This window comes from Pseudomonas sp. AN-B15 (genome assembly GCF_019056475.1).
In the GTDB taxonomy this organism is placed as follows: domain Bacteria; phylum Pseudomonadota; class Gammaproteobacteria; order Pseudomonadales; family Pseudomonadaceae; genus Aquipseudomonas; species Aquipseudomonas parakoreensis.
This window is the reverse complement of record NZ_CP049737.1, coordinates 4,698,659-5,155,690: the sequence shown is the minus strand read 5'-3', so window position 1 is coordinate 5,155,690 and position 457,032 is coordinate 4,698,659. Positions and strand designations below refer to the sequence as shown.

The window sequence follows — 457,032 nt, the reverse complement described above, 5'->3', positions numbered from 1 at the left end:
CAGCGCGGCGTAGGAACTCAGCGGATTCGGCCCTGTGGATAACCCGCCGCCCATCCACTCGTTGCCTTTCCAGCGCAGCAACGTGTTGGGCAGCGAGTACAGGGCGACGTCGCTTTCATTGAGAAACTGCGGCGCGATCACCAGCGTGTGCGCAGTTTGTCCGGCCAATTCCGTGGTGTGCTCGGCACTCTTGCGGTAGGTTTCGGCGTTGCGCAGACGGCCGTGAATGACGATCAGCACCCGCTCGATTTTTTCCGGTGCGGGGCTGATGCCCACGGCCATTTCGCCGGCCTTGAGTTGCAGACGCCCGGAGCTGATGGCATCGACGCCCGCCGCGTGTGCGCTGCCGCCGATGATCAGTAACGCCAAAAGCCATTTGTGCATTTACAGGTTTTTCGCCGCGAAGGTATCGCACTGGCCGACCTGGCCCTGGGCGAATCCGGTTTTGAACCAGCGCACCCTTTGCGCCGACGTACCATGGGTAAACGAGTCCGGCACCACTCGGCCCTGACCCTGTTGTTGCAGGCGATCATCACCGATGGCGTTGGCCGCGTTCAAGGCCTCTTCGACGTCACCCGGTTCCAGCCAGTTCAGGCGCTGCTGCGCATGGTAGGCCCAGACGCCGGCCAGGCAGTCAGCCTGCAATTCCTGACGCACCAGCAAACCGCCGTCGCCCTGCATCTGCCGCCCCTGCTGACGGGCCGCCTGAATTTTCGCCGAGACGCCGAGCAGCGTCTGCACATGGTGGCCGACTTCGTGCGCGATCACGTAGGCCTGGGCGAAGTCGCCGGCAGCCTTGAAGCGCTGGGCCATTTCCTGGAAGAAGGCCATGTCCAGATAGACTTTCTGATCCGCCGGGCAATAGAACGGGCCGGTCGCCGAAGTCGCCAGACCGCAGGCGGAATTCACCCGGTTGCTGAACAGCACTAGGGTCGGATCCTTATATTGGCGGCCGGCCTGCTGGAAAATCGCGCCCCAGGTGTCTTCGGTATCGCCGAGGATCGAACGCACGAATTCGGCCTGCTGGTCGTTGGCCGGTGGCGCCTGACGGGTTTGCGTCGAGGCCGGTGCCGATTGTTCGGTCATTTGCCCGGTGAGCTGACCGAGGATCTGCAGCGGGTCCTGGCCGGTGATCCAGCCGATGCCGACGATCAGCAGGATCGCCCCGAGGCTCAGCCCCTTGCCGCCACCGAAACGCATTCCACCACCGCCGCCGCTATCATCGCCACGGGCATCGACGACGTTGTCACTGCGTCGGCCTTTTTTCCATAGCATGTGGGAATCCTCTATCTGTACGTGGTGATGAGTGTTGCTGGTGTGTGAGTGTGGCGCCAGTCCGGTCGTCCGTCCATTGGCGCACACGCGAGCAGGCCCGGCCTCGGGTGACGAGGACGGGCCTGTTATTGACGAGCGTGTGCGCGACTAATTCAATCCGTTGGCGGATTTCTCCTTTCGCACTGTGCGTCAGCGATCGAAGGCGTCCCACACCGGGGCGAAGTCCGGGCTGACCTGACGCTGATTTTTCGGCAGTGCGGCGATCAGTGCGCGGTCTTCAGCGTCCAGTTCAACCTGCAGCGAAGCCAGGTTCGCCAGTTGATTGGCCCGGCTGCTGGCCTTGGGAATCGCCGCGACGTTGGGCTGATCGAGCAGCCATTTCAATGCGATCTGAGTCGGCAGCACACGGTGTTTTTTCGCGATCTGCTGAATCTGCGCGATGTCCGAGACCTTGTTGCGCGCCAATGGCGTGTAGGCCGTCAGTGCCAGATCGTGTTGGCGGGCATAGTCGAGCAAGGCGTTTTGTCCGAGGAGGACGTGGTACTCGACCTGGATCGCTGACAGAGGGATGGCGTATTCCTCAACGACTTTGCGCAGCAGCGGCAGCGGAAAATTCGCCACGCCGATGTGGCGAGCCAGACCTTGCTCCTTGAAGGATGCGAGGGTTTCAAGCGTGCGCGGCAAGTCCCAGGCAGTGCTCGGCCAATGGATCATGAACAGGTCGACGTACTCGCTGCGCAAAGCCTTGAGGCTTCGTTCCATCGAGTGGCGCATGGCGTCGGGTTGCAACTGGTCCCACCAGACCTTGGTGGTGACATGAATCTGCTCGCGGGGTGTCGATGTGTTCGCCAACGCTTGTCCGACCGCGTCTTCGTTGTTGTAGGCCGCTGCCGTGTCGATGTGCCGGTAGCCGAGTTCCAGTGCTTGCTCGACGGCACGAGTGCATTCGTCGCCGAGCATCGGCCAGGTGCCGAGGCCGAGTTTCGGCATGTTCAAACCCTGGGCGTTAACGATGTGCTGCATGGTCGATCTCCTGTTCGAAAGCAGTGATACCGGCGATATGGCGGGCGGCGATGTAGCCGAACGTCAGCGCCGGGCCGAGGTTGATCCCGCCCGCCGGATAGTGCCCGCCCATGATGCTGGCCATGTCGCCACCGGCGGCGTAGAGCCCGGCGATGGGCTGGGCATGGGCGTCGAGCACTTGTGCCTGCGGGTTGACCTTGAGCCCGGCAAAGGTGCCGAAGCAGCCCGGTTGCACTTTCACGGCATAAAAAGGGCCGGCCACTATTGGGGCAACGCAGGGGTTGGGAAGGTTCGCCGGATCGCCCTGTTTGCGGTTGTAGGGCGTTGCGCCGCGACCGAACAGAGGGTCTTCGCCAAGGCGCGCATGCGAGTTGTAGTGATCAACAGTACGGCGCAACCCGCCGGGATCGATACCGCAGGCGCTGGCCAATTCTTCAAGGGTGTTGCCGGTTTTCAGATAGCCGCTGCGGATAAATCCTGACAGCGGAACGGGAAATGGCCGCGACATGCCCAGGCCATAACGCCGTTGAAAGGCGCGGCTGCAGATCAGCCACGAGGCGACTTCCTCGCCTTCCGGGGTGGCGGCAACCATGGCGCTGACGTAGTCGAAGTAACCATTGGCTTCATTGACGAAACGCTGGCCGTTGCGCAGTACACCGATGATTCCCGGTTTGCCGCGCTCGATGATGTGCGGGAAATGGCCGATGCTGCCGTCGGCTTGGGGTACTTGCGAGACCGGCGCCCAGGCCACGGGCGACGCCAGGTCGGTGTTGACCGAGGCACCGACGCTTTCGCCCAGACGCAGGCCATCGCCGTTGACCGCCAGCGGTGGCAGTGCCCAGTGTTCATGACCTGTGGGCGTGCGCGGAAACAAGGCCTTGCGCCGCTCGATGTCATTGGCGAAACCGCCGGCGGCCAGCACCACGGCTTTGCGTGCATGGACGCGGATCGGGCCTTTTGCGCTGTTGACCACGGCGCCGCAAACCCTTGTTTCATCGCGCAGCAGTTCGCTCACCGGCGCCGACTCCCATAACAGGACACCAAGGTCCTCGGCGGATTTCGCCAGCCTTGCGACCAGCGCCACCCCGTTGACCAGTTGCATGGCCCGGCCGTGTACCGCCAGATCCAGCATGTGTCGGGTAAAACGACGGGTTACATGCCAAGCCGCTTTCAGCGAACGGGTCAGATTGAGGAACGCCGAAAGGTCGGCGCCGGCCATGATCGGCATGCCCATGAAGGACGTTTCGCGCATCGTTGTACGCAGGCGCTTGAGCAGGCGTCCGACTTGGCGTCCGTCGTAAGGCGCCGCGATGACCGAGCGCCCGCCCGTGCCAGCGCCCGGCGTATCGCCATGGATGTCGGCGATGGCGTTGCCGTCGGCAAATTGCAAAGCGGTGTGCTGTTCGAAAAACGCGACCATCTGTGGTCCGGCAGTGAGGAAGGCGTCGACCATGGACGGGTCGTAATGCTCGCCGAGTTCGTGGCGCAGGTACGTGCGCGGTTGCTCGATGTCTTCGACGATGCCGGCACGTCGCGCCAGTGGATTGCACGGTACCCACGCCCAGCCGCCGGACCACGCCGTGGCACCACCGAACAGCGGATCCTTTTCAACCACGATGACTTTCAGACCGTGCCAGGCGGCAGTGACCGCTGTGGATAAACCGGCAGCGCCGGAGCCGACGACCAGCACGTCGCAGTCGATTTCGGGAAGTTCGGCAGGCATCAAACAAAGCTCCGCAACTGGATTTTATTGGAATTTGATTCCAGAAATTAGCGAATGAAGCGCAACTGCCACAAGACCTGTTTCAGTAAAGTGGGCGGTTATCGCACTGCCAGTTCCGGATTTCGCTTTGTCTCGGATGTCTTTTAGAATCGGCGAAATTTCATTTGGATCTTCCCATGGCCGGCAGTCAGATCGAACGGGTTTTCAGCGTGCTGGAAAGCCTCACCAGTGAGCCGCGCGGGCTGCCGATGCAGACCCTGGCCGAGCAGCTCGACATCCCGAAAAGTGCCACTCACCGTATGCTCGCCGAGCTGATTCGGCTGGGTTACGTACGGCAGAATGCAGACACTCTGCGCTATCACTTGTCGACCAAACTGGTGGCGATGGGGTTTCAGTATCTGGCGAGCAGCGGTGCCGACATCGTGCAACCGGTGCTGGATCGACTGGCGCAGGAAACCGGTGAGCTGGTGCGTCTGGGAGTGATCGATGGCGAGCGCCAGACCTGGATCGCCAAGGCGCAGGGCGCACGGACGGGCCTGCGTTATGACCCGGACATGGGCCGCGACGCGCCGTTGTTCTACACCGCCTCCGGGCACGCGTGGCTGGCCTGCATGAGCGACGCCGAAGCCTTGTCGCTGGTCGAGCGCCAGGGCGCGGAAGTGCCAGTGGGCATTGGGCCGAATGCGCCGCGCTCCAATATCGAATTGCTGGAGCGCCTGCGGCTGGCGCGGGAGCAGGGTTATGCCTGCGTCGAGGAAAGTTCGGCGGTGGGGACTTCGGCGATTGCCGCGGTGGTCAAGCACCCCGTTGACGGCCGGGTGATCGGCGTACTGAGCATCGCCGGGCCAAGCGCGCGGATGCCTGGCGCACGGCTGCATGAACTGGCTCCGTTGCTGATGAAGTTCACCGAGGAGTTGTCGGCGGCGAGCCTGGCGTCTGAATTGTTTGTCTGACCCGCGCCGATCTTTGTAGGAGCTGCCGCAGGCTGCGATCTTTTGACTTTGTTTTTCAGATCAAGAGCAAAAGATCGCAGCCGGCGGCAGCTCCTACAGGTTGAGCGTCGTGTACGAAGGTGTGCGGTGTTCGCACGGATTTTCCATTAGTGGGTGTTTGATTCTGGAACGCAGTTCTAGATTGTTGCTGAAGAGACATTTCCAACAACAATCACAAGAGGATCGCGCCTTGACTCCGCCCCTTCGTATCGCCCTGATCGGCGCCGGCAACATGGGCCAACAGCATTACCAGCACTTGCAAACCCTCGATGAAGCCCGGTTATGCGCAGTGGCCGATCCCGGCCCGCAGGCTCCCGCGCTGGCGGCGCAGTGGGGCGTGGCGTATTTCGCCGATCATCGGCAGATGCTGGAGCAGGTGCGGCCCGATGCGGTGATCGTGGCCAACCCGAATAATCAGCACGTCAGCACGGCGCTGGATTGCCTCGCCGCCGGCGTGCCGGTGCTGTTGGAGAAACCGGTGGGCGTGAACAGGGATGAGGTGCGCAAACTGGTGGCGGCGGTCAAACGCAGCGGCGTGCCGGTGCTGGTCGGCCATCATCGGCGGCACAATCCGTTGATCGTGCGTGCCCACCAATTGCTGCGCAGCGGCGCGCTCGGGCGGCTGACCATGGTTACTGCGCTGTTTCAGTTACGCAAACCCGACCGTTATTTCGAGGTCCCGTGGCGCCGTGAGCCGGGCGCGGGCCTGTTGCTGACCAACCTGATTCACGACCTCGATCTGCTGCGTCACCTGTGCGGGGAGGTGCAGTCGGTGCAGGCCGTCACGGACAACGCGGTGCGGGGTTTTGCCAACGAAGACAGCGTCGCGGTGTTACTGCAATTTGCCGGCGGTGCGCTGGGCACGCTGAGCGGTTCCGATGCGGTCGCCGCGCCGTGGAGCTGGGAGCTGAATTCCGCAGAGAACCCGGTTTACCCGCGTCAGGCCGATCAGCCGTGTTATTTGCTGGCGGGCACTGCCGGAGCGTTAAGCATTCCGCAACTCAAGCGTTGGCATTACCCTGCCGATCAGGTCGATGCCGGCTGGCACGAACCGCTGCTCGCGCTGCAAGAACAGTGTGAGGGCGGGGACGCGTTGCGTTTGCAGCTGCAACATTTTGTGCAGGTCGCGCGGCGTGAAGTCGAGCCCTTGGTCGCTGCTGCCGATGCCGCGCGAACCCTGGCGCTGGTCGAGGCGATTCGTGAAGCGGCGGCCAGCGGCCGTGCCTGTTCTCCGGCAGCGGTCGAGGCTTGAACATGGACGAACGAATCCTGTCTCTGGCCAGTCTCACCGTACTCGAATTGTCGCCACCGCAAATGATCGAGGTCGCGGTGCGTGCCGGTTACAGCCATGTCGGCCTGCGCCTGGAACCGGCGACGCCGGAGGAGTATCACTTTCCGCTGGTGGCCGATGCTGATCTGCGGCGTCAGACGTTGAGGCGTTTGCGCGACACTGGCATCGCGGTGCTCGACGTGGAAATCCTGCGCCTGAAACCGCACACCGTGGTCGCCGATTTCGAGAAGCTGCTGGCCGTCGGCGCGGAGTTTGGCGCCAGTGAATTACTCGTCGCCGGCAATGATCCTGACGAGCAACGGCTCACCGACAACTTTGCCGCGCTGTGTGATCTGGCGGCGCCTTACGGTTTGCATCCGCATCTGGAGTTCATGCCCTGGACCGATGCGTGCAACCTCGAACAGGCGTTGCGCATCGTCGCCAATGCCGATCGGGAAAATGCCGCGGTGCTGGTCGATGCCTTTCATTTCGATCGCTCCGGCTCACGGCTGGAGGATCTGGCCAGCGTCGCACCGGCGCGCCTGCGTTATGCGCAATTGTGCGATGTGGCGGGGCCGAGACCGGCGGACATGGCCGAGATCTTGCGTCAGGCGCGCAACGAGCGGCGGTTTCCCGGCGAGGGCGATTGCGACCTGCACGGTTTGTTGCGCAGTCTGCCAGCTAATATTCCACTGAGCCTGGAGATCCCCACGGTAAAACTGCTGGAGCAGGGCGTCAGCGGATTGCAACGAGCGCAGAGGGCGCTCGACAGGACGCGGGAATTGTTGGCGCAGTTGTAAGTCAGTGTGGGTGGCGGGGCGCCAGCGTCCTCGCCACTGTTTATTTTTCCTTCAGAGATATCCAATGACCGTCAGCACCCCGCTCTCCGGTGTCAACCAACCCTTCAAGGGGATCTTGCTGATTGTCGTGGCGACTTTCCTGTTCTCCAGCCACGATGCGCTGTCGAAATACCTCTCGGGTTTCTACCCGATCGTCATGGTGGTATGGGCGCGTTATCTGGTGCACACCTTGCTGATGGCGGGGATCTTCCTGCCGCAATCGGGGCTTCGGGTGTTGCGTACCAAACGGCCGTTGTGGCAATTGGCGCGGGCGCTGTGTCTGCTCGGCACCAGTCTGTTTTTCACCACGGCGCTGTTGTACATCCCGCTGGCCGAGGCCACGGCGGTCAACTTTCTTGCGCCAGTGCTGGTGACGGCATTGTCGGTGCCGTTGCTCAAGGAGCGAGTAACGCGCGGGCAATGGATTGCGGTGATCTGCGGATTCATCGGCGTGCTGATCATCGTTCACCCGGGCGGTGAACTGTTCACTCCGGCGGTGCTGCTGCCATTCTGCTCGGCGTTGTTTTTCTGCTTCTATCAATTGCTGACACGCAAGCTCAGTGAGGTCGATAGCCCGACCACCAGCAACTTCTTTGCCGGTCTGTGCAACACCTTGGTGATGAGTGCGCTGGTGCCGTTCTTCTGGCAGGTGCCGACGTTGACGCACGCCGCACTGATGCTGGCGCTGGGCAGTTGCGGGATGACCGCGCACCTGTTTCTGACCCAGGCGTTTCGGCATGCCGCGCCGGCATTGCTGGCGCCGTTCGGTTACTGTCAGATCGTGTTTGCCGGGCTGTTGGGCTGGGTGGTGTTCAATCACACGCCGAGCCTGTTGACGGTGATCGGCATTGTGGTGATCTGTTGCAGCGGCCTGGCGGCGGCGTGGCAGCAGAGCCGTAGGTGAGACAGAGACATAAACCCTGTGGGAGCGAGCTTGCTCGCGAAGGCGTCGTTTCAGTCGGCATCTTCAGTGACTGACTGGGCGCTTTCGCGAGCAAGCCCGCTCCCACAGGGGGACATGGTACGGGCCGGTTATTCGGTGACGTCAGGAATCTTGCGCGGTGCCATGAAGTACATCCAGGTCAGGGCAATGAAGTACATCGCCGGGATCAGCGTGAACAGCAGCGTGTAGTTGTTGTTGGTGACGGTCAGGATGTGGCCGACGATCTGGGTCATGAACATCCCGCCAATCGCTGCGCACATGCCGCCGAAACCGAACACCGTGCTCATCATGTGCTTGGGCGTGTAGTCCATCACCAGGCTCCAGATGTTCGCGGTCCAGGCCTGATGCGCGCCGATCGCCAGGGAGATTGCCGCGACGGCGACCCACAGGTTGCTCGAACCGGCCGCCATGATCACACCGATGATGCAGCAGGCGAACAGGAACATCGACAGCAGTCGCGCCTTGATCGAGTTCATGCCGCGACCGATCAGGAACGAAGACAGAATGCCGCCACCGACGCTGCCGAAGTCCGCCGTCACGTAGATGATGATCAGCGGAATACCCATCTGGGTGACGTTGATGCCCAGGTTGTATTGCTGATTGAGAAACGGCGGCAACCAATACAGGTAGAACCAGAACACCGGCGCCGTCAGCGAATAGGCGAGGGCGAACGCCCAGGTGCCGCGCATGCGCAGGATGCGTGAGAACGGGACGCGGGCCTGTTCCGGTTCGACTTCTTTCTGGATGTAGTCCAGCTCCGACTGTTTGACGCTCGGATGGTCTTCCGGGTTGAAGTATTTCAAGCCCCAGAACAGCAGCCAGATCCCGCCCAATGCCGACATGCACAGGAACGCCGCCTGCCAGCCCCAGACGTGGAGAATCAGCGGCAGCAGCATCGGCGTGAACATCGCGCCGACGTTGGTCCCGGCGTTGAAGATGCCGGTGGCCACTGCGCGTTCACCGGCGGGGAACCACAGGCGCGTGGTTTTCACGCAGGCCGGGTAGTTGGCTGCTTCGGTCAGGCCGAGGATGAATCGGCAGACCATGAAGCCGACGGCCGACGTCGCCAGACCGTGGGCACCGGTGGCCAGGCTCCAGAGCAGCACCGCGCAGAAGAACACGCGCTTCACGCCGACCCGGTCGATCAGGCGTCCCTGCAGGACGAAGCCGATCGCGTAGCCGACCTGAAACCAGAAGTTGATGTTGGCGTAATCCATCGCCGTCCAGCTCATTTCCTTGGCAAGAATGGGCTGCATGACGCCGAGGGCGGCGCGGTCGATGTAGTTCAGGGTCGTGGCGAAAAACACCAGCGCCAGCATGCCCCAACGGGTCTTGCCGACGGCCATGGCGCCGCGGATCTTGTCGCCGATGCCACCCGTGGCAGTGCTCATGGCCGGAGCCATGCGGGAAGTCTGTGAAGGAATCATTGTTCCACCCGTTTTTGAATTTGTTATGTGGTGTTGTTTGCACGCACTGCGACCGAAGGTTCATATCCGGACTCAATGTGGAGTCGATGGTGGGCAGTGGACGAAAAATCGTCAATTCGTCGAAACGCCATAGTGTTCGATAATCGCACGCAAAACTAACCGGCTGGTACACTTTAAATTGCTGTGCGCAGTCATGCAGCCAATAATTTCCCCACGATAAAAAACATCCTGTGTAGGAGCTGCCGAAGGCTGCGATCTTTTGAATTTGCTTTTCAGGACCAGGATCAAAAGATCGCAGCCTTCGGCAGCTCCTACCTTAAAGATAAGCGCGGCGAAGTCCGGGAGTAGAAACATGCAGCGTTCCATTGCCACCGTTTCCCTGAGCGGCACCCTGCCGGAAAAGCTCGAAGCCATTGCCGCCGCCGGGTTCGACGGGGTCGAGATTTTCGAGAACGATCTTCTGTATTACGACGGCAGCCCGCGGGAAATCCGGCAGATGTGCGCTGACCTGGGCATTGCGATCACGCTGTTCCAGCCGTTTCGCGACTTCGAGGGCTGCCGGCGTGATCGGCTGGCGCGCAATCTGGAGCGGGCCGAGCGCAAGTTCGATTTGATGCAGGAACTGGGCACCGACCTGGTGCTGGTCTGCAGCAACGCCTCGGCAGACAGCGTCGGCGACCGGCAGATTCTGGTCGATGACCTGCGCCTGCTGGCCGAGCATGCTGGCGCGCGCGGGTTGCGCATCGGTTATGAAGCGCTGGCCTGGGGCCGGCACGTCAATACGTATCAACAGGTCTGGGACATCGTCCGTCAGGCCGATCATCCGTCCCTCGGCGTGTTGCTCGACAGCTTTCACACCTTGTCGTTGAAAGGCGATCCAAGCGCGATCGCCGACATTCCCGGCGACAAAATCTTCTTCGTACAAATGGCCGACGCGCCGATCCTCGCCATGGATGTGCTGGAGTGGAGCCGGCATTTCCGCTGCTTCCCGGGGCAGGGTGAGTTCGATCTGCCCGGCTTCCTCGCACCGATCATCCAGAGCGGTTACACCGGTCCGTTGTCGCTGGAAATTTTCAACGACGGCTTCCGCGCCGCGCCACCACGAGCGAATGCCGCCGATGGTCTGCGTTCGCTGCTGTACCTGGAAGAGAAGACCCGTCAGCGGCTGGAGCAGCAACCGACGCCGGTGGCCAACCGCGAAATCCTCTTCGAAACGCCACCGGCCAGCGAGTACAACGGCATTGAGTTTCTGGAGTTCGCTGTCGACGAAAGCCTCGGCGCCAAACTGAGCAACTGGCTAGAGCGCCTGGGCTTCGTCAAGGCCGGGCAGCATCGCTCCAAGAGCGTGAGCCTGCTGCGTCAGGGCGATATCAACCTGATCCTCAACGCCGAACCGTATTCGTTCGGCCACAGTTTCTTTGAGGCGCACGGCCCGTCGCTGTGCGCCACCGCCGTGCGGGTCAAGGACAGCGCCAGCGCCCTGGCCCGCGCCGTCGCCTATAAGGGCCAGCCCTATCGCGGTCTGGTCGGCCCCAACGAACTGGAACTGGCCGCGGTGCGCGCGCCGGACGGCAGCCTGATTTATCTGGTGGATGAAGCGGCGGATGTCTATGGCACCGACTTCAATCTGCTGCCGAACGCTCAGGCCCGTGGCGGCCTCAAGCGCATCGATCACATGGCGATGGCACTGCCGGCCGACAGCCTCGACAGTTGGGTGCTGTTCTACAAGAGCCTGCTGGATTTCGAGGCCGACGATGAGGTGGTGCTGCCCGATCCGTACGGGCTGGTGAAGAGCCGCGCGTTGCGCAGCCGCGACAGTTCGATCCGCTTGCCGCTGAATATCTCGGAGAACCGCAATACCGCGATCTCCCATGCGCTGTCGAGTTATCGCGGCTCGGGTGTGCATCACATCGCCTTCGATTGTGACGACATCTTCGCTGAAGTCAGCCGCGCCAAAGAGGCGGGGGTGCCGTTGCTGGATATTCCGCTCAACTATTACGACGACCTCGCTGCGCGCTTCGATTTCGACGATGAATTCCTAAGCGAGCTGGCGTACTACAACGTGCTCTACGACCGCGATGCCCAGGGCGGTGAGCTGTTCCACGTTTATACCGAGCCGTTCGAGGGACGCTTCTTCTTCGAGATCATCCAGCGTAAAAACGGCTATGCCGGTTATGGTGCGGCGAACGTCGCGGTACGTCTGGCGGCGATGGCCAAATCACGCAGCGGCGCGGTGCGCCAGGCGAAGTTGTAGGAATTTCGTAAACGCGGGATTAAACACGGTCCGCGTGGCTTCCTTCACTGTGCAGCGCGGCCCATAATCGCCCACCTGTGCAGTGATGGCCGTGAGCCCGCAATGACAATGACTTCAGAACTCCCCGCCGCTCCCGTCGAATCCGGCATCGAGCCGCGCAAGAGTCGCAAGAACAACCCGGAAAAGACCCGCGAGAACATCCTGCAGGAGGCGATCGTCGAGTTCGTCCAGCAAGGGTTGTCCGGCGCCCGCGTCGACGCGATCGCCGAGCGTATCCATACCTCCAAACGCATGATCTATTACTACTTCGGCAGTAAGGAGCAATTGTACGTCGAGGTGCTGGAGAAGCTTTACGGCGATATCCGCAGCACCGAAAACCTCCTGCACCTGGCCGAGTTGCCGCCGGTGGTGGCGATCCGCCGACTGGTGGAATTTACCTTTGATCACCACGACCGTAACGTCGATTTCGTGCGCATCGTCTGCATCGAAAACATCCACAACGCCGAATTCGTGAAGCGTTCCGATGCGATCAAGGCGATGAACAATACGATCCTCGATTCGCTGGGCGAGATTTTGCGCCGCGGTGCTGAAGAAGGGGTGTTCCGCGCCGGGCTCGACGCGCTGGATGTGCACTTGCTGATCAGCTCGTTCTGCTTCTACCGCGTCTCGAACCGCCACACGTTCGGTGAGATCTTTCAGATCGACCTGCCGGACGAAAGCATCAAGCAGCGTCATCGCGAGATGATCTGCGAGTCGGTGTTGCGCTACTTGCAGCCCTGACAAGCAAAAGATCGCAGCCTTCGGCAGCTCCTACACAAGGCCCTGTAGGAGCTGCCGAAGGCTGCGATCTTTTGATCTTTTAAACGTTCATGCTTTGAAAATGCGCCAGCATGCGCTGCGCATCCGGCACCACGCCGCTGAACAGCTCAAACGCCTTCACCGCTTGAAACACCGCCATGTTGCCGCCGTCCAGCGTGCGGCAGCCCAAGGCGCGGGCGTTGCGCAGCAGTTCGGTTTCCAGCGGGAAGTACACGATCTCCGCGACCCACAATTGCTTGCGCAGCAACTCCACCGGCACAGGCATGCCCGGCAGTTTGGCCATGCCCATCGGCGTGGTGTTCACCAGACCATCGGCCTGATTCAGCGTACTCGGCAGATCGCGCCCGGCCACCGCGCGACCTGAGCCGAAATGCTGGTTGAGGTTGTTCGCCAGACTCTCGGCGCGCTCGCGGTCGACGTCGAAAATACTCAGTTGCTGCACGCCTTCGCTCAACAGTGCATGGGCCACCGCCGCGCCTGCGCCACCGGCACCCATCTGCACGACACGATCACGGGCGACATCTTGCAAGCCGCGACGAAAACCTTCGGCAAAACCCAGGCAATCAGTGTTGTGGCCGATGCGTTTGCCATCCTTGAGCACCACGGTGTTGACCGCGCCGATGCCCCGGGCTTCCGGCGACAGTTCGTCGAGCAGCGGGATGATCGCCTGCTTGCACGGGAAGGTGATGTTCAGGCCGGTGTAGTTCATTCGTTCGGCGGCTTGCAGCAAGTCGGGCAGGGCATTGCTGTCGAGTTGCAACTGATCGAGGTCGATCAGCCGATACAGATAACGCAAGCCTTGGGCATCGCCTTCGTGTTCATGCAGGGCTGGCGTGCGCGAGGCTTGAATGCCCGCACCGATCAGGCCAGCCAGTATTACCGGTTTACGGGTCATGCTGCGCGCCCCTTCAGTCGCTGACTGAAATGCTCCAGAGCCAGGCGATAGCCATGGCTGCCGAAGCCGCACATCACCGCCGTGGCGATGGCCGAGACGAACGAGTGATGGCGGAACGGCTCGCGGGCATGCACGTTGGACAGGTGCACTTCGATCACTGGCAACTCACTGGCGACCAAGGCGTCGCGGATCGCCACCGAGGTGTGCGTCCAGGCTGCCGGGTTGATCACGATCCCGGCGCAACGGCCGCGTGCCGCGTGAATCCAGTCGAGCAGTTCGCCTTCGTGATTGGTCTGGCGAAACTCCACGGCCAGGCCGAATTCTTCGGCGGCGCGCCCGCACAGGGCAGAGATATCGGCCAGGGTTTCGTGACCGTAGGTTGCCGGTTCACGGGTGCCGAGCAGGTTCAGGTTCGGGCCGTTGAGCACCAGAACGATAGGGGACATGGGGGCAAACTCCACTTATTGTTTTTGGCTTGGGCTGAGGGTTTCAGCCTGTGGAGGTAAAATGTACCAGATGGTTACCTTGGTCAATTGAACGGCGTTGCCCTTGGCGCTTAGTGTTCGTTAATCGCACAAAACAAAAGATCGCAGCCTGCGGCAGCTCCTACAGGAGGATCGCATTCCAGAGGTAGGAGCTGCCGCAGGCTGCGATCTTTTGTGGCGTGCACAAAAAAGCCGTCAATCACGACGGCTTTCTCGCATCTGGCATTGGCCATCAACGCCGGGTCAGCAACACCCCGGACTCCATGTGATGCGTCCACGGGAACTGATCGAACATCGCGCAGCGGCTGATGCGGTGCGTGTCGTGCAGTTGGGCGATGTTGGCCGCCAGGGTTTGCGGGTTGCAGGAGATGTACAGGATGTTGTCAAAGCGCCGCGTCAGCTCGCAGGTGTCCGGGTCCATGCCGGCGCGCGGCGGGTCGACGAATACGCTGCCGAACTCGTAGCTCTTCAGGTCGATGCCCTGCAGGCGACGGAACGGGCGCACTTCGTTGAGTGCTTCGGTCAGCTCTTCGGCGGACAGCCGCACCAGCGTGACGTTGTCCACAGCGTTTTCGCTGAGGTTGCTCAGTGCGGCGTTGACCGAGGTCTTGCTGATCTCGGTGGCCAGCACGTTGCGCACGCGGGTGGCGAGCGGCAGGGTGAAGTTGCCGTTGCCGCAATACAGCTCCAGCAGATCGTCAGGACGATCGCCCAGTGCTTCGTAGGCCCAGTTGAGCATCTTCTGGTTCACCGTGCCGTTGGGCTGGGTGAACGCGCCTTCCGGCTGACGGTAGCTGAAGGTGCGACCGCCGACGTCGAGTTTCTCCACCACGTAATCGTGGCCGATCACTTCGCGCTTGCCCTTGGAGCGCCCGATGACGCTGACGTTGAGATCAGCCGCCAACTTCGACGCGGCCGCATGCCAGTGCTCGTCCAGCGGACGGTGATAGCACAGGGTAATCATCGCGTCGCCGGCCAGAGTGGTCAGGAATTCCACCTGGAACAGCTTGTGGCTCAGCGCCGCGCTGGCCTGCCACGCGGCCTTGAGCTGCGGCATCAACTGGTTGATGCGCAGGCTGGCAATCGGGAACTCTTCGATCAGGATCGGCGTGCGTTTGTCGTCCTGGGAGAACATCGCGTAGTGCCGTTCGCCGGCCTCGCGCCACAGGCGAAATTCTGCGCGCAGGCGGAAGTTCTGCAGCGGCGAGTCGAACACGGTTGGCTCTGGCGCATCGAACGGGGCCAGCAGGTCACGCAAACGCGTGACCTTGTCTTCGAGCTGAGTGGCGTAGGCCTGGGAATCGAATGTCATGCGTTGAACCAACCCAACTTGATCACGAACAGAATCGACAGAATCACCAGCGCCGGGTTCAGCTCACGGGCGCGACCCGACAGCAGTTTGATCACGGTCCAGGCGATGAAACCGAAGGCGATGCCGTTGGCGATCGAGTAAGTGAACGGCATCGCCAGCGCGGTGACCACGACCGGTGCGGCAACGGTGATGTCTTCCCAGTCTATTTCCGCCAGGCCCGAGGTCATCAGCACGGCGACGAACAGCAGCGCCGGTGCGGTGGCGAACGCCGGAACGCTGGCCGCCAGTGGCGAGAAGAACAGCGCCAACAGGAACAGGATCGCCACAACGATCGCTGTCAGACCGGTACGGCCGCCGGCACTCACGCCCGCAGCGGATTCGATGTAGCTGGTGGTGGTCGAAGTACCCAGCAGCGAACCGGCCATCGCCGCGGTGCTGTCGGCGATCAGTGCACGACCCATTTTCGGCATGTGGCCGTCCTTGCCCATCAGGCCGGCGCGCTTGGCGACGCCGATCAGGGTGCCGGAGTTGTCGAACAGGTCGACGAACAGGAAGGCGAAGATCACGCTGACCAGACCGATGTCCAGAGCGCCCTTGATGTCCAGTTGCATGAAGGTCGGGGCCAGCGAAGGTGGCATCGAGGTCACGCCGCCGAACGGGGTGAAGCCCATGGCGATGGAAATGATGGTCACCGCCAGAATGCCGATCAGCACCGCGCCGCGCACTTTCAGTGCTTCGAGAGCGACGATCAGGGCGAAGCCGAGGGTGGCGAGGATCGGCGCCGGGGCTTTCAGGTCACCGAGGCCGACCATGGTCGCCGGGTTGCTGACCACGATTCCGGCGTTGTGCAGGGCGATCAGCGCCAGGAACAGGCCAATACCGGCGGCAATGGCCGAGCGCAGCGGTAGCGGGATGCTGTTGATGATCCATTCGCGGATGCGGAAGATCGACAGCAGGAAGAAGCACACCGCCGAGATGAACACCGCGCCCAGCGCCACTTGCCAGGTGTGGCCCATGTGCAGGACCACGGTGTAAGTGAAGAAGGCGTTCAGGCCCATGCCCGGGGCGAGGGCGATCGGGTAGTTGGCGATCAGGCCCATGATCGTCGAGCCGATGGCGGCTGCCAGACAGGTGGCGACGAACACCGCGCCCTTGTCCATGCCGGTCTCGCCGAGGATGCTCGGGTTGACGAACAGAATGTAGGCCATGGCCAGGAAAGTCGTGACGCCCGCCAGAATCTCGGTCCGCACGTTGGTGTTGTGTGCCTTGAGTTGAAACAGCCTTTCCAGCATGTCTGCTCCCCGTGGCGCGCGTGGCGCCGTGAATGTATCGACCTCAACAGCAAAGCACAGACCGTCGCAAGCGCCTGGGAATTTGTGGTGGGCCGGAAAAAGCCGCGCATCATACCAGCAGCGTGAGGAATATGGCGGTTGTTGGTGCCGAACGTCGTCGAAGTTTTGTAGCAGGGTTATCTGCGCCATACTGCGCGCTGAATTTTTCGGGGAAACGCGATCACATGGGCAAGCGCTGGATGCAGGCTTTCGGGTTAATGGCAGGGCTGATGGCCGGGTCGACGGCGGTGCTGGCAGCCTCGGCGCCACCGTTGACTGAGGTGAAAGTGATCAAGGTCCAGTCGCCGGCCTGTGGCCTGGAAGACATTGGCGATAACCAGCCGCAAACCCAATGTAATCACAGCGGGCCGAGTATCAAGGTGTATGTCCTGGAAATCGGCTATGGCCAGAACCAGCCACGCGCCACGCTGGACGGTTTTGAGGTGAATGGCACCCGCGCCCCGGTGTGCGCTTTCGATACCGGCAATCTGACCGAATGCACCCCCGGCAGCAAAACGGTCGGCTCACTGTATACCTTCGATCTGGCGGGCAAGCAGGAAGGCACATTCAGCTTCAGCAACACCTCGATCAACGCACCACGCAACACGATGTCGACCCAGCTTTACATCAAGTAACGGCTGTCAGCAAACAGGCAGGGCAAAGCTGACTACGCTTTAAAGATCACTCAGCGGATAGCGCCCATGACCTTTAGAGCCCTGATTACCCTCGCCGAGGGCATCGATGATCTGCACAGCGTGACCCTGATCGACGTGCTGCGCCGCGCCGGCATTGAAGTGGTGGCGGCCAGCATCGAAGGCCGGCGCATGCTGACCTGCGCACGCGGTACGCGCCTGACGGCGGACGGCATGCTGGTCGATGTACTGGCGCAGACGTTTGACCTGATCGTCCTGCCCGGCGGGGTTGTCGGTTCTCAACATTTGGCGGCGCATCAGCCGCTGCAACAATTGCTCAAGGACCAGGCCAGCGCCGGACGCCTGTTCGCCGCCATCGCCGAAGCCCCGGCCATCGCCCTGCAAGCCGCTGGCGTATTACGCCAGCGACGCATGACTTGCCTGCCAAGTGTCAGTCACCAGTTGTCGGGCTGTACGTTTGTTGATCAACCGGTGGTGGTCGACGGCAATTGCATCACCGCCCAGGGCTCCGGCGCCGCACTGGCGTTTGCCCTGACGCTGGTGGAGCAACTTGGTGGCAAGGCGTTGCGGGCGAAAGTGGCGGGGGAGATGTTGGTGTGACGATCCTCAGACCTTCACCTCTTCCACCGGCACATGCATCCGGTCGCGTTTGGCCAGGGTCGGGAACAGTTTGATCCACGTCCCGGTGACCACCAGCGTGCCGATCCCGCCCATCACTACAGCCGGGACGGTGCCGAACCAGTGCGCGGTGAGGCCGGATTCGAATTCGCCGAGCTGATTCGAGGCGCCGATGAACAGGCCGTTCACCGCACTGACCCGGCCGCGCATTTCGTCCGGGGTTTCCAGTTGCACGAAGGAGGCGCGGATCACCATGCTGATCATGTCCGCCGCGCCGAGCACCACCAGCACCGCCAGTGAGAACCAGAACGAGGTCGACAGGCCGAAGGCGATGGTCGCCACGCCGAAGACGCCGACGGCGGTGAACATCACGCGACCGACATTGCGCTCGACGGCGAATCGCGCCAGAAACAGCGACATCCCCAGCGCGCCGACCGCCGGCGCCGAACGCAGCAGGCCCAGGCCCCACGGCCCGGTGAGCAGAATGTCCTTGGCGAACACCGGCAGCAACGCGGTGGCGCCGCCGAGCAGCACGGCGAACAAGTCCAGCGAGATCGCTCCGAGAATGTCCGGGCGGCTGCGAATGAAACGGATGCCCGCCAGCAACGAGTCGAGCGTGGCTTTGCCTTTGTTCAGTGGCGTCTGTCGCGCGGGCAGGTTGAGCATCAAGGTGCAGGCGATGACGTAAAGCAACACCGTCGGGCCGTAGACCCAGACACTGCCAAACGCGTAAAGCAAGCCACCGAGGGCCGGGGCGACGATGGTGGCTGACTGTTGAGCCGATTGCGCTGCGGCGACCGCCCGTGGAAACAGGGCGCTGGGCACGATACTTGGCAGCAGCGCCTGAGTAGTCGGCAGCTCGAAGGAGCGCGCGCCGCCGAGCAGGAAGGCGAGGATGAAGATCATTTCCCGGGTCACGTGATCGGTCGCACTGCCGATGGCCAGCGCCAGGGCAATCAACGCCTGCAACGACTGACAGATCGCCGCGACCCGGCGCCGGTCATAGCGGTCGGCGACGTGACCGGTGTGCAGCATGAACAGCACCCGTGGCGCGAATTCCACCAGACCGACCAGACCCAGGTCGAGCACGTTGCCGGTCAACTGATACAGATTCCAGCCGATCGCCACCGTGAGCATCTGAAAGCCACTGGCGGTGAAGATCCGGGCGAACCAGAACGCGAGAAACGGACGATGGTGACGTAACAGCAGGGGCTCTTGGCTGGGCATCTGAAGGCAGGTCTGGCTCGGGGCGGAACGGTGAGGTTATCACCAGTCTGTAACAGGAAGTTGCCATGACGAAAAATTTAGTTAGCCAGACATCTATCTCCGGACTGGATGCCGATCCCCCTGTGGCGAGGGGATTCATCCCCGATCGACTGCGTAGCAGTCGTAAAAACTGCCGACACGACCAAAAGGCAGTGTGTATTGGAGGGGGGGCTGCTTCGCCGCCCATCGGGGATGAATCCCCTCCCTACAGGTCGTGCCGCTCTGGGACATGTATTTCAGAGCGTTGCCCAGGCGCTGAGGCAACTTGTCACGCGGCAAACGACCACGCCGTTCTTCGTCGGAAATGGGACTACTCTTTTAACGTTGCTTGATCCAGATCAAGACCCTCTCGGGCCATGGTCTGGTGGCCCGACGGCCAGACTCCCTGCGTTGCGATGGTTATTAAAAAAGAACGAATCAGAATTCGCCGCACTCGATATCCGTGGGGGCAGTAGGTGCAGGGGCCACAAGCCCCATCGCCGGTATTACCTGACAGAGGAAGACTTATGTTCGGTTTAGAGGCGCTCGATCTCGCCCGAATTCAGTTCGCATTCACCATCTCGTTCCACATCCTGTTCCCGGCCATCACCATTGGTCTGGCGAGCTACCTCGCGGTGCTCGAAGGGCTGTGGTTGAAAACCCATAACGACACTTACCGAGACCTGTACCACTTCTGGTCGAAGATCTTTGCCGTCAACTTCGGCATGGGTGTGGTCTCTGGTCTGGTCATGGCCTACCAGTTTGGTACCAACTGGAGCCGTTTCTCGGACTTCGCCGGTTCCGTCACCGGACCGTTGCTGACCTATGAGGTGCTCACGGCGTTCTTCCTTGAGGCCGGTTTCCTCGGGGTGATGCTGTTCGGCTGGAACAAGGTCGGACGAAAACTGCACTTTTTCTCCACGGTGATGGTGGCGATCGGCACGCTGATTTCGACGTTCTGGATTCTCGCGTCCAACAGCTGGATGCAGACGCCGCAAGGCTTCGAGATTGTCAATGGTCAAGTGATCCCGACCGACTGGCTGGCCATCGTGTTCAACCCGTCGTTCCCGTATCGCCTGATGCACATGGCGACGGCAGCGTTCGTCGCCACGGCGTTCTTCGTCGGCTCGTCGGCGGCCTGGCACTTGCTGCGCGGCAGGGACAACCCGGCGATCCGCACCATGCTGTCGATGGCGATGTGGATGGCACTGATCGTCGCGCCGATCCAGGCGGTGATCGGCGACTTCCACGGCCTCAACACCCTTGAGCACCAGCCGGCGAAAATCGCCGCGATCGAAGGCCATTGGGAGAATAAAGGCAACGAAGCGACCCCGTTGATCCTGTTCGGCTGGCCGGACATGAAAGAAGAGAAAACCAAATTCGCCGTGGAGATCCCGTACCTCGGCAGCCTGATCCTGACTCACTCGCTGGACAAGCAGGTGCCGGCGCTCAAGGAGTTCCCGCCTGAAGACCGGCCGAACTCGACCATCGTGTTCTGGTCGTTCCGGGTCATGGTCGGCCTCGGTTTCCTGATGATCTTTACCGGTCTGTGGAGCCTGTGGCTGCGCAAGCGCGACACGCTCTACACCTCGCGCCCGTTCCTGTATCTGGCGTTGTGGATGGGGCCGTCCGGCCTGATCGCGATCCTCGCCGGCTGGTTCACCACCGAGATCGGTCGCCAGCCGTGGGTGGTCTACGGGCTGATGCGCACGGCGGATGCTTCGTCCAATCACAGCTTCATGCAGATGAGCATCACCCTGATCATGTTCGTCGTGGTGTATTTCGCGCTGTTCGGTGCGGGGCTCGGCTACATGATGCGTCTGGTGCGCAAAGGGCCGAAAACCGACGAAGGCAAGGAAACCAACGAAGGTGGTCCTGGCCAGAAACGCACCCCGGCGCGGCCGTTGTCCGCCGCCGATGACGAAGGCGCCGACGCTCACTCGCCGCGCAGCCTGGAAAAGGAGATTTGACTCATGGGTATTGATCTTCCGCTGATCTGGGCCGTGATCATCATCTTCGGCATCATGATGTACGTGGTCATGGACGGTTTCGACCTGGGGATCGGGATTCTCTTCCCGTTCATCCCGGGCAAGACCGACCGTGACGTGATGATGAACACCGTCGCCCCGGTGTGGGACGGCAATGAAACCTGGCTGGTACTGGGGGGCGCGGCATTGTTTGGCGCGTTCCCGCTGGCCTATTCGGTGGTGCTGTCGGCGCTGTACCTGCCGCTGATCTTCATGCTGATCGGCCTGATTTTCCGCGGCGTGGCGTTCGAGTTCCGCTTCAAGGCCAAGGACGACAAACGTCACCTGTGGGACAAGGCGTTCATCGGCGGCTCGGTGGCGGCGACGTTCTTTCAGGGCGTGGCACTCGGGGCATTCATCGACGGTTTGCCGGTGGTCAATCGGCAATACGCCGGCGGTTCACTGGACTGGCTGACACCGTTCACCCTGTTCTGCGGCGCCGCGCTGGTGGTGGCCTATGCCTTGCTCGGTTGTACCTGGTTGATCATGAAGACCGAAGGCAAGTTGCAGGAGCAGATGCACAACCTGGCGCGGCCGCTGGCGTTCGTGCTGCTCGCCGTGATCGGTATCGTCAGCCTGTGGACGCCGCTGGCGCATCCGGAAATTGCCACTCGCTGGTTCAGCATGCCGAATCTGTTCTGGTTCATGCCGGTGCCGATTCTGGTGCTGGTCACCTTGTACGGGCTGATCCGCGCGGTGGCACGCAACGCCAACTACATGCCGTTCCTGCTGACCCTGGTGCTGATTTTCCTCGGTTACAGCGGTCTGGGCATCAGCCTGTGGCCGAACATCGTGCCGCCGTCGATCTCGATCTGGGACGCCGCCGCACCGCCGCAAAGCCAGGGCTTCATGCTGGTCGGTACGCTGTTCATCATCCCGTTCATCCTGGGTTACACCTTCTGGAGCTACTACGTGTTCCGCGGCAAGGTCACCCATGAAGACGGTTACCACTAGACTGCCGCCCCGCACACCTGTGGGAGCGAGCCTGCTCGCGATGGCGTCCCTGGCGACGTCATCGCCTGATGGAGGAACGATGCAATGAACGGCAAACATTCCCTGCACGAGATTGAAGAAGCCGAAAAAAAGCCGCTGTGGCAGCGGCTCGGCTGGTTGGCCCTGATCTGGATCGGTAGCGTCGGCGCGCTGTTCATTGCCGCCAGTCTGATGCGCCTGTTCATGAGCGCGGCCGGCCTGACCACACACTGAGACATCCCGTCCCGTTGCCCTTGGGCACGGTTTTATGACCCTCTGTACCGCGGAGGGTTTTTTTTGCCTGATGCTTTACTTGCGGGCTTTGAGAATCACGAATTTCGGCGTGGCCGCCACTTGCTCAACGCCACGGAACAGCCGCGCCAGCTTGCTGTGATAACCCAGGTGCCGGTTGCCGACGATGTACAACGCACCGCCCACCACCAGTGCCTCGCGGGCCTGCTGGAACATGCGCCAGGCGAGGAAATCGCCGACCACTTGCTGTTGATGGAACGGCGGATTGCACAGCACCACGTCCAGCGATTGCGGCTCCTGCCCGGCCAGACCATCGCCGGCGCGCACGATCACTTCGCGTTCGCCGAGCGCGGCGCGCCAGTTCTCCGCAGCCGATTGCACGGCCATGAACGATTCGTCGACCAGCGTGTAGTGTGCGTCAGGGTTGCGCAGCGCGCTGGCGATGGCCAGTACGCCGTTCCCGCAGCCAAGGTCGGCGACCCGGGCGCTGCCAAGGTTTTTGGGCAGGTGCGGGAGAAAGGCCCGGGTGCCGATATCCAGACCTTCACGGCAGAACACGTTGGCGTGGTTGAGCAATTCGATGGCCGGCTCGTCGAGCTGGTAGCGCGACGGGTAGGGCGAGGTCGCCGGGGCTTTGGCTTCGGGTGTCGCGATCAGCAGGCGAGCCTTTTTTACCGCCAGTGAAGCGTGTACCGGGCCAATGTAACGCTCCAGCAGATCACCGGCGGCGCGCGGCAAGTGTTTGACCATGGCCGCTGCCACCACTTCGGCGCCGGGGGCCAGTTGCCCTTGCAGACGGATCAGTTGCTCTTCCAGCAGTGCGAGCGTCTTGGGGACGCGGATCAATACCTTGTCGAACGGCCCTGTCAACGGCTCACTCGCCGCAATCCCTCGCACGGCATCAAATGCCAGGCCGTTGCGTACCAGGTTCTTTTCCAGCCCCTGGAACGCGAGAAACGAATCGCCGCTGCTGCTGACCTGAACCTTGCCCGCCAGACTCGCCGCCAAGGCCCCGAAGCTGTCATTGAGTACCAATACCCGAGTGTCTGCCGCCGGTTGTTGCGCGGCCAGATGATTGAGCAGGTACTCGTCAGCCGCATCGAACGCTTGCAGCGGTTCATTCTGCTGCTCAGGCTGGCGGATCAGGTCGAGTTGGGCGAAGGGCGTGTCGAGCAAAGGCATGGGGCGGGGACTCTGATTAATCAACGGGTGGCCCGCTGCCTTGGGCATAGCGCGGCGGAACCGTCCGAGTGGACTGCGGCGTGCAGTGCACGTCATCACTCAGGAAGGTCACAAATGGTACGTTTTTTTCCGGCCGATTGCCCGCGGGATTTAGTGTTAACTGGCGCTGAGCAGGCCCAATTGCTGGGCGGCAGAGACCGCTGAGATTTTGTTGCAAACGTCGAGTTTCAGGATGATGTTCTGCACGTGATAGTTCACCGTTCGCTCGCTCAAACAGAGGATCCTGGCGATCTCATAGGCTGTCTTGCCAACGGCCGACAGCTTCAACACTTCCAGCTCCCGCGGCGACAGATGGGGTCGGGCTGGTTTTTCCGGTGGTTTGGGCAGGTTTCTGGCAAACAGATTACTAAGATGACTGGTCGCGTAAAACATGTAGCCAAAATGCTCGTACAACTCGAGTGGGCTTAGCGGACCATTTTTTCTGCACAGACTCAGTGTGCTGCACAACCCGGTGGCGTCATGGTGGAACGACTGCGACCAGCCGTGCCGCAAACCGTGTTTCTGCTGAGCGCTCCACAATGCTGGCGTCTGCGAGAACAACGCTTCGCTCCAGACAATGGGCTGCATGGATTGGCTGCAATGCGTAACTATCGGGTCGATTTTGCTGTAGCTTTCCTGTTCATAAAGTTTGTTCCATTGCGTGGGGTAGTTATTGATTTGCAAGGCTTTAAAGTCGGCGTTCCGATTGTTTGATGTCAAAGAGATGGCACAAAAGTTGAAGCCTATGTTTTGAGCGAATCTCAGCAGGATCGGATAAGCAGTCTCTATTTCTCTCGCGAAAGTCAGTTGCTTTAATTGCGACTCCTTCCACATTTCCATCACAAACGCTCCGTGAAATCGTTTTTACGCGCTGGGCTTTTTGGATCCAATGAATCCATCACGCAACCGAGTTTAGGACATGTCCTACAGTTGGCGTTGAACTTTTTTGCTCTTTGCAGAGAAGTTTGATTGCAAGAATGTTATTAGCCCGGAGTAGAGCGTTGTATTCAATGTGTCATTCAATTTCAGATTGAAATCTGAAAATTTCTCCATTGGTGTATCTGAGTTTGTGTCTCATTGGGTTCGCTAGCTAAATGAAAAGACATTACAAAAACAGTGGTGTTTACAGTGTCAGTTTGCGCGAAACTGTCTGGGTTCTTTACAGTGGAGTGGCCCATGACTGTCAGTGCAGAAAAGTTTACTGCCCAGACCTTGCTCGACGTGCAGCCCTTGACCCCCAGCCTGTTCACGTTGCGCACTACGCGCGATACAGGTTTCAGGTTCCGCGCAGGACAATTCGCGCGCCTGGGCGTGACCAAGGCGGATGGCAGCACGGTGTGGCGTGCCTACTCGATGGTTTCTTCACCCTTCGACGAGTTTCTCGAGTTCTTCTCTATCGTGGTGCCGGGTGGCGAATTCACCAGCGAACTGAGCCGGTTGCAGGTCGGCGATACCGTGCTGGTGGAGCGCCAGGCCTTTGGTTACCTGACGCTGGATCGTTTTGTCGACGGCCGGGATCTGTGGTTGCTATCCACAGGGACCGGCGTGGCACCGTTTCTGTCGATCCTGCAGGACTTCGAAGTGTGGCAGCGTTTCGAGCGAATTATTCTGGTGTACAGCGTGCGCGAGGCAAGGGAACTGGCCTATCAATCATTGATCGCTGAGCTTTCCACACGTGATTACTTGGCAGAGCATGCCCATAAATTACGGTTCATCCCCACGGTTACCCGCGGACAAGGGCCTGGCGCCTTGCACGGTCGCATCACCACGTTGATCGAAAGCGGCGAACTGGAACGTGAAGCCGGCGTGAAACTGACCCCTGAGCACTCGCGTGTCATGCTGTGCGGCAATCCGCAGATGATCGATGACACCCGGGCGTTGCTGAAGAAACGTCACATGAGCCTGAGCCTGACGCGGCGGCCCGGTCAGGTCGCGGTGGAAAATTACTGGTAAAAAAACGGCGCCATCAGGCGCCGTTTTCATTCATGAAACCGTCAAGGCCGATTGTTCTGCGCCTTGAGCAGATCGCGGATCTCGCCGAGCAACTCTTCTTCCTTGGTTGGAACCGGCGGCAGGGAAGGGGCTACGGCTTCTTCGCGTTTCAGGCGGTTGATGGCTTTGACACCCATGAAAATCGCAAAGGCGACGATCACGAAGTCCAGAATGCTCTGAATGAATTTACCGTAAGCCAGTACCACGGCAGGGGCGTTGCCCTCGGCGGCTTTCAACGTGATGGCCAGATCACTGAAGTCCACCCCACCGATCAACAGGCCGATTGGCGGCATGATCACGTCGCCGACAAACGATGAAACGATTTTGCCGAAGGCTGCACCGATGATGATACCGACGGCCATGTCGACCACATTGCCTTTGACCGCGAAGGCCTTGAACTCACTTAGCACGCCCATAGGTTATTTCCTTGTTACAGATGAGTTTGGTGTACGCAGTGTAAATCAGCAAAACGCGTCCTGCGCGAAACACCTTCTTACAATGCCCGTTTTTATCGACACATGAATCAACGATTAGTTTGCAAAGTGCCACTAATCGCGCGCGAAATACGCCGTAAATCGCTGATCGCAAAGCCATTTTTTTCAATCGTCGAGTTACGAACTTTCTATTTATGTTCACCGCCATAGCCCTCTAGCCTCTGGTTTGCGCACCTGGATGCGCCCAAAAAAACCAGAGGAACCTGATATGAATTCCACTCTTGGACTGGGGGCTTTTCCCCATCGCCGTACTTTCGGCGTGCTCGCCGCCAGCTTGCTGACCTTCTCCGTGCACGCTGCACCCCTGACCCGGGATAACGGTGCCGCGGTCGGCGACAACCAGAATTCGCAGACCGCCGGTGCCACCGGCCCGGTGTTGCTGCAGGATGTGCAACTGATCCAGAAACTCCAGCGTTTTGACCGTGAGCGCATTCCCGAGCGCGTGGTGCATGCCCGCGGCACCGGGGCTCACGGGACCTTCACCGTGACCAACGACCTCAGCGATTTGAGCAAGGCCAAAGTATTCGCCGCCGGCCAGGTCACACCGGTGTTCGTGCGTTTCTCCGCTGTGGTGCATGGCAACCACTCCCCGGAAACCCTGCGCGATCCACGGGGTTTTGCCACCAAGTTCTACACGGCCGATGGCAACTGGGATCTGGTGGGCAACAACTTCCCGACGTTCTTCATCCGCGATGCGATCAAGTTCCCGGACATGGTTCATGCCTTCAAGCCCGATCCACGTACCAACCTGGACGATGACTCGCGTCGTTTCGACTTCTTCTCCCACGTGCCGGAAGCGACCCGCACGCTGACCGAGTTGTATTCCAATTCGGGTACTCCGGCCAGTTATCGCGAGATGGACGGTAATGGCGTGCATGCCTACAAGTTGGTGAACGCCAAGGGCGAAGTGCACTACGTGAAGTTTCACTGGAAAAGTTTGCAGGGCATTAAAAATCTGACGCCTGAGCAAGTCGAGAAAGTGCAGGGTAAAGATTACAGTCATATGACTAATGATCTGGTCAGCCATATCAACAAAGGTGATTTCCCGAAATGGGACTTGTACATCCAGGTGCTAAATCCGCAAGATTTGTCCAAGTTTGATTTCGATCCATTGGACGCTACCAAGATCTGGCCGAATGTTCCTGAGCGAAAAGTTGGACAAATGGTGTTGAACCGTAATCCGGCCAATGTGTTCCAGGAAACCGAACAAGTTGCAATGGCCCCGGCCAATGTTGTGCCGGGTATCGAACCTTCAGAAGATCGTCTATTGCAAGGCCGAGTGTTTTCTTATGCCGATACGCAAATGTATCGTCTGGGAGCCAATGCTCTGCAGTTGCCGATCAACGCGCCAAAAGTTGCCGTCAACAATGGTAACCAGGACGGTGCGCTGAACTTCGGCGCCACGCAGTCTGGCGTGAACTATCAGCCAAGCCGCCTGCAACCGCGTGAAGAGCCGCAAAGTGCGCGTTACAGCCAGCTGGCGCTGTCCGGCAGCACCCAGCAGGCGAAGATCCAGCGTGAGCAGAACTTCAAGCAGGCCGGTGATCTGTACCGCTCGTTCAGCCAGCAGGAACGTCAGGACCTGATTGCCAGCTTTGGCGGCTCGCTGGCGACCACCGATGACGAGAGCAAGCACATCATCCTGTCCTTCCTTTATAAGGCCGACCCGGAATACGGCACCGGCGTGACCAAAGTGGCCAAGGGTGACTTGAGCCGGGTCAAGGCGCTGGCAGCGAAACTGGTCGACTGATCTCGACGCCATGCAACGCGGGGCCTGATGCAGGCCCCGTTCTGCCCCAGGAGAGCATTTATGCGTCCCTTCCTTTTACTGTTGCTCGGTTGCTGGTCGTTGACTGCGGTGGCCGAACAGAACCCCGAGGCGATCAAGGCCCAGTTGCAGGATTACTACTTCGATGCCGCCCGGCGTGGTGATGTGCCGATGCTCGAGACCTTCATCGAGTCCGGTTATTCCCTCGATACCCGCGACAGCAAGGGCTACACCGCACTGATTCTGGCGGCGTATCACGGCCAGGGAGCGGCAGTTGAACAATTGCTGGCGGCGGGGGCTGATGCCTGTGCACAGGATCAACGCGGCAATACGGCGCTGATGGGCGCGATTTTCAAGGGCGAGATGCAGATTGCCCGACGGTTGATGGCCACTGATTGCAGCCCCGATCAACGCAACGGCGCCGGCCAGACTGCGGCGATGTACGCCGGGTTGTTCAAGCGCATCGAACTGCTCGACGCGCTCAAGGCCAAGGGCGCCGACCTCAATGCCGAGGATCCGCTGGGCAATAGCGCCGCGCGTCTGGCCAACGGCGAAATCCGCACCGCCGTGCCGCGCTGAGCGGTGGCTGCGTTATCATCGCGGTTTTTGCCGGGGGATCCAGATGGCCAAGGCCAAGCGCATGTACGGCTGCACCGAGTGCGGCGCAACCTTTCCCAAATGGGCAGGCCAGTGCGGCGAGTGCGGCGCCTGGAATACCCTGACCGAGACCATGATCGAGAGCGGCGGCGCCACGGCGCCCACCGGGCGTACCGGCTGGGCCGGGCAGCAGGCGCAGATCAAGACTCTGGCCGAAGTCAGCATTGAAGAGATTCCGCGTTTCTCTACCGCGTCCGGAGAGCTGGACCGGGTCCTGGGTGGCGGTCTGGTCGACGGCTCGGTGGTATTGATCGGCGGTGACCCGGGCATCGGCAAGTCGACGATCCTGTTGCAGACACTGTGCAACCTCGCCAAGAGCATGCCGGCGCTGTACGTCACCGGCGAAGAATCCCAGCAACAAGTGGCCATGCGAGCCCGTCGTCTCGGACTGCCGCAGGATCAACTGCGGGTGATGACCGAAACCTGCATCGAAACCATCATCGCCACCGCCCGCCAGGAAAAGCCCAAGGTGATGGTGATCGACTCGATTCAGACCATTTTCACCGAACAGCTGCAATCTGCTCCGGGTGGCGTATCTCAAGTGCGTGAGAGTGCGGCGTTGCTGGTGCGGTATGCCAAGCAGAGCGGCACGGCGATTTTTCTCGTCGGCCACGTCACCAAGGAAGGCGCGCTCGCCGGCCCGCGAGTTCTGGAGCATATGGTCGATACTGTGCTGTATTTCGAAGGCGAATCGGACGGGCGTTTGCGTTTGCTGCGGGCGGTGAAAAACCGTTTCGGCGCGGTCAACGAACTCGGCGTGTTCGGCATGACCGACAAGGGCCTGAAAGAAGTCTCCAACCCTTCGGCGATTTTTCTCACCCGTGCCCAGGAGGAAGTCCCGGGCAGTGTGGTCATGGCCACGTGGGAAGGCACCCGGCCGATGTTGGTAGAAGTCCAGGCGCTGGTCGATGACAGTCATCTGGCCAACCCGCGTCGGGTTACGCTGGGTCTGGACCAGAACCGTCTGGCGATGTTGCTGGCGGTATTGCACCGCCACGGCGGCATTCCGACTCACGATCAGGACGTGTTCCTCAACGTGGTCGGCGGGGTGAAGGTGCTGGAAACCGCGTCCGACCTGGCCTTGATGGCGGCGGTGATGTCGAGCCTGCGCAACCGGCCGTTGCCGCATGATCTGTTGGTGTTTGGCGAAGTCGGTTTGTCCGGCGAGGTGCGTCCGGTGCCGAGTGGGCAGGAGCGTCTGAAGGAAGCGGCCAAGCATGGCTTCAAACGCGCGATCGTGCCCAAAGGCAATGCGCCGAAAGAGGCACCAGCGGGGCTGCAGATCATTGCCGTGACCCGCCTCGAACAGGCGCTCGACGCACTGTTCGAATAATCTTTCAGATACGCCACATACCCTGTGGGAGCGGGCTTGCCCGCGAAAGCGGTGCGTCAGTCGAAATCAATGTCGACTGACACGGCCTCTTCGCGGGCAAGCCCGCTCCCACAGGGATTTGTAGTGGTTTCTAGATTTCGATCAGTGCGCCCAGTTCGCGTTCAAGCTCGGCTTCGTCAGCCAGGTTGAGCTCGATCAACCGCCGCAAGCGCTGGATCGATTCCAGGCTGATATGCCGGCAGACAAACCCCAGTTGCCCGTGATCCTCATGGGCCAGATGCACATCCATCTGGATATCCACGTCATCGCTCAGATGAATGTCGACGAAGAAATCCTGTTCCTTATCCCCGAGCCAAGGCTCCGGCCGCTCGATCAGCAGCCCCTTGAGGGACAGATCGATCAACTTCACCGGCCATATGAATTGGCCCTGACTCAGCTCGGTTCTGGCATCGAACGCAATACGTTTGAAGCGACGGCGATTGGCTGGTTGTTCGCTCATGGCGCAATCCTCGGAAGCGTTCGCTGACTATAGACCCGACCGGCGGGTGGCTGCCAATCGACAAGGCGTCTAGACCAACGTCGGGGTATGGCCTTTGGCGCCGTAAGCGCTAAACTCGGGGTGGCTGTCTTTCTTGTCCACCCTGGCTGGAATAATAAAATGAAAAATAATAATAGCCTGCTACGCCACTTACCCTGGCTAGTGCTGGCAATCGTAGGAGCGTGCGCCCTGGGCGTAGTGGCATTGCGCCGAGGAGAGGCGATCAACGCCTTGTGGATCGTGGTCGCGGCGGTGGCCATTTATCTGGTTGCGTACCGTTACTACAGCCTGTTCATCGCCAACAAGGTGATGCAACTGGATCCGCGTCGGGCCACCCCCGCCGTGCTCAACAACGACGGTCTGGACTACGTGCCGACCAACAAACACATTCTTTTCGGTCACCACTTCGCCGCGATCGCCGGCGCAGGACCTCTGGTCGGCCCGGTATTGGCGGCGCAGATGGGCTACCTGCCCGGCACGTTGTGGCTGATTGCCGGGGTGGTACTGGCGGGCGCGGTGCAGGACTTCATGGTCCTGTTCATGTCGACCCGGCGCAACGGCCGTTCCCTGGGCGACATGGTCCGTGAAGAAATGGGCCGCATCCCCGGCACCATCGCCCTGTTCGGCTGCTTCCTGATCATGATCATCATCCTTGCGGTGCTGGCGCTGATCGTGGTCAAGGCCCTGGCCGAGAGCCCGTGGGGCATCTTTACCGTGATGGCGACCATCCCGATCGCGATGTTCATGGGCATCTATATGCGCTACATCCGCCCGGGCCGCATTGGCGAAATCTCGGTCATCGGCGTGTTGCTGCTGCTCGGTTCGATCTGGCTCGGTGGGCAGATTGCCGCTGATCCGGTGTGGGCCAAGGCTTTCAGCTTCACCGGTGTGCAAATCACCTGGATGCTGATCGGTTATGGCTTTGTCGCCGCCGTGTTGCCGGTGTGGCTGATTCTCGCGCCACGCGACTACCTGTCGACGTTCCTCAAGATCGGCACCATCATCGCTCTGGCGATCGGTATTCTGGTGACCATGCCCGAGCTGAAAATGCCGGCGCTGACCCAGTTCGTCGACGGCACCGGCCCGGTGTGGAAGGGCGGTCTGTTCCCGTTCCTGTTCATCACCATCGCGTGCGGTGCAGTATCCGGTTTCCACGCACTGATCTCGTCGGGCACCACGCCGAAGCTGCTGGATAACGAAACCAACGCCCGTTACATCGGTTACGGCGGCATGCTGATGGAATCGTTTGTGGCGATCATGGCGATGGTTGCCGCTTCGGTGATCGAGCCGGGCGTGTACTTCGCCATGAACAGCCCGGCCGCGGTGGTCGGTGGTGACGTGGCATCGGTGGCGCAGATGGTCAGCAGTTGGGGCTTCGCGATCACGCCTGAGGCGCTGCAAGCGGTTGCCCATGACATCGGTGAAACCACCATCCTCGCCCGTGCCGGCGGTGCGCCGACCCTGGCGGTCGGTATCGCGCAGATCCTGCACAGTGTTCTGCCGGGTGAAAACACCATGGCGTTCTGGTACCACTTCGCGATCCTGTTCGAAGCACTGTTCATCCTGACCGCTGTGGACGCCGGCACCCGTGCCGGGCGCTTCATGCTGCAGGATCTGCTCGGCTCCTTCGTGCCAGCGCTGAAACGTACCGAATCCTGGACCGCCAACCTGATCGCCACCGCCGGATGTGTGGCGATGTGGGGCTGGTTGCTGTATCAGGGCGTGATCGATCCACTGGGCGGCATCAACACCCTGTGGCCGCTGTTCGGTATCTCCAACCAGATGCTGGCGGGTATCGCGCTGATGCTCGGCACCGTGGTCCTGATCAAGATGAAGCGCCAGCGCTACATCTGGGTCACCCTGCTGCCGGCCGCCTGGCTGCTGATCTGCACCACGACTGCGGGCTTCATCAAGCTGTTCGACGCCAACCCGGCGATCGGCTTCCTGTCGCTGGCCAAGAAGTACAGCGATGCCCTGGCCGCCGGCCAGGTCATTGCGCCGGCCAAGAGCATCGAACAGATGCAGCATGTGATCTTCAACGCCTACACCAACGCAACGCTCACCGCGCTGTTCCTGTTCGTGGTCTTCAGCATCCTGTTCTATGCGCTCAAGGTCGGCATCGCCGCTTGGGGCAAAAAAGAGCGTACGGATAAAGAATCACCATTCCAGGCCCTGCCGGACGCGTAATCAGAGGATTGCACCATGTTCAATGACCTGAGTCGCCTCGGTAAATACCTCGGTCAGGCCGCGCGCCTGATGGTCGGCATGCCCGACTACGACACCTACGTCGAGCATATGCAAACCAAACACCCGGACAAACCGGTGATGAGCTATGAGATGTTCTTTCGCGAGCGTCAGGAAGCGCGTTACGGTGGCAAGGGTGGGCCGAAGTGCTGTTGAGCTGACAGCCTGCGGCTGATGCAATCCCCCTGTGGGAGCGAGCCTGCTCACGAATACGGAATGTCAGTTGATGAATGATTTGACTGACACACCGCTTTCGCGAGCAGGCTCGCTCCCACATTTGTTTTTGTGTTGTTCATTCATTTTGTGAAGGGGATCTGTTTTGTCTTCTCCCATACCCGTAACGGTACTCAGCGGTTTCCTCGGTGCCGGCAAGACCACCTTGCTGCGCCATCTGCTGAAAGCCGAGCACGGTCTGAAAATCGCCGTGATCGAGAACGAATTCAGCGACGCCGGCATCGACACCCAGTTGCTCGGCGACGAGCCGGTGCAAGTCATGACCCTGGCCAACGGCTGCGTCTGCTGCACCATTCACACTGATCTGACCAAGGCCCTGTACCTGCTGCTCGAACGCCTGGACAGCGGCGAAATCGCCTTCGACCGGCTGGTGATCGAATGTACCGGTCTGGCCGATCCAGCGCCTGTGGCGCAAACTTTTTTCATCGATGAAGAGCTGCGCGAGCGCTATCTGCTCGACGGCATCATCACATTGGTCGACGCCGCCCACGCCGACCTGCACTTGACCCAGACCATTGCCCAGGCGCAGATCGGTTTTGCCGACCGCTTGCTGGTCAGCAAGACTGATCTGGTGGATGAGCCGACGTTCAATGCACTGAGCGAACGCCTGACGCGGATCAACCGCCGTGCGCCGATCCGCGTGGTCGAGCACGGCAACATCGATCTGGCGCAACTGCTTGATGTGCGGGGTTTCAACCTCAACGCCGATCTGGGCGGCGGGGTCAGCCTGCGTCCGGTGAGCAAGGCGCCTTCCATCGATCGCATCTCCAGCCTGGTACTGCGCACGGACCAGCCGCTGGATATCGATCGGCTCAGCGAATTCATGAATGAGTTGCTGGAAGAGCACGGCAAGCAATTGCTCCGTTACAAGGGAGTGTTGAACATCGCTGGCGAGGATCGCCGGCTGGTGTTTCAGGGCGTACTGAAACTCTACGGTTTCGACTGGGACACCGAGTGGGCCGAGGGTGAGGCGCGGGAAAGCGTGATCGTATTTATTTCCGATGATTTGCCGGAAGAGAAGATTCGGGCGGGGTTTGCCAAGGTGGCTTCTGCCTGATGGTTCTTCGGTGTCAGGGCTGACGCCATCGCGGGCAAGCCCGCTCCCACAGGTTTACAGGTGTACACATGATTTGTGAACGACAATAACCCTGTGGGAGCGGGCTTGCCCGCGATGGCGATTCAACCGACAACGTAATGCTTGATGGTTGGTTCCAGCAGCGTCTGCTCCAGATCATCCAGATGCCGGTTCATCAGTAGACTGGCCTTGACCCCATCTCCACATTCAACCGCCTCAAGCAGCGCCAAATGCTCCTGCCATGCGCAACAACTATGCGTCTGGTGCTGACACCGCGCAATCGCCAGCGACGTCAACGGCACCAGGCTGCCAAGGAAATGCGCCAGTGGTGCATTCCCCGCCATCTGTGCCAACTGCAGATGAAACTCTCCGGACAAACGAATCGCCGCCGCACGCCGTTCCTGAACCACGGCCAGGCGTTCGCGTTCGACCAGCGTGCGCAAGCGTTTCAAACCCTCCGCTGACGCATTCTGACAAGCCAGACGCACCAGCGTCGCTTCGGTAAGGCGCCGGGCGTGCAGGGTTTGTCGGGTCTGTTCTGCATCCGGTGCGGCGACCCGCGGCCGATGATTGGCACGCAGCACAATTACCTGCTCATGGGACAACTGCGTCAGTACCCGGCGTACATCGGCGCGGCTGACGCCAAACATCTGCTTGAGACTGTCTTCGGTGAAGCGGCTGGCCGGGTCGATTCGCCGGTCCAGAATCGCCTCGAACAGCCGCGGGTACAGAGCATCTGCCGGCGCTCGCAGGCGCGAGAAGGGCAGAGGTGCCGACATCTGACGAGTGTGCGGCGACGTGGCAAGACTGTTCATGGCCGGTCTCCAGTGTGAAGCATTCAGTGGCTGAGGTTGTCTTCCGGGATATTCAGTTCGATGCCCATCCGCTGGCCTTCGCGCAGGATGTGCCGACGCATTTCGGCGCTGGCCTGAGCACTGTTCTTGCTGCGGATCGCGCGCACCACCGCTTCGTTTTCTTCCAGGCGCTCGGCCAGATGCTCGGGCGAATTGCGCAGCACTTCGGCGCTTTGCTTGAGGGCATTGCTGGTCTGCTGCACCACGCTCTGGAAAATCGGGTTCGAGGTCAGGGTGAACAGCTCTTCGTGGAAGGCGATGTAGGCGCTGACGCCGGCCTCGCTGTCGCCCGCGTCAAGGGCTTCGCGCATGTCCATCAAGGTCAGGCGCAACTGCCCGACCTCCTTGCTGCTGATCGACTGCGCGACCAGGCCGACAATGAACGGCTCAAGGGTGTAGCGTAGTTGCAGCACGTCTTCGAGGCTGGCGCCGGCGACCGCGCTGTCGTGGCTCTGGCTGTCACTGAGCTGGGCGTCGAGCACTACCACGCCTTTGCCCGGCATCGAACGGACCAGGCCCAGGGTCTCCAGAACGATCACCGCTTCGCGCAGGCTCGGACGGCTGATGCCCAGTTGTTCGGCCAGTTCGCGCTGGCCCGGCAACATGTCGCCGGAGCGCCACTGACCACGGGCGAGGGCGGCGCGCAGTTTTTCTACGACTGAGTTGACGACGGTTGATGTGGTGATCACTTGTCTAGCTCCGTAAGCCCATAGGGGATGCCGCAAACAAGATCAAAAGATCGCAGCCTGCGGCAGCTCCTGCGGGGTTGAAAATCAGAACTCTTGCTGGTGCGCCGGAGTTCCGGTTTTACGCGGTTGAAAGGTGTAGCCCTGCTGACCGCTGAGTACTTTGTTTGCGCGTTGCACATCGATGTCCTTTTCCCAACGGGCGATGGCCACGGTGGCGACGCAGTTGCCGATCAGGTTAGTCAGTGCCCGGCCGATGCCCATGAACCAGTCCACCGCCAGCACCAGCACCAGACCCACGACCGGAATCGCCGGGATCGCCGTCAGCGTCGCCGCCAGAATCACCAGCGCCGAGCCGGGAATGCCGTGGGCGCCCTTGGAAGTGATCAGCGACACCAGCAGAATCGTCAGCAGGTCGGTCATCGCCAATGGCGTGCCGGTGGCGTTGGCGATGAACACAATGGCCAGCGTCAGGTAGATTGAAAAACCGTCGAGGTTGAACGAGTAGCCGGTGGGAATCACCAGCCCGACGGTCGAGCTGCCGATGCCCAGGTGTTCGAGTTTGCGCATGATCTGCGGCAGCACGGCATCGGAGGAGGCGGTGCCCATGACGATCAGCAGCTCTTCACGCAGATATTTGAGCAATGGCCACAGGCGCAGGCCCGAGGCGCGCATCACCACACCGAGGATCACGCTGACGAACGCGACGCAGGTCAGGTAGAACAAACCGACCAGACTGCCCAGGTGCTGCAGCGAATCGAGGCCGTACTTGCTGGTGGTGAAGGCGATGGCGCCGAACACGCCGATGGGCGCCAGACGCACGATCATGCCCATGATCCGGAAGATCACATGGCTCAGTTCGTTGATCAGTCGCGAGATCCCCGAGGCCGCTTCACCCACCAGATTCAGTGCGCTGCCGAACAACACCGAGAACAGCAGCACTTGCAGGATGTTGTTGTCGGCAAAGGCGCCGAGCACCGAGGTCGGGATCAGGTCCATCAGGAACTGCGTGGTGGTGTGCATGTGCTGGCCGCGTTCGGCGATGTCGCCCATGTCAGCGGCGGACAACTGCTCCAGATGGATATTCGCGCCGCTGCCGATCCCGGTGCTGAACGCGAACACCAGACCGATCACCAACGCGATGGTGGTCAGTACTTCAAAGTAGATCACCGATTTGAGGCCGATACGCCCGACCTTCTTCAGATCCCCTGCGCCGCTGATGCCGCTGACCACCACGCAGAACACGATCAGGCCGATCAGCATCTTGATCAGTTTGATGAAGCCGTCGCCCAAGGGTTTGAGCTGAGCGGAATATTCGGGAAGGGTCAGTCCGCAGATGATGCCGAGCACCAGTCCGAAAACCACTTGGAGGAAGATTGAACGCGAGCACCATCTGAGCATGGGAGGAATCCTGGTCGGTGTCCTGGCTGCCGTGTGCGGAGCACATCAGATTGAGGACTTAATTATTGTGGTCTTACCGGTATGTCCAGTGCAGGCGCAGTCTACGCGCGAGATTTCCTGAAATACAAGGGGCAGGGCGGAAATTGGCATGACCGGTCTGACCAGTGGTGCCCTACCCGGTAATCCCGTGGATCCCGCGCGCGAAAAACCAGCCCGGCGCTGTTGCGCCGGGCTGGTTTGTACTGACGCTGGCGGATTTCAATCTGCTCAGTAAGGCACGTTGCGCTTCAGGATATTGAGCTTGAAGTCGAGAACACCGGCGCTGCGGTTCGAGTTGGTGCGTACGAACGTGCCGACTCTGGGATCATGTTTGTTACGACTTTGCCCGGCGCACAACAGCGCGCCGCCTCGGGTCTGGATTCTGACAGTGGGCGTATCCGTGTCGATCTGATCCAGCGTGATGATATTGCCCTTGGCATTGAGCAGGTTGAATGTGGTCTGGTCCCCATCTTCGGTTGCATAAGAGTTCAGGAAGTCTTTTTCTTCACGGCTGATGGTTCTGTAGTAGTACTCGCCCGGCGTTAAGATATAAATAGTGTAGTAGTCATCGAGGCAGCGGAAGTAAAGGGTCAGTGCGTCCGGTGCAACATCCGGCTTTAGAAACAGATAGTTTGAAACATCCAGGTGATGGGAGAATGTAAAGACTTCATAGTCGGGACGTGGAGTCGTGACCTTTCTGCCATACGTCAACTTGGGAAAGTGTGGATAGCCATAGCGAGTGCTCAATGTTGCAATAAAGGATTTTTCCTGATTGGTGCTCATGGTATTACTCGATCTTTTGAATGCTGATAACTAAACAGCCGGGCTGTTCAGTGCGTGTGTGTTGAATGCTGAAACGTTGATGTCAGATTTCGTCGGGATCACTGAGAAACGATGCATTGCGCTCGATGATTTTCAGTGTGAACGGCAGGCCTGTGTTATCCGTCTCGGCCATATAAATGTAGGGTGCGCCTCGTCGACGCAACGCTGTGATCTGGCCGGCGTTACGTGCCTTGAGTCGCACTCGCTGACGATCACCGCCCATATCCTGCAGGGTGATGATCCGGTTATCGTGGCTCAGCAAGTTGAAAGAGGTGGTATCGCTGCCCGCCGGCAGAAAAGCCCCTAACACCCCGGCGCGATCCTTGCTCAGGCAATACCCTGTGTGCGTGGCGTGATCGCGTATGTAAAGGTGGTAATAGTCATCAGTACAGCGGAAATAAATGTTCATGGGTTGTACGTTTTTTACTTCCCTTTGGAAGCGGCAACCCAATAGGTGGGCATCATCGATTAATCTGGGAGTACCGGTGTAAAAACCGCCGGAAAATGATTTGTCGGTGCGCAAGACCGGTTCTTCATAAAGCGCTCCCAGGATATTCAGGTGGTGCTGGTCCAGCATTAATGTTGCGATAAATGACTTTTGCCTGTTCGTTGTCATGAACTCTTCCTTGAGTTTTTGATGGGTGTTTCTTCGTTCTGTGTGGATTTTTAGTTGCTGTTGTGGGTTCTGTTTTTAACACTAACAGCTAGGTTTTGTTGGTGTCCTGTTTTTCTTTGAAGTTGTTGTTTCAAGTTTTAAGTGAGGCGGCAGCGACTTTCACGCAGACGAAAAAAAACCGGCCAATCACTTGGCCGGTTTTTCATACTGCAGGTTTAACGTCGCATCAAGCGCCGTATACCGGCAGTTTCTTGCAGATGGCTTTGACTTTCTCACGAACGGCATCGATCACCGCTTCGTTGTTCAGGTCAGCCAGGATGTCGCAGATCCAGCCGGCCAGCTCTTTGCACTCTGCCTCTTTGAAGCCACGGGTGGTCACAGCCGGAGTACCGAAGCGCAGGCCGGAGGTGACGAACGGCGAGCGTGGGTCGTTTGGCACGGAGTTCTTGTTCACGGTGATGAACGCTTTGCCCAGCGCGGCGTCGGCGTCTTTACCGGAGATGTCCTGCTTGATCAGCGACAGCAGGAACAGGTGGTTCTTGGTACCGCCGGAAACCACGTCGAAACCGCGCGCGATGAACACTTCGGCCATGGCCTGGGCGTTCTTCACCACTTGTTCCTGGTAAGCCTTGAACTCAGGCTGCAGTGCTTCCTTGAAGCAGATCGCCTTGGCGGCGATCACGTGCTCCAGCGGGCCACCCTGGGCGCCCGGGAATACCGCGGAGTTCAGCTTCTTTTCGATGTCGGCGTTGGCGCGCGCCAGGATCAGACCGCCACGTGGACCGCGCAGGGTCTTGTGCGTGGTGGTGGTGACCACGTCAGCGAAAGGCACCGGGTTCGGGTAGACGCCAGCGGCGACCAGACCGGCCACGTGAGCCATGTCGACGAACAGGTAGGCACCGACTTTGTCCGCGATGGCGCGGAAGCGCGGGAAGTCGAGAATCTGCGAGTAGGCAGAGAAACCGGCCACGATCATTTTCGGCTTGTGTTCAACGGCCAGACGCTCGACTTCGTCGTAGTCGATCAGGCCATTGGCGTCGATGCCGTACTGCACGGCGTTGTACAGCTTGCCGGAGGAGGACACGCTGGCGCCGTGGGTCAGGTGACCACCGTGGGCCAGGCTCATGCCCAGAATGGTGTCGCCACCTTGCAGCAGGGCCAGGTAAACAGCGGCGTTGGCTTGCGAGCCGGCGTGCGGCTGAACGTTGGCGTAATCGGCGCCGAACAGCTCTTTGGCGCGGTCGATGGCCAGTTGTTCAACGACGTCAACGTACTCGCAACCACCGTAGTAGCGCTTGCCCGGATAGCCTTCGGCGTATTTGTTGGTCAGAACCGAGCCTTGAGCTTCCATCACCGCAGGGCTGGTGTAGTTTTCCGAAGCGATCAGCTCAATGTGCTCTTCCTGGCGCTGAGCTTCTTGCTCCATGGCGGCAAAGAGATCGGCGTCGTACTTGGCAATAGTCAAATCACGGCTGAACATGGCGGTCCTCAAGGATCGGGGGCAGAAAAGGGGGGCATTCTAACCCAATGGGTTTTGGATGGCATATGAAACGACATCATGTCGCAGACAAGTGGCGTTCATGACAGATGTGCGGTGCTTTTGCCGGCCTGAAAAGATCGCAGCCTTCGGCAGCTCCTACAGTAATCGGGGCTGATTGCGAATACTGTGACCGACATCAATCCCTGTAGGAGCTGCCGAAGGCTGCGATCTTTTCTTCAGTCAAACATGAACAGCGCATCATTGCTGAACTGCGCTTCAAACCGGCTCGCCGGCATCGGTCGGCCGAACAGATAGCCCTGCACTTCATCGCAACCGTGCTCGCGCAGGAAGTCCAGTTGCTCATGGGTTTCCACGCCCTCGGCGATCACCGCCAGATTGAGGCTGTGGGCCATGGCGATGATCGCGCGGGCGATCTGCGCATCCTGTTCGCCGGACGGCAGGCCGTCGACGAAAGTGCGGTCGATCTTCAGCACGTCGATCGGGAACTGCTTGAGGTAGTTCAGCGATGAATAACCGGTGCCGAAATCGTCGACCGCGATACTCAGGCCAAGGTTTTTCAGCCCGGCGAGAATCTGCATCGCCTCGCTGACTTCGCGCATCAGGATACTTTCGGTCAGCTCCAGTTCCAGGCACGCCGGTGGCAGCCCGGTTTCCCGCAGGATGGTGGCGATGCGTGTACCGAGCTGGCCATCGGAGAACTGCCGCGCCGAGATGTTCACCGACACCTTCGGCACCCGCACCCGGTTCTGATGCCAGGTCTTGAGCTGACGGCAGGCTTCGCTGATCACCCAGTCGCCAACGTCCACTACCAGACCGAGCTCTTCCAGCACCGGAATGAAATCCCCCGGCGGCACCAGCCCGCGACGCGGATGACGCCAGCGCAGCAGCGCTTCGGCGCCGGTCAGGCGTTTGCCGTCGCCACTGAATTGCGGCTGGTAATACAGGACGAATTCGTTCTGCTCCAGCGCGTGGCGCAGGTCGCTTTCCAGCTCAAGACGCTCCAGCGCACTGGCGTTCATGTCGGCCTGATAGAACTGGAAGTTGTTCTTGCCACGCTCCTTGGCGTGGTACATCGCAGTGTCGGCGTTCTTCATCAACTGACTGAGTTCGTTGCCGTCCTGCGGACTCAAAGCAATGCCGATACTGGCGGTGACGAAGAACTCGCGGCCTTCCAGCACGAATGGGCGCACCAGACTGGCGAGGATCTGCTCGGCCACATGAATCGCCCGGTTCAGCGCCATTTCGCGGCTGGAGCGATGTTGCAGCAGCAAGGTGAACTCGGCGCCGCCCATGCGCGCCACGGTGTCGTCTTCGTCGACGCAGGCCAGCAGGCGCGTGGCCATGTCTTTCAACATGCGGTCGCCGGCGGCGTGGCCGAGGGAGTCGTTGATCGGCTTGAAGCGGTCGAGGTCGAGGAACATCAGCACCACCCACGACTTCTGCCGTTCGGCCGATTGCAGCGCGGTGTGCAGGCGATCCTGGAACAGCGTGCGGTTCGGCAGGTGGGTCAGGGCGTCGTAGTAAGCCAGACGATGGATGCGTTGTTCGCTGGCCTTGCGCTCGCTGATGTCGCTGAAGAAACACACGTAACTGGCGAGGTCGCCTTCATCGTCGAGTACCGCCGTGATGCCGACCCATGCCGGGTAATGCTCGCCGTTACGCCGCTTGAGCCAGACTTCGCCTTCCCAGGTGCTGTGCTGATGCAGTTGCTTGAGCACGTAACGCAGGTGCGCGTCCTGTTGCTCGTCGACGGTGAGCATGTTCGGCAACTGGTCGAGCACTTCCGACACCGCGTAACCGCTGACCCGGCTGAAGGCTTCGTTGGCCTGCACGATATAGCCGGCGGGGTCGGTGATCAGGATCGCCGAAGTCGAGTGCTCGAATACCGTGGCCGCCATACGCAAATCTTTCTCGGCGCGGCGTTGCTGACTGATGTCGCGGCCGACGCCTAGCACGCCTTCGAACGCGCCGTGTTCGTCCCACACCAGCACCAGGCGCAGCTCGATCGGGATCTTGCGACCGTCGGCACGCAGGCAGTCGAACAGGAACATCTGCGTCTGCACTTGGCTTCGCAGCTGTGCGAGTTGCTCAGGCTTGTCGAGCGCTTTGCTGACCCGGTCCATCAGGGAATAGATGCCGCTCAGTTGTTGCGGGTTGGCGATGGTCGATTGCCAGCCGTTCTGGAAAATCCACTCGGCGTCGTAACCCAGCACCGCCTGCACCGACGGGCTGACGTAGTTCAGCGACAGCTTGCTGTCGGTGGAGAAAATCACGTCGCTGATGCTTTCGGCGAGCATGCGGTAGCGCTGCTCGCTGTCACGCAGCGATTCACTGGCCTCGATCTGCTCGGTGATGTCCTTGGCCACGCCGATGATCCGCGTGACCTGATCGTGTTTGTCGCGGGCCAGCGCTTGCTCACGAATGTCGAAGCGCCGCCACTTGCCGTCACGATGGCGGAAGCGCAGCTGACATTGCAGCAACTGACTGTAACCGGCGTGCCGCTGCATCTGCCGTGAGCGGTGGTAATAGTCGGCGTCTTCCGGGTGCAGGAGGATTTCCCAGAAGTACTCGCCCATCTGGTGCAGCTCGGAGCGGTTGTAACCGAGGGTCTGGCCGAGGTGATGGTTGCTGAAGATCATCCGCTGGCTGATCACGTCCTGCACATACAGATGATCCGGCACCGTGCGCACCACGTCCGACCAGAAGCCTTCGCGCTCCAGCAGCGACAGTTCGATCAGCTTGCGGCTGGTGATGTCGTTGATGCTGAGGATCACCGCTTTATAGTCGTGCAGCTCCTCAGGCAGGCGCAGAACCATCCACAGGTGCTGATCGCGACCGTTGATGTCTGGCAGTCTGATTTCCAGTTCCAGTTGTTTCTGTTGCTGCAGAACCGCGTCGAGCACCTGGTTGCCGATGGCGCACTGGCTGTGCGGCTGGCCGTCGATCAGCAGTTGCCAGGCGTGCTCGCAGGAATGGACATTGAGCAGTTGCAGCGCGACCTGATTGACCTCGGTGACGCGCAGTTCTTGCAGCAGTTGATGGCGCTGGGCCGGTTGGTCGAGCCAGGCCTTGAGTTGGTCGCTGGTCTGGATCTGCGCCTTGTCGAACACTTGCTTGAGGCCGGACAGATCGAGCACGCACAGCGCAACACCGGTGCCTTCGAAGATGTCCTGATAACGCCGGCGGCCTTCATGCAACTGGCGCTGGCGGCGACGCATGTTCAGCAGCGCGATCACCGGCAACATCGAGAACGCCAGGCCCAGCAGGCATTTGCCGATAAACGCTGGCAGCAGTTCTTCGAGCACCCGCTGACGGTCGAACAGCCCGCGCAACTGCCAGTCGCTGCTGCTCAGCGGTACGGTTAATACAGTGTTGGCCAGGTCGTCGGGGCTCAGCACGCCGGGCCTGGCTGAAGACAGCGCTTCGTCGCGGCTGATGATCTGGTGGTTGAGGCGGTTTTCCACCAGCCACAACGGGCGGATGCCGGTTTCACCCTGCTGGGTCAGCGAGTCGAAGAAGGTCGGGGTCAGGCGCAACACCCAGTAGCCGCGCGTGCTGCCGCTGGCCTGATGCAATAACAGATGCACCACCGAGCCGTCGTCGGCGTTGCTGAAGTAATGCGCCTGGGCGCGGCTGCGGCGCACCAGTTCAGCGAGGTAATCGGCGTCGTGGCTGTCGCTGGCGCTGTCGTTGAGGATTTTCCCGGATGGGCTGAGCAGGGCCAGGCTGCGCACGTCCGGCAGCGATTGCTGGAGCTTGCGCAGCAGCGCCTGCTGTTCGTCGGACGACTGCGGCTGTTCGACGATCGGTAGCAGGTTGAGGGCGATTTGCGCATTCAGCGACATGTTCAGGCTGACCTGCGAGGCGAGGTCGGCGGTGTAGTCGATGGTGTACTGGCGCTGGTTTTTCTGGGTCTCGCGCAATTGGTCGAGCAACTGCCAGAACAGCAATGCCAGCAGCAAAAGTACCAGCGTCGCCAAGGCACCCTTCAATGTTCCGCGCAGGGGCGAGCCGGTCCCCGGATTGGACGCGCTCACAGAAGCTGGCGGGGTAACGTTGGACAAGCTGAAATCCTGCGGTTTGGCTGGACTGGCGCGACGTGCACTATAAGCCGGACGCCCGAAGGGCGGCTAGCATGCCTTGAGTTGTGGCGAAGTGCCAGCCCCACTCGGCTGGACTGCCTTCCGTCATTCAGGTAGCTTTGCCGGTTACGCGGGAGCGTTCCAGCTCCTAGACTCAGACTTTTTCAGCGCGCACGCATTGATGACCATCAAGTGAACGACGCGCATCGGTCTGGCCGGGCATCGCCTGCGCTCCAATCATTCATCTGTCACTGACCCAAGGTTCTCCATGGCTCAATACGTCTTCACCATGCATCGGCTGGGCAAAGTTGTTCCGCCGAAGCGGGAAATCCTGAAAAACATTTCGCTGTCGTTCTTCCCCGGCGCCAAGATCGGCGTACTCGGCCTCAACGGTTCGGGTAAGTCCACGCTGCTGAAAATCATGGCCGGCGTCGACACCGAGTTCGAGGGCGAAGCCCGTCCGATGCCGGACCTGAACATCGGTTATCTGCCGCAAGAACCACAACTTGATCCGACCAAGACCGTGCGTGAAGTGGTCGAGGAAGCGGTCAGCGTGATCAAGGACGCGCAAGCGCGTCTGGACGAGGTCTACGCTGCTTACGCCGATCCGGATGCCGATTTCGACAAGCTGGCTGCCGAACAGGCCAAGCTCGAAGCGATCCTGCAGGCCAGCGATGGTCACAACCTGGAGCGTCAACTGGAAGTCGCCGCCGATGCGCTGCGTCTGCCGGCTTGGGACGCCAAGGTCGAACACCTGTCCGGTGGTGAAAAACGTCGCGTGGCCCTGTGCCGCCTGCTGCTGTCCGCTCCGGACATGCTGCTGCTCGACGAACCGACCAACCACCTGGACGCTGACTCCGTGGCGTGGCTGGAGCACTTCCTGCACGACTTCCCGGGCACCGTGGTCGCGATCACGCACGACCGTTACTTCCTCGACAACGTCGCCGGCTGGATTCTGGAACTCGACCGCGGCGCGGGCATTCCTTACGAGGGCAACTACTCGGGTTGGCTGGAAGCCAAGTCCGATCGTCTGGCCCAGGAATCCAAGCAGCAGTCGGCTCACGAAAAAGCCATGAAGGAAGAACTGGAGTGGGTGCGCAAAGGCGCCAAGGCCCGCCAGTCGAAATCCAAGGCTCGTCTGGCACGCTTTGAAGAAATGCAATCGCAGGAATTCCAGAAGCGTTCGGAAACCAACGAGATCTACATCCCGGCCGGTCCACGTCTGGGCGACAAGGTCATTGAATTCAAGAACGTCACCAAGGGCTACGGCGATCGCGTCCTGATCGACAACCTGTCGTTCTCCATGCCGAAGGGCGCTATTGTCGGCGTGATCGGTGGTAACGGTGCCGGTAAATCGACCCTGTTCCGCATGCTGATGGGCAAGGAAACGCCGGATTCGGGCAGCATCGAAGTCGGTGAAACCGTGCAACTGGCCTGTGTTGACCAGAGCCGTGAAGACCTCGACGGCAGCAAGACGGTGTTCCAGCAGATCTCCGATGGTTCCGACCAGATCCGCATCGGCAACTACGAGATCCCGTCGCGCACCTACGTCGGTCGCTTCAACTTCAAGGGCGGCGATCAGCAGAAGTTCGTCAAGGACCTGTCCGGTGGTGAGCGCGGTCGTCTGCACCTGGCGCTGACCCTGAAGGAGGGCGGCAACGTCCTGCTGCTCGACGAACCGTCCAACGACCTCGACGTCGAAACCCTGCGTTCCCTGGAAGAAGCCCTGCTGGACTTCCCGGGCGCCGCCATTGTGATCTCTCACGATCGCTGGTTTCTGGACCGCGTCGCGACCCACATCCTGGCGTACGAAGACGACTCGCAAGCGGTGTTCTTCGAAGGCAACTACACCGAGTACGAAGCCGACCGCAAAAAGCGTCTTGGCGAAGCGGCGGCCCAGCCACACCGGGTACGCCACAAGAAACTGGCCTGATTCGGGTTGGTTGCATGAAAAGCGGAGCCTTCGGGCTCCGTTTTTTTTGCCTGGGTTTCTTCAGCAATACCGGGTTGCGTTCATCGCTGGCAAGCCAGCTCCCACAGGTTTTTTGTTGTACCTGGAATGTGTGGACGCCGCGAAAACTGTGGGAGCTGGCTTGCCAGCGATAGCGGTGTAACTGTTGGTGCATCACTTCAATCTGATCTCCCCATTCAGGTGCAAAATCGGCCCAAAAAACCGCCTGATTTATATCCTGTGCACCATTTAATTTCATAACTGCGACATTTTGCGCTGTTACTGTGCGCAATTCGTTTGTTACAGTCCGGCTCAATCGCTTCCAATGACAATAAATTTGCCGAGACTTTTCCCATGATCGAATCCGTCGAATCCTTCCTCGCCCGCCTGAAAAAACGCGACCCGGATCAACCCGAATTCCACCAGGCCGTCGAAGAAGTCCTGCGCAGTCTGTGGCCGTTTCTCGAAGCCAATCCGCACTACCTGACCTCGGGGATTCTGGAGCGTATCTGCGAGCCGGAGCGGGCGATTGTGTTCCGCGTGTCGTGGGTCGACGATCAGGGCAAGGTTCAGGTCAATCGCGGTTTCCGCATCCAGATGAACAGCGCCATCGGCCCGTACAAGGGCGGCTTGCGCTTCCATCCTTCGGTGAACCTGGGCGTGCTGAAGTTTCTCGCCTTCGAGCAAACGTTCAAGAACTCTCTGACCTCATTGCCCATGGGCGGCGGCAAGGGCGGTTCGGATTTCGATCCGAAGGGCAAGAGCGACGCTGAAGTGATGCGTTTCTGTCAGGCGTTCATGAGCGAGCTGTACCGCCACATCGGCGCGGACGTCGATGTGCCGGCTGGCGACATCGGTGTCGGGGCGCGGGAGATCGGCTTCCTGTTCGGCCAGTACAAACGCCTGAGCAACCAGTTCACCAGCGTGTTGACCGGCAAAGGCATGACCTACGGCGGCAGCCTGATTCGCCCGGAAGCCACCGGTTTCGGTTGCGTGTACTTCGCCGAAGAAATGCTCAAGCGCCGCGGGCAGACCGTCGAAGGCAAACGCGTGGCGATCTCCGGTTCCGGCAATGTCGCGCAGTACGCGGCGCGCAAAGTCATGGACCTGGGCGGCAAGGTGATTTCCCTGTCCGACTCCGAAGGCACGCTGTACTGCGAATCGGGCCTGAGCGAAGAACAGTGGCAGGCGCTGCTGGAACTGAAAAACGTCAAACGCGGACGCATCAGCGAACTGGCCACGGCGTTCGGTCTGGAATTCCGTGCCGGGCAGTTGCCGTGGTCGCTGCCGTGCGACATCGCGTTGCCGTGCGCCACGCAGAACGAACTCGACGTCAACGCCGCGCGCACACTGCTGCGCAACGGCTGCGTGTGCGTCGCCGAGGGCGCAAACATGCCGACCACGCTGGAGGCTGTGGATATCTTTATCGAGGCCGGCATTCTGTTCGCCCCGGGCAAGGCGTCGAACGCCGGTGGGGTCGCGGTCAGCGGGCTGGAGATGTCGCAAAACGCCATGCGTCTGCTGTGGACCGCAGGCGAGGTGGACAGCAAGTTGCACGCGATCATGCAGTCGATCCACCACGCTTGCGTGCATTACGGCGAAGAAGACGGGCGGATCAACTACGTCAAAGGCGCGAACATCGCCGGCTTCGTTAAAGTCGCCGATGCGATGTTGGCCCAAGGCGTGGTTTAAGCCGGTTCGATGCGAATCACTTCAATCACCTGATCACCAGCGGGGCGCTGCCACAGCACCTCGTCATTGAGGCGGGCGCCGAGCAGCGCCCGGCCCAGCGGCGAGCCCCAGTTGATCAGGCCCTGACTGGCGTCGGCCTGATCTTCGCCGACCAGTTGCACCCGACTTTCGGTGTCGTGCTCGTCGGCAAAGGTCACCCAACTGCCAATCTGCACTTTTTCGGTAGAGGTCGCGGGGGCAGCGACCTGCGCGCTGGTGAGGCGTTGGTTGAAGTAGCGCAAATCTCTTTCGAGATCAGCCTGGCGCTGCTTGTCGGCCTGTTCGCCCTTGGCCGATTGTTCAGCGTGCAGGGCTTGCAGCTCGGTGACTTTGGCCTGCAGCTGCGCCAGCCCCTGCGGTGTGACGTAATTGGGCTGCGCGCTGACCTGCCGTTCGACGGGCTGGTCGGCTTGCGCAGCGGCATTGTCTTCGTTGACGAAAGCGCGGCTCATGGTGTCCTCCTGTGATAGGAATTGGGCCATGGTCGCCGGCATTTGGTTTCACTGGATGTCTGGAAACGACCTATTGCGAGCGATAAGCCCGTCCGGCGTCCTGATCCTTCTGTTGCTGCCAGGCGCGCTCGCGCTCGTCCCAGTGTTCATTGCGATACTCTTCGCGATCCTTGTTCTCGAGCATCGCCTGACACTGGCGAAAGCCGTCGGTCCAGCCTTCGGCGTATTGCTTGTCTTTAAGGTAGCGCGGCACGTTCTTGCGAAACTCGCCACTGATCGAGCCGGCGGCTTGCCGGCCACTGACGCAACCGTCATCGAAACCGTCGGCGAAGGCCGGTGGATAACCTTTGGCGATCAAGTCTTCATGGGTGGTCTGGCAACCCCCGAGCAACAGCAAAACACCCAACAGTCCCCCACACCGCCACATCGCACTCTCCCGCGCCGATTCTCGGCTGATAGGGAAAGTCTAGAAGGTGATTCGTTGATGGGGTGTGAAAGGAAGATCAAAAGATCGCAGCCTGCGGCAGCTCCTACAGGAAAAATGCATTCCCACTGTAGGAGCTGCCGCAGGCTGCGATCTTTTAATAGTGATACCACTTCACTTCGAGCATCACTTCGTTTTCCGGCGTCGCCACATGACTGAACTCACGCTGCGCACTCAGGCGCAAACCGAGGTTGCGCGACAATTCCCATTGCTGGTTCAGACTCAGGCTACGGCGCACTTCACCATTGAAGAAGTAATCGCCCTTGGCTTCCAGGCTGAGATTGCCCAGCGGGTTTTTCCACAACACGCCGGTATTGAAACCGCCGGCCGGGGAGACGAATTCGGCGAAGTCATTGTTGTGTTCAACGCGCACGGTGCCGAGAGCAAAACCCAATACGTCATCACCGAGCGCCCAAGTGCCGCCGCCGCCACCGTTGACGTGGCTGACCAGCGTCTCGTCATCATGCTTGCCCGGTACGCGCTCGAGGCCGCCAGTGACTTGCCACGACAGCGGCTGCAGCAACTCATTGCGCGGGGTCAGCGAACGAATGGTCGCCAGATCCAGTTGCTGGAATTGCCATTGGTTACCTTCGTACTGGCGCAGCTTCATCTGCAGGATTTCGATCTGCGCGCCGAGGGGGAAGCTTTCGGCGTTGTCGTTGAGATCGTGATAGGCCATGCGCAAACCGTACTCGCCGAACGCACGGTCGCCCCGGGTGCCGATGCCGGCCTGCCACGTGCGCGATTCGTGGCCGTCTTCGGGCAGGCCCGGTTGGGGGACCTGCAGCTCCGGCGCCGGGTTCTTGTTGATCGCCCGCAGCAGTTCGAAGCTGCGCTGTGCGCGTTGCGGATCACGTTCCTGACCGTTGGCGCGGTAGCGTTCCAGACGATACGCAGCATCGATGATCAGCGCCTGCCGATCCCGGGGCAGGGCTTTGAAGGTCGGCTCCTGCAAGACCTGTTGATCGGCGCTGACGTTCAGCACCCATTGCTGTTCGTCACTGCTCAACGGCTGGGCACGGCTGAGCAGTTCACGTTCGCGGGACGGGCGGTATTCGATACTTTCCACCAGTCCGGCTTCCTTCACGGCTTTGACCGTGTCGGTAGGGATGGCGGTCAGCGGGAATTGCTCGGTCAGGCGCAGGCTTGGACGCGCCACCTGCAGCAGTTCGAGCAGGCGATAGGAGCAGTTTTCGTCGAAGAAGAAATAGTCGAACTGGATCTGCTTCAGCTCCCACACATGTTCGACCATGCGTGCGGTTTCTGCTTGCGTCAGGTTCAGCCGGTATTCCCACAGGTCGCGGTTTTCCAGGCTGCGGTACTCGGAGAGTTTTTCCTGATACGGCACCAGCGCGAACAGCCCCGGGTAGCCGCCCATCAAACCTTTCCAGGCGTAGAGGATGCTGTTGTCGGAGCCTTCGATGTAGGCGCCGAAGTTGATCGCGTAACTCAACAGCGAAGTCTTGTCGGCCTGCACATCGGCCTGATCGATGCGCAGCAGGGTGTGGCCGAACATCGACGACGGACTGTTGAGGTACGCCGCAGGAAAGATCATCACCGCGCTGTGCGGCGAGACGTCCTTGAACCATTTCTTGAATTCGGCGCAATCGGGGGCGGGCAGATCGCTGAGATTGAGCTGGGCTTTCAGCCAGCGGGTGCGGGCCGGATAGACGCACTGCGCGTGCTGCTCGCCGAGACTGGCCGGGGCATACAGCGCTTGCACGGTGGCGGCCAACTCATGGTCGGGGTGTTCGTTGCCATCAGGCGCGAGAAAGAATTTCCTGTCGCTGACATAGCTGCGCCAGCCGCCGAGCTTGGCGGTTTCGTAATGACCGAGGGAAATCCAGAAGCGGTCGTTGGCCAGTTGCTGCAAACGTTGAGGGTCGATGTGAGGCGCGGCGGACAGCGGGGCGCAGACACAGAGCGCCAGCCAGGCAAGGCGTTTGAGCATAAGTGGCAACTTAAGTCGAAAAGAAAAAAACCGGATCGGGCTGCGATCACTCCCTGTGGCGAGGGGATTTATCCCCGATGGGCTGCGAAGCGGCCCTCATACCTGCAAAACTCGGTGTATCAGATACACCCAATTGAATGGTTTCACGACTGCTACGCAGCCGATCGGGGATAAATCCCCTCACCACAGGTTCAGCGTCACATTCGAGTGATTGCACTCAAAACAAAACCCGCTTCCCGAAAGAAGCGGGTGGGGTCGAGCTTAAGCCTGAGTGGCGTACTTGGCCAGACGTGGGTCTGATTTCAGTACAGCCAGGGTGTTGGTATGCACGTCTTCGGCGGTCACGTCAGCCTTGCTGAAGATCTGCTGGAAGTGCTCGTGAGTGACAGCGGCGAAATGCGCACGGTCTTCCGGCGCCACGCCCAGTACCACAGCGTAAGTCGTCAGCGCTTCGCCGTTGCCTTTAGCCATGTCTTCGGACAGCTCGTTCATCATGCCATTCATGGCGAACCAGGATTTACCGCCGTAGGTCAGCGACGCGTTGGTCGAGCAACCGTTGGTGCCGGAAGTCATACCGAACGTAGCGTTACCGGAGGTGCCGTTGGTGGTGGATGCCAGGAAGTGGGCCGGGGTGCCACGCTGACCTTCGAACAGCATGTTGCCCCAACCGCAATCCGGACCGCCTGGCGCCTGAGCCATGGCGTTGATGGAAACAGCGGTGAAGAGAGTACCGAGAAGAATCCGTTTCATAGCTTTGTTCTCTTTGTGTGCATACCAATGGACAGGGTTCTGACACCTGACGGTGCCAGTGGGCCAGTATTCGTTCCAGCCGCGCAGTTTGGAGTTTAGGCACGTTCCTGGGGTTCCGTGAGTTTTTACAAAAGATTTGGCGATAACCCCGATTTGCCGGGGGGCGGGGCAGGGTCACCCGGTTGTCTATGCTTTGTCGCATGGCGCGCCTTGCCAGTGGGGCACGCGCAGCGCCAGAATGCCGCTATCTGCCCCGCCTGATTGTTAAGGAAGCCCGATGCCTGATCCTGTTGCTGCCAGCTTGCGTCTAGCGCCCGAAGCGCTGACCCGTCCGTTTTCCGCTGAACAGTTCAGCTTCACTACCACCAATGATCTGGAGCCCTTTCGCGGTGTGCTTGGCCAGGAACGTGCGGTCGAAGCCTTGCAGTTCGGTGTGGCCATGCCACGCCCCGGTTACAACGTCTTTGTCATGGGCGAACCGGGCACCGGTCGCTTCTCGTTCGTCAAACGCTACCTGAAGGCCGAAGGCAAGCGCCTGCAGACCCCGGCGGACTGGGTCTACGTCAACAACTTCGATGAGCCGCGCGAACCCCGCGCGCTGGAGCTGCCATCGGGCACGGCGAGCGCATTCATCGGCGACATCAGCGGCTTGATCGACAACCTGCTGGCGACGTTCCCGGCGGTGTTCGAACACCCGTCCTACCAGCAAAAGAAAAGCGCCATCGACCGCGCCTTCAACCAGCGCTACGACAAGGCGCTGGACGTCATCGAACGTCTGGCCCTGGAAAAAGACGTCGCCCTGTACCGCGACAGCAGCAACATCGCCTTCACCCCGATGCTCGAAGGCAAGGCGCTGGATGAAGCCGAGTTTTCGCAATTGCCGGAAGCCGAGCGCGAGCGTTTCCACGAGGATATTTCCGGTCTCGAAGAACGGCTGAATGAAGAGCTCGCGAGCCTGCCGCAGTGGAAGCGCGAGTCGAACAATCAGCTGCGTCAGCTCAACGAAGAAACCATCACCCTGGCCTTGCAGCCGTTGCTGTCGCCGCTGTCGGAAAAGTATGCGGAGAACGCCGCGGTCTGCGGTTACCTGCAAGCGATGCAGGTGTATCTGCTGAAAACCGTGGTCGAGCAACTGGTCGACGACAGCAAGACCGACGCCGTGGCGCGCAAGCTGCTGGAAGAGCAATACGCGCCGAGCCTGGTGGTCGGTCATCCGCACAGTGGTGGTGCGCCGGTGGTGTTCGAGCCGCATCCGACCTACGAAAACCTGTTCGGCCGCATTGAATACACCACCGATCAAGGGGCGCTTTACACCACTTATCGCCAGTTGCGCCCGGGCGCATTGCATCGCGCCAATGGCGGCTTCCTGATTCTTGAAGCGGAAAAAATGCTCAGTGAGCCGTTCGTGTGGGACGCACTCAAGCGCGCCCTGCAATCGCGCAAACTGAAGATGGAATCGCCGCTGGGCGAGATGGGCCGTTTCGCCACTGTGACCCTGAATCCGCAGCACATTCCGTTGCAGGTCAAAGTGGTGATCATCGGTGCGCGGCAGTTGTATTACACGCTGCAGGACCTGGATCCGGACTTCCAGGAGATGTTCCGCGTGCTGGTCGACTTCGACGAAGACATCCCGATGGTCGACGAAAGCCTGGAGCAGTTCGCCCAGTTGCTGAAAACCCGCACTTCGGAAGAAGGCATGGCGCCGCTGACTGCCGATGCGGTGGCGCGCCTGGCGACCTACAGCGCACGCCTGGCCGAACATCAGGGGCGTTTGTCGGCGCGTATCGGCGACCTGTTCCAACTGGTCAGCGAGGCGGATTTCATTCGCCATCTGGCCGGTGATGAAATGACCGACGCCGGGCACATCGAGCGTGCGCTGAAAGCCAAAGCCACTCGCACTGGCCGCGTATCGGCGCGGATTCTCGACGACATGCTCGCCGGGATCATCCTGATCGACACCGACGGCGCCGCGGTCGGCAAGTGCAACGGGCTGACCGTGCTGGAAGTCGGCGATTCGGCGTTCGGTGTACCGGCGCGGATTTCCGCCACGGTGTACCCGGGCGGCAGCGGCATCGTCGACATCGAACGCGAGGTCAATCTCGGTCAGCCGATCCACTCCAAGGGCGTGATGATCCTCACCGGGTATCTGGGCAGCCGTTACGCCCAGGAGTTCCCGCTGGCGATTTCCGCGAGCATTGCGCTCGAGCAATCCTACGGTTACGTCGATGGCGACAGTGCGTCGCTGGGCGAGGCTTGCACGTTGATTTCGGCGTTGTCGAAAACCCCGCTCAAGCAGTGCTTCGCGATCACCGGCTCGATCAACCAGTTCGGCGAAGTGCAGGCGGTCGGCGGGGTCAACGAGAAGATCGAAGGCTTCTTCCGTCTCTGCGAAGCGCGTGGGCTGACCGGCGAGCAGGGCGCGATCATTCCGCAGGCCAACGTCGCCACGCTGATGCTCGACGAGAAGGTGCTGGCGGCCGTGCGCGCCGGGCAGTTCCATGTGTACGCGGTGCGTCAGGCTGACGAGGCTTTGAGCCTGTTGGTCGGCGAGCCGGCCGGTGAGCCGAATGCCGAAGGCGAATTTCCTGAGGGCAGCGTCAACGCACGCGTGGTTGAACGTCTGCGGGTGATTGCCGAGATGATCAGCGAAGAGGATCTGAAGGACGCGGAGAAGGAGTTGGCGCAAGAGGCGTTGGCAGAGGCCAAACCCGCCTGAGCCTTCATGCAGTAAAGCAGTGGGAGCGAGCCTGCTCGCGAAAGCGCTGTATCAGACGACGAATAAGTTGCCTGACAGTCCGCATTCGCGAGCGGGCTCGCTCCCACTGTGTTTTTCCAGATTGATTTTTGCGCTGATCTTCGGGAAAAGTGCCACTACTCTGGCGTCAGAATTCACACAATGACCATTCGGCGCCTTCTGGTTCTATCCGGCTTGCGCGGCGGACTTTTCTTCTATTCTCAGCTCAAGGACATCGACAGTATCACTGGATCGAAACAGCCTTCGCGTGAAGGCTGAATACAGGTTTTACCGAGGGTCGCCGCCATGTCGCGCAACCTCTGCCTCACCCGTCAATGCCTGGGTCTTGTGACCCGTATCGAATGCGCCATTAAACCCCTGGCCGGCGATAACGGCATGTGGACCTTGCTCTTCGCTGCCGGCATGGCCGGCGAACAACCCTCCGCCATCAAGGCCCAGGGCCCGTTTCACGGGCCGGTCGCCGCCGAGTCGATTCTCGACACCATTGTGGAAAGCCTGACGATGCACGGCTACGAACTGGCCAACGATCCGCAGATCTGGAGCCTGCACCTGCAGGCACAGCTGCGCCAGATCAACGGTGGCCGTGGACGTCCGGTCGGCGTGTTCGACCATTAGGCGCAATCACCGCGCCGTGTCGGGCAACGGCGCCTTGTCGAGCTTGACCTCAAACCCGTATTGCACGGTATTGAGTTCAGTTCGCTGATAGGTCTCTACTTGCGTTGGACGGCCATAGAAGTAATGCACGCCGAACAGCGCCGGGCCTTGCGCACTCGCGTCATGGCTGACCGAGAGAATCTGTTTCAGGTAGTTGCCGCTGTCGTCCTTGACGAAGAAACGCCAGGCGTTGGCCGGGAACCGTTTCAGGTCCACCACCAGTGTGTTGTTCTTGATCTCCAGGCCTTTGGGCAGGGCCTTGGCGTCGTAGGTTTTCTTGTCGACGCTCGCCAGAAACAGCGGCATCGAACCCACAGCAATTGCCGGAGTTTCCGGGAACAGGTTCAAATCGTAAGTGATCGTCGCTTGCAGCGGATCGACCTGATAGGCCTCGGCTGGCAGTTCGATCGGCTCGTCGAGTTTGCCGCTGCGTTTCTCGGTGAAGAACGTCACCGGGCTTTCTCCCGGGCTGAAATCATCGCCGAGCAATTCATCGTTGAAGGTACGCCGGTGGGAGAACTCGATGCGCGCGGCGCTCGGATCCTCCACGGACTGATGGATGCGGATGCCGGCCTTCAACGCTTCCTCGGTCAGGCTCGCGCCCTTGAGCCAGTTCGGCGCCAGATCGTCATAGACCACTACGTCCGGGTCCAGCGGCTGGATGGTTTTGTCCGTGGTGTGCTGACTGAAAGTGCGCACCGGCAAATCCAGTGCCTTGCGGGTCACGGTCGCCGATGAAAAATCGAGCACGCTGACTTCAAGGGTGTCGACGGGGCCGTTGAAGTAAACCTTGTTATAGCGGCGCGGATGTTGCTTTGCGAAGGCGCGCTGTTCGTCCTCCAGCTGTTTTTCCAGTGCCTCGCTCCAGGTTTTCTGCTGTTGCAGATGTGCCAGTTGTTTCTCGTAGAAGGCGACTTGTGCCGGGCTCTCATTGATTGAGCCGGCGCGCACCAGGTATTGCCCGGTGGTGTCGCGGGCCTGAACGATCAACGGATTGAGCTGCGTACCCTCGACCTCTGGGGCCAATGGCAGGCTGTTGCTGAATTCGATTTCGGCGTAGTTTTTTGCAAGCTTCAGCAGGGTGACGCTGAGGTTGTCGTCGGTACGGGTCTGGCCGACATCCTTCTGGCTCAGGTTGAAGGTGAACAGGCGGCGCGGCGTGATGACTTCGACGTTGCCCTGCAGGCTCACTGGCTGCGGTTGTGTCTTCTTGTCGACATCCAGCCCCTCGATGAACGGGTAGGTCACCGTCAGGTCATCGGGGTTGTTGACATTGGAACTGGACGGGCTCAACTGAATGCCGGGATCGGTTTCCGACCATTCCGGCTGATAGGTGATCACGCGCTTGTTGCTCAGGGTCACCGACTGCCATTCCACGCCATGCGGAAACAGAAAACCACCGGGAATGTTCAGGTTGAACGGGAACACCGGTTGCAGGTCGGTGAGGTAGTCGGAGCTGGCGTCCTTGTGCAGCACAAACAGTCCGTTGATGAATGTATCGACCAGCGCCTGCGGTGAAGGGTAGTGCTTGAGGATGCCGAGGGTGTCTTCGCCGTAGACGGTTTTCAGGGGGGGGCTGTCGAGCTTGAGTTGCGCGCGTTCGAGCAACAGCAGCGAACCGCCGAGTTCGGTCACGGCATCCTTGAGCTTCGGATCGGTGATGGCGTCCAGTGAATGTTCGAAGGTTGCCGTCTTCGCGTCGAGGCTGACCGAGGGTTTTTTCTCTTCGCCGGGAGAGCAGCCGCCCAGCAGCAGAGCGAGGCAAATCCCGGCAGTTTTCAACGGCAATCGCACATGCATTTCCAGTCGTCCTGTCCACTTTCGCTAGGCGGTCAATGGTTTGGACAGTAGCAGAAAAAAAATCATACACACACGCAGGTTGCGCTGACTGGAGGGGCGAGCCGGGCCGTTTCTGGCTGTCACGGTCGGCTGGTATACTCGCCGCCGATTTCAATCCTTATTGTGTGAGAGTCAATGGAACGCTTTATCGAAAATGCAATGTACGCCACGCGCTGGCTGCTGGCGCCGATCTATATCGGGCTGTCCCTCGGACTGCTGGCGCTGGCATTGAAATTCTTCCAGGAAGTGTTTCATGTCATTCCCAACGTGTTCTCCATGGCCGAATCGGATCTGATCCTGGTGCTGCTGTCGCTGATCGACATGGCGCTGGTGGGCGGCTTGCTGGTGATGGTGATGATTTCCGGCTACGAGAACTTTGTGTCCGAGCTGAACATCGATGAAGGCAAAGAGAAGCTCAGTTGGCTGGGCACCATGGACTCCTCGTCGCTGAAGATGAAAGTGGCGGCGTCGATCGTGGCGATTTCCTCGATCCACCTGCTGCGGATCTTCATGGACGCCAAGAACGTCGATCCCGAGCACCTGATGTGGTACGTGATCATCCACATGACCTTCGTGATCTCGGCGTTTGCGATGGGCTATCTGGACAAGCTCACCAAGCACTGATCATTGATTGCTCGCTGCAAATGCATCGCCCGTCTGTTGCGAAACAGACGGGCGGTGTCGTTTGTGGCTTGTGCTTTGGTGCGCGCGGGCATATCCCTGTAAAGGTCCTGGCTCGCCATCGCACGAGGTGCTTTCATGAACCTGCAAGAGTTGAATGCGTTTGCCATCGCCAGAAAGGTCGATGAGCTGAACCTGATCTCCATGGAGGGCGGGATTTATCTGCTCGAAGCGCGGATGCATGGCGCCGCGTATCCGTTGAGTGATCTCAAGGGCGAGATGCTGCAGCTGCGTTCGGTTGAGCATGCGCGGGATTTGCTGCATAACTTCCCGGTACTGCCGTTCAACCTCGTACATACCTCGGTGCACGATGAAATGTGCGGCCTGGGCGGCAGCGTCGATGAAAGCCTGAAAGTGCCGCTGGCGTGGCGCTCGGCCCTTTAGGCGTTGCGCGCCATCGCTGGGCATCTGTGCTAGTCTGCTCGCCCTTTTAGGTTCCGGGCGCGCCGGGACGCGCTGTGCACGCACGGCAAGTCTTGCGGCCGTCCGCACAGCGGAGCAGTGTCATGTCCGAAGTAAATCTGTCCACCGACGAAACCCGCGTCAGCTACGGCATTGGCCGTCAGCTGGGCGACCAGCTGCGCGACAACCCGCCACCGGGTGTCAGCCTGGACGCCATCCTGGCCGGTCTGACCGACGCATTCGCCGGCAAGCCAAGCCGTGTTGATCAGGAAGCCATGTCCGCCAGCTTCAAGGTGATCCGCGAGATCATGCAAGCCGAAGCCGCCGCCAAAGCTGAAGCGGCTGCTGGCGAAGGTCGTGCGTTCCTGGCTGAAAACGCCAAGAAAGACGGCATCACCACCCTGGCTTCCGGTCTGCAATTCGAAGTGCTGACCCAGGGCGAAGGCGCCAAGCCATCCCGTGAAGACACCGTGCGTACTCACTACCACGGCATGCTGATCGACGGCACCGTGTTCGACAGCTCCTACGATCGTGGCCAGCCAGCAGAATTTCCGGTGGGCGGCGTGATCGCCGGCTGGACCGAAGCCCTGCAACTGATGAACGCCGGCAGCAAATGGCGCCTGTACGTGCCGAGCGAACTGGCTTACGGCGCTCAAGGCGTTGGCAGCATCCCGCCGCACAGCGTTCTGGTATTCGACGTCGAGCTGCTGGACGTTCTGTAATGCCTGGCCTGTCCCGGTGACAGGTCAATAATGTGGGAGCGGGCTTGCTCGCGAAGGCGTCCTTTCAGGCAATCATCCGTGCCTGACACACCGCTTTCGCCAGCAGGCTGGCTCCCACAGTTTTTCCGCGCTACTCATATTTCGATCTTGTGATGCAGCTCATGGGTCGGGCGCAACGCCCGGGCATAGCAGAACAGGAACAGATTGCGCACCAGCTCCTTGAGCACCAGCGGCTCGCTGGAATTCAGGCTGCTGACGTCCAGATCACCCTGATCCTGCAGCTCATGCAGGGCTTCTTCTTCCAGAACCGCACAGACTTCGCCGGTTTCCCGATGCAGGATCCTGAGGTACGGGTGTGGGCGATCCAGCCAGGCATCGATCAAATAAGTCATGGGTCTCATCTCCTTGAAAGGTTTCAATGAGAATAATTCTTATTCGTCAAATAGCAAGTGCCTATTGGCGCAATGCGATTTTTTCCGGGTAAAGATTGCGTAAGGTCAAAACGGCTGGCGTCTGGCTATTACGCGAGTATGCGGGCGCAAAGCGGGAGAGGGCGGAGCTCCATCCCACGGCGGGCGCGGGATGGATGACAAGCGGATCAGACCTTTCTGACGAACTCGGACTTGAGTTTCATCGGGCCAATGCCGTCGATCTTGCAGTCGATGTCGTGGTCGCCATCGCACAGGCGGATGTTCTTGACCTTGGTGCCGACCTTGACCACCAGCGAGGTGCCCTTGACCTTCAGGTCCTTGATCACGGTGATGGTGTCGCCGTCCTGCAGGACGTTGCCGACCGAATCTTTCTTCACGGCATCATCGGACGCCACTTCGGTTTCACCGTTGGCCGACCACTCGTGGGCGCACTCAGGGCAGATCAGCTGGGCACCGTCTTCGTAGGTGTATTCGGAATTGCATTTCGGGCAGGGTGGCAACGTGCTCACTAAGGCTCCTTGGGATGTGGATCGCTAAAAGTCGCACATTGTATAAGGTTTTAGCCTTTGATGGAGCCAAAAGCAGAAGATCGCAGCCTGCGGCAGCGCCTACAGGTGATTGATGTAGGAGCTGCCGAAGGCTGCGATCTTTTGATCTGCCTGGCGAATTCAGTGCGTGCGGGCGACCGCAAACTCGCTCAGCTCTACCAGTGCATCGCGGTATTCGCTGGCCGGCAGCGCGTCGAGGCACTTGATCGCACGGGCCACGTAGTCACGGGCCAGTTGCGCGGTGTACTCCAGCGACCCCGAGGCTTCCACGGCGATGCGGATGCTTTCGAGGTCTTCGATTCCGCCTTTCTGGATCGCCTGGCGTACCAGGGCAGCCTGTTCCGGCGTGCCTTCGCGCATGGTAAAGATCAGCGGCAGGGTTGGTTTGCCCTCGGCCAGATCGTCACCGACGTTCTTGCCCAGGGTCTCGGCGTCGCCCTTGTAGTCCAGCAAGTCGTCGACCAGTTGGAACGCCACGCCGAGGTGATCGCCGAAGGTGCGCAGGGCTTCGCTCTGCTCGGCGGTGGCGCCGGCCAGTGCGGCAGCGCTGTGGGTCGAGGCTTCGAAGAGCATCGCGGTCTTGCCGCGGATGACTTCCATGTAGGTTTCTTCGGTGGTGCTGGCGTCGCGCACCTTGGACAGTTGCAGCACTTCACCTTCGGCGATGATGCGCGTGGCCTGGGACAGGATCTTCATCACCGGCATCGAGCCCAGTTCGACCATCATTTCGAACGAGCGCGAGTACAGGAAATCGCCGACCAGCACGCTCGGAGCGTTGCCCCACATGGCGTTGGCGGTTGAGCGGCCACGGCGCATGCCGGACATGTCGACCACGTCGTCATGCAGCAGGGTCGCGGTGTGCAGGAATTCGATGGTGGCGGCCAGCAGGCGCAGGTCGTCGCCTTCGCGACCGAGGGCCTTGCCGCACAGCAGCACCAATAAAGGACGCAGGCGTTTGCCGCCGGCCGAGGTGATGTAATCGCCGATTTTCGATACCAGCGGCACTCGGGAAGTCAGCTGCTTCTTGATGATGCCGTCGACGGCGCTAAAATCGTCCGCCACCGCGCGGTAGAAAGCTTGGGGTTGCATCAGCGACAGTTGCTCCAGAAGGGTTGCGCGGCATGCTAGGACCCCCACCGGGGCCTGTCAAGGCGCGATGGACGGCCTCTTGCGTGACTCTCGATGCTTGCGTACAATCGCGCACCCTGAACTTCCTGGGCAGCACCTGCCTTACGCAATTGCACTTGGGCCGTTCCAGCCCCATGCAGCCATGCCAGCCAATACCTCTTCTTATAAAGAGCTGGGTGAGCAGGATTATCGGAGAAATACCATGTACGCAGTAATCGTTACCGGCGGTAAGCAATACAAGGTCGCTGAAGGTGAATACCTGAAGATCGAAAAACTGGAAGTCGCTACTGGCGAATCCGTGACTTTTGACCGCGTTCTGCTGGTCGCCAATGGCGACGACGTGAACATCGGCGCACCTGTTGTTGCTGGCGCAACCGTCAAGGCTGAAGTGATCTCCCAAGGTCGTCACGATAAAGTCCGCATCATCAAGTTCCGTCGCCGTAAGCACCACATGAAGCGTATGGGCCACCGCCAGTGGTTCACCGAGATCAAAATCACCGGTATTCAGGCTTAATTACAGCCTAATTCCTCACTAGGAGAATTGAACTCATGGCACACAAAAAAGCTGGTGGTAGTACCCGTAACGGTCGCGACTCAGAAGCCAAACGCCTTGGCGTGAAGATGTATGGCGGCCAGGTCATCAAGGCCGGCAACATCATCGTGCGTCAGCGCGGCACCCAATTCCACGCTGGCTACGGCGTTGGCATGGGTAAAGATCACACCCTGTTCGCGAAAATCGAAGGCGTGATCAAGTTTGAAGTAAAAGGCGCCTTCGGTCGTCGTTACGTGAGCGTTGTCGCGGCTTAATCGCGAGATCGCTGGAAGAGCCCTGTCTTGCGACGGGGCTTTTTCGTTTGTGGGGTGAGTCTCTTGCAAAACTGTTTGTATGGGCTGTCGGCGTGCGATGCAGGTCGTGGTTTGGGGTCGCTGCGCTCATTTTTGCAAGAGTCTTATGTCTTGATTGTTTTTCGGCTCGTCCGTATGGCGAGAGGCGTTGAGTTATGAAGTTTGTAGACGAAGTATCGATCCGCGTAAAAGCTGGCGACGGCGGCAATGGCTGCATGAGTTTCCGTCGGGAAAAATTCATTGAAAACGGCGGCCCGAACGGTGGTGACGGCGGTGACGGCGGTTCCATCTACATGATGGCCGACGAAAACCTCAACACCCTGGTCGACTACCGTTACACCCGGCACTTCGATGCCGAGCGTGGCTCCAACGGCGGCAGCACCGATTGCACCGGCAAGAAGGGTGAGGACCTGATCCTGCGCGTGCCGGTCGGTACCACTGTGATCGACTCGGCCACCCAGGAAGTGATTGGCGACCTGACCAAGGCCGGCCAGAAGCTGATGGTGGTGCAAGGTGGCTGGCACGGTCTGGGCAATACCCGTTTCAAATCCAGTACCAACCGTGCGCCGCGCCAGACCACGCCGGGCAAGCCGGGTGAGCAGCGCGACCTGAAACTGGAAATGAAAGTGCTGGCTGACGTTGGTCTGCTAGGCTTGCCGAATGCCGGTAAAAGTACCTTTATCCGTTCGGTGTCGGCGGCCAAGCCGAAAGTTGCCGACTACCCGTTTACCACGCTGGTGCCGAACCTGGGTGTGGTCAGCGTCGACCGCTGGAAAAGTTTCGTCATCGCCGACATTCCGGGGCTGATCGAAGGTGCTTCCGACGGTGCCGGTCTGGGCATTCGCTTCCTCAAGCACCTGGCGCGTACGCGTCTGTTGCTGCACCTTGTCGACATGGCGCCGCTGGATGACAGCAGTGCACCGGACGCGGCTGAAGTGATCGTCAATGAGCTGGTCAAATTCAGTCCTTCGCTGGCTGAGCGTGATCGCTGGCTGGTGCTGAACAAATGCGACCAGATCCTTGAGGAAGAGCACGAAGAGCGCGTCAAGGAAATCGTTGATCGCCTGCAGTGGGAAGGTCCGGTCTACGTGATCTCGGCCATCGCCAAAGAAGGCACTGAGCGTCTGACGCGCGACATCATGCGTTACCTGGAAGACCGTGCCGATCGTCTGGCTAACGACCCGGCGTACAAGGAAGAGCTGGCCGATCTCGATCAGCGTATCGAAGACGAAGCCCGTGCACAGTTGCAGGCACTGGACGACAAGCGTGCCCTGCGCCGCAGCGGCGTGAAGTCGGTCCACGACATCGGCGACGATGACTGGGACGAAGAAGATGTGGATGATGAAGACGGTCCGGAAATCATTTACGTGCGCGACTGATTCGTTGCAGTAAACTTAAGCGCCGCTCAATCGAGCGGCGTTTTAGTATCTGGAAATCGCAAGTCACAAATAACGACATGGGCGGCGCTGGGTCGCGCTGCCCTCAAGCTAAGGTTGAAGATGATGCGGAGCAAGGTGACAGGTGCGCAGCGTTGGGTCGTGAAGATCGGCAGCGCTTTGCTGACGGCTGATGGCAAAGGGCTGGATCGCGCGGCAATGAGTGTCTGGGTCGAACAGATGGTGGCCTTGCATGAGGCGGGTGTCGAGCTGGTGCTGGTGTCTTCCGGTGCTGTGGCTGCCGGCATGAGCCGTCTCGGATGGACCGCACGACCCAGTGCGATGCACGAGCTCCAGGCTGCCGCGGCAATCGGTCAGATGGGTCTGGTGCAGGCCTGGGAATCGAGCTTTGCCGAGCATGGTCGGCACACGGCGCAGATTCTCCTGACCCATGACGACCTGTCCGACCGCAAGCGTTACCTGAATGCCCGCAGCACCCTGCGTGCGCTGGTCGAGCTGAAGGTCATTCCGGTGATCAACGAAAACGACACCGTGGTCACCGACGAAATCCGTTTCGGCGACAACGACACGCTGGCGGCGCTGGTGGCCAATCTGGTTGAGGCGGATCTGCTGGTAATCCTCACCGATCGCGACGGCATGTTCGATGCCGATCCGCGCAACAACCCTGATGCGCAACTGATTTATGAAGCGCGTGCCGATGATCCGACCCTGGATGCGGTGGCGGGCGGCACCGGGGGCGCGCTGGGGCGTGGCGGCATGCAGACCAAGCTGCGTGCGGCGCGTCTGGCGGCGCGTTCCGGGGCGCATACCATCATCGTCGGTGGGCGTCTGGAGCGAGTGCTTGATCGTTTGAAGGCGGGTGAGCGCATCGGCACGCTGCTGTCGCCTGAGCGCGGCATGCTGGCAGCGCGCAAGCAATGGCTGGCGGGGCATCTGCAGACTCGCGGCACGCTGGTGCTGGACGAAGGTGCGGTGTCGGCATTGTCGCAGGGTCACAAGAGTCTGTTGCCGGTCGGGGTGAAGCTGGTTCAGGGCAGTTTTCGCCGGGGCGAAATGGTGGTCTGCGTGGCACCTGATGGTCGCGAGATTGCCCGTGGCCTGGCTAACTACAGTGCGCTTGAGGCGCAAAAAATCATCGGTCAGTCGTCGGATGCGATTGTCGGCGTGCTGGGCTACATGGCTGAGCCGGAACTGGTTCACCGTGACAACCTGATTCTGGTCTGAGGGAAATTACGCATGCGCATGGCAAAAGGATTGTTGGGGTTGTTGATGGCGTTGCCATTACTGGCTTCGGCGGAGGAAATCGGTCAGGTGTCGACGGTATTCAAGTTCGTCGGCCCGAATGACCGAATCGTAGTCGAGGCCTTCGATGATCCGAAAGTCGATGGAGTGACCTGCTACCTGTCTCGCGCCAAGACGGGTGGGGTGAAGGGTGGTCTGGGGCTGGCTGAGGACCGCGCCGAGGCGTCGATTGCCTGCCGTCAGGTTGGCCCGATCAAGTTCAAGGGCGAACTGAAGGATGGCGACGAGGTGTTCAAGGAGCGCACGTCGCTGGTGTTCAAGACCATGCAGGTGGTGCGTTTCCTCGACAAGAAGCGCAATACGCTGGTGTACCTGGTCTACAGCGATCGCGTAATCGAAGGGAGTCCGCAGAATGCGGTAACCGCAATTCCGATCGTGCCGTGGGTGCCGGTGCAGCAGTAACAGCGCAAAAACAATTGCAGGGGTGAGCTGGCTCGCTCCTGCATTTTTTTGCTCTGCGTTTATCAAATCGCGGGCAATAAAAAACCGACCCTAGGGTCGGTTTTTTAATGACTACGTCGATTAAGCAGCTTCTTTCAGTGCCTTGACGTGGCCATTCAGACGGCTCTTATGACGAGCAGCCTTGTTCTTGTGGATGATGCCTTTATCGGCCATACGGTCGATAACTGGCACAGCCAGAACGTATGCAGCTTGAGCTTTTTCAGCGTCTTTTGCGTCGATGGCTTTAACTACATTCTTGATGTAGGTACGAACCATGGAACGCAGGCTGGCGTTGTGGCTGCGACGCTTCTCAGCCTGTTTTGCACGTTTTTTGGCGGAAGGTGAGTTGGCCACCGTCGAGCTCCTCGAAAGACTTTTTAGGAAATAGCAAACAAAATAGGCCGCGAATCATGCCGATGAAGAGAAGTCTTGTCAAGGGCGCTTGAAACGTTCCGCTAAGTGGTAGGTATAAAGAGGCGGGATATTTATTTCCGGCGCTTGACCTGTAAACTCGCGAGCTTTGGCTCTGTGCTGTTGCGGCGCGGAGTATCGCACAAGTGGGCGCATTGTTCGCCTGCTGTTTATCGACAGGCACTAATTTCCTCAATGAATCTGCTCAAATCGTTGGCCGCTGTCAGCTCTATCACGATGCTTTCCCGGATTCTGGGGTTCGTCCGTGACACGCTCATCGCTCGCACCTTCGGCGCCGGAATGGCGACGGACGCCTTTTTCATTGCCTTCAAATTGCCCAACCTGTTGCGACGAATCTTCGCCGAGGGGGCGTTCTCGCAGGCTTTCGTACCGATTCTGGCCGAATACAAAAGCCAAAAGGGCGAAGAGGCGACTCGCACCTTTATCGCTTACGTTTCCGGCCTGCTGACCCTGGTGCTGGCGCTGGTTACCGCGCTGGGGATGATCGCTGCACCGTGGGTAATCTGGGCCACGGCTCCCGGTTTTACCGACACGCCGGAAAAATTCCAGCTCACCTCTGATCTGTTGCGGGTGACGTTCCCTTATATATTGCTGATCTCCCTGTCATCGCTGGCCGGGGCGATTCTCAATACCTGGAACCGTTTTTCGGTGCCGGCCTTCGTGCCGACCTTGCTTAACGTCAGCATGATCGTGTTCTCGCTGTTCCTGACGCCCTATTTCGATCCGCCGGTGATGGCCCTCGGCTGGGCGGTACTGGTCGGTGGTCTGGCGCAGTTGCTCTATCAACTGCCGCACCTGAAAAAGATCGGCATGCTGGTGCTGCCACGCCTGAACCTGCGTGATACCGGCGTCTGGCGAGTGATGAAACAGATGTTGCCGGCGATTATTGGCGTCTCGGTGAGTCAGATTTCGCTGATCATCAACACCATTTTCGCTTCGTTCCTGGTGGCCGGGTCGGTGTCGTGGATGTATTACGCTGACCGTTTGATGGAGCTGCCGTCCGGCGTGCTCGGAGTGGCGCTGGGCACGATTCTGCTGCCGACATTGGCCAAGACCTATGCGAGCAAGGATCGCCACGAGTATTCGCGGATCCTCGACTGGGGCCTGCGCCTGTGCTTTGTGCTGGTGCTGCCGTGTGCATTGGCGCTGGGGATTCTCGCCGAACCGCTGACCGTTTCCCTGTTCCAGTACGGGCAATTCAGCGCGTTCGATGCGTCCATGACCCAGCGTGCGCTGATTGCCTATTCTGTCGGTCTGCTCGGAATTATCGTGATCAAAGTGCTGGCGCCGGGCTTTTATGCGCAACAGAACATCCGCACCCCGGTGAAAATCGCAATCTTCACGCTGGTGTGCACGCAGTTGTTCAATCTGGTGTTGATCGGCCCGCTGGCACACGCCGGTCTGGCGCTGGCGATCAGTGCCGGAGCCTGCCTCAATGCCGGGTTGCTGTTCTATCAACTGCGCAAGCAAAAGATGTATCAGCCGCAACCGGGCTGGTACACGTTCGGTTTCAAGCTGGTGGTAGCGGTGGCGGTGATGTCGGCAGTTCTGTTGCTGGGCATGCATTTCATGCCGGCCTGGGATCAGGGGCACATGCTGGAGCGCTTCCTGCGTCTGGGGGCGCTGGTGGTTGCCGGTGTGGTGGCGTATTTCGGTATGTTGCTGCTGCTCGGTTTCCGCCTGCGTGACTTCAATCGCAAGGCTTTGAGCTGAGGTTTCAGCCTTTAAATACGGGCGCGGGCCGGCAGTTTTGTCGGCTCGAGCACTTTGCGTTACGGTGTTGCCTGTCGTCGACCGTCGGGTGTGGTTATAATCGACCACTTTATGAGCAAGAAGCGCGTTATGCAGCTGGTTCGAGGCCTCCACAACTTGCGCCCCCAGCATCGGGGCTGCGTCGCCACTATTGGCAACTTTGACGGTGTTCACCGTGGTCACCAGGCTATCCTGGCCCGGCTGCGTGAGCGTGCGCTTGAGTTGGGCGTACCCAGCTGCGTGGTAATTTTCGAGCCGCAGCCCCGGGAGTTCTTTGCCCCGGAGACCGCGCCGGCACGTCTGGCCCGCTTGCGCGACAAGTTGCAATTGCTGGCTGCCGAAGGTGTCGACCGGGTGTTGTGCCTGGCATTCAACCAGCGCCTGAGCAAGCTCAGCGCCAGTGAATTCGTCGATACCATCCTGGTGGACGGTCTCGGCGTGCAGCATCTGGAAGTCGGCGACGATTTCCGCTTTGGTTGCGACCGCCTCGGCGATTTCGATTTCCTGCTGCAGGCTGGCCAGGTCCACGGTTTTACCGTGGAAGCCGCGCAAACCGTCGAGCTGGATGGCATTCGCGTCAGCAGCACCCAGGTGCGCAATGCGTTGGCAGCCGCCGATTTTGCCTTGGCCGAACGCTTGCTCGGCCGTCCGTACCGGATTGCCGGTCGCGTGCTGCATGGTCAGAAACTGGCCCGGCAACTGGGTACGCCCACTGCCAACATTCAACTCAAGCGTCGTCGCGTGCCGTTCACCGGGGTTTACCTGGTGGATGTGGACGTCGACGGCAAGACCTGGCCCGGCGTCGCCAACATCGGCGTGCGGCCCACGGTCCAAGGTGACGGCAAAGCCCACCTTGAAGTTCATCTACTGGATTTTGCTGGCGATCTGTATGACCGGCGTCTGACGGTGGTTTTCCACCAAAAGCTGCGTGAAGAGCAGCGTTTCGCCTCCCTGGAGGCACTGAAAACGGCGATCAACGCGGATGTCGCCGCCGCCCGTGCACTAGCCGCACCTAGCGCCCATCGCTAATGAAGAGCCTTAAATGACCGACTATAAAGCCACGCTAAACCTTCCGGACACCGCCTTCCCAATGAAGGCCGGCCTGCCACAGCGCGAACCGCAGATTCTGCAGCGCTGGGACAGTATTGGCCTGTACGGAAAGTTGCGCGAGATTGGCAAGGATCGTCCGAAGTTCGTCCTGCACGACGGCCCTCCGTACGCCAACGGCACGATCCACATCGGTCACGCACTGAACAAGATTCTCAAGGACATGATCATCCGCTCGAAAACCCTGTCGGGTTTCGACGCGCCGTATGTTCCGGGTTGGGACTGCCATGGCCTGCCGATCGAGCACAAGGTTGAAGTGACCCACGGCAAGAACCTGGGCGCGGACAAGACCCGCGAGCTGTGCCGTGCCTACGCCACCGAGCAGATCGAAGGGCAGAAGACCGAGTTCATCCGTCTCGGCGTCCTCGGCGATTTCGCCAACCCGTACAAGACCATGGACTTCAAGAACGAGGCCGGTGAAATCCGCGCCCTCGCCGAAATCGTAAAGGGCGGTTTCGTGTTCAAGGGCCTCAAGCCGGTGAACTGGTGCTTCGATTGCGGTTCGGCACTGGCCGAAGCCGAAGTCGAGTACGAGAACAAGAAGTCCTCGACCATCGACGTGGCGTTCCCGATTGCCGATGAAGCCAAACTGGCCGCCGCGTTCGGTCTGCCGTCGCTGGGCAAGCCTGCTTCGATCGTGATCTGGACCACCACCCCGTGGACCATCCCGGCCAACCAGGCACTGAACGTTCATCCTGAGTTCAACTACGCGCTGGTGGATATCGGCGACAAGCTGCTGGTCCTGGCTGAAGAGCTGGTTGAATCCTGCCTGACCCGTTACGGCGTTGAAGGCACCGTACTGGCCACCGCGCCGGGTTCGGCGCTGGAACTGATCAACTTCCGCCACCCGTTCTACGACCGCCTGTCGCCGGTGTACCTGGCCGACTACGTCGAACTGGGCGCCGGCACCGGTGTGGTTCACTCCGCTCCGGCCTACGGTGTGGACGACTTCGTGACCTGCAAGAAATACGGCATGGTCAACGATGACATCCTCAACCCGGTGCAAAGCAACGGCGTGTACGTGCCGTCGCTGGAATTCTTCGGCGGCCAGTTCATCTGGAAGGCCAACCCGGCCATCGTCGACAAACTGACCGAAGTCGGTGCGCTGATGCACACCACCGTCATCGAACACAGCTACATGCACTGCTGGCGCCACAAGACCCCGCTGATCTACCGCGCCACCGCGCAGTGGTTCATCGGCATGGACAAAGAGCCTGTGTCCGGTGACACCCTGCGTCAGCGCTCGCTCAAAGCCATTGAAGACACCAAATTCGTGCCGGCCTGGGGCCAGGCGCGCCTGCACTCGATGATCGCCAACCGTCCGGACTGGTGCATCTCCCGCCAGCGCAACTGGGGCGTGCCGATCCCGTTCTTCCTGAACAAGGAAAGCGGCGAATTGCACCCACGCACCGTCGAACTGATGGAAGAAGTCGCCAAGCGCGTTGAAGTCGAAGGCATCGAAGCCTGGTTCAAACTCGACGCTGCCGAACTGCTGGGCGATGAAGCGCCGCTGTACGACAAGATCAGCGACACCCTCGACGTCTGGTTCGACTCGGGCACCACCCACTGGCACGTGCTGCGCGGTTCGCACCCGATGGGGCACGAGAACGGCCCGCGCGCCGACCTGTACCTGGAAGGTTCCGACCAGCACCGCGGCTGGTTCCACTCGTCGCTGCTGACCGGTTGCGCCATCGACAACCACGCGCCGTACCGCGAACTGCTGACCCACGGCTTCACCGTCGATGAGTCCGGGCGCAAGATGTCCAAATCGCTCGGCAACGTGATCGCGCCGCAGAAAGTCAACGACACCCTGGGCGCCGACATCATGCGTCTGTGGGTCGCGTCGACCGACTATTCCGGCGAAATGGCGGTGTCCGAACAGATCCTGCAGCGCAGCGCGGACGCTTATCGTCGTATCCGTAACACCGCGCGCTTCCTGCTTTCGAACCTGACCGGTTTCAACCCGGCCACCGACCTGCTGCCGGCTGAAGACATGCTGGCGCTGGATCGCTGGGCGGTGGATCGCACGCTGCTGCTGCAACGCGAATTGCAAGAACACTACGGCGAATATCGTTTCTGGAACGTTTACTCGAAGATCCACAACTTCTGCGTGCAGGAGCTGGGTGGCTTCTACCTCGACATCATCAAGGACCGCCAGTACACCACCGGCGCCGACAGCAAGGCCCGTCGCTCGTGCCAGACCGCGCTGTTCCACATCTCCGAAGCGCTGGTGCGCTGGATCGCGCCGATCCTCGCGTTCACCGCCGACGAGCTGTGGCAGTACCTGCCAGGCGAGCGCAACGAGTCGGTGATGCTCAACACCTGGTACGAAGGTCTGACCGAACTGCCGGAAGGCTTCGAGCTGGGTCGCGCCTACTGGGATCGCATCATGGAAGTGAAGGTGGCGGTCAACAAAGAAATGGAAATCCAGCGTGCGGCCAAAGCCGTCGGTGGCAACCTGCAAGCCGAAGTGACGCTATTCGCCGAAGACGCGCTGAGCGCCGACCTGGCCAAGCTGAGTAATGAGCTGCGCTTTGTCCTGATCACCTCGACTGCCAGCGTGGCACCTTTCGTTCAGGCTCCTGCGGACGCGGTAGCCACCGAAGTCAGCGGCCTGAAACTGAAGATCGTCAAATCGGCCTTCCCGAAATGCGCCCGTTGCTGGCACTGCCGCGAAGACGTTGGCGTGAACCCGGAGCATCCGGAAATCTGCGGCCGTTGCGTCGACAACATCGATGGCGCCGGCGAGGTTCGTCACTATGCCTAACGCCGTTGGCCGTTTCGGACGGCTGAGCTGGCTCTGGTTGAGCTTGCTGGTTCTGGTCATCGACCAGGCCAGCAAGTTCTACTTCGAAGGCAAGCTCGAAATGTTCCAGCAGATCGTGATCATTCCCGATTACTTCAGCTGGACCCTGGCCTACAACACCGGCGCGGCGTTCAGCTTCCTGGCTGACAGCTCCGGCTGGCAGCGCTGGTTGTTCGCCTTGATCGCAATCGTGGTCAGTGCGGTGCTGGTGGTCTGGCTCAAGCGTCTGGGCCGCAACGATACCTGGCTGGCCGTCGCTCTGGCGCTGGTGCTGGGCGGTGCGCTGGGCAATCTGTATGACCGCATTGCCCTGGGCCATGTGATCGACTTCATTCTGGTGCACTGGCAGAACCGCTGGTACTTCCCGGCGTTCAACTTCGCCGACAGCGCTATCACCGTGGGTGCGGTGATGCTGGCACTGGACATGTTCAAATCGAAGAAAACCGGAGAAGCCGTTCATGACTGAACAGGTATTGGCTGAGCAACGCATCGGCCAGAACACGGAAGTCACTTTGCACTTTGCATTGCGCCTGGAGAACGGCGACACGGTCGACAGCACATTCGACAAAGCCCCGGCGACCTTCAAGGTCGGCGATGGCAACCTGCTGCCGGGTTTCGAAGCGGCATTGTTCGGCTTCAAGGCCGGCGACAAGCGTACGCTGACCGTTGAGCCGGAAAACGCCTTCGGTCAGCCGAACCCGCAAAACGTACAGATCATCTCGCGTTCGCAGTTTGTAGACATGGAACTGTCGCCGGGTTTGCTGGTGATCTTCAAGGATGCGGCCAATACTGAGCTGCCGGGTGTGGTGAAAGCGTTCGACGACGCGCAAGTGACCATCGACTTCAACCACCCGCTGTCAGGCAAGACGCTGACCTTTGACGTCGAGATCATCAACGTCAAAGCGATCTGAGTACACAGCAGAACCACTGTGGGAATGGGCTTTTGTGGTGAGGGGATTTATCCCCGATGGGGTGCGAAGCGGCCCCGAATCCGATCACCGCGATCCAGAGCCGGAAAGCGTTGACTGTTTTGACGATTGCTTCGCAATCGATCGGGGATAAATCCCCTCGCCACAACAGGCTCGCTCCCACAATGTTTTCAACCGTTTTCGCTATTTCTTGCGCGCAAGACACGAGGCACAGCATGCAAATCAAACTCGCCAACCCCCGTGGCTTCTGCGCCGGCGTGGACCGGGCGATCGAAATCGTCAATCGCGCCCTGGAAGTCTTCGGGCCACCGATCTATGTGCGTCATGAAGTGGTGCACAACAAGTTCGTGGTCGAAGACCTGCGCAACCGTGGCGCGATCTTCGTCGAAGAACTGGATCAAGTGCCGGACGACGTCATCGTGATCTTCAGTGCTCACGGTGTTTCCCAGGCCGTGCGCAATGAAGCTGCCGGCCGTGGCCTGAAAGTATTCGACGCCACGTGCCCGCTGGTGACCAAGGTGCACATCGAGGTCGCCAAATACAGTCGCGATGGTCGTGAGTGCATTCTGATCGGTCATGCCGGTCACCCGGAAGTCGAGGGCACCATGGGCCAGTACGACGCCAGCAATGGCGGCGCGATCTACCTCGTCGAAGACGAAAAAGACGTGGCCGAACTGCAAGTGCGTAACCCGGAAAAACTGGCATTCGTGACCCAGACCACTCTGTCGATGGACGACACCAGTCGCGTGATCGATGCCTTGCGCACACGTTTCCCGGCTATCGGTGGTCCGCGCAAGGACGACATCTGCTACGCCACGCAAAACCGCCAGGACGCGGTCAAGCAACTGGCTGACGATTGTGATGTGGTATTGGTGGTGGGCAGCCCGAACAGCTCCAACTCCAATCGCCTGCGTGAACTGGCCGAACGCATGGCCACGCCGGCCTACCTGATCGACGGCGCCGAAGACCTGCAGAAAAGCTGGTTCGATGGCGTTGAGCGCATCGGCATCACCGCCGGAGCCTCCGCGCCGGAAGTTCTGGTGCGCGGCGTGATCCAGCAGTTGCAGGCCTGGGGCGCGACGGGGGCCGATGAGCTGGCCGGCCGCGAAGAGAACATCACCTTCTCGATGCCGAAAGAGCTGCGCGTCCGCTCGATCTGACGTTCTTCGTCTTCAGGCACAGCGCCTGCTCAGCCTTTGCGCTGGTCAGGCGCACCCGACCGGTTGCCGCCAGCACCACCTGGAGTTGGCTGACCGGCTCGCGTGCCGAGCAGATATGTAGCGTCCCCGCCTGAAACGCCCGCCCGGGCATCAGCGGTTGTCCCAGACTGCTGAAACGCACATAACGACTCACCGCCCAATTGCCGACGATCGGTATTCGTCCGTCACTCGCCTGTTCCACCAGCAGCGGATTGCTGATGTCCTGCGGCCCCTTGCCGTTGAGATCCAGAATGATCCGCCAGCCCTGACTCCAGTCGCCATTGATGCCATGGATTACCACACTCTGGTTGCGGGTGATGGCCAGGGTGCGGGCGTTGCGAATGCCCTCGAGCAGCGACCGCGCTGCCTGCTCGCGATAAGTCGACTCGGTGAAGGCGGCGAACGCCGGACTGACCAGTGACAGAACAATTGCGCCAATCGCCAGTCCCATAAGCAATTCGATCAGGCTGAAACCCTGTTGCGGCATGACGACTCCCTCCTTGGAGCATGAAGCCCGGCACGATCCTTTTCGTCGGGCAGGGCAAATCAACCGACGCAGGCCGGTTGAATGTTCTAGTTTGTAGAAGCAGGTATAGCCGACGGCAACGGAGGGCATCGATGGATCATCGTACAAAAGGTTTCACGCTGCCCGAGTTGTTGGCTGCGGTCGCCGTGATGGTGATCCTCATCACCCTGGCGGTGCCGGGTTTCACCCGCTCGATCCAGAGCAGCAAGGCCGATACGGAAATGGGCGACCTGCAGCGTGCCATCAATTTTGCGCGGCTGGAGGCGATTGATCGCGGCGTGACCACACGCTTGCGCCCGAGCGCCGGCGGCAGCGTGTGGACCGGCGAATTGGCGGTCTACGACGGTACTGGCACTGCGGCCAATGTATTGCGGGTTGTTCCAGCGATGAGCAGCGGCGCGACTCTGACGCTACCCTCAGGAGTGTCCGCACTGGATTTCAATAATCTGGGTGGCCTGGCGGCGCCGTCGACAGCGGTGGTCATCAGTTACGTGCTGGGAACGCAAAGCAGGACGCTGAACGTGTGTCTGAACGGACGAATTCAATCGGGTGGAAGTTGCGGATGAGGGCAGGGAGCACACAGGCACAGGAGGGCATGTCGCTGATCGAAGTGCTGGTCGCGTTGCTGATTCTGACGGTCGGGATATTGGGCGCAGCCGCCGTGCAGCTCAATGCGCTCAAATACACCGACAGTTCACGGATGACCAGTCAGGCCAGCTTTATCGCCTACGACATGATGGACCGCATCCGCGCCAACGCTGCCGCCGACTACACGGTGACGCCGCCGATCTCGGGCAATCTCGGCGTGGCCCGCGATCAGGATCTTTACGACTTCACCACCAACATCGTCAATTTTGGCGGGCCCACCGCCACGGGCACGATCACCCTCAATCAGCGGGTGTACACCATCACCATCAACTGGAATGACTCGCGGGCCGCGAATGCCACCGGTACCACACGCAGCTTCGTTCTGACCAGTCGCGCCACGGTCGACCCGGTGGCCACGCCATGAAGCATGATCAGCGAGGGTTCGGCCTGATCGAAATGCTCATCGCGTTGGCGCTTGGGCTGATCATCGTATTGGGGGTGGTGCAGACGTTCCTGGCAGCCAAAAACACTTACGTCAGCCAGAACACCGCCGCTGCGATGCAGGAAGACGCGCGTTTTGTCCTGAGCAAGATGATCCAGGAACTGCGCATGGTCGGCATGTTTGGCTGCCTGGGCACGATTACTGACGCGAGTTCGGCAGGGGATTTCTACGCGGCGCAGGTTACGCCGATCAACTGGGACAACAGCAACCTCAAGCTGACCCTGGTCACCGCCGATGTTGGCGGCAGTGGCGGCACACCGACCTGGACGGTGCTCTCCGATTGCCGCAACAGCGCCACGGCTTATACCGGGTTGCGGGCGGCGGCGAGCGGGCAGATCGCCTTTCCGATCCGCCGCTTGATCTACAGCTTCAGCAACAACCAGATTCTCATGGGCAGCGGCAGCGGCACCCCGACCCAACAGGTGCTGGTGAATAACGTCAGTGCCTTTAATGTGACCTTCGGCCTGGCCGCGTCCGCCACTGACGTCGCGGCTTCCTCTTACAGCGCCAACCCCAGTGATCCGGCGCGTATCCGCAGTGTGCGCCTGAGCCTGACCCTCACCGACCCGAGCAATCGGGTGGCCAATCAAACCTTCAACGTGGTTGCCGCATTGCGCAACCGCTTGCAGTGAGGATCGGGCCGATGAAGACAAGCTTCAACCACCGGCAAACCCAGCGCGGAATGGCGCTGCTGGTCAGTCTGGTGTTCCTGTTGCTGTTGACCTTGATCGGGCTGTCCTCGATGCAGAGCGCCAACCTGCAGGAGAAAATGGCCGGCAGCGTCAGCCTGCGCAATCAGTCGTTCCAGACCGCCGAGGCCGCGTTGCGTATCGGCGAGAGTGCGGTGCAACTCGACAGCTACTCGCTGGCGGTGTGTGCCAATACCACGCAGTGTGCGCCGCCAGCAGAGTCCTCGGTGGTCAGTGCGGCGGGGCTCAATTCGACTTCCGGCGTAACGTGGATCGCAGCCGGTAACGGCTTTTATGGTGTACAGAACATCGGTACCACTCTGACGGCGGTCAACGTGCCGAGCAACACGTCGGCGACCCTGTATCGGGTCACTGCGGTCGGTATCGCTGGCACTTCGCGCAGTGTGGTGGAGAGTGTCTATGCGAAGTATTGAGCGCTGCCGGACACTGTTGAGCGGCATGCTGCTGGGCTTGTATCTGGCGGCGCCGGCGTATGCGTTCACGCCGTCCGACTCGCCACTCTTGAGCGCAGCGGCGGTGCCGCCCAACGTGATGTTGCTGATCGACGATTCCGGCAGCATGAACAGCATCATTTACGCGGCAGGATTCGACCCGAACGTCACGCGCACCCCGGCCCGGCAGTGCAATGCGTTCCTTGGCCTGTGTTCGGCATTGAATGCGCCAGCGATTACCGGCGATCCGGTGTTTTTATCGAACCTGCCGACATCCGGCTGTTCCGGCGGCGCCTTCGCCTTTTACAACAACAGCATTGCACCGCTGTGCCTGAAACTGCCTGATCCGGTGGGCGGCGGCAATACGCGCTACACGGGGGATTACATTGCTTATGTGGTCAGTCTGGCGATCAACAACGGCACCCGCGACTTCACCACCGGCGCGATTCCCAACGACTACCGGATCAACGTCGCGCGCAACGTGTCCACCGCCCTGGTCACCAGCAACCGTAACTTGCGCATGGGCCTGTCGACCTTCAACCCGGTCACCAACAACAATCCCGGGAATGGTGGCTACATTGCCCGCGCCATCAGCGACCTGTCTCCGGTGTCCGGCAGCGTGACCCAGGCGCAGGCCGACACCAACTACAATGCGCTGATTTCCTCGATCAACGCTTTAGGTGCCGTGGCCAACACGCCGCTGGCGGAAACCTACTACGAAATCACCCGCTACATGCGCGGCATGGCGCCGTACTACAACAGCACGCCGACGACTTACACCAGTCCAATCCAGTACCGCTGCCAGAAAAACTACGGCGTGGTCATCACCGACGGTTTGCCGACCTACGACCGCACCTTCCCGAGCAATGATCCGTTGGGCGGCAGTCGTCTGCCGAACTGGGACGGCATCAACAATGACGGCAACAACCCCAATGGCGATAACGAGGGTGACACGCTGTATCTGGATGACATTGCCAAGTTTGCGTTCGACATCGACATGCGTTCGACGGGGACAGACGCTGCCGGCAAAAGCTGGAACGCGGTGGATTTTCCCAAGCAGAACATGAATACCTATACCGTCGGTTTTACCGCCGACAACGACATGCTCTCGGACGCTGCCAGCTACGGGCAGGGCCGCTATTACCAGGCGACCGACAGCACCGGTCTCAACACCGCGTTGTCTTCGGCGTTGAGCGATATCACCTCCAAGGCCGGCTCCGGCGGCGCGGGAGTCACCAGCGGCACCACGCTGGCCAGTGGCACCAGTTATTTCCAGACCAGCTACGACCCCAAGGACTGGCGTGGCACGATCAAGTCATTCGGCTTCACTTCGGCGGGCGCGGTGAACACCTCGACGGCCCTGTGGACCACCGATACCACCATTGTCCCGGGCGCGACCGCACCGACCTATCAATCGTGGAACACCAGCAGCAACGCCGCCGTGACGCTGGCCTACGGCAACTTTTCCGCGGCCCAACAGACGGCGCTCAGCCAGAGCCTGCCCACCGGCATCAGCGGCAGCGATCTGGTGGAGTGGAGCAAGGGCACCAACAAGACCGGGCTAAAGGTGCGCAGCGTATTGCTCGGCGACATCATCAACTCGCCACTGGTGCTGGCTTCGCCCAGTGATAAAACCGCCTCCGACCTGTCGGGCGACACCACTTACACCACGTACCTGACCACCAAGGCAGCGAACATGAATTCGAGTCTGGTGGTGAACGCCAACGACGGCTTCGTCAACGTGATCAACTCGGCCAACGGCACTCGACGTTATGCCTACATGCCGTCCAGCGTGTTGCCATCCCTGCGGCTGATTGCCGATCCGGCGTACATCAATGGCGTCAGCCATAAATTTCTGGTGGACGGCCAGGTCGGTGTGTATGACGCGCAAATCAACAGCGCCTGGAAAACCCTGGCCATCGGCGGCACCGGTGCTGGCGGCAAGACTTTCTACGCGCTGCAACTGTTCGACGCGTCTGCGGGCAATGTGCTCAATGCCTTGTGGGAAGTCAGCGCACCCGCCACAGCGAACACAGCCAACGCATTTAATGATCTGGGTTATGCCTACGCGCGCCCGGAAGTGGCACGCTTGGCCGATGGTCGCTGGGCGGCGTTCATTGCCAATGGTTATGGCAGCCACTCCGGAGTGGCGGCTTTGTATGTGCTGGATGTGCGTGACGGTTCGTTGATCAAGAAGATCGTCATCGACAGCACCGAGACCACCAATGGTCTGTCGTCGGTCAAGCTCAAGGTCAATTCTTCGAACGTGGTGCAGGCCGCCTACGGCGGTGATTTGAAAGGGCGCCTGTGGAAATTCGATCTGAGCGCGACGTCGACCGACAGCTGGGGCGTGGCGTTTTCCGGCAAACCACTGTTCACCACGGCGGGCGGGGCGACTCAGCCGATCACCGCGCAGCCGTTGCTGGCGGACAATTCGCTGGGGGGCAAACAGATCTTCGTCGGCACCGGCAAATTCAACGAGACCGCCGACAAGACCAACAAGGATTTGCAGGCGTTCTACTCGGTGTGGGATGCCGACGGCGGTTCCGGACAGTTGACGGTCAGCAGCCTGCAGGCGCAGGCGGTGACCGGCGTGTTCTCCGGCAGCACCGGACAGTTCATCACCACCAGCCAGAACGACACGACCTATCCGGGGGAGAAGGGCTGGTATCTGCCTTTGGTGTACAACAATGTGCTGACTGGCGAGCGGGTGATCAATCAGGCCAGTCTGGTGCTCGGACGCATCGTGTTTACCACCGCCAGTGTCGACACCACGGACCCTTGTGCCAGTTTCGGTACCGGCAAACTGGTCGAACTCGATGCGTTCAGCGGTAAGATGCTCAACTACGCGGTGCTCGACACCAATTCCGATGGCGTGGTCGACAGCAACGACACGATTTCCAGTGGCGTGGTTTTCACCGGCGGGATTCCGACCCTGAACGCCATCGTCAACGGCGGGACTCGCAAGCTCGTCAACGATTCCAGTGGCACCGTGACCACGCTGGTGGAAAAATCCGGTGGCGGCAGCCGTCGTATCATGTGGCGACAAATACAGTAAGTGAGAGTTTGAGGCATGCGCAGATTCAACCGGGGCTTCACCCTGATCGAAATCATGATCGTGATTGCGATCATCGGGATCATCATCACCATCGCCGCACCGAGCTACACCGAGTACCTGAAAAAGGGCCGGCGCGCCGAAGTGGTGTCGCTGCTTTCGGAACAGGCGCAGATCCTCGAGCGCTTCTACACCAAAAACAACGTCTACACCGGCATCACCGGTCTGAGCACGGGCAATGATTTTTACACCATCACCCCGACGATCGCTGACCAGACCTTCCTGCTGACCGCCACCCGCAAGGCCGGTACGACCATGGCGACCGACAAGTGCGGTGATTTCACCCTGACCAACACCGGCGTCAGAAGCATGAACAACGCTACCACCGGGCTGACCACCAAGGATTGCTGGGGCCGCTGAGGTAACTTCTTACGGGCGCCTCTTTGCGCCCGCTGTCTTTATTACGGTTGGATCAAACATGACCAGGCAACAGCAAGTGGTGATTGTCGGTGGCGGGGTGATTGGCCTGCTGACCGCCTACAACCTCGCCTCCGAAGTGCGCAGCGTGGTGCTGCTGGATCGCTCGAACGTCGGCCAGGAATCGTCCTGGGCCGGTGGCGGCATCGTTTCGCCGCTGTACCCGTGGCGCTACAGCCCGGCCGTCACCGCGCTGGCGCATTGGTCGCAGGATTTTTATCCACAGCTGGGCGAGCGGCTGTTTGCCGATACCGGAGTTGATCCCGAAGTGCACACCACCGGCCTGTACTGGCTGGATCTGGAAGATGAAACCGAAGCACTGGCCTGGGCTGAGCGGGAAGACCGTCCGCTGCGGGCTGTGGATATCTCGGCGGTGCACGACGCGGTGCCGGTGCTGGGGGGCGGGTTCGCCCGGGCGATCTACATGGCCGATGTGGCCAACGTCAGAAACCCACGGCTGGTGAAGTCGCTGAAAGCGGCGTTGCTGGCGCTGCCGAACGTGACGATTCACGAACAATGCGAAGTCAGCGGGTTTGTTCGCGAAGGCGAGCGAGTGATTGGCGTCGAGACGTCCAAGGGCCTGATCCGCGGCGAGCAGATCGTGCTGACGGCCGGGGCATGGAGCGGTGATCTGCTCAAGACATTGGATCTGACGCTGCCGGTGGAGCCGGTCAAGGGCCAGATGATTCTCTACAAGTGTGCAGCGGATTTCCTGCCGAGCATGGTGCTGGCCAAGGGACGTTATGCGATTCCACGTCGCGACGGGCACATTCTGATCGGCAGTACGCTGGAGCACGAAGGCTTCGACAAGACCCCGACCAAGGTCGCGCTGGAGAGCCTCAAGGCTTCGGCAGTCGAATTGCTGCCGGCGCTGGCGGAGGCCGAAGTGGTGGGGCATTGGGCCGGTTTGCGCCCGGGTTCGCCGGAGGGGATTCCGTATATCGGCCGGGTACCGGGGTTTGAGGGTTTGTGGCTGAACTGTGGGCATTACCGCAACGGCCTGGTGCTGGCGCCGGCGTCTTGTCAGTTGTTTGCCGATGTGATGCTCGGGCGTACGCCGATTATCGATCCGGCGCCGTATGCGCCTGAAGGTCGTATTTAAGGCAAAAGCAAAAGATCGCAGCCTGCGGCAGCTCCTGCATTGGAATGCATTTCCTGTAGGAGCTGCCGCAGGCTGCGATCTTTTAACGAATCAATCCAGACCGAGTTTCTTCAGCCGATAGCGCATCGAGCGAAATGACAGACTCAAGCGCTGCGCCGCTGCCGTGCGATTCCAGCGGGTTTCCTCCAGCGCCTGCAGGATCAGCTTGCGCTCGACGTTCTCCAGATAATCCTCAAGGTTGTCGATCCGGGTAAGATCGGCGATGCCGCCCTCAACCGCGCAATTACCTTCGCTGAGCCGTAAGTCTGCCGCCTCGATCAACTGGTTTTCACACAGCGTGTGCGCCCGTTCGAGGACGTTTTCCAGCTCTCGCACATTCCCCGGGAAGCGGTAGCTCTTCAGCGCCTCAAGCGCCTGAGGGTGCAGGCGGGCCGCCGCTCGTCCGCTGCCTGCCGCCAGACGCTGGAGCATGTGCGCAGCCAATACCTGAATGTCATCGCGCCGTTCGCGCAGGGACGGCACACGCAGTTCGATCACGTTCAAGCGGTAATACAGGTCCTGGCGAAAGCGCCCGGCGGCGACCTCGGCCTCGAGATCCTTATGGGTAGCACAGAGAATGCGCACATCGACCACCGCTTCCTGCTGGCCGCCGACACTGCGCACGGCTTTCTCTTGAATCGCCCGCAGCAGTTTGACCTGCATCGCCAGCGGCAGGTCCGCCACCTCGTCGAGAAACAGGGTGCCGCCGTGCGCGGCCTGGAACAGCCCGGGCTTGTCCTCGACCGCGCCGGTAAAGCTGCCCTTGCGATGGCCGAAAAACTCGCTTTCCATCAGCTCGGACGGAATCGCCCCGCAATTGACCGGCACAAACGGCTTGCTGGCGCGCGGTCCCTGTTCGTGGATCAGCCGTGCGACCAGTTCTTTGCCGCTGCCCGATTCTCCGCTGATGTAGACCGGCGCCTGACTGCGCGCCAGCTTGTCGATCTGTTTGCGCAGATCGCGCATGGGCAGCGAGTCGCCGAGCAGGCGTCGGTCTATCGACGTGCCGGCGCCGCCCACCGCCGGCATGCGCAACGCGGTACTGACCAGTTCACGCAAGCGCGTCAGATCAACTGGCTTGGTGAGGAAGTCGAAGGCGCCAGCCTTCAATGCGTTGATCGCGGTTTCCAGACTGCCATAGGCGGTGATCATCGCCACTGGCAGTTGTGGATGACGTTGCTGAATGTGCTGCACCAGGTCCAGCCCACTGCCGTCGGGCAGGCGCATGTCGGTCAGGCACAGGTCGAACGCATTGCGTTGTAACAGCGCCTGGGCTTCGCCGAGGTTGCGAGCACTGAAGGTGTCGAGTTTCATCCGTCCCAGGGTGATTTCCAGGAGTTCGCGGATATCCGGCTCGTCGTCGACGATGAGGATTTTTTGCCGTGGGCTCGTGTTCAACTTTGTTTCCGTCCGTGAGCAAAGGTGATGCGAAAGCAGCCGCCGCCTTGGCGTGGTTTGAAGTCTAGGCGCGCCTGGTTGCTTTCGCACAGCTCACGGGACAGATAAAGCCCAAGGCCGGTGCCCTGGCTGCTGGTGGTGAAGAAGGGTTCGAACAGATGCGGTTGTTGATCCAGCGGTACACCGGGGCCATTGTCCTGGACTTCAAGCACCGCCAGCTGGCTCTCGGGGTCGATGAACAGCGCCAGCCAGACCTCGGCCTGCTCGTGCAGCAGGGCGCTGTGGCGCCAGCCGTTACGTAACAGATTGTCGAGAATCTGCGTGAGCTGATCCGGATCCATCAACGTGATGAAGTCCCCGGAATTGATCCGCAAATGAATCGACTGCCGCTCGCTCGCCTGTTCGCGGCTCTCGGCAACGAAGTGCTCCAGCCATGGCTTGAGATCCAGGCGCTGAGGGGCGCTCTGCTGGCGGCGCGACAGTTGCAGGACGTTTTCGATGACTCGGTTCATGCGCTGGGAGTGGTCTTGAATGATCTGCGTCAGACGCCGATCCGCACCATCGAGTTCCTCGGACTCGCCCAGCAGCTGCGCGGCGTGACTGATGGCGCCCAGTGGATTGCGGATTTCATGGGAGATGCCGGCGGTCAGGCGCCCGAGCGCGGCGAGCTTGAGTTGCTGGGCCTGCTGCGCGACTTGCGCCAGATCTTCGAGGAACACCAGGGTTTGCTGGTTGGGGCTCTGATCGAGGGCGATGAAGTTCGGTTGCAGTTCCAGGCCATTGCCGGGAATCTTCAGGCTCTGCGGGCGCAGGGTCGGGTTGCTCAGCCACAGTTGCAGGCGCTCGACCAATGCTGGCGAATAGTCGCTGATCAAATGGCCTTCAAGATGCGACTGGGCCAGCAGGGTCTTCGCACTGTGGTTGGCCAGCTGTACCCGACGCTGCTCGTCGAGCACCAGGATGCCGGTGCGCATGCGTTGCAGAATCAGAGCGTTGAGGGCTTCAAGGCTGGTGACTTCGCTGGCGCGCTGTTCGGCGAGATTTTCGCTGACTTCCAGGCGCCGGATCAAACCCTGGACCAGCAGCGATGCGGCAAAGCACAAGGCGCCCAGGGTTCCGGCTTGCAGATAGTCATTGGCGCTCAGGGGATGGCTCAGGCTCAGCAGGAAGCTTGAGCCGACAATGCCAAGTGCGCCGATGGCGGCAATCAGCAGGCCAATGCGCCGGCGCAGCAAGGTGTTGCTGATCGCCACCGAGACAATCAGCAGGTTGCCGATCGCGCTGGCCACCCCGCCCGCCGCGTAGAACAAACCGCACAGCAGCAGCACATCCACCAGCGCCAGACTGAACAGCTGCGAGGGCCGCCGGGTATTTTCCAGAAACACCACCAGCAGGATGTTCAGCACCAGATACAACCAGCTGCCACTGCGCAGCAGATCGTCGTCGGCCGACGTCAGCAGGCGATTGTCCATATTGCTGGAGATCAGCAGCACCAGCGTGATGCCGACGCTCAAACGGTAAAGATGATAAAGGCGCAGCAGGCGCTGCGCCTGTTTACGGTCGGCGTTGGCGGCCTCAGCGATCACTGGCGCCCGGGCCTTGCTCAAGATGAGCCTGGCTGCAATACCATTGTTGCTGAAGGTTCAGCGCACGGTCGCGGGGCAGATGCACGCCGCAGTGGGCGCAGCGCACCATCGGTGCGGCGTCTTGCTCGCGGGGCGATTGAGCAGACGAGGCGGGCGCCTTGAATTTGCGCCACAGCCATACCGCGGCGAAAATCAGGACAATCCAGAACAGTAAACGAAGCATGATGGGCGGCTTTTCGGCTAATGATTCGGCAGTTTAGCCAAGGAGCCGGCAAGCGCACAGACTATTAACGCGCCGCCACAAAAAAGGGAGATCCGCAGATCTCCCTTTTTATGTACCCGATGTGATCAGTCGAACACGCCGAAGGTCATGTAGCTGAACCACGAACGATCTTCGTTGTTGCCTTCGGCTTCATGACGCTCTTCCTCGATCACGTCGCCGTTTTCGTCTTTAGGCTTGAGCTCGTTCGGGATCGCGTCTTTCGCGTCCTGGAACTGCTTCTGCACGTCCTGGTTGGCGCGGGTTTCTCCCGGCGGCAGCGGTGGACGCGACTCGATCAGGCCAAGAGTGGCCTTGCTCAGCCACGAACGGTTGTCGGCTTCGGCAACCGAAGGCACGAACTGACCGTCCTGCAGGCTTGGGTGATTCGGGTAGTTGAGTTTCAGGGTTTCCAGACTGGTAGCGGCCAGTTCGTCCAGGTGCAGACGCTGGTAAGCCTCGGTCATCACCGCCAGGCCGTCGCCGACCGATGGGGTTTCCTGGAAGTTTTCCACTACATAACGGCCACGGTTGGCGGCGGCGACGTAGGCCTGACGGGTCAGGTAGTAGTCGGCTACGTGGATTTCGTAGGCGGCCAGCAGGTTGCGCAGGTAGATCATGCGCTGCTTGGCGTCCGGTGCGTAGCGGCTGTTCGGGTAGCGGCTGGTCAGTTGGGCGAACTCGTTGTACGAGTCGCGGGCAGCGCCCGGGTCACGCTTGGTCATGTCCAGCGGCAGGAAGCGCGCCAGCAGGCCGACGTCCTGGTCGAACGAGGTCAGCCCCTTGAGGTAATAGGCATAGTCCACGTTCGGGTGCTGTGGGTGCAAACGGATAAAACGTTCGGCGGCGGACTTGGCAGCTTCCGGCTCGGCGTTTTTATAGTTGGCATAAATCAGTTCAAGCTGTGCCTGATCCGCGTAGCGACCGAACGGATACCGCGACTCCAGAGCCTTCAGCTTGGCCGTGGCGCTGGTGTAGCTGTTGTTGTCCAGGTCGGTCTGAGCCTGCTGGTACAGCTCGGCTTCGCTCAGGTTTTCGTCGACGACTTCCTTCGATGAGCAAGCAGCGGTCAATGCGAGGATGGCGATCAGCAGCAGGTGTTTCACTTGCATGGCGGCTTGCGTCCCTATGACGGCCGCTGTCTTGGGCGGGGCCGTCCTGTTATGATGAGCGCCCCGTTGAAAAGCCTCGGGGCAAAAGACGCCGTATTTAACCACAAGCGCGCAGCCGAAACCAAAGGCTGTGCCGACGCCCAGTCAGAGCATGTCCGATAAAATTGAACTTCGCGCAGAGGTGCCGTCCGATTTGGGCGGCCAACGCCTCGATCAAGTCGCCGCCCAACTCTTCGCTGAGCACTCACGCTCGCGCCTTTCCGCCTGGATCAAAGAAGGTCGCCTGACTGTGGACGGGGCGGTCATCCGCCCGCGCGACATCGTGCATGGCGGTGCCGTCCTTGAGCTGACTGCCGAGCAGGAAGCCCAGGGCGAGTGGATCGCCCAGGACATCGAGCTCGACATCGTCTATGAAGACGACGACATCCTGGTGATCAACAAGCCTGCGGGCCTGGTGGTGCACCCGGCTGCCGGCCACGCTGATGGCACCTTGCTCAATGCCTTGCTGCACCACGTGCCGGACATCATCAATGTCCCGCGCGCCGGTATCGTGCATCGCCTGGACAAGGACACCACCGGTCTGATGGTGGTGGCCAAGACCATCCAGGCGCAGACCAAGCTTGTTGCCCAGCTGCAAAGCCGCAGTGTCAGCCGGATCTACGAGTGCATCGTGATCGGTGTGGTGACCGCCGGGGGCAAGATCAACGCGCCGATCGGTCGCCATGGTCAGCAGCGCCAGCGCATGGCCGTGATGGAAGGCGGCAAGCCGGCCGTCAGTCACTACCGCGTGCTGGAGCGTTTCCGGTCCCACACTCACGTGCGGGTCAAGCTGGAAACCGGCCGGACCCACCAGATCCGTGTGCACATGGCGCACATCAACTTCCCGTTGGTCGGCGACCCGGCGTACGGTGGTCGTTTCCGCATTCCGCCTGCTGCGAACCCGACCATGGTCGAGTCGCTCAAGCACTTCCCGCGTCAGGCGCTGCACGCGCGCTTCCTTGAGCTGGATCATCCGACCACCGGTGAGCGCATGAGCTGGGAATCGCCGCTGCCGGAAGATTTCGTCTGGCTGCTGACCTTGCTCAAGCAGGATCGCGAGGCCTTCGTCGGATGAACTGGCTGACGCCGGACTGGCCTGCGCCGGCCAGCGTCAGGGCCTGTGTCACCACCCGCGAGGGAGGTGTCAGCGAGGCGCCGTTCGACAGCCTCAATCTGGGCGATCATGTCGATGATCGCCCGGACGCAGTCGCCGAGAATCGTCGGCGTCTGACCGAACATTTCTCTATAAAGCCTGCCTGGTTGCAGCAAGTGCACGGCATTGTCGTGGCGCATGCTGATCCGGGCGTGGTGGCCACCGCCGATGCCAGTTGGACGGCAACTCCCGGGATTGCCTGCACGGCGATGACTGCCGATTGCCTGCCGGCATTGTTCTGCAACCGGGCCGGTACTCGCGTCGCGGCGGCCCATGCCGGTTGGCGCGGGTTGGCGGCGGGCGTACTGGAAGCCACCCTCGATCATCTCGACACCGCTGCGGCGGACGTGCTGGTCTGGCTCGGCCCGGCCATCGGCCCGAAAGCCTTTGAAGTCGGCCCGGAAGTACGCGAAGTCTTCGTCAAGCAACTGCCGGAAGCGGCAGCCGCCTTCGTGCCAAGCCACAATGCTGGCAAGTTCATGGCTGACATCTATCTGCTGGCGCGTCTGCGTCTGGCGGCCAAAGGTGTCACGGCGGTTTATGGTGGCGGTTTCTGCACGGTGACCGATCCGCGCTTCTTTTCTTACCGCCGTGCGTCGCGCACGGGGCGCTTTGCTTCCCTTGTCTGGCTCACCCGCTAAGCTTGTCTGATCTACATCAATCTCCCGACGCTTGAATCTCCCAGAATCGACCGCATCTACAGTGGTATCTGGCAGGTTTCTTTATTCAGGATGGTTTTTAGGTCCGACCTGCTCAAAAGGAAGGTGACCCCATGCGTATAGACCGTTTAACCAGCAAATTACAGTTGGCGTTGTCCGACGCCCAATCCCTGGCCGTTGGCCACGATCATCCGGCCATCGAGCCGGCGCACTTGATGCAAGCCATGCTTGAACAGCAGGGTGGTTCGATCAAACCTCTGCTCATGCAAGTGGGCTTCGACGTCAACAGCCTGCGCAAAGAGCTGACCAAAGAGCTCGATCAATTACCGAAAATCCAGAACCCGACCGGCGACGTCAACATGTCGCAGGATCTGGCGCGTCTGCTCAATCAGGCTGATCGTCTGGCCCAGCAGAAGGGCGACCAGTTCATTTCCAGCGAACTGGTGCTGCTCGCCGCGATGGACGAGAACAGCAAACTGGGCAAACTGCTGCTCGGCCAGGGCGTGAGCAAGAAAGCCCTGGAAAACGCGATCAACAACCTGCGCGGTGGTGAGGCGGTGAATGACGCCAACCATGAAGAGTCGCGTCAGGCACTGGACAAGTACACCGTCGACCTGACCAAGCGCGCCGAAGACGGCAAGCTCGATCCGGTGATCGGCCGTGACGACGAAATCCGCCGCACCATTCAGGTGCTGCAACGTCGCACCAAGAACAACCCGGTGCTGATCGGTGAGCCTGGTGTGGGTAAGACCGCGATTGCCGAAGGTCTGGCCCAGCGCATCATCAACGGCGAAGTGCCGGACGGCCTCAAGGGCAAACGCCTGTTGTCGCTGGACATGGGCGCGCTGATTGCCGGTGCCAAGTATCGCGGTGAGTTCGAAGAACGCCTCAAAGCGCTGCTCAACGAACTGTCGAAGCAGGAAGGGCAGATCATTCTGTTCATCGACGAGCTTCACACCATGGTCGGCGCCGGTAAGGGCGAAGGCTCGATGGATGCCGGCAACATGCTCAAACCGGCACTGGCGCGCGGTGAGCTGCACTGCGTCGGCGCAACCACGCTCAACGAGTACCGCCAATATATAGAGAAGGATGCGGCGCTTGAGCGGCGTTTCCAGAAAGTGCTGGTGGACGAGCCGAGCGAAGAAGACACCATCGCGATCCTGCGTGGCCTCAAGGAGCGTTATGAGGTTCACCATAAGGTGGCGATCACTGACGGTGCGATCATCGCGGCCGCCAAGCTCAGCCATCGCTACATCACTGATCGACAGTTGCCGGACAAGGCCATCGACCTGATCGACGAGGCCGCCAGCCGCATCCGCATGGAGATCGACTCCAAGCCGGAAGTGCTCGATCGTCTGGAGCGTCGGTTGATTCAGCTCAAGGTTGAATCCCAGGCACTGAAGAAAGAAAGCGATGAAGCGGCGATGAAGCGCCTGGAAAAACTCCAGGAAGAAATTGTCCGCCTCGAACGTGAGTACTCGGATCTGGAAGAAATCTGGAACTCGGAAAAAGCCGAGGTACAGGGTTCGGCGCAGATTCAGCAAAAGATCGAGCAATCGCGTCAGGAACTGGAAGCCGCGCGCCGTAAAGGCGACCTTAACCGCATGGCCGAATTGCAGTACGGGGTGATCCCGGATCTGGAACGCAGCCTGCAAATGGTCGACCAACACGGCAAGAGCGAAAACCAGTTGCTGCGCAGCAAGGTGACCGAAGAGGAAATCGCCGAAGTCGTTTCGAAGTGGACCGGTATTCCGGTGTCGAAAATGCTCGAAGGCGAGCGCGACAAGCTGATGAAGATGGAAAGCCTGTTGCACCAGCGCGTGATCGGTCAGGACGAAGCGGTGGTCGCGGTGGCCAACGCCGTACGGCGCTCGCGTGCCGGGCTGGCGGATCCGAATCGTCCGAGCGGTTCGTTCATGTTCCTCGGCCCGACCGGGGTCGGTAAAACCGAGCTGTGCAAGGCGCTGGCCGAATTCCTCTTCGACACGGAAGAGGCAATGGTGCGGATCGACATGTCCGAGTTCATGGAGAAACATTCCGTGGCGCGGCTGATCGGGGCGCCACCGGGCTATGTTGGCTATGAGGAGGGCGGTTACCTGACCGAAGCGGTACGCCGCAAACCTTACTCGGTGATCCTGCTGGATGAGGTCGAGAAGGCGCACCCGGACGTGTTCAACATCCTGCTGCAAGTGCTGGAGGATGGACGCCTGACCGACAGCCACGGACGTACGGTGGATTTCCGTAATACCGTGATTGTCATGACCTCGAACCTCGGCTCGTCGCAGATCCAGGAACTGGTCGGTGACCGTGAGGCGCAGCGTGCAGCGGTGATGGACGCGCTGACCAGTCACTTCCGTCCCGAGTTCATCAACCGGGTCGACGAAGTCGTGATCTTCGAGCCATTGGCGCGGGATCAGATCGCGGGCATTACCGAGATCCAGCTGGGCCGTCTGCGCAGTCGTCTGGCCGAGCGCGAGCTAAAGCTGGAACTGAGCCCGGAAGCGATGGACAAGCTGATTGCCGTGGGTTACGACCCGGTGTATGGCGCACGTCCGCTCAAACGTGCAATCCAGCGCTGGATCGAAAACCCGTTGGCGCAGTTGATCCTGTCGGGGCATTTCCTGCCGGGCGACACGGCAACCGGCAAGGTCGTGAGCGACGAAATCGTTTTCGACTGAGCGGTAAAGCCAATGAAATAAGGAAGGCCTCGCTTTGCGAGGCCTTTTTTTCGTTAGGCTGTTGAACTCTAAGGAAAAGGCTTGTAAAGTGCGCCCCGCAGTCAGTCACCCGCAGCATCTCAGCTCACTGAGCTGAAATCTGAAATAAGTTGCAAATCATTAACTTGAAAGCGATTTAGGGGGTTGACAGAGGTGTTCTAGGTTGTAGAATAGCGCGCCTCAGACACACGAACGCAGCGATGCGAACGGCGTCTAGGAGCTGTAAGTTTCACCGTTGTAAATTGAAATATGTAGTTCCGTGATAGCTCAGTCGGTAGAGCAAATGACTGTTAATCATTGGGTCCCAGGTTCGAGTCCTGGTCACGGAGCCAATTTCAAACCGGGGTATAGCGCAGTCCGGTAGCGCGCCTGCTTTGGGAGCAGGATGTCAGGAGTTCGAATCCCCTTACCCCGACCATTTTTGGGTCGTTAGCTCAGTTGGTAGAGCAGTTGGCTTTTAACCAATTGGTCGTAGGTTCGAATCCCACACGACCCACCATTTTTGAAACCAGGTAACACTGGGATCGAATCTTAAGATCAGAGGCCAAAAGCGCTGATCGAAGAAGGCGATCTTTGAAAGGTCGCCTTTTTTTTACCGGGGTATAGCGCAGTCCGGTAGCGCGCCTGCTTTGGGAGCAGGATGTCAGGAGTTCGAATCCCCTTACCCCGACCATATTAAAAATCCTCGTATCGAAAGATACGGGGATTTTTTTTGTCCTCGCGCCAGACAATTCCTTTCAAGTCATCGTACAACTTGCCGATAGCCCGCTAACGAGAGGGGCTGCCACTGTTCGCCCCTTCAATCTGGCCAATACAAGAATAAGGGCGTTCGTCATGTTGCTTCGTCAGTTGAATATTGCTCCACGTGCCGCGCTGGGTTTTGCCCTGATCGCGGTCCTGGTGGCGTTGCTCGGCGTATTTGCCTTGGGGCAGATGTCGAGCATCCGTGACAGTGAGGTCGCGGTCGAGAGCCGCTGGCTGCCGAGCATTCGCGGCGGTGACGAAATTCGCGAGCTGATGTTGCGGATTCGTACGATTTCCCTGCGCATGGCCCTTGATCAGGATCCGCAGAACATCGCGACTTACCGCAGCCAGATGGATACCCGCGACAAGGAGCTGAGCGAGAAGATCGCCGCCTACGACAAACTGGTCACCACGGCGGAAGGCCAGCAGCTTTATGACCAGTTCAAAAAGACCTTCGCTGCCTATCGCACCGGCATCGCGCAATCCTTCACCTTGGCCGATCAAGGCCAGCGTGACGAACTGACCAAATTGTTGCTGGTTGATATGAAAACCGTGGTCGACGGCTCCGGCAAGCAGCTCAATGACCTGGCGGATCTGTTCGCCAAACAGGTTGCTGCGGAGAGCCAGAAATCCGCTGACCACTACCAGACCTCGCGCACCATCGTCAGCCTGTTCATAGCGCTGGCGGCGCTGGCCACGGTGGCGCTGGCGATGTTGCTCACCCGCAGCATCGTCCGTCCGCTGAGCAGCGCCGTCAGCGCTGCCGAAAGCGTGGCCCGGGGCAACCTGACCCGGCCGATCGAAACCCACGGTAACGATGAAGTCAGCCGATTGCTCAAGGCGCTCGCGACCATGCAGCAAAACCTGCGGGAAACGCTGCAAGGCATCAGCGGTTCGGCCACGCAACTGGCGAGCGCTGCTGATGAACTCAACGCGGTGACGCTCGACAGCACACACGGCTTGCAGCAGCAGAACAACGAAATCGAACAGGCAGCGACGGCGGTCAATGAAATGACCACAGCCGTTGAAGAAGTCGCTCGCAATGCCGTGTCGACATCCGATGCCACCCGCCAATCCAGTGAGTCGGCGCAACTGGGGCAGGCGCGGGTCAGTGATACCGCATCGGCCATCAATGCGCTGGCCAGCGACGTGCAGCACACTGGCGAGTTGGTGCAATCGCTGGCCAACCAGTCACAGGACATCGGCAAAGTGCTGGATGTGATCCGTGCCATTGCCGAGCAGACCAACCTGCTTGCGCTCAACGCCGCCATCGAGGCGGCCCGCGCAGGGGAAAGTGGGCGAGGTTTTGCGGTGGTCGCCGACGAAGTGCGGGCGCTGGCCTATCGCACCCAGCAATCGACGCAGGAGATCGAGCAGATGGTGCAGGGCATGCGCAGTGGTTCAAGCCTGGCGCTGGATTCGATGCAGGCCAGCGCTGCACGGGCCACGACCACACTGGCGTTGGCCGAGCGCGCCGGGGAGGCGCTGGAAACCATCACCGCTTCGGTGCATGAGATCCATGAGCGTAATCTGGTGATCGCCAGTGCCGCCGAAGAGCAGGCGCAAGTCGCGCGGGAAGTGGATCGTAATCTGGTGAACATTCGCGACCTGTCGGTCCGTTCGGCGACGGGTGCCGATCAGACCCGTGCGTCGAGCCACGAACTGTCGCAACTGGCCAACGCGCTGCAAGGCATGGTGCGCCGCTTCCAGCTCTGATGAGCGGTGATCGATTGCAGGAATGAGCCTGCTGATTTTGTGAGCTGCACGAAACAATGTGGGAGCGTGGCTTGCCCGCGATAGCGGCGGATCAGTCGACATCATCGCCGACTGACTGACCGCTATCGCTGGCAAGCCAGCTCCCACACGTTTTGGTTCTAGTGCAGCTTCAGGCGTGGCTCGGTACCGCGACCGATCTTGCTGCCCAGCATCAGCATCGCCGTGCGGAACGGTCCGTACAGCGCCATCTGGTGCATGCGGTACAGCGACACGTAGAACATCCGCGCCAGCCAGCCTTCGAGCATCACGCTGCCGGTCAGGTTGCCCATCAAGTTACCCACAGCGGAAAAACGCGACAGCGAGATCAGCGAGCCGTAGTCGGTGTACTTGTACTCCGGCAGGGTTTTGCCCTCGATACGCAGCTTCAGCGACTTGGCCAGCAACGATGCCTGTTGGTGTGCGGCTTGTGCACGCGGCGGCACGTTGCGATCCGAACCCGGTTGCGGGCACGCGGCACAGTCACCGAAGGCGAAAATGTTTTCGTCGCGGGTGGTCTGCAACGTCGGCAGCACTTGCAGCTGATTGATGCGGTTGGTTTCCAGACCGTCGATGTCTTTGAGGAAACCCGGTGCGCGGATCCCGGCGGCCCAGACTTTCAGGCTGGCCTTGATCACGTTGCCATCGGCGGTGATCAGGCTGTCGGCGGTCACTTCGCTGACCGCCGCATTGGTCATGACATTGACCCCGAGTTTCTCCAGGGTCTTGTGCACCGGGCCGCTGATGCGTTCCGGCAGGGCTGGCAGCACTCGCGGGCCGGCTTCGATCAGGGTGATGTGCATGTTCTCCGGTTTGATCCGGTCCAGACCATAAGCCGCCAGTTCATGCGCCGCGTTGTGCAGTTCTGCCGCCAGCTCGACACCCGTGGCGCCGGCACCGACGATGGCCACGCTGATCTGCTCGACCACATCGGTCTGTCCGGCGTGCGCGCGCAGATAGTGGTTGAGCAACTGCTGGTGGAAACGCTCGGCCTGTTTGCGGGTGTCGAGGAACAGGCAGTGCTGCGCCGCGCCCTGGGTGCCGAAATCGTTGGTGGTGCTGCCGACGCTGATCACCAGCGAGTCGTAAGGCACTTCACGCGCCGGTACCAGTTCCACGCCGTTCTCGTCGTAGGTGGCGGCCAGCTGGATTTTCTTCTGCGCCCGATCAAGCCCGCTCATGCGCCCCAGCTGGAACTCGAAGTGGTTCCATTTCGCCTGGGCAACATAGTTGAGTTCGTCTTCGGAAGAGTTCAGCGATCCGGCGGCCACTTCGTGCAGCAGGGGTTTCCAGATGTGCGTCAGGTTCGCGTCGACCAGCATCACGCTGGCCGTGCCGCGCTTGCCCAGAGTCTTACCCAGACGGGTAGCCAGCTCCAGACCGCCGGCGCCGCCGCCGACAATGACAATACGATGGGACATAGGGATAACTCGCAAGGTTTTTAAAGGAAATCGGTGCGGTTACCCGAGCGAGCGCCAGGCAGCTCATAGCGTCAGGTAACTGATAAGTCGGCTCAGCAAGCCCAGACCAATGGTCACTGCCAGCACCAGCACCAGGAGCATCCACGGCCGGAAAGGCCGGCGCTCGACACGGTGTTGGGACAACTGCAGATACTCTTCGACATGCTTCTGGTCTTCGGGGTTCAGGCGGCTGGTCATAAAGGCCTCGTCAGGTAGACGTTGCTGAAGGTGGAGACGCTACAGCGGTTTTTATCCCGGGTTGAACGCAGCATAGCCACTGGCCGGAACCGGTTCGACCGAAACACCGTCGTCGAGGCGGATGATCCCGCTTTGTAACACCCGGGCGGTAATTCCGCCATGCCCGCGCACCGCTTGAAAGGTGCCGGGGCCGAGGTTGTTTTGCAGGCGCGCGCAGGGCTGACACCAGCCAGTGGTCTCGAATATTGCCTGACCGATGCGAAAGCGCCGACCCTTGAGACTAAACAGATTGATACCGCTGATGACCAGATTGCGCCGCAGGTCTTCAGGCTTGACCGGATGATCCTGTGACCGGCCCATCAACGCGCTGATCACGGCCAAGTGTTCGAACTGGATCAACGTCACCTGCCGCGCGTTGCGTACTCCCGGGCGGGCGTGATCGCCAGTCAGTCCGGCCTCCAGTCGTGCTTCCACCGCGTCGAGTTCGATCATTGGCCCGCGAGACTCGGGGCGCACGCCGATCCAGCGCACGCGCCCGGTCTGCGGGACGTCGGCAATCAACTGCTGCAGCGGCGTCACAGGCTGATCCCGACATCGAAGACGATGCTGCGACCGAGGTTGCTGCGCAGGAAATCCGGTGCATCAGGATGCGCGAACAGCACCCGGGCAAAAGTCGGCCCGACCAGCGACAGCGAGCGCCAGCCCTGACGCAGATACTCGGTGGGCGGTGGAAAGTGGCTGTTGAGGTCCAGCACTTCGCGCTTGAGGCTGGCGAAGGCGATGATGTCCAGTTCGCCCAGATCCATGCCGCGTTCCTTGTAGTTGTGCGCTTTTTTGCGCAAGGTCGGCGCCAGCCGCAGCAAGAATTCATTGGCCGGGATCCGCCGTGGCTTGGCTTCACGGCGCACCAGTTGGCTGAGGGAAAATGCACTGCGGCGGCGTTGCAGTTCGTCGCGCCATTCGTCGTTGAGCCGGCGGCCTTCGTCGAGTACGAAAAACACTTCGAAATTGGCATCGCGAAACAGCACGTCCGGCGGCTCGCCAGCAGGGGCAAACTCATCGGCGCGGTAGGGAATGTTCAAGCCTTGCAGCAGGCGCTGGCAGACCCAACGCTCACGCTCCCATTTGCGGGCATTGGACAGGAACGCGTTGGCTTGCTCGGCCGCGATGGTCAGCAGGCGTAAATAATCTGAGTCATCCATAAGCCCAAGCTTAGCGTTCAATTGCGACAAGCTGAAAGCACCACGCGGCAATGTGTGTCAGTGGGCGGTTGCAATGGGCGGTGTAGACTGAGGAAAACCGTCCATTAATGCCAAATCGAGGGGATGAACGTGAAATTTCGCTGGCTGCTGGTGTTGGCTGTGATTCCGCTGTGGGCCCAGGCGCTTGAAATCGGTGAGCGGCTGGCGCCCTGGACGTTGCTGGATCAATACGATCAGCCGTTCACCCTCGATAACCGCACCACGACGCTGCTGGTGGCGCGCGACATGGACGGCGCCAAGCTGATCAAGCAGGCGTTGAAAGACCAGCCAGAGGGCTATCTGGAGGCGCGCCACGCCGTGTTCGTCGCTGACATCCAGCGCATGCCGGCGCTGATCGCGAAGATGTTCGCGGTTCCGGCGATGCGTGACTACAGCTATCGGGTCATGCTTGATCGTGAAGGCAGGGTGGCGTCGCGTTATCCCGGCGCCGAAGGCTCGGTGCTGTGGCTGCAACTCAAGGATGGCCGACTGCTCGAGCAGCATGAGTACACCGACGCGGCCCAACTGCACGAGGCACTGGAGAAGGCCCGCCCATGATCGGCGCCGAGTTGCTGTCACCGCAAAGCCTGACGGTCGGCTGGCTGGTCTATTTGCCAGTGCTTATCTGGGCGATCTGTCGTGCGCCGTGGGTCGAGTTGTTCAGTGACAGTCGCCGTCAGCACCTGCTGTTCGGCACCGTGTTCGCCGTGTTTTTGCTGTGGATGGTGCGCAGGGATTTCGACACCGGGGTTTCTTATCACTTCATCGGCATGACCGCCGTGACACTTTTGCTGGACTGGCCGCTGGCGATTGTCGGCGGGCTGGTGGCGCAGATGGGGTTGGTGTTGCTTGGGCGTCAGGATCTGCTGGCGGTCGGGGTCAACGGTACGTTGCTGATCCTGTTGCCGGTGTTGATCACTGAGTGCGTGGCGATCATCGTCGAGCGTGCCCAGCCGCGAAATCCGTTTGTGTATATCTTCTGTTCCGGATTCTTTGCCGCGGCGTTGTCGGCCTTGTTGTGCCTGACGTTGAGCCTGAGCCTGCTGTGGTACGACGGCCTGTTTGCCATGCCGGAATGGCTGGAAGACTTCATCGGCTACCTGTGGCTGCTGATCTTTCCCGAAGCGTTCATCAACGGCATGGTGATCAGCGCGCTGGTGGTGTTCAGTCCCGAGTGGCTGGAGACCTTCAATCGCACCCGCTACCTTTCGGCGCCGTGGAAGGACGACGATCCCAAGTCTTGATCCACATCAAATCCGTCACCCTCGCGGCATTTCATGCTCAATCAAATCCCTTCAGGAGCAGCGGCATGAGTGTTTACGAGTGGGCGAGGCAGGAAACGCGGCAGAGTCTGGAGATGGCGCTGGAGGTCGGTTTCGATCCGGGCCTGAGTTTGCGCGCCTTGCTCAGCGCGGTGGTGCAGCAGAGCAAGACGGTGCGCAACGCCGAAGACCTCGCCGACGAATTGCGCTTTCTCGCGGAAAACCTCGACGACGATCAGGACTACGGCTTCATGCGGCCCTGATCGCGATCAGTGACGCGGGTCGAAATCGCCGGAGAACATTTCGTCTTCGGCATCCGGGGCGACCGGAATCTTGTGCTCTTCGGACGCCCAGGCGCCGAGGTCGATCAGCTTGCAGCGATCGGAGCAGAACGGGCGGAATTTGTTCTCTGGGGTGAATTCCACGGGGGCGCCGCAGGTTGGGCAGTCAACGGTCGGGATTGGGCTCATGCTTGGCCTCCAGATAAAGTCAGGTAAAAGTGATGCAGACGCTCGACTTCGCTGTGCAGCCAGGCGAGGTCACGGTCGTTGACCACCACATCGTCGGCACGGCTCAGGCGGTCTTCGCGGCTCGACTGGGCCTTGAGGATCGCCTGGACCTGCTGTTCGCTGGTCTGGTCGCGCTGCAAGGTGCGGTCGATCTGCAATTGTTGCGGGGCGTCGATCACCAGGATGCGCTGGGTCATCGCGTATTGCCCGGATTCGATCAGCAGCGGTGACACCAGAATCGCATAAGGCGATTTTGCCAGCGCCAGATGGTGAGCGATTTCCTCGGCGATCAACGGATGCAGCAGGGCTTCGAGCCAGCGGCGTTCTTCCGGCACTTCAAAGATCAACTTGCGCAGGGCCGCACGGTCCAGCGTGCCATCGGCTTGCAGGACGCCGGGCCCGAAGTGTTCGGCAATCTTCGCCAGCGCCGGACGCCCCGGCTCGACCACCCAGCGCGCTGCGTGATCGGCGTCGACTACATGGATCCCGAGATCGATGAAGTGCTGGGCCGCGGCGCTTTTGCCGCTGCCGATGCCGCCGGTCAGGCCGAGAATCCAGGGTTTTTCCACAGGGGTATTCATTTCAAACCGACAAACTGCCAATAGAAGTCGGTTATTTGACCACCCCAGAGCAAGGCAATCCAGCCGGCAATTGCCAGATACGGGCCGAAGGGCATCGGCGTCGAGGTTTTCTGCTCACGCAGCCGCAGCAGAATCACCCCGACAATCGCCCCCACCAGCGACGACAGCAGAATCGTCAGCGGCAGAATCTGCCAGCCGCCCCAGGCCCCGAGCAGCGCCAGCAGTTTGAAGTCGCCGTGGCCGATGCCGTCCTTGCCGGTCAGCAGCTTGAACAGCCAGAACACCGACCACAGCGCCATGTAGCCGGCCACCGCGCCCCACAGCGCGGCGTGTAGCGAGACGAACAGCCCGAAGCTGTTGACGATCAACCCCAGCCACAACAACGGCAACACCAGTACATCGGGCAGCAACTGATGTTCGGTGTCGATCAGGCTCATCGCCAGCAGGCCCCAGGTGAGGACGATCAACAAGCCGGCCGGCCAGCCGAAACCCAGGTGCCAGGCGACGAATGCCGAGAGCAGGCCGCAAGCCAGTTCGGTCAGGGGATAACGTTTGCTGATCGGGGCGGTACACGCCGAACAGCGTCCGCGCAGCAACAGGTAGCTGAGCAGCGGAATGTTTTCCCACGGCCGAATCCGGTGGCCGCAGTGCGGACACTGGGAGTGCGGCAGCATCAGGTTGTAGGTCGGCAGTGGCGTTTCGCTCGGCAGGCCGAGGACGTCCTGTGCCTGCTGGCGCCAATCGCGCTCGAGCATTTTCGGCAGGCGCCAGACCAGCACGTTGAGGAAACTGCCCACCACCAGACCCAGCAGCAGGGCGGTGCACACAAAGGCCAGCGGATACAGACTGAAGAGTTGGTCGATAGGCATGTCAGATCGCTGAGCCGAGCTGGAAAATCGGCAGGTACATGGCCACGACCAGCCCGCCGACGATGACCCCGAGCACCACCATGATGAACGGCTCCATCAGGCTGGTGAGGTTGTCGACCATGTTATCCACTTCGTCCTCATAAAAACCGGCGACCTTGTCGAGCATGTCATCCAGCGCGCCCGATTCCTCACCGATCGCGGTCATCTGTACCGCCATGTTCGGGAACACCCCGGTGCTGCGCATGGAAAAATTCAGCTGCATACCGGTGGCGACGTCCTGGCGGATACGCAGCACTGCACGTTTGAACACCACGTTGCCGGTGGCGCCGGCCACCGAATCCAGTGCCTCCACCAGCGGTACGCCAGCGGCGAAGGTGGTCGACAAGGTGCGGGCGAATCGCGCCACCGCCGATTTGTACATCAGCGTACCCACCAGCGGCAGCTTCAGCAGCCAGGTGTCTTTACGGTCGCGCAACGCCTGGGATTTTTTCAGTGCATGACGGATGCCGAACACTGCTGCAATCAGGGCGCCGAGCACCGCCCACCACCATTGCTGCATGAACTCGGAGATACTGATCACCATCAGCGTGAAGGCCGGCAGTTCAGCGCCAAAACCGGAAAATACCGCCTGAAACTGCGGCACCACTTTCACCAGCAAAATCCCCGTGACCACCATCGCCACCAGCACCACGGCTGTGGGGTAGGTCATGGCTTTCTTGATCTTGGCCTTGAGCGCTTCGCTTTTTTCCTTATAGGTTGCGACTCGTTCGAGCAACGTATCGAGTGCACCGGATTGCTCGCCGGCATCCACCAGGTTGCAATACAGCTCATCGAAATACTGCGGCTTCTTGCGCAGGGCGGCGGCGAAGCTGTTGCCGGCCGCCACCTCTTGCTTCACTTCGTCCACCAGTTTGCGCATCGCCGGGTTGTCGAAGCCTTCGCCAATGATGTCGAACGACTGCAACAACGGCACGCCAGCCTTCATCATGGTTGCCATCTGCCGGGTGAACAGGGCGATGTCCTGGGCCTTGATGCGTTTGCCGAGGCTGAGCAAGGAGGTGGATTTCTTGCGCACCTTGCCGGGGTTGATGCCTTGTTTGCGCAGCTGGGCCTTGATCAGCGCAGGGTTCTGCCCGCTCAACTCGCCCGTGACCTTGCTGCCTTTGCGATCCGTGCCTTCCCAGGCGTAGATGCTGATTTTCGCTGCCTTGACCGCCATGTTCAGTCCTTGGTGACCCGGTTGATTTCTTCCAGGCTGGTGATGCCTTGCATGGCCTTGTGCAGGCCCGAGGTGCGCAGGTCGTCGAAGCCGTCGCGACGCATCTGGCTGTCGATTTCCAGCGAGTTGCCTTCGGCCATGATCAGCCGCTGCAGCTCGGAGGTGTTTTTCACCACTTCATAAATCCCCACGCGTCCCTTGTAGCCGCCGTTGCAGTGATCGCAACCGACCGGCTCGTAGATCGTGAAATTGCCGATCTGTTCCGGAGGGAAACCTTCCTTGATCAGCGTTTCGCGGGGGATTTCGATCGGTTTCTTGCAGTGGTTGCACAGCTTGCGCGCCAGGCGCTGGGCGATGATCAGGCTCACCGAGGTGGCGATGTTGAACCCGGGAATGCCCATGTTGTGCAGGCGGGTCAGGGTTTCGGCGGCGCTGTTGGTGTGCAGCGTGGACAGCACCAGGTGGCCGGTCTGTGCGGCCTTGATCGCGATTTCGGCAGTTTCCAGGTCGCGGATCTCGCCGACCATGATCACGTCCGGGTCCTGCCGCAGAAACGAACGCAGGGCCTGGGCAAAATCCAGACCCTGTTTCGGATTGACGTTGACCTGGTTGATGCCTTCCATGTTGATTTCCACCGGGTCTTCGGCGGTGGAAATGTTGATGTCGACGGTATTGAGAATATTCAGGCCGGTGTACAGCGACACGGTTTTCCCCGAGCCGGTCGGCCCGGTCACCAGAATCATGCCCTGCGGCTGCTTGAGCGCCGCCATGTACAGGTCTTTCTGCGCCGGTTCGTAACCCAATGCATCGATGCCGATCTGCGCGCTGGACGGATCGAGGATCCGGATCACCACTTTTTCGCCCCACAGCGTCGGCAGGGTGTTGACCCGAAAGTCGATCGACTTGGTCTTCGACAGGCGCATCTTGATCCGCCCGTCCTGCGGTTTGCGGCGTTCCGAGATATCCAGGCTGGCCATGACCTTCAGGCGTGCGGCGATCCGCCCGGCCAACTGGATCGGCGGTTTGGCCACCTCGCGCAGGATGCCGTCGGTGCGCACACGCACCCGGAAATTTTTCTCGTAGGGTTCGAAGTGCAGGTCGGAGGAGCCACTCTTGATTGCGTCGAGCAGCATCTTGTGCACGAAGCGCACGACCGGCGCGTCATCGGCGTCGAGCCCGCCGATGGCGTCCTGGCGGCTGTCGTCGACGGACTCGACGTCTACGCCGTCGAGATCGACGTCGGCCATGTCTTCGAGGCCGCTGGCGTGGGTGTCGAAGAATTTCTCGATGGCCTCGGTGAGCTTGTCGTCCTCCACCAGAATGGCTTCGGTGCTCAGCCCGGTGCTGAACTGGATGTCATTGATCGCCTGATGATTGCTCGGGTCGGAAATGCCCACGAACAGCTTGTTGCCACGGCGCCACAAGGGCAGGGCGTGGTGCTGGCGCACCAGTTTTTCACTGACCAGGCCTTTGGGCTGGGTTTCCTTGTCCAGGCAATTGAGGTCCATGAAGGCCATGCCGAAATGCTCGGAAGCGATCTCGGCCACCTGTGAGCTCTTCACCAGTTTGTTCTGCACCAGGTAGCTGACCAGCGACAGCCGATTGCGCTGCGCCTGTTGCCAGGCCTGCTGGGCGCTTTTTTCCGTGAGCAGTTCGGCCTGCACCAATTGCTTGGCCAGACCGCTCAGAGCGATGTCATTCATGGGAATTCCGGAAGCTGACAGTTCATGACTTATAGCCTAGTCAAGTGACAGCGCCAAACACCCTCGGTGCAGGTGACAAAAAGTGTCAGATAGTGCGGTTAGAGGTTGTAGGAAAGCGCGATATCGCGTGTTGATGCCCAGCGCACGGGGTCTGCAGGCGGTTGGCATGGCCTGTGCTGAGCTCTTTGCAGATCATGAGATTCCGACTCATGCATGGAGAGCCTGTCTATGAACAACCAAAAAGGTTTCACCCTGATCGAGCTGCTGATCGTGGTGGCGATCATCGGGATTCTGGCGACGATTGCCCTGCCGCAGTATTCGAAGTATCAGGCGCGATCAAAAGTGACTGCGGGGCTGGCGGAGATCAGTGCGATGAAGGTGCCGTTTGAGGACACCATCAATCAAGGTACCGCTCCGGATATAACCGCTGTGAATGGCGGTACAACCACCACCTCCAACTGTACGGTGGCGGTTACAGGCACAGCGGCGACGGGAGCGGGCAGCATCAGCTGCACGCTGCTCAACGCGCCGGGACCGGTACTGGGCAAAACCATCACGCTTACTCGTTCGGGCGCTGCTACGGGTAATACCTCTGGTGTGTGGACCTGTACCACGACAGTCAATCCCGATTACTCGCCAAAAGGCTGCACTGCCAGCGGCACTTGATGCGATGGCCTGATTGGCAAGTGCCCCGCTTTGCGGGGCATTTTTTTGTCTTTTGACGCTGGAAAAAAGCTTCAAGAATTTCAGCGTGTTAGGAACTTTCCGAAAAGCCGCAACTTGCATGTCGATAATGCACTTGTCATGCAAATTGCATGATTTCGAAAATTTGCTGAGTTCGTAACTATTTGATTTACAACGATTTATTGCCTTTCGAAAAGTTGGCACAGCGTTCGCAATATACCCAGTAACCCTGCTGACAAGACAACCAGCAGACTTTCCAGAAAAACAGGAGTTACTCGTATGAAGAAGTTCGCTATCACTGCCGCTGCTGCTACCGCGCTGACCCTGACCATGGCTTCCGGTGCCTTTGCACAATCCACCCAGGCTACTCAGGCTCCAATGACTCTGGCTGCTGGTGAAATGACCAAGGCTAAAGAAGCTACTTCCGATACCTGGATCACTACCAAAGTCAAAAGCGACCTGGTAACCGAAAAAGGCATTCCTGGTACCGACATCAAAGTCGAAACCAACAAGGGTGTGGTTTCCCTGTCTTCTGACGTCGCTGTCACCGAAGCTCAGAAAACCACCGCTGTGAACATCACCAAGAAAATCAAAGGCGTCAAAGCGGTCTCCGCTGACGGCCTGAAAGCCGAGTAAGGCATGACTTCTCGCCTGGACCGGGAGAAGACGCGACAGACGGGCCGAGCAATACGTCTGCCGCAACTTTAGAGTTCATGCGAACGGTCACACGGATGTGACCATTACGGGCCCCGGCACTTGTGTCGGGGCCTGTTCTATTTGCTAGAAGCAAAAGATCGCAGCCTCCGGCAGCGCCTACAGGGAATGCATTTCACTGTAGAAGCTGCCGGAGGCTGCGATCTTTTGATCTTTCAGTTACCGCGCTTGCTGTTGATCTGCCGCAGGCGATTGCCTTCAAAGCGCAGGTATTGATACATGCCGTTGCTCGGGCCGTAGGTCCATTCCTCGACCTGAAATTCTTCGCGGCGGTTGGCGCTGCGCTTGTAGCCGAGGACATCGCGGCTGACCGGTTCGCCACACTTCTGCAGCACTTCGCTGGCACGGTCGCCGAGACTGACCAGTTGGCTGCCACAACGCAGCGTGTCGGAGGCCAGCGCAGGGCTGGCGGCGAGCAGCAGCGTCAAAGCCACCCGCCATTTGCGGTTCATCATTCGGCGTCCAGGTGCATTTGCGTCACGACCCGGCCATCGCTCTCGGCCTCGCCCAGATTGGCATCGATGAAGTACACCCGGTCATCCGCCAGTTGGCCCTTGTCGACCAGATAGTCCTTGATGCTGCTGGCGCGTTCCTGTCCCAACTGGCGCAGCAGGACATCGCTGGAGCTCCAGAACTTGATCACGCCGTCACGCATTTTCGCCGTGCGTTCTTCCTTGCCCAGATCTTTCCATTCGGCCGGTGGCTGGGTTTTCAGACGGGTGCGGTAGATGCCTTCGAGCAACGGGCCTTTCTCGTTCTCCGGCACTTGCAGCAGGGAAGCCTGGGCCGGCACCTTGTCGCCACGGCGCTGGAGCATCTTGTAGTAGTTGTACTGGTATTCGCGCTCCAGACGCTGTTCGGCCAGCAGCGGACCGTCGCTGCTTTGCGCGGCGGTGCCTTCGATCTCCAGGCGCAGGGCCGGACGTTCCTTGAGCGCCTGGGACAGTTTGTCCAGCGCTGATTCGGCGTCTTTGCTCAGGTCGCTCGACCCGGGTGCAAAGGACACGGTGCCGAGGTCTTCGGAACCGCCACCGCTGACCAGTCCGCCAATCAGCTTGAACGGCGCGGCAGCGGCTTTGACGATCAGATTGCGCAGGGTCTGCCAGACAATCGGCATTACGCTGAATTGCGGGTTGTTGAGGTCGCCGGTGACCGGCAGTTCGATGGAAATCTTGCCATCGACGTCCTTGAGCAGGGCAATCGCCAGTTTCAACGGCAGGCTCACGGCATCCGGGCTGTCGACTTTCTCGCCGAGTTGCAGCTGCTCGACCACCACTTTGTTTTCAGCCTTCAACTGGCCCTTGGTGATCAGGTAGTGCAGGTCGAGATTGAGCCGACCCTTGCGGATGCGATAGCCGGCGAATTTGCCGGAATACGGGGTGAGCGTGGTCAGTTCGACGCGTTTGAAACTGGTAGCGATATCGAGGCTGGCCATCGGGTCGAACGGATTGACCGCACCTTTGATGGTCACCGGCGCATAGCGGTCGACCTTGCCCTTGACGTCGACGCTGGCCGGTTTCGCCTGACGGCTGTCGATGGTGCCGATCTGGCCGTTGAGTTGCTGGATTGCCGTGGCGAAGTTCGGGGTCAGGCTGAAGTCGGCGAAGTTGGCCGAGCCGTCGTTGATCGCAATCGCGCCGATGTGAATGCCCAGTGGTTTGTCTTTACTGGCCGGTTTCGCCGCTGCGGTTTTCGCACCACTGTCGGCGGGCTGCGGGATCAGCAGGTCGTCGATGTTGGTGGTGCGGTCATCGTTGATCATGAACCGCACATACGGCTGGAACAGGTTGACCTTGTCAATCGACACACTGTCACCGTGTTGATAGTTGATGCCTTCAACCACCACTTGCTGCCATTTGAGGAAGTCGCGGGTTTTCAGGGTGTCGAGGGTGTGCAGTTGATCGATCTGCGCGCGCCCGGTAACGCTGAGTGCCAGTGGCTCGGTGCTCTTGAGGTTGACCTTGAGGTCACTGCCGAGCATGCCGCTGCGCAGTTCCAGACGAATGAACGGATTGATGTAGGACTGCGCGACACGCAGGTCGATGTCCTGGGTCTTCACGTTGAGCTGGGCGGTAACCGGTGCGAGGTTGACCACGCCGTCGGCGTTGATCTTGCCTTGTTTGCCCAGACCGCTGTCGAGTCTGACCTTGAAAGGCGAACCGTTGAGGCTGTCAAAATCCTGCAGGTCGATATTCAGCGGCGTCACATCCAGCGCCACCGGCGGGTTGGCCGAACGGTCGGCGAGATGCACGGTGTAGTTGCGCAACTGCACATCCTTGAGCAGCACCTGCCAGGGCTTGCTCGACGCCGCCGGTTCTTTCGGCGAGTCGGCGGCGGCCGGAGTGGTCTTGGGTTCGGCGGCGGCCTTGGCGGCAGGTTTTGACGGCTGACTGGCGAACAGTTTCTGCCAGTCGAGCTGGCCGTCGGCCTCGAGCGCGGCCCAGGTTTCCAGTTTGTTGCTGCGGATCTTGCCGACCACCACTTGCTGTTTGGCCAGGTCCAGCGAGGTTTCGCTGACATCGAGGCGTTCGAGTCTGGCCAGCGGACGTCCGTCCGGCGCCTTGATTGCGAACGGCGCAATATTCACCGCGACGTTGTTCAGCAGCAGTTCGGTTTGTTTCGACAGATTCAGTTTGTACTCGGTGCTGAGGTTGATCACGCCGTCTTCGAGCACCAGCGGCAGCGCGTCACGCACATAGGGCCAGAAGGATTTCATCTTGCCGTCGGTGACCTTCAGGGTTCCTTCAGAGGTGAAAGGGATCAGGCTGAAGTTGCCCTTCCAGTCGATCTGCCCACCGGCCGGGCCGGCAGCCACCAGGGTCATGTCGGCATTGTCTTCGGGCAGGGTGCTGAGGTTTTTCAGTTCGAAGTCGAGTTTGTCGTAAAGGAACTCGATGGGCTCGCTCGGCCGCGCGTCCTCGAAATGCACGTTGCCGCCGGCCAGCTGAATGCGGTCGATGCGCAGCGGGAACGGCTTGGCATTCGGATCGGCCGGGGTCGGCTCGCTGGCGGGAATCTTGAACAGGCCGAGCAGATTGAGCTGGCCGTCCTTGGCGAAGAGAATTTCAGTCTTGGGCTTGTCCAGCTCGATATCGGCCAAGTGCAGTGCTTTGGTCCACAGGCTGTCCAGTTGCAGGTTGGCGTACAGCCGCTCGAAGCCGACCTGCTCCTTGCCCGGCTCACCGACGACCAGGCCCCACAGGGTGACTTCAAGGCTGAACGGATTGAGCTCGATGCGCTGAATATGCGCTGGCACCGTGGCGTAGTTCGCCAGTTGCTGGTTGGCAATGCGCAGGGCAATGCCCGGCAAAATCAGAAACCCCAGCAGGCTGTAGAGGGCCAGAGCAGTCAACAAGGCGCCAATCGCGCGAATCAATCCTTTGGGCATTTGCGGCTTCATCTGTCTGAATCGGAGTGCCTTGGAGTATGGCACGCGATTCTGGTTCCGAAGTACATCGTGGGGGGCAGGATTGTTCAGATTCTTCTGTAGGACCAAGACACTGTGGGAGCGAGCTTGCTCGCGAAGGCTGCGGATCAGTCGAGAAATATGCTGACTGACGCGCCGCCTTCGCGAGCAAGCTCGCTCCCACATTGGATGGTTGCCAGTCCCGCAGGGGGGTTACAGCTGCAGGATCAGGGTCTTCAGCGGTGGCTGTTGATCCAGCGACGGGAAGTCGGCGCCCGGGGTCATCACGCTCCAGTCGCGGACCGGTCGCCCGGCCTTCTCGGCACAACGCAGCACCTGTTCACGCCAGTCGTCCATGCTGACTTTCGCCAGGTTGTTGCAGCAGATCAGCACGCCGTTGTCGGCGGTGGTCAGCAGCGCCGGTTTGAGCAGGCTTTGATAGTCGCGCAGCAGGTCGACGGTGCCGAATGCGCTCTTGGCCCAGGCCGGAGGATCGAGCAGCACCAGATCGTATTGGCGCTGTTCGAGGCGCTGATAGCTCGGCAGTTTCTGCCCGCGCCGCTGGCTGATCGGCAGCCCGGCGAGCTGACGGATCGCCGGGAAATAATCGGACTGGATAAATTGCATCTCGGGCAATTGCGGGTTGAGCAGGCCGTTCTCACGGCCGACCGCCAGATTGCCTTCGGCGAAATCCAGATTGCACACCTCGCGCGCTCCACCGGCAGCGGCACTCAGACCAACGCCGCAGGTGTAGGCAAAGAGGTTGAGCACGCGCTTGCCCTTGGCGTGATCCTTGACCCAGCCACGGGTGTTGCGCAGGTCGAGGAACAGCAGCGGATCCTGGCCGGCATGCCGCCCGCGCACGCGGTAGTTCAGGCCCCATTCGTGACCGACCAGATCCGCCAGCGCGGCGTCATCGGCTTTGTAGACATTGTCTTCGCGGTCGATCCGCGAGTTGCCGCGGGAGCGGTCGTTGTAGACCAGCAGGGTGTCAAACCCCAGGGTCTGGTTGACCATGGCGTGCAGTTGCAGCAGGTCGTCACGCTCCAGCGTCTGGTGAAAGCTCTGCACCAGCAGTTGCGGACCATAGCGGTCGACGGTCAGGCCGCCGGCGCCTTCCTGGCTGCCGTGGAACAGCCGATAGCAATCGGTACCCTGGTTGTGCAGCTCAGCGAGCAGATCCTGGCGTTTATCGAGGGCGGCGCGCAGCGCCTGATTCAAGGAAGACATGCGTGCGCCTTGCTGGTGAGAATGGGGGCGCGGGAGTTTAGCAGCTTGGCGGGCAATCGAGTTGTGCCCTTCGCGAGCAGGCCGCTCCCACACAGGATCTATGCTGCAAATCAATCTCCTGTGGGAGCGAGCCTGCTCGCGAAGCTTTCAGGTCAGCAAACCCATCCGACGTTTGGCCCGCTGCACCGAACCATTGCGCATCGCCCAGCGCAGCATCGGTGCACTGCGCTTGACGCTGGCGCGGATCAGCTGGCGTTGCAGCGGATTCTGCCGTATGCCGAACATGGCGCTGGCCCAGTCCGGCAGCAAGTCGATACCGGCCTTCATCATCAGGTCGCCAAAAGGTCGGGCCAGCACGCTTGGGGCCGGGGCGTCGAGCAGCAGGCGCAGGACTTCGCGGCTGCGCTCATCACAGAGCAGTTGCGGGCGCATGCGTTGCAGATAGTCGGCCACGGCCTGCCGCGATTTCGGCACGTCCCGCGCACCCAGGCGCTCGGCGACCACGGCGATTTCTGCGTAGTAGTGATCCTGATCCGCCCCCGATAATTGCGGGTTGCGGTAACGCAGATGCGCGGCAAGAAAGTGACTGACCTCGGCTACGTGCACCCAGGTCAGCAGGTCCGGATCGCTGGCCGCATACGGTCGGCCGTCCGGCGCGATACCGACCACTTGCAGGTGAATGGTGCGCACTTTGTCAATCAGCCATTCGGCGTCGCGGCGCGAGCCGAACGTGGTGCCGGAAACAAATTGACTGGTGCGGCGCAAACGCCCGAGCATGTCCTGACGAAAATTCGAATGATCCCAGACCCCGGCCAGCGCCAGCGGATGCAGCGCTTGCAGCAACAATGCGCTGATGCCGCCGATCAGCATGCTGCTGAAATCGCCGTGCACTTGCCAACTGATCGAGTCCGGCCCGAACAGCCCGGGATCGCCCTTGGGGTTTTCCAGATCGAGCTGACCGAGGGACAGCCCGGTCAGGCTCATGAGTTGGTTTTCGATACGGCTGCGGATGAATTCCATGACAACTCATAGATGATGAACGGGCGCGGCCGGGTGACCGCGCCACGGATGTTACTGATTGAGGCGCTTGTCGATCAAACCTTGCACCACGCTCGGATCGGCCAGGGTCGAGGTGTCACCGAGGCTGTCGAGTTCGTTGCAGGCGATCTTGCGCAAGATACGCCGCATGATTTTGCCCGAGCGGGTTTTCGGCAAGGCCGGCGCCCACTGGATCAGGTCCGGTTTGGCGAAGCTGCCGATTTCCTTGCTGACATGGGCCAGCAGTTCTTTCTTCAGCTCATCGCTCGGCTCGAAGCCGTTCATGGGGGTGACGAAGGCGTAGATGCCCTGGCCTTTGACGTCGTGCGGGTAACCGACCACAGCGGCTTCGGCGATGCTGTCGTGCAGCACCAGCGCGCTTTCCACTTCGGCGGTGCCGATGCGGTGGCCGGAGACGTTGATCACGTCATCGATGCGCCCGGTGATCCAGTAATCGCCGTCCTCGTCGCGGCGTGCGCCGTCACCGGTGAAGTAATAGCCGGGGTAGGGTTTGAAATAGGTGTCGACCATCCGTTTCGGGTCGCCGTAGACGCTGCGGATCTGCGCCGGCCAACTCGACTTGATCGCGAGCACGCCGCTGCCGGTGCCTTTGATTTCCTTGCCGTGTTCATCGAGCAGCACCGGTTGCACGCCGAACATCGGCTGCGTGGCGCAACCCGGTTTGATCCGCTGGGCACTGACCAGCGGGCTGAGCATGATGCCGCCGGTTTCGGTCTGCCACCAGGTATCGACAATCGGGCAGCGCTGTTCACCGACCACGTTGAAATACCATTCCCACGCTTCCGGGTTGATCGGCTCACCGACACTGCCGAGCAATCTGAGGCTTTGGCGCGACGTTTCCTGCAACGGCCCGGCACCTTCGCGCATCAGCGCGCGCAGGGCGGTCGGCGCGGTGTAGAAAATGTTGACCTGGTGTTTGTCGATCACCTGCCAGAAGCGCGACGTGCTCGGATAACTCGGCACGCCTTCGAAAATCAGCGTGGTCGCGCCATTGGCCAGCGGACCGTAGACGATGTAGCTGTGGCCGGTGACCCAGCCGACGTCGGCGGTGCACCAGAACACTTCGCCCTCGCGGTAATCGAGCACGTACTTGAAGGTCATCGCCGCTTGCAGCAGGTAGCCACCGGTGGTGTGCAGCACGCCCTTGGGTTTGCCGGTGCTGCCGGAGGTGTAGAGGATGAACAGCGGATCTTCGGCGTCCATCGGCTCCGGCGGGCAGTCATCGCTGACGTCACGCACGGCCTGGTGATACCAGAGGTCACGGCCCTCGACCCAATCGACCTTGCCTTGAGTGCGTTCGACGACGATGACGGTGCTGACGTCCGGGCAACTGTGCAGGGCCTTGTCGACGTTTTGCTTGAGCGGTACGAATTTGCCGCCGCGCACGCCCTCATCGGCAGTGATCACCGTGCGGCAGTCGGCGTCGAGGATACGGTCGCGCAAGGAGTCCGGGGAGAAGCCACCGAACACCACCGAGTGAATCGCGCCGATCCGCGCGCAGGCGAGCATCGCGTAGGCCGCCTCGGGGATCATCGGCATGTAGATGCACACCCGGTCGCCTTTTTTCACGCCGCGGCTTTTCAGGACGTTGGCCAGGCGGCAGACATGATGGTGGAGTTTTTTGTAAGTGATCTGCGCCGATTCGGCAGGGTCGTCGCCTTCCCAGAGAATCGCGGTCTGCTCGCCGCGCTGTGCGAGGTGGCGGTCGATGCAGTTGTAGCTGACGTTCAGTTGGCCGCCGGCAAACCAGGCTGCTTCACCGGTTTTCAGGTCGTAGCGCTGAACGGTCTGCCACGGTGTGCTCCAGTCGAGAAAGCGCGTGGCCTGTTCGGCCCAGAAGGTGCTGGGGTGTTCAATCGATTCGCGGTACAGGCGCTTGTAGTCGTCCTGACTCAACTGCGCAGCCCGGCGGACGGCATCGGCTTTGGGGAACGTGCTGATATCGAACATGACGGTTCCTTATTCTTGTTGTGCGACAGGAATAAAGATGCGCCGAGCGGCCCGGAGGTTCAAGTCATCCCTGAAACAACGGTGGGAGCGAGCCTGCTCGCGAATGCGCTGCATCAGTCACAAAGATGCTGAATGACACACCGAATTCGCGAGCAGGCTCGCTCCCACATTGGAAATGGCTTGCCCACAGGATTTGTGGGCCAGCCATTCACCTCACCCGCGGTGACGACCGCGGAAGTAGTTGATCAGGCCTTGGGTGGAAGCATCGTCAGCAACGGTTTCATCGCTGCCGACCAGACGGTTGTAAACGCCTTTGCCCAATTCCTTGCCCAGTTCCACGCCCCATTGGTCGAAGGCGTTGATGCCCCAGACCACGCTCTGCACGAACACTTTGTGCTCGTACATGGCGACCAGCGCGCCGAGGCGACGTGGGCTGATGCGCTCGACCACAAGGGTGTTGCTCGGGCGGTTGCCCGGAATCACCTTGTGCGGCGCGAGTTTGCGCACTTGCTCTTCGCTCATGCCTTTTTCGCGCAGTTCGGCTTCGGCTTCCGGCAGGGTCTTGCCGAGCATCAACGCCTGGCTTTGCGACAGGCAGTTGGCGTACAGCCACTGATGGTGATCGGAGACCGGGTTGAAGCTGACGATCGGCACGATGAAGTCGGCCGGAATCAGTTGGGTGCCCTGATGCAGCAACTGGTGATACGCGTGTTGACCGTTGCAGCCGACGCCGCCCCAGATCACCGGGCCGGTATCGGTCGACACCGAGGTGCCGTCCTGACGCACGCTCTTGCCGTTGGATTCCATGTCCAGTTGTTGCAAGTGCTTGGTGATGTTGCGCAGGTAGTGGTCGTACGGCAGGATCGCGTGGCTTTGCGCGCCCCAGAAGTTGCCGTACCACACGCCGAGCAGGGCCAGCAGCACCGGCATGTTCTGTTCGAACGGTGCGCTCTGGAAATGCTGGTCCATGGTGAAGGCACCGGACAGCAGTTCCTTGAAGTTGGACATGCCGATGGCCAGGGCAATCGGCAGACCGATGGCCGACCACAGCGAGTAACGACCGCCGACCCAGTCCCACATCGGGAAGATGTTTTCTTCGCGGATGCCAAACGCGACGGCCGCCGCGTTGTTGCTCGATACCGCGATGAAGTGGCGATACAGCTCGGCTTCCGAACCACCCTGAGCCAGATACCAGGCGCGGGCGGCCTGAGCGTTTTTCAAGGTCTCGAGGGTGTTGAAGGATTTCGATGAAACGATGAACAGCGTGGTTTCGGCGCGCAGCTTCTGCGTCAGCTCGTGGAACTCACTGCCGTCGATGTTCGCCAGGTAATGGCAGCGCACGCCTTTCTGCGCATAGGACAGCAACGCTTCGGAAACCAGCTCAGGGCCGAGGAACGAGCCACCGATGCCGATGTTGACCACGTCAGTGATCGGCTTCTCGGTGTAACCACGCCACAGACCGTCGTGGATGCGGCCAACCAGATCGGTGATCTGGTTCAGCACCTTGTGAACTTCCGGCATCACGTTGACGCCATTGACCGACAGCTTGTCGCCCACCGGGCGGCGCAGGGCGGTATGCAGCGCCGGGCGGCCTTCGGAGGCGTTGACGATTTCGCCGTCGAACAGCGCTTTGATCGCGCCTTTCAGATCGACTTCATTGGCCAGGCCCACCAGCAGGTTGCGGGTCTCGGCGTTGATCAGGTTCTTCGAATAATCGAGAAACAGGCCGCAGCTGCTGAGCGTGAATTGATTAAAGCGCTGCGGATCGGCGTTGAAGGCCTCGCGCATGCTGAAATCCTGCATGGCTTGGCGGTGATCTTTCAACGCCTGCCAGGCAGGCAGAGCGGTAACGTCATGAGGAGTGCGGTAGTACGCCATCGCTGCGGTTTTCCTTTTTACTTGAACGGCCTTTTGAACACAGAACAGACCGATACGCCCTGGTTGGGCGAGGGTCAAATGCGTCGACACGATTTTTCAACGCAGGGCGAATACAGTAAACCTCGCGCTGCGATCTGTCTTGACTTCTTCTGACCTGTTCCCTGTACTTTTTTAACATCAATACCGGGAACGGGCCGACCAACGGAAGGGGAGTGGCGCGTCGAAGCGGCTCAGGCGAGCTGAACCGGAATCGCGTTGCTGGTGTGGCTCAGCTCATTGCCCGGGGCCATGTACAGCATGCGCGGTTTGAAATTGACCAGTTCCGCTTCGCTGTAATGGGCGTAGGCGCAAATGATCACGCGGTCGCCGACTTTGGCTTTATGCGCGGCTGCGCCGTTCACCGAAATCATCCGCGAACCTTCTTCGCCACGAATCGCGTAGGTGGTGAAGCGCTCGCCATTGTCGACGTTGTAAATCTGGATCTGCTCGTATTCACGGATGCCGGACAAGTCCAGCCACTCGCCATCAATGGCGCAGGAACCTTCGTAATCGAGTACCGCATGGGTGACTTCGGCGCGGTGTAGTTTGGCCTTGAGCATGATGGCGTGCATGAGGGATTTCCCGGGTTGGATGCAAACGGCGGGCAGTGTGCCCGAAGGCTTTGGGGGCGGCAATATGGTCTGTGTGGACACCAGAAACCAATGTGGGAGCGAGCCTGCTCGCGAAAGCGTCGGAACAGTCGACATCGTTGTCAACTGACAGATCGCATTCGCGAGCAGGCTCGCTCCCACAGGGGTATTGCGCTGTTTTTTAAGCTGGGCTATCGAGATTCAGATGCAAGTTGTCGATCAACCGCGTGGTACCGAGGAACGCGGCCACCAGAATCACCAGATCGCGGTCTTCAGCCGTTGCCGGACGCAAGGTCAGGGCGTGGCGGATTTCCAGATAGTCCGGGCGCAGGCCGGCGGCCTCCAGCTGTTGCACCTGAGCGGCGACCAGCGCCGGATAGTCGCGCTCGCCTTGCTTGATCGATTCGGCGATTGCGCTCAGGGTCCGATAAACCACCGGGGCCACCGCACGTTGATCTTCGCTGAGGAAACCGTTGCGCGATGACAGCGCCAGGCCGTCGGCGGCACGTACGGTCGGTTCGCCGATGATCTGGATCGGCATGTTCAAGTCATGCACCAGCGCGCGGATCACCGCCAGTTGCTGGAAGTCCTTCTGACCGAAGATCGCCAAGTCCGGCTGCACCATGTTGAACAGCTTGCTGACCACCGTCGCCACACCTTCGAAGTGCCCCGGACGGCTGGCGCCACACAGGCCTTCAGACAGTTGCGGCACGCTGACCCGGGTCTGCCCGGCCATGCCGTCGGGGTACATCTCTTCGACGGTCGGGGCGAACAGCAAATGGCAGCCGGCTTGCAGCAGTTTTTCCTGATCCGCCGCCAGGGTGCGCGGGTACTTGTCGAGGTCTTCGCCGGCGCCGAACTGCAGCGGGTTGACGAAAATGCTCGCAACCACGAAATCCACGCGCTGAGTGGCTTTGGTGATCAACGCAATATGACCGCTGTGCAGGTTGCCCATGGTCGGCACGAAGCCGATGCGCTTGCCTTCACTGCGGGCGCGGGCCACGGCGGCACGCAGTTCGCGTACGGTTTTGACAGTGTTCATGCAGAGAATCCGTGTTCGAGACCTGGGAACGTAACGCCTTTGACTTCGTTGACGTAGGCCTTCAGGGCGGACTGGATGCTGTCCTGACCCTGCATGAAGTTTTTGACGAATTTCGGTACGCGACCCGTGATCGACAGGCCGAGCATGTCGTGCAGTACCAGTACCTGCCCGTCGGTATCGCTACCGGCGCCAATCCCGATGACCGGAATCTTCACGGCCTGGCTGATTTCCGCCGCCAGTTCGCTCGGCACGCATTCGAGCAGCAGCATGGCGGCCCCAGCCTGTTCCAGCGAGATCGCATCGGCACGCATCTGTCGCGCCTGGTTCTCGTTGCGGCCCTGCACTTTATAGCCGCCAAGAATGTTCACCGCCTGTGGGGTCAGGCCCATGTGTGCGCAGACCGGTACACCGCGCTCGGCCAGCAGACGGATCGACTCCGCCAGCCACAATGCACCTTCAACCTTGATCATGTGCGCGCCGGCCTGCATCAGTGTGGCGCTGTTGGTCAAAGTTTGCTCGATCGTGGCGTTGGCCATGAACGGCAGGTCAGCCAGGATCAGGGCGTCGGTGTTGCCGCGTTTGACGCAAGCGGTGTGATAGGCCATTTCTGCGATGGTCACCGGCAAGGTGCTGTCGTGCCCTTGCAGAACCATGCCGAGGGAGTCGCCCACCAGCAGCACTTCGACACCGGCCTCGTTGCAGGCGTGGGCGAAGGTCGCGTCATAGCAGGTCAGCATGGTGATCTTTTCACCTTTCTGCTTGAGGCTCTGGAGCGTGGTCAGGGTGATGGCTGGCATGTAAAAAATCCTCGTTCAGGCGCTCTGGAAACTACTGCGAGTAACGCGCGTGATTCTTCGTCTACTCAGGCGCACGGTCTTTTGTCGTGCTTATAAGGCCTGGATTGCGCCCGTATGTGCCGGGTTGGCGGCAGCGGGACGCCTATAGTCGTGAGGAGAACCTAGGAAGTCAATTGCGTGTGTTACCGCATTGTTACGAGGGGAGTGTTACCGGCGTTACTGATGCGATTCAGCGGCACGGCGGGGCTGATTGGGAGGTTTTTTGTCCGACAAAAAGCGAACACGGAACATCGCTTTTGTGGCGAGGGGATTTATCCCCGATGGGCTGCGAAGCGGCCCTTAAATGGCGCATTAATCAGTCACACCGTATTAGCCGGTTTTGCGACTGCTGCGCAGCCGATCGGGGATAAATCCCCTCGCCACAGAGGCCCCATCCACAGGGGGAGATTTGCGTCAGGCGTGGGAGAGGCGTTCGAGGCCGACGAACGGGCAGGCGGCGAGCAGGTCAGCCAATGTGCGGCCATCGGCCAGGCGCAGATCCTTGGGTGCCAGTTCGGCCAGAGGATAGAGTACGAACGCACGCTCCTGAATCTGGTAGTGCGGGACTTTCAGGCGCGGCTCGTCGATCAGGCGATCACCGAACAACAGGATATCCAGATCCAGCGTACGCGGCCCCCAGCGCTCCAGGCGCTCCCGACCTTGATCGTTTTCGATGGTTTGCAGGGCATCGAGCAGGTCGAGCGGCGCGAGATCACTGTCGAGGGCAGCGACCGCGTTGGTGTAACGCGGTTGCCCCGGCAGCAGTGAATCGCTCTGATAGAACGCCGAAACACCAGCAAGGGAAGTCTGCGGCAATTGCCCCAGCGCATTGAGCGCGCTGCGCAATTGTTCGGCCGGGTCAGCGAGGTTGCTGCCCAGACCGATGTAGATGCGTTCCATGCCTTATTCGCCCGTCGAGCTTGAAGCCCCGGCGCGCTTGCGCTTGGAACCACTGCTGCGGCGACGTTTGCGTGGCGCACCGCTGGCGTCATCACCTTTGCCGCTGAGATCACGGATCATGTCGCGGCGTTCGCTGTCGTTGGCGTCCTGATAATCCGTCCACCATTCGCCCAGGCCGTCGGTTTCCTCACCAGCGCTTTCACGCAGCAGCAGGAAGTCGTAACCGGCGCGGAAACGTGGATTGTCCAGCAGCAGGTCGGCGCGTTTGCCGCTGCGGCGTGGCAGGCGTTCCTGCATGTCCCAGATTTCGCGGATCGGCATGGTGAAGCGCTTTGGAATGGCGATGCGCTGACACTGTTCGGCGATCAGCTCATGCGCGGCTTCCTGCATGGCCGGGATCGGCGGCATGCCACGCTCTTGCAGGCGTAATACGCGGGCCGGCAGGGCAGGCCACAGCAGGGCGGCAAACAGGAACGCCGGTGTGACCGGTTTGTTCTGTTTTATGCGCAGGTCGGTGTTGGTCAGCGCTTCGCTGATCAACGTGTGGGTGTATTCCGGGTTGTATTCCAGTGCGTCGGCACTGGCCGGGAACAGTGGGGCAAACAGTTGCAGATCGACCAGCATCTCGAAGGTGATCGCGCCGTGGCCGGAGAGGAACAGCTTGAGCACTTCCTCGAACAGACGGGCCGACGGGATCTCGCGCAGCATCGGCGCCAGGTCGCGGATCGGCTGCACGGTGTGCTTCTCGATGCCGAAATTCAGCTTGGCAGCGAAACGCACGGCCCGCAGCATGCGCACCGGATCTTCCTGGTAACGCTGCTTCGGATCGCCGATCAACCGGATCAGGTGATTGCGGATGTCGTGCACGCCGTTGGCGTAATCGAGAATGCGCTCACTGACCGGATCGTAATACAAAGCGTTGATGGTGAAGTCGCGGCGTTGCGCGTCTTCTTCCAGAGTGCCGTAGACGTTGTCGCGCAGAATCCGCCCGCTCTCGTTGCGCGAAGACTGGTTGCTGTCTTCGTCGTCTTCATTGACCGGGTGATTGGCACGGAAGGTCGCGACTTCGATGATTTCGCGACCGAAATGGATATGCACCAGCTTGAAGCGGCGACCGATGATCCGCGCATTGCGGAATTCGGCTCGGACTTGCTCGGGGGTAGCGCTGGTGGCGACGTCGAAATCCTTGGGCGTGATGCCCAGGAGCATGTCACGCACGCAACCGCCGACCAGATAGGCCTGGTAACCGGCGCCCTGCAAGCGTTCGACGATATTCACCGCATAGCGGCTGAATTGCCCCTTTTGCAGCGAATGTTGGCCGCTGTTGAGCACTTCAGGAGTGCTGCGGATGTGTTGCGTACGACGCACGGGTGTTCGGAATGACTGGAACAGCTTCTTCAGCATGGGATGCACTGTTTGAAGGAATGTTCGGCCATACCAAAGAATGACCGCATGATGGGCGCAGATTCTAGCATTTAGTCGGGGGATGGTGTAGGACGCAGCAGATTTGCGCTGCAAGCCGCAGGCTACAGGCATCGGGCAGGGTCGAAACGGAGGTTTTTGCCGAAAGACAGAAACTACAAGGGGAGCCGAAGCTCCCCAAGAAGTAGTTGCGTGCTCTTTTTATTATTGATTCGGGCTTCTTGTTTTTGTTGAGTGCCCTCGTCATGAAGCTTTTCCTTCATGACCCTCCCAATCGGGAGCCAAGAGCAAACGGATTGCTTTGGTCGCTGTGTTGCAGTGATCTTGCGATCCAACCAGTACAGGCTCTGTCTTAGGACAGTTTTTGTTGTTCTCGGCCTGGTCGTGGGGCTAGCCCCAAATACAACGCCTCTCCAAAAGAATCAGTTAGCTGCGCCTCTCGCCGTCTTGTTTTTATTGTGCGTGAGTCGATTCGTCTTATTTTTATTGTCTTGTGCATTGCTTGTTATTGTTCTTGTACCAAACATATAGCAGGTGCCGTGCCAACTTTTGCCAAGCCCAATAAAACAAGGGGTTAGGTCGATATAACGGTTTTCTCGGGGCGAAAAAAAGCCGGGGTTTCGTTACCGATAACCCCGGCTTCTGTTACGTGAAAAAGCTGAGGTAACAGTTTTTTCACGTCTTCAAGCGTTACCCGCACACTCTACAGGTAACGTTCAGCTCTCGCTGGTGACCCCGGTCTTGCGCCGTGGAATGCCCAGGCGCTGACGGCGTTCCCACAGGCACTTGCGGCTGACGCCCAGTTTGCGCGCCAGCTCGGTCTCGGTCATGTGGTCCTGATGCTCAAGAACGAAGTGCTGGAAGTAGTCTTCCAGCGACAGGTCTTCGGTCGGCTCATGGCTGCTGTTGCTGGTGTTACCTGCGGTTTGCGCAGGCAAGCCGATGAACTCGTCGTCTTCCAGATCGCTCAGCTCGATGTCGATGCCCAGTAGGTCGGCAGAGATTTCCGGGCTTTCGCTCAGAATCACCGCGCGCTCTACCGCGTTCTCCAGCTCTCGCACGTTACCCGGCCAGGAATAATGCCGGATGGCCTGTTCGGCGTCGGCGGCAAATTTCAGGTCGGTACGGTTGATGCGCGCACTTTGTCGGGCGAGGAACGCCGTAGCGATTTCGTTGACGTCGGCGCCACGTTCGCGCAATGCCGGCAATTTCAGGGCAATCACGTGCAGGCGGTAATACAGGTCTTCACGGAACTGGCCGATTTTCGCCAGGCTCTTGAGGTCACGGTGGGTCGCGGCGATCAAACGCACATCGACCTTTTGCGACTGCACCGAACCCACGCGGCGAATCTCGCCTTCCTGCAGCACACGCAGCAGACGAGCCTGGGCTTCCAGCGGCAGTTCGCCGATCTCGTCGAGGAACAGCGTGCCGCCATCCGCCGCTTCCACCAGACCGGCGCGCCCGGCGCTGGCGCCAGTGAACGCACCTTTTTCGTGGCCGAACAGTTCGGACTCGATCAGGCTTTCCGGGATGGCCGCGCAGTTCACCGAAATCATCGGTGCCTTGGCACGCTTGGACAGGTTGTGCAGGGCGCGGGCCACCAGTTCTTTACCGGTGCCGGACTCGCCCTGGATCAGGACATTGGAATCGGTCGGCGCGACTTTGCGGATCTTGCTGTACAGGTCCTGCATCGGCGGGCACGAGCCGATGATGCCGATCTCGCCGTTGCTGTTGTCGACAGACGATTTGCCGCTGCCACTGCTCGGTTTGCCGGCAAGCGTTTCGCCGGCGGCAGGCGCCGACTGGTGATCACGCAGGATCCGCGCAACCGCCTGAAGCATTTCATCGTGATCGAAAGGTTTGGCGATGTAGTCCACCGCGCCCATCTTCATCGAGTCGACCGCCGAGCGCAGGCTGGCGTAGCTGGTCATGATCAGCACCGGTTTGCCCTGGCCGAGCTTGATCAGCTCGGTGCCGGGGGCGCCAGGCAGGCGCAGGTCGCTGACGATCAGATCGAATGTGGGAATACTGAAGCGTTCTTGTGCTTCCTGCACTGAACCGGCTTCGCTGACCTGGTACTGGTTGCGTTCCAGCAGGCGGCGCAAGGCGGAGCGGATAATGGTTTCGTCTTCGACGATCAAAATGTGCGGCATTGATTCGATACTCTCGACGGTCTCAGTTCACAGCGGACGTCGCTTCGACATGACGCGGTAAGGTCACCCGGATTCGGGTGCCGCGCTGGCTCTGTACATCAGCCGGGCTGTCGATGGTGATTTGTCCATAATGCTCTTCAACGATGGAATAGACCAGTGCAAGGCCCAGACCGGTACCTTCACCCGGGTCCTTGGTGGTGAAGAAAGGTTCGAACAATCGGTCCATGATGTTCTGCGGAATACCACTGCCTTCGTCTTCGACGATCAGATCGACCGTGTGTTCGCCGGCTTCACTCTTGACCCGCACGGCGCTGCCCGCAGGCGAGGCATCACGGGCGTTGGAGACCAGATTGATCAGCACTTGGGCGAGCCGCTGCGGATCGCCTTCGACCCAGTGATCCGGATCGCACAGGTTGTAGAACTGCACTTCGAAGTTGCGTCGGTTCAGCGCCAGCAGACCGATGGCATCCTGCGCGACTTCGGCCAGACAAACCGGTTCGTCGCTGTGCTGATGGCTGCCGGCGTGGGCAAAGCTCATCAGCGACTGCACGATGCGCGACACGCGCTTGGTCTGTTCGAGGATCTGCCCGCTGATTTCCGTCAGTTCGCCGTCTTCTTCGCGCTCTTCGCGCAGGTTCTGCGCCAGACAGGCGATGCCGGTGATCGGGTTGCCGATTTCATGGGCCACACCCGCCGCCAGTCGACCGATGCTCGCCAGGCGCTCGGAGTGCACCAGTTTGTCTTCGAGCATCTGCGTTTCGGTCAGGTCTTCCACCAACAGCACCAGACCACTGTTGCCCGGCGCCAACGGTTCGTCGATCGCCGCTTTGTGCAGATTGAGCCAGCGGGTCTGGCCGTCGAGAGCCAGGTGCTGCTTGTGCAAGTGCTCGTCGGGCAGGTTGATGAAGCCTTGCAGCAATGGCTTCCACGGATCGGCGATCGTGCTCAGGCGTGAACCGACCACCCGTTGCGCAGCGATGCCGGTGAGTTCTTCCATGGCCTTGTTCCACATCAGGATCTCTTGATCCTTGGCCAGCGAGCAGACGCCCATCGGCAACTCCTGCAAGGTCTGGCGGTGGTAGCGGCGCAGGGCGTCGAGTTCGGCGGCCAGTCCGGTGAGGCGCGAGTGGTAATCCTCGAGGCGGCTTTCGATGAAGTGGATGTCTTCGGTCACATAGTTTTCGCCGCCGGCCTTGTACGGCAGGAAGGTTTCGACCATGTCCTGCGCCACGCTCGGGCCCATCAGGCCGGAGAGGTTGGCTTCGATGCGGTCGCGCAAGCGGCGCAAGGCATAAGGACGGCGCTCGTCGAACGGCAGATAGAGGTCGCGCAGGGCCTGCTCGACTTCTTTCTGCGCCGCCTTGGCGCCCAGCGGTTTGGCCAGTTGCGTGGCGAACTCCTGGGGCGAAGCAGCATGCAGTTCGCGGCGTTGCGGACGACGCACGTTATCCACCGCGCAGGCTTCGGCGGCGCTGGCTTCTTCGGGGCTGGCGTTGGTGAACAGCGAGATCAGGGTGAACATCAATACGTTGGCTGCCAGCGAGGCGATCGCCGCCATGTGCCAACTGGTGTCGTCCAGCACGTAAATCATGTTCAGCAGGGGAATGTAGAAACCCTGCAGATTGCCGACCAGTGGCAACAGCATGGTCACCACCCACACCACAATCCCCGCCAGCAGGCCGGCGATAAAGCCGCGCCGGTTGGCGGTCGGCCAGTACAGCACCGAAAGCACGCCGGGCAGGAACTGCAGCGTGGCGACGAAAGCGACGATGCCGAGGTTGGCCAGATCCTGCCCGGCGCCGAGCATCAGGTAGAAGCAGAAACCGGCCATGATGATCGCGACGATCAGCGCCCGACGCGTCCACTTCAGCCAGCGATAGATGTTGCCTTCGGCCGGCGGCTGATAGAGCGGCAGCACCAGGTGGTTCAGCGCCATGCCCGACAGGGCCAGGGTGGTGACGATGATCAGGCCACTGGCGGCTGAAAGCCCACCGACATAGGCCAGCAGTGCCAGCGGTTTGCTGTTGGCGGCGATGCCGATGCCGAGGGTGAAATATTCCGGGTCGGTGGTGGCGCCGAGCTTCAGGCCGGCCCACAGGATCAGCGGCACTGCCAGGCTCATCAGCAGCAGGAACAGCGGCAGGCCCCAGCTGGCGCTGACCAGCGAGCGCGGATTGAGGTTTTCGGTAAAGGTCATGTGATACATGTGCGGCATCACGATCGCCGAGGCGAAAAACACCAGTAACAGCGTGCGCCATGGGCCTTCCTGCAGGGGCGTGTGCAGGGCGGCGAGGGCGGTCTGGTTTTGCAGCAGCCACAGTTCGAGTTGTTGCGGGCCATCGAACACGCCGTACAGCGCATACAGACCGACGCCGCCGAGGGCGATCAGTTTGATCACCGATTCGAAGGCAATCGCGAACACCAGCCCTTCGTGTTTCTCGCGAGTGGCGATATGCCGGGAACCGAAGAAAATCGTGAACAGAATGATCAGCGCACAGAACGCCAGCGCGACGCGGCTCTGGATCGGCTCGCCAGTGAGGATGCCAATCGAATCGGCTACCGCCTGAATCTGCAACGCCAGCAGCGGCAGCACGCCGATCAACATGAAGATCGTGGTCAGCGCGCCGGCCCAGGTGCTGCGAAAGCGGAACGCGAACAGATCCGCCAGCGACGACAATTGATAGGTGCGGGTGATTTTCAGGATCGGATACAGCAGCACCGGTGCGAGCAGAAACGCACCAGACACCCCGAGGTAGCTGGACAGAAAGCCGTAGCCATACTGATAGGCCAGCCCCACCGTGCCGTAAAACGCCCAGGCACTGGCGTAGACCCCCAGCGACAGGGTGTAGGTCAGCGGGTGGCGAATGATCGCCCGCGGGATCATGCCCCGTTCGCTGATCCAGGCAACGCCGAACAGCACCGCCAGGTACGCGGCGCTGATCAGGATCATCTGGGTCAGGCTAAAGCTCATCGGCATCTTTTTGGCTCTGCAGGATGAAGGTCACGACAATCAGGATCAACCACAGCAGATACGGCCGATACCAGGCGCCCGTGGCGTCGATCCACCAATCCATGATGGCTGGCGAAAACAGATAGATTCCCACGACCAGAAGCAGGACCAAGCGATAGATGTACATCCCGGCCTCTCTTTTTTATGCGCGTGCCCGAAAACGTGCGGCGATGGTAACGGATGGGCGCGCCACTGCAAGTGTCGTCATTGCAGTTGCGCCTCGGGCAACGTCAGTGTGCGCGGGATCTTCGATGCATCCCAGTGGGCTGCGCCCCATTTGAGCAATTCCTCGGGCGTGGCATGGGCCAGTTCGGCACCGGGGTTTTGCCCCAGCGCACGCAAGGCTCGCAACAGCAGCGGCGTGGCCTGATCGGCCTCAAGCGGCGGCGAACGGTAGGATTTGCCGAGCTTGTTGCCGTCCGGCTGCGTAATCAGTGGCAGGTGCAGATAGCGCGGCTGACGCAGGCCCAGCAGTTCTTGCAGGTAGAGCTGGCGTGGCGTGGAGTCGAGCAGGTCGGCACCGCGCACGATGTCGGTGATGCCTTGCCAGGCGTCATCCAGCACCACCGCCAGTTGGTAGGCGTAGAGACCGTCGCGGCGGCGGATTACGAAATCTCCCACGTCGCGCCCCAGATGCTGCCGGAACTCGCCCTGCACCCGATCGATAAAGTGGTATTCCAGTTCCGGCACGCGCAGGCGGATCGCCGCATCTTGCTGTCCATGACCGGCATTGCGGCACAAACCCGGATAAATCCCGTGATACGGCTCCAGCTGCTTGCGCGAGCAGGTGCAGGCGTAGGCCAGGCCATGGTTGAACAGGCTGTCGAGCACTTCGGCGTAGGCGGCGTGGCGGTCACTCTGGCGTACCATCTCACCGTCCCACTCGAAGCCGTAACTTTCCAGCGCCTTGAGAATCGCCGCCTGCGCGCCCGGTTCTTCGCGGGGCGGATCGAGATCTTCCATGCGCACCAGCCAACGCCCACTGACTGCACGCGCGTCGAGGTAAGAGGCGAGGGCAGCCACCAGTGAGCCGAAGTGCAGGTGGCCACTGGGGGTGGGGGCGAAGCGGCCGATGTAGGCGGGGGAGATTTTGGCTGTCATGGAAACGAAGCTACTTTTCAGGCGATACGCAGGTCAACGGGTGGGAGCGAGCAGGCTCGCTCCCACAAGGGCAAAAGGCAGAAACAAAAACGGAGCGTTCGCACGCTCCGTTTTTCGTTCAGGTCGAGATTACTTGCCGACCTGCTTTTCCTTGATTTCCGCCAGGTTCTTGCAGTCGACGCACATGTCGGCAGTCGGACGGGCTTCAAGGCGCTTGACGCCGATCTCGATCCCGCAAGAGTCGCACCAGCCGTACTCTTCGTCTTCGATCAGTTGCAGGGTCTTGTCGATCTTCTTGATCAGTTTGCGCTCGCGGTCGCGGGCGCGCAGCTCGAGGGCGAACTCTTCTTCCTGACTGGCACGGTCGGCCGGATCAGGAAAGTTGGCCGCTTCGTCTTTCATGTGATCAACAGTGCGGTCGACTTCCTGCATCAAGTCCAGTTTCCACTTGGTCAGGATCTTGGTGAAGTGCGCGCGCATTGGAGCGCCCATGTACTCTTCGCCCGCTTTCGGGACGTAGGGTTCGAAACCGCTGAGTGTCTGACTTGCCTGTTGCTTTGCTTGGGTGGGCATGAAATGGACCGCCTCTACTCTTGTAATCCATTGCGCAGGATTGCTCCATCACCGACACCTGCCGGCCCTGCGGCTGCAAGCGGGCGAACTTACCAGATCAATTCGGCCTGCGCTACTCCCGGATGTCGAGGCCCCGGCGGGCGGCGCTTGCAGAAGTTTGGCAAGTCATGTCTGACAGTGATGGAGGCCTGATCAATCTCTGATTTTAGTCAATCCTGGAGCGTACGCGCATATCGTTACAGTCCAGCGTTCTTGAGGCTGTGACCGCGACGGGTTCTCGCTCGTTCCGGCAGACAGGTAGAATCGTCTCTTTTTCCCCGTCGAAGGAAAACCAATGGCTCAGCCCTACAGTGCGCGCAGTCGTGCGATCGAACCGTTCCATGTGATGGCGCTGCTGGCGCGGGCCAATGAACTGCAGGCCGAAGGTCACGATGTGATCCACCTGGAAATCGGCGAGCCGGACTTCACCACAGCCGAACCGATCATCCGCGCCGGGCAAGCGGCGCTGACGGCGGGCAAGACTCGCTACACCGCGGCGCGGGGCATTCCTCAATTGCGCGAAGCGATCTCCGGGTTTTATCAAACGCGCTACGGCTTGAACATTGATCCGCGAAGGATCCTGATCACGCCGGGTGGCTCCGGCGCGCTGTTGCTGGCCAGCGCCTTGCTGGTCGATCCGGGCAAACACTGGCTGCTGGCGGATCCGGGCTACCCGTGCAACCGGCACTTCCTGCGTCTGGTTGAAGGCGCGGCACAACTGGTTCCGGTCGGGCCGGAGGTGCGCTATCAACTGACCCCGGATCTGGTGGCGCGGCATTGGGATCACGACAGCGTTGGTGCGTTGGTGGCTTCGCCTGCCAATCCGACCGGCACCCTCCTGACCCGCGACGAACTGGCCGGATTATCCACAGCGATCAAGGCGCGGCACGGCCATCTGGTGGTGGACGAGATTTATCATGGCCTGACTTACGGCACCGATGCCGCCAGCGTGCTGGAAGTCGATGACAGCGCCTTTGTCCTCAACAGCTTCTCCAAATATTTCGGCATGACCGGTTGGCGTCTCGGCTGGCTGGTGGCACCGGATGCGGCCGTCAGTGAGCTGGAAAAACTCGCGCAGAATCTCTATATCAGCGCGCCGAGCATGGCGCAGCATGCCGCACTGGCCTGTTTCGAGTCGGACACCATCAGCATTCTCGAAGAGCGCCGCGCCGAATTTGGCCGCCGTCGCGACTTCCTCCTGCCGGCGTTGCGCGAGTTGGGTTTCAATATCGCCGTCGAACCTGAAGGTGCGTTCTACTTGTATGCCGATATCAGCCAGTTCGGCGGTGATGCCTTCGCGTTCTGCCGGCATTTCCTCGAAACCGAGCACGTTGCCTTTACCCCGGGGCTGGATTTCGGTCGTTATCAAGCGGGCCATCATGTGCGTTTTGCTTACACGCAAAACCTCCCACGCTTACAGGAAGCGGTGGAACGCATCGCTCGTGGCTTGAAGAGCTGGCAAGGCTGATGCGTTTTTATCCGGCTCTGGAAGAGGCGCGGCTGATTCGCCGCTATAAACGTTTTCTGGCTGATGTTGAAACGGTCAATGGCGAGCTGTTGACCCTTCACTGCCCGAACACCGGTTCGATGCTCAACTGCCAGGTTGAGGGCGGACAGGTGTGGTTCAGTCGCTCCAACGACCCGAAACGCAAGCTGCCCGGCACCTGGGAAATTGGCGAAACCCCGCAGGGCCGGCTGTTTTGCGTGAACACCGGCCGTGCCAACGCACTGGTGGAAGAGGCGCTGCAGGCGGGAGTCATCAACGAGTTGAGCGGCTTTACGGCGCTTAAACGTGAAGTGGCGTACGGCCAGGAAAAGAGCCGTATCGATTTCCGTCTCGAGTACCCGAGCGGTCCGGCCTACGTGGAAGTGAAAAGTGTCACGCTGGGATTCGACGGAACGAATGTCGCGGCGTTTCCCGATGCGGTGACCCAGCGCGGCGCCAAGCATCTGCGTGAGCTGGCGCATCTGGCCCGTGACGGCATTCGGGCGGTGCAGCTGTATTGCGTCAATCTCAGCGGGATTGACGCAGTGCGTCCGGCCGAGGAAATCGATGCGGCCTACGCCGATGCCCTGCGCGAGGCGGTGGCATTCGGAGTTGAAGTGCTGGCCTACGGCGTGCGCTTGAACCATGAAGAGATGGTGATCGACCGGCGGCTGGACGTGTTGCTCAACGGTTAAACATCAATCCACACCCCTTCTGCGTCTTCGCGGCAGGGGATGGCGGTCAGGGATTGCCCGGCGCAGGGCCCGGCGACGCATTCGCCATCCTCGATCAGGAACAGTGCGCCGTGGGTGGCGCACTGGATCAGGCTGTTGCTCGGGTCGAGAAACTGGTCGGGGTGCCATTCCAGGCCGACGCCACGATGCGGGCAACGGTTGAGATAAACATAGGCCTTACCATTGCGGCGCACGGCAAACAGTTTGTTGCCGTGGATGTCGAACCCACGGCTGCCGGCCTCGGCGAGATCGGCGCCCGCGCACAAAAACTTCATGACTATCCTCAACTGTCGGCTCGTTTCAGGAAATGTCCGAGCTTGACGTTTAAATGCAAACAATTATCAAATGGCCGCCTTCGCCCACTGTGCGCGGCTGCCGCCAAGAATACTTGGCCTGCCGGTTCGCTGCCCGGGAAAACTGTTCAAGGAAAGCTGCGTATGCGCCTGATTATCCGCGTTGCTGTGCTGTGTGTCGGACTGTTCGCCAGCCTTCAGGTGACAGCTGCCGACTTGCCACAGCGTTGGGTCAGTGCCGGTGGCGCGCTTTCGGAGTGGGTCAGTGCGTTGGGCGGGGAGTCGAAACTGGTCGGCGTCGACACCACCAGCCAGCATCCCGAGTCGCTGAAGAAACTGCCAAGTATCGGCTATCAACGCAGCCTGTCGGCAGAGGGCATTCTCAGCCTGCGCCCGGACATCCTTATCGGCAGCGAAGAAATGGGCCCGCCACCGGTGATCGCTCAGGTAAGGAGCGCCAAGGTGCAGGTCGAACTGTTCTCGGCGCAGCCGGATCTGCCGACGCTGGAAAAAAACCTCACGCATCTCGGGCAGTTGCTCGGCGCGCAAGCCCAGGCGACGCAGTTGCTGGAAAGTTATCAACAGCAGCTCGCCATGCAGAAGGCGCGAATCGCCGAGTTGCAGACTAGGCACAAGGCGCCCGGTGTGCTGGTGCTGATCGGGCATGCCGGCGGCAAACCGTTGATTGCCGGCAAGGACACTGTCGCCGACTGGCTGCTGCAACGGGCCGGCGGACATAACCTGGCAACGCATACCGGTTACAAGCCGTTCTCCGTGGAGTCGCTGGCCGGGCTTGATCCTGAGGTGCTGGTGTTTGCGGATCGCGCGTTGAGCGGTGAGGCGGCAAAAGCGGCGTTGTTCAAGGAAAACCCCATCCTCAATTCAAGCCGTGCGGCCAAGACCGGACGGGTACTGGAGCTGGATCCGACGCTGCTGGTCGGCGGGCTCGGGCCGCGTTTACCGGCGGCGTTGAAGGGTTTGTCTGACGGCCTCTACCCGACTGCGAGCGGCCAATGACCGTACTGGTCAAACCACGCAGCCTGTTTATCGGGCTGACGCTCCTGTGTTTGCTGGCCATCTGGCTGTCGTTGGCGCTGGGGCCGGTGAGCCTGCCGCTGTTCGATACGTTGCGCGCGGCTCTGCGCATGCTCGGTGTGCCACTGGCGCCGGACGGTCTGGAGCAGGCTGAGCTGATTCTCGGGCAGATCCGTCTGCCGCGGACCTTGCTCGGCCTGGCCGTCGGCGGCGTACTGGCGCTGTCCGGTGTGGCGATGCAAGGTTTGTTTCGCAATCCGCTGGCCGATCCCGGGTTGGTCGGAGTCTCCAGCGGTGCGGCGCTTGGTGCGGCTGTAGCCATTGTCGGCGGTACGTTTTTTGGCAGTTTGCCAGAGTGGTTCGGGCCGTATCTGTTGTCGGCGTGCGCGTTTCTCGGCGGGTTGGGGGTAACGGCGCTGGTCTATCGGCTCGGACGGCGCAACGGCCAGACTCACGTCGCGACCATGCTGCTGGCGGGGATCGCGCTGACGGCGCTGGCCAGCTCGGCAGTCGGTTTGTTCACCTATCTGGCGGATGACGCGACCCTGCGCACGCTGACTTTCTGGAATCTGGGCAGCCTCAATGGTGCCAGTTACGCGCGTTTGTGGCCGTTGCTGATCATCAGCGCCGGTGTTGCGCTGTGGTTGCCGCGTCGTGCCAAGGCGCTGAATGCGTTGTTGCTGGGTGAATCCGAAGCAGGGCATCTGGGGATCAATGTCGAACGGCTCAAGCGTGAACTGGTGTTCTGCACCGCGTTGGGTGTTGGCGCAGCGGTAGCGGCGGCGGGGATGATCGGTTTCGTCGGGCTGGTGGTGCCGCATCTGGTGCGTTTATTGGCCGGGCCCGATCACCGCGTGCTGTTGCCCGCGTCGGTACTGGCGGGGGCGAGCCTGCTGTTGCTGGCGGATCTGGTGGCGCGGCTGGCACTGGCGCCGGCGGAGTTGCCGATCGGTATTGTCACGGCGTTTATCGGTGCCCCGTTCTTCCTGTATCTGCTGCTGCGAGGACGTGCCTGATGCTGCGTGCGCACAATCTGCACATCCGTCGCGGGCGCAAGACCGTCCTCAGCGACGTCACCCTGCAACTGGAGCCCGGTGAGGTGCTGGGTGTGCTCGGACCGAACGGTGCCGGCAAAAGCACCTTGCTCGGTGCCTTGTGCGGTGAGCTGACGGCGAGTGAAGGCGAGGTGTTGCTCGACGACAAGGCGCTGAATCACTGGACAGGTACGCAACGCGCCCAGCGTCTGGCGGTGTTGCCGCAGGTCTCGACGCTGGATTTTGCCTTTCGTGTGGAGGAAGTGGTCGGCATGGGCCGCTTGCCGTATCAAAGTGGTCGGGTGCGCGACGACGAAATCATTGCGGCAGCGCTGGACGCTGCGGATGCCGGGCACCTGAGCGGGCGCAGTTATCTGGCGCTGTCGGGTGGCGAGCGCCAACGCGTGCATCTGGCGCGGGTTTTGGCGCAGTTATGGCCGGGTCAGGCCGGGCAAACCCTGTTGCTGGACGAGCCGACCTCGATGCTCGATCCCTTGCATCAACACACCACGCTGCAGGCAATACGCGAGTTTGCTGATCGCGGTGCGGCGGTGCTCGTCATCCTGCATGATCTGAATCTGGCGGCGCGCTATTGTGATCGGGTGTTGCTGCTTGAAGGCGGGCGCCCGGTGGCGCTGGATACGCCGCAGCAAGTTTTGCGACCGGACTCGCTCAAAGCGGTGTTCGGTCTCGAAGTATTGGTGCAGCCGCACCCGGAGCGTGGGCATCCGCTGATCATCGCCCGCTGATTTCTCATCGAGGTGATGGCATGCGCGGGATCTGGTTGTTGGCGGTGTTGTGGCTTGCGGGGTGTCAGCATGTTGCTGCGCCACCACCGGTCAGCGGTGAGATACGCGATCTGCACAGCGGTCAGGTGCTGACCGCGCAGGAACTGCTGACACGTCTGGCCGGTGCGCAACACGTGATCATTGGCGAGCAGCATGACAATGCCGATCATCACGCTGCGCAGTTGTGGCTGTTGCGGTCGCTGGGTGAGCAACGCCCTCAGGGCAGTCTGCTGCTGGAGATGCTTACGCCTGATCAACAGCCGAACGTTGATCAGGTTCGCCATGCAGCAGCGCGGCCCACCGATCTTGCCGCCGCTCTGGACTGGCAGGATGGCTGGGACTGGAAGCTTTATGGACCGATCGTTCGCTTCGCCCTCACACAATCCTATCCGTTGCTGGCAGCCAATCTGGACGACAGCGAGATCCGCGCGTTCTATCGTCAGCCGCCGGCCTTGACCGGCGTTCGCAGCAATGCGGCAACGGTAAAAGCCACGCTGCTTGAGCAGATAAGCGACTCGCACTGTGGCTTGCTGCTCAAATCGCAGATGCCGGCGATGCTCAGCGTTCAGCAACAACGTGATCGACGCATGGCCGAACGTTTGCTGGCGGCACCAGCGCCCGCCATGTTGTTGGCAGGCGCCTGGCATGCGCGCAAGGATGCTGGCGTGCCGCTGCATGTGCTTGATCTTGGCGCAGCCCAAGCGCCCACGGTGCTGATGCTGGCCGAACAGGGCGCCGAGGTCAGCGCGGCGATGGCCGATTACGTCTGGTACACCCCGACCACGCCTGCGCAGGATTACTGCGCACAGATGCGCAAACAGTTCGGCCAGTGACTTTTCCACAGGCAAAAAAAGACCCGGTAAAAACCGGGTCAAATAACCGTGATTAGCCTGATGAGGAGATAATCTGAGAGTCCGAACCAAGGGCTTTTCAGAATATCGACTGATCTCGCGATCAGTTGTGATAATCATAGCGATTCTCATTAACGAGTCAACCACTGTTTTTCCATTCGCGTGATTTAGTCGTGCAAATGGCCGGAATGCCCCGGAAACAGGGGACTCAACGCGCAGCTTTCACCGCACTCAGTTGGGTGATTTGCTGGTTGAGCTGGCCAATGCGCCGGGCCATGCTCTCGATCAGGCTGTGGGCAATCTTCGGATTGTTGCGGGTCATGCTCAGAAACTGATCGCCCGGAATCAACATCACTGTACTTGGCTCGCGGGCAATGACCGTGGCGTTTCGCGGCTCGCCTGTGAACACGGCCATGGCGCCGAAAATCTCGTCCTTGGGCACGTCGCCAACCTTGTGCCCGTCAACAAACGCTTCGGCATGTCCATCGATGATCACAAAGACGTGATCGGCGGCATCGCCCTGCTGGATCAACACGTCACCGCTCTCGACCCGTTTAAAGCCATTGGTGCTGCGAAACTCCCGTGGCTTCAGTTCGGCCACCGCGTGTGCCAGCAGCGCCATCTGCCCCAGCAGATATTCCAGCCATTGCTCAGCCCGTTCCGGCTCGGCGTACAAATGTCGGAACAGATCGGTTCGTCGATAGGGCAATAAGCGCAATAGTCCATCGCTGCGCAGTCGGCAATCGGTCCAGGCGTCACCTTGCTGCAGGCCGATCAGATCGCCTTCCTGCCAGTAAAACAGCGCACGGCCACCGATGTAGCCGTGGATCACCCCTTCTGTCAGCAGAAACAGCTGATCGCGTGGGAGCTGCGCCATCAGGTCGTCAGAGATTTCCGGCTCAAACGCTGGCCCGCACGGCGCAAGCCCTTCCAGCCAGCGTGCGGGCAAGCTCTGCAAACGATTGATCAGCGCATCGATCGATGCCGATTGTTCCCCGAGCAGATACATGGTCGTCAGCGCCTGGTCAGTTCTTGTGACGCGAGGAGATGGCTTCGAGCTGCTTGTTCAAGGCGTCTTTGCGTTCGGCCGGGATATCGTTCCAGTGCACATCCATCAGTGCCCCTTCGATCGCGTACAACAACACCTTTGATGCGCGAAACCCGCGGGTACGCACGGCCCGATAGGCGTCCACCGCCCCCAGGCGACGCAAGTCCGAGGCGCTGTGGATGCCCACGGCATGCAGCCATTGCGCCGACGTCTTGCCAAGATTCTTCAGGTGTTGCAGTTCATCATTCATCAAGCCTCCTTGCGACGGCCGAATGGTGCGTGGGCGATCTTCTCAGGAGTGTAGCCATCAGTAGGAAAAGCGTGGTTGTTTGGTCGGATTAGACGCAAACGCTTCTAAGAAGGCAGCTGTGAACGCAGAAAGGAGGGAAGAAATGCGGAAATAAATGTGGGAGCGGGTTTGCTCGCGGAGGCGTCCTGTCGGCCGCAGGATGTATCGACTGACACCACGCCTTCGCGAGCAAGCCCGCTCCCACGCGGGAAAGGCGTCGGGTCAGAGAAAGATAAAAATATCAGCGGGTGCGATAGCGCAGGCGGGTACCAAAATTCATCGACATCAGGATCTCGTCGGCGCTCAGTTCCGGTGGGAAGTACGCACCGGAAATCTGCGCATGGGCCAGGCTTGCGCCTTCGAGTGATGAATTACGGAAATCGATGCCGCGCAAATCGGCGGAGCGGAAGTAGGCGTCGCGGAAATCCACGCCGTCGGCGTTCAGTTCACGCAGATCGAGACCACGGAAGTCGCCACCGACCATGTCGATCGGGCCGTCGTTCGGGCGTTCCTTGTTGAAGCCTGCGATGTCGTCTTTGTGCAGCAGGGCATAAAGCGGGGTGTCGAGAAGTTTCGGCTGGCTCATGTCACATCACCTGTTGGTTTTATGACGCCAGTATAGTGCCACTATTTGACGGCCGTGAAGCCAGCGAGGACTTCACGGCCGAAATAGTTTCTTACAGGCCTGGCAGGCGCTGACGAATCTGCGCCACTACGGTGTCGAGGGTCCCGCTTTCATTGGTCTGTACGCGCTTGCTGCGCAGAATTTCTTCTGGCGTCAGTGCTTCGCGGCTGGCCTGTTGGGCCTCGATGACCGCCAGCGTGGCGTCGGAAGGGTCCTTCTTGTCGGCCTGACGAATCGCCAGCCAGCTTTCGATCACGGCTTGCGGAGCGTTGCAGTCGAGAATCAGGAATGGCGTGCCGGTCGCCTCGGCGACTTTCGCCGCGCTGTCACGTTGCTCGCGCTTGAGGTAGGTCGCATCGATCACCACCGGGAAACCGGCGTGCAGGATCACTCCGGCAATCTCATGCAGACGGGCATAGGTGGCTACGCTGGCGTCGGCGCTGTAGATCCCGGCCTGCACGTCGTTGGCTACGGTCTGCTCGCCGAACAGACGCTTGCGCTCGACGTCGGAACGCAGGCGAATCGCGCCCAGCGCTTCGACCAGGCGCATGGCCACGTGGCTCTTGCCGACAGCCGATACGCCGTGGGTGATGGCCATGAAACGCGAAGGAATGGTGCTGTAGCTTTCCGCCAGGTTGGCGTAGTTGCGGTACTGGCGCAGGGTGGTGGCGCGCTGCACCGGAGTGGCGTCTGCCGGCATGCTGAACAGCGCGACTTTGGCGCGAACCAGCGCGCGATAGGCTTTGTAGAAGTTCAGCACTTCCAGGCCTTGATAGTCGCCGGTCAATTCCAGGTATTGGCTGATGAAGCGGCGGGCCAGGGATTTCAGGCCACGGTCTTCCAGGTCCATCGCCAGGAAACCGGTGTCGGCCCAGACGTCGGTGAAGCGGAACGGCTCGTTGAACTCGATGCAGTCGAAGATCACCACTTTGCCATTGATCACAGTGGCGTTGCCCAAGTGAATGTCGCCGTGGCATTCGCGAGTGAAACCCTCGGCCTTGCGCTTGCTGAACAGTGCCTTGAGACGGTCGAAGCTGCTCTCGGCCCAGGCTTGCAGGGCCTCGAGTTGCAGCAGATCGTTTTTGTCGCTGAGGAATGGCAGGATCTGTTCGAAGTTCTGGCGCACCGGGGCCATTACGCTTTCTGGTGTACCGGCCTCGTGTTCGGCCGGGACTTTTGGCGCACTGAGGTGGAATCTGGCGATCTGCTCGGCCATTTCGTCGATGTGCTGAGTGGTCAGTTCACCGTTGGCTTGCAGGGTGCTGAGCAGGCCGGTCTGCGGGAATTGGCGCATCTTCAACACATACTCGATCACCGGGCCGTCGCCGCCCAGTTGCGGCGCTTCGACGCTGCCGGTCACCGGCAACACGTCCAGATACAAATCTTCGGTCAGGCGCTGATTCAAACGCAGTTCTTCAGCGCAGAAGTGCTCGCGCGCTTCGAGGCTGGTGAAGTCGAGAAAGCCGAAATTCACCGGCTTCTTCACTTTATAAGCAAACGACCCGGTGAGGATCACCCACGAGATATGGGTTTCGATGACCTGGAACCCGTCGACGGGGTGCGGGTAGAGGGCCGGGTTTTGCAGGGCAGCGATCAGTGACTGGCTCACGGGCGATCCTTCAGAGACTGGGAAATTCGAGGTCGCCATTATGGCCGCTCGCCAGCCTGACGCAAACCTCGGAGCGCTCCTGTTGAGGATGAATAAAGTGCGTATAATCCGCCGCCATGACTCGAACTCGATCCCCCCGTACCAAGAAAAAACCACCTGCCAAGGGCCTGCGGCCGTGGCTGGGCTGGGCCATTAAACTCAGTCTGGTCGGCCTTGTGGTGCTGGCCGGCTTCGCCGTTTACCTCGATGCCGTGGTGCAGGAGAAATTCTCCGGCAAGCGCTGGACCATTCCGGCGAAGGTGTACGCGCGTCCGCTCGAGCTGTTCGTCGGACAAAAGCTGAGCAAGGACGATTTCCTCACCGAACTCGACGCCTTGGGCTATCGCCGTGAAGCCGTGAGCAATGGCCCCGGCGCTGCTGCCGTCAGTGGCAATACCGTCGATCTGAATACCCGCGGCTTCCAGTTCTATGAAGGCCTGGAGAAACCGCAGCCGGTGCGCGTGCGTTTCTCTGGCGACTATGTGGCCGAACTCTCCGGGCTCAACGGCGGGAAGTTGTCCGTGGTGCGGCTCGAGCCGCTGATGATCGGCGGCATTTACCCGAAAAATCTTGAAGACCGCATCCTGATCAAGCTCGATCAGGTGCCGCCGTATTTGCTCGATACGTTGGTCGCCGTTGAAGACCGCGACTACTATAGCCACTGGGGCGTGTCGCCGAAATCGATTGCCCGGGCCATCTGGGTCAACACCTCTGGCGGCAAGATGACCCAGGGCGGCAGTACGCTGACCCAGCAACTGGTGAAGAACTTCTACCTCACCAACGAGCGCAGCCTGAGCCGCAAGCTCACCGAAGCGATGATGGCGATGCTGCTGGAGCTGCACTACGACAAGAAGGAAATTCTTGAGGCCTACCTCAATGAAGTCTTTGTCGGGCAGGACGGTCAGCGTGCCGTGCACGGTTTCGGTCTGGCCAGCCAGTTCTTCTTTGGTCAGCCACTGTCCGAGCTGAAGCTGCATCAGGTCGCGTTGCTGGTCGGCATGGTCAAAGGTCCGTCCTACTACAACCCGCGCCGCAACCCCGAGCGTGCGCTGGAGCGACGTAACCTGGTGCTCGACGTGCTTGAGCAGCAAGGCGTGGCGACTGCCGAACAGGTTGAAGCGGCGAAGAAAATGCCCTTGGGTGTAACCACGCGCGGCAAGCTCGCCGACAGCTCGTTCCCGGGCTTCATCGATCTGGTCAAACGCCAGTTGCGTGAAGACTACCGCGACGAAGACTTGACCGAAGAAGGCTTGCGGATCTTCACTAGTTTCGACCCGATTCTGCAGATGAAAGCCGAAGCGTCGGTTAACGACACCTTTAAACGTCTGGCTGGACGCAAAGGCTCCGATGATGTGGAAGCGGCGATGGTCGTGACCAACCCGGAGACTGGCGAAGTGCAGGCGATGATTGGTAGCCGTCAGGCCAGTTACGCCGGTTTCAACCGGGCGCTGGACGCCGTGCGGCCAATCGGTTCTCTGGTAAAACCGGCGGTCTATCTGACTGCGTTGGAGAAACCGAGCCACTACACGCTGACCAGTTGGCTGTCGGATGATCCGCTGTCGATCAAAGGCGCGGACGGTCAGGTGTGGAAGCCGCAGAACTACGACCGTCGCTCTCACGGCACAGTCTTCCTTTACCAAGGGCTGGCGCATTCCTACAACCTGTCGACCTCGCGTCTGGGCCTGGAAGTCGGTGTGCCGAATGTGCTCAAGACCATTGCGCGTCTGGGCGTGACCCGGGAATTCCCGGCGTTCCCGTCGATGTTGCTCGGGGCTGGCGGCATGACCCCGATCGAAGTGGCGACCATGTATCAGACCCTCGCCAACGGTGGTTTCAATACGCCGATGCGCGGGATTCGCAGTGTGCTGACTGCTGAGGGCGAACCGCTCAAGCGTTATCCGTTCCAGATCGAGCAGCGTTTCGATCCGGCGTCCATCTACCTGATCCAGAACGCCATGCAGCGGGTGATGCGTGAAGGTACCGGCAGCTCGGTTTACAACGTGCTGCCCAAGACCCTGACGCTGGCCGGCAAGACCGGTACCAGTAACGACTCGCGCGACAGTTGGTTCGCCGGTTTCAGTCAGGATCTGCTGGCGGTGGTCTGGCTCGGTCGTGACGACAACGGCAAGACCCCGTTCACCGGGGCGACCGGTGCGCTGCAGGTCTGGACCAGTTTCATGCGCAAGGCCGATCCGCTGCCGCTGGATATGCCGCAGCCGGACAACATCGTTCAGGCGTGGGTCGATTCGCGTACCGGGCAAGGCTCGGATGCCAACTGTCCCGGAGCCGTGCAGATGCCGTATATTCGCGGCAGCGAACCGCCACCCGGTGCCGCGTGTGCAAGCGAAACGCCTGCTTCGCCGGAGTCGGTGATGGATTGGGTCAAGGGCTGGATGAATTAAGCAAAGAGGGTTTCAAGTGAACAAGTGGTTGATTCCAGCGGTGACCGCCGTGGCTTTGCTCAGCGGCTGCTCTACCGTACAGCGTGGTTCGATCCCGGTGGTGGACTCCGGCACAGCCGTCTCCAACAGCGAACGGCTGTCGGCCAACGGCGGTTTCCGCAAGACGACAGTCAAACGTCCGGTGCAGGGTCAGGCGCAATCCCAGGCCATTCCGCAAGGCGATACCGGCGTGGTGGTGATGGTGCCGGGTGGCGGTGCTGCGACATCGGCGCCGATCAGCTCCTCGCCGATCGTTCCTGGTCCGGCGTCCGGTGGGATTACGGCGGGTCCGTACAATCCTTCGCCGGTCGAGTCGGCACCGATCAACACTGGCAGCTACAGCATGCCTTCGACGCCGAGCGGCATTCCTTCGGCCAGCAGTGGCGGAGGTCTGTCCGCAGACGAGCAACTGGATGGTCCGGTACTCGCCTTGCTGACCACTGCGCAACAGCAGCAGGCCGGCGGCGACCTCAACGGTGCATCCTCCAGTCTGGAGCGCGCTCAGCGTGTAGCTCCGCGTGAGCCGCAAGTGCTCTACCGTCTGGCGCAGGTGCGCATGGCCCAAGGTGATGCGCCGCAGGCGGAACAGTTCGCCCGTCGCGCGCTGACCATGGCCAACGGCCGTCCGGATCTGCAAGCCAACCTGTGGGAAATCATCGCGCAGTCCCGTGAGAAGCAGGGCGACTCCGCCGGCGCTGCACTGGCTCGTCAAAAGGCCAAGGTTTCGCTCTGATGGACACCCGTTTCCCGAAAATCGCCGATCAATTGCTGCTGATCGAGCGTGAACTGCGCACGCAGGGTTGGTGGGATGAGATCCAGCCATCAGCCGAAGCCTTGAGCAGTGTCGAACCGTTTTCGGTCGACACGCTGGATTTCGAGCAGTGGCTGCAATGGATCTTCCTGCCGCGAATGAAGATGATCCTTGAGCAGGACTTGCCGTTGCCCAATGCCTCGGGCATTCAGGAAATGGCTGAAATGGTCTTCGCCCAGCGCAATCTGCAGGGCAAGGATCGCCAGTTGCAGGTGCTGCTTAAAGAGTTCGATCTGCTGATCACCGCTTCCCGCTAGAGCCGATCCCCTGTAGGAGCTGCCGAAGGCTGCGATCTTTTGATCTTGCTTTTGAAAACAGCATCAAAAGATCGCAGCCTGCGGCAGCTCCTACAGATTTTTATTCGCAGTTCTGCGCAATCTGCTTCTGCGCTTCGACAATGCGCTCCTGACGCTGCGCATCATCCAGCCGCCGTACTTGTCCCTCCACTTCCTCCCGCAAACGCGGATTGTTCTGCAATTGCGCCAGGTTCGTCCGTGCCTGTTCGCAAAATGCCTTGAGCTGCGCCTGCTGCTCCGCCACCTGTTTCTTCACCTTGTCGTCGATGGCTTTCTGATCGCCCAGCGCACCACTGCCAGGCATGGCGGCAGGTTTCGGTGGGGGCGAGGAGGGCGTCTGCACAGTCGTCGCCGGCAGCCCTTGCGGCGGCTGCGCATCGAAGTGCGTGACGCCTTGAGCGTCGACCCATTTGTAGATCTGAGCGGCCGAGCACCAGTGGCTGAGGCCGATCAGCAGAGTTAACAGGAGCGTTCGCATGCTGATTCCTTGGCAAAATTGCGCAATTGACGCTAACAGAGTAGCTGTTTTCAGGTTTTTTCTTGCGTTCTCATGTGCTTACCCACAATTAAGCACATTGACGGCTTGACTTGGAGAGGGCGAAACAGAAGAATCCAAAGTCCGCTGTAGAGGGACTGCCAGAAGCAGACCCACTCGGCAGATCATGAGGCGCATATCCGCGTCGACCTGTTACACCCGCAACGCGTTACCTCGCGCTGGGTGGGAAAGGCCCGCAACACTTGGGACGATCCCAATACTTGCTCAGTCAGTGCTGACGTAGTCGGCGACCACCGTCGCTCATGCTCTGCCGAGAAGTAAACCTATTAAGACCCGCCCCTTTTTGTGGACGGTATTCTGGCGTTTTAGAGGTGAACAACGTGGAGCTTTTATCTGGCGGTGAGATGCTCGTCCGCTTCTTGCGTGACGAAGGCGTCAAATATATCTACGGGTACCCGGGTGGTGCTCTCCTGCATGTTTACGATGCCCTGTTCAAAGAACCGGAAGTGACCCACATCCTGGTTCGTCACGAACAAGCGGCGACCCATATGGCTGACGGCTACGCCCGTGCCACCGGTAAAGCCGGCGTGGTACTGGTGACTTCCGGTCCAGGCGCCACAAACGCCATCACCGGTATCGCCACCGCCTATATGGATTCGATTCCGATGGTGATCATTTCCGGTCAGGTGCCAAGCACCATGGTCGGCACCGATGCGTTCCAGGAAACCGACATGATCGGTATTTCCCGGCCGATCGTGAAGCACAGCTTCATGATCAAGCACGCCTCGGAAATCCCGGAAGTCATGAAGAAGGCGTTCTACCTGGCGCAATCCGGTCGTCCAGGCCCGGTCGTGGTCGATATCCCGAAAGACATGACCAACCCGGCCGAGAAGTTCGAATACGTTTTTCCGAAAAAAGCCAAGCTGCGCTCCTACAGCCCGGCCGTTCGCGGTCACTCCGGGCAAATCCGCAAGGCGGCAGAAATGCTTCTGGCGGCCAAGCGTCCCGTGCTCTATTCCGGTGGCGGCGTGATTCTGGGCAACGGTTCCGCACCGCTGACCGAACTGGCGAAAATGCTCAACCTGCCAGTGACCAACACCTTGATGGGCCTGGGCGGTTTCCCGGGTACTGATCGTCAGTTCATCGGTATGCTCGGCATGCACGGCAGCTACACCGCCAACCTGGCGATGCACCATGCCGACGTGATCCTGGCTGTTGGCGCACGTTTCGATGACCGTGTGATCAACGGCGCGGCGAAGTTCTGCCCGAACGCCAAGATCATCCACATCGACATCGATCCGGCTTCGATCTCCAAGACCATCAAGGCTGACGTGCCAATCGTTGGCCCGGTGGAGAGCGTCCTGACCGAAATGGTCGCGATCCTCAAGGAAATCGGCGAGACCCCGAACAAGGAGTCCGTGGCCAGTTGGTGGAAGCAAGTCGATGAATGGCGCGGTGATCGCGGCCTGTTCCCTTATGAAAAGGGCGACGGCAGCCTGATCAAACCGCAGACCGTGATCGAGACCCTGTGCGAAGTGACCAAAGGCGATGCCTTCATCACGTCCGACGTGGGCCAGCACCAGATGTTCGCGGCGCAGTACTACACGTTCAACAAGCCGAACCGCTGGATCAACTCCGGTGGCCTGGGCACCATGGGCTTCGGTTTCCCGGCGGCCATGGGCATCAAGTTGAGCTTCCCGGATGACGACGTTGCCTGCGTTACCGGCGAAGGCAGCATCCAGATGAACATCCAGGAACTGTCGACCTGCCTGCAATATGGCTTGCCGGTGAAAATCGTCATCCTGAACAACGGTGTTCTGGGGATGGTTCGTCAGTGGCAGGACATGAGCTATGGCAGCCGTCACTCGCACTCTTACATGGAGTCGCTGCCTGACTTCGTCAAACTGGCTGAAGCCTACGGTCACGTCGGCGTGCGCATCACCGATTCGAAGGATTTGAAGTCGAAGATGGAAGAGGCGTTCGCCATGAAAGACCGTCTGGTGGTGATCGATATTTCGGTCGATACCAGCGAGCACGTCTATCCGATGCAGATCAAAGACGGCTCCATGCGCGATATGTGGCTGAGCAAGACGGAGCGTACTTAATCATGCGGCACATTATTTCCCTGCTTCTGGAAAACGAACCCGGCGCTTTGTCTCGCGTAGTCGGCCTGTTCTCGCAGCGCAACTACAACATTGAAAGCCTGACGGTGGCGCCAACCGAAGACCCGACCCTGTCGCGTCTGACGCTGACCACTGTCGGCCACGATGAAATCATCGAGCAGATCACCAAAAACCTGAACAAGCTGATCGAAGTGGTCAAGCTGGTGGACCTGTCGGAAAGCGCTCACATCGAGCGCGAGCTGATGCTGGTCAAGGTCAAGGCCACTGGCGCCCAGCGCGCCGAGATCAAACGCACCACCGATATTTACCGTGGACAGATCGTCGATGTCAGCGCCAGCGTGTATACCGTGCAATTGACCGGTACCAGCGACAAGCTCGACAGCTTCATTCAGTCCATCGGCACCGCATCGATTCTGGAAACCGTCCGTAGCGGCGTGACCGGCATTGCCCGCGGCGACAAAGTACTCAGCATCTAAACCAAATTAGCGAATGGCCTGAACGGCCTGGATATATAGGGGAAATTCATGAAAGTTTTCTACGATAAAGACTGCGACCTGTCGATCATCCAGGGCAAGAAAGTTGCCATCATCGGTTACGGTTCCCAGGGCCACGCCCAGGCATGCAACCTGAAAGACTCCGGTGTCGACGTTACCGTCGGTCTGCGTAAAGGTTCGGCCACTGTTGCCAAAGCCGAAGCCCATGGCCTGAAAGTGACCGACGTGGCTGCTGCCGTTGCCGGCGCCGACCTGGTCATGATCCTGACCCCGGACGAATTCCAGTCTCAGCTGTACAAGAACGAAATCGAGCCGAACATCAAGAAAGGCGCCACCCTGGCCTTCTCCCACGGCTTCGCGATCCACTACAACCAGGTTGTTCCACGTGCCGACCTCGACGTGATCATGATCGCGCCGAAAGCTCCAGGCCACACCGTACGTTCCGAGTTCGTGAAGGGCGGCGGTATCCCTGACCTGATCGCGATCTACCAGGACGCTTCGGGCAACGCCAAAAACGTTGCACTGTCCTACGCAGCTGGCGTGGGTGGCGGTCGTACCGGCATCATCGAAACCACTTTCAAGGATGAGACCGAAACCGACCTGTTCGGCGAACAAGCCGTTCTGTGCGGCGGTACCGTTGAGCTGGTAAAAGCCGGTTTCGAAACCCTGGTTGAAGCTGGCTACGCGCCGGAAATGGCCTACTTCGAGTGCCTGCACGAACTGAAGCTGATCGTTGACCTCATGTACGAAGGCGGTATCGCCAACATGAACTACTCGATCTCCAACAACGCTGAATACGGCGAGTACGTGACCGGTCCGGAAGTAATCAACGCCGAATCCCGTCAGGCCATGCGCAATGCCCTGAAACGTATTCAGGACGGCGAATACGCCAAAATGTTCATCAGCGAAGGCGCAACCGGCTACCCTTCGATGACCGCCAAGCGTCGTAACAACGCCGCTCACGGTATCGAAATCATCGGCGAGCAACTGCGCTCCATGATGCCGTGGATCGGTGCCAACAAGATCGTCGACAAAGCCAAAAACTAAGTCGTCGTCCCTTGTACGAAAAACGCGGCCTCGGCCGCGTTTTTTCGTTTGAAACCGATGGTTCTGGTATAAAGCTGCATCGTTTGTGGCCGAACCGTCGTCACAGACACCTGTAGAAACTTTCCAAACCGTTGCAAGGTAATGTCCATGAGCGAACGTCCCGAAGAGCCGAACCAGGCTTCTGACGCCGAAAGCCTGCTGCCCATCGATGAACATGTCGAGGAAGGGCACGACGCAGAAGGTCGTAAAGTCCGGCATCGTGGTATCTATCTGCTGCCGAACCTGTTCACCACTGCGAACCTGTTTGCAGGGTTTTATTCCATCATCAACTCGATGAGTGCCCAGGCTGCCTTGAGCGCCGGGGATTCTGCGAATGCGAGCAAGTATTTTGCCTTTGCCGCGATCGCGATTTTCGTGGCCATGGTGCTCGATGGTCTCGATGGCCGCGTGGCGCGTATGACCAATACACAAAGTGCCTTCGGCGCCGAGTATGACTCGCTGTCCGACATGGTTGCCTTCGGTGTGGCACCGGCGCTGCTGGCGTTCGGCTGGGCGCTGGGCGACATGGGCAAGGTCGGCTGGATGGTGGCCTTCATCTATGTAGCCGGTGCAGCGCTGCGTCTGGCGCGTTTCAATACTCAGGTCGGTACGGCCGACAAGCGCTACTTCATCGGCCTGGCCAGCCCGGCGGCGGCAGGCGTGGTGGCGGGGATTGTCTGGGCGTTCAGCGATTACGGTATTCAGGGTTCGAAGATGTCGTTCCTGGTCGCTCTGATGGTGGCGGCTGCCGGCATGCTGATGGTCAGCAACATCAAGTACAACAGCTTCAAGGAGCTGGATCTGAAGGGGCGCGTGCCGTTCGTGGCGATCCTCGCCGTGGTCCTGGTGTTCGCTGTGGTGTTCAGCGATCCACCGCGTATTTTGCTGCTGGTGTTCCTCGCCTACGCGGCTTCCGGACCGGTGCAATACCTGTTGCATCTTCGTCGGCACAAAAACGCCGAGTGATGTAATTTCCCGCATACTCCGCAGTCTATGGGTGCATCTGTCCTCCAAAGCTGCGGAGTTGCCATGCTGATCAAAATCCCCAAAGCGTCCGACTGCCATGAGTCGGATGTCACGCCTGAGTCCATTTATCTCTCCCGTCGTCAATTGCTCGGAACTACTGCGGCCGGTATCGCCGTGAGCAGCCTGCCGCGTTGGGCCAGTGCCGAGGACGCGGCGCGCTATGCTGATGTCGAGCCAGGCAAGGCGCCTGCCTGGTTTGCCGAGAAGCTCCCTTCTACCAAGTGGGGGGCAGTCAACGTCAAGGATGAGGCGATCACGCCTTATAAAGACGCGACCCATTACAACAATTTCTATGAGTTCGGCACCGACAAGGGCGATCCCGCAGCCAATGCCGGCTCGCTGAAAACCGAGCCGTGGAGCGTGGTCGTCGATGGAGAGGTGGTAAAGCCCGGGCGTTACGCGCTGGAAGACTTCATGAAGCCGTACCAGTTAGAGGAGCGTATCTATCGTCTTCGCTGTGTTGAGGCGTGGTCGATGGTCATCCCTTGGATTGGTTTTCCGATTTCCGCACTGCTCAAGCAGGTCGAGCCGACCTCTAACGCCAAGTACATTCGCTTTGAAACCTTGCAGGATCCCAAGAGCATGCCTGGGCAGCGCTCGGGTTTCGCGCTGATCGACTGGCCTTATGTAGAGGGCTTGCGTCTGGATGAGGCGATGAATCCCTTGGCGATTCTGGCGGTTGGCATGTATGGCCGCGAATTGCCCAATCAGAATGGCGCGCCGCTGCGTCTGGTGGTGCCGTGGAAGTATGGCTTCAAGAGTGTGAAATCCATTGTGCGGATCAGTCTCGTCAGCGAGCAGCCCAAGACTACCTGGCAGAGCATTGCGGCAGATGAATACGGTTTTTATGCCAACGTGAATCCGACGGTCGATCATCCGCGCTGGACTCAGGCAAGAGAGCGGCGTCTGCCGAACAGTTTGTTCAAGCCGAATGTACGCGATACCCAGATGTTCAACGGCTACTCGGATGAAGTCGCTTCTTTATATACAGGGCTCGATCTGCGGAAGAACTACTGATGCGATATCCGTTTTGGCGTGCAGGCGTTTTTATTGCGGCGGCGATCTGGCCACTGTTTTGGTTTTATCAGGCGTTTGCCGATTTGCTCGGTCCGGATCCCGGCAAGGTGCTGGTTGATCGACTGGGGCTGGGGACGCTGGTATTCCTGCTGATCACGTTGAGCATGACGCCGTTGCAGAAATTGACGGGGTGGGCGGGCTGGATTGCTGTTCGCCGTCAGGTGGGGCTCTGGTGTTTTGCCTATGTGGTTCTGCACCTGTTCAGCTATATGGCGTTCATCCTTGGTTTCGACTGGTCACAGTTGGGTGTGGAGTTACGCAAGCGGCCGTACATTATTGTGGGTACGCTGGGTTTTCTTGGATTGTTGGCACTGGCAGTAACCTCAAATCGTTACAGTCAGCGTCGTTTAGGTGTGCGCTGGAAGAAATTGCATCGGGTGGTGTACGTGATTCTGGGGCTGGGATTGCTGCACATGTTGTGGATCGTGCGTGCTGATCTCAAGGAGTGGGCGATCTATGCCTTTATAGGTGCAGTGCTTTTACTGCTGCGTGTGCCTACAGTTGCCCGTCGAATCCCGCGTTTATTGGCTAAAAAGCAGGTTTTGCAATAAAACTGAAATTAACGGTTGACGGCAGATTCTGGAGGTCTATAATTCGCCCCACTTCCGGCGCAGTCGAAACGGAAAACTCCTTGAGATTCAACGAGTTACGCAGTTTTCGACGGCAGATCGCTTCAGTTCATCGAAGCCTGGAAGGAGTTGAAGGAGCGGTGATGTTTGGCTCTTTTGACGGTTCGGTCTTCTCGGTCGAAAGCGGTGAAAAAGAGGTGTTGACAGCAGCGTGTAACGCTGTAGAATTCGCCTCCCGCTAACGAGAGATCGGAAGCGCAAGTGGTTGAAGTTGTTGAAGAATTCTTCGAAAACTTCTGAAAATAATCACTTGACAGCAAATGAGGCTGCTGTAGAATGCGCGCCTCGGTTGAGACGAAAGATCTTAACCAACCGCTCTTTAACAACTGAATCAAGCAATTCGTGTGGGTGCTTGTGGAGTCAGACTGGTAGTCAACAAGATTATCAGCATCACAAGTTACTCCGCGAGAAATCAAAGATGTAACCAACGATTGCTGAGCCAAGTTTAGGGTTTCTTAAAAACCCAAAGATGTTTGAACTGAAGAGTTTGATCATGGCTCAGATTGAACGCTGGCGGCAGGCCTAACACATGCAAGTCGAGCGGATGAGAGGAGCTTGCTCCTGGATTCAGCGGCGGACGGGTGAGTAATGCCTAGGAATCTGCCTGGTAGTGGGGGACAACGTTTCGAAAGGAACGCTAATACCGCATACGTCCTACGGGAGAAAGCAGGGGACCTTCGGGCCTTGCGCTATCAGATGAGCCTAGGTCGGATTAGCTAGTTGGTGAGGTAATGGCTCACCAAGGCGACGATCCGTAACTGGTCTGAGAGGATGATCAGTCACACTGGAACTGAGACACGGTCCAGACTCCTACGGGAGGCAGCAGTGGGGAATATTGGACAATGGGCGAAAGCCTGATCCAGCCATGCCGCGTGTGTGAAGAAGGTCTTCGGATTGTAAAGCACTTTAAGTTGGGAGGAAGGGTTGTAGATTAATACTCTGCAATTTTGACGTTACCGACAGAATAAGCACCGGCTAACTCTGTGCCAGCAGCCGCGGTAATACAGAGGGTGCAAGCGTTAATCGGAATTACTGGGCGTAAAGCGCGCGTAGGTGGTTTGTTAAGTTGGATGTGAAATCCCCGGGCTCAACCTGGGAACTGCATCCAAAACTGGCAAGCTAGAGTATGGTAGAGGGTGGTGGAATTTCCTGTGTAGCGGTGAAATGCGTAGATATAGGAAGGAACACCAGTGGCGAAGGCGACCACCTGGACTGATACTGACACTGAGGTGCGAAAGCGTGGGGAGCAAACAGGATTAGATACCCTGGTAGTCCACGCCGTAAACGATGTCAACTAGCCGTTGGGAGCCTTGAGCTCTTAGTGGCGCAGCTAACGCATTAAGTTGACCGCCTGGGGAGTACGGCCGCAAGGTTAAAACTCAAATGAATTGACGGGGGCCCGCACAAGCGGTGGAGCATGTGGTTTAATTCGAAGCAACGCGAAGAACCTTACCAGGCCTTGACATCCAATGAACTTTCCAGAGATGGATTGGTGCCTTCGGGAACATTGAGACAGGTGCTGCATGGCTGTCGTCAGCTCGTGTCGTGAGATGTTGGGTTAAGTCCCGTAACGAGCGCAACCCTTGTCCTTAGTTACCAGCACGTTATGGTGGGCACTCTAAGGAGACTGCCGGTGACAAACCGGAGGAAGGTGGGGATGACGTCAAGTCATCATGGCCCTTACGGCCTGGGCTACACACGTGCTACAATGGTCGGTACAGAGGGTTGCCAAGCCGCGAGGTGGAGCTAATCCCACAAAACCGATCGTAGTCCGGATCGCAGTCTGCAACTCGACTGCGTGAAGTCGGAATCGCTAGTAATCGCGAATCAGAATGTCGCGGTGAATACGTTCCCGGGCCTTGTACACACCGCCCGTCACACCATGGGAGTGGGTTGCACCAGAAGTAGCTAGTCTAACCTTCGGGAGGACGGTTACCACGGTGTGATTCATGACTGGGGTGAAGTCGTAACAAGGTAGCCGTAGGGGAACCTGCGGCTGGATCACCTCCTTAATCGACGACATCAGCTGCTCCATAAGTTCCCACACGAATTGCTTGATTCATTGAAGAAGACGATAGAAGCAGCTTTAAGCTCCAAGCTGATAGCTCTGAGCTAATCAGTTACGCGCTCGAAATTGGGTCTGTAGCTCAGTTGGTTAGAGCGCACCCCTGATAAGGGTGAGGTCGGCAGTTCGAATCTGCCCAGACCCACCAATTTTGTATGGGGCCATAGCTCAGCTGGGAGAGCGCCTGCCTTGCACGCAGGAGGTCAGCGGTTCGATCCCGCTTGGCTCCACCATTAACTGCTTCTACTTGTTAGAGCTTAGAAATGAATATTCCGGCGTGAATATTGATTTCTAGTCTTTGATTAGATCGTTCTTTAAAAATTTGGGTATGTGATAGAAAGATAGACTGAACGTTACTTTCACTGGTAACGGATCAGGCTAAGGTAAAATTTGTGAGTGACTCTTAAGAGTTTTGCGAATTTTCGGCGAATGTCGTCTTCACAGTATAACCAGATTGCTTGGGGTTATATGGTCAAGTGAAGAAGCGCATACGGTGGATGCCTTGGCAGTCAGAGGCGATGAAAGACGTGGTAGCCTGCGAAAAGCTTCGGGGAGTCGGCAAACAGACTTTGATCCGGAGATGTCTGAATGGGGGAACCCAGCCATCATAAGATGGTTATCTTGTACTGAATACATAGGTGCAAGAGGCGAACCAGGGGAACTGAAACATCTAAGTACCCTGAGGAAAAGAAATCAACCGAGATTCCCTTAGTAGTGGCGAGCGAACGGGGACTAGCCCTTAAGTGGCTTTGAGATTAGCGGAACGCTCTGGAAAGTGCGGCCATAGTGGGTGATAGCCCTGTACGCGAAAGTCTCTTAGTCATGAAATCGAGTAGGACGGAGCACGAGAAACTTTGTCTGAATATGGGGGGACCATCCTCCAAGGCTAAATACTACTGACTGACCGATAGTGAACTAGTACCGTGAGGGAAAGGCGAAAAGAACCCCGGAGAGGGGAGTGAAATAGATCCTGAAACCGTATGCGTACAAGCAGTGGGAGCAGACTTTGTTCTGTGACTGCGTACCTTTTGTATAATGGGTCAGCGACTTATTTTCAGTGGCGAGCTTAACCGAATAGGGGAGGCGTAGCGAAAGCGAGTCTTAATAGGGCGTCTAGTCGCTGGGAATAGACCCGAAACCGGGCGATCTATCCATGGGCAGGTTGAAGGTTAGGTAACACTGACTGGAGGACCGAACCGACTACCGTTGAAAAGTTAGCGGATGACCTGTGGATCGGAGTGAAAGGCTAATCAAGCTCGGAGATAGCTGGTTCTCCTCGAAAGCTATTTAGGTAGCGCCTCATGTATCACTGTAGGGGGTAGAGCACTGTTTCGGCTAGGGGGTCATCCCGACTTACCAAACCGATGCAAACTCCGAATACCTACAAGTGCCGAGCATGGGAGACACACGGCGGGTGCTAACGTCCGTCGTGAAAAGGGAAACAACCCAGACCGTCAGCTAAGGTCCCAAAGTTATGGTTAAGTGGGAAACGATGTGGGAAGGCTTAGACAGCTAGGAGGTTGGCTTAGAAGCAGCCACCCTTTAAAGAAAGCGTAATAGCTCACTAGTCGAGTCGGCCTGCGCGGAAGATGTAACGGGGCTCAAACCATACACCGAAGCTACGGGTATCACGCAAGTGATGCGGTAGAGGAGCGTTCTGTAAGCCTGTGAAGGTGAGTTGAGAAGCTTGCTGGAGGTATCAGAAGTGCGAATGCTGACATGAGTAACGACAATGGGTGTGAAAAACACCCACGCCGAAAGACCAAGGTTTCCTGCGCAACGTTAATCGACGCAGGGTTAGTCGGTCCCTAAGGCGAGGCTGAAAAGCGTAGTCGATGGAAAACAGGTTAATATTCCTGTACTTCTGGTTATTGCGATGGAGGGACGGAGAAGGCTAGGCCAGCTTGGCGTTGGTTGTCCAAGTTTAAGGTGGTAGGCTGAGATCTTAGGTAAATCCGGGATCTTAAGGCCGAGAGCTGATGACGAGTTACCTTTCAGGTGACGAAGTGGTTGATGCCATGCTTCCAAGAAAAGCTTCTAAGCTTCAGATAACCAGGAACCGTACCCCAAACCGACACAGGTGGTTGGGTAGAGAATACCAAGGCGCTTGAGAGAACTCGGGTGAAGGAACTAGGCAAAATGGCACCGTAACTTCGGGAGAAGGTGCGCCGGTGAGGGTGAAGGACTTGCTCCGTAAGCTCATGCCGGTCGAAGATACCAGGCCGCTGCGACTGTTTATTAAAAACACAGCACTCTGCAAACACGAAAGTGGACGTATAGGGTGTGACGCCTGCCCGGTGCCGGAAGGTTAATTGATGGGGTTAGCTAACGCGAAGCTCTTGATCGAAGCCCCGGTAAACGGCGGCCGTAACTATAACGGTCCTAAGGTAGCGAAATTCCTTGTCGGGTAAGTTCCGACCTGCACGAATGGCGTAACGATGGCGGCGCTGTCTCCACCCGAGACTCAGTGAAATTGAAATCGCTGTGAAGATGCAGTGTATCCGCGGCTAGACGGAAAGACCCCGTGAACCTTTACTATAGCTTTGCACTGGACTTTGAATTTGCTTGTGTAGGATAGGTGGGAGGCTTTGAAGCGTGGACGCCAGTTCGCGTGGAGCCATCCTTGAAATACCACCCTGGCAACTTTGAGGTTCTAACTCAGGTCCGTTATCCGGATCGAGGACAGTGTATGGTGGGTAGTTTGACTGGGGCGGTCTCCTCCTAAAGAGTAACGGAGGAGTACGAAGGTGCGCTCAGACCGGTCGGAAATCGGTCGTAGAGTATAAAGGCAAAAGCGCGCTTGACTGCGAGACAGACACGTCGAGCAGGTACGAAAGTAGGTCTTAGTGATCCGGTGGTTCTGTATGGAAGGGCCATCGCTCAACGGATAAAAGGTACTCCGGGGATAACAGGCTGATACCGCCCAAGAGTTCATATCGACGGCGGTGTTTGGCACCTCGATGTCGGCTCATCACATCCTGGGGCTGAAGCCGGTCCCAAGGGTATGGCTGTTCGCCATTTAAAGTGGTACGCGAGCTGGGTTTAGAACGTCGTGAGACAGTTCGGTCCCTATCTGCCGTGGACGTTTGAGATTTGAGAGGGGCTGCTCCTAGTACGAGAGGACCGGAGTGGACGAACCTCTGGTGTTCCGGTTGTCACGCCAGTGGCATTGCCGGGTAGCTATGTTCGGGAAAGATAACCGCTGAAAGCATCTAAGCGGGAAACTTGCCTCAAGATGAGATCTCACTGGAACCTTGAGTTCCCTGAAGGGCCGTCGAAGACTACGACGTTGATAGGTTGGGTGTGTAAGCGCTGTGAGGCGTTGAGCTAACCAATACTAATTGCCCGTGAGGCTTGACCATATAACACCCAAGCAATCTGAATGCTCGAAAGAGACCAGATTGCGGTGTGTGAAGACGCAATGAACCGAAAGTTCGCGCTACTCACAAAACACCTGTATCACATACCCGATTTGCTGAAGCGAGGCCAGTTGGTCACGAGTCAGTACCCGAATTTCTTGACGACCATAGAGCGTTGGAACCACCTGATCCCATCCCGAACTCAGAAGTGAAACGATGCATCGCCGATGGTAGTGTGGGGTTTCCCCATGTGAGAGTAGGTCATCGTCAAGATTAAATTCCGAAACCCCAATTGCGAAAGCAGTTGGGGTTTTGTTTTGTCCGCAGGAAAGTATTTTTACTTAGGCAGCGAACAATTTTGCACAGTTATTTTCGAATCAGAACACTAGAATAGCCCCATCCTTTTCGGAGCCAGAGCCTTTATGTCAGATCCGGTTGACGCCCAAGGGCTGTCAGATTTACCGCTGGAAGACTTGGTGGCTTGTCATGAGTGCGACCTGCTGATGCGCAAGCCCAAGCTTGCCCATGGCGAAAAAGCACTCTGCCCTCGCTGCGGTTACGAGTTGTACGCCCATCGCCATAATGTGGTGCAGCGCAGCCTTGCCTTGGTAATCGCAGCACTGTTGTTGTACATCCCGGCAAACTTTTTACCCATCATGCAACTCAATATCCTCGGACAATCTTCGCAGGATACGGTCTGGAGCGGCGTGCTCGGCTTGTTCAATACGGACATGCAGGGCGTTTCGATCGTTGTATTCCTGTGCAGTATGGCTATTCCGTTGCTGAAGTTGCTGTGCCAGTTATTCGTATTGCTGACGATCCGTTTCAACGTCGGGCGTAGCTACGGTTTGCTGCTGTATCGCATTTATCACCACCTCAAAGATTGGGGAATGCTCGAGGTTTACCTCATGGGCGTCCTCGTGGCGATCGTCAAACTGGCGGACATGGCGGCCATCACCGTCGGCCTCGGTCTGGCGTGTTTCATCGGTTTGTTGTTGGTTCAGATCTGGCTGGAAGTGGTGATGTCACCGCATCAGATCTGGCAGGCGTTATCAGGAGAGGATGCCCATGCGGGCGATTGATGCGGGCATTCTGATCTGTACCGAATGCCATGAATTGAACAAACTGGATGCGGACATCGACGAGCAGACCTGCACCCGCTGCGGTGCGCTGGTTCACGCTCGTCGTCCGAACAGTCTGGCCCGAACCTGGGCCCTGCTAATCACGGCTGCGATTATCTACATCCCGGCCAATGTGTTGCCGATCATGACGGTCAGTTCGCTGGGTCAGGGCGATCCCAGCACCATCATGTCCGGCGTGATCCAGTTGGTGCAGCACGGCATGATCCCGATTGCCGCGGTGGTGTTCATCGCCAGTATTCTGGTGCCGACGTTCAAACTGGTCGGTATTGCGCTGTTGCTGTTTTCTGTACAGCGCCGCCAGCCATTGTCTGCACGGCAGCGGATCTGGATGTATCGCTTCATCGAGTTCATCGGTCGCTGGTCGATGCTCGACATCTTTGTGATCGCCATTCTGGTGGCGGTCGTCAACTTCGGCCGGCTTGCCAGTGTCGAAGCCAATCTTGGCGCCATCGCTTTCGCCAGTGTGGTGATTCTGACGATGCTTGCCGCAGTAACTTTCGATCCCCGACTGATTTGGGATAACACGGAGTCGGACGACGACCATGACTGATTTGCCTGTAGCGAAAACCCGACCGGCCTCCAACTGGTCTGCCATCTGGGTACTGCCCCTGATCGCCCTGATCATCGGCGGCTGGCTTGGCTGGCGTGCCTATAACGAAACCGGTATCGAGATTCAGGTTCGTTTCGAAAGCGGTGAAGGCATCCAGGCCAACAAAACCGAGGTCATGTACAAAGGCATGTCGGTCGGTAAGGTGAAGACGCTCAAGCTCGACGACGAAGGCAATTCCAAAGGCGTGATCGCCACTGTGGAGATGAACAAGGACGTCGAACAATACCTCAAGACCAGCACCCGCTTCTGGTTGGTGAAACCAAGCGTCACCCTGGCCGGCATCACAGGACTGGAAACACTGGTTTCGGGGAACTACGTGGCCATCAGCCCGGGTGAAGGCGAGCCGACCCGCAAGTTCAAGGCCCTGGCTGAAGAGCCTCCATTGTCGGATTCCAAGCCTGGCCTGCACCTGACTATCAAGGCCGATCGCCTCGGTTCGCTGAATCGCGGCAGCCCGGTGTTCTACAAGCAGATCAAAGTCGGTCAGATCAAAAGCTACGTGCTGTCTGAAGACCAGAGCACTGTTGAACTGAAAGTGTTCATCGAACCGACCTACGCCAAACTGGTGCGCAAACACACGCGTTTCTGGAATGCCAGCGGCATCAGCATCGACGCCAACCTGTCGGGGGTGAAAGTGCGCAGCGAGTCCCTGGCGAGCATCGTCGCCGGCGGTATCGCCTTCGCCACTCCGGAGAATCGCAAGGACAGTCCACCCACCGATCCAAGCCTGCCGTTCCGTTTGTATGAGGACTTCGACGCCGCCGCTGCCGGCATTCGGGTCAAGGTCAAACTCAGTGATTTTGAAGGCCTGCAGGCCGGCCGCACGCCGGTGATGTACAAGGGCATTCAGGTCGGCAATCTGAAAGCGTTGAAAATCGATCCGGATCTCAACAGCGCCACGGCCGAACTGACGCTGGATCCTCTGGCCGAAGATTACCTGGTCGATGGCACGCAGTTCTGGGTGGTCAAGCCGTCGATTTCCCTGGCCGGTATTACCGGGCTCGAAGCGTTGGTAAAAGGCAACTACATCGCCGTGCGTCCGGGCGACAAAGGTGCTGCGCCGAAACGTGAATTCGAGGCGCGGCCAAAAGCCCCGCCACTGGATCTGCGCGCCCCCGGTCTGCACTTGGTGCTGTTCACCGATGTTCTCGGTTCGATCGAAGTCGGCAGTCCGATTCTGTACAAACAGGTCAAGGTTGGCTCGGTCCAGAGCTATCAATTCTCCAAGACCAAAAAACAGATCGTCATTGGCGTGCATATCGAGAAGGAGTACGAAAACCTGGTCAACGCCTCGACGCGCTTCTGGAATGTCAGCGGCATCACCCTCACCGGTGGTCTGACGGGCGGAATTCAAGTGAAGAGCGAGTCGTTGCAGACGTTGATGGCCGGCGGTATCGCTTTCGAAACCCCGCAAGCCAAGGCGCCGTTGCAGAAGCGTATTCCGCGCTTCCGTCTGTTCGCCAACCATGACGAGGCCAACCAGAAAGGCACGCTGGTGACGATCAAGGTCGACCGCGCCGATGGTTTGCGCCCGGGCACCCCGATTCGTTTCAAGGGGCTGGATGTCGGCAAGATTGAAGACGTCGATCTGACCGACGATCTGCAAGCCGTGATGATTACCGCGCGGATCACTGAAGTGCCGGAGAAGATTGCCCGGGTCGGCAGCCAGTTCTGGGTGGTCAAGCCGGAGTTGGGGCTGATCAAGACCCAGAATCTGGAAACCCTGGTCACCGGGCAGTACGTGGAAGTGCAGCCGGCGGCGAAAAATCTTGGCCCGCAGAAGAACTTCGTCGCGCTGGCGAATCCGCCGGAGGTGGTCAAGCAAGAGGCCGGTTTGAGTCTGGTGTTGAGTGCCGCCCGTCGTGGCTCGCTGAAACCGGGCGTACCCGTGACCTACCGGGAAATCACCGTGGGCAAGGTCACCGGTTATGAACTGGGGCAGACGGCCGACCGGGTGTTGGTGCACATTCTGATCGAGCCGAAATATGCGCCGTTGGTGCGCAGCGGCAGCCGATTCTGGAATACCAGCGGCGTCGGTTTTGACATCGGTTTGTTCAATGGTCTGACAGTACGCACAGAGTCGCTGGAGACGGCGATTCAGGGGGGCATCGCTTTCGCTACCCCGGACGGTGAACGGATGGGCAACCCGGCGCGTGCGGAACAGACGTTCCCGCTGTTCGAAAAGTTTGAGGATGAGTGGCTGACCTGGGCGCCGAAGATTTCGCTCGGTAAGTAATCCGGAATTGATGTGGCGTCTACAAAGACGCCATCGCTGGCAAGCCAGCTCCCACAGGGTTTCATGTCGTATACAGAATGTGTGTTCAACGCAAAAACCTGTGGGAGCTGGCTTGCCAGCGATGAGTTCCTCCTATTCAGCACAAATCCAAAGCCATAAAAAAGGGCCGCGATCCCAACAGATCGCGGCCCTTTTTGGTTTTCAGCTAAAGCCGGTCAAACCTCATCCAGCTCTGGCTCATCGGCTTGCACGTTGACGGTGGCCTTCACCACATCATGCCGGCGGATGTACTTCCAGTCCGCCTCATCGATGTAGATCCCCGCCGGGCCGCTGCCGCCTTCCAGGTCGATGGCGACACTGGCGCAGACCTGCGGCTTCACACTCGCCAGAATCGGCACGAAGCCCAATTGCAGGCTGGTTTCCAGCAATGCGGCCTGGTTCTTCTCATCGATGTCTGCCGCCTCATCGAGGTAGTACGGCAGGCGCACGCGACCGGCCAGGTCGCGATCCATCAGGTGCAGCAACAAGTACATGTTGGTCAGCGCCTTGATGGTCATGGTGGTGCCGTTGGAGGCCGCGCCGTCGATGTCGGTGTGGATCACCGGCTGACCATTGACCTTGGTGATCTCGAACGCCAGTTCGAACAAGTCCTTGAGGCCGAGCTGGTTGTGGTTCGCCGCCACCAGCCGTGCCAGGTATTCCTTGGCCTCTTCGTTCTTGTTGTCCTGCTCCGCGCTTTGGCTCAGATCGAACACCGACAGGGTTTCGCCTTCTTCGTACTGACCGGCGCTGTGGATGATCTGGTCGATGTGCTTGAGCGCTTCCTTGTTCGGCGCCAAGACAATGCGGAAACTCTGCAGGTTGGACACCTGACGCTTGTTGATCTCGCGGTTGAACAGCGCCAGTTGGTGCTCAAGGCTGTCGTAGTCGCTGCGAATGTTGCGCAGGGTCCGGGCGATGTCGGTGACCGCCGCACGCCGCGCTTTGCCCAATGTCAGGGCTTCGTCGGTGCGGTGCGCGTAAGCGTTGATCAGCAACGACAGACGGCGCTCCATGTCGTCTTCGCTGTCAAACTTGGCCACGCCTTTCAGACGCACTTGCGCGTACAGCGCTTCGATCTGTCCGTCGGCGCGCAGCAGACCCTGCCAGCTGTCCTGATAGTCATTGAGCAGCGGCAGCAGGTTGTCCATCGAATCGTCGACCGGATCCATGAACGGCGTACCGAATGGCAGATCCGCCGGCAGCAGCTGACGGCGGCGCAGGGCATCGTCGAGGGTACGTTGCTTGGCTTCCATGTCGGCGATCTGCCGGCCGACCAGTTGCAGCTTGGCCGAGAGTTGCTGGACGCGCTCGGTGAACGCGTCGCTGGAGCGCTTGAGTTCGTCCTGCGCCGCTTCCATCTGCGCCAGTTGCTCGAGCTTGTCGCCCTCTTCGGCGCTCAGCGTTTGAGTACGACGGAAATCTTCCAGGGCTTTCTGCGCATCCAGCACTTGCTGGTACAGCGCTTCGGTCTGGGTCTTGCTAGCGGCGCGGTCGGCGGCCACGGCTTGCTGAGTCTTGAGCTGCTTGAGCTCTTTTTCCAGACGCTCTTTCTGGTCACGCAGCGCGGCGCGGTCGGCCAGCGCTTGCAGAGCCGGCGGCTCGATGTGCGAGATGTCGATCGACAGCCCCGGCACTTCGAAACGCTCGCCCTTGAAGCCATCGAGGATCAGCTCGACCGATTTGACCCACTCGCCATCGTCGTCGAGGGTGATGCCGTGCTCGCCCAGCGGCAGGCTGAACAGCGCGCTGTTGAACAGGCGCATCAGGCGCTCGACGTCCTGCTGCGAGAATTCTTCACGCAGGCGGGCGTAGCTGTTGTTGTCGGCGTGATCGAGTTGCTGCTTCACCGACTTCAGACGCTTTTCCAGATCGCGCAGACGTTCTTCCAGATCCTCGGCGCTGAACTGCCGGGACTGGGCCAGCGCACCGGCCAGTTCGTCGTGAGCGTCCTTGGCTGCGAGCAGTTGTTGCTCCAGCACTTTGACGTCATCGACCAGCGCAAAGCGGTTCTTCAGCACCGACAACTCGCCGAGCCAGCGCTGGATACCGGAGATTTCCCGCTCCAGACGCATCAGCTCCTGCGTGCCGCCACGCTGGTCGTTTTGCAGATCGTCCTGCTCGCGACGGTAGTGTTCGGCCTGAATCGTCAGTTCTTCCTTGCGTGCATTGGCGTAGTCCGACCAGGTGCCGAGCAACGAGTCGAGCAGCGGCGACAGACGATGCAGTTTGCCGCGCAACACGTCGCGCTGTTTCACGCCGTTGGCCAAGGCCTCGACCAATGGGCCGGCGGCGACCAGCGAGTTGTAGTCCTGCTCCATCCGGCGCACATCGCGGAAGGCTTCTTCGCACGCAGCAATGTAATCGACGCTGCCGGAACGCAGGCTGTGCTCGAAGGCATCGAGGAACAGTTGCTTCAACTTGGCCGCAGTGATTTCGCGCATGTGCAGCAGGTTGATGAACAGCGCGCGGAAGGTCTTCAGGCTCTGCTCGCTGGTGGAGCGCAGCGGAATCAGCGTCAGGTCCAGCGGGATCGAGGTGTGCCCGCCCACCAGCATACGACGCAATTCATCAGGCTTGAGTTCGTAGGCTTTCAGGCCTTCTTTCTCAAGGTTGCTGAACAGCTCTTTCTGCCGCAGGCAGGTATCGTTTTTCTGGTAATGCGCCAGGTCGAGCTTGCCGGCGTAAGCGAAGAACTGGTGACCGAAACCACCGCCCGGGCCGCGACCGACCACGCCGATCACGTGCGGGCCGTGAGGCAGATTGACTTCGACGAGGATGTAACTGGTGTCGGAGGCGAAGTAGAAGCGCCGCGATTGTTCCAGGCTGTACTTGCCGAAACTCATGTCCGACATGCGCGCCAGAATCGGGAACTGCAAGGCGTTGATCGAGGCGGACTTGCCGAGGTTGTTCGCGCCGTAAACCGATAGCGGTTCTTCCAGCGGGAACAGGCCGAGGCTGTAACCGGCGGTGTTCAAAAGGGCAAAGCGGCGAATGCCGTAGCGTTCCTGGCTCATGCGTCGGACTCCTGTTCTTCGGCAATGGCGCGGGCCAGTGCGTCTTCTTCGCTTTCTTCTTCGAATTCGGACAGATCAAGCGGATCGTCGGTTTCGAGGAATCTGGCTTCGGCTTCCTCGTCGATCAGCACCGGTGCCGGCAGTGGCAGCACGCTGTGCACGCTGGCCGCCAGATCGCGGTCCTGCTGCACCGACAGGCACACGTCGAGGAAACGGTGCATCGGCGGCAGGAAACGGTACACGCCGTTTTCTTCGCTGGCGAAACCGAGCTGGGTCATGCGGCGCATGATTTTTTCTTCCAGCTCTTCAACGGTCTGAACTTCGGCCTGGATGAACAGGTCGCGGTATTTATCCAGCAACGACGGCAGCTCTTCACGGCCGAGGCTGCCGCCGTCGAGCACGGCGATCGGGTCGCGGCCCTGATCGGCCAGATGCTCGACGAGGATGAAGGTGAACAGCGCCAGGCGCTGGGCGGTCTTGTTCACCGCCGCAGCGGCCATGTCCGGCACGAAGTAGTAGAAGCCACGGGTGTCGCAGACCAGCTCGAACCCCAGCGCCTTGAACAGCGTGCGGTATTGATCCTGGAAGTTCGACAGTTGCGCGTACAGTTCCGGGTCGCGGCGGCTGACGTGGTAGCCCTTGAACAGCTCGCGGAAGATCGGCGCCAGTTGGGACAGTTCGGATAGATCAAGATGCATTGGGGATGCTCGCAGAATCCTCGGCGGCGGCAGGGTCGCGGGCCGAGAGCAGGGCGAAGGAGCGCAGGCTGACCTGATGCTCGTGAGTGTGGTATTCGCGGCGTTCCAGACGCTCGCGGGTGAAGCGTTTTTCCCGCGACAGGCGCGAGAACCAGTAGAGCAATTCGTCGGTGGCGCCGTCCGGTTCCTGTTCCAGCAGCCAGGTCATCAAATCCGGCATTGGCAGGGACTCTTCGCAACGCTCGACCATCTCGCGCACGGTGCGCGGTGCACGCGGGGCGTCGCCGGATTTCTGGGTCTTGTGGGCTTTGGGGAACCGCGCCGGTTTCGGCTCGAAACGCGCCAGGGCGTAGACGTAGGCCTCGACCTGACTGGCGCTGCCGAGGAAGGTGCTTTGCGGCCGGGTGAACAGCGGCATCGCCGCTTGCGGCACCGCATCGATACCTTTGCGACGGATCGCCGCCAGTGCCAGCGCGGCGCCACGGGTCACGGCGTTGTGTCGGCGCGCTTCTTCCCGCAGCGGCAGCAGCAGTTCGCGGGCATGACGCAGGGTCAGCTGGGCACTGGTCTGCATTTCGAGGATGCGCGCGTGGGTGCGCAGCAGCATGTCGTCATCGACCAGATGGCCGAGGCGCTGCTGTTCGCTGAGCATTTTCAGCAGCACGGTTTCGACCTTGCGCACACCTTGTTCGAAGGCGCCGTCCGCGTTCACCAGATCGATCATCGGCTCGACGTATTCGTCCCAGGTCGCCAACACTTCGGCATAACGCTGACGCAGCGGAATCTGCCGGTCGCTGGTCTTGGCCCGTTCGGCGACGGCCACCAGCGCCTGTTCGTCGTTGTCGAGTTTCTTCAGCACGTCGCGTACGCGCATGTCGAGCAAACGCAGCTGACGGGCGAGGTCGTTGCCGTCGCGCACATCGAACGCGTCCTGAATGTAGCCGGCCAGCCGTTCGAGGTGGCGCAGATAGGCTTCGATTTCCAGGCACAGGCCCAGCCGGTGTTCCCGGCGCAGGTAGGCAAGGAAGTCGTGAATTTGCGCATTGAGCTCGAAACGGTTCGGGCTTTTCGCCACGGGGACCAGAATGTCGAGGCGAATCCACACGTCGAGCAGGCTGGTGATGTCCTGCGGCGTGCTGTCCAGTTGTTGGGCGGCCAGTTGCGTGCGCAGTTCGTTGAGGCTCAGGGTGCCTTGGTCGAAGTGCTCGCACAGTGGCTCAAGAAGTGCCCAGTGTTCAGCGAGGGCGCGCAAGACGCGCTTGGGTTCGATCATCGGAATGGCCGGCTGGTTGGCGATTAAAAGCCGCGATTGTACTGCATCAGGAGGGATGCGATTCACTCTCGGGACGGGCTGTCGCATTTTCTAAGGGAGCGAGCCCAGGTAAAGGCTATCGATCAACAGCAAGCGATCTTGAACGAAGGGCTGTAGAATCAGCCCACTTCAGTTATCCACAAGTGGCCGACCCTTTGCTTATCGAGTCCCGCCGCCGCGCCTATTTGAACGCCATGCAGGTGGTCAACTGGCTGCCGCGCACCGAATTGCCTTTCGCCGCCCCGTCGCGGCCCGAGCTGCTGGACATGCCCGAGCCTGAGCCAGAGGTCGCGGTGATGCCGGTAGTGCAGGCCGAGGCTCCGGCGCAGCCTGCCGCCCGTCCGGTCGAACGGCCGAAGATCGAAGTGCCGCGCCCGTCGCTCGCCAGTACCCGCAACGGCGCCAAACCGGTGGAAGAGGTCGAGGAGGCGCCAGTTGTCGCCAGACCCGCGCCGGTGCCGCCCCCGCGTTTCGCCCTGCAATTGCTGCGCGCCGGGGCTTGCCTGCTGCTGGTGGAGTTACCCACCGGCGAAGCGTTCCAGAGCCGCGATCCGGCCTATCTGTTGCTCAAGGACATGCTGCGCGCCGCCGGACTGCCGGATGCGCCACAAATTGTCGGAGAGCCGGTGCGCTGGCCATGGCTGAACCGCGGAACCATGGATCAAGGTCCGGAAGCGGCGCGCGACTTTGTTCAGGGTTTCCTCTCGGTACAGATGGAAGCGGCACCTTGCGCCTGCCTGTGGTTGATTGGCCTGCCGGCGGTGCGCTTTGCCGGTGAAGCGGACGCTGAAGCGTTCAACAGTGAGTTGCAGATCGAAGGCCTGGGCCTGGCCTGGGCCATTCCCGGTCTGGAATTGTTAATGGAAGAGCCACAGCGCAAAGCCGCTGTGTGGCAAGCCATGCGTCGGCTGATGGCGCGCTGGAAACCATCGAATGAGTGAAGCTGTATTGTTCCGCCCGATGACCGAGGCGGATCTGGACGCGGTGTTGAAGATCGAATACGCGGCGTACAGCCATCCCTGGACGCGCGGGATTTTTCTCGACGGGCTGGGTAAGTATCAGATCTGGCTGATGTTCGAAGGCCAGCAGCAAGTCGGCCATGGCGTGGTGCAGATCATTCTGGATGAGGCGCACCTGCTCAACATCACGGTCAAACCGGAGAATCAGGGGCGAGGGCTGGGGCTGACGCTGCTGGAGCATCTGATGTCGATTGCCTACAAGGCTGACGCTCGGGAATGCTTTCTGGAAGTGCGTGACAGCAATACCGCAGCGTTCAAGCTGTATGAGCGCTATGGCTTCAACGAAATTGGCCGGCGCCGGGATTATTATCCGGCGGTGGGCGGGCGTGAAGACGCCGTGGTCATGGCCTGCACGTTGGTCGACTGAATACCTGTAGGCGCTGCCGAAGGCTGCAATCTTTTGATTTTGTTTTTAGAAGCAAGATCAAAAGATCGCAGCCTGTGGCAGCTCCTACAGGGGATTGCATGATGGCGGTGACTAGCGGTTGCCATCCAGCGGATCGCGCTGCGCCAGCTCCGCCTCATCCAGACCATTGCCGCCGCCGATGTCATCTTCGTCGACAATGCTCAGATCCCAATCCGCCTGATTGCCTTCGCCAGCTTCCTCGGCATCCCGGGCGCCATCTTCATGAATCAGCGTTTCCGGGCTCAGGTCATCATCGGTGGGTTCATGGTCAGCGGTCGATGCGCCGGTGAACCCGGCCTCACGCACTCGCTCATTGGGCATCAACTGCTCGCGTTCACGTTCCGGAATCTCGTCACCGATTTTCGCGCTGGGTTCTTCTTCATCAAAATCCAGTTCATGCACCGAGCCCATGCGGTCCTCGTTATCATCGATCGGTTCCGGTTGCACCGCATCGTACGGTCGTCGTGAATCAGTCATGGCAAATCCTCATACTGTGGGCCTTACTAGGTGGACTCACCGCACACCCAGGAATTCCAACGAAAACACTTGCGACCCTTGCGTGACCCCGACGGGTGGTCGTCTGTCATACCTGCGCATCTTTCTTGAGGCCTTAACCATGCACGACTTACAAGACCTGATTGATAACAACGAGCGCTGGGCTGACGCGATCACCAAGGAAGATCCGGAGTTCTTCGCCAAACTGGCGCGCCAGCAGACCCCGGAATATCTGTGGATCGGCTGCTCCGACGCGCGAGTGCCGGCCAACGAGATCGTCGGCATGCTGCCGGGCGATCTGTTCGTACACCGCAATGTTGCCAACGTCGTGCTGCACACCGACCTCAACTGCCTGTCGGTGATCCAGTACGCGGTCGACGTGCTCAAGGTCAAACACATTCTCGTGACCGGCCACTATGGCTGTGGCGGCGTGCGTGCCTCGATGCAGGATCGCCAGTTCGGCCTGATTGATGGCTGGCTGCGCTCGATCCGTGACCTGTACTACGAAAAACGTGAAGAACTGGCCAAGCTGCCGACCGAGGAAGAACAGGTCGACCGCCTCTGCGAGCTGAACGTTATCCAGCAAGTGGCCAACGTCGCCCATACCAGCATCATCCAGAACGCCTGGCATCGCGGCCAGAGCCTGTCGATTCACGGTTGCATCTACGGCATCAAGGACGGTCGCTGGAAAAGCCTGAACACCACCATCAGCGGCTTCGAGCAACTGCCGCCGCAGTACCGTCTGCGTCCGGTCGGAGCGTTGTAATTCAGTCTGGATGTCGCCAGCGCTGCAAAAAGTGCTGACCCTCGATCGTGGGTGGTTCATCGTAACCGGTGATCCACCCACGGCAGCGCGGCGAGCCGCAAGTACAGGCGAACTGTTGCAGCAAACGGTCTTCGGTGGCCGCGAAGTCGATGGTCAGGTGGTCTCCCGGCTGAATATCGCGCAGCGCCCATAACCACAATTCGCTCATGTCGAGGAACGCATTCGGGTCGCAGGCATGTTCGAGCAATCCGCAAAAACGCGGATCGTAGAGATGGATGCCGACCAGTAGCTGGCGAGTCTGGCGGCAGCGATAGGGCAGCAATTGCCCGGACACCCGACACATCCGGGTGATCCGCAGGAACGCCCGGCGCGCTACCACCGACGCGCGGCCATCGTCTTGCTTAACGATTTCGAAATCCTCGCTGGATGGGAAACCCAGGCGCACGGGCAATCCGGCAAACGGATAGATACCGGGTGCGTCGCGGGGGATGTGATGCTGATGAGCCTGATTGTTCATAACGATCCCTGTCGGCAAAAGTTGCGACTTCCCTGGTCTGACGTCCTGTCAGCGCTGCAACATGTTTGGATCCAATCCTCTCGCGTATACGTCAAAGCGTCTACTGTCAGATCTGACAGGCGTGATCGACTGCTTCCCGTGTCAGCATCGACTGACACGGGAAGGCTTTCAGCCCATCAGAGGTGTGGCGCGGGAACGGCGGTGGCCGGCATTTCGCCCTGAAGCTGTTGCAGTTGTGCCTTGATCGGCGTGGTCGAGCACTTGGCAGCAGCTTCGGCCGGGGTCAAGTTGCGGATCGAGGTGTAGAACAACTCGCAGGTCTTGCCCTTTTGCGTCACTTGCCAGGTTTGCGTACAGCTGTTGAGCAGGGTTTTCGCATCGGTGCCGGGCTTGCTGCCCATCCCGGCCTGCCAGCAGGCCGCGCTCAAGTCCTGCCCCATGACCTTCAAGCCGGCGGCATCGGCTTTCGCTTCATCACCGTCGTAGCTGGCCGGATCGGCGGCGTACCAGATGTAGCTCGGATGGTTCGAACCCAGCACCGGCACGTTCACCCCCGCACTCGGGCTGATGGTCGCCAGCCCCAGTACGGCGACGGTCGGGCCATATTGCTGCTTGATCCAGTTACGCACCGGTGCGCCGAACGCGACCATCGGCAGGGTGGTGCCGGCGCTGGTCTGGCTGAACTGCTTGACCAGCGTGGTCTGATAATCCTTGAAGTAGTCGTAGACACCTTCCAGGTCACTGCCGGCATTGGACGGCGCCGCGATGGGGGCGATGTCGATGATGGTCTGATAGGCCGGCGTCTGGTCGGCCGGAATGCCGTTGGCGGTCAACAGCGTGGCCCAGCGATCCGTGGTGTTCGAGCGCAGGTAATCCTGGGCCTGGGTCAGCGAGTAATCCGGCGGGAAGTGCAGCAGCTCGACGCTCTTGCGGTTTTCCAGGGCCATGCCCAGCGGCAGGAAGAGGTACCAGTTGTACGCCCATTTGCCATCGGCATTGAGCTTGCTGGCGCCGGTATAGGCCAGATCACCGGCGTCGAGCAGCGCCGACAGCGGCTTGTCGTAGCCTTTCGGTACGCCACTGATCTCAACGTAAATCTGCCCGTTATCGTTCTTCACCAACACCTTCGCATTGCTATAGCCATCGCGTTGCACGCTCTGGCTCAGGTAATGCGCGACGGTCTGCTCCCGCGTCCAGTTGCGATAGCAGATCACGCTGCAGTTGTTGGGGTAGGCAAAAAGGCGAGTGACGCGCTCGGTGCTGCCCAGCTTCAGATCGACATCGGCGTGGGCCGCCGCGCTCAATGTGAGCGCGGCGAGTGTCAGCGCGGCGGGGGTAAATCCTGCGAGTTTGAACATGCTCAGATCCTTTTCAGCGTGGGTTCCCCGGAGTTTGGGGCGCTTCATATTGGATCAGCCGTGTTGCACAGTGAAGCTGTCATTCGCGGATTTTTCGTCAGCTCGCCGCGCTCGGCTCACGCCTGAAAATGCAGGGCGTTGCTCAGATCGCCCATGGGTTTCTGGCCACGGGCAATCATTGCTTCATCGCGCTGCTTGAGGCCGTCGAGGGTTTCCAGTTGGAACACCCGGGTGATCAGGCGCAGGATCGACGCCGTGTCGTAGACCGTGTGATCCACCGTGCCTTTGCGGGCGAACGGCGACACCACCAGCGCCGGCACCCGCGATCCCGGCCCCCAGCGATCGCCCTTGGGCGGTGCCACGTGATCCCACCAGCCGCCGTTTTCATCGACGGTGACAATCACCACCATGTTTTTCCATTGCGGGCTTTCGCGCAGCACTTTGAGGGCGCGGACGATGTGCCGGTCGCCGGAAGCCACGTCGGCATAACCGGCATGCATGTTCAGGTTGCCTTGTGGTTTGTAGAACGTGACCGCCGGCAACTTGCCGGCCTCGGCGTCGGCGAAGAATTTGTTGGTGCTTGACTCATCCCCCAGCCCGGCATCGCGCAGGCGTTTGCTGCGCTCCTGCGGGTTTTCCGGGCCTTGTTGTTGGAAATAGTTGAACGGCTGGTGGTGATATTGAAAGTTGGGGATCTTCGGAATCCCGCCGGAATCCTTGTATTGATCCAGCGTCGCCTGCCACGCGCCGGCGTACCAGGCCCAATCGACATTCTTCTTCGACAGCTTGTCGCCGATGTGCTCGTGGGTCTGCGGCACCAGCACGTTGGGCAGATCCGGTTTGGAGTACGCCGGACGCTCCGGGTCGCGAATCCATGTTGGCCAGTACGGCGGGGCAAGGGTGTTGACACCGTAGCCGTCCGGCGTGAGCGCACTCGGGCCGAACTGCGGCGGGCCGCTCATGGCGCTGGCTGGCGATGCCTCCAGCGGCTTGAGGCGCGGATCGGCCGGGTCGGCGCTTTGCAGCGCGGCGATCTGCGACTTGGCCACCGAATTGGCCGCGTCCGGATAGAACGGCGCGGTGGCGCTGATCAGGTATTGGTGGTTGAGGAACGAGCCACCGAATGCGCCCTGGAAGAAGTTATCGCACAGCACGAATTCCTGAGCCACGTCCCACAGACGCAGGGAATAACGGCTCTGAGCGTAATGGCCCATGGTCAGCCCGCCGGAATCAGCCCAGGCAACAAAGCCATCGTTCTTGCCGCCATTGATCTGCATCTGGTTCTGATAGAACACGTGCCACAAATCGCGGGTGACCAGACCGAATGGCAGGTCTTCACCGTTCGGGCCTTTGAGGGCGAACGGTGCGTTGGGCAGGTTTTCCTGAAACTGCACGGCGGCGGGGTAGGTCACGCCATCGAGGGTTTGCGGGCCGATCTGCAACACGCCGCCCCAGACGGGCGGCAGTGTCTGCAACAGACTGCCGTCGCGATCACGTTGCTGGTAATCGGCAGGTTTGAGCGCAGACAGCGGCTTCTCGACACCGGGGAAATCACCGAACAGGTTGTTGAAGCTGCGGTTTTCGGCATAGATCACCACCACGGTTTTCACTTGATCGCGCAGGGCCTTGTCCAGCTCGGCTGACGTCAGCGGGCGCTCGGCCGGTTTGCCCGGCGGGTTGCTGGCGTTACCGCAACCGGCCAACGTCGCGCCCACACCGAGGACGGCAACTCCACCGAGGAAGCGGCGGCGACTGGTGTCGGTGAGGGTGTCGGATTCAGGTGCGTCAGTGCTGTCTGTTTCGTCTTTCATCTGTCAGCCCGTTTTGCTTAATTGTTTCAGTTTGTTTCGGGCGGACGCTAGCAAGGGAATGTGACGGTTGGGTTACAAAATCGTGCGGTGTCTACGACCCCTTCGCACTGCTAGACTGCTGCAATAGCGAAACTGGCCTGAGTGAACCATGAAGCCTTCCATTGCTCTTGATCTGCAACGAGCTGCCGTTCGTGAGGTTGTCGGCAGATTCCGTGTGGCCAATCCGCGTGTGTTTGGCTCGACGCTGCTAGGTACCGATATGGAGGGCAGTGACCTTGATCTGTTGGTCGATCCATTGCCCGGTACCACCTTGTTTGATCTCGGCGGGCTTCAGGTTGAGCTCGAAGATTTGCTGGGCGTTACCGTCGACCTGTTGACCCCAGGAGATCTTCCGCTGAAGTTTCGTCAGCAGGTACTTGAACAGGCCCGTCCCGTATGATCGCGAACCGGCTTGGCGATTACCTTGAGCATATGCGTCAAGCTGCAAGCGATGCGCTGGTCTTCGTCGAAGGTCTGAGCAAGGAAGAGTTCGTCGACGACAAACGGACGCAACAAGCGGTCATCATGAGCCTGGTCATTATTGGCGAAGCGGCAACCAAAATAATGGACCGGTTTCCGGAGTTCGCGGCTCAGAACACTCAAACTCCCTGGCGCAGCATGCGCGGGATGCGTAACCGGATCGCTCATGGTTATTTCGACATCAATCTGGATGTCGTTTGGGAAACAGTTCAGGTTGCCCTGCCTGAGCTATTGAGAGTCTTGCCCTCCGAGTAACATTGATAGCACCTGCCCTGAGGCAGGTGCTATCTCGTCAATCTATGGCATTACCGGCGGCGTATACGTCAATGTCGTCCCCAGCGCCCACAGCAGGAACAGCACCAGCGGCGTGTGCACCAGCAATTGCACGAACGAGAAGCCGATCAGGTCCCGCGCCTTCAAGCCGAGCACACCCAGCAGCGGCAGCATGTAGAACGGGTTGATCAGGTTCGGCAGCGCTTCAGCGGCGTTGTAGATCTGTACCGCCCAGCCGAGGTGGTATTGCAGATCGTTGGCCACTTGCATCACGTACGGCGCTTCGATGATCCACTTGCCGCCGCCGGACGGGATGAAGAAACCGAGAATCGCCGAGTACACGCCCATCAACAGCGCGTAGGTGTCGTGGGACGCGATGCTGACAAAAAAGGTCGAGATGTGATGCGCCAGCGTCTGCGCATCGGCACCTTTGACCGTGGTCAGCAGCGCAGCAATCGAGCCGTACAGCGGGAACTGGATCAGCACGCCAGTGGTGGTCGGCACCGCGCGGGCCACCGCATCGAGGAAGCTGCGCGGGCGCCAGTGCAGCAGCGCGCCGAGCATGATGAACAGGAAATTATAGGTGTTGAGCCCGGAAATCGCGGTGATCGCCGGTTTGGTCGAGAACTCGTGGAACAGCCAGCCGGCCGCCAGCAATACCAGCAGAATGATCAGCAGTGGACTGTGCTCCAGCCATTCCCCGGGCCGGGTGCGCGGTTGCAGCGGTGGCAGATTGAACGCCGGGTCGATGCCGCAATCCTTGGCGTCGCGCGCAGAGTTCGGGCCGGGCGCGGTGGCGTAGGCGACGATGATCGAAATCACGATCAATGCCAGCAGCATGGCGCCGGATTGCCAGAGGAAGATGGTCTGCGTGAACGGAATCACCCCGGTGATCGACAGGATCGCCGGCGGCAGGCTGGCCGGGTTGGCCTGCAATTGCGCCGCCGATGATGACAGGCCCAGGGCCCAGACCGCACCGAGGCCCAGATACGCCGCCGCACCGGCCGCGCGGTAATCCATTTTCAGATCGGTGCGGCGGGCGAGGGCGCGCACCAGCAAACCGCCGAACACCAGCGACAGACCCCAGTTCAACAGCGAGGCGACCATCGATATCAGCGCGACCCAGGCCACGGCGGAGCGGCCGTTTTTCGGGATGCGCGCCAGTTTGTCGATCAGTTTGACCGCCGGCGGCGAACTGGCGACCACGTAGCCGCCAATCACCACGAAGGCCATTTGCATGGTGAACGGAATCAGGCTCCAGAACCCGTCACCGAAGGCCATCGCGGCATCGGTGGGTTTCGCGCCCATGGCCAACGTGGCCAGCGCGACAATGATTACGGCCAACGCGGCGAACACCCAGGAGTCGGGGAACCAGCGTTCGGCAAAGTTTGAACAGCGCAAGGCAAAGCGCGCGGAGCGGCTATCTTCGATATCAACGGCCACAGGGAGTACCTCGGATTTTTATGGTTATTGTGGTCCTTGGGACATTCAAACCCGACAACCCTGTGGCGAGGGAGCAAGTTCCCTCGCCACAGAGGTAGACCTGATTCAGATGTGTCCCGCCAGACAAGCCTCAACAGTAAATCAACCGCCGCCATTTTGTGAGCAGGTTCTGCCAAACCGTGACCATGGTCTAACGGGTTGTCCCCGGGCGGATTTGCGTAGACCATGAGCGCCTTGGTTTTTTGCCTGCCAGAGTGCTTTGCCATGACTGCCCAATCCCCAGCCCGACCGGCGCCGTTCAGCCGTTCCGATTACAAGACCCTCGGCCTTGCGGCCCTTGGTGGGGCGCTGGAGATCTACGATTTCATCATTTTCGTGTTCTTCGCCCTGACCCTCAGCCAGTTGTTCTTCCCGCCGGAAATGCCCGAATGGCTGCGTCTGCTGCAAAGCTTCGGGATCTTTGTTACCGGGTATCTGGCGCGTCCGCTGGGCGGGATCCTGATGGCGCATTTCGCCGATCGCCTGGGCCGGAAAAAGGTCTTCAGCCTGAGTATCCTGATGATGGCGCTGCCGTGCCTGCTGATCGGGATCATGCCGACTTATGCCCAGATCGGTTATTTCGCGCCGCTGCTGTTGCTGGCACTGCGCATCCTGCAAGGCGCAGCGGTTGGAGGGGAGGTGCCGAGTGCCTGGGTGTTCGTCGCCGAGCACGCGCCTGCCGGACATCGCGGATACGCGCTGGGCTTTTTGCAGGCCGGGCTGACCTTCGGTTACTTGATTGGTGCACTGACCGCGACTTTCCTTGCACAAGTGTTCAGCCCGGCGGAAATCCTCGATTACGCCTGGCGTTATCCATTCCTGCTCGGTGGCGTGTTCGGCGTGATCGGTGTGTACCTGCGCCGTTGGTTGAGCGAAACCCCGGTGTTCATGGCCATGGAGGCGCAGCGTGAAGCGCGGGTCGAACTGCCGCTGCGTACGGTGCTGCGCGAGCATCGACTGGCGATGTTGCCGGCCATGCTGCTGACCTGCGTGCTGACCTCGGCCGTGGTGGTGTTCGTGGTCATTACGCCGACCATGATGCAGAAAACCTTCGGCATGACCGCCAGCCATACCTTCGCCCTCAGTGCGCTGGGCATTGTCTTCCTCAACATCGGCTGTGTGATCGCCGGGCTGCTGGTCGACCGTCTGGGGGCCTGGCGCACCGTCATGCTCTATAGCCTGCTGCTGCCCTTGGGAATCGGCGTGCTTTACAGCTGCTTGATCATGGGCGGTCACTGGATCGGGCTGGCATACGCCATCGCCGGTCTGGCCTGCGGTGTGGTGGGTGCGGTGCCGTCGGTGATGGTCGGGTTGTTCCCGGCGCGAATTCGCGTGTCGGGCATCTCCTTCACCTACAACATTGCCTACGCCGCGTGGGCGAGCATCACACCGTTGTTGCTGATCGGTCTGATGCCGTGGAGCCCGTGGATCTGCGTGATGTTCTGTGCGGTGATGGGCGTGGTGGGGCTGTTGAGTGCGCTGTATTTCGGCTCGCGAATGCAACGTACAGGGCAATGCCAGGTGGCCGGAACTGTCTGATCGCACGCCCGTGAACTATTTTTGACCGACGGGTCTCAAGCGCTCTTCAGAAAAGAAATTCAAGGCCGATGGCTAGTCTGCATCCCGCTTTCTTTCCATCGGTATCTGCCCATGTTCAACAAACGCCTCAAGCAAGAGCTGGCCACTCTTCGTGAAGAACTCTCCAGCCTGCTGCAGGTGAAGGAAAGCCTGGAAAGCGAGATGCTGGTGCTGACCCTGGAACCCGATGGCCGGATTCAGTCGGTCAACCACAACTTCCTCGGCGAGATGCTCTACAAGAGCCAGGACCTGGTGGGGCGCGCCATTGAAGACATCGTTCCGGCGCACGTGAAGGCCGATGACTTTCACCATCGTTTCAAGGCTGCCCTGACCCGTGGCGAACATTTCGCTGGTGCAGTGCGCCTGCTGCGCGGCAATGGCGAAGAAGCCTGGCTGCGCTCGATCGTGCAGCCGGTGCGCGCTTCGGACGGGCGGATCAAGCATTTCTCGATCTTTTCCAGCGACCTGACCCGCACCATCGAAGCCTCTCGCGAACACGAAAACCTGATCGGCGCCCTGGTGCGCTCGACAGCGGTGATCGAATTCGACCTCAACGGCAATGTGCTCAATGCCAACGAGCGTTTTCTGCAGGGCATGGGTTACAGCCTGGCGCAGATCAAAGGCAAACATCATCGGATGTTCTGCACGCCTGAGGAGTACAACAGCGCCGAGTACCAGAATTTCTGGCGTCGCCTGAACAATGGCGAATTTGTCGCCGACCGTTTCAAACGGGTCGACAGCCACGGTCGTACGGTGTGGCTGGAGGCGTCCTACAACCCGGTGGTCGATGCCAACAACAAACTGTACAAGGTAGTGAAATTCGCCACGGTGATCACCGATCAGGTCAACCGTGAACAAGCGGTTGCCGACGCGGCCAGCATTGCCTACAGCACTTCGCAGCAAACCGACAGCACCGCGCAACGTGGCACCACGGTGGTCACCGAGGCGGTGAATGTGATGCGTGATCTGTCGCGCCACATGCAGGCGGCCGGTGAGGGCATCGAGGCACTGAACGAGCAGTCGCAGGTGATCGGGACTATCGTCAAAACCATCAGCGGCATTGCCGAACAGACCAACCTGCTGGCGCTCAACGCGGCCATCGAAGCGGCCCGCGCCGGCGAGCAGGGCCGGGGCTTTGCGGTGGTGGCCGACGAAGTCCGACAACTGGCTTCGCGCACCAGTCAGGCGACCGAAGAGATCGTCGGCGTGGTGCGGCAGAACCAGGAGATGGCCCGTAACGCCGTGGCCTTGATGACCGATGGCAAGCTGCAGGCAGAACAAGGCCTGGCGCTGGCGGCGGAGGCGGGCACGGTGATCGTCGAGATTCAGGACGGCGCGCAGAAAGTGGTGGATGCGGTCGGGCAGTTTGCCAATCAACTCTCTAACTGATTCCCCCGCCAATACCTGTAGGAGCTGCCGAGTGCAACGAGGCTGCGATCTTTTGATGTTGATTTCAAGGATCAACATCAAGATCAAAAGATCGCAGCGTGCCGCAGCTCCTACAGGTTTTCACCAGCGGCTGGCGCTACAATCTGTTCCTTTTTCCCGGAGCAGATCCCCATGAGCGCCTCCCACCGCCGCCCGGTGCCCCTGAACAAAGCCTACCGTCTGCTCAATCACGGGCCGACCGTGCTGGTCAGCGCCGCTCATGACGGCCAGCGCAACATTATGGCCGCCGCTTGGGCAATGCCACTGGATTTCGAACCGCCGAAAGTGGCCGTCGTCCTCGACAAGTCCACCTGGACCCGGCAGTTGCTCGAAGCGTCCGGCACTTTTGTGCTCAACGTGCCGTGTGTCAATCAGGCTGACATCGTGCAAACCGTCGGCAATACCTCGGGGCTGGAGATCCAGCAGAGTCAGGGGCTGGACAAGTTTCAGGCTTACGGCTTGCAAACCTTCACCGGTGAAACTGTCGAGGCGCCGTTGCTTGAAGGCTGCGTGGCCTGGCTCGAATGCCGCTTGCTGCCCGAACCGCGCAATCACGAGCAGTACGACCTGTTCCTCGCCGAAGTCATCGCCGCTCAGGCCGATGAACGGGTGTTCAGCGACGGCCGCTGGCACTTCGACGGGCACGACGGCTTGCGCACGCTGCACCACGTGGCCGGCGGGCATTTCCTGACGATTGGCGATGCGGTGGACGGTAAAACCCTGCCGGTTTGATTCGCGAGCCTTTTGCGGCAGATGAGCACAATTTATCAGGCATAAAAAAGGCTTACCTCGCAGTAAGCCTTTTGTTTTCCATGCGTAGCCTCAATCTCCCAACGCTTCCCCTTCACGCCGCGGATCCGCACCACCCGCCAACGACGCTTTACCCTGCGCATCCTTGACCCGCACGATGGCCTGGGTGCCGCTGGTCATGTCGATTTCATTGACTGTGTGGCCCTTGTCTTTCAACGCCTGAATCAACGCAGGGTTGAACTGGCCTTGTTCCAGTTCGGTCGGGCCATTGCGGCTGCCGAAGTTGGGCAGGCTGATCGCGCTTTGCGGGTCGAGGTTCCAGTCGAGCAGGCCGACGGTGGTCTTGGCCACGTATTCGATGATCTGCGAGCCGCCCGGCGAGCCGACGCTGGCGAAGAACTCGCCGCTGTCGCGATCAAAGATCAATGTTGGCGCCATCGACGAGCGCGGGCGTTTGCCGGGTTCGACGCGGTTGGCGACTTTCTGCCCGTTCTCTTCGGGGATGAACGAGAAATCGGTCATCTGGTTGTTCAGCAAAAAGCCCTGCACCATCAGGTGCGAGCCGAACGCCGCTTCGATGGTGGTGGTCATCGATACCGCGCCACCGAGGTCATCCACCGCCACCACTTGCGAGGTGGAGATACGCAACGGTGAGCGATCCGGCGCGTAGGCCACCTGTACGCCCGGCGGCGTGCCGGGTTTGGCGCTGCCCATGCTGCGTTCGGCGATCAGGCTGGCGCGGCTGGCCAGATAACCCGGATCTACCAGACCTTTGACCGGTACCGGGACGAAGTCGGTGTCGGCCACGTATTGCGCGCGGTCGGCATAGGCCAGGCGTTCGGCTTCGGCGATCAGGTGCACGGCTTGTGGATTGGGTTCGATACCGGCCGGTTTGTTGGTTTTCACGGGTTTGAGCGGCGTCAGCGACAGGCGTGGATCGCGGCTTTCCAGCGCTTGCAGGGTACCGAGAATCTGCGCCACGGCGATCCCGCCCGACGACGGCGGCGGCATGCCGCAGACCTGCCAGCGTTTATAGTCGGTGCACAGCGGAGCGCGCTCTTTGGCCTTGTAGCCTTGCAAATCATTCAGCGACAAGCTGCCGGGGTTAGCGTGGCCCTGCACCTTGGCGACGATCTCTTCGGCGATCGAGCCTTTGTACAGCGCGTCCGGACCTTCGTGGGCGATGCGCGTGAGCACGGCGGCCAGTGCCGGATTCTGCAGGCGCGTGCCAACGGCTTTGACGCTGCCGTCGCGGTTGAGGAAGTAGGCGGCCATGTCCGGCGATTTACCGATCACCGGGTCGGACGCCAAGAGCGAATGCAGGCGCGGCGAAATCACGAAGCCTTGCTCGGCGAGTTTGATCGCCGGTTCGAACAGCGTGGCCCACGGCAGCCGGCCGTGTTGCTTGTGCGCCATTTCCAGTGCACGCAACACGCCCGGCGTGCCCACCGAGCGCCCGCCAATCTGCGCCTGCGGGAACGGCATCGGTTTGCCGTCGGCCTGCAGGAACAGCTTCTCTGTGGCACCCGCCGGGGCGGTTTCGCGACCGTCGTAGGTGCGCACCTGTTTGCCGTCCCACAACACGATCATCGCGCCGCCACCGATCCCGGAGGATTGCGGCTCGACCAGGGTCAGCACGGCTTGCATGGCAATCGCCGCGTCGATGGCCGAACCGCCCTTGCGCAGCATCTCGCGCCCGGCCTCGGCGGCCAGCGGGTTGGCGGCTGCGGCCATGTGTTGACTGGCGTGGCGAGTCTGCAGGTCGGTGCGGTAACCGGAAGCGGCTTCCGGTGCCAGCGGCAAGGTCGAGGAAGGCGGGGCGTTGCACGCGGTGAGGGTCAGGGCGCTGATGATCAGCGTCAGGGCAGGCAGGCGAAAGCGGCTCAGGGGCAGGGCTGGGAACACGTGGGGCTCTCCGTCCGTGGGGTAAAAGGTCTGACGGACTTTATCGACCGGCCGGTCGCGACGCAAACCGCCGGGCATTTTTGCCTTTCTTTTCGGGGCGGATGTTCGCTAGGGTCAATGCCAAATTGATCGAACTGAAACAAAGCCCTTGTGGGAGCGAGCTTGCTCGCGAATGTGGCGTGTCAGGCAATCAAAATGTTGAATGCGCAATCGCCTTCGCGAGCAAGCTCGCTCCCACACCTACAAAACCAACAAGAGGCCGACATGCACAGCGAGTTTCCCACCGAGTCCAGTTACCGTGATCAGCGCGAACAGTTTCTGACCGCCGCCCAAACTGCCGGAGCCACGCTCACCTCGTACGCCCATCCGCGTTGCGGCCCCTTCGGCGAACCCTTGAGCACCGACGTCGCTGTGCTCGGTGATCCGCAGGCCAAACGTCGTTTGGTGGCACTCAGCGGCACTCACGGAGTTGAGGGCTATTACGGTTCGGATTGCCAGATCGACTGGTTGCAAGCTTTCGTTCCCGGCTCGCTGCCCAAGGATGTCGCGGTTGTGATGATCCACTTGATCAACCCATGGGGCACCGCGTGGCTGCGCCGGGTCAACGAAGACAACATCGACCTCAACCGCAATCATCTGGATTTCACCGCCCCGTTGCCGGATAACCGCGCCTACGCCACGCTGCACGAGATATACGCCTGCACCGATTTGCACGGACCGCAGCGCGCGCAGGCCGATGCCTTGCTCGACGCAGAGATTGCCGAACACGGCTGGCCGGCGGTGATGTCGATTGTCGAGGGCGGTCAGCACAGTCATCCCGATGGCCTGTTCTATGGCGGCCGCGCACCGAGCTGGTCGAATCGCACCTTGCATCAGATTATCGACGCGCATTTGACCGGTGCGGAAACCGTGATGTGCTTCGACCTGCACACCGGTGCTGGCGAGTACGGCCATCCGATGTTGCTGACCATCACCCAAGCGCCTTACCCGGCGCTGGTGCAAGCGCAATCGATCTACGGCCCGTGGCTTTACACCTTGCACACCGGCGCGCAAACGTTGAGCGAAACCGGTGTCGCAGCGACGGCGACCGGCTACACCTCGCAGGCGTTGCTCAACGCATTACCGGGTGTGCAACTGATGCCGTTCGTGATTGAGTGCGGAACGTATCCGGGGCCGGAGGTGCATCGTTATTTGCGCGATGACCAATGGCTGCACCTGCATGGTGATCCGCTGGATGCGACGGGGCGGGCGATCAAGTTGAATCTGCTGGAGCAGTTTTATCCGGCCGATCCGGACTGGCGTGCGATGGTCGGGTTGCGCACTCGGCAGATCTGGGCGAAAGGACTGACAGCACTGGCAAGCTGAAAACCAGATGAGGGGAGAAATCCCCTCATCGCAACATCGGACTTTTCTTGAGGCATAAAAAAACGGCCTACCTTTCGGTAAGCCGTTTTTAGTACTTGGTGGCTACACAGGGACTTGAACCCCGGACCCCAGCATTATGAATGCTATGCTCTAACCAACTGAGCTATGTAGCCAAGTGGCGCGCATTATTCCCCTGAAATGGAAAAGCGTCAAGCGTAAATTTAAAAATTTTTTCTACGCTTTCAACCGTTTATCAAAATCACAGGCCAAGCAGCGGCGAAGGACAACGTTCGAACCAGCGGCTGGCCTGTTCATAGGCGTGCGCCAGTTGCAGAACCGCGAAGTCGGCCTGGTGCCGGCCGATGATCTGCAGCCCCATCGGCAGCCCCTGCGCATTGAAGCCGGCCTGAACGCTCGCCACCGGGCAACCCGACAGCGTGCCGGGGATCACCACCTCCATCCAGCGGTGATACGTGTCCATGCTCACGCCCTCGATAGACGTCGGCCAAGGCTGGGTTTTATCGAACGGGAAGAGCTGTGCACTGGGCAGCAGCAGGTAATCGAAGCGTTCGAACAACCGGGAAATCGCCCGATACCAATCGCTGCGCACCACCGACGCGGCGAACACTTCGCTCGCCGAAAGCTTCAGACCGTTTTCCACTTCCCAACAGGCTTCCGGTTTCAGCAGCTCGCGTTTCTGTGGATCAGCATAAGTTGCGCCCAGCGACCCCGCGACCATCCAGTGCCGCAACGTCCGCCAACTGCTCCACAACCGCTCAGGCGCGAACCCCGGCTGAACGGATTCAACGTGGCAGCCAAGGCTTTCAAAGTCGGCAAAGGTCCTCTCGCACAGCGACAGAACGCCGTTTTCCATTGGCAGATAACCGTTGAAGTCTCCCAGCCACCCCAATCGCGTGCCCTTCAAATCACGCTCCAGCGGCGCTGCAAAGACCTCTCCGGATTCAGCGATGGACAACGGCGCCCGCGCATCGCCCCCAGCCTGCACCGACAGCAGCAACGCCGCATCGCGCACGCTGCGGGCCATCGGTCCTTCATAGCCAAGTTGATCGAAAAACAGATCGGCACTGTCATCAAACGGCACGCGGCCCTGAGACGGGCGGAAACCAAAGATATTGTTGAACGCCGCCGGGTTGCGCAGCGACCCCATCATGTCGCTGCCATCGGCCACCGGCACCAGATGCATCGCCAGCGCCGCTGCTGCGCCGCCGCTGCTGCCACCGGCGGTTTTGCTCGGGTCATAAGCGCAGCCGGTAGCACCGAACAGCGTGTTATAGCTCTGCGAACCGAGGCCGAATTCCGGGGTGTTGGTCTTGCCGATGATGATCGCACCGGCGGCCTTGATCCGCTCGACCATGATGCCGTCGCGCTCGGGGATAAAGTCCTTGAACAACGGTGAGCCGAGTGTGGTGCGGATGCCTTGGGTCAGCGACAGATCCTTGATCGCGTGGGGCAGGCCGTGCATCCAGCCACGGTATTCGCCACGGGCCAGTTCGGCGTCGCGCGCATCGGCCTGGGCCAGCAGAACATCCGGTGCCTGCAGGCTGATCAGCGCGTTGACCTGCGGGTTGAAGCGTTCGATATGGGCAAGATAAGTCTGCATCACTTCGCGGCAGGACACTTGGCGCAGGCGGATGCGGTCGGCGAGGGCGTGGGCCTGTAAAAGGACCAGTTCGCTGATGTTATTGGAGTTCATGACAACGGCGCCTTTCAGACGGCTGAAGAAACGCCCCGGCGTCATGCCGAGGCGGCAGGAGTCAACGCATCAGGTTGGTCCAGAGACGGTCAGCGAGGCGGATCGCGCCTTCGCCGCAGGTCTTGCTGAACACTACGTGGGTGCCCTCGGGAATGTGCAATTCCGGCGCATCCTTGAGCGTCGCATCGAGGAACGGTTCGACGCCTTTGATCGGGCTCTGGTGTTTGAGGAAGTTCTGGGTCATCGCCGCGTTTTCCGGCTGGCTGAGGAAGGCGATGAACGCCTTGGCATTCGCCGGGTTCTTGCTGCCGGTGGGGATGACCATGTTGTCGACCCAGGCCAGTACGCCTTCTTTCGGGTACAGGTATTTCAGGCTCGGTTTCATCTCGCGGGCGCGCATCGATGAGCCGCCCCAGAACATCGACATGTCGATTTCACCCGAGGCGAGGTTTTCGCGGATCGAGCCGGCCTTGGAGCTGTAAGTCTTTACGAACGGCTTCTGCGCCTTGAGCAGCGTCAGCACCTGTTGCATCTGTTTCGGGTCTTCACTGCACAGCGGCACATTCAGATAGAGGCTGGCCATGTCGACCATTTCGCTGGTCGAGTCGAACATGTTGATCCGTCCCTGCAACTCGGCTGGAGGCTCGTACAAAACCTTGTAGCTGTCAGTCGGGCCTTTATAGCGCGCGGTGTCGAGGACCACGCTGGTGGTGCCCCAGATGAATGGCACCGAGTACGCGCCCTCCGGGTCCCAACTCGGTTTTTTCAGGTTATCCACAACGCTGGCGTAGTACGGCTCCTTGACCGGGTCGAAGCGCTCCAACAGGTTTTCCTTGATCAGGATCGGGATGAACTGGTGCGAAGGAATCGCCACGTCGTAACCGGCGCCGCCCTGTTTCAGTTTGGCCAGCAGGGTCTCGTTGGAGTCGTAGGAATCGACGGTGACTTCGATACCGGTCTGCTTCTGGAACTTGGCAAGAATCTCCGGCGAGAAGTAGCCGCTCCAGCTCACCACGTTGAGTTTTTCCGCAGCCTGAACGCTGCCGGCCATCGCCAGCGGCACAGTCAGGAACAACGCAGTGCTGACGCTTTTTATCCACTTGCTCATGCTATTTCCCCACAGTTCTTGGAAGGTTCAGGCGTTCTTTTTGCCCAGCAGGTAAGAGAGGCTCACAAACAGCACCGAGACGCCGAGGATCAGGGTCGACACGGCGTTGACGTCGGGTGTCACGCCCATGCGCAACAGGCCGAAGATGAAGATCGGCAGCGTTGTCGTACCGGCCTGGGCGACCATCATCGAGATCACGAAGTTATCCAGCGAGACGATGAAGGCCAGCATCAGCCCGGAGAAAATTCCCGGCATCAGCAGCGGCAAGGTCACCTTGCGGAAGGTCCGCCACGGGCCGGCATACAGGTCGGCCGAGGCTTGCTCCAGCGACAGGTCCATGTCGTTGAGACGCGCACGGATCGGCAGGTAGGCGAACGGAATGCAGAACACCGTATGGGCGATGATCAGGTTGCCGTAGCCCAGCGACAGGCCGATGGTGGAGAACAGCGCCAGGGTCGCCACACCGACGACAATTTCCGGCAGCACCAGCGGCAACATGATCGCGCCCATCGACAGTTGCAGCCCTTTGAACTTGGCGCCGCGTGAGGTGCCGAGGGCGGCGAGGGTGGCAATCGCCGTGGCGATCATGCTCGCGCAGACCGCGATCAACAGGCTGTTGCCGGCAGCCTGGCGCAAGGCCTGATTGGCGAACGCGGCGCGATACCAGTCGAGGCTGAAGCCGGTCCACACCGTTGCCGACTGGTTGGCGTTGAACGAGAACACCACCAGCACCACGATCGGCGCGTACAGGTACAGATAGAACAGGAAACTGAAGCCGCCGAAACCGGGGAAGTCCTGCACGCCCAGCCCTTTGCGTTTGAATGGCGCGAGCATCACGCACCTCCTTTAGCGATGCGCTGGCGCTCGGCGCGCAGGGCATACACGGTCAAGACCAGCATCACGGCGGCCATCAGCACCAGCGACAGCGCGGCGCCGAAAGGCCAGTTACGTGCATCGCTGAACTGCCGGAAAATCAGGTTGCCGAGCATCATCCGCGTGCCGCCACCGAGCAGTTCCGGGGCGATCATCGCGCCCAGGCACGGCACGAACGTGAGGATGGCGCCAGCGAGAATTCCCGGTTTGGCGATCGGCAACACCACTTTGCGCAAGGTGCGCACGCGGCCGGCGTACAGATCCTGCGCCGCTTCGAGCAGGCGGATATCCATCTTTTCCAGCGTGGCGTAGATCGGCAGCACCACGAACGGCGCGTAGGTATAAACCAGCCCCAGTAGCACCGCGCCGTCGGTGTACAACAGCTGCAACGGTTCATGGATGACGCCCATGCCCAGCAGACTGTTGTTGATCACCCCGGTGTTGCGCAGCAGCAGAATCCACGCGTAGGTGCGGATCAGCAGGTTGGCCCAGAACGGCACGGTGATCAGGAAAATCAGCAGGCCACGCCGATGCGCCGGTTGCATCGCCAGCCACACCGCGACCGGGAAGCCGATCAACAGCGTGATGAGTGTGGTCAGCCCGGCAATGCCGACCGAGCGCAAGGCGATGATCAGGTAGGAGTCGGCGAACGCCAGGCTGTCGTCCATCTGCCGTTCGAACAGCAACGAGGTGTAGGCATCGCTGCTGAAGACTTTATTGACCCCGCCGTAGGGGTTGGCTTCCATCAGCGAATAGCCGATGACGATCAGGATCGGCACCAGCAGAAACAGGCCGATGGCGACCAGCGCCGGGCTGACTCCGAGGAAGCTCTGGAAGGCCTTGCGGCGTTCCAGCGTGTTGGTAATCGGTAAGGTGTGCATGGCAACTCCTCGGACTCAATCGTGCAGGACGCTGGCGCTTCCCCGGTCGAACAGCAGACCGGCCTGAGAACCGACGGCAAAGCGCAGGCTCTGGTCGACGCAGTTGGGCGTGCGCACGGTGAGGCGCGAGCCGTCGCCGAGGCTGACCTGATATTGCAGGTCGGTGCCGAGGTAGATCTGCGCTTCGATCCGACACGGCAGCGCGGCCTCGGTCGCGGCAGGCACCAGATGCAGGCGCTCGGGGCGTACCGACAAGCTCACGCTGGCGCCGATCGCCACGTCGCTGCACGCTTGCGCCGGCAGCGGGTGCCCGGCCGGCCCGGCGAACCAGGCCATGCCGTCCTCGATCTTCGTCACCGTACCCTGGATGAAATTGGTTTCGCCGATGAAGTCGGCGACGAAGCGATTGCGCGGGCGTTCGTAAATATCTTCCGGGCGGCCGACCTGCTGCACTTCGCCCTCGGACAACACGGCGATGCGGTCGGACATGGTCAGCGCTTCTTCCTGGTCGTGGGTGACGAAGATGAAGGTGATGCCGGTCTTGGCCTGAATCGATTTCAGCTCTTCGCGCATGGCCTGGCGCAGCTTCAGATCGAGCGCGGAAAGGGGTTCGTCGAGCAGCAATACTTTCGGATGCGGTGCCAGGGCGCGGGCGAGGGCGACTCGCTGTTGCTGACCACCGGACAGCTGCGCCGGCTTGCGATTGGCGAAGCGTTCCATCTGCACCAGCGCGAGCATCTCGCGCACACGCTCCGCGATTTGCGCTTTGTTCAGCACCTTGCCCATCGGCTGCGATTCGAGGCCGAAGGCCAGGTTCTCGGCGATGGTCATGTGCGGGAATAGCGCGTAATGCTGGAACACCGTGTTGACCGGGCGTTGGAACGGCGGGCGATCAGCGATGTTTTCGCCGTACAGCAGAATCTCGCCTTCGGTGGGAAACTCGAAGCCGGCGATCATCCGCAGCAGGGTGGTCTTGCCGCAGCCGGAAGGGCCGAGCAGGGTAAAGAATTCGTTATCGCGGATGTCCAGATCGATGTTTTTCAACGCCACCGGACCGGTGTCCGGATCACCGTAAACCTTGCGCACCGAGCGGATCGACACCGCCAGCGTTTGCAGCGAATGCAGGGCATTCATGCGTTACCTCCGATTCCCCCATCGCCTGCGATTGCGCTGCACATCAGCCAATCAGTCGGGCCATGGATATTATTTTTCTGGGCAGGATCGAGATTGCGTACGGGGTGAAACCAGCTGTTTTATTGTTCTGCTGTGGCTCGATTATCAGCCAGTGCTTGCGTGAGGCGACACTTCAATTTAAACATGGCAGCTGTTAGTTAATTTAACAGCCAAAGGCGCCAGGAATCATGCCCGACCACCGTTTGCCGCCGCTCAACGCGGTGCGTGCGTTTGATGCCGCCGCACGCTTGGGCAGCTACGTCGAAGCCTCGAAAGCCCTGCACGTGACCCAACCGGCGATTGGTCGGCATGTGAAGTTGCTGGAGGACTGGCTGGGCATTCAGCTGTTCGAGCGCACCTCGCGCGGGGTCAACCTGACGCCGGCGGGTGAGAAGTACCACCGCAAGATCAGCGCGGCGTTGCAGTTGATCATTGAAGCCGGCAAGGAGGCGCGGCCGAAAGATGCCGAGCGCTGGTTGCGGATCATGGTGGTGCCGGGGTTTGCCAAGCGCTGGTTGATGCCAAGGATCGAAACCCTGCGGCATCTGCGACCGGGATTGAAACTGGCGATCGAGCCAAACTCGACCTTCACCGAAGTCGACGGCAAAAGTGCCGATCTGGGCATCGTCTATGGCCTCGACGGGCAGTACGCCGACTCCCGTGCAGCATTGATCTGCCCGCGGGTGTTTCCGATCTGCACCCCGCAATACCTCGCCAGCATCGAGCCTGTGATCGGCCCGGCAGATCTGGTTCGCCATGAACTGATCCACGTCGATGACGGCGAGTGGTGGAACCTGTGGTTCGCCGCCAACGAGCTGGATATTCACCTCAATTCCGACATGCTTTACGTCAACAACGATCACGCGCTGTCGGTGGCCGAGAGCGGGCAGGGCATTGCCTTGGCCAATGAAGTGCTGGTTCGCGAGGAGCTCAAGTCCGGCAAACTGGTGCGCGCGGTGGACGCGCAGGTGAAGCTGGAAAGCTATCGGGTCCTCACGCCGTCCGCCGAGTTCTCGGCGGATGTGGCGTGGTTTATCCAGTGGCTGAAGACCGAGCTGGAAGCGGACTTCCCCGAAGCCGTGATCAGCTGAGCCGGAAGCGTGCGGTGTTGTCGCTCAGAGCCTTGCTGCCCTGACTCAGGGTATCCGCCGCGAGATTCACCGCGCGGGCGCCCTCAAGCAGACGCACCGCGGCTTGATCGACCTGCTGGATATTGCCGCTGACTTCATCGGCGGTGCTTGCCTGTTCCTCCACGGCGGTGGCGATCTGCGCCAGGGTGTCAGTGACACTCTGCACCGCGCTGGCGATTTCGCCGAGACGTTCACCAAGTCCGGTCACGGCTTCGGCATCCGACTGCGCCTGGCCGCAGGCGGCTTCCATCAGGCTCACCGCCTCGTTGACCGTGGCGCGCAGGCTGTCGACCGTGCCGGCGATTTGCGCGGTCGATGACTGGGTACGTTGCGACAGGCTGCGCACTTCATCGGCGACCACGGCAAAGCCGCGTCCCTGTTCGCCGGCGCGCGCGGCCTCAATGGCGGCGTTGAGCGCGAGCAAGTTGGTCTGCTCGGCGACGCCACGGATGGTGTCGACCACCAGTTGAATCTGCTGCCCCTGCTCGCTGACGCGACCGAGTGCCGCTGCGGTGTCGTTCAGGCGTTGGTTGAGTTGCTGAATGCTCGCCGTGGTGCGCTGGCTGTCGCGGCTGCTGTCGGCAGCGATGCGCCGGGTCTGTTGGGCGCTGCCGGAGGCCTGTTCGCAACTCTGCGCCACACCTTGCGAAGTGGCGGCCAGTTGCGTCGCAGCGGCGGCGATCTGGCTGATCTGCAACTGCTGCGCTTCGACTTCGCTCAGCGCGCCGCTGGAATGATCGTTGAGGCTGCGCACCGCGTGACTCAGTTGCGAGGTTTCGTGATCGACCCCGAGCATGCTGGCGCGCAGTTGCACCACGGCGACGTTGAGCGCGGTGCTGATCGCCGCCAGCTCATCGCGGCCCACCACCGGCACTTGCAGGCTCAGGTTGCCGTCACGCAGGGCTTCGGCAAGCAGGGTAATGCCGCTGGCGCTGCGGCGGATCGAGGCTTGCAGGCAGACGAACAGGTACAACGCCGCCAGCAACAGGCAACCGAACACCGCGGCGACCACGATGAACTGGCGAATCGCCGAAGCGTGGTAAGCGTCCAGGCGCTGATCCAGCGACAGCAGTGATTGCTGGCGCAATGAGGCGAGATCGCCCAACAGTGCATCGAGGCTGCGTTCGAAGTCTTCCGGTTTGAGTGTAATGCTGCCGCCAAACACGCCGTCATCCAGCACCTTCAGCCCGGCATCAAGGCGCTTGAGACTGTCGTGATACTGACCGGCCCAGGTGTGCAAACCGCTCGGCAGACGCGCTTCGAGCAGACCTGCGGTTTTGACAAGCTGTTCGCGGGCATCGCCGATGCGGCCACGCAGATCGCGCAGTTGCAAGCGACTCTGCAAAGTGAATTGTCCCGAGACCACTGAAGCCTGGCCGACGGCGGCGAGGCGGCCTACGCGCTCGATCAGATCCGGTGCGTGCTGCGTGGAGATCTGCGTCAGCAGATAGGTTTCCAGCCATGGCGCCAGCGTCAGGCGGTTGTCCATGACGATTTGCTCGCGCAACGCTTGCAGGGCGCTGAGGGCGTTGGTGAAGCGGTCGTAACCGTCCGGCCACCAGCCGACGCTGCTCAGGCTTTTCGAATCCAGACCGCCGAGCGCGGTTTGCAGGGCTTGATAGCGGGCGAGGGTTTCGCCTTCGGCGCCTTCCTTGTTCAGAGCGTTGCCCAGATCGCTGGTGGCTTGCTGGAGGGCCGGTTGCACTGCATCGAATGCCGCCATGGCGGCGAGGGTGGCCGGGGTCGGCTGGCGATTGGTTTCGGTGGCGCGCCAACGGGCGGCGCGGTCACGCTGGGCGGCGAGCAGGTTGTCCAGGGCATCGAGGCTGAGCAACTGGCGCACGCCGGCACGCTCACCGGCAATCAGATTGAGTTTGTTGCGATAGTCCTGACCAATCATCAACAGGCTGCCAGCCAACGGCAGAATGAACAGCAGAAACAACAGCTGGAATTTACGCGCGAAGCCAAACCGCCCCAGCAATTTGATCCCCGGTGAAAGGAAAGCCTGCATGCCCCATGACTCCTCTGGACACCACGCACCAATGGCGTGCATCGCGGTCGTGCGACCTCGATGTTGTGCCCTGCTAAAAGGCCTCGAAAGTTCACTCTCGCCCGCTCGGTAGGCCGGCTCTGTAGCGAAACTTCCCATTCTCGGCGACCTTTGTAAGGCCGCCGCGTTCGAGGGGAGAAGCAAGGCAAGATTCAGACCATGGCGTTGAGCTATCACCTATCCCATGTAGGAGCTACCGAAGGCTCGGGCCGCGATCGGACGATCTTTTGATCTTTGTTTTTAAGATCAAGATCAAAAGATCGTCCGATCGCGGCCCGAGCCTTCGGCAGCTCCTACAGAGATTGGTCTGTTATTCGGTTGATTAGTTAGCTGGCTAAGGGGATGGCGCTGATGCACCGAAAAATGGCACATTGACGCACCTGCCTGCGTGCACCCATCTGCTGTACGGAAACTTCCATGGCTATCAGCAACGCTCAGACCGCCGCTGCCTCGGCGTCCGTTCCTCCCCAAAGCAGCCCGTTGGTGATGCGTATCATCGGCGCGGTGGCGCTGGCGCATTTGATCAACGACCTGATTCAGTCAGTGCTGCCGTCGATCTACCCGATGCTCAAAGCCAACTATGGCTTGAGCTTCACTCAGGTTGGGCTGATCACGCTGACCTTCCAGTTGACCGCATCGCTGTTGCAGCCGTGGGTCGGTTACCACACGGACCGCCATCCAAAACCGTGGCTGTTGCCGGCGGGCTCGATCTGCACGCTGATCGGCATCGTGATGATGTCGGTGGTCGGCAGTTTCCCGTTGATTCTGCTGGCGGCGGCATTGATCGGTATCGGTTCTTCGACCTTTCACCCCGAAGCCTCGCGAATTGCCCGGCTGGCCTCGGGCGGGCGCTTTGGTCTGGCGCAATCGACCTTCCAGGTCGGCGGTAACGCCGGTTCCGCGTTCGGCCCGTTATTGGCAGCGGCGATCATTATTCCGTTCGGTCAGGGCAACGTGGCGTGGTTCGGTCTGTTCGCGGTGTTTGCGCTGTTCGTGCTGTACCGCATCAGTCGCTGGTACGCCCATCACTTGAACCTGTTCAAGCTCAAGGCTGGCCAGGCGGCGACTCACGGGCTGTCGAAGGGCAGGGTGATCAGTGCGCTGGTGGTGCTCGGCTTGCTGGTGTTTTCCAAGTATTTCTACATGGCCAGCCTTACCAGCTATTTCACCTTCTACCTGATCGAGAAGTTCGACCTGTCGGTGGCCAGTTCGCAGTTGCACCTGTTCCTGTTTCTCGGTGCGGTGGCGGCGGGGACGTTCTTCGGCGGGCCGATTGGCGACAAGATCGGGCGTAAGGCGGTGATCTGGTTTTCGATTCTCGGCGTGGCACCGTTCACCTTGCTGATGCCGCACGTCGATCTGTTCTGGACCTCTGTCCTCAGTGTGGTGATCGGCTTCATCCTCGCCTCGGCGTTCTCGGCGATTGTGGTGTACGCGCAAGAGCTGGTGCCGGGTAATGTCGGGATGATTGCCGGCGTGTTCTTCGGCTTGATGTTCGGTTTTGGCGGGATCGGCGCGGCGTTGCTCGGGCATCTGGCGGATGTGCACGGCATCGAGTACGTGTATTTCCTGTGCTCGTTTTTGCCGTTGTTTGGCGTGCTGGCGATCTTCTTGCCACGAACCAAGAAGGCCTGACCCCACACCATTTCCAACTGTGGGAGCGAGCCTGCTCGCGAATGCGGTGTGGTATTCACAGAGGTGTGACTGACACTCCCTTTTCGCGAGCAGGCTCGCTCCCACAGGGGAAATATGTTCAGCAGTAAATTTCAGGCACAAAAAAGCCGCGTATCAAACGCGGCTTTTTCTTGGACGTAACGCTTACACGTTGAAGCGGAAGTGCATCACGTCACCGTCCTTGACGATGTAGTCCTTGCCTTCCAGGCGCCATTTACCGGCTTCCTTGGCACCGGCTTCGCCCTTGTACTGGATGAAGTCGTTGTAAGCGATGACTTCGGCGCGGATGAAGCCTTTTTCGAAGTCGGTGTGGATCACGCCGGCAGCTTGGGGTGCGGTGGCACCGACGCGGACGGTCCAGGCGCGGACTTCTTCGACGCCGGCGGTGAAGTAGGTCTGCAGGTGCAGCATTTCGTAGCCGGCACGGATCACGCGGTTCAGGCCAGGCTCTTCCAGGCCCAGCGCCTCGAGGAACATGTCCTTCTCTTCGCCGTCTTCGAGCTCGGCGATTTCCGCTTCGATCTTGTTGCACACCGGAACCACCATGGCGCCTTCTTCTTCGGCGATGGCCTTGACCACGTCCAGGTGCGGGTTGTTCTCGAAACCGTCTTCAGCGACGTTGGCGATGTACATGACCGGTTTGGTGGTCAGCAGGTGGAAACCCTTGATGATCGCCTTCTCGTCGGCGCTCATGTTCTTCATCAGGCTGCGCGCAGGCTTGCCTTCGGTGAAGTGAGGGATCAATTGCTCCAGCAGGGCTTTCTGAGCCACTGCGTCCTTGTCACCACCCTTGGCATTGCGCGCGACTTTCTGCAGTTGCTTCTCGCAGCTGTCGAGGTCGGCGAAGATCAGTTCCAGGTCGATGATTTCGATGTCGCGCTTCGGGTTGACGCTGTTGGACACGTGGATCACGTTGTCGTCTTCGAAGCAGCGCACCACGTGAGCGATGGCGTCGGTTTCACGGATGTTGGCCAGGAACTTGTTGCCCAGACCTTCACCTTTCGAGGCGCCGGCTACCAGGCCTGCGATGTCGACGAATTCCATGGTGGTCGGCAGGATGCGCTTCGGATTGACGATGGCCGCCAGAGCGTCCAGACGCGGATCCGGCATCGGCACGATGCCGCTGTTCGGCTCGATGGTGCAGAAGGGGAAGTTCTCGGCCGCGATACCGGATTTGGTCAGGGCGTTGAACAGGGTGGACTTGCCGACGTTAGGCAGGCCGACGATGCCGCAATTGAATCCCATGGTGTTTCCCCTCGGATTAGAGTCAGGCCTTCTGGCTGTGCAGGTTTTTCATCGCGCGGTTCCATTCACCGGCGAGGATATCCGGCAGCACGCCGAGGGCAAAGTCGATGCTGGCATCGAGTTTTTCCTGTTCGGCGCGTGGCGCACGACCCAGGACGAAATTTGAAACCATACTGGCAACGCCCGGGTGGCCGATGCCAAGCCGCAGGCGGTAGAACGTATTCTGATTGCCCAGTTGCGCGATGATGTCGCGCAACCCGTTGTGACCGCCATGGCCGCCGCCCTGCTTGAGCTTGGCGACGCCCGGAGGCAGATCGAGTTCGTCGTGCGCCACCAGGATTTCTTCAGGCTTGATGCGGAAGAAACCGGCGAGTGCCGCCACGGCCTGGCCGCTGCGGTTCATGTAGGTGGTGGGAATCAGCAGGCGAACATCCTGACCCTGATGCGAGTAGCGCCCGGTCAGGCCAAAATATTTGCGATCGGCCACAAGGTTCACACCTTGCGCGGCAGCGATGCGCTCAACAAAAAGGGCCCCTGCGTTATGCCGGGTCTGTTCGTATTCGGCGCCTGGATTTCCCAGGCCAACGATCAGTTTGATGGCAGTCACGATAGGGGCCCTTCCTTGGAGTGGTGGTTGACATCGCCGCGATCAGTGAAGGCGGCGAAAGTGGACGAAAATTGCTCATTTACCATGAATGTAAACTCCGCGTTCCCGCCCGCTTTCTCGCTACGTTCCAGTCCGCGATGTTTCACTCACTCCGACGAACAGAGTGAAATTACTCTGCTGCGCCTTCTTCGGTAGCTTCTGGAGCAACACGTGGAGCGTGGACGTTGGCTACTGCCTTGTCATCGCCGTGTGCCAGAGCAACGAACTCGACACCTTTAGGAGCTTTGAGGTCCGACAGGTGAACGATGGTGCCGATTTCAGCGTTAGCCAGGTCGACTTCGATGAACTCAGGCAGGTCTTTTGGCAGGCAGGAAACTTCGATCTCGGCAACAACGTGCGAGATTTCGCCGCCTTTCTTCACTGGAGCAGCTTCGTTGATGAAGTGCACAGGAACGATAGCGGTCAGTTTCTGGCCAGCGACAACGCGTACGAAGTCAGCGTGCATCACGTGGCCTTTGGCCGGGTGACGTTGCAGTGCCTTGATCACGACGTTTTGTTTCTTGCCACCAACGTTCAGCTCGATGATGTGGCTGTAAGCCGCTTCGTTTTCGAGCAGTTTGGCAACTTCTTTGGCCAGCATGCTGATGGATTCAGGGGCTTTGTCGCCACCGTAAACAACAGCTGGAACCAGAGCGGCGAGACGACGCAGGCGGCGGCTCGCACCTTTCCCCAGGTCGGAACGCACTTCAGCATTCAGAGTAAAATCGTTCATTTTGTATCTCCAAAATAGCCATGACCGAGCGGCGTTTGCGACCAGCGCCAAACACGGTATGGGCAAAAAAGCCCCGCCCCGACAGGAATGCCGGGGCGGGGCGCTTTTCGTCAACGAGACATTTCGAGAAGGGCAGGGCCCTTAACGGAACATCGCGCTGATCGATTCTTCATTGCTGATGCGGCGAACCGCTTCGGCAACAACCGGTGCGATATCCAGTTGACGGATACGTGCACAGGCTTGTGCTGCAGCGGACAGCGGGATGGTGTTAGTCACCACCAGCTCGTCCAGCACGGAATTTTCGATATTCTCGATGGCCCGACCCGACAGCACAGGGTGTGTGCAGTAGGCAAAGACCTTGGCTGCGCCATGCTCTTTCAAGGCCTTGGCCGCGTGGCACAGAGTGCCGGCGGTATCGACCATGTCATCGACCAGAATGCAGGTACGCCCTTCGACATCACCGATGATATGCATCACTTCAGAGTGATTGGCTTTCTCACGGCGTTTGTCGATGATCCCGAGATCCACGCCCAGGGATTTGGCAACGGCACGTGCACGCACGACGCCACCAATGTCCGGGGACACGATCATCAGGTTTTCGAAGCGCTGATCTTCAATGTCATCCACCAGAACCGGGGAGCCGTAGATGTTATCTACCGGAATATCGAAGAAGCCCTGAATCTGGTCAGCATGCAGATCAACCGTGAGCACACGGTCGATGCCGACTACGGTAAGCATGTCAGCAACGACTTTCGCGCTGATAGCCACACGTGCGGAACGCGGACGGCGATCCTGACGGGCATAACCAAAATAAGGAATAACAGCAGTGATACGAGTAGCCGAGGAGCGGCGGAAGGCATCAGCCATCACGACCAGTTCCATCAGGTTATCGTTGGTCGGGGCGCAAGTCGGCTGAATAATGAAAACGTCTTTACCGCGAACGTTTTCATTGATCTCGGCAGTGATTTCGCCGTCGGAAAACTTGCCGACAGAGATGTCACCGAGAGGGATATGCAGCTGACGTACAACACGCCGAGCCAGATCGGGGTTAGCGTTCCCCGTAAAGACCATCATCTTGGACACGCGCAGTACCTAGAGGCTGAGGGTAACCTGGATGAGTATAGAAAATGGCAGGGGCGGCTGGATTCGAACCAACGCATGGCAGGATCAAAACCTGCTGCCTTACCGCTTGGCGACGCCCCTGTATCTGTTGCTTCAAGTGCCTGGCACTTGATTCCTTTTAGAGCAGACTTTGCAGCTTGCGATGCAACATCGAAACGTTGCTTCCTTTTGCTACAAACCCTGTAAGGGTCTCTGTAAGAAGGGCCGAGACTTTATCAGCTTCAGCTTTGCTTGGGAAGCCCCCAAACACACAACTTCCAGTTCCGGTGAGTTTTGCTTCGGTAAATTTACCTAACAAATCCAATGCGTTACGTACCTCTGGATAACGCCTTGCAACCACCGGCAAGCAGTCATTTCGACTGTTTCCCTCGGGAACGGGGCGCACTTTAATGGGCGGCGTGTTACGTGTCAACAAAGGATCGGAAAAAATTTCTGCCGTACTTACAGAGACTTGCGGCACGAGCACCAGATACCACGGTTCTTCGGGTTCGACCGGGGTCAGTTTTTCGCCCACGCCTTCGGCAAATGCCGCGTGGCCACGGACGAAAACCGGCACGTCAGCGCCGAGCGACAGGCCCAGTGCCGCGAGGCGATCCTCATCCCAGCCCAGTTGCCACAGGTGATTGAGACCGAGCAGGGTAGTGGCCGCGTTCGAGCTGCCGCCACCGATGCCGCCACCCATCGGCAGCACCTTGTCGATCCAGATGTCGATGCCCAGTGGGCAGCCGGACTGTTGCTGAAGCATTTTCGCCGCGCGCACGATCAGGTTGCTGTCGTGGGGCACGCCAGCGAATTCGGTGTGCAGCTGTATCACGCCGTCGTCGCGCACGGCGAAGGTGATTTCGTCGCCGTAATCGACAAACTGAAACAGCGTCTGCAGTTCGTGATAACCGTCTGCACGGCGCCCGAGAATGTGCAGCATCAGATTGAGCTTGGCCGGCGACGGCAGCGTCAGACGTGGAGCGGTCATGGGTTATTGCCCCAATTTACGCGGTTGCCAGGTCTTGATCACCAGCGTCACGTCCAGATCGGTGCCATGCAGTTTGATCCGCTCGGGCAGCCAGTAACCGTTCTGCTCGGCGTAGCTGAGGTACTCGACCTTCCAGCCGTCCTGTTCCAGATTGGCCAGGCGACTGTCGTTATCCAGGGTCAGACGGCTTTTGCTGCTGGGTGCCGGCAAGCCACGGACCCACCAGGCCAGATTCGACACGGGCAGCTTCCAGCCCAGTTGCTCTTCGAGCAGCGCTTCCGGTGACTCGGCGTCATAGCGGCCCTGATTGGCGACTTCCAGCGAGACCTTGCCCGGACGCCCGGTCAGACGCGCCGCGCCACGACCCAGCGGGCCGGACAGACGAATGTCGTAATAGTCCTGGCGTTGCAGCCAGAACAGCGTGCCGCTACCGGAATCTTTCGGTGCGCGGATGCCGATCTTGCCGTCGATCTGCCAGCCGTCAAGGCCGGTCAGCTGTTGTTTGTTTGCGGTCCACTGAGCCGGACTGCCGTGGCCCTCGACCGACTCGCGAGCACCGAAGCCCGCGCAACCGGCGAGCAGGGCGATGAAACTGAAAATAATAACGTGGCGCAAAAACATGAGTTAAAGAGTCTCGGATCCGGTCAGGCGCTTGATGGTGCTGCGCAGGATGGTGCTGTCGGGCTGATCCTTGAGGAATTTGCCCCAGACTTGTTTGGCTTCGCGCTGATTGCCCTTGACCCACAGGACTTCGCCCAGGTGCGCGGCGACTTCGTGGTCCGGGAAGCGCTCGAGCGCCTGACGCAGATACTTCTCGGCGTCGTCCAGATTGCCCATGCGGAAATTCACCCAGCCAAGGCTGTCGAGTACCGCCGGGTCTTCCGGATTGATCTGGTGCGCCTGTTCGATCAGGGCTTTGGCTTCGGCATAGCGGGTAGTGCGATCGGACAGGGTGTAGCCCAGCGCATTGAGCGCCATGGCGTTGTCCGGGTCGCGCTTGATGATCAGGCGCAGGTCTTTTTCCATCTGCGCCAGGTCATTGCGCTTTTCCGCGAGCATGGCGCGGGTGTAGAGCAGATTCAGATCGTCCGGGTATTGCAGCAGCGCTTGCTGCAGGACCTTCCAGGCCTTGTCGTCCTGTTTGTTGGCCGACAGGGTTTCGGATTCGATCAAATACAGCTGGATTGCGTAATCCGGCTGGGCATCGCGCTCGGCCGCCAGTTTGCTCTGGGCTTCGGCGGTCTTGCCGTTGTTCATCAGAATGTCCGCCTGACGCAGTTGCGCCGGCAGATAGTCATTGCCCGGGCCGACCTGGGCGTATTCGATCAGCGCGCCCTGTGGATCGTTGCGCTCTTCAGCGATGCGGCCGAGGTTCAGGTGTGCCGAATCGACGTGGCTTTCCCGGGCGATCAGGTCTTCCAGGTAGCCCTTGGCCTCGTCCCAGGCCTTGGCTTCCAGGCAGACCAATGCCAGCGAGTAACGCAGTTCGTCATCTTCCGGGTATTGCTGAACCAGGGTGGAGAACTCGACTTTGGCGTCGTCCATCCGGTCCTGTTCGACCAGGGTGCGCGCATACGTCAGGCGCAGGCGCTTGTCGTCCGGGTATTGCTTGATGCTTTTGCGCAGCAGTGGCAATGCTTCGTCGCCACGATTCAGGGTTTGCAGCAGGCGCGCGCGCAACAGGATCGGAGCAATCTCGCCTTCTTCCGGGGGGTTGTCTTCGAGCAGGGTCAGTGCGGCTTTATTGTCGCCGTCCTGTTGCAGCAACAGGGCCTTGCCGAAAATCAGCTGACTGTTCTTCGGGTGGCGCTGCAGCAGACGGTCGAAACTTTTCATCAAACCGTTGCGGGTTTCCTGATCGGTGTCGGCCGCCGACAGTGCGAGGAAGTCGAAATGAGTGTCGCCCTTGCCCTGCAGAACTTTCTCCATGTAGACCATGGAGTCGTCGTAACGCCCGGCGCGTGCCAGCTGCACGGCAGCGGCGCGCTGCGCTTCGAGGTCGTCCGGGGCGTTTTTTGCCCAGATCAGCGCGGTATCCAGCGCAGGCTGGTCGGCACCGAGGTATTCGGCGATGCGGAACGCGCGCTCGGAAACCCCCGGATCCTGGGTGTTGATCGCCTGGGTCACGTAGTTGTCCAGGGCAATGTCGAAACGATTGCGCTGGCCGGCGAGTTCGGCGCTCAGCAGGCTGAAGACGGTTTCCTCGCTGAACGAGCTGTAAACCTTGGGTTTTTCAGGCGCGGGCGTGGTGTCTTCGACCGGCGGGGTACCGTCCGGCGAAACGGGTGCCATGGCCTGGCAGCCGCTGAGGAAGACAAAAGCAAGGAGCAACGCGGAAGATCTATTCATATAGGAGAAGGACGACTAACCTGCGGTCGGATCATCATGACACAAGCCTTCGGTCAAACATAACCGAGTCTCGAATGTGGCCTTTATAGTGGCCGACAATTGGGACAATAGTCAGCGGTAGTTGTTCTGAATCTGACGAAGTAGGACAATTGCCGGCTTCACGTCACCATCAGCGACCTTGAATGGCCTTCCTTGCACTCGGTATTAACCACAAGACTGCTTCAGTAGACGTCCGCGAGCGCGTGGCCTTTACCCCTGAGCAGCTGGTTGAGGCCTTGCAGCAGCTCTGCCGACTCACCGACAGCCGCGAAGCTGCGATCCTCTCCACCTGCAATCGCAGTGAGCTTTATATAGAACAGGATCAGATTTCCGCTGATCTGGTTCTGCGCTGGCTGGCGGATTATCACCATTTAAGCCTCGATGAGCTGCGCGCGAGCGCTTATGTGCACGAAGATGATGCGGCAGTTCGTCACATGATGCGCGTCGCCTCCGGGCTCGACTCGCTGGTGCTGGGCGAACCGCAGATTCTCGGCCAGATGAAATCGGCCTACGCCGTGGCGCGTGAGGCGGGCACCATCGGCCCGCTGCTGGGGCGGCTGTTTCAAGCGACGTTCAACGCCGCCAAGCAAGTCCGTACCGACACCGCCATCGGCGAAAACCCGGTGTCCGTGGCGTTTGCCGCCGTCAGCCTGGCCAAACAGATTTTCAGTGATTTGCAGCGCAGCCAGGCCCTGTTGATCGGCGCCGGCGAGACCATCACGCTGGTCGCCCGCCATTTGCACGAGCTGGGGGTCAAGCGCATCGTGGTGGCCAACCGTACGCTGGAACGCGCCAGCCTGCTGGCCGAGCAGTTCGGCGCGCATGCGGTGCTGCTCTCGGACATTCCGGCAGAACTGGTGCGCAGCGATATCGTGATCAGTTCGACCGCCAGCCAGTTGCCGATCCTCGGTAAAGGCGCCGTCGAAAGCGCGCTGAAGCAGCGCAAGCACAAGCCGATCTTCATGGTCGACATCGCCGTACCCCGCGACATCGAGCCGGAAGTCGGCGAACTCGACGACGTTTACCTGTACAGCGTCGACGATCTGCACGAAGTGGTCGCCGAGAACCTCAAGAGTCGGCAGGGCGCAGCCCAGGCGGCGGAAGAGATGGTTTCGGTCGGCGCCGACGATTTCATGGTGCGTCTGCGCGAACTGGCGGCGGTCGATGTGCTCAAGGCTTATCGGCAACAGAGCGAACGCCTGCGCGACGAGGAGCTGCAAAAGGCCCTGCGTCTGCTGGCCAACGGCGGCAACGCCGAAGAGGTGCTCGGGCAACTGGCCCGTGGCCTGACCAATAAACTGCTGCATGCGCCCAGCGTGCAGTTGAAAAAGCTTTCTGCCGAAGGCCGCCTCGATGCGCTGGCCATGGCCCAGGAACTCTTCGCCCTCGAGGGCTCACCGGATAGTTTTTCGGATAAAAAACCGCAATGAAAGCGTCACTGCTCAACAAGCTGGACACCCTCCAGGACCGTTTCGAGGAACTGACCGCGCTGCTCGGCGACGGCGAAGTCATTGCCGATCAGGCCAAATTCCGCGCTTATTCCAAGGAATACGCCGAACTCGAGCCGGTGGTACAAGGCTATAAAAAGCTGCTCGGCGTACAAAGTGATCTTGAAGGCGCCCAGGCGCTGCTCAAGGACAGCGACCCGGACATGCGTGAAATGGCCGTGGAGGAAGTCCGCGAAGCCAAGGAATTGCTGATCAGACTGGAAGATGATCTGCAGCGCATGTTGCTGCCCAAGGATCCCAATGACGGGCGTAACGTCTTTCTCGAAATTCGCGCCGGTACCGGTGGCGACGAAGCGGCGATCTTCTCCGGCGATCTGTTTCGCATGTACTCGCGTTACGCCGAACGGCGTGGCTGGCGCGTGGAGATCCTTTCGGAAAACGAAGGCGAGCACGGTGGCTATAAAGAAGTCATCGCCCGCATTGAAGGCGACAACGTTTACGGCAAGCTGAAATTCGAGTCCGGCGCGCACCGCGTACAGCGTGTACCCGCCACCGAGTCCCAGGGCCGTATCCACACCTCGGCCTGCACCGTGGCGGTGTTGCCCGAGCCGGACGAGCGGGAAGCCATCGAGATCAACCCGGCGGATCTGCGTGTCGACACTTACCGCTCCTCCGGGGCCGGTGGTCAGCACGTCAACACCACCGACTCGGCGATCCGCATCACGCACATACCGACCGGCACCGTCGTCGAGTGCCAGGAAGAACGTTCCCAGCACAAGAACCGCGCGCGGGCGATGGCCTGGCTGTCGGCCAAGCTCAACGACCAGCAGACCGCCGCAGCGGCCAATGCGATTGCCAGCGAGCGTAAGCTGCTGGTCGGTTCCGGCGACCGTTCCGAGCGTATTCGTACTTACAACTTTGCTCAGGGCCGGGTCACCGACCATCGCGTCAACCTGACCCTGTACTCCCTGGATGAAATTCTCGCCGGTGGCGTTGAAGCGGTGATCGAGCCTTTGCTGGCCGAATACCAGGCCGACCAGCTTGCAGCGATAGGTGAATAAATGACCATCATTGCCAGTCTGTTGCGTGCCGCCGAACTGCCGGATTCGCCGACGGCGCGTCTGGATGCCGAATTGCTCCTGGCGGCGGCACTGGGCAAGCCGCGCAGCTTCCTCCACACCTGGCCTGAGCGCATCGTGCCCAGCGAAGCGGCGCTGCTCTTCGCCGAGTATCTGCAGCGACGTCGCGGCGGTGAGCCGGTGGCCTATATTCTTGGTCAGCAGGGGTTCTGGAAACTCGATCTGGAAGTTGCACCGCACACGCTGATTCCGCGCCCGGACACCGAATTGCTGGTCGAAGCCGCGCTGGAGTTGCTGGCGGCGACGCCGGCGAAAGTGCTCGATCTGGGCACCGGCAGCGGCGCGATTGCCTTGGCCCTGGCCAGCGAACGTCCGGCTTGGCAAGTCACGGCGGTGGATCGTGTGCTGGAAGCCGTGGCCCTGGCCGAACGCAACCGCCAGCGCTTGAGCCTGAATAACGCCACGGTGCTGAGCAGCCATTGGTTCAGCGCCCTTCAAGGCCAGCGCTTCGATCTGATCATCAGCAACCCGCCCTACATCGCCGCTGCCGACCCGCATCTGGTCGAGGGCGACGTGCGCTTCGAACCGGCCAGTGCGCTGGTGGCCGGTGTCGACGGGCTCGACGATCTGCGCCTGATCGTCGCCCAGGCCCCGGATCATCTGGAAGCCGGCGGCTGGCTGATGCTCGAACACGGCTATGATCAAGCCGAGGCCGTGCGTGATCTCCTGCTCACTCGCGGTTTTGAACAAGTCCACAGCCGCACCGATCTGGGCGGCCATCAACGGATCAGCCTGGGGCGCCTGCCGTGCTGAATGATCAGGAATTGCTGCGCTATAGCCGGCAGATTCTGCTGCAACACATCGACATCGATGGGCAACTGAAGCTCAAAGACAGCCGCGTGCTGATCGTCGGCCTCGGCGGCCTCGGTGCGCCGGTCGCGCTGTATCTGGCGGCGGCCGGTGTCGGTGAGTTGCATCTGGCGGATTTCGACACGGTCGACCTGACCAATCTGCAGCGCCAGATCATTCATGACACCGACAGTGTCGGCATGAGCAAGGTCGACTCGGCGCTCAAGCGCCTCGGCGCGATCAACCCCGAGATTCAATTGGTGCCGCACCGTCTGGCGCTGGACGAGGACTCCCTTGCCGCTGCCGTGTCGGCGGTGGATCTGGTACTCGACTGTTCCGACAATTTCTCCACCCGCGAAGCGGTCAACGCCGCGTGCGTGGCCGCGCGCAAGCCGTTGGTCAGCGGCGCGGCGATTCGTCTGGAAGGGCAGTTGGCGGTGTTCGACCCGCGTCGCCCGGAAAGTCCGTGTTATCACTGCCTGTACGGGCATGGCAGCGAAGCCGAACTGACGTGCAGCGAGGCCGGTGTGGTCGGGCCACTGGTGGGCCTGGTCGGCAGTCTTCAGGCGCTCGAAGCCTTGAAAGTGCTGGTCGGTTTCGGCGAACCACTGGTAGGCCGCTTGCTGCTGATCGATGCCTTGGGTTCGCGCTTTCGTGAGCTGCGGGTCAAGCGCGATCCGGGCTGCAGCGTCTGCGGATCGCACGATGCGTGAGGCACCGATCGCGGTGTTCGATTCCGGTGTCGGCGGCTTGTCGGTACTGGCCGAAGTCCAGCGGTTGCTGCCCCATGAGTCACTGCTGTACTTCGCCGATTGCGGGCACATTCCCTACGGCGAGAAATCCCCTGAGTTCATCCGCCAGCGCTGCAAGGTGATGGCCGGTTTTTTCCGCGAGCAGGGCGCCAAGGCCTTGGTGATTGCCTGCAACACCGCGACGGTGGCCGCTGTTGCCGATCTGCGCCGGGATTTCCCCGAGTGGCCGATTGTCGGCATGGAGCCCGCGGTCAAACCTGCTGCTGCCGCGACCCGTAGCGGTGTGGTTGGCGTACTTGCCACCACCGGCACGTTGCAGAGCGCCAAGTTCGCCGCGTTGCTTGATCGTTTCGCTACCGACGTTCGCGTCATCACCCAGCCGTGCCCCGGTCTGGTCGAGCTGATTGAAAGCGGCGATCTGCATAGCGCCGAGCTGCGCGCATTGCTCCAGCACTATGTCGAGCCGCTGCTGGCCAATGGTTGCGACACGATCATCCTCGGCTGCACCCACTATCCGTTTCTCAAACCGATGCTCAAGTCGATGCTCCCCGAAAGCATCAGCCTGATCGACACCGGTGCCGCCGTCGCCCGCCAGTTGCAGCGGCTGCTGGCCGAGCGCGGGTTGCTCGCCTACGGACCGAACCAGCCAGTCAGATTCTGGACCAGCGCGGATCCGGCGTCCTTTCGCAAAATCCTGCCCCTGTTGGGCCAAGCCGCCGGCGACGTCGAAAAATTCACCTTGTAAAAAAAATGTGAAATATCTAAAAAGTCAGCTGAACTTCTGCTCAAGCGCTGATTTCTATACCGCTGGGTTTACTAAAAAACCAAACGATCGTTCCGGAAAAGGAAGTTTCAAAGTGAAGCGACTATTCTGCTTGGCCGCGATTGCGGCTGCACTGATGGGGCAAAGTATTACCGCACAAGCGGCAGGCGTTGAGTTTGCAGTGGGTGCGACCAGCGATTCGACAATGACGTATCGCCTCGGCATGAATTTCGATTGGGACAAGAGCTGGCTGCAAAGTGACGTCGGTCGCCTGACCGGTTACTGGAGCGGTGCCTACACGTATTGGGAGGGTGACAAGACTTCCAGCAACAACAGCCTGTCGTTCTCGCCGGTGTTCGTTTACGAGTTTGCCGGTCAGTCGGTCAAGCCGTATGTTGAAGCGGGCATTGGTGTCGCAGCGTTCTCCAACACCAAATATGAAAGCAACAACATCGGCGGCTCTTTGCAGTTCGAAGACCGCATCGGTTTTGGCCTGCGCTTCAATGGCGGGCATGAAGTCGGGATCCGTGCGACGCACTATTCCAACGCCGGCCTGGCCAGCAGCAACGACGGTGTAGAAAGCTACGCGCTGCATTACACGATGCCGCTGTAAGCAAGATCAAAAGATCGCAGCCTGCGGCAGCTCCTACAGGAAAACCCAATCCCCTGTAGGAGCTGCCGCAGGCTGCGATCTTTTTGCATCTAATCAACGGTAGGCCGTGGCAATGCCTTTGCGTTCTTCAAGGCACTCCGGTGCTCCCATCTCGAACTCGCGACAGATCAGCGGACGTCGTTCGTAGATCGTGCACATCATGCTGTCGCGATCCAGCGCCGCGCACCAGCCGTCGTCCAGACGCAGCATCACTTCACCGCCCCACTCATCGTTATCGATAAAGCGCTCAGGCACGCCGGTGTCGGTGATCAGCATCACTTCAAGCTGGCAGCAGCACGCCGCGCAGGTCGAGCAGGTGACCGCTGGCTCGGTGATTTGCTGGTGGGGAATGGTTTTCATGCCGGGCAGTGTAAGGCAGCCGCCGGTTGTCGTGTGAAAGGTCTGACAGACGCTCAGTGGCTCAAGCGCCGCGCCATGGCATGCAATAACGGAAACAGCAGGGCCCACAGCAGGCCGATGCCGATCAGGGTCGGCACTTCACCGTAGGGGAATCGCACGCCGGCCAGATGTCCGCCGCCGTAATAGGAGACAGCGCCGCCCACTGCGCCGAGTCCGCTGGCCAGCCACCAGGGACGGGCGCTCCACTGCAGGCAATGCCGCAACGTGGTGGCGAGCAAGGCCCAGAGCAGCATCAGCCATAGCGGAATCAGCGGCGACAGATCCTGGAATTCGAACACCCCGGCAGCCCGCAGCAGGCTGTCTACCGCCGTGCCGACAATCACCACGCTGAGGATCAAGCGACCTTCCGCCGCCCAACTGCTGATCCAGCCCAGATGAATCACCAGCACCGCCAGCGCCACCAGCAGCCACAGACTGTTGCCACCGATGACACAAGCCAGCCAGCCGACCTGAAACAGTACGGCATTGGCCACTCGCTCAAGCATCGAAGCGCCCGAGCAACGGCGCCGGCATGGCCGCCGGTTTCGCCAGCAGCAATTGCGCCGTGCCGATGGTGCGCTCCAGAAAACCGCCTTCGCAGTAGCACAGGTAAAACTCCCACAGCCGCAGGAAGTAATCGTCGTAACCCAATTCACTCAAGCGGCCGTGGGCGCGGCGAAAGTTTTCGTGCCACAGGCGCAGGGTACGGGCGTAGTGCAGGCCGAAATCTTCCATGTGCAGCAGGTTCATGTCGGTCTCCCGGCTGACCACTTCAAGCATCTTTTGTACGCAGGGCAGGGCACCGCCGGGGAAGATGTAGCGCTGGATGAAGTCGACGCCGCGCTTGGCCTGCTCGTAGCGCTGTTCGCGGATGGTGATTGCCTGCAACAGCATCAGGCCGTTGCTCTTGAGCAGGTGCGCGCATTGTTTGAAGTAGGTCGGCAGGAAGCGATGGCCGACCGCTTCGATCATTTCGATCGACACCAGTTTGTCGTACTCGCCGGTAAGGTCGCGGTAATCCTTGAGCAGCAGCGTCACCCGATCCTGCAACCCCAGGGCTTCAATGCGCTTGGCGGTAAACGCGTACTGCTCTTTCGACAGGGTCGTGGTGGTGACGCGGCAACCGTAATGCTGCGCAGCATAGAGCGCCATGCTGCCCCAGCCGGTACCGATCTCCAGCAGGTGGTCTTCGGGTTGGAGCGCGAGCTTCTGGCAGATCCGTTCCAGCTTGTTCAGTTGTGCCTGTTCCAGGCTGTCCTCGGGCGTGAGGAACTGTGCGGCTGAATACATCATGGTCGGGTCGAGAAACTGTTCGAACAGATCGTTGCCCAGGTCATAGTGCGCGGCGATGTTTTTCTGCGAGCCCTTGCGCGTGTTGCGGTTGAGCCAGTGCAGGCCTTGCACCAGTGGCCGGCTGAGGCGGGCCAGACCGCGTTCCATGGCGTCGAGTACGTCGAGGTTGCTGACGAACACGCGCACCACCGCGGTCAGGTCCGGCGAACTCCAGTAACCGTGGATAAACGCTTCACCGGCACCGATCGAGCCGTTGCCGGCGACCATGCCCCACACTGCTGCATCCTGGACATGGATTTCACCGAGCAGGTGGCTGCCCGGCGTACCGAACATCAGGCGTTCGCCGTCCTCGACCACCAGTAATTGCCCGTGTTTGAGTCGGCTCAGTTGCCGCAATACGCCGCGCCGCAGCAGCGAGCCGGTCAAGCCGTTGGTGCTGAAGCGACTGACAGTCAGGCTAGAGGATTTCATGGCGGTGCTCCTTGGGAGGCACAGTGGCGATTTGGAAGCTGCCGTCGGCAGCCTGATGAGCAAAAATCGGCGCGCGTTTGAGCAACAGGCGCAGGGCTTGCCAATAAATGGCCAGACAGGTTTTCGCGGTCATCCACGGAAAACGCCGCAAGTAGCGGTGCAGGCTGCGGCGATCAAGGGGCTCGCGTTGCAAGTTCAGCGTGGCGTCGAACAGCTTGAGGTCGCCCTGCCAGTCGGCCATGTGCACGCCGAGGTTTTGCGCAGCCGGGCTGAAACTCATGCGGTACTCCAGATCGCGCGGCAGGAACGGCGAAACATGAAAGGCCTTGGCCACGGCGAAATGCTGATGAAAGTCTTGCAAGTGGGTCGGCGTGCGGGCGGGCAAAACGTAGTGATAACGTTCGCGCCACGGCGTGTTGGTCACTTCGCAAAGAATCGCCGCCAGTTGCCCGTCGGCTTCGTGACAATAAAAGAAGCTCACCGGATTGAACGCCAGACCCCAACTGCGCGGCTGGGTCAGCAGGCAGACCGAACCTTGCGGCTGATAGCCAAGGGCGCCTGCGACCTGCTGGCGTACCGCGTCGATCAGGCGCATGCCGCTGCCGGTAAAGGCTTTCAGGTAATCGGTTTCGCGAAACGAAAACGGCGCAAAACGGCTGCGGCTGGCAAACGGCGACAGTTCGAACACGGCGTCCTGTTCGGCCAGATCGAGGTACAACAGACCGATGCGGTAGCGGAATTCGTGGCGTCTGGGCGCAAAGCGCCGATGACCGATCCAGCCGCTGTACAGGGCGCTGTTCATAAGCTTTCCCCGAACGCGGCGGCCACGCGTAATGCGCTGACCACGCCGTCCTCATGAAAGCCGTTGGCCCAGTAAGCGCCGCAGTAGTGGGTGTGCTGCTGACCGTCGATTTCGGCCCAGCGGTTTTGCGCCGCAACGGCCGCAAGGCTGAATTGCGGGTGGGCGTAGTTGTATTTGGCGAGTACCTTGAACGGGCTGATCCCGGCGCTCTGGTTGAGGCTGACGCAGAACGTGGTGTCACTCTGAATGCCCTGCAGGATGTTCATGTCGTAAGTGACTGCCGCGTGAGTATGGCCGGCGCCGCTCAAGCGATAGTTCCAGCTGGCCCACGCCAGTTTTCGGGTCGGCAGCAGACGGGTATCGGTATGCAATACGACTTCGTTATCGGCATAAGGCAGGGCGCCGAGGATCGAGCGTTCATTATGGTTGGGCGTGCCCAGCAGTTGCAGGGCCTGATCGCTGTGACAGGCGAGCACGACTTTGTCGAAACGCTCGATGCCGGCCGGGCTGTGGATAACCACGCCGTGTTCATCGCGATCGATGCGCGTCACCGGACAACTGAGACGGATCTTGTCCCCGAACGCGGCGGTCAGCGGCGCGACATAAGCACTTGAGCCGCCCTCGATCACCTGCCACTGCGGGCGGTCACTGACTGACAACAGGCCATGGTTCTTGAAGAAACGCACGAAGAATTGCAGCGGAAAATTGAGCATCTCGGCCATCGGCATCGACCAGATCGCCGAGCCCATCGGCACGATGTAGTGCAGGATGAAACGTTCACCGTAACCGCCAGCCTTGAGGTAATCGTCGAGGGTGGTGTCGGCGGCGATCCGCTGTTCGGCGAGGTCGCGCTGGGCTTCTTTATTGAAGCGCAGGATGTCGCGCAACATCCCCCAGAAGCCCGGTGACAGCAGGTTGCTGCGCTGGGCGAACAGGCTGTTGAGGTTATTGCCGTTGTATTCCAGGCCGGTGTCCGGGTCGGTCACCGAGAAGCTCATTTCGGTCGGTTTGAACGACACACCGAGCTGGCCGAGCAAACGAATGAAGTTCGGGTAGGTCCAGTCGTTGAACACGATGAAGCCGGTGTCCACGTGGTATTCGCGGCCGTCGACGGTTACCTGCACGGTATGCGTGTGGCCGCCCACCCAGTCGCTGGCCTCGAACACCGTGATGTCGTGTCGGCGATTGAGCAGGTAGGCGCAGGTCAGGCCGGCGATCCCGCTGCCGACAATGGCAATCTTCATATCGGGTCTCGCAGCGGTGGGTTGCTGCGCACCATGCGCTTGCCGATCGCCAGTTGCAGGCGCGCCGGCAGCTTCGACAGTGGCCACAGCGCCGCCATGAACAGTGCGGGAAAGGCGATCTCCAGCGGACGATCCTTGAGCTTGGCGAAGATGTGCCGCGCGGCTTTATCCACAGGCCAGCTCAACGGCATCGGGAAGTCGTTTTTCGCGGTCAGCGGGGTTTCGACAAAACCCGGGCTGATGATGGTGACTTCGATGCCCTCGACGGCCAGATCGATCCGCAGCGATTCGAACAGATAGCGCAGCCCGGCTTTCGACGCGCCGTAGGCTTCGGCCCGAGGCAGCGGCAGGTAGGTCACGGAGCTGGCCATGCCGACCAGATGCGGCGCGGTACCTTTGCGCAACAACGGCAGGGCGGCTTCGATGCAGTAACTGCTGGCGAGCAGGTTGGTGCGCACCACGTGTTCGATGATCGAGGCATCGAACTGGCGGGCGTCCACGTATTCGCAGGTGCCGGCATTGAGAATCACGCTGTCCAGTGACCCCCAGGCCTGTTCGATCTGCTGACCGATTTCGCGCACGGTCTGACTGTTGGTCAGATCGCCCGCCACCACCAGCACTTGCCCCGGATAGCGTTGCGACAACACTTTAAGTGGTGCCACTTGCCGCGAGCTGACGGCCAGATGCGCGCCGCTTTTCAGAATCTCTTCAGCCAGTGCTGCGCCGATGCCACTGCTGGCACCGGTCAGCCAATACCGCCGCGGAGGTGTACGACTCATCCCATTCTCCTTTTCAACCAGGCGATCGCCCGGCCCAATACGGGTAAATGTTCATACAGCATGGCCCCGGCATCGAAATAATCCCGGTGGCGATAAACCTTGTCTCGCCAGAGCAGGTGCGAACACCCGGCGACGCGAATCAAACGGCCGCCGGCCAGACGCGGGTGGCGGTAACTCATGACCCAGCGCAAGTAGCCTTCGCCGTCAGCGATCTGGTCGAAGCCGTGGAAATCGAAGCGCAGCTCGCTGACGTTGGCATACAACTCGCTGAAGTAATGGCGCAGTTGTTTCAAACCCTGCACTTCATGCAGCGGGTCGGTGAAGTGAATGTCATCGCTGTACAGCTCGCCCAGGCGTTGCAAGTTGTCTTTGTTCAACCCGGCAAACTGGTGGGCGAAGCGGCGCAGGAATTCACTCATGGACCTCTCCTGTAGACGAGCGCGACGGCAGGTTCTTGAAAGCCGCCAGCGCGCGTTCGCGCGAAGCCCCGAGATTGACGATCGGCGACGGATAGTTGGCGACGCCGAACAGTCCGCCGGCGCTGGCCGGGTCATGTACTTCTTTCTTGTTCAGGCCAGCCAGCTCAGGCAGCCAGTGCTTGATGAACAAGCCTTCGCTGTCGAATTTTTCCGATTGGCTGATCGGGTTGAAAATACGGAAGTACGGTGCCGAATCAGTACCGGTCGAAGCGCTCCATTGCCAGCCGCCGTTGTTCGCTGCCAGGTCGCCGTCGATCAGGTGACGCATGAAAAAACGCTCGCCTTCACGCCAGTCGATCAACAGGTTTTTGGTCAGGAACATCGCCACCACCATCCGCAGACGGTTGTGCATCCAGCCGGTTTCCAGCAATTGGCGCATGGCCGCATCAATGATCGGCAAACCGGTGCGCGCTTCTTGCCACGCGGCCAGATCGTCCGGCGCATCACGCCAGGCCAGGGCCTCGGTTTCCGTGCGAAACGCGCGGTGACGCGATACCCGTGGGTAGCCGACCAGAATGTGCTTGTAGAACTCACGCCACAGCAGCTCGTTGATCCACGTCACCGCGCCGACCTTGCCGCTGTCGAACTCGCCCTGATTGCTTTGCAGGGCCGCATGCAGGCATTGGCGCGGCGAAATCACCCCGGCGGCCAGATAGGCCGAGAGTTGACTGGTGCCGGGTTTGGCCGGGAAGTCGCGTTCGCTCTGGTAGTAGTCGATCTGCGCGTCGGCGAAGGTGTCGAGACGGCGCCGGGCTTCCTGCTCGCCTGCCGGCCACAGGGCGCGCAATGACTCGCTCGGTGGTGCAAAACCTTTGATTGAGGCCGGCACCGGATCGCTGTCGACATTCAGCTTCGCTTGCTTGCCGGGGGCTTTTACCAACGCTGGCACCGAACGATGCAGGCGCTCATAGCAAACCTTGCGAAACTGGCTGAACACCTGAAAGTAAGTTTCGGTTTTGGTCAGTACCGTGCCGGGTCTGAACAGCAGTTGATCGAGGTAGCTGTGAAACGCGATGCCTCTGGTTCTCAGGGTCGCGGCGACTGCGGCGTCGCGCTGGCTTTCGTGGACGCCGTATTCTTCATTGGCGTGCACGGTTTCCACGTTCAGTTGCCGGCAAAGCTCAAGCAACACCGCCGGTGCCTGATCCCAATGGTCGGCAGTGCGCAGCAGCAACGGGATATTCAGCGCACCAAGGCTGGCACTCAATTCACGCAGGTTGCGCAGCCAGAAGTCGATCTTGCACGCCGCGTCGTCATGTTCCAGCCACTGCTGCGGGCTCAACAGATACACGGCAACCGTCGGGCCGCGCGCAGCGGCAGCCGCGAGGGCGGTGTTGTCATGTTGGCGCAAGTCGCTGCGCAGCCAGATCAATTGCATCGCGGTTTCCATTAAATCAGCCCACGCTGAACGAGTACCTGATGGGCCGAGAGCGAATCTTCGGCCAGGATCAAATCAGCGATCTCAAGGGGTCTTACGGACAACTCGGTCTGGTGGATGCATACCGTTGGTCCGACGAGCATTTTTGCCGCGCTGATGCCGTTCAGCAGTTTCGGCAACTGCGCCAGGTTCATTGCCTTGCTGGAATACAGCAGTACTCCTCGCGCTTGCAGATGATCGACCGCCAGCGCCAGTTCTCCGGCCGGAAGAGGCCAGTCGAACACTTGTACCGGACAGTCGGCACTGCTGATCAGCCACGCGCAGAGCCACAGGTGTGGTTCCAGCGCCAGGTCCGAGTGATTGATCAGCAGCAGCGGTGCAGCGTGCAATTGCCGATTGTTATGGTAGATGCGCGCGCCGAATTTGCTGCGCAACCACGAATAAAAGAACACACGCTCCATCTGCGCACCGAACTGTCCTTGCCAGCGCTGTTCGAGTTCGGCCAGCAGCGGCAGGAGTAATTGCTCGCACAGCGTGCGTGGCGGGTACAGGGCCATGGCCTGGTTGATGCTGTCGTCGAGATTGCGCTCATTGAGCTGGATGACGGCGCCGAGCAAGGACTGACGCTGTCGTTGCCAGTCATTCTCCACCGTCTCGGTGAAGGCTTGCGGCGCGTCGAGCAACGGTTTGACCTGACTGACCGCCACGCCTCGGTTGAGCCAGGTCAGAATGGTCAGGATCCGTTGCACATGTTCGCTGGAGTACAGACGATGGCCCTTGGGCGTGCGCTGCGGCACGATCAAGCCGTAACGGCGCTCCCAGGCGCGCAGGGTAATGGCGTTGACGCCGGTCTGCCGCGCCACTTCGCGGATGGGCAGCCAGCCCTCGTCGAGGGCTTTCTTGAAGTCCGCACCGAGGTCTTCCCGGGCGCTGCTGTCGAGTGTGTCGTTCATCAAATGGCGTTTCGCAGGCTGAGGTTTTCCGGATGCGGCTGCAGGTACACCTGTTGCGCGATGTACGGATCCGGGTGTTGGCGAAAATGATGTTTGAGCAAGGTCAGCGGTACCACCAGCGGCACGATGCCGTGACGGTACTGGCCGATGACATGTTGCATTTCCTGTTTGTCTTCAGGGCTGATCGCCTGTTTCAGATAGCCGCTGATGTGCTGCAGGACGTTACTGTGGGTGCGGCGGGTGGCGCATTTCTTCAACGCGCTCATCAGCTCGCTGAAATAGCGCGGGCCGAGTTCGACCGGATCGGTCTGGGCCATGTTGCCCAGCAATTTGCCCAAGGCTTTGTATTGCTCAGGGTTGTGCGCCATCAACAGGTATTTGTAGCGCGAGTGGAATTCGGTCAGTGCGCGGCGGCTCAAGCCTTGTTTGAGCACTTGTTGCCAGGCGCTGTAGGCGAGTACGCGGGTGATGAAGTTCTCCCGCAACACCGGATCGTTCAGACGTCCGGCTTCTTCCACCGGCAGATCTGGGTGCTGTGCGCAGAACGCCTGGGCATAGATGCCACGGCCGCCGCCATTCACCGGCGCGCCGTTGGCGTGATAGACCTTGACCCGCTCTAGACCGCATGAAGGCGACTGTTGCATGAAGATGTAGCCGCAAATGTCATTGAGCTCGCCGGCCATTTTCTGCCCGTAGGCCGCCAGCGGTTCGGTGACATTGATCTGCGGGTTGACGGTGCCGACCGCTTCAGGAGCGTCCGGATCCCCGACCAGCCGGATCGGCTCGCGAGGAATGCCCAGGCCAATCGCGACTTCAGGACAAACCGGGACGAATTCGAAATGCTCGGCGAGGGTGCGGCTGCACAGCCGCGATTCCTTGTGCCCGCCGTTGTAGCGCACTTCGGCGCCCATCAGGCAGGCGCTGATGGCGATTTTGGGCCGCAAAGCAGAAAGATCGGACATGCACACCTCGAATCTATTCCTGTACAGGTATTTATTTCTGTACAACTTCTCCTCAGCATAGATTCATGCGTGTACAAGTCAACTCATTTGTATAAGTTTTTCCAGGTTTAACGCTCTCAACTGTGGGAGCGAGCTAGTTCGCGAAGGCGTCGGATCACGGGGAGTGTTTACTTCCAGCCCTGGAGCCATTCAGTCGAAATTTTCAGGCGCTGCCAATCAAGCCTTTCGCTGCGCTGCGTCAGGACTGCCTGCAACTCGATCTCCAGCACCGTACCTTCCTCATCACGGAACAGCTCGGTGACCAGAAAATGCTTTTCACGGTTTTGCGGGTGGGCTGCTGTCCACTTCGAGAGCAGCAGCTTTTGCGGATTGATGCGGTTCATTGCAAGTGTTCATGCAAACGGCGTGCAGCTTCCTGGCCGCTGAGCCAGGCCCCCTCGACGCGCCCCGACAGGCACCAGTCGCCGCAGGCATACAGGCCCAGATCGGCGTCGGCCAGCGTGCCCCATTCGTGGCCGGTCGCAGGGCGCGCATAGAGCCAGCGGTGGGCGAGGCTGAAGGTCGGCGCGGGCATGGCGCTGTGCAGCAGTTCGGCGAAGGCACCGTGCAGTTGCTCGATCACCGCTTCCTTGGGCAGGTCGATGTGTTGCCGGCTCCAGGCGCTGCTGGCGTGCAGTACCCAAGTGTCGCACGTCGTGTCACGTCCCGGTTTGCTGCGGTTGCGTGCCAGCCAGTCGAGCGGACTGTCCTGCACAAAGCAACCTTCGATCGGTGTGTCCAGTGGCGTATCGAAGGCGAGGGCAACGGCCCAGGTCGGGTCCATTTTCACCCCGGCGGCCGCGCCGGCGAGTTTCGGTGCAGCGGCCAGCAATGCAGTGGCTTGTGGCGCCGGAGTGGCGATCACCACATGGCTGAAGGGACCATGGGTGAAGCCTTCGGCGTCCTGCAAATGCCAATGTTCTTCGCCGCGAAACACCTCGGTGATGCGGCAGGCGAAGTGCACTTCCAGGCCATTGAGCAAGCCGCGGGTGATGGCGCTCATGCGCGGCGTGCCGACCCAACGGGTCTGCTCGTCCGGCGACAGATTCAATTGCCCGCCCTGACAGGTGTAGAGCTGCGGTTGCCATTCGGCGACCCAGCCCTGGCTTTGCCAGCGCTGCACCTCGGTGACGAAGCGTCGGTCGCGGGCGGTGAAATATTGCGCGCCCATGTCCAGAGAGCCGGCGTCGCTGCGTTTGCTCGACATGCGCCCGCCGCTGCCGCGGCTTTTGTCGAAGAGCTGGACGGTGTGTCCGGCCTCTGTCAGCGCTTGCGCGGCGGAGAGTCCGGCGATGCCGGTGCCGATGATTGCGATAGGTACAGTCATAGGGGCCTCGTTTACCTTTCTGTACAGACTACGCCGTCAATGAAACCTGTACAATTTTGTTTTTTGGTATAACTTCTAGCGTTCTCGTTCTGACAGCTTGGCCTATGGTTAAACAATAGAGCCTGCCCGATAGAAAAGATCCCTGCTTATAAAAATAGACTAGTGATCCGGGTAAAACGCCACGCGAGGAAGATGTCATGCGCATATTGCTGACCGGCGGTACTGGTTTGATCGGACGTCAGCTCTGTCAGTATTGGTCCAGGCAAGGCCATCAACTGACGGTGTGGAGTCGGCGTCCGGAGAAAGTCGCGCAGATCTGCGGTGCGCAGGTGCGTGGTATTGCTCGTCTCGAAGACTTCGGCAACGAGCCACTGGACGCAATCGTCAATCTGGCTGGAGCACCGATCGCGGATCGGCCATGGACCCATCGGCGCAAAGCGTTGTTGTGGAGCAGCCGCATCACCCTGACCGAAACCCTGCTGGCGTGGCTGGAAGCGCGACAACAGAAACCGGCGTTGTTGATTTCCGGTTCTGCAGTCGGTTGGTACGGTGACGGCGGTGAGCGCGAGCTGACCGAGGATTCACCGCCGGTGATCGACGATTTTGCCAGCCAGTTGTGCATTGCCTGGGAGGAAACCGCGCAGCGTGCCGAAGCGTTGGGCGTGCGCGTGGTGCTGGTACGAACCGGGCTGGTGCTATCAGCCGAGGGCGGCTTTTTGTCGCGGCTGTTGCTGCCGTTCAAGCTTGGGCTGGGCGGGCCTTTGGGCAATGGTCGGCAGTGGATGCCATGGATTCATATTGATGATCAAATCGCCCTGATTGATTTTCTTCTGCACCGCGATCAGGCGAGCGGTCCTTATAATGCCTGCGCACCGAAACCGGTGCGCAATCGCGAGTTTGCCAAAACGCTGGGCAGCGTGCTGCACCGTCCGGCGTTCATGCCGATGCCGGCCCTGGCGCTGAAGGTCGGGCTTGGCGAAATGTCATTGCTGTTGCTGGGCGGCCAACGGGCCGTGCCGGCACGCTTGCTGGAAGCGGGTTTCACTTTCCAGTTCACGGATTTGCGCGCGGCTCTGGATGATCTCTCCGGCCGCCTTTGAAATAGGACGATGCATGACCGATCACGCCTTGCTTCTGGTCAACCTGGGCTCCCCGGCCTCGACTTCGGTGGCCGATGTACGCAGCTACCTCAATCAGTTTCTGATGGACCCGTACGTGATCGACCTGCCGTGGCCGGTGCGGCGGCTGTTGGTGTCGCTGATTCTGATTAAACGCCCCGAACAATCGGCCCATGCCTACGCGTCGATCTGGTGGGAGGAGGGTTCGCCGCTGGTGGTGCTGAGCCGTCGTCTGCAACAGCAGGTGACCACCCAGTGGACCCATGGCCCGGTGGAACTGGCCATGCGTTACGGCGAGCCGTCGATTGAAACGAAATTGCTGCAACTGGTCGCCGCCGGGCACAAGCGCATTACGCTGGCGCCGCTTTATCCACAGTTCGCCGACAGCACCACCACCACGGTGATCGAAGAAGCCAAGCGGGTGATTCGCGAGAACCGACTCGACGTGAACCTGTCGGTGCTGCAACCGTTTTACGATCAGCCGGAATACCTCAATGCACTGGTCGCCAGCGCCCAACCGCACTTGCAGCAGGATTACGATCACTTGCTGCTGAGTTTTCATGGCCTGCCGGAGCGGCACCTGACCAAGCTCGATCCAACGGGCTATCACTGCTTAAAAAACGAAGACTGCTGCAAGAATGCCTCGCCGGCCGTGCTGGCCACCTGTTACCGCGCTCAGTGCCTGCGCACTGCCTCCGAGTTCGCCAGGCTCGCGGGCATTGTCGATGGCAAATGGTCGGTGTCGTTTCAGTCGCGTCTGGGGCGGGCGAAGTGGATCGAACCCTACACCGAAGCGCGGCTGGACGAGCTGGCGAAAAGCGGCGTGAAAAAGATTCTGGTGATGTGCCCGGCGTTTGTCGCCGATTGCATCGAGACGCTGGAAGAGATCGGGGATCGCGGCCAGGAACAGTTCCGCGAGGCGGGGGGCGAGGAGCTGGTGCTGGTGCCGTGCCTGAATGACGACCCGCAATGGGCGAAGGCGTTGGCAACCCTGTGTGAACGAGCGCCACTGGCCCTCTGAAAGCATCGCGAGCAGGCTCGCTCCCACAGGGGATCTTCAGCGCACCGAAGATCAATGTGGGAGCGAGCCTGCTCGCGAAAGCTATCTGTCAGACAATAAAGATCTAAAGCCTTAGATCAGCGGCTCATCAGCCTTCTTATGCTTCCAGCTGAAGCAAGATCAAAAGATCGCAGCCTGCGGCAGCTCCTACAGGAAAACCCAATCCCCTGTAGGAGCTGCCGCAGGCTGCGATCTTTTTGCATCTAATCAACGGTAGGCCGTGGCAATGCCTTTGCGTTCTTCAAGGCACTCCGGTGCTCCCATCTCGAACTCGCGACAGATCAGCGGACGTCGTTCGTAGATCGTGCACATCATGCTGTCGCGATCCAGCGCCGCGCACCAGCCGTCGTCCAGACGCAGCATCACTTCACCGCCCCACTCATCGTTATCGATAAAGCGCTCAGGCACGCCGGTGTCGGTGATCAGCATCACTTCAAGCTGGCAGCAGCACGCCGCGCAGGTCGAGCAGGTGACCGCTGGCTCGGTGATTTGCTGGTGGGGAATGGTTTTCATGCCGGGCAGTGTAAGGCAGCCGCCGGTTGTCGTGTGAAAGGTCTGACAGACGCTCAGTGGCTCAAGCGCCGCGCCATGGCATGCAATAACGGAAACAGCAGGGCCCACAGCAGGCCGATGCCGATCAGGGTCGGCACTTCACCGTAGGGGAATCGCACGCCGGCCAGATGTCCGCCGCCGTAATAGGAGACAGCGCCGCCCACTGCGCCGAGTCCGCTGGCCAGCCACCAGGGACGGGCGCTCCACTGCAGGCAATGCCGCAACGTGGTGGCGAGCAAGGCCCAGAGCAGCATCAGCCATAGCGGAATCAGCGGCGACAGATCCTGGAATTCGAACACCCCGGCAGCCCGCAGCAGGCTGTCTACCGCCGTGCCGACAATCACCACGCTGAGGATCAAGCGACCTTCCGCCGCCCAACTGCTGATCCAGCCCAGATGAATCACCAGCACCGCCAGCGCCACCAGCAGCCACAGACTGTTGCCACCGATGACACAAGCCAGCCAGCCGACCTGAAACAGTACGGCATTGGCCACTCGCTCAAGCATCGAAGCGCCCGAGCAACGGCGCCGGCATGGCCGCCGGTTTCGCCAGCAGCAATTGCGCCGTGCCGATGGTGCGCTCCAGAAAACCGCCTTCGCAGTAGCACAGGTAAAACTCCCACAGCCGCAGGAAGTAATCGTCGTAACCCAATTCACTCAAGCGGCCGTGGGCGCGGCGAAAGTTTTCGTGCCACAGGCGCAGGGTACGGGCGTAGTGCAGGCCGAAATCTTCCATGTGCAGCAGGTTCATGTCGGTCTCCCGGCTGACCACTTCAAGCATCTTTTGTACGCAGGGCAGGGCACCGCCGGGGAAGATGTAGCGCTGGATGAAGTCGACGCCGCGCTTGGCCTGCTCGTAGCGCTGTTCGCGGATGGTGATTGCCTGCAACAGCATCAGGCCGTTGCTCTTGAGCAGGTGCGCGCATTGTTTGAAGTAGGTCGGCAGGAAGCGATGGCCGACCGCTTCGATCATTTCGATCGACACCAGTTTGTCGTACTCGCCGGTAAGGTCGCGGTAATCCTTGAGCAGCAGCGTCACCCGATCCTGCAACCCCAGGGCTTCAATGCGCTTGGCGGTAAACGCGTACTGCTCTTTCGACAGGGTCGTGGTGGTGACGCGGCAACCGTAATGCTGCGCAGCATAGAGCGCCATGCTGCCCCAGCCGGTACCGATCTCCAGCAGGTGGTCTTCGGGTTGGAGCGCGAGCTTCTGGCAGATCCGTTCCAGCTTGTTCAGTTGTGCCTGTTCCAGGCTGTCCTCGGGCGTGAGGAACTGTGCGGCTGAATACATCATGGTCGGGTCGAGAAACTGTTCGAACAGATCGTTGCCCAGGTCATAGTGCGCGGCGATGTTTTTCTGCGAGCCCTTGCGCGTGTTGCGGTTGAGCCAGTGCAGGCCTTGCACCAGTGGCCGGCTGAGGCGGGCCAGACCGCGTTCCATGGCGTCGAGTACGTCGAGGTTGCTGACGAACACGCGCACCACCGCGGTCAGGTCCGGCGAACTCCAGTAACCGTGGATAAACGCTTCACCGGCACCGATCGAGCCGTTGCCGGCGACCATGCCCCACACTGCTGCATCCTGGACATGGATTTCACCGAGCAGGTGGCTGCCCGGCGTACCGAACATCAGGCGTTCGCCGTCCTCGACCACCAGTAATTGCCCGTGTTTGAGTCGGCTCAGTTGCCGCAATACGCCGCGCCGCAGCAGCGAGCCGGTCAAGCCGTTGGTGCTGAAGCGACTGACAGTCAGGCTAGAGGATTTCATGGCGGTGCTCCTTGGGAGGCACAGTGGCGATTTGGAAGCTGCCGTCGGCAGCCTGATGAGCAAAAATCGGCGCGCGTTTGAGCAACAGGCGCAGGGCTTGCCAATAAATGGCCAGACAGGTTTTCGCGGTCATCCACGGAAAACGCCGCAAGTAGCGGTGCAGGCTGCGGCGATCAAGGGGCTCGCGTTGCAAGTTCAGCGTGGCGTCGAACAGCTTGAGGTCGCCCTGCCAGTCGGCCATGTGCACGCCGAGGTTTTGCGCAGCCGGGCTGAAACTCATGCGGTACTCCAGATCGCGCGGCAGGAACGGCGAAACATGAAAGGCCTTGGCCACGGCGAAATGCTGATGAAAGTCTTGCAAGTGGGTCGGCGTGCGGGCGGGCAAAACGTAGTGATAACGTTCGCGCCACGGCGTGTTGGTCACTTCGCAAAGAATCGCCGCCAGTTGCCCGTCGGCTTCGTGACAATAAAAGAAGCTCACCGGATTGAACGCCAGACCCCAACTGCGCGGCTGGGTCAGCAGGCAGACCGAACCTTGCGGCTGATAGCCAAGGGCGCCTGCGACCTGCTGGCGTACCGCGTCGATCAGGCGCATGCCGCTGCCGGTAAAGGCTTTCAGGTAATCGGTTTCGCGAAACGAAAACGGCGCAAAACGGCTGCGGCTGGCAAACGGCGACAGTTCGAACACGGCGTCCTGTTCGGCCAGATCGAGGTACAACAGACCGATGCGGTAGCGGAATTCGTGGCGTCTGGGCGCAAAGCGCCGATGACCGATCCAGCCGCTGTACAGGGCGCTGTTCATAAGCTTTCCCCGAACGCGGCGGCCACGCGTAATGCGCTGACCACGCCGTCCTCATGAAAGCCGTTGGCCCAGTAAGCGCCGCAGTAGTGGGTGTGCTGCTGACCGTCGATTTCGGCCCAGCGGTTTTGCGCCGCAACGGCCGCAAGGCTGAATTGCGGGTGGGCGTAGTTGTATTTGGCGAGTACCTTGAACGGGCTGATCCCGGCGCTCTGGTTGAGGCTGACGCAGAACGTGGTGTCACTCTGAATGCCCTGCAGGATGTTCATGTCGTAAGTGACTGCCGCGTGAGTATGGCCGGCGCCGCTCAAGCGATAGTTCCAGCTGGCCCACGCCAGTTTTCGGGTCGGCAGCAGACGGGTATCGGTATGCAATACGACTTCGTTATCGGCATAAGGCAGGGCGCCGAGGATCGAGCGTTCATTATGGTTGGGCGTGCCCAGCAGTTGCAGGGCCTGATCGCTGTGACAGGCGAGCACGACTTTGTCGAAACGCTCGATGCCGGCCGGGCTGTGGATAACCACGCCGTGTTCATCGCGATCGATGCGCGTCACCGGACAACTGAGACGGATCTTGTCCCCGAACGCGGCGGTCAGCGGCGCGACATAAGCACTTGAGCCGCCCTCGATCACCTGCCACTGCGGGCGGTCACTGACTGACAACAGGCCATGGTTCTTGAAGAAACGCACGAAGAATTGCAGCGGAAAATTGAGCATCTCGGCCATCGGCATCGACCAGATCGCCGAGCCCATCGGCACGATGTAGTGCAGGATGAAACGTTCACCGTAACCGCCAGCCTTGAGGTAATCGTCGAGGGTGGTGTCGGCGGCGATCCGCTGTTCGGCGAGGTCGCGCTGGGCTTCTTTATTGAAGCGCAGGATGTCGCGCAACATCCCCCAGAAGCCCGGTGACAGCAGGTTGCTGCGCTGGGCGAACAGGCTGTTGAGGTTATTGCCGTTGTATTCCAGGCCGGTGTCCGGGTCGGTCACCGAGAAGCTCATTTCGGTCGGTTTGAACGACACACCGAGCTGGCCGAGCAAACGAATGAAGTTCGGGTAGGTCCAGTCGTTGAACACGATGAAGCCGGTGTCCACGTGGTATTCGCGGCCGTCGACGGTTACCTGCACGGTATGCGTGTGGCCGCCCACCCAGTCGCTGGCCTCGAACACCGTGATGTCGTGTCGGCGATTGAGCAGGTAGGCGCAGGTCAGGCCGGCGATCCCGCTGCCGACAATGGCAATCTTCATATCGGGTCTCGCAGCGGTGGGTTGCTGCGCACCATGCGCTTGCCGATCGCCAGTTGCAGGCGCGCCGGCAGCTTCGACAGTGGCCACAGCGCCGCCATGAACAGTGCGGGAAAGGCGATCTCCAGCGGACGATCCTTGAGCTTGGCGAAGATGTGCCGCGCGGCTTTATCCACAGGCCAGCTCAACGGCATCGGGAAGTCGTTTTTCGCGGTCAGCGGGGTTTCGACAAAACCCGGGCTGATGATGGTGACTTCGATGCCCTCGACGGCCAGATCGATCCGCAGCGATTCGAACAGATAGCGCAGCCCGGCTTTCGACGCGCCGTAGGCTTCGGCCCGAGGCAGCGGCAGGTAGGTCACGGAGCTGGCCATGCCGACCAGATGCGGCGCGGTACCTTTGCGCAACAACGGCAGGGCGGCTTCGATGCAGTAACTGCTGGCGAGCAGGTTGGTGCGCACCACGTGTTCGATGATCGAGGCATCGAACTGGCGGGCGTCCACGTATTCGCAGGTGCCGGCATTGAGAATCACGCTGTCCAGTGACCCCCAGGCCTGTTCGATCTGCTGACCGATTTCGCGCACGGTCTGACTGTTGGTCAGATCGCCCGCCACCACCAGCACTTGCCCCGGATAGCGTTGCGACAACACTTTAAGTGGTGCCACTTGCCGCGAGCTGACGGCCAGATGCGCGCCGCTTTTCAGAATCTCTTCAGCCAGTGCTGCGCCGATGCCACTGCTGGCACCGGTCAGCCAATACCGCCGCGGAGGTGTACGACTCATCCCATTCTCCTTTTCAACCAGGCGATCGCCCGGCCCAATACGGGTAAATGTTCATACAGCATGGCCCCGGCATCGAAATAATCCCGGTGGCGATAAACCTTGTCTCGCCAGAGCAGGTGCGAACACCCGGCGACGCGAATCAAACGGCCGCCGGCCAGACGCGGGTGGCGGTAACTCATGACCCAGCGCAAGTAGCCTTCGCCGTCAGCGATCTGGTCGAAGCCGTGGAAATCGAAGCGCAGCTCGCTGACGTTGGCATACAACTCGCTGAAGTAATGGCGCAGTTGTTTCAAACCCTGCACTTCATGCAGCGGGTCGGTGAAGTGAATGTCATCGCTGTACAGCTCGCCCAGGCGTTGCAAGTTGTCTTTGTTCAACCCGGCAAACTGGTGGGCGAAGCGGCGCAGGAATTCACTCATGGACCTCTCCTGTAGACGAGCGCGACGGCAGGTTCTTGAAAGCCGCCAGCGCGCGTTCGCGCGAAGCCCCGAGATTGACGATCGGCGACGGATAGTTGGCGACGCCGAACAGTCCGCCGGCGCTGGCCGGGTCATGTACTTCTTTCTTGTTCAGGCCAGCCAGCTCAGGCAGCCAGTGCTTGATGAACAAGCCTTCGCTGTCGAATTTTTCCGATTGGCTGATCGGGTTGAAAATACGGAAGTACGGTGCCGAATCAGTACCGGTCGAAGCGCTCCATTGCCAGCCGCCGTTGTTCGCTGCCAGGTCGCCGTCGATCAGGTGACGCATGAAAAAACGCTCGCCTTCACGCCAGTCGATCAACAGGTTTTTGGTCAGGAACATCGCCACCACCATCCGCAGACGGTTGTGCATCCAGCCGGTTTCCAGCAATTGGCGCATGGCCGCATCAATGATCGGCAAACCGGTGCGCGCTTCTTGCCACGCGGCCAGATCGTCCGGCGCATCACGCCAGGCCAGGGCCTCGGTTTCCGTGCGAAACGCGCGGTGACGCGATACCCGTGGGTAGCCGACCAGAATGTGCTTGTAGAACTCACGCCACAGCAGCTCGTTGATCCACGTCACCGCGCCGACCTTGCCGCTGTCGAACTCGCCCTGATTGCTTTGCAGGGCCGCATGCAGGCATTGGCGCGGCGAAATCACCCCGGCGGCCAGATAGGCCGAGAGTTGACTGGTGCCGGGTTTGGCCGGGAAGTCGCGTTCGCTCTGGTAGTAGTCGATCTGCGCGTCGGCGAAGGTGTCGAGACGGCGCCGGGCTTCCTGCTCGCCTGCCGGCCACAGGGCGCGCAATGACTCGCTCGGTGGTGCAAAACCTTTGATTGAGGCCGGCACCGGATCGCTGTCGACATTCAGCTTCGCTTGCTTGCCGGGGGCTTTTACCAACGCTGGCACCGAACGATGCAGGCGCTCATAGCAAACCTTGCGAAACTGGCTGAACACCTGAAAGTAAGTTTCGGTTTTGGTCAGTACCGTGCCGGGTCTGAACAGCAGTTGATCGAGGTAGCTGTGAAACGCGATGCCTCTGGTTCTCAGGGTCGCGGCGACTGCGGCGTCGCGCTGGCTTTCGTGGACGCCGTATTCTTCATTGGCGTGCACGGTTTCCACGTTCAGTTGCCGGCAAAGCTCAAGCAACACCGCCGGTGCCTGATCCCAATGGTCGGCAGTGCGCAGCAGCAACGGGATATTCAGCGCACCAAGGCTGGCACTCAATTCACGCAGGTTGCGCAGCCAGAAGTCGATCTTGCACGCCGCGTCGTCATGTTCCAGCCACTGCTGCGGGCTCAACAGATACACGGCAACCGTCGGGCCGCGCGCAGCGGCAGCCGCGAGGGCGGTGTTGTCATGTTGGCGCAAGTCGCTGCGCAGCCAGATCAATTGCATCGCGGTTTCCATTAAATCAGCCCACGCTGAACGAGTACCTGATGGGCCGAGAGCGAATCTTCGGCCAGGATCAAATCAGCGATCTCAAGGGGTCTTACGGACAACTCGGTCTGGTGGATGCATACCGTTGGTCCGACGAGCATTTTTGCCGCGCTGATGCCGTTCAGCAGTTTCGGCAACTGCGCCAGGTTCATTGCCTTGCTGGAATACAGCAGTACTCCTCGCGCTTGCAGATGATCGACCGCCAGCGCCAGTTCTCCGGCCGGAAGAGGCCAGTCGAACACTTGTACCGGACAGTCGGCACTGCTGATCAGCCACGCGCAGAGCCACAGGTGTGGTTCCAGCGCCAGGTCCGAGTGATTGATCAGCAGCAGCGGTGCAGCGTGCAATTGCCGATTGTTATGGTAGATGCGCGCGCCGAATTTGCTGCGCAACCACGAATAAAAGAACACACGCTCCATCTGCGCACCGAACTGTCCTTGCCAGCGCTGTTCGAGTTCGGCCAGCAGCGGCAGGAGTAATTGCTCGCACAGCGTGCGTGGCGGGTACAGGGCCATGGCCTGGTTGATGCTGTCGTCGAGATTGCGCTCATTGAGCTGGATGACGGCGCCGAGCAAGGACTGACGCTGTCGTTGCCAGTCATTCTCCACCGTCTCGGTGAAGGCTTGCGGCGCGTCGAGCAACGGTTTGACCTGACTGACCGCCACGCCTCGGTTGAGCCAGGTCAGAATGGTCAGGATCCGTTGCACATGTTCGCTGGAGTACAGACGATGGCCCTTGGGCGTGCGCTGCGGCACGATCAAGCCGTAACGGCGCTCCCAGGCGCGCAGGGTAATGGCGTTGACGCCGGTCTGCCGCGCCACTTCGCGGATGGGCAGCCAGCCCTCGTCGAGGGCTTTCTTGAAGTCCGCACCGAGGTCTTCCCGGGCGCTGCTGTCGAGTGTGTCGTTCATCAAATGGCGTTTCGCAGGCTGAGGTTTTCCGGATGCGGCTGCAGGTACACCTGTTGCGCGATGTACGGATCCGGGTGTTGGCGAAAATGATGTTTGAGCAAGGTCAGCGGTACCACCAGCGGCACGATGCCGTGACGGTACTGGCCGATGACATGTTGCATTTCCTGTTTGTCTTCAGGGCTGATCGCCTGTTTCAGATAGCCGCTGATGTGCTGCAGGACGTTACTGTGGGTGCGGCGGGTGGCGCATTTCTTCAACGCGCTCATCAGCTCGCTGAAATAGCGCGGGCCGAGTTCGACCGGATCGGTCTGGGCCATGTTGCCCAGCAATTTGCCCAAGGCTTTGTATTGCTCAGGGTTGTGCGCCATCAACAGGTATTTGTAGCGCGAGTGGAATTCGGTCAGTGCGCGGCGGCTCAAGCCTTGTTTGAGCACTTGTTGCCAGGCGCTGTAGGCGAGTACGCGGGTGATGAAGTTCTCCCGCAACACCGGATCGTTCAGACGTCCGGCTTCTTCCACCGGCAGATCTGGGTGCTGTGCGCAGAACGCCTGGGCATAGATGCCACGGCCGCCGCCATTCACCGGCGCGCCGTTGGCGTGATAGACCTTGACCCGCTCTAGACCGCATGAAGGCGACTGTTGCATGAAGATGTAGCCGCAAATGTCATTGAGCTCGCCGGCCATTTTCTGCCCGTAGGCCGCCAGCGGTTCGGTGACATTGATCTGCGGGTTGACGGTGCCGACCGCTTCAGGAGCGTCCGGATCCCCGACCAGCCGGATCGGCTCGCGAGGAATGCCCAGGCCAATCGCGACTTCAGGACAAACCGGGACGAATTCGAAATGCTCGGCGAGGGTGCGGCTGCACAGCCGCGATTCCTTGTGCCCGCCGTTGTAGCGCACTTCGGCGCCCATCAGGCAGGCGCTGATGGCGATTTTGGGCCGCAAAGCAGAAAGATCGGACATGCACACCTCGAATCTATTCCTGTACAGGTATTTATTTCTGTACAACTTCTCCTCAGCATAGATTCATGCGTGTACAAGTCAACTCATTTGTATAAGTTTTTCCAGGTTTAACGCTCTCAACTGTGGGAGCGAGCTAGTTCGCGAAGGCGTCGGATCACGGGGAGTGTTTACTTCCAGCCCTGGAGCCATTCAGTCGAAATTTTCAGGCGCTGCCAATCAAGCCTTTCGCTGCGCTGCGTCAGGACTGCCTGCAACTCGATCTCCAGCACCGTACCTTCCTCATCACGGAACAGCTCGGTGACCAGAAAATGCTTTTCACGGTTTTGCGGGTGGGCTGCTGTCCACTTCGAGAGCAGCAGCTTTTGCGGATTGATGCGGTTCATTGCAAGTGTTCATGCAAACGGCGTGCAGCTTCCTGGCCGCTGAGCCAGGCCCCCTCGACGCGCCCCGACAGGCACCAGTCGCCGCAGGCATACAGGCCCAGATCGGCGTCGGCCAGCGTGCCCCATTCGTGGCCGGTCGCAGGGCGCGCATAGAGCCAGCGGTGGGCGAGGCTGAAGGTCGGCGCGGGCATGGCGCTGTGCAGCAGTTCGGCGAAGGCACCGTGCAGTTGCTCGATCACCGCTTCCTTGGGCAGGTCGATGTGTTGCCGGCTCCAGGCGCTGCTGGCGTGCAGTACCCAAGTGTCGCACGTCGTGTCACGTCCCGGTTTGCTGCGGTTGCGTGCCAGCCAGTCGAGCGGACTGTCCTGCACAAAGCAACCTTCGATCGGTGTGTCCAGTGGCGTATCGAAGGCGAGGGCAACGGCCCAGGTCGGGTCCATTTTCACCCCGGCGGCCGCGCCGGCGAGTTTCGGTGCAGCGGCCAGCAATGCAGTGGCTTGTGGCGCCGGAGTGGCGATCACCACATGGCTGAAGGGACCATGGGTGAAGCCTTCGGCGTCCTGCAAATGCCAATGTTCTTCGCCGCGAAACACCTCGGTGATGCGGCAGGCGAAGTGCACTTCCAGGCCATTGAGCAAGCCGCGGGTGATGGCGCTCATGCGCGGCGTGCCGACCCAACGGGTCTGCTCGTCCGGCGACAGATTCAATTGCCCGCCCTGACAGGTGTAGAGCTGCGGTTGCCATTCGGCGACCCAGCCCTGGCTTTGCCAGCGCTGCACCTCGGTGACGAAGCGTCGGTCGCGGGCGGTGAAATATTGCGCGCCCATGTCCAGAGAGCCGGCGTCGCTGCGTTTGCTCGACATGCGCCCGCCGCTGCCGCGGCTTTTGTCGAAGAGCTGGACGGTGTGTCCGGCCTCTGTCAGCGCTTGCGCGGCGGAGAGTCCGGCGATGCCGGTGCCGATGATTGCGATAGGTACAGTCATAGGGGCCTCGTTTACCTTTCTGTACAGACTACGCCGTCAATGAAACCTGTACAATTTTGTTTTTTGGTATAACTTCTAGCGTTCTCGTTCTGACAGCTTGGCCTATGGTTAAACAATAGAGCCTGCCCGATAGAAAAGATCCCTGCTTATAAAAATAGACTAGTGATCCGGGTAAAACGCCACGCGAGGAAGATGTCATGCGCATATTGCTGACCGGCGGTACTGGTTTGATCGGACGTCAGCTCTGTCAGTATTGGTCCAGGCAAGGCCATCAACTGACGGTGTGGAGTCGGCGTCCGGAGAAAGTCGCGCAGATCTGCGGTGCGCAGGTGCGTGGTATTGCTCGTCTCGAAGACTTCGGCAACGAGCCACTGGACGCAATCGTCAATCTGGCTGGAGCACCGATCGCGGATCGGCCATGGACCCATCGGCGCAAAGCGTTGTTGTGGAGCAGCCGCATCACCCTGACCGAAACCCTGCTGGCGTGGCTGGAAGCGCGACAACAGAAACCGGCGTTGTTGATTTCCGGTTCTGCAGTCGGTTGGTACGGTGACGGCGGTGAGCGCGAGCTGACCGAGGATTCACCGCCGGTGATCGACGATTTTGCCAGCCAGTTGTGCATTGCCTGGGAGGAAACCGCGCAGCGTGCCGAAGCGTTGGGCGTGCGCGTGGTGCTGGTACGAACCGGGCTGGTGCTATCAGCCGAGGGCGGCTTTTTGTCGCGGCTGTTGCTGCCGTTCAAGCTTGGGCTGGGCGGGCCTTTGGGCAATGGTCGGCAGTGGATGCCATGGATTCATATTGATGATCAAATCGCCCTGATTGATTTTCTTCTGCACCGCGATCAGGCGAGCGGTCCTTATAATGCCTGCGCACCGAAACCGGTGCGCAATCGCGAGTTTGCCAAAACGCTGGGCAGCGTGCTGCACCGTCCGGCGTTCATGCCGATGCCGGCCCTGGCGCTGAAGGTCGGGCTTGGCGAAATGTCATTGCTGTTGCTGGGCGGCCAACGGGCCGTGCCGGCACGCTTGCTGGAAGCGGGTTTCACTTTCCAGTTCACGGATTTGCGCGCGGCTCTGGATGATCTCTCCGGCCGCCTTTGAAATAGGACGATGCATGACCGATCACGCCTTGCTTCTGGTCAACCTGGGCTCCCCGGCCTCGACTTCGGTGGCCGATGTACGCAGCTACCTCAATCAGTTTCTGATGGACCCGTACGTGATCGACCTGCCGTGGCCGGTGCGGCGGCTGTTGGTGTCGCTGATTCTGATTAAACGCCCCGAACAATCGGCCCATGCCTACGCGTCGATCTGGTGGGAGGAGGGTTCGCCGCTGGTGGTGCTGAGCCGTCGTCTGCAACAGCAGGTGACCACCCAGTGGACCCATGGCCCGGTGGAACTGGCCATGCGTTACGGCGAGCCGTCGATTGAAACGAAATTGCTGCAACTGGTCGCCGCCGGGCACAAGCGCATTACGCTGGCGCCGCTTTATCCACAGTTCGCCGACAGCACCACCACCACGGTGATCGAAGAAGCCAAGCGGGTGATTCGCGAGAACCGACTCGACGTGAACCTGTCGGTGCTGCAACCGTTTTACGATCAGCCGGAATACCTCAATGCACTGGTCGCCAGCGCCCAACCGCACTTGCAGCAGGATTACGATCACTTGCTGCTGAGTTTTCATGGCCTGCCGGAGCGGCACCTGACCAAGCTCGATCCAACGGGCTATCACTGCTTAAAAAACGAAGACTGCTGCAAGAATGCCTCGCCGGCCGTGCTGGCCACCTGTTACCGCGCTCAGTGCCTGCGCACTGCCTCCGAGTTCGCCAGGCTCGCGGGCATTGTCGATGGCAAATGGTCGGTGTCGTTTCAGTCGCGTCTGGGGCGGGCGAAGTGGATCGAACCCTACACCGAAGCGCGGCTGGACGAGCTGGCGAAAAGCGGCGTGAAAAAGATTCTGGTGATGTGCCCGGCGTTTGTCGCCGATTGCATCGAGACGCTGGAAGAGATCGGGGATCGCGGCCAGGAACAGTTCCGCGAGGCGGGGGGCGAGGAGCTGGTGCTGGTGCCGTGCCTGAATGACGACCCGCAATGGGCGAAGGCGTTGGCAACCCTGTGTGAACGAGCGCCACTGGCCCTCTGAAAGCATCGCGAGCAGGCTCGCTCCCACAGGGGATCTTCAGCGCACCGAAGATCAATGTGGGAGCGAGCCTGCTCGCGAAAGCTATCTGTCAGACAATAAAGATCTAAAGCCTTAGATCAGCGGCTCATCAGCCTTCTTATGCTTCCAGCTGTCATTGCCCGGCAGGATCAGGTTCAGCGCAATCGCCACCACCGCGCACAACGCGATGCCTTTGAGGCCGAAGTCATCAGGGCCGGTGCCAGTGCCGACCAGCACACCGCCGATGCCGAACACCAGAGTCACCGAGACGATCACCAGATTGCGCGCTTCGCCCAGATCGATCTTGTGGCGGATCAGGGTGTTCATCCCCACTGCAGCAATCGAGCCGAACAGCAGGCACAGAATCCCGCCCATCACCGGCACCGGAATGCTTTGCAGCAGCGCGCCGAACTTGCCGATGAACGCCAGGGTGATGGCGAAGATCGCCGCCCAGGTCATGATTTTCGGGTTGTAGTTCTTGGTCAGCATCACCGCGCCGGTCACTTCGGCATAGGTGGTGTTCGGTGGGCCGCCAAACAGGCCGGCGGCCGTGGTAGCGATGCCGTCACCCAGCAAGGTGCGATGCAGGCCCGGCTTTTTCAGATAGTCACGACCGGTCACGCTGCCCACGGCGATGACGCCGCCGATGTGCTCGATGGCCGGCGCCAGCGCCACCGGAACGATGAACAGGATCGCCTGCCAGTTGAACTCGGGGGCGGTGAAGTGCGGCAGGGCGAACCATGGCGCGGCAGCAATCTTCGCGGTATCGACCACGCCGAAATAGAACGACATGGCAAAACCGACCAGCACCCCGGAAATGATCGGCACCAGGCGGAAAATGCCTTTGCCGAACACCGCCACGATCAACGTGGTCAGCAGCGCCGGCATCGAGATCATCATCGCGGTCTGGTAATGGATCAGCTCGGAACCATCACCCGCCTTGCCCATTGCCATGTTCGCGGCAATCGGCGCCATCGCCAGGCCGATGGAGATGATCACCGGACCGATCACCACCGGTGGCAGCAGACGGTCAATGAAGCCGGTGCCTTTGATCTTCACGGCAAGGCCGAGGAAGGTATAGACGAAACCGGCCGCCATCACGCCGCCCATGGTCGCGGCGAGGCCGAACTGGCCCTTGGCGAGAATGATCGGAGTGATGAAGGCAAAGCTCGACGCGAGGAACACCGGCACCTGACGCCCGGTGACGATCTGGAACAGGATCGTCCCCAGACCTGCGGTAAACAGTGCCACGTTCGGGTCAAGACCCGTGATCAGCGGCATCAGCACCAGGGCGCCGAAAGCCACGAACAGCATCTGGGCACCGGACAGCACCGTGCGCCAGAGCGGATCGTTGAACTCTTGCTGCATGTTTACGCGTCCTTCTGCTTGGTGCCGAAGATCTTGTCACCGGCGTCGCCAAGCCCAGGGATGATGTAACCGTGCTCGTTCAAGCGCTCATCGATGGACGCGGTGTAGATGGTCACGTCCGGGTGAGCCTTTTCTACGGCAGCAATGCCTTCCGGCGCGGCGACCAGCACCATTGCGCGGATGTCCTTGCAGCCGGCTTTCTTCAGCAGGTCGATGGTCGCGACCATGGAGCTGCCGGTGGCGAGCATCGGGTCGATGATCATCGCCAACCGTTCGTCGATTTCCGGAACCAGTTTTTCCAGGTAGGTGTGCGCTTGCAGGGTTTCTTCGTTGCGGGCGACGCCCACTGCGGAAACCTTGGCGCCCGGGATCAGACTCAGCACGCCTTCGAGCATGCCGATGCCGGCGCGCAGGATCGGCACGACGGTGATCTTCTTGCCGGCGATTTTCTCCACCGACACGGTGCCGCACCAACCTGGAATATCGTAGGTTTCCAGGGGCAGGTCTTTGGTAGCTTCATAGGTCAACAGGGCGCCGACTTCCTGAGCAAGCTCACGGAAATTCTTGGTGCTGATGTCAGCGCGGCGCATCAGGCCGAGTTTATGGCGGATCAGCGGATGGCGGATCTCGAGGATGGGCATGGAAAAACTCCGGCGGCGGGCAAAAAAACCGGCCTAGATTAATCTATCCGAGGGTGATGTCCTATAGGACATTGAGTACGTTAGTCCATTAACGCTTGATTCGACCTCGCGGGATGCGTACCTTTGCCCGCTTTTCCAATTCCGCCACCCCTGGAGAGCGCCATGTCCGCTGATCTCGAGCATATCCGTCAAATCATGCGAGAGGCTGACTGCCTGTACACCGAAGCTGAAGTCGAGGCCGCCATCGCCCGCGTCGGTGCACACATCAACGAACAACTGGCCGACAGCAACCCGGTGGTGTTCTGCGTGATGAACGGCGGCCTGATCTTCTCCGGCAAACTGCTGACTCACCTGCAATTCCCGCTGGAAGCCTCCTACCTGCACGCCACCCGTTATCGTAACGAAACCAGCGGCGGCGACCTGTTCTGGAAAGCCAAGCCGGAAGTCTCGTTCATCGACCGCGACGTGCTGATCATTGACGACATCCTCGACGAGGGTCACACCCTGGGCGCGATCATCGACTTCTGCAAACACGCCGGCGCCCGCAAAGTGCACACCGCCGTGCTGATCGACAAGGACCACGACCGCAAGGCGCGTCCTGACCTGAAGGCAGACTTCGTCGGCCTGCCATGCGTTGACCGCTACATCTTCGGTTACGGCATGGACTACAAAGGCTACTGGCGTAACGCCAACGGGATCTTTGCCGTTAAAGGCATGTAAGCAAGATCAAAAGATCGCAGCCTTCGGCAGCTCCTACAGGAGATTGATGTACACCCTGTAGGAGCTGCCGAAGGCTGCGATCTTTTGCTTTTAATCCCATGCTAGAGTGCTCGGCCTCGCCCCCGGAGCCTGTCATGAGTCTTCTGATCCGCAGCTTTGCCGCCCTGTTGCTGACCCTCAGCCTGCCCCTGGCCGCCGCCCCGGCGCCGATGCACAGTCAGTTTCTACCGCCGGACGACTTGACCCTGCGTGATGCCGAACCCGAGCAGCAACAACTGCTGCAGGTCACCGATTATTCGGTGGTGGTCGGTGCGCAACGCCAGTCCAATCAGCAGCCGATTCCGGTGACCTCACCGTTGATGATCCGCCTCAAGGGCAAGTCGCTGAACAAGGGCGCAACCATCACCCAGGTGCTGGTCAATTTCGACGGCGAAAGCAAAAGCCTGAAAAAACCGGTTTATGACGACACGCGCAAAACCCTGACCCTGTTCTACCCGCTGGCCCAGTACCGGGTGGTGATCGACCTGCTGCGCAACGACACCGTGTATGTACAGTTCCTCAGTTACGCCAACGGCCACATCTGGGCCGATCTGCACACCGGAGCCGTTCGTGCGCGTTGAGCCTTGAGGCTGGGCAGGGGTAAACTGCCCGCCCCGTGTAATGTCTGCGAGCTGGAGTCGGCAATGCGTAAAGATAAGAAACAGGTGATTGGTGACGAGATCGGCGATGAGCAGATCAAGCTGTTCCTCGATTTTGAACCGGTCGACGCCACTTCGCCGTCGCTGCACAAACTGATCAAGGCTTATCGTGGTTTGCGCATCGACGATTTCGAGCGCTTTCTGACGTTCTTCGTGGCTGCCGGTTACGACGTGGATGGCAAGGATGAGCAGGGCCAGACGTTTGTTGATCTGATCAAGGATCAGCGTAACGCGGCCGAGTACATTGAGCTGATCGACAAGGCGCGCGGTTAAGATCAAAAGACAAGATCAAAAGATCGCAGCCTGCGGCAGCTCCTACACTGGATTTGTGTTTACCCTGTAGGAGCTGCCGCAGGCTGCGATCTTTTGCTTTTCAGGGCCATAAAAAACGCCCCGCACTCACTGAGTACGGGGCGTTTTTCATACCGCAAGATCAAGCGAAGCTTGGGGTCTCGCTGCTTTCTTCAACCAGTTCCAGGGCGATGTTGTTCTGCGTGTTGATCTTGCGATACAGCGCAGCATCGGTTTCCAGAACCTTTTCACGGGCCGGGAAGATCTCCGCCAGTTTGGCTGCCCACTCACCCTTGGCCTTGGCCGGGAAGCATTTCTCGATCAGTTCCAGCATGATCGAAACGGTCACCGAAGCGCCTGGAGAAGCGCCGAGCAGGGCGGCGAGGGAGCCGTCTTTCGCTGCGACCAGCTCGGTACCGAATTGCAGGATGCCGCCCTTTTTCGGGTCTTTCTTGATGATCTGCACCCGTTGGCCGGCCACTTCCAGGCGCCAGTCTTCGGCTTTCGCCTCCGGGTAGAAGCGGCGCAGGGAGTCCAGACGCTGCTCCATCGATTGCATCACTTCGCTGACCAGATATTTGGTCAGGTCCATGTTGTTCTTCGCCACCGCCAGCATCGGCCCGATGTTGCCGGCGCGAACCGACAGCGGCAGGTCCATGAAGGAACCGTGCTTGAGGAACTTGGTGGTGAAACCGGCGTATGGTCCGAACAGCAGGGATTTCTTGCCGTCGACCACGCGGGTATCCAGGTGCGGCACCGACATGGGTGGCGAACCCACCGCGGCCTGGCTGTAAACCTTGGCCTGGTGGTGCTTGACCACTTCCGGGTTATCGCAACGCAGCCACTGGCCACTGATCGGGAAGCCGCCGAAACCTTTGCTTTCCTCGATGCCCGAAGCCTGCAGCAGCGGCAGGGCCGCGCCACCGGCGCCGAGGAAGACGAATTTGGCATCGACTTCACGGCTGTTGCCGCTGTTGACGTCCTTGATGCTGACGGTCCAGCCGGCGCCGTTACGCTTGAGGCCGGTCACGCGCTTGCAGTATTTGACCTGAGTGTCCGGTGCGCTGGTCAGGTGCTTGAGCAACTGATTGGTCAGGGCGCCGAAGTTGACGTCGGTGCCGTTCATCACGCGGGTCGCAGCCAGGACTTCGTCCGGCGAACGGCCCGGCATCATCAGCGGCATCCACTCGGCCATCTTGGCCTTGTCTTCGGTGTATTCCATGTCGGCGAAGGCGTGGTGCTTGTGCAGCACGTTGAAGCGTTCCTTGAGGAACGACACGCCTTTGTCGCCCTGGACGAAGCTCAGGTGCGGCACCGGGCTGATGAAGGACTTGCACGAGCCGAAGGTACCTTTTTTGGTCAGGTACGACCAGAACTGCTTGGACACTTCGAACTGGGTATTGATGTGCACGGCTTTCTTGATGTCGACGCTGCCGTCGGCGGCCTGCGGCGTGTAGTTCAGCTCGCACAGGCCGGCGTGGCCGGTACCGGCGTTGTTCCACGGGTTGGAACTCTCCGCGGCCCCGGAATCCATCAACTCGACGACTTCCAGCTTGATCGTCGGGTCGAGTTCTTTGAGCAGTACTGCCAGGGTGGCACTCATGATGCCGGCCCCAACCAGAACTACGTCGACTGCTTCGTTATGCGCCATTTAACGCGTCTCCAAAATCTGCAGCACCAAATTGTCGGCATGGCTGCCAGGGAGTGGCGGGGCAGGTCAGTTGCGCCCCGGATAACCCATGGTCAGGTTCGTCATGTCCGAATCTTCGCAATTTTTCGCAACTTCGACGGATGCATGCGGCCTGGCTTCAAGAGTTGCATGAACTCATTTCAGCGCGCGGCTGGCAATTCGACTTATGGTCGAGACATCCGTTTTGTGCAACCAAATCCGTAGCGGACAGGCTTCAGGCTCCGATGTTCGAGGTATCCCCGGTCCTGTGTCGTTGGGCTGTTACAGACGCTAATGGTGCATGTTCAGACGCAAAACTATTCATTTGCTCGCCACACTCTTGTGAAGTTGTGAAAACCCGTTTTTTTCACGCTCTTTTGAAGACGTGAACCTCAAAAAAGGGCTGTCCAGGCCTGGCACCGTGCCCGCAAAGGCAAAACAACGCGGTGGCCGAGCGTATGACAGCTCTGCAGATTCGCGAAAAGCGGGGTTTTGCCGGAAGAACAGGCAAGCGCGCCAACTTCACTCGATCTGTGTGGGCGGCTCTCTGTGGGCGATTTTGATGGCGAATGCAGGGCATTGCCGGTGTTGCGGGGCCCGATCAGGAGACGTCCTTATAATCGGGGGGAGATTGTATCGAAGAAATGCGGGCAGTTGGTCGAGTTTAATGACTTTTATTAGGCATCCGGTCAGATGCTCAACATCGCCTGGGCACGTGCGCGAGGTTGTTGCTCGATGACCCGGGCGCTGGCGGGCAGCGGCTGGTGCAACCAGTTGAGGCGGATTTCTTCGATTTCCACCCAGCCGTCGCCCATTGGCTTGAGGCTGCACTGTTTGAAGGCCTGGCAGTGACCGTTGCGATCCAGCAGGGCGAAGCTGCGGTGCAGCGGACGTGGCGCGAACAACGAGATCAGATAACGCATGGCAAGTACCTTGTTGGGGACTGGTTTGAAGCTTGCCAGGCGGCCGTGACGCCAAGGTGTATGGGCGGTGAATAATCTGTGACAGGAACCGCATTCTCTCGGCTGGGTCAGACATTTGAGTATTCACTGTCGAGTGCTGGTTACCCGCAGTGGCCCACCGCTATACTGCCGGCCTGTTTGTGCCTGATTCTGGAGAAAAGAGCATGTTGCAACGCCTGTTGTTCGGTTTGATCACTGTGACCAGTTTGACCCTGGTTGGCTGCGCCCACAGCCCGCAACAACTGAGCCCGGAACCGAAGCTGACCACGCAGTTGGCCCCGGTCGGCCATGGCCAGCAAGTGGTGGTGCGCGTGGTTGACGGTCGTCCGTCGCCAACCCTCGGCACCCGTGGCGGCCTGTACCCGGAAACCAGCGCCATCACTGTACAACGCGAGCAGATCCTGCCGAAGTTGCAGGCCCAGGCTGAAGCCGCCGTGCGGCTGCTCGGCTTCACCCCGACCAGCAACGCGATGAATGCGCCGCAGCTGACCGTGACCCTGACCGAGCTCAAGTACCAGTCGCCGAAAGAAGGCATGTACGTGACCGAGGCCACCATCGGCGCGACCTTCCGTTCCGACGTGCAGAGCGGCAACCGTCGTTACAGCGGCCGCTACGGCGCTTCGCTGGACCAGCGTTTCGGCATGGCGCCGAACCAGGAAACCAACACCAAGCTGGTCAGCGACGTGTTGAGCGACGCCTTGACTCGCCTGTTCAAGGACCCGACCGTGGGTCAGATCCTCGCCGAGTAAACTGTTCGGCTGATGTGAAAAAGCCCGGGCCAGTGATGGCGCCGGGCTTTTTCATGCCTGCAGGACGACGCTAATCCCCTGTAGGAGCTGCCGCAGGCTGCGATCTTTTGACTTTGATTTTTAAAACAACATCAAAAGATCGCAGCCTGCGGCAGCTCCTGCAGAGGACGATGTGGGTCAGGCGGCCTGGGAGTAGAAGTCGAGCACGCTCACGCCCGTCAGCAGATCAGTCTCCGGCAAATCCGCATGTTGATGCCCGCCGAGGGCGCAATACACCAGCCAGTGGCGATCCTGAACATTGAAGGCAAGGCTGCCGACGAGGCTTTGTTGTTCGTCGGACGGGGTGATGAGGTACAGGCGATCCTGGTTTTCGGCGTGCAGCATGTCGCGTTCCATGTGTGTTTCGAGGCGCGCATGGTGGCCGATGTAAATGACGATGCCGTGACACAGGACAGCCATCGGTCGATTGTCAGGTTATTTGTCGCAAAGGGTAGGGCGGTGGCGGAGTGTTTCGGTAGAATCCGCGCCGCGGTCGTCGATCGGGCGCCTGCCACACTGATTCAGATCCGAGGTCTGTGATGTCGCTGCACTTGATGACGCTGTTTACCGCCCATCCCGCCAAATTGATCAACCTGCTGGCGCTGGCTCTGGCTTTCCCGGGCAGTTGGCTGCTGCATGCGACCCGCCGTCGTGAACAACGCGCCATGGCCAGCATCGCCGCTCAGCGCCAGGCCCAACCGAACGCCGAACCGATTCTGGATTGGGCGACCTTGCGCATGAACCGCTTTTTCTACCGCTTCGGTTTTGCCTGCCTCGGCCTGGCCCTGATCGTCTCCTGGATCAGCACGCGCTTCTGAAAGCAAAAGATCGCAGCCTGCGGCAGCTCCTACAGGAGGTTGGTGTAGGAGCTGCCGCAGGCTGCGATCTTTTGATCTTGCTTTTGTTTTACAACGGCAACCCGGCTTTTACGCGGTACTGATTACGCACCGGCGTCGCATATTGCAGCACCAGATACGGACGGTGCTCCTCAGGGCAGGCATCCAGACGGCTCTGCCATTCTTCCTGCGCCTTGGCCAGTTCATCGGCGGGGAACAGCTCGGCAGCCTTCGGCACGTTCAGTTGCGGATCGGCGTCGGCCCACTGCGCATATGCCAGGTAATGCACCGGGAACAGGCGATAACCACCGAGAATCTGCTTGTCCATCTCGACCGCCAATTGCTTGGTGTCTTCGAACAGCTCGGTGATCGGCGCCGCGAAGTTCACGTGCACCCGGCCCTTGTAGCCCGTAATGCCCTTGGCAATGCTCACGTCATCCTCGCCCGGTGCCTTGGCGTAGGTGCCGGTGGTGGCGCGGATGTACAGCTCGCGGGCCTTGGCCTGGTCGCACGGGTCGTATTCGTAACTGATCGACACCGGGGTCAGGTTCAGCGACTGGATCACTTCGCCGAACGGCTCGTCCTTGCGGCTCATGTGGAACATCTTGAGGATCGCCGACTCGGTACGGTCGTCGCCATCCTTGGCCCGGCCTTCGGCCTGCGCGATCCAGATCGAGGCGCAATCGTTGCGGATCGAGTGGTTGATGTACGCCGACAGCAATTGATACGCCGCCATCTTCTCGCGGCGCCCGGTGATCGAACGGTGCACGATGAAGCTCTTGTTCAGGCGCATCAGATCGCTGACAAAGGGCTTTTGCAGCAGGTTGTCGCCGATTGCGATGCGCGGCGTCGGCAGGCCGGCGTGGTACACCGCATAGTTGACGAAGGCCGGGTCCATCACGATGTCGCGGTGGTTGGCGATAAACAGATAAGCGCTGCCGGACTTGAATTGCTCGACACCCGTGTAGGTCACGCCGTCGGTGGCGCGCTCGATGGTGTGGTCGACGTAGGACTCGATCTTGTCCTGCAACGTCGCCACCGAGGTCACGCTGGCGAACTCACGACGCAGCCGATGGGCTATAAGTGGTTTGAGCATCCAGCCGAAGGCACCGGCAAAACGCGGGAAGCGGAAGTGGGTGAGGATATCTAGAAACGCCTTGTCGCCGAGCAGTCTTGCCAGTACCACAGGTACTTCGCTGTCGTCGTAAGGTCGGATGGCATCGAATTCGCCCATCATGCTCTCTTGTTGGAAACGGCTAGGGTAAGTAAAGGTTTTGATCGAAAACCAACGGGGCACGGTCTGAAAAAGTAGCCAGACAAAAATAGCCCTGCAAATAGACCGGCGATTATACGCACAAGTCACCTGGGAGACCGCGATGCTGGAAAGCGCACTGTATGAATGTCCGTATTGTGGTGAAGAGGTCGAAACGACGGTGGACCTGTCCGCAGGCGATCAGACCTACATCGAGGACTGTGAGGTGTGTTGTCGACCGATCACGTTTGTCTTGCAGGTTCACGGCGAGGACTGGTTTCTGGAAGTGTTCAGTGAAAACGAATGAGGGGCGCCCATGCAGCGAATCTACGAGCCGGAAAACCTGATGGAAGGCGAGATGCTCAAGGGCATGCTCGCCAGCGAAGGCATCGAGGCGCACCTAGTGGGCCGGGATCTGCTCGGCGGCACGGGGGAGTTGCCGATTTTTGGCCTGCTGGGGTTGTCGGTCGATAACGATCATGCCGAATACGCCCGCGAGCTGATCACCGCGTACAATGCCGCGCTGCCGCTGCCCGGCGATGAACCGGAGAGCTTCCCCGGGACGCTGGTCTGTTAGGCTGACGTTCGTTTTATTGCTGAGTCGTGTTGCCCCATGTGTGGACGTTATGCCCTGTTTCGCTGGAACCGCGACTTCGCGGCCCTGCCCGGATTTCCCGCCGATCAGCAGGCGCAGTGGAATATTTCTCCCAGTGATTCGGTGTTGATGCTGCGTGCCGAGGCCGACGGCCAACGCACGCTGGCCCGCGCCCGTTGGGGGCTGACGCCGCCGTGGCTGACCGATCTGTCGAAAACCCCGGCGCATGCCCGGGCGGAAACCGTCGCCGAACAGCCGATGTTCCGTGAAGCGCTGCGCCTGCGCCGTTGTCTGCTGCCGGCCAACGGTTTCTACGAATGGCGCGGCAATCTGCGCAAGCGCCCGTACTGGCTGACGCCCGGAGAGGGTTCGTCGTTGTTTTTCGCGGCGATCTGGGAGGCGTACCCGGTGCAGGAACAGGTGTGGCTGAGCACCGCGGTCATCACCCAGCCGGCGGCCAGTCAGCGCCGACCTTTGATACTTGATGAGGCGGGGCAGGCGGCCTGGCTCGATCCTGCGACGCCGTTGCATGTGCTGCAGGGCTTGCTCGCCAGTGAGCCGGCGGCGTTGCGCGAGCGGGTGCTGGCGAATCTGGTGAATGATCCGAAGCTCAATGGGCCGGAGTGTCTGACCCCGGGTTGAGGTGAAAAGCGAAAAGATCGCAGCCTGCGGCAGCTCCTACAGGATTGGTGTAGGAGCTGCCGCAGGCTGCGATCTTCTGATCTTGCTGTTAAACCTTGAACTGATTGATCAACCGCCGCTGCTGCTCCGCCAGTTTGGTCAGGCCGGCACTCGCCGAACTCGACTCATCCGCACCGCCCGCCACCTCATTCGCTACCTGACCGATATTGATCACGTTGCGGTTGATGTCATCCGCCACGGCGCTTTGCTCTTCAGCGGCACTGGCGATCTGCGTGTTCATGTCATTGATCACCGACACCGCCTGAGTAATCGTCTCCAGCGCTTCAGCCGCTTTCGCCGCGTGCTGCACACTTTCGTCGGTGCGGTTCTGGCTGTCCTCCATGACCCGCACCACGTCGCGGGTGCCCTGTTGCAGTTGCTGGATCATGCTCTGGATTTCTTCTGTGGCCTTCTGGGTCTTCTGCGCCAGATTGCGCACCTCGTCCGCCACCACGGCAAAGCCGCGCCCCTGTTCGCCGGCACGCGCCGCTTCGATCGCGGCGTTCAACGCCAGCAGGTTGGTCTGCTCGGCGATCCCGCGAATGGCAGTCAGGATCGCGTTGATGTTTTCACTGTCCTTGGCCAGGGTCTGCACCACGCCCACGGCTTTGCCGATTTCCAGCGCCAGCGCACCAATCGAATTCGAGGTATCACGGACGATCTGCATGCCTTGGCCTGCGGCCTGATCCGCATGGCTGGCGGCTTGCGCCGCCTGGGTGGCGTTGCGCGCCACGTCTTGCGCAGTGGCGGTCATTTCCTGCACGGCCGTGGCGACCTGATCGATCTCGGCCATTTGTTTCTGAATGCCGATGTTGGTGCGAATGGCGATGTCGGCCGTGTGTTCGGAGGAATCGCTGACGCTCTGCACCGACGTCACCACCTGCGTGATCATCGCCTGCAACTTGGCGAGGAAGGTGTTGAAGCCTTTGGCAATCGAACCGAGTTCATCGCTGCGATCACTGCTCAGGCGGCGGGTCAGGTCGCCTTCACCTTTGGCAATGTCATCGAGCATGGCGACCATCTGCTTCAGGGGGCGGGCGATGCCGTGGCCCACCAGCCAGATCACCAGCAGGCCGATGCCGGCGATGATCAGACCGACCATGGCCATGCCGAAGGTATCGGATTTGCGCTGGGCCTCGAGATCGGCCTGAAGTTTCTGCAGATCGGCCATTACCGCGTTCAGCGGCAGCTGCAGCATCAGGGTCCAGCGCGCGTCGGTCTGGCCGATGCCGAATGGCAGGTACAACTCGATGCGGCCCTTGTCCTTGTTGACGGAGTAGGTGACTTCGCCGCGTTTGAGATTGGCCATGTTGGCAATCTGTTCGGCGTCGAGAATGTCGCTGACCTTTTCACCGAATTTGCTCGGGTCCTGGGTGTAGGCGACGATCCGCCCGTTGCCGCCGATCAGGGCCATTTGCCCGGCGCCGGTGTACAGCTTCTGGTTGGCGGCGAGAAGCATGTCCTGAATGAAGTTCACCGACAGGTCGGCGCCGACGATGCCCTGGAACGCGCCGTTGAGCATGATCGGTTCAATGAACGAGGCGAGCATGACGACTTTGTCGCCGACTTTGTACGGCGCCGGATCGATCACGCAGGGCTTTTTCGTCTCCTTGGAGCAGAGGTAGTACTCACTGGCGCGTACCCCGGTGGACAGGGTTTTCTGATCGTCGACATCGGCCAGTTTGTCCACGCCCAGACTGCCGTCGGTATTGCGGAACCACCACGGCAGGAAGCGTCCGTTGGCGGGATCGATACCGGTCACGGCGCTGCCGACGTAGGCCGCGTCATTGTGATCCAGTGCGTTTTTTTCCCAGCCGATGTAGGTGCCGAGAATTTTCGGGTTCTGCTCGACGTTTTCCTTGATCAGGCTGATCAATTGCTCGCGGCTGATGTTCAGTCGCGGCTGGCCGTCGGCACCCGGTGTGCCGAGCAGCGTGTTGACCCGCACGAGTCCGCCGGCGATCAGCAGCGGCGCTTCGAGTTCGCGCTGGATCTGGCTGACCTGGGTCTGCGCCAGCGAGGTCAGGCGCTGTTCGATGACTTGTTCGAATTGCGCCTGGGTGCGCTGTTGCACCATGTCTTGAGTGCGGGCGCCGGAAAACAGCGCGTACAGCACCAGCGCGGCGACCACGCTGAGGACGATGGCGCCGGCCAGGGCGGCGACGGAAAACTGGATCGACTTGAACTTCATGGGAGCTCCGCACGCGAGAGGACGTCTGCGCTGTTGTATCGGCAGCAGGCATGGCGCCATGAGTGTTGAGCGGAACAATGGGCGGAGGATGTCGCAAATGGATCGGTGCGCGACGCAGCGGCAGCAGACTTGCCGGTTGCTGTGAATTTTTTACGACAACAGCGGTGGGAAACTTCCGAAAGACGCTGCAACACGTCTGTTGTATCTGGCGCCGATACAATTCACCCCCTAGGATACGCGGCAGGTTTTCAGGGAGCTTTTGAATGAACAAGACATTGGTTGTAAGTGCACTGAGCGCAGCGTTGTTGCTGGCCGGTTGTCAGTCGGTCAACACCACCAGCGGCGGAGCCGTGGGCGTGGAGCGCAAGCAGTACATGTTCAGCATGCTGTCCTCGCAAGAGGTCGACCAGATGTATGCCCAGTCCTATCAGAAGACCGTCGGCGAGGCGTCGAGCAAAGGCGTGCTGGACAAGACCAGCCCGGAGGCCAAGCGGGTTCAGGCAATTGCCAACCGGCTGATCGCTCAGGCGCCGAATTTCCGCCCGGATGCTGCGCAGTGGCAATGGGAAGTCAACCTGATCAAGAGCGATGAGCTCAACGCCAACTGCGGCCCTGGCGGCAAGATCATTTTCTACACCGGACTGATCGACAGCCTGAAGCTGACCGACGATGAAATCGCCGCAGTCATGGGCCACGAAATCGCCCACGCCCTGCGCGAGCACGGTCGTGAAGCGATGTCCAAGGCTTATGGGATCGAGATGGCCAAGCAGGGTGCCGGTGCACTGTTCGGTCTGGGCCAGGACAGCCTGGCGCTGGCCGACACCGTGGCCAACTACGGCATGACCTTGCCCAACAGCCGCGCCAATGAAAACGAAGCCGACCTGATCGGCCTCGAACTGGCCGCCCGCGCCGGCTACAACCCGAATGCCGCGATCACCTTGTGGAACAAGATGAGCAAGGCCTCGGAAGGCGCGCCGCCGGAATTCATGAGCACTCACCCGGCCTCGTCCAGCCGGATCGCTTCGTTGCAGGCGGCGATTCCGAAGGTAATGCCGTTGTACGAGAAAGCGCCGAAGTCCTGATAGGCATTCCGGGCAAGTCGAACCTGCTGCTGTAGTGAGGGGATTCATCCCCGATGGGCTGCGAAGCAGCCCCAAAACCTATGACTGCGGTGTACCAGGTACACCGAGGTGGTCAGCTTTGGGGCGCTTCGCAGCCCATCGGGGATAAATCCCCTCACCACAGATTTTGTGGGGTTCAGTGGATAGGGTTAAACCCAGCCGCTGCTCTGCATCGCCTTGTACACCGCAACAATCGCCAGAATGAAGAACGCCGAAGCCGCCAGGCGACGGATCAACGTCAGTGGCAATTTCTCCGCAGCAAAGTTACCCGCCAATACCACCGGCACGTTGGCAATCAGCATGCCTGCCGTGGTGCCGATAATCACCAGCCACAGCTCAGGGTATTGCGCCGCCAGCATCACAGTGGCGATCTGCGTCTTGTCACCGATTTCCGCGAGGAAGAACGCGATCAGCGTGGTCAGGAAGGGCCCGAACTTGCGCGCGGTGCTGGCTTCATCGTCATCCATCTTGTCCGGGACCAGCGTCCACAGTGCAGTGGCGGCGAAGCTCGCGGCAAGAATCCAGTGCAACACCGAGTCGGAGAAGAAGCTGCCGAACCAGGCGCCTACCGCACCGGCTGCTGCGTGGTTGGCCAGGGTCGCGGCGACGATACCGGCAATGATCGGCCAGGGTTTGCGAAAGCGAGCGGCGAGAATCAGCGCGAGCAGTTGCGTCTTGTCGCCGATTTCGGCCAAGGCAACGATTGCGGTGGGAACGAGTAACGAGTCCAGCATCAGGATTTTCCTAAGGGGCGGGTCGACACGGCTATGACACGTACAGCCTTCCCGCCCCGGGTAAGGTGTGCGTGTCATAGGTCTTGTCAAACCCTGCGATCCGTCTGGTGCGGACGCTGGGGTCGCATACGCCATGATCTGAGGATCAAGTATGTTGACGTATGCCGGACGAGCTTGGCGCTCGTGGGAGACTACTCCCCTAGGACGGAGCGGATTCTGCCTAGGCAGAATCCATTCGGCAAGTGCTAATTTTCAGCCGCGCTTGGCCCGGTAAATCCGGAAACCATTGCCTTCGGCCTTGATCGCGCACACGCCCAGGTGCTCTTCGATCAATGGCTGATATTTCAGGAAGCTGTTCGCAACCAAGCGCAGTTCGCCGCCGTTTTTCAGATGTTTGGCTGCTTTTCGCAGCAAATTCTCAGTAGCGAAATAATCCGTATGCACCCCGACATGGAACGGCGGGTTGCTCAGAATCGCGTTCAAACCCATGGGGGCAGCGTCGATGCCGTCACCGGTCAGCACTTCGGCTTCCAGACCGTTTGCCGCCAAAGTCAGACGACTGCTGGCGGCGGCGAAGGCATCGACGTCGAGCAGGGTCACCTGATTGTGCGGATAACGCCGTTTGACCGCCGCGCCCAAAACCCCGGCGCCACAACCGAAATCCAGCAGATGACCGCTCGGCAGTTTGTCCAGGTGTTCCAGCAGCAGGGCGCTGCCACGATCCAGCCGGCCATGACTGAATACACCGGGCAGGCTGATGACTTTCAGCGGGCCTTCGGCCAGTGGCAGCTCGTACGTCTGCGCCAGGCTTTCCAGCGATTTGGCTTCCGGCGCGTTGGCCACGGTCACTTGCCACAGTTGGCAATGGCGCGCGCTGTCGAGTTTGCGCGGTTTGCCAAACGGGTTGAGCTGCTTGGATGCGCCCTCGATACCGCTGCGTTTTTCCCCCACCAGAAACACCTCGCGCCCGGGCAGACGTGCGGCCACGGCATTGAGGATGTAATCGGTCAGGTCCTTGGACTTGGGCAAAAACACCACGGCGCTGTCGAACGCGCGCTCCGGCACGTTTACGCCGAAATGGCTGCGACCTTCGAAACGTGCATCGAGTGCCGCCTGATCGCCGGCGTGCCAGCACCAGCCGAACGCATTCGGCAAACGCCCGAGCAAATCGTCGGCGGGCAAACCGGCCAGCAACAGCGAACCCTGGAATAACTCGGCCTGACGAAGCAGTACTTCACTGCGCGGATCCATAACTGCTCCTTGGAAAAAAAGTGCCGCAGTTTATCAACTGACGACCCGCAGCGCTGTACCGCTGAAGAACGCCTGGGCGTTTTCGGTCAATTGGCCAACGATACGCTGCCGTGCTTCGCGACTGCCCCAGGCGTTGTGCGGAGTGACGATCAGCCGTGGAATATCGCCCGCCAGCAGCGGGTTGCCGTTGACCGGCGGTTCGACACTGAGCACATCGGTCGCCGCACCGCCGAGGTGACCGTTGCGCAGGGCATCGGCCAAGGCTTGCTCGTCGATCAAACCACCGCGAGCGGTGTTGACCACAAAGGCACCGGGTTTCATCGCCGCCAGCTCGCGGGCGCCGATGACGTGTCGGGTGTGTTCATTAAGCGGGCAGTGCAACGTCAGGGCGTCGATCTGCGGCAGCAGTTCGTCCAGGGGCAGACGATCCGGGCGTGCCGGGCGGCCGGGAATCTGCCCGAGCAACACACGCATGCCAAAGGCTTCGGCCAGCCTTGCGACCGCGCCGCCGAGTTCGCCATGACCGAGCAGACCGAGGGTTTTGCCCTCCAGTTCGACGATCGGGTAGTCCAGCAGGCAGAACTGTCTGGCTTGCTGCCAGCGACCATCGCCAACGGCTTTTTGATAATCGGCCAGGCGGGTGGCGAGGTTGAGCAGCAACATGATCGTGTGCTGCGCCACCGACGGCGTGCCGTAACCCTGACAGTTGCACACGGTAATGCCGTGGGCGCGGGCTGCGTCCAGATCGACGTTGTTGGTGCCGGTGGCGGTGATCAGGATCAGTTGCAGATCGGGATTGGCGGCCATCGCGGCGGCGTCGATGCGGATCTTGTTGGTGATCGCCACGCAGGCACCGTGCAGGCGTTCGGCGACTTGTTCCGGTGCGGTCTGGGCGAACAGTTGCAGGTCGCTGAAGCAGGTGCGCAAGGGGCTGAGGTCAAGATCGCCGAGATCCAGAGACGGGTGATCGAGGAATACGGCGCGGCGCGGGTTCGTCATCAACTGTACCTTTTGTGCTTGGAACGGAAGGCGTAATCTGCCGAGCCTACCAGATGAAACAATTGGTTACGCACAGCGCCCGCAATACCCTGTGGCGAGGGAGCTTGCTCCCGCTGGGCTGCGAAGCAGACCCAGACCCATTCACCGTACTGTGTCAGGCACACCGGTGTTTCAGGTTACGGCTGCTGCGCAGCCGAGCGGGAGCAAGCTCCCTCGCCACAGGGTTTGAGCCAGTTGATGAATTGTTTTTACTCATTAAAGAGGAGCCCCCATGTACTGGACCGAGTTCTTGACCGTTGCCCTGATCCACCTGCTGGCCGTGGCCAGTCCCGGCCCGGACTTTGCCGTGGTGGTGCGCGAGAGCGTGACCCATGGTCGTCGCGCCGGCACCTGGACCGCGCTGGGTGTGGGCACGGCGATTTTCCTGCATGTGGGGTATTCGCTGCTGGGCATCGGCCTGATCGTGTCGCAGTCGATCGTGTTGTTCAACGCCTTGAAGTGGGCCGCGGCCGCTTACCTGCTGTACATCGGTTTCAAAGCCTTGCGCGCGCAGCCGACGAAAACCGTTACCGATGACCTGCACAAGGAAGCTGGCGTGCGTACCGCGCGCGGCGCCTTCACTTCGGGCTTCGTCACCAATGGCCTGAACCCGAAAGCCACGCTGTTTTTCCTTTCACTGTTCACCGTGGTGATCAACCCGCACACCCCGCTGGCGGTGCAGGCCGGGTACGGGGTTTACCTGGCGGTGGCGACTGCGACCTGGTTCTGTCTGGTGGCGATGCTGTTCAGCCAGCAACGCGTACGCGCCGGTTTCGCCCGCATGGGCCACTGGTTCGACCGCACCATGGGTGCGGTGCTGATCGCGATCGGCGTGAAACTGGCGTTCACCGAGATGCATTGATCAACACTCACTGTAGGAGCTGCCGCAGGCTGCGATCTTTTGATCTTCTAAAAGCAGAATCAAAAGATCGCAGCCTCGTTTCACTCGACAGCTCCTACACGAGTTCGCTCAGCTTGCTCAGGGTTTGCAGATAATCCCGAGGATTCTCCCCGAGCAAACGGCGAAACATCGCGCTGAACGCCCGCGCGCTGCCGTACCCCAGGTCCCGCGCCACGCGTTGCACGCTGTCCCCGGCTAGCAGGCGCGGCAGCGCTTCCATCAGGCGCAGTTGCTGGCGCCAGGCGTTGAAACTCATCTTCAATTGTCGCTGGAACAGCCGCGCCAGAGTGCGTGAGCTGGCGCCGACCCGTTGCGCCCAGTCTTCCAGGGTGTTGGGGTGATCCGGGGTGTCCAGCAACGCCAGACAGATGTTCTGCAGGCGTCGGTCGGTGGGCATTGGAATGTGCAGCGGCAGGTTTTCCAGGCTGGCGAGCTCTTCCAGCATCAACTGCTGGATCAGCGGATTGTCCGCGTGCGGCGGGCCTTGTACGGCGCGCAGGATCAGCTCGCGCAGTAACGGCGTCACCGCCAGCACGCAGCACTGTTGCAGGCTGGCCGGTGACAGCTCGGGGGCAATGAACAGCGAGCGCATCTGCACATCGCCGGACATGAATATCTCGTGCGCGACTTGCGGTGGAATCCATACCGCGCGGCTTGGCGGAATCACCCAGGCACCGAGGGCGGTGACCACCCGCATGATCCCTCTGACGGCATACAGCAACTGCGCCTCGCGGTGCAGGTGCAGCGGCTGGTGCGCGCCGTCCAGATAATCCCGGGGATAGGCACTCACCGGGCCGTGTTCGAAGTGGCTGATCAACATGTCGGATTCGATGACCTGGTTGGCAGGTATGCGCTTTTTCGCCAACTTAGCATAAAGCCGCTGACAACCATTCGCCCATAACAAACTAAAGCGTGCCGCCATGAACCAATCCCGAAACGTGATCCGCTACGTCAATGCTGCCCATGTGATCGATCACATGTTCATGCTGATTTTCCCCGCCGCCGTGCTCGGCATGACCCAGGCCTTTGGTCTCGATTACGCCGCGCTGATCGGTCTGTCCCTGGGTGGGTTCATTGCCTTTGGCGCCTGCTCGTTACCCGCCGGCTGGCTGGGCGATCACTGGAGCCGGCGGCAGATGATGCTGGTGTTTTTCTTCGGCATCGGCGCCTCGGCAATCTTCACCGGGCTGAGCACCAGCCCGACGATGCTGGTGATCGGGTTGACCTTGATCGGAATTTTCGCCGCGATCTACCACCCGGTGGGCACCGCGATGCTGGTGGCCTACGCGCAGAATCGCGGGCGGGAGATCGGCATCAATGGCATGTGGGGCAACCTCGGCGTGGCGTTCTCGGCGCTGGTCACCGGTTTGCTGGTGGCGCAGTTCGGCTGGCGTTCGGCCTTTGTGTTACCGGGCGTGGTGGCGATCATGCTGGGAATCGGCTTTGCCGTGCAGGTGCGCGAAGAGCCGATCCCGCAGCGTCCGCACACCGCGCTGAAGGGCGCTGCCGGGCAGCGGATTTCGATGCTCATGGTGTTTGGTGTGCTGGCACTGGCGACGGCCACCGGCGGTGTGGTGTTCAACGCCACCACCATGACCTACCCGAAGCTGTTTCAGGAACGTCTGCATGACTTGTTCGCCTCGCCGCAAACCCTCGGCGTGGTGGTCAGCCTGGCGTATGCCTTTGGTGCAGTGGCGCAGTTGAGCATCGGCCAGGTGTTGCACCGAGTCAGCCTGAAATGGCCGTTTATTGTGTTGACGCTGTTTCAGGCGCCGCTGTTGTTCGCCATGGCGTATGTCGATGGCTGGGCAGTGATCGTGCTCGGTGCGGCGTTCATGTTCGTGGTGTTCGGTCAGGTCACGGTGAACGACTCGATGGTCGCCAATTTTGTCGCGCCGCAGTGGCAGTCACGGGTCTTCGCCCTGCGTTACTGCCTGTCGTTCGGCGCCAGTGCGACAGCGATTCCGCTGATTGCCTATGTCGAGCCGCGTCATGGTTTCGCAGGGCTTTACTTGATACTGGCGGGTTTCGGCGCATTGACCTTCCTTGCTGCGCTGGTTTTCCCACGGACGCCTTCCGAAGCGGCTGTAGGGCAAACGGCCTGATCGGCGCTGAAATACGGGCAAATGCTGGCGCAAAGCTAGCATTTGTACGGCTGTGCAAATCATTCCTTCGGCTGATTTAGCTGGGGTATAACGGCTCTAGAGTAATGCTCTCTACGCCAACACCGTGCAGCCAGAAAAGGGATTCATATGTTGCAGACTCGCGTCATTCCCCCGGCCGATGGGGCCTACCAGTATCCATTGCTGATCAAGCGGTTGCTGATGTCCGGCGCCCGCTACGAGAAAACCCGCGAGATCATCTACCGAGACCAGTTGCGTTACAGCTATCCGACCCTGATCGAGCGGGTTGCGCGGCTGGCCAACGTGTTGACGGCGGCCGGGGTGAAGGCGGGGGACACCGTGGCGGTGATGGACTGGGACAGCCATCGCTACCTGGAATGCATGTTCGCCATCCCGATGCTCGGCGCGGTGATTCACACCATCAACGTACGGCTGTCGCCGGAGCAGATCCTCTACACCATGAACCACGCCGAGGACCGCTTCGTGCTGGTCAACAGTGAGTTCGTCGGACTGTATCAGGCCATCGCGCCGCACCTGACCACGGTGGAGAAAACCCTGCTGCTGACCGATCTGCCGGAAAAGACCGCCGAGCTGCCGAATCTGGTCGGCGAGTACGAGCAACTGCTGGCCGCCGCCAGTGCGCACTACGACTTTCAGGATTTCGACGAGAACTCCGTCGCCACCACGTTCTACACCACCGGTACTACCGGCAATCCGAAGGGCGTGTACTTCACCCATCGGCAACTGGTGCTGCACACCATGGGCGTGTCGACGATCATGGGCGCGATCGACAGCGTGCGCCTGCTCGGCACCGACGACGTGTACATGCCGATCACGCCGATGTTCCATGTGCATGCCTGGGGTTTGCCGTACGTGGCGACGATGCTCGGGCTCAAGCAGGTTTATCCGGGGCGTTACGACCCGGAGTTCCTGGTCGAGCTGTGGCGCAAGGAGAAGGTCACGTTTTCCCACTGCGTGCCGACCATCCTGCAAATGCTGCTCAACGCCAAAGGCGCGCAGGGCACCGATTTCGGCGGCTGGAAAATCGTCATCGGCGGCAGTGCGCTCAATCGCACGCTGTATGAAACCGCCAAGGCCCGGGGCATTCAGTTGACGGCGGCGTACGGTATGTCGGAGACCGGGCCGCTGGTCTCGTGTGCGCACCTCAACGATGAATTGATGGCCGGCACCGAAGATGAGCGCACCACTTACCGGATCAAGGCTGGTGTGCCCGGGCCGCTGGTGGAAGCGGCGATCGTCGACGCCGAGGGCAACTTTCTCCCCGCCGATGGCGAAACCCAGGGCGAGCTGGTGCTACGCGCGCCGTGGCTGACCGAAGGCTATTTCAACGAGCCGCAGAAAGGCGCCGAACTGTGGGCCGGCGGGTGGCTGCACACCGGCGATGTGGCAACGCTCGACAGCATGGGCGTGATCGACATCCGTGACCGTATCAAGGACGTGATCAAGACCGGCGGCGAGTGGATCTCTTCGCTGGACCTTGAAGACCTGATCAGCCGTCATGTGGCGGTACGTGAGGTAGCAGTGGTGGGCATCGCTGATCCGCAGTGGGGCGAACGGCCGTTTGCGCTGCTGGTGATCCGCGAAGGTCACGAGATCGGCGCGCGCGAGCTCAAGGAACACCTCAAGCCGTTCGTGGAATTGGGGCACTTGAGCAAGTGGGCGATTCCGAGCCAGATCGCCCTTGTTACGGAAATTCCCAAGACCAGTGTCGGCAAGCTCGACAAGAAGCGCATTCGCCTCGACATCACCGAATGGCAGGCCAACAACAGCACCTTCCTCTCGACACTTTGAGTGTCTGCTGGCGCGCCGAAAACGGCGCGCCAGACCCACCAAGCAAGCGCTTGGCTTGTTAAATCGAAAAAATCAGCCATCCTTGCCGGGCCGACATCTGTCGGACTGGCGAAAGGACTGTTCCAGAGTGGCTGGCAGCTGCAAATCACACTTTAGAGGGATCAAGCGATACCCACCTGCTGGCTATAGTCCGCTCAAGGATTTTTAAGAACGGGGCACACGCACGACACGGGGCGATGCAACTTTGGAGTGACGTCGGGCGGCTACTGGCTCCCGGTCTTCCAGGCGTTTTTAAAAGTACTCAATGCCATAACAATAATGCACATGGAGTAGCGTCGATGACATCAGTAAACCAGTTCTGGCGCCGGGCTAAACTGCCTCTGGCCGTCAGTCTTGCCTCTACGCTCGCCGGGCCCGCATTCGGCGTCAGTTTCAACGTCGGTGAAATCGAAGGTCAGTTCGGCTCTTCGCTCTCCCTGGGCATGAGTATCTCGACTCAGCAGCCGAACAAGGACCTTATTGGTGTCAACAACGGCGGCAAGGGCCTGTCTCAGACCTCCGACAACGGTCACCTGAACTTCAAGAGCGGGCAAGCCTTCTCGAAGATCTTCAAAGGCATCCATGATCTCGAATTGAAATACGGCGACACCGGGGTCTTCGTCCGGGGCAAATACTGGTACGACTTCGCGCTGCAGAACCAGGACCTGGAATACAAGGACGTCAGCAACCACAACCGCGATGTGGCGGCGCGTTCTTCCGGCGGGCAGATCCTCGACGCCTTCGTTTACCACAACTATTCGATTGCCGATGAGCCAGGTTCGGTGCGCCTGGGCAAGCAGGTAGTGAACTGGGGCGAAAGTACCTTCATCGGCGGTGGCATCAACTCGATCAACCCGATCGACGTGTCCGCGTTCCGCCGTCCGGGTGCCGAGATCAAGGAAGGTCTGATCCCGGTCAACATGTTCTATGTGTCGCAGAGCCTCACCGAAAACCTTTCGGCCGAAGGTTTCTATCAGATCGACTGGCAGAAGACCGTCACCGACAACTGCGGCACGTTCTTCTCGCAGCCGGACATCGTCACTACCGGTTGCGACGACAACTTGCGGGTATTGAACAAGCGCTCGACCATCCCGGCCATCGCGCTCGGCCCGTTGGCAGGCGCGGGTGTCGACGTCAACGAAGAGGGTGTGCTGGTGCGCCGTTCGCCTAATCGCAATGCGCGTGACAGCGGACAGTGGGGCGTTTCCGCCAAGTACATGTTCGACCCACTGGCCACCGAGTTCGGTGCCTACTTCATGAACTATCACAGCCGCGCGCCGATCTTCAGCGCCACCGGCGCGCCACAGTCGATCTATAACGGCGTGGCGGCATTGCCGGGGCCATTCCGGGCGCTGGGGCCACTGGTGGTCGCGGGCAACTCGGAATACTTCATCGAATACCCTGAAGACATTCGCCTCTACGGTCTGAGCTTCTCCACCACCCTGCCTACCGGTACGGCGTGGAGCGGTGAGGTCAGCTACCGGCCGAATGCGCCGGTACAGTTGAACTCCACCGACATCCTGTTCGCCGGCGTGCGTCCGCTGGGTGGTGCGTTGAGCAATGCATCGGTCCTCAACGGCGTGCCGGGCCAGGACCTGCACGGTTACAACCGCAAAGAGATCACCCAACTGCAAACCACCCTGACGCACTTCTTCGATCAGGTGATGGGCGCCAACCGCCTGACCCTGGTGGGTGAGGTCGGCGTGACCCACGTCGGTGGCCTGGAGAGCAGATCCGAAGCCCGCTACGGCCGCGACCCGGTGTTCGGCCCGGGTGAGTTGCCTGCCACTGGCGGTCTGAACACCTGCTCGCAGATCCTCAACACCTCGACCATCAACGGTGCCGGTCCGGGGGCGTCGCGCGATAACGTGTCCAGCAACTGCAACAACGACGGTTTCACCACCTCGACCTCGTGGGGCTATCGCGCTCGTGCGATCTGGGATTACAGCGACGTGTTCGCCGGTGTGAACCTCAAGCCGAACGTGGCCTGGTCGCATGACGTGAAAGGCTACTCGCCAGGCCCTGGCGGCAACTTCGAGGAAGGTCGCAAGGCGATCAGCCTCGGTCTGGATGCCGAATACCAGAACACCTACACGGCGAGCCTGGCCTACACCAACTTCTTTGGCGGCGACTACACGACCGTGGACGATCGTGACTTCGTTGCCCTCAGTGTTGGCGTGAACTTCTAAGCACAGTTTTTTCAGGACGAACACACATATGAAAATAACAAAGAGTCTGTTCCAAGCCGGTGTTCTGGGGCTGTCGCTGCTGGCGACCAGCGTCATGGCGGCCGTTCCCGCCGCCGAAGCCGACAAACTGGGCAAGAGCCTGACGCCGATGGGCGCTGAAATGGCAGGTAACGCCGACGGTTCGATTCCGGCCTGGAAACCGCTGCCGAAGAATGCCGGTACCGTCGACAGCAAGGGTTTCCTGTCCGACCCGTTCGGCAGTGAAAAACCGCTGTTCACCATCACCGCGCAGAACGTCGAGCAGTACAAGGCCAAGCTTGCTCCGGGCCAGTACGCAATGTTCAAGCGCTACCCGGATACCTTCAAGATGCCGGTGTACCCGTCCCATCGCGGCTCGACCGTGCCGGATGACGTGTTTGCCGCGATCAAGAAGAACGCCACCACCACCAATCTGGTTGCCGGCGGTAACGGTCTGGAAAACTTCGACACCGCCGTGCCGTTCCCGATTCCGAAAAGCGGTCTGGAGGTGATCTGGAACCACATCACCCGCTATCGCGGTGGCAGCGTGACCCGTCTGGTCACCCAGGCCACGCCGCAAACCAACGGCTCGTTCAGCCTGGTGTATTTCCAGGACCAGTTCGTGTTCCGCGACAAGATGAAGGATTACGATCCGGCCAACCCGGGCAACATCCTGTTCTACTTCAAGCAGAAAGTGACCGCGCCGGCACGTCTGGCCGGTACCGTGCTGCTGGTGCACGAAACCCTCGACCAGGTGAAGGAACCGCGCAAGGCCTGGGTTTACGCCACTGGCCAGCGCCGTGTACGTCAGGCACCGCAAGTGTCCTATGACGGTCCGGGTACTGCCGCGGATGGTCTGCGCACTTCCGACAACCTCGACATGTACAACGGTGCGCCGGATCGCTACGACTGGGCGCTGGAAGGCAAGAAAGAGATGTACATCGCCTCCAACAGCTACAAGATCGACTCGCCGACCCTCAAGTACGCCGACATCATCAAGGCCGGTCACATCAATCAGGATCTGACCCGTTACGAGTTGCGTCGGGTCTGGCACGTGGTCGCCACCCTGAAACCGGGTCAGCGCCACATCTATGCCAAACGTGACTTCTACATCGACGAAGACACCTGGCAGGCAGCGGTCATCGACCACTACGATGGTCGCGGTCAGCTGTGGCGCGTGGCCGAGGCGCATGCCGAGGATTACTACGACAAGCAAGTGCCGTGGTACGCGCTGGAAGCCCTGTACGACCTGCAATCGGGCCGCTACCTGGCGCTGGGCATGAAGAACGAAGAGAAATCAGCGTATGACTTCGGCTTCTCTGCCACCAAGAGCGAATTCCAGCCGGGCAACCTGGGCCAGGACGGTATCCGCTAAGCTTTGACCCGAGGCCGCATCCTCGAAAAAACGCCCCGACTGGTTCGGGGCGTTTTTTTTCGTCGCGATTTTGTGCACGAGCGCCTGCTGGCTCGTAGTCTTTTTGTAGCCATTTGTAGCAATAACCTTCAAACCCTCTACGTTTACCGCTAGTCTGCGGACATCTGCTACGCCGCCAACAGCCATTCAAACAAGAGCCGGCCATGACTGATCTGTCCCCGCTTCCGGATCCTGCAAGCGCTGCCGTCGCGACACTGGACGGGCGTTTTTTTCGCCCGCCACTGCCCGACGGATACGTTTTGCGACCGCGTCTGTGTGAGCGCCTGAGTGCGGGGCTTGCGGGGCGCCTGTTGCTGGTCTGTGCGCCAGCAGGTTTCGGCAAAAGCTCGCTGGCGGTGGAGTTCTGTCAGAGCCTGCCGGCGCACTGGCGAAGCCTCTGGTTGGGCCTGAGCCCGCGGGATAACGATCCGGGACGTTTTCTCGAGCGTTTGCTGGAAGGGTTGCAGGACTACTTTCCGAATCTGGGCAGTCGCGCGCTGGGTCTGTTGAAGATGCGCCAGCGCCATCAACCGTTTGCCTTCGAAGAATGGCTCGACGGCTTGCTCGATGAGCTGGCGCTGCAACTGCAGCCAACGGCGCCACTGTTGCTGGTGCTCGATGATTACCATCTCGCCCAAGGCCCGGTGCTCGACCGCTGCCTGCAGTTTTTCCTCAATCACTTGCCCGATGGCTTGCTGGTCATGGTCACCAGTCGGCAGCGCCCGGACTGGCATCTGGCGCGCCTGCGCCTGTCGCGGCAACTGCTGGAACTGCACGAGCATGATCTGCGACTGACCCATGACGAAGCACTGACCCTGCTTGATCGACACAGCAGTTCATTGCGCGGTGAAGCCCTGGAAAACTTGATCCAGCGTAGCGAAGGCTGGGTGGCCGGGCTGCGTTTCTGGTTGCTGGCGGCATCTGAAGCCGGCAGCGAGGCCGCGTTACCGCAAGCGCTGAACGGCGGGGAGGGGCTGATTCGCGACTATCTGCTGGAGGAAGTCATCGATTGCCTGCCCGCCGAGGTACAGGCATTTCTCTACGACACCGCGCCTCAGGAACGCTTTTGCAGCGAACTGTGCGACGCGGTGCGTGAAGCCCACGACAGCGCCGAAATCCTGCGGTTTCTGCTGGCGCATCAGGTGTTCCTGGTGCCGCTGGACGAGCACGGTCACTGGTATCGCTATCACCATCTGTTTTCCGATCTGCTGCGCAGCCGGCCCGTGACCCAGACGCTGGTGCCGGCGGCGACCCTGCATCTGCGCGCCTGCCGCTGGTTCAATGCTCAAGGGCTGCTCGACGAAGCGGTGGAGCAGGCCTTGCGCGCCGGCCATCTGGATGTGGCGGCGAACCTGGTGCAGAACCTGTCCGAGGAACAACTGCTCGCCGAGCAGAATATCGGCATGCTGCTGCGCTGGAAGATGGACTTGCCCGACAGCCTGTTGATCAGTACACCCCGCTTGATCGTTCTGTACAGCTGGGCGCTGGGGCTGGCCTGTCAGCTGGATGCCGCTGAAGAGCTGGCCAGTCATTTGAGTCGCTTCCTGCCCGCGCCTTCGGCCTCTGCGCAGAAGTCGATGCTTGCACAATGGCTGGCGCTCAGCGGGATCATCGCTCGTGGGCGTGGTCATCGTGAATTGACTCAACGCTATTGCAGCGAAGCGCTGGAAAGCCTGCCGGTAAAACGTTACGGGCAACGTCTGATGTGCCTGTCGACCTTGTCCAATCTGGCGATCGCCGACGGCGACCTGTGGCGCGCCCGGGGCCTGAATCGCGAATCCCTCGAACTGGCGCAGCGGGTCGGCAATCCGTTGTTCGAAGCCTTGGCGCATTACGACCGGGCGCGGGTACTGCAGTCGCGCGGGGAAATACTGCGCGCGCGGGATGAGGTGCATCAGGGCCTGGAACGGTTGCGTGGACTGTCCCCGCAACGTCTGTATGCGGTGCGTGCGCGGCTGACGCTGTACGAAGGTTTTCTGTTGTCCATGCGCCTGCAACCCCAGCAGGCCCGGGCTCGATTGCTGAGCGGTCTGGCCGAAGCGCGGGCCTGTCGCGATATCAGTGTGTTGATCGGCCACTGCGTGATCGCTCGTCTGGACGGCAGCTCAGGCGAGTTTGCCAGGGCCTTTGCCGAACTCGCCGAAGCCGAGCGCCTGATGCATATCTGGGATGTGCCACCGATCTACTACCTGGCGATGATCACCCTGGTCAAATGCGAACTGTGGCTGGTGCAGGGCCGTACCGATCTGGCCGAGGCCTGGCTGGCGCGTCTTGGTCAGACCTATACCGGCGAGCGTGCAGCGGCGCCACCGGAATTTCATCCTCAATTGCCATTGCATGTCGAACTGCAGCAAGCGCTGCTCGATGTGATTCAAGGGCAGCCGATGCTCGCCGAAGGACGGTTGAATGTGCTGTTGGAAAGCGGTCAGCAAACCGGTCGACAGTTGCTGTGTGTGATGGCGCTGGCGCAGAAGGTCGCCTTGTTGCTGGGCACTGGCCGCGAACCGGAAGCACGCAAAGTATTGAGTCAGGCGCTGGAAGCGGCGGCGGGTGGCGTGATACAGCCGTTTGACGCACTGATCCGAGAATATCCGGACTGGTTGCGCAGCCAATTGCATGCTTCGCCGGCATTGGCAGGACAATCGTTACTGGCGCATTTTCCGCTGGTGGCGACTCGGCCGGTGGTCGAGTCCACCGCAGCCGAACAACTCAGCAGCCGGGAGCTGGCGGTTCTGCGTTTGATTGCCCAGGGCTGTTCCAATCAGGAAATCAGCGAGCAACTGTTCATTTCACTGCACACCGTGAAAACCCATGCCAGCCATATCAACAGCAAGTTGGGGGTCGAGCGGCGTACGCAGGCGGTGGCGCGGGCCAAGGAACTCGGGCTGCTGGTTTAGCATTGCAAAAACCATTTCTTTAAAAACAAAAAACGCCCCGAACAAGTCGGGGCGTTTTCGTTTGTCCATTTCAGCCTGTCGTCAGGCCGAAATAGCTTTCAATCAGACCGTTAGGCCACCAGATCTTGCGCGCTGAACGTATTCACGCCGACAAGCTGGATTTCGAAGTCCGGGCCAGCGTTGCCGCTGACGTTGCCCGACAGGACGTGATCAACAAAGCGCAACTGCCCCGCACCCGTAAAGGCATCTGCACCAATGAAGTTGAAGCCGTTGACGCCGGCACTCAGCAGATTGGCATCGAACTTCGTCAGGTCGATCTTATCGCCCTGCTGGCTGTTGAAGTCGGTGATGACGTCGCGATTGGCACCGATGCCCATTTCATTGACTGCAGCGAACACGAAGGTATCGGCTCCTGCGCCACCAATCAGAGTGTCGATGCCGGCGCCACCGTCGAGGAGGTTGTTGCCAGCGTTGCCGGTAATAGTGTTGTTGAGGGTGTTGCCGGTGCCATTGAGGTTATTGCCGCCGACCAACAGCAGATTCTCAAGATTGCTTCCCAGGGTATAACTCACGTATGAGAAAACCGAATCGATTTCAGTCAGAGAGGTGCCAAGTTCGATGACGGTATCGCCCTCGTTATCGACCACGTAAGAGTCGTTACCGGAGCCGCCGGACATGATGTCGGCGCCAGCCTTGCCATCCAGAATGTTGTTGGCGCTGTTGCCGGTCAAGGTGTTGCTCAGATCGTTGCCGACCAGGTTGAGGCTGTCGGAGCCCAGAATCTGACCAGCTTCGATATTGGCGGACAGGACGTAGCTGACGGTGGTCTGAACCAGATCGACGCCTTCGTTGGCTGCTTCGATGATGATGTCGTTGGCATTGTCGACGACATACGTGTCATCGCCGGTTCCGCCGCTGAGGGTATCGGCACCGGCACCGCCATTGAGGATGTCGTTGCCGGCACCGCCTTGAAGGTTGTTGGCCTGAGCATTACCGAGCAGGGTGTTGTTCAGGTCGTTGCCCAAGACCGAAAACGCGCCGACGGCCTCGAGGGTGACGTTTTCGATATTGCGCAAACTGCTGATGTTCAGATCGACGGTGCTAGTCTGCGGCGTTGGCGTGTAGCCGATGTACAAGGTGTCCAGCCCTTCGCTGGCCAACTCCTGGATCAGAGCCAGTTCGCCGACTTGATCGACCAGATAGGTATCGTTGCCAGCTCCACCGATCAGGGTGTCCAGACCGCCACCGCCGTTCAAGATGTTGTTGCCGCTGTTGCCGGTCAACACATTGTTTTGGGCATTACCGCTGGCGTTGGTGTTCATGATCCCGGTGAGGGTCAGGTTCTCGACATTGGCACTGAGGGTGTAGCTGACCGACGCCATCACGGTATCGATTTCGTTGGCCAGAGCGCTGGTTTCGACGACTACATCCTGGGTGTTGTCGACGATGTAAGTGTCGTTGCCGGTTCCACCAATCAGAGTGTCGATGCCGGCGCCACCGTCGAGGAGGTTGTTGCCAGCGTTGCCGGTAATAGTGTTGTTGAGGGTGTTGCCGGTGCCATTGAGGTTACTGCCGCCGACCAACAGCAGATTCTCAAGATTGCTTCCCAGGGTATAACTCACGTATGAGAAAACCGAATCGATTTCAGTCAGAGAGGTGCCAAGTTCGATGACGGTATCGCCCTCGTTATCGACTACGTAAGAGTCGTTACCGGAGCCGCCGGACATGATGTCGGCGCCAGCCTTGCCATCCAGAATGTTGTTGGCGCTGTTGCCGGTCAAGGTGTTGCTCAGATCGTTGCCGACCAGGTTGAGGCTGTCGGAGCCCAGAATCTGACCAGCTTCGATATTGGCGGACAGGACGTAGCTGACGGTGGTCTGAACCAGATCGACGCCTTCGTTGGCTGCTTCGATGATGATGTCGTTGGCATTGTCGACGACATACGTGTCATCGCCGGTTCCGCCGCTGAGGGTATCGGCACCGGCACCGCCATTGAGGATGTCGTTGCCGGCACCGCCTTGAAGGTTGTTGGCCTGAGCATTACCGAGCAGGGTGTTGTTCAGGTCGTTGCCCAAGACCGAAAACGCGCCGACGGCCTCGAGGGTGACGTTTTCGATATTGCGCAAACTGCTGATGTTCAGATCGACGGTGCTAGTCTGCGGCGTTGGCGTGTAGCCGATGTGCAAGGTGTCCAGCCCTTCGCTGGCCAACTCCTGGATCAGAGCCAGTTCGCCGACTTGATCGACCAGATAGGTATCGTTGCCAGCTCCACCGATCAGGGTGTCCAGACCGCCACCGCCGTTCAAGATGTTGTTGCCGCTGTTGCCGGTCAACACATTGTTTTGGGCATTACCGCTGGCGTTGGTGTTCATGATCCCGGTGAGGGTCAGGTTCTCGACATTGGCACTGAGGGTGTAGCTGACCGACGCCATCACGGTATCGATTTCGTTGGCCAGAGCGCTGGTTTCGACGACTACATCCTGGGTGTTGTCGACGATGTAAGTGTCGTTGCCGGTTCCACCAATCAGAGTGTCGATGCCGGCGCCACCGTCGAGGAGGTTGTTGCCAGCGTTGCCGGTAATAGTGTTGTTGAGGGTGTTGCCGGTGCCATTGAGGTTACTGCCGCCGACCAACAGCAGATTCTCAAGATTGCTTCCCAGGGTATAACTCACGTATGAGAAAACCGAATCGATTTCAGTCAGAGAGGTGCCAAGTTCGATGACGGTATCGCCCTCGTTATCGACCACGTAAGAGTCGTTACCGGAGCCGCCGGACATGATGTCGGCGCCAGCCTTGCCATCCAGAATGTTGTTGGCGCTGTTGCCGGTCAAGGTGTTGCTCAGATCGTTGCCGACCAGGTTGAGGCTGTCGGAGCCCAGAATCTGACCAGCTTCGATATTGGCGGACAGGACGTAGCTGACGGTGGTCTGAACCAGATCGACGCCTTCGTTGGCTGCTTCGATGATGATGTCGTTGGCATTGTCGACGACATACGTGTCATCGCCGGTTCCGCCGCTGAGGGTATCGGCACCGGCACCGCCATTGAGGATGTCGTTGCCGGCACCGCCGATCAGGGTGTCCAGACCGCCACCGCCGTTCAAGATGTTGTTGCCGCTGTTGCCGGTCAACACATTGTTTTGGGCATTACCGCTGGCGTTGGTGTTCATGATCCCGGTGAGGGTCAGGTTCTCGACATTGGCACTGAGGGTGTAGCTGACCGACGCCATCACGGTATCGATTTCGTTGGCTAGAGCGCTGGTTTCGACGACTACATCCTGGGTGTTGTCGACGATGTAAGTGTCGTTGCCGGTTCCACCAATCAGAGTGTCGATGCCGGCGCCACCGTCGAGGAGGTTGTTGCCAGCGTTGCCGGTAATAGTGTTGTTGAGGGTGTTGCCGGTGCCATTGAGGTTATTGCCGCCGACCAACAGCAGATTCTCAAGATTGCTTCCCAGGGTATAACTCACGTATGAGAAAACCGAATCGATTTCAGTCAGAGAGGTGCCAAGTTCGATGACGGTATCGCCCTCGTTATCGACCACGTAAGAGTCGTTACCGGAGCCGCCGGACATGATGTCGGCACCAGCCTTGCCATCCAGGATGTTGTTCAGAGCGTTGCCGGTAAGGGTGTCATTAAATACCGATCCAACGGCATTCTCGATTTTGGCACCATAGGCAATTGCCAGACCGTCATTTATGGCGGTCTGATTATTGAGATCGATAAAGACTTTGCCGATTTGGCTATAGGCGCCTTCATTCAAATTGATGCTGACCGCTGAAAGTTGATTGCTACCGTCAATCGTGTCATTGCCGCCGGCATCCCAAATGGTTTCGAAAATGGATTGGTCGGCATTCCATTTGTAAATGTTGTCGCCAGTCTGCCATTGCATATTGGCGCCATACAGACTCTGGATCGCGATGATGTCCAAAACCATCGGCGTGGTTGGCTCATAGGAGTAATTGTTGTTGTAGCTCATCACTGTGAAGTGAACATCGTCCAGCGTCGGATCCAACAAGGTTTTATTGGTATTGCTCGTATCGAATGGGTGCTTAAGGCCCAGAGCGTGGCCGATTTCATGAATAAACGTCATGTAATCGTAATCACCCTTGCCAGGGTTTGGTTCGTTGGTCTGCGGGCCGATCCACACGTCGCCGGCTACCGGCGTGTCGTCAGGAAAGTAAGCCCACGCAGCGGTCTTGTTGTCCATCAAGCGATAGCCACCAAAACGCATGTCGCCCACGTTCGTGAGAGTGTCACTGGTCAGCGTAAAATTGAGGTTGGCAACGGCACTCCATCCACTTAGGGCACTGGTAATAGCCGTTTTTTGTCCCGCCGTGAGTTCATAGAGGGCGTTGTACTCGTTGTCGGGACTATAGTCGGTAATGAAATACGATGTGCCCGGTGCCATGAAGCTGTAACTGAGATTGGTCGGTCCAGTAGGACTCCAATTCGCCCCTAACCAATAAGTACCGGAAATGAGGCTGTCGACGATGGCGTTGCCGGTCAAAGTAGCTGGGAAGCTAAAGGAGTAGGTCTTGGGCGTAGGCATGCGTGGAGTTCCTGAGTGCGCTGCGGCCCTTCCTGAATGCGACCGCTACAAAAAATGCGATTTTGCACCAGAAACAATACATTTGACATCATTGAGCCATCATTTTTCGGATTGGTGGCGTCAAATAACTGACCGGGCGATCTGTATCGGCATGTGCAGTAGAATTCTGAAATAAGCCTCACGACCGTTCGTCCAGGATTTTTCATGACTGCTCTCAGCTCTACACTCATCCGCGAAACCTTCCCCGTCGGCCCGCTCCAGTGCAACTGCACGATCATCGGCGACCCGCTCACTAAAAAAGCCATCGTGATCGACCCGGGCGGCAATCCTGACCTGATCATGGCGCGCCTTGATGCCCACGGTCTGAAAGTGGTCAGCATCATTCATACCCACGCCCACCTCGATCACTTCCTCGCTTCCGGGCTGATGAAAGAGAAAACCGGCGCAACCTTGCATCTGCACAAGGACGATCAGTTCCTATGGGACAACCTCGAGATGCAATGCCAGATGTTTGGTGTGCCGTACACCCCGGTACCGTCGCCGGATCGCTGGTTGAGCGACGATGAAGAACTGGCCTGTGGCTGCGGTGTCGCGCTGCATACGCCGGGACATACGCCCGGTTCCATGAGCTTTTGGTTTTCCGAGGCTAAGCTGTTGATTGCCGGCGACACGTTGTTTCGTCGAGGGGTAGGGCGCACGGATTTGTGGGGCGGCGATCAGGCGACCATCGTGCGATCGATCAAGCAGCGGCTGTACACGCTCGACGAAGACGCCATCGTGGTTGCCGGGCATGGTCCGGACACGCGTCTCGGGGATGAAATGCGGGAAAACCCGTTCGTGCGCGCCTAAACATTTTGTCACGAGTATGCGGCGGAATTTTTCGGCATTGTCATGATCCAACGCCCGCACAGGTCTATTGCCTAGGGCCGCTGCCACACAAAATGCAAAAACCAGGAGCACTTCATGTTCACCACGCCTCGTTTGATTATTGTTGCTACCGCTGTGGCCATGTTGGCCGGTTGCGCCTCGCCCAACCCGTATGACAATCAGGGGCAGGCCGACGGTGGCTCGCAAGGCATGAGCAAAACTGCCAAGTACGGTGGACTCGGCGCTCTGGCCGGTGCCCTGGCAGGTGCCGCCATCGACCACAACAACCGTGGCAAGGGTGCCTTGATCGGCGCGGCGGTGGTCGGTGCTTCGGCCGCCGGTTACGGTTACTACGCCGACCAGCAAGAGAAAAAGCTGCGCGCCAGCATGGCCAACACCGGGGTTGAAGTACAGCGCCAGGGCGATCAGATCAAACTGATCATGCCGGGCAATATCACCTTCGCCACCGATTCGGCGAACATCGCGCCAAGCTTCTACCAGCCGCTGAACAACCTGGCGAACTCGCTGAAAGAGTTCAACCAGAACCAGATCGAAATCGTCGGCTACACCGACAGCACCGGCAGCCGCCAGCACAACATGGACCTGTCCCAGCGTCGTGCACAGAGCGTGGCAACCTACCTGACCTCGCAAGGTGTCAGCGGTGCCAACCTGTCGGCCCGTGGCGCCGGCCCGGATAACCCGATTGCCAGCAACGGTGACGTCAATGGCCGCGCGCAGAACCGCCGCGTCGAGGTCAACCTGAAGGCGATTCCGGGTCAGCAGTATGGTGGTCAGCAGCAACAGCCGGGTACGGTTCAGCAATATCCGTAACTGAATGCTTGAGTGATGAAATGCCCGGTCTTGTGACCGGGCATTTTTTTGCCTGAACGCAGTCGCCCTGTAGGAGTTGCGGCACGCTGCGATCTTTTGATCTTCAGCTCTCAACAGCACGATCAAAAGATCGCAGCCTCGTTTCACTCGACAGCTCCTGCAGGGTTGCTGGGCCTGTGCAGCACCACAAACTCCATAGGCACAAAAAAGCCCCCGGACAAGCGAAATGTCCGGGGGCTTTTTGTTGGGCGCGAAACCCGATTACTTCTTCAGACCGTAATGCTCATCGAGCATGCCCGGTGAGTTCGGGGCTTTTGGCGCGTAATCACGCGGCGGCTCCTGATCGCGCGGTGGCGTCAGACGTTCGCGCGGTGCCTGGGCGGCATCGGCGTGCAAAGCGGCGATCAGACGTTGACGGGTCTGCTCGTCCAGGGCCAGGCGGTTGGCGCCCTCGGCGAGATGATCCTGCACTTCCTGATAGCTCTGGGTCAGCTTCTTGACCAGCATCGCGGTGCTGTTGAAGTGGGTGACCACCTCGTTTTGATAGCTGTCGAAACGCTCCTGGATATCATCCAGTTGACGCTGCGTGCGGCTCGGCGCGGCATTCGGTGCGACGCGAGCGATCAGGAATCCAATGGCGACACCCACAACCAGGGCAAGAGTCGGTAACAACCAAACTAAGAGCGAGTGTTCCACGAGTCCTTCCTCTATAAACGGCTTTGCTTTACGTTAACGGCTCGAACCTGCGCTGTATACCGCGATTCACTCGCAATAGATTGGCACAGACAATTTGCTAGACGAGTCGACCCGATTCGAGGTCACGGAGTTCCTTCCTTGCTGATGCGTGAAACCCCTGTAGTGATTGATGGCCCAGTCGGCCAAATCGAAGCGCTGTACCTCGATAACGAGCAGCCAGTCGGCATCGCGCTGATCTGCCATCCGAACCCGGTGCAGGGCGGCACCATGCTCAACAAGGTCGTCTCGACCCTGCAGCGCACCGCGCGCGACGCCGGGCTGATTACCTTGCGCTTCAACTATCGCGGCGTCGGTGCCAGCGAAGGTGCCCACGACATGGGCAGCGGTGAAGTCGACGACGCCCAGGCCGCTGCCGCCTGGCTGCGGGAAAAGCATCCGGATCTGCCGCTGACCCTGTTCGGTTTCTCCTTCGGCGGATTTGTTGCAGCAAGTCTCGGCGGTCGTCTCGAAGCGCAAGGCGTACAGCTCAAGCAGCTGTTCATGGTCGCGCCGGCGGTGATGCGTCTGGGCGATCAGGATCAACTGCCACAGCACGCCGAGCTGACCGTGATCCAGCCGGAAACCGACGAAGTGATCGATCCGCAGTTGGTCTATGACTGGTCGGAACAACTCCAGCGCCCCCATGAGCTGCTGAAAGTGGCAGAATGCGGACACTTTTTTCATGGCAAGCTGACTGATCTCAAGGATCTGATCCTGCCGCGTCTCTCGAATTGATTGCAGTCTGACAAGCGATTACCCATGACGAACCGTACCCGTATCCTCACCGGCATCACCACCACCGGCACGCCGCACCTGGGCAACTACGCCGGCGCCATCCGCCCGGCGATCCTCGCCAGCCGCGACAGCAATGCCGATTCGTTCTATTTCCTGGCCGACTACCACGCCCTGATCAAATGCGATGACCCGCTGCGCATCCAGCGCTCGCGTCTGGAAATCGCCGCGACCTGGCTGGCCGGTGGCCTGGATGTCGACCGTGTGACCTTCTATCGCCAGTCCGACATTCCGGAAATTCCCGAGCTGACCTGGCTGCTGACCTGCGTCGCCGCCAAGGGCCTGCTCAACCGTGCGCACGCCTACAAGGCCTCGGTGGACAAGAACGTCGAGAGCGGTGAAGACCCGGATGCCGGCATCACCATGGGCCTCTACAGCTACCCGGTGCTGATGGCGGCGGACATTCTGATGTTCAACGCGCACAAGGTCCCGGTCGGTCGTGACCAGATCCAGCATGTGGAAATGGCCCGCGACATCGGCCAGCGCTTCAACCACCTGTTCGGCCAGGGCAAAGAGTTCTTCACCATGCCTGAAGCGCTGATCGAGGAGAGCGTGGCGACGTTGCCAGGCCTCGACGGGCGCAAGATGTCGAAGAGCTACGACAACACCATCCCGCTGTTCTCCAGCGCCAAAGAGATGAAGGACGCGATCTCGCGGATCGTCACCGACTCCAAAGCGCCGGGCGAAGCCAAGGATCCGGACAACTCGCACCTGTTCACCCTGTTCCAGGCGTTCGCCACACCGGCGCAGGCTGACGAATTTCGCAGCGAACTGCTCGGCGGTCTGGGTTGGGGCGAGGCGAAGAACCGTCTGTTCCAGTTGCTCGACAATGAACTGGGCGAGTCCCGCGAACGCTATCATCAACTGATCGAGCGCCCGGCGGATCTGGAAGACATCCTGCAACACGGTGCGAAAAAGGCCCGTGCGGTGGCGACGCCGTTCCTCAACGAACTGCGTGAAGCGGTCGGCCTGCGTTCGTTCGTCAATCAGGTGCAAGTCGCGGCGACCACCAAGAAGAAAGCCGTGAAAGCTGCACGTTTCGTCAGCTTCCGTGAAGACGACGGCAGCTTCCGTTTCCGTCTGCTGGCGGCCGATGGCGAGCAACTGCTGCTGTCGCGTAACTTCGCCGACGGCAAAACCGCCGGCCAGGTGACCAAGCAACTGCAAACCGGTCAGGCGCTGGACATCCGCAATCAAGACCTGAGCTTCAGCGTATGGCTGGAAGGCGAGTGCGTGGGTGACAGCCCGGCGTTCGCCGATGCTGCTGCGCGGGACGCGGCCATCGAAGCTTTGCGTGTAGCGCTGACCCCGGTTCAGGACTAAACAACGGCGCGGCCCGACCAAGGGCTGATTGCCATTCCCACGGGCCGTCGCTACAGTGACGGCCCGTTTTTGTTGCCTTGCTAACGAATTATGACGCCCCTAGAACGATACCAAGCTGATCTGAAACGCCCGGACTTCTTCCATGACGCCGCGCAGGAAACTGCTGTGCGTCATTTGCAGCGCCTGTACGACGATCTGATCGCGGCCGAGCAGAACAAGCCGGGCTTGCTGGGCAAACTGTTTGGCAAGAAGGATCAGACGCCGGTCAAAGGCCTGTACTTCTGGGGCGGCGTGGGGCGCGGCAAGACTTATCTGGTCGACACCTTCTTTGAAGCGCTGCCGTTCAAGGAAAAGACCCGCACCCACTTCCACCGCTTCATGAAGCGCGTGCACGAAGAGATGAAAACCCTCGGCGGCGAGAAAAACCCGCTGACCATCATCGCCAAGCGCTTTGCGACCGAGTCGCGAGTGATCTGCTTCGATGAATTCTTCGTCTCGGACATCACCGACGCGATGATCCTCGGCACGCTGATGGAAGAGCTGTTCAAGAACGGCGTGACCCTGGTCGCGACCTCGAACATCGTTCCGGACGGCCTCTACAAGGACGGCCTGCAACGCGCGCGCTTCCTGCCGGCCATTGCGCTGATCAAGCAGAACACCGAAATCGTCAACGTCGACAGCGGTGTTGACTACCGTCTGCGTCACCTCGAACAAGCGGAGCTGTTCCACTATCCGCTGGACGAAGCGGCGCACGAAAGCCTGCGCAAGAGCTTTAAGGCACTGACGCCGGAATGCACGGCAGCGGTCGAGAATGACGTGCTGATCATCGAGAACCGCGAAATCCGTGCCCTGCGCACCTGCGACGACGTGGCCTGGTTCGACTTCCGCGAACTGTGCGACGGCCCGCGTAGCCAGAACGACTACATCGAACTGGGCAAGATCTTCCACGCCGTGCTGCTCAGCGGCGTCGAGCAGATGAGTGTCACCACCGACGACATCGCCCGGCGCTTCATCAACATGGTCGACGAGTTCTACGACCGCAACGTCAAGCTGATCATTTCTGCCGAAGTCGAGCTGAAAGACTTGTACACCGGCGGACGCCTGACGTTCGAATTCCAGCGTACGCTGAGTCGTCTGCTGGAGATGCAATCGCACGAATTCTTGTCGCGGGCGCACAAGCCTTAAACAGATTCGGTGCATAAAAAAGGGCCTGCATTTGCAGGCCCTTTTTTATGCACTGAAGATCAAAAGATCGCAGGCTTCGCCAGCTCCTACAGGTGTACGCCATTCTGTAGGAGCTGCCACAGGCTGCGATCTTTTGCTTTTAGGCAGCCTGCTGAAACTGCTGCCGATACTGGTTCGGCGACAGCTCGGTGTGCTGGCGGAACAGCCGCGCAAAGAAGCTCGCATCGTCGTAGCCGACCTCATAACTTATGGTCTTGATGCTCTTGCGGCTGCCCGACAACAGACCTTTGGCAGTCTCGATGCGCAGGCGTTGCAAGTAGTGCAGCGGCTTGTCGCCAGTCGCAGTCTGAAAGCGGCGCATGAAATTACGGATGCTCATGCCGTGCTCGCGGGCCACGTCTTCGAAGCGGAACTTGTCGGCGAAATGCTCTTCGAGCCAGTGCTGGATCTGCAGGATGATCACGTCCTGGTGCAGCTTCTGTCCGCCGAAACCGATACGTCCCGGCGAATAACTGCGCTGCACTTCATACAGAATGTCGCGGGCCACGGCTTGCGCCACGTTGGCACCGCAGAAGCGTTCAATCAGGTAGATATAGAGATCGCAGGCCGAAGTGGTGCCCCCGGCGCAATACAGATTGTCGGCGTCGGTCAGGTGCTTGTCCTGATTGAGGTACACCTTGGGGAAGCGCTCGGCGAAGGCATTGAAGAAGCGCCAGTAAGTGGTCGCTTCCTTGCCGTTGAGCAGACCGGCCTCGGCCAGCCAGAACACCCCGGTGGCTTCGCCGCAGAGCACGGCGCCGCGGGCATGTTGCTCGCGCAGCCATGGCAGGATTTGTGGATAACGGCTGCACAGGGTGTCGAAATCGTCCCAGAACGCCGGGAGGATGATGACGTCGGCGTTTTCCAGGCCGCCGTCCACCGGCATCATCACGTCACTGAAGCTGTTCACCGGTTTGCCGTCGGGGCTGACCAGGCGGGTTTCAAACGCCGGTGTCAGGCCGTGGCCCAGTTGTTTGCCGTAACGCAGGCTGGCCAGATGGAAAAAGTCCTTGGCCTGCATGAGAGTGGATGCGAAAACCCGGTCGATTGCCAGGATGCTGACGCGCCGCAAGGGCGTGGAGACTTGCTTGGACATAATTCAACTTTTGTTTTGTTTTTATAAGGGAAAGTGGTCACCAGACGGCTGGATCGTCTTATTTTTTGTCGGATGTGTCCAGTGTCCTGTGTCGGAGGTGAGGCTTAGTCTCTGAACGTCACATTCCTCCAACAAGAATGAAAGGTGCCGCATGATCCCCAGAACCTTGTTCAGCTCCGAGCACGAATTGTTCCGCGACAGCGTACGAACCTTCCTCGAAAAAGAGGCCGTGCCGTTCCATGCGCAATGGGAGAAACAAGGCCACATCGACCGCAAACTGTGGAACAAGGCGGGGGAGGCGGGGATGCTCTGCTCGCACCTGCCGGAAGAGTACGGCGGCCTGGGCGCGGACTTTCTGTACAGCACCGTGGTAATCGAAGAGGTCGGTCGTCTGGGTCTGACCGGGATCGGTTTCTCGTTGCATTCGGACATCGTTGCGCCATACATCCTGCATTACGGCAGTGAAGCGCTTAAGCAAAAATACCTGCCGAAGCTGGTCTCGGGCGAGATGGTCAGCGCGATTGCGATGACCGAGCCGGGTGCCGGTTCCGACCTGCAAGGGGTCAAGACCACCGCAGTGCTGGAAGGCGACGAGTACGTGATCAACGGCTCCAAGACCTTCATCACCAACGGCTTTCTCGCTGACCTGGTGATTGTGGTCGCCAAGACCGATCCGAAAGCCGGTGCCAAGGGCACCAGCCTGTTTGTGGTGGAAGCGAATACGCCAGGCTTTGAGAAGGGCAAACGCCTGGAGAAGGTCGGAATGAAGGCGCAGGACACGTCGGAATTGTTCTTTCAGGACGTGCGCGTGCCGAAGGAAAACCTCTTGGGCCAGGCCGGGGCAGGGTTTGCCTACCTGATGCAGGAATTGCCACAGGAACGACTGACGGTAGCCATCGGAGGTCTGGCCTCAGCCGAAGCTGCGCTGAAATGGACGCTCGATTACACCCGTGATCGCAAGGCGTTCGGCAAGGCCATTGCCGACTTCCAGAACACCCGCTTCAAACTGGCGGAAATGGCGACGGAGATTCAGATCGGCCGAGTATTTGTCGACAAGTGCCTGGAATTGCATCTGCAAGGCAAGCTCGACGTTCCGACAGCAGCGATGGCCAAATACTGGGGCACCGACCTGCAATGCAAGGTACTCGACGAGTGCGTGCAGTTGCATGGCGGCTACGGCTTCATGTGGGAGTACCCGGTGGCCCGGGCGTGGGCGGATGCACGGGTGCAGCGGATCTATGCCGGTACCAACGAAATCATGAAGGAGATCATTGCGCGGTCGCTGTGAGTTCTGCGGTGAATTGACGGGCCCCTTCGCGAGCAGGCTCGCTCCCACAAGGATCACGCTGTACCTGTGGGAGCGAGCCTGCTTGCGAAGCTTTTAACGGCCGATCAAGGCGCCGGGTTCGGATGATCCTTGTGGATCGCCTCGATCCCTGCCAGCACTTCATCGGAAAGCTTCAGATCAAAACTGGCAATGTTGCTGTCCAGTTGCTCCAGCGTCGTCGCACCAATGATGTTGCTGGTGACGAACGGTTGCTGAGTGACGAACGCCAGCGCCATCTGCGCCGGATCCAGACCGTGTTCACGGGCCAGGGCCACGTAACGGCTGCAGGCCGCTTCCGATTGCGCGTTGAAATACCGGCTGAAGCGGCTGTAGAGGCTCAGGCGACCTTTCGGTGGGCGAGCGCCACCTTCGTACTTGCCGGACAGGAAACCGAACGCCAGCGGCGAATAGGCGAGCAGGCCGCACTGTTCGCGGATGGCGATTTCCGCCAGGCCGATTTCGAAGCTGCGGTTGAGCAGGTTGTACGGGTTCTGGATCGACACCGCGCGCGGCCAGCCACGGGCTTCGGCCAGAGCGAGGAAGCGCATGGTGCCCCATGGCGTCTCGTTGGACAGGCCGATGTGGCGGATCTTGCCGGCCTTCACTTGCTCGTCGAGGGCTTCGAGGGTGTCTTCGAGCGGCGTCAGGTTGGCTTCGATCTTGTGTTTGTAGCCCAGTTGTCCGAAAAAGTTGGTGCTGCGCTCCGGCCAGTGCAACTGGTAGAGGTCGATGTAATCGGTCTGCAGGCGCTTGAGGCTGGCATCCACCGCTTCGGTGATGTGCTGGCGGTTGTGGCGCAGGTTTTTGTCGCGGATGTAGTCGATGGTGTTGCCCGGGCCGGCGATCTTGCTGGCGAGGATCCAGTCGGCACGATCACCGCGGCTTTTGAAATAATTACCGATGTAGCGCTCGGTGGTGGCGTAGGTTTCGGCTTTCGGCGGCACCGGGTACATCTCGGCGGTGTCGATGAAATTGATCCCGGCGTCCTTGGCCCGCTCGATCTGGGCGAAGGCTTCAGCTTCAGTGTTTTGCTCGCCCCAGGTCATGGTGCCGAGGCAGATTGCACTCACGTTCAGGTCGGTACGGCCTAGCTGGCGATAGTCCATCGGGTGCTCCTTGGGCAAAACAATCATAAAAGCAGGTTGAAAATTTTTTCGCAATCTGCATAATTGCCGACCTCTTTCTGCAGTGGAAGTGATGCGCCGCCGCCGAAGAATCTTGCCGTTGAACGGACGCGCCGACCCGAGCCCCCGAAAGCGTCTGTATCCGGCTGCCTTTGACTTGTCAAAGTACGCACTATTCAGTAAGATCCGCCGTCTTATTTACAGGCGGCCCCTGAGGCTATAAAGAATGAAAACTTTTACTGCTAAACCGGAAACAGTAAAGCGCGACTGGTTTGTCGTCGACGCTGCTGGTCAGACCCTGGGTCGTCTGGCCACCGAAATCGCGAGCCGTCTGCGTGGCAAGCACAAGCCTGAGTACACTCCTCACGTTGACACCGGCGACTACATCGTCGTCATCAACGCCGAGCAGATCCGTGTAACCGGCGCTAAAACCACTGACAAAATGTACTACTCCCACTCCGGTTTCCCGGGCGGCATCAAGTCGATCAACTTTGAAAAGCTGATCGCCAAGGCCCCTGAGCGCGTGATCGAGACCGCGGTTAAAGGCATGCTGCCTAAGAACCCGCTGGGTCGTGACATGTACCGTAAGCTGAAAGTCTATGCGGGCGCTGCACACCCTCATACTGCTCAGCAGCCCCAAGAACTGAAGATTTAACGGAATAGTTCATTATGTCGGCGACTCAAAATTACGGCACTGGCCGTCGCAAGACCGCAACCGCACGCGTTTTCCTGCGTCCGGGTACTGGTAACATCTCCATCAACAACCGCTCCCTGGACTCGTTCTTCGGCCGCGAAACTGCCCGCATGGTAGTTCGTCAGCCGCTGGAACTGACCGAGACTGTCGAGAAGTTCGACATCTACGTCACTGTCATCGGCGGTGGTGTAAGTGGTCAGGCTGGCGCAATCCGCCACGGCATCACTCGCGCTCTGATGGACTACGACGAAACGCTGCGTAGCGCTCTGCGCAAAGCTGGCTTCGTTACTCGCGACGCCCGTGAAGTTGAACGTAAGAAAGTTGGTCTGCGTAAAGCGCGTAAGCGTCCGCAGTACTCGAAGCGTTAATTCGTTTCCACGTTCAAAAAAGAACGCCCGATTCCTCACGGAACCGGGCGTTTTTTTATGCCTGCGATTTATTAAAGAATTGCGCTGTGACAACTTGCCACATTCGTAGACCCCCTATACTACAAGGCTTGAGGGTGGGAGCTCCCGGTAATTCCCTTGTCAGAATTGGGGCTTTTCATTACCATCTCGGCAAAATTTTTATAAGTAACATTGATTTATTTAGTAGATGCCTGATTTAACAGGCCACAAAGCTGATGGGAGAGGACTGAATGAGCAATGACGGCGTGAATGCAGGCCGGCGTCGCTTCTTGGTAGCAGCCACATCCGTGGTGGGTGCTGCAGGAGCGGTGGGGGCTGCGGTCCCGTTCGTGGGGTCATGGTTTCCCAGTGCCAAGGCGAAAGCCGCCGGTGCACCGGTGAAAGTGAATGTCAGCAAGATCGAGCCAGGACAGCAGATGATTGCCGAATGGCGCGGCCAGCCGGTGTTCATTGTCCGCCGTACTGCGGAAATCCTGGGGAATCTCAAGAAGATCGAGGGCCAGCTCTCCGATCCGACTTCCAAAAACTCCACGCAACCTACTTATGTCGATCCTGAAGTGCGCTCGATCAAGCCGGAAATCCTGCTGCTGATCGGGATCTGCACTCATCTGGGTTGCTCACCCACCTTCCGTCCCGAAGTGGCGCCTGCGGACTTGGGTAAAGACTGGGTCGGCGGCTATTTCTGCCCTTGCCACGGTTCCCACTACGATCTGGCTGGCCGCGTCTACAAGTCGCAACCTGCGCCTTTGAACCTGCCAGTTCCCCCGCATTCCTATGAGACCGATGACCTGATTGTCATTGGCGTCGATACGGAGAAAGCGTGATGAGCAAGTTCATGGATTGGGTGGATGCGCGCTTCCCTGCCACCAAAATGTGGGAAGACCATCTCAGCAAGTATTACGCGCCAAAAAACTTCAACTTCTTCTATTTCTTCGGCTCGCTGGCACTGCTGGTGCTGGTCAACCAGATCGTCACCGGTGTCTGGCTGACGATGAGCTACTCGCCGTCGGCAGAAGAGGCGTTCGCTTCCGTCGAGTACATCATGCGCGACGTCGAGTACGGCTCGATCCTGCGTCTGCTGCACTCTACCGGCGCTTCGGCGTTCTTCATCGTGGTTTATCTGCACATGTTCCGGGGCCTGCTCTACGGTTCGTACCAGAAACCGCGTGAGCTCGTCTGGGTGTTCGGCATGCTGATCTACCTGGCGCTGATGGCTGAGGCCTTCATGGGTTATCTGCTGCCTTGGGGGCAGATGTCCTACTGGGGTGCCCAGGTGATCATCTCGCTGTTCGGTGCGATTCCCGTCATCGGCAACGACCTGACCCAGTGGATTCGTGGTGACTACCTGATCTCCGGAATCACGCTGAACCGCTTCTTCGCCTTGCACGTCGTGGCGTTGCCGATCGTGATTCTCGGTCTGGTGGTGCTGCACATTCTGGCGCTGCACGAAGTCGGTTCGAACAACCCGGACGGCGTCGACATCAAGAAGCACAAAGACGAAAACGGTATCCCGCTGGACGGCATTGCCTTCCACCCGTACTACACCGTGAAAGACATCGTCGGCGTGGTAGTGTTCCTGTTCATCTTCTGCTTTATCGTGTTCTTCTTCCCGGAAATGGGCGGCTACTTCCTCGAAAAACCGAACTTCGAGCAAGCCAACCCGTTCAAGACGCCTGAGCACATTGCACCGGTCTGGTACTTCACGCCGTTCTACGCGATCTTGCGTGCGATCCCGGACAAGCTCATGGGCGTGATCGCCATGGGCGCCTCGATTGCGATGCTGTTCGTGCTGCCGTGGCTGGATCGCAGTCCGGTCAAATCGATGCGCTACAAGGGCTGGATGAGCAAAATCTGGCTGCTGGTGTTCTGCATTTCCTTCGTGATCCTCGGCATTCTGGGCGTACTGGCCCCGACGCCGGAGCGCACGCTGGTGTCGCAGATCTGCACCTTCCTGTACTTCGCCTACTTCATTCTGATGCCGTTCTACACCAGGCTCGAGAAGACCAAACCGGTTCCGGAAAGGGTGACTGGCTGATGAAAAAGTTATTTTTTGCTCTGATTTTTGCTGCGCTGCCTGTGCTGTCTTTTGCCGCCGAACACGGTGGTCCGGAGCTGGAAAAAGTCGACATCGACGTGTCCGATAAAGCTGCCCTGCAGGACGGTGCGCGCACCTTTGCCAACTATTGCATGGGTTGCCACAGTGCCAAGTTCCAGCGTTACGAACGGGTGGCCGATGACCTCGGCATTCCCCACGACATGATGCTCGAGAAGCTGGTGTTCACCGGCGCCAAAATCGGCGACCACATGAACATCGGCATGCAGCCGGCAGACGCCAAGACCTGGTTCGGTGCGGCACCGCCGGACCTGACCCTGGTGGCGCGCGTGCGTGGCACCGACTGGCTCTATGGTTATCTGCGCTCGTTCTACGAAGATCCGGCGCGCCCATGGGGCGTGAACAACAAGGTCTTCCCGAACGTCGGCATGCCTAACGTGCTGGTCGGCCTGCAAGGTCGTCAGGTGGTGGGCTGCAAGCAAGTGCAGATCGTCGAGGACGGCAAGAAGCAATACGATCCGCTGACCGGTACGCCGCTGACGCATGAAGCATGCGATCAGCTGACCATCGTGCCGAAAACCGGTGCTCTGAACGAAGAGCAGTTCGATGAGAAGGTCAAGAATCTGGTAACCTTCCTGGCTTACTCGGCTAACCCGGTTAAGCTGCAACATCAGCGCATCGGTACTTACGTCTTGCTGTACCTGGCGTTCTTCTTTGTGTTCGCCTACCTGCTCAAGCGTGAATACTGGAAAGACGTGCACTGATACGCTTCAAGCATTGCTGTTAATCGCGCGCGCCCAAGGGTGCCTCCGATAACGCAATGTCTGGTTCGCCAGGCATTGCGGGAGGCGCCCTCTGGGCGCGCGCGTTTTTCCGGTTCCAATCATTTCAACAAGCGAGGAGGATCGCCATGGGCGTGACCAATCGGTTGGCCTGTTACTCCGACCCCGCCGACCACTATTCCCACCGAGTGCGCATCGTGCTTGCAGAGAAGGGTGTCAGCGCCGAAATCATTTACGTGGAAGCTGGTCGCCAGCCGCCTAAACTGATTGAGGTGAACCCTTACGGCAGTCTCCCGACACTGGTCGATCGCGACCTGGCGTTGTGGGAGTCGACCGTGGTGATGGAATATCTGGATGAGCGTTACCCGCATCCGCCACTGATGCCGGTTTACCCGGTGGCGCGTGCCAACAGCCGTCTGCTGATTCACCGTATTCAGCGCGACTGGTGTGGTCTGGTGGATCTGATCCTGGATCCGAAAACCAAGGAAGCCGCGCGTGTCGTGGCACGCAAGGAATTGCGTGAAAGCCTGACGGGCGTGTCGCCGTTGTTTGCCGACAAGCCGTTTTTCCTCAGTGAGGAACAAAGTCTGGTGGATTGCTGCCTATTGCCAATACTCTGGCGTTTGCCGATTCTGGGTATTGAACTGCCGCGGCCGGCCAAGCCGCTGCTTGATTATATGGAGCGCCAGTTTGCGCGTGAGGCTTTCCAGGCGAGTCTGTCTGGCGTCGAACGCGATATGCGCTAAGGCTTAAGGAGCCGCTATGAACTCCAGTCGACCTTATCTGGTCCGCGCGCTCTACGAGTGGATTGTGGATAACGATTGCACCCCGCACATGCTGGTCAATTCCGAATACCCGGCCGTGCAGGTGCCGCAAGGTTTCGCCAGCGACGGGCAGATTGTCCTGAACATTTCGCCCAGTGCCGTGCGGCACTTGCACATGGACAACGACGTGGTGACCTTTGAGGGTCGCTTCGGTGGCGTTCCGCATAGTCTCTATGTGCCGATCAGTGCAATTCTGGGTATTTATGCCCGGGAAAACGGTCAGGGCATGGTGTTCGATCTCGAGTCGCCGATGGACGACGAAGACGATATCGAGCCCGATGACGACTTGCCGCCACCGGGCAGCGAACCGCCGCGCCCAAGTGGCCGGCCAAGTTTGAAAGTGGTGAAGTAATAAAAAAGGCGACCCGAGAGGGTCGCCTTTTTTATTACGTAGGAGCTGCCGCAAGCTCGGGCCGCGTTCGGACGATCTTTTGATCTTGTTTTTCAAGACCAATATCAAGATCAAGATCTAAAGATCGCAGCCTGCGGCAGCTCCTACATGGGTATCGGTCAGTCGATGTATTCGAACAGCTTCACGATCTTCTGCACGCCGGCAACGCCTTGCACCAGATTGGTCGCCTGTTGTGCTTCCTGTTTGGTCAGCAGGCCCAGCAGGTAAACGATACCGTTCTCGGTCACGACTTTGATGCGCGAGCCGGGAATGCTGGCGTCGGTCAGCATCTGGGTCTTGATCTTGGTGGTCAGCCAGGCGTCGTTCTGGCGAGCGAGGAAGCTTGAAGGTGCAATCACTTGCAGTTCGTTGTGCACCTTCTTCACGCGCTGGACGTTGGCGGCGGCCTGTTCGGCCTTGGCCTTGAGATCTTCGCGCGGCGTCTGGCCGGCAAGCAGGACCACGCCGTTGAAGCTGGTGACGACGATATGTGAATCCTTGTCCAGGCCTGGGTCGGCCTTGGCCACGTTGACGCCGACTTTGGTTTCGATCAGCGAGTCGTCGATTTTACTGCCGAAGGTCCGGGTGCCGCGGTCGTCTTCAATCGGCGCTTCACGGCTGGCATTCACCACCGAGGTGCAGCCGCTGATGCCGAGGCACAGGGTCAAGGCCAGAAGGCCAAGGCGATTAGGGGTCATTCTTCACTCCCGAACAGTTGGCTGTCGATCAGATCGCAGAGGCAATGGATCGCCAGCAGATGGACTTCCTGAATACGTGCAGTGACATGGGCCGGTACGCGAATCTCGACATCTTCAGGCAGCAGCAGTGAAGCCATGCCGCCGCCATCGCGGCCAGTCAAAGCTACGACAACCATTTCGCGATCATGTGCGGCCTGGATTGCTTGAATGATGTTTGCCGAGTTGCCGCTGGTCGAGATCGCCAGCAATACGTCGCCGGGTTGACCCAGTGCGCGGATCTGCTTGGAGAACACTTCGTTGTAGCTGTAGTCGTTGGCGATCGAGGTGATGGTCGAGCTGTCGGTGGTCAGGGCGATGGCCGGCAGGCTCGGGCGTTCGCGCTCGAAGCGGTTGAGCAGTTCGGAAGAGAAGTGCTGGGCGTCGCCGGCAGAGCCGCCGTTGCCGCACGAAAGCATTTTGCCTTCGTTGAGCAGGGCGTTGACCATGATCTGGCTGGCTTGCTCGATGTGCGGTGCAAGTACGTCCATCGCCTGTTGCTTGGTGTCGATACTGGCCTGGAAAAGCTGGCGAATTCGGGATTGCATGTCCATCTGTGTGACCTTAAGTAGCGCGGCTGTTCGGCACGTGAATGTGCAGCCCGCAAAGCAAAGAGCAAAAATTGTCGGTGAAAGTGTCCGGGGTGGTGTGCAGAGAATCAACCATCGAACGCATTCTGCAACCAGTTCAACTGATCCGGATGCCTGTCGATGGCCACCACGTCGAAGCGGCAAGGGGAATCGGCCCAGCGCGACTCGCGCTGAAGAAAATACTGTGCGGCGAAAATCAGTTTCTGCCGTTTGCGCTCATCGATGCTAGCGAGCGCGCCACCCCATTGAGTGTTTTTTCTGTAGCGGACTTCGACGAATACTACTGTATCGCCATCAAGCATGACCAGATCAAGCTCGCCCCGTTTGCATGACCAGTTCTGCGCCAGCAGGCGCAGACCCTGGTGTTGCAGATGCTCGAGCGCCTGGCGCTCGGCATCTTTACCGCTTTGCAGGTGCGAGCCGTCGGGCATCAGCGCGGGGTGTCCGGCAGGCGTTGAACTTGACCGTTGACGAACTGCGCCCATGGCAACTGACGCACCACGCGTTGGGTCTGGGTCATGCCCAGGCTGCCCGACTGACCTTCGATGCGGCTGTCCGGCAACGCCTTCAACTGACCCAGGCGCGGCGCCAGACGGTAGGCGTCGACGCCCATGGCGTAAAGGCGGCCAAGGCTGCCGGCCGCTTGCGGCCATTGCGCGGTGACTTGCTGACGCAGCGGGTCATTGGCTTCCAGCAACCATGGGGTTTCGCAGAAGCGCACGCCGTTCATGTCGTTGTACTGGTTCACATCGCCACTGGCGCTGTACACGTGGGAAGTTGCGTACACCGGCACGTCACCCGCGTACTGGAAGTTCAGGGTCGGCTTGATCTGTTGCGCTTGCTGCGGGGTGGCTGCCAGGAAGATGAACTCGATGTCCTGACGACGCGACGGCTGCGCGGCGACGTTGGTGCCAACCGCGTTCTGCAGGCTCTTGGCGCGGGCTTCGCTTTGGCGCAGCTGGAACATGTCGGCGATCTGCTGGGCCAGCTGCACTGGTTGATCAACGCGTTCGGTGGCAACGATGCTGCCGCCATTGGCCTGCCAGTCCTGGCTGAAGGCGCGCAGTACGCGGTCGCCCCATTCGCCTTTCGGCACCATGATCGCCGCGCGATGCAGGCCGTCGGCGCGGGCGCGACGCGAAACTTCGCGAGCTTCGTCTTCAGCTGCCAGACCGAACTGGAACAGTTGCGCCGGACCTTGATCGCCTTCGCTGTAGTTCAATGCGAGGGTGGTGATTGGCAGTTGCGGACGGGTGCTCAATTGTTTGACCAGCGGTTTTTCCAGCGGGCCGACCACCAGTTGCACGCCATCGGCCTGGGCCTTGCGGTAGAACTCGTCCATCGAGGTCAGTTTGGAACTGTCGTAAAACTCGATGGCGGGCGGCTTCTGACCGGCCTGTTGTGCTTGATAGTGCGCCGCCATGAAACCTTCACGCAGCGCTTTACCGACCGAGGCCAGTGGGCCGTCTTGCGGCAGCAGCAGGGCAATCTTGCTCAGGGGCTGGCTGGCCAGTTCCTTGAGTTTGGTCAGTGGCAGCGGCAGGTTGATTGCGGCTGGGTGCTTTGGATTCTGTGCGCGCCAGGCATCGATCGCCGCTTGCTGCTGTTCCAGGGTGCCGGCGGTTTTCACGGCCAGGGCCAGGCCCATCCAGCCGCCGAGATCGTCGGCGGTGTTGGGTTGCAGTTGATCGGTCGGCAGCGAAGCGATCAGGGTCCAGATGGCTTCGTGGTTCTTGCTCGCGGCTTCGCCTTTGAGCATTGGAGCGATGAAGATGCGCTCGCGAGCGGCTGCCAGGGTCTGGCCGTCGGCTTCCAGTGCACGGGCGTGCACGGTGCCGGTGCGCACTTGCTGATCTTCCGGCATTTCGCTCAGGTGCTGCAGGCTCGGATGGCTCAGAGCGGTCAGCGCAGCTTTCGGCTGATTGCGGGTCATCGCCAGTTCAGCGGAAAGGGTGCTGGCGAAGATCTGCTGGCCTGGCTTCAACTGCTCCATCGGCACTTGTTGCAGGATCTGCGCGGACTGGCCGGCATTGCCCTGGCGATAAGCGAGGTCTGCCGCGCTCAGGCGCAACAACGCAGCTTTTTCCGGCGTTTTGGCCTGGGTAGCCTGTTCGAGCAGTTGCTCGATGCTGGCATCCGGAGTCCGTGGAAGTTCGCCAAGGCTGGAGGAAGGGGAGCTGGCGCAGGCCGCCAATAAGGCAGCGAGGCAGAGGGCAGTGAACAGCCGCAGGCAAGCGATCATGTAAGTGTTCCTGATACTCGATCAAATTAGCGTGGAATTGTACCCAAGCGCTGGCCGGGGCGCGATGTTACTGGCGTGAAACCGTCAATTTAGCTGAAGCAAATGTTGCGGCATCGCACAAAGGCGCGCAAAACCGGCGTCGGCCGGAACGCATCGCAAGCCTCATGACGCGTTACAATGCCGGCTTTTACCGATCATGAGGTGTGCGCTTTGACTGCTCCAGGTCCTTTGAATTCCGCTGCTGGCTCGCTTTATGTGGTGGCGACGCCCATCGGCAACCTGGACGACATCAGCGCCCGGGCTCTGAAAATCCTCCGCGAAGTGGCACTGATCGCCGCCGAAGACACGCGGCACTCGGCGCGCTTGATGCAGCACTTCGGCATTGCCACGCCGCTGGCCGCGTGCCATGAACATAACGAACGTGATGAAGGTAGCCGCTTTATTACTCGTTTGCTGGCAGGCGATAACGTCGCGCTGATTTCCGATGCCGGGACACCGCTGATTTCCGATCCGGGTTATCACCTCGTGCGTCAGGCGCGGGCGGCGGGGATCAATGTGGTGCCGGTGCCGGGTGCCTGTGCGTTGATCGCTGCGCTGTCGGCGGCGGGGCTGCCGTCCGACCGGTTCATTTTCGAGGGCTTTCTGCCGGCCAAGTCGGCAGGGCGCAAAGCGCGCCTGGAGGCGGTAAAGGAAGAGCCGCGCACGCTGATTTTCTACGAGGCCCCGCATCGCATTCTCGAGTGCCTGCAGGACATGGAGGCGGTGTTCGGTGGCGAGCGTCAGGCGTTGCTGGCCCGGGAAATCACCAAAACCTTCGAGACGCTCAAAGGCTTGCCGCTGGCTGAGTTGCGGGCGTTTGTCGAGTCCGACAGCAATCAGCAGCGCGGCGAGTGCGTGGTGCTGGTCGCGGGCTGGTCTGCACCGCAGTCCGAGGACGCGGTCAGCAGTGAGGCGATGCGCATCCTCAATCTGTTGCTCGACGAGATGCCGCTCAAGCGCGCCGCCGCCCTGGCCGCGCAAATCACCGGTGAGCGCAAAAACGTGCTGTATCAGGTCGCGCTGGAACAGCAGAAGGGCGAGTAACCCGTCGAGCAGACGGGTTTCACGGCTATTAGCGCTTGTTCTTCGGGCGCTCTGCCGTTAACCTGCGCGGCGGAGAGTCGATCGGACAGTCGCTGCCCTCTATGAAAATTAGGGGGGGGAGGAAAGTCCGGGCTCCATAGGGCGAAGTGCCAGGTAATGCCTGGGAGGCGTGAGCCTACGGAAAGTGCCACAGAAAATAACCGCCTAAGTGCTTCGGCGCCGGTAAGGGTGAAAAGGTGCGGTAAGAGCGCACCGCACGTCTGGCAACAGTTCGTGGCTAGGTAAACCCCACTTGGAGCAAGACCAAATAGGGTCCCAAGGCGTGGCCCGCGCTGGGACCGGGTAGGTTGCTAAAGATGTCCAGTGATGGCCATCGTAGACGAATGACTGTTCAAGACAGAACCCGGCTTACAGATCGACTCTCCACCTTTTTCTTTCCCTGCTTGAATCAATGGCATCAGGGCTGGTTATTATCGGCAGGCCTGCGCTAAAGTCCGGCAGCGGCAATGCGGTAATAGCCATTTCCCACCTTGCTTCAATCAACAGCAGAAGCGCTTTTGTAATACCGAAAAAATCTTACTCTTAACAAATCACTTTAACTTCCGAGCGCAGCTTTCAGTGCTGCATCAAGTTATTGGTCAAAAGTATCCGCCAAATTGTCGTTGCCCCTCCTTTTAAGCTCCTAAATCTCCGTTCTGTAAGGGTTTTCCTTTAATCCGCGCCTTGACGGTGTGGTGGGCGCATTCCTATAGTGTGCGCAAGTGGCGGAAAGTGGCATGAAGTGGGTTTTTTGAGCTCAAAACGATAAAAATTGGAGAAACGCTGACGTGTTTCGCGGAGCTAACGCTATCAGTCTCGATGCAAAGGGCCGTCTCGCCATGCCGAGCCGGTACCGTGACGAGCTCGTTTCGCGTAGTTCCGGCCAGTTGATCGTGACCATTGATGCCGTTGATCCGTGCCTGTGTGTCTACCCGCTCGACGAGTGGGAAATTATTGAAACCAAGTTGCGTGCACTCCCTTCGCTTCGCGAAGAGAACCGTCGCCTGCAGCGTTTATTGATTGGTAATGCCGTCGACCTCGAACTCGACGGCAGTGGTCGTTTTCTGGTTCCACCGCGTCTGCGCGAATACGCAAAGCTTGATAAGAAAGCGATGCTGGTGGGCCAACTGAACAAGTTCCAATTGTGGGACGAGGATGCATGGAACGCGGTATCTGCCGCTGACCTTGCTGCTATTCAACAACCGGGCGCCATGCCTGACGAACTGCGTGATTTGATCCTGTGACTATTGATAGCGGCTTTAACCACATCACCGTACTGCTTGACGAAGCCGTCGAGGCTCTCGCCGTACGTCCTGATGGCTGCTATCTGGACGGTACGTTCGGGCGCGGCGGGCACAGTCGGTTGATCCTCAGCCAGCTCGGGCCGGACGGCCGGCTGATCGGATTCGACAAGGATCCTCAAGCGATTGCCACCGGGCAAACGCTAGCGGCCGAAGACGGCCGCTTTGTCGTTGTGCAGCGCAGCTTTGCCGAACTGGGTTCGGTGGTTGCCGAACAAGGTTTGAGCGGCAAGGTCAGCGGCATCCTGCTCGATCTCGGCGTGTCGTCGCCGCAACTGGATGACGCCGAGCGCGGCTTCAGTTTCCTCAATGACGGCCCGCTGGACATGCGCATGGATCCGTCCCGTGGCATCAGCGCCGCCGAATTCGTCAACACCGCGCCGGTGGAAGAAATCGCCCGGGTGTTCAAGGAATACGGCGAAGAACGTTTCTCCGGGCGCATGGCCCGTGCCGTGGCCGAGCGCCGCGACATCAAGCCATTCGAGCGCACCGCCGATCTGGCCGAAGTTCTGAAAGTCGCCAACCCGGCGTGGGAGAAGGGCAAGAACCCGGCGACCCGTGCGTTCCAGGGTTTGCGCATTCACGTCAACAACGAACTGGGCGATCTGGAAGCCGGCCTTGAAGCCGCACTGGATGCTCTGGAAGTCGGTGGCCGTCTGGTGGTCATCAGCTTCCATTCGCTGGAAGACCGCATCGTCAAACTGTTCATGCGCAAACTGGTGAAAGGCGAAGCCGACAACCTGCCGCGCAACCTGCCCGTGCGCCACGTGGCGTTCGAACCGAAAATCAAAATCCATGGCAAAGCGCAGACGGCCTCCGACGCCGAACTCAAAGCCAACCCACGTTCCCGTAGCGCTGTCATGCGTGTCGCGGAGAAGTTGCGGTGAGCAAGCTTTTCGCCAAGCCCCTGCCGGGCGGCAGCTTTATCATGCTGCTGCTGTTTGTCGGCGTGCTCGTGTCGGCCATCGGCGTGTCTTACAGCGCGCACTGGAACCGGCAGTTGCTTAACACCCTGTACAACGAACTCAGTGTGCGCGACAAGGCGCAGGCCGAGTGGGGGCGTCTGATTCTCGAGCAAAGCACCTGGACAGCGCACAGCCGCATTGAAGTGCTGGCCACTGAACAATTGAAAATGCACATTCCGGGCGCGGCTGACGTGAAGATGGTGGCGCCATGATGAAACTCGAAGGCGCACTCTTCCCGTGGCGCTTCCGCCTGATGGTGGCTCTGCTCGGCGTGATGGTCGCGGCGATCTGCTGGCGCATCATCGACCTGCAAGTGGTTGACCGCGACTTCCTCAAGGGACAGGGCGACGCACGCAGTCTCCGTCACATCCCGATTCCTGCTCACCGTGGTCTGATCACCGACCGTAACGGCGAGCCGTTAGCCGTGAGTACCCCGGTGACGACGCTGTGGGCCAACGCCAAGGAAATGCAGACGGCCAAAGAGAAGTGGCCGGCACTGGCCGCGGCGCTGGGGCAGGATCCGAAAGCCCTGGCCGAACGTCTCGAAGCTCAGGCCAACAAAGAATTCATTTACCTGGTGCGCGGGCTGACCCCAGAGCAGGGCCAGGCTGTGCTCGACCTGAAAGTGCCGGGCGTTTACGGCATCGAAGAATTCCGCCGCTTCTACCCGGCCGGTGAAGTCACCGCGCACATGGTCGGCTTTACCGACATTGACGATCACGGGCGTGAAGGCGTCGAGCTGGCCTACGACGAGTGGCTGGCCGGGGTGCCGGGCAAGCGGCAGGTCATCAAGGATCGGCGCGGTCGGCTGATCAAGGATGTCCAGGTCACCAAGAACGCCAAGGCCGGCAAGCCCTTGGCGTTGTCGATTGACCTGCGTCTGCAATACCTGGCGAACCGCGAGCTGCGCAACGCGATCATCGAGAACGGCGCCAAGGCTGGCAGCCTGGTGATCATGGACGTGAAGACCGGCGAGATCCTCGCCATGGTCAACCAGCCGACCTACAACCCGAACAACCGTCGCAACCTGCAACCGGCGATGATGCGTAACCGCGCGATGATCGACGTGTTCGAGCCGGGTTCGACCATGAAAGCGATCTCGATGAGTGCCGCGATAGAATCCGGGCGCTGGAAACCGACCGACACCGTCGAGGTGTATCCGGGCTCGCTGCAGATCGGCAAGTACACGATCAAGGACGTGTCGAAGACCGAAGGTCCGGTACTCGACATGACCGGCATCCTGATCAATTCCAGTAACGTCGGCATGAGTAAGGTCGCGTTCGATATCGGCGGTGAAACCATTTACCGTCTCGCACAGAAAGTCGGACTCGGCCAGGACACCGGCCTGGGCTTTCCGGGCGAGCGCGTCGGCAACCTGCCGAACTACCGAGACTGGCGCAAAGCCGAAACCGCGACACTGTCTTATGGCTACGGTATTTCCGTGACCGCGATCCAGCTGGTGCACGCATTCTCGGCGCTGGCCAACAACGGTCGTCTCGCACCGCTGACCCTGATCAAAACCGACAAGCCGCCGCAGACCACTCAGGTATTGCCGGAAGCGGTCGCGAAAACCATGCAAGGCATGCTGCAGCAAGTGATCGAAGCACCGCGCGGCGTGTTCCGTGCGCAGGTGCCGGCGTATCACGTGGCCGGCAAGTCGGGTACTGCGCGTAAAACGTCGGTGGGCACCAAGGGTTACGCCGAAAACTCCTACCGCTCGCTGTTCGCCGGTTTCGGCCCGATGAGCGATCCGCGTTACGCCATCGTGGTGGTGATCGATGAACCGTCCAAGGCCGGTTACTTCGGTGGTCTGGTGTCGGCGCCGGTGTTCAGCCGTGTGATGTCCGGCACCCTGCGCCTGATGAACGTGACCCCGGACAACCTGCCGACTACCCAACAGGCCAACGCTACCCCGGTCGTTCCGCTGAAAGCCAATGGAGGGCGCGGCTGATGTCTCTGAGTCTGAACAAGATATTCCCCCACGCCGGCCATGATCTGTTGATCCGTGAATTGGCGCTGGACAGCCGCAACGTGCGCGCGGGCGACCTGTTCCTCGCTGTGCCCGGTGGCAAGTTCGATGGCCGTGCGCACATCGCCGATGCCTTGCAGCGCGGCGCGGCTGCGGTTGCGTATGAAGTGGAAGGCGCCACCGTGCTGCCGATCACCGAAGTGCCGTTGATTCCGGTCAAAGGCTTGGCGGCGCAGTTGTCCGACATCGCCGGGCGCTTTTATGGCGAGCCGAGCCATCACTTGAACCTGATCGGTGTTACCGGCACCAATGGCAAAACCAGCGTGACCCAACTGGTCGCGCAGGCACTCGATCTGCTTGGTCAGCATTGCGGCATCGTCGGTACGCTGGGTTCCGGCTTCCATGGCGCGCTGGAAAGCGGCCTGCACACCACGCCGAATCCGATCGCCATGCAAGCCACTCTGGCCGACCTGAAAAAGGCCGGGGCCAAAGCCGTGGCCATGGAAGTGTCGTCCCACGGTCTGGATCAGGGCCGGGTCACTGCATTGGCGTTCGACGTCGCGGTGATGACCAACCTGTCCCGCGACCACCTGGATTATCACGGCACCATGCAGGCGTACGCCGAGGCCAAGGCCAAGCTGTTCGCCTGGAATGACCTGAAGTGCCGCGTGGTCAACCTCGACGACGATTTCGGTCGGCAGTTGGCCGGCGAAAAACGTGAGTCGCGTTTGATCAGTTACAGCCTGCTCGACAGCAGCGCCTATTTGTATGTCCGCGAAGCGCAGTTCGATGACCACGGCGTACGCGCCACGCTGGTCACGCCGCAGGGCGAACACCACCTGCGCAGCACGCTGCTCGGTCGTTTCAACCTGAGCAACGTGCTGGCGGCGGTCGGCGCTTTGCTCGGTCTGGATTATGCGCTCGACGAAATCCTCAAGGTGCTGCCGAAACTTGAAGGCCCGGCCGGGCGCATGCAGCGTCTGGGTGGCGGCACTCAGCCACTGGTGGTGGTCGATTACGCCCACACCCCGGATGCCCTGGAAAAAGTTCTGACCGCGCTGCGTCCACACGTCAAAGGCCAGTTGCTGTGCCTGTTCGGCTGTGGCGGTGATCGTGATCGCGGCAAGCGTCCGCTGATGGCCGAAGTGGTCGAGCGTCTGGCCGATCGCGTACTGGTCACCGATGACAACCCGCGCACCGAAGATCCGGCGCAGATTTTCGACGACATCCGCGCCGGTTTCACCGCTGTGGATAAAGTCACCTTCGTCGCCGGCCGTGGTCAGGCGATTGCCCAACTGATCGCTGCTGCATCGGCCGATGACGTGATTGTGCTGGCCGGCAAAGGTCACGAGGACTATCAGGAAATCAACGGCGAGCGGCACGCTTTCTCCGATCTGGTCGAGGCCGATCATGCCCTCACCGCGTGGGAGGTGGCCCATGCTTAAGGCCCTGACATTGAGCGAACTGACCAACGTGCTCGACGCACGTCTGATCAGCAGCGACGCCAGTTTCGATGGCGTCAGCATCGACAGCCGTGCGATCACCGCTGGCCAACTGTTTATTGCCCTGACTGGCCCGCGCTTTGACGGTCATGACTACCTGAACGATGTCGCCGGCAAAGGCGCGGTGGCGGCACTGGTCGAGCGTGAAGTCGCCGACAGCACCTTGCCGCAACTGCTGGTCAAGGACACCCGTCAGGCCCTCGGCCAGTTGGGTGCGCTGAACCGTGCCGCGTTCACCCAGCCCGTTGCGGCCATCACTGGCTCCAGCGGCAAGACCACGGTCAAGGAAATGCTCGCGAGCATCCTGCGTACCCGCGGTCCGGTGCTGGCGACTCGCGGCAATCTGAACAACGATCTCGGCGCACCGCTGACCCTGCTCGAACTGGCGCCGGAACACACTGCCGCCGTGATCGAACTGGGCGCCTCGCGTCTGGGCGAAATCGCCTACACCGTCGGGCTGACCAAGCCGCACGTGGCGATCCTCAACAACGCGGGCACTGCCCACGTTGGCGAGTTCGGCGGGCCGGAAAAAATCGTCGAGGCCAAGGGTGAGATCATCGACGGTCTGGCGGCGGATGGCATCGCCGTGCTCAATCTCGATGACAAGGCCTTTGGTATCTGGAAGCTCCGCGCCGGCGCACGCAAGGTGCTGACCTTCTCCCTGAGCAATCCGCAGGCAGATTTCTACGCCAGTGACCTGAGCACCGATGCCCGGGGCTGCCCGGCTTTCAACCTGCATACACCTGAAGGTGTGGAGCACGTTCAGCTGAACCTGCTCGGCACCCATAACGTCGCCAACGCCATGGCTGCCGCCGCTGCCGCTCACGCCCTGGGCGTGTCGCTGTTCGGCATTGCCACCGGGCTTGGCGCGGTACAACCGGTCAAGGGTCGCACCGTCGCGCAACTGGCGAAGAACGGCATGCGCGTGATCGATGACACTTACAACGCAAACCCCACCTCCATGTGCGCTGCCGTTGATATACTCGCCGGCTTTTCCGGCCGCACCGTCCTGGTGCTCGGAGATATCGGCGAGTTGGGCGACTGGGCGGAGCAGGGGCACCGCGACGTGGGCGAATACGCCCGGGGCAAGGTTTCCGCGCTTTACGCGGTCGGGCCGAACATGGTCCACGCCGTGAACGCATTCGGCCAAGAGGCGCATCACTTCGGCACGCAAGCCGAACTGATCCAGGCCCTCGACGCCGAGCAGGACACAAACACCACCATTTTGATCAAGGGTTCGCGCAGTGCAGCGATGGAAAACATCGTTGCGGCTCTGTGCGGGTCCAGTCTGGAGAAACATTAATGCTGCTGCTGCTAGCGGAGTATCTGCAACAGTTCTACAAAGGCTTCGCGGTCTTCCAGTACCTGACCCTGCGCGGGATCCTCGGTGTGCTGACCGCGCTGGTTTTGTCGCTGTGCTACGGCCCGTGGATGATCCGCACCCTGCAGAACCGTCAGATCGGCCAGTCCGTTCGCAACGACGGCCCGCAATCGCACCTGTCCAAGTCGGGTACGCCGACCATGGGCGGCGCGCTGATTCTGTCTTCCATCGGTGTCAGCACCCTGTTGTGGGCTGACCTGAGCAACCGCTACGTCTGGGTCGTGCTGCTGGTGACTCTGCTGTTCGGCGCCATTGGCTGGGTCGACGACTACCGCAAAGTGATCGAGAAGAACTCCCGTGGCTTGCCAAGCCGCTGGAAATATTTCTGGCAGTCAGTCTTTGGCCTGGGCGCAGCGATCTTCCTTTATATGACCGCCACCACGCCTGTGGAGACCACGCTGATCCTGCCGATGCTCAAGGACTACAGCATTCCGCTGGGCGCCGGTTTCATCGTGCTGACCTACTTCGTGATCGTCGGTTCGAGCAACGCGGTCAACCTGACCGACGGCCTCGACGGTCTGGCGATCATGCCGACCGTGATGGTCGGCGGCGGTCTGGGGATTTTCTGCTACCTGTCGGGTAACGTGAAATTCGCCGAATACCTGCTGATTCCTTACGTGCCGGGCGCAGGCGAGCTGATCGTGTTCTGCGGCGCGCTGATCGGTGCGGGGCTCGGGTTTCTCTGGTTCAACACCTACCCGGCGCAAGTGTTCATGGGCGATGTCGGTGCTCTGGCACTCGGCGCGGCACTGGGCACCATCGCAGTGATCGTCCGTCAGGAAATCGTCCTGTTCATCATGGGCGGTGTGTTCGTGATGGAAACCCTGTCGGTGGTTATCCAGGTGGCTTCTTTCAAGCTGACCGGGCGCCGTGTGTTCCGCATGGCACCGATTCACCACCACTTTGAACTCAAGGGCTGGCCCGAGCCTCGCGTGATCGTCCGTTTCTGGATCATTACCGTGATTCTCGTGCTGATCGGCCTTGCCACCCTGAAGCTGAGGTAGAACGAGTGTCTCTGATCGCTTCTGACCACTTCCGCATCGTTGTCGGCCTCGGCAAGAGCGGCATGTCCCTGGTTCGCTTCCTGGCGAACCGGGGCGTGTCGTTTGCCGTTGCCGACACGCGGGACAATCCACCGGAACTGGCCACGCTCAAGCGTGACTATCCGCACGTGGAAGTGCGTTGTGGCGAGCTGGACGTCGAATTCCTGTGCCGCGCCGACGAGCTCTACGTGAGTCCCGGTCTGGCGCTGGCGACCCCGGCCCTGCAAGCCGCTGCCGCCCGTGGCGTGAAAATGTCCGGCGATATCGAGCTGTTCGCGCGTAACGCGCGGGCGCCGATCGTGGCCATCACCGGTTCCAACGCGAAAAGCACCGTCACCACCCTGGTCGGCGAGATGGCGGCTGCGGCCGGCAAACGCGTCGCGGTGGGCGGCAACCTCGGCACGCCGGCGCTGGACCTGCTCAGCGACGACGTCGAGCTATACGTGATGGAACTGTCGAGTTTTCAGCTGGAAACCACCGACCAGCTCAACGCTGAAGTGGCTACCGTGTTGAACATCAGCGAAGACCACATGGACCGCTACAGCGGCCTGCCGGCCTATCACTTGGCCAAGCACCGGATCTTCCGTGGCGCGAAGCAGTTCGTGGTCAACCGTCAGGACGCGCTCAGCCGTCCGCTGATCGGCGAGGGCCAGCCGTGCTGGACCTTCGGCCTGAACAAACCCGATTTCAAGGCTTTTGGCCTGCACGAAGAGGACGGCGAGAAATACCTGGCCTTCGAATTCCAGAACCTGATGCCGGTGCGCGAACTGAAAGTGCGCGGTGCGCATAACCAGGCCAATGCCCTCGCGGCACTGGCACTGGGGCATGCGGTCGGCCTGCCGTTCGACGCCATGCTGTCGGCCCTGCGCAATTTCGCCGGTCTCGAACACCGCTGCCAGTGGGTGCGTGATCTCGACGGCGTCGGTTACTACAACGATTCCAAGGCCACCAACGTCGGCGCCGCGCTGGCCGCCATCGAAGGCCTCGGTGCGGACATCGACGGCAAGGTCGTGCTGATCGCCGGTGGCGACGGCAAGGGTGCCGAGTTCAACGACTTGCGCGATCCGGTGGCGGCCAACTGCCGCGCCGTGATCCTGATGGGCCGCGACTCCGACAAGATTGGCGCGGCCATCGCTGACGCCGTGCCACTGATTCGCGCGACCTCGCTGGTCGACGCCGTTGCGCAATGCCGCGCAGTCGCCCAACCGGGTGACGTGGTGCTGCTGTCGCCAGCCTGCGCCAGTTTCGACATGTTCAAGAATTACGAAGACCGTGGTCACCAGTTCGTCCGCGCCGTGGAGGATCTGGCATGAGCCTGCGCAATATCATCAAGCCGTACCCGTCGCCGATCATCACCGGCCGTGGCATCGACCTCGACTTCCCGATGCTCGCCGGCTGCCTGGCGCTGCTGGGCCTGGGCCTGATCATGATCGCCTCGGCTTCCACCGAAGTGGCGGCGGCGCAGTCGGGCAGCGCGCTGTACTACATGATTCGTCACCTGATTTATGTGGCGCTGGGCCTGGGTGCCTGCATCGTTACCATGATGATTCCGATCGCCACCTGGCAGCGTCTGGGCTGGATGATGCTGATCGGTGCATTCGGTCTGCTGGTGATGGTGATCGTCCCCGGGATCGGCCGTGAAGTGAACGGGTCGATGCGCTGGATCGGTTTCAGCTTCTTCAACGTACAGCCGTCCGAGATCGCCAAGGTCTTCGTGGTGATCTACCTCGCCGGGTATCTGGTACGTCGGCAGAAAGAAGTGCGCGAGAGCTGGATGGGCTTCTTCAAGCCGTTCATCGTGCTGCTGCCGATGGCGGGCCTGTTGCTGATGGAGCCGGACTTCGGTGCCACCGTGGTAATGATGGGGGCTGCGGCGGCGATGCTGTTCCTTGGCGGAGTCGGGCTGTTCCGCTTCTCGCTGATGGTGGTGCTGGCAGTCGGGGCGGTGGTGTTGCTGATCCAGATGCAGCCTTATCGAATGGCGCGTCTGACCAACTTCGCTGACCCATGGGCCGACCAGTTCGGCGCCGGTTATCAGTTGTCGCAGGCATTGATTGCCTTCGGTCGCGGTGAGTGGCTGGGCGTTGGCCTGGGCAACAGCGTACAGAAACAGTTCTACCTGCCTGAAGCGCACACCGACTTCGTGTTCTCGGTGCTGGCCGAAGAGCTGGGCGCCGTCGGTTCGCTGTGCACCGTCGCGCTGTTCGTGTTCGTGTGTATTCGCGGCATGTACATCGGTCTGTGGGCGGAGAAAGCCAAGCAATTCTTCGCCGCTTATGTGGCTTATGGTCTGTCGTTCCTGTGGATCGGTCAGTTTTTGATCAACATCGGGGTGAATGTCGGCCTGTTGCCGACCAAGGGCCTGACGCTACCGTTCCTCAGTTATGGCGGCAGTTCCCTGGTGATCTGCTGCGCCTGCCTTGGCCTGTTGCTGAGGATCGAGTGGGAGAGTCGGACCCACCTGGGCAGTGAAGAGATGGAATTCCATGAGAGCGACTTCGCCGAGGAGCCGAACCATGGGCGCTAACGTATTGATCATGGCCGGCGGCACCGGCGGCCACGTGTTTCCGGCGCTGTCCTGTGCCCGCGAATTCCAGGCACGCGGTTACACCGTGCACTGGCTCGGCACGCCACGCGGGATCGAAAACGATCTGGTACCGGCTGCAGGTCTGGAACTGCACCGGATCAATGCCACGGGTTTGCGTGGCAAGGGCAAGCTGTCGCTGCTCAAGGCACCGTTCATGCTGCTCAAGTCGGTGTGGCAGGCGCGGGCGGTGATTCGCAAGCTGCGTCCAGTCTGCGTGGTCGGCTTCGGTGGTTATGTGACCGGGCCTGGCGGTATCGCCGCGAAACTGGCCGGTGTGCCAGTGATCGTTCACGAGCAGAACGCCGTGGCCGGCACCGCCAATCGGTTGCTGGTGCCGTTCGCCGCCCGGGTGTGTGAAGCGTTCCCCGACACCTTTACTCTGTCGGACAGCCGCCGTACCACCGGAAACCCGGTGCGCAGCGAGCTGTTCCTCGAAACATCGCGACCGGCTCTGGCCGGGCGCAAAGCGCGTTTGCTGATCCTCGGCGGAAGCCTGGGCGCAGAACCGTTGAACAAGTTGCTGCCTGAAGCCCTGGCGCAAGTCCCTGCCGATTTGCGTCCGGACGTGTTTCATCAGGCCGGCAAAAACCACGATGAAGTGACTGCAGAGCGCTATCGCGCCGCCGGCGTGGATGCGCAGGTGCAGCCGTTCATCAAAGACATGGCCCAGGCCTATGGCTGGGCTGACCTGGTGGTGTGCCGCGCTGGCGCGCTGACCATCAGTGAGCTGGCCGCCGTTGGTCTGCCCTCGATGCTGGTGCCTTTGCCCCACGCGATCGACGATCACCAGACCCGCAACGCCGATTATTTGGCCCGTGAAGGCGCTGCCTTCGTGATGCCGCAAAGAACGACTGGTGCCGCGGACCTTGCCGCGCGCCTGACAGAGGTCTTGATGCAACCGCAACGACTCGAAGAAATGGCCCAAGCGGCCCGCCGTCTGGCCAAACCCGATGCCACCCGCAGCGTGGTCGATACCTGCCTGGAGGTGGCCCATGGTTGAGAATCAGAAAGCCATGCCACAACCGGAAATGCGCCGTATCCGTCGCATCCACTTCGTCGGTATCGGCGGCGTGGGCATGTGCGGCATCGCTGAAGTGTTGTTGAACCTGGGCTATGAAGTGTCCGGTTCCGACCTGAAGGCTTCGCCGGTGACCGAGCGTCTGGAATCGTTCGGCGCGCACATCTATATCGGCCACCGTGCCGAGAACGCTGCCACCGCCGACGTACTGGTGGTCTCGAGTGCCGTCAACACCTCCAACCCGGAAGTGGCGACCGCCCTTGAGCGTCGTATCCCGGTGGTACCGCGTGCCGAGATGCTCGCCGAGCTGATGCGCTACCGCCACGGCATTGCCGTCGCCGGTACTCATGGCAAAACCACGACCACCAGCCTGATCGCTTCGGTGTTCGCCGCCGGTGGCCTGGATCCGACCTTCGTCATCGGTGGCCGTCTGAATGCGGCGGGCACCAATGCCCAGCTCGGCACCAGCCGCTACCTGATCGCCGAAGCCGACGAAAGCGATGCGAGCTTCCTGCACCTGCAACCGCTGGTGGCGGTGGTGACCAACATCGACGCCGACCACATGGCGACCTACGACGGTGACTTCAACAAACTGAAGAAAACTTTCGTCGAGTTCCTGCACAACCTGCCGTTCTACGGTCTGGCCGTGATGTGCCTGGACGATCCGGTGGTGCGTGAAATCCTGCCGCTGGTCAAGCGTCCGACCGTGACCTACGGCTTCAGCGAAGACGCCGACGTGCGCGCGATCAATGTACGCCAGCAAGGCATGCAGACCTTCTTCACCGTGCTGCGTCCTGACCGCGAGCCGCTGGATGTTTCCGTGAACATGCCGGGCAACCACAACGTGCTCAACTCGCTGGCGACCATCTGCATCGCCACCGACGAAGGCGTCAGTGACGAAGCCATCGTTCAGGGCCTGTCCGGGTTCCAGGGCGTTGGCCGACGCTTCCAGGTCTACGGCGAACTGCCGGTGGACGGCGGCAACGTGATGCTGGTCGATGACTACGGTCACCACCCGACCGAAGTCGCGGCGGTGATCAAAGCCGTGCGCGGTGGCTGGCCGGAGCGCCGTCTGGTGATGGTTTACCAGCCGCATCGTTATAGCCGCACCCGTGATCTGTATGACGATTTCGTCAATGTACTGGCCGATGCCAACGTGCTGCTGCTGATGGAAGTCTATCCGGCCGGCGAAGAGCCGATCCCGGGCGCGGACAGCCGCAAGTTGTGCAACAGCATCCGTCAGCGCGGTCAGCTCGACCCGATCTACATCGAGCGCGGTGTCGACCTCGCGCCGCTGGTCAAGCCGTTGCTGCGCGCCGGCGACATCCTGCTGTGCCAGGGCGCCGGGGATATCGGCGGTCTCGCGCCGAAACTGTTGAAAAGTGAATTGTTCGCCGGCGCCGTGGCGGCGTCGGTCGAGGGGAAGTTGAAATGACTGCTGCCTACGCCAACCTGTTCTCCACCATCGCGCCGAAAGACTTCGGCCGGGTCGCCGTGCTGTTCGGTGGCATGAGTGCCGAGCGTGAGGTTTCGCTGAAGTCCGGTAACGCTGTGCTCGATGCGCTGCAAAGCGCGGGTGTGGACGCGTTCGGGATCGACGTCGGCGAGGATTTTCTGCAGCGTCTGCTGAGCGAAAAGATCGACCGTGCGTTCATCATTCTCCACGGTCGTGGCGGCGAAGATGGCTCGATGCAGGGCCTGCTCGAGTGCGCCGGCATTCCCTACACCGGCAGCGGCATCCTTGCCTCGGCACTGGCGATGGACAAACTGCGCACCAAGCAGGTCTGGCACAGCCTCGGGATTCCGACGCCGCGTCACGCCGTGCTGTGCAGCGAAGCCGATTGTATTTCCGCGGCGACGGAACTGGGCTTCCCTTTGATCGTCAAACCGGCGCATGAAGGTTCAAGTATCGGGATGGCCAAAGTGAGTTCTGCGTCCGAGTTGATCGACGCATGGAAAGCGGCCAGTACCTACGATTCGCAAGTCTTGGTGGAGCAATGGATTCAAGGTCCGGAGTTCACCATCGCCACCCTGCGTGACCAGGTGTTGCCTCCTATCGCCCTGGGTACACCGCACACGTTCTACGACTACGACGCCAAGTACATCGCCAACGATACCCAGTACCGCATTCCGTGCGGGCTGGATGCCGTCAAGGAACAGGAACTCATGGATCTCACGGCCAAGGCCTGTGAGGCGCTGGGTATTGCCGGTTGGGGCAGGGCGGACGTGATGCAGGACGCCGACGGGCAGTTCTGGTTCCTGGAAGTGAACACCGCACCGGGCATGACCGATCACAGCCTGGTGCCGATGGCGGCCCGTGCTGCCGGTCTGGACTTCCAGCAACTGGTTCTGGCCATTCTGGCCGCCAGTGTTGAAGGCTCCGGTCACACAGAGGCGCGAGGTTAAGACCATGCAAGGCGCTCAGCTCAGACATCAGCCACCCGCACCCGGCCGCAAGCCGGTGCCGCGGGGTGCCAGCCGAATGGTGGCCAAAGAGCCGATGTCTGCGCGCCTGCCGAAAGCCAATTTCGGCTTTCTGAAAAGCCTGTTCTGGCCGGTGCTGCTGGTGGCGCTCGGGTTCGGTACCTACGAAGGCGCGCAGCGTTTGCTGCCGTACGCCGACCGGCCGATCACCAAGATCGCCGTGCAGGGCGACCTGAGCTACATCAGCCAGCAAGCGGTGCAGCAGCGAATCGCCCCGTACGTGGCGTCGAGCTTCTTCACCATTGATCTGGCCGGCATGCGCACCGAGCTTGAGCAGATGCCATGGATCGCCCACGCCGAAGTACGCCGGGTGTGGCCGGACCAGGTGGTGATCCGCCTGGAAGAGCAACTGCCCGTGGCCCGTTGGGGCGACGAGTCGCTGCTCAACAACCAGGGCCAGGCATTCACGCCCAAGGAACTGGCGAACTACGAACACCTGCCACAGCTGTTCGGCCCACAACGGGCCCAGCAGCAAGTGATGCAGCAATATCAGGTGCTGAGCCAGATGCTCCGGCCGCTGGGTTTCTCGATCGCGCGCCTGGAACTGCGTGAACGTGGCAGCTGGTTCCTGACCACCGGTGCCGGCAGCTCCGGCCCCGGCATCGAGTTGCTGCTGGGACGCGGCAACCTGGTGGAAAAGATGCGCCGCTTCATTGCCATCTATGACAAGACGCTTAAAGACCAGATTACGAACATTGCGCGCATCGATCTGCGCTACGCCAACGGCCTCGCTGTTGGCTGGCGGGAACCAGTAGCGCCGACGACAGCCCAACCCGCTGTCGCAAAGAATTAAGAAGAGGCAGGACCCATGGCAAACGTGCAAAGCGGCAAAATGATCGTCGGTCTGGATATCGGCACCTCCAAGGTGGTGGCGCTGGTAGGCGAGGTCGCGGACGACGGCACGCTGGAAATCGTCGGTATCGGTACTCACCCGTCCCGCGGCCTGAAGAAGGGCGTGGTGGTGAACATCGAGTCGACCGTGCAATCGATCCAGCGCGCGATCGAAGAAGCCCAACTGATGGCGGGCTGCCGCATTCACTCGGCGTTCGTCGGCGTGGCCGGCAATCACATCCGCAGCCTGAACTCCCACGGCATCGTGGCGATTCGTGACCGCGAAGTGAGCTCGGCTGACCTGGAGCGTGTACTTGACGCTGCCCAGGCCGTGGCGATCCCGGCCGACCAGCGCGTGCTGCACACCCTGCCGCAGGATTACGTGATCGATAACCAGGAAGGCGTCCGCGAGCCTCTGGGCATGTCCGGCGTCCGTCTGGAAGCCAAGGTTCACGTGGTCACCTGCGCCGTCAACGCCGCACAGAACATTGAAAAGTGCGTGCGTCGCTGCGGTCTGGAAATCGACGACATCATTCTCGAGCAACTGGCCTCGGCCTACTCGGTACTGACCGACGACGAAAAAGAGCTGGGCGTGTGCCTGGTCGACATCGGCGGCGGCACCACCGACATCGCGATCTTCACCGAAGGCGCGATCCGCCACACCGCGGTGATCCCGATTGCCGGTGATCAGGTGACCAACGACATCGCCATGGCGTTGCGCACCCCGACCCAGTACGCCGAAGAGATCAAGATCCGCTACGCCTGTGCCCTGGCCAAACTGGCCGGTGCCGGCGAAACCATCAAGGTGCCAAGTGTTGGCGACCGTCCACCGCGCGAACTGTCGCGTCAGGCCCTGGCTGAAGTGGTCGAGCCGCGTTACGACGAACTGTTCACCCTGATCCAGGCCGAACTGCGTCGCAGCGGCTACGAAGACCTGATCCCGGCGGGCATCGTCCTGACCGGCGGTACCTCGAAGATGGAAGGCGCCACCGAGCTGGCCGAAGAAATCTTCCACATGCCGGTGCGCCTGGGCGTGCCGCACGGCGTGAAGGGTCTGGATGACGTGGTGCGCAACCCGATTTATTCCACTGGCGTTGGCTTGCTGATGTACGGCCTGCAGAAGCAGTCCGACGGGATCTCGTTCTCGGGCATCGGCAGCCGCGACAGCTACAGCAACGATGAGCCACAGGCGCCGTTGCTGGACCGATTGAAGAAGTGGGTTCAAGGCAACTTCTAACGCTTTACCGCAACACCGCTACAAAAATGCAGTAGGCGAAAAAACTAGAGAATGTAAGGAGAGGGAAAATGTTCGAACTCGTAGACAACATCCCCGCAAGCCCGGTAATCAAAGTTATCGGTGTTGGCGGTGGCGGCGGCAACGCTGTCAACCACATGGTCAAGAGCAACATCGAAGGCGTTGAATTCATCTGCGCCAACACTGATGCTCAAGCGCTGAAAAACATCGGCGCGCGCACCATTCTGCAACTGGGCACCGGTGTGACCAAAGGCCTGGGCGCCGGCGCCAACCCTGAAGTCGGCCGTCAGGCTGCGCTGGAAGATCGCGAGCGCATCGCTGAAGTGCTGGCCGGCACCAACATGGTGTTCATCACCACTGGCATGGGCGGCGGTACCGGTACCGGTGCTGCGCCGATCATCGCCGAAGTGGCCAAGGAAATGGGCATCCTGACCGTTGCGGTCGTGACCCGTCCGTTCCCGTTCGAAGGCCGCAAGCGTATGCAGATCGCCGACGAAGGCATCCGCATGCTCTCCGAAAGCGTCGATTCGCTGATCACCATTCCGAACGAGAAGCTGCTGACCATTCTCGGCAAAGACGCCAGCCTGCTGTCGGCTTTCGCCAAGGCTGACGATGTACTGGCCGGTGCCGTGCGCGGTATCTCCGACATCATCAAGCGTCCGGGCATGATCAACGTCGACTTCGCCGACGTGCGTACCGTGATGAGCGAAATGGGCATGGCGATGATGGGCACTGGCTGCGCCAGCGGTCCGAACCGTGCACGTGAAGCGACCGAAGCGGCCATCCGCAACCCGCTGCTGGAAGACGTGAACCTGCAAGGCGCACGCGGCATTCTGGTGAACATCACCGCTGGTCCTGACCTGTCCCTGGGTGAGTACTCCGACGTGGGTAGCATTATCGAAGCCTTCGCTTCCGAACACGCGATGGTCAAGGTCGGTACCGTGATCGATCCGGACATGCGCGACGAACTGCACGTGACCGTGGTTGCCACCGGTCTGGGCGCGAAAATCGAGAAGCCTGTGAAGGTCATCGACAACACCGTTCACACCTCCATGGCTTCCGCTCAGGTGCAACAACCGGCTCCTGCGCGTCAGGAAGCTCCGGCGGTGAACTACCGTGACCTGGACCGTCCGACCGTCATGCGCAACCAGGCTCAGGCCGGTGCTGCGACTGCCGCGAAGATGAACCCGCAGGACGATCTGGATTACCTGGACATCCCGGCATTCCTGCGTCGTCAGGCCGATTGATGGAATGTATCAGGGCTATGACGGTGATTGGTGTTCAGCAAAGGCTCGGTCTGCTATTATCGCCAGCCTTTGTTGATACCAGTTCGCAATTTGCGCTGAAGCGGCCCAAGCCATGATTAAACAACGCACACTGAAAAATATTATCCGTGCCACAGGTGTAGGCCTGCATTCCGGGGAGAAGGTCTACCTGACCCTCAAGCCTGCGCCTGTCGACACTGGCATTGTGTTTTGTCGCGCTGACCTCGACCCTGTGGTGCAGATTCCTGCCCGCGCGGAAAACGTCGGTGAAACCACTATGTCGACGACGCTGATCAACGGCGACGTCAAAGTGGACACGGTAGAGCACTTGCTCTCGGCCATGGCTGGCCTGGGCATCGATAACGCCTACGTCGAGCTCTCCGCGTCCGAAGTCCCGATCATGGATGGCAGCGCTGGACCGTTCGTATTCCTGATTCAATCGGCTGGCCTGGAAGAGCAGGACGCCGCCAAGAAATTCATCCGCATCCTGCGTGAAGTGACAGTGGAAGACGGCGACAAGCGCGCCACTTTCGTCCCTTTCGAAGGGTTCAAGGTGAGCTTCGAGATCGATTTCGATCACCCGGTTTTCCGGGACCGCACCCAGAGTGCAAGCGTGGATTTTTCCAGCACTTCGTTCGTAAAAGAAGTCAGCCGCGCCCGTACTTTCGGTTTCATGAGTGACATCGAGTACCTGCGCAAGCACAACCTCGCACTCGGCGGCAGCGTTGAAAACGCGATCGTGGTGGATTCCGATGGTGTACTGAACGAAGACGGCCTTCGCTACGAAGACGAATTCGTGAAGCACAAGATCCTCGATGCGATTGGCGACCTGTACCTGCTGGGTAACAGCCTGATTGGTGAGTTCAAAGGCTTCAAGTCCGGTCATGCACTGAACAACCAGCTGCTGCGCAAGTTGATTGAGCAGACAGATGCTTGGGAAGTCGTGACGTTCGAAGACGCCAGCACTGCACCGATCTCTTACATGCGCCCGGTTGCGGCAGTGTAAGTAAAAAACCTCTCTAGTTTTTTGAAGGCCATCCTCGGATGGCCTTTTTTTATGCCTGCGGTTTTTGTGTTGCCTGCACTGGCCCAATCGCTGGCAAGCCAGCTCCCACAGGTTCTTTGTTGATCTCAAATCTGCAGCACCCCACAGACCCATGTGGGAGCTGGCTCGCCAGCGATTGGGCCAGCGCCAGCACCTCGAGGTTTCAGGCCGCCACCACCACCCGATTGCGCCCACCTTCTTTGGCCTGATACAGCGCCTTGTCCGCCGCAAACAGCAGTTGCTCCAGTGACATCTCGACTGCCGATGTCCAGGTGCTGATACCGATACTGACGGTCATTGCCACGTCCGCGCCGTCGACCTTCGGCATCTGCTCCACCGCCTGACGAATGTGTTCAGCAATTTGCCGGGCACCGCAGCTGTCGGTCTCGGCGAGGATCACCGAGAACTCTTCGCCGCCGTAACGGGCGACCAGATCGCCGGGGCGGCGCACGTTTGCCGTGATCACCTTGGCCAGTTCGCGTAGCGCCTGGTCACCGGCCTGATGCCCGTGACGGTCGTTGAACGCCTTGAAGTGGTCGGCATCGATCATCATCACCGACAGCGGCTTGCCCGAACGCTGGGCGCGGAACCATTCGTGGCGCAGCGACTGATCGAGCATCCGCCGGTTGGCCACGCCGGTCAGCGCATCGGTGGCAGCCAGTTGCGCCAGTTCGCGTTCGGCGCGCTGGCGCAAGCGCAGCTCGCGAGCGAGCAGCCAGGTCAGCCACAGCAGCCCGGCACACAGCACGCCGGTGGCACCACTGACCAACAGCGCCGTGCGCCGCCAAGTGCCGAACACCTCATCACTGGAGAGCGCGACCATCACCGTCAGCGGTAAGTTGCCGACCCGCGAATAGGTGTAAAGCCGTTGCTGGTGGTCCATGCTCGAAGTGCTGGTGAAACTGCCGCTGCCATCCTTGTCGCCGAGAATCCGTACCACGTTGGGTCGGTTGCCGAAGCTCTTGCCGATGGAGTCGTTTTGCAGATGCGGCTTCTGCGCCAGCAGCACGCCGTCGCTGTTGATGATGTTCAGGGTGCTGTCTTTGCCGATGTCGAGGCTGTTGAACAACTGATCGAAGTAGTCGAGTTTCATCGACGCCACCGCCACTCCGGCGAATTCGCCGGTTTCCGAGGAGATCCGCCGACTGAAGCTGATGCGCCACTGATTGGCTTCGTCGCAATCGCAGCGGGTCTTGAACGGGCGACTGATGAACATGCCGGTATCGCGGTTGAAGGCGTGGGCAAGGAAGTAATCGCGATCGGCGAAGTTGCCTGGTTTGGGTTCGATCCGCGATGAGTCGGCAACCACATCGCCGTGCTTGTCCAGCAGGAGGATGTCGCCCTTGAAACGCGCGGTGGTCGAACGGTCGAACAGCGCCAGATGGCGAATCTGCGGGGTGACGTCGCGCAAGTCATCGCGCTGGGCGGCGGCGATCAGGCCTTGCAGGGTCAGGTCGTACAACTCGACCGTGCGCAGGACGTCGGCGTCGATCAACTGGGCGATGGTGGTGGCACTGCGGGTGGCCGCTTCCTGAGCGTTGGCGTGCTCACGAATCAGCAAAAAAGTGACGATGCACAGAATCGCGATCACGGTCAGCGAACTGCCGCAGATCAGCAGCAATTCGGGGCGTCCGGGCTTGCCCGCCAGAGGTGGGGTACGGCTCGCGATCATGATGGGGTTATCAGTTGGGGGATCTTATAAGCTTAGTTGCACAAACACTGCGGGGGATAACACTAAAACAGATCTACTGTGGGGAGGGGATTTATCCCCGATGGGCTGCGAAGCGGCCCCAAAAAAAGGGTCTGCTGCGCAGCCCATCGGGGATAAATCCCCTCGCCACAAAATCTATGTCAGTCAAAATAAGTGTCAGTTGTAACTGACCTAGAGGTGATCTTAGAAGACGTTTATCGGGTAGTCGACAATCACACGGTATTCATCGGTGTCGGTATCGATCGCGCCGTAGCCGTTGCCGCCACGGTTGGTTGCCCATTGCAGGCGCACCGCGAGATCTTTCGCCTGGCCGCTCTGTACCACGTATTTCAGATCGAGGTCGCGTTCCCAGTGCTTGGCGTTGCGACCGTCAGCGCTGTACCACGAGGCATAGCCCTTGCTGTCCGGATCGACCTTGGTCAGGTCCACGTTGCCACGCGAATAGGAAACCGCCGACGTCAGACCCGGCAGACCGAGACCGGCGAAGTCGTAGCCGTACTTGAGCTTCCACGAGCGCTCGTTGGGGCCGTTGAAGTCCGAGTACTGCTGCGAGTTGTCGAGGTAAACGCTATCACCCTGGCTGATGTAGTCGAACGGTGTGTTGCCGTTCACGCGCTGGTACGCAGCGGTGACGCTGTGGTTGCCGATGCCGACGGTGAAATGCAGGCTGTAGGTGTTGTTGTCGATGTCGCCCAGCAGCGTGTCGCCAGTGTCCTGCGTGTGATAGAGGTGCAGGCCCGGGTTGAGGCTGACCAGATCGTTCAACTGCCACGTGTAATCCAAGTCGTAGTAGTACTGGTTCCAGATGTCCTTCAGTTCAGCGGCATACAGATTGCTGGTCAGGCCCTCGACGCCGCTCCAGGACACGCCGGCCCAGTTCAGGTGGCGGCTTTCGTCGCCCTCGGCGAGTTTGCCGTACGAGGTGCCGATGCGCTGGCGACCGCTCTGGTTGTACGGCTTGGTGAAACTGGCCTGGCCACCTTCGAACATCCAGCCGTCGAAGCTGTGGTTGGTCAGGCTGACGCCACGAAAGGTCTGCGGCAACATGCGCGATTCACCGCCGGCAATCACCGGGTTGGTGAGGAACAGGTCACCGGCCTTCAACTCGGTATCGAACGCGCGCATTTTCAACGTGCCACCTGCGGTCGAGAACGAACCCGGCGCTTTGCCGTTGCCATCGCTGATCGGCAGGATGCTCGAGCCATCGGTACCGCCACCGCCGTCGAGCTTCAGCCCGAGCATGGCGTGGGCATCAATGCCGAAGCCGACCGTGCCTTCGGTATAACCCGACTGGAAGATCCCGAGAAAACCCTGACCCCACTCGATATTATCGTCCGTCTGCTGCAGGCGGTTGCGATTCATGTAGTAGTTGCGAGCGTTGAGGTTGAGGCTCGAGCCGTCGACGAAACCTTCCCTGGCGGCTTCGTCGGCATGGGCGGCGGGGGCAATCGTTGCGGCAATTGCAATGAACAGCGGGGTGAAGCTGACTGGGTAACGCACTTGCGATGGAGCTCCTTGGGTCAACTGACACTTCAATGTCTTGAGGTGCGGGATGTTTCTTGTTGTTACAGACGAACCAAACGGCTTTCAGACCACAACGAAAAAAGGCCGCTGAAAAGGCAGCGGCCTGGAAGGACGACGGTTGAACGGGAAGAGCCAAACAACCGCGTCGAGGGAAATGTTTCGCGGTGCGCGACTCAGCTGTCTTTCTCGGCCGCTTGAGCCTGGGAAGTGGCGGCCTGTGGGGCTTGCGAGGCGTCTTGCGACTTGGCCATCACTTCTGCCCGGGACTGTTCGAACGCGTGAGCGCGAGCAGCATTCTGCGCGACGAACGCCTGCGATTCTTCAGCCATCGCCATTGGCGACAGGATCAATGAGGACAAAACGAAAGCGCTGGCAATACCCATACTGTTGGACATCTTGAAAACCTTCTTGCTTGGCAAGTGCTGTTTGGTGCGGGCAAAGATAAGGTTGCCGAGCGTTGGGAAACAGCGTGATTTTCATAAATGACTGTTACGGCAAAAGCAAAGATCAATCTCGGGTGAACGCCATTCCTTGTGGCGAGGGGATTCATCCCCGATGGGCTGCGAAGCAGCCCTCAATCCTTTGTACTGGTTGTGTCAGGAAGATCGCGATTGCTGATTTTGGGGTCGCTTCGCAACCCATCGGGGATGAATCCCCTCGCCACAGGGGACTTTAATCAGCGATTAAACGGGGAGGTGGATGCCGAAGGTATTCATCCCGCGATCACTGCGCACAAACACATCCCCACCGTGCATCAGCGCAATCGCCTTGACGATCGCCAGCCCCAATCCATGGTTGTTGCCGCTGTTGCTGCGCGAGGCATCGACCCGGTAGAAGCGCTCGAACAGTCGCGGCAAATGCTCGCTGGCAATCGGCGATCCCGGGTTGGCCACACCGATGCTGACCTGATGTTCCTCAACCTCGATGCGCACCTCAATCACCTTGCCCGGCTCGGTGTGCTGCACGGCGTTGCTCAGCAGATTGATCAATGCCCGGCGCAGATGTGCGATCTCGATTCGCACCTGCGCATCGCCACTGACGTGTACCTGCACCCGCGCGTCTTCAAGGATGAAATCCAGATACTCGAGCGTAGTCGCGACTTCATTGGCCAGCGACGTAGACGTCAGTTTGGTCGCCTTGCTGCCCTGGTCGGCGCTGGCGAGGAACAACATGTCATTGATGATCGAACGCAGGCGCTCCAGCTCCTCAAGATTCGACTGCAGCACTTCGAAGTAATGTTCGGCGGAGCGTCCGCGCGTCAATGCGACCTGGGTCTGGCCAATCAGGTTGGTCAGCGGCGAGCGCAGTTCATGGGCGACGTCGGCGTTGAACGATTCCAGCCGCGAGTAGGCCTGTTCGACCCGCTCCAGCGTGGAGTTGAACGAATCGACAAACTGCTCAAGCTCCGGCGGCAATGGCGACATCCGCAAGCGTCCAGCCCGCAGGGGAGGCGCGAGGCGCTGGGCTTCATCCGACAGTTTGATCAACGGCTTGAGGCCGATTCGCGCGACCCAGTACCCCAGCGCCGAGGCCATCAGCACACCGACAATCGCGAGGCTGACGAGAGCGATCAACAGCTTGTGTTGGGTCTCGTGGAACGTTTCGGTGTCGATGCCGATCATGAACCGCAGCGGCGGGCGCTGATCCTTGGCCGGCAACTCGGTCAGCAGCACTTTCAGCGGATAAGGATGTTCAGGCAACTGCAGATCATGCATGCCGGTCGGGCCCTGGGCGAAGGCGCGGATTTGCGCGTCCGGCTCACCATACTCGTAACCGGGATCAGCGCTGACCACCCAGAAACGAATGCGCTTGTCTTCCTCGCCGAGCAGCTTGAGCTTGGCGTTGATCTTCACCCAATGCTCGGGTGTGCCGTAACGATTGAGCGCCGATTCGAGCACGCTGTAACGCGCATCCAGCTCGGCTTCCGGGAGCAGGCCAAGGCCCTTGTCGACCTGTTGATACAGCGCGCCGCCGATCAACAGAAACACCAGCAGCGCCACCAGGGTGAACATCCCGCTTAAACGCAGGGCAATCGAATTACTGGACACCACGGCTCTCCAGCACATAACCCATGCCGCGAATCGTGTGCAGCAGTTTCTCGTCGAACGGCCCGTCGAGCTTGGCCCGCAGACGTTTGATCGCGACTTCGACGACGTTCGCATCGCTGTCGAAATTGATGTCCCAGACCATCTCGGCAATCGCGGTTTTCGAGAGGATTTCGCCTTGCCGGCGCGCCAGCACGCTGAGCAGCGAGAACTCTTTTGCGGTCAGGTCCAGCCGGGTGCCGGCACGGGTCGCCTTGCGGCTGATCAGATCGATCCACAGGTCGGCGATGCTCACTTGTACCGGTTCATGCCCGCCGCTGCGTCGGGTCAGCGCTTGCAGGCGCGCCACCAGTTCGAGGAAGGAAAACGGCTTGCCGAGGTAATCATCGGCGCCGTCGCGCAGGCCCTTGATGCGGTCTTCGACGCGCTCGCGGGCGGTTAGCATGATTACCGGAGTCTGCTTGCGCGCACGCAATGCGCGCAGCACGCCGAAGCCATCCAGGCCCGGTAGCATTACGTCGAGGACGATCACCGCATAGTCGCTCTCCAGCGCCAGGTGCAGGCCTTCGACGCCGTCGCGGGCCAGGTCCACGGTGTAACCCTGTTCCGTCAGACCGCGGTGCAGATAGTCCGCGGTTTTTTCCTCGTCTTCGATAATCAGAACGCGCATGACCGCCTCAGTCTGTAGTCGCCAATGCCGTCGTGGGCATTGGTTTGGGCCTGTGGAACAGCCGCTCAAGCCACAAGTATATGACCGGCGTGGTAAACAGCGTCAGCATCTGGCTGACCAGCAAGCCGCCCACCACCGCGATCCCCAGCGGCTGGCGCAGTTCGGCGCCGGTGCCATAACCGAGCATCAGCGGCAGGGCACCCAGCAGGGCGGCGAGAGTGGTCATGATGATCGGCCGGAATCGCGTCAGGCACGCCTCGTAAATCGCATCCTGCGGCGGCAAGCCGCGATTGCGCTGCGCCTCAAGGGCAAAGTCGATCATCAGAATGCCGTTCTTTTTGACGATACCGATCAGCAACACCAAGCCGATCAACGCCATGATCGAGAAGTCCTGGCCGCAGATCCACAGCATGATCACCGCACCGAGACCGGCTGCCGGCAAGGTCGAGATGATCGTCAGCGGATGCACAAAGCTCTCATAAAGCACGCCGAGAATGATGTACACCGCCACCAGCGCCGCGAGAATCAGCCACGGCTGACTGGCCAGCGAACTCTGGAACGCCTGCGCCGCGCCCTGGAAATTGCCGCTGATCGCGGTCGGCATGCCGATTTCGGCCTTGGCCTGATTGAGCAGAATCACCGCATCACCCAACGCCACGCCGGGCGCCAGGTTGAACGACAGGTTGGCGGCGGGGAACATGCCGTCATGAGCAATCGACAGCGGGCCGATGGTCGGCGCATCGAATTTGGCCAGCGCCGACAGCGGCACCATCTCGCCGCTCAACGGCGAGCGCAGGTAGAAATAATTGAGGCTTTCGGCCTTGCCGCGTTGCTTGGTGTCCAGTTCCAGAATCACGTTGTACTGATTGACCTGGGTCTGAAATTCGTTGATCTGGCGCTGCCCGAAGGCATCGTACAGCGCTTCGTCGACGTCACTGGCGGTCAGGCCGAAACGCGCGGCGGCACTGCGGTCGATGCTGATGTGGGTAATGCTGCCGCCCAGTTGCAGGTCGTTGGAAATGTCGCGGAACGCCGGGTTGCTGCGCAGCTTTTCGGTCAGACGCTGGGTCCAGGTGGCGAGGGTCGCGCCATCGTTGCTCTTGAGCACGTATTGGTACTGCGCGCGGCTCGGCCCGGAGCTGAGGTTGATGTCCTGACCGGCGCGCAGGTACAGGACGATGCCCGGGACTTTCATCAGTTGCGGACGAATCCGGTCGATGAACTGGCTGGCCGAGACGTCGCGGTCGCCGCGTTTTTTCAGAGCAATCCAGAAGCGGCCATTGGCGATGGTCTGGTTGCTGCCGGACACACCCACCGAGTGGGAAAACGCCTGCACGGCCGGGTCGGCGGCGACGATTTCGGCCATCGCCAGGTGTTTTTTCACCATGTCGCCGTAGGAGATATCCGCAGCGGCTTCGGTGGTGCCGAGGACGAAACCGGTGTCCTGCACCGGGAAGAAACCCTTGGGGATAAAAATGTAACCGGCAATCGCCAGCGCCAGCGACAGGCCGAACACGCCGATCATCAATTTCTGATGGGCGAGGGCACGGCGCAGACCCTTTTCGTACCAGGCCAGCAAGCGTTCGCTGAAGCCCGGTTTGTCGTGGGCGTGGTGCACCGGTTTGCGCATGAATAGCGCGGCCAGCGTCGGTGCGAGGGTCAACGACACCACCACCGAAATCAAAATGGTCGAGGTTGCGGTCAGGGCGAATTCCTTGAACAACCGCCCGACCACACCGCCCATGAACAGCAGCGGAATGAACGCCGCCACCAGCGAGAAACTGATCGAGACCACGGTGAAGCCGATTTCGCCGGCACCTTTGACCGCCGCCTCGCGCATGCTGTCGCCGGCCTCCAGATGCCGGTGGATGTTCTCCACCACGACAATCGCATCGTCCACGACAAACCCCACGGCCACGACAATCGCCACCAGCGTCAGGTTGTTCAGGCTGAAGCCCAAGAGGTACATCAGGGCGAAACTGGCGGTCAGCGACACGCCGAGTACCGCAGAGACGATCATGGTCGCTGACAACTGGCGCAGAAACAGCGCCATCACCGCCACCACCAACAGGATCGCGATCAACAGGGTGATCTCGACTTCATGCAGCGAGGCGCGAATGGTCTGGGTGCGGTCGATCAGGGTTTTCACCTGCACCGAGGCCGGGAGCATGGCTTCGAGGCCGGGCAGGGCGGCTTGAATGCGGTCGACGGTTTCGACAATGTTCGCCCCCGGTTGCCGCGAGATCACCAGGTTCACCCCGGGTTGATCACCGGCCCAGGCCTGCACGTAGGCATCTTCCGAACCGTTGACGACTTTGGCGACATCGCGCAGGTGAACCGGGGCGCCGTCTTTGTAGGAAACGATGAGCTGGCTGTAGTCCTCGGGGTGGAACAACTGGTCGTTGGTCGACAGCGTCGAGATGCTCGATTCGCCGTACAGCGCACCTTTGGCGAGGTTGAGGCTGGTCTGCTGGATCGCCAGACGAATGTCGGCGAGGGTCAGGCCGATCGCCGCCAGTTTGTCCGCCGAGGCCTGCACACGGATCGCCGGACGTTGCTGACCGGTGATGTTGATCTGGCCTACACCGTCGATCTGACTGATCTGACGCGCCAGCAGGGTTTCCACCAGGTCGCTGAGTTCAGTGCCGGGCATTTGCGTCGAGCTGACGCTGAGGATCAGTACCGGGCTGTCGGCCGGGTTGACCTTCTTCCACGTCGGCAGCGTCGGCATGTCCTTGGGCAGTTTGCCGGCGGCGGTGTTGATCGCCGCCTGGACTTCCTGGGCGGCGGTGTCGATGCTCTTGTCGAGGGTGAATTGCAGGGTCAGCAGACTGGAGCCGAGCGCACTGCTGGAGGTCATCTGGGTCATGCCGGGGATGGCGCTGAATTGCACCTCCAGCGGCGTGGCCACGGACGAGGCCATGGTGTCGGGGCTGGCGCCGGGCAACTGCGCCGAAACCTGAATCGTTGGAAATTCCGCTTCCGGCAGTGGGGCAATCGGCAGGCGCGGGAAGGCAATCACCCCGACCAGCACCAGCGCGATGGTCAGCAGAATGGTCGCGACCGGGTGATCGATGCACCAGGTGGAGACGCCTGTGTGCTGCTTCATGGCTTGGGCTCCGCTTGCACCACCTGCGGCGGCTCGCTCATGACCTGCACGGTAGAGCCGGGTTTGAGCCGTGACTGGCCGTCGCTGACCAATTGATCACCAGCCTTCACGCCTTTGATGATGTCCTGGCCGCTGCCTTGATAAACCATCTGCACCTGCACGGCTTCGACCTTGTCGCCGTTCACGCGATAGACGAAGTGTTGATCGAGACCGCGCTGGACGACGGTGGGCGGTACCACCAGCGCGCCCTTGTCCAGCGCCGTCTGAATTTTTACCGTCACCAGCAGGCCCGGCCAAAGCTTCTGGCTGGCGTTGTCGAACTCGGCCTTGGCGCGGATGGTGCCGGTGTTGGCGTTGATCTGGTTATCGATCAGGGTCAGGTGACCTTCGCCGAGCAGGTTGCCGGTTTCGCCGTCGGTGTCGGCGCCGATATAGGCCTTGACCTGCGCGTGCTGCGGGTCGTTGATCAGGCCCTGCAGGGTCGGCAGCATTTGCTGCGGCAGCGAGAACTCCACGGCAATCGGGTCGATCTGGGTCACGGTGAACAGGCCGGCGGTGTCGGTCATGCGCAGGAAGTTGCCTTCGTCGACTGTACGAATACCGACGCGGCCGGTGACTGGTGAGCGGATCTGCGTGTAGGAAAGTTGTATCTGCGCCGCGTCAATCGAGGCCTGGTTGCCTTGGGCGGTGGCCTTGAGTTGGTTGACCAGGGCCTGTTGCTGGTCGTAGGTCTGCCTGGAGACGCCGTCGTCGACGCTGAGCAGTTTGTAGCGCTTGAGGTTGACCAGGGCGACTTGCAGTTGTGCCTGGCTTTCGCCCAGTTGCGCGCGGGCCTGGTCGAGGCTGGCGCGGATCGAGCGGTCGTCGATGGTGGCCAGCAGGTCGCCGGCTTTGACCAGTTGGCCTTCCTTGACGAGGATTTTGGTGAGGATGCCGTCTATTTGTGGGCGTACTACGACGCTGTGTAATGAGAGTACGGAGCCGATGCCGGTGGTGTAGCGGGGGACGTCTTTTTCGCTGACCGTCACGACGCGGACCGGGATGGCGGTCGGGGTGGCCAGTTTGGTTGGGGCGGGTTTCAGTGCCCACCATGTGCCTGCGGCGGCCAGAGCGATCACTACGGCTAGCAGGGCTTGGTTTTTCTGGATTCGCATGGAGTGGGGCGCCAAGGGGCTGGAGTTTGGGCAGGTTGGGTCTTTATAAACTTGTTTGGGGGTCAGGAGGGTGACGGCTGGCTGTCAGCGCTGTCAGTTTCGCCGGGGTGTATATCCGTTTCTGTGGGTGTGGCTGATTAGGGTTTCGCCCTTACGGCGACTCACTTTTTTTACAAACGCCTAAAAAAAGTAAGCAAAAAAACGCTTGCTCCTGCGTTCGGCCCGCTCGCTGGGGCTCGGGGTCCCTTCGCTCCGGGATTGATCCGGGCGCAGCGCCTACGGTTTGCTTCGCTGCACCTCCTCTCGCTGTGTTTGGCTGCGCCAAACGGTCGCTGCGCTCCCACGCCCGGATCAATCCCTCCGCTCAGCCTTCCGATGTCGCCCGTGGATCAAGATCAAGAGCTGCAGCCGAGCTTGCGCTCATCCTGTTGAGTGGGGCGGCATGCGCCGCGTGCGGGTTGTGCTTGTTTTCCCTGTAGGAGCTGCCGCAGGCTGCGATCTTTTGATCTTGCTTTTACTTTTGCTCTTTTGTGGGAGCTGGCTTGCCAGCGATGGCGGCTTGCCAGCTGACCAATCTCTGGCGGGTGTACTCGGTCCACCTGTGGGAGCGAGCCTGCTCGCGAAGACGGCCTGACAGCCGCTGCAAATCTTCAGGTGCCGAGTCCGGGCGCGCAGGTATACTGCGCGCCTTCGCGGCTCACTGTTCGGGCCGGACTTTTTGCTTTGCGGAGCTTTTATGACTTCCCCGATCCAACCGCCAGTTGACGACGCTGTGAGCGATGTCCCGGCCGAGCTGACTGACGCCAGCGAGACCAAACCCGAGATCCCGGCGTTCAAGTTCCCTTTCAAACCGGGTGAACTGGCGGCCGCCAAGGGTTCGAATCAGCCGTGGTACAAGAACGGCGCCAAGAATGGTCACACCAAGACCCCGGGCATGGCCCCGCCGGGTACCCGCCGTTCGATGGGCAAGCGCTGAGTTTCATCCCGCCTTCAGCCATCGACTGCGATTTTCCGTCGCAGTGATGGCTAAGTGCTCATCCCCTGAGCCAGATCAATATTTGACCAATTGGTGCGCTTAGAGTCAGCAGCCCTGCCGACTCTTCCCATAAAACGAGCGCGCTTTCCATGAAGATCAATCTCCCGGTAACCGGCCGTAGCGTCGATGTGGCGCTGGATGCGAACATTCTTTCGACCACCGATCTGACCAGCGCGATCACTTACGCCAACGACGATTTCATTCAGATCAGCGGTTATAGCCGCGACGAATTGCTCGGCACGCCACACAACTTGTTGCGTCACCCGGACATGCCGGCGCAGGCGTTTGCCCATATGTGGCAGACGCTCAAGAGCGGTCGTTCGTGGATGGGACTGGTGAAGAATCGTTGCAAAAATGGCGACCATTATTGGGTCAGCGCCTATGTCACGCCGGTCACGCAGAACGGCGTGGCGGTGGAGTATCAGTCGGTGCGCACCCGGCCTGATCCGCGGTGGGTGGCCGCGGCGGAGCGGGTTTATGCGCAGTTGCGTGGCGACGTGAAGGGACGGCGGCCGCTGCTCAGGTTAGGTTTGCGCGGCCGGATCACGGCGTTGGCCAGTGCGTTGCTGGGTCTGGTGTTGGGGATCGAGGCCTGGTTGCGTCCGGAGTCGGCGTGGATCGATGGCACGGCATTAGTCGTCGGCAGCAGTGTTTGTGCATTAGGCGTGCGCTGGATTCTGCGTCCGCTGGAACGGCTGAGCGAGCGGGCGCGGCAGGTTGCGGACAATCCGTTGAGCCAGGGCATTTACACCGGGCGCGGCGATGAGTTCGGCCAGATCGAGTTTGCCCTGCAGATGCTCGAAGCCCAGGTCGGCGCGGTGGTCGGGCGTATGGGTGACGCATCGCAACAGTTGGCCGGGCATGCGGCGCAACTGGTTGATCATCTGCAAATAAGCCACAGCAGTTCGCTGGTGCAGCAGGCGGAAACCGATCAGGTGGCGGCAGCGATTCACCAAATGGCCGCGAGTGTCGCGCAGGTCGCCAGCCATGCGCAGCAGGCGTCGGTGGCGGCGGACCTGGCCGATACGGAAACCCGTGAAGGGCATTGGCTGGTCGGTGAAAGTCGCAGTGCGGTGTTGCGTCTGGCCGAGGAATTGCGGCGGGCGACCGAGGTGATCCATCAGCTCGAAGGCCACAGCAGCGAGATTTCCGGGGTGCTGGAGGTGATCCGCAGCATCGCCGAGCAGACCAATCTGCTGGCGCTTAACGCGGCGATCGAAGCGGCGCGCGCTGGTGATGCCGGGCGCGGTTTTGCAGTGGTGGCTGATGAGGTGCGCGGGTTGGCGCGGCGCACGCAGCAATCGACCAACGAGATTCAACGAATGATCAGCACCCTGCAAAACGGCGCGCGCGATGCGGTGCTGGTGATGCAGCAAAGCAGTGAGCATGTGGATAACAGCGTCGAACAGGCACAGCGTGCGGCGCGGGCGCTGGACGGGATCAGCGAGCGGGTCGAGCAGATCACCGAAATGAGCCTGCAGATTGCCGCAGCGGTGGAGCAGCAGAGCGCGGTGAGCGAAGACATCCATCGCAATATCGTCAGCATTCGCACGGCGTCCGAATTGACGGTGGATGAGGGGCGGCTGAGTCAGCGCAACTCTGAGGATGTGGCGGGGTTAGCGGGGGATTTGCGCTTGCTGGCGCGTGAGTTCTGGGGGCGGCGGCAAGGACAGGATTGATGCTGCTCCCACTGGCCTCATCGCTGGCAAGCCAGCTCCCACAGGTTTCTCGAGTGTTCACATGACTTGTGCACGACATGGAACCTTGTGGGAGCTGGCTTGCCAGCGATGAGGCCAGTCCAATCGGCAGGAATTTCGGATCAAGCCGCCCGCAGAGAGATAAACGCATACGTCTGCGCCGGCTCCGTCACCACCAGCGCCCCAGCCGCCAGCAATTGCCCGGCCACGTCGTCTCCGGACAAATGAAACAGCCATTCACTGGATGCTGTGTTCAGTGGCTGGGAAGACACCTGATCGATCACAGACGCAAAAGCGTCCATCTGCGGTAAATACGCGGTGAACCCATCGCCCTTGAGCGCTGTGGTGCGAATTCCCAGAGCGGCACAGATCGCGTCCTTGATCCGGATGTCGTCGCGATCAGCCTGGCGTGAGCGCTGGATCAATTCCAACAGCTCCTGGTCAACCAACTCCCCGCCGGCAATCAGCAGCGGCCCCTGCTGCCACGACTCTGGCGGGCAATCCTTGGCGGCCGGATTGAGCGGGATGTGCGGATTGATCTCAGCGGGATAAATCCTGCACACCAACGGTCGGCGCTCGTAGATGCGGCACCGGTTGTCTTCGTCAAGATTCCGGCAGCGACCGACGTTGTAGGCGGCGAAAGTGATTGCCACGTGGGCCTCGGTAGTACCGCTGCGCACGGCTGCTGAACGTCGTTCAGCGTGTTCACGCTGCTGCGCCGGCAGGCCCAGGCCGTTGCCGAGAAAAGCCTCCACCAGCACGATCACCTGACCACCGTCCGCCGCCCACATGCGGGCTTCGGCGAGGGTCAGGGGCACATGGTGGTCGGTGCAGCATTTGCCGCAGCCAACGCAGGAAAACGTCGTATTCATTGCACGATCAATCTTCAATCAGGGTGTGAAACAGCGACGTAAAGTCGCCAGGCTGAGGCTGATCGAAGCAAGTTGTGCGCCAGTCCTCAAGGCTTGGCGGTCGGATGAATCGAGTCCCATTCGGTGACGAACGCGGTTTTCGACTTTTTGTTGTACAGGCACAGTTCGGTGCCTTGCTGGCCTTTCATGTGTTTTTGCGGGTATTGGCCTTGCAGCAGCACGGCGGTATAGCCGACGCGGTCATCGAACTGCGCGGGGCTGCCGACCGGTTTCGCAGCTTTCAGGCCGCTGGCCTTGGTGCAACTGGCGAGCACGGTTTTGTCGTAAGCGGCCCAGGCGTCGGGGCTGGAGGCGTGGGCCTGGGAGGCGAGGGCGGTGAGGCAGAGCAGGCTCAGAGTGAGGGTTTTCATGGGGGTGGCGTCCTTGGTCTTGAGAGTCCAAAGGTTGGAGTATTCCTAAAGACTTTTGTTGCCTGATGAGCCGCTAAAAGATCGCAGCCTGCGGCAGCTCCTACAGAGAAATGCGATCTTTTGACTTTTATTCGGCTGGCACCAATTCCCGGCGAACCACCATCATCCCGGCACTCTCATACAACCGCTGCGCCCGCAGGTTGTCTTCCAGCACCTTCAGATCGACAAATCCTTCGCGCCTTTGCTGAAACACCTTGAATGCATTCAGCAGCAACGCCCGACCCAGTCCACGACCCTGAGCGCGTGGATGCACCACCAGATTCTTGATGTAGGAACTGGTCCAGCACTGCGCCACCCCGATCACACCTTCGGCGTCTGTGGCAATCCAGCACAGCTCGGGATCGTATTCGGCATCGCTTTCAAAGCGCTGTTGCCACTCCTCCAGCGCTGGCACGCGACCGCCGCCCTCGCGGTATCCGCGTTGCATCAATTGATGCACGGCCGCCGCCAGTTCCGGGCGGTAAGTGCTCAGTTCAATGCCTTCCGGCCAGTGCGGCGGCGGCACGTCTTGACGAAGGTCGCGCCGCATCAGAAAGCAGTACGTCTGGCTCAAGAATCAATGACCGTTGGCAGCGACGTGTTTGGCGGCTTCGATCAGGCGCTGGGTCAGTTCCGGCGACGAGAACTTGGTCAGCACCGCGTTGGCCCCGGCCAGGCGGGCCTTTTCGCTGTTCATCGCGCTGTCGAGCGAGGTGTGCAGCAGCACGTAGAGGTGGGCGAAGTCCGGCGTCTCGCGCAGGGTGCGAGTGAAGGCATAGCCGTCCATTTCGGACATTTCGATGTCGGAGACGATCAGGTTGATCTGCTGTGCGGTGCCTTGCAGATCCAGCAGGCAGTCGATGGCTTCCTTGGCACTGCGCGCAGTATGGCATTGCAGGCCGAGGTTGCGCAGGGTGTGCACCGATTGCTGCAGCGCCACTTGGCTGTCATCGACCACCAGAATCCGAGCGTTGCCCAACACTTCGGCGTCTTCCATGCTCAGGTCGGTCGGGGCCATTTCGATCTGCGCCGGGGCGATGCTGTGGATGACTTTCTCGATGTCCAGCACCTGCACCAGCGTGCCGTCCACCGAGGTCACGCCGGTGATGTAGGCGCGCGAGCCGCCGGAGCCGAACGGTGGTGGCTTGATGTCGGTGGTCAGGCAATGGACGATTTTGCTCACCGCCTGCACGTGCAGTCCCTGCTTGGAGCGGCTGACGTCAGTAACGATCAGGCAGCCGCCGTTCGGGTCTTCCAGCGGTCGCTCGCCGATGGCGCGGCTGAGGTCGATCACCGACAGCGACGAGCCGCGCAGGGTGGCGATGCCTTTGATGTGCGGATGCGACTCGGGCATTTTGGTCAGCGGCGGGCAGGGGATGATTTCACTGACTTTCAGCAGGTTGATCGCCATCAGCTTGCCGCTGCGCAAGGTAAACAGCAGAAGCGAAAGTGAATCTGCGCGGGCTTTGGTGGAAGACATATGAACCTTCTGTGGAAAAAGGTGATGGGCGAGGGTGCAAATCGCCAGAAACTATTGATGCCGGGTTATCGGCGTTAACGGGGTGGGCTTTAGGTCGGTTATCGGGTAGGGCAAGAATCATCTGTGGCGAGGGGATTTATCCCCGATGGACTGCCCAGCAGTCCCATTTCTTGGTGCCGCTGCGCAGCACATCGGGGATAAATCCCCTCGCCACAAGGAATCCACTCAAACTGGATGAAGTGATTACTTCATGCCTAATCGCTTGGCCATCCGCCCCAGATTCGCCCGGTCCAGCCCCAACTCCCGCGCCGCACTGGCCCAGTTATCCTGGTTACGCTCAAGCGCAGCGCTGATCAACTGCCGCTGATATTGCTCGGTGGCGCTGCGCAAATCACCGCTGATCAACGGTATCGCCGGTACTGCAGAGGCAGGCGCTGGCGAGTTACCCACAACCTCACGCGGCAAATCCAGATCCGCCGCGCTCAGGCTGAGAATCTTCGGCCTGACCTTGCAGTTGCCCAGCGCCTTCAGCGCACTGCGCCCGATCAAGTGTTCCAGCTCGCGCACGTTGCCCGGCCAAGTGTAGGCGAGCAGCGCGTCCTGGGCGTCACTGCTCAGGCGCAGGCTGTTGAGGCCCATGCGCGAGCGGTTCTGTTCCAGAAAGAAGCCGCTGAGCAGCAACACATCGCGGCCGCGATCGCGCAGCGCCGGGACTCGCAGCGGGTACACGCTCAAGCGGTGATAGAAGTCGGCGCGGTAACGGCCGCTGCGCACTTCTTCGGCCAGATCGCGGTTGGTTGCGGCGATCAGGCGCACATCGACCTGATGTTCCTTGTCCGAGCCGAGCCGCTGCAACTGGCCGCTTTGCAGCACGCGCAACAACTTGGCCTGCACGGTCAGCGACAGTTCGCCGACCTCATCGAGAAACAGCGTGCCGCCATTGGCCAGTTCGAACTTGCCGCGACGGTCACTGGTGGCACCGGTGAAGGCGCCGCGCACATGGCCGAACAGTTCGCTTTCGACCAGCGTATCGGGCAGGGCCGCGCAGTTGAGGCTGATGAGCGGTTTGTCGGCGCGCGGTGACGCGGCGTGGATCGCCTGCGCCACCAGCTCCTTGCCGACGCCGGTTTCGCCGGTAATCAGTACGGTCAGGTCGCTGCCACCGACCAGATTGATTTCCTCCATCAGCCGTTTGTGCGCCTTGCTCTGGCCGATCATTTCGCGCTGCTGCTGGCCGCTGGCCTGGCGATAGACCTCGGCGCGCTGATGCTCGTCTTCGGCGCGCAGCGCCAGGCGTTCGATACGTTCAGCGGCGTTGACCGTGGCCGAGGCGAGGCTGGCGAACGCTTGCAGGGCGTCGAGTTCGATCGGCTCGAAACGCTCCGGATCGAGCGCATCAAGGGTGATCAGGCCCCAGAGTTTTTCATCGACGAACAGCGGGCAGCCGAGGCAGTCATGCACTTCGAGGTGATCGCCCAGACCATCGACCAAGCCGTCGTAGGGATCGGGCAGGTCGCTGTCGGCGGCGAACCGCGTCGGCCCGGCGCCGCCCAGCAGGATCTCGAAACGAGGATGTTCACTGACCTTGAAGCGCCGGCCGAGGGTGTCGGTGCTCAAGCCATCCACCGCCAGGGGCACCAGCCATTCGCCGTCCAGGCGCAGCAACGCGGCGGCGTCGCACGGCAGCAGGGCGCGCAGGGCTTCGAGCAGGCGTCGATAGCGTTCGCCTTCGGGCAGTTCGCGGGACAGGTCGGAGACCAGCGGCAGTAAAGCGGTGAGCAGGGATTTGGCGGTCATGGTATGTAGTCAAAGAGACTCGATGTGGTCGATATGACTATAAAGTGCTTCGTGTCTAAATGACTACGTAAAAATTAAGCTGTTGATTTATAAGGATAAAATATCTGGCATGAAAGCTGATAAGCCTAAGGCAATTCTCAAAAAAGCTCTGGAGTCACTCTTATGCTTAGCGTTCAGGATCGTGCCATTGTCAAATCCACTGTGCCTCTGCTGGAAAGCGGCGGTGAAGCGCTGATCACGCACTTCTACCGCATGATGCTCTCCGAATACCCTGAAGTCCGCCCGTTGTTCAATCAGGCGCATCAGGCCAGCGGCGACCAGCCACGTGCCTTGGCCAATGGCGTGTTGATGTACGCCCGACACATCGACCAGCTCGACCAGTTGGGCGATCTGGTGGCGAAGATCATCAACAAGCACGTCGCCCTGCAAATCCTCCCTGAGCACTACCCGATTGTCGGCACCTGCCTGCTGCGCGCCATTTCCGAAGTGCTTGGCGACGAAATCGCTACGCCGGAAGTGATGAGCGCGTGGGGCGCGGCGTACGGGCAACTGGCCGAGATCCTGATTGGCGCTGAAGCGGCGATCTACGACCAGAAAGAACAGGCAGTCGGCGGCTGGCGCGGGGCGCGGGAGTTCATCGTGGTGGACAAGGTCGAGGAAAGCGCGGAAATCATCTCGTTCTACTTCGAACCGGCGGATAAGGGGCCGATCCTTGCCGCCGAGCCGGGTCAGTACATCGGCATGAAGCTGATCCTCGATGGCGAAGAAATCCGCCGTAATTACTCGCTGTCGGCACTGGCCAATAAAGGTCAGTACCGCATCAGCGTCAAACGCGAACCGGGTGGTCGTGCGTCCAACCATTTGCACGATCAACTGCACGTCGGCGCGAGCATTCAACTGTTCCCGCCATCGGGCGAGTTCATCCTGACGGCCAGCGACAAACCGCTGGTGCTGATCAGCGGCGGTGTCGGCATTACCCCGACCCTCGCGATGCTCGAAGCGGCGTTGCAAACCGAGCGCCCGGTGCATTTTATCCACTGCGCGCGCAACGGCAGCGTGCATGCGTTCCGCGACTGGATCGACGGGCTGGCGGCGCGTTATCCGCAGCTCAAGCGCTTCTATTGCTACGCCGAAGATGACGGCGTGAGTCCGGCGGCGGACAAGGTCGGAATGCTCAGCCAAGAGCAATTGGCTGAATGGCTGCCGGCGCAACGTGACGTCGATGCTTACTTCTTGGGGCCGAAGGGCTTCATGGGCGCGATCAAGCGGCATCTGAAAGCACTGGGTGTGCCGGAGCAGCAGAGCCGTTATGAGTTCTTCGGGCCGGCGGCGGCTTTGGAGTAATTGCAAACACCGAGTCGTCTGCATCGCGGGCAAGCCCGCTCCCACAGGATTTGTGGCGTGCACAAAATGTGTGAACGACGCTGAATCTGTGGGAGCGGGCTTGCCCGCGATGGCCGTTACGCGGTTCTGATTCTTAAAAAGTGTTTAAAGGTTAATCGTTTCTTAACCGGTTTATCGTTTATTCCCCGATGCTGATGATAGGCGCTCGTTCGTTTAACTGATCAGGATCGCCCCCATGTCGCACATCATCTTCTCCTCTCGTTCGAGCCTGGCAACGCTTGGCCTGTCGGCTGCTTTGCTGGCCAGTCCGTTTGCTTCGGCCGAATCGGCGTTGATCGCACCACAGACCCTGATCGTCGATCAGAGCCTGCCCAAGGCTCAACGTGATGCAATGGAACTGGCGGCGCGGCGTTACGGCAGTTTCTGGAACAGTGGGGAAGAGGCCCTGGCCACGGCAGCCTTGTCGCCGCAGTTTGTCGACAAGACCCCGCCAGAAGGGCGGGTGCAGGGCCCGAGCGGGCCGTTGCTGGCGTCGAAGTTCTTTCGCACGGCGGTGCCGGACCTGAGCTGCGAGATCGAGCAAATGATCATTGCCGGTGACCGCGTGGTGGTGCATCTGCACTTTCGCGGCCACTTCAGCGGTACGTTCAAGACTCTCAAAGGGCAGGGCCAGCGTGTAGACTTCCGGGCAACCGATATCTATCAGATCGACAACGGTCGCATCGCGGCCAATTGGCATATCGAAGACAACATCAGTCTGATGGCGCAACTGCAAGCGCAGCCGCCAGCCAGCTGAACCATGGACATACAAGGGAAACGCGATGAGCGAGGAAACGATTCGACTGGGACGTGAGCGGCGCTTTCTGGTGCTGCTGGGCATCATCTGTCTGGCACTGATCGGCGGTGCGCTGTACATGCAGGTCGTGCTGGGCGAGGCGCCATGCCCGCTGTGCATCCTGCAGCGTTATGCATTGCTGCTGATTGCGCTGTTCGCGTTTATCGGCGCGGCGATGCGCACCCGCCGCAGCATCACGGTATTTGAGGTACTGGTGGTGATCTGCGCGATCGCCGGTGCCGGTGTCGCCGGGCATCATGTGTACACCCAGTTCTATCCGGCGGTGAGCTGCGGCATCGATGTGCTGCAGCCGATTGTCGACGACCTGCCGCTGGCGAAGATCTTCCCGCTGGGCTTCCAGGTCGACGGTTTCTGCTCGACGCCGTACCCGCCGATCCTCGGCCTGTCGCTGGCGCAATGGGCGCTAGTGGCCTTCGTGCTGGTGGTGATCCTGGTGCCGCTGCTGACCTCGCGTAACCGAAAAGCACTGCGCTGAGTCAACTCTTCGACGGATTGGCCGATACAGAAAACGCCCCGATTTGCGGATCAGCCGCTCGGGGCGTTTTGCATTTCAGAGAGTTTGTGAAATCACCGTGACGAACGGCAATGGAGCGTGCGACAGGTGTGCGACATGTTGTCACACACGCCGTGTCGCAGGGCGTTTCAGCAACCCGGATTGGCGTAATGTTACAAAAAAGGATTGGTCTGTTTCGGCATTTTTCTGGTTTTGCACGCAGGTGCCAGATCAGGCAGTTTTAACAGGCTCTGGCACATGGCCAGAGGCCTTTGAATATCGGGCTTTGCGCCGATTCGCTGCCGGAAAAAAGCCTTCGGAGCTGTCTGAACTGAGGTGTATAGGCCTACATTTTTTGGTGTTTTTGTTGAGAATCGATTTCGATAACATGCGGAACTTTTGCAAAAACGGTGATGGATTGTTGCTCTGAGCGATAAAAATTATTTCGGGATAAGACATGGTGTATAGGGCGCTACCTATCTACAATCGCCCGCACTGAATTCCCGGCACTGTTCAACCTTTATTAAGGAACTGGACAGGAAGTCGGGTGTCGAGCCGGCCGAAAGGCTTTCGAGACACCCAGGTGTCGGTGCCTTCCAACTTTCCGCACCAAATGGAATTGGTCTGTAACAAGGCCTTTGACCACGAATTCGAATAAGAACTGACCGCTGTCCCAAGGTTTTGTCGAGCGTCTGACGCGCGACGGGCGGCCCTTATTCAATCCAAAGAAAATGCCAACCCTTGGCAGGGTGAAGTGTTGGCGATCAAAACCCAACTGCATTGCGCAAGCTGCTTTAGAGGTCGTGAGATGAGTAAAAACAGGTACCCCAGATTACTAGGCCTAGTGCCGCTGCTCGGCACGTTGTTGCTGGGAGGCTGCAACATGACCCTGCTCAATCCAACGGGCCAGGTCGGCCTGGAACAGCGCAACCTGATCATCACCGCCACGCTGCTGATGCTGTTGGTCGTTGTGCCGGTTATCGTCATGACCTTCCTGTTCGCCTGGAAGTACCGCGCGTCCAACAAGGATGCCGTCTACACCCCGAAATGGTCGCACTCGACCAAAATCGAAGTGGCGGTCTGGACCATCCCGGTTCTGATCATCATCGCCCTGGGTTACATCACCTACATTTCGACCCACAAACTGGACCCGTACCGTCCGATTGAATCCGACGTCAAGCCGGTGACCATCGAAGTCGTTGCGCTGGACTGGAAGTGGCTGTTCATCTACCCGGAACAAGGCATTGCCACGGTCAATAAGATCGTGTTCCCGGCGCATACCCCGGTCAACTTCCGGATCACCTCCGACGCCGTGATGAACTCGTTCTTCATCCCGGGCCTGGGCGGCCAGATCTACGCGATGGCGGGCATGACCACCAAACTGCACCTGATCGCTGACCGCAACGCTGAAATGGACGGTATCTCCGCCAACTACAGCGGCGCTGGTTTCACCGGTATGAAATTCAAAGCGATCGCAACTTCTCAGGAAGATTTCGACGCCTGGGTAAGTGAAGTCAAAAAGGCACCTAAACAGCTTGAACAAGCTGAATACGCAGCCCTTGCCAAGCCAAGCCAGAACAATCCAGTCGAGCTCTACTCCTCGGTCACGCCGAACCTGTTCCAGACCATCGTCGACAAGTACGAAGGCATGAAACCGGGCAAGCCGCTGAAGCACGAGAAGAAAGAGAAAGAAGTGGCGGCAACGGACATGGACTCGAATTCGCATTCAGCTGCCGGGGCAGAGGAGTAAACGATGTTTGGTAAATTAAGTTGGGAAGCGATCCCTTTCCACGAGCCGATCGTGATGGTCACCATCTCGATGATCGCGCTCGGTGGTCTGGCGTTGTTCGCTGCAATCACCTACTTCAAGAAGTGGACCTACTTGTGGACCGAGTGGCTGACGTCGGTCGACCACAAGAAAATCGGCGTGATGTACATCATCGTTGCCATGGTCATGCTGCTGCGTGGCTTTGCCGATGCGATCATGATGCGTACCCAGCTGGCCATGGCCACCGAGGGTTCGCCTGGCTACCTGCCACCTGAACACTATGACCAGATCTTCACCGCTCACGGTGTGATCATGATCATCTTCATGGCGATGCCATTCTTCACCGGCCTGATGAACCTTGCAGTGCCGCTGCAGATCGGCGCGCGTGACGTTGCCTTCCCGTTCCTGAACTCCCTGAGCTTCTGGCTGCTGGTGTCCGGCGTTGTGCTGATCAACCTGTCCCTGGGCGTCGGCGAATTCGCCAAGACCGGCTGGGTTGCCTATCCGCCGCTGTCGGGTCTGCAATACAGCCCTGGCGTGGGGATGGACTACTACATCTGGGCGCTACAGCTATCCGGGTTGGGTACGACGCTGACGGGGGTCAACTTCCTCGCCACCGTACTGAAAATGCGTACCCCTGGCATGAAACTGATGGACATGCCGATCTTCACCTGGACCTGCACCTGGGCTAACGTCCTGATCGTGGCTTCGTTCCCGATCCTGACCGCTACCCTGGCACTGCTGACCCTCGACCGTTACATGGATTTCCACATTTTCACCAATGAACTTGGTGGCAATCCAATGATGTACGTCAACCTGTTCTGGGCCTGGGGCCACCCTGAGGTTTACATCCTGATCCTGCCGGCATTCGGCATCTTCTCGGAAGTGATCTCGGCGTTCACCGGCAAGAAACTGTTCGGCCACCACTCGATGATCTACGCTTCGGGCGCGATCTCGGTACTGGGCTTCATGGTTTGGCTGCACCACTTCTTCACCATGGGTTCGGGTGCCAGCGTCAACGCCTTCTTCGGTCTGGCGACGATGCTGATTTCCATCCCGACGGGTGTGAAACTGTTCAACTGGCTGTTCACCATCTACCAGGGCCGTCTGCGCTTCACCAGCCAGGTCATGTGGACCCTGGGCTTCATGGTGACCTTCGCCATCGGCGGCATGACCGGCGTACTGCTGGCCATCCCGGGTGCTGACTTCGTTCTGCACAACAGCCTGTTCGTGATTGCGCACTTCCACAACGTGATCATCGGCGGCGCGGTATTCGGCTACATCGCTGGTTTCGGCTTCTACTTCCCGAAAGCGTTCGGCTTCAAGCTGCACGAAGGTTGGGGTAAAGCAGCGTTCTGGTTCTGGATCTCGGGCTTCTTCGTCGCGTTCATGCCGCTCTATGCACTGGGCTTCATGGGCATGACCCGTCGTCTGAACGCCACCACCAACCCTGAGTGGGTACCGTACCTGTACGTGGCCATGTTCGGTGCGATCCTGATCGCCGTGGGCATCGCCTGCCAGCTGATCCAGCTGTACGTCAGTGTGCGTGACCGCAACAAGCCAGAGAACATGTGCGAACACGGTGACCCGTGGAATGCCCACACTCTGGAATGGTCGACCTCGTCGCCACCTCCGTTCTACAACTTCGCTGTGCTGCCTAAGGCTGACTGCATCGACCCGTTCACCGAAGCCAAGGAAAACGGTACTGCGTACCAGGCTCCGGCCAAGTACGAGCCGATCCACATGCCAAACAACACCGCCACTGGCGTGGTGATGGGCGCACTGCTGACCGTCTTCGGTTTCGCGATGATCTGGCACATCTGGTGGTTGGCGATCGCCAGCCTGGCCGGCACTGTCATCTACTTCGTGATCCACGCGGCACGTGACGACCAGGGCTACATGGTTCCGGTTGAAACGATCGAGCGCATCGAAGCCGAGCAGCACAAGCGTCTGGTCGCGGCAGGGAAAATCCCGGCCAATGCCACCCGTGTAACCTCGTTGGAACAGGCTTAAACCATGTCGAACTTAGTGACCAATGTTGGACACGCCCATGGTGACCATGGGCACGATGACCATCACCACGACTCGGGCGAGATGACCGTATACGGTTTCTGGCTCTACCTGATGACCGACTGCATTCTGTTTGCGTCGATCTTCGCGGTGTACGCAGTACTGGTAAACAACGTCGCCGGTGGCCCGTCGGGCCACGACATCTTCGAACTGCCATACGTGCTGGGCGAAACCGCTCTGCTGTTGTTCAGTTCGATCACCTACGGCTTCGCCATGCTGGCGTTGTACAAAGGCAAGAAGCAGCAGGTTCTGGGCTGGTTGTTCATGACCTTCCTGCTCGGCGCAGGCTTCATCGCCATGGAGATCAACGAGTTCCACCTGCTGATCTCCGAGGGCTTCGGTCCTAGCCGTTCCGGCTTCCTGTCGGCGTTCTTCACCCTGGTCGGTACCCACGGTCTGCACGTATCCGCGGGTCTGATCTGGATGGGCATCATGATGTACCAGGTCAACAAGCACGGCCTGACGGCGACCAACAAGACCCGTCTGAGCTGCCTGAGCCTGTTCTGGCACTTCCTGGACGTGGTGTGGATCTGCGTATTCACCGTTGTTTACCTGATGGGGACCCTGTAATGGCTAATGCACACTCCCATGACAGCCATGATGCTGGCCACGGCAGCGTAAAGTCGTACGCCATCGGCTTCATCCTGTCGGTGATCCTGACCGTCATCCCGTTCGGCCTGGTGATGTACCCGACCTTGCCGAAGTCCACGACGCTGGCAATCGTCCTGCTGTTCGCGGTAATCCAGGTGATCGTTCACCTGTACTACTTCCTGCACCTGGACCGTTCGATTGCACAACGTAACAACGTGATCGCGTTTGTCTTTACGGCCATCGTGATCCTGCTGCTGGTTGGCCTGTCGCTGTGGATCATGTTCAGCATCCACACGTACATGATGGCGAAGTGAGGTAGACCCGATGTCGCTCAAGCACTTTATCCAAATCACCAAACCGGGGATCATTTTCGGTAACGTGCTTTCTGTGGCAGGCGGGTTCTTCCTGGCCTCGAAAGGGCATGTAGATCTGGCGGTGTTCCTGGCCGCCATGATCGGCACTTCCCTGGTTGTGGCCTCCGGTTGCGTGTTCAACAACTGCATCGACCGCGACATCGACCTGAAGATGGAACGCACCAAGAACCGGGTGCTGGTGCAGGGCTTGATCTCCCTGAAACTGGCCCTGGTCTACGCGACCATCCTGGGTGTTCTCGGCGTTGCCTTGTTGTACAAGGTGGCCAACCCGTTGGCCGCCCTGTTCGCGGTAATCGGCTTCATCATCTACGTCGGCTTCTACAGCCTGTACCTCAAGCGCAAGTCGGTTCACGGCACGCTGGTGGGCAGTCTGTCGGGCGCCATGCCGCCAGTGATCGGTTACGTTGCCGTGACCAACAGCTTCGACATGGCCGCACTGACCCTGCTGGTGATGTTCAGCCTGTGGCAGATGCCGCATTCCTACGCCATCGCGATCTTCCGTTTCAACGACTACCTGGCCGCATCGATTCCGGTGCTGCCAGTCAAGCGCGGAATCGAAGTGGCCAAGAAGCACATCCTGCTCTACATCCTGGCGTTCCTCGTGGCGACCTTGATGCTGACTTTCAGCGGTTACGCCGGCATGAGCTACCTCGCCGTTGCCGCGGCCATGGGCATGTACTGGTTGTACATGGCCTGGACCGGCTACAAGGCGGTGGATGACACGGTCTGGGCACGCAAGCTGTTCGTGTTCTCGATCTTCACCATCACCGCCCTGAGCGTCATGATGTCCCTGGACTTCAAGGTGCCGGCCGAGCTGCTGCTGACGTACGCGCCGTAAGGCTCGATGGCTTCACGAAAAACCCCGCACATTGAGAGATGTGCGGGGTTTTTTGTTGGGTGCTATTTAAGGTTGAGCGTGTCTTTGGGAAACGACTGTCTGCTTATAGAGAGATCTCCTACCTTCAGAAAACTTTTCATTAGTTAGGATCCCAGAGGCTATTTTCTAATGGGGCAGGTTTGGATGAAAAAGCGCGATCTGTTTGCTGAGTTAATGCAGGGCGTCGCAGAGATGGCGGCACACCGTGAAAATGTGGCGAAGGATGCCTCAGCGGCCGGTTGCTATCACTTCGTGAAACACCTAGATTTGGATCCAACTATGTCGATGACCTGCCACAAATCGAATCTCCGGCAATCATCGGTCTTAACCTGCGGTTCTTCATGCACTGATCAAAAGGCTGGGCGAAATGACTGAGAGGATGACCTGCGACGAACGCTTCATTGCCCTGGCACAAGAGCTGAACTACGACATCTATGGCGAGAACACTGCCGGCGGCAATTACGCGCCGCTGATCCGTCATCGCGATGAGTTGTACATCAGCGGCATGGTGCCGCGGGTCAATGGCAGGATTCTGTATCCCGGTCGCGTCGGGTTGGAGTTGACGCTCAAGGATGCCCAGGCAGCCGCGAGCATCAGTGCCATGCGCTGCCTGGCACTGATCGTCGATGCGGTGGGTTCGCTGGACAAGATCCGGGCGTTATTACGGGTCACGGTGTATGTGAAGTCGACCCCGGACTTCGTTGACCTGAGCGAGGTGGCCAACGGCGCATCGGACGTGTTCAGCCATGTGCTCGGCGATGCTGGCCGGCACACCCGCACCACGGTCGGTGTCTATCAGTTGCCGAAGAATGCTGCGATCGAGGTCGACATGATCGTTGCGGTACAGCCGGAAGTCTGACCGCCGCAACGCCCAAAAAAAGCCCCGCCTGAATCTCAGAGCGGGGCTTTTTTGTCGGCGCCGGATTTACTGCGCGGCGATGCTGTAACCCTCGAACGCCGTCTGCTGTTGCAGTGCGGTGATGATGTTCTTGCGGTTGATTGCGTGTTCGGTGCCGGCGTTGTCGACAAAGGTTTCGCCTTCCAGCTCGGCTTCTTCGCCTTCACCGACAAACGTGAAACCGAGGAACTCCAGCGCCTCACGGTCAACGTTCATGCGCGAGCGCGGCGTGCGCAGCGGCAGGGTCACGCTGCTGCCGTCCTTGCTGATGGTGAAGATTTCGACTTCTTTCTTGGCGCGAGCAGCTTTGCCCTTGCCGCCACTCGGGTTGCTGATCGCCTGGTGGGTCTGGTTCAGCACCTTGAGGGCCAGGCCGTAGACGATTTCCTGGAACGCCGGATCGTCCTTGAAGCAGGACAGGATGCGGCCGATCGAGAACTTGCTGCTCAGGTCTTCAAGGGCGGCGAGGTCGGCGGCTTCGGCGTCTTTCAGCGCCTTGAGCTGGCCCATCAGCTCATAGGCCTTGTCGTCGTCGAAGCTGTCGTGTGCCTGACGGATCGCGGCGCGCAGTTCGCGGATCTGGTCGCTTTCGCGGGTCGACTGGAAAGCGTCCAGCACCATCTCGCTGATGATTTTGGCTTGTGGGAGGTGTTGTGAAAGATTGATGGAGTTTTCGTATTCCGCTTTGGACGATTCGGTGACTACGGATTCAGCGGTGTTGAAATCGGACATTGAAATTTCACTACTTTTTTAACTTGAGTGGAAACGAGAAAGCGCGAGGTCTTTTTCAGGCCGGTTAATTTAGGGGAGCGGGGCGGCGTTGTCACGGAACAACAGTCCGGTGGTGCGGATTATTTGTCCGGCGTGTTCAGGTTCATCGAGCGCACCATCCACTGTTCCGCGGTTTGCTGATCGGTCGGCAGCGTGAAGCGGAAAGTCGCCCCGCGCCCGGCGACATCGATCAACTGAATCTCACGCCCGTGCAGTTGCAGGATACGGTGGACGATGCGCAGACCCAGTCCGCCGTCACGTCGCGCCCCGCCAATATTGAACGGACGCAGGAACAGACCTTCGCGCAGCTCCGGAGCGATGCCGGGGCCGGTGTCGCTGACGGTGACTTCGACCAAGACGCCCAGGGGTTTCACATCCAGCTCGATTTCACCGCCCGCAGGCGTGTAGCGCAAGGCGTTATCCACCAGGTTGGTGAGCACCCGTTCGATCAACCCGAGGTCGGCGCAGACCGTTGGCAGGTTGGGCACGAAGCTGGCCTTGAGTTCGACATGGCGGGCTTCGGCGGCCAGTTCGAATTTCTGGAAGATGTCCTGCAGCAGATCGATCAGTGAAAAGCGTTCCAGTACCGGTTGCACGAAACCGTGTTCCAGACGAACCAGCTCCAGCAGCGATTGCGCCAACCCGCCGACCTTGCGGCTCTGATCCAGCGCAATGCCCAGATAGCGGCGGCGTTCTTCGGCGGTGAGCGTAGCGTCCTTGAGTGACAGGGTTTCCAGATAACCGTGCAGCGAGGCCAGTGGCGTGCGCAGGTCGTGGGAGATATTCGCCACCAGTTCGCGTCGCTCCTGATCCTGGCGGGTCAATGAGCGCCACTGCTCACCGAGGCGTTTTTGCATTTGGCGGAAGGCGCCATCAAGCACGGCGATCTCATCCGGGTCAGCGCTTTTATCCACAGCTGCTGACGGAGCGGGCAGCGGTTGCGGCGTGCCATCAATGTCGAAGCGGCTGACGGTTTCGGTCAATCGGCGCAAGGGTCGGGTAATCAGGTTGAACGCCGTGAGACCCGCGATCAGGCACAACAGCGCCACCAGCCCGATCGACAGCAACGCCGTATTGAGTGCGGCACTGGTCGCGCCCCGTTCAGCGAAGCGATCGTGTTCTTCGCTGAGCAACACCACGTACAGATAACCGGCGGACTTGCCGTTGACCTTCAATGGCGCGGCACTGAACACCTTGCGCCCGTCGGCACTGCGCGGGTCATCACCGAGGATCGGCAGCGGCTGGTCATTGAGCAGGCGGCGGATCGGCGCCAGATCGACGGTTTCCCGGCGCAGATGGCCTTCCGGCGCCGCGTTGCCGACAATCCGCCCCTCGCTGTCGAGCAGGTACACCTCGACACTCGGGTTGACCAGCATCAGCTTGCTGAACAGTTCGCGCACGGCGCCGGGCATCAGGCCATTGCTGTCCATCAGCACCGTGTCATGGGCGATGTGCTGCGCCAGATCCCGCGACAGGCCTTGCACCACTTCCAGTTCATGCATCTTGCTCGAGCGCACTTGCAGCCATGCCGAGGTGCCGCAGCACACCAGCAGCAAAACGGCGAACACCAGCGACAGGCGCTGCGACAGGTTCAGTCTCATGGTTGTTCCGTGCCGAATTTATAGCCGCGACCCCACACGGTGAGGATGCGGGTCGGTTGTGCCGGATCGCTTTCGATCTTCGCCCGCAGGCGATTGATGTGGGTGTTGACCGTGTGCTCGTAACCTTCATGACTGTAGCCCCACACCGCGTTCAGCAGGTCCATGCGTGAGAAGACCTTGCCCGGTTGTCGGGCGAAGAAATACAGCAGGTCGAACTCTCGCGGAGTGAGGTCCAGACGCGCGCCATTGAGGGTGACGTCGCGGGTGATCGGGTCGATGTTCAGACCATCGAGGCTGAGGCTGCCGGCGTCCATCTTCAGATTGCGCGCCATGGCGTCGACCCGGCGCAGCAAGGCTTTGACCCGGGCCACCAGCTCCAGCATGGAAAACGGTTTGGCGAGGTAATCGTCGGCCCCCAGTTCCAGACCCAGAATGCGGTGCAGTTCGCTGGAGCGCGCGCTGGTGATGATGATCGGCGTATAGCGCGCCATCGCCCGGGCGCGGCGGCAGATTTCCAGGCCGTCGACGCCCGGCAGCATCAGGTCGAGGATCAGCGCATCCCATTGCCCCTGCTGCAACAGGCGCATGCCTTCATCGCCGTCGGCGCTGTGCACGACGTCGTAATGCTCGTCGCGCAGGTGCAGGCAAATCAGGTCAGCGATGTGTTGATCATCCTCGACCACGAGGATGCGTCTGGTCGGTTCCATCAAGCTCAATCCTTCGGCGCAATGAGTGCATTGTGCGGGTTTTCCTCGGGGCGAGTTATCACGAATTCGTTAACTTCCCGTGAGGATTTGGCGATCAACCCAAGCCTAGGCTGTGTTCCATGACAGGCACCTGGAATTTTTGGAGACGGCCATGTTTTCACGGCGACAGATTCTCGTAGCGAGCGGCGGGCTGGGGCTCGCAGCCCTGGTGGCGGGTGTATTGCCAAAATTGTCCCCGGGCACCGCGCTGGTCGAGCAGGCGCAAGCGGATGAGGCGTTTGAGGTGACCCATAGCGACAGCGAATGGCACTCGCTGCTCTCGGATGAGCAATACGCCATCCTGCGCGAAGAAGGCACTGAACGGGCCTACACCAGCCCGCTCAACAACGAACATCGCAGCGGCACATTCGCCTGCGCGGGCTGTGCCCTGGCGCTGTTTTCATCGGCAACCAAGTTCGACAGCCACACCGGTTGGCCGAGTTTCTGGGCACCGCTGGAACAGGCGGTGGCCACGCGTCAGGACCGTTCCTTCGGCATGGTCCGCAATGAAGTGCACTGCCGGCGCTGCGGCGGGCACTTGGGGCATGTCTTTGATGACGGCCCGAAACCGACCGGCCTGCGCTATTGCATGAATGGCCTGGCGATGACGTTCAAACCCGTGGCGGCATGAGCCATGGCACTTTTTCGATCTTCACTTTCTACAGGACGACACCATGTGGCTCTTGGTTCTCGCTTATCTGGGCGGTGTGCTGACGATCGTCAGTCCGTGCATCCTGCCTGTTCTGCCTTTTGTCTTCGCTCGCAGCGGGCAGCCGTTTATCAAGAGTGGCTTGCCGCTATTGACCGGGATGGCGCTGACTTTCGCCCTCGTCGCCACACTGGCGGCGGTGGGCGGCGGTTGGGTGGTGCAAGTCAATCAGTACGGGCGCTGGCTCGCGTTGCTGTTCGTTGCACTGTTCGGGCTGACGCTGCTGCTGCCACGCCTCGCCGAGCGCCTGACGCGACCGCTGGTCTCGGCCGGCAGTCGGCTGTCCGAAGCCGCGGGCCAGGACAATCGTCCGCGTCCCGGCGCCTCGTTTCTGATCGGTGTTGCCACGGGGCTGCTCTGGGCGCCGTGCGCCGGGCCCATCCTCGGTTTGATTCTGACCGGCGCCGCGCTGCAAGGGGCAAGCATCGCCACCACGCTGTTGTTGCTCGCCTACGCGGCGGGCGCCGCGACTTCACTGGCGGCGGCGCTGCTGCTGGGCGGTAAGGTGTTTGCGTTGATGAAGCGCTCGATTGGCACCGGTGAATGGATCCGGCGCGGGTTGGGGGCGGCGATGCTCGCGGGTGTCGCGGCGATTGCGCTGGGCCTCGATACCGGGCTGTTGGCGCGGCTGTCGACGGCGTCCACGGGCGGCATTGAACAGGCACTGGTGGGCCAACTCTCCGGCAAATCTCCCGCTGGCAACGGCACGATGGTGGCGCAGATTCCCGCGGCGGGCGCAGCCATGAAAGTCGCCGACAAGGCTCCGGGTACATTGCCAGTCGAAGGCCACTTACCGCCGCTCAACGGCGCCGTGCAATGGCTCAATTCGCCACCGCTGGACGCTCAGGCATTAAAGGGCAAAGTGGTGCTGGTGGATTTCTGGACCTACTCCTGCATCAACTGCCTGCGCACGCTGCCGTACGTCAAAGCGTGGGCCGAGAAGTACCGCGATCAAGGCCTGGTGGTGATCGGCGTGCACGCCCCGGAGTTCGCTTTCGAGCGCGATGTGGGCAATGTCACTAAGGCCATGAAGGAGCTGGGCATCAACTACCCGGTGGCCATCGATAACGACTACAAGATCTGGCGCGCTTTCAACAACGAATACTGGCCGGCGCATTATTTTGCCGATGCTCAGGGACGGATTCGTTACCACCATTTTGGCGAAGGCGACTACGCCGAATCGGAGCGGGTCATCCAGCAGTTACTGCGTGAAGCCGGGGCGAAAACCGTCGCCGACGGCTTGATCAACGCTGACGCCCAAGGCGTGCAACAGGCGCCGGATATGAATCAGGTGCTGTCACCGGAAACCTATGTCGGCTACCAGCGTGCGGAACATTTCGTACCGGAAACCGGCCTGGTGCCTGACAAGGTGGCGACCTATAACCCACCGGTCAACCTGACGCTGAATGACTGGAGCCTTGGTGGCCAGTGGGCCGTCGGTGCCGAACGCGCTACCGCCAGCGCGCCGGCCAGCCGCATCGTCTATCGCTTCCATGCCCGCGACCTGCATCTGGTGCTGGGCCCGGGGGCGGATGGCAAACCGGTGCGTTTCAAAGTGTCGATTGATGGTCAGGCGCCAGGTGATGCCCACGGTGTCGATGTCGCCGCGGATGGCAGCGGCCGTGTGACCGAGCAGCGCCTGTACCAATTGGTGCGGCAAACCGATGCGGTGAAGGATCGGACCTTCACCATCGAATTTCTTGACCCGGGCGTATCGGCTTACGCCTTCACCTTCGGCTGATCGGGAGTGCGCAACATGAAAGCTCAAAACAACTGGCGCCGTGTGTTGCTCGGTGTCGCCATGGCGGGTGTGATCGGCCAATGCTCGGCGTTCTCTTTCGGTGCAGAGGACGCGGTGGTCATCCCGCCGCCAGCCCTCGACGAAACCACTCAGGCGCACAGCGAAACGGCGGTGTTCGCCGGTGGTTGCTTCTGGGGTGTGCAAGGGGTTTTCCAGCACGTCAAAGGCGTGCAGAAAGCCGTCTCGGGTTATGCCGGCGGCGCGGCGGATACGGCGGAGTATGAACGGGTCAGCGCAGGCGACACCGGTCATGCCGAGTCAGTGCAAGTCACCTTCGATCCGACGCAAGTCAGCTACGGCAGCCTGCTGCAGATCTACTTCTCGGTGGCCCACAACCCGACCGAACTCAACCGCCAGGGGCCGGACAGCGGTACGCAATATCGCTCGGCATTGTTCCCGGTCAACGCCGATCAACAACGGGTGGCGCAGGCCTACATCGCCCAACTCGACGCGGCGCATGCCTACAGCAAACCGATCGTTACGAAACTGGAAACCTACAACGGTTTCTACCCGGCGGAGGACTACCACCAGGACTTCCTGACCGAACATCCGACTTATCCGTACATCGTGATCAACGACATGCCCAAGGTCGCGCAGTTGAAGCAATTGTTCGCGCAGCGTTATCAGGAGAAGCCGGTGTTGGTGAAAAGCGGGAGTTGATTCAGATGTGTTGCTTAAGCCTCGGGCGCTCCATGGCAATCACCGATGTTTCAAACCCCAAACTGGCAAAAAACGCCTCCGCACCTTCACGTCCGGCGCGCAGTACCCAAGTGATCTCCGGGTTGTCACCCATGACATGCTCGACCAGCGCGCGGCCGACGCCGGCGCGTCGATACTGGTCATCGACCACGACCATCGACAGATAGCCGTTGGACAAACCATCGGTGATGCCTCGGGCGAAACCGATGATCTTCTCGCCGCTCAGTGCGACGGCAGTGCGTTGGGAGTTTTCGATGAGTTGAGCGAAGTAGTCGCTGGAGCCTGTTCGGTGGCTCCAGCCATTTTGCCCAAGAAACAGCCGAACTGGCTCCACTTCGTCGGGCAACAGATCGCGTACGGTAAGGTCGTTTTTCATCGATAGCAGCATCCTTGTCGGCAATCATCGGAGCGTAGTCGATAGCAACCGGGTCAGGATCTGCCCCAGGTTTTCATCGCGAACTCGACGAAGCGCCGCAGCTTGGGCAAACGATAACGATCCGGCGCGTACAGCAAATGCAACGGACGGCTCGGTGGCTGGTAATCGGGGATCACCGTCACCAGTTTGCCGTCGCGCAGGTCCTGTTCCACCAGCGCGTCCGGCAGCATGACGATGCCCATGCCGGTGCGCGCTGCCTGATGCAGGCCGGCCGAGGTGTTCATCAGCATCGGGCCGCTGACGTCGACCAGAATCTCTCCGTGCGGGCCGCTGAGGCGCCAGCGTTTTTCCACCGATTGCCAGTCGTCGCCGGCAGGGTAGGCGAACGACAGGCAGTCGTGTTGTTGCAGGTCGTTCGGGGTGATCGGCATGCCGCGCCGGGCGACATAGGCCGGCGAGGCGCACACGGTCAGGGTGTAGTCGATCAGCGGCCGGGCGATCAGGTTCGACTGCTCGAAATGCCCCAGCCGAAACGCCACGTCGAGGCCACTTTCCAGCAGGTCCGGTCGGCTGTTGGTCAGCACCACATCCATTTTCACCTGCGGGTATTGCAGGGAAAACTCGCTGAGTGCCGGGGCCAGGCGTTCGACGCCAAAGGTCAGCGGCGCGGTGATGCGCAGCAGGCCACGGGGTTCATCAAGGGCCTGTTCGGCGAGACGTTCGGAGTCGGCCACCAAACCCAGAACGTCCAGACAGCGCTGGTAGTAAACGCTGCCGAATTCGGTCAGCCGCTGGCGGCGGGTGGTGCGCTGCAGCAGCTGCACGCCGAGCCGTTGCTCCAGTGCGCGCAGGTGATTTCCGACCATGGTGGTGGACATTTCGCACTGCAACGCGGCCGCCGTCATGCTTCCGGCTTCCACGACCTTCACGTAGACGCTCATCGCCTGCAACAGGTCCATTATCAAGCTCTGCTGTTAAATGATTGAAGTTTTGCCGAGTTTATCCAGTTCTGGTGGCTAACCATACTGCAAACACACCGGCCTTCACTGGAGTTTGAAGTCATGACCGCCGCCCTGATGAACACCTACCAACCGCTGGCCTTGAGTTTCACCAGAGGCCTGGGCACTCGCCTGTGGGATCAGGCCGGTCGTGAATACCTGGATGCCGTCGCGGGTGTCGCGGTGACCAATGTCGGGCACTCGCATCCGCGCATCGTTGCTGCCATCAGCGAACAGGCCGCAATGCTGCTGCACACCTCCAACCTGTACAGCATCGACTGGCAGCAACAACTGGCGCGGAAACTCACGCAGCTGTCGGGAATGGAGCGGGCGTTCTTCAACAACTCCGGCGCCGAGGCCAATGAAACCGCGCTGAAGCTGGCCCGGTTATACGGCTGGCGCAAAGGTATCGAACAGCCGCTGGTGGTGGTCATGGCCAACGCGTTTCATGGCCGCACGTTGGGCACTTTGTCGGCCAGCGATGGCCCGGCGGTGCGGTTGGGTTTCAATGAACTGCCGGGGGATTTCGTCAAAGTGCCTTTCGGTGATCCGGCGGCGCTGGATCAGCTGCAGCAAAAGCACGGCGCGCGCATCGTGGCGATTCTGGTCGAGCCGATCCAGGGCGAAAGCGGTGTGCAACTGGCGCCGCCCGGCTACCTCAAAGCCCTGCGTGACCTGTGCAATCGGCACGCCTGGCTGCTGATGCTCGATGAAATCCAGACCGGCATCGGCCGCACCGGCCAGTGGTTTGCGTTTCAGCATGAAGGCATCGTGCCGGACGTCATGACCCTGGCCAAAGGCCTCGGCAACGGCGTGCCGATTGGCGCCTGTCTGGCACGGGGCAGAGCGGCGGACCTGTTCACTCCCGGCAGCCATGGCAGCACCTTCGGCGGCAACCCGCTGGCCTGCCGGGTAGGCTGCACGGTGCTGGACATCATCGAAGAACAGGGGCTGCTAGAGAATGTCCGGGTGCAGGGCGAACGCCTGCTGACCCGCCTGCGCGCCGAACTGGCAGACAACCCCAACGTGCTGGCGATTCGCGGGCAGGGCTTGATGATTGGAATCGAGTTGAAACAGCCGATTCGCGATTTGACGCTGATTGCGGCGCGGGATCATGGGTTGCTGATCAACGTCACACGGGGCAAGACGATACGGCTGCTGCCGCCGCTGACGATTGATGAGCGGGAGGTGGGGATGATTGTCAGAGGTGTGGGGCTGGCGGTCTCAACTGACTGAGAGGCAGGAAATTGAACGAAGAGGCGTCCGTATTTGCACGAATTCCATTGTGCATTTCTGCGATAGATCTCAGCAGTCTTCTAGCATTGGCCGGGGAGCTTAAAAGGTAAGTCGTTGTATCGATTTCTAAAGGGTCTGGCTTTCTTTTTCGCATGGCTCTGCTTCCTGTGTAAGGGAAGCAGAGTATGAATCAGCGATTCCAGAGATGTTTCCTTAAAAACTGTAGTCCCCTTCCGACTACTTTGACGTCTTAAATCCGCTGTATTTGTCAGGAAGTTCGGCGCCTGTTAGCAGGCAGTCGAAAACAAGCTCCGGATCTACCTGGCACAAATATACAAACCTCAGCTCTTCCAAATTGACCAGTGTCGACTGGGCATTGACCAGAAAACGAGGCTCCTGCCATTGCTGGGCAATTACAGCAAGGGCCTGAGGCCCGCGTACGATCCATGTCGCACATCCACCAGCAATGCTTGGCAGATAACCATTGTGAAGTAGTAGGCGCAGGGCAGCCTCCAGGGTTTCAATTTCTTGCAGGTTGATCCAGCGCGCATGGGGAGCCTCGCAATCATCGCCGGCATGTACGCTGTCGCGGGTGATAAGTAATCGCGAAGGTATCGTCACTGCAATCTCACTGTGGGCAAAAGAGGCCATATCAATCAGGATAATCCCCCAACTCCGGCGCCAGCATCCGCGTCTTCACCGCCCCGTTCGAATTGTGCTGAATGATCTCGCTCGGCTGTCCCTGCGCATTGAAAAACACCTGGCCGATCCCCGCTGAATTCCACAGCCGCTCACCCGCTTCGGCATGTTCCGGGGTATAGGGCACGATGCGCATACGCCGGCGTTTGGTAAACCAGTTCAACGGCGAGCGCGGCGAATAGAGCCAGCGGTTGAGGCGGTCAAACCATTCCAGCAGGGTTTTCGGAAACTCGTTCTTGATCCCGCTGCTGGTGATCTGCCAGATCCGTGGTCCGGCCTTGCGGTGTCGGATAAGCACTTCGTAGACGAAGGAGTAATGCACATCGCCCGACAGAACCACGTAGTTTCCGGGTGTGCGAGTGTGTCGGAAAATGTTCAGGATCACCTGCGCGGCGCCACGGTGGGCCATCCAGTTTTCCGCGTCGACCAGCAGCGGATAACCGCACCAGCTGAAAACCTTCTGCACGGTCTCGATCAGCTTCACACCGAAGATCGGCGCGGGGGAAACGATGATCGCTGACGGATGATCCAGCAGGTCCTGCTGCAGCTCGCTCAGCGCTTCCCAGTCCAGCAAACCAGAGGGTTGCTTGAGTGCCATCTCGCTGCGCCAGCGCCGGGTGCGGGTGTCGAGCACCACCAGCGCCGGGCTGCTCGGCAACACGAAATGCCAATGCTGAAAGCGCAGCAAGTCATCGATCAGCGCGTCCTGCACCGGGCTGTCGAGATAGCGATCGTCACCGCTGGCGCTCAGGCGTCGAGTGTTCTCCAGCACATCCCTGAACGCATCCGGATTGTTGCCCCAGCCTTGGCACAACATGTACGCGATCAAGGCGTTGCCGATGATGCGTTTGGAGAACGGATGGCCGTAGGCGGTTTCCTCCCATTGCGCGGAAAGATTCCAGTCATCGGTGATGTCGTGATCGTCGAAAATCATCAGGCTCGGAAGATGCGCCAAGGCTCGGGCGACCTTGCCCAAACCGGCCTTGAAGCCATCGATACGGGTTTGCTCCAGGGTGTAGCGCTGCAAGCGTTCAGGCGTCAGCGCTGGAGCAGCAGGATTGACCAACGCCCAGGCAACCGGCGACCACACCAGCAAGTACATCGCCATCACTTCGGCGAAGGTCACCAGGTGATTGTCGGCGCTGCTGCTGGTGAAAATCGGTTTGCGCGCACCGCCGAAAAAACGCTCGCGCAAGGTCTCGTTACTCTCCAGCGCCGGTAACAGATCCGCGCGGTGGTAGTAGCTGGCCGGGTGTTCGTAAAGTCTGGCGCTGTCGCTGACCACCGCGCCTTCGAGGTGTTCGTCGAACAAGCCAAGACGTTCGATCAGACAGTGAATCGCCCGCAGCATCGGCCCGGCGACGTCATCGGCGTAGATCTGGTCGCCGCTCATCATCAGCAGGGCCGGACGTTGTTGCGGATCGGTTTCGCCAGAAAGCAGTTGGTCAACGCACAGCAGACCGTCTGCCGCCGGATGATGCGGCTTGCGGCAGGAACCGTGCAGCAACTGATCGATCCGCGAACGCACGACAAGGTTCGGACAACCAGCGTTGCCGTACAGTAGATGCGGCGCCCATTCGGCGATGGGCGAGTGGCCGTCGATCAACAGGTCGTAGTCGATGCGGGTGTCGCAGGGCAGGGCGCTGTCGAGTACAACGTCGATCAGATGGACGAACGCGTGACGGCCGACGGGGATGACCGTGCATTTCCCGGCATCGAGAGGGATGTCTCCTACACCTTGCAGGCGCAGGGTCAGCGCCAGTATGCGGGTGCCGACCAGCCACAGGACGATTCGCGTCGGTTCCAACCGGCGCAGCAGCGGGCCGGCCAAGACAGGAGGCAACGGATTCAGGTCAGCAGGTATCGAGGACATTCGCAGGCAAGGCTCAAGGCGCACAGGCTGGCGATGATAGCGCAGCCGGCGCCTTGAACCCTTAAACGAGGCTTAAGCGTCAGCCTTCTGCAGCTTCAGCGCCAGCAGTCGCCATTCGCTGGAAGCGGGTTGCTCCTGCACCGAGCATTCGAAGCGATAAGTGACGTCATCGCCATTCATGTTGCGTGCAGTGACCTTGTTGCTGAGGGTGTAGACCTGGCCCTTAAAGCGTTGAGTAACCACGGCGGTGCTGTCAGCGAAGCGCGCCGACGCCGGGAAGCGCAAGGCACCGGTCACGTAAGGGCTGCACATGACATACGCGAGCATCGATTTGTCGCTGTCGGCATGCTGAGCAAGCTTGTCGCGCAGCGCGCTGAACGCTTTGCGGCCCTGCGCGTCGCTCTGATCCAGAACGGTTTTTTCGGACATCGATTTCGGTGCCCGGTTGGCGTAGTTTGGCAGCAGTGCAGAGTCGCGGGGCGAAGGCTGATTGTCGGGCTCGATAGCGGCAAACCCCGGAGCATTTTCCAGTGCCACGGCCGTCGAATCCGACTCGGCTTCCGGCAGCAGGCTGGTGGTCACTTCGTTCTGGGTAATCACCTCTTCGGTGGGCGCCCGTTTGGGCTTATGCGCCGACGGGAACAACGACAGGAAGATCGACAGCACCACCATGCCGACGATAAAACCGCCCGCCGCGCCAACGATGTTGCCGTAAAACAGATTCCAGCTGCCGCGGTTTTTCACCACCCAGCGCCACATGAAACCCCAGGCCGCAACAAATGCCAGAAAACTCAGAAACTCCATGCGATCCTTTCCTTAACCCTTCAATAGCCTGCCAAACAGCACTCACTGGCCGTGAATGCTGAGATTGGGCGGCAAGATATCAAAATAGAGGTCTGACGCCACGAAGACATTCACATGCCGAGATTGGGCGGATTGATCTGAACAAAAAACATGATCGCCGTGATGCCGGCCACAACGCCGCAAAGGCCGGCCAGCAGCTGACGCGCAACGGGATGTTCGACTTGCGAGCGACGGGCCACCAGCATCCATACGCCGGTCAGCGCCGCAGCAGTCGCGAGCATTTCCAGAAGCGATCCCATGACCCCCGGGACCGGTGGCCGGCTGGAGCCGAACAGACCGACACAAAGCTGCGAAACCACCAAGCCAACAATCATGCCGCTGGCCGCCCCCAACACATTCGCGAGTAGCAGATTCCACGCACCACGCTGCCTGACGACCCAGACCCACATGCCTATCCAGGCGATAAAGAAAAACGCTACATCCATCGTATCCATCCTTCGAACCAGTCGCGGTACAAACACTCGGCACCTTGCCGACAGTGGACGGCACGATAGCAAAATAGTAGCTTCGCGCCACTTTCTTCAAACACGTAACGGACTACGCATGCCGAATGTTTCTTTTACACCGCGCCTGCTCGGCGCGTTCCTTCTCGCCATCGTAATGACCCCGGCGCTTGCCGACTGGGATGAAACCCCGGAGGTCGCCTGGAAGGAGTACCTCGCCGATTGCGAGCGTTTTCAGCAAGTAGTGAACAACGTTCAAAAAGGGGTCATGACTACTAGGCAAGCGATGGACCGCGTCGACAGTTTGAATCGCACTGTTTATGTCCATCGCGATCACCTCTCCCAGGAAAGCCTTACCTCTCCCGAATATGCCCGTTGTGAAAACGTCATTGCTCAAGCGTTCGTGATCCGGAACAAGGAAGAGGAGGTACTGGTCGCGGAGCTTCAACAGCAATACTTCAAGGCGCAGGCCGAGCACGAGAAGTCCCCGGAATATAAGCGCGCCCTCGATCTAGGCTTTAGCGACGTCGGCGGAATTGGCAAGCTCAAGGAACTCGCCGAGGAATCGGAAACGGATGGCGAAGCGTATCTGAAGACGTTGATGATCACGGTCGATTGGGGCTGCGGCCGACATTTCCGCGCCGTGAGATACGTCAAACCCTATGTGATCTACACCGCCCATCCCGATGAGGGCAACTGCGCCGTCTATAAAGAGGTCGCGGTGCTTGGCGGAGAGATGGTGGAGAGGGGCGAGACCATCGATCAGGACGCGATTTTTCAATACGTGGGATGGAAGAAGCTGGAAGGGCCAGGTGGGTTTCCCGTCAACATTCGAGTAGTAAAAGTGCGGCACTAATCCGAAGGGCAGTTTCTACAGATTGCGCCTCTGATTACAGAATGTCCTTCAAATAACCCTTGAGCGCGAGGAGCGGCTGATCAAGCTGCTCCAGCGACTGCGCCTGACGGAAATCTGCTGACAGCTTGTGCAGTTCTCGCCCCAACGGTTTCTCGACCCCGCCCAACGCATCCATCGCCAAGTCCAGGCACTCGTTCATCTTGAACTGGATGGTCTTGACATCCCCGCGGCGCACCAGCAATTCGAACACGTCTTTCTGATAGTCGCCCATGACCAGGTCATCCCGCAGAATCGGACTCAGGCCTTCCTCCTCGTAAGCGAGTTTGAGGGAGAACAGGGCGACGGTTTCCAGTGACGTTTCCATGGTTGGCCTTGGAGTTCCTTGAGCATGAGTCTTGAAATTTGGTACGACCAGGGAGAGCCGCAAAGGGCGGCAGGTCGCGTGCTGGCGGGCGTGATTATACTGAGCGGACGCATCAGGTGCAGTCCCGAGGCAAAACAGGTGCGCGGGCAGCGCCGGGATATTCAATGACCTAAGCAACAGAACGAGTTCTAGGAAGGCTGGGCCTGGAGCGAGGTAGTCAGATAGCCCAGCGTTTGTTTGGGGGAGGGGCTCAGGCTGAGCGTGCGCCTGATCTAGATATCTGAATTCATGCTTCGGTTTGGCGTTTGATCTGTGCCGCGGTAGTGGAACGCAACCGAAGGAGTTTTCCTGTTGGAGCATTTTTTGAATGAGCCACAACTGACGAACGTTAGAGCTGCACTGTCCGAACCGTTCAACGATTTTCCCGTCGAATATGACTACGTGGCAGATAAGGTAAGAGGCGTCGCCCCTGAAATACTTTACGAAATTCTTTATTCAGAGGTCGCGCCGGTGTGCTTTACCAATCTCGTTGCAGCTGTGCCTCCGGTGTGGACTGGGTTCGATCCCGACAAACTCAGACAGTCGATAGAAGAAAGGCTGGCAGCTAGAGAGCGCAGCTGGTTTCTTAGGCAGTTCGATAAAGTGCTGGTTCGTTGGCTGAAATACAACTACGCCTACATCTGGAAGGAAGTCGCCAGTAGACTTTGAGCCCAAGCGTTCAATGGTATAAGCGACCATGAAGAAACTGACTGCCCTGTTTATTTTGGTTCTGGTGCCAGTGCTTTACGTTGGGTATTACGAAGCGCTTGAGGATGGGGACATCGAAACGATCCTGTTCATCAAGAAGCATCCGACTTTTCAGATGAAGTTTTACAATATCCACGCCAATGACGGGGAGATTCGTCAAGTCGAACGATTCACGGAGCAGGAGCGTAAGTGGATCATTGATTACTGCAGGTATCGGCTCGGCATCGACACGGATCTGAAAACCCAAAACGACGTCGAGGTTTGCAGGAAAAAATAGCTGGGTGAAACAAAGAAAAAGGCCTCGGTGGAGGCCTTTTCTCATTACGTATTATTTGACGTTACCAGATTTCGAAATCGTCGGCTTGAACCTCTACGCGGCAGCTTTCTCGTCTCATGGGTGTGAAAAAATATTTGCCCCACTTTCCTGCAGACGAAAAAAAAGGCCTTGCTAAGCAAGACCTTTCTTAATTTTGGTGCCCCGAGGGAGACTCGAACTCCCACTCCTTTCGAAAACGGATTTTGAATCCGCCGCGTCTACCAATTCCGCCATCAGGGCTCAATGGCGGCGAAGTATAGAGAGGTGATTACCGTTGGTCAATCACGTTTCATGGTCAATTTTTGATAATTCCGCTAGACTTTCCGGCCCTGCTAGACGAACCCCATCATGCGCGTTGCTGACTTTACCTTCGAGCTTCCTGATTCGCTGATCGCCCGCCACCCTTTGGCCGAGCGTCGCGGTAGTCGCCTGCTGACCCTTGATGGGCCGAGCGGCGCCCTTGCACACCGTCAATTCACTGATTTGCTTGAGCATTTGCGCCCGGGCGATTTGATGGTATTCAACAATACCCGGGTGATTCCGGCGCGTTTGTTCGGGCAGAAAGCCTCGGGCGGCAAGCTGGAAATCCTCATTGAGCGCGTGCTCGATTCGCACCGCGTGCTGGCTCATGTGCGTTCCAGCAAGTCGCCGAAGCCGGGGTCGAAGATCCTCATCGACGGCGGTGGTGAAGCCGAGATGCTCGCGCGTCATGATGCGTTGTTCGAGTTGGGCTTCGCTGAAGAAGTGCTGCCGCTGCTCGATCGCGTCGGGCATATGCCGTTGCCTCCTTATATAGACCGCCCGGACGAAGGTTCGGATCGCGAGCGCTATCAGACCGTGTACGCCCAGCGTCTCGGTGCGGTGGCGGCGCCGACGGCGGGGCTGCATTTCGATCAGCCGCTGATGGAGGCGATTGCCGCCAAGGGCGTCGAGACCGCGTTCGTCACGCTGCACGTCGGTGCGGGGACGTTCCAGCCGGTACGCGTCGACAAGATCGAAGATCACCATATGCACAGCGAGTGGCTGGAAGTCGGCCAGGACGTGGTCGACGCCGTTGCCGCGTGCCGTGAGCGTGGCGGGCGGGTGATTGCCGTGGGCACCACCAGCGTGCGTTCGCTGGAAAGTGCCGCGCGCGATGGCGTGCTCAAGCCGTTCAGCGGTGACACCGACATCTTCATCTACCCGGGCCGGCCGTTCCATGTGGTCGATGCCCTGGTCACCAACTTCCATTTGCCGGAATCGACGCTGTTGATGCTGGTTTCGGCATTCGCCGGTTATCCCGAAACCATGGCCGCCTATAAAGCCGCCGTCGACAACGGGTACCGCTTTTTCAGCTACGGTGATGCGATGTTCATCACCCGTAATCCCGCCCCGACTGCCCCTGAACACACAGGCCCAGAGGAAACAGAATGAGTCGCGAATGTCGCATGTCCTTTGAACTGCTTGCCACCGATGGCAAGGCTCGTCGTGGTCGGCTGACCTTCCCGCGTGGCACCGTCGAGACCCCGGCCTTCATGCCGGTGGGCACCTACGGCACGGTCAAGGGCATGTTGCCGCGTGACATCGTGGCCACTGGCGCGGAAATCATTCTGGGCAACACCTTCCACCTGTGGCTGCGCCCGGGCACCGAGGTGATCAAGGAACACGGCGACCTGCACGATTTCATGCAGTGGAAAGGCCCGATCCTCACCGACTCCGGCGGTTTCCAGGTGTTCAGCCTGGGCGCGATGCGCAAGATCAAGGAGGAGGGCGTGACCTTCGCTTCCCCGGTCGACGGCTCGAAAGTGTTCATGGGCCCCGAGGAATCGATGCAGGTGCAGCGCGATCTCGGTTCCGACATCGTGATGATCTTCGATGAATGCACGCCGTACCCGGCTGACGAAGATGTCGCTCGCGTTTCGATGGAGCTGTCGCTGCGTTGGGCCCAGCGCTCGAAAAACGCGCATGGCGACAACACTGCGGCGCTGTTCGGTATCGTTCAGGGCGGCATGCATCAGGATCTGCGCATGCGCTCGCTGGAAGGTCTGGACAAGATCGGCTTCGATGGCCTGGCCATCGGCGGTCTGTCGGTGGGCGAGCCCAAGCACGAGATGATCAAGGTGCTGGATTATCTGCCGGGCATGATGCCCGCTGACAAACCTCGTTACCTTATGGGCGTTGGCAAACCGGAAGATCTGGTTGAGGGTGTGCGCCGCGGTGTGGACATGTTCGATTGCGTGATGCCAACCCGTAATGCCCGCAATGGGCATCTGTTCATTGATACAGGCGTGCTGAAGATCCGTAACGCGTTCCATCGCCATGATGATTCGCCGCTGGATCCGACCTGCGATTGCTATACCTGCCAGAACTTCTCCCGCGCTTATCTGCATCACCTGGACAAGTGCGGCGAAATGCTCGGCAGCATGCTCAATACCATCCATAACTTGCGCCATTATCAGGTGCTGATGGCTGGTTTGCGCGAGGCTATTCAACAGGGTACATTGGCCGCCTTTGTCGATGCCTTCTACGCCAAACGCGGGCTCCCCGTTCCGCCTTTGGACTGAGTTTTCTGACCCCAAGATTCAACATTTGCAACTGGAGTGCTAAATGAGCTTTTTTATCTCTAATGCCATGGCTGACGCGGCTGCACCGGCTGCTGCGCCTATGGGCGGCGGCTTCGAGTGGATTTTCCTGGTCGGTTTCCTGGTCATCTTCTACCTGATGATCTGGCGTCCACAGGCCAAGCGCGCCAAAGAGCAGAAGAACCTGCTGAGCAGCCTTGCGAAGGGCGACGAAGTGGTCACCACCGGCGGCATCGCCGGCAAGATCACCAAAGTGGCCGATGACTTCGTGGTTCTGGAAGTTTCCGACACCGTGGAAATGAAGTTCCAGAAGGGCGCCATCGCCGCCACGCTGCCAAAAGGCACGCTGAAAGCGATCTAAGGTTCCAACTTCTACTCAATCGACGGGGCGCGCAAGGCGCCCCGCGTTCATAACGGGCGGCGTGATGCTGAACAAATATCCTCTGTGGAAATACATTCTGATCCTGGCGGTGCTGGCGATCGGTCTGATTTATTCCGCTCCCAATCTATACCCCGATGACCCGGCCATTCAGATCAGCGGCGCCAGCACGGCTTTGCAGGTCAATCAGGCCGATCTGGATCGCGTCAGCACCGCGCTGCGTGAATCCGGGATCAACGTCAAGGCAGCTTCGCTGGCCGCCAACGGCAAGGGCGGCCTGATCCGTCTGACCAAGGCTGAAGACCAGCTGCCGGCCAAGGACGTTGTGCGCAAGGCATTGGGTGATGACTACGTCGTCGCATTGAACCTGGCACAAACCACCCCGCAATGGCTGCGCAACCTCGGCGCGCACCCGATGAAGCTGGGTCTGGACTTGTCCGGTGGTGTGCACTTCCTGCTGGAAGTGGACATGGACAAAGCCCTCGACGCCCGCCTGAAAGTCTACGAAGGCGACGTCAAGAGCCTGCTGCGCAAAGAAAAACTGCGCTATCGCAGCCTGCCGCAACTGGGCGGCGCCATTCAGTTGGGCTTCAGCGATGCTGACTCCCGCGAACAGGCCCGTGCGCTGATCCGCAAGAACTTCAACGATTTCGACATTGTTCCGGCCGACCTCAACGGTCAACCGGTGCTGCGTCTGGCGATGACCCCGGCCAAGCTGGCGGAAATCCGTGAATACTCCATCAAGCAGAACTTGACCACGGTACGTAACCGCGTCAACGAGCTGGGTGTTGCCGAACCGATCGTTCAGCGTCAGGGCGCCAACCGCATCGTGGTTGAGCTGCCGGGCGTGCAGGACACTGCCGAAGCCAAGCGTATTCTCGGCAAGACGGCCAACCTCGAGTTCCGTCTGGCTGCAGAACCGGGCGCTTCGAAAGCCACATCCGAAACCTTCGAGTTCCGTGAAGGCAAGCGTCCTCCTGCGCAGATCGAGCGTGGCCTGATCATCACCGGTGACCAGGTGACCGACGCCAAGGCTGGTTTCGGCGAGCACGGCACGCCTGAAGTGAACATTCGTCTGGACGGTCACGGTGGCGAGCTGATGAGCCGCGCGACCCGTTCGAACGTCGGTCGCAGCATGGCGGTGATCTTCATCGAGCAGCGTCCGGTGACCACTTACACCAAGCAGGTTGTGGACGGCGTCGAGAAAGACGTGCCGGTTCAGACCTTCAAGGAAGAGAAGAAGATCATCAGCCTGGCGACCATTCAGTCGCCGCTGGGTGCGCAGTTCCGTATCACTGGCCTGAACGGCCAGGGCGAATCGTCCGAACTGGCGCTGCTGCTGCGTGCCGGTGGTCTGGCCGCTCCGATGTACTTCGCTGAAGAGCGCACAATCGGCCCGAGCCTGGGTGCTGACAACATCACCAAGGGTATCGATGCGTCGCTTTGGGGCATGCTGTTCGTCTCGCTGTTCATCATCGCCATCTACCGCTTCTTCGGCCTGATCGCCACCGTTGCGCTGGCGGTGAACATGGTGCTGCTGCTGGCCTTGATGTCGCTGCTGGGTGCAACGCTGACCCTGCCGGGTATCGCCGGTATCGTCTTGACCATGGGTATGGCGGTCGACGCCAACGTGCTGATCTTCTCGCGGATCCGTGAAGAGATCGCCGCCGGCATGACCGTGCAGCGTGCAATCAACGAAGGCTTCGGCCGGGCATTCACTGCGATTCTCGACGCCAACCTGACCACTCTGCTGGTCGGCGGCATCCTCTTCGCCATGGGCACCGGCCCGGTGAAGGGCTTCGCAGTGACCATGTCCCTCGGGATCTTTACCTCGATGTTCACGGCCATCATGGTGACCCGCGCAATGGTCAACCTGATCTTCGGCGGACGTGACTTCAAGAAGTTGTGGATTTAAGGGGCTGCCATGTTACGTACAATCAACTTCATGGGCGTTCGCAACTTCGCGTTCGGCGTCACAGTGTTTCTCACGTTGCTGGCTATTTTCAGCGTCTTCCACAAGGGCATGAACTGGGGCCTGGACTTCACCGGCGGTACGCTCATCGAGCTGACCTACGAGCGTCCGGCTGACGTCACCAAAGTGCGTGAGCAGTTGGCGACTTCGGGTTACCACGAAGCCATCGTGCAGAACTTCGGTGCGACCACCGACCTGCTGGTGCGCATGCCGGGTGAAGACCCGCAGCTGGGCCATCAGGTAGCAGACGCGTTGCAGAAAGTCGGCGGCGACAACCCGGCGACGGTCAAGCGCGTCGAGTTCGTCGGCCCGCAGGTCGGTGAAGAACTGCGTGACCAGGGCGGCCTCGGCATGCTGCTGGCGCTCGGTGGCATCCTGATCTACCTGGCTTTCCGCTTTCAGTGGAAATTCGCGGTCGGCGCCATCGTTTCGCTGATCCACGACGTGATCGTGACCATCGGTATCCTGTCGTTTTTCCAGATCACCTTCGACCTGACGGTGCTGGCGGCGGTACTGGCGATCATCGGTTACTCGCTGAACGACACCATTGTGGTATTCGACCGGGTTCGCGAGAACTTCCGTGTGCTGCGCAAGGCTTCGCTGATCGAGAACATCAACATCTCGACCACTCAGACCCTGCTGCGGACCATGGCAACGTCGATCTCCACCTTGCTGGCGATCGCTGCGCTGCTGTTCTTCGGCGGCGACAACCTGTCCGGCTTCTCCATCGCCCTGTTCATCGGGGTGCTGGCGGGTACCTACTCGTCGATCTACATCGCGAACGTGGTGCTGATCTGGCTGAACCTGAGCACCGAGGATCTGATTCCTCCGGCCAACACCGAGAAGGAAGTCGACGACCGTCCATAACGGCCATCCTTTCTCCGGCTGTCAGCCCAGAAAAGGCGCGAGTTGAACTCGCGCCTTTTTTTATGCTCCAAGGCTGGGAGAAGCGCGGGCGCGTCCCGCATGTGATGGTCAGGAGGTTCATGTGAACAAGTCGTTGCTGGTTGGTGCGGTATTGGGTGCTGTCGGTGTGACTGCCGGGGGTGCTGTTGCCACCTACAGCCTGGTTAAAAGCGGCCCTGAGTATGCGCAAGTGCTGGCCGTAGAACCGGTCAAAACACAGATCAAGACTCCACGTGAAGTGTGCAAGGATGTTGCTGTAACCCGCCAGGCGCCGGTCAAGGATCAACACCAGATCCTCGGTACCGCGATTGGTGCGGTAGCGGGTGGTTTGCTGGGTAACCAGATCGGCGGCGGTACCGGCAAGAAGATTGCGACGGTTGCTGGCGCGGTCGGTGGTGGTTATGCCGGTAACAAGGTGCAGGAAGGCATGCAGAACCGTGACACCTACACCACCACCCAGACTCGCTGTAACACGGTGAATGACATCAGCGACAAGGTCGTCGGTTACGACGTGCGTTATTCGCTGGATGGCAAGGAAGGCAAAGTGCGGATGGATCGTGATCCGGGCAACCAGATTCCGGTCGACAAGGAAGGCAAGTTGATTCTGTCGCAGAATCAGCCGGGTCAGTAAGCACTGACTGTTTAACAAGAAGCACCCTGCGGGGTGCTTTTTTGTGCTCGCAATTTTTGGCCTCGCCGTGCCCCTTGTGGGAGCGAGCCTGCTCGCGAATGCGATCTGCCATCCAGAATTGATGTTGGCTGACCCGCCGCCTTCGCGAGCAAGCTCGCTCCCACAGTGGATTCGAGTGGAGGCTGAAGTCGCAGGCACAAAAAAAGCACCCCGAAGGGTGCTTTTTCGTTTCGCGGGAAGCTTAGCGCTTCAGCGAAGCCGGCAGGTGCGGCTGGATCGCCGTCAACACGGCCTTGAAGCATTTGGTGTTGCCGGCAACGATATGGCCTTTTTCAAGGAAATCGTGACCGCCGGTGAAGTCGCTCACCAAGCCGCCTGCTTCCTGGATCAACAGGGCGCCAGCCGCCATGTCCCACTCGGACAGGCCCGATTCCCAGAACGCGTCGAAGCGACCGGCAGCCACATAGGCCAGGTCCAGGCTGGCGGAACCGGCGCGGCGGATGCCGGCAGTCTGGCCAACCAGGGCGCGGAACATGCCCAGGTAGTTGTCGAGGTTGTCCATCTGGTCGTCACGGAACGGGAAGCCGGTACCCAGCAGGGCGCCTTCGAGGCTGGTGCGACCGCTGACGCGCAGGCGGCGACCATTCAGTTGAGCGCCGCGACCACGGCTGGCGGTGAATTCTTCCTGGCGAACCGGATCCAGAACCACTGCGTGTTCCAGGCGACCACGGTATTTGCAGGCAATGCTGACCGCAAAGTGAGGAATGCCGCGCAGGAAGTTGGTGGTGCCGTCCAGCGGATCGATGATCCACAGGTACTCTTCGCCTTCGATGCCGTTACCGGCGTGCATGCCGGTCTCTTCACCCTGGATCGAGTGATTCGGGTAAGCCTTGCGCAGCGCATCGATGATTTTCTGTTCGGCGGCGCGATCGACCTCGGATACATAATCCTTGGCGTCTTTTTCGTCGACCTTGATGGTATCCAGGCGCTCGATGGAGCGGAAGATCAGTTCACTGGCGCTGCGGGCGGCGCGCAGCGCGATATTCAGCATGGGCTGCATGGATGTGTCACCTAAGGTTGTTAAAGAAAGCCGCGCATTCTATCAGAACTTTTCTTCAGGTGAAGGTCGCTGTTCGCTTTCATAGCTTAACGGTAGGCTGTTCTGTAAGATTTGCACCCCTTTCCTGTGTCCGAGAGCGCCTCCCTTGCTGCAGAACATTCGTGTCGTCCTGGTCAATACCAGCCACCCCGGCAACATCGGCGGGGCCGCGCGCGCCATGAAAAACATGGGTCTGTCGCGCTTGGTGCTGGTCGAGCCGCGCCTGTTTCCGCACCACGAAGCCGATGCCCGTGCTTCCGGTGCCGGGGATATTCTTGAAAACGCACAGGTCGTCGCCACCTTGGAAGATGCGCTGGTCGGCTGCAATCTGGTGCTCGGCACCAGCGCCCGTGACCGGCGCATTCCCTGGCCGCTGCTCGATCCCCGCGAATGCGGGAGCAAAGTGGTCGAGGAGGCCGGGCAGGGCGCGGAGATCGCGCTGGTGTTCGGTCGTGAGGACTCCGGCCTGACCAACGAAGAGTTGCAGCGATGTCACTTTCACGTGCACATCCCCTCCGATCCTGAGTTCAGTTCGTTGAACCTCGGGGCGGCGGTGCAGGTGTTGAGCTATGAAGTGCGCATGGCCTGGCTGGCCGCTCAAGGGCAGCCGACCAAGATCGAGAAAGAAGAAGTGGCCTCGGTGAAAAGTGCCGAGCTCGCGACGATGGATGAGCTGGAGCGCTTTTATGAGCATCTGGAGCAGACGCTGGTCGCCATCGAGTTTCTTGATCCGGAAAAGCCGCGGCACTTGATGGCGCGCCTGCGCCGGTTGTACGGACGCAGCTCGGTCAGCCGGGCGGAAATGAATATTTTGCGTGGCATCCTCACGGAAACCCAGAAAGCGGCCCGTGGTGAGCTTCTTAAGCGGAAGGACTGAATGATGTTTGAGCGTTTGCGTGAAGATATCCAGAGCGTATTCCATCGAGACCCGGCGGCGCGTAACGCTTTTGAAGTCCTGACCTGCTATCCCGGCATGCATGCGATCTGGATTCATCGGCTGGCCGGGATGCTGTGGCGCCACGAGCTGAAATGGCTGGCGCGACTGGTGTCGAACTTCGGGCGCTGGTTGACCGGAATCGAGATTCATCCGGGGGCCAAGGTCGGCCGGCGCTTCTTTATTGATCACGGCATGGGCATCGTCATCGGTGAAACCGCCGAGATCGGCGATGACGTGACCATTTATCAGGGCGTGACCCTCGGTGGCACCAGCTGGAACAAGGGCAAGCGCCACCCGACGCTGGGTGACGGCGTTGTCGTGGGCGCCGGCGCCAAAGTGCTCGGGCCGTTCACGGTGGGGGCGGGTGCCAAAGTCGGCTCCAACGCCGTCGTGACCAAAGAGGTGCCACCCGGTGCCACGGTGGTGGGGATTCCCGGCCGGATCATCGTCAAGTCTGATGAAGAACAGGACGCCAAGCGCAAAGCCATGGCCGAGAAGATCGGTTTCGATGCCTATGGCGTCAGCGAAGACATGCCTGACCCGGTGGCGCGTGCTATCGGTCAGTTGCTCGATCACCTGCAGGCGGTGGACGGGCGGCTGGAGGGGATGTGCGGCGCGCTGAAGGATCTGGGCAGTAATTACTGTGCGAAAGATCTGCCCGAGCTGCGCGAAGAAGACTTCGCCTGCGTCAAAGGCAAAGACGAATCCAAAGCGGGCTGACACGTCTATGCAGGAGCTGCCGAAGGCTGCGATCTTTTGATCTGATTAACAGCAAAATCAAAAGATCGCAGCCTTCGGCAGCTCCTGCACAGGCATGCGGCAACCGGTGTGCCATTAAGCCGCAGACCCTGCTATCATGCGCGCGCTCTTTTGCGGGTAAACCCGACTAAAGCACTAGGTCTTATAGTTGACTTAAATGCTCGGGAATTGCATACTCCCGCCCATTCCGAACTCCGTGGTAATTGTCCATGCGACTGACTACAAAAGGCCGATACGCCGTGACCGCCATGCTTGACCTGGCGTTGCACGCGCAGCACGGGCCGGTGTCCCTGGCCGATATCTCCGAGCGCCAAGGCATCTCCCTGTCCTATCTCGAACAGCTTTTCGCCAAGCTGCGCCGCAGTAACCTGGTTTCCAGTGTTCGCGGTCCTGGCGGTGGTTATCAGCTGTCGCGCGACATGCAGGGTATCCAGGTGGCGCAGGTGATCGATGCGGTCAACGAATCGGTTGATGCTACCAAGTGCCAGGGCCAGGGCGATTGCCATTCCGGCGACACCTGCCTGACCCATCACCTGTGGTGCGACCTGAGCCTGCAGATTCACGAATTTCTAAGTGGTATCAGCTTGGCTGATCTTGTAACTCGCCGTGAGGTGCAAGAAGTAGCCCAGCGTCAGGACCAGCGCCGTTGCAACAGCAAGGCGCCACGCCTGGACAAGATTGAAGCGTCCGCCGTCGAATGACAGCCGAAGAGCTAGCGGAACGCCAGCCCTGATTTAGGAGATAGTCCATGAAATTGCCGATTTACCTTGATTACTCTGCGACCACCCCGGTCGACCCGCGCGTTGCGCAAAAGATGAGTGAATGCCTGCTGGTCGACGGAAACTTCGGTAACCCGGCGTCCCGTTCCCACGTGTTCGGCTGGAAAGCTGAAGAGTCCGTCGAAAACGCTCGTCGTCAGGTGGCCGATCTGGTCAATGCCGACCCGCGTGAAATCGTCTGGACCTCGGGCGCTACCGAGTCCGACAACCTGGCTATCAAGGGTGCGGCACATTTCTACGCTTCCAAAGGCAAGCACCTGATCACCAGCAAGATCGAGCACAAGGCTGTCCTCGACACCATGCGCCAACTGGAGCGTGAAGGTTTCGAAGTCACCTACCTCGAGCCGACCGAAGACGGCCTGATCACTCCGGCGATGATCGAAGCGGCACTGCGCGAGGACACCATTCTGGTGTCGGTGATGCATGTGAACAACGAAATCGGCACCATCAACGACATCGCTGCCATTGGCGAGCTGCTTCGTTCGAAGGGCGTCCTGTTCCACGTCGACGCGGCTCAGTCCACCGGCAAGGTCGAGATCGACCTGCAGAAGCTGAAAGTCGACATGATGTCGTTCTCCGCCCACAAAACCTACGGCCCTAAAGGCATCGGCGCGTTGTACGTCAGCCGCAAGCCGCGTGTGCGCATCGAAGCGACCATGCACGGCGGTGGTCACGAGCGTGGCATGCGTTCCGGCACCCTGGCGACGCACCAGATCGTCGGCATGGGCGAAGCGTTCCGTGTAGCCAAGGAAGACATGGCTGCCGAAAACGTGCGCATCAAAGCCCTGAGCGACCGCTTCTACAAGCAGGTTGAACATCTGGAAGAGCTGTACGTCAACGGCAGCCTGACCGCCCGCGTTCCGCACAACCTGAACCTGAGCTTCAACTACGTTGAAGGCGAGTCGCTGATCATGGCGCTCAAGGATCTGGCGGTATCGTCCGGTTCGGCCTGCACCTCGGCGTCCCTGGAGCCTTCGTACGTACTGCGCGCCCTGGGCCGCAACGACGAACTGGCACACAGCTCGATCCGTTTCACCTTCGGCCGTTTCACCACCGAAGAAGAAATCGACTACGCCGCGCAGAAGGTCTGCGAGGCCGTTACCAAGCTGCGCGCCCTGTCGCCGCTGTGGGACATGTACAAAGACGGTGTCGACATTTCGAAAATCGAGTGGGCGGCACACTGATTTCAAGTCGCCGCGAACCGACCCTGCGACCCAAGGTTGCAGGGTTTAAAGAGCGACTCTCTGATGAGTGAGGATTAAGCACCATGGCTTACAGCGAAAAGGTCATCGACCACTACGAAAACCCGCGCAACGTCGGCAAGATGAACGCGGAAGACCCGGATGTCGGCACCGGCATGGTTGGCGCTCCGGCGTGCGGAGACGTGATGCGTCTGCAGATCAAGGTCAACGATCAGGGCGTTATCGAAGATGCCAAGTTCAAGACCTACGGCTGCGGTTCGGCAATCGCTTCCAGCTCCCTGGCCACCGAGTGGATGAAGGGCAAGACGCTGGACGAAGCCGAGACCATCAAGAACACTCAGCTGGCCGAAGAACTGGCCCTGCCGCCAGTGAAAATCCACTGCTCGGTTCTCGCTGAAGACGCTATCAAAGCGGCTGTTCGCGACTACAAGCAGAAGAAAGGCTTGATCTAAGCATTGCGCGACGAGTAAGGAGTCAACGATGGCTATCAGCATGACAGAAGCGGCTGCTCGACACGTGCGACGCTCCCTCGACGGGCGCGGCAAAGGTGAAGGGATTCGTCTGGGTGTTCGCACCACAGGCTGTTCCGGCCTTGCCTACGTGCTGGAGTTTGTCGACGAGGTGGTTGCCGAGGATCAGGTGTTCGAAAGTCACGGCGAGAAAGTGATCATCGACCCGAAAAGCCTGGCTTACCTGGACGGCACCGAGCTCGATTTCGTCAAGGAAGGGTTGAACGAAGGCTTCAAGTTCAACAACCCCAACGTCCGCGGTGAATGTGGCTGCGGCGAAAGCTTCAACATCTGAGGCTTGTCGTGGGTATTCCTTGTCATTTCGCTTTATTCGAGCTGCAACCGAGCTTCCGCCTGGATCTCGAGCAGTTGGCCACGCGCTATCGTGAGTTGGCGCGCGGTGTTCATCCTGACCGCTTTGCCGACGCTTCCGAGCGCGAGCAGCGGTCGGCGCTCGAGCAGTCTGCGCGGCTCAACGATGCCTACCAGACGCTCAAGAGTCCTGCCCAGCGCGCACGCTACCTGCTGACCATCAGCGGGCATGAAGTGCCGATGGAAGTCACGGTGCATGATCCCGAGTTTCTCTTGCAGCAGATGCAGTGGCGCGAAGAGCTCGAAGACCTCCAGGACAGCGCCGACCTCGACGGTGTCGCGGTATTCAAGCGTCGCTTGAAAGTCGCTCAGGAACAGTTGAACGAAAGCTTCGCAGCCTGTTGGGACGATGCAGCGCAGCGCGAGCAGGCCGAACGCCTGATGCGGCGCATGCAGTTCCTCGACAAGCTCACCTACGAAGTGCGCCAGTTAGAAGAGCGCCTCGACGATTAACCCAGTGCCGCTCCGGTCGCACGCCTGATATACAGATAAGTCCTGATCACGATGGCCCTACTGCAGATCGCCGAACCCGGCCAAAGTCCTCAACCGCACCAGCGTCGTCTGGCTGTGGGGATCGACTTGGGCACTACCAATTCGCTGGTCGCTGCGTTGCGCAGTGGTCTTTCCGAACCACTGGCCGACGCTGACGGGCAGGTCATCCTGCCGTCCGCCGTGCGTTATCACGCCGACCGCGTCGAGGTTGGCGAGTCGGCCAAGCTGGCCGCGTCCTCCGATCCCTTGAACACTGTGCTGTCGGTCAAGCGCCTGATGGGCCGTGGTCTGTCCGACGTCAAGCAATTGGGCGAGCAACTGCCGTACCGCTTTGTCGGTGGCGAATCGCACATGCCGTTCATCGACACCGTGCAAGGCCCGAAAAGCCCGGTCGAAGTCTCCGCCGACATCCTCAAGGTCCTGCGTCAGCGTGCTGAAGCGACTTTGGGTGGCGAGCTGGTCGGTGCGGTGATTACCGTTCCGGCGTATTTCGATGATGCTCAGCGTCAGGCCACCAAGGATGCGGCGAAACTCGCCGGTCTGAACGTGCTGCGCCTGCTCAACGAGCCGACTGCTGCGGCAGTGGCGTATGGTCTGGATCAACACGCCGAAGGGCTGGTCGCAATCTATGACCTGGGCGGCGGCACCTTCGATATTTCGATTCTGCGTCTGACTGGCGGTGTTTTCGAAGTGCTGGCCACTGGCGGCGACAGCGCGCTGGGCGGCGACGACTTCGATCACGCGATTGCCGGCTGGATCATCGAGAGCGCCGGCTTGTCCGCCGATCTCGACCCGGGTGCGCAACGCAATCTGCTGCAAACCGCCTGCGCGGCCAAAGAGGCCCTGACCGATGCGCCCAGCGTCGAAGTCGCCTACGGTGACTGGAAAGCGCAGCTGACCCGCGAAGCCTTCGATGCGCTGATCGAGCCAATGGTTGCCCGCAGTCTGAAAGCCTGCCGCCGCGCCGTGCGTGATTCCGGTGTCGAACTGGAAGACGTGCATGCCGTGGTCATGGTCGGCGGTTCGACCCGTGTGCCGCGTGTTCGCGAGGCGGTTGCCGAAGCCTTCGGTCGTCAGCCATTGACCGAAATCGACCCGGATCAAGTGGTGGCCATCGGGGCCGCGATCCAGGCGGATACGCTGGCTGGCAACAAGCGCGATGGCGGCGAACTGCTGCTGCTCGACGTGATTCCACTGTCCCTGGGGCTGGAAACCATGGGCGGGCTGATGGAGAAGGTGATTCCGCGCAACACCACCATTCCGGTGGCTCGCGCGCAGGATTTCACCACGTATAAAGATGGTCAGTCGGCCATGGCGATCCATGTGCTGCAGGGTGAGCGCGAGCTGATCAGCGACTGCCGCTCCCTGGCGCGCTTCGAACTGCGCGGCATTCCGGCGATGGTGGCTGGCGCGGCGAAGATTCGCGTGACCTTCCAGGTCGATGCCGACGGTCTGCTCAGCGTGTCTGCCCGTGAACTGGGTTCGGGCGTTGAAGCGAGCATTCAGGTCAAGCCGTCCTACGGCCTGACCGACGGTGAAATCGCCAAGATGCTCAAGGACTCGTTCCAGCACGCCAACGACGACAAGGTCGCCCGCGTCCTGCGCGAGCAGCAAGTTGATGCCCAGCGTCTGATCGAGGCGGTGCAGGGCGCTCTGGAGGCCGATGGCGAGCGCTTGCTCGACGCCGAAGAGCGCATGGTCATCGAGTTGCAGATGCAGGAACTGGCCGAACTGATGAAAGGCACCGATGGTTACGCCATCGAGCAACAGACCAAGCGTCTGTCGCAAGTGACCGATGCTTTTGCTGCCCGCCGCATGGATCTGACGGTGAAAGCCGCTCTGTCGGGGCGCAACCTGAATGAAATCGAGGATATCTGATGCCGCAGGTCATTTTTCTGCCCCACGAGAAGTTCTGCCCTGAAGGGATGGTCGTCGAGGCCGAGCCTGGCACTTCGATTCTCGAGCTGGCTCACGAACACCACATCGAGATGGAAAGTGCCTGCGGCGGCGTTTGCGCCTGCACCACTTGCCACTGCATCATTCGCGAGGGTTTCGACTCGCTGGAAGAGGCCGACGAACTGGAAGAAGACTTCCTTGATCGTGCCTGGGGTCTGGAAGCGCAATCGCGCCTGGCCTGTCAGGCGATCGTCGGTGAAGAAGATCTCACCGTCGAGATTCCAAAATATTCGCTTAACCATGCGGCCGAAGCGCCGCACTGACTGGTAAGACTGTCATGAGCTACGGTTGGAATGATGTTCAACGTATTGCAGAAGAGCTGGCCGAGGCCCACGAGGGGCTCGATCCGTACTCTGTAGGTTTTGTCCGTCTGCAGCAGATGATTCTTGAGCTGCCGGATTTCGACAGCACTTCTGGCCGGGTCGGCGAGAAGGTGCTCGAGGCGGTTCAGGAGCTCTGGGCCGCAGAATTGGACTGATCCTCCCCGCAGGTTAGGCAATACCCAAGAACCCGCGTATAATTCGCGGGTTTAATTTTTCGCAAATTACTGTTTCTGGAGTTACACCATGGCTGTTCAACGTACTTTCTCCATCATCAAGCCTGACGCCGTTGCTAAAGGCGCTGCCGGCGAAATCGTTACCCGTTTCGAAAAGGCTGGTCTGAAAGTGGTTGCTTCGAAAATGAAGCAGCTGTCCAAAGCCGAAGCTGAAGGCTTCTACGCTGAGCACAAAGAGCGCGGTTTCTTCGGTGACCTGGTTGCTTTCATGATCTCCGGTCCCGTGGTTGTTCAGGTTCTGGAAGGCGAAAACGCTATCGCTCGCAACCGTGAGCTGATGGGCGCTACCAACCCTAAAGAAGCTGCTGCCGGCACCATCCGTGCTGACTTCGCCGAGTCGATCGACGCCAACGCCGTTCACGGTTCGGACTCCGAAGCCGCTGCTGCTCGCGAAATCTCGTACTTCTTCGCAGCTACTGAAGTAACCACTCGCTAAGCATTGCTTAAAGAGTGAAGGTGAATCCATGACGACATCGACTGTGAAAACAAACCTGCTGGGTCTGACCCAGCCGGAAATGGAAAAATTCTTCGACTCAATCGGGGAGAAGCGTTTCCGTGCCGGTCAGGTAATGAAATGGATTCACCACTTTGGTGTCGATGATTTCGACGCCATGACGAACGTCAGCAAGGCCTTGCGCGAAAAGCTCAAGGCTGTTGCTGAGGTCCGTGGTCCCGAAGTGGTCAGCGAGGACATTTCCAGCGACGGCACCCGCAAGTGGGTGGTGCGCGTGGCGTCCGGCAGCTGTGTCGAGACCGTGTACATTCCCCAGGGCAAACGCGGCACGCTGTGCGTTTCGTCCCAGGCAGGCTGTGCCCTGGACTGCAGTTTCTGCTCCACCGGCAAGCAAGGCTTCAACAGCAACCTCACCGCCGCCGAAGTCATCGGTCAGGTGTGGATTGCCAACAAATCCTTCGGCAGTGTTCCGGCTACCATCGACCGCGCCATCACCAACGTGGTGATGATGGGCATGGGCGAACCGCTGCTGAACTTCGACAACGTCGTGGCCGCCATGCATCTGATGATGGATGACCTGGGCTACGGGATCTCCAAGCGCCGCGTGACCCTGTCCACCTCCGGCGTGGTGCCGATGATCGATGAGCTGGCCAAGCACATCGACGTCTCCCTGGCGTTGTCCCTGCACGCACCGAATGACGCATTGCGTAACCAATTGGTGCCGATCAACAAGAAATATCCGCTTAAGATGCTGCTCGAGTCGTGCCAGCGCTACATGTCCGCCCTGGGCGAGAAACGTGTGCTGACCATCGAGTACACCTTGCTCAAGGACGTCAACGACAAGCTTGAGCACGCGGTGGAAATGATCGAGTTGCTCAAAGACATTCCGTGCAAGATCAACCTGATTCCGTTCAACCCGTTCCCGCACTCCGGTTACGAGCGGCCGAGCAACAATGCCATTCGTCGGTTCCAGGATCAGTTGCATCAGGCCGGCTTTAACGTCACTGTCCGCACCACCCGTGGTGAAGACATCGACGCCGCATGTGGTCAATTGGTAGGGCAGGTGCTGGATCGCACCCGTCGCAGCGAACGTTACATCGCCGTGCGCGAGTTGAGCGCCGACAGCGATCTGGCACAGAACGCCGCGAACACTAACTAAGAGAGGATCTCTATGTCCCTGCGCTTTGCGCTGCTGTTGCTGATGGCCAGCCTGTGTGCTGGTTGTGTCCTGTCGGGTGACTACAACCCGATGAAGACCAGCAAGGGCCGCGACGAAGCGCGTGCCGCCTACGTGCAGCTGGGACTGGGATACTTGCAGCAAGGGATGACCGAGCGCGCCAAGGTGCCGCTGAAGAAGGCGCTGGAGCTGGACGGCTCCGATGCTGATGCCAATGCTGCCCTCGGGCTGGTGTTCCAGGCCGAAATGGAGCCGAAACTGGCCGATGAGCATTTCCGCAAAGCCCTGTCCTCGCGTCCCGCCGATGCACGAATCCTCAATAACTACGGCAGTTTTCTCTACGAAGAACAGCGTTACAAGGAAGCCTACGAGCGTTTTGAGCAGGCAGCCGCCGATACCCTGTATCCTGAGCGTTCGCGGGTGTTCGAGAACCTCGGCATGACCGCCTCGAAGCTCGGGCAGCGGGATCTGGCACAACAGCAACTGGAAAAAGCCCTGCGGCTGAACCGTCAACAACCGCGCGCTTTGCTGGAAATGGCTGAGTTGTCCTTCGAAGACAGGCATTATGTGCCCGCGCGTGATTATTACGACCGTTTCAGCCTGCTAACCGAGCAAAATGCACGTAGTCTATTGCTCGGCGTTCGGCTGGCAAAAGTGTTTGAAGATCGCGACAAGGCCGCCAGTTACGGCCTGCAATTAAAACGACTCTATCCCGGTACGCCGGAATATCAGCAATACCTGTCGGAGCAATGATGAAAGCGGCGCATCCCGAAGTTGTAGCAGCGACTCGCGTTAATCCCGGTGAGACCTTGCGCCAGGCACGCGAAAGCAATGGCTGGTCGCTGGCCGAAGTGGCCCTCAAGCTCAACCTCACCGTGACTTCCCTGAGCAATCTTGAGGCTGGCGCTTTCGACAAGCTGCCGGGGCATACTTTCGCTCGCGGTTACATTCGCGCTTATGCCAAATTGCTCGGCATGGACCAGACCGTTCTGGTCCAGCAGTTCGACCAGTCCACTGGCACCGACTCACAAGGCAGCAATGTGCATGCATTGGGTCGTATTGAAGAGCCGGTGCGGGTGTCCCACACCATTTTGCGGATCGTCAGCCTGCTGTTGCTGATTGCGGTCATCGGCGGCGGTTTCGTCTGGTGGCAGGATCAGACCTCGCTGCGCACCAAGGATTTGACCAGCCTCGCCCCGGAGCACGTTGAAGTCGAAGGCGCCGACGGCACCACGCAGATTCACCCGATCGACGAGCCGGAAGACCAGGCCGTGGCCGAAGGTCAGTCCGAGGGCGCGACCGCTCTGGCGCTGCCACAGTCGGAAACCACCGCTGAATCGACCGGTGCCGAGCCTGCCGCTCCGGCCGCGGCACCAGCAGCACCGGCCGTAACGCCGGCCGCCCCGGCTCATACTCCGGCTCCGGTGGTTGCCACTCCGGCTACACCTGCACCGAACGTTCCGGCTGCTCCGGCACCGACCGTGACTGCGCCAGTGGTGGCGGCCACTCCAGCGCCAACCGCAGAAGCGGCTGCTCCGGCGGCCGGCGATGGCCAGGTACAATTGCAGTTCAGCGCCGATTGCTGGGCACAGGTCACCGACGGTCGCGGCAAGGTATTGTTCAGCGGTCTGAAACACAAAGGCGACAGCGTCTCGGTTTCCGGCAAGCCGCCACTGGCGGTACGCCTGGGTGTGGCTCGTGCCGCACAGGTCAGCTACAACGGCCAACCGGTCGATATCGCTCCGTTCACCAGTGGCGAGACTGCTCGCCTGAAGTTGGGTCAATAAGTCATGCACGGCGAATCTCCAATCAAACGTCGCGTTTCGCGCAAGATCTGGGTCGGTAACGTGCCTGTCGGCGGCGATGCGCCCATCGCTGTGCAGAGCATGACCAACAGCGACACCAATGATGTGGCGGCCACCGTTGCCCAGATCAATCGTCTGGAAGCGGCCGGCGTCGACATCGTCCGCGTTTCGGTACCGGACATGGACGCCGCTGAGGCGTTTGGCAAGATCAAGCAACTGGTCAAGGTGCCGCTGGTTGCCGACATCCACTTCGACTACAAGATCGCGCTGCGCGTCGCCGAACTCGGTGTGGACTGCCTGCGCATCAACCCGGGCAACATCGGTCGTGAAGACCGGGTGCGCGCGGTGGTCGATGCCGCCCGTGACCGCGGGATTCCGATCCGTATCGGCGTCAACGCCGGCTCCCTGGAAAAAGACCTGCAGAAGAAATACGGCGAACCGACTCCGGCTGCACTGGTCGAGTCCGCGCTGCGTCACGTCGAGCACCTCGAACGCCTGAATTTCCAGGACTTCAAGGTCAGTGTGAAAGCCTCCGATGTGTTCATGGCCGTTGAAGCCTACCGTCTGCTGGCCAAGGAAATCGTCCAGCCGCTGCACCTGGGCATCACCGAAGCCGGTGGTTTGCGTTCGGGCACAGTGAAATCCGCCGTGGGCCTAGGTATGCTGCTCGCCGAGGGGATTGGCGATACTATCCGCATCTCGCTGGCGGCCGATCCGGTCGAGGAAGTGAAGGTCGGTTACGACATTCTCAAGTCTTTGCATCTGCGTTCCCGTGGCATCAACTTCATCGCCTGCCCGAGTTGCTCGCGGCAGAACTTCGATGTGGTCAAGACCATGAACGAGCTGGAAGGGCGCCTTGAAGACCTGCTGGTGCCGCTGGATGTCGCGGTGATCGGTTGCGTGGTCAACGGCCCCGGCGAAGCCAAGGAAGCCCATATCGGCTTGACCGGCGGTACGCCAAACCTGATTTACATCGACGGCAAGCCGTCGCAGAAACTGACGAATGACAATCTGGTGGACGAGCTGGAAAAGCTGATCCGCGAGAAAGCGGCCGAGAAGGTCGAAGCTGACGCAGCGGTCATCGCGCGCGGCTGACCTGACTGAAGCGCCGAACGAATTTAAGGATTTAAAGTGAGCAAGTCTCTGCAAGCCATTCGTGGCATGAACGACATCCTGCCCGAACAGACCCCGCTGTGGCGTTATTTCGAGGGTACAGTCGCGCGTCTGCTGGATAACTACGGTTACAAGCAGATCCGCATGCCGATTGTCGAATTCACTGAGCTGTTCAAGCGCTCGATCGGTGAAGTGACCGACATCGTCGAAAAAGAGATGTACACCTTCGAAGATCGCAACGGCGACTCCCTGACCCTGCGTCCGGAAGGCACTGCAGCGTGTGTGCGTGCGGTGCTCGAGCACGGCATCACCGGTGGTGGCCAGGTGCAGAAGCTTTGGTACATCGGCCCGATGTTCCGTCACGAGCGTCCGCAGAAAGGCCGTTATCGCCAGTTCCACCAGATCGGTCTGGAAGTGTTCAACCTCGACGGCCCGGACATCGATGCCGAGCTGATCATCATGACCTGGCGCCTGTGGGGCGAGCTGGGTATCCGTGATGCGGTCAAGCTCGAACTCAACAGCCTGGGGACCAGCGAGTCCCGTGGTCGCTATCGTGAAGCGCTGGTCGAGTACCTCTCGGCGCACCACGATAAGCTCGACGAAGACAGCCAACGTCGCCTGAAAACCAACCCGCTGCGCGTGCTCGACACCAAAAATGCCGACACTCAGGCGGTATTGGTCGATGCGCCGAAAATGGCCGACTACCTGGACGACGAATCCCGTGCGCACTTCGAAGGTCTGAAGGCGCGTCTGGACGCGGTTGGCATCCCGTACGTGCTCAACCCGAAACTGGTACGCGGCCTCGATTACTACAGCAAAACCGTATTCGAATGGGTCACCGACAAGCTCGGCGCCCAAGGCACTGTCTGCGCGGGCGGTCGTTACGACGGTCTGGTCGAGCAGATGGGCGGCAAGCCGACCGCAGGCGTCGGTTTCGCCATGGGCATCGAGCGTCTGGTGTTGATGCTCGAAACCCTGGAGCAGATCCCGGAAGAAATCTCCCGTCAGGTCGACGTCTACCTCTGCGCCTTTGGCGAGCAGGCCGAACTGGCCGGCCTGGCCCTGGCCGAGCGGGTACGTGACCAGCTTCCAAACCTGCGTCTGCAAGTCAATGCCGGCGCCGGCAGCTTCAAAAGCCAGTTCAAGAAAGCCGACAAGAGCGGTGCGCTGTATGCACTGATCCTGGGTGACGACGAAATGGCCCAGCAAGTGGTAGGTTTCAAACCCCTGCGTGGCCAGGGCGAACAACAAAGCATTGCCTGGGATGCGCTTGCCGCTCACCTGGCCACCTGCGTCGTGCAGGGTTGAAGCTGTCCAAACAGCCGATTTAGCGATTAAGGAGTATTGGGGTGTCGAGTACCGAAGACGAACAGTTGGCGGATTTGAAGGACTGGTGGACACGCAACGGCAAACCTCTGGTCACCGGCGGCCTGTTGGCGCTGGTCATCGTGTTCGGCTGGCAGGCTTTTCACAAGTATCAGAGCAACCAGGCGCAAGGCGCCTCGGTGCTCTATCAGCAACTGCTGGAAACCACGCTGACCCCGGACGGCAAGCCTGACGCTGCCCGCGTTGCGGACCTGGCCGGCAAACTCAACAGCGAATTCGGCGGCACCGCGTACGCACAGTACGGCAGCTTGTTCGTGGCCAAGGTAGCGGTCGACAGCGGCAAGCTGGACGACGCCGCCACCGAACTCAAGGCCATCGTTGCCAAACCGGCCAACCCGGCGCTGGGCGAAATCGCCCGTCAGCGTCTGGCGCAGGTGCTGGGTGCGCAGAACAAGGCTGATGAAGCCCTGAAACTGCTCGACGGCGATGCCGACAAGGCGTTCCTGGCCACTCGCGAAGAACTCAAGGGTGACTTGCTGGTTCAGTTGGGTCGTACCGACGAGGCGAACACCGCGTATCAAAAAGCCAAGGCGGCACTGTCGGATGAAGCGGCAGTCGGTGGCCTTCAAATCAAGCTCGACGACCTGGCCAAAGGGGATGCGTGACGTGATCCGTTGGAAGCATGCAGCATTGCTGGCTCTGGCCATTCTGGCCGCGGGTTGCAGCAGCAACAGCAAAAAAGAACTGCCACCGGCCGAGCTGACCGACTTCAAGGAAGAAGTGGTTCTGCAAAAGCAGTGGAGCCGTTCGATCGGTGACGGTCAGGGTGAAACCTACAACATGCTGGTTCCGGCGATTGATGGTGACACCATCTACGCGGCCGATGTGACTGGCATTGTTATGGCCATGGATCGCGGCAATGGCGACGTGAAGTGGAAAAAGGATCTTGAGCTGCCTGTTTCCGGCGCCGTTGGCGTGGGTTACGGTCTGGTCACGATCGGTACTCTGAAAGGTGAAATCGTTGCCCTCGACGCCATCAACGGCGAAGAGAAGTGGCGCGCCCGGGTTTCCAGCGAAGTCCTCGCGCCGCCGGCCAACAACGGTGACGTTGTCGTGGTGCAGACTCAGGACGATCGTCTGATCGGCCTGGACGCTGCCACTGGCGACCGTCGCTGGACTTACGACAGTACCCCTGCGGTCCTGACCCTGCGCGGCACCAGCGCACCCGTTGTGACCAACCGCCTCGCGGTGGCTGGCCTGTCGACCGGTAAAGTGGTTGCCCTGGACATTTCCAACGGCGTGCCGGTCTGGGAGCAGCGCGTTGCGATTCCAACCGGTCGTTCCGAACTGGAGCGCGTGGTCGACATCGACGGCGGTCTGCTGCTGTCCGGTGAAACCCTTTACGTCGCCAGCTATCAGGGCCGCGTCGCGGCACTCGATCTGCAAAGTGGCCGTCAACTCTGGCAGCGCGATGCATCGAGCTATGCCGGTGTTGCCCAGGGTTTCGGCAACGTTTACGTGAGCCTGTCTTCGGGCACCGTTGAAGGCGTTGACGAGCGTTCGACCACTGCGCTGTGGAGCAACGACTCGCTGGCTCGCCGCCAGCTGTCGGCGCCGGAAGTGTTCTCCAGTTACGTAGCCGTCGGTGACCTGGAAGGTTACCTGCACCTGTTGAGCCAGGTGGACGGTCGTTTTGTGGGTCGTGAGCGTATCGACAGTGACGGCCTGCGTGCCCGTCCGCTGGTGGTGGGCAACACGATCTATGTGTATGGCAACAGCGGCAAACTGGAAGCCCTGACCATCAAGTAACAACTATGCTTGGGGTTAACCCCCAAGCGGCCCCGGATTTCCGGGGCTTGCAGCGCTAACCGGCGTTGCCCCGAGCACCAGCCGCTGCCTCGCAGCGGCTTTTGTATTTTCTGAAATAACGAAGTGGAGAGCCGCATGGTTCCCGTAATCGCCCTGGTGGGCCGACCGAACGTCGGCAAATCCACCTTGTTCAACCGCCTGACCAGGACTCGCGACGCCATCGTCGGCGACTTGTCCGGTCTGACCCGTGATCGCCAGTACGGTGAGGCCAAGTGGCAAGGGCGTTCCTACATTCTGATCGACACCGGCGGTATCTCCGGTGACGAACATGGTATGGACGAAAAAATGGCCGAGCAGTCGCTGCTGGCCATTGAAGAAGCGGATGTTGTGCTGTTCCTGGTAGATGCCAAGGCCGGTTTTACCGCCGCCGACCAGATGATCGCCGAACACTTGCGCAAGCGTAACAAGCGTTCCCACGTGGTCGCCAACAAGGTCGACAACATCGACCCGGAAATGGCCCGCGCTGAATTCGCCCCGCTGGGCATGGGCCACGCGATCCCGATCGCCGGTGCTCATGGCCGTGGTATCACTCAACTGCTGGAAGCGGCACTGAGCGATTTCCCGCGTGATGAAGACGAGCCGCAGGAAGGCGAAGAAGAAGAGATCGTTGCCGAAGGCGAGGAAGCCAAGCGCATTCCTGGCCCGAGCGAAAAAGACGGGATCAAGATCGCCATCATTGGTCGTCCGAACGTCGGCAAGTCGACGCTGGTCAACCGCATGCTCGGTGAAGACCGGGTCATCGTCTATGACCAGCCCGGCACCACCCGCGACAGTATCTACATCCCGTTCGAGCGTAACGACGAGAAGTACACGCTGATCGACACCGCCGGTGTGCGCAAGCGCGGCAAGATCCACGAAGAAGTCGAAAAATTCTCCGTGGTCAAAACCCTGCAGGCGATCAAAGACGCCAACGTGGTGATCTTCGTGATGGACGCCCGCGAAGGTGTGGTCGATCACGACCTCAACCTGCTGGGCTTTGCCCTTGAAGCCGGTCGTGCGCTGGTGATCGCGATCAACAAATGGGACGGCATGACCCCGAGCGAGCGCGACTTCGTCAAGGTCGAGCTGCAACGTCGTCTGTTCTTCGTCGACTTCGCCGACATCCACTTCATTTCGGCATTGCACGGTACAGGCGTGGGCAACCTCTACGCCTCGGTGCAAAACTCGTTCAAGTCCGCGGTGACCCGCTGGCCGACCAGCCGCCTGACGCAGATTCTCGAAGACGCGGTCAGCGAGCACCAGCCGCCGATGGTCAACAGCCGCCGGATCAAGCTGCGTTACGCTCACCTGGGTGGCGCAAACCCGCCGATCATCGTGATCCACGGTAACCAGATCGAGAAAGTGCCGAAGTCGTATGTGCGCTATCTGGAAAACACTTACCGCCGAGTGCTGAAGCTGGTCGGTACGCCGATCCGCATCGAGTTCAAGGGCGGCGAGAACCCGTACGAAGGCAACAAGAACACGCTGACCGACCGTCAGGTCAACAAGAAGCGCCGCTTGATGTCGCACAACAAGAAAGCCAGCAAGAAACGTCGCGACAAGAAGTGATCAATTTGATTGTTCCCACAATTTCGTGGGAATGCTCAACCGCTTCTGTAGGAGCTGGCGAAGCCTGCGATCTTTTGACTTTGCTTTGAAGGCAAGATCAAAAGATCGCAGCCTGCGGCAGCTCCTACAGGTCCGGCGATAAAGAGGGTGCTCAGTTGAGCGCCCTTTTTTTATGGGCGCCGGATGGGCTATTCTCGGGCTCTCCCGCGCCGCCGTCAGAGCCGGGTGTAGAGCAGGGAACCCCTCGATGATCACCAGTAAGTTGCCGAACGTCGGCATCACTATTTTCACGCAGATGTCTCAGCTCGCGGCGCAGACCGGAGCGATCAACCTGTCCCAGGGTTTCCCTGACTTCGACGGCCCGCAATCCCTGCGTGACGCGGTCGGTCGGCATATCGCCAGCGGCCACAACCAGTATTCACCGATGACCGGCCTGCCGGCGCTGCGCGAGCAGATCGCGGCGAAGATCGCGCGCAGTTACGGCGTGAAAGTCGATGCCGACAGCGAAGTGACCGTCACGCCGGGCGCAACCCAGGCGATCTTCTGTGCGATTCAGGCGGTTATCCACAGCGGCGACGAAGTCATCGTGTTCGACCCGTGCTACGACAGCTACGAACCGGCGACGCAGTTGGCGGGTGGTCGCTGCGTGCATGTGCAACTGAACCCGGATGATTTCTCCATCGATTTCGACAAACTCGCCGCGGCCCTCAGCACGCGCACGAAAATGATCGTCATCAATACCCCACACAACCCGAGCGGCGCACTGATCAGCCGTGCCGAACTGGATCAACTGGCAGAGTTGATCCGCGGGCGCGACATCTACCTGATCAGCGATGAAGTCTACGAACACCTGGTGTTCGACGGCGTGCCGCATGTCAGTGTGTTGGCCCACGAAGAGTTGTATCAGCGTGCGTTTGTGGTCAGCTCGTTCGGCAAGACCTACCACGTCACCGGCTGGAAAACCGGCTACGTGGTTGCGCCCCCGGCGCTGACCGCCGAGCTGCGCAAGGTGCACCAGTACGTCAGTTTCTGCGGCGTGACACCGCTGCAATACGCCCTGGCCGACTACATGGCCGAGCACCCGGAACACGTCGAAGAGCTGCCGCGTTTCTATCAGGCCAAGCGCGACCTGTTCTGCGATTTGCTGGCGCCGTCGCGTTTCACCTTCACCCGCGTCACCGGCACGTATTTCCAACTGGTTGATTACTCGCAGATTCGCCCTGATTTGAACGACGTCGATATGGCGATCTGGATGACCCGCAAACATGGCGTGGCGAGCATTCCGGTGTCGGTGTTCTATCAGGATCCACCGCAAGGCCAGCGCCTGGTGCGCCTGTGCTTTGCCAAACGCGAGGAGACGCTGCGCGAGGCAGCGGCAAAACTATGCGTGATCTGAGTGCGTTGCCCGATCTCAATCTGGCGCTGATCCAGACCAGCCTCGCCTGGCATGACCGTCAGGCCAACCTTGAGCACTTCGACGTGCTGCTGGAGCAGGCCCGAGGCGCCGACCTGATCATCCTGCCGGAGATGTTCACCACCGGTTTCTCCATGGCGTCGGAGACCCTCGCCGAAGCCGAGCATGGCCCGACCCGCAAATGGATGAAGGCGCAGGCCGCGAAGCTCAATGCAGTGATCACCGGCAGCGTGATCATTCAGGCGGCGGATGGCAGCCATCGCAATCGCCTGCTGTGGGCACGCCCGGACGGCGAAGTCTGGCATTACGACAAGCGCCACCTGTTCCGTATGGCGGGTGAGCACAATCACTACACGCCCGGCGAGCGTCAGGTGCAGTTCGAACTCAAGGGCTGGCGGATTCGGCCGCTGATTTGCTACGACCTGCGTTTCCCGGTGTGGAGTCGCGATGCGCAGGACACCGATCTGCTGCTGTACACCGCCAACTGGCCGGGCGCACGGCGTCTGCACTGGAACCGCTTGCTGCCGGCGCGGGCGATTGAAAACCTGTGCTACGTGGCGGCGGTGAACCGGATCGGCACCGACGGCAAGGGCTTTGCCTATACCGGCGACAGTCAGGTGCTGGATTTCCAGGGCGAGACCTTGCTGGCGGCGGGGGAGGCAGACGGCGTGTTCAAAGCGGTGCTGGAAGCGGCGCCACTGGCGGCGTATCGCGAGCGCTTTCCGGCGAATCTGGATGCGGATACCTTCGAGTTCACCTGAAAAGCCAAAGATCGCAGCCTGCGGCAGCTCCTACATCGGGACGGCGTACATCCTGTAGGAGCTGCCGAAGGCTGCGATCTTTTGATCTAAACAAAAAGGCCCCAGAGTTCACACTCCGGGGCCTTTTGCATGTCAGCGAAGGCTTAAGCTGCTTTCGCCTCAGGCTGGCTCAGCGAGCGGTTCAGGGCACTGAACAGCGCCTTGAAGCTGGCGGTGGTGATGTTTTCATCGATACCCACGCCGTGCACCGCACGTTCACCGTTCACACGCAGCTCGATGTAAGCCGCTGCCTTGGCGTTGGTGCCCGCGCCGATCGCGTGTTCGTTGTAGTCCATGATTTCCACCGGGATTGGCAGACCGGCCACCAGGGCTTCCAGTGCACCGTTGCCCTTGCCGCGCCAGTGCAGGTTGGTTTCGCCCTGACCCTTGCTCGCCACTTCCACTTCAACGGCACTGTTACCGTTTTCTTCCTGCAGGCGATGGCTGACCAGCGCGTAAGGCGTGTTGGCTTGCAGGTATTCGCTGATCAACAGCGAGTGGATCTGCTTGGCGGTCATCTCCAGGCCGAGGCGGTCGGTTTCACGCTGCACCACCTGGCTGAACTCGATCTGCATGCGACGTGGCAGGCTGATGCCGTATTCCTGCTCCAGCAAGTAGGCGATGCCGCCCTTGCCCGACTGGCTGTTGACGCGGATCACCGCTTCGTAGCTGCGACCGATGTCGGCCGGGTCGATCGGCAGGTATGGAACTTCCCACAGGGTATCCGGTTTCTGCTGGGCGAAGCCCTTGCGGATCGCGTCCTGGTGCGAGCCGGAGAATGCGGTGTGGACCAGATCGCCGACGTACGGGTGACGCGGGTGCACCTGAATCTGGTTGCACTCTTCGACGACTTTGCGCACGCCGTCGATGTCGGAGAAGTCCAGCTCAGGGTCAACGCCCTGGGTGTACATGTTCAGTGCGACAGTAACGAGGTCGACGTTACCGGTGCGCTCGCCGTTGCCGAACAGGCAGCCTTCGACGCGATCCGCGCCGGCCATCAGGCCCAGCTCGGTGGCGGCGACGCCGGTGCCACGGTCGTTGTGGGTGTGCAGGCTGATGATCACGCTGTCACGACGGTTGATGTTGCGGCCGAACCATTCGATCTGGTCGGCGTAGACGTTCGGCGTCGCGCATTCAACGGTGGCTGGCAGGTTGAGGATCATCTTGTGCTCAGGCGTCGGGTTCCAGACCTCGATCACCGCGTCACAGACTTCCTTGGCAAACTCCAGCTCGGTGGCGCTGAAGGTTTCCGGCGAGTATTCGAAGGTCCACTCGGTGTCCGGCTGCATCGCCGCGTATTTGACGAACAGCTTGGCGGCATTCACTGCGATGGCCTTGATGCCGTCCTTGTCCTGGTTGAAGACGATACGACGGAAAGACGGCGAGGTGGCGTTGTACAGGTGAACGATGGCTTTCTTCGCCCCGCGCAGGGATTCGAAGGTGCGCTCGATCAAGTCTTCACGGCCCTGGGTCAGCACCTGAATGGTGGTGTCGTCCGGGATGTGGCCTTCTTCGATCAGGGTACGCACGAAGTCGAAGTCGGTCTGCGAAGCGGCCGGGAACGAGGCTTCGATTTCCTTCACGCCGACCTGCACGAGGGTTTTCCAGAAGCGCAGCTTTTTCACCGCGTCCATTGGCTCGATCAACGACTGGTTACCGTCACGCAGGTCGGAGCTGCACCAGATCGGCGCAGCGTCGATGGTTTTCGACGGCCAAGTGCGATCCGGCAAGTTGATGACGGGAAACGCGCGGTATTTCGAAGACGGGTCTTTGAGCATGCTCATCGGGAAATTCCTTATTGTCTGGGCCGAAAAGAGGCGGCCTGCCGGTGGAACGAATGTTCGGGAAAACGCTTGGGACGAGGCGCAGCGATTCAGCCCGGCAGTCGTGCGCTGACGAGGCACAGACTGCGGTGCTGGCGAAGCTGAATAAGGGTGTGAGAGGTTTTCATGCCTTCAACCCTAACCGCGAGGGGAGAGGATGGCAAGCAGTCGAAAAAAATTGAGAGGAATACTCGAAATACTGGATTTTGCAGAATTTTATTGCTTGTAAGTCGGCGTTTCTTGTTGATGTTTGCGTGAGGTTAGATTGGGGCGCAATTGATGTTGGTTGGGTTTCTTCAATATTTTCGGATTGGATAGACCGCATTCGCGGGCAAGCCCGCTCCCACAGTGTCCGTGTCGTACACGAACATTATCTACACCCGAGAAACCTGTGGGAGCGGGCTTGCCCGCGAAGAGGCCAATGGCCTCAATACATAATTCAGGGCTGGAATGCACCAATGAAAATCGCCGGATCCACCCGCGCATCGTTCAGGCTGATGTTCCAGTGCATGTGCGGTCCGGTCGCCCGCCCCGTCGAACCGACCTTGCCAACCACTGCACCACGGGCCAGTTGATCGCCGACCTTCACATCGATTTTCGACATGTGGCAGAACATGCTGATAAAGCCCTGCCCGTGATCGACAAACACCGTGTTGCCGTTGAAAAAGTAGTTGCCGGTGAGGATCACTTTGCCCGCCGCCGGGGTCTTGATCGGCGTGCCCGCCGGCACCGCAAAGTCGAGGCCAGCGTGCGGGTTGCGCTCTTCGCCATTGAAGAAGCGGCGCACACCGAACTTGCTCGACAGCGGCCCGTTGACCGGTTTGTCCAGCAGCAGGTTGCTCGGGGTGTTCGGGCTGAAACTGCGGTAAGCCTTGATCTGCTCGGCCAGTTCGCCCTCGATGCGCTTGAGGTTGGCCGGATTCGGATTGACCTGCTGAGTGTTCTTCAGGGTGATGTGCTGTTCCGGGTATTTCTTGTTGCCAACGGTGAACGGCAGATTGCGTCCGCTGCTGCTGATCTGCTGGCTGCCGGGTTTGACCGTCAGCGGCACGCCGACAATCGCCAGCCAGTTGTTCTGTTCTTTCACCACCAGCACCGGTTTGCCTTGATAGGTGGCTTTCGGCGCCTGCGCGGCGCTGCCCAGATCAACCACCGCCACGCCGCCCGGCACCGGTTTGTTCAGCAGGCGGGTGATGTAGCTGTCAGCGTGGGCGTTGAAGGCGGTCAGGCACAGCAGCAATAACGGAGCGAAAAAACGCGGCATGGATCAGTCCAGTAAAGAGAGGGTGACAGGCGTCAGGTGATTGTCCTCGACGCGCACTTGCAGTTCGCCTTCGCCCAGTCTGGCTTTCAGACGCTGGCCGGTATGGGTTTGCGCGGCGTTGCGAATCGCGTGGCCGCGTTCATCCAGCAGAATGCTGTAGCCACGGCCCAGAGTCGCCAGCGGACTGACCACGTGCAGCGTCTGCATCTGACTGTGCAGTTGCAGGCGACGGTTTTTCAGACCTTCGCGCATGGCTCGCGGCAGGCGTTCGGCGAGGCCGTCGAGGCGCTGGCGCAGCATTGCCAGTTGGCGTCCCGGGTGTTGCCCGGCGAGGCGGGTTTCCAGACGGATCAGGCGTTCGCGGCGAGTATTGAGCTGGCGCTCGAAGGCGCGGCGCATGCGCATGTCCAGGTCATCCAGACGTTGCGCTTGCTGACGCAGACGTTCGCCGGGATGACGCAAGCGACGGGCCATGCCTTCAAGGCGCAGACGATCGCGCATCAAACGGTCACGCATGCGCATCACCAGGCGTCGGTGCAGGCTTTCGACCTGACGGATCAGGTGACTCGAATCCGGGGCCAGCAGTTCGGCGGCAGCGGAGGGCGTTGGAGCGCGCACGTCGGCCACGAAGTCACTGATCGACACGTCGGTTTCATGCCCGACGGCGCTGACAATCGGCGTCACGCAGGCATCGACCGCGCGCGCCACGGCTTCTTCGTTGAAGCACCAGAGATCTTCCAGCGAACCGCCGCCACGGGCGAGGATCAGCGCGTCGAAACCCCGGGCATCGGCCATTTTCAGCGCGCGGACGATTTGTGCAGTGGCTTCGCGGCCCTGCACGGCGGTCGGGATTAGCGTCAGTTGCACCTGCGGCGCCCGGCGGCGGAATACGCTGATGATGTCGCGAATCACCGCGCCGGTCGGCGAACTGATGATGCCGATGCGTTGCGGATGTGCCGGCAGCGGCACTTTGCGTTCGGCACTGAACAGGCCTTCGGCGCTGAGTTTTTCCTTCAGCGCATCGAAGGCCAGGCGCAGCGCGCCGTCACCGGCCGGCTCCACGGTGTCGAGAATCAGCTGATAGTCGCCACGGCCTTCGAACAGCGAGACCTTGCCGCGCACCTTCACGGCCAAACCGTCCTTCAGTGCCTGACGCACCCGCGCCGCGTTATTGCGAAACAGCGCGCAACGCACCTGCGCACCGCTGTCCTTGAGGGTGAAGTACACGTGGCCGGACGCCGGGCGGGCAAGGTTGGAGATTTCGCCTTCGACCCAAATGTTGCTGAACACGTCTTCGAGCAACACCCGCGCGCGGCCGTTGAGCTGGCTGACGGTCAGGACTTCACGGTCCAGGCCAAGTCTTGCAAAGGGATCTTTAATCATGGGCCGCAGTTTAAAGCTAATTTCCGACGCAATACACGAATCCCTGTAGGAGCTGCCGAAGGCTGCGATCTTTTGATCTTTTTTGGAGGGCAAGATCGAAAGATCGCAGCCTCGTTTCACTCGTCAGCTCCTACAGGGGATTTGTGAAGGTCTGGATGAAGTGTTGGACCAGCGGCGCAGGGTTCTGGCGATAGGCGAGGGCGACGGTGGTCTGGCAATCGGGATCGCTCAGCGGCAGAAATCGTACGCCAACTGGAGCAATGTCCTGCATCGATTCGGGTAGCAGAGCGACGCCGAATCCGGCCTGGATCAACTGCAACTGCGTCGTCTTGCGTGACATCACCCGCGCCGCTTTGGGAAAAAAGCCCTGACGCATGCACAGGTCGGCACATAGATAACTGAGTCCGCCACGTTGCGGATGCGGGATCGAGATAAACGGCTCGTCTTTCAGTTGCGCCAGTTCGACAGCGGGTGAGTCAGCCAATCGATGTTCATTCGGTACCGCCAATAGCAGGCGTTCGGTGAATAAAGGCAGCATGTGAATGCCCTCACGCTGACGCAACACCGGCAAGCGCAACAAACCAATGTCCAGACGTCCTTCAGCGAGTTCCTCAAGCTGCGCCTCGGAGGACAGCTTGCCGATGTCCAGCGACACGCCATGCTGCTGATCGAGATAAGTGCTGATCCGACGTAATAAATGTCCGCTGATCGACACGGTGCTGGAATGACTCAGGCGCACAGTGCCCACTTGCCCGTTGCCGACTTCGGTTGCCATTGCGCTGGCTTTGCTCAGCTCATTGAGCAGATTTCTCGCCCGTGGCAGAAACGCCTCGCCCGCCGCGGTGAGTCTTGGCTGACGCGCGGTGCGTTCGAACAGCGGCGTTTGCAGGCGGCTTTCCATGTCCTTGATTTGCCGGCTCAGCGCCGATTGCGCAACGAACAAGCGTTCAGCCGCTGCACTGAAGCTGCCACAGTCGGCGATTTCCACGAAGTAGCGCAGTTGACGGGTTGAAAGCACCAGGTATGCCTTTTCGAGATGGGTGAGCGACTTTGATCATATTAGTCGCAAGGCTTGGCGCTGGCTAAAGTCATCTCAGGCTTATAAAGGAAGTGGATCAATGAGTGTTGTTGGGTTATTGAGCGAATGGACATGGGGCGCAGGCGGCTGGGTGGTGATCGGTTTGGGGATCGCGCTGGCCTATATCGTGTTCGGGATTGCCGGGTTCGGTACGGCGCTGGTCGCGGGGCCGATTCTGATTCTGTTCATGCCGTTGTCGAAAATCGTGCCGCTGCTGGTGCTGCTGGATTTTGTCGCGGCGTTCGGCAATCTGCTGCCCTCGCGCCGGGACGTGGCCAAGCCCGAATTGCTGAGGCTGCTGCCGTGCATGGCGGTGGGGTGCACGTTGGGGGTGATTTTCCTGCTCAACCTCAAATCCGATCTGTTGTTGCTGTTGATGGGGTTGTTCATCAGCACTTATGCGGTTTACAGCCTGTGGGTGAAAGCCCGGCCGACGCAGTTGTCTGCCGCATGGGCGCTGCCGATGGGCACGATAGGCGGCCTGTTTGGCGCGCTGTTTGGCAGTGGCGGCTTTCTATATGCGATCTATCTCAACAGCCGCCTGCCCAAGGACGCGGCGCGGGCCACGCAAAGTGCGCTGATCAGTTGCAGCACTGTGGTGCGTTTGAGCCTGTTTGCCCTCGCCGGGGTGTATGCCGAGCTACCCTTGTTGATGTTGGCGGTCTGTCTGTTGCCGGCCATGGCGCTGGGCCTGTGGATCGGGCGGCGCTTGACCATGCGTTTGTCGCGTGAAGCGTTTGTACGATTGGTGACCTGGCTGGTGCTGGCCAGCGGTATTGCGTTGATCGGGCGCTATTTCGGTACTTGACCGGATTTTGTCAGGGATTAAGCTGCCGGCCTTTAGGGCCCCTTCGCGGGCAAGCCCGCTCCCACAGGTTTCTCGAGCGCACAGAGGATTTGTGATCGACAGAGAACCCTGTGGGAGCGGGCTTGCCCGCGAAGGCGTCAGAAGCCATACCGCAGGACTTTCCATGAATTCGCAAAGCATCATCGTCCCGAAAATCTCCACCCTGCCGGTTCACGAACCCCGGGCCCGGGCGATTCTGCGCTGGCTGGTACGCAAGAATATTGTCAAGGAAGAGCTGAGCACCTGCGGACGCACCGGCAATCGCATGGCGTACGCGATTGCCGATGGCGCACGTGCGGTGGTGCTGCACCCCGAGGCATTGCCTTTTGGCGAGCCGATCAATGGTCTGGAGATCATCGTCAAACGTTGCATCTACACGCCGGCCAAGGGCTTTCTCGAGGAGGCCGGTTGCGCCGAATGCCGCCGCGAAGTCGGCGAAGCGCTGTTCGAAAGCCTCGAAGACTGGTTTCCAGGCCGCACCGACAACTTCACCTGCCCGGAATGCGGGCATGAAGACGACATCAACGGCTTTCTGTACTTGCAGGAATGCGCGTTTTCCAACCTGGGGTTCATCTTCAACAACTGGCTGGAAGCGGGGTTCAAGCAGAGCTTTATCGATGAGTTCGCCGATTGGCTCGATCAACCTGTCAGTTGGGTAAAAGTCGAACTTTGAACGTGCAGGAGCTGCCGCAGGCTGCGATCTTTTGACGTTGTTTTTTACAGCCAAGATCAAAAGATCGCAGCCTGCGGCAGCTCCTACAGAAAACAGCAGGCCCCGTACATCAATTAGGCTGAGTTTTACATTGAACAGCAGGGGGTGTCTGACTATAATGGCGCGCTTCCATTTTCCCGCTCGGGAGCCCCCGCGATGCTGCGTATCAGCCAAGAAGCTCTGACATTCGACGACATTCTCCTAGTGCCCGGTTATTCCGAGGTGCTTCCTAACGAAGTCAGTCTCAAGACCCGCCTTACCCGTGGCATCGAGCTGAATATTCCTCTGGTTTCTGCCGCCATGGACACCGTCACTGAAGCCCGTCTGGCAATCGCCATGGCTCAGGAAGGTGGTATCGGTATCATCCACAAGAACATGACCATCGAGCAGCAAGCTGCCGAAGTGCGCAAGGTCAAGAAGTTCGAAGCCGGCGTCGTGAAAGATCCGATCACCATCGAGGCTGATGCCACGGTGCGTGACCTGTTCGAACTGACCCGTCTGCACAACATTTCCGGCGTTCCGGTGCTGCACGATGGCGACCTGGTCGGCATCGTCACGTCCCGTGACGTACGCTTCGAAACCCGTCTGGAAGCCACCGTCCGCGAAGTGATGACGCCTAAAGAGCGTCTGGTCACCGTGCGTGAAGGCGCCGACAAGAACGAAGTCCGCGAGCTGCTGCACAAGCACCGCCTGGAAAAAGTCCTGATCGTCGACGACAAGTTTGCCCTCAAAGGCATGATGACCGTCAAAGACATCGAAAAAGCCAAGGCCTACCCGCTGGCCAGCAAGGACGATCAAGGTCGTCTGCGCGTGGGCGCTGCCGTCGGTACCGGTAAAGACACCGGTGACCGCGTTGCTGCGCTGGTCAACGCCGGTGTGGACGTGGTGGTTGTCGACACCGCGCACGGTCACTCCAAGGGCGTGATCGACCGCGTTCGCTGGGTCAAAGAGAATTTCCCTGAAGTGCAGGTGATCGGCGGCAACATCGCCACCGGCGCCGCTGCCAAGGCCTTGGCCGAAGCGGGCGCCGATGCGGTCAAGGTCGGTATCGGCCCTGGCTCGATCTGCACCACCCGTATCGTCGCCGGTGTCGGCGTACCGCAAATCAGTGCCATCGCCAACGTCGCCGCTGCCCTTGAAGGCACAGGCGTGCCGTTGATCGCCGACGGCGGCATCCGTTTCTCCGGTGACCTGTCCAAGGCCATCGTCGCTGGTGCTTCCTGCGTGATGATGGGTTCGATGTTTGCCGGTACCGAAGAAGCCCCGGGCGAGATCGAACTGTTCCAGGGTCGTTCGTACAAGGCGTATCGCGGCATGGGTTCGCTGGGCGCCATGTCCCAGGCGCAAGGTTCTTCCGACCGTTACTTCCAGGACTCCTCGGCAGGCGCCGAGAAACTGGTTCCGGAAGGGATCGAAGGCCGCGTGCCGTACAAAGGTACCCTGACGGCGATCATCCACCAGTTGATGGGCGGTCTGCGTTCCTCGATGGGTTACACCGGCAGCGCCAACATCGAAGAAATGCGCACCAAGCCTGAGTTTGTGCGGATCACCGGTGCCGGCATGGCCGAATCCCACGTTCACGACGTGCAGATCACCAAAGAAGCGCCAAACTACCGCGTAGGTTGAGGCTTCAAACAAATCATCAAGCAACCGGGGCTGTTTTATTCAGCCCCGAGTTGTTTCTGAATCACGACTGTTTCTGAATTACTTAAGACGAGACTGAATCATGGCCCTCGACATTCACGCTCACCGCATCCTGATCCTCGACTTCGGTTCGCAATACACCCAACTGATCGCCCGCCGCGTGCGTGAGATCGGCGTGTACTGCGAGCTGCACCCGTTCGACATGGACGAAGATGCGATCCGCGAATTCGCGCCTAAAGGCGTCATCCTCGCCGGCGGCCCCGAGTCCGTACACGAAGCCAACAGCCCGCGCTGCCCGCAGGCGGTGTTTGACCTGGGCGTGCCGGTCTTCGGTATCTGCTACGGCATGCAGACCATGGCCGAGCAACTGGGCGGCAAGGTTGAAGGTTCCGAACTGCGTGAGTTCGGTTACGCCCGCGTTGACGTGGTCGGCAAGAGCCGCCTGCTCGACGGCATCGAAGACCACATCGACGCCGACGGCCTGTTCGGCCTCGACGTGTGGATGAGCCACGGTGACAAGGTCACCAAGATGCCGGAAGACTTCCACATCCTGGCCAGCACCCCGAGCTGCCCGATCGCTGGCATGTTCAACGACGAGCGCGCTTACTACGGCGTGCAGTTCCACCCGGAAGTGACCCACACCAAGCAGGGCGGCCGCATCCTGTCGCGCTTCGTACTGGACATCTGCGGCTGTGAAGCCCTGTGGACGCCGTCGAAGATCGCTGAAGACGCCATCGCCAACATCCGCGCGCAAGTCGGTACCGACAACGTGCTGCTGGGTCTGTCCGGCGGTGTTGACTCCTCGGTGGTTGCGGCGCTGCTGCACAAAGCCATCGGCGATCAGCTGACCTGCGTCTTCGTCGACAACGGCCTGCTGCGTCTGCACGAAGGCGAGCAAGTGATGGCCATGTTCGCCGAGAACATGGGCGTCAAGGTGATCCGCGCCAACGCTGAAGAGCAGTTCCTCAGCAACCTGGCCGGCGAATCCGATCCAGAGAAGAAGCGCAAGATCATCGGCCGTACCTTCATCGACGTGTTCGATGCCGAATCCTGCAAGCTGGACAACATCAAGTACCTGGCACAGGGCACCATCTACCCGGACGTGATCGAGTCGGCTGGCGCGAAAAGCGGCAAGGCGCACGTGATCAAGTCGCACCACAACGTGGGCGGCCTGCCGGAAGAGATGAACCTGAAACTGGTCGAGCCACTGCGCGAACTGTTCAAGGACGAAGTCCGTCGTCTGGGTCTGGAACTGGGCCTGCCGTACGACATGGTCTACCGTCACCCGTTCCCGGGCCCGGGCCTGGGCGTACGCATCCTCGGTGAAGTGAAGAAGGAATACGCCGACCTGCTGCGTCGTGCCGACCACATCTTCATCGAGGAACTGCGCAAGGCCGACTGGTACCACAAGGTCAGCCAGGCTTTCGTAGTGTTCCAGCCAGTGAAATCGGTTGGTGTGGTTGGCGATGGCCGTCGTTACGCCTGGGTCGTGGCCCTGCGTGCCGTGGAAACCATCGACTTCATGACCGCACGTTGGGCACACCTGCCTTACGAACTGCTGGAAACCGTCTCCGGCCGCATCATCAATGAAATCGAAGGCATTTCGCGCGTTACCTACGACGTGTCGAGCAAGCCGCCGGCGACGATTGAGTGGGAGTGATGACAGCGCGCGAATCAACACTGATAAAAAATGCACGTTCTGAAGCCCGCTAAATGCGGGCTTTTTAATGAGTTTTTATCCGTGTGGTGCTGTTGGACGCTAGCATTCAAGAGGGTAGACTGCAGACGTCTTGGCTATTATCAAATGTTATGAGAAAGCATGGATTCGGTAGGGGGGTAGTACTGACTTTAAGTCCGTCGAATGGCTTGGCACGCAGTCGTGCCTTTGAGATGAGACTGGCCTGCATTCCGCCATTCGGGCTTTCTCACAGAGGAATCAAACGATAGACTCCAAACGTGCAGGCAATTTCACGGCACGACGTGGCTCTTGGACGGAAATGGATGAAGGTCCGAATTCATGTGCAATGTTTCTGTAATTTTTCCAAAAGTTTACCAAGCTGATTTATTGACAGGGTAGCCTCAATTGAGCACTCAGAATTCGAATGAATAAAATTTATAGTGAGCCGAAGCCCGTTGTTGTCGATTTATTTTCGGGAGCCGGTGGTTTTTCGCTAGCAGCTGTGCAAGCCGGTTTTTCAATCGCTATCGCCATTGAAAATGATCCTTATGCAGTGAAAACTTACAAAGCGAATTTGCTTCAATATGACGCTGCAAAAAATGCAACTGTGTTAGACGAAAGTATCTTAGGTTATACACCTGAGGATGTACGCTCTGAATATCTTGGTGATATTGAGTGTGATCTCCTTTTAGGAGGACCTCCTTGTCAAGGATTTTCGACGCATCGGATACTCGATGCAGGTGTAAATGATCCGCGTAATCAGTTGGTCCTAGCCTATTTTCGATTTGTAAAAGCGTTTCGTCCGCGCGTTTTTCTTATGGAAAATGTCCCAGGCATACTTTGGGAGCGCCACAAGGATTACCTCGAAAAATTCTATAAAGAAGGCGTTAAGGCTGGTTATAAAGTCTTCAAACCTGTTGTGTTAGATGCTCGAGATTTTGGCGTACCGCAGAGACGGAAGCGAGTATTCATATTAGGGATTAGAGATTCTGTAGATGCTGAAGATTTTAAATGGCCTCCAGCACCTACGCATGCTGCACCAGGAAAGGAAGTTGGAGAGCAGAAAGTCTGGCTAAGCTGCAATGATGTATTTAGACCAGCGTTGCAAAGTGATGAAAATGACATTCATATGAATCACGGGCCGGATCTATTAGAAGCGTTTAGTAAAACTCCGCTCAATGGTGGGAGTCGCAGAGATTCTGGACGTATTTTGCCATGTCACGAAAAACATAACGGGCATCAAGATGTTTACGGGCGGATCAATCCCGCCGAACCCGCTCCAACTATGACAACCGCGTGTATTAATCCTTCTAAAGGTCGATTTGTACATCCTACAAAAAACCATGGGATCACTTTGCGTGAAGCAGCGAGAATCCAGACTTTTCCTGATAGCTTTACCTTTGCAGGAGGAATAACGGCAGCCAGTAGACAAATTGGTAATGCAGTTCCGGTTGAGCTTGGAAAATATCTCATTCAGTATCTAAAGAAAAATCTGATAGATAATGATTTGGGGCTAAAGCAATTGTGCGACCACTCGCGATTTCAAAAAGAAGAAGTTGAGATCTTATGATTGAGACACTTGCCTTTCGAACTCACGCTCGAACAGTCGATCACTTGGGGCGAGAGCAGATAGCTGACTGCCCAACTGCTATTTCAGAGTTGTGGAAAAACGCCTATGACGCTTACGCTAGAAACGTAGCGCTTCATATTTTCGATGATCCAGAACCAGTAGCTGCCATCTTCGATGACGGGCACGGTATGAATTATGAGGATTTCATAAATCGTTGGCTCGTGGTAGGTACAGATTCAAAATATAATAAAAATACTTCAGATGATGATGACCGTGACGGATTGGCAAGGAGAACAAAGCAGGGGCAAAAAGGTATTGGTCGCTTATCATCAGCTAATATTGGTCCTCTGCTTTTAATTGTTAGCAAGAGAAAAAATAGCGGGTTTGTCGCTGCGCTTATCGACTGGCGTATATTCGAAAATCCATATTTGGTTTTGTCAGATATCGAAGTTCCAGTTACTCAGTTTTCTGATAGGTCGGAACTTTTCAAGTTGCTTCCTCGTTTATTTGATCGTTTAACCGATAATGTGTGGGGTAGTCCTGCTGACGAAAGGCGTGCTGATCGGTTGAAGTTGGCTTGGGAAACGTATGATAAAGTTATACTTGAAGCCGATCAAACTGCAGAAAAGCCATCTGAGCTTATTGCAAGAACTATAATAAATGCGCGGTTCGAAGAGCGACATTTTCACCCGTGGTCTGTTTGGAGAGGGGAGAAAGAACACGGAACAGCCCTAGTTGTATCTGACATAAATTATGACCTGCGTGCACAGTTGCCCTCAATTCAGCTAGATGCCAATGTTAAGATTATTCGGCAAGCATTTTTCGCAACTCTCTCCGCGTTTACTGACCCCTATGTCGAGGCGGGAACTAGCGAATTTAATGCATTTGATCCTGATTTCGCTTACGAAGTTAGAACCTGGGTTAATGATGTATCCCTTGCTATCGTCGAGGATGACCGAGAGTCGTTAAATCGTAGTGTTACAGATGAAATGGAACACGTTCTGTCAGGGAATATCGATGAAGAAGGTGTTTTCCGAGGGCAGGTAAAAGCATTTGGCGAATGGAGAAAACTTGGTTCAGATTACGAAATATATCCGCCGAAAGATCTAACCATACCCAAGGGGCCAACTACGTTCATTGGGCCCTTCGGCCTGCACATTGCGACCTTTGAGCAAACTCGAGTTAACTCCACTTTGTCAGATGCAGATTTTACTCGTTTCGATGGACTAGCTAAGCAACATAGCGGTTTTTTAATTTTTCGTAACGGATTGCGAGTTTTGCCTTACGGTCGTGAGGTAAACGATTTTTTTGAAATCGAGAAACAAAGAAGTATTAACGCAGGTCGGGAGTATTGGAACGCAAGGCGTATGTTTGGTCGGATTGCGATATCAAGGGAACTAAATCCTAATTTGCGTGATAAAGCTGGGCGTGAAGGATTTATTGATAATCGAGCAACAAAGGTATTGCGTGAAGTCGTTAAGAATATTCTTAAGCGCGCGGCCTATGAGTATTTCGGAAGCAGCTCTAATTTGAGGAAGGAGTTGCTTCCTGATATCCAAGCACAAAACGAAAGAGAAAAGGCTGAAGAGCAGCGTAAAGAGCTTGCAAAGAATAACGCAAAAAAATTTCGCGCAAGATTTAAAAAGAACTATCCGTTGATGGATCAATTATTTAATGAAACAAAGGATGTGGTTGACGAGACCGTAATCAGAGATGAGCAGGGACTTGAGGAAGCTCAAACGTTGATTAGTGATCTTAGTAATCGGTTACTAGATTTACGGATTTCTGGTGCACCAGCAAAACTTGGTGCAGTTGAGGACGATTATCGCGCTTTTCGATCAATGTATGCTGAGGTACAAGATCGAATTCGAACCTTAGAGCAACGGCGAGCTAGTGCTATTGAAGAGGTTAAGCCCTCTAAGCCTGAAGAAATTGTGCAGAAACAACTAAGTAGCCATGCGAGTCGTTTACAGGCTAGATTACGCTTCTGGCGTAAGTCGATAGATGATATGCAGAACGCTGAAAGAAGTCGTGTTTCTACACTTTTTGAAGAGCGGAATAAAATTTTTCACCATCAGACCATGCCGCTTGTCGCTCAGGTTCGTGAAGGACGATTGGGACTTGATGAGGCCTTGGAACAGATGAAGTCTCTTTATGCAAGATTGGATTCGGACAATACGGAAACTTTTGAGTCCTACCTAGATGCTCTCGAGTTAATGAGTGAAAATATAAATATAGAATTAATCGCTCGGCAAGGGACTGCGGATAATATTGCATTGCGTGATGATCTGAATCGACTAAACCAAGTTGCTCAGCTCGGTGTGACTGTTGAGATTTTGGGGCACGAGTTAAATGCTAATGAGCGAATGATAAGAGAAGGAATTCGACAGATACGTCAATCGGGAGAACCGCCAGGCACAAATCTAGTCATTGAAGGGTTTGATGCTCTGAGTCAACAACTTGAGTTTCTTTCTCCACTGAAAGTCTCAGGTAATCGTGTGCGTAGGCAGATTTCAGGCAAGGAAATCGAAGAGTATCTTGTCAATTTTTTTAGATCTGTAATTCGAAATCGAGAAGTAAAAATACACGCATCAAAAGCTTTTCACGATTTTTTTATTTATGAGCAGCCTTCTCGTCTGTATCCGGTTTTTGTCAATCTGGTAAATAATAGTATTTACTGGTTGGTTAGTTCGCAAACGCCCGAGCCAGAGGTCTATCTTTCCGTTGAAGATAAAAAAATCATTGTGTCTGATAATGGGCCTGGTGTTAATCCGGTAGATCAAGAAAGCTTGTTTAAGATGTTTTTTACACGTAAAACAAGTGGCGGTAGGGGTATTGGTCTTTATCTCTGTAGAGTAAATCTAATCGCAGGTGGTCATTCGATTGAATATGCGGTGGATAAAAAATTTCAACCGTTGAGTGGTGCAAATTTCGTAATTAACTTGAGGGGCGCTGATTTTGGCTGAAGTAATGACTTTTAACGATTTGGTTCGTGAAGCTTTTATTAAACCACTTCGCTCCGTTCTTATTGTTGATGATCAGTATCCTACATGGGAAGAGATCTTTAACTCCAGAATTACCGGTGATAAACACTCCTCAGGTATAGAGGCTAAATCATCAAGAAAAACATGGGTCAATTCGGCTGTTGCCGGTGAAGTTTATGGGTTGATCAACGAGTTTCGGACTCAAAAACCCGGCTTTATCATCGATATTCATGATGGTGTTTCGGAGAATCCCACAAGTGAATCAGCTGGCAATGAAACTCCTCGTGAATTAGCCAATCATCTGCATCAGTCAGATTTGCTTATATTGGACTATAATTTGGAGGGTGCGGAAGCTGGGCTTGGTGGAGATATGGCTCGTCAGATACTCGCATCAGTTTTAGATAATCGTCATTTTAATTTGGTTGTTATTCATACGAGTGAAGATCTTGAAACGACTATGCACCAATGCCTAATCTCACTGATGAATAGTATCTCGTCAAGCTTTTCTGAAGAGTGTACAGTCGCACTTGATAAATTAGACGATTTAATTTCTGAGAAAGAAGATTTTGGGGATTTTGATCGAGGGGAGATATTAGAGAAAATCGATATGGCCTCTTATTTAGAATTAAGGAGGTCGGAGCAGGACTTTAAATCAGCTCTCGGAAAATTTATGCAGTCCGCTGCGCCTTTCATAGAGCTTAGTGAATGGGCTAAAGCGCTAGAATTGGATCAGAAAGCAAAGAAATGTTTTTTTTATTGGGCAATACGTGCTTTCGAAAAAAAATATCAGAATGATTTTACAAAAAAGCCACCTGTCGGATTGGTTTGGAAAATTTCTGAAGAATCCAAGTGGTTGCGGGCTGCTAGAGGTTTCGTATGTTTTGTTAAAAAAGGTCCAGAAAACCTCCTGGCCGTGCTTGAAAACGCAATTGTAGACTGGAAACCTACACCATCACGGTTACTTTCGGCTAAGTACCGAGATGAAGTAAGCCAAATGGGAGTTGAAATTGAGGACCAATCTTTAAAGCAAACACATGCATTTGCTAAATTTTATGACCTAATACTGAATTCCGGAGGTTCAGATCTTCCAGTTGAGCAAGTTAATATTATACGGCGCCATAAGCTAAAAAATCACGTTTCACGCCAATCCGAAATGCTATCTTTTATGGTAGAGGAAAGCATTGCGAATTTTGGCCAGAAAATTTATGACGTTGATAAGTCTGCTGGGTTTGTTTTTAAGACTCATTATGGGGTGGATCTAGATAATGAGAATGATAAGAGGACTGCCATAAGTCAATATAATCGCTATATATGCTGTCTCCCGTCGAGAACTGAAGATTCTAATTCTGCTAGTTTCGATCAGTTGGATAGTGGGCACGTTTTCAAACTCGACGAGACTTGGTGGGTTTGCGCTACGCCCGCGTGCGACTTACAACCTGGTCAGAGCACTATAGCTTTCAAAAGTGGTAATGACGCGAGTCTAAGGCCCTTCACTGCAATAAGACTTCATGCGGTGACCAATTTGGCTGAATTAACGGATCGACACATTAATAGCGGATCTTATTGTTACGTGGAGTTTGGAGGAAAAATATTGGGTTTGGGATTGAAGTCTCCAAAAGAGGATTCAAACAATCCTGCAATTCAAAAAGTAGAATGGCGGGCATTTATTGCTCAGCGTGGGGGCGTTATAGAGAGCGGTAGGCTTAATTTATTAGAGCTTCAACTTGAGCTCGACGGCTTAAAGATAAAAAGCGATACAAAAGAAGTTCAGGTTGTTGCAAAATTACGATATGAGTATGCTTTGAACTATATTCAGCGTATTGGTACAAGTGTGAGTCGTATTGGGCTTGGGTATGTGGCTACGTAATATGGCTTTCGCTTCTTGAGTGTGGTTTTTGCAAAGTAATTTTCCTTTCGTTGTGGGTAGGGCGAGATGTTTTAAACTTTACCCTTTCATATACCGAGGTGTATCGTATTCGCCCTTTACGGGTCTGCGGGCCCGCCGCAGATACGTGAGGTAGTTGAGTTCATGTCCTTTACCCGTCGCCAAATCCTCGGTGGCCTGGCCGGTCTTGTTGTCGTTGGTGTCGGAGCGGGAGGCGCGTCGCGTTACTGGCTGGGCAAGATGGCCGACGCCGACGCGGGGCATGACTATGAGCTGATCGCGGCGCCGCTGGACGTTGAGCTGGTGCCGGGACACAAGACCGAGGCGTGGGCGTTCGGCCCGTCGGCACCGGGCACCGAGTTGCGCGTGCGTCAGGGCGAGTGGCTGCGGGTACGGTTCATCAACCACCTGCCGGTGGCGACCACCATTCACTGGCACGGCATCCGTTTGCCGCTGGAGATGGACGGCGTACCGTACGTCTCGCAATTGCCGGTGCTGCCCGGTGAATACTTCGATTACAAATTCCGCGTGCCGGATGCCGGCAGCTACTGGTATCACCCGCATGTCAGCAGCAGCGAAGAGCTGGGGCGCGGGCTGGTCGGGCCGTTGATTGTCGAAGAGCGCGAGCCGACCGGTTTCAAGTACGAAAAGACCCTGAGCCTGAAGAACTGGCACATCGACGAGCAAGGCAATTTCGTCGAATTCAGCATCCCCCGGGAAGCGGCGCGTGGCGGTACGGCGGGACGCTTGTCGACCATCAACGGCGTGCCAACGCCGGTGATCGAGTTGCCGGCCGGGCAGATCACCCGGGTGCGCTTGCTCAACCTCGACAACACCCTGACGTATCGCATCAACATTCCCGGCGTCGAAGCGCAGATTTATGCGCTGGACGGCAACCCGATCGAGCCGCGGCCGCTGGGCAAGGAATACTGGCTGGGGCCGGGCATGCGTATCTGCCTGGCGATCAAGGCGCCGCCGGCCGGTGAAGAATTGTCGCTGCGCAACGGCCCGGTGCGTCTGGGAACCTTGCGCTCGGTGGCCAATAACGATGCGCCGACCGCGTGGCCGAAAGCCTTGCCCGCCAACCCGGTGGCCGAGCCGGATCTGGCGAATGCCGAGAAACTCAACTTCAATTTCGAATGGGTCGGTTCGGTGTCGGTGAATGTCGACAACGGCAAGCCGCCGAGCCTGTGGCAGATCAACGGCAAGGCCTGGGACATCACCGACAAGACCTGCGCCGATCGGCCGATCGCCAGCTTGAAGCTGGGCCAGAGCTACATCTTCGAACTGAAGAACATGACCCAGTATCAGCACCCGATTCACCTGCACGGCATGAGCTTCAAGGTGATTGCGTCGAACCGGCACAAAATCACTCCGTACTTCACCGACACCTATCTGTTGGGCAAGAACGAGCGTGCGCAAGTGGCGCTGGTGGCGGATAACCCGGGGGTGTGGATGTTCCATTGCCACGTGATCGACCACATGGAAACCGGCCTGATGGCCGCCATCGAGGTGAAGTGATGCGCCAGATTCGCCCCGCCGCGATCATCGACCGCAGCCGTGACCGCGATTTCATGCGCGAAGCCTTGGAACTCGCCGCCCAAGGCGCCGCCCTCGGCGAAGTGCCGGTGGGTGCGGTGCTGGTGCAGGACGGTGAAATCATCGGTCGCGGCTACAACTGCCCGATCACCACCAGCGACCCGAGTGCCCACGCGGAAATGGTCGCGATCCGTGCCGCCGCGCAGGCCGTCAGCAACTATCGCCTGCCGGGCAGCACGCTGTACGTGACGCTGGAACCGTGCAGCATGTGCGCCGGGCTGATCGTGCATTCGCGGGTTGCTCGCGTGGTGTATGGCGCACTGGAGCCCAAGGCCGGGATTGTGCAGAGTCAGGGGCAGTTCTTCACCCAGGGCTTTTTGAATCACCGGGTGCTGTATGAAGGCGGGGTGCTGGCGGAGGAGTGTGGGGCGGTGTTGACCGAATTCTTCAGGGCGCGGCGGGCAAAACCCGCTGACTGAAGAACAACATCAAACCCTGTGGGAGCTGGCTTGCCAGCGATGGCGTCGGCACATCAAGCATTGATGTCGACTGATCCACCGTTATCGCTGGCAAGCCAGCTCCCACAAATTTTTGCAGTGTCTGGAAGGGATCGTTACTTTTTCGCGACAATCACCGCCCGCATCGGTGCCGGCAAGCCTTCGATGGTCTTGCTGTGATCTTCGGGATCGAGGAAGTCGCTCAGCGACTGGTACTTCATCCACTCTGTGCCGCGCTGTTCTTCAACCGTCGTGGTGCTGACGTCCACGCAGCGGATGTCGGTGAAGCCTGCCCGGCGCAACCACAATTCCAGCGCCGGCACCGACGGCAGGAACCACACGTTGCGCATCTGTGCGTAGCGATCTTCCGGCACCAGCACCTGATGCTTGTCGCCTTCAACCACCAGCGTTTCCAGCACCAGTTCACCGCCCTTGACCAGGCAATCCTTCAGCGCCAGCAAATGCTCGATCGGCGAACGACGGTGGTAGAACACGCCCATGGAAAACACCGTGTCGAAGCCTTCCAGGTTCGGCGGCAGGTCTTCGAACGGAAACGGCAGGTGCCAGGCATTCGGTTCCGACAGGTAGCGTTGCACGGCCTGGAACTGGCAGAAGAACAACCAGTTCGGGTCGACGCCGATCACGCTGTCGGCGCCGGCGCCAAGCATGCGCCACATGTAGTAGCCGTTGCCGCAACCAACGTCGAGGATGCGTTTGCCCTTCAGGTCCAGATGCGGGGCGACCCGCGACCACTTCCAGTCCGAGCGCCATTCGGTGTCGACGTGCACGCCGAACAGATCGAACGGACCTTTGCGCCACGGCGACAGGCCCATCAGTGCGGTGCGCATCCGGGCGCGGGTTTCGGCGTCGCAATCGGTGTCGAGTTTCAGGCCGTTGACCAGATCGACTTCAGTCGGCTCAAGTTCCGGCAATGCGTCCAGCGCACTCTGCCAGCGCTCCAGATCGCCGTGACCTTTCTCCATTTTCTTGTCGAGCTGCACTTGCAGGGTGTTGGCCCAGTCGGCCAGCGGTGTGCCGGCCAAACGGCGGGCGAGGGGGGACAGATCAATCATGGCAAGGCAATCAACGAGGCAAAGTTAAGACACTGGAACCACGGCACGACTTTCGAGAACCCGGCGGCCAGCAGGCGTTCGCGGTGTTCTTCGAGGCTGTCGGGCTTCATGACGTTTTCGATGGCGCTGCGCTTCTGGGCGATTTCCAGTTCGCTGTAGCCGTTGGCACGTTTGAACGCGACATGCAGGTCGGTCAGCAGCGCGTGTTCTTCGGCATCGTTGAAGCGCAGTTTTTCCGACAGAATCAACGCGCCGCCGGGCAGCAGCGATTGACGGATGCGCGACAGCAACGCGGTACGCTGCTCGGGCGCAATGAATTGAAGGGTGAAGTTCAGCGCCACCACCGAAGCCGGTTTGAATTCGAGGGCGAGAATGTCGCCTTCGATCACCTCGACCGGCAGCAATTCCTGGAACATCGAATCCTGACCATTGAGGTATTCGCGGCAACGCTCGACCATCGCTGCCGAGTTATCCACCGCGATCACCCGGCAACCGTCGGTGCGCACGTGACGGCGCAGCGCTTGAGTGACGGCGCCGAGCGAGGCTCCCAAGTCATACAGCACGCTGTTTGGTTGGGCGAATTGCGCCGCGAGCACGCCGAGGTTTTCGACGATGGTCGGGTAACCTGGTACCGAGCGCTTGATCATGTCCGGGAACACCCGCACCACGTCCTCGTTGAAGGCGAAGTCAGGCACCTGGGCCATCGGGTGGGCGAAAATGCGATCGGGTTCTTTGCTCACGGCGGTTCCGGCGGTGTCGATGAAAAGGCCGGCATTTTAGCCAAAGTGGCGCTGGGATGCTTGGGTTGTCCGACGTGGCGAGGGGATTTATCCCCGATGGGCTGCGAAGCAGCCCCAAAACCTGTGGCTGCGGTCTGTCTGACATAACTCAATGACACTTTCGGGGCCGCTGCGCAGCCCATCGGGGATAAATCCCCTCACTACAAAATTAGCGGTGTTTCACGGAAAACGCCGAAGCGGCGATCCCCCACTGCCCCAGCCAGTAACTGAGGATGATCACATACGGCGCCGCGTGGAATGGCGATACGAAACGATCAATACCAATCACACTGTCCGAAAACACGAACGCCAGCGCACCCGCCGCCGCCAGCAGTGCCGAGCGCTTGGGCACGTCGGTGCCGAGGCGGGCGAGGGCGCGCCAGAGCATGGCGCTGATCGCGGTACCATAGACGACCACCGGCACCAGCAATGGCCCAAGACCGCTGGAAATCAGCATCCCCAGCAGCACTGCGCCCACGCCGAGCGCCAGCACCAGTGGCAGCAGCGCCAGCCGTTTGCAATCGCTGAGGTATGCCTTGAGATACGCCAGATGCGCCACCAGAAACGCACCCAGGCCAAACACAAACAGATCCCCCGGCCACGCCAGCAACACGTCACCGAGCACAGAAAAAATCAGCCCGAGGCTGATCCAGCGCCGATAGTCGCTGGGTGGCGCATCGTGCAGCCAGCCGAGCAGCGCCAGCACCGGCAACGGTTTGACCAACAGGCACAGCAGCGCCGCATGGGTGCTGACGCCGTAGAGAAATGTCGCCGCGCCCATCAGCGCCAGAATCAGCCAGCCCACGATCAGTTCACCGAAATCGCGCAGTCGAAGGTTTCTGCCGGTTCAACTTCTGGTTCCCAAGGTTGCTGCGAGGTCAGGCGCAGGCGTCCGGTGCCGGTGGCGAAGGCCTGAAAGCGCCAGGTGGAGAATCCGCCCGCACCGACCATCCCCGAGTCTTTCGGACTGCTGTAGACCTCGGGGCTGAGCGCGCGCAGCACACCACCGGCCGAGTCCTGAATCGCCCAACGGTAACCGGTGGTGGGATTGCTCGGCAGCATCACAGTCAGGTGTTGTCCGTTGGTGAGACGCACGGGGCATTCGCTCTGTTTTTCCACGGTCACGTTCTGTTTCGGTTGCGTGGCGCAGGCCGCCAGCAGAGAAAGGGCGAGGGGGATAAACAGGCGAGTGGGGGACATAGGCTCAGTGGCTCCGGCGTTGACGACGAACGGCGAGCATAACTGAAGATGAGACAAAGTGTGACAGTCGGGCAGTCCAGTGTTATCAGAACTGACGCCATCGCTGGCAAGCCAGCTCCCACAGGGATTGTGGTGAACACAGGATTTGTGAACACCTCGAACACTGTGGGAGCTGGCTTGCCAGCGATAGCGTCAGTTCAGGCGCTAAAGCTCTGTCAGAACAGCACTTTCGCCACATCTGCAAAGCGCTTGGCGAAGTGCACGGTAAGCCCTTCCTTCAGATAATCCGGCAATTCCTCGAAGTTGCCCCGGTTCGGCTCCGGCAGGATCAGTTCGAAGATCTTCTGCCGCCGCGCCGCGATGACCTTTTCACGCACCCCGCCAATCGGCAGCACATGCCCGGTGAGCGTCAATTCACCGGTCATCGCCACGCCTTTTTTCGGCGGCTGATTGCGGGCAAGCGAGAGCAGGGCGCTGGCCATGGTCACGCCGGCGCTCGGGCCGTCCTTTGGTGTGGCGCCTTCCGGCACATGCAGGTGGACGAAGGCTTCGTCGAAGAATTTCGGATCGCCGCCGAATGACTTCAGGTGCGAGCTGACGTAGCTGTAGGCGATTTCCGCCGACTCTTTCATTACATCGCCCAATTGCCCGGTGAGTTTGAAACCGCGATTGAGCGTGTGAATGCGTGTGGCTTCGATCGGCAGGGTGGCGCCGCCCATGCTGGTCCAGGCCAGACCGGTGATCACACCGGTGCCGGACAGCACTTGTTCGTTGCGGAACACGGGATGACCCAGCGAGGCTTCGAGGTCTTTCGGCCCGAGCTTGATCACCGCTTTCGGGTCCTCAATCAGCTTCATCACCGCTTTGCGTACCAGTTTGCCCATCTGTTTTTCCAGTTGGCGCACCCCGGCCTCCCGGGCGTAACCGTCGATCAAGGCTTTGAGCGCGCTGTCGCTGATGCTCAGGCTGCCTTTGGACACGCCGGCCTTTTCCAGCAGCTTCGGCCACAGGTGGCGCTTGGCGATGGCGACTTTTTCTTCGGTGATGTAGCCCGACAGGCGAATCACTTCCATGCGGTCCAGCAACGGCCCGGGGATCGAATCCAGGGTGTTGGCGGTGCACACGAACAGGACTTTCGACAGGTCCATGCGCAGGTCAAGGTAGTGGTCGAGGAATTCGACGTTCTGTTCCGGGTCGAGGGTTTCCAGCAGCGCCGAGGCCGGGTCGCCCTGGTAGCTCTGGCCCATTTTGTCGATCTCGTCGAGCATGATCACCGGGTTCATCACTTCGACGTCTTTCAGCGCCTGCACCAGTTTGCCCGGCTGCGCGCCGATGTAGGTGCGGCGGTGGCCCTTGATCTCGGCTTCGTCACGCATGCCGCCGAGGCTGAAGCGGTAGAACGGTCGGCCAAGGGATTCGGCGATGGACTTGCCGACGCTGGTTTTGCCCACGCCTGGCGGGCCGACCAGCAGCACGATCGAGCCACTGATTTCGCCCTTGTAGGCACCGACCGCGAGAAATTCGAGGATGCGGTCCTTGATGTCGTCGAGGCCGGCGTGGTGTTTGTCGAGCACCTTGCGCGCGTGTTTGAGGTCGAGTTTGTCCTCGCCGTACACGCCCCACGGCACCGAGGTCGCCCAGTCGAGATAGTTGCGGGTGACCGCGTATTCCGGCGATCCGGTTTCGAGGATCGACAGTTTGTTCATTTCTTCTTCAAGGCGCTTTTGCACCTGCGCCGGCAGGACTTTGCCTTCCAGGCGTTGTTCGAACTGTTCAAGGTCGGCGCTGCGGTCGTCCTTGGTCAGGCCGAGTTCCTGCTGGATCACCTTGAGTTGTTCTTTGAGGAAGAACTCGCGCTGGTGCTCGCCGATCTTGCGGTTAACTTCCGCCGAGATCTCTTTCTGCAGGCGCGCGACTTCGACTTCCTTGCGCAGCATCGGCAGGACTTTTTCCATGCGCTTGAGCATCGGCACGCAGTCGAGCACTTCCTGCAGCTCATTACCTGTCGCCGACGTGAGAGCGGCGGCGAAGTCGGTCAGCGGCGACGGATCATTGGGGCTGAAGCGATTGAGGTAGTTCTTCAGCTCTTCGCTGTACAGCGGGTTGAGCGGCAGCAGTTCCTTGATCGCGTTGATCAGCGCCATGCCGTAGGCCTTGACCTCGTCAGTCGGCTCGGTCGGCTGGTGCGGGTATTCGACTTCAACGAGATACGGCGGGCGGTGGTGCTTGAGCCAGGTCTTGATGCGCACGCGGCTCAGGCCCTGGGCGACGAACTGCAGTTTGCCGTTTTCGCGGCTGGCGTGGTGCACCTTCACCAGCGTGCCGTATTCCGGCAGGGCTTTGGTGTTGAAGTGGCGCGGGTCTTCCTGGGGCGTGTCCATGAAGAATAGGGCCAGGGAGTGGTGTTCGGATTTACTGACCAGATCGAGGGTTTCGGCCCAGGGTTCTTCGTTGACGATGACCGGCAGCACTTGGGCCGGGAAGAACGGGCGGTTGTGGATCGGGATGACGTAGACCTTGTCCGGCAGGTTCTGGCCGGGCAGGGCCAGGCCTTTGCCGGAGGAGGTGTGTTCGATGTGTTCGGCTTCGGTGTAGTCGTCGGGGTTGTCCGGGAATTCTTGCTGGTCGCTCATTGGGGCACCTGCGCAATGGGGTATGGGTCTTAGATGGGGCAGGCTTGGGGTGGTTTCAATGGGGGGCGGTGTTTCTGCTTGTGTGTTCAGGGTTTTGACAGGCGTCACGCTTTGGACTTGGCGGCCTTTGGGCCGACCAGGTTCTTGGGGTTTTGGGGGTATATCCGTTTTTTGGGGTGTGGCGGCTGGCGGTTTCGCCCTTACGGCGAGTCACCTTTTCCAAACGCCGAAAAGGTAACCGAAAAGGCTTGCTCCTGCGTGCGGCCCGCTCGCTAAAGCTCGGGGTCCCTTCGCTGCGGGATCGATCCGGGCGCAGCGCCTACGGTTTGCTTCGCTGCACCTCCTCTCGCTGTGTTTGGCTGCGCCAAACGGTCGCTGCGCTCCCACGCCCGGATCAATCCCTCCGCTCAGCCTTCCGATGTCGCCCGTGGATCAAGATCAAGAGCTGCAGCCGAGCTAACGCTCATCCTGTTGAGTGGGGCGGCATGCGCCGCGTGCGGGTTGTACTTAATTTTCCCTGTAGGAGCTGCCGCAGGCTGCGATCTTTTGATCTTGATTTTGTGGGAGCTGGCTTGCCAGCGATGGCGGCCTGACAGCCGACCATGTTCTGGCTGAATGCACTCAATTTACCTGTGGGAGATCAAGAGCGGTACTCGAGCTTGCGCTCATTGTTTTGAGTGGGGCGGCTGCGCCGCATGGGGCATACACAATCAAAACTGTGGGAGCTGGCTTGCCAGCGATGGCGGCCTGACAGCCGACCAGGTTCTGGCTGAATGCACTCAATTTACCTGTGGGAGATCAAGAGCGGTACTCGAGCTTGCGCTCATTGTTTTGAGTGGGGCGGCTGCGCCGCATGGGGCATTCACAATCAAAACTGTGGGAGCTGGCTTGCCAGCGATGGCGGCCTGACAGCCGACCATGTTCTGGCTGAATGCACTCGATTTACCTGTGGGAGATCAAGAGCGGTACTCGAGCTTGCGCTCATTGTTTTGAGTGGGGCGGCTGCGCCGCATGGGGCATACACAATCAAAACTGTGGGAGCTGGCTTGCCAGCGATGGCGGCCTGACAGCCGGCCATGTTCTGGCTGAATGCACTCAATTTACCTGTGGGAGATCAAGAGCGGTACTCGAGCTTGCGCTCATTGTTTTGAGTGGGGCGGCTGCGCCGCATGGGGCATACACAATCAAAACTGTGGGAGCTGGCTTGCCAGCGATGGCGGCCTGACAGCCGACCATGTTCTGGCGGAATGTACTCAATTTACCTGTGGGAGCGAGCCTGCTCGCGAAAGCGGTGGGTCAGGCACCTTAAACATGAATGCGCTGGCGCCTTCGCGAGCAGGCTCGCTCCCACAGGGGATTAGTTGTGTGTTGGAGATTGTGAGATTTCGTGGTTATCCAGCACTCGGTTCACCGCCAGTTCGGCGAGCATGATGATTTGCTGAATGGCCAGTATCGTCCGGCGCTGCGGGATGTCGATGTACGCGGCGATGTCGCTGGTCATGAGGCTGGCTTGGGCCAGTGATTCGCAAGCGTGGACCAGCAGGCTTTCGTTGTCCATGTCCGGGGCGACCTGGAACATGCTGCTGGGTTTGTGGAATCTCACCGCGGCGGCGGAGGGTTTCAGGTAGTGATCCAGCGCACGCTCGGCGGCATCGTGGAGTTTTTTTGAATCGAGGGATTCGTAAGGTGAGGTTTCGGGGGGATTGGGTGTGGGTTTGATCATGGTGAAGCTCCGAATGAGAAGTGGGGCTGTCACTCTCAATCGCCGCGACGCGACTGAGGGTGGCAGCTGTACGCGGGTTCGCGGACCGAGCCATTCGGCAATCTCGGCATACCCGAAGGTATCCCGCGCACAGCCACCATCAAACCAAACACAGAGCACCTGAGCGCTCCCGTTTGGGCTGGCGATTATGCATCAAATCGAATGGATTGCTCGGGCCGCGACGCCCGGCCGCTGAATTTCCAGCGACCACCAGAGCCTATCCAGCCAACTTCCGAGGCACAACCGACGCGACCTGTCGGAAAACTCCGCGCAATCACCAGCATTTGTAGGACGAACACATTCCCATAGACCAGCACATTTTCCTGTAGGAGCTGCCGAAGGCTGCGATCTTTTGATCTGGCTTTTAAAATCAAAGTCAAAAGATCGCAGCCTTCGGCAGCTCCTACAGGGATATTGGGTGGGCACAAAAAAGGCGATGCCCCTCACGGAGCATCGCCTTTCTATTACCGCCGCTAAAACTTATTCCGGCAGTTTGTATGCAATCACGTAGTCACCCATCTTGGTGCCCAGCGAGCCGTGACCGCCCACAACGAGCAGCACGTATTGCTTGCCGTCCTTGCCGGTATAGGTCATCGGAGTCGCTTGGCCGCCAGCCGGCAGACGCGATTTCCACAGTTCTTTACCGGTGTTCACGTCGTAGGCGCGCAGGTACTGGTCGAGGGTGCCGCTGAGGAAGCCGACGCCGCCGGCAGTCACCATCGAGCCGCCCATGCTTGGCACGCCCAGGGTGAAGCCGATCGGGATTGGCGAGCTGTCGCGGCTGGTGCCGTTTTTGCGTTTCCAGACGACTTTGCCGGTGGTCAGGTCGATGCCGGCAACGTAGCCCCAGGCTGGGGCCTGGCACGGTACGCCCAGTGGCGACATGAACGGGTGCATGATCACCGCGTACGGCGCGCCAGTGTTCGGCTGCACGCCAGCGGTTTCGCTTTCGCGTTTGCTGCCGGCGGCGACTTTCTCGCGTGGCACCATTTTCGAAACGAAGGCCATGTAGTTCGGGCTGGTGAACAGCATCTGGCGAACCGGGTCGACCGAAACGCCGCCCCAGTTGAACACGCCGACGTTACCCGGGTAGATCAGGCTGCCCTGTTCCGACGGAGGCGTGTATTGGCCTTCGTAGCGCAGTTCCTTGAACTGGATGCGGCACAGCATCTGGTCGAACGGGCTGGCGCCCCACATGGCTTTTTCGGTCAGTTCCGGGGCCAGCAGGTTGAGGTCCGAACGGGCCTGGGTCGGTGCGGTGTGGTCGCCTTTCACGGCGCCTTGCGGAACCGGGATTTCCTTGATCGGGATGATCGGCGTGCCGTCACGACGGTCGAGGACGTACAGGCTGCCCTGTTTGGTCGGGGCGATCAGCGCCGGTTTCACGCCGTCGGCGGTTTTCATGTCGAGCAGGGTTGGCTGGCTGCCAACGTCCATGTCCCACAGGTCGTGGTGGGTGAACTGGTAGTTCCAGCGCACTTTACCGGTGGCCAGGTCGAGGGCGACGATGCCGGCGCTGAATTTCTCGGCGCCTGGGGTGCGGTCGGCGCCCCACTGGTCTGGAGTCTGGTTGCCCAGTGGCAGGTAAACCATGCCGAGTTTTTCGTCGACGCTGGCCAGCGACCACATGTTGGCCGAGTTGCGGCTGTAGATTTCGCCCGGGGCCAATGGCTCGGTGGCGTCGGGCTTGTCGCTGTCCCAGTTCCACACCAGGTGACCGTCGCGCACGTCGAAAGCGCGGATCACGCCGGATGGCTCGTTGGTCGATTCGTTGTCGGTGACGTGACCGCCCATGATCACCAGATCACGGGTAATCGCCGCCGGCGAGGTGGAGTAGTAGCCACCAGCGGTGAACGGGCCGATGCCTTGGGTCAGGTCGACCACGCCGTTGTTGCCGAAGCCTTCGCAGATCTTGCCGGTGTCGGCGTTCAGCGCGATCAGGCGGGCATCGGCGGTTGGCAGGTACAGGCGACGCGGGCAAGCCTGGGCAACGGCTTTGCCGGCTTCGGAGACAACGGCGGACGCGGCGTTTTCAGACTTGGCGTAAGCCGCTTCGTCGTAGTACGACACGCCACGGCAGGTCATGTGGGCGAAGCCCTTGAAGCCCACCGGGCTCTTGATCTGCGGGTCGAAGCGCCAGATTTCCTTGCCGGTGTCCGGGTCCAGCGCCAGCACTTTGCTGTGCGCGGTGCACGCATAGAGCATGCCGTTGGCTTTGAGCGGGGTGTTTTCGTTGGTCAGCTCGACCGGGTCATCTGCGGTTGGCAGGTCGCCGGTCTGGATGCGCCAGGCTTCTTGCAGCTTGCCGACATTGGCCGGGGTGATCTGCTTCAGCGGCGAGTAACGGTCACCGAATTCGGTACGGCCGTAGGCCTGCCAGTCGCCGTCAGGCATCTGCGGTGCGGTGCTGGTCATGTCCGCGGTGTCGCGGCCCAGTTCACCAAAGGTTTCACCCGGGTGAGTGAACAGGCTGGCCAGAGCGGTCACACCCGCCAGAACCACGGCCACGCTCAGACCACCGGTGCCCATCGGCGCCGGGCCATTGAGCAGCAGCGGACGACGGAACCACGGCAGCAACATCACGATGCCGAGGACGAACCACAGGGCCAGGCGCGGCACCAGTTGCCACCAGTCCAGACCGACTTCCCACAGCGCCCAGACCGTGCTGGCGAACAGCACGATGGCGTACAGACCCAGCGCTGCACGACGGCGCAGCAGCAACAGAATGCCGGACAGGGCGATGCCGATACCGGCCAGCAGGTAGTACAGCGAGCCGCCGAGCATGCTCAGCTTGACCCCTCCGGCCAGCATGGCCAGGCCCATCAGTAGAAGCAGAATGCCGAGCAGGCTCGGTAGCAGACGGCCTCGACTCGAAGCACTTTCGGTGCTCATAGTGTGATTCTCCGTGACGTTTATGTAGTCCCGCGCTGTAGTCACTTTAGATGACGATTGGGCGCAGGTATGGTTCAGATAAAAACTTGTCTAGCTAACGAATTTTTCCCGATCCCTGTGGGAGCTGGCTTGCCAGCGATGGCGAAGTGTCAGCCGACGATAATGGCGAATGTGAAATCGCATCGCTGGCAAGCCAGCTCCCACAGGTTTCTTCAGTGTTTTTTAGAACGACGACTGGATCTTGATCCCCGCAATCAGTGCGTCATCGACCTGGTCCACGCCGCCCGGATGGCGGATGTATTGCAGGTTCGGGCGCACCGTCAGCCAGTTGGCGAGGTGCACGCCGTAATACAGTTCGGCGCTGTATTCGGTGTCCTGCGGTGGCAGGAAGGACGGGTCGTCGTAGTCGTAGACCGCCTGCGCCTGATTGCTCGCTTCGGCGTTTTTGCGGAAGGCCGGGTTGACGTGCACGCGGGCCAGGGCGAAACCGATGTCGTCCTTGGCGCGGGCATCGAACGGGCCTTTGTAAACGACGCCGGCCTGCACGTAGTTGTCGATCGCGTTGGTTTTCTTGTCATGCATCGTCGCGTTGGCGAACACGCTCAAGCCGCGCGAATGATCGCTGGCAATGCTGGTGACTTGCTGCTGCGCGCCGAACCACACGCCGTGTTTGCTCGACGCGCTGCGGTAGGCTTCGCCGCTCAGGGCGGCAGGCTGGCCGTTCTGGTCTTTATAGACGTCGGAGGCCTTGGCGCTGCTGTAGTAGTAACCGGCGCGGTATTCGCCCGGCAAGCCATTGAGCTTTGGCGTCCACACCAGCTCCACCGGCAGCACGGCGCCCTGGGTGCCGCTGCCGCTGAGTTTGAAACCGTTGCCGCGATCGAGGTTCGACGGGTTCTGCTCGTAAGCGCCGACCTGCGCGTACAACTCTGGGGTCAGGTGATATTTGACCCGCAGCGCCCACTGGCTGACTGGCCAGTTGTACCAGATGCCGCCGACCCAGTTGCCGACCTGCGAGCCGCAGAACGCCAGGTTCTGGAAGTCGCACGGGAAGCTGTTGAAGTCTTCGCCTTCACCGAAACGGCCGACCTTGATGTCGAGCTTCTGGTCGAAGAATTTCTGCTGGTACCACATCTGCGTCAGGCGCGTGGTCTGGCCACGGCCCCAGACTTCCTGGGCCGAAGTGAAGCCGCCCACGCGTGGATCGTTGATCCGGTCGTTGCTGATGTTGTTGCCGCTGCGCTTGGTGAGGGTCAGCTGAAATTCGGCATCGTCCCAGCCGAGGATTTTTTGCAGGTCCAGGTGCGTGCCCAGACCGAACTGATCGCTGTAGCGCGCGGTGCGATCGTGGTCGTAGCCGCCGTGCAGGTTGCTGCCCATTTCGCCGGTGTAATCGAGTTTGAAGTCGTAGCCTTTTTCCGCGAGTTCGCTACGGGTGCCGTTCCAGTCACCGAGCATCCACGGTGAGTCGCTGTCGAAGGCGGGGGTCGCCTGGGCACAGGTGACGAAGCCGAGCGCGGTGCAGCCGCCGATCAGGCGCAGGGCTGAGATAGCGCTGTCTCGGGAGAAGGAAAAATCAGGCATGGATCAGTCTTTTTTGATGTTTTCTGGGGGTAAACCGAGCGCTTCAATTTGACGCAGGCAGTGAAGCGATTCAGCTGAAGGGCGGCAGGATAATGATCTGCAACAAAAAGACAAAGGGCTTTTGCAGACATGCAGCGTTTCGGATTCGGTAACAGTGCGTCAAACGGGCGCATTGTGGCGCGGATCACAGGCTGCGATCTTCTGCGGTTGGCCTACATTTGATGCAAGGCCTTCCACCTGACCGGCCCCTCGGCTAAGGTGCGCGGCTTGTGCATTTTCACTCCGTCCAAAGGCTTGGCATGAACGACCACTCTCCTGATCCGCTGCATGGCGTCACCCTCGAACAGATCCTCAATGCGCTGGTGGCGCATTACGAGTGGTCAGGGTTGGCCGAGCGTATCGATATCCGCTGCTTCAAGAGCGATCCGAGCATCAAGTCGAGCCTGACGTTCTTGCGCAAAACACCTTGGGCACGGGAGAAGGTCGAGCGCTTGTACGTGAAACTGATGCGCACCAAGCGACCGCTCTGAGATGGACGCCGTTATGCGGCGACGCCTGATCACGCTCATCGCCAGCCTCGGTTGGGCCGGGCTGAGCATTCAGCTGTACCTGATTTTCCTCGCACGGCTGAGTGTCGACGCCAGCCTGCTGGGCGGGCTGGTGAGTTTTTTCAGCTACTTCACCGTATTGACCAACACCCTGGTGGCGAGCGTGCTGACCTGCGCGGTTACCCGGCGTGAATCCGCCGCGCAACGCTGGTTTCTGCAGCCATGGGTCAGCAGCGGGATTGCCGTGAGCATCGCCGTGGTCGGTCTCGCCTACAGCATTCTGCTGCGGCATTTGTGGCATCCGCAGGGCTGGCAGTTTATCGCTGACGAACTGCTGCACGACGTGATGCCGCTACTGTTTCTCGGCTACTGGTGGTTTTGCGTACCCAAAGGCACGTTGCGCCTGTGGCACTTGCCGCTGTGGCTGATTTACCCGCTGGTGTATTTCGTTTACGCGTTGCTGCGCGGGCATCAGCTCGGCGCGTACGCGTATCCGTTCATTGATGTGGCACTGCTCGGTTATGCACAGGTGTTCATCAATGCCGGAGGGATAATGGTGGGGTTTGTGCTGATTGGCTTGCTGGTGATCGGCCTGGATCGCTGGAGATTTGCACGAAGTTAAAGCACCTGTAGGAGCTGCCGCAGGCTGCGATCTTTTGACGTTGATTGTTCAAAAACAAGATCAAAAGATCGCAGCCTGCGGCAGCTCCTACAGGGCAAATCACTCTTCTGCGGAACCCTCGGCCCGCCAGTAGCCCACGGCTTTGACGAACTGCTCATTGAGCCCATGCTCATCCAGCAGCACCCGGCGGATCTGCCGCGAGACCTTGGTCTCGGTCGCCACCCATGCATACAGATTGCCCTTGGGCACCTGCAGCTGTCTGACGGTGGTCAGCAGGTTGTCCTTGCCACCTTCGCGCAGCACCCAGATCACGTTGACCTGCGCCGCGCTCTCCAGCACCTGTTGCTCGGCACCGTTCTCCACTTCGATCACCACCAGTGCCTTGCGATTGGCCGCCAGACTTTCGAGGCGTCGGGCGATGGCGGGCAGGGCGGTTTCGTCGCCGATCAGCAGGTAGCTGTCGAAGATGTCCGGCACGATCATCGAGCCGCGCGGGCCGCCGATGTGCAGGAATTGCCCTGGCCTGGCCTGTTCGGCCCAAGTCGAGGCAGGGCCGTCGCCGTGCAGGACGAAGTCGATGTCCAGCTCGAGCTTTTCCAGGTCATAGCGACGCGGGGTGTAGTCGCGCATCTCGGGCATCGGGCCATTGTCCTTGCCCGCGCCGAGCACCATGGTCTCCAGCGCTGCTGCCTGTTCGGCGTTCTGCGGGAACAGCAGTTTGACGTGATCGTCGGTGCCCAGGCTGATGAACCCGGCCAGCTCCGGGCCGCCGAGGGTGATGCGGCGCATGCGCGGGGTCAGGTCGACCACGCGCAGCACTTCGAGCTTGCGGCGTTTGATGTCGTGCATCACGCGGTGAATGGTTTGGGTATCGACTGCAGTCATTCGGCTTTCTCCGGGGCAGATTGAACGGCGGGGCCGTCGACGATGGCTTTGGCGGTGTCGTTGAGCAGGTCACGCACACGCAGGATTTCTTCGGCGCTCCAGCGGCCGTGGTGCATTTGCAGGGCATGGCGCAGGTTGTGCACGGCCTCGTGTATTTCCGGCGGTCGGTCGTGGCCGCGCAACGAACGTTTGCTGACGTCAATGCGCATGCGTACACCGTCCAGTGCGACGGCTTGCTCACTTAAAGACAGACGACCGGCGTCAGTGACGCTGTAGCGCTTTTTGCCGGCTTCGGCGTCGCCACTGATCAGGTCGCTTTCTTCGAGGAAAGTCAGGGTCGGGTAGATCACCCCGGGGCTTGGGCTGTACGCGCCGTCGAACATGCCTTCGATCTGGCGGATCAGGTCGTAGCCGTGGCACGGCTGCTCGGCGATCAGCGCCAGCAGCAACAATTTCAGGTCGCCCGGGGCGAACACCCGTGGGCCGCGTCCGCCGCGTTCACGGCCGGGGCGTTTTTCGAAGCCGTCACGGCCGTCGCCGTGTTCGCGGTGGTGATGGGGGGCATGATGGTCTCTCATTTTCCTTCTCTCTCGTCGTGTTTAGATACAACTTAAGATATATCTTACCCGTCATGCAAGGGGGCCTGACCAACGGTGCTCACCTGATCGATCGAATCTGCGGCCCAAAAAAACCGGAAAATGATCAAGAAAACGCAGTATTAAATCCCCCGGCAAAGGCGCAGATTAGTGCTGAGTCTCTAATGTTCTGTTTCGCCCTTTATTTCCGGAAAAGTGTCGTACATGTCTGACGGAAGTTGCTGCAAAGTTGTGGCGCGTCCAGTCACTCGGGTGGCGCGCTGTAGCCGGTATCTTACAGTCGGACAAGAACTTTCCTGAGTTTTGTAGTTTTTTCTTTCTCATCTGATGGCGTCCAGGCTACAAGGTCGCAGGACGTTGCCTGCTTACTTTGAAGATAAATTGGTTGAACATGCTTCGGCGTTGAAAGTTAGTGGTGAACAGGAACTGCTCGTGACTGTTCTGTTTGCCTTGACTGGTTGACGACTCAACTAATTTATATAAGACAGGTACTCAATGATGTTCAAGAAACTCGCCTTTGCCGCCCCTCTGACTGTATTGGCCATGAGCGCCTCGATGGCGTTTGCCGCGACCGAAGCCAAGCACTCGATCAGCATTGTGGCGCACGTACCGGCCGACGACTTCTATGCGGTGCCGGTGGATGCCGATCTGGTCAACAAGGATCAGGACATGAGCTACAACCCGGCGACCGCTTCGATGCGCGAAGTCAATGGCCACTTCGATGTGCTGCATACCGCAGGCAAGGTCCATGCGCGTCTGGAAGGCGTGCCGAAGCTGATCGCCGGCAACCAGACCATCGATCTGAAAGTTGAACTCAACGGCAAGACGCTGACCACCACTTCGCAGGAAGTGGTGGGTGATACCGAGTCCAATACGCGTTATCGCGCACCGTTCAAGATCAGCGCCACCGGTGCCAAACCGGCCGCTGGCGATTACACCGGTGTGGTCATGCTGGTCGTCGAACCTTCGGTGTAAGTAATAACGGCAATACCTGACGTTACTTGTTCAAGTGGCGTAACCGGTCGGCGATTTGCAACTTGCAAGTTGCCCGGCCGGGCTTTTACTTCCGGTAATCAGAGTATTAATTCATGTATCCGATGACGCCCATCGCGACTGCGCTTGCGTTGCTTTTTAGCAGCAGCGTACTGGCGGCGCCGCCTCCAGTCGATAATACCCCGCGAAGTTTGCTGGCTCAGGCGAAAGGTCTGCCGGCGGACTTCGAAGAGCATTTCTTTGATGTGCCTTTGGCGGTTCGTGTCGAACTTGATCAACAACCGCTGGGCGAGGCAATGATTGTGTTGTCACGCGATGATCGCATTACCTTGCTTGAGTTCACTGACACCAGTGACAGCCGTTACAGCGCAATCGAACAGCAAACGTGGGCCAGCATTCTCAAACCCGGTGTGGCCCTCGGCAAATGCAGCGGACAGTGTCCCGAGCAATTGCTGGAGTTGCATTACAACCTGCAAAACTCGCTGCTGTCGATCGCCACTGCCAACGCCGAGCGCGATCTGCAGGTCCAGCGTTTTCATGATCAGCCGGAAGGTGGCAGCCAAGGCTTGATGCTGCGCAATCAGCTGAACCTCAACGGCGGCCAGGATCAGGATCTGGGCGGACGTTTCGGTCTGGAAGCCAGTGCCAGTCTCGGCAACTGGAGCCAGTCCCTCAATATGCAGCTGGCGCGCCTTGGCGGGCCGTACACCAAGACCTATCACGCGGTGCACGAGCTCTACACCCAGCGCGAACTGCAGGGCAGTTTTTTCCGTCTGGGCTATTTCACCCCCAATTCCGAAGGCCTGACCCGCCAGCCCCGTTCGTTCGGCACCAGCCCGGACACGGCGGTCGGCGTGATGTATGGCAGCTCTGACAGTCTGGCGGTCGATAGCCCGCGGCCCAGCGTCTACCCGATTTTCGTCACCGCCAATCGCCAGGCATCGGTGGAGATCTATCGCGATGGACTGTTGATCAACACCCAGTCAGTCACTGCCGGTCTGCAGACCCTCGATACCCGACCGCTGCCCGGTGGCATTTATGAGGTGGAAGTGCGCCTGATCGAAGACGGCCAGACCACCTCGACGACTCAGGAGCTGGTCTACAAACCGGTCAACTGGCAAAACCTCGACGAGCGCTGGCGCTACAACGTGTTCGCCGGGCAGGAAAGCAAACTGCTGAGCAATTGGGAGCAACAGCAAAGCGGCGATCTCACCGCCGGCGCCGCGCTCAACTATTTGTTGCACCCGCGAGTGATCCTCGGCCTGTCAGCGCGCCAGGTACGCGACACGTTGCAGTACGGCAGCTCGATCGACTGGAGCCTGGCGGACAGCATCAGCCTCTACGCCAACCTTTACCAGACCGAAGATCACGGCACCGGCGCCGATGTGCAGGGCTTGTACAACTACGGCGCCGGCAGCCTGGTGGTCAGCCACAACCGCAGCTGGCTCGACACCCGCAACACCTACGACACGCTGCCCGATGGCACCCGCGTACGCCAGCGCAACGTGTTCATCGGCGAAACCAGCAATTCGTCGCTGGCGCTCAACCACCGCATCAGTCGCAAGAACTCTCTGAGTGCGCGGCTCTCGCACAGCGAAGGCAACGTCGAAGGCGTGGGCATGGACCTGAGCTGGACACAACGCACCGAACTGTTTGGCAGTGACGCCAACTGGCGCCTGTCGCTGTTCGATCGGCCGGGCAGTTACAGCAGTGGCGATGCACGCAATCGCGGGATCGACCTGAGTATCAACATGGCGCTGGGCGGGCCTGGCCAGCAACTGTCCGCCAGTATCGGCAGTCGTACCGCCCGTGATGGCAGCCGCGACAACAATGGCTCGTTCGGCTATCGCAAAGACCTGCAGGACCATGTCCTGCAAAGCGTGTCGGTGACTGCGCTGACCGACACATACGGGGTCGGCCTGGCGAGTCTGGCCAGCTTTCGTACCGATCAGGTCAATGGCGACGGCTTTCTTCAGCGCTCGTCCTATAACGGCAACTTCACTGGCGGCCTCAACCTCGACAGCACGGTGGTCATGGGAGGCCAGCAACTGGTCATGACCAGCCAGCATCCGGGACGTGGCGCCGGGATGATCGTCGATGTCGAGTCAGACATCGACGACATTGCCTTGCGTGCCGACGATCTCGGCGCAGGCAGCGCGGCGTTGCGGGCGGGGCGCAATTTCATCCCGCTGACCGCCTACAGGAACAGCTCGGTGAGCTTCGACTTCCAGGGCAACCACGCCCCCGCCGCGAACATCGAACCGGCGCGCACCCGCTACCACCTGAACAAGGGGGGCGTGGAGTACCGCAAGGTACGCGTGATGAAAACCGTGACCGTGCTCGGACGTCTGCTCGATCCGCAAGGGCGGCCGCTCAAGGGCCACCACGTGATCAACCACGCCAGCCGTGGGGTGAGCGAGGTCGACGGGTTCTTCTCGATGGAGATGCATGTCGGCTCACCGACCCTGGAAGTGCGCTACGCCGATCAGTTGTTGTGCCAGTTCCGGCTCGATACCGACAAACACCGCAGTGAAAGCAACGTGCTGATGATCGGCGATCTGCGCTGCTCACCCGACACATTGGCCGACGTCTCGTTCACACGACAGGAGGCCAGTTGAATGGTCAGCTTCAAAAAATGCGCGTCGCGCTGGCTGCGCCGTGGGCAGTGGCTATGTCTGTTGGGGTTGTTGGCGGCATCGCCCGTTGAGGCGGCGTCGCTGCAAATCCGAGCGTTGTTCAAACCCGATCCCGCCAACCCGCAGAAAAACGAGTTCATCAATCAGACACCTTCCACCGGGTACTGCGAGTATTACCCGCAAATCTGCCGCGACAGCAATACCTTCAGCCTGCGGCTGATGACTCAGGTGCAGTCCAGTCAGCCCATTCAGGCCAATGCCAGCCAGCGCAACAGTGCGATGTTCAAAGTGCCGGGGGCATGGCGCACCTTGACCGTCAGCCATACCGAAACCGGTGAAACCCGCAATCTGGAAGTGCGTATCTCAGGTGTGGGGTCCAACTATGTGCTGAGTCATTCAGCGGCCAGTCTGACGGGCTCCTCGACCGCAAGTGAGGGTCACAACCGCCTGTGGCACGGCTACGGCTGGGTCAATCCGGCGCCTCCCTGTGGCACCACCGGAGTGGGCTTTCTCGGGGCGTCAACCTACGCTTTTTTCTGGAAGGTTCCCGACGAACGTTCCTGCACCAAAATTGCTCAGTTCAACATCCCCGGAATGACTTACGGCTACCTCGATTTTGCCTACGAATTACGGACACCCGACCCGCTGAAAATGTCGTCCGGCAATTACACCGGTACGTTGAGATACAGCATGGGACCAAGAGGCGATTTCGATTTCGGTGACGTGATGATTCCTGACGACACCGAGCTGACGCTGGATTTCAACCTGGAAGTTCAGCACACCTTGAAAGTCGACATTCCGCCGGGCGGCGAAAAAATTCGCCTGGTGCCTGCCGGTGGCTGGCAAAGCTGGTTGCAGGCCGGACGCAAACCGGTGCGACTGTTTCGCGATCAGCCTTTTCATATTTCGGCCTCATCGCGTTTCAAGATGCACCTGGAATGCGACTCCCGCGGGCTTCTCGAATGTGTGATTCAAAACCCGGCTTCGGCAGACAACTATATCGAAGTACGGGTCAGCGTCACGTTGCCCAATGGGTTGACTGACCTTTCCGGCCAACCGGTCAACCGCCGTCGTCTGCGTGTCGGCCAAGCCAGCGCGCAACAGTTCCAGCCCGGTTTTTATGTGGATAGAGGAGCCGGCGTCCTGCACTTTGAAATCCCGGAATATGTTCTGCCGATCATATTGATACCCGGGGTGGGTGGCACCTACGTCGGCAATATCACGGTGATCTGGGATTCGGACATTTGATGGGCCGTAGATCGATGAGGCGTGCCAGCGCCATGTTCAACTTCACGAGGTTCAAAGGTATGAAAGGTCTATGGGTTTTACTGGGGTTGAGCCTGTGTTGCGCAGGTGTTCAGGCCGGGCCGCAAATCAATGTCGGAACGGTCTACGACTACCTCGACAGCGACAAGAGCACCTATCTCAAGCGGGTATTCAACAGCGGCGACGGCACCGCATTCGTCAAGGTCAACATTCTGGAGATCATTTACGACGCTGATGGCAGTCACCGCGAAGTCCCGGTCAGGCAGCAAGCCGATGGCAGCAGCCGTGATGGACTGATGGCCAGTCCGGCGCGGTTGATTGTTCCGGCCAACGGCATGCAGGCCACCCGTCTGGTGCTGATGGGCAAGCGCGATACCGAGCGCTATTTCCGGGTGCGCTTTGTGCCGGTGGTCCCGGAAAAGGAAGACCAGTTCGCCGTTTCCAGCGAAGAGCGCGAGGCTTACAAGGAAAACCTCTCGGCCGGCGTCAATGTCATGACCGGGTTTGGCACGGTGTTCTTTGTCCGGCCGAAAGACGCTCGGTTCGACACGGTCATCGATGACCGTGCCGGGGTTTATCGGCTGCGTAACAACGGCAATACGGTGGTGGTGATCGATGAGTTTCGCAACTGCTCGCAAAAGAACGAGACCGACTGCGAACCGACCACCAAGCACCACCTCCTGGCTGGCAAGTCGTTCGAATTCGAGAAGAAACCGGGCCGGGAATACCGTTTCAACCTGGTCGAAGGTGCAGCCAGGAAAGCGCTGCGTGTCGCCAGCCAGTAACCCGCGGCGGCAAAAGGGGGATTCGCCCTGCCGCTTTTTTCGATGCAACAGGTAGCAGACATGATCAAGCAATCGACCATTGCTTTGTGCAGCGTGATGGCGCTGGCAAGTGCGCAAGCGTTCGCGGCCAGGGAAGCGCGCACGTTCGAGGTGTCGGTGGATATACCGACTCTGGACTTCTATGTGCTTCCCGCCGAAGCCAACTGGATTCATCTGCAGCAGACGCTGCCGTGGAATATCCATACCTCGACCTTGCAGGGGCTGCGCAAGAATTTCGATGTCAAACACAGCACCAGCGCGATCGAAGCGCGGCTGGATGCCGAGCCTTATCTGTTCAACGGGCGGGACGCTATCTTTTTGCAGGTCAGTTTCAATGGGCAACCGTTGAGCCATGACCCGACCCCCCGGGAAGTGGTTTCGGCGGCTCAGGCCAGTAAAGGCGGGCGCTTTGCACTGGAGATCCAGCCGAAGGTACCCGCCGATGGCTATAAACCCGGGACGTACCATGGCACCGTACAACTGATCTTCAGTGCCACGCCTCCCTCGGGTGTCTAAGACCGCCATTGCGCTTTTTCCGGTGGCAGACTGGCTGACAGCCGTTCTGCCACCGGGGACTGCGCTGGCCCGGTGGGCCGGCAGCGCACGCCTGCGATTGGGCCAGCGCGGTGTACGTACCGTTACAGACCGGCGCGTCTCATGGCATCACGAGTCAAACGTCTGGCCAGAGCCTTTTCCTCGTCCACCAAATCGATCAGCACGCGGTTATAGGCCGCTTCGCTGATCGGTGTATCAGCGAACAGGACGGTGTCGGGGATCGGCAGACCGGCAGCGAGTTCGCGCAGTCGGTTGCGCCGCTCGGTGCGCTGTTGATCCGTGGTCGAATCCAGCCATTGCTGCTGCACTTCGCGCACGGTTTCCAGTTGTTCGAACAGCTTCAGGTAGCGATGCTTGTTCGATGCCAGGCGCGCGGGAAACTGCTCTTGCAGGTAGTTCTGCCAGAAGTCCTGTTCGAGCATCTTGTCCACCAGACCATCGCCTTCACCCAGTGCCAGCACCGTGTCATACGCTGTATCAATCATCGCGTCAGTCACGCCCGACACCGGTCGGAACAACATGGACTCGGTCTGCCAGGGCAGGCCCAGGCGTCTGGCCAGGCCGGTCTGGTAGGCCAGGTAGACTTCGACATCGTCCGGGGTGCCACCGCGGCTCTCGACATCTGCCCGGGCAATGTCGTTCACCTGTTCCAGGCGCGCCGCGCCCTGGGCCAGGGTGACCAGTCTGTTTTCCAGTTCCCGGGGGCCGATCGCGTAGGCGTAGGCCTCGGAAGCCAGCACGTTGATGCCCATGTGGTTGAACAACTGAGCGCCGGCGTCCGCGCAGTCCACCGGAGCGACCACCATGGTGAAGAGTTTTTCCCGCAAGCGACTGTCGTGGTGCACGGCGTCGAGCATGCGCCACACTCGCTGCATCAGTTGCTGGCGCAGTTCACCGCCGGCGCGATAGTCGGCGAATTCGCGTACGCCGAGCAGCGTCGCCATGAACGGTTGCGCAGCCGGTTCTTCCACCAGCTCCGACCAAGGCGTTTCGCGGTTGATGCCCCAACCGGGCACGTCGCTCCAATAATCGGCGCCAAACGCGGAAATGATCGAGAAATTGCGTACCGGGTCGGCCGGCAGAAGCGTTTCCTCGGGCAGACCCACCGCGCGTCGATGGGCCTGGTAGATTACCTGATTGACCTCCGAGAGCCTGATCACGTCCAGGCGCGTACGGGCTACCAGCCACTGTGCCTCGGAGCCGCTGACCACCTCCGGAATTGTCGCCAGCGGATTGCCGCGCAGGTCGAGTAACAGGCCACGCGGACGAGGCCTGGCCAGAATGCCTTCAGGCCAGGCGGTCAGCCCGGTGTTCTTCAGGCCCACCACCTTGAGCCTGGGCATGCGTGACAGGTTAGGCGACAGCCCCAGCGGGTTGTCATCGAGTTTGAGCACCTCCAGATACGTCAGGGTACGTAAACGCTCGACGGCAGCGGCATCCAGCACAATCTTGTTATCGCTCAGGCGCAAACGTTCGAGCCGGCGCAAGGACGTGCCGATGCGCTCTGGCAAACGGGTCAGATCACAGCCTTTGGCGCTCAGTTCGATCAGGTGCGGGAAGTCCTTGAGCAAACCGCTGGAATCAGTGGCAAATCGGGTGTTATCGAGTTTGAGTACGGTGACCTTGTCGAGAAATTTTTTCATCGCCGGACGTTTGGCCCACCAGGTTTCCAGATCCAGCGCAAGCATCTCGCGCGACAGGTCCAGCGCGTAGGAGGATGGATCGGTGCGTTGCCCCAAGTTTTCGGTCTTGCGTTCCAGACAATCGAGCAGACGGTTGTGGATATGTAATCCGCCGCCATCGCGAAACTGATGACTGCCCGGTCCCCAAGTGTCCGGTTGCTGATAGCGCCAGCGATTGATCGTTTCACGCAGTTCTTCCAGATCGTTCTCCATTGCCTCGATGGCTTTGAGCGGTTCGCCCTGTTCGGTCAAGGCCTGGGCAAAGGCATCGACCTCGCGCGCCGTGAAGTGCGGATACAGATCCTCGATACGTTCATGCAGGCTCTCGCCGTCTCGGCTCAAACCACCTCCGCGCACCAACAGTTGAGTGTCGAATTGAACAACGGGGCGGATCGGCGGTTCGGCCAGCACGGTGCGCCGTTCGCTCGGCGCGGTGGTTTTGGCAATGATCCATTGTTTGAGCTGCGCGGCGTCGCGGGTGCTGTAACCCAGCACGCTGCGGCCCTGATGTTCGCCCGCATGGAGAATCGCTTCATACAGACCGCAAGCCCGATGCAGCAGTTGATTCGAGCCATCGCGCACCTGATAAAGGTTCTCGCCGGTGCGCACCAGCACCCGGTTCCGCTCGGCCGACTCGACGCCGGCACTGCTGCGCAGGGGGCCGTCGAATGTTCCGTCACGGATGTCGATCCGCAGCGCGCCAAAGGCATCGCTGTGATGACGCAACGCGCCCAAGGCCAGGCGTTCGCTCTCGACCGTGATCAGCGCTTTGCGCTGCAGCCCTTGCGCCGCTCGAGCCGACTGCACCTCAAACTCCAGCTCGCGGGCCAGGGTTTTCAGACGCAGCGGCACCTGCCGTCGCAGGGTGATCCGCTGCATCTCCAGTGGACGGGCCAGGCCAATCACGCGTTCGGCCAGCACCGGCGTCAGTTGCGGGCAGTCGCGCAGTACCCGGGCGGCCGGGGCAGAAAGAGCTTGCGCCACGTCCTTTGGTGCCGGGTGGCTTGCCAGGCGCAGGAGGGTATCGGCGAGCAGAGGCGGGGGCGGGGTGTTTTCCACATGCATGCGCCGCAGGATGTTCTCGTCGGTGCCGGTCAACTGGCGAATCTGTTCCAGTTGCGCATCGCTGAATCCATCGGTGGCATGGCCGATTCGGCGCATCAATTGCGGGCCTTGCCACTGACGCGGGTTTTCCGACTCACCGACCCATGCGCCATGGCTGTTGTGCCTGAGTGTCGGCGCGTAGGCGTCGGGGCGGCGTGGATGACGAATCCGGTGTTCACCGCTCAGCGGATCCCGGGTCACTTCGAACACCTGCTGATCCAGTTTCACCACGTGCTTGTTGCCCAGTACGTGCAAGCCTTGCGCATCAGGACGGATGGAGGCGGGCAGTATCTGGTCGGTGACGCGATACGGAGTGAGGTCAGGGTTCCAGAGGCGTGTCTGGCCGTCGCCCAGTTTTACCGGTTTCAGGTTTTCAAAAAACGGCGAGAGCTTGACCAGCGCCGCGTTGCCCAATTCGGCACCTGCAGCGAAAATCCCCAGTTGCACGATACTTTCCAGCACACCGATGGCTTGAGCGCCGGCTTGGGCCAAGTGACCTTCGGCCAGATCGACGACTCCCTCAACAATCTGATCGGTGACCTGGTACGCGGTATAGGCCAGCATCAATACGCCCAGCTCGGGAGCGAAGGGCACGGCCACCAGCATCGCCAGATTGAGCATGTCCGTGAGGATTTTTTCCAGGTTGTCCCACCATGCCCAGCGGGCCATACGATCGGCGTATTCGGTGGCTATCGCAATCTCCCGGGCATCGTTGAGCATCTTGTTGAGTTTCTGCTGGTAGAGGTACTGCCACAGGTCACCGGTAAAGCGTGTTTCGCGATCCTGTTGAACCGGCGTCACGCGAAATTGCAGGTTGGGATGATCCACAGGCGTATCGCGCCAGTTGGGCAAATTCGACCCGGAGGGCGTCGGCTGCCATGTCACATGACTGAGGCGCTCGTTCAATCGGGCGAAGAAATAGCCTCGCTGACGCTGCGGGACAAACTGACTGAAAAACCGCTGGTAGGACGAGGACGCTGAGGTGTCCCGCAACTGGCGGGTCAGCTCGGCCATGAACGCCAGTGAATCGGGATATTGCTTGAGCGGGTGTTCCGGGTCGTTGGGCACATAGGCCAGAACCGGCACGGGCCGCGTGGCGGCAAGCGGGTCGGCGCAGATCAGGACAATGCCTGTCAGTGCTGTGTCCATCATCGTCAGCGTGTGATAGCGCACAGCCTTGCCGTGCCACAGTACCTGGGCACGGTCTTCGAGCATGCCTTGCACCACTTCAAATGCCAGACGGTCGATGTCGCCTTTAAGCAGGGCCATGCGCGCGGCGACCCGCAATGTCTGTTTCTGGCTGCGTGTCACCTTGATCTGCAGGTATTGACGGGCCACCGGGTTTTTCGAAAGCACGAACTCGTGCAAGTGGGTCTGGTAGCGCGCGCCGATATCCAGCTCGCGACACAATGCCTTGAACTGCTCGACGCTGATCCTGTGCGTGAGCGCCTTGACCGAAAACTGCCCGAGCGCATCGGGACGGGTGATAAAGCAGGAGTCGGCAGCGAACGTTTCGTCGCTGGAAAAGTTGTGCAATGCCGCGTCCAGCAGCGACACCGTGCGACTTTGCGTGCCGTTGGCAAAGTCATGCGCCCACCAGGAGGTCTTGGCCGGCATGTACAGCCGTACCCAGGTGTCTTCGACGTCGTCCTCGACACCGAAGCGCGTCTTCAGGGCCTGTTGCAGCAAAGGTCTGGCAAAGGTGCGCGGATCCTGCAGATTGCTCAGCGCGCGATCGATGCTGTTCTGCGCGATCCATGCCTGGCGTATTTCATCCTTGAGCTGTTGATGCTCGCTGGCCGCAGCGCTGCGATGCCATGCAGGCATGGTCAGGGTGACGTTTTTCAATGATTCGATCCGTGCTGCCGAAGCCTTGTACAGCCAGTCGGGAAGGGCGTCTTTAACCAGATCGTAATGGACACTTTTATGACCTTGGGCAGAAGGCGTCTGCTGCGATCGATACAGTGTCAGGGAAGGGTTGGGCATGGCCTGATCGTCCGTTGATCAAAATGGAGCGATCAGACTAAGAAATGACCCGGCGCGAAAAAAGCGCAAAAACAGGTTGAAAGCACGGCAGGTTTACGCCGCGACACAGCGGAAATTCAATGGCAAAAAATACTCCGATACCGCCCCGCAGCGAACCTAACGTGCTGCGGTCAGCGGGTCGGGCTGGCACAGGGTATGCGTACCCGGCTGCAGGTACGGTGAAAGGATCGGCGCCATGCCCTTGAGCACCTGCACCGGCAGCGCCGAGGTGAACTTGAAGTTCTCCGCCGAACGCCCGGGGACGAACGCGGTGAGTGTGCCGAAGTGGTTGTTGCCGATGTAGAACACGAAGGTCGCGGTGCGGTTGATCGACTTGGAACTGAGGATCCGCCCGCCGGAGCCGATGGCTTCGATGCGGTTGTCGCCGGTGCCGGTCTTGCCACCCATCACCAACGGAGTGCCGTCGGCGGTCTTGAAACTGCCGGACACCCGTTTCGCCGTGCCCGAGTCCACCACTTGCGAAAGGGCTTCGCGCATCGCCGTTGCGACCTCCGACGGCATCACCCGTTTACCGACATGCGGGTCGTTGGTCAGGCGCGTTTCATAAGGCGTGCCGGCGGCAAAATGCAGGCTGTCGATGCGCAGGGTCGGCATGCGCACGCCGTCGTTGAGGATAGTGCCGATCAGCTCGGCGAGTGCTGCCGGGCGATCACCGGAGCTGCCAATGGCGGTGGCCAGCGACGGCACCAGGTGGTCGAACGGATAGCCGACTTTCTGCCAGCGCTGGTGAATCTCGAGGAACGCCTCGATTTCGAGCATGGTACGGATGCGGCTGTCACGGGCGCCCTTGTGCTTGCTCTTGAACAGCCAGCTGTAGACCTCCTGACGCTCGAACTGGCTGGCCTTGACGACCTGACTGAAGGTGGCATCCGGGTTGTGCAGCAGGTAGCCCATCAACCACAGGTCCAGCGGGTGCACCTTGGCGATGAAGCCCTGATCCGGCAGATCGTAGGTGCCGGGGCCGTAGGCGTCGTACAGCCGGATCAGACGATCGTCGGTGAGTTTTTCGGTGAGCTTGGCGCCTTTGAGGTGCGCGCGCACGAAGCTGTTGAAGTCTTCCTGACTGGCATTGGGCAGCAAGTAACGATGCACGGCGGCCATGCGGATCGGCGTCGGGCGCATGCTGTCGAGGAAGGTGTCGAGGCGCGCCTGGGTGTCCTTGTTCTTGTACTTCTTCCAGAATTTGAGCAGGAACGAGGTGCCTTCGCGGTCAGCGAAACTGGCCAGGTATTCCTGCCGTCGCGGGTCGCGGTCGTCCTTGAGCAATTCGGCGCTGCTGTTGGGGCCGGAGTAAGTGACGTAGCGCACCACATCGCGCATCAGGCGAATGAACGGCAGGTTGATCGATTCGCGCAGGGCGTCGCGCAAGGTCGGCATGCGGCCGTTGTCTTCCTTGCGAAAGTTATGGAACACATGCAGGCCGCCACCGGTGAAAAACGCCTCGCCGGGGCTGGCGGAATATTTGCGGTCGAGCGCGGCACCGAGCATTTTCGACAGGTCGTGATCCTTGTTCTGGATCAGATAATCGATTACCCATTGGCTCAAGCGATCCTGATCCGGCACTTCGACTTTCTTCAGTTCCGGCACGCTCATGGCGCCGTACTTGTCGTGCAGTTCGGAGATGATTTGCAGGTAGGTCGTCAGCACGCGCATTTTCGCCGTCGAGCCGAGCTCCAGCTTGCTGCCCTCGTTAATGTCGAACGGCTGATCGGTGCTGTCAGTCTGCACGCGTACCCGCGAGCCGTCCGGGGTCAGTTCGAACAGGGTGAAGCTGTAGCGCACCTGGGTGGTGCTGGTGGGGGTGAGCAGGCGTTCGCCAATCAGACCGATCTGCCCGGCGAACGCGGGATCGGCGAGCTTTTTCAGGTAGTCGGTGGCCTGGGTTTGCAGATCGCCCTGCAAGGTGCTGGTGGCTGACAGGTCGAGCCGATCGAGGTCGTACAGCGGGCGATTGAGCATTGTCGCCAGACGGCTGCGGGCAACGCTGATGCCCTTGTTGGTTTCGATCGGCTGGAGGGTCGGCTGGGTCTGCCAGTCGCGGTAAGTGACCTTGCTCGCCAGCGCGGCATCGGCCAGTGCGCTGTCGATCACGCCGTTCTGCTTGAGCAGGCGCAAGTGGCTGTCGGTGAGGTCGGCGAGTTCTTCACGGCCCTTGGTCAGGTAGTGCGAAGGACGGCGCTGGGCGATCATCAGCGAGAGCATTTCGCGCAGGGCCAGGCCTTTGTCGGCCATGGTTTTCGGGTCGGTGGCCGGGCTGTTCAGCTGTGCATTGGCCTGGTTGAAATCGCTGCCGTACCAGACCCGCAAACCTTCGGCCATGCCATGGACCTCACCATGCCCCGGCACGGCGGAGAGGGGCACGCTGTTGAGGTAGTCGCGGATGATGTTCTGCCGCGCGCCGAGGGTTTGCGGCCCGGGCTGATAGGCGCGCACGCTGGCGGAAATCATCTGGCGGATCTTCTCCGCACCGGACACCGTCAGGCCATCGGGCGAGTGCCGGTACTTCTCCAGTTGCGTCGCCAAAGTGCTGCCGCCCGCCGATTGCCCCGGCAGGTGCAGCAACTTCGCCACCTGTGACCAGGCGGCCATGCCGAAGCGCGGCCAGTCCACCGCCGGGTTGGCCAGCGGTTGTTTGGGATCGAGCAGAAAGCGGTTTTCGATGAACAGCAAACTGCTGACCACCACCGGCGGAATGGCCGCAAAACTCGAATACAGCTGCTGCGGATACTTGTATTGATACAACGGCGCAGCGCGGCAATCGGTGATCGACAGCCCAGCCTGGATCTTTTCCGAATAGGGCACGAACAGGCCTTTGTCGGTGTAGCTCAGCAGCGCCGGAGAAAACCGCGTCTGCTCGGTGATCACGTAGTCGCGCTTGAGCAGGCGCGGCAAGAATTCATCGAGGGAGCTGTAGCCCAGACGCAGATCGAACGGCCCGTTGCCCGGATAGCGGATCGCTTCGCTGGGGCCGGGTTCCAGCTGATATTTGAGCGACGCCGCGTACTGGCTCAGCTCCCGGGATTGGAAACGCGAGGTGCGCATCTCCTTGCTCGCGGCCAGACCCACGACGATGGCAATAATCAGCAGCAATAACCAGAACGCCTTCCAGCCATGCCGGTTGCGGCGTTTTTTAGGGGGGACAGGCGCTTCATCCACACGTTCAGTCGGAACCACGGCTTTACTCGAATCGGTTTGCCACAAAGCGCCCATAGTCGATTGATCCATTCACGCAGATTGATCGGACTTGACTGAAGCTTAGACGGTGGTTGGTGATGGGGAAAAAAATGTGCGGGGTTTGAGTGGGTTGGTTTCTGAATAAAAATGCAGCTGTGGCGAGGGAGCTTGCTCCCGCTGGACTGCGCAACGGCCCCAATCCCTGTAGTCGCGATCTTTCTGAAACACCGCGTGCGCAGGGCTTACGACGGCTTCGCCGCCGAGCGGGAGCAAACTCCCTCGCCACAGGGGAAGTGGGAGCTTTAGAGCCAGCAGGCGTCCCAAAGCGGGTAGTCGCCAATTTTTTCGACCAGACCAGCCCGCAGCGGATTGGCGATGATGTACCGCGCGTATGGTTTCAAGTTTTCGCCGTCACGGATGGCATGGTCGTGATAGCCGGTTTGCCAAAACGCGCCTTTTCGGTTCAGGGCGCGATTGATCGTCAATGTGCTGCGGGATTTCACCGCTTGCATCAGACGTTCAATATGTATTTCTTCCAGCTGGACCAACCAATGTAAGTGGTCAGGCATCACCACCCAGGCTATCGAATCGACCCATCGTTGATCATGAGCTCGCCTGAGTTCCGCAATCAACAAACGCCCCACCTGCCAATCGCTGAATATTCTGCGCCGCTGATGCACCACAGTAATTATGAGATAAGCACGTCCTAACTCCGAACAACGCCCTCGGCGGAGCCGATGTGAATTTGGGGGGTTACGCATTCCGTTGCGTCCTTTGCGAGTTCAATCCTTATTCACGCTAGTCGCAGCATTCAAGAATTGGGTCTGCGATGACTGTACGAAATTTCCGAAAATTTGCAGATGTCGCCTTCTCTGTGACGAGGGAGCTTGCTCCCGCTGGACTGCGCAGCAGTCCCAATCCCTGTAGTCGCAATTTGTCTGAAGCATCGCGTGCGCGTTAATACGACGGCTTCGCCGCCGAGCGGGAGCAAGCTCCCTCGCCACAGGGGAATAGACAGCCAAGCACATCGAAACAGCTGTGCTAGAGCCATCACCTACGCAATACCACCAACGCAGGGGCATGACGATGCACCAATGCTGTGCAATACTCGCTGGCCTTTTTAGTGGGGAAAAATCCTACGGAGTCCAGGTAATGCCTCTCCGTAAACCGGCGGAATGCCGAGATTTCCCGCTAAATGTTAGGGCTTATAGAGTGAAAAGCCCTGTCACAAGCTTTTTATACTGCACGCCCCCGCTGATCTTGCAGGTCGGGACCTGCGAGACGCGTTTGCCCACGAGGCCGGCGCGGTTTCGGGAAGTTCAGGCCTATCGGTCGACGCTTCGCCGCTCGGCGGTCATATCCAATAACAAGACGAGGTTGTATCCCTATGCCAGTCGGCAATCACCTGCCCCATGGCGAGACCGCTCACGGCGGCCCGCTCAAACGCGAACTCGGTGAACGGCATATCCGCCTGATGGCGCTCGGCGCCTGTATCGGTGTCGGCCTGTTCCTGGGTTCGGCCAAGGCCATTGAAATGGCCGGTCCGGCGATCATGCTCTCCTACATTCTCGGCGGCCTGGCGATCCTGGTGATCATGCGCGCCCTCGGCGAGATGGCCGTGCACAACCCGGTGGCCGGTTCGTTCAGCCGCTATGCCCAGGATTACCTCGGCCCGCTCGCGGGTTTTCTCACCGGCTGGAACTATTGGTTCCTGTGGCTGGTGACCTGCGTCGCGGAAATCACGGCGGTCGCCGTGTACATGGGCATCTGGTTCCCCGATGTGCCGCGCTGGATCTGGGCCCTGGCGGCGCTGGTCAGCATGGGTTCGATCAACCTGATCGCGGTAAAGGCCTTCGGTGAATTCGAGTTCTGGTTCGCCCTGATCAAGATCGTCACCATCATCGCCATGGTCATCGGCGGCGTCGGCATCATTGCCTTCGGGTTCGGCAACGACGGCGTGGCGCTGGGGATTTCCAACCTGTGGGTTCACGGCGGCTTCATGCCCAACGGTGTGACCGGGGTGCTGATGTCCCTGCAAATGGTCATGTTCGCCTACCTCGGTGTCGAGATGATCGGCCTGACCGCCGGTGAAGCGAAGAACCCGCAGAAGACCATTCCCGATGCGATCGGCTCGGTGTTCTGGCGCATTCTGCTGTTCTACGTGGGCGCACTGTTCGTGATCCTGTCGATCTACCCGTGGAACGAAATCGGCACTCAAGGCAGCCCGTTCGTGATGACCTTCGAACGTCTGGGCATCAAGACCGCCGCCGGGATCATCAACTTCGTGGTGATCACGGCGGCACTGTCGTCGTGCAACGGCGGTATCTTCAGCACCGGGCGCATGCTCTACAGCCTGGCGCAGAACGGCCAGGCCCCGGCCGGATTCGCCAAGACCTCCAACGGCGTGCCACGCCGGGCGTTGCTGCTGTCGATTTTCGCCTTGTTGATCGGTGTGCTGCTCAACTACCTGGTGCCGGAGAAAGTCTTCGTCTGGGTGACGTCGATCGCCACCTTCGGCGCGATCTGGACCTGGGTCATGATCCTGCTGGCGCAACTGAAATTCCGCAAAGGTTTGAGCGCCAGCGAACGTGCCGGATTGAAATACAAGATGTGGCTGTACCCGGTCAGCTCTTATTTCGCGCTGGCGTTTCTGGTGCTGGTGGTCGGCCTGATGGCGTACTTCCCGGACACCCGCGTGGCACTGTACGTGGGGCCGGCGTTCCTGGTGCTGCTGACGGTGTTGTTCTACGTGTTCAAGTTGCAACCGAGCGGTGAAACGCAGGGCGCGGTGCGTTCGGCGACTTGATGTAGGCGATAGCAAAAGCAAAAGATCGCAGCCTGCGGCAGCTCCTACAGGGTTGATACATTTCCCGTGCAGGAGCTGCCGCAGGCTGCGATCTTTTGCCGTGTTACCGCCGGTCTGAAAGAGCGATACAAAGCGGCCGATCAGGCTCAAACCTGTATCTCTTTGCATTCCCGCGCGGCAGTAACCGAGGCGCAGACATGAGGGCGAGCGCATTTATCGAGCGAGAACTCAGTCAGCGGCAAGTCGTGCTGTTCTTCCTGCTTGCCACCGCGTTGTACGCCCTGCCGCTGATCCTCGCCGACTTCCCCTACATTGACGACAACTGGCGCACGCTGGCCGCCGCGAATGCCTGGGCCGGGCAGGGCCGATTGTTTGCCGACTGGTTTTATCAGGCACTGACGTTCACCGGGGCGGCACCGAACATCTATCCGTTACCCCTGTTGCTCGCGGTCGTGGCGATGAGTCTGGCGCTGGCTCGGCTGACCGTTCACTACTTTGTCGAACCGACGCTGGCCTGTTGCCTGGTCGCGTTGCCGCTCTGGTACAACCCGTTTCTGCTGCAGAACCTGTCCTATCAATACGACGGCCCGATCATGGTCTTGAGCATGGTCGCGGTGATCTACGCCATCACGTTCGAAGCTTCATCGCGGGTACCGCGCTGGCTGGTACCGGCGGCGTTGCTGGCACTGGCGATCGGGCTGTATCAGATCAGCCTCAATGTGTTTTTCGGTCTGTGTGGTGTCGAGTTGATCAGGGCTGTTCAGCGGCAAACGCAGTGGCCGCAAATCCTGCGGATGCTGGGCTGGAAGCTCGCACAAGCGGGCCTCGGCATCCTGATCTATAGCGTCACGGCTTATCCGTTCATGGAGACGTTACGAAGAACGGATCTGTTGAACCTGGACACCCACCCGCTGTTGCAGATCGGCATCAATTTCTCTCGGGTGCTGCAGAACGTTGCACTGTTGTTTCACGGCGGCTACGTCTGGGTTTTCGCTGCATTGGTGGTATGTGCATTCGCGGGCTGCCTGCGTCTGGTTCAGTGCCACCAACGCCGTTGGCCAAGCCTGCTGCTGTGTTTGCTCACGCTGCCCGTTCTGGTCTGGCTGGTGCCCGGAATCACTCTGCTGTTTCGGGATTTCAATGAAGGTGCGCGGACCCTGATGGGGTTCGGCGTGTTACTGCTGGGGCTGTTCTATCTGGCGCACGTTGCGCTGGCGTCCGGGCACCGCCGCTTGCCCTTGCTGCTGATCATCCCGCTGCTGGCGACACTCTCGCTGTCCTTCGCCTATGGCCGGGTGCTGAGCCTGCAGAAAACCTTTGCCAACAGCGCGCTGTACAGCCTGAGCCACGACATCGCCGCCCATCGCGAGCTGCGTGAAGCGAAGCGGATTTACCTCTCAGTCAGCTACTCCGATCGCTGGCTGGTCAGTGCGACCGGTTCATTCAAACGGCTACCGGTGCTGCACTATCTACTCAACGTCGACTACTTCATGCTCGCGGAAAATCTGCCGTCAGCAGGCATCACCAACGTGGTCGCCGAACGCGAGCGGCGCAACGCCACCCGCGTCGGTTATCAGGGTTTTCCAGCGCTGGTGGACAGCCTGTATTACCGGATTTACCTGATTGGCGATTACGGTTTCATCGTCATGAAGGAACCGCCTCACGGCAGGTTGCTGCAGTGGTAACCCTGACCGTCCGTCGCAATCCATCCCGCACCTGTAATTTCTGACAGTAGACCACTCAAGCGCCTTGCCCTAGCTTCGAAAGTCAGCCGTACCAAGCCATGGCAAGGAACCGTAATGAAAGGATTTCCTGCGCTGACAGTGATTGGCATCGCTGATGCACTTATCCACTGGCAGATTTTTTTCGTCCTGTGCAGCGCCATCGGGTTGACCCAGGCAGCCAGTAACTTCGGCGCATTCTGCGTGGCGGCGGCGTTCTCGTTTTACGTGAACCTGCTTTACACCTTCGACAGCAAGACATGGGTGCTCGGCTACGTGCTGTTTATCGCACTGATGGGGGGCACAAGCTTCGGTATCGGCGCGATTGCCGATACGCGCGACTGGGGCGGGCTGCTGACGGTGACAGTGTTTACCGCGCTGGACCTGATGTTGGGGTACTGCTTTTTCCGGTTCGTGCTGTTTCGAGGACAACGGACATGAAACTCTGGGTAGCCGCACCTTTTTTCAAAGACGCGAATGTTTCAGTGCGGGCCGATCAGCTGGCTCTGGCGACAGTTCTGATTATCGCGCTGTGTGTGCGGTTCTACTCCATTACTGTCCCCGTGATCTGGTATGACGAGGCCTACAGTGTGCTGCTGGCTCGAGAAACGCCGGCGCGCATCTGGGCGTTGACCGCACTGGATGTGCATCCGCCGCTGTATTACGTGCTGCTGCATTACTGGGGCATGGCCTGGGGCGATTCTGCCGGGGCGGCACGGGGCTTGAGCGTGTTGGCGGACGTTGGCAGCGTGTTGCTCGGCATCCAGTTGATGCGTCTGGTGGCCACGCGGCGGGCGACCTGGATGGCGGCACTGTTGCTGGCGCTGCTGCCCGTTTCGGTGCGCTACAGCCAGGAAGTGCGGATGTACACCCTGCTCGGATTCTGGCTGATGGCCGCGACCGTGGCGCTGGTCTGCTGGGCGCGGACACCCGGGCAAAAACGCTGGCCGTGCCTGTACGTGTTGCTGATGAGCGCGGCGTTTTACACGCATTATTTCGCCGCGGGCTGCGTACTGGTGCACTGGCTGTTCTGGTGGCGGGCGCGAGCGGATCACGCCGCGAGCCTTTCACCCCGCGCGTGGTGCCTGGCCAACGCGGCGATTGTGCTGTTGTTTGTGCCGTGGCTGCCGAATCTGCTTGAACAGTTGTCCGCCGGTGTCGCGGCGTGGATCGAGCCTGTGACCGTGCAGGCTGCACTGGGGCTGCCCTGGCAATTCATGTTGATGGAGCCGCGCGTGGCACCCGCGTCGTGGTGGCGGCTGGCGCCTTTGCTGCTGATCGTGCTCTGCGCAACGCTGATCGTGGCGCAAGGCATCGGCGAACGGCGTTACCGGCCGTTGCTGCTCGGCTACTTTTTTATTCCGACGATCTCGCTGTTTGTCCTGGCGCTGTTCATGCCGCTGTTTCTTGCGCGCTATCTGGTGTTCGCGGCCCCCGGCATCCCCCTGCTTATCGCCGTGGCACTGGACTCGTTGGCACGCCGATACCCGCGCCCGGCCATGGCGCTGTTCGTGCTGGTGGTCGTCGGACAATGCTACGGTCTGGCGATGGTCTATCGCCAGGCCGATGGCATGGATGGCACCGAGATGCGCCGGGACTACCGGTTGGATGGGCTGGCCAGCCAGATCGAACGCGAGGCCCAGCCCGGCGATGACATCATCCTCGACTCGCTGATTTCGTACTTGCCGTTTCTCTACTACAACACCAGCGCCATTGAGCCGCGGTTTCATGTGCGCACGGCGTTCCCGGCGTTCCTCGCCTCCTCGGTACGCGGTGGCTACGCGCTGATCCCGCTCGCCAGGCGCTGGATCTATTTCCATGACCCGGCGCTGGTGCAATGCCGCCGGCACCGAGTCTGGTGGATACCGCTGGAATCGCCCGATCACTTCCGCACCCTGTTCAGCGGCGATTGGCAAACGCGGCAGACGCTGTGGAGCGGCTCGGCGGCGGCCTACCTGTTCAGCGTCAACACCGCGTCATTCGCGACCGGTGGCCTTAAGCCGCGGCCACCTCCTGCGGCTCGAAACTGTCAGCCCGGGCCATCTGCCACATCCGCGAGTAGAACTCGCCATTGACCTCGCCCGTGAGCAACTCACCTGGCTTGAGAAACACATGCAGCTGCGAGAACAGCTTGATCTCGGTCGCCGACATGCGCCGCACCAGGTGCTTGGCCGACAGTTGTGATGGATGCTCAAGACCGGCCGCCGCCAACATTTCTGCCAGTGCCTTGAGCGTGTTGCGGTGGAAGTTGTAGACGCGCTGGGCCTTGTCCGGGACCACGAGGGCGCGTTGACGCAGGGCGTCCTGGGTGGCGACGCCGGTCGGGCATTTGTTGGTGTGGCAGCTTTGCGACTGGATGCAGCCGATGGCGAACATGAAGCCGCGCGCGGAGTTGGCCCAGTCGGCGCCGATGGCCAGCACGCTGGCGATGTCGAACGCGCTGACGATCTTGCCGCTGGCGCCGAGCTTGATCTTGTCGCGCAGGTTCAGGCCGACCAGCGTGTTATGCACAAACAGCAGGCCTTCGCGCATCGGCACGCCGATGTGGTCGGTGAACTCCACCGGCGCGGCGCCGGTGCCGCCTTCCTTGCCGTCGACCACGATGAAGTCTGGCAGGATGCCGGTTTCCAGCATGGCTTTGGCGATGCCCATGAACTCCCACGGATGCCCGAGGCAGAACTTGAAACCCACCGGTTTGCCGCCGGACAGCTCACGCAGTTGCTGGATGAACTGCATCATTTCGATCGGCGTGGAAAACGCGCTGTGGCGAGATGGCGAGATGCAGTCTTCGCCCATCTGGATGCCGCGGGTGTCGGCGATTTCCTGAGTGACCTTGTGCTTGGGCAGGATCCCGCCGTGGCCGGGTTTGGCGCCCTGGCTCATCTTGATTTCGATCATCCGCACCTGCGGATTCTGCGCCTGGGCGGCGAAGCGTTCCGGGTCGAAACGGCCATCGCTGGTACGGCAGCCGAAATAACCGCTGCCCAGTTCCCAGGTCAGGTCGCCGCCGTGTTCGCGGTGATACGGGCTGATGCTGCCTTCGCCGGTGTCGTGGGCGAAGTTGCCGAGTTTGGCGCCCTGGTTCAACGCGCGGATGGCGTTGGCGCTGAGCGAGCCGAAGCTCATGGCCGAAATGTTGAACACCGACGCCGAATACGGCTGCGTGCATTGCGGGCCGCCGACGGTGACGCGGAAACTGCTCGGGTCGCTCAACGGCGCCGGGCGCATCGAGTGGCCGATGAATTCGAAGCCCGATTGATAGACGTCGATCAGCGTGCCGAAGGGTTTGTCGGCGGTTTCGTTCTTCGCCCGCGAATAGACCAGCGAGCGCTGGGCGCGGGAGAAGGGCAGGGCGTCGCTGTCGGATTCAAGCAGGTACTGACGGATCTCCGGGCGGATGCCTTCGACCAGATAGCGAATGTTGCCCAGGATCGGGTAGTTGCGGCGCACCGCGTGCGGGCTCTGCAGCAGGTCGAACAGACCGAGCAGGCTCAGCACGCCGGTGACGGCGGTGATCGGCCACAGCCAGTCGTGTTCGAGAAAGGGCAGGCTGGCGAGGGTGAAGATCACGCAGACGGCAAAGAAGGCGTAGCGGCTCAGGAGTGACAGGCTCATACGGTTTCCCTGGTTCGGACTCAATGGTTTGCAAACCTGTGGCAGCAGGCGGGCCTGTTGATGAGATTTATTGTGGTGAGGGGATTTATCCCCGATGGGTGGCGAAGCCGCCCCAAAACCATTCACTGCGGTGTAACTGAAAGACCGCATGCATAGACTTCGGGCTGCTGCGCAGCCCATCGGGGATGAATCCCCTCACCACAGCAAATCAACTCCCACAGGAAAGCATTTCCACGCGTTATCAGGCGTTCTGCGCCTGGAGAAAAATCGAAAACAGCTCCGACTGGGATTTGATCCCCAGCTTGCTGTACATGTGTTTCTTATGGACTTTCACGGTTTCTACGGAGATTTCCAGCTTACGGGCGATTTCTTTACTGGAGCAACCGCTGAGCATCAAACGCCCGACATCCAGTTCTCGGGCAGTCAGTTGCGCGCCCTTGAGTTGCTGCACCGATGCTTCCAGTTGCACCCGCCAGTCGGCCGGTGCAGGCGCGACAGCGAGGGCCACGGTTTCGTTGATTTCGTACGGCAGGCGCTGGCGCAACAGACCCAGCACCCACGGCTGGATCAAAGACAGCAAAGCAATCTGTTCGCCAGTGAAACGTTGTTCACTGCCCAGCGACAGGCACAGCGTGCGTTCGCCTTCGAGTTGGCAATTGAACTGGATTTCGTCGGCGACCACATTCAGACGAAAGTATCGCTGGTAATACTCGGTCAGCTCGAAATGCTCCGGTGCCACCTCCGACAGGCGATACAGCCCGGTGCGCGACTGCTCGCGGCAGGCGATGTAGAACGGATCGAGCAGATACAACCCGCGCAGATAATCCTGAAACAACGGGTCGGGACTGCCGTCCTCGGCGGGGCATTCGGCGAACACTTGCGGGTGCTGATCGGCGCTGAACAGCAACACCACCCAGCTATCGAACGCCACGTACTGGTCGAGCAGACGCACCAGTTGTGCCCAGAAATTCGGCTTGTCCAGCGCATCGATCAACTGCCCGACGGCGCGGTGCCAAGTGATGTCATCAAACGAAACGGTCATGAATCTACCCCTATCGGGTTACCCCGGCCGCGTGATTCCCTGCCGGTTGCTTGCTGCGCATACTGGCCCACAGACAGCCACCGGGCAATCTTTCAGCGCCCGGCCCTGACCACAAGGACTCGCAATGAAAGTCGAACTCGCCCAACTGGCGGGCCGTGACAATGGCACCGCATACAACCTCGAACGCGCCCTCGCGGCGATTGCCGCGTGCGGTGCCGACACGCAACTGATCGTATTCCCGGAAACCCACCTGATGGGCTTCCCGACGGCCGACACCGTGGCGCAGATCGCCGAGCCGCTGGATGGCCCGACCGTCAGCGCGGTGCTGGCCGCTGCCCGCGAGCGCAACCTCGCCGTGGTGATCGGCATGGCTGAGAACGACAACGGTCGCTTCTACAACACCACGCTGCTGATCACCCCCGAAGGCATCGCCCTCAAATATCGCAAGACCCACCTCTGGGCGTCGGATCGCGGCGTGTTCGAGGCCGGCGACCGCTACGCCACCTGCGAGTGGAACGGTGTGCGCGTCGGCCTGTTGATCTGCTACGACATCGAGTTCCCCGAATCCGCCCGCGCACTGGCGCAACTGGGCGCCGAGTTGCTGATCGTGACCAACGGCAACATGGACCCGTATGCCCCGACTCACCGCACCGCGATCATGGCCCGTGCTCAGGAAAACCAGGCGTTTGCGCTGATGGTCAATCGTGTCGAGGCCGGGGATGACGGCTTGATGTTTGCCGGCGGCAGTGCGCTGGTCGATCCGCTGGGGACGTTGCTGTTCGAGGCGGGGCGCGAAGAAGGGACGTTCAGCGTCGAACTGGATTTCGACCGGTTGCAGGTCGCGCGCCAGGATTACCGCTATCTGGATGATCAGCGGTTGAAGCTGCCGGGGGAGGTGGTGGAGCACGCTTGCGGATTGCGTGAGTTGCTGATTCCTGCGTGCTGATCGGGATTCTGTGTCGGTCGGACTGACGCCTTCGCGGGCAAGCCCGCTCCCACATTGACCGCGTCCCCCTGTGGGAGCGAGCCTGCTCGCGAAGAGGCCAGCCCAGACCACACAACTGCTTGATCCAAAAAACAACAAAGCCACACCCGAAACATTCGCCGAACTCGGCTCTGCCATAAATCCAATAACATTCGGAGTAAGTCGCCCATGGCTCGTTTGCAACGCACCCTGTCACTAGGGTCGGTGGTGCTGTTCGGCATCGCCTACATGACGCCGATCATTGTCCTCGGCACCTTTGGCATCCTCGCGCAATCCACCGCCGGCATGGTCCCGGCCGCGTACCTGGCAGCACTGGTGGCGATGTTCTTCACCGCCATGAGTTACGGGCGCATGGCCGCCGCGTTCCCGGTTGCCGGTTCCGCCTACAGCTACGTGCGCAAGGCGATCAGCCCCAGGCTCGGCTTCATCGCCGGTTGGGCGGTGTTGCTCGATTACCTGTTTCTGCCGATGGCGATCTGGCTGATCGGCGCGGCGTACCTTGCTTCGGCATTCCCCTCGATCCCGCAGTGGATCTGGGTACTGGCGTTCATCGGCATCACCAGCGCGATCAACATCGTTGGCCTGAAACTGGCCAATGGCATCAACGCCTTGCTGATGCTGGTGCAATTTCTGGTGCTGATCGCCTTCGTCGCGCTGTGTGTGCACTACGTCGGCGGTGATGCGCGCACGCCGTTGTGGTCGATCAAACCGTTCTTCAACGGTGACATGCAAATGCCGCTGATCATGAGCGGCGCGGCGATTGCCTGTTATTCGTTCCTCGGCTTCGACGCGGTCAGTACGCTGACCGAAGAAACCCGCGACCCACGCCGCACCATTCCACGGGCGATCATGTTGATCACCCTGATCGGCGGGCTGATCTTCGTCGGTGTGTCGTACTTCGTGCAGATCGCCCACCCGTCATTCCAGTTCGACAGCGTCGACTCGGCGGCCTATGAAATCGCACGCAACATCGGCGGCGACCTGTTCGTCTCGATCTTCCTCATCGGCCTGATCGTCGGCCAGTTCGCCTCGGGGCTGTCGGCCCAGGCCAGCGGTTCGCGCTTGCTGTTTGCCATGGGGCGCGATGGCGTGTTGCCCAAGTCGTTTTTCGGCACCTTGCATGCGCGCTTCGGCACGCCGGTCAACAGCATCCTGCTGTGTGCGGTCGTGGCATTGCTGGCGCTGAAACTCGATGTAACCACCTCAACCTCGTTCATCAACTTCGGTGCGTTCCTGGCGTTCAGCCTGGTCAATCTGTCGGTGATTTTTCATTACTGGATCGGTGGCGAGAAAAAAGGCCCGCGTGAGCTGGTGCAGTTTCTGGTCTTCCCGTTCATCGGGCTGCTGGCGGACCTGTGGCTGATGGTCAGCCTTGATCATCTGGCGGTGTATCTGGGCTTGAGCTGGCTGGCGATTGGCGTGGTGTATCTGGCGGTGCTCACTGGCGGCTTTCGGCGGCAGCCGCCGGAGATGGATTTTCAGGAAGCGACCTGAGGCGCCTCAGGCCGCGGGCCGGCTCTGACGCATCGGCAACTCGACGCGGAAGGTCGTGCCCACCCCCGGTTCGCTGCGGACGGAAATGTCGCCACCGTGCTTTTTGACAATGCCGTAGGACAGCGACAGGCCCAGCCCGGTGCCTTGGCCGACCGGTTTGGTGGTGAAAAACGGATCGAAGATTTTCTGCAGGATGTCCGGCGCAATCCCGGCGCCGGTGTCCGCGACTTCCACCCAGGCCGTGTCTTGCTGCTGCCCGGTGCGCAAGGTGATGGTGCCGCGCTCGGGGCCCATGGCCTGAGCCGCGTTGACCACCAGGTTCATGATCACCTGATTGATTTGTGACGGCAGGCACTCGATGTCCGGCAGCGGCTGATATTCCTTGATCAGGTCAGCCTTGTACTTGAGTTCGCTGGCGACAATGTTCAGGGTCGACTCGATGCCTTGCTGCAGATTCGCCCACTGCCATTGCTGATGGGTATCGACCCGGGAGAAATCTTTCAGATCCTTGACGATCTGTCCGACCCGGCCAATGCCTTCCTTGGATTCGCGGATCAGTACCGGAATGTCTTCGAGCAGAAAATCCAGATCGGCGTCTTTGCGCAGCTGCTCAAGCCGGGCCACGGATTCGCTGTCTGGCGTGGCGCCCAGCGTTTGCCAGGCATCGAGTACCCTGAGCAACTGATTGAAGTAGCCGTCAAGGGTGCCGAGGTTGGAGGAGATGAAACCGATCGGGTTGTTGATTTCATGGGCCACGCCAGCCGCCATTTGCCCCAGTGAAGCGAGCTTTTCCGACTGCACCAGCTGACTTTCCAGTTGCTTGCGTTCATCGATTTCGCGCTGCAGAGCTTCGCTGGCCTGCTTGAACTGGGCGGTGCGCTGATCGACCAGATGTTCCAGGTGATGCATCTGCAAGGAGGCGCGTTCGGTCATCTGCCATTTGGTCAGCAGGGTGTTGGCCATTTGTTGCACTTCAATGTTGTCGAACGGCTTTTTCAGAATCAGTAATCGGTCATGCGCCTGCAGCCGTTCGAGCAGTTCATCCCAGGAGTAATCCGAGTAGGCCGTACAGACCACCACTTGCAACAGCGGATCCTGTTGCCAAAGGTGTTCAATGGTTTTCGCACCGTCCCAGCCGTCTGGCATGCGCATGTCGACGAAAGCCAGTGCGTAGGGACGTTGTTCGTGCAAGGCCTGCATCAGTTTGCCCAGGCCTTCCTCGCCGCCGTAGGCCGAGTCCAGCTCGAACGGCGGACGTTCGGCGCGCACCTGTGCACCAAACAACGCCGCCTCCATCTCGTCCAGTTCCACTGACTGCGCCGCCGGTGGCGCGAGAATCTTGCGGAAGTCTTCATGAATCGACGGCATGTCGTCGATCAGCAGAATACGGCGGTTCGACAGCTCGCTCATGCGTTCTCCGTGACGCTGATCAGGGGAATCTGCAAGGTGAACAGCGCACCCTTGCCCGGTCCGTCGCTGTGCGCCGTGAGGTGCCCGTTCATCTCGATGGCCGCCAGGGCGCAGCTGTGCAGGCCGAAGCCGTGGCCTTCCTTGCGGGTGGTGAAGCCGTGGGCAAAGATCCGCGTCATGTTTTCCGGCGCAATGCCTTCGCCATCGTCCTTGACGCTGATTTCGAGGAAGCTGTCATCGACGATTTTTACCGCCAGCGTCATGGTGCGAGGGCGGTTGCTGAGGTCGGACATGGCGTATTTTGCGTTGCTGATGAGGTTGATCAGGATCAGCAGCAAACGGTGTTTATCGCCCATCACCTGCGGCACCTCGGCGTACTCCCTGACCACCGTGACGTGGTGTCGGGTCAGCGCTCCGGCGTTCATGCGCAAGGCGTCTTCGAGCAATTCATTGATGAACAGCGGTTCAGTCATGCTGTTGGCGCCGGCATAGGACTGCTGGGTGGCGACGATGTCCTTGATGTGATCGACGCTTTTGTTCATCTGGTTCAGTTCGTCGACCATTTCCTGCTGTTCCTGGGCAATCGCACCCACCAGCTGGTTGAGGTAACCGGGGAGCAATTTGCCCTTGGGGTCTTCACACAGAAAGGCGCCGAGGTCATGCGGGTGTTCGTTGATCAGCTGCATGGCCTTGCCCAGGCCCTGGGTCTTGCTGTTGCGCAGCTTGCGCGTGATCAGGTCGCTGGAGATGTTCACACTGTTGAGCACGTTGCCGACGTTGTGCAGCACGTTGGTGGCGATTTCCGCCATGCCGGCCTGACGCGCCGCGTCGAGCAGTTCGCTCTGGGCGTCCCTGAGTTCGCGGGTGCGCTCCTCGACCCGTTGCTCCAGGGCATCGTTGGCTGTTTGCAGGGCCGTGTTGACCCGATTGATCTCGGCGAAACTGCCGATCAGGCGGATCGCCAGCCACACCAGCGAAAGCATCAGCAACACCGAAAACAGCAGCAGGTAGAAGTGGTATTGACGGTCGATCCGGTCGGCGCGCTGTTGATCGCGATCGAGCAGAGTGGTGAGGGTATCCAGGCGCTCGGCCACGGGAATGTTTTCGATGCTTTCGAGCAACTGATTGACCAGCGGCTGCTCGCGCGCGATCAGGCTGATGTGGTTGCTCATGATTTTGATCGGGGTTTCAAACGCCGGCGGCAGCCGTTGCGCATTGACCTTCAGTTTGTTCAAGCCGACCTCGATGTCGGCGGCCCTGTCGTCGGAGGTGAGCTGGGCGAACTCCAGGGCACTGAGCAGCAGGTCGTAAGTGTCGGTGGTGATGTTTTGCAGCTGTAATTTATCCAGGTCCGACAGGTTGGCGAGTTGCTCCTGAATGTCGTCTTCGGCGGTGGGCAAAAAGGCCAGGGAATTGCGCAACAGGGCGTTGTGCGATTTGAACTGTTCGACCAGGCGGATCTTCTCCTGCATCGCCTGCAGAAAACCCTCGTGGGCGTCGTTCCATTGCGCCGAGTCGTTGCGACCATGCCCGGCCTCGATCGCGTCGAAGCGCGCCCAGAGCCGGTTCATCTCGGTCATGGGTGACACCAGCGGATCGTAATTGTGGGTGAGCGCCACTCGCGCCTTGAGGATCTCGTTTTCCCACAGCGAATTCTGCTGTTTGATCTGCCGGATCAGGTCCCGCGACTCGGTGTAGGTCATGGTCTGGTCGGAGCTGGACTTGAAGTACAGAAACAGCAGAATCGAAGCCAGCACCAGAGCGACCAGCGTGAGCAACAGCAGGCTGCGCCGACGGGAGATGTTGATCATGGCTTGCCTTCCCTTTGGCCGGTCAGGGTCTCGAGAAATAGAATGATCAGCCGTTTGTCCTCTTCAGTCGGCGTGCGTCCCAACTGATACTGGAACATCACATCCACCGCCTTTTCGAGGCTGTCCGCCGAGCCGTCGTGAAAGTAGGGCGCGGTCAGCGCGACGTTGCGCAGGCTCGGCACTTTGAAAAACTCACGATCCGCTTCGTCCCGGGTGACGTTGAAGCGGCCTTGATCAGCCACGGTCGGGTTGCCGCGATCGGCAATGTAATCGCCGAACACGCCAAACTTCTGGAACATGTTGCCGCCGATGTTCACCCCTTGATGGCAGGCGATGCAGCCGTATTCCTTGAAGCGCTGGTAGCCGTACTTTTCCTCGAGGGTGAGGATGTCGGTGTTGCCCAGCAGGTATTGATCGAAGCGCGAACCGGGCGTCAGCAGGGTACGTTCGAAACTGGCCAGCGCCTGCTGGACATTGGCCTGGGTCACGCCGTCCGGGTAGGTGGCGGCGAAATCGCGACGGTAGTCGGGGTCGTTCGAGATCCGCTCGATAACGGTGTGCCAGTCGCTGCCCATTTCATGGGGGCTGGTGATGACGACGTTGCTTTGTTCCTCCAGCGTTTCGACACGGCCGTCCCAGAACTGGCGGAAATTGAGGGCGGCGTTGAACACGGTCGGCGTGTTGACCGCCACCGGTTTACCGTCGAAGCCCAGCGACAGGGCGCGGCTGTCGGCACCGTTCTTGTCCAGTTGGTGGCAGCTGGCGCAGGACAGCGTGTTGTTGATCGATAACCGTGGTTCATGGAACAGGCGCCGACCCAGTTCCACGCGGCGGACGTCCTGCTGCGGCACCGCGGGCAACGGTTTGAGCGGCTCGTCCAGCGGCTCGGCACTGGCCCTGGCGCAGAGCCCGCACAGCAGCAACACGATGGCGTGGTGGAAAAGACTCATCGGCAATCGTCTCCCTGACTCAGGGCCGTTTTCAGCGTGTTGATCAAATCGTCCACGGCATGGCTTCGGTGCCGGCCAGCAAGCGTGCAAACGCGTCTGCCGGCAGGGCCTTGCTGAAAAAGTAGCCCTGACCTTCCTCGCAGTGATGCGCCTTGAGAAAGGCCAGTTGTTCGGCGGTTTCAATACCCTCGGCAATGACGTTCAGCCCCAGACTTTTGCCCAGATGGATGATGGCGCTCACCAGTGCGGCATCGTTGGGGTCGTTGCACAGGTTGCGAATGAACGACTGGTCGATCTTCAGCACATCGATGGGAAACCGCCGCAGGTAACTCAGGCTGGAATAACCGGTGCCGAAGTCATCGATGGCCAGGCGCGTGCCCAGCGTTGTCAGGCGCTTGAGCGCGGTCATCGTCGCCTCGACGTTTTGCATCAACACGCCTTCGGTGATTTCCAGCTCCAGGCAGTCTGCGGCCAGGCCTGTCTGCTCAAGCACGCGCTCGATGCCGGCGACGAAGTCACGCTGACGAAAATCGATCGGCGAAGTATTGACCGACATGCGGATCGGCGGCAGTCCGGCGACTTGCCAGTCGCGGGTCTGACGACAGGCCTCAGCCAGCACCCATTTGCTCAGCGGCACGATCAGACCGCTGTCCTCGGCCACCGGGATGAAGTCCGAAGGATAGACCCAGCCGTGTCCCGGTTTCTGCCAGCGTATCAGGGCTTCGGCACCGACCACTGTGGCCGTGCGCAGGTCGATTTTCGGTTGGTAGTGCAAGACGAATTCGTGCTCATGCAGCGCGCGGCGGATGCCTGATTCGATGCTGTGCTGTTCCCGGGCGTGCTGGTTCATGGCTTCGATGAAGAAGCCAATGCTGTCAGGGCCGTGCTCCTTGACGTTGCGCATCGCCGTCTCGGCTTTCTTGATCAACTCGATGGCTTCGAGGCCATCTTCGGGATAGACGCTGATGCCGACGCTGGCGGTGACGCTGACGTCATGCCCGGCAATCGCTTGTGGCAGGCGAATGGCGGCCAGCAGTTTTTCCGCGAGGCCGTGGGTTTGCTGGGGATGGTTGATGTCGCCAAGGATCACCACGAACTCGTCCGAGCCATAACGAAACACCGAGTCGGAATCACGTACGCAGGACAACAATTGCCGGGCGACCCGTTTGAGCATCTCGTCGCCCGCCGGATGGCCCAGTGCATTGTTGATGCGCTTGAAGCGATCCAGACCGAGGAACATCACCACCAGTTGCTTGTCATGGCGCCGGCATACGGCGATGGCCTGGCTCAGGCGATCGCCCAGCAGGGTGCTGTTGGGCAGTTCCGTGAGGCTGTCGTATTGCAGCAGATGCGAGACTTTGAGCAATTCGTGCACCCGCGCCTCGATGGTCTGCTCAAGGCTGAGCATCTTTAGCGCCGCGTCCTGCGCCAGCTGCCACTTCCAGGTCAGCGCGTTGGCCATCTGGCGGATTTCCAGGCTGTCGAACGGTTTTTTCAGGATCAGCAACTGGTCGCCGAACTCCAGCCGTTCGGCCATCGCCTCCCAGCTGTAGTCGCTGTACGCGGTGCACAAGGCAATCTGCAGGTTCGGATCGACCCGCCATAATTGTTCGATGGTTTCCAGGCCATCCCAGCCGGGTGGCATGCGCATGTCGATGAAGGCGAGGGCATACGGGTTGCCGCTGACCAGCGATTGTTTGACCAGAGCCAGAGCTTCCTGGCCCTGATAAGCGGAGTCGAGCTGGAAGCTCAGGTGCGGCGTCTGCTGGGTGCCGAACAGCGTCTGTTCCAGTTGATTCAGATCGACGGCGTCCTGAACCTGTGGGGCAAGGATCTTGCGAAAGTCGTCGTGAATCGCCGGCGTGTCGTCGATGATCAGGATGCGCCGGTTGGTCTGGGGGAACGGCGTTTTCATCACTCGTCCTCCTTCGGTGCCGGGTGAGCGCTGTCCTTGAGCAATCGCCCGGCCTGTTCGGCGTTGACCGCCGCGCTGAAATACAGCCCGCGCGCGCTGGGCAGCGGGACTGCGGCAGGTGGCGCGCACGGCTGATCCGGCGACGGCTGGCCTTCAGCGATGATGCCGATGTCCAGGTCCCGGGCGAAGTTGACGATGGCGCGCAAGGCGTTGGCGCCGGCCACATCGTGGGCGGCATTGTCGATGACGCTCTGGGCCAGCTTGAGCTGATTGACCCGGTAGGTTTTCAGGTAATCGAACGAGGAATACTCGGTGCCGAAATCATCGATGGCGATGGTCACGCCCAGTTCACGCAGGCGCGGCAACGCGTCGTTGTGCGTCCACTTGGTCTGGGCCAGCGTGGCCTCGGTGACATCGAACCGCAGGTCCCAAGGGGCGAGCTCCCAGCGGGCGGTGGTGCGCAGCACGGTGTAGATCAGTTCCGGGCCGCTTTTGAGTTGCGCCAGGGAAATCTTGATCGCCATCACGGGCGGCGCCACCCCTTGATTACGCCACAGATGCATCTGATGACAGGCGTGATCCAGCACCCAGCGTCCGAGCGGAATGATTGCGCCGGTTTTCTCCGCGATCGGCACAAAGTCCGCTGCCGGCAGCAGGCCGCGCCGGGGATGCTGCCAGAGGACTTGTGCCTCCATGCCCAGAATCCTGCCGCTGTGCAGATCAACTTCCGGTGCGTAATGCAGCCGCAATTGATTGCCTTCAAGGGCGGTCATCAATTCGCTGACCAGGGTCATGCGCTCGGCCACTTCCCGTGAGATGTCCTCGGAGTGGAAGTGATACTGGTTGCGGCCCATTTCCTTGGCGCGGTACAGCGCCATGTCGGCCTGCCCGAGCAGGCTGTCGGCGTCGAGACTGAGCTCGCTGTAACTGCTGATGCCAATGCTCACCGAAATGTGCAGTGCATTGCCGGCCAGGTTATACGGCGCCAGCAACGCGTCGCGGATGTTGGCGGCCATCGCCGCCGACTGGGTCGGGTCACTGACGTCCAGTTGCAGGATCGCGAATTCATCGCCACCCAGACGCGCCACCACGTCGCTTTCGCGGACACCGGACTTGATGCGCCGGGCGACCTCCTGCAGCAGCAGATCGCCAACCGGGTGACCGAGGGTGTCATTGATCCGCTTGAAGTGGTCCAGATCCAGGTAAAACACCGCAAACGGCATCGCGCCGCGTCGCGCCGCGGCAAACGCCTGGTGCAGGCGTTCGATCAGAGTGGCGCGATTGGCCAGGCCCGTCAGGCCATCGGAGCGGGCGAGCAAGGCCAGTTTGTCCTCGGCCTGACGACGTTCAGTGATGTCGAGGATGATGCCTTCGACTTCCAGCAGACGGCCGTCCTGATCGCGTACCGGGATGTAGCGGTTCTCCACCCAGCGCCAGGTGCCCTGGCCGGTGCGCATGCGGAATTCGATGGACGCGCCCGACGCATGCCGATCCAGTACCCGGGCCATTGCCGCGTCGACGCTGGCCTGATCGTCCGGGTGAATCAAGACCTTCGCCCAGTCGGGCGAACCCACCAGGTCGGCGGCGACATGGCCGTAGCGGGTGATGTTGTGAGAGATGTACATCAGCGCAAACGAGGGCTCGCCACGCAAGCGGTAAAGGATGGTCGGGCTGTTCTGCACGATCACGTTGGCGTCCGACAGCTCCCGGGTTCGCTCCTGCACCGCGTGCTCCAGCAGACTCATTTTCAGCTCGGCGTCTTCGGTCATTTGCCATTTGACTGTGAGGGTGCTGGCCATCTGCCGGATCTCGATCGCGTCGAAAGGCTTTTTCAGAATCAGGAGGCGGTCGTTCAGTGCCAGGCGTTGGTCGATGTCTTCCCAGGAGTAGTCGGAATAGGCCGTGCACAGTGCGACTTGCAGCTTGGGGTCGACTTGCCACAGCCGTTCGATGGTCTCCAGGCCATCCCAGCCTGGCGGCATGCGCATGTCGATGAAGGCCATGGCGTAGGGGCGGTTTTCAGCCAGCGCGGCTTCGAGTTTTTCCAGGGCTTCGTGGCCCTGAAAGGCCGAGTCCAGTTCGAAGTGTGGGGTGTGACGGACAGACGGGGTGCCGAACAACAGATTCTCGGTTTCGCCCAGGCCATCGTCGCCGGGAACGACAGGGCTGAGAATCTTGGCAAAGTCGTCATGGATCGCCGGGCTGTCGTCGACAATGAGTACGCGGCGATTGATCGGCGCGGTGGGCGGGTTCATGCCGCGCCCTCCTCGGGAAGGCGTGCTGTGATCATCCGGGGCATCCTTTTCCCTCGCCATTGCCTGTTTTGTAAGCCGATGGAGTTCTTTGCCGTGTACAGCATAGTCGGCCCCTCGGTACTGCGCTGGCGGCGCCGGACGAAGATTTACGTGAATGCACTGAAAAATCATCTAGCCTTGGATTCAGGCGCGGGCCAGTGGGGCGGTCGGTCGGTGTGTCGTTAACCCTGTTTTCGCGTGAGGCCATGCCATGCAAGAGCAATCCGCGCCGATGCCGTCGCATCGCCCCACGGTGCTGCTGGTCGATGATGAGGAAGCGATCCTCAACAGCCTGCGCCGCCTGTTGCGGGGGCAACCCTATGACGTCCTGTTGGCGACCAGCGGTGCCCAGGCGCTGGAGATGCTGGAGCAGCAGCCAGTGGATCTGGTGATGAGCGATGCGCGCATGCCGAACATGGATGGCGCCTCGTTACTGGCGCATGTCCGCCAACGCTATCCGGCGACCGTGCGCATCATGCTCACCGGTTATGCCGACCCTTCGGCCATCATCAAGGCGATCAACGACGGGCAGATTCATCGCTACATCAGCAAACCGTGGAATGACGAGGAGTTGCTGCTGATCCTGCGCCAAGCCCTCGACCATCAGCATTCCGAGCAGGAGCGTCAGCGTCTGGAGCGCCTGACCCAGGTGCAGAACGACCAGCTCAAACTGCTCAACAGCACCCTGGAAAAGCATGTCGCGGCGCGTACCGCCGAACTGCAGCAGACCGCCGACATGCTCGATCTGGCGTACGAAGAGCTCAAACACAGTTACGTCACCGGCACCGAAGTGTTTTCGCTGCTGGCCAATCTGCGTCTGCCGCCTGCCAAGCAGACCAATCGGCAGATCATCGAGCTGGTGCGCAGCTACTGCAAACAGCATGCTCTGGACGAGGCCACCAGCCGCGACCTGACCATGGCCGCCGCGCTGTACAACATCGGCAAACTGAGCTGGACCGACGGCATGATGACCACGCCTTCGGATCTGCTGCGTCACACCGATCGCGAGCGTTATCGCAGCTATCCGAAGCAGAGCGAATCGCTGCTGATGACGCTGGACCCGATGAAGGACGCGGCCCGCCTGATCCTGCATCACCAGGAACGCTGGGACGGCAGCGGCTTTCCCGACCGGCTCAAGGGCGAGGCCATTCCGTTCGGTTCGCGCCTGCTGAAACTGGCGGTGGATTTCGTCGAGTTGCAGCGCGGCCTGATCCTCGAACGGCATTTGAACAGCGATGAAGCGCTGCTGTACCTGCGGCAGTACGCCGGGCGCTTGTACGATCCTGATCTGGTCGAGGATTTCATTCAGGTGTGCGCGGCATTTCTGGGTGACGTTACCCTGGCCGATCCGTCGGTCAAGGTCCTGACCACCCGGGACCTGGCAGCGGGGATGATTCTGGCGCGCAACCTCAACGCCGATAACGGCATGTTGCTGCTCAACGCCGGCAAAGTGCTCAGCGCGCTCTTGGTGGAAAAGCTGATTGCCTTTGAAGCCATGGAGGGTGGCAAATACCAGATTTTCGTCAAGCTGCCGGAGGCGGATGAAACTGCGCTCAAGGCGTTGGGGGAATGACCTGTGAGGTGACGTGATCAGCCCGGGCATGGGATCCTTGCGCTTTTTCCAGGCCGGTGGCTGACCCATGACCTCTGCATCCGTTGTCGCTCCAAACCTCATTCGTATTGCCGCTGCGCTGTTGCTCAACCCTCAAGGCCAGACCCTGCTGGTGCGCAAGCGTGGCACCACGGCGTTCATGCAACCGGGCGGCAAGATCGAGGCGCATGAGTTGCCGGTGCACGCGCTGGCCCGCGAGCTGGAAGAAGAGCTGGGGCTGACGATCGATCCGGCGCAGGCGGCTTTTCTCGGCCAGTTCTCGGCGCCGGCCGCCAACGAGCCGGGGTTTGTGGTGCAGGCGGAGATTTTTCAACTGACCATCGATGCCGATGTGACGCCCGCTGCCGAAATCGAGGAAGTCATCTGGATCGATCCGGTCAGTGATCCTGCTGTCGTTCTGGCGCCATTGACACGCGACCTGATCCTGCCGTTTTATCGCCACTCGCTGACCGCGATCGCCTGATCCCCCACGCACAGGACGTCCACCATGATCCCGCTTCAAGACCTGCTGATCTTCGCCGCCGCCGCGCTGTTGATGGTACTGACACCGGGACCGAACATGATTTACCTGATCTCGCGTTCGATCTGTCAGGGACGCAAGGCCGGGGTCACCTCGTTGCTCGGTGTGGTGGGTGGTTTCTTCGTGCACATGTTTGCCGCGGCTGCCGGTTTGAGCGCGGTGTTTCTGGCGGTGCCGATGGCCTACGAGGTGCTGAAGTGGGCTGGTGCGCTGTATTTGTTGTGGTTGGCCTGGCAAGCGCTCAAACCCGGCGCGCGCTCGCCGTTCGAGGCGCAGCAATTGCCCCCGGACTCGTCGCGCAAACTGATCACCATGGGCTTTCTCACCAGTGCGTTGAACCCGAAGATCGCGGTGTTCTACCTCTCGGTGTTTCCACAATTCATCAGCCCCGAACACGGCTCGGTATTCACCCAGAGCATCCTCCTCGGCCTGACCCAGATCAGCGTCAGTTTCAGCGTCAATCTGCTGATCGCGCTGTTCGCGGCAGGCATTGCTTCCTGGTTCGTGCGCAACCCGACATGGCTGGCGCTGCAGCGTTACTTCATGGGTTTTGTACTCGCCGGTCTGGCGGTGCGCCTGATGCTTGAACAACGCAGGACCGCCTGAGCATGTGGATCGAACGCCTCGACGCCAGCCATGCGCTGGCTTATCGCGAGCTGATGCTCGAAGCCTACGACCGCCATCCGCAGGCCTTCACCTCCAGCGTGCGCGAGCGCGCGGTGATGCCGCTGAGCTGGTGGGAAGCGCGGCTGACCAGCAAGCTGGATGTGGTGCTCGGTGCGTTCGAGGCAGGCACACTGGCCGGCATCGTCGGCCTGGCCTTCGAACCGCGAGAGAAGGCCCGCCACAAGTCGACCTTGTTCGGCCTGTACGTCTCAGCCGATTTTCGCCAGCACGGCCTGGGCCATCAGCTGGTCGAGGCTGCCATCGCTGAAGCCCAAACCCATCCCGAACTGAAAGTCCTCCAGCTCACCGTCACCGCCGGCAACGACGCCGCGTTCAACCTGTACCAGCGCTGCGGCTTCATCCAGTTCGGCCTGGAGCCATTGGCGGTGCGGGTGGGCGAAGACTATTTCGACAAGATTCATATGTGGCGCGAACTCTGATGCCACACTGAACCGGCGCTCAGAAGTGGATGTGAATCAACGCACCGCGCTGACCCCATCCAGCGTCGAGAACGAGGTGTCCTTGGCGGTCAGCAGGAAATCGCGCATGTACGGCGCGTCGAGCATGTCGGCGCGGATCGCCGCGTACAGCGTGGCAAACAGACCTTTCTCGCCCAGGCGCTTGGCTTTCACATAGCCGCGCGAGCTGTATTCGTGCAGTGCCCAGTGCGGCATGCCGCACACGCCACGGCCACTGGCGACCAGTTGCATCATCATCACCGACAACTCAGAGGTGCGAACCTGCGCCGGTTCGATGTCGGCCGGTTCGAGGAAGCGGGTGAAGATGTCCAGCCGGTCGCGTTCCACCGGGTAGGTGATCAGCGTTTCAGTCAGCAGGTCCTCGGGAACGATGTACGGTTTGCTCGCCAGTGGATGCTGGTTCGCCACTGCGAGCATCGCTTCGTAAGTGAACAGCGGCACGTAGGTGATGCCGGCGATGTCCAGCGGATCGGAGGTCACCACCAGATCCAGGTCACCGCGGGCCAGCGCCGGCAGCGGGGCGAAGGCGAAACCCGAGGCGAGGTCGAGTTCGACTTCCGGCCAGGCGTCACGGAACTGGTCGATGGTCGGCATCAGCCACTGGAAACAGCTGTGGCATTCGATCGCCATGTGCAGGCGTCCAGCGGTGCCGCCGGCCAGACGACTGATGTCGCGCTCGGCGGCGCGCAACAGCGGCAGGGTCGCGTCGGCCAGTTGCAGCAGGCGCAGACCGGCACTGGTGAAGCGTACCGGTTTGGTCTTGCGCACGAACAACGGCATGCCCATGCGCTCCTCCAGTTCCTTGAACTGGTGCGACAGCGCCGATTGGGTCAGGTGCAGACGGTCGGCGGCATCGACCAGACTGTCGGCCTCGCGCAGGGCATGCAGGGTTTTCAGATGACGGATTTCAAGCACGGCTGGCCCCATGAGGAAAACTTGTGACAAATTCAAAGGCGGTGAGTTTGTCTCATGTTGACAGTGCTGTCGACCATTCGAGCAGAAGCGGGGCATCGCCATGCCCCGCTGCTTTTTGCCCTAGAGCTCTGCGAAATGCCGGATACCCAGCGGTTTACCGATATCGCCGCGCCAGATCGCCTCGACCTGTGCCCCGCTGGCGGCCTGAACCTGCTGCCATTGCAGGCCGAGGTTGCGTTGCTCCGGCAATTTCAGGTGCGCCTTGACGAAGTCAGCGAACGGCACCTTGTCCGAGGTGTAGTGAAAGTGCGCGTACCACAGCGTGCGCGGCGGCGAGGAGGTGAGGTCGCGCACGGCGTATTCCTGAAGGAAATCCTTGCGCCCGTCAGCCCTTTTGCCCAGTGCCCGCAGCGGACCTTCGCGGCGGATGTCCACCACTTGTTGTTGCAGCAGATAATCCAGATAGCCTTCGGTAGGCGTCTTGCTGCGCAGTGACTGATCAATGCGCAGCGTACGACCGGTATGGCGCAGTTCGCGGGCCTTGTCGTGCAGTTGCAGCACCACCGGTTCGGTCGGCGACAGTTGCTCGATGGCCTGGGCACGGGTGCTCAACTCCGTCGCTTCGCTGTTGAACATGTGTTCCAGATCTACCGGCAGCATGTCCTGGCGGGCATAGCTCTGCACCTTGTTGCTGTAGGCCGGAACAGCTACCAGACGTCTGCGCGCTTCGACCAGCAGCGGCTGAACGTCAGTTGGCAACGTTGCTGCCGTCGGGGCGGTGCGCACTTGCAGATGGTATTTGCCACTGGAGCGCGGCAGCCAGGTTTCGCGGAATCCGTCGATGCCTTCGATGGTGATGCGTTTTTCCCGGGTGCCGGCGTCGATGCTTTCCGTGCCGATCAGCAACTGGTTGTCCTCGGTTTCGAACAGTTGCTTGCCGCCAGGCTCTTTCGGCTTGATTGGCGCACGGTGCCTGATCGCGTGCCGCGCCTGCGCTTCGACCTGGGTCAGCCCCTCGAGGAACAAGCCGACCTGTTCCAGATCCAGATGCTGTGCATAACCCAGCATCCAGGCGTTGAGCTGACGACGAAAACCGGCATAGATCTGCAGGCAATCTTCGAGGATCCGATTGTGCTGGACCACGCTGGCGCTGACCTCTGGCAGGTGATGCTGGGTCAGCAACGCGCGCCCGACCTTGACCCGGGCGTCTTTGAGCTGGGTATGGAAATACGCCCAGGACAGGTCAGTGACCGCGTCGTAGCGGGTAATGATTTCCAGCAGATGCGCAGTCCTCAGGTAGTGATGGGTATTGTCTCCCAGGTTGCGGTTGATAGCGGCCATGTCCTTCGCCATCCGGGCTTTCTGCGCGCGGTTGCTGATGCGGTTGTTCCACAGTCTGGCCTGCTCGGTGATCGCGTGCAGTTGATCGAACTCCTTGAGGAAATCCTCGCGCACCTGCTTGCGCCGGGCCATGAGTGTGATATGGACAGCGGTCTGGTCGGAGGGGACAGCATCGGACTCGGCGACCAGTGCGTCGATCCGGTTCAGGTGTTCCAGCAAGCGATCGCGGGCAACGGTGACGCGCTGCACGGCGCGGTCGACCACGATCCAGGCGCAGCGGCTCTGGATGGCTTCAATCTGCAGGCGTTTTCGGCCGTGGCTCAGGGGCAGCAATTCGACAAGGTTGTCGTATTGGGCGATCGCGACGTCGATGTCATTCAGGCAGGCTGCGTCAACGGCTGTCTGTAGAGGCTTGCGCCCGGCAAGATCGAGGTTCTGGTAGTTTTCCAGCAACTGGTTGGTGGCGCGGGTCTGAGCATCGAGGCGCCGGGTGTAGTTGTCGGCGGTGTTGGTCAGGGTCATTTGCCGGCGCAGTTGCCGATCGGTCCACCAGCGCGGTAGCCACTGGCGGATCGGTGCAGGCCAAAGCGGATCCAGGCCGTCGGCCAGATGCCCGAGTACCGCGCCGCCGCCAGCACCGCCACCGTCCATTACAGTGCCATGCACCGCATAGTGAGTGTTCCACTGGCCGCTGTCGTCGAGGGCGATCGGTTGTTTGTAGCTGCGCAGCCGTGTGCCGTAAAGCCTCCAGCCACGCGGCAGATCGCTGAGCTGAACCCGATAGATGCGCCCCTGACGAACAATGAAGTCGCCATCGGCGTGACGATAGACGTTGCGATAGACACCGTGGGTGGCCGGGTGCAGGCCGGCCAGGGAAATGTCGGATTCGTACTCGTAACCCTTGAAGCGGTCGAGCCATTGCCGGGCCCGTTGCCAGGACGACGACATGGTGGCGAATCCGCCCAGTGCCGTGCGTTGCCGCTGACGGGTGACCAGACGTGCTGCTGCGGGGGCCGAGACGGTTCCGGGCAGCACATCCATTGCCGCGTCGATCAGTGACAGCAGCACCGCCTCCACTTCCGCCAGACCATGCCCGAGCTCGCCGCGCAAGAACGCCGCGACGGCCAGATTGGCGCTGTTCCAGGCGTCATACAGGGCCACCGCCGTACCCACGAACGGCACCATGCCGATGGCCATTTTCAGGTAGTTGAACAATGCCCCGGATTTCAGTGCGCAGCGTTCCAGATACAACGCATCGTTGGAACGCGAACTGCTGCGATGGGCCTCCAGCAACCGGCCCATGTGCACGTTCAATAGATGAATGGCCAGCGATGTAGTCGCCGGCCAGGCCATTCCGACGCCGATCAGGGCATCGAACTTGCGCAATTGCGCCTGGTTGATGCGACTGACATGGCTGGCAAAATCGCCGCCCACGGCACGTCCGGCCAGGTAATTGACCATGTTGCTGTCCACACACCGCCTGAACAGATCCACCCGTGCCTGCTCCAGCGATTCGTATTGCCGCAGGAAGAGGGCGTCGGTGCTGTCGGGCAGGTAGAGCAGGGTCAGGCCACTGTTCTGTTCGACAATGAACGTCAGCCCGGCGAGCGTGCTCGGTCCCTGATGCGCGGTGTCTTCGCCACCGACCGTCAGGTGCACCGGCCGCAGCGCGATGCGTTGTCCATCAACGGCATACGCCTGGGGTGAAGTCGCATCGATGGCGACCTTCAGTACGGCATGGCCGGCACTGTCGATGTGCCGTTGCAGCAGGGCGCATTCACCTTGCAGCCTGAGCATCAGCCGCCACGGTTCGCTCAGGCATTCGCGGCGCCAGGCCTGCTGAAACGCAGGTTCTGCCGGCGCGCCGAAAAACACCTGGCGAATCTGTTCTTCGTAACGTCCGGGCAGATCGAGCTCTGTCACCAGTTTGCGCAAGTAGACCGGGTTGAGCCCGGCCTCGACACGCTGCCGATCGGTTTCGTCTTCGGCGCTGATCCTGGCCTGCATGAACGACAGGCGCCACCACATGGCTTGATCGATGTTGTTCAGGGCGAGTTGTTCGAGGGCGAGATCGCTGCGCTTGTCGCTCGCGGTCAGGACATTGCGTTGCGGCGTGCCAGACGCGGCGCCTTCCATCACGGTTTTTTGCCAGACCGTCGAGTCGGGCAGATCGAGGCTCACGCTCACGCTTTGTTTGAGTGCGAAGTCCGCGCGCAAGCGGGCGTCGATGCGTTTTTCGGCGAAGGCCTGACGCGACGGCAGCTCCCGTTCGAGCAATGCATGGGCGCGATGCATGGCGCCGAGGAAGTGGCTGATCAGCGCTTTGAGCGTGGTACGGTGCGCCGCGTCGAGGTTGTCGAGCCACTCGGGCAGGGTGCCGGCCAGCGCAGCGCTGCGGTCTTGCGCCTGACGTTCGGCAACTGCCCGTTCGCGGGCCTGCGCGATCGGCACCGTCAGGCGTGGCAAGTGTTGTTCGCGCAGCTTTTCCATCTCGGCCTGGCGCTCGCCGGCACGGCCGGGCAGCGGGTTGTCGCGCAGGATCTGTGCGGCCTGTTGTTCGCATTGATAGAGCTGCTGATCGAGTGACCAGGCGAGCGGGTCATCGGTCAGTGGTGTCAGGTGCAGGGTCAGCCCGCCGTCATGGGGCGAGCGTTTGAACACGTTCTGCTCCAGTGCCGCACGCGAAGCAAAACGTTGCAGGCCGCCGAACTCGCCGGGCCAGTAAAGCAGCAGGCTGTCGGTGGAACCGGGGGCCAGCGCTGCCGGGGGGGCGATGATCAGTACACCTGGCAGCTCCTCGACGGCGCTGATGTTGTCATCTGAAGTGGCCAACGATATGCAGGCGATGACCCCCTCCGTTGGCGGCAGGTGGTGTCCCGGTGCGTCCAGCATTGCGATGACTCGCCGATATTCGGCGACGGACAGTTGCTCCAGCGTCCGTTGCAGTTCGACCTCCGCGCGCAGCCCTGCGATACGCGCCTGCAGCAGGGCCTGGTAATGCTCGTTCGAGCGGCGGCGTAATTCGAGCAGGGTCAGCGCAGTGGGGCTGTCGAGCAGGGCCGATGCGGCGTCATGGCTGGCCTGCTGAGCCTCGCTCAAGGCGTCGAGTCGTTGTGCCAGTTGTTGACGCTGCGGACTGTTCGGCTCGGCGTCGCCAAACAAGCGGTCAAGCGCACTCTGTTCAAGCGCCAGCGTCTGCCGGCGCAGATCCAGGGGAATGTCGGCCACCAGCAAGCCGAAGGGCGCAACTTCATCGATGCTTGGTCCGGCGCTCTCCGGCTGGGCGGGCGTGATGGGGAAAAACCTGTCGAGTGCGATCCCGTTGTCGCCAGTGACGGGCGAACCCGACAGCAGTGGTTCAACGCCGCGCTTGAGCGGATCACTACCGAATTCGATGAAGTCCAGCGAGGAGACTTGCAGTCGCTCCGGTTGCTGATCCGTCAGCCAGCGCTCAAGGTCGGCTTGTTTTTCGAAGCGGAGCAACGGTTGTGGGTGCGCGGGCAGGTAGAGCAGCAGCGTTTCCTCCAGTTGAAGCAGCAACGTGCCGTACAGGCGCAGCCGGCTTTTATCGACACGATTGAGTACCGGTTGCGCGACCCGCAGATCCGCCGCGACCTGGCTCGACGGGGTGAGAAGCGGCTCAAGCCTGTGGCGTTGTGAGGTGTCGAGCCTGCCTTCGGCAGTCGCCCATTGAAGTGCAGCCTCGAAATGCTGGTGATAGAGGCTCAGGGCGTGCTCACGCCGCGACTGCGCAGTGCCGGGCGCGCGGGCACTCCACCAGGCGCTTTCGGGTTGGCCGGGATGCCGGGCCATGAGATCCAGCCATTGCCGGTGACAGTCGTTCAAGTGCGCCGTGGCCAACAGGTGAAGATGCTGATCGACGTTGGGCTGTAGCCGCTGATCAAGGCCGAAGTCGGCGGTTACAAGGGGAGGCGAATGGGTCATGCAACAGGGCTCCAGAAGGCATGCGGTCCGGGTAATTCCGGTTTTCATGCCTATTAGAGGCGCGCTGTCACGAGCCCATGCGGTACATGGTTATCGCTGGGTAATGGTTTTGTTGCTGAGGATGTACAGACCGTTACGGCCTGATTCGTTGTCGGAGAATGACCGCTCGGCAAACTTCATCAAACTGTCACGCAACTGTGGCAGCGCGCTTGAACAAACTTCATCAGACTCGCGCTCTACTGGGGTTCTGCGTTTCGGTGTTTCTTCATGCGTTTATTTTTTCTGTTGGCCGCGCTGTTGTTCGGCCTGCCGTCGATGGCGGCTTCGCGTTGTGACGTCAATGTACCGACTGAACGGGTCGATCTGGCCCAGGTGAGCCTGGCGTACCAGAGCATCGGCCGTGCTTCGGATCCGGCGCTGTTGCTGGTCATGGGTTTGGGCGGCCAGTTGATTCACTGGCCGGACGAGGTGGTGGTTGCGCTCTGTCAGCAGGGTTTTCGGGTGATCCGCTATGACAACCGCGATGTCGGTCTGTCGACCTGGCGGCAGGCCCCGGCCGAGGCGAACCTGACCTTTGAAGTGCTGCGCTACAAGCTCGGATTGCCGGTGTCGGCACCGTACTCGCTGAGCGACATGGCCGACGACGCGCTGGGTTTGATGGACGCGCTGCACATCGAGCAGTTTCACGTCCTGGGTGCCAGTATGGGCGGGATGATCGCCCAGCACCTGGCGGCAATGGCGCCACAACGGGTGGAGAGTCTGACACTGATCATGACCAGTTCCGGCGCCGAAGGTTTGCCGGCACCGAGTGCGGCGCTGGTGCAACTGCTGGCGCGGCGTGGCGCGCCGAATCGCGAAGTGGCACTGGAGCAGCAGGCCGATCTGCTGGCAGCGCTTGGCAGCCCGGCGGTCGCGGATGACCGGCAGGCGTTGCTGCATCAGGCAGCGGTGGCCTACGACCGGGCGTTCAACCCGGAAGGCGTGAAGCGCCAGATCATGGCGATCCTTGCCGAGCCGAGCCGGGTGACGTTGCTCAATCAACTGCGGGTGCCGACCCTGGTGGTGCACGGCACGGCGGATCCGCTGTTGCCGGTGATGCACGGCGTGCATCTGGCGGCGCATATACGTGGCAGTCAGTTGAAGCTGATTCCGGGGCTGGCCCATCGTTTTCAGGAGGCGTTCAAGGCGCCGTTGCTGGCAGCGGTGTTGCCGTATTTGCAACAGCACCGTGAAGACACTTCGCACTGGGCGCAGATCGAACCGGCGGCGAGCGGCAACCTGCTGTAGCTGAGGTTTTAAGGGTGTTGATTCGGGCCTCTTCGCGAGCAAGCCCGCACACAAATTGGCAGGCATTCTCTGTAGGAACTGCCGAAGGCTGCGATCTTTTGCTTTTGAAGATCAAAAGATCGCAGCCTTCGGCAGCTCCTACAGGTGTATCTTTCGGACTTCTGTCCGCGAGGTGTGTGATGAGTTCCGCTTTGAAAATCGATTTTGTCAGCGACGTTTCCTGCCCGTGGTGCATCGTCGGTTTGAATGGCTTGTTGCAGGCGCTGGAGATTCTGCGCGATGAAGTGCAGGCCGAGATTCATTTCCAGCCGTTCGAGCTGAACCCGAAGATGGGCCCGGACGGGCAGAACATCACCGAACACATCAGCGAAAAGTACGGCTCGACCCCGGAGCAGTCACAGAAAAACCGCGAAGCGATTCGTGCCCGTGGCGCCGAGGTCGGGTTCGCCTTTCGTACCGATGGTAACAGCCGCATCTACAACACCTTCGATGCTCATCGTCTGTTGCATTGGGCCGGGCAGGAAGGTGTGCAGCTGCCGTTGAAAGAAGCGTTGTTCAAGGCCTATTTCACGGATGGCGGTAATCCGTCCGATCATGCGCAACTGGCGCAGATTGCCGAAAGCGTGGGGCTGGATCGACAGCGTGCCGAAGCGATTCTGGCCAGCGACGAATTTGCCGATGAAGTGCGCGAAGAAGAGCAACTGTGGCTGCAACGCGGCGTGAGCTCAGTGCCGACCGTGGTGTTCAACGGTCAGTACGCGGTGACGGGCGGGCAACCGGTGGACACCTTTGTCGGAGCGATCCGGCAGATCATGAGCGAAACCCGGGGCGGCACCGTCAACAACTGAATGCCAATTCGGGGCACCGTCAACAACTGAATACCAACCCTGTAGGAGCTGCCGCAGGCTGCGATCTTTGCCTTTAAAGAGCAGGATCAAAAGATCGCAGCCTGCGGCAGCTCCTACAGGGATCAAGTGTGCAGGCGCACCCACACCGAGACCAATACGCTGGCGGCAATCAACCACGCGACAACCGCCACCGCCAGTGACGCCTCCAGGCGCATGCGGTCAACCATCACGTACAGCGTCGCCAGATAGATGAAGTACGGAATGATCGACCACATGCCGAACACGATGGTCGCCTTCAGATCATCGACCGAACGGCCCTTGCCGACGATGTAGTGGGCAATCAGCGCAAAGGTCGGAAACAGCGGCACCAGCCCGGCGATGTAATAGTTTCGGGTCTTCGACAGCGCGGCGAGAATCACCACCACTGCTGCGCCGAGGGCGGCTTTGAGAATCAGATCCATCAGTGGCTCAACCCGTATTTTTTCACTTTGTCGAACAGCGTGGTCTTGGCCATGCCCAGCTCCAGACTGGCCTGGGTCAGGTTGCCGCCGCTGCGTTGCAAGGCATCGTTGAGCAGGTTGCGCTCGAAGGCTTCCACCGCTTCGGCGAACGCCAGCCCCTGACCGCCGCTGCTGGCGCCGGACTTCTTGAACGCCGGCAGGCCGAGGGCAAAGCGCTCGGCGACGTTACGCAGTTCGCGCACGTTGCCCGGCCAGTCGTGGCTCATCAGGTTCGACAGGGTCTGGTTGTCCAGCTCGGGCAACGCGCGGTCGAAGCGCAGCGCCGACTGCTGGGTGAAGTGTTCGAACAGTTGCAGGATGTCCTCACGGCGCTCGCGTAGCGGCGGCAGTTCCAGCGTCACCACGTTGAGGCGGTAGTACAAGTCGCTGCGAAACTCGCCGGCCTTGCTCGCTTGGTCGAGGTCGGATTTGGTCGCCGCAATCACCCGGCAATCCACCGCGACGCTCTGGTTCGAGCCGAGGCGTTCGAGGGTGCGTTCCTGCAATACACGCAGCAGTTTGATCTGCAACGGCAGCGGCATGCTTTCCACTTCATCGAGGAACAGCGTGCCGCCGTCGGCGTGTTCGATCTTGCCGATACGCCGTTTGCCGGCACCGGTGAAGGCGTTGGCTTCGTGGCCGAAAATCTCGCTTTCGAACAGGTTCTCCGGCAGGCCGCCACAGTTCAGCGCGACGAATTGCTTGGTGTGGCGGCGGCTGAAATCGTGCAGGCAGCGCGCGACCAGTTCCTTGCCGGTGCCGGTCTCGCCTTCGATCAATACGTTGGCCGAGGTGTCGGCGACGTTGGCGATCAGCTCGCGCAGGTTCTGCATCGCGGGGGAACGACCGATGATCCGGCCTTCGAGGGAGTCGCGTTCGGCCAGTTGCCGACGCAGCGACGAGACTTCGCGGGCGAGGCTGCGTTGCTCCAGTGCGCGGCGGGCGACGTCGACCAGACGCTCCGGCGAGAACGGTTTCTCCATGAAATCGTAGGCGCCTTTCTGCATCGCACCGACCGCCATGGAAATATCACCATGACCGGTGATCAGCACCACCGGCAGACTGCGGTCGCGTTGCTTGAGGCGGGTCAGCAGCTCCAGGCCATCGATGCCCGGCAGGCGGATGTCGCTGATGACGATGCCGGCGAAGTTGTCGCCGACCTGCTCCAGCGCTTCTTCGGCGCTGCCGACACCGATGCAGGGAATGTCTTCCAGGGTCAGTGCCTGCTGGCAGCCGAGCAGCACATGGGGGTCGTCTTCGACGATCAGCACACTAAGGTCGTGGTTCATATTGGCTCGGCAGGAGTAGGGCTTACCAACGGTAAACTGAGGACGAAGGTGGTGCCACCGCTGGCCGGATGTTCGACACCCAGGTGCCCGCCGGTGGCGGCAGCGAGGCTGGCGGAGAGGGTCAGGCCGAGGCCCAGGCCCTGTTCGCCGGGTTTGGTGGTGAAGAACGGCTCGAACAGATGCTTGCGCGCCTCGGCATCGACGCCGTGGCCGTTGTCGCGCACCCGCAGACGATATTTGCCGTTGAATTCTTCACCCTCCAGCCACAGTTCCGGCTGCGGCTGCGCCTGCATGGCGTCGAGGGCATTGCCGATCAGGTTGACCAGAATCTGTTCGAGGCGGGTCTGGTCGATTTGCACTTGCACGTCGATGAATTGCCGATGCAGTTGCAGTGACGCGCTCTCGACCCTGGCACCCAGCACCTGCAGCGCGGCGTCCACCGCTTTGCCGAGACTGGCCTGGCCCTTGTCGTCCCCGCGTCGGGCGAACGAGCGCAGGCTGGCAGTGATCCGGCCCATGCGGTCGATCAGGTCATTGATGGTCTTGAGGTTGGTGCTGGCGACGTCGAGCTGGCCGCGTTCGAGGAATCGAATGGTGTTGCCGGACAGGGTGCGCATCGCGGCCAGCGGCTGGTTCAATTCGTGGGCGATGCTGGTCGACATCTGGCCGATGGCTGCGAGTTTGCCGGCCTGCACCAGTTCGTCCTGAGCGCGGCGCAGGGTTTCTTCGGCCTGCCGTCGTTCGCGGATCTGGCTCTTGAGGCGTTCGTTGCTGGCGCGCAGGTCGCCGGTGCGTTCGGTGATCCGCCGTTCGAGTTGACTGTTGGCTTCCTGCAAGGCTTCGCGGGCGGCGAGGCGGGTGGCGATGACCTTGCGCCGCTCGTTCCAGGCAATCAGCAAAAACGCCACCAGAGCGAACGCCACGGCCACCAGAATGCCTTGGTTGATCGCTTCGCGGCGCAGGTCCTGCAACGGCGTGAGCAAAGTGAAATTCCACGGTGTGTCGCTCAGTGGCCGGGTCTGGGCCAGATAGCTGATGCTGTCGTCATCGGCGCTCACTTCGCTGTTGGCAGGAAAGGTCAGTTTCTCCACGCCTTCGGCCAGGGTTTCGCGGGCCAGGGGTTGCAGTTCGTTGAGCGGGAACCAGTAATACTGCAGGCTGCGGGCGAGCTTCTCTTTGGTTTCATCGCTCAGCGGGACCACCGATTTCAGGCGCCGCGCCGGATCGCTGGAAAGAATGATGATGCCGTTCTCGTCGCTGACGAAGGCTTCCAGACGGGCGCGCTGCCAGCGTTCTTCCAGGGCTTCGAGACGCACTTTGACCACGGCGACGCCGATGATCTTGCCGTGCTCTTCCAGGCCGTGGGCCAGGTAATAACCGGGTTCGCCGCTGGTGCTGCCGATGCCGTAGAAACGTCCGGGCTCGCCGCGCACGGCTTTCTGGAAATAGGCGCGGAACGACAGGTCTTCACCGAGGTAACTGTCGACGTCGCGCCAGTTGCTGGTGGCCATCACGCGGCCGGTGGTGTCCATGACATAGATGGCCCGACTGCGGCTGCGCCGGTTCAGGCCTTCAAGGTAAGCATTGACCGTTTGCCGGTGTTCCGGGGTCGGGTCGGCCAGCAATTGCGGGACGCTGGTTTCCAGTTCCAGCAGGCTGGGCAGGTAGGTGTATTTGCTGATCTCGCTTTCGACGGTGCGCGCGTGCAGTTCAAGCTGACGTTGGCCGTTTTCGCTGAGGCTGCGGATGCCGAAATGTTCACTGGTCCAGAAACCGGCGTAACCCAGTCCGATCATCAGCACGATGATCAGCGGCGGCAGAAACAGATGGCGAATCAGACGAGGCTTCACGGCAAGTGATGGCGGCGCTGCGCGATAGAGATTGGGGTCGCATTTCATCACAGTTGCCTTGGGTCAACCAGCATGGTTAAAGCATCCTGGTTTGTTCGAGCGCGGAACCTGTGGCGAGGGGATTTATCCCCGATCGGCTGCGAAGCAGTCGTCAAACCGGCAGATGCGGTTCGAGTTTGAAATGTTGGGGCCGCTTCGCGGCCCATCGGGGATAAATCCCCTCGCCACAAAGCTCCCTCGCCACAGAGTTCAGTGTGTTGCTTTTAGTGCTGCAGGATTTTCTCGAGGAAATGCTGCGCGCGTTCGGAGCGGGCGCTGATGTCGCCGAAAAACTCCTCTTTCGGGCAGTCTTCGATGATCTTGCCGGCATCCATGAAAATCACCCGGTCGGCCACTTTGCGGGCGAAACCCATTTCGTGGGTCACGCACATCATGGTCATGCCTTCCTGGGCCAGTTGCACCATCACGTCGAGCACTTCGTTGACCATTTCCGGATCGAGCGCCGAGGTCGGTTCGTCGAACAGCATGACGATCGGGTCCATCGCCAGCGCGCGGGCAATCGCCACACGCTGCTGCTGACCGCCGGACAGTTGCCCCGGGTGCTTGTGGGCATGCGCCGACAGGCCAACGCGTTCCAGCAGTTGCAGACCTTTTTTGGTCGCTTCTTCTTTGCTGCGGCCCAATACCTTGATCTGCGCAATGGTCAGGTTTTCGGTAATGGTCAGGTGCGGGAACAGCTCGAAATGCTGGAACACCATGCCGACGCGCGAGCGCAGTTTCGGCAGGTTGGTCTTCGGGTCGGCAATCGAGGTGCCATCGACGACGATGTCGCCTTTCTGGAACGGCTCCAGCGCGTTGACGCATTTGATCAGGGTCGACTTGCCCGAGCCCGACGGGCCGCAGACCACGATCACTTCGCCTTTCTTGACCTCGGTGCTGCAATCAGTCAGCACCTGGAAGTCGCCATACCACTTGTTGATGTTCTTGATGGAGATCATACGGCAAACCTTTTTTGCAGACGCTTGACCAGCAGCGAGGCGGAAAAGCTGATGATGAAGTAAACGACACCGGCAAAGATCAGGAACTCGTTGGAACGACCGATGATGTCGCCGCTGGAGCGGGCGGAGTTGAGGAAGTCCACCAGGCCCACGGTGTAGACCAGCGAGGTGTCCTGGAACAGGATGATCGACTGCTGCAGCAGCAACGGGGTCATCTTGCGGAACGCCTGGGGCAGGATGATCAGACGCATGGTCTGGCCATAGGTCATGCCCATCGCTTGTGCAGCGGCCATCTGGCCTTTGGGGATCGACTGCACGCCGGCACGGACGATTTCACAGAAGTACGCGGCTTCGAACATCATGAAGGCCACGACGCAGGACGTGAACGCGCCGATCGGGGTGTCTTCGCCGGTGATCCAGCGCAGCACGAACGGTACCGCCAGGTAGAACCAGGTGATCACCAGCAGCAGCGGGATCGAGCGGAAATAGTTCACATAGGCGCCGGCCACGCGAGACAGCAGTTTGCTGGACGACAGGCGCATCAGCGCGAGGATCGTACCGAGCACGATGCCGCCGACCACGCCCATGAGCATGAGCTTCAAGGTCATGAGCATGCCGTTCCACAGGCCCGGGATCGCGGGGATGATGCCGCTGAAATCGAAGTCCATTATTTACCCCCCACGGAGATCAGGCCGGGCACCGCGACTTTCTTCTCGACCATGCGCATCAGCAGCATCAGGCTCATGTTCAGGGTGAAGTAGATCAGCGTGGCCAGGGTGAACGCTTCAAACAGGTTGGCCGAGAATTCGGCGGTCTGTTTGGTTTGCGCCAGCAGTTCCATCAGGCCGATCAGGGACGCCACGGAGGAGTTCTTGAAGACGTTGAGGAATTCCGAGGTCAGCGGCGGAATGATGATGCGGTAGGCCTGGGGCAGCAGCACGTTCCAGTAGATCTGCGGCAGCTTGAAACCCATGGCGCGGGCGGCGGATTCCTGGCCCCGCGGCAGCGCCTGGATACCGGTGCGCACTTGCTCGCAGACCCGGGCGGCGGTGAACAGGCCCAGGCACACGACGACGCTCAGGTAGGCCGAGGTGGTGGGGTTCAGATCCTGTTTGTACCAGTCCTGCAGGTTCTGCGGCAGCAGGTCGGGCACCAGGAAGTACCAGATGAACAGCTGAACCAGCAGCGGCACGTTGCGAAACAGCTCGACGTAGCACGTCGCGATGCCCGACACGAGGCGGCTCGGCACGGTGCGCATGACCCCCAGAATGGAGCCCAGCAGCAAAGCGATGATCCAGGCCACGACGGCGATGGCAATGGTCCAGCCCAGACCGGAAATGAACCAGTCGAGATACGTCTCGCTGCCCACGCCGGTGGACTTGAAGAACACGCCCCAGTCCCAGTTGTAATTCATTAGGGTCTCCCCTCGAAATCGATCGATGTACAAGCACCCGCTTGGGGAAGATCCTTTCCCGTCCGACGTTGAACGTCGGGCACACGCGATCGGCTCGGAAACCGCCTGGTCGAGTGTTCCACAGTAAAGCCAGCAGGTAGTAACAGGCGTCTGAGGGAGGTTGCTCCCTCAGACGACAGGTTAGTCAGGAATCAGATTTTTACGTCAGGTGCAGGCTTGTCGCTCGGATTGGCGATCAGCTCTTTCACCTTGTCGCTCATCGGGAAGTTGAGGTTCAGGCCTTTCGGTGGGATCGGGCTTTCGAACCACTTGCTGTAGATCTTGTTGATCTCGCCGGACTTGAACAGGCCGACGATGGCGTCATCCACCGCTTTCTTGAACGCCGGGTCGTCTTTACGCACCATGCACGCGTAGGCTTCGAAGGACTGTGGCGTACCGGTGATCACCCAGTCAGTCGGCTTCTTGGCCTTGGCTTCTTCACCGGCCAGCAGGGCGTCGTCCATCATGAAGGCAACGGCGCGGCCGCTTTCCAGCATGTTGAAGGATTCGCCGTGGTCCTTGGCGGAGATGATGTTCATGCCCATCTGCTTGTCGGCGTTCATCGCTTTGATGATGCGCTCGGACGTGGTGCCAGCGGTGGTCACGACGTTTTTGCCCTTGAGATCGGCGAAGTCTTTGTAGGACGGGTTGCCATCCTTGTCTTTCTTGACCAGCAGACGAGTGCCGATTTCGAAGATGTTGACGGTGAAGTCGACCTGTTGGGCGCGTTCGGCGTTGTTGGTAGTAGAGCCGCACTCGATATCCGCGGTGCCGTTCTGGATCAGCGGGATACGGGTTTGCGAGGTCACCAGGTTGTACTTGACCTGCAGGTCTGGCTTGTTCAGGTCTTTTTTCAGGGCTTCAACGATGGCCACTTGAATGTCGTGGGAGTAGCCCACTGGCTTGCCGGAAGCATCCGCGATGTAGGAAAACGGGATGGAGCTGTCGCGGTGAGCGAGGGTGATGGTGCCGGAATCGTTGATTTTCTTCAGGGTGCCGGTGAGTTCGGCGGCGAAAACTGGTGTGCTGATCAGAGCGGCCGCAATGGCTGCGCCCAGGATAGGGGGAACGATGCGCATCAAATTTTCCTCGAATTGTTTTTTTTATGGAGCCAGTTCGTCGGCCCTTTTGTGCTTCGAATGCCTGACGGCTCCTGAAGTGTTGGCACGGCAGGCATTCGTCGAGAGAGTGTAGAGCATGAGTCGTGCCAGACCAGTCGATAGTGGCTAATGGCTTGATTTATAAGGTGATTAAAGTTTTGTGTCGGTGTTTTTCGATGAAACTGATCCGGTTATCCGAATTGACCGGGAGGTCGCGTTCGGAAATCCGAACGATCCTTAATCGCTGCCCTCGTATTGATGATCGCTCGAACCCGCATAACCTTGTAGCGAGGGGATTTATCCCCGATAGGTCGCGAAGCGGCCTTCTTCAGCGCAAAGGCGAGGACCGCTTCGCAGTCCATCGGGGATAAATCCCCTCGCCACAGGGTTAGTGGCAGGCAAAGTAAGTCACGCAGCAAAAAGCCCCTGAATCTCTCAATTCAGGGGCTTTCGCTTAAGCGAGGTTCAATTCACGCAGCTTCAGTCTTGCGGTTCTGCTCGACCTTGCCCAGGTAGGCCGCCAGTTTCTCCTGCTCGGCCGGGGTGGTGAACAGGCCCAGTTTGCTGCGACGCCACAGAATATCGTGCGCCGTGGTCGCCCATTCTTCGCTGCACAGGTAGTCAACCTCACGGGTATAGAGCCCGCCGCCGAGGTGTTCGCCCATGTCGGCCAGCGTTTCTACGCCTTCGAGCATGCGCCAGGTGCGGCTGCCGTAGGTGGTGGCCCAGCGGCGGGCGATTTCGCTCGGGACGAAGTCGAACTTGTCGCGGATCTGTGCGCTCAAGGCTTGCGGGGTGGTCATGTCTTCACCGCCGGGCAGGGTCGCGGTAGCGGTCCAGCTTGGGCGCATCTGGGTGAAGTACGGCATCAACTGGGCCATCGCCGACTCTGCGAGCTTGCGGTAGGTGGTCAGCTTGCCACCGAACACCGACAGCAGTGGTGCCTCTTCACCGCCGCCAGACAGGGCCAGGGTGTAGTCGCGGGTTACGGCCGACGGGTTGTCGGATTCGTCATTGCACAGCGGGCGCACGCCCGAGTAGCTGTGCTGGATGTCGTCGCGACTGATCTGCTTCTTGAAGTGGGCGTTGACCACTTTCAGCAGGTAATCGGTTTCGCCGTCGGTGATTGCCACTTTCGCCGGATCGCCGGTGTACTCACGGTCGGTGGTGCCGATCAGAGTGAAGTGGTTCAGGTACGGAATGGTGAAAACGATGCGCTGATCTTCGTTTTGCAGGATATGCGCGTGATCGCCTTCGTACAGCTTCGGCACAATGATGTGGCTGCCCTGAATCAGGCGAATGCCGTACGGCGATTCCATCTTCAGGTCGTCACGGATGAACTTGGCGACCCATGGACCGGCGGCGTTCACCAGCGCTTTGGCGGTGATCGAAAACAGGCTGCCATCGGCGCGTTCCAGGTTCAGGTGCCACAGGCCCTTGGCGCGGCGGGCGCTGACACAACGGGTCTGGGTGTGAATATGCGCGCCGTGTTCACGGGCAGCCATCGCATTCAACACAACGAGGCGGGCGTCATCGACCCAGCAGTCGGAGTATTCGAAGCCTTTCTTGATTTCGCTTTTCAGTGCGCTGTCGGCGCCGAACTTCAGGCTTTTCGAACCTGGCAGCTTTTCGCGCTTGCCGAGGTTGTCATAAAGGAACAGGCCCGCGCGGATCATCCACGCCGGACGCAGGTGCGGGCGATGCGGCAGCACAAATCGCATCGGCTTGACGATGTGTGGCGCCTTGGCCAGCAGCACTTCGCGCTCGGCCAGCGCTTCACGCACCAGACGAAATTCGTAATGTTCGAGGTAGCGCAGGCCACCGTGGATCAGCTTGCTGCTGGCCGACGAAGTGTGGCTGGCCAGGTCATCCTTTTCGCAAAGGAACACCGAAAGACCGCGACCGGCGGCATCCGCTGCAATCCCCACGCCATTGATCCCGCCGCCAATCACGGCAACATCGTAAATCTCGGCAATCGGGGGCGTACGCAAGGTAGAGGTGGACATCGGCTGGCCTCGGGCTCTTTTGATTTTCTGTCTTGGAAATCGAACATAAATGTTCATTTGCGAAAATGGTAGCCCATAAAGACGCGCGCAGCCAGTCGCCTTCGATTGAAAAAACTCATCGAAGGGCGGCTAAAAGAAAATTTTCGAACATTATTGAGGCAGGGATGCTCTCTGTGGCGAGGGGATTTATCCCCGATGGGCCGCATAGCGGCCCCTCAATGTTGGATATCAGGCACACCGCATTGGGTGGTTTTGGGACTGCTTCGCAGCCCATCGGGGATAAATCCCCTGGCCACAGGGGAATGTCGACGGGGTTAAACGACTTCCAGACGAATCTTGTGCTGGCTCAGCAACTGCGCCAGCGCCGGCACGGGTTGCTGATCGGTCACCAGGCAGTCAATCAGGCTGATCGGACCGAGGCGGATCATCGCGTTACGCCCGAACTTGCTGGAGTCCGCCGCCAGAATCACCTGCCGCGCGTTGGCGATGATCGCTTGCGACACGCGCACTTCCTGATAATCGAAGTCGAGCAGGCTGCCGTCTTCGTCGATGCCGCTGATGCCCACCAGCGCAAAATCGACCTTGAACTGATTGATGAAATCCACACTCGCCTGACCCACCACGCCGCCGTCACGGCGCACGTTGCCGCCGGTCAGCAGCACATCGAAATCATCCTTGGCACTGAGCATCGAGGCGACGTGCAGGTTGTTGGTGATGATCTTCAGATGGTTGTGATTGAGCAGGGCGCGGGCAATCGATTCGGTGGTGGTGCCGATGTTGATGAACAGCGAAGCGTGATCGGGGATCTGCGCGGCGATGGCTTCGCCGATGCGTTGTTTTTCGTCGCGCATCTGATCGGCGCGCATCGCATAGGCGGTGTTTTCGACGCTGGAATCGTAGGCCGCGCCGCCATGGTAGCGACGCAACAGATTGGCTTCCGCGAGCTGATTGATGTCGCGGCGGATGGTTTGCGGGGTGACAACGAACAGCGTGGCCATTTCCTCGATGCTCACATAGCCGCGTTCGCGGACCAGCTCGAGGATTTGCTGCTGACGGGGAGGCAGATTCATGGGGCTTCCTTTGGGCTGCCGTGCAAAATTTGCCCATGATGACGCAGGAATCTCCTCCCGACCAGTTTCCAAACAACGTGAAAGCTACTGCGCTCGGCAATCCTGCGTTAAAAACAGGCTCGGACTGCTCATTTACAAACCCGTAAACTCCGCGTCCTCGCCTGTTTTTGCCTTGTCTTGCCTTCGCTCGCTACGCTTTCACGCTGTTTGGACAGCTTAAGTCAGTCCTCAGACTGGCTTATTCAGCGTCTTCACGCGCCCAGTCGCGGGTGCGGCTGACGGCTTTTTTCCAGCCTTTGTACAGTTTCTCTTTCTCGACTTCGTCCAGGCTCGGTTCGAACTCGCGCTCGATTACCGCTTTGCCGCGCAGTTCTTCCAGGCTGCCCCAGAAACCGCACGCCAGACCGGCCAGATACGCCGCGCCCAGTGCCGTGGTTTCGCGCATTTGCGGGCGCTCGACCTGGGTGCCGAGGATGTCGGCCTGGAACTGCATGAGGAAGTTGTTCGCCACCGCGCCGCCGTCCACGCGCAAGGCCTTGAGGCGTTCACCGGAGTCCTGTTGCATGGCGTCGAGCACATCGCGGGTCTGGTAGGCGATCGATTCCAGCGCGGCGCGGATGATGTGATCCACGCGTACGCCGCGCGTCAGGCCGAACAGTGCGCCACGGGCATACGGGTCCCAGTAGGGAGCGCCCAGACCGGTGAACGCCGGTACCAGGTACACACCGTTGCTGTCCTTCACTTTATTGGCGAAGTATTCGGTGTCATGAGCGTCGTTGACGATCTTCAGTTCATCGCGCAGCCACTGCACGGTCGAGCCACCGTTGAAGACTGCGCCTTCCAGGGCGTAAGCCACTTCGCCACGCGGGCCGCAAGCGATGGTGGTGAGCATGCCGTGCTGCGATTTCACCGCTTTGTCGCCGGTGTTCATCAGCAGGAAGCAGCCAGTGCCGTAGGTGTTTTTTGCCTGGCCCGGCTCGACGCACATCTGGCCGAACAGTGCCGCTTGCTGGTCACCGGCGATCCCGCCGATGGCGATCCCGCTTTTGGTGCGACCGTAGATTTCCGAAGACGCTTTCACTTCCGGAAGCATCTCCCGCGGGATGTCGAGGATTTCCAGCATCTTCGAATCCCATTCCAGCGAGTGGATGTTGAAGAGCATGGTGCGCGAGGCGTTGGTGTAGTCGGTGACGTGCACTTTGCCGCCGGTGAATTTCCAGATCAGCCAGCTGTCGACGGTGCCGAACAGCAGTTCGCCGTTGCGCGCACGTTCGCGGCTGCCTTCGACGTTGTCGAGGATCCACTTCAGTTTGGTGCCGGAGAAGTACGGGTCGGTGACCAGACCGGTGTTGTCGCGGATGTAGTCTTCATGGCCATCGCGCTTGAGCTGCTGGCAGATCTCGGTGCTGCGGCGGCACTGCCAGACGATGGCGTTGTACACCGGACGGCCAGTGGTCTTGTCCCAGACCACGGTGGTTTCACGCTGGTTGGTGATACCGATGGCGGCGACTTGATCGTGATGCAGACCGGCCTGGGCCAGCGCTTCGACCATCACCGCGCTCTGGGTGGCAAAGATTTCCATCGGATCGTGTTCGACCCAACCGGCTTGCGGGTAATGCTGGGCAAATTCGCGCTGGGCGGTGCAGACCACGTTCGCGTCGCGGTCGAAGATGATCGCGCGGGAGCTGGTCGTACCCTGATCGAGGGCAATGATGTAGTTCTTATTCTGAATGTCGGTCATGTCGATTGCCTTGGACGAAATAAGGGAGAGTGGGCCGTGGCGCGGGTTCTAAATGGGCAGGAGCCCGCGCCGACTGTTTCAAGAAGTTCTTGGTTTGCCGTCAATGGCCGGTTCTGCATCCTTTGTAGCAGGTGTGGCGCCGGTCAGGTGACGGGCAATGAGCCCGCGATACCCGGCAGCGCCGAGGCAGGCACCGACAATCGGTGCAAAAATCGGTATCAGGAAGTACGGAATATCGCGGCCGCCAGTGAAGGAAATTTCACCCCAGCCGGCGAAGAAAGTCATCAGTTTCGGACCGAAGTCACGGGCCGGGTTCATCGCAAAACCGGTCAGCGGGCCCATCGAACTGCCGATCACGGCAATCAGAAAACCGATCAGCAGCGGGGCCATCGGGCCTTTCGGCAGACCGTTGTTGTCGTCGGTCAGGGCCATGATCACGCCCATCAGGATTGCGGTGATGATCATCTCGACCAGGAACGCCTGGGCGGTGGACAGCACTGGATTGGGGAACGTCGAGAACACCGAGGCCAATTCGAGGCTGGCGGCGGTGCCACGCACCATGTGATGGGTTTGTTCGTAATCGAAGAATAGATTGCTGTACAGCGTGTAAACCAACAGCGCGCCACAGAAGGCGCCAGCGATCTGCGACAGGATATAGAACGGCAGTTTGCGCTTTTCGAAGTCGGCGAAAATGCTCAGGGCGATACTCACGGCAGGGTTCAGGTGCGCGCCGGAAACACCGGCGGTCAGGTAGATCGCCATGCTCACTCCGACGCCCCAGATGATGCTGATTTCCCACAAGCCGAAGCTGGCGCCCGCGACTTTGAGCGCGGCGACACAGCCGGTGCCGAAAAAGATCAGAAGTGCAGTCCCCAGAAACTCGGCCAGGCATTGGCCGGAAAGCGATGGTTGCTGTAAAGCAGTTGTCATTGAAAACCTCGGTTTTTGTTGTTGTCTGGCGCGTTTGCCGTCAGGGCAAGGCGCGATTTTCCCCGGGGCAGGATCCCCATCCTGTTTCCGGTTTACTGCTGGGTGCTGCGGTGACGATAATTCTTACATTATTCAGATTCGAAAAAATATAGACAAGAAACAAACCTGTCAAAGGTCGAAAGTGAACCATCGGTCACAATTCAACTATCAACCTGCTGAATGGTCCTGCCGATGGCGGCGGCGATAGCCTGGCGGCTCACGCGCAAAGCCCGGAAAACGGGGCTTGCGCTAGAGCCTTTTGCGCTGTGATGACCTAGAATCCGGCGCAGGATTTTTCTGTTGATGCCGAGCCTGGAGCTGCCATGACCCCTGCGTTGGACTTGTTGAAAAAAGTTCGTGCCGAACATCGCGTGCACAGTTACGAACATGACCCAAAGGCTGCGTCCTACGGGCTGGAGGCCGCAGAGAAACTGGCGCTGGAGCCGGCGCAGGTGTTCAAGACGTTGCTCGCTGCCAGCGAAAAAGGTGAATTGCTGGTGGCGGTGGTACCGGTCGTCGGAAGCCTTGATCTCAAGGGGCTGGCTCACGCGGCGGGCGTGAAGAAAGTCGAAATGGCTGACCCGGCGGCGGCGCAGCGCTCCACCGGTTACCTGCTGGGCGGGATCAGTCCGCTGGGGCAGAAGAAGCGTCTGCGCACCTTCATCGATAACTCGGCTCAGGGTTTTGCGACTATTTATGTCAGTGCTGGCCGACGCGGCCTGGAGGTCGAGTTGGCGCCCGCCGTACTCGCCGAGCACACCCAGGGCAAATTTGCCGACATCGGTCGGGTGTAACGCTGAATTCTGTATGAAGAAAATTGGCCGGTTCTGTCACTGGCGCTGATCCGGCCAGCGCCGCATGCTCTGCCGACGGACTTAGGGAGAAGGTTATGCAGCTTGAGTTTCATCAGGTCGACGCGTTCAGTGATCGACCGTTCAGTGGCAATCCGGCGATGGTGTATCGGCTCGACGCATGGCTTGCGGATGAGTTGATGCAGAAGATCGCCGCCGAACACAATCTGGCGGAAACCGCGTTCGTGGTGCGCGAAGGCGCCGCGTGGCACATCCGCTGGTTCACTCCGACTACCGAAGTGCCGTTGTGCGGGCATGCGACGCTGGCCAGTGCCTACGTGTTGTTCGAGGTCTACAAGGAAAACGTCGAGCGTCTGGACTTCACCTGCAAGTCCGGGCCGTTGAGCGTCAGCCGCGAAGGCGATCGCCTGTGGCTGGACTTTCCGTCGATCGTGCCATCAGCGATTGGCGTGACGCTGGATGTCGAGCGGGCGCTGGGTGTCGAGGCGGTGGATGTGCTCGGTTCCAACGAGTTGTTCGTGGTACTGGAGTCGGAGCAGGCAGTGCTCGACTGCACACCGGACATGGTCGCGCTGGCGAAACTGCCGTGGCTTGGCGCCATCGTGACAGCGCGCGGCAATCAGCATGATTTTGTCTCGCGTTATTTCGCCCCGGCAATCGGCATCAACGAAGATCCGGTGACCGGCTCGACGCATTGCAGCCTGATTCCGTACTGGTCGAAACGTATGGGCAAATCCAGCTTGACCGCGTGCCAGCGTTCGGCGCGGGGCGGGGAGTTGTTCTGTCGGCTGGAGGGGGAGCGGGTGAAGATCGGCGGCAATGCGACGCTGGTTGCCAGCGGCACGCTGATCCTCGGTTAACGCAAAACTTTGTTGGAGTGAGCCTTTGTAGTGAGGGGATTTATCCCCGATGGACTGAGCAGCAGCCCCAAACCATTACTTGCACAGTGCCAGGCACTCCGCGGTGCAGGCTAAAGGGCCGCTTCGCGCCCCATCGGGGATAAATCCCCTCACCACAAAAAACCTCCACACTCCGATGTTCTGTTTGATCAGAGGGCGGTGCTGTAGCGGCGGACGCCGTTTTCCACTGCCGGGATTTGTGCGGCGGTGCTGCCCGATGCCTGGAACAGGACCAGGTGTTCTGCAGCAACCCGGATCCCGACATCCGCGCCCACCTGATGGTCGGCATGGCTGGGGAAGATCGATTCCAGCTGCGCGCCGGTCGGCAGTTGCAGGCGATACAGGGTCGAGGCACCGAGGAAGGTCTTGCCGACAATGCGTGCTTTCAACCCACTGTCCGGCGCATAAACGATGTCATCCGGACGCAGCAACACATCCACCGCGCCGCCCACTGGCCAGGTATAGGCCCGGTTGCCGCGCAGTTCGCCGAGTTCGGTCTGCACCGATTCCGGGCTGCCGAGCTGGCCGCGAATGAAATAACCCTGACCAATGAAACTGGCTACAAACGGCGTCGCCGGCTCGTGGTAGAGATTGTAGGGTGTGTCCCACTGTTCCAGCCGACCTTCCTTGAATACGCCAACGTGATCGCTCACGGCGAAGGCTTCTTCCTGGTCGTGGGTCACTAGAATCGCACTGGTGCCACGGGCCTTGAGAATGTCGCGCACTTCGTGGCTGAGCTTGCGCCGCAGTTCGCCATCGAGGTTGGAGAACGGTTCGTCGAGCAGCAGCAGTTGCGGTTCCGGCGCCAGGGCGCGGGCGAGGGCGACGCGTTGTTGCTGGCCGCCGGAGAGCTCGTGCGGGAAGCGTTTGCCGAGGTTCTTCAGGTTGACCAGTTCCAGCAGCTCTTCGGTAACGCGCGCCTTGTTCGGGTGCTTGCGGATGCCGAAGGCGATGTTGTCCGCGACGCTGAGGTGCGGGAACAGTGCGTAGTCCTGGAACACCATGCCGATTCGGCGTTTCTCCGGGGCCAGAGTGAAACCGGCGCTGGAAATGGTTTCGCCGCCCAGAGTGATTTCCCCTTCGTGCACCGGTTCAAAACCGGCAATCGCGCGCAGGGTGGTGGTCTTGCCGCAGCCCGACGAGCCGAGCAGGCAGCCGATGTCGCCGGCGTTGAGGTGCAGATTGAGGTTCTGCACCACGCGTTGATCTTGGTAGCCGCAAGCGAGGTTGCGCAGGTTCAGCAGTAATTCATGACTCATGCGTGGTGATATGCCGGTTCGACGAGGAACTCGAGCAGGGCCTTCTGTGCGTGGAGACGGTTTTCTGCCTGATCCCAGGCAACGGAGCGCGGGTCATCGAGCAGGTCGAGGCTGATTTCTTCACCGCGGTGCGCTGGCAGGCAGTGCATGAACAGCACATCTTCAGCCGCCAGATCGAGCAGGGCGCGGGTCACCTGGAACGGTGCAAACAGCTTCAGGCGCTTGGCAGTTTCCTCTTCCTGACCCATCGAAGTCCAGACGTCAGTGCTCACCAGGTGCGCACCGCGCACAGCGTCTTGCGGATCACGGACGATGGTCACGCGATCGCCGGCGCGGGCGACGAACTCAGGATTGGGCTCGTAGCCTTGCGGGCAGGCAACGCGCAACTGGAAGTCGAACTGGATCGCCGCTTCTATATAGCTGTTGCACATGTTGTTGCCGTCGCCGATCCACGCCACGGTCTTGCCCTGAATCGAGCCACGGTGTTCGAGGAAGGTCTGCATGTCGGCCAGCAACTGGCACGGGTGCAGGTCATCGGACAGGCCGTTGATCACCGGCACGCGCGAGTTGGCGGCGAATTCGGTCAGGGTGCTGTGGGCAAAGGTACGGATCATCACCGCATCGAGCATGCTCGACATGACGATGGCGCAGTCGCCAATCGGTTCGCCACGGCCCAGTTGGGTGTCACGCGGCGACAGGAAGATCGCCTGGCCACCGAGCTGGATCATGCCGGCCTCGAAGGAGATCCGGGTACGGGTCGAGGATTTCTCGAAGATCATCCCCAGGACGCGGTTTTTCAGCGGCTCGAACAGTACGCCGCGGTTACGCAGGTCCTTGAGCTCAACGCCTCGACGGATCACGCTGACCAGCTCTTCGGGCGTGCAATCCATCAGGGAGAGAAAGTGCCTTGCGCTCATCATTGACTACCTTTTTGTTACAAACCGCAGATGCTCAAAGCCTTGTTTAACGGAACAACGGACGAGACCTGCG

The 457,032-nt window shown here is 60.0% G+C and carries 404 protein-coding genes, 9 tRNA genes, 3 rRNA genes, 1 other RNA gene and 1 riboswitch (1 of these 418 running past the window's edge); of the genes, 221 read left to right on the top strand and 196 right to left on the bottom strand.

The window, feature by feature from the left end; genetic code table 11:
- The 4 genes from GTQ41_RS23325 to GTQ41_RS23310 form a co-directional block, all read right to left on the bottom strand.
- Nucleotides 1-384 carry the start of an alpha/beta fold hydrolase gene (locus tag GTQ41_RS23325; protein WP_047296726.1) on the bottom strand. Its footprint begins 570 nt before the window's first position, so the window shows 384 of its 954 coding nt (coding positions 1-384); its start codon is at nt 382-384; its stop codon lies off the left edge, out of view.
- Nucleotides 385-1,275, bottom strand: coding sequence for a neutral zinc metallopeptidase (locus tag GTQ41_RS23320; RefSeq protein WP_047296725.1), 891 nt, complete (start codon nt 1,273-1,275; stop codon nt 385-387).
- Nucleotides 1,276-1,464: 189 nt separating this feature from the next.
- A complete protein-coding gene (locus GTQ41_RS23315; RefSeq protein WP_047296724.1) occupies nt 1,465-2,298 on the bottom strand; it encodes an aldo/keto reductase in 834 nt (277 codons plus the stop codon).
- Nucleotides 2,282-4,021, bottom strand: a complete 1,740-nt coding sequence (locus GTQ41_RS23310) for an FAD-dependent oxidoreductase (RefSeq protein ID WP_047296722.1) — start codon at nt 4,019-4,021, stop codon at nt 2,282-2,284. Before GTQ41_RS23310 ends, GTQ41_RS23315 begins: the two co-directional genes overlap by 17 nt.
- Before the next feature lie 176 nt (nt 4,022-4,197).
- Between GTQ41_RS23310 and GTQ41_RS23305 the strand changes: the two genes are divergently transcribed.
- The 4 genes from GTQ41_RS23305 to GTQ41_RS23290 all read left to right on the top strand — a co-directional run bounded on the left by GTQ41_RS23305 (nt 4,198) and on the right by GTQ41_RS23290 (nt 8,026).
- The gene (locus tag GTQ41_RS23305) at nt 4,198-4,974 is read left to right on the top strand and encodes an IclR family transcriptional regulator (protein WP_047296719.1); all 777 of its coding nucleotides are present in this window, start codon (nt 4,198-4,200) and stop codon (nt 4,972-4,974) included.
- Between the two features lie 229 nt (nt 4,975-5,203).
- On the top strand, nt 5,204-6,265 hold the full coding sequence (locus tag GTQ41_RS23300) for a Gfo/Idh/MocA family protein (RefSeq protein ID WP_080963310.1): 1,062 nt from the start codon (nt 5,204-5,206) through the stop codon (nt 6,263-6,265).
- A gap of 2 nt (nt 6,266-6,267) precedes the next feature.
- Nucleotides 6,268-7,083 (top strand): sugar phosphate isomerase/epimerase, encoded by an 816-nt coding sequence (locus GTQ41_RS23295; protein WP_047296718.1) that lies wholly within the window; start codon nt 6,268-6,270, stop codon nt 7,081-7,083.
- 64 nt (nt 7,084-7,147) lie between these two features.
- Complete coding sequence (locus GTQ41_RS23290; protein ID WP_047296716.1) at nt 7,148-8,026, top strand: DMT family transporter; 879 nt, start codon at nt 7,148-7,150, stop codon at nt 8,024-8,026.
- A gap of 128 nt (nt 8,027-8,154) precedes the next feature.
- Here the strand turns inward: GTQ41_RS23290 and GTQ41_RS23285 are convergent, their stop codons facing one another.
- Nucleotides 8,155-9,492, bottom strand: a complete 1,338-nt coding sequence (locus GTQ41_RS23285) for an MFS transporter (protein WP_047296715.1) — start codon at nt 9,490-9,492, stop codon at nt 8,155-8,157.
- 352 nt (nt 9,493-9,844) lie between these two features.
- Here GTQ41_RS23285 and quiC point away from each other — a divergent pair, with 352 nt between their 5' ends.
- Nucleotides 9,845-11,746, top strand: coding sequence for a 3-dehydroshikimate dehydratase QuiC (gene quiC, locus GTQ41_RS23280; RefSeq protein ID WP_047296713.1), 1,902 nt, complete (start codon nt 9,845-9,847; stop codon nt 11,744-11,746).
- Nucleotides 11,747-11,848: 102 nt separating this feature from the next.
- Nucleotides 11,849-12,526, top strand: coding sequence for a TetR/AcrR family transcriptional regulator (locus tag GTQ41_RS23275; protein WP_217325364.1), 678 nt, complete (start codon nt 11,849-11,851; stop codon nt 12,524-12,526).
- A 79-nt stretch (nt 12,527-12,605) separates the two neighbouring features.
- On the opposite strand, the gene GTQ41_RS23270 is transcribed toward GTQ41_RS23275, so the two are convergent.
- From GTQ41_RS23270 to GTQ41_RS23255, 4 genes are all read right to left on the bottom strand, one after another.
- The gene (locus GTQ41_RS23270; protein ID WP_047296712.1) at nt 12,606-13,460 is read right to left on the bottom strand and encodes a shikimate dehydrogenase; all 855 of its coding nucleotides are present in this window, start codon (nt 13,458-13,460) and stop codon (nt 12,606-12,608) included.
- Nucleotides 13,457-13,906 carry a type II 3-dehydroquinate dehydratase gene (gene aroQ / locus GTQ41_RS23265; RefSeq protein ID WP_047296711.1) on the bottom strand — a complete coding sequence of 150 codons (450 nt, stop codon included), beginning with the start codon at nt 13,904-13,906 and terminating at the stop codon, nt 13,457-13,459. The genes GTQ41_RS23270 and aroQ overlap by 4 nt, the downstream gene beginning before the upstream one ends.
- Nucleotides 13,907-14,177: 271 nt before the next feature.
- Nucleotides 14,178-15,257, bottom strand: a complete 1,080-nt coding sequence (gene trmA / locus GTQ41_RS23260) for a tRNA (uridine(54)-C5)-methyltransferase TrmA (RefSeq protein ID WP_047296710.1) — start codon at nt 15,255-15,257, stop codon at nt 14,178-14,180.
- Nucleotides 15,254-16,549: an NCS2 family permease gene (locus GTQ41_RS23255; RefSeq protein ID WP_047296708.1), complete on the bottom strand. Its 1,296-nt coding sequence runs from the start codon at nt 16,547-16,549 to the stop codon at nt 15,254-15,256. The genes trmA and GTQ41_RS23255 overlap by 4 nt, the downstream gene beginning before the upstream one ends.
- A gap of 224 nt (nt 16,550-16,773) precedes the next feature.
- Between GTQ41_RS23255 and GTQ41_RS23250 the strand changes: the two genes are divergently transcribed.
- Together GTQ41_RS23250 and GTQ41_RS23245 are read left to right on the top strand one after the other, a co-directional pair.
- A complete protein-coding gene (locus tag GTQ41_RS23250; protein WP_047296705.1) occupies nt 16,774-17,223 on the top strand; it encodes a DUF4879 domain-containing protein in 450 nt (149 codons plus the stop codon).
- Nucleotides 17,224-17,289: 66 nt separating this feature from the next.
- Entirely contained in the window at nt 17,290-17,841 is a 552-nt protein-coding gene (locus tag GTQ41_RS23245) for a DJ-1 family glyoxalase III (protein WP_047296703.1), read from the top strand.
- A 6-nt stretch (nt 17,842-17,847) separates the two neighbouring features.
- Here GTQ41_RS23245 and GTQ41_RS23240 read toward each other — a convergent pair whose 3' ends face one another.
- Nucleotides 17,848-19,086, bottom strand: coding sequence for an MFS transporter (locus GTQ41_RS23240; protein WP_047296702.1), 1,239 nt, complete (start codon nt 19,084-19,086; stop codon nt 17,848-17,850).
- A 545-nt stretch (nt 19,087-19,631) separates the two neighbouring features.
- On the opposite strand from GTQ41_RS23240, the gene GTQ41_RS23235 reads away from it, so the two are divergent.
- The 3 genes from GTQ41_RS23235 (at nt 19,632) to GTQ41_RS23225 (ending at nt 22,337) form a co-directional block, all read left to right on the top strand.
- The gene (locus GTQ41_RS23235) at nt 19,632-21,074 is read left to right on the top strand and encodes a cytochrome ubiquinol oxidase subunit I (protein WP_047296701.1); all 1,443 of its coding nucleotides are present in this window, start codon (nt 19,632-19,634) and stop codon (nt 21,072-21,074) included.
- 3 nt (nt 21,075-21,077) lie between these two features.
- Nucleotides 21,078-22,085 carry a cytochrome d ubiquinol oxidase subunit II gene (cydB, locus tag GTQ41_RS23230; protein WP_007963753.1) on the top strand — a complete coding sequence of 336 codons (1,008 nt, stop codon included), beginning with the start codon at nt 21,078-21,080 and terminating at the stop codon, nt 22,083-22,085.
- An 84-nt stretch (nt 22,086-22,169) separates the two neighbouring features.
- Complete coding sequence (locus GTQ41_RS23225; RefSeq protein ID WP_080963309.1) at nt 22,170-22,337, top strand: DUF2474 domain-containing protein; 168 nt, start codon at nt 22,170-22,172, stop codon at nt 22,335-22,337.
- Between the two features lie 75 nt (nt 22,338-22,412).
- Here the strand turns inward: GTQ41_RS23225 and GTQ41_RS23220 are convergent, their stop codons facing one another.
- Entirely contained in the window at nt 22,413-23,537 is a 1,125-nt protein-coding gene (locus GTQ41_RS23220) for a class I SAM-dependent methyltransferase (RefSeq protein WP_047296700.1), read from the bottom strand.
- A 156-nt stretch (nt 23,538-23,693) separates the two neighbouring features.
- Complete coding sequence (locus GTQ41_RS23215; RefSeq protein ID WP_047296699.1) at nt 23,694-24,416, bottom strand: autoinducer binding domain-containing protein; 723 nt, start codon at nt 24,414-24,416, stop codon at nt 23,694-23,696.
- Between the two features lie 336 nt (nt 24,417-24,752).
- Between GTQ41_RS23215 and GTQ41_RS23210 the strand changes: the two genes are divergently transcribed.
- The gene (locus GTQ41_RS23210; protein ID WP_047296696.1) at nt 24,753-25,529 is read left to right on the top strand and encodes a ferredoxin--NADP reductase; all 777 of its coding nucleotides are present in this window, start codon (nt 24,753-24,755) and stop codon (nt 25,527-25,529) included.
- Nucleotides 25,530-25,570: 41 nt separating this feature from the next.
- On the opposite strand, the gene mscL is transcribed toward GTQ41_RS23210, so the two are convergent.
- Nucleotides 25,571-25,984, bottom strand: a complete 414-nt coding sequence (mscL, locus tag GTQ41_RS23205) for a large-conductance mechanosensitive channel protein MscL (RefSeq protein ID WP_007963760.1) — start codon at nt 25,982-25,984, stop codon at nt 25,571-25,573.
- Nucleotides 25,985-26,270: 286 nt separating this feature from the next.
- Here mscL and katB point away from each other — a divergent pair, with 286 nt between their 5' ends.
- Genes katB through radA form a run of 3 tightly spaced genes read left to right on the top strand, consistent with a single transcriptional unit; the run spans nt 26,271 to nt 29,820 of the window.
- The gene (gene katB, locus GTQ41_RS23200; RefSeq protein WP_047296694.1) at nt 26,271-27,812 is read left to right on the top strand and encodes a catalase KatB; all 1,542 of its coding nucleotides are present in this window, start codon (nt 26,271-26,273) and stop codon (nt 27,810-27,812) included.
- Nucleotides 27,813-27,872: 60 nt separating this feature from the next.
- Nucleotides 27,873-28,409 carry an ankyrin repeat domain-containing protein gene (locus tag GTQ41_RS23195; RefSeq protein ID WP_047296693.1) on the top strand — a complete coding sequence of 179 codons (537 nt, stop codon included), beginning with the start codon at nt 27,873-27,875 and terminating at the stop codon, nt 28,407-28,409.
- A gap of 43 nt (nt 28,410-28,452) precedes the next feature.
- Nucleotides 28,453-29,820 carry a DNA repair protein RadA gene (gene radA / locus GTQ41_RS23190; RefSeq protein ID WP_003228407.1) on the top strand — a complete coding sequence of 456 codons (1,368 nt, stop codon included), beginning with the start codon at nt 28,453-28,455 and terminating at the stop codon, nt 29,818-29,820.
- Nucleotides 29,821-29,950: 130 nt separating this feature from the next.
- Here radA and GTQ41_RS23185 read toward each other — a convergent pair whose 3' ends face one another.
- Nucleotides 29,951-30,319 (bottom strand): PilZ domain-containing protein, encoded by a 369-nt coding sequence (locus GTQ41_RS23185; protein ID WP_041065221.1) that lies wholly within the window; start codon nt 30,317-30,319, stop codon nt 29,951-29,953.
- Nucleotides 30,320-30,478: 159 nt separating this feature from the next.
- Between GTQ41_RS23185 and GTQ41_RS23180 the strand changes: the two genes are divergently transcribed.
- The 3 genes from GTQ41_RS23180 (at nt 30,479) to yjiA (ending at nt 33,893) form a co-directional block, all read left to right on the top strand.
- Nucleotides 30,479-32,545 carry a carbon starvation CstA family protein gene (locus GTQ41_RS23180; RefSeq protein WP_047296692.1) on the top strand — a complete coding sequence of 689 codons (2,067 nt, stop codon included), beginning with the start codon at nt 30,479-30,481 and terminating at the stop codon, nt 32,543-32,545.
- 15 nt (nt 32,546-32,560) lie between these two features.
- The gene (locus GTQ41_RS23175) at nt 32,561-32,758 is read left to right on the top strand and encodes a YbdD/YjiX family protein (RefSeq protein ID WP_003228401.1); all 198 of its coding nucleotides are present in this window, start codon (nt 32,561-32,563) and stop codon (nt 32,756-32,758) included.
- Nucleotides 32,759-32,921: 163 nt separating this feature from the next.
- Entirely contained in the window at nt 32,922-33,893 is a 972-nt protein-coding gene (gene yjiA, locus GTQ41_RS23170) for a GTPase (RefSeq protein WP_047296691.1), read from the top strand.
- A gap of 122 nt (nt 33,894-34,015) precedes the next feature.
- Here yjiA and GTQ41_RS23165 read toward each other — a convergent pair whose 3' ends face one another.
- From GTQ41_RS23165 to GTQ41_RS23135, 7 genes are all read right to left on the bottom strand, one after another.
- Nucleotides 34,016-34,726, bottom strand: a complete 711-nt coding sequence (locus tag GTQ41_RS23165; protein WP_047296690.1) for a GntR family transcriptional regulator — start codon at nt 34,724-34,726, stop codon at nt 34,016-34,018.
- Between the two features lie 23 nt (nt 34,727-34,749).
- Complete coding sequence (locus GTQ41_RS23160; RefSeq protein WP_047296689.1) at nt 34,750-35,454, bottom strand: FadR/GntR family transcriptional regulator; 705 nt, start codon at nt 35,452-35,454, stop codon at nt 34,750-34,752.
- 84 nt (nt 35,455-35,538) lie between these two features.
- Nucleotides 35,539-36,852 (bottom strand): C4-dicarboxylate transporter DctA, encoded by a 1,314-nt coding sequence (locus tag GTQ41_RS23155; protein ID WP_047296687.1) that lies wholly within the window; start codon nt 36,850-36,852, stop codon nt 35,539-35,541.
- Between the two features lie 267 nt (nt 36,853-37,119).
- The gene (locus GTQ41_RS23150) at nt 37,120-37,674 is read right to left on the bottom strand and encodes a hypothetical protein (protein ID WP_047296686.1); all 555 of its coding nucleotides are present in this window, start codon (nt 37,672-37,674) and stop codon (nt 37,120-37,122) included.
- A gap of 82 nt (nt 37,675-37,756) precedes the next feature.
- Entirely contained in the window at nt 37,757-38,329 is a 573-nt protein-coding gene (locus tag GTQ41_RS23145) for a hypothetical protein (protein ID WP_047296684.1), read from the bottom strand.
- A gap of 226 nt (nt 38,330-38,555) precedes the next feature.
- Nucleotides 38,556-39,809, bottom strand: coding sequence for a serine hydroxymethyltransferase (gene glyA / locus GTQ41_RS23140; protein ID WP_041065242.1), 1,254 nt, complete (start codon nt 39,807-39,809; stop codon nt 38,556-38,558).
- Between the two features lie 236 nt (nt 39,810-40,045).
- Complete coding sequence (locus GTQ41_RS23135; RefSeq protein WP_217325363.1) at nt 40,046-43,894, bottom strand: bifunctional diguanylate cyclase/phosphodiesterase; 3,849 nt, start codon at nt 43,892-43,894, stop codon at nt 40,046-40,048.
- 286 nt (nt 43,895-44,180) lie between these two features.
- Here GTQ41_RS23135 and ettA point away from each other — a divergent pair, with 286 nt between their 5' ends.
- Nucleotides 44,181-45,845 carry an energy-dependent translational throttle protein EttA gene (gene ettA / locus GTQ41_RS23130; protein WP_047296679.1) on the top strand — a complete coding sequence of 555 codons (1,665 nt, stop codon included), beginning with the start codon at nt 44,181-44,183 and terminating at the stop codon, nt 45,843-45,845.
- Nucleotides 45,846-46,217: 372 nt separating this feature from the next.
- On the top strand, nt 46,218-47,555 hold the full coding sequence (gdhA, locus tag GTQ41_RS23125) for an NADP-specific glutamate dehydrogenase (protein WP_047296677.1): 1,338 nt from the start codon (nt 46,218-46,220) through the stop codon (nt 47,553-47,555).
- On the opposite strand, the gene GTQ41_RS23120 is transcribed toward gdhA, so the two are convergent.
- From GTQ41_RS23120 to GTQ41_RS23105, 4 genes are all read right to left on the bottom strand, one after another.
- A complete protein-coding gene (locus GTQ41_RS23120; protein WP_047296675.1) occupies nt 47,552-48,046 on the bottom strand; it encodes a GreA/GreB family elongation factor in 495 nt (164 codons plus the stop codon). The genes gdhA and GTQ41_RS23120 overlap by 4 nt on opposite strands.
- A gap of 70 nt (nt 48,047-48,116) precedes the next feature.
- A complete protein-coding gene (locus tag GTQ41_RS23115) occupies nt 48,117-48,473 on the bottom strand; it encodes a hypothetical protein (RefSeq protein ID WP_047296673.1) in 357 nt (118 codons plus the stop codon).
- Nucleotides 48,474-48,627: 154 nt separating this feature from the next.
- Entirely contained in the window at nt 48,628-50,481 is a 1,854-nt protein-coding gene (locus GTQ41_RS23110; protein ID WP_047296671.1) for a DUF4105 domain-containing protein, read from the bottom strand.
- A 261-nt stretch (nt 50,482-50,742) separates the two neighbouring features.
- Complete coding sequence (locus GTQ41_RS23105) at nt 50,743-51,231, bottom strand: DUF3015 domain-containing protein (protein WP_007909797.1); 489 nt, start codon at nt 51,229-51,231, stop codon at nt 50,743-50,745.
- A 277-nt stretch (nt 51,232-51,508) separates the two neighbouring features.
- On the opposite strand from GTQ41_RS23105, the gene GTQ41_RS23100 reads away from it, so the two are divergent.
- Nucleotides 51,509-53,947 carry a Lon protease family protein gene (locus GTQ41_RS23100; protein ID WP_047296669.1) on the top strand — a complete coding sequence of 813 codons (2,439 nt, stop codon included), beginning with the start codon at nt 51,509-51,511 and terminating at the stop codon, nt 53,945-53,947.
- Nucleotides 53,948-54,271: 324 nt separating this feature from the next.
- A complete protein-coding gene (locus GTQ41_RS23095; protein WP_047296668.1) occupies nt 54,272-54,601 on the top strand; it encodes a hypothetical protein in 330 nt (109 codons plus the stop codon).
- A gap of 6 nt (nt 54,602-54,607) precedes the next feature.
- Here the strand turns inward: GTQ41_RS23095 and GTQ41_RS23090 are convergent, their stop codons facing one another.
- Nucleotides 54,608-56,440, bottom strand: coding sequence for a hypothetical protein (locus GTQ41_RS23090; protein ID WP_047296666.1), 1,833 nt, complete (start codon nt 56,438-56,440; stop codon nt 54,608-54,610).
- 174 nt (nt 56,441-56,614) lie between these two features.
- On the opposite strand from GTQ41_RS23090, the gene GTQ41_RS23085 reads away from it, so the two are divergent.
- The 3 genes from GTQ41_RS23085 (at nt 56,615) to GTQ41_RS23075 (ending at nt 58,284) form a co-directional block, all read left to right on the top strand.
- Nucleotides 56,615-57,103: a TIGR00645 family protein gene (locus GTQ41_RS23085; RefSeq protein WP_007963798.1), complete on the top strand. Its 489-nt coding sequence runs from the start codon at nt 56,615-56,617 to the stop codon at nt 57,101-57,103.
- A 135-nt stretch (nt 57,104-57,238) separates the two neighbouring features.
- Nucleotides 57,239-57,544 carry a DUF6482 family protein gene (locus GTQ41_RS23080; protein ID WP_027612827.1) on the top strand — a complete coding sequence of 102 codons (306 nt, stop codon included), beginning with the start codon at nt 57,239-57,241 and terminating at the stop codon, nt 57,542-57,544.
- A gap of 122 nt (nt 57,545-57,666) precedes the next feature.
- Complete coding sequence (locus tag GTQ41_RS23075) at nt 57,667-58,284, top strand: FKBP-type peptidyl-prolyl cis-trans isomerase (RefSeq protein ID WP_047296663.1); 618 nt, start codon at nt 57,667-57,669, stop codon at nt 58,282-58,284.
- Between the two features lie 134 nt (nt 58,285-58,418).
- On the opposite strand, the gene GTQ41_RS23070 is transcribed toward GTQ41_RS23075, so the two are convergent.
- The 3 genes from GTQ41_RS23070 to GTQ41_RS23060 all read right to left on the bottom strand — a co-directional run bounded on the left by GTQ41_RS23070 (nt 58,419) and on the right by GTQ41_RS23060 (nt 60,352).
- Nucleotides 58,419-58,676, bottom strand: a complete 258-nt coding sequence (locus tag GTQ41_RS23070) for a hypothetical protein (RefSeq protein WP_008078558.1) — start codon at nt 58,674-58,676, stop codon at nt 58,419-58,421.
- 206 nt (nt 58,677-58,882) lie between these two features.
- On the bottom strand, nt 58,883-59,224 hold the full coding sequence (locus GTQ41_RS23065; RefSeq protein WP_041065279.1) for a zinc ribbon domain-containing protein YjdM: 342 nt from the start codon (nt 59,222-59,224) through the stop codon (nt 58,883-58,885).
- A 159-nt stretch (nt 59,225-59,383) separates the two neighbouring features.
- Nucleotides 59,384-60,352, bottom strand: coding sequence for a polyprenyl synthetase family protein (locus tag GTQ41_RS23060; RefSeq protein ID WP_047296661.1), 969 nt, complete (start codon nt 60,350-60,352; stop codon nt 59,384-59,386).
- Between the two features lie 241 nt (nt 60,353-60,593).
- Between GTQ41_RS23060 and rplU the strand changes: the two genes are divergently transcribed.
- The 5 genes from rplU (at nt 60,594) to GTQ41_RS23035 (ending at nt 64,338) form a co-directional block, all read left to right on the top strand.
- Complete coding sequence (gene rplU, locus GTQ41_RS23055) at nt 60,594-60,905, top strand: 50S ribosomal protein L21 (RefSeq protein WP_003228361.1); 312 nt, start codon at nt 60,594-60,596, stop codon at nt 60,903-60,905.
- A gap of 35 nt (nt 60,906-60,940) precedes the next feature.
- Nucleotides 60,941-61,198: a 50S ribosomal protein L27 gene (gene rpmA, locus GTQ41_RS23050; protein ID WP_003228360.1), complete on the top strand. Its 258-nt coding sequence runs from the start codon at nt 60,941-60,943 to the stop codon at nt 61,196-61,198.
- A gap of 194 nt (nt 61,199-61,392) precedes the next feature.
- Nucleotides 61,393-62,616: an Obg family GTPase CgtA gene (gene cgtA / locus GTQ41_RS23045; protein WP_041065287.1), complete on the top strand. Its 1,224-nt coding sequence runs from the start codon at nt 61,393-61,395 to the stop codon at nt 62,614-62,616.
- Between the two features lie 123 nt (nt 62,617-62,739).
- On the top strand, nt 62,740-63,858 hold the full coding sequence (gene proB, locus GTQ41_RS23040; RefSeq protein WP_041065290.1) for a glutamate 5-kinase: 1,119 nt from the start codon (nt 62,740-62,742) through the stop codon (nt 63,856-63,858).
- A gap of 12 nt (nt 63,859-63,870) precedes the next feature.
- Nucleotides 63,871-64,338 carry a CreA family protein gene (locus GTQ41_RS23035; RefSeq protein ID WP_003228353.1) on the top strand — a complete coding sequence of 156 codons (468 nt, stop codon included), beginning with the start codon at nt 63,871-63,873 and terminating at the stop codon, nt 64,336-64,338.
- Between the two features lie 120 nt (nt 64,339-64,458).
- Here the strand turns inward: GTQ41_RS23035 and rpsT are convergent, their stop codons facing one another.
- A complete protein-coding gene (rpsT, locus tag GTQ41_RS23030) occupies nt 64,459-64,731 on the bottom strand; it encodes a 30S ribosomal protein S20 (RefSeq protein WP_003228351.1) in 273 nt (90 codons plus the stop codon).
- Between the two features lie 252 nt (nt 64,732-64,983).
- Between rpsT and murJ the strand changes: the two genes are divergently transcribed.
- From murJ to ispH, 6 genes are all read left to right on the top strand, one after another.
- A complete protein-coding gene (murJ, locus tag GTQ41_RS23025) occupies nt 64,984-66,522 on the top strand; it encodes a murein biosynthesis integral membrane protein MurJ (RefSeq protein ID WP_047296659.1) in 1,539 nt (512 codons plus the stop codon).
- A gap of 129 nt (nt 66,523-66,651) precedes the next feature.
- Nucleotides 66,652-67,590 carry a bifunctional riboflavin kinase/FAD synthetase gene (gene ribF, locus GTQ41_RS23020; RefSeq protein ID WP_047296656.1) on the top strand — a complete coding sequence of 313 codons (939 nt, stop codon included), beginning with the start codon at nt 66,652-66,654 and terminating at the stop codon, nt 67,588-67,590.
- 13 nt (nt 67,591-67,603) lie between these two features.
- Nucleotides 67,604-70,435, top strand: a complete 2,832-nt coding sequence (gene ileS / locus GTQ41_RS23015) for an isoleucine--tRNA ligase (RefSeq protein ID WP_047296655.1) — start codon at nt 67,604-67,606, stop codon at nt 70,433-70,435.
- The gene (gene lspA, locus GTQ41_RS23010; protein ID WP_007963824.1) at nt 70,428-70,940 is read left to right on the top strand and encodes a signal peptidase II; all 513 of its coding nucleotides are present in this window, start codon (nt 70,428-70,430) and stop codon (nt 70,938-70,940) included. The genes ileS and lspA overlap by 8 nt, the downstream gene beginning before the upstream one ends.
- A 7-nt stretch (nt 70,941-70,947) precedes the next feature.
- On the top strand, nt 70,948-71,385 hold the full coding sequence (gene fkpB / locus GTQ41_RS23005) for an FKBP-type peptidyl-prolyl cis-trans isomerase (RefSeq protein WP_179295010.1): 438 nt from the start codon (nt 70,948-70,950) through the stop codon (nt 71,383-71,385).
- A gap of 233 nt (nt 71,386-71,618) precedes the next feature.
- Nucleotides 71,619-72,563, top strand: a complete 945-nt coding sequence (gene ispH / locus GTQ41_RS23000; protein WP_047296652.1) for a 4-hydroxy-3-methylbut-2-enyl diphosphate reductase — start codon at nt 71,619-71,621, stop codon at nt 72,561-72,563.
- Here the strand turns inward: ispH and GTQ41_RS22995 are convergent.
- Complete coding sequence (locus GTQ41_RS22995) at nt 72,520-73,089, bottom strand: GspH/FimT family protein (RefSeq protein ID WP_047296651.1); 570 nt, start codon at nt 73,087-73,089, stop codon at nt 72,520-72,522. The genes ispH and GTQ41_RS22995 overlap by 44 nt on opposite strands.
- A 131-nt stretch (nt 73,090-73,220) precedes the next feature.
- Between GTQ41_RS22995 and GTQ41_RS22990 the strand changes: the two genes are divergently transcribed.
- Genes GTQ41_RS22990 through thiO form a run of 7 tightly spaced genes read left to right on the top strand, consistent with a single transcriptional unit; the run spans nt 73,221 to nt 79,993 of the window.
- Entirely contained in the window at nt 73,221-73,694 is a 474-nt protein-coding gene (locus tag GTQ41_RS22990; protein ID WP_047296650.1) for a GspH/FimT family pseudopilin, read from the top strand.
- A complete protein-coding gene (gene pilV, locus GTQ41_RS22985) occupies nt 73,691-74,140 on the top strand; it encodes a type IV pilus modification protein PilV (protein WP_047296648.1) in 450 nt (149 codons plus the stop codon). Before GTQ41_RS22990 ends, pilV begins: the two co-directional genes overlap by 4 nt.
- A complete protein-coding gene (locus GTQ41_RS22980; protein ID WP_047296646.1) occupies nt 74,137-74,850 on the top strand; it encodes a PilW family protein in 714 nt (237 codons plus the stop codon). Before pilV ends, GTQ41_RS22980 begins: the two co-directional genes overlap by 4 nt.
- A gap of 11 nt (nt 74,851-74,861) precedes the next feature.
- The gene (locus GTQ41_RS22975) at nt 74,862-75,341 is read left to right on the top strand and encodes a PilX N-terminal domain-containing pilus assembly protein (RefSeq protein WP_047296644.1); all 480 of its coding nucleotides are present in this window, start codon (nt 74,862-74,864) and stop codon (nt 75,339-75,341) included.
- Nucleotides 75,328-78,417 carry a pilus assembly protein gene (locus GTQ41_RS22970; RefSeq protein WP_047296641.1) on the top strand — a complete coding sequence of 1,030 codons (3,090 nt, stop codon included), beginning with the start codon at nt 75,328-75,330 and terminating at the stop codon, nt 78,415-78,417. The genes GTQ41_RS22975 and GTQ41_RS22970 overlap by 14 nt, the downstream gene beginning before the upstream one ends.
- A 15-nt stretch (nt 78,418-78,432) precedes the next feature.
- Nucleotides 78,433-78,834 carry a type IV pilin protein gene (locus GTQ41_RS22965; RefSeq protein ID WP_041065326.1) on the top strand — a complete coding sequence of 134 codons (402 nt, stop codon included), beginning with the start codon at nt 78,433-78,435 and terminating at the stop codon, nt 78,832-78,834.
- Nucleotides 78,835-78,892: 58 nt separating this feature from the next.
- Nucleotides 78,893-79,993 (top strand): glycine oxidase ThiO, encoded by a 1,101-nt coding sequence (gene thiO / locus GTQ41_RS22960; RefSeq protein ID WP_047296639.1) that lies wholly within the window; start codon nt 78,893-78,895, stop codon nt 79,991-79,993.
- 90 nt (nt 79,994-80,083) lie between these two features.
- On the opposite strand, the gene GTQ41_RS22955 is transcribed toward thiO, so the two are convergent.
- The 4 genes from GTQ41_RS22955 to GTQ41_RS22940 form a co-directional block, all read right to left on the bottom strand.
- Nucleotides 80,084-81,430, bottom strand: coding sequence for a sigma-54 dependent transcriptional regulator (locus GTQ41_RS22955; RefSeq protein WP_047296637.1), 1,347 nt, complete (start codon nt 81,428-81,430; stop codon nt 80,084-80,086).
- A complete protein-coding gene (locus GTQ41_RS22950) occupies nt 81,427-83,016 on the bottom strand; it encodes a PAS domain-containing sensor histidine kinase (RefSeq protein WP_047296636.1) in 1,590 nt (529 codons plus the stop codon). The genes GTQ41_RS22955 and GTQ41_RS22950 overlap by 4 nt, the downstream gene beginning before the upstream one ends.
- The gene (locus GTQ41_RS22945; protein ID WP_027612810.1) at nt 83,006-83,239 is read right to left on the bottom strand and encodes a PP0621 family protein; all 234 of its coding nucleotides are present in this window, start codon (nt 83,237-83,239) and stop codon (nt 83,006-83,008) included. The genes GTQ41_RS22950 and GTQ41_RS22945 overlap by 11 nt, the downstream gene beginning before the upstream one ends.
- Before the next feature lie 125 nt (nt 83,240-83,364).
- On the bottom strand, nt 83,365-84,387 hold the full coding sequence (locus GTQ41_RS22940; protein WP_047296635.1) for an outer membrane protein assembly factor BamD: 1,023 nt from the start codon (nt 84,385-84,387) through the stop codon (nt 83,365-83,367).
- A 151-nt stretch (nt 84,388-84,538) separates the two neighbouring features.
- On the opposite strand from GTQ41_RS22940, the gene rluD reads away from it, so the two are divergent.
- From rluD to GTQ41_RS22900, 8 genes are all read left to right on the top strand, one after another.
- A complete protein-coding gene (gene rluD / locus GTQ41_RS22935; RefSeq protein WP_047296633.1) occupies nt 84,539-85,501 on the top strand; it encodes a 23S rRNA pseudouridine(1911/1915/1917) synthase RluD in 963 nt (320 codons plus the stop codon).
- Nucleotides 85,498-86,220 carry a peptidoglycan editing factor PgeF gene (gene pgeF, locus GTQ41_RS22930; RefSeq protein WP_041065342.1) on the top strand — a complete coding sequence of 241 codons (723 nt, stop codon included), beginning with the start codon at nt 85,498-85,500 and terminating at the stop codon, nt 86,218-86,220. The genes rluD and pgeF overlap by 4 nt, the downstream gene beginning before the upstream one ends.
- Before the next feature lie 131 nt (nt 86,221-86,351).
- Nucleotides 86,352-88,916, top strand: coding sequence for an ATP-dependent chaperone ClpB (gene clpB, locus GTQ41_RS22925; protein WP_047296631.1), 2,565 nt, complete (start codon nt 86,352-86,354; stop codon nt 88,914-88,916).
- A 295-nt stretch (nt 88,917-89,211) separates the two neighbouring features.
- Nucleotides 89,212-89,287 (top strand) — tRNA-Asn (locus GTQ41_RS22920).
- Between the two features lie 9 nt (nt 89,288-89,296).
- Nucleotides 89,297-89,373, top strand: a tRNA-Pro gene (locus GTQ41_RS22915).
- A gap of 5 nt (nt 89,374-89,378) precedes the next feature.
- A tRNA-Lys gene (locus GTQ41_RS22910) sits at nt 89,379-89,454 on the top strand.
- Nucleotides 89,455-89,551: 97 nt separating this feature from the next.
- Nucleotides 89,552-89,628 (top strand) — tRNA-Pro (locus tag GTQ41_RS22905).
- Between the two features lie 161 nt (nt 89,629-89,789).
- Nucleotides 89,790-91,415, top strand: coding sequence for a methyl-accepting chemotaxis protein (locus GTQ41_RS22900; RefSeq protein ID WP_047296628.1), 1,626 nt, complete (start codon nt 89,790-89,792; stop codon nt 91,413-91,415).
- Nucleotides 91,416-91,573: 158 nt separating this feature from the next.
- On the opposite strand, the gene GTQ41_RS22895 is transcribed toward GTQ41_RS22900, so the two are convergent.
- From GTQ41_RS22895 to GTQ41_RS22880, 4 genes are all read right to left on the bottom strand, one after another.
- Entirely contained in the window at nt 91,574-92,872 is a 1,299-nt protein-coding gene (locus tag GTQ41_RS22895; protein WP_047296626.1) for an NAD(P)/FAD-dependent oxidoreductase, read from the bottom strand.
- A gap of 63 nt (nt 92,873-92,935) precedes the next feature.
- Nucleotides 92,936-93,109: a DUF3094 family protein gene (locus tag GTQ41_RS22890; RefSeq protein ID WP_003228304.1), complete on the bottom strand. Its 174-nt coding sequence runs from the start codon at nt 93,107-93,109 to the stop codon at nt 92,936-92,938.
- A gap of 51 nt (nt 93,110-93,160) precedes the next feature.
- Nucleotides 93,161-93,688, bottom strand: coding sequence for an MOSC domain-containing protein (locus GTQ41_RS22885; protein ID WP_041065352.1), 528 nt, complete (start codon nt 93,686-93,688; stop codon nt 93,161-93,163).
- On the bottom strand, nt 93,685-94,311 hold the full coding sequence (locus tag GTQ41_RS22880) for a DUF1780 domain-containing protein (protein WP_003228301.1): 627 nt from the start codon (nt 94,309-94,311) through the stop codon (nt 93,685-93,687). The genes GTQ41_RS22885 and GTQ41_RS22880 overlap by 4 nt, the downstream gene beginning before the upstream one ends.
- 129 nt (nt 94,312-94,440) lie before the next feature.
- Here GTQ41_RS22880 and GTQ41_RS22875 point away from each other — a divergent pair, with 129 nt between their 5' ends.
- From GTQ41_RS22875 to GTQ41_RS22865, 3 genes are all read left to right on the top strand, one after another.
- A complete protein-coding gene (locus GTQ41_RS22875; RefSeq protein ID WP_047296911.1) occupies nt 94,441-94,908 on the top strand; it encodes a hypothetical protein in 468 nt (155 codons plus the stop codon).
- A complete protein-coding gene (locus GTQ41_RS22870; RefSeq protein ID WP_047296624.1) occupies nt 94,905-95,594 on the top strand; it encodes an energy-coupling factor ABC transporter permease in 690 nt (229 codons plus the stop codon). The genes GTQ41_RS22875 and GTQ41_RS22870 overlap by 4 nt, the downstream gene beginning before the upstream one ends.
- Nucleotides 95,595-95,659: 65 nt before the next feature.
- The gene (locus GTQ41_RS22865; protein ID WP_041065358.1) at nt 95,660-95,875 is read left to right on the top strand and encodes a hypothetical protein; all 216 of its coding nucleotides are present in this window, start codon (nt 95,660-95,662) and stop codon (nt 95,873-95,875) included.
- Nucleotides 95,876-95,881: 6 nt separating this feature from the next.
- Here GTQ41_RS22865 and yacG read toward each other — a convergent pair whose 3' ends face one another.
- Genes yacG through pilB form a run of 5 tightly spaced genes read right to left on the bottom strand, consistent with a single transcriptional unit; the run spans nt 95,882 to nt 100,493 of the window.
- Entirely contained in the window at nt 95,882-96,082 is a 201-nt protein-coding gene (yacG, locus tag GTQ41_RS22860) for a DNA gyrase inhibitor YacG (protein ID WP_007963861.1), read from the bottom strand.
- Nucleotides 96,079-96,702 carry a dephospho-CoA kinase gene (gene coaE / locus GTQ41_RS22855; protein WP_047296622.1) on the bottom strand — a complete coding sequence of 208 codons (624 nt, stop codon included), beginning with the start codon at nt 96,700-96,702 and terminating at the stop codon, nt 96,079-96,081. The genes yacG and coaE overlap by 4 nt, the downstream gene beginning before the upstream one ends.
- Nucleotides 96,699-97,571: an A24 family peptidase gene (locus GTQ41_RS22850; RefSeq protein ID WP_047296621.1), complete on the bottom strand. Its 873-nt coding sequence runs from the start codon at nt 97,569-97,571 to the stop codon at nt 96,699-96,701. The genes coaE and GTQ41_RS22850 overlap by 4 nt, the downstream gene beginning before the upstream one ends.
- Nucleotide 97,572: 1 nt before the next feature.
- Nucleotides 97,573-98,790 (bottom strand): type II secretion system F family protein, encoded by a 1,218-nt coding sequence (locus GTQ41_RS22845; RefSeq protein ID WP_047296619.1) that lies wholly within the window; start codon nt 98,788-98,790, stop codon nt 97,573-97,575.
- 2 nt (nt 98,791-98,792) lie between these two features.
- Nucleotides 98,793-100,493: a type IV-A pilus assembly ATPase PilB gene (gene pilB, locus GTQ41_RS22840; protein ID WP_047296617.1), complete on the bottom strand. Its 1,701-nt coding sequence runs from the start codon at nt 100,491-100,493 to the stop codon at nt 98,793-98,795.
- Between the two features lie 228 nt (nt 100,494-100,721).
- On the opposite strand from pilB, the gene GTQ41_RS22835 reads away from it, so the two are divergent.
- The gene (locus GTQ41_RS22835) at nt 100,722-101,159 is read left to right on the top strand and encodes a pilin (RefSeq protein ID WP_047296615.1); all 438 of its coding nucleotides are present in this window, start codon (nt 100,722-100,724) and stop codon (nt 101,157-101,159) included.
- Between the two features lie 297 nt (nt 101,160-101,456).
- Nucleotides 101,457-101,813 (top strand): BON domain-containing protein, encoded by a 357-nt coding sequence (locus tag GTQ41_RS22830; protein ID WP_007963876.1) that lies wholly within the window; start codon nt 101,457-101,459, stop codon nt 101,811-101,813.
- A 233-nt stretch (nt 101,814-102,046) separates the two neighbouring features.
- On the opposite strand, the gene GTQ41_RS22825 is transcribed toward GTQ41_RS22830, so the two are convergent.
- From GTQ41_RS22825 to dksA, 16 genes are all read right to left on the bottom strand, one after another.
- Complete coding sequence (locus GTQ41_RS22825; protein ID WP_041065375.1) at nt 102,047-102,343, bottom strand: DUF2845 domain-containing protein; 297 nt, start codon at nt 102,341-102,343, stop codon at nt 102,047-102,049.
- On the bottom strand, nt 102,343-105,291 hold the full coding sequence (locus GTQ41_RS22820; RefSeq protein WP_047296613.1) for a DUF748 domain-containing protein: 2,949 nt from the start codon (nt 105,289-105,291) through the stop codon (nt 102,343-102,345). The genes GTQ41_RS22825 and GTQ41_RS22820 overlap by 1 nt, the downstream gene beginning before the upstream one ends.
- Nucleotides 105,292-105,510: 219 nt before the next feature.
- Nucleotides 105,511-106,527, bottom strand: a complete 1,017-nt coding sequence (locus GTQ41_RS22815) for a class I SAM-dependent rRNA methyltransferase (RefSeq protein ID WP_047296611.1) — start codon at nt 106,525-106,527, stop codon at nt 105,511-105,513.
- Nucleotides 106,528-106,674: 147 nt separating this feature from the next.
- Complete coding sequence (locus GTQ41_RS22810) at nt 106,675-107,547, bottom strand: oxygenase MpaB family protein (protein WP_047296609.1); 873 nt, start codon at nt 107,545-107,547, stop codon at nt 106,675-106,677.
- Nucleotides 107,548-107,598: 51 nt separating this feature from the next.
- On the bottom strand, nt 107,599-109,536 hold the full coding sequence (gene acs, locus GTQ41_RS22805; protein WP_217325362.1) for an acetate--CoA ligase: 1,938 nt from the start codon (nt 109,534-109,536) through the stop codon (nt 107,599-107,601).
- Nucleotides 109,537-109,749: 213 nt separating this feature from the next.
- Complete coding sequence (pgi, locus tag GTQ41_RS22800) at nt 109,750-111,414, bottom strand: glucose-6-phosphate isomerase (RefSeq protein ID WP_047296605.1); 1,665 nt, start codon at nt 111,412-111,414, stop codon at nt 109,750-109,752.
- 230 nt (nt 111,415-111,644) lie between these two features.
- Nucleotides 111,645-112,025, bottom strand: coding sequence for an aspartate 1-decarboxylase (panD, locus tag GTQ41_RS22795; protein WP_003205654.1), 381 nt, complete (start codon nt 112,023-112,025; stop codon nt 111,645-111,647).
- Nucleotides 112,026-112,224: 199 nt separating this feature from the next.
- Complete coding sequence (gene panC / locus GTQ41_RS22790) at nt 112,225-113,085, bottom strand: pantoate--beta-alanine ligase (RefSeq protein ID WP_047296603.1); 861 nt, start codon at nt 113,083-113,085, stop codon at nt 112,225-112,227.
- Nucleotides 113,082-113,882 carry a 3-methyl-2-oxobutanoate hydroxymethyltransferase gene (panB, locus tag GTQ41_RS22785; protein WP_041065398.1) on the bottom strand — a complete coding sequence of 267 codons (801 nt, stop codon included), beginning with the start codon at nt 113,880-113,882 and terminating at the stop codon, nt 113,082-113,084. Before panB ends, panC begins: the two co-directional genes overlap by 4 nt.
- Before the next feature lie 453 nt (nt 113,883-114,335).
- Nucleotides 114,336-114,821, bottom strand: coding sequence for a 2-amino-4-hydroxy-6-hydroxymethyldihydropteridine diphosphokinase (gene folK, locus GTQ41_RS22780; protein ID WP_047296601.1), 486 nt, complete (start codon nt 114,819-114,821; stop codon nt 114,336-114,338).
- Nucleotides 114,822-114,824: 3 nt separating this feature from the next.
- Entirely contained in the window at nt 114,825-116,225 is a 1,401-nt protein-coding gene (locus GTQ41_RS22775) for a polynucleotide adenylyltransferase PcnB (protein WP_041065404.1), read from the bottom strand.
- Nucleotides 116,226-116,959: 734 nt separating this feature from the next.
- Nucleotides 116,960-118,396, bottom strand: coding sequence for a sigma-54 dependent transcriptional regulator (locus GTQ41_RS22770; RefSeq protein WP_047296599.1), 1,437 nt, complete (start codon nt 118,394-118,396; stop codon nt 116,960-116,962).
- Between the two features lie 22 nt (nt 118,397-118,418).
- Nucleotides 118,419-121,373: a sensor histidine kinase gene (locus tag GTQ41_RS22765; RefSeq protein ID WP_196302447.1), complete on the bottom strand. Its 2,955-nt coding sequence runs from the start codon at nt 121,371-121,373 to the stop codon at nt 118,419-118,421.
- Complete coding sequence (locus tag GTQ41_RS22760) at nt 121,357-121,533, bottom strand: hypothetical protein (RefSeq protein WP_003176118.1); 177 nt, start codon at nt 121,531-121,533, stop codon at nt 121,357-121,359. The genes GTQ41_RS22765 and GTQ41_RS22760 overlap by 17 nt, the downstream gene beginning before the upstream one ends.
- Before the next feature lie 77 nt (nt 121,534-121,610).
- Complete coding sequence (gluQRS, locus tag GTQ41_RS22755; RefSeq protein ID WP_196302450.1) at nt 121,611-122,495, bottom strand: tRNA glutamyl-Q(34) synthetase GluQRS; 885 nt, start codon at nt 122,493-122,495, stop codon at nt 121,611-121,613.
- 141 nt (nt 122,496-122,636) lie between these two features.
- The gene (gene dksA, locus GTQ41_RS22750; protein WP_007959616.1) at nt 122,637-123,080 is read right to left on the bottom strand and encodes an RNA polymerase-binding protein DksA; all 444 of its coding nucleotides are present in this window, start codon (nt 123,078-123,080) and stop codon (nt 122,637-122,639) included.
- 334 nt (nt 123,081-123,414) lie between these two features.
- Between dksA and GTQ41_RS22745 the strand changes: the two genes are divergently transcribed.
- Both GTQ41_RS22745 and sfsA read left to right on the top strand, forming a co-directional pair.
- Nucleotides 123,415-124,587, top strand: coding sequence for a pyridoxal phosphate-dependent aminotransferase (locus GTQ41_RS22745; RefSeq protein ID WP_047296592.1), 1,173 nt, complete (start codon nt 123,415-123,417; stop codon nt 124,585-124,587).
- Complete coding sequence (sfsA, locus tag GTQ41_RS22740; protein WP_047296589.1) at nt 124,587-125,300, top strand: DNA/RNA nuclease SfsA; 714 nt, start codon at nt 124,587-124,589, stop codon at nt 125,298-125,300. The genes GTQ41_RS22745 and sfsA overlap by 1 nt, the downstream gene beginning before the upstream one ends.
- Here sfsA and GTQ41_RS22735 read toward each other — a convergent pair.
- Entirely contained in the window at nt 125,297-125,614 is a 318-nt protein-coding gene (locus GTQ41_RS22735; protein WP_047296587.1) for a Rieske (2Fe-2S) protein, read from the bottom strand. The genes sfsA and GTQ41_RS22735 overlap by 4 nt on opposite strands.
- A gap of 162 nt (nt 125,615-125,776) precedes the next feature.
- Between GTQ41_RS22735 and GTQ41_RS22730 the strand changes: the two genes are divergently transcribed.
- From GTQ41_RS22730 to GTQ41_RS22715, 4 genes are read left to right on the top strand one after another with little or no spacing between them, the layout of a single operon-like run.
- Nucleotides 125,777-126,649, top strand: a complete 873-nt coding sequence (locus tag GTQ41_RS22730) for a hemin ABC transporter substrate-binding protein (RefSeq protein WP_047296585.1) — start codon at nt 125,777-125,779, stop codon at nt 126,647-126,649.
- Between the two features lie 50 nt (nt 126,650-126,699).
- Complete coding sequence (locus GTQ41_RS22725) at nt 126,700-127,683, top strand: iron ABC transporter permease (protein ID WP_196302449.1); 984 nt, start codon at nt 126,700-126,702, stop codon at nt 127,681-127,683.
- Entirely contained in the window at nt 127,683-128,450 is a 768-nt protein-coding gene (locus tag GTQ41_RS22720) for a heme ABC transporter ATP-binding protein (RefSeq protein WP_047296581.1), read from the top strand. The genes GTQ41_RS22725 and GTQ41_RS22720 overlap by 1 nt, the downstream gene beginning before the upstream one ends.
- A 20-nt stretch (nt 128,451-128,470) precedes the next feature.
- Nucleotides 128,471-129,322, top strand: a complete 852-nt coding sequence (locus GTQ41_RS22715; RefSeq protein WP_047296579.1) for a ChaN family lipoprotein — start codon at nt 128,471-128,473, stop codon at nt 129,320-129,322.
- Nucleotides 129,323-129,548: 226 nt separating this feature from the next.
- Here the strand turns inward: GTQ41_RS22715 and GTQ41_RS22710 are convergent, their stop codons facing one another.
- The 4 genes from GTQ41_RS22710 to GTQ41_RS22695 form a co-directional block, all read right to left on the bottom strand.
- Nucleotides 129,549-130,349, bottom strand: coding sequence for a Crp/Fnr family transcriptional regulator (locus tag GTQ41_RS22710; protein WP_047296578.1), 801 nt, complete (start codon nt 130,347-130,349; stop codon nt 129,549-129,551).
- A 16-nt stretch (nt 130,350-130,365) separates the two neighbouring features.
- Nucleotides 130,366-130,638, bottom strand: coding sequence for a TfoX/Sxy family protein (locus GTQ41_RS22705; RefSeq protein WP_003228231.1), 273 nt, complete (start codon nt 130,636-130,638; stop codon nt 130,366-130,368).
- A 280-nt stretch (nt 130,639-130,918) separates the two neighbouring features.
- Nucleotides 130,919-131,263, bottom strand: coding sequence for a pentapeptide repeat-containing protein (locus tag GTQ41_RS22700; RefSeq protein WP_007963914.1), 345 nt, complete (start codon nt 131,261-131,263; stop codon nt 130,919-130,921).
- A 91-nt stretch (nt 131,264-131,354) separates the two neighbouring features.
- Nucleotides 131,355-132,911 carry a bifunctional aminoglycoside phosphotransferase/ATP-binding protein gene (locus GTQ41_RS22695; protein WP_047296577.1) on the bottom strand — a complete coding sequence of 519 codons (1,557 nt, stop codon included), beginning with the start codon at nt 132,909-132,911 and terminating at the stop codon, nt 131,355-131,357.
- Nucleotides 132,912-133,027: 116 nt separating this feature from the next.
- Here GTQ41_RS22695 and mrcB point away from each other — a divergent pair, with 116 nt between their 5' ends.
- The 3 genes from mrcB to GTQ41_RS22680 are packed head-to-tail and all read left to right on the top strand — an operon-like array spanning nt 133,028 to nt 136,459.
- On the top strand, nt 133,028-135,352 hold the full coding sequence (gene mrcB / locus GTQ41_RS22690; protein WP_047296576.1) for a penicillin-binding protein 1B: 2,325 nt from the start codon (nt 133,028-133,030) through the stop codon (nt 135,350-135,352).
- 16 nt (nt 135,353-135,368) lie between these two features.
- Complete coding sequence (locus tag GTQ41_RS22685; RefSeq protein ID WP_047296575.1) at nt 135,369-136,124, top strand: lipoprotein; 756 nt, start codon at nt 135,369-135,371, stop codon at nt 136,122-136,124.
- Nucleotides 136,124-136,459, top strand: a complete 336-nt coding sequence (locus tag GTQ41_RS22680; protein WP_047296574.1) for a YqcC family protein — start codon at nt 136,124-136,126, stop codon at nt 136,457-136,459. The genes GTQ41_RS22685 and GTQ41_RS22680 overlap by 1 nt, the downstream gene beginning before the upstream one ends.
- Before the next feature lie 100 nt (nt 136,460-136,559).
- Here GTQ41_RS22680 and GTQ41_RS22675 read toward each other — a convergent pair whose 3' ends face one another.
- On the bottom strand, nt 136,560-136,976 hold the full coding sequence (locus GTQ41_RS22675; protein ID WP_047296572.1) for a DUF4124 domain-containing protein: 417 nt from the start codon (nt 136,974-136,976) through the stop codon (nt 136,560-136,562).
- A 398-nt stretch (nt 136,977-137,374) separates the two neighbouring features.
- On the opposite strand from GTQ41_RS22675, the gene GTQ41_RS22670 reads away from it, so the two are divergent.
- The 14 genes from GTQ41_RS22670 to GTQ41_RS22605 all read left to right on the top strand — a co-directional run bounded on the left by GTQ41_RS22670 (nt 137,375) and on the right by GTQ41_RS22605 (nt 152,841).
- Nucleotides 137,375-139,099 (top strand): acetolactate synthase 3 large subunit, encoded by a 1,725-nt coding sequence (locus GTQ41_RS22670; RefSeq protein WP_007963927.1) that lies wholly within the window; start codon nt 137,375-137,377, stop codon nt 139,097-139,099.
- Between the two features lie 2 nt (nt 139,100-139,101).
- Complete coding sequence (gene ilvN, locus GTQ41_RS22665) at nt 139,102-139,593, top strand: acetolactate synthase small subunit (RefSeq protein WP_003205610.1); 492 nt, start codon at nt 139,102-139,104, stop codon at nt 139,591-139,593.
- Between the two features lie 48 nt (nt 139,594-139,641).
- Nucleotides 139,642-140,658: a ketol-acid reductoisomerase gene (gene ilvC, locus GTQ41_RS22660; protein ID WP_007959661.1), complete on the top strand. Its 1,017-nt coding sequence runs from the start codon at nt 139,642-139,644 to the stop codon at nt 140,656-140,658.
- A gap of 147 nt (nt 140,659-140,805) precedes the next feature.
- A complete protein-coding gene (gene pssA, locus GTQ41_RS22655) occupies nt 140,806-141,663 on the top strand; it encodes a CDP-diacylglycerol--serine O-phosphatidyltransferase (protein ID WP_003228213.1) in 858 nt (285 codons plus the stop codon).
- A 63-nt stretch (nt 141,664-141,726) separates the two neighbouring features.
- Nucleotides 141,727-142,740, top strand: coding sequence for a protein-methionine-sulfoxide reductase catalytic subunit MsrP (gene msrP, locus GTQ41_RS22650; protein WP_047296569.1), 1,014 nt, complete (start codon nt 141,727-141,729; stop codon nt 142,738-142,740).
- Nucleotides 142,740-143,351 carry a protein-methionine-sulfoxide reductase heme-binding subunit MsrQ gene (msrQ, locus tag GTQ41_RS22645; RefSeq protein WP_047296567.1) on the top strand — a complete coding sequence of 204 codons (612 nt, stop codon included), beginning with the start codon at nt 142,740-142,742 and terminating at the stop codon, nt 143,349-143,351. Before msrP ends, msrQ begins: the two co-directional genes overlap by 1 nt.
- A 553-nt stretch (nt 143,352-143,904) precedes the next feature.
- Nucleotides 143,905-145,441, top strand: a 16S ribosomal RNA gene (locus tag GTQ41_RS22640).
- A gap of 124 nt (nt 145,442-145,565) precedes the next feature.
- Nucleotides 145,566-145,642 (top strand) — tRNA-Ile (locus tag GTQ41_RS22635).
- A gap of 9 nt (nt 145,643-145,651) precedes the next feature.
- Nucleotides 145,652-145,727, top strand: a tRNA-Ala gene (locus GTQ41_RS22630).
- A 237-nt stretch (nt 145,728-145,964) separates the two neighbouring features.
- Nucleotides 145,965-148,856: ribosomal RNA gene (locus tag GTQ41_RS22625) — 23S ribosomal RNA — on the top strand.
- 154 nt (nt 148,857-149,010) lie between these two features.
- A 5S ribosomal RNA gene (gene rrf / locus GTQ41_RS22620) occupies nt 149,011-149,126 on the top strand.
- Together the 16S, 23S and 5S rRNA genes with 2 tRNA genes alongside form the textbook arrangement of a ribosomal RNA operon.
- 149 nt (nt 149,127-149,275) lie before the next feature.
- The gene (locus tag GTQ41_RS22615; protein ID WP_047296559.1) at nt 149,276-149,935 is read left to right on the top strand and encodes a paraquat-inducible protein A; all 660 of its coding nucleotides are present in this window, start codon (nt 149,276-149,278) and stop codon (nt 149,933-149,935) included.
- On the top strand, nt 149,922-150,545 hold the full coding sequence (locus GTQ41_RS22610; RefSeq protein ID WP_047296557.1) for a paraquat-inducible protein A: 624 nt from the start codon (nt 149,922-149,924) through the stop codon (nt 150,543-150,545). Before GTQ41_RS22615 ends, GTQ41_RS22610 begins: the two co-directional genes overlap by 14 nt.
- Nucleotides 150,538-152,841, top strand: a complete 2,304-nt coding sequence (locus GTQ41_RS22605; protein WP_047296555.1) for a PqiB family protein — start codon at nt 150,538-150,540, stop codon at nt 152,839-152,841. The genes GTQ41_RS22610 and GTQ41_RS22605 overlap by 8 nt, the downstream gene beginning before the upstream one ends.
- 215 nt (nt 152,842-153,056) lie before the next feature.
- Here the strand turns inward: GTQ41_RS22605 and mksF are convergent, their stop codons facing one another.
- Genes mksF through mksB form a run of 3 tightly spaced genes read right to left on the bottom strand, consistent with a single transcriptional unit; the run spans nt 153,057 to nt 157,868 of the window.
- Nucleotides 153,057-155,897: an Mks condensin complex protein MksF gene (gene mksF, locus GTQ41_RS22600; protein WP_217325361.1), complete on the bottom strand. Its 2,841-nt coding sequence runs from the start codon at nt 155,895-155,897 to the stop codon at nt 153,057-153,059.
- Nucleotides 155,894-156,595 (bottom strand): Mks condensin complex protein MksE, encoded by a 702-nt coding sequence (gene mksE, locus GTQ41_RS22595; protein ID WP_047296552.1) that lies wholly within the window; start codon nt 156,593-156,595, stop codon nt 155,894-155,896. Before mksE ends, mksF begins: the two co-directional genes overlap by 4 nt.
- The gene (mksB, locus tag GTQ41_RS22590; RefSeq protein WP_047296550.1) at nt 156,585-157,868 is read right to left on the bottom strand and encodes an Mks condensin complex protein MksB; all 1,284 of its coding nucleotides are present in this window, start codon (nt 157,866-157,868) and stop codon (nt 156,585-156,587) included. Before mksB ends, mksE begins: the two co-directional genes overlap by 11 nt.
- Nucleotides 157,869-158,101: 233 nt before the next feature.
- On the opposite strand from mksB, the gene GTQ41_RS22585 reads away from it, so the two are divergent.
- Both GTQ41_RS22585 and rimI read left to right on the top strand, forming a co-directional pair.
- The gene (locus GTQ41_RS22585; RefSeq protein WP_047296549.1) at nt 158,102-158,848 is read left to right on the top strand and encodes a hypothetical protein; all 747 of its coding nucleotides are present in this window, start codon (nt 158,102-158,104) and stop codon (nt 158,846-158,848) included.
- A complete protein-coding gene (gene rimI / locus GTQ41_RS22580) occupies nt 158,841-159,293 on the top strand; it encodes a ribosomal protein S18-alanine N-acetyltransferase (RefSeq protein ID WP_047296547.1) in 453 nt (150 codons plus the stop codon). The genes GTQ41_RS22585 and rimI overlap by 8 nt, the downstream gene beginning before the upstream one ends.
- A gap of 111 nt (nt 159,294-159,404) precedes the next feature.
- On the opposite strand, the gene GTQ41_RS22575 is transcribed toward rimI, so the two are convergent.
- Nucleotides 159,405-159,809: a hypothetical protein gene (locus GTQ41_RS22575; RefSeq protein ID WP_047296546.1), complete on the bottom strand. Its 405-nt coding sequence runs from the start codon at nt 159,807-159,809 to the stop codon at nt 159,405-159,407.
- Between the two features lie 139 nt (nt 159,810-159,948).
- Between GTQ41_RS22575 and can the strand changes: the two genes are divergently transcribed.
- Nucleotides 159,949-160,593, top strand: coding sequence for a carbonate dehydratase (gene can / locus GTQ41_RS22570; protein ID WP_041074817.1), 645 nt, complete (start codon nt 159,949-159,951; stop codon nt 160,591-160,593).
- 1 nt (nt 160,594) lies between these two features.
- On the opposite strand, the gene GTQ41_RS22565 is transcribed toward can, so the two are convergent.
- The 3 genes from GTQ41_RS22565 to GTQ41_RS22555 form a co-directional block, all read right to left on the bottom strand.
- Nucleotides 160,595-161,110: an SET domain-containing protein-lysine N-methyltransferase gene (locus tag GTQ41_RS22565; protein ID WP_047296544.1), complete on the bottom strand. Its 516-nt coding sequence runs from the start codon at nt 161,108-161,110 to the stop codon at nt 160,595-160,597.
- Nucleotides 161,111-161,286: 176 nt separating this feature from the next.
- Complete coding sequence (locus GTQ41_RS22560; RefSeq protein WP_047296542.1) at nt 161,287-162,468, bottom strand: hypothetical protein; 1,182 nt, start codon at nt 162,466-162,468, stop codon at nt 161,287-161,289.
- A 116-nt stretch (nt 162,469-162,584) separates the two neighbouring features.
- On the bottom strand, nt 162,585-164,279 hold the full coding sequence (locus GTQ41_RS22555) for an acid phosphatase (RefSeq protein ID WP_047296540.1): 1,695 nt from the start codon (nt 164,277-164,279) through the stop codon (nt 162,585-162,587).
- A 148-nt stretch (nt 164,280-164,427) separates the two neighbouring features.
- Between GTQ41_RS22555 and GTQ41_RS22550 the strand changes: the two genes are divergently transcribed.
- Together GTQ41_RS22550 and GTQ41_RS22545 are read left to right on the top strand one after the other, a co-directional pair.
- On the top strand, nt 164,428-164,718 hold the full coding sequence (locus GTQ41_RS22550) for a nucleotidyltransferase family protein (protein ID WP_041074825.1): 291 nt from the start codon (nt 164,428-164,430) through the stop codon (nt 164,716-164,718).
- On the top strand, nt 164,715-165,053 hold the full coding sequence (locus GTQ41_RS22545; protein ID WP_047296538.1) for a DUF86 domain-containing protein: 339 nt from the start codon (nt 164,715-164,717) through the stop codon (nt 165,051-165,053). Before GTQ41_RS22550 ends, GTQ41_RS22545 begins: the two co-directional genes overlap by 4 nt.
- A gap of 42 nt (nt 165,054-165,095) precedes the next feature.
- Here the strand turns inward: GTQ41_RS22545 and GTQ41_RS22540 are convergent, their stop codons facing one another.
- The gene (locus GTQ41_RS22540) at nt 165,096-166,514 is read right to left on the bottom strand and encodes a short-chain fatty acid transporter (protein ID WP_217325360.1); all 1,419 of its coding nucleotides are present in this window, start codon (nt 166,512-166,514) and stop codon (nt 165,096-165,098) included.
- Nucleotides 166,515-166,778: 264 nt separating this feature from the next.
- Between GTQ41_RS22540 and GTQ41_RS22535 the strand changes: the two genes are divergently transcribed.
- The 3 genes from GTQ41_RS22535 (at nt 166,779) to GTQ41_RS22525 (ending at nt 170,291) form a co-directional block, all read left to right on the top strand.
- Nucleotides 166,779-168,092 carry an MFS transporter gene (locus tag GTQ41_RS22535; protein ID WP_047296534.1) on the top strand — a complete coding sequence of 438 codons (1,314 nt, stop codon included), beginning with the start codon at nt 166,779-166,781 and terminating at the stop codon, nt 168,090-168,092.
- 111 nt (nt 168,093-168,203) lie between these two features.
- Nucleotides 168,204-169,520, top strand: coding sequence for a PAS domain-containing methyl-accepting chemotaxis protein (locus tag GTQ41_RS22530; protein ID WP_047296532.1), 1,317 nt, complete (start codon nt 168,204-168,206; stop codon nt 169,518-169,520).
- A 171-nt stretch (nt 169,521-169,691) separates the two neighbouring features.
- Nucleotides 169,692-170,291 carry a flavin reductase family protein gene (locus GTQ41_RS22525; RefSeq protein WP_047296529.1) on the top strand — a complete coding sequence of 200 codons (600 nt, stop codon included), beginning with the start codon at nt 169,692-169,694 and terminating at the stop codon, nt 170,289-170,291.
- A gap of 90 nt (nt 170,292-170,381) precedes the next feature.
- Here GTQ41_RS22525 and ggt read toward each other — a convergent pair whose 3' ends face one another.
- Complete coding sequence (ggt, locus tag GTQ41_RS22520) at nt 170,382-172,214, bottom strand: gamma-glutamyltransferase (protein ID WP_047296565.1); 1,833 nt, start codon at nt 172,212-172,214, stop codon at nt 170,382-170,384.
- 264 nt (nt 172,215-172,478) lie between these two features.
- On the opposite strand from ggt, the gene GTQ41_RS22515 reads away from it, so the two are divergent.
- Nucleotides 172,479-173,579 (top strand): DUF2817 domain-containing protein, encoded by a 1,101-nt coding sequence (locus GTQ41_RS22515; RefSeq protein ID WP_047296528.1) that lies wholly within the window; start codon nt 172,479-172,481, stop codon nt 173,577-173,579.
- Nucleotides 173,580-173,675: 96 nt separating this feature from the next.
- Here GTQ41_RS22515 and GTQ41_RS22510 read toward each other — a convergent pair.
- From GTQ41_RS22510 to GTQ41_RS22485, 6 genes are all read right to left on the bottom strand, one after another.
- Nucleotides 173,676-173,752: transfer RNA gene (locus GTQ41_RS22510), tRNA-Met, on the bottom strand.
- Between the two features lie 86 nt (nt 173,753-173,838).
- A complete protein-coding gene (locus GTQ41_RS22505) occupies nt 173,839-175,293 on the bottom strand; it encodes an amidase (RefSeq protein ID WP_047296563.1) in 1,455 nt (484 codons plus the stop codon).
- A gap of 61 nt (nt 175,294-175,354) precedes the next feature.
- Nucleotides 175,355-176,401, bottom strand: coding sequence for an extracellular solute-binding protein (locus GTQ41_RS22500; protein ID WP_047296526.1), 1,047 nt, complete (start codon nt 176,399-176,401; stop codon nt 175,355-175,357).
- Between the two features lie 27 nt (nt 176,402-176,428).
- The gene (locus tag GTQ41_RS22495; RefSeq protein WP_047296524.1) at nt 176,429-177,235 is read right to left on the bottom strand and encodes an ABC transporter permease; all 807 of its coding nucleotides are present in this window, start codon (nt 177,233-177,235) and stop codon (nt 176,429-176,431) included.
- Nucleotides 177,235-178,155, bottom strand: coding sequence for an ABC transporter permease (locus tag GTQ41_RS22490; protein ID WP_047296522.1), 921 nt, complete (start codon nt 178,153-178,155; stop codon nt 177,235-177,237). The genes GTQ41_RS22495 and GTQ41_RS22490 overlap by 1 nt, the downstream gene beginning before the upstream one ends.
- A 15-nt stretch (nt 178,156-178,170) precedes the next feature.
- A complete protein-coding gene (locus GTQ41_RS22485) occupies nt 178,171-179,289 on the bottom strand; it encodes an ABC transporter ATP-binding protein (RefSeq protein WP_047296520.1) in 1,119 nt (372 codons plus the stop codon).
- Nucleotides 179,290-179,516: 227 nt separating this feature from the next.
- On the opposite strand from GTQ41_RS22485, the gene GTQ41_RS22480 reads away from it, so the two are divergent.
- The gene (locus tag GTQ41_RS22480) at nt 179,517-180,419 is read left to right on the top strand and encodes a LysR substrate-binding domain-containing protein (protein WP_047296518.1); all 903 of its coding nucleotides are present in this window, start codon (nt 179,517-179,519) and stop codon (nt 180,417-180,419) included.
- Here the strand turns inward: GTQ41_RS22480 and GTQ41_RS22475 are convergent.
- Nucleotides 180,412-182,469, bottom strand: coding sequence for a methyl-accepting chemotaxis protein (locus GTQ41_RS22475; protein ID WP_047296517.1), 2,058 nt, complete (start codon nt 182,467-182,469; stop codon nt 180,412-180,414). The genes GTQ41_RS22480 and GTQ41_RS22475 overlap by 8 nt on opposite strands.
- Before the next feature lie 456 nt (nt 182,470-182,925).
- Here GTQ41_RS22475 and GTQ41_RS22470 point away from each other — a divergent pair, with 456 nt between their 5' ends.
- Complete coding sequence (locus GTQ41_RS22470) at nt 182,926-184,143, top strand: MFS transporter (RefSeq protein ID WP_047296514.1); 1,218 nt, start codon at nt 182,926-182,928, stop codon at nt 184,141-184,143.
- A 183-nt stretch (nt 184,144-184,326) separates the two neighbouring features.
- Here GTQ41_RS22470 and ychF read toward each other — a convergent pair whose 3' ends face one another.
- The 8 genes from ychF to GTQ41_RS22430 all read right to left on the bottom strand — a co-directional run bounded on the left by ychF (nt 184,327) and on the right by GTQ41_RS22430 (nt 191,247).
- On the bottom strand, nt 184,327-185,427 hold the full coding sequence (ychF, locus tag GTQ41_RS22465; RefSeq protein WP_041072487.1) for a redox-regulated ATPase YchF: 1,101 nt from the start codon (nt 185,425-185,427) through the stop codon (nt 184,327-184,329).
- A 22-nt stretch (nt 185,428-185,449) separates the two neighbouring features.
- Nucleotides 185,450-186,034, bottom strand: coding sequence for an aminoacyl-tRNA hydrolase (pth, locus tag GTQ41_RS22460; RefSeq protein ID WP_003228164.1), 585 nt, complete (start codon nt 186,032-186,034; stop codon nt 185,450-185,452).
- Nucleotides 186,035-186,203: 169 nt separating this feature from the next.
- Nucleotides 186,204-186,806, bottom strand: coding sequence for a 50S ribosomal protein L25/general stress protein Ctc (locus GTQ41_RS22455; protein ID WP_007967646.1), 603 nt, complete (start codon nt 186,804-186,806; stop codon nt 186,204-186,206).
- A 141-nt stretch (nt 186,807-186,947) separates the two neighbouring features.
- The gene (locus tag GTQ41_RS22450) at nt 186,948-187,889 is read right to left on the bottom strand and encodes a ribose-phosphate pyrophosphokinase (RefSeq protein ID WP_003171603.1); all 942 of its coding nucleotides are present in this window, start codon (nt 187,887-187,889) and stop codon (nt 186,948-186,950) included.
- 45 nt (nt 187,890-187,934) lie between these two features.
- Nucleotides 187,935-188,009: transfer RNA gene (locus GTQ41_RS22445), tRNA-Gln, on the bottom strand.
- A 37-nt stretch (nt 188,010-188,046) separates the two neighbouring features.
- Complete coding sequence (ispE, locus tag GTQ41_RS22440; protein ID WP_047296513.1) at nt 188,047-188,898, bottom strand: 4-(cytidine 5'-diphospho)-2-C-methyl-D-erythritol kinase; 852 nt, start codon at nt 188,896-188,898, stop codon at nt 188,047-188,049.
- Nucleotides 188,899-188,901: 3 nt separating this feature from the next.
- Complete coding sequence (gene lolB, locus GTQ41_RS22435; RefSeq protein WP_047296510.1) at nt 188,902-189,519, bottom strand: lipoprotein insertase outer membrane protein LolB; 618 nt, start codon at nt 189,517-189,519, stop codon at nt 188,902-188,904.
- 3 nt (nt 189,520-189,522) lie between these two features.
- A complete protein-coding gene (locus GTQ41_RS22430; protein WP_047296508.1) occupies nt 189,523-191,247 on the bottom strand; it encodes a tetratricopeptide repeat protein in 1,725 nt (574 codons plus the stop codon).
- Nucleotides 191,248-191,429: 182 nt separating this feature from the next.
- Between GTQ41_RS22430 and hemA the strand changes: the two genes are divergently transcribed.
- The 6 genes from hemA (at nt 191,430) to GTQ41_RS22400 (ending at nt 196,790) form a co-directional block, all read left to right on the top strand.
- On the top strand, nt 191,430-192,716 hold the full coding sequence (hemA, locus tag GTQ41_RS22425; RefSeq protein WP_041072472.1) for a glutamyl-tRNA reductase: 1,287 nt from the start codon (nt 191,430-191,432) through the stop codon (nt 192,714-192,716).
- Nucleotides 192,713-193,795, top strand: a complete 1,083-nt coding sequence (prfA, locus tag GTQ41_RS22420; protein ID WP_027612234.1) for a peptide chain release factor 1 — start codon at nt 192,713-192,715, stop codon at nt 193,793-193,795. Before hemA ends, prfA begins: the two co-directional genes overlap by 4 nt.
- The gene (gene prmC / locus GTQ41_RS22415) at nt 193,796-194,626 is read left to right on the top strand and encodes a peptide chain release factor N(5)-glutamine methyltransferase (RefSeq protein ID WP_047296505.1); all 831 of its coding nucleotides are present in this window, start codon (nt 193,796-193,798) and stop codon (nt 194,624-194,626) included.
- Nucleotides 194,620-195,375, top strand: coding sequence for a molybdopterin-synthase adenylyltransferase MoeB (locus GTQ41_RS22410; RefSeq protein WP_047296503.1), 756 nt, complete (start codon nt 194,620-194,622; stop codon nt 195,373-195,375). The genes prmC and GTQ41_RS22410 overlap by 7 nt, the downstream gene beginning before the upstream one ends.
- Nucleotides 195,368-196,159, top strand: a complete 792-nt coding sequence (gene murI, locus GTQ41_RS22405) for a glutamate racemase (RefSeq protein ID WP_047296502.1) — start codon at nt 195,368-195,370, stop codon at nt 196,157-196,159. The genes GTQ41_RS22410 and murI overlap by 8 nt, the downstream gene beginning before the upstream one ends.
- Nucleotides 196,160-196,271: 112 nt before the next feature.
- Nucleotides 196,272-196,790 carry an acyloxyacyl hydrolase gene (locus GTQ41_RS22400; protein WP_047296500.1) on the top strand — a complete coding sequence of 173 codons (519 nt, stop codon included), beginning with the start codon at nt 196,272-196,274 and terminating at the stop codon, nt 196,788-196,790.
- 93 nt (nt 196,791-196,883) lie between these two features.
- On the opposite strand, the gene GTQ41_RS22395 is transcribed toward GTQ41_RS22400, so the two are convergent.
- The 12 genes from GTQ41_RS22395 to GTQ41_RS22340 all read right to left on the bottom strand — a co-directional run bounded on the left by GTQ41_RS22395 (nt 196,884) and on the right by GTQ41_RS22340 (nt 206,955).
- Nucleotides 196,884-197,189, bottom strand: coding sequence for a YkgJ family cysteine cluster protein (locus GTQ41_RS22395; RefSeq protein ID WP_047296498.1), 306 nt, complete (start codon nt 197,187-197,189; stop codon nt 196,884-196,886).
- 53 nt (nt 197,190-197,242) lie between these two features.
- Nucleotides 197,243-197,734: a DUF2878 domain-containing protein gene (locus GTQ41_RS22390; protein ID WP_047296496.1), complete on the bottom strand. Its 492-nt coding sequence runs from the start codon at nt 197,732-197,734 to the stop codon at nt 197,243-197,245.
- The gene (locus GTQ41_RS22385) at nt 197,727-198,992 is read right to left on the bottom strand and encodes a cyclopropane-fatty-acyl-phospholipid synthase family protein (RefSeq protein WP_047296494.1); all 1,266 of its coding nucleotides are present in this window, start codon (nt 198,990-198,992) and stop codon (nt 197,727-197,729) included. The genes GTQ41_RS22390 and GTQ41_RS22385 overlap by 8 nt, the downstream gene beginning before the upstream one ends.
- Complete coding sequence (locus GTQ41_RS22380) at nt 198,979-199,794, bottom strand: DUF1365 domain-containing protein (protein ID WP_047296492.1); 816 nt, start codon at nt 199,792-199,794, stop codon at nt 198,979-198,981. The genes GTQ41_RS22385 and GTQ41_RS22380 overlap by 14 nt, the downstream gene beginning before the upstream one ends.
- The gene (locus GTQ41_RS22375) at nt 199,791-201,038 is read right to left on the bottom strand and encodes an NAD(P)/FAD-dependent oxidoreductase (RefSeq protein ID WP_047296490.1); all 1,248 of its coding nucleotides are present in this window, start codon (nt 201,036-201,038) and stop codon (nt 199,791-199,793) included. Before GTQ41_RS22375 ends, GTQ41_RS22380 begins: the two co-directional genes overlap by 4 nt.
- Complete coding sequence (locus GTQ41_RS22370) at nt 201,035-201,817, bottom strand: SDR family oxidoreductase (protein WP_047296488.1); 783 nt, start codon at nt 201,815-201,817, stop codon at nt 201,035-201,037. Before GTQ41_RS22370 ends, GTQ41_RS22375 begins: the two co-directional genes overlap by 4 nt.
- Entirely contained in the window at nt 201,814-202,236 is a 423-nt protein-coding gene (locus tag GTQ41_RS22365; RefSeq protein WP_047296486.1) for a nuclear transport factor 2 family protein, read from the bottom strand. The genes GTQ41_RS22370 and GTQ41_RS22365 overlap by 4 nt, the downstream gene beginning before the upstream one ends.
- Nucleotides 202,229-203,674, bottom strand: a complete 1,446-nt coding sequence (gene phrB, locus GTQ41_RS22360) for a deoxyribodipyrimidine photo-lyase (protein ID WP_047296484.1) — start codon at nt 203,672-203,674, stop codon at nt 202,229-202,231. Before phrB (GTQ41_RS22360) ends, GTQ41_RS22365 begins: the two co-directional genes overlap by 8 nt.
- An 11-nt stretch (nt 203,675-203,685) precedes the next feature.
- The gene (locus GTQ41_RS22355) at nt 203,686-204,627 is read right to left on the bottom strand and encodes a MerR family transcriptional regulator (RefSeq protein ID WP_047296481.1); all 942 of its coding nucleotides are present in this window, start codon (nt 204,625-204,627) and stop codon (nt 203,686-203,688) included.
- Nucleotides 204,627-205,589, bottom strand: coding sequence for a DUF523 and DUF1722 domain-containing protein (locus tag GTQ41_RS22350; protein WP_041072444.1), 963 nt, complete (start codon nt 205,587-205,589; stop codon nt 204,627-204,629). The genes GTQ41_RS22355 and GTQ41_RS22350 overlap by 1 nt, the downstream gene beginning before the upstream one ends.
- Before the next feature lie 167 nt (nt 205,590-205,756).
- The gene (locus GTQ41_RS22345) at nt 205,757-205,972 is read right to left on the bottom strand and encodes a TIGR02450 family Trp-rich protein (RefSeq protein WP_047296480.1); all 216 of its coding nucleotides are present in this window, start codon (nt 205,970-205,972) and stop codon (nt 205,757-205,759) included.
- Nucleotides 205,969-206,955 carry an NAD(P)/FAD-dependent oxidoreductase gene (locus GTQ41_RS22340; RefSeq protein ID WP_047296478.1) on the bottom strand — a complete coding sequence of 329 codons (987 nt, stop codon included), beginning with the start codon at nt 206,953-206,955 and terminating at the stop codon, nt 205,969-205,971. Before GTQ41_RS22340 ends, GTQ41_RS22345 begins: the two co-directional genes overlap by 4 nt.
- A 197-nt stretch (nt 206,956-207,152) precedes the next feature.
- Between GTQ41_RS22340 and GTQ41_RS22335 the strand changes: the two genes are divergently transcribed.
- Both GTQ41_RS22335 and hemH (GTQ41_RS22330) read left to right on the top strand, forming a co-directional pair.
- Nucleotides 207,153-208,055 carry a TIGR01777 family oxidoreductase gene (locus tag GTQ41_RS22335; protein ID WP_047296476.1) on the top strand — a complete coding sequence of 301 codons (903 nt, stop codon included), beginning with the start codon at nt 207,153-207,155 and terminating at the stop codon, nt 208,053-208,055.
- A gap of 13 nt (nt 208,056-208,068) precedes the next feature.
- Nucleotides 208,069-209,094, top strand: a complete 1,026-nt coding sequence (hemH, locus tag GTQ41_RS22330) for a ferrochelatase (protein WP_047296475.1) — start codon at nt 208,069-208,071, stop codon at nt 209,092-209,094.
- Between the two features lie 246 nt (nt 209,095-209,340).
- Here the strand turns inward: hemH (GTQ41_RS22330) and GTQ41_RS22325 are convergent, their stop codons facing one another.
- From GTQ41_RS22325 to GTQ41_RS22270, 12 genes are all read right to left on the bottom strand, one after another.
- A complete protein-coding gene (locus GTQ41_RS22325; RefSeq protein WP_047296498.1) occupies nt 209,341-209,646 on the bottom strand; it encodes a YkgJ family cysteine cluster protein in 306 nt (101 codons plus the stop codon).
- Between the two features lie 53 nt (nt 209,647-209,699).
- On the bottom strand, nt 209,700-210,191 hold the full coding sequence (locus GTQ41_RS22320; RefSeq protein ID WP_047296496.1) for a DUF2878 domain-containing protein: 492 nt from the start codon (nt 210,189-210,191) through the stop codon (nt 209,700-209,702).
- Entirely contained in the window at nt 210,184-211,449 is a 1,266-nt protein-coding gene (locus GTQ41_RS22315) for a cyclopropane-fatty-acyl-phospholipid synthase family protein (protein WP_047296494.1), read from the bottom strand. Before GTQ41_RS22315 ends, GTQ41_RS22320 begins: the two co-directional genes overlap by 8 nt.
- On the bottom strand, nt 211,436-212,251 hold the full coding sequence (locus GTQ41_RS22310; protein ID WP_047296492.1) for a DUF1365 domain-containing protein: 816 nt from the start codon (nt 212,249-212,251) through the stop codon (nt 211,436-211,438). The genes GTQ41_RS22315 and GTQ41_RS22310 overlap by 14 nt, the downstream gene beginning before the upstream one ends.
- The gene (locus GTQ41_RS22305; protein ID WP_047296490.1) at nt 212,248-213,495 is read right to left on the bottom strand and encodes an NAD(P)/FAD-dependent oxidoreductase; all 1,248 of its coding nucleotides are present in this window, start codon (nt 213,493-213,495) and stop codon (nt 212,248-212,250) included. The genes GTQ41_RS22310 and GTQ41_RS22305 overlap by 4 nt, the downstream gene beginning before the upstream one ends.
- Nucleotides 213,492-214,274 carry an SDR family oxidoreductase gene (locus tag GTQ41_RS22300; RefSeq protein WP_047296488.1) on the bottom strand — a complete coding sequence of 261 codons (783 nt, stop codon included), beginning with the start codon at nt 214,272-214,274 and terminating at the stop codon, nt 213,492-213,494. Before GTQ41_RS22300 ends, GTQ41_RS22305 begins: the two co-directional genes overlap by 4 nt.
- Nucleotides 214,271-214,693 carry a nuclear transport factor 2 family protein gene (locus tag GTQ41_RS22295; RefSeq protein WP_047296486.1) on the bottom strand — a complete coding sequence of 141 codons (423 nt, stop codon included), beginning with the start codon at nt 214,691-214,693 and terminating at the stop codon, nt 214,271-214,273. The genes GTQ41_RS22300 and GTQ41_RS22295 overlap by 4 nt, the downstream gene beginning before the upstream one ends.
- Nucleotides 214,686-216,131 (bottom strand): deoxyribodipyrimidine photo-lyase, encoded by a 1,446-nt coding sequence (gene phrB / locus GTQ41_RS22290; protein WP_047296484.1) that lies wholly within the window; start codon nt 216,129-216,131, stop codon nt 214,686-214,688. The genes GTQ41_RS22295 and phrB (GTQ41_RS22290) overlap by 8 nt, the downstream gene beginning before the upstream one ends.
- Before the next feature lie 11 nt (nt 216,132-216,142).
- A complete protein-coding gene (locus GTQ41_RS22285) occupies nt 216,143-217,084 on the bottom strand; it encodes a MerR family transcriptional regulator (protein ID WP_047296481.1) in 942 nt (313 codons plus the stop codon).
- On the bottom strand, nt 217,084-218,046 hold the full coding sequence (locus GTQ41_RS22280; protein WP_041072444.1) for a DUF523 and DUF1722 domain-containing protein: 963 nt from the start codon (nt 218,044-218,046) through the stop codon (nt 217,084-217,086). Before GTQ41_RS22280 ends, GTQ41_RS22285 begins: the two co-directional genes overlap by 1 nt.
- Before the next feature lie 167 nt (nt 218,047-218,213).
- Nucleotides 218,214-218,429 carry a TIGR02450 family Trp-rich protein gene (locus tag GTQ41_RS22275; RefSeq protein ID WP_047296480.1) on the bottom strand — a complete coding sequence of 72 codons (216 nt, stop codon included), beginning with the start codon at nt 218,427-218,429 and terminating at the stop codon, nt 218,214-218,216.
- Nucleotides 218,426-219,412 (bottom strand): NAD(P)/FAD-dependent oxidoreductase, encoded by a 987-nt coding sequence (locus GTQ41_RS22270; RefSeq protein WP_047296478.1) that lies wholly within the window; start codon nt 219,410-219,412, stop codon nt 218,426-218,428. The genes GTQ41_RS22275 and GTQ41_RS22270 overlap by 4 nt, the downstream gene beginning before the upstream one ends.
- A 197-nt stretch (nt 219,413-219,609) precedes the next feature.
- On the opposite strand from GTQ41_RS22270, the gene GTQ41_RS22265 reads away from it, so the two are divergent.
- Nucleotides 219,610-220,512, top strand: coding sequence for a TIGR01777 family oxidoreductase (locus GTQ41_RS22265; RefSeq protein WP_047296476.1), 903 nt, complete (start codon nt 219,610-219,612; stop codon nt 220,510-220,512).
- Between the two features lie 13 nt (nt 220,513-220,525).
- On the top strand, nt 220,526-221,551 hold the full coding sequence (gene hemH / locus GTQ41_RS22260) for a ferrochelatase (RefSeq protein ID WP_047296475.1): 1,026 nt from the start codon (nt 220,526-220,528) through the stop codon (nt 221,549-221,551).
- A 111-nt stretch (nt 221,552-221,662) separates the two neighbouring features.
- On the opposite strand, the gene GTQ41_RS22255 is transcribed toward hemH (GTQ41_RS22260), so the two are convergent.
- Nucleotides 221,663-222,937, bottom strand: a complete 1,275-nt coding sequence (locus GTQ41_RS22255) for a uracil-xanthine permease family protein (RefSeq protein WP_007951684.1) — start codon at nt 222,935-222,937, stop codon at nt 221,663-221,665.
- A 2-nt stretch (nt 222,938-222,939) separates the two neighbouring features.
- Nucleotides 222,940-223,578, bottom strand: coding sequence for a uracil phosphoribosyltransferase (upp, locus tag GTQ41_RS22250; RefSeq protein WP_041072432.1), 639 nt, complete (start codon nt 223,576-223,578; stop codon nt 222,940-222,942).
- Between the two features lie 162 nt (nt 223,579-223,740).
- Between upp and GTQ41_RS22245 the strand changes: the two genes are divergently transcribed.
- The 3 genes from GTQ41_RS22245 (at nt 223,741) to GTQ41_RS22235 (ending at nt 225,269) form a co-directional block, all read left to right on the top strand.
- Entirely contained in the window at nt 223,741-224,298 is a 558-nt protein-coding gene (locus GTQ41_RS22245) for a hypoxanthine-guanine phosphoribosyltransferase (protein ID WP_041072430.1), read from the top strand.
- Between the two features lie 134 nt (nt 224,299-224,432).
- The gene (locus GTQ41_RS22240) at nt 224,433-224,918 is read left to right on the top strand and encodes a hypothetical protein (protein WP_047296473.1); all 486 of its coding nucleotides are present in this window, start codon (nt 224,433-224,435) and stop codon (nt 224,916-224,918) included.
- 63 nt (nt 224,919-224,981) lie between these two features.
- On the top strand, nt 224,982-225,269 hold the full coding sequence (locus GTQ41_RS22235; RefSeq protein WP_041072426.1) for a PA4642 family protein: 288 nt from the start codon (nt 224,982-224,984) through the stop codon (nt 225,267-225,269).
- A 160-nt stretch (nt 225,270-225,429) separates the two neighbouring features.
- Here GTQ41_RS22235 and mqo read toward each other — a convergent pair whose 3' ends face one another.
- Nucleotides 225,430-226,938, bottom strand: coding sequence for a malate dehydrogenase (quinone) (gene mqo, locus GTQ41_RS22230; protein WP_041072424.1), 1,509 nt, complete (start codon nt 226,936-226,938; stop codon nt 225,430-225,432).
- A gap of 707 nt (nt 226,939-227,645) precedes the next feature.
- Complete coding sequence (locus GTQ41_RS22225; protein WP_041072422.1) at nt 227,646-227,879, bottom strand: hypothetical protein; 234 nt, start codon at nt 227,877-227,879, stop codon at nt 227,646-227,648.
- Nucleotides 227,880-228,082: 203 nt separating this feature from the next.
- Here GTQ41_RS22225 and GTQ41_RS22220 point away from each other — a divergent pair, with 203 nt between their 5' ends.
- Nucleotides 228,083-228,667: a YajG family lipoprotein gene (locus GTQ41_RS22220; protein WP_025109324.1), complete on the top strand. Its 585-nt coding sequence runs from the start codon at nt 228,083-228,085 to the stop codon at nt 228,665-228,667.
- Between the two features lie 177 nt (nt 228,668-228,844).
- Here GTQ41_RS22220 and GTQ41_RS22215 read toward each other — a convergent pair whose 3' ends face one another.
- Nucleotides 228,845-229,051: a hypothetical protein gene (locus GTQ41_RS22215; protein WP_047296561.1), complete on the bottom strand. Its 207-nt coding sequence runs from the start codon at nt 229,049-229,051 to the stop codon at nt 228,845-228,847.
- A gap of 194 nt (nt 229,052-229,245) precedes the next feature.
- Here GTQ41_RS22215 and GTQ41_RS22210 point away from each other — a divergent pair, with 194 nt between their 5' ends.
- Entirely contained in the window at nt 229,246-229,524 is a 279-nt protein-coding gene (locus tag GTQ41_RS22210; RefSeq protein ID WP_007967709.1) for a hypothetical protein, read from the top strand.
- An 88-nt stretch (nt 229,525-229,612) separates the two neighbouring features.
- Here GTQ41_RS22210 and GTQ41_RS22205 read toward each other — a convergent pair whose 3' ends face one another.
- Nucleotides 229,613-230,776, bottom strand: coding sequence for a 1-acyl-sn-glycerol-3-phosphate acyltransferase (locus GTQ41_RS22205; protein ID WP_179294961.1), 1,164 nt, complete (start codon nt 230,774-230,776; stop codon nt 229,613-229,615).
- A 142-nt stretch (nt 230,777-230,918) separates the two neighbouring features.
- Here GTQ41_RS22205 and GTQ41_RS22200 point away from each other — a divergent pair, with 142 nt between their 5' ends.
- The 3 genes from GTQ41_RS22200 to GTQ41_RS22190 are packed head-to-tail and all read left to right on the top strand — an operon-like array spanning nt 230,919 to nt 232,031.
- Nucleotides 230,919-231,101: a CPXCG motif-containing cysteine-rich protein gene (locus GTQ41_RS22200; RefSeq protein WP_047296468.1), complete on the top strand. Its 183-nt coding sequence runs from the start codon at nt 230,919-230,921 to the stop codon at nt 231,099-231,101.
- A 9-nt stretch (nt 231,102-231,110) separates the two neighbouring features.
- Nucleotides 231,111-231,371, top strand: a complete 261-nt coding sequence (locus GTQ41_RS22195) for a DUF2007 domain-containing protein (RefSeq protein WP_047296466.1) — start codon at nt 231,111-231,113, stop codon at nt 231,369-231,371.
- A gap of 36 nt (nt 231,372-231,407) precedes the next feature.
- The gene (locus GTQ41_RS22190) at nt 231,408-232,031 is read left to right on the top strand and encodes an SOS response-associated peptidase (RefSeq protein WP_047296465.1); all 624 of its coding nucleotides are present in this window, start codon (nt 231,408-231,410) and stop codon (nt 232,029-232,031) included.
- 88 nt (nt 232,032-232,119) lie between these two features.
- Here the strand turns inward: GTQ41_RS22190 and GTQ41_RS22185 are convergent, their stop codons facing one another.
- Entirely contained in the window at nt 232,120-234,261 is a 2,142-nt protein-coding gene (locus GTQ41_RS22185) for a methyl-accepting chemotaxis protein (protein ID WP_047296463.1), read from the bottom strand.
- A 263-nt stretch (nt 234,262-234,524) separates the two neighbouring features.
- Between GTQ41_RS22185 and GTQ41_RS22180 the strand changes: the two genes are divergently transcribed.
- Nucleotides 234,525-235,343, top strand: coding sequence for a M48 family metallopeptidase (locus GTQ41_RS22180; RefSeq protein ID WP_025109318.1), 819 nt, complete (start codon nt 234,525-234,527; stop codon nt 235,341-235,343).
- Nucleotides 235,344-235,531: 188 nt separating this feature from the next.
- Here the strand turns inward: GTQ41_RS22180 and GTQ41_RS22175 are convergent, their stop codons facing one another.
- From GTQ41_RS22175 to GTQ41_RS22165, 3 genes are all read right to left on the bottom strand, one after another.
- Nucleotides 235,532-236,116: a TMEM165/GDT1 family protein gene (locus GTQ41_RS22175; RefSeq protein WP_047296462.1), complete on the bottom strand. Its 585-nt coding sequence runs from the start codon at nt 236,114-236,116 to the stop codon at nt 235,532-235,534.
- Nucleotides 236,117-236,191: 75 nt separating this feature from the next.
- Nucleotides 236,192-236,328, bottom strand: a riboswitch (yybP-ykoY riboswitch).
- A gap of 40 nt (nt 236,329-236,368) precedes the next feature.
- Nucleotides 236,369-237,367, bottom strand: a complete 999-nt coding sequence (locus GTQ41_RS22170) for a class I SAM-dependent methyltransferase (RefSeq protein ID WP_047296460.1) — start codon at nt 237,365-237,367, stop codon at nt 236,369-236,371.
- A 33-nt stretch (nt 237,368-237,400) separates the two neighbouring features.
- On the bottom strand, nt 237,401-238,366 hold the full coding sequence (locus GTQ41_RS22165; RefSeq protein ID WP_047296459.1) for a 2-hydroxyacid dehydrogenase: 966 nt from the start codon (nt 238,364-238,366) through the stop codon (nt 237,401-237,403).
- A gap of 271 nt (nt 238,367-238,637) precedes the next feature.
- Between GTQ41_RS22165 and GTQ41_RS22160 the strand changes: the two genes are divergently transcribed.
- A complete protein-coding gene (locus GTQ41_RS22160) occupies nt 238,638-239,267 on the top strand; it encodes a LysE family translocator (RefSeq protein WP_047296457.1) in 630 nt (209 codons plus the stop codon).
- 94 nt (nt 239,268-239,361) lie between these two features.
- On the opposite strand, the gene GTQ41_RS22155 is transcribed toward GTQ41_RS22160, so the two are convergent.
- Complete coding sequence (locus GTQ41_RS22155) at nt 239,362-240,126, bottom strand: helix-turn-helix domain-containing protein (RefSeq protein WP_047296455.1); 765 nt, start codon at nt 240,124-240,126, stop codon at nt 239,362-239,364.
- Between the two features lie 100 nt (nt 240,127-240,226).
- Here GTQ41_RS22155 and GTQ41_RS22150 point away from each other — a divergent pair, with 100 nt between their 5' ends.
- The 5 genes from GTQ41_RS22150 (at nt 240,227) to GTQ41_RS22130 (ending at nt 249,798) form a co-directional block, all read left to right on the top strand.
- On the top strand, nt 240,227-241,411 hold the full coding sequence (locus GTQ41_RS22150; RefSeq protein ID WP_047296453.1) for an MFS transporter: 1,185 nt from the start codon (nt 240,227-240,229) through the stop codon (nt 241,409-241,411).
- 147 nt (nt 241,412-241,558) lie between these two features.
- Complete coding sequence (locus GTQ41_RS22145; RefSeq protein ID WP_217325359.1) at nt 241,559-243,241, top strand: fatty acid--CoA ligase; 1,683 nt, start codon at nt 241,559-241,561, stop codon at nt 243,239-243,241.
- Nucleotides 243,242-243,579: 338 nt separating this feature from the next.
- Nucleotides 243,580-245,469 carry a DUF1302 domain-containing protein gene (locus GTQ41_RS22140; protein ID WP_217325358.1) on the top strand — a complete coding sequence of 630 codons (1,890 nt, stop codon included), beginning with the start codon at nt 243,580-243,582 and terminating at the stop codon, nt 245,467-245,469.
- Nucleotides 245,470-245,497: 28 nt separating this feature from the next.
- Nucleotides 245,498-246,862, top strand: coding sequence for a DUF1329 domain-containing protein (locus GTQ41_RS22135; protein ID WP_047296448.1), 1,365 nt, complete (start codon nt 245,498-245,500; stop codon nt 246,860-246,862).
- Nucleotides 246,863-247,065: 203 nt separating this feature from the next.
- Nucleotides 247,066-249,798 carry a LuxR C-terminal-related transcriptional regulator gene (locus GTQ41_RS22130; RefSeq protein WP_047296445.1) on the top strand — a complete coding sequence of 911 codons (2,733 nt, stop codon included), beginning with the start codon at nt 247,066-247,068 and terminating at the stop codon, nt 249,796-249,798.
- 110 nt (nt 249,799-249,908) lie between these two features.
- Here the strand turns inward: GTQ41_RS22130 and GTQ41_RS28815 are convergent, their stop codons facing one another.
- On the bottom strand, nt 249,909-254,030 hold the full coding sequence (locus GTQ41_RS28815) for a M10 family metallopeptidase C-terminal domain-containing protein (protein WP_302183181.1): 4,122 nt from the start codon (nt 254,028-254,030) through the stop codon (nt 249,909-249,911).
- A 522-nt stretch (nt 254,031-254,552) separates the two neighbouring features.
- On the opposite strand from GTQ41_RS28815, the gene GTQ41_RS22120 reads away from it, so the two are divergent.
- Together GTQ41_RS22120 and GTQ41_RS22115 are read left to right on the top strand one after the other, a co-directional pair.
- Nucleotides 254,553-255,197, top strand: a complete 645-nt coding sequence (locus GTQ41_RS22120; protein ID WP_047296437.1) for an MBL fold metallo-hydrolase — start codon at nt 254,553-254,555, stop codon at nt 255,195-255,197.
- Nucleotides 255,198-255,311: 114 nt separating this feature from the next.
- A complete protein-coding gene (locus GTQ41_RS22115) occupies nt 255,312-256,046 on the top strand; it encodes an OmpA family protein (protein WP_007961595.1) in 735 nt (244 codons plus the stop codon).
- 261 nt (nt 256,047-256,307) lie between these two features.
- On the opposite strand, the gene GTQ41_RS22110 is transcribed toward GTQ41_RS22115, so the two are convergent.
- On the bottom strand, nt 256,308-256,742 hold the full coding sequence (locus tag GTQ41_RS22110; RefSeq protein ID WP_007961596.1) for a YhcB family protein: 435 nt from the start codon (nt 256,740-256,742) through the stop codon (nt 256,308-256,310).
- 144 nt (nt 256,743-256,886) lie between these two features.
- Between GTQ41_RS22110 and GTQ41_RS22105 the strand changes: the two genes are divergently transcribed.
- From GTQ41_RS22105 to zapE, 3 genes are all read left to right on the top strand, one after another.
- Entirely contained in the window at nt 256,887-257,516 is a 630-nt protein-coding gene (locus GTQ41_RS22105; RefSeq protein WP_047296439.1) for an alpha/beta hydrolase, read from the top strand.
- Between the two features lie 24 nt (nt 257,517-257,540).
- On the top strand, nt 257,541-258,896 hold the full coding sequence (locus tag GTQ41_RS22100; RefSeq protein ID WP_047296436.1) for a tryptophan--tRNA ligase: 1,356 nt from the start codon (nt 257,541-257,543) through the stop codon (nt 258,894-258,896).
- A gap of 90 nt (nt 258,897-258,986) precedes the next feature.
- Nucleotides 258,987-260,081, top strand: a complete 1,095-nt coding sequence (gene zapE, locus GTQ41_RS22095) for a cell division protein ZapE (protein ID WP_041074841.1) — start codon at nt 258,987-258,989, stop codon at nt 260,079-260,081.
- A gap of 139 nt (nt 260,082-260,220) precedes the next feature.
- Here the strand turns inward: zapE and GTQ41_RS22090 are convergent, their stop codons facing one another.
- Nucleotides 260,221-261,117: a GlxA family transcriptional regulator gene (locus GTQ41_RS22090; protein WP_174376918.1), complete on the bottom strand. Its 897-nt coding sequence runs from the start codon at nt 261,115-261,117 to the stop codon at nt 260,221-260,223.
- Nucleotides 261,118-261,367: 250 nt separating this feature from the next.
- Here GTQ41_RS22090 and GTQ41_RS22085 point away from each other — a divergent pair, with 250 nt between their 5' ends.
- Complete coding sequence (locus GTQ41_RS22085; RefSeq protein ID WP_047296434.1) at nt 261,368-262,504, top strand: acyl-CoA dehydrogenase family protein; 1,137 nt, start codon at nt 261,368-261,370, stop codon at nt 262,502-262,504.
- Between the two features lie 104 nt (nt 262,505-262,608).
- Here the strand turns inward: GTQ41_RS22085 and GTQ41_RS22080 are convergent, their stop codons facing one another.
- Nucleotides 262,609-263,649, bottom strand: a complete 1,041-nt coding sequence (locus GTQ41_RS22080; protein ID WP_047296432.1) for an NADP(H)-dependent aldo-keto reductase — start codon at nt 263,647-263,649, stop codon at nt 262,609-262,611.
- A 244-nt stretch (nt 263,650-263,893) separates the two neighbouring features.
- Here GTQ41_RS22080 and rplM point away from each other — a divergent pair, with 244 nt between their 5' ends.
- From rplM to GTQ41_RS22045, 7 genes are all read left to right on the top strand, one after another.
- The gene (gene rplM, locus GTQ41_RS22075; RefSeq protein WP_003228062.1) at nt 263,894-264,322 is read left to right on the top strand and encodes a 50S ribosomal protein L13; all 429 of its coding nucleotides are present in this window, start codon (nt 263,894-263,896) and stop codon (nt 264,320-264,322) included.
- 14 nt (nt 264,323-264,336) lie between these two features.
- Nucleotides 264,337-264,729, top strand: coding sequence for a 30S ribosomal protein S9 (gene rpsI, locus GTQ41_RS22070; protein ID WP_007961615.1), 393 nt, complete (start codon nt 264,337-264,339; stop codon nt 264,727-264,729).
- A gap of 269 nt (nt 264,730-264,998) precedes the next feature.
- The gene (gene petA / locus GTQ41_RS22065) at nt 264,999-265,592 is read left to right on the top strand and encodes a ubiquinol-cytochrome c reductase iron-sulfur subunit (RefSeq protein ID WP_003228055.1); all 594 of its coding nucleotides are present in this window, start codon (nt 264,999-265,001) and stop codon (nt 265,590-265,592) included.
- Nucleotides 265,592-266,803 carry a cytochrome bc complex cytochrome b subunit gene (locus GTQ41_RS22060; RefSeq protein ID WP_047296430.1) on the top strand — a complete coding sequence of 404 codons (1,212 nt, stop codon included), beginning with the start codon at nt 265,592-265,594 and terminating at the stop codon, nt 266,801-266,803. The genes petA and GTQ41_RS22060 overlap by 1 nt, the downstream gene beginning before the upstream one ends.
- A complete protein-coding gene (locus GTQ41_RS22055) occupies nt 266,803-267,585 on the top strand; it encodes a cytochrome c1 (RefSeq protein ID WP_007961619.1) in 783 nt (260 codons plus the stop codon). The genes GTQ41_RS22060 and GTQ41_RS22055 overlap by 1 nt, the downstream gene beginning before the upstream one ends.
- Nucleotides 267,586-267,731: 146 nt before the next feature.
- On the top strand, nt 267,732-268,349 hold the full coding sequence (locus GTQ41_RS22050) for a glutathione S-transferase N-terminal domain-containing protein (RefSeq protein ID WP_003228048.1): 618 nt from the start codon (nt 267,732-267,734) through the stop codon (nt 268,347-268,349).
- Nucleotides 268,350-268,365: 16 nt separating this feature from the next.
- Complete coding sequence (locus GTQ41_RS22045; protein WP_027612189.1) at nt 268,366-268,779, top strand: ClpXP protease specificity-enhancing factor; 414 nt, start codon at nt 268,366-268,368, stop codon at nt 268,777-268,779.
- 158 nt (nt 268,780-268,937) lie between these two features.
- Here GTQ41_RS22045 and GTQ41_RS22040 read toward each other — a convergent pair whose 3' ends face one another.
- From GTQ41_RS22040 to GTQ41_RS22025, 4 genes are all read right to left on the bottom strand, one after another.
- Nucleotides 268,938-269,516, bottom strand: a complete 579-nt coding sequence (locus tag GTQ41_RS22040; RefSeq protein ID WP_041073173.1) for a BON domain-containing protein — start codon at nt 269,514-269,516, stop codon at nt 268,938-268,940.
- Nucleotides 269,513-270,106, bottom strand: coding sequence for a phosphoheptose isomerase (locus GTQ41_RS22035; RefSeq protein WP_025109297.1), 594 nt, complete (start codon nt 270,104-270,106; stop codon nt 269,513-269,515). Before GTQ41_RS22035 ends, GTQ41_RS22040 begins: the two co-directional genes overlap by 4 nt.
- 104 nt (nt 270,107-270,210) lie before the next feature.
- The gene (locus GTQ41_RS22030; protein ID WP_007961623.1) at nt 270,211-270,573 is read right to left on the bottom strand and encodes a YraN family protein; all 363 of its coding nucleotides are present in this window, start codon (nt 270,571-270,573) and stop codon (nt 270,211-270,213) included.
- Nucleotides 270,573-272,384, bottom strand: coding sequence for a penicillin-binding protein activator (locus GTQ41_RS22025; RefSeq protein WP_047296427.1), 1,812 nt, complete (start codon nt 272,382-272,384; stop codon nt 270,573-270,575). Before GTQ41_RS22025 ends, GTQ41_RS22030 begins: the two co-directional genes overlap by 1 nt.
- A 177-nt stretch (nt 272,385-272,561) precedes the next feature.
- Here GTQ41_RS22025 and rsmI point away from each other — a divergent pair, with 177 nt between their 5' ends.
- The 18 genes from rsmI to lpxC all read left to right on the top strand — a co-directional run bounded on the left by rsmI (nt 272,562) and on the right by lpxC (nt 292,113).
- Nucleotides 272,562-273,467, top strand: coding sequence for a 16S rRNA (cytidine(1402)-2'-O)-methyltransferase (gene rsmI, locus GTQ41_RS22020; protein WP_047296425.1), 906 nt, complete (start codon nt 272,562-272,564; stop codon nt 273,465-273,467).
- A 73-nt stretch (nt 273,468-273,540) separates the two neighbouring features.
- An RNA gene (rnpB, locus tag GTQ41_RS22015) (RNase P RNA component class A) lies at nt 273,541-273,894 on the top strand.
- A gap of 400 nt (nt 273,895-274,294) precedes the next feature.
- A complete protein-coding gene (mraZ, locus tag GTQ41_RS22010; RefSeq protein WP_003228026.1) occupies nt 274,295-274,750 on the top strand; it encodes a division/cell wall cluster transcriptional repressor MraZ in 456 nt (151 codons plus the stop codon).
- Nucleotides 274,751-274,752: 2 nt separating this feature from the next.
- A complete protein-coding gene (rsmH, locus tag GTQ41_RS22005) occupies nt 274,753-275,694 on the top strand; it encodes a 16S rRNA (cytosine(1402)-N(4))-methyltransferase RsmH (protein WP_086791932.1) in 942 nt (313 codons plus the stop codon).
- On the top strand, nt 275,691-275,984 hold the full coding sequence (gene ftsL, locus GTQ41_RS22000; protein WP_041073157.1) for a cell division protein FtsL: 294 nt from the start codon (nt 275,691-275,693) through the stop codon (nt 275,982-275,984). Before rsmH ends, ftsL begins: the two co-directional genes overlap by 4 nt.
- Nucleotides 275,984-277,723: a penicillin-binding protein 2 gene (locus tag GTQ41_RS21995; RefSeq protein WP_174376919.1), complete on the top strand. Its 1,740-nt coding sequence runs from the start codon at nt 275,984-275,986 to the stop codon at nt 277,721-277,723. The genes ftsL and GTQ41_RS21995 overlap by 1 nt, the downstream gene beginning before the upstream one ends.
- Nucleotides 277,723-279,186 carry a UDP-N-acetylmuramoyl-L-alanyl-D-glutamate--2,6-diaminopimelate ligase gene (locus tag GTQ41_RS21990; RefSeq protein WP_047296423.1) on the top strand — a complete coding sequence of 488 codons (1,464 nt, stop codon included), beginning with the start codon at nt 277,723-277,725 and terminating at the stop codon, nt 279,184-279,186. Before GTQ41_RS21995 ends, GTQ41_RS21990 begins: the two co-directional genes overlap by 1 nt.
- Complete coding sequence (murF, locus tag GTQ41_RS21985; protein ID WP_047296421.1) at nt 279,179-280,546, top strand: UDP-N-acetylmuramoyl-tripeptide--D-alanyl-D-alanine ligase; 1,368 nt, start codon at nt 279,179-279,181, stop codon at nt 280,544-280,546. The genes GTQ41_RS21990 and murF overlap by 8 nt, the downstream gene beginning before the upstream one ends.
- The gene (gene mraY, locus GTQ41_RS21980; protein ID WP_025109289.1) at nt 280,546-281,628 is read left to right on the top strand and encodes a phospho-N-acetylmuramoyl-pentapeptide-transferase; all 1,083 of its coding nucleotides are present in this window, start codon (nt 280,546-280,548) and stop codon (nt 281,626-281,628) included. Before murF ends, mraY begins: the two co-directional genes overlap by 1 nt.
- 5 nt (nt 281,629-281,633) lie before the next feature.
- Nucleotides 281,634-282,980: a UDP-N-acetylmuramoyl-L-alanine--D-glutamate ligase gene (gene murD, locus GTQ41_RS21975; protein WP_047296418.1), complete on the top strand. Its 1,347-nt coding sequence runs from the start codon at nt 281,634-281,636 to the stop codon at nt 282,978-282,980.
- Between the two features lie 2 nt (nt 282,981-282,982).
- Entirely contained in the window at nt 282,983-284,194 is a 1,212-nt protein-coding gene (ftsW, locus tag GTQ41_RS21970; protein WP_169842443.1) for a putative lipid II flippase FtsW, read from the top strand.
- Nucleotides 284,184-285,254, top strand: a complete 1,071-nt coding sequence (gene murG, locus GTQ41_RS21965) for an undecaprenyldiphospho-muramoylpentapeptide beta-N-acetylglucosaminyltransferase (RefSeq protein ID WP_047296414.1) — start codon at nt 284,184-284,186, stop codon at nt 285,252-285,254. The genes ftsW and murG overlap by 11 nt, the downstream gene beginning before the upstream one ends.
- Entirely contained in the window at nt 285,247-286,707 is a 1,461-nt protein-coding gene (gene murC / locus GTQ41_RS21960) for a UDP-N-acetylmuramate--L-alanine ligase (RefSeq protein WP_007961634.1), read from the top strand. Before murG ends, murC begins: the two co-directional genes overlap by 8 nt.
- Nucleotides 286,704-287,678 carry a D-alanine--D-alanine ligase gene (locus tag GTQ41_RS21955; protein WP_047296412.1) on the top strand — a complete coding sequence of 325 codons (975 nt, stop codon included), beginning with the start codon at nt 286,704-286,706 and terminating at the stop codon, nt 287,676-287,678. Before murC ends, GTQ41_RS21955 begins: the two co-directional genes overlap by 4 nt.
- Nucleotides 287,679-287,682: 4 nt before the next feature.
- Nucleotides 287,683-288,549 carry a cell division protein FtsQ/DivIB gene (locus GTQ41_RS21950; RefSeq protein WP_041073143.1) on the top strand — a complete coding sequence of 289 codons (867 nt, stop codon included), beginning with the start codon at nt 287,683-287,685 and terminating at the stop codon, nt 288,547-288,549.
- A 15-nt stretch (nt 288,550-288,564) separates the two neighbouring features.
- Nucleotides 288,565-289,824: a cell division protein FtsA gene (gene ftsA, locus GTQ41_RS21945; RefSeq protein WP_003228014.1), complete on the top strand. Its 1,260-nt coding sequence runs from the start codon at nt 288,565-288,567 to the stop codon at nt 289,822-289,824.
- Between the two features lie 68 nt (nt 289,825-289,892).
- Nucleotides 289,893-291,089, top strand: coding sequence for a cell division protein FtsZ (ftsZ, locus tag GTQ41_RS21940; protein ID WP_003228013.1), 1,197 nt, complete (start codon nt 289,893-289,895; stop codon nt 291,087-291,089).
- Between the two features lie 112 nt (nt 291,090-291,201).
- On the top strand, nt 291,202-292,113 hold the full coding sequence (lpxC, locus tag GTQ41_RS21935; RefSeq protein ID WP_007961638.1) for a UDP-3-O-acyl-N-acetylglucosamine deacetylase: 912 nt from the start codon (nt 291,202-291,204) through the stop codon (nt 292,111-292,113).
- A gap of 202 nt (nt 292,114-292,315) precedes the next feature.
- On the opposite strand, the gene GTQ41_RS21930 is transcribed toward lpxC, so the two are convergent.
- The 7 genes from GTQ41_RS21930 to GTQ41_RS21900 all read right to left on the bottom strand — a co-directional run bounded on the left by GTQ41_RS21930 (nt 292,316) and on the right by GTQ41_RS21900 (nt 302,365).
- On the bottom strand, nt 292,316-293,824 hold the full coding sequence (locus GTQ41_RS21930) for a sensor domain-containing diguanylate cyclase (protein WP_047296408.1): 1,509 nt from the start codon (nt 293,822-293,824) through the stop codon (nt 292,316-292,318).
- A gap of 222 nt (nt 293,825-294,046) precedes the next feature.
- Nucleotides 294,047-295,363 carry an OprD family porin gene (locus tag GTQ41_RS21925; RefSeq protein WP_047296405.1) on the bottom strand — a complete coding sequence of 439 codons (1,317 nt, stop codon included), beginning with the start codon at nt 295,361-295,363 and terminating at the stop codon, nt 294,047-294,049.
- 197 nt (nt 295,364-295,560) lie between these two features.
- Nucleotides 295,561-295,782 carry a hypothetical protein gene (locus tag GTQ41_RS21920; RefSeq protein WP_047296402.1) on the bottom strand — a complete coding sequence of 74 codons (222 nt, stop codon included), beginning with the start codon at nt 295,780-295,782 and terminating at the stop codon, nt 295,561-295,563.
- Nucleotides 295,783-296,070: 288 nt separating this feature from the next.
- Nucleotides 296,071-297,435 (bottom strand): heavy metal sensor histidine kinase, encoded by a 1,365-nt coding sequence (locus GTQ41_RS21915; protein WP_047296400.1) that lies wholly within the window; start codon nt 297,433-297,435, stop codon nt 296,071-296,073.
- Nucleotides 297,425-298,102, bottom strand: coding sequence for a heavy metal response regulator transcription factor (locus GTQ41_RS21910; protein WP_007916978.1), 678 nt, complete (start codon nt 298,100-298,102; stop codon nt 297,425-297,427). The genes GTQ41_RS21915 and GTQ41_RS21910 overlap by 11 nt, the downstream gene beginning before the upstream one ends.
- 7 nt (nt 298,103-298,109) lie before the next feature.
- Nucleotides 298,110-301,211 (bottom strand): multidrug efflux RND transporter permease subunit, encoded by a 3,102-nt coding sequence (locus GTQ41_RS21905; protein WP_095668357.1) that lies wholly within the window; start codon nt 301,209-301,211, stop codon nt 298,110-298,112.
- Nucleotides 301,208-302,365 (bottom strand): efflux RND transporter periplasmic adaptor subunit, encoded by a 1,158-nt coding sequence (locus GTQ41_RS21900; RefSeq protein ID WP_047296395.1) that lies wholly within the window; start codon nt 302,363-302,365, stop codon nt 301,208-301,210. The genes GTQ41_RS21905 and GTQ41_RS21900 overlap by 4 nt, the downstream gene beginning before the upstream one ends.
- 736 nt (nt 302,366-303,101) lie before the next feature.
- Here GTQ41_RS21900 and GTQ41_RS21895 point away from each other — a divergent pair.
- Both GTQ41_RS21895 and GTQ41_RS21890 read left to right on the top strand, forming a co-directional pair.
- A complete protein-coding gene (locus GTQ41_RS21895; protein WP_047296393.1) occupies nt 303,102-303,341 on the top strand; it encodes a hypothetical protein in 240 nt (79 codons plus the stop codon).
- 149 nt (nt 303,342-303,490) lie between these two features.
- Complete coding sequence (locus GTQ41_RS21890) at nt 303,491-305,080, top strand: PAS domain-containing methyl-accepting chemotaxis protein (protein ID WP_047296390.1); 1,590 nt, start codon at nt 303,491-303,493, stop codon at nt 305,078-305,080.
- 140 nt (nt 305,081-305,220) lie between these two features.
- Here GTQ41_RS21890 and GTQ41_RS21885 read toward each other — a convergent pair whose 3' ends face one another.
- The 5 genes from GTQ41_RS21885 to norR form a co-directional block, all read right to left on the bottom strand.
- Nucleotides 305,221-305,970 (bottom strand): YkgJ family cysteine cluster protein, encoded by a 750-nt coding sequence (locus GTQ41_RS21885; RefSeq protein WP_047296389.1) that lies wholly within the window; start codon nt 305,968-305,970, stop codon nt 305,221-305,223.
- An 86-nt stretch (nt 305,971-306,056) separates the two neighbouring features.
- Nucleotides 306,057-306,380 carry a hypothetical protein gene (locus tag GTQ41_RS21880; RefSeq protein WP_047296388.1) on the bottom strand — a complete coding sequence of 108 codons (324 nt, stop codon included), beginning with the start codon at nt 306,378-306,380 and terminating at the stop codon, nt 306,057-306,059.
- 127 nt (nt 306,381-306,507) lie between these two features.
- Nucleotides 306,508-306,969 carry a GNAT family N-acetyltransferase gene (locus GTQ41_RS21875; RefSeq protein WP_047296386.1) on the bottom strand — a complete coding sequence of 154 codons (462 nt, stop codon included), beginning with the start codon at nt 306,967-306,969 and terminating at the stop codon, nt 306,508-306,510.
- A 27-nt stretch (nt 306,970-306,996) separates the two neighbouring features.
- Nucleotides 306,997-307,899, bottom strand: coding sequence for a chemotaxis protein CheV (locus tag GTQ41_RS21870; protein WP_047296384.1), 903 nt, complete (start codon nt 307,897-307,899; stop codon nt 306,997-306,999).
- 243 nt (nt 307,900-308,142) lie between these two features.
- Nucleotides 308,143-309,696, bottom strand: coding sequence for a nitric oxide reductase transcriptional regulator NorR (norR, locus tag GTQ41_RS21865; RefSeq protein WP_047296382.1), 1,554 nt, complete (start codon nt 309,694-309,696; stop codon nt 308,143-308,145).
- Nucleotides 309,697-309,858: 162 nt separating this feature from the next.
- Here norR and hmpA point away from each other — a divergent pair, with 162 nt between their 5' ends.
- The 9 genes from hmpA to GTQ41_RS21820 all read left to right on the top strand — a co-directional run bounded on the left by hmpA (nt 309,859) and on the right by GTQ41_RS21820 (nt 318,928).
- Nucleotides 309,859-311,040, top strand: coding sequence for an NO-inducible flavohemoprotein (gene hmpA / locus GTQ41_RS21860; RefSeq protein WP_047296381.1), 1,182 nt, complete (start codon nt 309,859-309,861; stop codon nt 311,038-311,040).
- 235 nt (nt 311,041-311,275) lie between these two features.
- Nucleotides 311,276-311,836, top strand: a complete 561-nt coding sequence (locus tag GTQ41_RS21855) for an ester cyclase (RefSeq protein WP_047296379.1) — start codon at nt 311,276-311,278, stop codon at nt 311,834-311,836.
- Nucleotides 311,837-311,861: 25 nt separating this feature from the next.
- Nucleotides 311,862-312,371, top strand: coding sequence for a disulfide bond formation protein B (locus GTQ41_RS21850; RefSeq protein ID WP_007968385.1), 510 nt, complete (start codon nt 311,862-311,864; stop codon nt 312,369-312,371).
- A gap of 826 nt (nt 312,372-313,197) precedes the next feature.
- Nucleotides 313,198-314,139 carry a ubiquinol oxidase subunit II gene (gene cyoA / locus GTQ41_RS21845; RefSeq protein ID WP_027612162.1) on the top strand — a complete coding sequence of 314 codons (942 nt, stop codon included), beginning with the start codon at nt 313,198-313,200 and terminating at the stop codon, nt 314,137-314,139.
- A gap of 3 nt (nt 314,140-314,142) precedes the next feature.
- On the top strand, nt 314,143-316,170 hold the full coding sequence (gene cyoB / locus GTQ41_RS21840; protein WP_047296376.1) for a cytochrome o ubiquinol oxidase subunit I: 2,028 nt from the start codon (nt 314,143-314,145) through the stop codon (nt 316,168-316,170).
- Between the two features lie 3 nt (nt 316,171-316,173).
- Nucleotides 316,174-316,797 carry a cytochrome o ubiquinol oxidase subunit III gene (cyoC, locus tag GTQ41_RS21835; protein ID WP_003227982.1) on the top strand — a complete coding sequence of 208 codons (624 nt, stop codon included), beginning with the start codon at nt 316,174-316,176 and terminating at the stop codon, nt 316,795-316,797.
- Nucleotides 316,797-317,132, top strand: a complete 336-nt coding sequence (gene cyoD, locus GTQ41_RS21830; RefSeq protein WP_041071757.1) for a cytochrome o ubiquinol oxidase subunit IV — start codon at nt 316,797-316,799, stop codon at nt 317,130-317,132. The genes cyoC and cyoD overlap by 1 nt, the downstream gene beginning before the upstream one ends.
- A gap of 10 nt (nt 317,133-317,142) precedes the next feature.
- On the top strand, nt 317,143-318,030 hold the full coding sequence (gene cyoE / locus GTQ41_RS21825; protein ID WP_003227980.1) for a heme o synthase: 888 nt from the start codon (nt 317,143-317,145) through the stop codon (nt 318,028-318,030).
- 406 nt (nt 318,031-318,436) lie between these two features.
- Nucleotides 318,437-318,928 (top strand): RidA family protein, encoded by a 492-nt coding sequence (locus tag GTQ41_RS21820; RefSeq protein WP_041071759.1) that lies wholly within the window; start codon nt 318,437-318,439, stop codon nt 318,926-318,928.
- A gap of 66 nt (nt 318,929-318,994) precedes the next feature.
- Here the strand turns inward: GTQ41_RS21820 and GTQ41_RS21815 are convergent, their stop codons facing one another.
- From GTQ41_RS21815 to GTQ41_RS21805, 3 genes are all read right to left on the bottom strand, one after another.
- Nucleotides 318,995-319,699: a hypothetical protein gene (locus tag GTQ41_RS21815; protein WP_047296374.1), complete on the bottom strand. Its 705-nt coding sequence runs from the start codon at nt 319,697-319,699 to the stop codon at nt 318,995-318,997.
- Between the two features lie 119 nt (nt 319,700-319,818).
- Complete coding sequence (locus GTQ41_RS21810; protein WP_047296372.1) at nt 319,819-321,339, bottom strand: HAMP domain-containing sensor histidine kinase; 1,521 nt, start codon at nt 321,337-321,339, stop codon at nt 319,819-319,821.
- Nucleotides 321,336-322,046, bottom strand: coding sequence for a response regulator transcription factor (locus GTQ41_RS21805; RefSeq protein ID WP_041071765.1), 711 nt, complete (start codon nt 322,044-322,046; stop codon nt 321,336-321,338). The genes GTQ41_RS21810 and GTQ41_RS21805 overlap by 4 nt, the downstream gene beginning before the upstream one ends.
- 151 nt (nt 322,047-322,197) lie before the next feature.
- On the opposite strand from GTQ41_RS21805, the gene msrB reads away from it, so the two are divergent.
- Genes msrB through msrA form a run of 3 tightly spaced genes read left to right on the top strand, consistent with a single transcriptional unit; the run spans nt 322,198 to nt 325,255 of the window.
- Nucleotides 322,198-322,716 (top strand): peptide-methionine (R)-S-oxide reductase MsrB, encoded by a 519-nt coding sequence (gene msrB, locus GTQ41_RS21800; RefSeq protein WP_041071767.1) that lies wholly within the window; start codon nt 322,198-322,200, stop codon nt 322,714-322,716.
- Between the two features lie 43 nt (nt 322,717-322,759).
- Nucleotides 322,760-324,535 (top strand): cytochrome c biogenesis protein DipZ, encoded by a 1,776-nt coding sequence (locus GTQ41_RS21795; RefSeq protein ID WP_047296371.1) that lies wholly within the window; start codon nt 322,760-322,762, stop codon nt 324,533-324,535.
- A 15-nt stretch (nt 324,536-324,550) separates the two neighbouring features.
- Entirely contained in the window at nt 324,551-325,255 is a 705-nt protein-coding gene (gene msrA / locus GTQ41_RS21790; RefSeq protein ID WP_047296370.1) for a peptide-methionine (S)-S-oxide reductase MsrA, read from the top strand.
- Nucleotide 325,256: 1 nt separating this feature from the next.
- Here msrA and GTQ41_RS21785 read toward each other — a convergent pair whose 3' ends face one another.
- The gene (locus GTQ41_RS21785; RefSeq protein WP_047296369.1) at nt 325,257-325,670 is read right to left on the bottom strand and encodes a GNAT family N-acetyltransferase; all 414 of its coding nucleotides are present in this window, start codon (nt 325,668-325,670) and stop codon (nt 325,257-325,259) included.
- A gap of 53 nt (nt 325,671-325,723) precedes the next feature.
- Nucleotides 325,724-326,629: a LysR family transcriptional regulator gene (locus tag GTQ41_RS21780; RefSeq protein ID WP_047296368.1), complete on the bottom strand. Its 906-nt coding sequence runs from the start codon at nt 326,627-326,629 to the stop codon at nt 325,724-325,726.
- Nucleotides 326,630-326,731: 102 nt separating this feature from the next.
- Here GTQ41_RS21780 and GTQ41_RS21775 point away from each other — a divergent pair, with 102 nt between their 5' ends.
- Nucleotides 326,732-327,904 (top strand): aspartate aminotransferase family protein, encoded by a 1,173-nt coding sequence (locus tag GTQ41_RS21775; RefSeq protein ID WP_047296367.1) that lies wholly within the window; start codon nt 326,732-326,734, stop codon nt 327,902-327,904.
- A gap of 237 nt (nt 327,905-328,141) precedes the next feature.
- Here GTQ41_RS21775 and GTQ41_RS21770 read toward each other — a convergent pair whose 3' ends face one another.
- The 4 genes from GTQ41_RS21770 to GTQ41_RS21755 all read right to left on the bottom strand — a co-directional run bounded on the left by GTQ41_RS21770 (nt 328,142) and on the right by GTQ41_RS21755 (nt 331,765).
- A complete protein-coding gene (locus GTQ41_RS21770) occupies nt 328,142-328,525 on the bottom strand; it encodes a hypothetical protein (RefSeq protein ID WP_131671083.1) in 384 nt (127 codons plus the stop codon).
- A 31-nt stretch (nt 328,526-328,556) separates the two neighbouring features.
- Entirely contained in the window at nt 328,557-330,476 is a 1,920-nt protein-coding gene (locus GTQ41_RS21765) for an alkaline phosphatase D family protein (RefSeq protein ID WP_047296365.1), read from the bottom strand.
- A gap of 72 nt (nt 330,477-330,548) precedes the next feature.
- Nucleotides 330,549-331,280 (bottom strand): hypothetical protein, encoded by a 732-nt coding sequence (locus GTQ41_RS21760; protein WP_047296363.1) that lies wholly within the window; start codon nt 331,278-331,280, stop codon nt 330,549-330,551.
- Between the two features lie 110 nt (nt 331,281-331,390).
- Entirely contained in the window at nt 331,391-331,765 is a 375-nt protein-coding gene (locus GTQ41_RS21755; protein WP_047296361.1) for a hypothetical protein, read from the bottom strand.
- A 118-nt stretch (nt 331,766-331,883) separates the two neighbouring features.
- Between GTQ41_RS21755 and GTQ41_RS21750 the strand changes: the two genes are divergently transcribed.
- Entirely contained in the window at nt 331,884-332,639 is a 756-nt protein-coding gene (locus tag GTQ41_RS21750; RefSeq protein WP_047296359.1) for a hypothetical protein, read from the top strand.
- 34 nt (nt 332,640-332,673) lie between these two features.
- Here the strand turns inward: GTQ41_RS21750 and GTQ41_RS21745 are convergent, their stop codons facing one another.
- Entirely contained in the window at nt 332,674-333,003 is a 330-nt protein-coding gene (locus GTQ41_RS21745) for a hypothetical protein (RefSeq protein ID WP_047296357.1), read from the bottom strand.
- A 351-nt stretch (nt 333,004-333,354) separates the two neighbouring features.
- Between GTQ41_RS21745 and GTQ41_RS21740 the strand changes: the two genes are divergently transcribed.
- Entirely contained in the window at nt 333,355-333,711 is a 357-nt protein-coding gene (locus tag GTQ41_RS21740; protein ID WP_047296355.1) for a hypothetical protein, read from the top strand.
- Between the two features lie 28 nt (nt 333,712-333,739).
- Nucleotides 333,740-334,027 carry a hypothetical protein gene (locus tag GTQ41_RS21735; protein ID WP_047296354.1) on the top strand — a complete coding sequence of 96 codons (288 nt, stop codon included), beginning with the start codon at nt 333,740-333,742 and terminating at the stop codon, nt 334,025-334,027.
- 194 nt (nt 334,028-334,221) lie between these two features.
- On the opposite strand, the gene GTQ41_RS21730 is transcribed toward GTQ41_RS21735, so the two are convergent.
- A tRNA-Leu gene (locus GTQ41_RS21730) sits at nt 334,222-334,306 on the bottom strand.
- 108 nt (nt 334,307-334,414) lie between these two features.
- On the opposite strand from GTQ41_RS21730, the gene queA reads away from it, so the two are divergent.
- The 6 genes from queA to GTQ41_RS21700 all read left to right on the top strand — a co-directional run bounded on the left by queA (nt 334,415) and on the right by GTQ41_RS21700 (nt 340,515).
- On the top strand, nt 334,415-335,479 hold the full coding sequence (gene queA / locus GTQ41_RS21725; protein WP_007964414.1) for a tRNA preQ1(34) S-adenosylmethionine ribosyltransferase-isomerase QueA: 1,065 nt from the start codon (nt 334,415-334,417) through the stop codon (nt 335,477-335,479).
- Between the two features lie 14 nt (nt 335,480-335,493).
- Entirely contained in the window at nt 335,494-336,609 is a 1,116-nt protein-coding gene (gene tgt / locus GTQ41_RS21720; RefSeq protein WP_161794909.1) for a tRNA guanosine(34) transglycosylase Tgt, read from the top strand.
- 43 nt (nt 336,610-336,652) lie between these two features.
- The gene (gene yajC, locus GTQ41_RS21715) at nt 336,653-336,988 is read left to right on the top strand and encodes a preprotein translocase subunit YajC (protein WP_041071802.1); all 336 of its coding nucleotides are present in this window, start codon (nt 336,653-336,655) and stop codon (nt 336,986-336,988) included.
- 64 nt (nt 336,989-337,052) lie between these two features.
- The gene (gene secD, locus GTQ41_RS21710) at nt 337,053-338,921 is read left to right on the top strand and encodes a protein translocase subunit SecD (RefSeq protein WP_041071804.1); all 1,869 of its coding nucleotides are present in this window, start codon (nt 337,053-337,055) and stop codon (nt 338,919-338,921) included.
- A gap of 9 nt (nt 338,922-338,930) precedes the next feature.
- A complete protein-coding gene (gene secF, locus GTQ41_RS21705; protein ID WP_217325356.1) occupies nt 338,931-339,845 on the top strand; it encodes a protein translocase subunit SecF in 915 nt (304 codons plus the stop codon).
- A 121-nt stretch (nt 339,846-339,966) separates the two neighbouring features.
- The gene (locus GTQ41_RS21700) at nt 339,967-340,515 is read left to right on the top strand and encodes a glycine zipper 2TM domain-containing protein (protein WP_041071808.1); all 549 of its coding nucleotides are present in this window, start codon (nt 339,967-339,969) and stop codon (nt 340,513-340,515) included.
- Between the two features lie 241 nt (nt 340,516-340,756).
- On the opposite strand, the gene suhB is transcribed toward GTQ41_RS21700, so the two are convergent.
- Nucleotides 340,757-341,575 (bottom strand): inositol-phosphate phosphatase, encoded by an 819-nt coding sequence (suhB, locus tag GTQ41_RS21695; protein WP_047296343.1) that lies wholly within the window; start codon nt 341,573-341,575, stop codon nt 340,757-340,759.
- A gap of 145 nt (nt 341,576-341,720) precedes the next feature.
- On the opposite strand from suhB, the gene trmJ reads away from it, so the two are divergent.
- From trmJ to GTQ41_RS21590, 21 genes are all read left to right on the top strand, one after another.
- Complete coding sequence (trmJ, locus tag GTQ41_RS21690; protein WP_041071810.1) at nt 341,721-342,491, top strand: tRNA (cytosine(32)/uridine(32)-2'-O)-methyltransferase TrmJ; 771 nt, start codon at nt 341,721-341,723, stop codon at nt 342,489-342,491.
- 3 nt (nt 342,492-342,494) lie between these two features.
- Nucleotides 342,495-343,271 carry a serine O-acetyltransferase gene (gene cysE, locus GTQ41_RS21685; protein WP_041071871.1) on the top strand — a complete coding sequence of 259 codons (777 nt, stop codon included), beginning with the start codon at nt 342,495-342,497 and terminating at the stop codon, nt 343,269-343,271.
- A 248-nt stretch (nt 343,272-343,519) separates the two neighbouring features.
- Entirely contained in the window at nt 343,520-344,011 is a 492-nt protein-coding gene (gene iscR, locus GTQ41_RS21680; RefSeq protein ID WP_003227911.1) for a Fe-S cluster assembly transcriptional regulator IscR, read from the top strand.
- A 47-nt stretch (nt 344,012-344,058) separates the two neighbouring features.
- Complete coding sequence (locus tag GTQ41_RS21675) at nt 344,059-345,273, top strand: IscS subfamily cysteine desulfurase (protein ID WP_041071812.1); 1,215 nt, start codon at nt 344,059-344,061, stop codon at nt 345,271-345,273.
- 83 nt (nt 345,274-345,356) lie between these two features.
- Nucleotides 345,357-345,743 (top strand): Fe-S cluster assembly scaffold IscU, encoded by a 387-nt coding sequence (gene iscU / locus GTQ41_RS21670; RefSeq protein ID WP_003227907.1) that lies wholly within the window; start codon nt 345,357-345,359, stop codon nt 345,741-345,743.
- Nucleotides 345,744-345,771: 28 nt separating this feature from the next.
- Entirely contained in the window at nt 345,772-346,095 is a 324-nt protein-coding gene (gene iscA, locus GTQ41_RS21665; protein ID WP_003227904.1) for an iron-sulfur cluster assembly protein IscA, read from the top strand.
- 8 nt (nt 346,096-346,103) lie between these two features.
- On the top strand, nt 346,104-346,625 hold the full coding sequence (gene hscB / locus GTQ41_RS21660; RefSeq protein WP_003227901.1) for a co-chaperone HscB: 522 nt from the start codon (nt 346,104-346,106) through the stop codon (nt 346,623-346,625).
- A 51-nt stretch (nt 346,626-346,676) separates the two neighbouring features.
- Nucleotides 346,677-348,542, top strand: a complete 1,866-nt coding sequence (gene hscA, locus GTQ41_RS21655; protein ID WP_047296341.1) for a Fe-S protein assembly chaperone HscA — start codon at nt 346,677-346,679, stop codon at nt 348,540-348,542.
- Nucleotides 348,542-348,883, top strand: a complete 342-nt coding sequence (gene fdx, locus GTQ41_RS21650; RefSeq protein ID WP_041071821.1) for an ISC system 2Fe-2S type ferredoxin — start codon at nt 348,542-348,544, stop codon at nt 348,881-348,883. The genes hscA and fdx overlap by 1 nt, the downstream gene beginning before the upstream one ends.
- Nucleotides 348,884-348,897: 14 nt before the next feature.
- The gene (gene iscX, locus GTQ41_RS21645) at nt 348,898-349,098 is read left to right on the top strand and encodes a Fe-S cluster assembly protein IscX (protein ID WP_047296339.1); all 201 of its coding nucleotides are present in this window, start codon (nt 348,898-348,900) and stop codon (nt 349,096-349,098) included.
- An 88-nt stretch (nt 349,099-349,186) separates the two neighbouring features.
- A complete protein-coding gene (gene ndk / locus GTQ41_RS21640) occupies nt 349,187-349,612 on the top strand; it encodes a nucleoside-diphosphate kinase (RefSeq protein WP_003227894.1) in 426 nt (141 codons plus the stop codon).
- A gap of 28 nt (nt 349,613-349,640) precedes the next feature.
- Nucleotides 349,641-350,789 carry a 23S rRNA (adenine(2503)-C(2))-methyltransferase RlmN gene (gene rlmN / locus GTQ41_RS21635; RefSeq protein ID WP_007964428.1) on the top strand — a complete coding sequence of 383 codons (1,149 nt, stop codon included), beginning with the start codon at nt 349,641-349,643 and terminating at the stop codon, nt 350,787-350,789.
- Nucleotides 350,790-350,801: 12 nt separating this feature from the next.
- On the top strand, nt 350,802-351,560 hold the full coding sequence (gene pilW / locus GTQ41_RS21630; protein WP_047296336.1) for a type IV pilus biogenesis/stability protein PilW: 759 nt from the start codon (nt 350,802-350,804) through the stop codon (nt 351,558-351,560).
- Complete coding sequence (locus GTQ41_RS21625; RefSeq protein WP_047296335.1) at nt 351,560-352,594, top strand: RodZ family helix-turn-helix domain-containing protein; 1,035 nt, start codon at nt 351,560-351,562, stop codon at nt 352,592-352,594. Before pilW ends, GTQ41_RS21625 begins: the two co-directional genes overlap by 1 nt.
- A gap of 3 nt (nt 352,595-352,597) precedes the next feature.
- A complete protein-coding gene (gene ispG, locus GTQ41_RS21620) occupies nt 352,598-353,707 on the top strand; it encodes a flavodoxin-dependent (E)-4-hydroxy-3-methylbut-2-enyl-diphosphate synthase (RefSeq protein ID WP_025109215.1) in 1,110 nt (369 codons plus the stop codon).
- 36 nt (nt 353,708-353,743) lie between these two features.
- Nucleotides 353,744-355,033: a histidine--tRNA ligase gene (hisS, locus tag GTQ41_RS21615; protein WP_003227887.1), complete on the top strand. Its 1,290-nt coding sequence runs from the start codon at nt 353,744-353,746 to the stop codon at nt 355,031-355,033.
- Nucleotides 355,034-355,074: 41 nt separating this feature from the next.
- A complete protein-coding gene (locus GTQ41_RS21610) occupies nt 355,075-355,716 on the top strand; it encodes a tetratricopeptide repeat protein (RefSeq protein WP_041071830.1) in 642 nt (213 codons plus the stop codon).
- The gene (gene bamB / locus GTQ41_RS21605) at nt 355,709-356,860 is read left to right on the top strand and encodes an outer membrane protein assembly factor BamB (RefSeq protein WP_047296334.1); all 1,152 of its coding nucleotides are present in this window, start codon (nt 355,709-355,711) and stop codon (nt 356,858-356,860) included. The genes GTQ41_RS21610 and bamB overlap by 8 nt, the downstream gene beginning before the upstream one ends.
- Before the next feature lie 135 nt (nt 356,861-356,995).
- Complete coding sequence (gene der / locus GTQ41_RS21600) at nt 356,996-358,468, top strand: ribosome biogenesis GTPase Der (protein WP_041071834.1); 1,473 nt, start codon at nt 356,996-356,998, stop codon at nt 358,466-358,468.
- Between the two features lie 247 nt (nt 358,469-358,715).
- On the top strand, nt 358,716-359,864 hold the full coding sequence (locus GTQ41_RS21595) for a pyridoxal phosphate-dependent aminotransferase (RefSeq protein WP_047296333.1): 1,149 nt from the start codon (nt 358,716-358,718) through the stop codon (nt 359,862-359,864).
- A complete protein-coding gene (locus GTQ41_RS21590) occupies nt 359,852-360,643 on the top strand; it encodes an amidohydrolase (RefSeq protein ID WP_047296332.1) in 792 nt (263 codons plus the stop codon). Before GTQ41_RS21595 ends, GTQ41_RS21590 begins: the two co-directional genes overlap by 13 nt.
- Nucleotides 360,644-360,786: 143 nt before the next feature.
- On the opposite strand, the gene leuA is transcribed toward GTQ41_RS21590, so the two are convergent.
- The 4 genes from leuA to GTQ41_RS21570 form a co-directional block, all read right to left on the bottom strand.
- Entirely contained in the window at nt 360,787-362,466 is a 1,680-nt protein-coding gene (gene leuA, locus GTQ41_RS21585) for a 2-isopropylmalate synthase (RefSeq protein ID WP_027612129.1), read from the bottom strand.
- A 478-nt stretch (nt 362,467-362,944) separates the two neighbouring features.
- Nucleotides 362,945-363,769 (bottom strand): peptidoglycan DD-metalloendopeptidase family protein, encoded by an 825-nt coding sequence (locus GTQ41_RS21580; protein ID WP_047296330.1) that lies wholly within the window; start codon nt 363,767-363,769, stop codon nt 362,945-362,947.
- Between the two features lie 3 nt (nt 363,770-363,772).
- Complete coding sequence (gene xseA, locus GTQ41_RS21575) at nt 363,773-365,152, bottom strand: exodeoxyribonuclease VII large subunit (protein ID WP_047296329.1); 1,380 nt, start codon at nt 365,150-365,152, stop codon at nt 363,773-363,775.
- Nucleotides 365,153-365,282: 130 nt separating this feature from the next.
- A complete protein-coding gene (locus GTQ41_RS21570; protein WP_047296328.1) occupies nt 365,283-366,170 on the bottom strand; it encodes a LysR family transcriptional regulator in 888 nt (295 codons plus the stop codon).
- A gap of 100 nt (nt 366,171-366,270) precedes the next feature.
- Between GTQ41_RS21570 and GTQ41_RS21565 the strand changes: the two genes are divergently transcribed.
- The 9 genes from GTQ41_RS21565 (at nt 366,271) to tadA (ending at nt 379,568) form a co-directional block, all read left to right on the top strand.
- Nucleotides 366,271-367,038 (top strand): sulfite exporter TauE/SafE family protein, encoded by a 768-nt coding sequence (locus tag GTQ41_RS21565; RefSeq protein ID WP_047296327.1) that lies wholly within the window; start codon nt 366,271-366,273, stop codon nt 367,036-367,038.
- 163 nt (nt 367,039-367,201) lie between these two features.
- Nucleotides 367,202-367,750, top strand: a complete 549-nt coding sequence (locus tag GTQ41_RS21560; RefSeq protein WP_041071848.1) for a hypothetical protein — start codon at nt 367,202-367,204, stop codon at nt 367,748-367,750.
- A gap of 195 nt (nt 367,751-367,945) precedes the next feature.
- Nucleotides 367,946-369,415: an IMP dehydrogenase gene (gene guaB / locus GTQ41_RS21555; RefSeq protein ID WP_041071849.1), complete on the top strand. Its 1,470-nt coding sequence runs from the start codon at nt 367,946-367,948 to the stop codon at nt 369,413-369,415.
- Between the two features lie 100 nt (nt 369,416-369,515).
- Nucleotides 369,516-371,093, top strand: a complete 1,578-nt coding sequence (gene guaA, locus GTQ41_RS21550; protein WP_047296326.1) for a glutamine-hydrolyzing GMP synthase — start codon at nt 369,516-369,518, stop codon at nt 371,091-371,093.
- Nucleotides 371,094-371,535: 442 nt separating this feature from the next.
- Nucleotides 371,536-372,681: a DNA cytosine methyltransferase gene (locus GTQ41_RS21545; RefSeq protein ID WP_080963305.1), complete on the top strand. Its 1,146-nt coding sequence runs from the start codon at nt 371,536-371,538 to the stop codon at nt 372,679-372,681.
- Entirely contained in the window at nt 372,678-375,647 is a 2,970-nt protein-coding gene (locus tag GTQ41_RS21540) for an ATP-binding protein (RefSeq protein WP_047296325.1), read from the top strand. Before GTQ41_RS21545 ends, GTQ41_RS21540 begins: the two co-directional genes overlap by 4 nt.
- Nucleotides 375,640-377,532, top strand: coding sequence for a response regulator receiver domain (locus GTQ41_RS21535; protein WP_217325355.1), 1,893 nt, complete (start codon nt 375,640-375,642; stop codon nt 377,530-377,532). The genes GTQ41_RS21540 and GTQ41_RS21535 overlap by 8 nt, the downstream gene beginning before the upstream one ends.
- 162 nt (nt 377,533-377,694) lie before the next feature.
- Entirely contained in the window at nt 377,695-379,071 is a 1,377-nt protein-coding gene (locus tag GTQ41_RS21530) for a multicopper oxidase family protein (protein ID WP_047296321.1), read from the top strand.
- A complete protein-coding gene (gene tadA, locus GTQ41_RS21525; RefSeq protein ID WP_047296319.1) occupies nt 379,071-379,568 on the top strand; it encodes a tRNA adenosine(34) deaminase TadA in 498 nt (165 codons plus the stop codon). The genes GTQ41_RS21530 and tadA overlap by 1 nt, the downstream gene beginning before the upstream one ends.
- 134 nt (nt 379,569-379,702) lie before the next feature.
- Here tadA and cmoB read toward each other — a convergent pair whose 3' ends face one another.
- From cmoB to GTQ41_RS21485, 8 genes are all read right to left on the bottom strand, one after another.
- Nucleotides 379,703-380,659 carry a tRNA 5-methoxyuridine(34)/uridine 5-oxyacetic acid(34) synthase CmoB gene (cmoB, locus tag GTQ41_RS21520; protein WP_047296317.1) on the bottom strand — a complete coding sequence of 319 codons (957 nt, stop codon included), beginning with the start codon at nt 380,657-380,659 and terminating at the stop codon, nt 379,703-379,705.
- A complete protein-coding gene (gene cmoA, locus GTQ41_RS21515; RefSeq protein WP_219737930.1) occupies nt 380,656-381,363 on the bottom strand; it encodes a carboxy-S-adenosyl-L-methionine synthase CmoA in 708 nt (235 codons plus the stop codon). The genes cmoB and cmoA overlap by 4 nt, the downstream gene beginning before the upstream one ends.
- Before the next feature lie 244 nt (nt 381,364-381,607).
- A complete protein-coding gene (locus GTQ41_RS21510; RefSeq protein WP_179294962.1) occupies nt 381,608-382,243 on the bottom strand; it encodes a lysoplasmalogenase in 636 nt (211 codons plus the stop codon).
- Nucleotides 382,244-382,245: 2 nt separating this feature from the next.
- Nucleotides 382,246-382,638 carry a protease inhibitor I42 family protein gene (locus GTQ41_RS21505; RefSeq protein ID WP_047296311.1) on the bottom strand — a complete coding sequence of 131 codons (393 nt, stop codon included), beginning with the start codon at nt 382,636-382,638 and terminating at the stop codon, nt 382,246-382,248.
- Between the two features lie 215 nt (nt 382,639-382,853).
- Nucleotides 382,854-385,271, bottom strand: a complete 2,418-nt coding sequence (gene lon / locus GTQ41_RS21500; RefSeq protein ID WP_047296310.1) for an endopeptidase La — start codon at nt 385,269-385,271, stop codon at nt 382,854-382,856.
- Between the two features lie 1,357 nt (nt 385,272-386,628).
- Nucleotides 386,629-386,994, bottom strand: a complete 366-nt coding sequence (locus GTQ41_RS21495; protein WP_047296289.1) for a DUF6124 family protein — start codon at nt 386,992-386,994, stop codon at nt 386,629-386,631.
- Nucleotides 386,995-387,513: 519 nt separating this feature from the next.
- The gene (locus GTQ41_RS21490) at nt 387,514-389,925 is read right to left on the bottom strand and encodes a glucose/quinate/shikimate family membrane-bound PQQ-dependent dehydrogenase (protein ID WP_047296288.1); all 2,412 of its coding nucleotides are present in this window, start codon (nt 389,923-389,925) and stop codon (nt 387,514-387,516) included.
- Between the two features lie 222 nt (nt 389,926-390,147).
- Nucleotides 390,148-391,509, bottom strand: a complete 1,362-nt coding sequence (locus tag GTQ41_RS21485) for a carbohydrate porin (RefSeq protein ID WP_047296286.1) — start codon at nt 391,507-391,509, stop codon at nt 390,148-390,150.
- Between the two features lie 299 nt (nt 391,510-391,808).
- Here GTQ41_RS21485 and GTQ41_RS21480 point away from each other — a divergent pair, with 299 nt between their 5' ends.
- Together GTQ41_RS21480 and GTQ41_RS21475 are read left to right on the top strand one after the other, a co-directional pair.
- Complete coding sequence (locus GTQ41_RS21480; RefSeq protein WP_041068262.1) at nt 391,809-392,039, top strand: VF530 family DNA-binding protein; 231 nt, start codon at nt 391,809-391,811, stop codon at nt 392,037-392,039.
- Between the two features lies 1 nt (nt 392,040).
- The gene (locus GTQ41_RS21475; protein WP_047296284.1) at nt 392,041-392,679 is read left to right on the top strand and encodes a Pr6Pr family membrane protein; all 639 of its coding nucleotides are present in this window, start codon (nt 392,041-392,043) and stop codon (nt 392,677-392,679) included.
- 99 nt (nt 392,680-392,778) lie between these two features.
- Here GTQ41_RS21475 and GTQ41_RS21470 read toward each other — a convergent pair whose 3' ends face one another.
- Nucleotides 392,779-393,564, bottom strand: coding sequence for a siderophore-interacting protein (locus tag GTQ41_RS21470; protein ID WP_047296282.1), 786 nt, complete (start codon nt 393,562-393,564; stop codon nt 392,779-392,781).
- Complete coding sequence (locus GTQ41_RS21465; RefSeq protein WP_047296280.1) at nt 393,561-394,142, bottom strand: PadR family transcriptional regulator; 582 nt, start codon at nt 394,140-394,142, stop codon at nt 393,561-393,563. The genes GTQ41_RS21470 and GTQ41_RS21465 overlap by 4 nt, the downstream gene beginning before the upstream one ends.
- Nucleotides 394,143-394,658: 516 nt before the next feature.
- On the opposite strand from GTQ41_RS21465, the gene GTQ41_RS21460 reads away from it, so the two are divergent.
- The 5 genes from GTQ41_RS21460 to GTQ41_RS21440 all read left to right on the top strand — a co-directional run bounded on the left by GTQ41_RS21460 (nt 394,659) and on the right by GTQ41_RS21440 (nt 400,395).
- Nucleotides 394,659-395,135, top strand: a complete 477-nt coding sequence (locus GTQ41_RS21460; RefSeq protein ID WP_174376817.1) for a CS1 type fimbrial major subunit — start codon at nt 394,659-394,661, stop codon at nt 395,133-395,135.
- 113 nt (nt 395,136-395,248) lie between these two features.
- Nucleotides 395,249-397,771, top strand: coding sequence for a CS1-pili formation C-terminal domain-containing protein (locus tag GTQ41_RS21455; protein ID WP_047296278.1), 2,523 nt, complete (start codon nt 395,249-395,251; stop codon nt 397,769-397,771).
- Entirely contained in the window at nt 397,772-399,037 is a 1,266-nt protein-coding gene (locus GTQ41_RS21450; RefSeq protein WP_047296276.1) for a hypothetical protein, read from the top strand. It abuts the gene before it with no gap.
- Nucleotides 399,038-399,096: 59 nt separating this feature from the next.
- Nucleotides 399,097-399,840, top strand: a complete 744-nt coding sequence (locus GTQ41_RS21445) for a pilus assembly protein (protein WP_047296274.1) — start codon at nt 399,097-399,099, stop codon at nt 399,838-399,840.
- Between the two features lie 60 nt (nt 399,841-399,900).
- On the top strand, nt 399,901-400,395 hold the full coding sequence (locus GTQ41_RS21440) for a CS1 type fimbrial major subunit (RefSeq protein ID WP_047296272.1): 495 nt from the start codon (nt 399,901-399,903) through the stop codon (nt 400,393-400,395).
- A gap of 122 nt (nt 400,396-400,517) precedes the next feature.
- Here GTQ41_RS21440 and GTQ41_RS21435 read toward each other — a convergent pair whose 3' ends face one another.
- The 3 genes from GTQ41_RS21435 to GTQ41_RS21425 all read right to left on the bottom strand — a co-directional run bounded on the left by GTQ41_RS21435 (nt 400,518) and on the right by GTQ41_RS21425 (nt 409,201).
- A complete protein-coding gene (locus GTQ41_RS21435) occupies nt 400,518-405,206 on the bottom strand; it encodes an NEL domain-containing protein (protein ID WP_217325354.1) in 4,689 nt (1,562 codons plus the stop codon).
- A 156-nt stretch (nt 405,207-405,362) separates the two neighbouring features.
- Nucleotides 405,363-408,476, bottom strand: a complete 3,114-nt coding sequence (locus GTQ41_RS21430; RefSeq protein WP_047296268.1) for a transglycosylase domain-containing protein — start codon at nt 408,474-408,476, stop codon at nt 405,363-405,365.
- Nucleotides 408,477-408,742: 266 nt separating this feature from the next.
- Nucleotides 408,743-409,201, bottom strand: a complete 459-nt coding sequence (locus GTQ41_RS21425; RefSeq protein ID WP_047296266.1) for a transposase — start codon at nt 409,199-409,201, stop codon at nt 408,743-408,745.
- Between the two features lie 626 nt (nt 409,202-409,827).
- Between GTQ41_RS21425 and GTQ41_RS21420 the strand changes: the two genes are divergently transcribed.
- From GTQ41_RS21420 to GTQ41_RS21405, 4 genes are all read left to right on the top strand, one after another.
- The gene (locus tag GTQ41_RS21420) at nt 409,828-411,246 is read left to right on the top strand and encodes an amino acid permease (protein WP_047296264.1); all 1,419 of its coding nucleotides are present in this window, start codon (nt 409,828-409,830) and stop codon (nt 411,244-411,246) included.
- Nucleotides 411,247-411,443: 197 nt separating this feature from the next.
- A complete protein-coding gene (locus GTQ41_RS21415) occupies nt 411,444-412,931 on the top strand; it encodes a glucosyltransferase domain-containing protein (RefSeq protein ID WP_047296262.1) in 1,488 nt (495 codons plus the stop codon).
- 114 nt (nt 412,932-413,045) lie between these two features.
- On the top strand, nt 413,046-413,408 hold the full coding sequence (locus GTQ41_RS21410) for a polysaccharide synthesis protein GtrA (RefSeq protein ID WP_047296260.1): 363 nt from the start codon (nt 413,046-413,048) through the stop codon (nt 413,406-413,408).
- Nucleotides 413,405-415,042 (top strand): glycosyltransferase family 39 protein, encoded by a 1,638-nt coding sequence (locus tag GTQ41_RS21405; protein ID WP_047296258.1) that lies wholly within the window; start codon nt 413,405-413,407, stop codon nt 415,040-415,042. The genes GTQ41_RS21410 and GTQ41_RS21405 overlap by 4 nt, the downstream gene beginning before the upstream one ends.
- Here the strand turns inward: GTQ41_RS21405 and GTQ41_RS21400 are convergent.
- Together GTQ41_RS21400 and GTQ41_RS21395 are read right to left on the bottom strand one after the other, a co-directional pair.
- Nucleotides 414,963-416,582 carry an FMN-binding glutamate synthase family protein gene (locus GTQ41_RS21400; protein ID WP_047296256.1) on the bottom strand — a complete coding sequence of 540 codons (1,620 nt, stop codon included), beginning with the start codon at nt 416,580-416,582 and terminating at the stop codon, nt 414,963-414,965. The genes GTQ41_RS21405 and GTQ41_RS21400 overlap by 80 nt on opposite strands.
- A 241-nt stretch (nt 416,583-416,823) precedes the next feature.
- The gene (locus GTQ41_RS21395) at nt 416,824-417,624 is read right to left on the bottom strand and encodes a LuxR C-terminal-related transcriptional regulator (protein WP_047296254.1); all 801 of its coding nucleotides are present in this window, start codon (nt 417,622-417,624) and stop codon (nt 416,824-416,826) included.
- Between the two features lie 124 nt (nt 417,625-417,748).
- On the opposite strand from GTQ41_RS21395, the gene GTQ41_RS21390 reads away from it, so the two are divergent.
- Nucleotides 417,749-418,570: a carbon-nitrogen hydrolase family protein gene (locus tag GTQ41_RS21390; protein ID WP_095668400.1), complete on the top strand. Its 822-nt coding sequence runs from the start codon at nt 417,749-417,751 to the stop codon at nt 418,568-418,570.
- A 207-nt stretch (nt 418,571-418,777) separates the two neighbouring features.
- The gene (locus GTQ41_RS21385; RefSeq protein ID WP_047296249.1) at nt 418,778-420,103 is read left to right on the top strand and encodes an APC family permease; all 1,326 of its coding nucleotides are present in this window, start codon (nt 418,778-418,780) and stop codon (nt 420,101-420,103) included.
- Nucleotides 420,104-420,109: 6 nt separating this feature from the next.
- On the opposite strand, the gene GTQ41_RS21380 is transcribed toward GTQ41_RS21385, so the two are convergent.
- The 5 genes from GTQ41_RS21380 to GTQ41_RS21360 are packed head-to-tail and all read right to left on the bottom strand — an operon-like array spanning nt 420,110 to nt 428,444.
- Complete coding sequence (locus GTQ41_RS21380; RefSeq protein WP_047296247.1) at nt 420,110-421,513, bottom strand: ATP-binding protein; 1,404 nt, start codon at nt 421,511-421,513, stop codon at nt 420,110-420,112.
- Nucleotides 421,510-423,324 (bottom strand): DAHL domain-containing protein, encoded by a 1,815-nt coding sequence (locus GTQ41_RS21375; RefSeq protein ID WP_047296245.1) that lies wholly within the window; start codon nt 423,322-423,324, stop codon nt 421,510-421,512. The genes GTQ41_RS21380 and GTQ41_RS21375 overlap by 4 nt, the downstream gene beginning before the upstream one ends.
- Nucleotides 423,321-424,274: a cytochrome-c peroxidase gene (locus tag GTQ41_RS21370; protein ID WP_047296244.1), complete on the bottom strand. Its 954-nt coding sequence runs from the start codon at nt 424,272-424,274 to the stop codon at nt 423,321-423,323. The genes GTQ41_RS21375 and GTQ41_RS21370 overlap by 4 nt, the downstream gene beginning before the upstream one ends.
- 43 nt (nt 424,275-424,317) lie before the next feature.
- The gene (locus GTQ41_RS21365; protein WP_047296242.1) at nt 424,318-426,189 is read right to left on the bottom strand and encodes a bifunctional diguanylate cyclase/phosphodiesterase; all 1,872 of its coding nucleotides are present in this window, start codon (nt 426,187-426,189) and stop codon (nt 424,318-424,320) included.
- Nucleotides 426,189-428,444: an EAL domain-containing protein gene (locus GTQ41_RS21360; RefSeq protein ID WP_196302442.1), complete on the bottom strand. Its 2,256-nt coding sequence runs from the start codon at nt 428,442-428,444 to the stop codon at nt 426,189-426,191. The genes GTQ41_RS21365 and GTQ41_RS21360 overlap by 1 nt, the downstream gene beginning before the upstream one ends.
- Nucleotides 428,445-428,694: 250 nt before the next feature.
- On the opposite strand from GTQ41_RS21360, the gene GTQ41_RS21355 reads away from it, so the two are divergent.
- The 4 genes from GTQ41_RS21355 to GTQ41_RS21340 all read left to right on the top strand — a co-directional run bounded on the left by GTQ41_RS21355 (nt 428,695) and on the right by GTQ41_RS21340 (nt 431,721).
- A complete protein-coding gene (locus tag GTQ41_RS21355) occupies nt 428,695-430,056 on the top strand; it encodes an HD domain-containing phosphohydrolase (protein ID WP_047296238.1) in 1,362 nt (453 codons plus the stop codon).
- Between the two features lie 67 nt (nt 430,057-430,123).
- On the top strand, nt 430,124-430,558 hold the full coding sequence (locus GTQ41_RS21350) for an NUDIX domain-containing protein (protein ID WP_047296235.1): 435 nt from the start codon (nt 430,124-430,126) through the stop codon (nt 430,556-430,558).
- Between the two features lie 24 nt (nt 430,559-430,582).
- Complete coding sequence (locus GTQ41_RS21345; protein WP_041068320.1) at nt 430,583-431,221, top strand: LysE family translocator; 639 nt, start codon at nt 430,583-430,585, stop codon at nt 431,219-431,221.
- A 2-nt stretch (nt 431,222-431,223) separates the two neighbouring features.
- On the top strand, nt 431,224-431,721 hold the full coding sequence (locus tag GTQ41_RS21340; RefSeq protein ID WP_047296233.1) for a GNAT family N-acetyltransferase: 498 nt from the start codon (nt 431,224-431,226) through the stop codon (nt 431,719-431,721).
- A 36-nt stretch (nt 431,722-431,757) separates the two neighbouring features.
- On the opposite strand, the gene metR is transcribed toward GTQ41_RS21340, so the two are convergent.
- Nucleotides 431,758-432,675: a transcriptional regulator MetR gene (gene metR, locus GTQ41_RS21335; RefSeq protein ID WP_047296309.1), complete on the bottom strand. Its 918-nt coding sequence runs from the start codon at nt 432,673-432,675 to the stop codon at nt 431,758-431,760.
- A 120-nt stretch (nt 432,676-432,795) separates the two neighbouring features.
- Complete coding sequence (locus GTQ41_RS21330; protein WP_047296231.1) at nt 432,796-437,961, bottom strand: DUF6543 domain-containing protein; 5,166 nt, start codon at nt 437,959-437,961, stop codon at nt 432,796-432,798.
- 267 nt (nt 437,962-438,228) lie between these two features.
- Between GTQ41_RS21330 and GTQ41_RS21325 the strand changes: the two genes are divergently transcribed.
- Both GTQ41_RS21325 and GTQ41_RS21320 read left to right on the top strand, forming a co-directional pair.
- Nucleotides 438,229-439,248: an alpha/beta fold hydrolase gene (locus GTQ41_RS21325; RefSeq protein ID WP_047296228.1), complete on the top strand. Its 1,020-nt coding sequence runs from the start codon at nt 438,229-438,231 to the stop codon at nt 439,246-439,248.
- Between the two features lie 179 nt (nt 439,249-439,427).
- A complete protein-coding gene (locus GTQ41_RS21320; protein WP_047296225.1) occupies nt 439,428-440,096 on the top strand; it encodes a DsbA family oxidoreductase in 669 nt (222 codons plus the stop codon).
- Between the two features lie 122 nt (nt 440,097-440,218).
- Here GTQ41_RS21320 and GTQ41_RS21315 read toward each other — a convergent pair whose 3' ends face one another.
- The 11 genes from GTQ41_RS21315 to GTQ41_RS21265 form a co-directional block, all read right to left on the bottom strand.
- The gene (locus GTQ41_RS21315) at nt 440,219-440,548 is read right to left on the bottom strand and encodes a GlpM family protein (RefSeq protein ID WP_179295015.1); all 330 of its coding nucleotides are present in this window, start codon (nt 440,546-440,548) and stop codon (nt 440,219-440,221) included.
- An 8-nt stretch (nt 440,549-440,556) separates the two neighbouring features.
- Nucleotides 440,557-441,837, bottom strand: coding sequence for a sigma-54 dependent transcriptional regulator (locus GTQ41_RS21310; RefSeq protein ID WP_230679393.1), 1,281 nt, complete (start codon nt 441,835-441,837; stop codon nt 440,557-440,559).
- Nucleotides 441,838-441,881: 44 nt separating this feature from the next.
- Nucleotides 441,882-443,783 (bottom strand): sensor histidine kinase, encoded by a 1,902-nt coding sequence (locus GTQ41_RS21305; protein ID WP_047296219.1) that lies wholly within the window; start codon nt 443,781-443,783, stop codon nt 441,882-441,884.
- 215 nt (nt 443,784-443,998) lie between these two features.
- Nucleotides 443,999-444,733: an amino acid ABC transporter ATP-binding protein gene (locus GTQ41_RS21300; protein ID WP_042560754.1), complete on the bottom strand. Its 735-nt coding sequence runs from the start codon at nt 444,731-444,733 to the stop codon at nt 443,999-444,001.
- Entirely contained in the window at nt 444,730-445,401 is a 672-nt protein-coding gene (locus tag GTQ41_RS21295) for an amino acid ABC transporter permease (protein ID WP_047296216.1), read from the bottom strand. The genes GTQ41_RS21300 and GTQ41_RS21295 overlap by 4 nt, the downstream gene beginning before the upstream one ends.
- Complete coding sequence (locus tag GTQ41_RS21290) at nt 445,401-446,147, bottom strand: amino acid ABC transporter permease (protein ID WP_041068336.1); 747 nt, start codon at nt 446,145-446,147, stop codon at nt 445,401-445,403. Before GTQ41_RS21290 ends, GTQ41_RS21295 begins: the two co-directional genes overlap by 1 nt.
- Before the next feature lie 191 nt (nt 446,148-446,338).
- Nucleotides 446,339-447,265, bottom strand: coding sequence for a glutamate/aspartate ABC transporter substrate-binding protein (locus GTQ41_RS21285; RefSeq protein WP_041068338.1), 927 nt, complete (start codon nt 447,263-447,265; stop codon nt 446,339-446,341).
- Between the two features lie 491 nt (nt 447,266-447,756).
- Entirely contained in the window at nt 447,757-449,292 is a 1,536-nt protein-coding gene (glpD, locus tag GTQ41_RS21280) for a glycerol-3-phosphate dehydrogenase (protein WP_047296214.1), read from the bottom strand.
- 314 nt (nt 449,293-449,606) lie between these two features.
- Nucleotides 449,607-450,362 (bottom strand): DeoR/GlpR family transcriptional regulator, encoded by a 756-nt coding sequence (locus tag GTQ41_RS21275; protein ID WP_007916700.1) that lies wholly within the window; start codon nt 450,360-450,362, stop codon nt 449,607-449,609.
- A gap of 238 nt (nt 450,363-450,600) precedes the next feature.
- Nucleotides 450,601-452,103, bottom strand: coding sequence for a glycerol kinase GlpK (gene glpK / locus GTQ41_RS21270; RefSeq protein ID WP_047296213.1), 1,503 nt, complete (start codon nt 452,101-452,103; stop codon nt 450,601-450,603).
- Between the two features lie 78 nt (nt 452,104-452,181).
- Entirely contained in the window at nt 452,182-453,033 is an 852-nt protein-coding gene (locus GTQ41_RS21265) for an MIP/aquaporin family protein (RefSeq protein WP_047296211.1), read from the bottom strand.
- Nucleotides 453,034-453,395: 362 nt separating this feature from the next.
- On the opposite strand from GTQ41_RS21265, the gene ybaK reads away from it, so the two are divergent.
- Both ybaK and GTQ41_RS21255 read left to right on the top strand, forming a co-directional pair.
- The gene (gene ybaK / locus GTQ41_RS21260) at nt 453,396-453,866 is read left to right on the top strand and encodes a Cys-tRNA(Pro) deacylase (protein ID WP_047296209.1); all 471 of its coding nucleotides are present in this window, start codon (nt 453,396-453,398) and stop codon (nt 453,864-453,866) included.
- Between the two features lie 95 nt (nt 453,867-453,961).
- A complete protein-coding gene (locus GTQ41_RS21255; protein WP_047296208.1) occupies nt 453,962-454,744 on the top strand; it encodes a PhzF family phenazine biosynthesis protein in 783 nt (260 codons plus the stop codon).
- A 188-nt stretch (nt 454,745-454,932) separates the two neighbouring features.
- On the opposite strand, the gene GTQ41_RS21250 is transcribed toward GTQ41_RS21255, so the two are convergent.
- Complete coding sequence (locus tag GTQ41_RS21250) at nt 454,933-456,042, bottom strand: ABC transporter ATP-binding protein (protein WP_047296206.1); 1,110 nt, start codon at nt 456,040-456,042, stop codon at nt 454,933-454,935.
- Nucleotides 456,039-456,959: an ornithine carbamoyltransferase gene (gene argF, locus GTQ41_RS21245; RefSeq protein ID WP_047296204.1), complete on the bottom strand. Its 921-nt coding sequence runs from the start codon at nt 456,957-456,959 to the stop codon at nt 456,039-456,041. The genes GTQ41_RS21250 and argF overlap by 4 nt, the downstream gene beginning before the upstream one ends.
- Nucleotides 456,960-457,032: the final 73 nt, after the last annotated feature.

Bases quoted from the DNA above. Each gene is read 5' to 3' on its own strand.
- GTQ41_RS23070 (WP_008078558.1), bottom strand. From the start codon at position 58,676: ATGACTTATTTGATCGATGCCTGGCTGGATCGCCCACACCCGTACCTC.
- mksF (WP_217325361.1), bottom strand. From the start codon at position 155,897: ATGAGCCAGGAACGCTACGGCATTCGCCGCTTTGCCCTTTTGAACACC.
- cyoD (WP_041071757.1), top strand. From the start codon at position 316,797: ATGGCTAATGCACACTCCCATGACAGCCATGATGCTGGCCACGGCAGC.
- GTQ41_RS23100 (WP_047296669.1), top strand. From the start codon at position 51,509: ATGCCTGATCCTGTTGCTGCCAGCTTGCGTCTAGCGCCCGAAGCGCTG.
- GTQ41_RS22280 (WP_041072444.1), bottom strand. From the start codon at position 218,046: ATGTCCGATCTTTCTGCTTTGCGGCCCAAAATCGCCATCAGCGCCTGC.
- GTQ41_RS23145 (WP_047296684.1), bottom strand. From the start codon at position 38,329: ATGACAACGAACAGGCAAAAGTCATTTATCGCAACATTAATGCTGGAC.
- glyA (WP_041065242.1), bottom strand. From the start codon at position 39,809: ATGTTCAGCCGTGATTTGACTATTGCCAAGTACGACGCCGATCTCTTT.
- lspA (WP_007963824.1), top strand. From the start codon at position 70,428: ATGCCTAACGCCGTTGGCCGTTTCGGACGGCTGAGCTGGCTCTGGTTG.
- GTQ41_RS22315 (WP_047296494.1), bottom strand. From the start codon at position 211,449: ATGAAATCCTCTAGCCTGACTGTCAGTCGCTTCAGCACCAACGGCTTG.
- ettA (WP_047296679.1), top strand. From the start codon at position 44,181: ATGGCTCAATACGTCTTCACCATGCATCGGCTGGGCAAAGTTGTTCCG.
- GTQ41_RS21290 (WP_041068336.1), bottom strand. From the start codon at position 446,147: ATGAATTACAACTGGGACTGGGGCGTGTTCTTCAAGTCCACCGGCGTG.
- GTQ41_RS22145 (WP_217325359.1), top strand. From the start codon at position 241,559: ATGTTGCAGACTCGCGTCATTCCCCCGGCCGATGGGGCCTACCAGTAT.
- GTQ41_RS22345 (WP_047296480.1), bottom strand. From the start codon at position 205,972: ATGAACCGCATCAATCCGCAAAAGCTGCTGCTCTCGAAGTGGACAGCA.
- GTQ41_RS22830 (WP_007963876.1), top strand. From the start codon at position 101,457: ATGAAGAAGTTCGCTATCACTGCCGCTGCTGCTACCGCGCTGACCCTG.
- GTQ41_RS21415 (WP_047296262.1), top strand. From the start codon at position 411,444: ATGAGGGCGAGCGCATTTATCGAGCGAGAACTCAGTCAGCGGCAAGTC.
- GTQ41_RS21905 (WP_095668357.1), bottom strand. From the start codon at position 301,211: ATGAAGCAGCACACAGGCGTCTCCACCTGGTGCATCGATCACCCGGTC.
- GTQ41_RS21395 (WP_047296254.1), bottom strand. From the start codon at position 417,624: ATGACCGTTTCGTTTGATGACATCACTTGGCACCGCGCCGTCGGGCAG.
- lolB (WP_047296510.1), bottom strand. From the start codon at position 189,519: ATGTTTTTGCGCCACGTTATTATTTTCAGTTTCATCGCCCTGCTCGCC.
- GTQ41_RS23080 (WP_027612827.1), top strand. From the start codon at position 57,239: ATGAACCTGCAAGAGTTGAATGCGTTTGCCATCGCCAGAAAGGTCGAT.
- GTQ41_RS21365 (WP_047296242.1), bottom strand. From the start codon at position 426,189: ATGAAAACGCCGTTCCCCCAGACCAACCGGCGCATCCTGATCATCGAC.
- GTQ41_RS21910 (WP_007916978.1), bottom strand. From the start codon at position 298,102: ATGCGCGTTCTGATTATCGAAGACGAGGAAAAAACCGCGGACTATCTG.
- GTQ41_RS22170 (WP_047296460.1), bottom strand. From the start codon at position 237,367: ATGGATCCGCGCAGTGAAGTACTGCTTCGTCAGGCCGAGTTATTCCAG.
- aroQ (WP_047296711.1), bottom strand. From the start codon at position 13,906: ATGTCCCCTATCGTTCTGGTGCTCAACGGCCCGAACCTGAACCTGCTC.
- radA (WP_003228407.1), top strand. From the start codon at position 28,453: ATGGCCAAGGCCAAGCGCATGTACGGCTGCACCGAGTGCGGCGCAACC.
- mqo (WP_041072424.1), bottom strand. From the start codon at position 226,938: ATGGCGCATAACGAAGCAGTCGACGTAGTTCTGGTTGGGGCCGGCATC.
- GTQ41_RS21580 (WP_047296330.1), bottom strand. From the start codon at position 363,769: ATGCCGCGTTTTTTCGCTCCGTTATTGCTGCTGTGCCTGACCGCCTTC.
- GTQ41_RS22275 (WP_047296480.1), bottom strand. From the start codon at position 218,429: ATGAACCGCATCAATCCGCAAAAGCTGCTGCTCTCGAAGTGGACAGCA.
- GTQ41_RS23150 (WP_047296686.1), bottom strand. From the start codon at position 37,674: ATGAGCACCAATCAGGAAAAATCCTTTATTGCAACATTGAGCACTCGC.
- GTQ41_RS22770 (WP_047296599.1), bottom strand. From the start codon at position 118,396: ATGCCGCACATTTTGATCGTCGAAGACGAAACCATTATCCGCTCCGCC.
- msrB (WP_041071767.1), top strand. From the start codon at position 322,198: ATGTTTTCACGGCGACAGATTCTCGTAGCGAGCGGCGGGCTGGGGCTC.
- GTQ41_RS22055 (WP_007961619.1), top strand. From the start codon at position 266,803: ATGAAAAAGTTATTTTTTGCTCTGATTTTTGCTGCGCTGCCTGTGCTG.
- pilV (WP_047296648.1), top strand. From the start codon at position 73,691: ATGAGGGCAGGGAGCACACAGGCACAGGAGGGCATGTCGCTGATCGAA.
- GTQ41_RS22700 (WP_007963914.1), bottom strand. From the start codon at position 131,263: ATGAGCCAGCCGAAACTTCTCGACACCCCGCTTTATGCCCTGCTGCAC.
- GTQ41_RS21540 (WP_047296325.1), top strand. From the start codon at position 372,678: ATGATTGAGACACTTGCCTTTCGAACTCACGCTCGAACAGTCGATCAC.
- GTQ41_RS22545 (WP_047296538.1), top strand. From the start codon at position 164,715: ATGATCGCGAACCGGCTTGGCGATTACCTTGAGCATATGCGTCAAGCT.
- GTQ41_RS22530 (WP_047296532.1), top strand. From the start codon at position 168,204: ATGTTCAACAAACGCCTCAAGCAAGAGCTGGCCACTCTTCGTGAAGAA.
- GTQ41_RS22550 (WP_041074825.1), top strand. From the start codon at position 164,428: ATGAAGCCTTCCATTGCTCTTGATCTGCAACGAGCTGCCGTTCGTGAG.
- rlmN (WP_007964428.1), top strand. From the start codon at position 349,641: ATGACGACATCGACTGTGAAAACAAACCTGCTGGGTCTGACCCAGCCG.
- rplM (WP_003228062.1), top strand. From the start codon at position 263,894: ATGAAAACTTTTACTGCTAAACCGGAAACAGTAAAGCGCGACTGGTTT.
- GTQ41_RS22370 (WP_047296488.1), bottom strand. From the start codon at position 201,817: ATGAGTCGTACACCTCCGCGGCGGTATTGGCTGACCGGTGCCAGCAGT.
- GTQ41_RS21765 (WP_047296365.1), bottom strand. From the start codon at position 330,476: ATGTCCTCGATACCTGCTGACCTGAATCCGTTGCCTCCTGTCTTGGCC.
- rplU (WP_003228361.1), top strand. From the start codon at position 60,594: ATGTACGCAGTAATCGTTACCGGCGGTAAGCAATACAAGGTCGCTGAA.
- GTQ41_RS22735 (WP_047296587.1), bottom strand. From the start codon at position 125,614: ATGAAGTTTTTGTGCGCGGGCGCCGATCTCGCCGAGGCCGGCAGCCGT.
- proB (WP_041065290.1), top strand. From the start codon at position 62,740: ATGCGGAGCAAGGTGACAGGTGCGCAGCGTTGGGTCGTGAAGATCGGC.
- yacG (WP_007963861.1), bottom strand. From the start codon at position 96,082: ATGAGCCCAATCCCGACCGTTGACTGCCCAACCTGCGGCGCCCCCGTG.
- GTQ41_RS22730 (WP_047296585.1), top strand. From the start codon at position 125,777: ATGCGCCTGATTATCCGCGTTGCTGTGCTGTGTGTCGGACTGTTCGCC.
- GTQ41_RS22845 (WP_047296619.1), bottom strand. From the start codon at position 98,790: ATGGCGGTCAAGGCAGCGAAAATCAGCATCTACGCCTGGGAAGGCACG.
- GTQ41_RS22175 (WP_047296462.1), bottom strand. From the start codon at position 236,116: ATGCTGGACTCGTTACTCGTTCCCACCGCAATCGTTGCCTTGGCCGAA.
- GTQ41_RS22305 (WP_047296490.1), bottom strand. From the start codon at position 213,495: ATGAAGATTGCCATTGTCGGCAGCGGGATCGCCGGCCTGACCTGCGCC.
- GTQ41_RS22765 (WP_196302447.1), bottom strand. From the start codon at position 121,373: ATGCCGATGAGCTTTAGCCTGACCCAGATGATCCTGATCAGCGCCGCG.
- GTQ41_RS21775 (WP_047296367.1), top strand. From the start codon at position 326,732: ATGACCGCCGCCCTGATGAACACCTACCAACCGCTGGCCTTGAGTTTC.
- GTQ41_RS23075 (WP_047296663.1), top strand. From the start codon at position 57,667: ATGTCCGAAGTAAATCTGTCCACCGACGAAACCCGCGTCAGCTACGGC.
- sfsA (WP_047296589.1), top strand. From the start codon at position 124,587: ATGCGTTTTTATCCGGCTCTGGAAGAGGCGCGGCTGATTCGCCGCTAT.
- tadA (WP_047296319.1), top strand. From the start codon at position 379,071: ATGCGCCAGATTCGCCCCGCCGCGATCATCGACCGCAGCCGTGACCGC.
- GTQ41_RS22810 (WP_047296609.1), bottom strand. From the start codon at position 107,547: ATGGAATTCATCCGCAGCCGTATCGAAAACCAACTCATGAGCCTGACC.
- GTQ41_RS21505 (WP_047296311.1), bottom strand. From the start codon at position 382,638: ATGTCCCCCACTCGCCTGTTTATCCCCCTCGCCCTTTCTCTGCTGGCG.
- GTQ41_RS23115 (WP_047296673.1), bottom strand. From the start codon at position 48,473: ATGTGGCGGTGTGGGGGACTGTTGGGTGTTTTGCTGTTGCTCGGGGGT.
- GTQ41_RS22165 (WP_047296459.1), bottom strand. From the start codon at position 238,366: ATGACGAACCCGCGCCGCGCCGTATTCCTCGATCACCCGTCTCTGGAT.
- zapE (WP_041074841.1), top strand. From the start codon at position 258,987: ATGACGCCCCTAGAACGATACCAAGCTGATCTGAAACGCCCGGACTTC.
- suhB (WP_047296343.1), bottom strand. From the start codon at position 341,575: ATGCAGCCCATGCTGAATATCGCGCTGCGCGCCGCCCGCAGCGCCAGT.
- msrA (WP_047296370.1), top strand. From the start codon at position 324,551: ATGAAAGCTCAAAACAACTGGCGCCGTGTGTTGCTCGGTGTCGCCATG.
- GTQ41_RS21780 (WP_047296368.1), bottom strand. From the start codon at position 326,629: ATGGACCTGTTGCAGGCGATGAGCGTCTACGTGAAGGTCGTGGAAGCC.
- GTQ41_RS23295 (WP_047296718.1), top strand. From the start codon at position 6,268: ATGGACGAACGAATCCTGTCTCTGGCCAGTCTCACCGTACTCGAATTG.
- mraY (WP_025109289.1), top strand. From the start codon at position 280,546: ATGCTGCTGCTGCTAGCGGAGTATCTGCAACAGTTCTACAAAGGCTTC.
- GTQ41_RS21460 (WP_174376817.1), top strand. From the start codon at position 394,659: ATGTTCAAGAAACTCGCCTTTGCCGCCCCTCTGACTGTATTGGCCATG.
- cysE (WP_041071871.1), top strand. From the start codon at position 342,495: ATGTTTGAGCGTTTGCGTGAAGATATCCAGAGCGTATTCCATCGAGAC.
- cmoA (WP_219737930.1), bottom strand. From the start codon at position 381,363: ATGGCCCAGGTGCCTGACTTCGCCTTCAACGAGGACGTGGTGCGGGTG.
- iscA (WP_003227904.1), top strand. From the start codon at position 345,772: ATGGCTATCAGCATGACAGAAGCGGCTGCTCGACACGTGCGACGCTCC.
- GTQ41_RS22135 (WP_047296448.1), top strand. From the start codon at position 245,498: ATGAAAATAACAAAGAGTCTGTTCCAAGCCGGTGTTCTGGGGCTGTCG.
- GTQ41_RS22535 (WP_047296534.1), top strand. From the start codon at position 166,779: ATGACTGCCCAATCCCCAGCCCGACCGGCGCCGTTCAGCCGTTCCGAT.
- GTQ41_RS22320 (WP_047296496.1), bottom strand. From the start codon at position 210,191: ATGCTTGAGCGAGTGGCCAATGCCGTACTGTTTCAGGTCGGCTGGCTG.
- GTQ41_RS23175 (WP_003228401.1), top strand. From the start codon at position 32,561: ATGTTCAATGACCTGAGTCGCCTCGGTAAATACCTCGGTCAGGCCGCG.
- GTQ41_RS21490 (WP_047296288.1), bottom strand. From the start codon at position 389,925: ATGAGCACCGAAAGTGCTTCGAGTCGAGGCCGTCTGCTACCGAGCCTG.
- glpK (WP_047296213.1), bottom strand. From the start codon at position 452,103: ATGACCGACATTCAGAATAAGAACTACATCATTGCCCTCGATCAGGGT.
- GTQ41_RS21595 (WP_047296333.1), top strand. From the start codon at position 358,716: ATGATCACCAGTAAGTTGCCGAACGTCGGCATCACTATTTTCACGCAG.
- GTQ41_RS21320 (WP_047296225.1), top strand. From the start codon at position 439,428: ATGAGTTCCGCTTTGAAAATCGATTTTGTCAGCGACGTTTCCTGCCCG.
- GTQ41_RS21275 (WP_007916700.1), bottom strand. From the start codon at position 450,362: ATGAATCTGCCTCCCCGTCAGCAGCAAATCCTCGAGCTGGTCCGCGAA.
- phrB (WP_047296484.1), bottom strand. From the start codon at position 216,131: ATGCAATTGATCTGGCTGCGCAGCGACTTGCGCCAACATGACAACACC.
- iscU (WP_003227907.1), top strand. From the start codon at position 345,357: ATGGCTTACAGCGAAAAGGTCATCGACCACTACGAAAACCCGCGCAAC.
- GTQ41_RS22300 (WP_047296488.1), bottom strand. From the start codon at position 214,274: ATGAGTCGTACACCTCCGCGGCGGTATTGGCTGACCGGTGCCAGCAGT.
- GTQ41_RS22575 (WP_047296546.1), bottom strand. From the start codon at position 159,809: ATGACTGATTCACGACGACCGTACGATGCGGTGCAACCGGAACCGATC.
- GTQ41_RS22050 (WP_003228048.1), top strand. From the start codon at position 267,732: ATGGGCGTGACCAATCGGTTGGCCTGTTACTCCGACCCCGCCGACCAC.
- katB (WP_047296694.1), top strand. From the start codon at position 26,271: ATGAATTCCACTCTTGGACTGGGGGCTTTTCCCCATCGCCGTACTTTC.
- GTQ41_RS23240 (WP_047296702.1), bottom strand. From the start codon at position 19,086: ATGCCCAGCCAAGAGCCCCTGCTGTTACGTCACCATCGTCCGTTTCTC.
- GTQ41_RS22140 (WP_217325358.1), top strand. From the start codon at position 243,580: ATGACATCAGTAAACCAGTTCTGGCGCCGGGCTAAACTGCCTCTGGCC.
- GTQ41_RS21450 (WP_047296276.1), top strand. From the start codon at position 397,772: ATGGTCAGCTTCAAAAAATGCGCGTCGCGCTGGCTGCGCCGTGGGCAG.
- can (WP_041074817.1), top strand. From the start codon at position 159,949: ATGCACGACTTACAAGACCTGATTGATAACAACGAGCGCTGGGCTGAC.
- ndk (WP_003227894.1), top strand. From the start codon at position 349,187: ATGGCTGTTCAACGTACTTTCTCCATCATCAAGCCTGACGCCGTTGCT.
- GTQ41_RS21885 (WP_047296389.1), bottom strand. From the start codon at position 305,970: ATGAATACGACGTTTTCCTGCGTTGGCTGCGGCAAATGCTGCACCGAC.
- GTQ41_RS21455 (WP_047296278.1), top strand. From the start codon at position 395,249: ATGTATCCGATGACGCCCATCGCGACTGCGCTTGCGTTGCTTTTTAGC.
- panC (WP_047296603.1), bottom strand. From the start codon at position 113,085: ATGAACACTGTCAAAACCGTACGCGAACTGCGTGCCGCCGTGGCCCGC.
- GTQ41_RS22675 (WP_047296572.1), bottom strand. From the start codon at position 136,976: ATGCGAACGCTCCTGTTAACTCTGCTGATCGGCCTCAGCCACTGGTGC.
- GTQ41_RS22105 (WP_047296439.1), top strand. From the start codon at position 256,887: ATGCGTGAAACCCCTGTAGTGATTGATGGCCCAGTCGGCCAAATCGAA.
- GTQ41_RS22835 (WP_047296615.1), top strand. From the start codon at position 100,722: ATGAACAACCAAAAAGGTTTCACCCTGATCGAGCTGCTGATCGTGGTG.
- GTQ41_RS21475 (WP_047296284.1), top strand. From the start codon at position 392,041: ATGGACGCCGTTATGCGGCGACGCCTGATCACGCTCATCGCCAGCCTC.
- GTQ41_RS22035 (WP_025109297.1), bottom strand. From the start codon at position 270,106: ATGGACATGCAATCCCGAATTCGCCAGCTTTTCCAGGCCAGTATCGAC.
- murG (WP_047296414.1), top strand. From the start codon at position 284,184: ATGGGCGCTAACGTATTGATCATGGCCGGCGGCACCGGCGGCCACGTG.
- cydB (WP_007963753.1), top strand. From the start codon at position 21,078: ATGGGTATTGATCTTCCGCTGATCTGGGCCGTGATCATCATCTTCGGC.
- GTQ41_RS22240 (WP_047296473.1), top strand. From the start codon at position 224,433: ATGAGTCTTCTGATCCGCAGCTTTGCCGCCCTGTTGCTGACCCTCAGC.
- GTQ41_RS21590 (WP_047296332.1), top strand. From the start codon at position 359,852: ATGCGTGATCTGAGTGCGTTGCCCGATCTCAATCTGGCGCTGATCCAG.
- GTQ41_RS21285 (WP_041068338.1), bottom strand. From the start codon at position 447,265: ATGCGCATCGTTCCCCCTATCCTGGGCGCAGCCATTGCGGCCGCTCTG.
- GTQ41_RS21545 (WP_080963305.1), top strand. From the start codon at position 371,536: ATGAATAAAATTTATAGTGAGCCGAAGCCCGTTGTTGTCGATTTATTT.
- ilvC (WP_007959661.1), top strand. From the start codon at position 139,642: ATGAAAGTTTTCTACGATAAAGACTGCGACCTGTCGATCATCCAGGGC.
- GTQ41_RS22560 (WP_047296542.1), bottom strand. From the start codon at position 162,468: ATGTTCAAACTCGCAGGATTTACCCCCGCCGCGCTGACACTCGCCGCG.
- prfA (WP_027612234.1), top strand. From the start codon at position 192,713: ATGAAAGCGTCACTGCTCAACAAGCTGGACACCCTCCAGGACCGTTTC.
- GTQ41_RS22880 (WP_003228301.1), bottom strand. From the start codon at position 94,311: ATGGATGACTCAGATTATTTACGCCTGCTGACCATCGCGGCCGAGCAA.
- acs (WP_217325362.1), bottom strand. From the start codon at position 109,536: ATGTTCGATATCAGCACGTTCCCCAAAGCCGATGCCGTCCGCCGGGCT.
- GTQ41_RS22500 (WP_047296526.1), bottom strand. From the start codon at position 176,401: ATGAGCAAGTGGATAAAAAGCGTCAGCACTGCGTTGTTCCTGACTGTG.
- GTQ41_RS22775 (WP_041065404.1), bottom strand. From the start codon at position 116,225: ATGCTGAAGAAGCTGTTCCAGTCATTCCGAACACCCGTGCGTCGTACG.
- dksA (WP_007959616.1), bottom strand. From the start codon at position 123,080: ATGCCCACCCAAGCAAAGCAACAGGCAAGTCAGACACTCAGCGGTTTC.
- GTQ41_RS22390 (WP_047296496.1), bottom strand. From the start codon at position 197,734: ATGCTTGAGCGAGTGGCCAATGCCGTACTGTTTCAGGTCGGCTGGCTG.
- GTQ41_RS23210 (WP_047296696.1), top strand. From the start codon at position 24,753: ATGACTGTCAGTGCAGAAAAGTTTACTGCCCAGACCTTGCTCGACGTG.
- GTQ41_RS22350 (WP_041072444.1), bottom strand. From the start codon at position 205,589: ATGTCCGATCTTTCTGCTTTGCGGCCCAAAATCGCCATCAGCGCCTGC.
- argF (WP_047296204.1), bottom strand. From the start codon at position 456,959: ATGAGCGCAAGGCACTTTCTCTCCCTGATGGATTGCACGCCCGAAGAG.
- murC (WP_007961634.1), top strand. From the start codon at position 285,247: ATGGTTGAGAATCAGAAAGCCATGCCACAACCGGAAATGCGCCGTATC.
- GTQ41_RS22745 (WP_047296592.1), top strand. From the start codon at position 123,415: ATGGCTCAGCCCTACAGTGCGCGCAGTCGTGCGATCGAACCGTTCCAT.
- glpD (WP_047296214.1), bottom strand. From the start codon at position 449,292: ATGTCCACCTCTACCTTGCGTACGCCCCCGATTGCCGAGATTTACGAT.
- fdx (WP_041071821.1), top strand. From the start codon at position 348,542: ATGCCGCAGGTCATTTTTCTGCCCCACGAGAAGTTCTGCCCTGAAGGG.
- GTQ41_RS22200 (WP_047296468.1), top strand. From the start codon at position 230,919: ATGCTGGAAAGCGCACTGTATGAATGTCCGTATTGTGGTGAAGAGGTC.
- GTQ41_RS22195 (WP_047296466.1), top strand. From the start codon at position 231,111: ATGCAGCGAATCTACGAGCCGGAAAACCTGATGGAAGGCGAGATGCTC.
- GTQ41_RS22130 (WP_047296445.1), top strand. From the start codon at position 247,066: ATGACTGATCTGTCCCCGCTTCCGGATCCTGCAAGCGCTGCCGTCGCG.
- GTQ41_RS21385 (WP_047296249.1), top strand. From the start codon at position 418,778: ATGGCTCGTTTGCAACGCACCCTGTCACTAGGGTCGGTGGTGCTGTTC.
- GTQ41_RS23165 (WP_047296690.1), bottom strand. From the start codon at position 34,726: ATGAACAGTCTTGCCACGTCGCCGCACACTCGTCAGATGTCGGCACCT.
- GTQ41_RS23110 (WP_047296671.1), bottom strand. From the start codon at position 50,481: ATGCTCAAACGCCTTGCCTGGCTGGCGCTCTGTGTCTGCGCCCCGCTG.
- mksE (WP_047296552.1), bottom strand. From the start codon at position 156,595: ATGCATCTTGATCTATCCGAACTGTCCCAACTGGCGCCGATCTTCCGC.
- GTQ41_RS21370 (WP_047296244.1), bottom strand. From the start codon at position 424,274: ATGAGTCTTTTCCACCACGCCATCGTGTTGCTGCTGTGCGGGCTCTGC.
- GTQ41_RS21465 (WP_047296280.1), bottom strand. From the start codon at position 394,142: ATGAGAGACCATCATGCCCCCCATCACCACCGCGAACACGGCGACGGC.
- GTQ41_RS21305 (WP_047296219.1), bottom strand. From the start codon at position 443,783: ATGAAATGCGACCCCAATCTCTATCGCGCAGCGCCGCCATCACTTGCC.
- GTQ41_RS22610 (WP_047296557.1), top strand. From the start codon at position 149,922: ATGCGGGCGATTGATGCGGGCATTCTGATCTGTACCGAATGCCATGAA.
- GTQ41_RS22605 (WP_047296555.1), top strand. From the start codon at position 150,538: ATGACTGATTTGCCTGTAGCGAAAACCCGACCGGCCTCCAACTGGTCT.
- cmoB (WP_047296317.1), bottom strand. From the start codon at position 380,659: ATGATTGATCTGTCCCCCCTCGCCCGCCGTTTGGCCGGCACACCGCTG.
- GTQ41_RS23215 (WP_047296699.1), bottom strand. From the start codon at position 24,416: ATGGAAATGTGGAAGGAGTCGCAATTAAAGCAACTGACTTTCGCGAGA.
- cyoE (WP_003227980.1), top strand. From the start codon at position 317,143: ATGTCGCTCAAGCACTTTATCCAAATCACCAAACCGGGGATCATTTTC.
- GTQ41_RS22965 (WP_041065326.1), top strand. From the start codon at position 78,433: ATGCGCAGATTCAACCGGGGCTTCACCCTGATCGAAATCATGATCGTG.
- guaA (WP_047296326.1), top strand. From the start codon at position 369,516: ATGGCCCTCGACATTCACGCTCACCGCATCCTGATCCTCGACTTCGGT.
- GTQ41_RS21760 (WP_047296363.1), bottom strand. From the start codon at position 331,280: ATGGAGTTTCTGAGTTTTCTGGCATTTGTTGCGGCCTGGGGTTTCATG.
- GTQ41_RS21265 (WP_047296211.1), bottom strand. From the start codon at position 453,033: ATGACAACTGCTTTACAGCAACCATCGCTTTCCGGCCAATGCCTGGCC.
- GTQ41_RS22210 (WP_007967709.1), top strand. From the start codon at position 229,246: ATGTCGCTGCACTTGATGACGCTGTTTACCGCCCATCCCGCCAAATTG.
- GTQ41_RS22215 (WP_047296561.1), bottom strand. From the start codon at position 229,051: ATGCTGCACGCCGAAAACCAGGATCGCCTGTACCTCATCACCCCGTCC.
- GTQ41_RS22085 (WP_047296434.1), top strand. From the start codon at position 261,368: ATGATCCCCAGAACCTTGTTCAGCTCCGAGCACGAATTGTTCCGCGAC.
- folK (WP_047296601.1), bottom strand. From the start codon at position 114,821: ATGGAACGCATCTACATCGGTCTGGGCAGCAACCTCGCTGACCCGGCC.
- prmC (WP_047296505.1), top strand. From the start codon at position 193,796: ATGACCATCATTGCCAGTCTGTTGCGTGCCGCCGAACTGCCGGATTCG.
- GTQ41_RS21440 (WP_047296272.1), top strand. From the start codon at position 399,901: ATGATCAAGCAATCGACCATTGCTTTGTGCAGCGTGATGGCGCTGGCA.
- GTQ41_RS22850 (WP_047296621.1), bottom strand. From the start codon at position 97,571: ATGCCTATCGACCAACTCTTCAGTCTGTATCCGCTGGCCTTTGTGTGC.
- msrQ (WP_047296567.1), top strand. From the start codon at position 142,740: ATGCGATATCCGTTTTGGCGTGCAGGCGTTTTTATTGCGGCGGCGATC.
- GTQ41_RS22890 (WP_003228304.1), bottom strand. From the start codon at position 93,109: ATGACCAGCCGCCTGAACCCCGAAGACCAGAAGCATGTCGAAGAGTAT.
- GTQ41_RS23105 (WP_007909797.1), bottom strand. From the start codon at position 51,231: ATGAAACGGATTCTTCTCGGTACTCTCTTCACCGCTGTTTCCATCAAC.
- bamB (WP_047296334.1), top strand. From the start codon at position 355,709: ATGCGTGACGTGATCCGTTGGAAGCATGCAGCATTGCTGGCTCTGGCC.
- GTQ41_RS22040 (WP_041073173.1), bottom strand. From the start codon at position 269,516: ATGACCCCTAATCGCCTTGGCCTTCTGGCCTTGACCCTGTGCCTCGGC.
- ychF (WP_041072487.1), bottom strand. From the start codon at position 185,427: ATGGGATTCAATTGCGGCATCGTCGGCCTGCCTAACGTCGGCAAGTCC.
- GTQ41_RS22555 (WP_047296540.1), bottom strand. From the start codon at position 164,279: ATGAAAGACGAAACAGACAGCACTGACGCACCTGAATCCGACACCCTC.
- GTQ41_RS22380 (WP_047296492.1), bottom strand. From the start codon at position 199,794: ATGAACAGCGCCCTGTACAGCGGCTGGATCGGTCATCGGCGCTTTGCG.
- GTQ41_RS23275 (WP_217325364.1), top strand. From the start codon at position 11,849: ATGACAATGACTTCAGAACTCCCCGCCGCTCCCGTCGAATCCGGCATC.
- hscA (WP_047296341.1), top strand. From the start codon at position 346,677: ATGGCCCTACTGCAGATCGCCGAACCCGGCCAAAGTCCTCAACCGCAC.
- ilvN (WP_003205610.1), top strand. From the start codon at position 139,102: ATGCGGCACATTATTTCCCTGCTTCTGGAAAACGAACCCGGCGCTTTG.
- GTQ41_RS21875 (WP_047296386.1), bottom strand. From the start codon at position 306,969: ATGCGGCGCGACCTTCGTCAAGACGTGCCGCCGCCGCACTGGCCGGAA.
- GTQ41_RS21805 (WP_041071765.1), bottom strand. From the start codon at position 322,046: ATGGAACCGACCAGACGCATCCTCGTGGTCGAGGATGATCAACACATC.
- GTQ41_RS22815 (WP_047296611.1), bottom strand. From the start codon at position 106,527: ATGTCTTCCTTGAATCAGGCGCTGCGCGCCGCCCTCGATAAACGCCAG.
- GTQ41_RS22680 (WP_047296574.1), top strand. From the start codon at position 136,124: ATGGACACCCGTTTCCCGAAAATCGCCGATCAATTGCTGCTGATCGAG.
- guaB (WP_041071849.1), top strand. From the start codon at position 367,946: ATGCTGCGTATCAGCCAAGAAGCTCTGACATTCGACGACATTCTCCTA.
- GTQ41_RS22255 (WP_007951684.1), bottom strand. From the start codon at position 222,937: ATGCAGCAAGAGTTCAACGATCCGCTCTGGCGCACGGTGCTGTCCGGT.
- GTQ41_RS21250 (WP_047296206.1), bottom strand. From the start codon at position 456,042: ATGAGTCATGAATTACTGCTGAACCTGCGCAACCTCGCTTGCGGCTAC.
- GTQ41_RS21470 (WP_047296282.1), bottom strand. From the start codon at position 393,564: ATGACTGCAGTCGATACCCAAACCATTCACCGCGTGATGCACGACATC.
- GTQ41_RS21895 (WP_047296393.1), top strand. From the start codon at position 303,102: ATGACTTCCCCGATCCAACCGCCAGTTGACGACGCTGTGAGCGATGTC.
- GTQ41_RS22025 (WP_047296427.1), bottom strand. From the start codon at position 272,384: ATGATCGCTTGCCTGCGGCTGTTCACTGCCCTCTGCCTCGCTGCCTTA.
- cyoB (WP_047296376.1), top strand. From the start codon at position 314,143: ATGTTTGGTAAATTAAGTTGGGAAGCGATCCCTTTCCACGAGCCGATC.
- GTQ41_RS22760 (WP_003176118.1), bottom strand. From the start codon at position 121,533: ATGTACATCTATCGCTTGGTCCTGCTTCTGGTCGTGGGAATCTATCTG.
- GTQ41_RS21750 (WP_047296359.1), top strand. From the start codon at position 331,884: ATGCCGAATGTTTCTTTTACACCGCGCCTGCTCGGCGCGTTCCTTCTC.
- pgi (WP_047296605.1), bottom strand. From the start codon at position 111,414: ATGGCGTACTACCGCACTCCTCATGACGTTACCGCTCTGCCTGCCTGG.
- GTQ41_RS21295 (WP_047296216.1), bottom strand. From the start codon at position 445,401: ATGGACTTCGATTTCAGCGGCATCATCCCCGCGATCCCGGGCCTGTGG.
- GTQ41_RS21420 (WP_047296264.1), top strand. From the start codon at position 409,828: ATGCCAGTCGGCAATCACCTGCCCCATGGCGAGACCGCTCACGGCGGC.
- GTQ41_RS22185 (WP_047296463.1), bottom strand. From the start codon at position 234,261: ATGAAGTTCAAGTCGATCCAGTTTTCCGTCGCCGCCCTGGCCGGCGCC.
- pgeF (WP_041065342.1), top strand. From the start codon at position 85,498: ATGAACTGGCTGACGCCGGACTGGCCTGCGCCGGCCAGCGTCAGGGCC.
- GTQ41_RS22220 (WP_025109324.1), top strand. From the start codon at position 228,083: ATGTTGCAACGCCTGTTGTTCGGTTTGATCACTGTGACCAGTTTGACC.
- GTQ41_RS22365 (WP_047296486.1), bottom strand. From the start codon at position 202,236: ATGAGTGAATTCCTGCGCCGCTTCGCCCACCAGTTTGCCGGGTTGAAC.
- tgt (WP_161794909.1), top strand. From the start codon at position 335,494: ATGTCCTTTGAACTGCTTGCCACCGATGGCAAGGCTCGTCGTGGTCGG.
- GTQ41_RS21435 (WP_217325354.1), bottom strand. From the start codon at position 405,206: ATGCCCAACCCTTCCCTGACACTGTATCGATCGCAGCAGACGCCTTCT.
- ybaK (WP_047296209.1), top strand. From the start codon at position 453,396: ATGACCCCTGCGTTGGACTTGTTGAAAAAAGTTCGTGCCGAACATCGC.
- GTQ41_RS22990 (WP_047296650.1), top strand. From the start codon at position 73,221: ATGGATCATCGTACAAAAGGTTTCACGCTGCCCGAGTTGTTGGCTGCG.
- GTQ41_RS23320 (WP_047296725.1), bottom strand. From the start codon at position 1,275: ATGCTATGGAAAAAAGGCCGACGCAGTGACAACGTCGTCGATGCCCGT.
- GTQ41_RS22150 (WP_047296453.1), top strand. From the start codon at position 240,227: ATGAACCAATCCCGAAACGTGATCCGCTACGTCAATGCTGCCCATGTG.
- GTQ41_RS23225 (WP_080963309.1), top strand. From the start codon at position 22,170: ATGAACGGCAAACATTCCCTGCACGAGATTGAAGAAGCCGAAAAAAAG.
- GTQ41_RS23035 (WP_003228353.1), top strand. From the start codon at position 63,871: ATGCGCATGGCAAAAGGATTGTTGGGGTTGTTGATGGCGTTGCCATTA.
- GTQ41_RS22355 (WP_047296481.1), bottom strand. From the start codon at position 204,627: ATGAACGACACACTCGACAGCAGCGCCCGGGAAGACCTCGGTGCGGAC.
- GTQ41_RS21890 (WP_047296390.1), top strand. From the start codon at position 303,491: ATGAAGATCAATCTCCCGGTAACCGGCCGTAGCGTCGATGTGGCGCTG.
- hemH (WP_047296475.1), top strand. From the start codon at position 208,069: ATGACCGATCACGCCTTGCTTCTGGTCAACCTGGGCTCCCCGGCCTCG.
- rluD (WP_047296633.1), top strand. From the start codon at position 84,539: ATGTCCGATAAAATTGAACTTCGCGCAGAGGTGCCGTCCGATTTGGGC.
- queA (WP_007964414.1), top strand. From the start codon at position 334,415: ATGCGCGTTGCTGACTTTACCTTCGAGCTTCCTGATTCGCTGATCGCC.
- GTQ41_RS22945 (WP_027612810.1), bottom strand. From the start codon at position 83,239: ATGCTTCGTTTACTGTTCTGGATTGTCCTGATTTTCGCCGCGGTATGG.
- GTQ41_RS21380 (WP_047296247.1), bottom strand. From the start codon at position 421,513: ATGAGCGAGCTGTCGAACCGCCGTATTCTGCTGATCGACGACATGCCG.
- GTQ41_RS21405 (WP_047296258.1), top strand. From the start codon at position 413,405: ATGAAACTCTGGGTAGCCGCACCTTTTTTCAAAGACGCGAATGTTTCA.
- thiO (WP_047296639.1), top strand. From the start codon at position 78,893: ATGACCAGGCAACAGCAAGTGGTGATTGTCGGTGGCGGGGTGATTGGC.
- GTQ41_RS22235 (WP_041072426.1), top strand. From the start codon at position 224,982: ATGCGTAAAGATAAGAAACAGGTGATTGGTGACGAGATCGGCGATGAG.
- GTQ41_RS22285 (WP_047296481.1), bottom strand. From the start codon at position 217,084: ATGAACGACACACTCGACAGCAGCGCCCGGGAAGACCTCGGTGCGGAC.
- GTQ41_RS23290 (WP_047296716.1), top strand. From the start codon at position 7,148: ATGACCGTCAGCACCCCGCTCTCCGGTGTCAACCAACCCTTCAAGGGG.
- GTQ41_RS22585 (WP_047296549.1), top strand. From the start codon at position 158,102: ATGCAGGTGGTCAACTGGCTGCCGCGCACCGAATTGCCTTTCGCCGCC.
- GTQ41_RS22900 (WP_047296628.1), top strand. From the start codon at position 89,790: ATGTTGCTTCGTCAGTTGAATATTGCTCCACGTGCCGCGCTGGGTTTT.
- mrcB (WP_047296576.1), top strand. From the start codon at position 133,028: ATGACTCGAACTCGATCCCCCCGTACCAAGAAAAAACCACCTGCCAAG.
- gdhA (WP_047296677.1), top strand. From the start codon at position 46,218: ATGATCGAATCCGTCGAATCCTTCCTCGCCCGCCTGAAAAAACGCGAC.
- pilW (WP_047296336.1), top strand. From the start codon at position 350,802: ATGTCCCTGCGCTTTGCGCTGCTGTTGCTGATGGCCAGCCTGTGTGCT.
- GTQ41_RS21920 (WP_047296402.1), bottom strand. From the start codon at position 295,782: ATGTCCAACAGTATGGGTATTGCCAGCGCTTTCGTTTTGTCCTCATTG.
- GTQ41_RS22940 (WP_047296635.1), bottom strand. From the start codon at position 84,387: ATGCAAGTGAAACACCTGCTGCTGATCGCCATCCTCGCATTGACCGCT.
- GTQ41_RS21390 (WP_095668400.1), top strand. From the start codon at position 417,749: ATGAAAGTCGAACTCGCCCAACTGGCGGGCCGTGACAATGGCACCGCA.
- GTQ41_RS22295 (WP_047296486.1), bottom strand. From the start codon at position 214,693: ATGAGTGAATTCCTGCGCCGCTTCGCCCACCAGTTTGCCGGGTTGAAC.
- murJ (WP_047296659.1), top strand. From the start codon at position 64,984: ATGAATCTGCTCAAATCGTTGGCCGCTGTCAGCTCTATCACGATGCTT.
- GTQ41_RS23085 (WP_007963798.1), top strand. From the start codon at position 56,615: ATGGAACGCTTTATCGAAAATGCAATGTACGCCACGCGCTGGCTGCTG.
- GTQ41_RS22190 (WP_047296465.1), top strand. From the start codon at position 231,408: ATGTGTGGACGTTATGCCCTGTTTCGCTGGAACCGCGACTTCGCGGCC.
- GTQ41_RS22395 (WP_047296498.1), bottom strand. From the start codon at position 197,189: ATGAAAACCATTCCCCACCAGCAAATCACCGAGCCAGCGGTCACCTGC.
- GTQ41_RS22480 (WP_047296518.1), top strand. From the start codon at position 179,517: ATGCCCGACCACCGTTTGCCGCCGCTCAACGCGGTGCGTGCGTTTGAT.
- GTQ41_RS21930 (WP_047296408.1), bottom strand. From the start codon at position 293,824: ATGATCGCGAGCCGTACCCCACCTCTGGCGGGCAAGCCCGGACGCCCC.
- GTQ41_RS23220 (WP_047296700.1), bottom strand. From the start codon at position 23,537: ATGCCTTTGCTCGACACGCCCTTCGCCCAACTCGACCTGATCCGCCAG.
- GTQ41_RS21360 (WP_196302442.1), bottom strand. From the start codon at position 428,444: ATGAACCCGCCCACCGCGCCGATCAATCGCCGCGTACTCATTGTCGAC.
- GTQ41_RS22705 (WP_003228231.1), bottom strand. From the start codon at position 130,638: ATGAATGATGAACTGCAACACCTGAAGAATCTTGGCAAGACGTCGGCG.
- ftsA (WP_003228014.1), top strand. From the start codon at position 288,565: ATGGCAAACGTGCAAAGCGGCAAAATGATCGTCGGTCTGGATATCGGC.
- GTQ41_RS21255 (WP_047296208.1), top strand. From the start codon at position 453,962: ATGCAGCTTGAGTTTCATCAGGTCGACGCGTTCAGTGATCGACCGTTC.
- norR (WP_047296382.1), bottom strand. From the start codon at position 309,696: ATGACCGCCAAATCCCTGCTCACCGCTTTACTGCCGCTGGTCTCCGAC.
- GTQ41_RS22710 (WP_047296578.1), bottom strand. From the start codon at position 130,349: ATGTATCTGCTCGGGGAACAATCGGCATCGATCGATGCGCTGATCAAT.
- upp (WP_041072432.1), bottom strand. From the start codon at position 223,578: ATGCCCATCCTCGAGATCCGCCATCCGCTGATCCGCCATAAACTCGGC.
- GTQ41_RS22080 (WP_047296432.1), bottom strand. From the start codon at position 263,649: ATGGACTATCGCCAGCTAGGCCGTACCGACCTGAACGTGAGTGCAATC.
- panD (WP_003205654.1), bottom strand. From the start codon at position 112,025: ATGCACGCCATCATGCTCAAGGCCAAACTACACCGCGCCGAAGTCACC.
- cyoC (WP_003227982.1), top strand. From the start codon at position 316,174: ATGTCGAACTTAGTGACCAATGTTGGACACGCCCATGGTGACCATGGG.
- GTQ41_RS23255 (WP_047296708.1), bottom strand. From the start codon at position 16,549: ATGCTGGAAAGGCTGTTTCAACTCAAGGCACACAACACCAACGTGCGG.
- GTQ41_RS23195 (WP_047296693.1), top strand. From the start codon at position 27,873: ATGCGTCCCTTCCTTTTACTGTTGCTCGGTTGCTGGTCGTTGACTGCG.
- ftsZ (WP_003228013.1), top strand. From the start codon at position 289,893: ATGTTCGAACTCGTAGACAACATCCCCGCAAGCCCGGTAATCAAAGTT.
- GTQ41_RS21795 (WP_047296371.1), top strand. From the start codon at position 322,760: ATGTGGCTCTTGGTTCTCGCTTATCTGGGCGGTGTGCTGACGATCGTC.
- GTQ41_RS22030 (WP_007961623.1), bottom strand. From the start codon at position 270,573: ATGCCCGACGGCTCGCACCTGCAAAGCGGTAAAGATGCCGAGCGCCAG.
- GTQ41_RS23250 (WP_047296705.1), top strand. From the start codon at position 16,774: ATGGGCAAGCGCTGGATGCAGGCTTTCGGGTTAATGGCAGGGCTGATG.
- GTQ41_RS22155 (WP_047296455.1), bottom strand. From the start codon at position 240,126: ATGTTGATCAGCCACTTCGAACACGGCCCGGTGAGTGCCTATCCCCGG.
- msrP (WP_047296569.1), top strand. From the start codon at position 141,727: ATGCTGATCAAAATCCCCAAAGCGTCCGACTGCCATGAGTCGGATGTC.
- rpmA (WP_003228360.1), top strand. From the start codon at position 60,941: ATGGCACACAAAAAAGCTGGTGGTAGTACCCGTAACGGTCGCGACTCA.
- GTQ41_RS23155 (WP_047296687.1), bottom strand. From the start codon at position 36,852: ATGCTCAGATGGTGCTCGCGTTCAATCTTCCTCCAAGTGGTTTTCGGA.
- GTQ41_RS21990 (WP_047296423.1), top strand. From the start codon at position 277,723: ATGTCTCTGAGTCTGAACAAGATATTCCCCCACGCCGGCCATGATCTG.
- GTQ41_RS23315 (WP_047296724.1), bottom strand. From the start codon at position 2,298: ATGCAGCACATCGTTAACGCCCAGGGTTTGAACATGCCGAAACTCGGC.
- GTQ41_RS22100 (WP_047296436.1), top strand. From the start codon at position 257,541: ATGACGAACCGTACCCGTATCCTCACCGGCATCACCACCACCGGCACG.
- iscR (WP_003227911.1), top strand. From the start codon at position 343,520: ATGCGACTGACTACAAAAGGCCGATACGCCGTGACCGCCATGCTTGAC.
- GTQ41_RS21560 (WP_041071848.1), top strand. From the start codon at position 367,202: ATGAATTCGCAAAGCATCATCGTCCCGAAAATCTCCACCCTGCCGGTT.
- GTQ41_RS22475 (WP_047296517.1), bottom strand. From the start codon at position 182,469: ATGCAGGCTTTCCTTTCACCGGGGATCAAATTGCTGGGGCGGTTTGGC.
- mscL (WP_007963760.1), bottom strand. From the start codon at position 25,984: ATGGGCGTGCTAAGTGAGTTCAAGGCCTTCGCGGTCAAAGGCAATGTG.
- GTQ41_RS21995 (WP_174376919.1), top strand. From the start codon at position 275,984: ATGAAACTCGAAGGCGCACTCTTCCCGTGGCGCTTCCGCCTGATGGTG.
- pssA (WP_003228213.1), top strand. From the start codon at position 140,806: ATGAGCGAACGTCCCGAAGAGCCGAACCAGGCTTCTGACGCCGAAAGC.
- hemH (WP_047296475.1), top strand. From the start codon at position 220,526: ATGACCGATCACGCCTTGCTTCTGGTCAACCTGGGCTCCCCGGCCTCG.
- GTQ41_RS21565 (WP_047296327.1), top strand. From the start codon at position 366,271: ATGAGTGTTGTTGGGTTATTGAGCGAATGGACATGGGGCGCAGGCGGC.
- ispG (WP_025109215.1), top strand. From the start codon at position 352,598: ATGCACGGCGAATCTCCAATCAAACGTCGCGTTTCGCGCAAGATCTGG.
- trmA (WP_047296710.1), bottom strand. From the start codon at position 15,257: ATGACATTCGATTCCCAGGCCTACGCCACTCAGCTCGAAGACAAGGTC.
- GTQ41_RS23245 (WP_047296703.1), top strand. From the start codon at position 17,290: ATGACCTTTAGAGCCCTGATTACCCTCGCCGAGGGCATCGATGATCTG.
- GTQ41_RS22325 (WP_047296498.1), bottom strand. From the start codon at position 209,646: ATGAAAACCATTCCCCACCAGCAAATCACCGAGCCAGCGGTCACCTGC.
- GTQ41_RS22225 (WP_041072422.1), bottom strand. From the start codon at position 227,879: ATGCGTTATCTGATCTCGTTGTTCGCGCCACGTCCGCTGCACCGCAGC.
- GTQ41_RS23305 (WP_047296719.1), top strand. From the start codon at position 4,198: ATGGCCGGCAGTCAGATCGAACGGGTTTTCAGCGTGCTGGAAAGCCTC.
- GTQ41_RS22265 (WP_047296476.1), top strand. From the start codon at position 219,610: ATGCGCATATTGCTGACCGGCGGTACTGGTTTGATCGGACGTCAGCTC.
- GTQ41_RS21340 (WP_047296233.1), top strand. From the start codon at position 431,224: ATGTGGATCGAACGCCTCGACGCCAGCCATGCGCTGGCTTATCGCGAG.
- GTQ41_RS21485 (WP_047296286.1), bottom strand. From the start codon at position 391,509: ATGCCTGATTTTTCCTTCTCCCGAGACAGCGCTATCTCAGCCCTGCGC.
- rpsI (WP_007961615.1), top strand. From the start codon at position 264,337: ATGTCGGCGACTCAAAATTACGGCACTGGCCGTCGCAAGACCGCAACC.
- GTQ41_RS22515 (WP_047296528.1), top strand. From the start codon at position 172,479: ATGCACAGCGAGTTTCCCACCGAGTCCAGTTACCGTGATCAGCGCGAA.
- pilB (WP_047296617.1), bottom strand. From the start codon at position 100,493: ATGAATGACATCGCTCTGAGCGGTCTGGCCAAGCAATTGGTGCAGGCC.
- GTQ41_RS21350 (WP_047296235.1), top strand. From the start codon at position 430,124: ATGACCTCTGCATCCGTTGTCGCTCCAAACCTCATTCGTATTGCCGCT.
- cgtA (WP_041065287.1), top strand. From the start codon at position 61,393: ATGAAGTTTGTAGACGAAGTATCGATCCGCGTAAAAGCTGGCGACGGC.
- GTQ41_RS22385 (WP_047296494.1), bottom strand. From the start codon at position 198,992: ATGAAATCCTCTAGCCTGACTGTCAGTCGCTTCAGCACCAACGGCTTG.
- GTQ41_RS21900 (WP_047296395.1), bottom strand. From the start codon at position 302,365: ATGCGAATCCAGAAAAACCAAGCCCTGCTAGCCGTAGTGATCGCTCTG.
- GTQ41_RS22895 (WP_047296626.1), bottom strand. From the start codon at position 92,872: ATGTCCCATCGTATTGTCATTGTCGGCGGCGGCGCCGGCGGTCTGGAG.
- ribF (WP_047296656.1), top strand. From the start codon at position 66,652: ATGCAGCTGGTTCGAGGCCTCCACAACTTGCGCCCCCAGCATCGGGGC.
- GTQ41_RS22115 (WP_007961595.1), top strand. From the start codon at position 255,312: ATGTTCACCACGCCTCGTTTGATTATTGTTGCTACCGCTGTGGCCATG.
- GTQ41_RS21325 (WP_047296228.1), top strand. From the start codon at position 438,229: ATGCGTTTATTTTTTCTGTTGGCCGCGCTGTTGTTCGGCCTGCCGTCG.
- GTQ41_RS21425 (WP_047296266.1), bottom strand. From the start codon at position 409,201: ATGCGTAACCCCCCAAATTCACATCGGCTCCGCCGAGGGCGTTGTTCG.
- GTQ41_RS23120 (WP_047296675.1), bottom strand. From the start codon at position 48,046: ATGAGCCGCGCTTTCGTCAACGAAGACAATGCCGCTGCGCAAGCCGAC.
- GTQ41_RS22490 (WP_047296522.1), bottom strand. From the start codon at position 178,155: ATGCACACCTTACCGATTACCAACACGCTGGAACGCCGCAAGGCCTTC.
- GTQ41_RS22045 (WP_027612189.1), top strand. From the start codon at position 268,366: ATGAACTCCAGTCGACCTTATCTGGTCCGCGCGCTCTACGAGTGGATT.
- GTQ41_RS21950 (WP_041073143.1), top strand. From the start codon at position 287,683: ATGCAAGGCGCTCAGCTCAGACATCAGCCACCCGCACCCGGCCGCAAG.
- GTQ41_RS22160 (WP_047296457.1), top strand. From the start codon at position 238,638: ATGTACTGGACCGAGTTCTTGACCGTTGCCCTGATCCACCTGCTGGCC.
- GTQ41_RS22525 (WP_047296529.1), top strand. From the start codon at position 169,692: ATGAGCGCCTCCCACCGCCGCCCGGTGCCCCTGAACAAAGCCTACCGT.
- leuA (WP_027612129.1), bottom strand. From the start codon at position 362,466: ATGAGCATGCTCAAAGACCCGTCTTCGAAATACCGCGCGTTTCCCGTC.
- lon (WP_047296310.1), bottom strand. From the start codon at position 385,271: ATGAGCGACCAGCAAGAATTCCCGGACAACCCCGACGACTACACCGAA.
- GTQ41_RS22980 (WP_047296646.1), top strand. From the start codon at position 74,137: ATGAAGCATGATCAGCGAGGGTTCGGCCTGATCGAAATGCTCATCGCG.
- GTQ41_RS22615 (WP_047296559.1), top strand. From the start codon at position 149,276: ATGTCAGATCCGGTTGACGCCCAAGGGCTGTCAGATTTACCGCTGGAA.
- GTQ41_RS21880 (WP_047296388.1), bottom strand. From the start codon at position 306,380: ATGAAAACCCTCACTCTGAGCCTGCTCTGCCTCACCGCCCTCGCCTCC.
- der (WP_041071834.1), top strand. From the start codon at position 356,996: ATGGTTCCCGTAATCGCCCTGGTGGGCCGACCGAACGTCGGCAAATCC.
- GTQ41_RS22505 (WP_047296563.1), bottom strand. From the start codon at position 175,293: ATGAACTCCAATAACATCAGCGAACTGGTCCTTTTACAGGCCCACGCC.
- GTQ41_RS21870 (WP_047296384.1), bottom strand. From the start codon at position 307,899: ATGTCTTCCACCAAAGCCCGCGCAGATTCACTTTCGCTTCTGCTGTTT.
- GTQ41_RS23270 (WP_047296712.1), bottom strand. From the start codon at position 13,460: ATGACCCGTAAACCGGTAATACTGGCTGGCCTGATCGGTGCGGGCATT.
- GTQ41_RS22205 (WP_179294961.1), bottom strand. From the start codon at position 230,776: ATGGGCGAATTCGATGCCATCCGACCTTACGACGACAGCGAAGTACCT.
- secD (WP_041071804.1), top strand. From the start codon at position 337,053: ATGCTGAACAAATATCCTCTGTGGAAATACATTCTGATCCTGGCGGTG.
- GTQ41_RS22825 (WP_041065375.1), bottom strand. From the start codon at position 102,343: ATGAACCGCAAATGGCGGGTGGCTTTGACGCTGCTGCTCGCCGCCAGC.
- GTQ41_RS28815 (WP_302183181.1), bottom strand. From the start codon at position 254,030: ATGCGTTTTGGTGGCTATCGCTTGATGGACAACAAGACCGCTGCGTGG.
- GTQ41_RS21355 (WP_047296238.1), top strand. From the start codon at position 428,695: ATGCAAGAGCAATCCGCGCCGATGCCGTCGCATCGCCCCACGGTGCTG.
- ispE (WP_047296513.1), bottom strand. From the start codon at position 188,898: ATGACCGCTCCACGTCTGACGCTGCCGTCGCCGGCCAAGCTCAATCTG.
- GTQ41_RS21530 (WP_047296321.1), top strand. From the start codon at position 377,695: ATGTCCTTTACCCGTCGCCAAATCCTCGGTGGCCTGGCCGGTCTTGTT.
- ispH (WP_047296652.1), top strand. From the start codon at position 71,619: ATGCAAATCAAACTCGCCAACCCCCGTGGCTTCTGCGCCGGCGTGGAC.
- GTQ41_RS22565 (WP_047296544.1), bottom strand. From the start codon at position 161,110: ATGAACAATCAGGCTCATCAGCATCACATCCCCCGCGACGCACCCGGT.
- GTQ41_RS23060 (WP_047296661.1), bottom strand. From the start codon at position 60,352: ATGCAACCCCAAGCTTTCTACCGCGCGGTGGCGGACGATTTTAGCGCC.
- GTQ41_RS21330 (WP_047296231.1), bottom strand. From the start codon at position 437,961: ATGACCCATTCGCCTCCCCTTGTAACCGCCGACTTCGGCCTTGATCAG.
- GTQ41_RS22975 (WP_047296644.1), top strand. From the start codon at position 74,862: ATGAAGACAAGCTTCAACCACCGGCAAACCCAGCGCGGAATGGCGCTG.
- xseA (WP_047296329.1), bottom strand. From the start codon at position 365,152: ATGATTAAAGATCCCTTTGCAAGACTTGGCCTGGACCGTGAAGTCCTG.
- GTQ41_RS23185 (WP_041065221.1), bottom strand. From the start codon at position 30,319: ATGAGCGAACAACCAGCCAATCGCCGTCGCTTCAAACGTATTGCGTTC.
- GTQ41_RS22340 (WP_047296478.1), bottom strand. From the start codon at position 206,955: ATGACTGTACCTATCGCAATCATCGGCACCGGCATCGCCGGACTCTCC.
- GTQ41_RS22060 (WP_047296430.1), top strand. From the start codon at position 265,592: ATGAGCAAGTTCATGGATTGGGTGGATGCGCGCTTCCCTGCCACCAAA.
- GTQ41_RS22470 (WP_047296514.1), top strand. From the start codon at position 182,926: ATGGCTATCAGCAACGCTCAGACCGCCGCTGCCTCGGCGTCCGTTCCT.
- GTQ41_RS21445 (WP_047296274.1), top strand. From the start codon at position 399,097: ATGAAAGGTCTATGGGTTTTACTGGGGTTGAGCCTGTGTTGCGCAGGT.
- GTQ41_RS21495 (WP_047296289.1), bottom strand. From the start codon at position 386,994: ATGATCAAACCCACACCCAATCCCCCCGAAACCTCACCTTACGAATCC.
- GTQ41_RS21375 (WP_047296245.1), bottom strand. From the start codon at position 423,324: ATGATCAACATCTCCCGTCGGCGCAGCCTGCTGTTGCTCACGCTGGTC.
- rimI (WP_047296547.1), top strand. From the start codon at position 158,841: ATGAGTGAAGCTGTATTGTTCCGCCCGATGACCGAGGCGGATCTGGAC.
- GTQ41_RS22120 (WP_047296437.1), top strand. From the start codon at position 254,553: ATGACTGCTCTCAGCTCTACACTCATCCGCGAAACCTTCCCCGTCGGC.
- GTQ41_RS21430 (WP_047296268.1), bottom strand. From the start codon at position 408,476: ATGGGCGCTTTGTGGCAAACCGATTCGAGTAAAGCCGTGGTTCCGACT.
- GTQ41_RS23310 (WP_047296722.1), bottom strand. From the start codon at position 4,021: ATGCCTGCCGAACTTCCCGAAATCGACTGCGACGTGCTGGTCGTCGGC.
- GTQ41_RS22455 (WP_007967646.1), bottom strand. From the start codon at position 186,806: ATGAACGATTTTACTCTGAATGCTGAAGTGCGTTCCGACCTGGGGAAA.
- GTQ41_RS22335 (WP_047296476.1), top strand. From the start codon at position 207,153: ATGCGCATATTGCTGACCGGCGGTACTGGTTTGATCGGACGTCAGCTC.
- GTQ41_RS21345 (WP_041068320.1), top strand. From the start codon at position 430,583: ATGATCCCGCTTCAAGACCTGCTGATCTTCGCCGCCGCCGCGCTGTTG.
- GTQ41_RS23180 (WP_047296692.1), top strand. From the start codon at position 30,479: ATGAAAAATAATAATAGCCTGCTACGCCACTTACCCTGGCTAGTGCTG.
- GTQ41_RS21820 (WP_041071759.1), top strand. From the start codon at position 318,437: ATGACTGAGAGGATGACCTGCGACGAACGCTTCATTGCCCTGGCACAA.
- lpxC (WP_007961638.1), top strand. From the start codon at position 291,202: ATGATTAAACAACGCACACTGAAAAATATTATCCGTGCCACAGGTGTA.
- murI (WP_047296502.1), top strand. From the start codon at position 195,368: ATGCGTGAGGCACCGATCGCGGTGTTCGATTCCGGTGTCGGCGGCTTG.
- GTQ41_RS22430 (WP_047296508.1), bottom strand. From the start codon at position 191,247: ATGAATAGATCTTCCGCGTTGCTCCTTGCTTTTGTCTTCCTCAGCGGC.
- yajC (WP_041071802.1), top strand. From the start codon at position 336,653: ATGAGCTTTTTTATCTCTAATGCCATGGCTGACGCGGCTGCACCGGCT.
- GTQ41_RS21810 (WP_047296372.1), bottom strand. From the start codon at position 321,339: ATGAGACTGAACCTGTCGCAGCGCCTGTCGCTGGTGTTCGCCGTTTTG.
- GTQ41_RS22270 (WP_047296478.1), bottom strand. From the start codon at position 219,412: ATGACTGTACCTATCGCAATCATCGGCACCGGCATCGCCGGACTCTCC.
- hmpA (WP_047296381.1), top strand. From the start codon at position 309,859: ATGCTTAGCGTTCAGGATCGTGCCATTGTCAAATCCACTGTGCCTCTG.
- GTQ41_RS23095 (WP_047296668.1), top strand. From the start codon at position 54,272: ATGTCGCGCAACCTCTGCCTCACCCGTCAATGCCTGGGTCTTGTGACC.
- murF (WP_047296421.1), top strand. From the start codon at position 279,179: ATGCTTAAGGCCCTGACATTGAGCGAACTGACCAACGTGCTCGACGCA.
- GTQ41_RS21855 (WP_047296379.1), top strand. From the start codon at position 311,276: ATGTCGCACATCATCTTCTCCTCTCGTTCGAGCCTGGCAACGCTTGGC.
- GTQ41_RS22715 (WP_047296579.1), top strand. From the start codon at position 128,471: ATGCGCGGGATCTGGTTGTTGGCGGTGTTGTGGCTTGCGGGGTGTCAG.
- GTQ41_RS21785 (WP_047296369.1), bottom strand. From the start codon at position 325,670: ATGAAAAACGACCTTACCGTACGCGATCTGTTGCCCGACGAAGTGGAG.
- GTQ41_RS21850 (WP_007968385.1), top strand. From the start codon at position 311,862: ATGAGCGAGGAAACGATTCGACTGGGACGTGAGCGGCGCTTTCTGGTG.
- clpB (WP_047296631.1), top strand. From the start codon at position 86,352: ATGCGTATAGACCGTTTAACCAGCAAATTACAGTTGGCGTTGTCCGAC.
- GTQ41_RS22310 (WP_047296492.1), bottom strand. From the start codon at position 212,251: ATGAACAGCGCCCTGTACAGCGGCTGGATCGGTCATCGGCGCTTTGCG.
- petA (WP_003228055.1), top strand. From the start codon at position 264,999: ATGAGCAATGACGGCGTGAATGCAGGCCGGCGTCGCTTCTTGGTAGCA.
- GTQ41_RS22820 (WP_047296613.1), bottom strand. From the start codon at position 105,291: ATGAAGCCGCAAATGCCCAAAGGATTGATTCGCGCGATTGGCGCCTTG.
- panB (WP_041065398.1), bottom strand. From the start codon at position 113,882: ATGCCAGCCATCACCCTGACCACGCTCCAGAGCCTCAAGCAGAAAGGT.
- coaE (WP_047296622.1), bottom strand. From the start codon at position 96,702: ATGAATACCCCTGTGGAAAAACCCTGGATTCTCGGCCTGACCGGCGGC.
- GTQ41_RS21675 (WP_041071812.1), top strand. From the start codon at position 344,059: ATGAAATTGCCGATTTACCTTGATTACTCTGCGACCACCCCGGTCGAC.
- secF (WP_217325356.1), top strand. From the start codon at position 338,931: ATGTTACGTACAATCAACTTCATGGGCGTTCGCAACTTCGCGTTCGGC.
- GTQ41_RS22865 (WP_041065358.1), top strand. From the start codon at position 95,660: ATGAGTGTTTACGAGTGGGCGAGGCAGGAAACGCGGCAGAGTCTGGAG.
- GTQ41_RS21480 (WP_041068262.1), top strand. From the start codon at position 391,809: ATGAACGACCACTCTCCTGATCCGCTGCATGGCGTCACCCTCGAACAG.
- quiC (WP_047296713.1), top strand. From the start codon at position 9,845: ATGCAGCGTTCCATTGCCACCGTTTCCCTGAGCGGCACCCTGCCGGAA.
- GTQ41_RS22375 (WP_047296490.1), bottom strand. From the start codon at position 201,038: ATGAAGATTGCCATTGTCGGCAGCGGGATCGCCGGCCTGACCTGCGCC.
- GTQ41_RS21755 (WP_047296361.1), bottom strand. From the start codon at position 331,765: ATGGATGTAGCGTTTTTCTTTATCGCCTGGATAGGCATGTGGGTCTGG.
- hemA (WP_041072472.1), top strand. From the start codon at position 191,430: ATGGCCTTCCTTGCACTCGGTATTAACCACAAGACTGCTTCAGTAGAC.
- GTQ41_RS23090 (WP_047296666.1), bottom strand. From the start codon at position 56,440: ATGCATGTGCGATTGCCGTTGAAAACTGCCGGGATTTGCCTCGCTCTG.
- GTQ41_RS23285 (WP_047296715.1), bottom strand. From the start codon at position 9,492: ATGATTCCTTCACAGACTTCCCGCATGGCTCCGGCCATGAGCACTGCC.
- GTQ41_RS21300 (WP_042560754.1), bottom strand. From the start codon at position 444,733: ATGATCTCCATCAAGAACATCAACAAGTGGTATGGCGACTTCCAGGTG.
- cyoA (WP_027612162.1), top strand. From the start codon at position 313,198: ATGAGTAAAAACAGGTACCCCAGATTACTAGGCCTAGTGCCGCTGCTC.
- GTQ41_RS21735 (WP_047296354.1), top strand. From the start codon at position 333,740: ATGAAGAAACTGACTGCCCTGTTTATTTTGGTTCTGGTGCCAGTGCTT.
- GTQ41_RS21815 (WP_047296374.1), bottom strand. From the start codon at position 319,699: ATGTCCGATTTCAACACCGCTGAATCCGTAGTCACCGAATCGTCCAAA.
- phrB (WP_047296484.1), bottom strand. From the start codon at position 203,674: ATGCAATTGATCTGGCTGCGCAGCGACTTGCGCCAACATGACAACACC.
- GTQ41_RS22485 (WP_047296520.1), bottom strand. From the start codon at position 179,289: ATGAATGCCCTGCATTCGCTGCAAACGCTGGCGGTGTCGATCCGCTCG.
- GTQ41_RS21625 (WP_047296335.1), top strand. From the start codon at position 351,560: ATGAAAGCGGCGCATCCCGAAGTTGTAGCAGCGACTCGCGTTAATCCC.
- rsmI (WP_047296425.1), top strand. From the start codon at position 272,562: ATGCCGGCTTTTACCGATCATGAGGTGTGCGCTTTGACTGCTCCAGGT.
- GTQ41_RS22870 (WP_047296624.1), top strand. From the start codon at position 94,905: ATGATCGGCGCCGAGTTGCTGTCACCGCAAAGCCTGACGGTCGGCTGG.
- GTQ41_RS21955 (WP_047296412.1), top strand. From the start codon at position 286,704: ATGACTGCTGCCTACGCCAACCTGTTCTCCACCATCGCGCCGAAAGAC.
- GTQ41_RS23235 (WP_047296701.1), top strand. From the start codon at position 19,632: ATGTTCGGTTTAGAGGCGCTCGATCTCGCCCGAATTCAGTTCGCATTC.
- GTQ41_RS21400 (WP_047296256.1), bottom strand. From the start codon at position 416,582: ATGAGCCTGTCACTCCTGAGCCGCTACGCCTTCTTTGCCGTCTGCGTG.
- mksB (WP_047296550.1), bottom strand. From the start codon at position 157,868: ATGATCGAACCCAAGCGCGTCTTGCGCGCCCTCGCTGAACACTGGGCA.
- GTQ41_RS22970 (WP_047296641.1), top strand. From the start codon at position 75,328: ATGCGAAGTATTGAGCGCTGCCGGACACTGTTGAGCGGCATGCTGCTG.
- GTQ41_RS22245 (WP_041072430.1), top strand. From the start codon at position 223,741: ATGTCCGCTGATCTCGAGCATATCCGTCAAATCATGCGAGAGGCTGAC.
- ileS (WP_047296655.1), top strand. From the start codon at position 67,604: ATGACCGACTATAAAGCCACGCTAAACCTTCCGGACACCGCCTTCCCA.
- iscX (WP_047296339.1), top strand. From the start codon at position 348,898: ATGAGCTACGGTTGGAATGATGTTCAACGTATTGCAGAAGAGCTGGCC.
- GTQ41_RS22495 (WP_047296524.1), bottom strand. From the start codon at position 177,235: ATGCTCGCGCCATTCAAACGCAAAGGGCTGGGCGTGCAGGACTTCCCC.
- GTQ41_RS21410 (WP_047296260.1), top strand. From the start codon at position 413,046: ATGAAAGGATTTCCTGCGCTGACAGTGATTGGCATCGCTGATGCACTT.
- GTQ41_RS21745 (WP_047296357.1), bottom strand. From the start codon at position 333,003: ATGGAAACGTCACTGGAAACCGTCGCCCTGTTCTCCCTCAAACTCGCT.
- GTQ41_RS22180 (WP_025109318.1), top strand. From the start codon at position 234,525: ATGAACAAGACATTGGTTGTAAGTGCACTGAGCGCAGCGTTGTTGCTG.
- GTQ41_RS22995 (WP_047296651.1), bottom strand. From the start codon at position 73,089: ATGCCGCAACAGGGTTTCAGCCTGATCGAATTGCTTATGGGACTGGCG.
- GTQ41_RS22720 (WP_047296581.1), top strand. From the start codon at position 127,683: ATGCTGCGTGCGCACAATCTGCACATCCGTCGCGGGCGCAAGACCGTC.